This is a genomic window from Paenibacillus sp. FSL R7-0189 (genome assembly GCF_037969925.1).
In the GTDB taxonomy this organism is placed as follows: Bacteria; Bacillota; Bacilli; order Paenibacillales; family Paenibacillaceae; genus Paenibacillus_AQ; species Paenibacillus_AQ odorifer.
This window is the reverse complement of record NZ_CP150223.1, coordinates 1,268,771-1,730,143: the sequence shown is the minus strand read 5'-3', so window position 1 is coordinate 1,730,143 and position 461,373 is coordinate 1,268,771. Positions and strand designations below refer to the sequence as shown.

351 protein-coding genes, 15 tRNA genes, 6 rRNA genes, 3 pseudogenes and 7 riboswitches (1 of these 382 running past the window's edge) are annotated in these 461,373 nt (G+C 45.0%); of the genes and pseudogenes, 283 read left to right on the top strand and 92 right to left on the bottom strand.

The genetic code is table 11. The features are described 5' to 3' along the window. Nucleotides 1–136: 136 nt before the first annotated feature. Nucleotides 137–2,878: an aconitate hydratase AcnA gene (gene acnA, locus MKY63_RS07390; RefSeq protein WP_339812290.1), complete on the bottom strand. Its 2,742-nt coding sequence runs from the start codon at nt 2,876–2,878 to the stop codon at nt 137–139. A 450-nt stretch (nt 2,879–3,328) separates the two neighbouring features. Between acnA and MKY63_RS07385 the strand changes: the two genes are divergently transcribed. The 9 genes from MKY63_RS07385 to MKY63_RS07345 all read left to right on the top strand — a co-directional run bounded on the left by MKY63_RS07385 (nt 3,329) and on the right by MKY63_RS07345 (nt 11,110). Further along, nucleotides 3,329–4,363 carry an amidase domain-containing protein gene (locus MKY63_RS07385; protein ID WP_339813464.1) on the top strand — a complete coding sequence of 345 codons (1,035 nt, stop codon included), beginning with the start codon at nt 3,329–3,331 and terminating at the stop codon, nt 4,361–4,363. Between the two features lie 20 nt (nt 4,364–4,383). Continuing rightward, a complete protein-coding gene (locus MKY63_RS07380) occupies nt 4,384–5,475 on the top strand; it encodes a D-alanine--D-alanine ligase (RefSeq protein ID WP_339812288.1) in 1,092 nt (363 codons plus the stop codon). A gap of 45 nt (nt 5,476–5,520) precedes the next feature. Continuing rightward, nucleotides 5,521–5,838: a hypothetical protein gene (locus tag MKY63_RS07375; protein WP_036679853.1), complete on the top strand. Its 318-nt coding sequence runs from the start codon at nt 5,521–5,523 to the stop codon at nt 5,836–5,838. Continuing rightward, the gene (gene uvsE / locus MKY63_RS07370) at nt 5,835–6,842 is read left to right on the top strand and encodes a UV DNA damage repair endonuclease UvsE (RefSeq protein WP_036679855.1); all 1,008 of its coding nucleotides are present in this window, start codon (nt 5,835–5,837) and stop codon (nt 6,840–6,842) included. The genes MKY63_RS07375 and uvsE overlap by 4 nt, the downstream gene beginning before the upstream one ends. A gap of 268 nt (nt 6,843–7,110) precedes the next feature. After that, nucleotides 7,111–7,995, top strand: a complete 885-nt coding sequence (locus MKY63_RS07365) for an inositol monophosphatase family protein (protein WP_036679857.1) — start codon at nt 7,111–7,113, stop codon at nt 7,993–7,995. A gap of 15 nt (nt 7,996–8,010) precedes the next feature. Next, nucleotides 8,011–8,268, top strand: coding sequence for a hypothetical protein (locus MKY63_RS07360; protein WP_036679858.1), 258 nt, complete (start codon nt 8,011–8,013; stop codon nt 8,266–8,268). Between the two features lie 76 nt (nt 8,269–8,344). Then, nucleotides 8,345–9,667: a stalk domain-containing protein gene (locus MKY63_RS07355; RefSeq protein ID WP_248549057.1), complete on the top strand. Its 1,323-nt coding sequence runs from the start codon at nt 8,345–8,347 to the stop codon at nt 9,665–9,667. Nucleotides 9,668–9,768: 101 nt separating this feature from the next. Continuing rightward, a complete protein-coding gene (gene def / locus MKY63_RS07350) occupies nt 9,769–10,320 on the top strand; it encodes a peptide deformylase (protein ID WP_036679906.1) in 552 nt (183 codons plus the stop codon). Between the two features lie 169 nt (nt 10,321–10,489). Then, nucleotides 10,490–11,110 carry a hypothetical protein gene (locus tag MKY63_RS07345; protein WP_036679860.1) on the top strand — a complete coding sequence of 207 codons (621 nt, stop codon included), beginning with the start codon at nt 10,490–10,492 and terminating at the stop codon, nt 11,108–11,110. 552 nt (nt 11,111–11,662) lie between these two features. Here the strand turns inward: MKY63_RS07345 and MKY63_RS07340 are convergent. Together MKY63_RS07340 and MKY63_RS07335 are read right to left on the bottom strand one after the other, a co-directional pair. Further along, entirely contained in the window at nt 11,663–12,979 is a 1,317-nt protein-coding gene (locus tag MKY63_RS07340; protein WP_038568626.1) for a glutamate-1-semialdehyde 2,1-aminomutase, read from the bottom strand. A 124-nt stretch (nt 12,980–13,103) separates the two neighbouring features. Beyond that, nucleotides 13,104–14,150: an LCP family protein gene (locus MKY63_RS07335; RefSeq protein WP_038568628.1), complete on the bottom strand. Its 1,047-nt coding sequence runs from the start codon at nt 14,148–14,150 to the stop codon at nt 13,104–13,106. Between the two features lie 105 nt (nt 14,151–14,255). On the opposite strand from MKY63_RS07335, the gene bcp reads away from it, so the two are divergent. From bcp to MKY63_RS07315, 4 genes are all read left to right on the top strand, one after another. Beyond that, nucleotides 14,256–14,723 (top strand): thioredoxin-dependent thiol peroxidase, encoded by a 468-nt coding sequence (bcp, locus tag MKY63_RS07330; RefSeq protein WP_080742389.1) that lies wholly within the window; start codon nt 14,256–14,258, stop codon nt 14,721–14,723. 123 nt (nt 14,724–14,846) lie between these two features. Then, on the top strand, nt 14,847–19,130 hold the full coding sequence (locus MKY63_RS07325; protein WP_339813462.1) for an acyl-CoA dehydratase activase-related protein: 4,284 nt from the start codon (nt 14,847–14,849) through the stop codon (nt 19,128–19,130). Nucleotides 19,131–19,345: 215 nt separating this feature from the next. Continuing rightward, complete coding sequence (locus tag MKY63_RS07320) at nt 19,346–19,789, top strand: MarR family transcriptional regulator (RefSeq protein WP_036679864.1); 444 nt, start codon at nt 19,346–19,348, stop codon at nt 19,787–19,789. A 5-nt stretch (nt 19,790–19,794) separates the two neighbouring features. Next, nucleotides 19,795–21,306, top strand: coding sequence for a DHA2 family efflux MFS transporter permease subunit (locus MKY63_RS07315; RefSeq protein ID WP_036679866.1), 1,512 nt, complete (start codon nt 19,795–19,797; stop codon nt 21,304–21,306). Nucleotides 21,307–21,392: 86 nt separating this feature from the next. On the opposite strand, the gene MKY63_RS07310 is transcribed toward MKY63_RS07315, so the two are convergent. Together MKY63_RS07310 and MKY63_RS07305 are read right to left on the bottom strand one after the other, a co-directional pair. Then, nucleotides 21,393–21,698, bottom strand: coding sequence for a zinc ribbon domain-containing protein (locus MKY63_RS07310; protein WP_051491091.1), 306 nt, complete (start codon nt 21,696–21,698; stop codon nt 21,393–21,395). Between the two features lie 95 nt (nt 21,699–21,793). Continuing rightward, complete coding sequence (locus MKY63_RS07305; protein ID WP_036679868.1) at nt 21,794–22,735, bottom strand: YafY family protein; 942 nt, start codon at nt 22,733–22,735, stop codon at nt 21,794–21,796. Between the two features lie 150 nt (nt 22,736–22,885). Between MKY63_RS07305 and MKY63_RS07300 the strand changes: the two genes are divergently transcribed. After that, a complete protein-coding gene (locus MKY63_RS07300) occupies nt 22,886–24,148 on the top strand; it encodes an MFS transporter (RefSeq protein WP_076142331.1) in 1,263 nt (420 codons plus the stop codon). Between the two features lie 14 nt (nt 24,149–24,162). Here MKY63_RS07300 and MKY63_RS07295 read toward each other — a convergent pair whose 3' ends face one another. Beyond that, complete coding sequence (locus tag MKY63_RS07295; RefSeq protein WP_076106058.1) at nt 24,163–24,831, bottom strand: DedA family protein; 669 nt, start codon at nt 24,829–24,831, stop codon at nt 24,163–24,165. Nucleotides 24,832–24,938: 107 nt separating this feature from the next. On the opposite strand from MKY63_RS07295, the gene MKY63_RS07290 reads away from it, so the two are divergent. From MKY63_RS07290 to MKY63_RS07205, 18 genes are all read left to right on the top strand, one after another. Continuing rightward, nucleotides 24,939–26,312, top strand: a complete 1,374-nt coding sequence (locus MKY63_RS07290) for a polysaccharide deacetylase (protein WP_076142332.1) — start codon at nt 24,939–24,941, stop codon at nt 26,310–26,312. A gap of 132 nt (nt 26,313–26,444) precedes the next feature. After that, nucleotides 26,445–27,809, top strand: coding sequence for a DUF58 domain-containing protein (locus MKY63_RS07285; protein ID WP_076142333.1), 1,365 nt, complete (start codon nt 26,445–26,447; stop codon nt 27,807–27,809). Then, a complete protein-coding gene (locus tag MKY63_RS07280; protein WP_339812279.1) occupies nt 27,778–30,117 on the top strand; it encodes a transglutaminase domain-containing protein in 2,340 nt (779 codons plus the stop codon). Before MKY63_RS07285 ends, MKY63_RS07280 begins: the two co-directional genes overlap by 32 nt. 162 nt (nt 30,118–30,279) lie before the next feature. Further along, entirely contained in the window at nt 30,280–31,818 is a 1,539-nt protein-coding gene (gene guaA / locus MKY63_RS07275; protein WP_036679874.1) for a glutamine-hydrolyzing GMP synthase, read from the top strand. Between the two features lie 145 nt (nt 31,819–31,963). Next, on the top strand, nt 31,964–32,428 hold the full coding sequence (locus MKY63_RS07270) for a hypothetical protein (RefSeq protein WP_036679891.1): 465 nt from the start codon (nt 31,964–31,966) through the stop codon (nt 32,426–32,428). 202 nt (nt 32,429–32,630) lie between these two features. Continuing rightward, nucleotides 32,631–32,730, top strand: a riboswitch (purine riboswitch). A gap of 122 nt (nt 32,731–32,852) precedes the next feature. Further along, nucleotides 32,853–34,253 carry an NCS2 family permease gene (locus MKY63_RS07265; RefSeq protein ID WP_036679893.1) on the top strand — a complete coding sequence of 467 codons (1,401 nt, stop codon included), beginning with the start codon at nt 32,853–32,855 and terminating at the stop codon, nt 34,251–34,253. A gap of 307 nt (nt 34,254–34,560) precedes the next feature. Then, nucleotides 34,561–36,816, top strand: coding sequence for a glycosyltransferase 87 family protein (locus MKY63_RS07260; protein ID WP_036679894.1), 2,256 nt, complete (start codon nt 34,561–34,563; stop codon nt 36,814–36,816). Continuing rightward, a complete protein-coding gene (locus MKY63_RS07255; protein ID WP_036679896.1) occupies nt 36,806–38,584 on the top strand; it encodes a phospholipid carrier-dependent glycosyltransferase in 1,779 nt (592 codons plus the stop codon). Before MKY63_RS07260 ends, MKY63_RS07255 begins: the two co-directional genes overlap by 11 nt. Before the next feature lie 127 nt (nt 38,585–38,711). Next, nucleotides 38,712–39,662, top strand: a complete 951-nt coding sequence (locus MKY63_RS07250; protein ID WP_051491094.1) for a glycosyltransferase family 2 protein — start codon at nt 38,712–38,714, stop codon at nt 39,660–39,662. Further along, nucleotides 39,649–40,056: a GtrA family protein gene (locus MKY63_RS07245; protein WP_036679899.1), complete on the top strand. Its 408-nt coding sequence runs from the start codon at nt 39,649–39,651 to the stop codon at nt 40,054–40,056. The genes MKY63_RS07250 and MKY63_RS07245 overlap by 14 nt, the downstream gene beginning before the upstream one ends. 102 nt (nt 40,057–40,158) lie before the next feature. Continuing rightward, nucleotides 40,159–40,818 carry a class D sortase gene (locus tag MKY63_RS07240; RefSeq protein ID WP_235219435.1) on the top strand — a complete coding sequence of 220 codons (660 nt, stop codon included), beginning with the start codon at nt 40,159–40,161 and terminating at the stop codon, nt 40,816–40,818. Between the two features lie 119 nt (nt 40,819–40,937). Continuing rightward, nucleotides 40,938–41,020, top strand: a riboswitch (cyclic di-GMP riboswitch). 74 nt (nt 41,021–41,094) lie between these two features. Beyond that, a riboswitch (cyclic di-GMP riboswitch) is annotated at nt 41,095–41,175 on the top strand. A gap of 13 nt (nt 41,176–41,188) precedes the next feature. Further along, the gene (locus MKY63_RS07235; protein ID WP_036679903.1) at nt 41,189–41,998 is read left to right on the top strand and encodes a transglutaminase-like domain-containing protein; all 810 of its coding nucleotides are present in this window, start codon (nt 41,189–41,191) and stop codon (nt 41,996–41,998) included. A 366-nt stretch (nt 41,999–42,364) separates the two neighbouring features. After that, nucleotides 42,365–43,922: ribosomal RNA gene (locus MKY63_RS07230) — 16S ribosomal RNA — on the top strand. Between the two features lie 231 nt (nt 43,923–44,153). Further along, nucleotides 44,154–47,080 (top strand): 23S ribosomal RNA (locus MKY63_RS07225). Nucleotides 47,081–47,208: 128 nt separating this feature from the next. Then, a 5S ribosomal RNA gene (rrf, locus tag MKY63_RS07220) occupies nt 47,209–47,325 on the top strand. The 16S, 23S and 5S rRNA genes sit together here, the layout of an rRNA operon. Before the next feature lie 238 nt (nt 47,326–47,563). Further along, complete coding sequence (locus MKY63_RS07215; RefSeq protein ID WP_036680937.1) at nt 47,564–48,316, top strand: acyl-ACP thioesterase domain-containing protein; 753 nt, start codon at nt 47,564–47,566, stop codon at nt 48,314–48,316. 198 nt (nt 48,317–48,514) lie between these two features. Beyond that, nucleotides 48,515–49,102 carry an RNA polymerase sigma factor gene (locus MKY63_RS07210; RefSeq protein WP_036680935.1) on the top strand — a complete coding sequence of 196 codons (588 nt, stop codon included), beginning with the start codon at nt 48,515–48,517 and terminating at the stop codon, nt 49,100–49,102. After that, the gene (locus MKY63_RS07205; RefSeq protein ID WP_036680933.1) at nt 49,077–50,264 is read left to right on the top strand and encodes a DUF4179 domain-containing protein; all 1,188 of its coding nucleotides are present in this window, start codon (nt 49,077–49,079) and stop codon (nt 50,262–50,264) included. Before MKY63_RS07210 ends, MKY63_RS07205 begins: the two co-directional genes overlap by 26 nt. Before the next feature lie 106 nt (nt 50,265–50,370). Here the strand turns inward: MKY63_RS07205 and MKY63_RS07200 are convergent, their stop codons facing one another. Then, nucleotides 50,371–51,288, bottom strand: coding sequence for an AraC family transcriptional regulator (locus tag MKY63_RS07200; protein WP_339812270.1), 918 nt, complete (start codon nt 51,286–51,288; stop codon nt 50,371–50,373). Nucleotides 51,289–51,338: 50 nt separating this feature from the next. After that, nucleotides 51,339–51,785, bottom strand: a complete 447-nt coding sequence (gene tsaA / locus MKY63_RS07195; RefSeq protein ID WP_076142431.1) for a tRNA (N6-threonylcarbamoyladenosine(37)-N6)-methyltransferase TrmO — start codon at nt 51,783–51,785, stop codon at nt 51,339–51,341. Between the two features lie 127 nt (nt 51,786–51,912). Here tsaA and MKY63_RS07190 point away from each other — a divergent pair, with 127 nt between their 5' ends. The 13 genes from MKY63_RS07190 to purF all read left to right on the top strand — a co-directional run bounded on the left by MKY63_RS07190 (nt 51,913) and on the right by purF (nt 65,892). Then, nucleotides 51,913–54,048: a DNA topoisomerase 3 gene (locus MKY63_RS07190; protein WP_076142429.1), complete on the top strand. Its 2,136-nt coding sequence runs from the start codon at nt 51,913–51,915 to the stop codon at nt 54,046–54,048. Between the two features lie 161 nt (nt 54,049–54,209). After that, nucleotides 54,210–55,433: an MFS transporter gene (locus MKY63_RS07185; RefSeq protein ID WP_081390194.1), complete on the top strand. Its 1,224-nt coding sequence runs from the start codon at nt 54,210–54,212 to the stop codon at nt 55,431–55,433. 91 nt (nt 55,434–55,524) lie between these two features. Next, the gene (locus MKY63_RS07180; protein WP_076142427.1) at nt 55,525–55,788 is read left to right on the top strand and encodes a DUF1294 domain-containing protein; all 264 of its coding nucleotides are present in this window, start codon (nt 55,525–55,527) and stop codon (nt 55,786–55,788) included. Nucleotides 55,789–55,828: 40 nt separating this feature from the next. After that, entirely contained in the window at nt 55,829–56,263 is a 435-nt protein-coding gene (locus MKY63_RS07175) for a universal stress protein (protein WP_036680923.1), read from the top strand. A 232-nt stretch (nt 56,264–56,495) separates the two neighbouring features. Further along, nucleotides 56,496–56,597: riboswitch (purine riboswitch) on the top strand. Between the two features lie 306 nt (nt 56,598–56,903). Continuing rightward, a complete protein-coding gene (gene purE / locus MKY63_RS07170) occupies nt 56,904–57,389 on the top strand; it encodes a 5-(carboxyamino)imidazole ribonucleotide mutase (protein WP_038568659.1) in 486 nt (161 codons plus the stop codon). Then, a complete protein-coding gene (locus MKY63_RS07165) occupies nt 57,355–57,594 on the top strand; it encodes a hypothetical protein (protein WP_339812266.1) in 240 nt (79 codons plus the stop codon). Before purE ends, MKY63_RS07165 begins: the two co-directional genes overlap by 35 nt. After that, complete coding sequence (purK, locus tag MKY63_RS07160) at nt 57,497–58,618, top strand: 5-(carboxyamino)imidazole ribonucleotide synthase (protein ID WP_254848780.1); 1,122 nt, start codon at nt 57,497–57,499, stop codon at nt 58,616–58,618. Before MKY63_RS07165 ends, purK begins: the two co-directional genes overlap by 98 nt. 5 nt (nt 58,619–58,623) lie before the next feature. Continuing rightward, nucleotides 58,624–59,919 (top strand): adenylosuccinate lyase, encoded by a 1,296-nt coding sequence (gene purB, locus MKY63_RS07155; RefSeq protein ID WP_036680917.1) that lies wholly within the window; start codon nt 58,624–58,626, stop codon nt 59,917–59,919. A gap of 312 nt (nt 59,920–60,231) precedes the next feature. Continuing rightward, nucleotides 60,232–61,122: a phosphoribosylaminoimidazolesuccinocarboxamide synthase gene (locus MKY63_RS07150; protein WP_339812262.1), complete on the top strand. Its 891-nt coding sequence runs from the start codon at nt 60,232–60,234 to the stop codon at nt 61,120–61,122. Nucleotides 61,123–61,246: 124 nt separating this feature from the next. Beyond that, nucleotides 61,247–61,492 (top strand): phosphoribosylformylglycinamidine synthase subunit PurS, encoded by a 246-nt coding sequence (gene purS, locus MKY63_RS07145; RefSeq protein ID WP_036680912.1) that lies wholly within the window; start codon nt 61,247–61,249, stop codon nt 61,490–61,492. A gap of 5 nt (nt 61,493–61,497) precedes the next feature. Next, nucleotides 61,498–62,187: a phosphoribosylformylglycinamidine synthase subunit PurQ gene (gene purQ / locus MKY63_RS07140; RefSeq protein WP_036680909.1), complete on the top strand. Its 690-nt coding sequence runs from the start codon at nt 61,498–61,500 to the stop codon at nt 62,185–62,187. Beyond that, entirely contained in the window at nt 62,165–64,411 is a 2,247-nt protein-coding gene (gene purL / locus MKY63_RS07135) for a phosphoribosylformylglycinamidine synthase subunit PurL (protein ID WP_038568661.1), read from the top strand. The genes purQ and purL overlap by 23 nt, the downstream gene beginning before the upstream one ends. Next, on the top strand, nt 64,396–65,892 hold the full coding sequence (gene purF, locus MKY63_RS07130) for an amidophosphoribosyltransferase (protein WP_036680905.1): 1,497 nt from the start codon (nt 64,396–64,398) through the stop codon (nt 65,890–65,892). The genes purL and purF overlap by 16 nt, the downstream gene beginning before the upstream one ends. Before the next feature lie 158 nt (nt 65,893–66,050). Here the strand turns inward: purF and MKY63_RS07125 are convergent, their stop codons facing one another. Beyond that, complete coding sequence (locus MKY63_RS07125) at nt 66,051–66,179, bottom strand: hypothetical protein (RefSeq protein ID WP_339812259.1); 129 nt, start codon at nt 66,177–66,179, stop codon at nt 66,051–66,053. A gap of 369 nt (nt 66,180–66,548) precedes the next feature. Here MKY63_RS07125 and purM point away from each other — a divergent pair, with 369 nt between their 5' ends. The 6 genes from purM (at nt 66,549) to ilvA (ending at nt 74,250) form a co-directional block, all read left to right on the top strand. Continuing rightward, on the top strand, nt 66,549–67,589 hold the full coding sequence (gene purM, locus MKY63_RS07120) for a phosphoribosylformylglycinamidine cyclo-ligase (protein WP_339812255.1): 1,041 nt from the start codon (nt 66,549–66,551) through the stop codon (nt 67,587–67,589). Next, the gene (gene purN, locus MKY63_RS07115; RefSeq protein ID WP_038568663.1) at nt 67,589–68,206 is read left to right on the top strand and encodes a phosphoribosylglycinamide formyltransferase; all 618 of its coding nucleotides are present in this window, start codon (nt 67,589–67,591) and stop codon (nt 68,204–68,206) included. The genes purM and purN overlap by 1 nt, the downstream gene beginning before the upstream one ends. A 203-nt stretch (nt 68,207–68,409) precedes the next feature. After that, nucleotides 68,410–69,957 carry a bifunctional phosphoribosylaminoimidazolecarboxamide formyltransferase/IMP cyclohydrolase gene (purH, locus tag MKY63_RS07110; RefSeq protein WP_339812250.1) on the top strand — a complete coding sequence of 516 codons (1,548 nt, stop codon included), beginning with the start codon at nt 68,410–68,412 and terminating at the stop codon, nt 69,955–69,957. A 23-nt stretch (nt 69,958–69,980) separates the two neighbouring features. After that, complete coding sequence (gene purD, locus MKY63_RS07105) at nt 69,981–71,246, top strand: phosphoribosylamine--glycine ligase (RefSeq protein ID WP_036680895.1); 1,266 nt, start codon at nt 69,981–69,983, stop codon at nt 71,244–71,246. 287 nt (nt 71,247–71,533) lie between these two features. Then, nucleotides 71,534–72,829 carry an SEC-C metal-binding domain-containing protein gene (locus tag MKY63_RS07100; RefSeq protein WP_339211278.1) on the top strand — a complete coding sequence of 432 codons (1,296 nt, stop codon included), beginning with the start codon at nt 71,534–71,536 and terminating at the stop codon, nt 72,827–72,829. A 158-nt stretch (nt 72,830–72,987) separates the two neighbouring features. Continuing rightward, nucleotides 72,988–74,250, top strand: a complete 1,263-nt coding sequence (ilvA, locus tag MKY63_RS07095) for a threonine ammonia-lyase IlvA (protein ID WP_076104158.1) — start codon at nt 72,988–72,990, stop codon at nt 74,248–74,250. An 87-nt stretch (nt 74,251–74,337) separates the two neighbouring features. Here the strand turns inward: ilvA and MKY63_RS07090 are convergent, their stop codons facing one another. Both MKY63_RS07090 and MKY63_RS07085 read right to left on the bottom strand, forming a co-directional pair. Beyond that, on the bottom strand, nt 74,338–75,276 hold the full coding sequence (locus MKY63_RS07090; RefSeq protein WP_052096760.1) for a hypothetical protein: 939 nt from the start codon (nt 75,274–75,276) through the stop codon (nt 74,338–74,340). A 50-nt stretch (nt 75,277–75,326) separates the two neighbouring features. After that, on the bottom strand, nt 75,327–75,989 hold the full coding sequence (locus MKY63_RS07085; protein ID WP_036680887.1) for a DUF1129 family protein: 663 nt from the start codon (nt 75,987–75,989) through the stop codon (nt 75,327–75,329). A gap of 183 nt (nt 75,990–76,172) precedes the next feature. Between MKY63_RS07085 and MKY63_RS07080 the strand changes: the two genes are divergently transcribed. The 10 genes and pseudogenes from MKY63_RS07080 (at nt 76,173) to corA (ending at nt 85,719) form a co-directional block, all read left to right on the top strand. Beyond that, nucleotides 76,173–76,373 carry a hypothetical protein gene (locus MKY63_RS07080; RefSeq protein ID WP_036680885.1) on the top strand — a complete coding sequence of 67 codons (201 nt, stop codon included), beginning with the start codon at nt 76,173–76,175 and terminating at the stop codon, nt 76,371–76,373. A 1,317-nt stretch (nt 76,374–77,690) separates the two neighbouring features. Further along, a complete protein-coding gene (locus MKY63_RS07075; RefSeq protein WP_076187226.1) occupies nt 77,691–78,521 on the top strand; it encodes an alpha/beta fold hydrolase in 831 nt (276 codons plus the stop codon). Nucleotides 78,522–78,606: 85 nt separating this feature from the next. Beyond that, nucleotides 78,607–79,383 (top strand): class III extradiol ring-cleavage dioxygenase, encoded by a 777-nt coding sequence (locus tag MKY63_RS07070; RefSeq protein ID WP_038568677.1) that lies wholly within the window; start codon nt 78,607–78,609, stop codon nt 79,381–79,383. Between the two features lie 153 nt (nt 79,384–79,536). Continuing rightward, a pseudogene (locus tag MKY63_RS07065) lies at nt 79,537–80,022 on the top strand (DUF3048 domain-containing protein); the annotation flags it as partial. Nucleotides 80,023–80,087: 65 nt separating this feature from the next. Then, nucleotides 80,088–80,144: pseudogene (locus MKY63_RS07060) on the top strand (hypothetical protein); the annotation flags it as partial. Between the two features lie 69 nt (nt 80,145–80,213). Beyond that, nucleotides 80,214–80,684 (top strand): DUF3048 C-terminal domain-containing protein, encoded by a 471-nt coding sequence (locus tag MKY63_RS07055; RefSeq protein WP_339813460.1) that lies wholly within the window; start codon nt 80,214–80,216, stop codon nt 80,682–80,684. Between the two features lie 202 nt (nt 80,685–80,886). Next, nucleotides 80,887–81,504, top strand: a complete 618-nt coding sequence (locus MKY63_RS07050) for a DUF47 family protein (protein ID WP_036686871.1) — start codon at nt 80,887–80,889, stop codon at nt 81,502–81,504. Nucleotides 81,505–81,517: 13 nt separating this feature from the next. Continuing rightward, nucleotides 81,518–82,510 carry an inorganic phosphate transporter gene (locus tag MKY63_RS07045; RefSeq protein WP_036686873.1) on the top strand — a complete coding sequence of 331 codons (993 nt, stop codon included), beginning with the start codon at nt 81,518–81,520 and terminating at the stop codon, nt 82,508–82,510. 435 nt (nt 82,511–82,945) lie between these two features. Next, nucleotides 82,946–83,533, top strand: coding sequence for a hypothetical protein (locus MKY63_RS07040; protein ID WP_339812242.1), 588 nt, complete (start codon nt 82,946–82,948; stop codon nt 83,531–83,533). Nucleotides 83,534–84,759: 1,226 nt separating this feature from the next. Then, nucleotides 84,760–85,719, top strand: coding sequence for a magnesium/cobalt transporter CorA (gene corA, locus MKY63_RS07035; RefSeq protein ID WP_326048085.1), 960 nt, complete (start codon nt 84,760–84,762; stop codon nt 85,717–85,719). A gap of 82 nt (nt 85,720–85,801) precedes the next feature. Here corA and MKY63_RS07030 read toward each other — a convergent pair whose 3' ends face one another. Further along, nucleotides 85,802–86,362, bottom strand: a complete 561-nt coding sequence (locus MKY63_RS07030; RefSeq protein ID WP_038568686.1) for a hypothetical protein — start codon at nt 86,360–86,362, stop codon at nt 85,802–85,804. A gap of 429 nt (nt 86,363–86,791) precedes the next feature. Here MKY63_RS07030 and MKY63_RS07025 point away from each other — a divergent pair, with 429 nt between their 5' ends. The 12 genes from MKY63_RS07025 to MKY63_RS06970 all read left to right on the top strand — a co-directional run bounded on the left by MKY63_RS07025 (nt 86,792) and on the right by MKY63_RS06970 (nt 103,653). After that, a complete protein-coding gene (locus MKY63_RS07025; RefSeq protein ID WP_019913624.1) occupies nt 86,792–87,082 on the top strand; it encodes a YerC/YecD family TrpR-related protein in 291 nt (96 codons plus the stop codon). A gap of 3 nt (nt 87,083–87,085) precedes the next feature. Beyond that, the gene (locus MKY63_RS07020) at nt 87,086–87,856 is read left to right on the top strand and encodes a CbiX/SirB N-terminal domain-containing protein (protein WP_036680721.1); all 771 of its coding nucleotides are present in this window, start codon (nt 87,086–87,088) and stop codon (nt 87,854–87,856) included. Nucleotides 87,857–88,086: 230 nt separating this feature from the next. After that, nucleotides 88,087–88,977 carry a diacylglycerol kinase gene (locus tag MKY63_RS07015; protein ID WP_036680719.1) on the top strand — a complete coding sequence of 297 codons (891 nt, stop codon included), beginning with the start codon at nt 88,087–88,089 and terminating at the stop codon, nt 88,975–88,977. 64 nt (nt 88,978–89,041) lie between these two features. After that, on the top strand, nt 89,042–90,595 hold the full coding sequence (gene rlmD / locus MKY63_RS07010; RefSeq protein ID WP_339812236.1) for a 23S rRNA (uracil(1939)-C(5))-methyltransferase RlmD: 1,554 nt from the start codon (nt 89,042–89,044) through the stop codon (nt 90,593–90,595). A 179-nt stretch (nt 90,596–90,774) separates the two neighbouring features. Continuing rightward, nucleotides 90,775–91,665, top strand: coding sequence for a HipA domain-containing protein (locus MKY63_RS07005; protein WP_339812233.1), 891 nt, complete (start codon nt 90,775–90,777; stop codon nt 91,663–91,665). Then, nucleotides 91,662–92,399 (top strand): HIRAN domain-containing protein, encoded by a 738-nt coding sequence (locus tag MKY63_RS07000; RefSeq protein WP_339812231.1) that lies wholly within the window; start codon nt 91,662–91,664, stop codon nt 92,397–92,399. The genes MKY63_RS07005 and MKY63_RS07000 overlap by 4 nt, the downstream gene beginning before the upstream one ends. A gap of 1,194 nt (nt 92,400–93,593) precedes the next feature. Continuing rightward, complete coding sequence (locus MKY63_RS06995; protein ID WP_339812229.1) at nt 93,594–94,172, top strand: restriction endonuclease subunit S; 579 nt, start codon at nt 93,594–93,596, stop codon at nt 94,170–94,172. 4 nt (nt 94,173–94,176) lie between these two features. Then, on the top strand, nt 94,177–97,233 hold the full coding sequence (locus tag MKY63_RS06990; RefSeq protein ID WP_339812226.1) for an HsdR family type I site-specific deoxyribonuclease: 3,057 nt from the start codon (nt 94,177–94,179) through the stop codon (nt 97,231–97,233). Nucleotides 97,234–97,274: 41 nt separating this feature from the next. Next, entirely contained in the window at nt 97,275–98,180 is a 906-nt protein-coding gene (locus MKY63_RS06985; RefSeq protein WP_339812224.1) for a hypothetical protein, read from the top strand. A 13-nt stretch (nt 98,181–98,193) separates the two neighbouring features. After that, nucleotides 98,194–99,465, top strand: coding sequence for a restriction endonuclease subunit S (locus MKY63_RS06980; RefSeq protein ID WP_339812222.1), 1,272 nt, complete (start codon nt 98,194–98,196; stop codon nt 99,463–99,465). After that, a complete protein-coding gene (locus MKY63_RS06975; protein ID WP_339812220.1) occupies nt 99,458–101,101 on the top strand; it encodes a type I restriction-modification system subunit M in 1,644 nt (547 codons plus the stop codon). The genes MKY63_RS06980 and MKY63_RS06975 overlap by 8 nt, the downstream gene beginning before the upstream one ends. 1,194 nt (nt 101,102–102,295) lie before the next feature. Beyond that, nucleotides 102,296–103,653, top strand: a protein-coding gene (locus MKY63_RS06970; RefSeq protein WP_339812217.1) for an IS3 family transposase whose coding sequence is annotated in 2 segments (ribosomal slippage) — nt 102,296–102,749 and nt 102,749–103,653 — 1,359 coding nt in all. Because the reading frame shifts where the segments join, the coding sequence is not laid out codon by codon here. Between the two features lie 172 nt (nt 103,654–103,825). Here MKY63_RS06970 and MKY63_RS06965 read toward each other — a convergent pair. Further along, on the bottom strand, nt 103,826–105,616 hold the full coding sequence (locus MKY63_RS06965; protein ID WP_076276947.1) for a flavocytochrome c: 1,791 nt from the start codon (nt 105,614–105,616) through the stop codon (nt 103,826–103,828). Between the two features lie 272 nt (nt 105,617–105,888). On the opposite strand from MKY63_RS06965, the gene MKY63_RS06960 reads away from it, so the two are divergent. The 5 genes from MKY63_RS06960 (at nt 105,889) to MKY63_RS06940 (ending at nt 111,046) form a co-directional block, all read left to right on the top strand. Next, a complete protein-coding gene (locus MKY63_RS06960) occupies nt 105,889–107,475 on the top strand; it encodes a histidine kinase (RefSeq protein WP_076308437.1) in 1,587 nt (528 codons plus the stop codon). After that, nucleotides 107,450–108,232: a response regulator gene (locus tag MKY63_RS06955; protein WP_036684791.1), complete on the top strand. Its 783-nt coding sequence runs from the start codon at nt 107,450–107,452 to the stop codon at nt 108,230–108,232. The genes MKY63_RS06960 and MKY63_RS06955 overlap by 26 nt, the downstream gene beginning before the upstream one ends. 565 nt (nt 108,233–108,797) lie before the next feature. Next, nucleotides 108,798–108,947, top strand: coding sequence for a six-cysteine ranthipeptide SCIFF (gene scfA, locus MKY63_RS06950; RefSeq protein ID WP_076098734.1), 150 nt, complete (start codon nt 108,798–108,800; stop codon nt 108,945–108,947). 122 nt (nt 108,948–109,069) lie between these two features. After that, nucleotides 109,070–110,464, top strand: a complete 1,395-nt coding sequence (gene scfB, locus MKY63_RS06945) for a thioether cross-link-forming SCIFF peptide maturase (RefSeq protein ID WP_339812210.1) — start codon at nt 109,070–109,072, stop codon at nt 110,462–110,464. A gap of 354 nt (nt 110,465–110,818) precedes the next feature. Then, nucleotides 110,819–111,046, top strand: a complete 228-nt coding sequence (locus tag MKY63_RS06940) for a hypothetical protein (RefSeq protein WP_339812208.1) — start codon at nt 110,819–110,821, stop codon at nt 111,044–111,046. A gap of 445 nt (nt 111,047–111,491) precedes the next feature. Here MKY63_RS06940 and MKY63_RS06935 read toward each other — a convergent pair whose 3' ends face one another. Both MKY63_RS06935 and MKY63_RS06930 read right to left on the bottom strand, forming a co-directional pair. Further along, the gene (locus MKY63_RS06935; RefSeq protein WP_339812206.1) at nt 111,492–113,141 is read right to left on the bottom strand and encodes a DUF2075 domain-containing protein; all 1,650 of its coding nucleotides are present in this window, start codon (nt 113,139–113,141) and stop codon (nt 111,492–111,494) included. 167 nt (nt 113,142–113,308) lie between these two features. Next, nucleotides 113,309–113,653 carry a helix-turn-helix transcriptional regulator gene (locus MKY63_RS06930; protein ID WP_076128498.1) on the bottom strand — a complete coding sequence of 115 codons (345 nt, stop codon included), beginning with the start codon at nt 113,651–113,653 and terminating at the stop codon, nt 113,309–113,311. Between the two features lie 178 nt (nt 113,654–113,831). Between MKY63_RS06930 and MKY63_RS06925 the strand changes: the two genes are divergently transcribed. From MKY63_RS06925 to MKY63_RS06845, 17 genes are all read left to right on the top strand, one after another. Continuing rightward, entirely contained in the window at nt 113,832–114,470 is a 639-nt protein-coding gene (locus MKY63_RS06925; protein WP_076128501.1) for a hypothetical protein, read from the top strand. Nucleotides 114,471–114,648: 178 nt separating this feature from the next. After that, on the top strand, nt 114,649–114,981 hold the full coding sequence (locus MKY63_RS06920; RefSeq protein WP_076128503.1) for a nucleotide pyrophosphohydrolase: 333 nt from the start codon (nt 114,649–114,651) through the stop codon (nt 114,979–114,981). A gap of 218 nt (nt 114,982–115,199) precedes the next feature. Then, complete coding sequence (locus tag MKY63_RS06915; protein ID WP_076128508.1) at nt 115,200–115,913, top strand: restriction endonuclease; 714 nt, start codon at nt 115,200–115,202, stop codon at nt 115,911–115,913. Between the two features lie 135 nt (nt 115,914–116,048). Then, on the top strand, nt 116,049–118,289 hold the full coding sequence (locus MKY63_RS06910; RefSeq protein WP_339812202.1) for a DUF3578 domain-containing protein: 2,241 nt from the start codon (nt 116,049–116,051) through the stop codon (nt 118,287–118,289). Continuing rightward, nucleotides 118,261–120,675 carry a restriction endonuclease-like protein gene (locus MKY63_RS06905; RefSeq protein ID WP_339812199.1) on the top strand — a complete coding sequence of 805 codons (2,415 nt, stop codon included), beginning with the start codon at nt 118,261–118,263 and terminating at the stop codon, nt 120,673–120,675. Before MKY63_RS06910 ends, MKY63_RS06905 begins: the two co-directional genes overlap by 29 nt. A 263-nt stretch (nt 120,676–120,938) precedes the next feature. Then, complete coding sequence (locus MKY63_RS06900; protein ID WP_248549468.1) at nt 120,939–121,748, top strand: ABC transporter ATP-binding protein; 810 nt, start codon at nt 120,939–120,941, stop codon at nt 121,746–121,748. 75 nt (nt 121,749–121,823) lie between these two features. Beyond that, nucleotides 121,824–122,594, top strand: a complete 771-nt coding sequence (locus MKY63_RS06895) for an ABC transporter permease (RefSeq protein ID WP_248549469.1) — start codon at nt 121,824–121,826, stop codon at nt 122,592–122,594. 154 nt (nt 122,595–122,748) lie between these two features. Then, nucleotides 122,749–123,756 (top strand): ABC transporter substrate-binding protein, encoded by a 1,008-nt coding sequence (locus MKY63_RS06890; RefSeq protein WP_248549408.1) that lies wholly within the window; start codon nt 122,749–122,751, stop codon nt 123,754–123,756. Nucleotides 123,757–123,894: 138 nt separating this feature from the next. Continuing rightward, on the top strand, nt 123,895–125,253 hold the full coding sequence (locus MKY63_RS06885; protein ID WP_248549409.1) for an LLM class flavin-dependent oxidoreductase: 1,359 nt from the start codon (nt 123,895–123,897) through the stop codon (nt 125,251–125,253). Further along, a complete protein-coding gene (gene ssuE / locus MKY63_RS06880; RefSeq protein WP_076185145.1) occupies nt 125,253–125,786 on the top strand; it encodes an NADPH-dependent FMN reductase in 534 nt (177 codons plus the stop codon). The genes MKY63_RS06885 and ssuE overlap by 1 nt, the downstream gene beginning before the upstream one ends. A gap of 282 nt (nt 125,787–126,068) precedes the next feature. After that, complete coding sequence (locus MKY63_RS06875; protein ID WP_081383426.1) at nt 126,069–126,647, top strand: sigma-70 family RNA polymerase sigma factor; 579 nt, start codon at nt 126,069–126,071, stop codon at nt 126,645–126,647. Next, on the top strand, nt 126,640–127,491 hold the full coding sequence (locus tag MKY63_RS06870) for a hypothetical protein (RefSeq protein WP_339812192.1): 852 nt from the start codon (nt 126,640–126,642) through the stop codon (nt 127,489–127,491). The genes MKY63_RS06875 and MKY63_RS06870 overlap by 8 nt, the downstream gene beginning before the upstream one ends. A gap of 215 nt (nt 127,492–127,706) precedes the next feature. After that, nucleotides 127,707–128,819 carry a helix-turn-helix domain-containing protein gene (locus MKY63_RS06865; RefSeq protein WP_339812189.1) on the top strand — a complete coding sequence of 371 codons (1,113 nt, stop codon included), beginning with the start codon at nt 127,707–127,709 and terminating at the stop codon, nt 128,817–128,819. A 112-nt stretch (nt 128,820–128,931) separates the two neighbouring features. After that, nucleotides 128,932–129,948 (top strand): ABC transporter substrate-binding protein, encoded by a 1,017-nt coding sequence (locus MKY63_RS06860; RefSeq protein WP_339812188.1) that lies wholly within the window; start codon nt 128,932–128,934, stop codon nt 129,946–129,948. Next, nucleotides 129,945–130,766 carry an alpha/beta hydrolase-fold protein gene (locus MKY63_RS06855; protein WP_339812186.1) on the top strand — a complete coding sequence of 274 codons (822 nt, stop codon included), beginning with the start codon at nt 129,945–129,947 and terminating at the stop codon, nt 130,764–130,766. Before MKY63_RS06860 ends, MKY63_RS06855 begins: the two co-directional genes overlap by 4 nt. 70 nt (nt 130,767–130,836) lie before the next feature. Beyond that, entirely contained in the window at nt 130,837–131,877 is a 1,041-nt protein-coding gene (locus MKY63_RS06850; RefSeq protein ID WP_339812184.1) for an iron ABC transporter permease, read from the top strand. Then, complete coding sequence (locus tag MKY63_RS06845) at nt 131,877–132,863, top strand: iron ABC transporter permease (protein WP_162164281.1); 987 nt, start codon at nt 131,877–131,879, stop codon at nt 132,861–132,863. Before MKY63_RS06850 ends, MKY63_RS06845 begins: the two co-directional genes overlap by 1 nt. 80 nt (nt 132,864–132,943) lie before the next feature. Here the strand turns inward: MKY63_RS06845 and MKY63_RS06840 are convergent, their stop codons facing one another. Both MKY63_RS06840 and MKY63_RS06835 read right to left on the bottom strand, forming a co-directional pair. Next, complete coding sequence (locus MKY63_RS06840; RefSeq protein WP_339812181.1) at nt 132,944–133,483, bottom strand: helix-turn-helix transcriptional regulator; 540 nt, start codon at nt 133,481–133,483, stop codon at nt 132,944–132,946. A gap of 46 nt (nt 133,484–133,529) precedes the next feature. Continuing rightward, nucleotides 133,530–134,717, bottom strand: coding sequence for an ABC transporter permease (locus MKY63_RS06835; RefSeq protein WP_076185138.1), 1,188 nt, complete (start codon nt 134,715–134,717; stop codon nt 133,530–133,532). A 169-nt stretch (nt 134,718–134,886) separates the two neighbouring features. Between MKY63_RS06835 and MKY63_RS06830 the strand changes: the two genes are divergently transcribed. Continuing rightward, entirely contained in the window at nt 134,887–136,011 is a 1,125-nt protein-coding gene (locus MKY63_RS06830) for an FAD-binding oxidoreductase (protein WP_339812180.1), read from the top strand. Between the two features lie 162 nt (nt 136,012–136,173). On the opposite strand, the gene MKY63_RS06825 is transcribed toward MKY63_RS06830, so the two are convergent. Further along, a complete protein-coding gene (locus MKY63_RS06825) occupies nt 136,174–136,626 on the bottom strand; it encodes an Lrp/AsnC family transcriptional regulator (RefSeq protein WP_076128537.1) in 453 nt (150 codons plus the stop codon). Between the two features lie 249 nt (nt 136,627–136,875). Here MKY63_RS06825 and MKY63_RS06820 point away from each other — a divergent pair, with 249 nt between their 5' ends. Both MKY63_RS06820 and MKY63_RS06815 read left to right on the top strand, forming a co-directional pair. Beyond that, a complete protein-coding gene (locus MKY63_RS06820; protein ID WP_076305257.1) occupies nt 136,876–138,408 on the top strand; it encodes an MFS transporter in 1,533 nt (510 codons plus the stop codon). 205 nt (nt 138,409–138,613) lie between these two features. Beyond that, a complete protein-coding gene (locus MKY63_RS06815) occupies nt 138,614–139,780 on the top strand; it encodes a DUF4317 domain-containing protein (protein WP_076185135.1) in 1,167 nt (388 codons plus the stop codon). A gap of 73 nt (nt 139,781–139,853) precedes the next feature. Here the strand turns inward: MKY63_RS06815 and MKY63_RS06810 are convergent, their stop codons facing one another. After that, complete coding sequence (locus tag MKY63_RS06810) at nt 139,854–140,387, bottom strand: NAD(P)H-dependent oxidoreductase (protein ID WP_076305256.1); 534 nt, start codon at nt 140,385–140,387, stop codon at nt 139,854–139,856. Between the two features lie 191 nt (nt 140,388–140,578). On the opposite strand from MKY63_RS06810, the gene MKY63_RS06805 reads away from it, so the two are divergent. From MKY63_RS06805 to MKY63_RS06785, 5 genes are all read left to right on the top strand, one after another. Continuing rightward, complete coding sequence (locus MKY63_RS06805; RefSeq protein ID WP_076128545.1) at nt 140,579–140,944, top strand: helix-turn-helix domain-containing protein; 366 nt, start codon at nt 140,579–140,581, stop codon at nt 140,942–140,944. Continuing rightward, nucleotides 140,926–141,495, top strand: a complete 570-nt coding sequence (locus MKY63_RS06800) for a hypothetical protein (protein ID WP_076185132.1) — start codon at nt 140,926–140,928, stop codon at nt 141,493–141,495. Before MKY63_RS06805 ends, MKY63_RS06800 begins: the two co-directional genes overlap by 19 nt. Nucleotides 141,496–141,608: 113 nt before the next feature. Then, nucleotides 141,609–142,331: an MBL fold metallo-hydrolase gene (locus MKY63_RS06795; RefSeq protein ID WP_339812175.1), complete on the top strand. Its 723-nt coding sequence runs from the start codon at nt 141,609–141,611 to the stop codon at nt 142,329–142,331. A gap of 146 nt (nt 142,332–142,477) precedes the next feature. Further along, entirely contained in the window at nt 142,478–143,641 is a 1,164-nt protein-coding gene (locus tag MKY63_RS06790) for an Abi family protein (RefSeq protein ID WP_339812173.1), read from the top strand. 663 nt (nt 143,642–144,304) lie between these two features. After that, the gene (locus MKY63_RS06785) at nt 144,305–145,063 is read left to right on the top strand and encodes a hypothetical protein (RefSeq protein WP_076104110.1); all 759 of its coding nucleotides are present in this window, start codon (nt 144,305–144,307) and stop codon (nt 145,061–145,063) included. A gap of 22 nt (nt 145,064–145,085) precedes the next feature. On the opposite strand, the gene MKY63_RS06780 is transcribed toward MKY63_RS06785, so the two are convergent. Continuing rightward, nucleotides 145,086–146,027: an AraC family transcriptional regulator gene (locus MKY63_RS06780; RefSeq protein ID WP_076274717.1), complete on the bottom strand. Its 942-nt coding sequence runs from the start codon at nt 146,025–146,027 to the stop codon at nt 145,086–145,088. Between the two features lie 425 nt (nt 146,028–146,452). On the opposite strand from MKY63_RS06780, the gene MKY63_RS06775 reads away from it, so the two are divergent. Both MKY63_RS06775 and gnpA read left to right on the top strand, forming a co-directional pair. Then, nucleotides 146,453–147,472, top strand: coding sequence for a glycoside hydrolase family 88 protein (locus MKY63_RS06775; RefSeq protein WP_339812171.1), 1,020 nt, complete (start codon nt 146,453–146,455; stop codon nt 147,470–147,472). A gap of 12 nt (nt 147,473–147,484) precedes the next feature. Further along, a complete protein-coding gene (gene gnpA / locus MKY63_RS06770) occupies nt 147,485–149,647 on the top strand; it encodes a 1,3-beta-galactosyl-N-acetylhexosamine phosphorylase (protein ID WP_339812169.1) in 2,163 nt (720 codons plus the stop codon). Nucleotides 149,648–149,730: 83 nt separating this feature from the next. Here the strand turns inward: gnpA and MKY63_RS06765 are convergent, their stop codons facing one another. After that, complete coding sequence (locus MKY63_RS06765; RefSeq protein WP_076282566.1) at nt 149,731–151,254, bottom strand: flavocytochrome c; 1,524 nt, start codon at nt 151,252–151,254, stop codon at nt 149,731–149,733. Nucleotides 151,255–151,737: 483 nt separating this feature from the next. On the opposite strand from MKY63_RS06765, the gene MKY63_RS06760 reads away from it, so the two are divergent. From MKY63_RS06760 to MKY63_RS06735, 6 genes are all read left to right on the top strand, one after another. Then, on the top strand, nt 151,738–152,625 hold the full coding sequence (locus MKY63_RS06760) for a hypothetical protein (RefSeq protein ID WP_280753647.1): 888 nt from the start codon (nt 151,738–151,740) through the stop codon (nt 152,623–152,625). Nucleotides 152,626–152,725: 100 nt separating this feature from the next. Next, nucleotides 152,726–153,547 (top strand): aminoglycoside phosphotransferase family protein, encoded by an 822-nt coding sequence (locus MKY63_RS06755; RefSeq protein WP_339812167.1) that lies wholly within the window; start codon nt 152,726–152,728, stop codon nt 153,545–153,547. Nucleotides 153,548–154,219: 672 nt separating this feature from the next. Next, a complete protein-coding gene (locus MKY63_RS06750; protein ID WP_339812165.1) occupies nt 154,220–155,776 on the top strand; it encodes a glycosyltransferase family 39 protein in 1,557 nt (518 codons plus the stop codon). A gap of 31 nt (nt 155,777–155,807) precedes the next feature. Then, a complete protein-coding gene (locus tag MKY63_RS06745) occupies nt 155,808–156,056 on the top strand; it encodes a hypothetical protein (RefSeq protein WP_076190102.1) in 249 nt (82 codons plus the stop codon). Between the two features lie 96 nt (nt 156,057–156,152). Further along, nucleotides 156,153–156,905 carry a peroxide stress protein YaaA gene (yaaA, locus tag MKY63_RS06740; RefSeq protein WP_076276971.1) on the top strand — a complete coding sequence of 251 codons (753 nt, stop codon included), beginning with the start codon at nt 156,153–156,155 and terminating at the stop codon, nt 156,903–156,905. A gap of 175 nt (nt 156,906–157,080) precedes the next feature. Continuing rightward, nucleotides 157,081–160,446, top strand: a complete 3,366-nt coding sequence (locus MKY63_RS06735; protein ID WP_339812160.1) for a HEAT repeat domain-containing protein — start codon at nt 157,081–157,083, stop codon at nt 160,444–160,446. A gap of 82 nt (nt 160,447–160,528) precedes the next feature. Here MKY63_RS06735 and MKY63_RS06730 read toward each other — a convergent pair whose 3' ends face one another. After that, nucleotides 160,529–162,304: an ABC transporter ATP-binding protein gene (locus MKY63_RS06730; protein ID WP_036684845.1), complete on the bottom strand. Its 1,776-nt coding sequence runs from the start codon at nt 162,302–162,304 to the stop codon at nt 160,529–160,531. Next, the gene (locus tag MKY63_RS06725; RefSeq protein WP_076098706.1) at nt 162,291–164,066 is read right to left on the bottom strand and encodes an ABC transporter ATP-binding protein; all 1,776 of its coding nucleotides are present in this window, start codon (nt 164,064–164,066) and stop codon (nt 162,291–162,293) included. The genes MKY63_RS06730 and MKY63_RS06725 overlap by 14 nt, the downstream gene beginning before the upstream one ends. Nucleotides 164,067–164,340: 274 nt before the next feature. Between MKY63_RS06725 and MKY63_RS06720 the strand changes: the two genes are divergently transcribed. Together MKY63_RS06720 and MKY63_RS06715 are read left to right on the top strand one after the other, a co-directional pair. Continuing rightward, on the top strand, nt 164,341–165,042 hold the full coding sequence (locus MKY63_RS06720) for an ABC transporter ATP-binding protein (protein ID WP_036684849.1): 702 nt from the start codon (nt 164,341–164,343) through the stop codon (nt 165,040–165,042). 13 nt (nt 165,043–165,055) lie between these two features. Next, complete coding sequence (locus MKY63_RS06715; RefSeq protein WP_339812157.1) at nt 165,056–167,701, top strand: FtsX-like permease family protein; 2,646 nt, start codon at nt 165,056–165,058, stop codon at nt 167,699–167,701. 692 nt (nt 167,702–168,393) lie between these two features. On the opposite strand, the gene MKY63_RS06710 is transcribed toward MKY63_RS06715, so the two are convergent. Both MKY63_RS06710 and MKY63_RS06705 read right to left on the bottom strand, forming a co-directional pair. Beyond that, nucleotides 168,394–168,840 carry a GNAT family N-acetyltransferase gene (locus MKY63_RS06710; RefSeq protein WP_339812154.1) on the bottom strand — a complete coding sequence of 149 codons (447 nt, stop codon included), beginning with the start codon at nt 168,838–168,840 and terminating at the stop codon, nt 168,394–168,396. 21 nt (nt 168,841–168,861) lie between these two features. After that, entirely contained in the window at nt 168,862–169,851 is a 990-nt protein-coding gene (locus MKY63_RS06705; protein WP_339812151.1) for a DUF4003 family protein, read from the bottom strand. A 223-nt stretch (nt 169,852–170,074) separates the two neighbouring features. Here MKY63_RS06705 and MKY63_RS06700 point away from each other — a divergent pair, with 223 nt between their 5' ends. After that, a complete protein-coding gene (locus MKY63_RS06700; RefSeq protein WP_036684855.1) occupies nt 170,075–170,917 on the top strand; it encodes an aldo/keto reductase in 843 nt (280 codons plus the stop codon). 101 nt (nt 170,918–171,018) lie between these two features. Here MKY63_RS06700 and MKY63_RS06695 read toward each other — a convergent pair whose 3' ends face one another. Continuing rightward, the gene (locus MKY63_RS06695; protein WP_339812147.1) at nt 171,019–171,642 is read right to left on the bottom strand and encodes an NAD(P)H-dependent oxidoreductase; all 624 of its coding nucleotides are present in this window, start codon (nt 171,640–171,642) and stop codon (nt 171,019–171,021) included. A gap of 168 nt (nt 171,643–171,810) precedes the next feature. Here MKY63_RS06695 and MKY63_RS06690 point away from each other — a divergent pair, with 168 nt between their 5' ends. Further along, complete coding sequence (locus tag MKY63_RS06690; RefSeq protein ID WP_339812145.1) at nt 171,811–172,485, top strand: MarR family transcriptional regulator; 675 nt, start codon at nt 171,811–171,813, stop codon at nt 172,483–172,485. Nucleotides 172,486–172,487: 2 nt separating this feature from the next. Here the strand turns inward: MKY63_RS06690 and MKY63_RS06685 are convergent, their stop codons facing one another. Beyond that, complete coding sequence (locus MKY63_RS06685; RefSeq protein WP_036684860.1) at nt 172,488–173,426, bottom strand: YafY family protein; 939 nt, start codon at nt 173,424–173,426, stop codon at nt 172,488–172,490. A gap of 96 nt (nt 173,427–173,522) precedes the next feature. On the opposite strand from MKY63_RS06685, the gene MKY63_RS06680 reads away from it, so the two are divergent. The 8 genes from MKY63_RS06680 to MKY63_RS06645 all read left to right on the top strand — a co-directional run bounded on the left by MKY63_RS06680 (nt 173,523) and on the right by MKY63_RS06645 (nt 183,546). Beyond that, a complete protein-coding gene (locus MKY63_RS06680; protein ID WP_036684862.1) occupies nt 173,523–173,972 on the top strand; it encodes a VOC family protein in 450 nt (149 codons plus the stop codon). A 241-nt stretch (nt 173,973–174,213) separates the two neighbouring features. Then, a complete protein-coding gene (locus MKY63_RS06675; protein WP_339812141.1) occupies nt 174,214–175,911 on the top strand; it encodes a hypothetical protein in 1,698 nt (565 codons plus the stop codon). 112 nt (nt 175,912–176,023) lie between these two features. Then, the gene (locus MKY63_RS06670; RefSeq protein WP_076098697.1) at nt 176,024–177,904 is read left to right on the top strand and encodes a PAS domain S-box protein; all 1,881 of its coding nucleotides are present in this window, start codon (nt 176,024–176,026) and stop codon (nt 177,902–177,904) included. Nucleotides 177,905–178,137: 233 nt separating this feature from the next. Beyond that, on the top strand, nt 178,138–178,482 hold the full coding sequence (locus MKY63_RS06665; RefSeq protein ID WP_036684865.1) for a YojF family protein: 345 nt from the start codon (nt 178,138–178,140) through the stop codon (nt 178,480–178,482). Between the two features lie 23 nt (nt 178,483–178,505). Next, nucleotides 178,506–179,159 carry a bacillithiol biosynthesis deacetylase BshB2 gene (gene bshB2 / locus MKY63_RS06660; protein ID WP_038574105.1) on the top strand — a complete coding sequence of 218 codons (654 nt, stop codon included), beginning with the start codon at nt 178,506–178,508 and terminating at the stop codon, nt 179,157–179,159. A 203-nt stretch (nt 179,160–179,362) separates the two neighbouring features. Continuing rightward, on the top strand, nt 179,363–181,270 hold the full coding sequence (locus MKY63_RS06655; RefSeq protein WP_076105339.1) for a flagellin: 1,908 nt from the start codon (nt 179,363–179,365) through the stop codon (nt 181,268–181,270). 165 nt (nt 181,271–181,435) lie between these two features. Then, on the top strand, nt 181,436–182,809 hold the full coding sequence (locus MKY63_RS06650; protein ID WP_076098695.1) for a hypothetical protein: 1,374 nt from the start codon (nt 181,436–181,438) through the stop codon (nt 182,807–182,809). A gap of 80 nt (nt 182,810–182,889) precedes the next feature. Next, nucleotides 182,890–183,546, top strand: coding sequence for a SprT family zinc-dependent metalloprotease (locus tag MKY63_RS06645; RefSeq protein WP_038574107.1), 657 nt, complete (start codon nt 182,890–182,892; stop codon nt 183,544–183,546). Between the two features lie 58 nt (nt 183,547–183,604). Here MKY63_RS06645 and MKY63_RS06640 read toward each other — a convergent pair whose 3' ends face one another. Beyond that, complete coding sequence (locus tag MKY63_RS06640; RefSeq protein WP_038568767.1) at nt 183,605–185,302, bottom strand: PucR family transcriptional regulator; 1,698 nt, start codon at nt 185,300–185,302, stop codon at nt 183,605–183,607. 541 nt (nt 185,303–185,843) lie between these two features. Here MKY63_RS06640 and MKY63_RS06635 point away from each other — a divergent pair. From MKY63_RS06635 to MKY63_RS06600, 8 genes are all read left to right on the top strand, one after another. Next, entirely contained in the window at nt 185,844–186,554 is a 711-nt protein-coding gene (locus tag MKY63_RS06635) for a DUF2877 domain-containing protein (protein WP_143766179.1), read from the top strand. Between the two features lie 3 nt (nt 186,555–186,557). Further along, nucleotides 186,558–188,102 carry an acyl-CoA synthetase FdrA gene (fdrA, locus tag MKY63_RS06630; protein WP_094903003.1) on the top strand — a complete coding sequence of 515 codons (1,545 nt, stop codon included), beginning with the start codon at nt 186,558–186,560 and terminating at the stop codon, nt 188,100–188,102. 1 nt (nt 188,103) lies between these two features. Continuing rightward, the gene (locus MKY63_RS06625) at nt 188,104–189,534 is read left to right on the top strand and encodes a DUF1116 domain-containing protein (RefSeq protein ID WP_339812136.1); all 1,431 of its coding nucleotides are present in this window, start codon (nt 188,104–188,106) and stop codon (nt 189,532–189,534) included. Nucleotides 189,535–189,623: 89 nt separating this feature from the next. Then, nucleotides 189,624–191,165, top strand: a complete 1,542-nt coding sequence (locus tag MKY63_RS06620) for a hypothetical protein (RefSeq protein ID WP_036684876.1) — start codon at nt 189,624–189,626, stop codon at nt 191,163–191,165. Nucleotides 191,166–191,198: 33 nt separating this feature from the next. After that, complete coding sequence (locus tag MKY63_RS06615; protein WP_063829824.1) at nt 191,199–192,464, top strand: tetratricopeptide repeat protein; 1,266 nt, start codon at nt 191,199–191,201, stop codon at nt 192,462–192,464. A 36-nt stretch (nt 192,465–192,500) separates the two neighbouring features. Continuing rightward, nucleotides 192,501–193,451 carry a carbamate kinase gene (gene arcC, locus MKY63_RS06610; protein WP_036684877.1) on the top strand — a complete coding sequence of 317 codons (951 nt, stop codon included), beginning with the start codon at nt 192,501–192,503 and terminating at the stop codon, nt 193,449–193,451. 192 nt (nt 193,452–193,643) lie between these two features. Continuing rightward, nucleotides 193,644–194,216 carry a hypothetical protein gene (locus MKY63_RS06605; RefSeq protein ID WP_036684879.1) on the top strand — a complete coding sequence of 191 codons (573 nt, stop codon included), beginning with the start codon at nt 193,644–193,646 and terminating at the stop codon, nt 194,214–194,216. Between the two features lie 20 nt (nt 194,217–194,236). Then, entirely contained in the window at nt 194,237–194,530 is a 294-nt protein-coding gene (locus tag MKY63_RS06600) for a hypothetical protein (protein WP_036684881.1), read from the top strand. Between the two features lie 70 nt (nt 194,531–194,600). On the opposite strand, the gene MKY63_RS06595 is transcribed toward MKY63_RS06600, so the two are convergent. Beyond that, nucleotides 194,601–196,322 (bottom strand): cellulase family glycosylhydrolase, encoded by a 1,722-nt coding sequence (locus tag MKY63_RS06595; protein WP_036684883.1) that lies wholly within the window; start codon nt 196,320–196,322, stop codon nt 194,601–194,603. A gap of 342 nt (nt 196,323–196,664) precedes the next feature. Beyond that, a riboswitch (cobalamin riboswitch) is annotated at nt 196,665–196,866 on the top strand. Between the two features lie 163 nt (nt 196,867–197,029). On the opposite strand from MKY63_RS06595, the gene MKY63_RS06590 reads away from it, so the two are divergent. The 6 genes from MKY63_RS06590 to MKY63_RS06565 all read left to right on the top strand — a co-directional run bounded on the left by MKY63_RS06590 (nt 197,030) and on the right by MKY63_RS06565 (nt 207,667). Further along, the gene (locus tag MKY63_RS06590; RefSeq protein WP_339812130.1) at nt 197,030–201,703 is read left to right on the top strand and encodes an S-layer homology domain-containing protein; all 4,674 of its coding nucleotides are present in this window, start codon (nt 197,030–197,032) and stop codon (nt 201,701–201,703) included. Nucleotides 201,704–201,774: 71 nt separating this feature from the next. Then, on the top strand, nt 201,775–202,764 hold the full coding sequence (locus MKY63_RS06585) for a DUF4430 domain-containing protein (RefSeq protein ID WP_038568777.1): 990 nt from the start codon (nt 201,775–201,777) through the stop codon (nt 202,762–202,764). Next, nucleotides 202,764–203,654 (top strand): energy-coupling factor transporter transmembrane component T, encoded by an 891-nt coding sequence (locus tag MKY63_RS06580; protein WP_076098685.1) that lies wholly within the window; start codon nt 202,764–202,766, stop codon nt 203,652–203,654. Before MKY63_RS06585 ends, MKY63_RS06580 begins: the two co-directional genes overlap by 1 nt. Continuing rightward, nucleotides 203,627–205,297, top strand: coding sequence for an ATP-binding cassette domain-containing protein (locus MKY63_RS06575; protein ID WP_038568779.1), 1,671 nt, complete (start codon nt 203,627–203,629; stop codon nt 205,295–205,297). The genes MKY63_RS06580 and MKY63_RS06575 overlap by 28 nt, the downstream gene beginning before the upstream one ends. Then, nucleotides 205,279–206,007 carry an ECF transporter S component gene (locus MKY63_RS06570; protein ID WP_036684891.1) on the top strand — a complete coding sequence of 243 codons (729 nt, stop codon included), beginning with the start codon at nt 205,279–205,281 and terminating at the stop codon, nt 206,005–206,007. Before MKY63_RS06575 ends, MKY63_RS06570 begins: the two co-directional genes overlap by 19 nt. 643 nt (nt 206,008–206,650) lie before the next feature. After that, a complete protein-coding gene (locus MKY63_RS06565) occupies nt 206,651–207,667 on the top strand; it encodes an Abi family protein (protein ID WP_076296212.1) in 1,017 nt (338 codons plus the stop codon). Nucleotides 207,668–207,850: 183 nt separating this feature from the next. Here MKY63_RS06565 and MKY63_RS06560 read toward each other — a convergent pair whose 3' ends face one another. The 3 genes from MKY63_RS06560 to MKY63_RS06550 form a co-directional block, all read right to left on the bottom strand. Continuing rightward, nucleotides 207,851–209,125 carry an MFS transporter gene (locus MKY63_RS06560; RefSeq protein WP_339812128.1) on the bottom strand — a complete coding sequence of 425 codons (1,275 nt, stop codon included), beginning with the start codon at nt 209,123–209,125 and terminating at the stop codon, nt 207,851–207,853. A 75-nt stretch (nt 209,126–209,200) separates the two neighbouring features. Continuing rightward, nucleotides 209,201–210,106: a winged helix-turn-helix domain-containing protein gene (locus MKY63_RS06555; protein WP_339812126.1), complete on the bottom strand. Its 906-nt coding sequence runs from the start codon at nt 210,104–210,106 to the stop codon at nt 209,201–209,203. Between the two features lie 260 nt (nt 210,107–210,366). Next, nucleotides 210,367–210,675 carry a hypothetical protein gene (locus tag MKY63_RS06550; protein ID WP_036684896.1) on the bottom strand — a complete coding sequence of 103 codons (309 nt, stop codon included), beginning with the start codon at nt 210,673–210,675 and terminating at the stop codon, nt 210,367–210,369. Between the two features lie 82 nt (nt 210,676–210,757). Between MKY63_RS06550 and MKY63_RS06545 the strand changes: the two genes are divergently transcribed. The 3 genes from MKY63_RS06545 (at nt 210,758) to gshAB (ending at nt 214,883) form a co-directional block, all read left to right on the top strand. Further along, a complete protein-coding gene (locus tag MKY63_RS06545; RefSeq protein WP_076105349.1) occupies nt 210,758–211,111 on the top strand; it encodes a MerR family transcriptional regulator in 354 nt (117 codons plus the stop codon). A gap of 69 nt (nt 211,112–211,180) precedes the next feature. After that, the gene (locus MKY63_RS06540) at nt 211,181–212,533 is read left to right on the top strand and encodes an MATE family efflux transporter (RefSeq protein WP_339812122.1); all 1,353 of its coding nucleotides are present in this window, start codon (nt 211,181–211,183) and stop codon (nt 212,531–212,533) included. A 19-nt stretch (nt 212,534–212,552) separates the two neighbouring features. After that, nucleotides 212,553–214,883, top strand: a complete 2,331-nt coding sequence (gshAB, locus tag MKY63_RS06535; RefSeq protein ID WP_339812119.1) for a bifunctional glutamate--cysteine ligase GshA/glutathione synthetase GshB — start codon at nt 212,553–212,555, stop codon at nt 214,881–214,883. A gap of 79 nt (nt 214,884–214,962) precedes the next feature. Here the strand turns inward: gshAB and MKY63_RS06530 are convergent, their stop codons facing one another. Continuing rightward, complete coding sequence (locus MKY63_RS06530) at nt 214,963–215,406, bottom strand: hypothetical protein (protein WP_036684901.1); 444 nt, start codon at nt 215,404–215,406, stop codon at nt 214,963–214,965. Nucleotides 215,407–215,590: 184 nt separating this feature from the next. On the opposite strand from MKY63_RS06530, the gene MKY63_RS06525 reads away from it, so the two are divergent. From MKY63_RS06525 to MKY63_RS06510, 4 genes are all read left to right on the top strand, one after another. Next, nucleotides 215,591–216,145: a hypothetical protein gene (locus MKY63_RS06525; RefSeq protein ID WP_339812117.1), complete on the top strand. Its 555-nt coding sequence runs from the start codon at nt 215,591–215,593 to the stop codon at nt 216,143–216,145. 125 nt (nt 216,146–216,270) lie between these two features. Continuing rightward, entirely contained in the window at nt 216,271–217,548 is a 1,278-nt protein-coding gene (locus MKY63_RS06520; RefSeq protein WP_339812114.1) for a cellulase family glycosylhydrolase, read from the top strand. Nucleotides 217,549–217,632: 84 nt separating this feature from the next. Then, nucleotides 217,633–218,280 (top strand): response regulator transcription factor, encoded by a 648-nt coding sequence (locus MKY63_RS06515; protein ID WP_076130096.1) that lies wholly within the window; start codon nt 217,633–217,635, stop codon nt 218,278–218,280. Continuing rightward, on the top strand, nt 218,264–219,673 hold the full coding sequence (locus tag MKY63_RS06510; RefSeq protein ID WP_339812111.1) for a HAMP domain-containing sensor histidine kinase: 1,410 nt from the start codon (nt 218,264–218,266) through the stop codon (nt 219,671–219,673). Before MKY63_RS06515 ends, MKY63_RS06510 begins: the two co-directional genes overlap by 17 nt. A 171-nt stretch (nt 219,674–219,844) precedes the next feature. On the opposite strand, the gene MKY63_RS06505 is transcribed toward MKY63_RS06510, so the two are convergent. The 3 genes from MKY63_RS06505 to MKY63_RS06495 are packed head-to-tail and all read right to left on the bottom strand — an operon-like array spanning nt 219,845 to nt 222,897. Next, nucleotides 219,845–220,984: a DHHW family protein gene (locus MKY63_RS06505; protein WP_339812108.1), complete on the bottom strand. Its 1,140-nt coding sequence runs from the start codon at nt 220,982–220,984 to the stop codon at nt 219,845–219,847. Between the two features lie 20 nt (nt 220,985–221,004). Beyond that, nucleotides 221,005–222,390 carry an MBOAT family O-acyltransferase gene (locus tag MKY63_RS06500; protein WP_339812105.1) on the bottom strand — a complete coding sequence of 462 codons (1,386 nt, stop codon included), beginning with the start codon at nt 222,388–222,390 and terminating at the stop codon, nt 221,005–221,007. Between the two features lie 6 nt (nt 222,391–222,396). Continuing rightward, nucleotides 222,397–222,897 (bottom strand): DUF4358 domain-containing protein, encoded by a 501-nt coding sequence (locus tag MKY63_RS06495; RefSeq protein WP_036684911.1) that lies wholly within the window; start codon nt 222,895–222,897, stop codon nt 222,397–222,399. Nucleotides 222,898–223,124: 227 nt separating this feature from the next. On the opposite strand from MKY63_RS06495, the gene MKY63_RS06490 reads away from it, so the two are divergent. Next, nucleotides 223,125–223,562 carry a HEAT repeat domain-containing protein gene (locus tag MKY63_RS06490; RefSeq protein ID WP_036684913.1) on the top strand — a complete coding sequence of 146 codons (438 nt, stop codon included), beginning with the start codon at nt 223,125–223,127 and terminating at the stop codon, nt 223,560–223,562. An 11-nt stretch (nt 223,563–223,573) separates the two neighbouring features. Next, nucleotides 223,574–224,152 (top strand): SMI1/KNR4 family protein, encoded by a 579-nt coding sequence (locus tag MKY63_RS06485; protein WP_076190140.1) that lies wholly within the window; start codon nt 223,574–223,576, stop codon nt 224,150–224,152. Nucleotides 224,153–224,240: 88 nt separating this feature from the next. Here MKY63_RS06485 and MKY63_RS06480 read toward each other — a convergent pair whose 3' ends face one another. Continuing rightward, nucleotides 224,241–225,836, bottom strand: coding sequence for an AMP-binding protein (locus MKY63_RS06480; RefSeq protein WP_339813457.1), 1,596 nt, complete (start codon nt 225,834–225,836; stop codon nt 224,241–224,243). Nucleotides 225,837–226,005: 169 nt separating this feature from the next. Between MKY63_RS06480 and MKY63_RS06475 the strand changes: the two genes are divergently transcribed. Both MKY63_RS06475 and MKY63_RS06470 read left to right on the top strand, forming a co-directional pair. Continuing rightward, the gene (locus MKY63_RS06475) at nt 226,006–226,527 is read left to right on the top strand and encodes a GNAT family N-acetyltransferase (RefSeq protein ID WP_339812101.1); all 522 of its coding nucleotides are present in this window, start codon (nt 226,006–226,008) and stop codon (nt 226,525–226,527) included. 186 nt (nt 226,528–226,713) lie between these two features. Beyond that, entirely contained in the window at nt 226,714–227,418 is a 705-nt protein-coding gene (locus tag MKY63_RS06470; protein ID WP_339812099.1) for a hypothetical protein, read from the top strand. Between the two features lie 98 nt (nt 227,419–227,516). Here the strand turns inward: MKY63_RS06470 and MKY63_RS06465 are convergent, their stop codons facing one another. Further along, on the bottom strand, nt 227,517–227,642 hold the full coding sequence (locus tag MKY63_RS06465) for a DUF4023 domain-containing protein (protein ID WP_051491363.1): 126 nt from the start codon (nt 227,640–227,642) through the stop codon (nt 227,517–227,519). Nucleotides 227,643–227,810: 168 nt separating this feature from the next. On the opposite strand from MKY63_RS06465, the gene MKY63_RS06460 reads away from it, so the two are divergent. The 13 genes from MKY63_RS06460 to MKY63_RS06400 all read left to right on the top strand — a co-directional run bounded on the left by MKY63_RS06460 (nt 227,811) and on the right by MKY63_RS06400 (nt 258,222). Then, nucleotides 227,811–232,205 (top strand): S-layer homology domain-containing protein, encoded by a 4,395-nt coding sequence (locus MKY63_RS06460; RefSeq protein WP_339812098.1) that lies wholly within the window; start codon nt 227,811–227,813, stop codon nt 232,203–232,205. A gap of 790 nt (nt 232,206–232,995) precedes the next feature. After that, nucleotides 232,996–233,172: a hypothetical protein gene (locus MKY63_RS06455; protein ID WP_339812096.1), complete on the top strand. Its 177-nt coding sequence runs from the start codon at nt 232,996–232,998 to the stop codon at nt 233,170–233,172. An 88-nt stretch (nt 233,173–233,260) separates the two neighbouring features. Then, nucleotides 233,261–238,315 carry an S-layer homology domain-containing protein gene (locus MKY63_RS06450; RefSeq protein WP_339812093.1) on the top strand — a complete coding sequence of 1,685 codons (5,055 nt, stop codon included), beginning with the start codon at nt 233,261–233,263 and terminating at the stop codon, nt 238,313–238,315. A gap of 178 nt (nt 238,316–238,493) precedes the next feature. Then, nucleotides 238,494–240,317: a histidine kinase gene (locus tag MKY63_RS06445; protein ID WP_339812090.1), complete on the top strand. Its 1,824-nt coding sequence runs from the start codon at nt 238,494–238,496 to the stop codon at nt 240,315–240,317. After that, nucleotides 240,310–241,830, top strand: a complete 1,521-nt coding sequence (locus MKY63_RS06440) for a response regulator transcription factor (protein ID WP_036684924.1) — start codon at nt 240,310–240,312, stop codon at nt 241,828–241,830. The genes MKY63_RS06445 and MKY63_RS06440 overlap by 8 nt, the downstream gene beginning before the upstream one ends. A 175-nt stretch (nt 241,831–242,005) precedes the next feature. Continuing rightward, complete coding sequence (locus MKY63_RS06435; RefSeq protein ID WP_076130103.1) at nt 242,006–243,508, top strand: ABC transporter substrate-binding protein; 1,503 nt, start codon at nt 242,006–242,008, stop codon at nt 243,506–243,508. A gap of 99 nt (nt 243,509–243,607) precedes the next feature. Then, nucleotides 243,608–244,537 carry an ABC transporter permease subunit gene (locus MKY63_RS06430; protein WP_036684959.1) on the top strand — a complete coding sequence of 310 codons (930 nt, stop codon included), beginning with the start codon at nt 243,608–243,610 and terminating at the stop codon, nt 244,535–244,537. A gap of 24 nt (nt 244,538–244,561) precedes the next feature. Continuing rightward, nucleotides 244,562–245,485: a carbohydrate ABC transporter permease gene (locus MKY63_RS06425; RefSeq protein WP_036684927.1), complete on the top strand. Its 924-nt coding sequence runs from the start codon at nt 244,562–244,564 to the stop codon at nt 245,483–245,485. Beyond that, on the top strand, nt 245,482–247,776 hold the full coding sequence (locus MKY63_RS06420; protein ID WP_339812083.1) for a glycoside hydrolase family 3 N-terminal domain-containing protein: 2,295 nt from the start codon (nt 245,482–245,484) through the stop codon (nt 247,774–247,776). The genes MKY63_RS06425 and MKY63_RS06420 overlap by 4 nt, the downstream gene beginning before the upstream one ends. A 4-nt stretch (nt 247,777–247,780) precedes the next feature. Next, nucleotides 247,781–250,939 (top strand): alpha-mannosidase, encoded by a 3,159-nt coding sequence (locus tag MKY63_RS06415; protein ID WP_339812080.1) that lies wholly within the window; start codon nt 247,781–247,783, stop codon nt 250,937–250,939. A 36-nt stretch (nt 250,940–250,975) separates the two neighbouring features. Continuing rightward, the gene (locus MKY63_RS06410) at nt 250,976–252,295 is read left to right on the top strand and encodes a glycoside hydrolase family 125 protein (protein WP_339812077.1); all 1,320 of its coding nucleotides are present in this window, start codon (nt 250,976–250,978) and stop codon (nt 252,293–252,295) included. Then, nucleotides 252,235–255,453 (top strand): alpha-amylase family protein, encoded by a 3,219-nt coding sequence (locus MKY63_RS06405; RefSeq protein WP_339812074.1) that lies wholly within the window; start codon nt 252,235–252,237, stop codon nt 255,451–255,453. Before MKY63_RS06410 ends, MKY63_RS06405 begins: the two co-directional genes overlap by 61 nt. A 21-nt stretch (nt 255,454–255,474) precedes the next feature. Next, on the top strand, nt 255,475–258,222 hold the full coding sequence (locus MKY63_RS06400; RefSeq protein ID WP_339812071.1) for an alpha-mannosidase: 2,748 nt from the start codon (nt 255,475–255,477) through the stop codon (nt 258,220–258,222). Between the two features lie 44 nt (nt 258,223–258,266). Here MKY63_RS06400 and MKY63_RS06395 read toward each other — a convergent pair whose 3' ends face one another. Continuing rightward, a complete protein-coding gene (locus tag MKY63_RS06395) occupies nt 258,267–258,554 on the bottom strand; it encodes a hypothetical protein (RefSeq protein WP_339812068.1) in 288 nt (95 codons plus the stop codon). A 473-nt stretch (nt 258,555–259,027) separates the two neighbouring features. Between MKY63_RS06395 and MKY63_RS06390 the strand changes: the two genes are divergently transcribed. The 18 genes from MKY63_RS06390 (at nt 259,028) to MKY63_RS06305 (ending at nt 265,418) form a co-directional block, all read left to right on the top strand. After that, a 16S ribosomal RNA gene (locus tag MKY63_RS06390) occupies nt 259,028–260,585 on the top strand. 261 nt (nt 260,586–260,846) lie between these two features. After that, nucleotides 260,847–263,772: ribosomal RNA gene (locus MKY63_RS06385) — 23S ribosomal RNA — on the top strand. 74 nt (nt 263,773–263,846) lie between these two features. After that, a 5S ribosomal RNA gene (gene rrf / locus MKY63_RS06380) occupies nt 263,847–263,963 on the top strand. Between the two features lie 57 nt (nt 263,964–264,020). Continuing rightward, a tRNA-Ile gene (locus tag MKY63_RS06375) sits at nt 264,021–264,097 on the top strand. 3 nt (nt 264,098–264,100) lie between these two features. Then, nucleotides 264,101–264,176, top strand: a tRNA-Asn gene (locus MKY63_RS06370). 5 nt (nt 264,177–264,181) lie between these two features. Continuing rightward, nucleotides 264,182–264,274: transfer RNA gene (locus tag MKY63_RS06365), tRNA-Ser, on the top strand. 16 nt (nt 264,275–264,290) lie between these two features. Next, nucleotides 264,291–264,362 (top strand) — tRNA-Glu (locus MKY63_RS06360). Between the two features lie 6 nt (nt 264,363–264,368). Beyond that, nucleotides 264,369–264,444, top strand: a tRNA-Val gene (locus MKY63_RS06355). 15 nt (nt 264,445–264,459) lie between these two features. After that, a tRNA-Met gene (locus MKY63_RS06350) sits at nt 264,460–264,536 on the top strand. A gap of 71 nt (nt 264,537–264,607) precedes the next feature. Beyond that, nucleotides 264,608–264,684, top strand: a tRNA-Met gene (locus MKY63_RS06345). A gap of 25 nt (nt 264,685–264,709) precedes the next feature. Beyond that, nucleotides 264,710–264,787: transfer RNA gene (locus tag MKY63_RS06340), tRNA-Asp, on the top strand. A 16-nt stretch (nt 264,788–264,803) separates the two neighbouring features. Further along, nucleotides 264,804–264,878 (top strand) — tRNA-Gln (locus tag MKY63_RS06335). 7 nt (nt 264,879–264,885) lie between these two features. Further along, a tRNA-Lys gene (locus MKY63_RS06330) sits at nt 264,886–264,961 on the top strand. A 15-nt stretch (nt 264,962–264,976) separates the two neighbouring features. Then, nucleotides 264,977–265,061: transfer RNA gene (locus tag MKY63_RS06325), tRNA-Leu, on the top strand. Between the two features lie 7 nt (nt 265,062–265,068). Beyond that, nucleotides 265,069–265,143, top strand: a tRNA-Gly gene (locus MKY63_RS06320). 10 nt (nt 265,144–265,153) lie between these two features. Next, nucleotides 265,154–265,230, top strand: a tRNA-Arg gene (locus MKY63_RS06315). Between the two features lie 31 nt (nt 265,231–265,261). After that, nucleotides 265,262–265,335 (top strand) — tRNA-Pro (locus MKY63_RS06310). A gap of 12 nt (nt 265,336–265,347) precedes the next feature. Next, nucleotides 265,348–265,418, top strand: a tRNA-Gly gene (locus MKY63_RS06305). Nucleotides 265,419–265,557: 139 nt separating this feature from the next. Here MKY63_RS06305 and MKY63_RS06300 read toward each other — a convergent pair. Beyond that, nucleotides 265,558–266,013, bottom strand: a complete 456-nt coding sequence (locus MKY63_RS06300; protein WP_036686880.1) for a GreA/GreB family elongation factor — start codon at nt 266,011–266,013, stop codon at nt 265,558–265,560. 396 nt (nt 266,014–266,409) lie between these two features. On the opposite strand from MKY63_RS06300, the gene MKY63_RS06295 reads away from it, so the two are divergent. Next, on the top strand, nt 266,410–266,604 hold the full coding sequence (locus MKY63_RS06295) for a sporulation protein Cse60 (protein ID WP_036686883.1): 195 nt from the start codon (nt 266,410–266,412) through the stop codon (nt 266,602–266,604). Nucleotides 266,605–266,755: 151 nt separating this feature from the next. Here the strand turns inward: MKY63_RS06295 and katA are convergent, their stop codons facing one another. Next, entirely contained in the window at nt 266,756–268,213 is a 1,458-nt protein-coding gene (gene katA, locus MKY63_RS06290; protein ID WP_339812065.1) for a catalase KatA, read from the bottom strand. A gap of 262 nt (nt 268,214–268,475) precedes the next feature. Next, nucleotides 268,476–270,092, bottom strand: a complete 1,617-nt coding sequence (gene glgP, locus MKY63_RS06285) for an alpha-glucan family phosphorylase (RefSeq protein ID WP_038568806.1) — start codon at nt 270,090–270,092, stop codon at nt 268,476–268,478. A 255-nt stretch (nt 270,093–270,347) separates the two neighbouring features. Between glgP and rbsK the strand changes: the two genes are divergently transcribed. Together rbsK and aroD are read left to right on the top strand one after the other, a co-directional pair. Next, the gene (rbsK, locus tag MKY63_RS06280) at nt 270,348–271,277 is read left to right on the top strand and encodes a ribokinase (protein WP_339813454.1); all 930 of its coding nucleotides are present in this window, start codon (nt 270,348–270,350) and stop codon (nt 271,275–271,277) included. A gap of 61 nt (nt 271,278–271,338) precedes the next feature. Further along, complete coding sequence (gene aroD, locus MKY63_RS06275; protein WP_339812061.1) at nt 271,339–272,103, top strand: type I 3-dehydroquinate dehydratase; 765 nt, start codon at nt 271,339–271,341, stop codon at nt 272,101–272,103. A gap of 82 nt (nt 272,104–272,185) precedes the next feature. On the opposite strand, the gene MKY63_RS06270 is transcribed toward aroD, so the two are convergent. From MKY63_RS06270 to bglX, 4 genes are all read right to left on the bottom strand, one after another. Continuing rightward, the gene (locus MKY63_RS06270; protein ID WP_254924633.1) at nt 272,186–272,938 is read right to left on the bottom strand and encodes a MerR family transcriptional regulator; all 753 of its coding nucleotides are present in this window, start codon (nt 272,936–272,938) and stop codon (nt 272,186–272,188) included. 176 nt (nt 272,939–273,114) lie between these two features. Beyond that, nucleotides 273,115–273,867 (bottom strand): 3'-5' exonuclease, encoded by a 753-nt coding sequence (locus MKY63_RS06265; protein WP_036686897.1) that lies wholly within the window; start codon nt 273,865–273,867, stop codon nt 273,115–273,117. Between the two features lie 186 nt (nt 273,868–274,053). Next, nucleotides 274,054–275,022 (bottom strand): metallophosphoesterase family protein, encoded by a 969-nt coding sequence (locus MKY63_RS06260; protein WP_339812057.1) that lies wholly within the window; start codon nt 275,020–275,022, stop codon nt 274,054–274,056. 116 nt (nt 275,023–275,138) lie between these two features. Further along, the gene (gene bglX, locus MKY63_RS06255; RefSeq protein ID WP_339812053.1) at nt 275,139–277,298 is read right to left on the bottom strand and encodes a beta-glucosidase BglX; all 2,160 of its coding nucleotides are present in this window, start codon (nt 277,296–277,298) and stop codon (nt 275,139–275,141) included. Between the two features lie 644 nt (nt 277,299–277,942). On the opposite strand from bglX, the gene MKY63_RS06250 reads away from it, so the two are divergent. The 5 genes from MKY63_RS06250 (at nt 277,943) to MKY63_RS06230 (ending at nt 283,485) form a co-directional block, all read left to right on the top strand. Next, on the top strand, nt 277,943–278,887 hold the full coding sequence (locus tag MKY63_RS06250; RefSeq protein ID WP_305953532.1) for an ABC transporter permease subunit: 945 nt from the start codon (nt 277,943–277,945) through the stop codon (nt 278,885–278,887). A 28-nt stretch (nt 278,888–278,915) separates the two neighbouring features. Then, nucleotides 278,916–279,812: a carbohydrate ABC transporter permease gene (locus MKY63_RS06245; protein ID WP_036686906.1), complete on the top strand. Its 897-nt coding sequence runs from the start codon at nt 278,916–278,918 to the stop codon at nt 279,810–279,812. A gap of 80 nt (nt 279,813–279,892) precedes the next feature. After that, nucleotides 279,893–281,470, top strand: coding sequence for a DUF3502 domain-containing protein (locus MKY63_RS06240; RefSeq protein WP_076105428.1), 1,578 nt, complete (start codon nt 279,893–279,895; stop codon nt 281,468–281,470). 68 nt (nt 281,471–281,538) lie between these two features. Continuing rightward, nucleotides 281,539–282,561, top strand: a complete 1,023-nt coding sequence (locus MKY63_RS06235; protein WP_036686912.1) for a LacI family DNA-binding transcriptional regulator — start codon at nt 281,539–281,541, stop codon at nt 282,559–282,561. Between the two features lie 36 nt (nt 282,562–282,597). Beyond that, a complete protein-coding gene (locus tag MKY63_RS06230; protein ID WP_076194375.1) occupies nt 282,598–283,485 on the top strand; it encodes a sugar phosphate isomerase/epimerase family protein in 888 nt (295 codons plus the stop codon). Nucleotides 283,486–283,572: 87 nt separating this feature from the next. On the opposite strand, the gene MKY63_RS06225 is transcribed toward MKY63_RS06230, so the two are convergent. The 6 genes from MKY63_RS06225 to MKY63_RS06200 form a co-directional block, all read right to left on the bottom strand. Next, nucleotides 283,573–284,352, bottom strand: coding sequence for a fused MFS/spermidine synthase (locus tag MKY63_RS06225; RefSeq protein WP_339812047.1), 780 nt, complete (start codon nt 284,350–284,352; stop codon nt 283,573–283,575). Then, nucleotides 284,324–285,823, bottom strand: coding sequence for a response regulator (locus MKY63_RS06220; protein ID WP_036686917.1), 1,500 nt, complete (start codon nt 285,821–285,823; stop codon nt 284,324–284,326). Before MKY63_RS06220 ends, MKY63_RS06225 begins: the two co-directional genes overlap by 29 nt. Before the next feature lie 17 nt (nt 285,824–285,840). Then, the gene (locus MKY63_RS06215) at nt 285,841–287,673 is read right to left on the bottom strand and encodes a sensor histidine kinase (RefSeq protein ID WP_339812045.1); all 1,833 of its coding nucleotides are present in this window, start codon (nt 287,671–287,673) and stop codon (nt 285,841–285,843) included. Nucleotides 287,674–287,704: 31 nt separating this feature from the next. Continuing rightward, entirely contained in the window at nt 287,705–288,538 is an 834-nt protein-coding gene (locus MKY63_RS06210) for a carbohydrate ABC transporter permease (RefSeq protein WP_339812041.1), read from the bottom strand. 2 nt (nt 288,539–288,540) lie between these two features. Beyond that, nucleotides 288,541–289,434 carry a sugar ABC transporter permease gene (locus MKY63_RS06205; protein WP_036686923.1) on the bottom strand — a complete coding sequence of 298 codons (894 nt, stop codon included), beginning with the start codon at nt 289,432–289,434 and terminating at the stop codon, nt 288,541–288,543. A 107-nt stretch (nt 289,435–289,541) separates the two neighbouring features. Next, nucleotides 289,542–290,888, bottom strand: coding sequence for an extracellular solute-binding protein (locus MKY63_RS06200; protein ID WP_038568815.1), 1,347 nt, complete (start codon nt 290,886–290,888; stop codon nt 289,542–289,544). Nucleotides 290,889–291,134: 246 nt separating this feature from the next. On the opposite strand from MKY63_RS06200, the gene MKY63_RS06195 reads away from it, so the two are divergent. The 4 genes from MKY63_RS06195 to MKY63_RS06180 all read left to right on the top strand — a co-directional run bounded on the left by MKY63_RS06195 (nt 291,135) and on the right by MKY63_RS06180 (nt 297,531). Then, entirely contained in the window at nt 291,135–293,687 is a 2,553-nt protein-coding gene (locus tag MKY63_RS06195) for a glycoside hydrolase family 2 protein (protein ID WP_339812037.1), read from the top strand. 25 nt (nt 293,688–293,712) lie between these two features. After that, nucleotides 293,713–295,866 (top strand): alpha-galactosidase, encoded by a 2,154-nt coding sequence (locus tag MKY63_RS06190; protein ID WP_339812034.1) that lies wholly within the window; start codon nt 293,713–293,715, stop codon nt 295,864–295,866. A 346-nt stretch (nt 295,867–296,212) separates the two neighbouring features. Then, complete coding sequence (locus MKY63_RS06185; protein WP_178420350.1) at nt 296,213–296,350, top strand: hypothetical protein; 138 nt, start codon at nt 296,213–296,215, stop codon at nt 296,348–296,350. 215 nt (nt 296,351–296,565) lie between these two features. Beyond that, complete coding sequence (locus MKY63_RS06180) at nt 296,566–297,531, top strand: alpha/beta hydrolase (protein ID WP_038574125.1); 966 nt, start codon at nt 296,566–296,568, stop codon at nt 297,529–297,531. A gap of 290 nt (nt 297,532–297,821) precedes the next feature. Here the strand turns inward: MKY63_RS06180 and MKY63_RS06175 are convergent, their stop codons facing one another. Together MKY63_RS06175 and MKY63_RS06170 are read right to left on the bottom strand one after the other, a co-directional pair. Further along, the gene (locus MKY63_RS06175) at nt 297,822–298,685 is read right to left on the bottom strand and encodes an IS3 family transposase (protein ID WP_256720322.1); all 864 of its coding nucleotides are present in this window, start codon (nt 298,683–298,685) and stop codon (nt 297,822–297,824) included. A gap of 11 nt (nt 298,686–298,696) precedes the next feature. Continuing rightward, complete coding sequence (locus MKY63_RS06170) at nt 298,697–299,014, bottom strand: transposase (RefSeq protein ID WP_036683594.1); 318 nt, start codon at nt 299,012–299,014, stop codon at nt 298,697–298,699. A gap of 545 nt (nt 299,015–299,559) precedes the next feature. Here MKY63_RS06170 and MKY63_RS06165 point away from each other — a divergent pair. Both MKY63_RS06165 and thrC read left to right on the top strand, forming a co-directional pair. Next, nucleotides 299,560–300,063: a CYTH domain-containing protein gene (locus tag MKY63_RS06165; RefSeq protein ID WP_036680734.1), complete on the top strand. Its 504-nt coding sequence runs from the start codon at nt 299,560–299,562 to the stop codon at nt 300,061–300,063. A gap of 248 nt (nt 300,064–300,311) precedes the next feature. Continuing rightward, entirely contained in the window at nt 300,312–301,703 is a 1,392-nt protein-coding gene (gene thrC / locus MKY63_RS06160; protein WP_076274016.1) for a threonine synthase, read from the top strand. An 87-nt stretch (nt 301,704–301,790) separates the two neighbouring features. Here the strand turns inward: thrC and MKY63_RS06155 are convergent, their stop codons facing one another. Then, nucleotides 301,791–303,065 (bottom strand): helix-turn-helix domain-containing protein, encoded by a 1,275-nt coding sequence (locus tag MKY63_RS06155; RefSeq protein ID WP_339812030.1) that lies wholly within the window; start codon nt 303,063–303,065, stop codon nt 301,791–301,793. A gap of 121 nt (nt 303,066–303,186) precedes the next feature. Here MKY63_RS06155 and MKY63_RS06150 point away from each other — a divergent pair, with 121 nt between their 5' ends. The 6 genes from MKY63_RS06150 to MKY63_RS06125 all read left to right on the top strand — a co-directional run bounded on the left by MKY63_RS06150 (nt 303,187) and on the right by MKY63_RS06125 (nt 311,156). After that, a complete protein-coding gene (locus MKY63_RS06150) occupies nt 303,187–305,127 on the top strand; it encodes an NAD(P)/FAD-dependent oxidoreductase (protein WP_076147300.1) in 1,941 nt (646 codons plus the stop codon). Nucleotides 305,128–305,156: 29 nt separating this feature from the next. After that, nucleotides 305,157–305,969, top strand: coding sequence for an acetoacetate decarboxylase family protein (locus MKY63_RS06145; RefSeq protein WP_052096788.1), 813 nt, complete (start codon nt 305,157–305,159; stop codon nt 305,967–305,969). A gap of 77 nt (nt 305,970–306,046) precedes the next feature. Then, nucleotides 306,047–306,820 (top strand): glucose 1-dehydrogenase, encoded by a 774-nt coding sequence (locus tag MKY63_RS06140; RefSeq protein ID WP_339812024.1) that lies wholly within the window; start codon nt 306,047–306,049, stop codon nt 306,818–306,820. A 252-nt stretch (nt 306,821–307,072) separates the two neighbouring features. Beyond that, nucleotides 307,073–308,059 (top strand): Gfo/Idh/MocA family oxidoreductase, encoded by a 987-nt coding sequence (locus tag MKY63_RS06135; RefSeq protein ID WP_036680747.1) that lies wholly within the window; start codon nt 307,073–307,075, stop codon nt 308,057–308,059. A 22-nt stretch (nt 308,060–308,081) separates the two neighbouring features. After that, the gene (locus MKY63_RS06130; RefSeq protein WP_036680750.1) at nt 308,082–308,957 is read left to right on the top strand and encodes a radical SAM/SPASM domain-containing protein; all 876 of its coding nucleotides are present in this window, start codon (nt 308,082–308,084) and stop codon (nt 308,955–308,957) included. Nucleotides 308,958–309,086: 129 nt separating this feature from the next. Further along, nucleotides 309,087–311,156: a class I SAM-dependent methyltransferase gene (locus MKY63_RS06125; RefSeq protein ID WP_076316990.1), complete on the top strand. Its 2,070-nt coding sequence runs from the start codon at nt 309,087–309,089 to the stop codon at nt 311,154–311,156. Nucleotides 311,157–311,255: 99 nt separating this feature from the next. Here MKY63_RS06125 and MKY63_RS06120 read toward each other — a convergent pair whose 3' ends face one another. From MKY63_RS06120 to MKY63_RS06110, 3 genes are all read right to left on the bottom strand, one after another. Then, complete coding sequence (locus MKY63_RS06120) at nt 311,256–312,071, bottom strand: hypothetical protein (protein ID WP_038568828.1); 816 nt, start codon at nt 312,069–312,071, stop codon at nt 311,256–311,258. A 233-nt stretch (nt 312,072–312,304) separates the two neighbouring features. Further along, nucleotides 312,305–313,192 carry a helix-turn-helix transcriptional regulator gene (locus MKY63_RS06115; RefSeq protein WP_076316991.1) on the bottom strand — a complete coding sequence of 296 codons (888 nt, stop codon included), beginning with the start codon at nt 313,190–313,192 and terminating at the stop codon, nt 312,305–312,307. Between the two features lie 73 nt (nt 313,193–313,265). Continuing rightward, nucleotides 313,266–314,156: an AraC family transcriptional regulator gene (locus MKY63_RS06110; protein WP_036680763.1), complete on the bottom strand. Its 891-nt coding sequence runs from the start codon at nt 314,154–314,156 to the stop codon at nt 313,266–313,268. A gap of 127 nt (nt 314,157–314,283) precedes the next feature. Here MKY63_RS06110 and yicI point away from each other — a divergent pair, with 127 nt between their 5' ends. Both yicI and MKY63_RS06100 read left to right on the top strand, forming a co-directional pair. Continuing rightward, nucleotides 314,284–316,605, top strand: coding sequence for an alpha-xylosidase (yicI, locus tag MKY63_RS06105; protein WP_076129610.1), 2,322 nt, complete (start codon nt 314,284–314,286; stop codon nt 316,603–316,605). A 124-nt stretch (nt 316,606–316,729) separates the two neighbouring features. Next, nucleotides 316,730–317,899, top strand: coding sequence for a GDSL-type esterase/lipase family protein (locus tag MKY63_RS06100; protein ID WP_076099536.1), 1,170 nt, complete (start codon nt 316,730–316,732; stop codon nt 317,897–317,899). Here the strand turns inward: MKY63_RS06100 and MKY63_RS06095 are convergent, their stop codons facing one another. Together MKY63_RS06095 and MKY63_RS06090 are read right to left on the bottom strand one after the other, a co-directional pair. Further along, nucleotides 317,900–319,561: a helix-turn-helix domain-containing protein gene (locus MKY63_RS06095; protein WP_076316992.1), complete on the bottom strand. Its 1,662-nt coding sequence runs from the start codon at nt 319,559–319,561 to the stop codon at nt 317,900–317,902. Then, nucleotides 319,558–321,378 carry a sensor histidine kinase gene (locus tag MKY63_RS06090; protein ID WP_076316993.1) on the bottom strand — a complete coding sequence of 607 codons (1,821 nt, stop codon included), beginning with the start codon at nt 321,376–321,378 and terminating at the stop codon, nt 319,558–319,560. Before MKY63_RS06090 ends, MKY63_RS06095 begins: the two co-directional genes overlap by 4 nt. Before the next feature lie 136 nt (nt 321,379–321,514). Between MKY63_RS06090 and MKY63_RS06085 the strand changes: the two genes are divergently transcribed. From MKY63_RS06085 to MKY63_RS06070, 4 genes are all read left to right on the top strand, one after another. Further along, nucleotides 321,515–322,396: a sugar ABC transporter permease gene (locus MKY63_RS06085; protein ID WP_036680772.1), complete on the top strand. Its 882-nt coding sequence runs from the start codon at nt 321,515–321,517 to the stop codon at nt 322,394–322,396. After that, nucleotides 322,396–323,229: a carbohydrate ABC transporter permease gene (locus MKY63_RS06080; RefSeq protein WP_036680774.1), complete on the top strand. Its 834-nt coding sequence runs from the start codon at nt 322,396–322,398 to the stop codon at nt 323,227–323,229. The genes MKY63_RS06085 and MKY63_RS06080 overlap by 1 nt, the downstream gene beginning before the upstream one ends. A 61-nt stretch (nt 323,230–323,290) precedes the next feature. Continuing rightward, nucleotides 323,291–324,592, top strand: a complete 1,302-nt coding sequence (locus tag MKY63_RS06075; RefSeq protein ID WP_094902687.1) for an extracellular solute-binding protein — start codon at nt 323,291–323,293, stop codon at nt 324,590–324,592. A 138-nt stretch (nt 324,593–324,730) separates the two neighbouring features. Then, on the top strand, nt 324,731–326,722 hold the full coding sequence (locus MKY63_RS06070) for a beta-galactosidase (RefSeq protein WP_076316994.1): 1,992 nt from the start codon (nt 324,731–324,733) through the stop codon (nt 326,720–326,722). Nucleotides 326,723–327,631: 909 nt separating this feature from the next. On the opposite strand, the gene MKY63_RS06065 is transcribed toward MKY63_RS06070, so the two are convergent. Continuing rightward, nucleotides 327,632–328,465, bottom strand: coding sequence for an AraC family transcriptional regulator (locus MKY63_RS06065; protein WP_256717386.1), 834 nt, complete (start codon nt 328,463–328,465; stop codon nt 327,632–327,634). A 119-nt stretch (nt 328,466–328,584) separates the two neighbouring features. Here MKY63_RS06065 and MKY63_RS06060 point away from each other — a divergent pair, with 119 nt between their 5' ends. Next, complete coding sequence (locus MKY63_RS06060) at nt 328,585–330,615, top strand: beta-galactosidase (protein WP_339812015.1); 2,031 nt, start codon at nt 328,585–328,587, stop codon at nt 330,613–330,615. Nucleotides 330,616–330,715: 100 nt separating this feature from the next. Here MKY63_RS06060 and MKY63_RS06055 read toward each other — a convergent pair whose 3' ends face one another. Next, on the bottom strand, nt 330,716–331,399 hold the full coding sequence (locus MKY63_RS06055; protein WP_339812012.1) for a hypothetical protein: 684 nt from the start codon (nt 331,397–331,399) through the stop codon (nt 330,716–330,718). A gap of 199 nt (nt 331,400–331,598) precedes the next feature. On the opposite strand from MKY63_RS06055, the gene MKY63_RS06050 reads away from it, so the two are divergent. Beyond that, nucleotides 331,599–332,156: a DUF1273 domain-containing protein gene (locus tag MKY63_RS06050; protein ID WP_038568847.1), complete on the top strand. Its 558-nt coding sequence runs from the start codon at nt 331,599–331,601 to the stop codon at nt 332,154–332,156. Between the two features lie 99 nt (nt 332,157–332,255). Next, a complete protein-coding gene (locus MKY63_RS06045) occupies nt 332,256–332,579 on the top strand; it encodes a YciI family protein (RefSeq protein ID WP_339812009.1) in 324 nt (107 codons plus the stop codon). A 6-nt stretch (nt 332,580–332,585) separates the two neighbouring features. Here the strand turns inward: MKY63_RS06045 and MKY63_RS06040 are convergent, their stop codons facing one another. Continuing rightward, entirely contained in the window at nt 332,586–334,043 is a 1,458-nt protein-coding gene (locus MKY63_RS06040) for an amidase family protein (RefSeq protein WP_339812007.1), read from the bottom strand. Nucleotides 334,044–334,212: 169 nt separating this feature from the next. Here MKY63_RS06040 and MKY63_RS06035 point away from each other — a divergent pair, with 169 nt between their 5' ends. Beyond that, nucleotides 334,213–335,340 (top strand): copper amine oxidase N-terminal domain-containing protein, encoded by a 1,128-nt coding sequence (locus MKY63_RS06035; RefSeq protein WP_339812005.1) that lies wholly within the window; start codon nt 334,213–334,215, stop codon nt 335,338–335,340. Between the two features lie 96 nt (nt 335,341–335,436). Here MKY63_RS06035 and MKY63_RS06030 read toward each other — a convergent pair whose 3' ends face one another. The 3 genes from MKY63_RS06030 to MKY63_RS06020 form a co-directional block, all read right to left on the bottom strand. Next, nucleotides 335,437–335,931, bottom strand: a complete 495-nt coding sequence (locus MKY63_RS06030; RefSeq protein ID WP_076099543.1) for a hypothetical protein — start codon at nt 335,929–335,931, stop codon at nt 335,437–335,439. Between the two features lie 70 nt (nt 335,932–336,001). Then, nucleotides 336,002–337,417 carry a HAMP domain-containing sensor histidine kinase gene (locus MKY63_RS06025; protein ID WP_076274913.1) on the bottom strand — a complete coding sequence of 472 codons (1,416 nt, stop codon included), beginning with the start codon at nt 337,415–337,417 and terminating at the stop codon, nt 336,002–336,004. Continuing rightward, nucleotides 337,405–338,109, bottom strand: coding sequence for a response regulator transcription factor (locus MKY63_RS06020; RefSeq protein WP_036680796.1), 705 nt, complete (start codon nt 338,107–338,109; stop codon nt 337,405–337,407). Before MKY63_RS06020 ends, MKY63_RS06025 begins: the two co-directional genes overlap by 13 nt. Before the next feature lie 126 nt (nt 338,110–338,235). Here MKY63_RS06020 and MKY63_RS06015 point away from each other — a divergent pair, with 126 nt between their 5' ends. From MKY63_RS06015 to MKY63_RS05995, 5 genes are all read left to right on the top strand, one after another. Beyond that, a complete protein-coding gene (locus MKY63_RS06015) occupies nt 338,236–338,949 on the top strand; it encodes a YceI family protein (RefSeq protein ID WP_076274912.1) in 714 nt (237 codons plus the stop codon). 167 nt (nt 338,950–339,116) lie between these two features. Continuing rightward, entirely contained in the window at nt 339,117–339,512 is a 396-nt protein-coding gene (locus tag MKY63_RS06010; RefSeq protein ID WP_036680800.1) for a (deoxy)nucleoside triphosphate pyrophosphohydrolase, read from the top strand. 40 nt (nt 339,513–339,552) lie between these two features. Continuing rightward, nucleotides 339,553–339,879, top strand: a complete 327-nt coding sequence (locus tag MKY63_RS06005; protein ID WP_076274911.1) for a nucleoside triphosphate pyrophosphohydrolase — start codon at nt 339,553–339,555, stop codon at nt 339,877–339,879. 37 nt (nt 339,880–339,916) lie between these two features. Then, complete coding sequence (locus MKY63_RS06000; protein WP_143766260.1) at nt 339,917–340,267, top strand: DUF1648 domain-containing protein; 351 nt, start codon at nt 339,917–339,919, stop codon at nt 340,265–340,267. A gap of 50 nt (nt 340,268–340,317) precedes the next feature. Beyond that, nucleotides 340,318–341,310: a Gfo/Idh/MocA family oxidoreductase gene (locus MKY63_RS05995; RefSeq protein ID WP_076274915.1), complete on the top strand. Its 993-nt coding sequence runs from the start codon at nt 340,318–340,320 to the stop codon at nt 341,308–341,310. An 80-nt stretch (nt 341,311–341,390) separates the two neighbouring features. Here MKY63_RS05995 and wrbA read toward each other — a convergent pair whose 3' ends face one another. After that, nucleotides 341,391–342,026: an NAD(P)H:quinone oxidoreductase type IV gene (gene wrbA, locus MKY63_RS05990; RefSeq protein WP_339279585.1), complete on the bottom strand. Its 636-nt coding sequence runs from the start codon at nt 342,024–342,026 to the stop codon at nt 341,391–341,393. A gap of 152 nt (nt 342,027–342,178) precedes the next feature. Here wrbA and MKY63_RS05985 point away from each other — a divergent pair, with 152 nt between their 5' ends. Then, nucleotides 342,179–342,889, top strand: a complete 711-nt coding sequence (locus tag MKY63_RS05985) for an effector binding domain-containing protein (RefSeq protein ID WP_339279586.1) — start codon at nt 342,179–342,181, stop codon at nt 342,887–342,889. Between the two features lie 453 nt (nt 342,890–343,342). Here MKY63_RS05985 and MKY63_RS05980 read toward each other — a convergent pair whose 3' ends face one another. Then, nucleotides 343,343–344,014 (bottom strand): hypothetical protein, encoded by a 672-nt coding sequence (locus tag MKY63_RS05980; RefSeq protein ID WP_339279587.1) that lies wholly within the window; start codon nt 344,012–344,014, stop codon nt 343,343–343,345. Between the two features lie 709 nt (nt 344,015–344,723). On the opposite strand from MKY63_RS05980, the gene MKY63_RS05975 reads away from it, so the two are divergent. After that, entirely contained in the window at nt 344,724–345,302 is a 579-nt protein-coding gene (locus tag MKY63_RS05975; RefSeq protein ID WP_038568865.1) for a pyridoxamine 5'-phosphate oxidase family protein, read from the top strand. A 720-nt stretch (nt 345,303–346,022) separates the two neighbouring features. Here the strand turns inward: MKY63_RS05975 and MKY63_RS05970 are convergent. The 3 genes from MKY63_RS05970 to MKY63_RS05960 all read right to left on the bottom strand — a co-directional run bounded on the left by MKY63_RS05970 (nt 346,023) and on the right by MKY63_RS05960 (nt 349,017). After that, the gene (locus MKY63_RS05970) at nt 346,023–347,795 is read right to left on the bottom strand and encodes a hypothetical protein (RefSeq protein WP_339811997.1); all 1,773 of its coding nucleotides are present in this window, start codon (nt 347,793–347,795) and stop codon (nt 346,023–346,025) included. Nucleotides 347,796–347,945: 150 nt separating this feature from the next. Further along, nucleotides 347,946–348,872 (bottom strand): hypothetical protein, encoded by a 927-nt coding sequence (locus tag MKY63_RS05965; protein ID WP_076316996.1) that lies wholly within the window; start codon nt 348,870–348,872, stop codon nt 347,946–347,948. Beyond that, the gene (locus MKY63_RS05960) at nt 348,865–349,017 is read right to left on the bottom strand and encodes a hypothetical protein (protein ID WP_155986556.1); all 153 of its coding nucleotides are present in this window, start codon (nt 349,015–349,017) and stop codon (nt 348,865–348,867) included. The genes MKY63_RS05965 and MKY63_RS05960 overlap by 8 nt, the downstream gene beginning before the upstream one ends. A 205-nt stretch (nt 349,018–349,222) precedes the next feature. On the opposite strand from MKY63_RS05960, the gene MKY63_RS05955 reads away from it, so the two are divergent. The 9 genes from MKY63_RS05955 (at nt 349,223) to MKY63_RS05915 (ending at nt 368,471) form a co-directional block, all read left to right on the top strand. Next, entirely contained in the window at nt 349,223–351,040 is a 1,818-nt protein-coding gene (locus MKY63_RS05955; protein WP_036680809.1) for a vWA domain-containing protein, read from the top strand. Between the two features lie 88 nt (nt 351,041–351,128). Continuing rightward, nucleotides 351,129–354,518 carry a tubulin-like doman-containing protein gene (locus tag MKY63_RS05950; protein WP_076316997.1) on the top strand — a complete coding sequence of 1,130 codons (3,390 nt, stop codon included), beginning with the start codon at nt 351,129–351,131 and terminating at the stop codon, nt 354,516–354,518. A gap of 4 nt (nt 354,519–354,522) precedes the next feature. Beyond that, nucleotides 354,523–356,925 (top strand): transcription initiation factor TFIID, encoded by a 2,403-nt coding sequence (locus MKY63_RS05945; RefSeq protein WP_339811993.1) that lies wholly within the window; start codon nt 354,523–354,525, stop codon nt 356,923–356,925. Between the two features lie 293 nt (nt 356,926–357,218). Beyond that, nucleotides 357,219–358,493, top strand: coding sequence for a VWA domain-containing protein (locus tag MKY63_RS05940; RefSeq protein ID WP_339811991.1), 1,275 nt, complete (start codon nt 357,219–357,221; stop codon nt 358,491–358,493). 24 nt (nt 358,494–358,517) lie between these two features. Then, complete coding sequence (locus tag MKY63_RS05935) at nt 358,518–359,159, top strand: beta-mannanase (protein WP_339279593.1); 642 nt, start codon at nt 358,518–358,520, stop codon at nt 359,157–359,159. Nucleotides 359,160–359,241: 82 nt separating this feature from the next. Continuing rightward, nucleotides 359,242–360,504 (top strand): hypothetical protein, encoded by a 1,263-nt coding sequence (locus tag MKY63_RS05930; protein ID WP_076129587.1) that lies wholly within the window; start codon nt 359,242–359,244, stop codon nt 360,502–360,504. After that, on the top strand, nt 360,501–363,497 hold the full coding sequence (locus MKY63_RS05925) for a hypothetical protein (RefSeq protein WP_076137120.1): 2,997 nt from the start codon (nt 360,501–360,503) through the stop codon (nt 363,495–363,497). The genes MKY63_RS05930 and MKY63_RS05925 overlap by 4 nt, the downstream gene beginning before the upstream one ends. Before the next feature lie 127 nt (nt 363,498–363,624). Beyond that, a riboswitch (cobalamin riboswitch) is annotated at nt 363,625–363,828 on the top strand. Nucleotides 363,829–363,997: 169 nt separating this feature from the next. Continuing rightward, nucleotides 363,998–366,562, top strand: coding sequence for a DUF4430 domain-containing protein (locus MKY63_RS05920; RefSeq protein ID WP_339279596.1), 2,565 nt, complete (start codon nt 363,998–364,000; stop codon nt 366,560–366,562). A gap of 202 nt (nt 366,563–366,764) precedes the next feature. Further along, nucleotides 366,765–368,471, top strand: a complete 1,707-nt coding sequence (locus MKY63_RS05915) for a methyl-accepting chemotaxis protein (protein WP_094903429.1) — start codon at nt 366,765–366,767, stop codon at nt 368,469–368,471. A gap of 1,113 nt (nt 368,472–369,584) precedes the next feature. Here MKY63_RS05915 and MKY63_RS05910 read toward each other — a convergent pair. Then, nucleotides 369,585–370,721 carry a polysaccharide deacetylase family protein gene (locus tag MKY63_RS05910; protein ID WP_339811987.1) on the bottom strand — a complete coding sequence of 379 codons (1,137 nt, stop codon included), beginning with the start codon at nt 370,719–370,721 and terminating at the stop codon, nt 369,585–369,587. Nucleotides 370,722–371,208: 487 nt separating this feature from the next. Here MKY63_RS05910 and qoxA point away from each other — a divergent pair, with 487 nt between their 5' ends. From qoxA to qoxD, 4 genes are read left to right on the top strand one after another with little or no spacing between them, the layout of a single operon-like run. Next, nucleotides 371,209–372,228: a cytochrome aa3 quinol oxidase subunit II gene (gene qoxA / locus MKY63_RS05905; protein WP_339811985.1), complete on the top strand. Its 1,020-nt coding sequence runs from the start codon at nt 371,209–371,211 to the stop codon at nt 372,226–372,228. 38 nt (nt 372,229–372,266) lie between these two features. Then, nucleotides 372,267–374,210 (top strand): cytochrome aa3 quinol oxidase subunit I, encoded by a 1,944-nt coding sequence (gene qoxB / locus MKY63_RS05900; RefSeq protein WP_076129582.1) that lies wholly within the window; start codon nt 372,267–372,269, stop codon nt 374,208–374,210. After that, nucleotides 374,207–374,803, top strand: coding sequence for a cytochrome aa3 quinol oxidase subunit III (gene qoxC, locus MKY63_RS05895; RefSeq protein ID WP_042124373.1), 597 nt, complete (start codon nt 374,207–374,209; stop codon nt 374,801–374,803). The genes qoxB and qoxC overlap by 4 nt, the downstream gene beginning before the upstream one ends. 4 nt (nt 374,804–374,807) lie before the next feature. Continuing rightward, a complete protein-coding gene (gene qoxD, locus MKY63_RS05890) occupies nt 374,808–375,098 on the top strand; it encodes a cytochrome aa3 quinol oxidase subunit IV (RefSeq protein WP_036680878.1) in 291 nt (96 codons plus the stop codon). A gap of 834 nt (nt 375,099–375,932) precedes the next feature. Here the strand turns inward: qoxD and MKY63_RS05885 are convergent. After that, on the bottom strand, nt 375,933–376,625 hold the full coding sequence (locus tag MKY63_RS05885) for an IS3 family transposase (protein WP_339813449.1): 693 nt from the start codon (nt 376,623–376,625) through the stop codon (nt 375,933–375,935). A gap of 11 nt (nt 376,626–376,636) precedes the next feature. Then, nucleotides 376,637–376,954 carry a transposase gene (locus tag MKY63_RS05880; protein ID WP_036683594.1) on the bottom strand — a complete coding sequence of 106 codons (318 nt, stop codon included), beginning with the start codon at nt 376,952–376,954 and terminating at the stop codon, nt 376,637–376,639. Between the two features lie 612 nt (nt 376,955–377,566). Here MKY63_RS05880 and MKY63_RS05875 point away from each other — a divergent pair. The 6 genes from MKY63_RS05875 (at nt 377,567) to MKY63_RS05850 (ending at nt 382,826) form a co-directional block, all read left to right on the top strand. Beyond that, nucleotides 377,567–377,956 carry a GntR family transcriptional regulator gene (locus tag MKY63_RS05875; RefSeq protein ID WP_036680827.1) on the top strand — a complete coding sequence of 130 codons (390 nt, stop codon included), beginning with the start codon at nt 377,567–377,569 and terminating at the stop codon, nt 377,954–377,956. Further along, on the top strand, nt 377,949–378,851 hold the full coding sequence (locus tag MKY63_RS05870; protein WP_036680830.1) for an ABC transporter ATP-binding protein: 903 nt from the start codon (nt 377,949–377,951) through the stop codon (nt 378,849–378,851). The genes MKY63_RS05875 and MKY63_RS05870 overlap by 8 nt, the downstream gene beginning before the upstream one ends. Then, nucleotides 378,805–380,847 carry a hypothetical protein gene (locus MKY63_RS05865; protein WP_339811981.1) on the top strand — a complete coding sequence of 681 codons (2,043 nt, stop codon included), beginning with the start codon at nt 378,805–378,807 and terminating at the stop codon, nt 380,845–380,847. Before MKY63_RS05870 ends, MKY63_RS05865 begins: the two co-directional genes overlap by 47 nt. Before the next feature lie 365 nt (nt 380,848–381,212). Beyond that, complete coding sequence (locus MKY63_RS05860; RefSeq protein WP_339811978.1) at nt 381,213–381,773, top strand: RNA 2'-phosphotransferase; 561 nt, start codon at nt 381,213–381,215, stop codon at nt 381,771–381,773. 34 nt (nt 381,774–381,807) lie between these two features. Continuing rightward, nucleotides 381,808–382,329 (top strand): mismatch-specific DNA-glycosylase, encoded by a 522-nt coding sequence (locus MKY63_RS05855; protein WP_339811976.1) that lies wholly within the window; start codon nt 381,808–381,810, stop codon nt 382,327–382,329. A gap of 230 nt (nt 382,330–382,559) precedes the next feature. After that, nucleotides 382,560–382,826, top strand: coding sequence for a hypothetical protein (locus tag MKY63_RS05850; RefSeq protein ID WP_339811974.1), 267 nt, complete (start codon nt 382,560–382,562; stop codon nt 382,824–382,826). 468 nt (nt 382,827–383,294) lie between these two features. Here MKY63_RS05850 and MKY63_RS05845 read toward each other — a convergent pair whose 3' ends face one another. Next, nucleotides 383,295–384,230: an MraY family glycosyltransferase gene (locus MKY63_RS05845; RefSeq protein ID WP_076129282.1), complete on the bottom strand. Its 936-nt coding sequence runs from the start codon at nt 384,228–384,230 to the stop codon at nt 383,295–383,297. Nucleotides 384,231–384,398: 168 nt separating this feature from the next. On the opposite strand from MKY63_RS05845, the gene MKY63_RS05840 reads away from it, so the two are divergent. Beyond that, the gene (locus tag MKY63_RS05840; RefSeq protein ID WP_076194170.1) at nt 384,399–385,100 is read left to right on the top strand and encodes a YjjG family noncanonical pyrimidine nucleotidase; all 702 of its coding nucleotides are present in this window, start codon (nt 384,399–384,401) and stop codon (nt 385,098–385,100) included. Between the two features lie 59 nt (nt 385,101–385,159). Here the strand turns inward: MKY63_RS05840 and MKY63_RS05835 are convergent, their stop codons facing one another. Beyond that, nucleotides 385,160–386,137, bottom strand: coding sequence for a ring-cleaving dioxygenase (locus tag MKY63_RS05835; RefSeq protein WP_076129280.1), 978 nt, complete (start codon nt 386,135–386,137; stop codon nt 385,160–385,162). Between the two features lie 179 nt (nt 386,138–386,316). On the opposite strand from MKY63_RS05835, the gene MKY63_RS05830 reads away from it, so the two are divergent. The 3 genes from MKY63_RS05830 to MKY63_RS05820 all read left to right on the top strand — a co-directional run bounded on the left by MKY63_RS05830 (nt 386,317) and on the right by MKY63_RS05820 (nt 389,494). Then, nucleotides 386,317–387,123 (top strand): AAC(3) family N-acetyltransferase, encoded by an 807-nt coding sequence (locus tag MKY63_RS05830; RefSeq protein WP_339811971.1) that lies wholly within the window; start codon nt 386,317–386,319, stop codon nt 387,121–387,123. A gap of 100 nt (nt 387,124–387,223) precedes the next feature. After that, entirely contained in the window at nt 387,224–388,156 is a 933-nt protein-coding gene (locus tag MKY63_RS05825) for a manganese-dependent inorganic pyrophosphatase (RefSeq protein ID WP_076129278.1), read from the top strand. Between the two features lie 231 nt (nt 388,157–388,387). After that, nucleotides 388,388–389,494, top strand: a complete 1,107-nt coding sequence (locus MKY63_RS05820; protein ID WP_248547923.1) for a Glu/Leu/Phe/Val dehydrogenase — start codon at nt 388,388–388,390, stop codon at nt 389,492–389,494. A 134-nt stretch (nt 389,495–389,628) separates the two neighbouring features. Here the strand turns inward: MKY63_RS05820 and MKY63_RS05815 are convergent, their stop codons facing one another. Beyond that, complete coding sequence (locus MKY63_RS05815) at nt 389,629–390,288, bottom strand: peptidylprolyl isomerase (RefSeq protein ID WP_051491160.1); 660 nt, start codon at nt 390,286–390,288, stop codon at nt 389,629–389,631. Between the two features lie 210 nt (nt 390,289–390,498). On the opposite strand from MKY63_RS05815, the gene MKY63_RS05810 reads away from it, so the two are divergent. Beyond that, on the top strand, nt 390,499–391,725 hold the full coding sequence (locus MKY63_RS05810) for an MFS transporter (protein WP_339811967.1): 1,227 nt from the start codon (nt 390,499–390,501) through the stop codon (nt 391,723–391,725). Between the two features lie 86 nt (nt 391,726–391,811). Here the strand turns inward: MKY63_RS05810 and MKY63_RS05805 are convergent, their stop codons facing one another. Then, nucleotides 391,812–392,216, bottom strand: a complete 405-nt coding sequence (locus MKY63_RS05805; RefSeq protein ID WP_051490926.1) for a hypothetical protein — start codon at nt 392,214–392,216, stop codon at nt 391,812–391,814. Nucleotides 392,217–392,473: 257 nt separating this feature from the next. On the opposite strand from MKY63_RS05805, the gene MKY63_RS05800 reads away from it, so the two are divergent. Together MKY63_RS05800 and MKY63_RS05795 are read left to right on the top strand one after the other, a co-directional pair. After that, nucleotides 392,474–394,372 carry an ATP-binding protein gene (locus tag MKY63_RS05800; protein ID WP_339811966.1) on the top strand — a complete coding sequence of 633 codons (1,899 nt, stop codon included), beginning with the start codon at nt 392,474–392,476 and terminating at the stop codon, nt 394,370–394,372. Between the two features lie 113 nt (nt 394,373–394,485). Then, entirely contained in the window at nt 394,486–396,402 is a 1,917-nt protein-coding gene (locus MKY63_RS05795; protein ID WP_256721819.1) for a sensor histidine kinase, read from the top strand. 10 nt (nt 396,403–396,412) lie between these two features. On the opposite strand, the gene MKY63_RS05790 is transcribed toward MKY63_RS05795, so the two are convergent. Further along, nucleotides 396,413–396,652 (bottom strand): NHLP leader peptide family RiPP precursor, encoded by a 240-nt coding sequence (locus MKY63_RS05790; RefSeq protein ID WP_170914256.1) that lies wholly within the window; start codon nt 396,650–396,652, stop codon nt 396,413–396,415. Between the two features lie 94 nt (nt 396,653–396,746). Continuing rightward, on the bottom strand, nt 396,747–397,682 hold the full coding sequence (locus tag MKY63_RS05785) for a hypothetical protein (RefSeq protein ID WP_339811964.1): 936 nt from the start codon (nt 397,680–397,682) through the stop codon (nt 396,747–396,749). A 101-nt stretch (nt 397,683–397,783) separates the two neighbouring features. Here MKY63_RS05785 and MKY63_RS05780 point away from each other — a divergent pair, with 101 nt between their 5' ends. Further along, nucleotides 397,784–398,077, top strand: a complete 294-nt coding sequence (locus tag MKY63_RS05780) for a hypothetical protein (protein WP_076137149.1) — start codon at nt 397,784–397,786, stop codon at nt 398,075–398,077. 53 nt (nt 398,078–398,130) lie between these two features. On the opposite strand, the gene MKY63_RS05775 is transcribed toward MKY63_RS05780, so the two are convergent. Then, nucleotides 398,131–400,062 carry a glycoside hydrolase family 20 zincin-like fold domain-containing protein gene (locus tag MKY63_RS05775; protein ID WP_339811962.1) on the bottom strand — a complete coding sequence of 644 codons (1,932 nt, stop codon included), beginning with the start codon at nt 400,060–400,062 and terminating at the stop codon, nt 398,131–398,133. Nucleotides 400,063–400,146: 84 nt separating this feature from the next. On the opposite strand from MKY63_RS05775, the gene MKY63_RS05770 reads away from it, so the two are divergent. The 21 genes from MKY63_RS05770 to MKY63_RS05670 all read left to right on the top strand — a co-directional run bounded on the left by MKY63_RS05770 (nt 400,147) and on the right by MKY63_RS05670 (nt 426,846). Next, complete coding sequence (locus MKY63_RS05770) at nt 400,147–401,001, top strand: helix-turn-helix domain-containing protein (RefSeq protein ID WP_038568894.1); 855 nt, start codon at nt 400,147–400,149, stop codon at nt 400,999–401,001. A 317-nt stretch (nt 401,002–401,318) separates the two neighbouring features. Continuing rightward, nucleotides 401,319–402,965, top strand: a complete 1,647-nt coding sequence (locus tag MKY63_RS05765; protein WP_076137153.1) for an ATP-binding protein — start codon at nt 401,319–401,321, stop codon at nt 402,963–402,965. 23 nt (nt 402,966–402,988) lie between these two features. Next, entirely contained in the window at nt 402,989–403,624 is a 636-nt protein-coding gene (locus tag MKY63_RS05760; RefSeq protein WP_036676623.1) for a response regulator transcription factor, read from the top strand. A gap of 265 nt (nt 403,625–403,889) precedes the next feature. After that, the gene (locus MKY63_RS05755) at nt 403,890–404,627 is read left to right on the top strand and encodes a Wzz/FepE/Etk N-terminal domain-containing protein (protein ID WP_339811960.1); all 738 of its coding nucleotides are present in this window, start codon (nt 403,890–403,892) and stop codon (nt 404,625–404,627) included. After that, nucleotides 404,611–405,252 (top strand): CpsD/CapB family tyrosine-protein kinase, encoded by a 642-nt coding sequence (locus MKY63_RS05750; RefSeq protein WP_036676617.1) that lies wholly within the window; start codon nt 404,611–404,613, stop codon nt 405,250–405,252. The genes MKY63_RS05755 and MKY63_RS05750 overlap by 17 nt, the downstream gene beginning before the upstream one ends. Nucleotides 405,253–405,401: 149 nt before the next feature. Continuing rightward, complete coding sequence (gene galU / locus MKY63_RS05745; RefSeq protein ID WP_042185171.1) at nt 405,402–406,292, top strand: UTP--glucose-1-phosphate uridylyltransferase GalU; 891 nt, start codon at nt 405,402–405,404, stop codon at nt 406,290–406,292. A gap of 30 nt (nt 406,293–406,322) precedes the next feature. Beyond that, nucleotides 406,323–407,015 carry a sugar transferase gene (locus tag MKY63_RS05740; RefSeq protein WP_339811958.1) on the top strand — a complete coding sequence of 231 codons (693 nt, stop codon included), beginning with the start codon at nt 406,323–406,325 and terminating at the stop codon, nt 407,013–407,015. Between the two features lie 25 nt (nt 407,016–407,040). After that, nucleotides 407,041–407,976 (top strand): glycosyltransferase, encoded by a 936-nt coding sequence (locus tag MKY63_RS05735; RefSeq protein WP_036676610.1) that lies wholly within the window; start codon nt 407,041–407,043, stop codon nt 407,974–407,976. A 9-nt stretch (nt 407,977–407,985) separates the two neighbouring features. Beyond that, entirely contained in the window at nt 407,986–409,332 is a 1,347-nt protein-coding gene (locus tag MKY63_RS05730) for an O-antigen ligase family protein (RefSeq protein ID WP_339811955.1), read from the top strand. Beyond that, nucleotides 409,329–410,102 carry a WecB/TagA/CpsF family glycosyltransferase gene (locus MKY63_RS05725; protein ID WP_036676606.1) on the top strand — a complete coding sequence of 258 codons (774 nt, stop codon included), beginning with the start codon at nt 409,329–409,331 and terminating at the stop codon, nt 410,100–410,102. The genes MKY63_RS05730 and MKY63_RS05725 overlap by 4 nt, the downstream gene beginning before the upstream one ends. Next, nucleotides 410,099–411,577, top strand: coding sequence for an O-antigen ligase family protein (locus MKY63_RS05720; protein ID WP_339811952.1), 1,479 nt, complete (start codon nt 410,099–410,101; stop codon nt 411,575–411,577). Before MKY63_RS05725 ends, MKY63_RS05720 begins: the two co-directional genes overlap by 4 nt. Beyond that, complete coding sequence (locus MKY63_RS05715; RefSeq protein WP_339811950.1) at nt 411,543–412,928, top strand: oligosaccharide flippase family protein; 1,386 nt, start codon at nt 411,543–411,545, stop codon at nt 412,926–412,928. The genes MKY63_RS05720 and MKY63_RS05715 overlap by 35 nt, the downstream gene beginning before the upstream one ends. 26 nt (nt 412,929–412,954) lie before the next feature. Beyond that, nucleotides 412,955–413,812, top strand: coding sequence for a glycosyltransferase family 2 protein (locus MKY63_RS05710; RefSeq protein WP_038568901.1), 858 nt, complete (start codon nt 412,955–412,957; stop codon nt 413,810–413,812). Beyond that, entirely contained in the window at nt 413,799–414,986 is a 1,188-nt protein-coding gene (locus MKY63_RS05705; protein WP_036676596.1) for a glycosyltransferase family 4 protein, read from the top strand. The genes MKY63_RS05710 and MKY63_RS05705 overlap by 14 nt, the downstream gene beginning before the upstream one ends. Next, entirely contained in the window at nt 414,986–416,125 is a 1,140-nt protein-coding gene (locus MKY63_RS05700) for a glycosyltransferase family 4 protein (protein WP_339811948.1), read from the top strand. The genes MKY63_RS05705 and MKY63_RS05700 overlap by 1 nt, the downstream gene beginning before the upstream one ends. Nucleotides 416,126–416,189: 64 nt before the next feature. Beyond that, a complete protein-coding gene (locus MKY63_RS05695; protein ID WP_339811946.1) occupies nt 416,190–417,290 on the top strand; it encodes a glycosyltransferase in 1,101 nt (366 codons plus the stop codon). Nucleotides 417,291–417,294: 4 nt separating this feature from the next. After that, on the top strand, nt 417,295–418,635 hold the full coding sequence (locus MKY63_RS05690) for a UDP-glucose/GDP-mannose dehydrogenase family protein (protein WP_339811943.1): 1,341 nt from the start codon (nt 417,295–417,297) through the stop codon (nt 418,633–418,635). 629 nt (nt 418,636–419,264) lie between these two features. Continuing rightward, nucleotides 419,265–420,638 (top strand): sugar phosphate nucleotidyltransferase, encoded by a 1,374-nt coding sequence (locus tag MKY63_RS05685; protein ID WP_076129262.1) that lies wholly within the window; start codon nt 419,265–419,267, stop codon nt 420,636–420,638. 136 nt (nt 420,639–420,774) lie between these two features. After that, a riboswitch (cyclic di-GMP riboswitch) is annotated at nt 420,775–420,854 on the top strand. 12 nt (nt 420,855–420,866) lie between these two features. Beyond that, nucleotides 420,867–422,417, top strand: a complete 1,551-nt coding sequence (locus tag MKY63_RS05680) for a glycosyl hydrolase (RefSeq protein WP_339811941.1) — start codon at nt 420,867–420,869, stop codon at nt 422,415–422,417. A gap of 151 nt (nt 422,418–422,568) precedes the next feature. Beyond that, nucleotides 422,569–424,089, top strand: a complete 1,521-nt coding sequence (locus tag MKY63_RS05675; protein ID WP_254847715.1) for a glycosyl hydrolase — start codon at nt 422,569–422,571, stop codon at nt 424,087–424,089. 51 nt (nt 424,090–424,140) lie between these two features. Then, nucleotides 424,141–426,846, top strand: a complete 2,706-nt coding sequence (locus MKY63_RS05670) for a discoidin domain-containing protein (protein WP_280753487.1) — start codon at nt 424,141–424,143, stop codon at nt 426,844–426,846. An 87-nt stretch (nt 426,847–426,933) separates the two neighbouring features. Here MKY63_RS05670 and MKY63_RS05665 read toward each other — a convergent pair whose 3' ends face one another. Then, nucleotides 426,934–427,998, bottom strand: coding sequence for a GNAT family N-acetyltransferase (locus tag MKY63_RS05665; protein WP_339811936.1), 1,065 nt, complete (start codon nt 427,996–427,998; stop codon nt 426,934–426,936). Between the two features lie 194 nt (nt 427,999–428,192). Here MKY63_RS05665 and MKY63_RS05660 point away from each other — a divergent pair, with 194 nt between their 5' ends. Next, complete coding sequence (locus tag MKY63_RS05660) at nt 428,193–429,671, top strand: potassium/proton antiporter (RefSeq protein ID WP_076137164.1); 1,479 nt, start codon at nt 428,193–428,195, stop codon at nt 429,669–429,671. A gap of 187 nt (nt 429,672–429,858) precedes the next feature. Continuing rightward, the gene (locus MKY63_RS05655; protein WP_076129259.1) at nt 429,859–430,314 is read left to right on the top strand and encodes a Dps family protein; all 456 of its coding nucleotides are present in this window, start codon (nt 429,859–429,861) and stop codon (nt 430,312–430,314) included. A 94-nt stretch (nt 430,315–430,408) separates the two neighbouring features. Here the strand turns inward: MKY63_RS05655 and MKY63_RS05650 are convergent, their stop codons facing one another. Together MKY63_RS05650 and MKY63_RS05645 are read right to left on the bottom strand one after the other, a co-directional pair. Then, nucleotides 430,409–431,113, bottom strand: coding sequence for an AIM24 family protein (locus tag MKY63_RS05650; RefSeq protein WP_076129258.1), 705 nt, complete (start codon nt 431,111–431,113; stop codon nt 430,409–430,411). Between the two features lie 49 nt (nt 431,114–431,162). After that, on the bottom strand, nt 431,163–431,630 hold the full coding sequence (locus MKY63_RS05645) for a hypothetical protein (protein WP_076129257.1): 468 nt from the start codon (nt 431,628–431,630) through the stop codon (nt 431,163–431,165). Between the two features lie 225 nt (nt 431,631–431,855). Between MKY63_RS05645 and MKY63_RS05640 the strand changes: the two genes are divergently transcribed. The 6 genes and pseudogenes from MKY63_RS05640 (at nt 431,856) to modB (ending at nt 436,620) form a co-directional block, all read left to right on the top strand. Next, entirely contained in the window at nt 431,856–432,542 is a 687-nt protein-coding gene (locus MKY63_RS05640; RefSeq protein ID WP_076194197.1) for a M50 family metallopeptidase, read from the top strand. A 190-nt stretch (nt 432,543–432,732) separates the two neighbouring features. Then, nucleotides 432,733–433,419: a hypothetical protein gene (locus MKY63_RS05635; protein ID WP_076279907.1), complete on the top strand. Its 687-nt coding sequence runs from the start codon at nt 432,733–432,735 to the stop codon at nt 433,417–433,419. Nucleotides 433,420–433,618: 199 nt separating this feature from the next. Continuing rightward, a complete protein-coding gene (locus tag MKY63_RS05630) occupies nt 433,619–434,584 on the top strand; it encodes a WYL domain-containing protein (protein WP_076129254.1) in 966 nt (321 codons plus the stop codon). Between the two features lie 254 nt (nt 434,585–434,838). Further along, a pseudogene (locus tag MKY63_RS05625) lies at nt 434,839–434,925 on the top strand (oligopeptide transporter permease oppC); the annotation flags it as partial. Nucleotides 434,926–435,134: 209 nt separating this feature from the next. Then, complete coding sequence (gene modA / locus MKY63_RS05620; protein ID WP_339811932.1) at nt 435,135–435,923, top strand: molybdate ABC transporter substrate-binding protein; 789 nt, start codon at nt 435,135–435,137, stop codon at nt 435,921–435,923. Between the two features lie 40 nt (nt 435,924–435,963). Further along, nucleotides 435,964–436,620: a molybdate ABC transporter permease subunit gene (modB, locus tag MKY63_RS05615; RefSeq protein WP_172628881.1), complete on the top strand. Its 657-nt coding sequence runs from the start codon at nt 435,964–435,966 to the stop codon at nt 436,618–436,620. Nucleotides 436,621–437,000: 380 nt separating this feature from the next. On the opposite strand, the gene MKY63_RS05610 is transcribed toward modB, so the two are convergent. After that, nucleotides 437,001–437,999: a helix-turn-helix transcriptional regulator gene (locus MKY63_RS05610; protein WP_339811931.1), complete on the bottom strand. Its 999-nt coding sequence runs from the start codon at nt 437,997–437,999 to the stop codon at nt 437,001–437,003. A gap of 66 nt (nt 438,000–438,065) precedes the next feature. Further along, nucleotides 438,066–438,815 (bottom strand): polysaccharide deacetylase family protein, encoded by a 750-nt coding sequence (locus MKY63_RS05605; protein ID WP_076129284.1) that lies wholly within the window; start codon nt 438,813–438,815, stop codon nt 438,066–438,068. 278 nt (nt 438,816–439,093) lie between these two features. Here MKY63_RS05605 and dgt point away from each other — a divergent pair, with 278 nt between their 5' ends. Beyond that, nucleotides 439,094–440,503: a dGTP triphosphohydrolase gene (dgt, locus tag MKY63_RS05600; RefSeq protein WP_038568916.1), complete on the top strand. Its 1,410-nt coding sequence runs from the start codon at nt 439,094–439,096 to the stop codon at nt 440,501–440,503. 75 nt (nt 440,504–440,578) lie between these two features. Here dgt and MKY63_RS05595 read toward each other — a convergent pair whose 3' ends face one another. Continuing rightward, nucleotides 440,579–441,094 (bottom strand): GrpB family protein, encoded by a 516-nt coding sequence (locus MKY63_RS05595; protein ID WP_339811928.1) that lies wholly within the window; start codon nt 441,092–441,094, stop codon nt 440,579–440,581. Nucleotides 441,095–441,172: 78 nt separating this feature from the next. Beyond that, complete coding sequence (locus MKY63_RS05590) at nt 441,173–442,129, bottom strand: D-2-hydroxyacid dehydrogenase (RefSeq protein ID WP_076137180.1); 957 nt, start codon at nt 442,127–442,129, stop codon at nt 441,173–441,175. 89 nt (nt 442,130–442,218) lie between these two features. Here MKY63_RS05590 and thpR point away from each other — a divergent pair, with 89 nt between their 5' ends. The 3 genes from thpR to MKY63_RS05575 all read left to right on the top strand — a co-directional run bounded on the left by thpR (nt 442,219) and on the right by MKY63_RS05575 (nt 444,583). Continuing rightward, entirely contained in the window at nt 442,219–442,821 is a 603-nt protein-coding gene (gene thpR, locus MKY63_RS05585; RefSeq protein WP_339811925.1) for an RNA 2',3'-cyclic phosphodiesterase, read from the top strand. Nucleotides 442,822–442,898: 77 nt separating this feature from the next. Further along, nucleotides 442,899–443,825 carry a cell wall hydrolase gene (locus MKY63_RS05580; RefSeq protein ID WP_339811923.1) on the top strand — a complete coding sequence of 309 codons (927 nt, stop codon included), beginning with the start codon at nt 442,899–442,901 and terminating at the stop codon, nt 443,823–443,825. 74 nt (nt 443,826–443,899) lie between these two features. After that, nucleotides 443,900–444,583 carry a metal-dependent hydrolase gene (locus MKY63_RS05575; protein ID WP_339811921.1) on the top strand — a complete coding sequence of 228 codons (684 nt, stop codon included), beginning with the start codon at nt 443,900–443,902 and terminating at the stop codon, nt 444,581–444,583. A 66-nt stretch (nt 444,584–444,649) separates the two neighbouring features. Here MKY63_RS05575 and MKY63_RS05570 read toward each other — a convergent pair whose 3' ends face one another. Beyond that, the gene (locus tag MKY63_RS05570) at nt 444,650–445,837 is read right to left on the bottom strand and encodes a glycosyltransferase (RefSeq protein ID WP_076129244.1); all 1,188 of its coding nucleotides are present in this window, start codon (nt 445,835–445,837) and stop codon (nt 444,650–444,652) included. A gap of 265 nt (nt 445,838–446,102) precedes the next feature. Here MKY63_RS05570 and MKY63_RS05565 point away from each other — a divergent pair, with 265 nt between their 5' ends. From MKY63_RS05565 to MKY63_RS05545, 5 genes are all read left to right on the top strand, one after another. Further along, complete coding sequence (locus tag MKY63_RS05565) at nt 446,103–446,678, top strand: TetR/AcrR family transcriptional regulator (protein WP_076129243.1); 576 nt, start codon at nt 446,103–446,105, stop codon at nt 446,676–446,678. A 212-nt stretch (nt 446,679–446,890) separates the two neighbouring features. Beyond that, nucleotides 446,891–449,245, top strand: coding sequence for a YhgE/Pip domain-containing protein (locus MKY63_RS05560; RefSeq protein WP_339171710.1), 2,355 nt, complete (start codon nt 446,891–446,893; stop codon nt 449,243–449,245). A 376-nt stretch (nt 449,246–449,621) separates the two neighbouring features. Further along, complete coding sequence (gene gltB, locus MKY63_RS05555; RefSeq protein ID WP_339811916.1) at nt 449,622–454,217, top strand: glutamate synthase large subunit; 4,596 nt, start codon at nt 449,622–449,624, stop codon at nt 454,215–454,217. A 169-nt stretch (nt 454,218–454,386) separates the two neighbouring features. After that, nucleotides 454,387–455,313 carry an ABC transporter ATP-binding protein gene (locus MKY63_RS05550; RefSeq protein ID WP_232061156.1) on the top strand — a complete coding sequence of 309 codons (927 nt, stop codon included), beginning with the start codon at nt 454,387–454,389 and terminating at the stop codon, nt 455,311–455,313. Continuing rightward, complete coding sequence (locus MKY63_RS05545; RefSeq protein WP_076137194.1) at nt 455,306–456,094, top strand: ABC transporter permease; 789 nt, start codon at nt 455,306–455,308, stop codon at nt 456,092–456,094. Before MKY63_RS05550 ends, MKY63_RS05545 begins: the two co-directional genes overlap by 8 nt. An 8-nt stretch (nt 456,095–456,102) precedes the next feature. Here MKY63_RS05545 and MKY63_RS05540 read toward each other — a convergent pair whose 3' ends face one another. Then, nucleotides 456,103–456,552 carry a polymer-forming cytoskeletal protein gene (locus MKY63_RS05540; protein WP_038568928.1) on the bottom strand — a complete coding sequence of 150 codons (450 nt, stop codon included), beginning with the start codon at nt 456,550–456,552 and terminating at the stop codon, nt 456,103–456,105. A gap of 38 nt (nt 456,553–456,590) precedes the next feature. Further along, nucleotides 456,591–457,871: a peptidoglycan DD-metalloendopeptidase family protein gene (locus MKY63_RS05535; protein ID WP_339811913.1), complete on the bottom strand. Its 1,281-nt coding sequence runs from the start codon at nt 457,869–457,871 to the stop codon at nt 456,591–456,593. A 161-nt stretch (nt 457,872–458,032) separates the two neighbouring features. Between MKY63_RS05535 and cls the strand changes: the two genes are divergently transcribed. Both cls and MKY63_RS05525 read left to right on the top strand, forming a co-directional pair. Beyond that, on the top strand, nt 458,033–459,463 hold the full coding sequence (cls, locus tag MKY63_RS05530) for a cardiolipin synthase (RefSeq protein ID WP_339811911.1): 1,431 nt from the start codon (nt 458,033–458,035) through the stop codon (nt 459,461–459,463). A gap of 240 nt (nt 459,464–459,703) precedes the next feature. Beyond that, complete coding sequence (locus MKY63_RS05525; protein WP_232061500.1) at nt 459,704–460,543, top strand: YitT family protein; 840 nt, start codon at nt 459,704–459,706, stop codon at nt 460,541–460,543. Nucleotides 460,544–460,745: 202 nt separating this feature from the next. Here the strand turns inward: MKY63_RS05525 and ligD are convergent, their stop codons facing one another. After that, nucleotides 460,746–461,373: the 3' portion of a non-homologous end-joining DNA ligase gene (gene ligD / locus MKY63_RS05520; RefSeq protein ID WP_036676536.1), read on the bottom strand. It continues 257 nt past the right edge of the window; the window shows 628 of its 885 coding nt (coding positions 258–885); the start codon falls outside the window, past its right edge; its stop codon occupies nt 460,746–460,748.

The following is a 461,373-nucleotide window of genomic DNA, read 5'->3' as shown; positions in this document are numbered from 1 at the left end:
AATGGTGAAGATCCCAAAGACAAAGTCAGGGGCACCCCATCCGCCACAAATTGGCTGCTGGAACCACCCCATAAAAAAGGGACTGCTCACAGCCACTCATGGCCGTGAAACAGTCCCTTTTTAAGTTACTTTAAATCTATTCTACCGACACCGCGGAAGAGTCTGTAGCATCTGCCAGCATCTGGCGAAGAACAGTCTGCAGGATACCGCCGTTGCGATAGTAATCAATATCGACTGTGCTGTCGAGTCTTACAATGACAGGGAAATCGAATTGTGTGCCGTCTTCACGGGTAGCCGTGACAGTTAGCTCTTGACTTGGTGCCACGTTGTTATCGAGACCAGTAATGTTGAAGGTCTCGCGTCCTGTCAGTCCCAAGCTGCTCCAGCCGTGGCCTTCTTGGAATTGAAGTGGGAGTACACCCATACCGACCAGATTGCTGCGGTGAATCCGCTCAAAGCTCTCAGCGATAACTGCTTTAACGCCAAGCAGAAGCGTACCCTTAGCTGCCCAGTCACGTGAGCTTCCTGTACCGTACTCCTTACCAGCGATGACGATCAGATTTTGTCCAGCGTCCTGATAGAGCATGGAAGCATCATAGATGGACATAACTTCGTCGCTTGGCAAGAAGGTAGTAACGCCGCCTTCTGTACCAGGAGCTACTGCGTTACGAATCCGAATGTTAGCGAAAGTACCGCGCATCATGACTTCGTGGTTTCCGCGGCGTGAGCCGTAGGAGTTGAAGTCTGCACGTTCTACACCATGATCGCGCAAATATTCGCCAGCAGGACCAGAGGTAGAGATATTACCCGCTGGTGAGATATGGTCGGTTGTCACGGAATCAGCAAGCAGCGCTAGAACGCGTGCATCTTTGATATCCTTAATGTCTCCCAGACCGTCTGCCAGATGTTCGAAGAATGGCGGATTCTGGATGTACGTGGAATTATCATCCCACTCATACAGCTCGCCTTGCGGAACAGGAATCGAATTCCAACGTTCGTTAGCGGTGAATACATTTTCGTATTTGCTACGGAACATCTCCGGACTAAGGGAGAGACCAATCGCTTCACGAATTTCAGCAGTGGTTGGCCAGATATCTTTCAGGAATACTGGCTCACCTTGTGGATCAAATCCAAGTGGCTCAGTCTGCAAATCGATATTTACTGTACCAGCCAGTGCGTAAGCAACTACGAGCGGCGGTGAAGCCAAGTAGTTTGCTTTTACCTGAGCATGTACGCGGCCTTCAAAGTTCCGGTTACCGGAGATGACTGCGGCTACGGTCATGTCATTGTCAGTAATGGCTTGACTAACTTCTTCAGGCAATGGACCGGAGTTACCGATACAAGTGGCACAGCCATAACCAGCCAAGTAGAAGCCCAGTGCTTCGAGTGGTTTCAGCAAGTCTGCTTTTTGCAGGTATTCAGTAACCACCAAGGATCCTGGAGTCAAGCTGCTCTTAACGTAAGCTGGTTTGGTCAGACCACGTTCCACAGCTTTTTTCGCCAAAAGACCTGCTCCAAGCATAACGCTTGGGTTGGAAGTATTCGTACAGCTAGTAATAGCTGCGATTACGACTGCACCTGTGCTGAGCTTGCTAGTAGTATCGTTTTTGTGCTGTACTTCTACGACTTGAGCGATTTTCTCATCGCTGAGACCATAACCGCCTTTGTCTACAGGTGTACGGATAATGCCTTCGAAATTTTCCTTCATATGCGTAAGTTCGATCCGGTCTTGCGGACGTTTTGGTCCAGCCAAGCTAGGAACGACAGAAGCTAAGTCAAGCTCAATCACATCGCTGAACTCAGGGTCTGGCGTATCCGAGGTACGGAACATCCCTTGTGCTTTGTAATAAGATTCAACCAACGCCACCAGATCATCCGGACGACCCGTACTGCGAAGATAAGCGAGTGTCTCGTCATCTACAGGGAAGAAACCGATAGTTGCTCCGTATTCTGGCGCCATGTTGGCAACAGTTGCCCGGTCAGCCAGACTGATGTTAGCAAGGCCAGGTCCGTAGAATTCGACGAATTTGCCGACTACGCCCTTTTTACGCAACATTTCAGTTACTGTCAATGCCAAATCTGTGGCTGTAGCCCCTTCGATAAGGCTGCCTGTAAGCTTGAAGCCCACTACATCAGGTGTAACAAAATAGAGCGGTTGTCCAAGCATTCCTGCTTCAGCCTCAATACCGCCTACACCCCAGCCCACAACACCCAGACCATTGATCATCGTGGTATGGGAGTCCGTTCCTACAAGGGAATCTGGATAAACGACAGTTTCACCATCGATAGTTTTAGTAGTGGCAACGGAAGCTAAATACTCTAGATTTACTTGGTGCACGATACCTGTTGCTGGTGGAACTGCACGGAAGTTGTTAAAAGCTGTCTGTGCCCAACGAAGGAAACGGTAACGCTCCTCGTTGCGTTCGAACTCAACGTTCATATTGTATTCCAAGGCGTCTGCTGTACCGAAAGCATCAACCATGACAGAGTGGTCAATTACAAGGTCAACCGGGACAAGCGGATTGATCTGTTTAGGATCTCCTCCGGCTTTTTTTACAGTATCACGCATAGCTGCGAGATCCACGACTACCGGAACTCCGGTGAAATCCTGAAGCACGATACGAGCAGGGATAAATGGAATTTCTTTATTACGGTCAATGTCACCTGACCAATCGGCCAGTTGTTTCACATGTTCTTCAGTAATTGCCCGTCCGTCAAACTGACGAACAGCAGCCTCTAATAGGACTTTGATCGAAAAAGGCAGGGAAGAAATAGAGCCCAATCCTTGTTCCTCAAGGGACTTCAGATCATAATAGCGATAAGATTTGCCGCCTGATTCCAGGGTCCGAGCCAATGAAAAATGATCCTTGCTTGGCATATATGCGCCTCCTTGTTTCGTCTAATGAAACCCAATTTCAAATTGCTTCTAGCTTAATTATAACGGTTACAAAGTGGGGAGTAAAGTTTTTTTTCCTACATCTAAAGCCCGAATTATGCCTGAGAGAATGCCAAGCTACCCTTCCGTTGTTATATTGTATCGTTTCGGGATATTCTTTTTACCTCAAAAAGAGCCATTTAAAGGAGATAATTCGAAAGAATTCACCGGAATCCTTGGTTTTACTTAATTATTAGGCGAAATACACACTGAATTTCTCTTCCTCAGTCATTAGGTGATAGGGTCCTCGTTGTCGATGTTGGATTGAGATGTCGGACTTGGGGTTAGAGTTTTTGCCTGAAACATCCTTAACTATTCAACCGATCTGTATAGCGGCCTGTTTCCTTTCATATACATAAAACAGCAGTTAAAAGGGAAAGAAGGGGCGCGAGTATAATGGAACAACAGTGGAAGCAAAGTCTTTATGTATATGTTGATCAAGTGAATAAGGCCAGGGTGGAGCCTAAGTCATCATCGCATACCGTTTCCGTGTCCGTTAAGGATCCGCGTTTCCTGGTAGAACAAGGGGAGCGTTCAAGACGTCTTGCTGAGTGGTATAAAGAACGTGGGATAACTCCTTTGCGCGGAGAGACAGGGGTTAAGACTTTGCGGATCGTCCGGCAGACTCCGACCGAGGTAGTAGCAGAGGTTACACTGCATAGTGCGCTTTATTATGAAAAAGGCGGCGTTAACCACCGCGAGGATATTATCGAGCTGGAGCGGCTGACCTTTGTACGGGACGGTGGGGGCTGGGAGATTGCTGGTGTGGAACGAAGTGTTCCTGAAAGAAATACGGTTCATCGGGCAGAGGTAGAGCTATCGGGCAGACTATCCAAATGGGGAGAGGCTTTGCCGGCACCGCTGCCATCACAGCCCCTGCTTAACCGGAATGTTCTCGGAGAAATTGCAGGTTCAAGAGAGGTTCGTTATAACCGTGAAGAAGCTGTGGCGTATGCCGACCGCTGGTGGAAAGACGGCAATCCGGAGTTCGAAACCTTCGAGGTGGATTGCACAAATTATGTCTCCCAATGTCTCTTTGCAGGGGGAGCACCTATCAACTATACTGGTAAAAGAGAAACGGGCTGGTGGTACAAAGGTTACCAAGGTAAACAAGAATGGTGGAGCTATAGCTGGGCTGTTTCAGACAGTCTGCAACGCTATTTGAGCGGAAGTCGGAGCAGTGGCTTGCGTGCGGAAGTCATGGAGCGGCCGGAGCAATTGATGCTGGGCGATATCATTCAATATGACTGGGATGGCAACGGGCAGTATCAGCACAGCACAATCGTCACAGCTTTTGATGCAGGAGGTATGCCGCTTGTGAATGCACGTACCGTTAGCAGCCGTCATCGGTATTGGGATTATCGTGATTCCTACGCATGGACTGATCAAACGAAATACCGTTTTTTTCATATTAACGACTACTTATAGTACAGAAAGAGGTTAAGGGAATGGGGAACACAAAACTAACCGTAGGGCTGGTGTACGGGGGCAAATCAGGAGAACATGAGGTATCGCTACAGACGGCTTTTGCCGTGATGAACTCATTTGATTATGATAAATATGAGATTATACCTTTTTACATTTCAAAACAGGGATTGTGGAAGGTTGGAGAGAAGTTATCAGCGCCTTACAGCCAAGTGGAGCAGCTCAAGCTTGCAGAAGCGACCGAAGATATGGGCACAGCCCTGAACGTGGTATTTAGTGGATTATCCGGTGCGGACAAAACAGTGGACGTAATGTTCCCGCTGCTGCACGGCACGTATGGCGAGGACGGAACGATTCAAGGGTTGTTCGAAATGGCGAATATTCCTTACATCGGTGCTGGTGTTCTTGCCTCTTCGGCAGGTATGGATAAGGTGGTCATGAAGAAGCTGTTCGCTGATGCCGGTCTGGATCAATGCGAGTTTTGTTATTTCAACATCAGCGCTTGGAAAAGAAAACGTCATGAGTTGATTGTTGGTGTAGAGGATAAACTGGGGTATCCGGTATTCGTGAAGCCTGCCAATCTAGGCTCAAGTGTAGGTATTTCTAAGGCTGCCGATAAGGATAGTCTTGTAAAAGCCATTGATTTTGCTTTCCGCTATGATACCAAAGTTATTATTGAGGAGTTTGTGGATGCGCGTGAGGTAGAGGTTGGCGTGCTTGGAAATGATGAACCAGAAGCCTCTGTTCCGGGTGAAATCGTTTCTTCTGGTGAATATTATGATTACGCAGCCAAATATACGGACGGCAAATCGCAAATGATGATTCCTGCACCAGTGGATTCTGAAGTGGCCGATCGTTTGCGGGAGTCCGCGATAGTTGCTTTTCGAGCGATTGAGGGCAGTGGAATTACCCGGGCAGACTTCTTCTTGCGAAAATCGGATGGTAAAATTCTAATTAACGAAGTGAACACGATGCCTGGTTTCACTCCTTACAGCATGTATCCGCTATTGTGGCGTGAGACGGGTGTATCTTATAGAGCTCTGTTAGACCGAATGATTGAGTTAGCCTTGGAGCGCTATAATTTTAAACAAGGTCTTAAGTACGACAACGAGTAATAGAAGCTATAGCGGGAATATCCCGACTGGAAGGAGAGAAGAAACATGGGTTTTCAAACAGAATTCAACTCCGTCTGCAAATTCAAGAGTGAACAAGAGCTGTACGAGCTGCTGGAATATGGGCGCACCAAAATGGTGAAACAAGGCTTTCGTGTGTATCCAACGGGCCAAAAGGTTATTGCTTACACCCCTGAGAACGTAGCTGTAGCCATTGTCAAAATTTCAGCCTCGATTGCTGAGATTAATTTTCAAGGGCATGAGGTTACCGCGGTAGAGATGGAGCTTGTGCGTAAGCTGAATGAAGAAGAGTCTAGAGTGCAGACGGCTTTGGCTGAGGAAATGTTTTTTGGAGCACAGGGATGATTGTCCGCTTCGGATATGTAGCGATGTCCACCGTTATCAAAGACTGCTCCCCATCTAAGACAATGACGATGGCCTCTTTTAAGAAGCTGGATGACCGTGAAGCGGCACTTCGGCGTTTGGAGAACATCGCTAGAATGAATCTGCATAATACGCTGCGGTTGATGAAGCATAATGTGGCTTCGGACATCATGGTGTACCGCCTCACTTCCAAAATCATTCCTTTGGCGACGCATCCGGATTTGCAGGACTGGAATCCGTTTGCGGCGCTCGCCGAGGAATTTGCGGAAGTGGGCCAATATGTGAAAAAGCACGGGCTGCGTGTTTCTTTTCATCCCGATCACTTTACAGTACTTAGTACACCCCGTCCGGAGGTGCTGATAAACTCCGTACGGGATTTGCAGTACCATGTGGACATGCTGGTTGCTATGGGGCTTCCTGCCATGGCGAAGAACAATATCCATATTGGCGGAGCTTATGGGGACAAGCCTGTAGCGGCGAAGCGATTCGAGGAGCATTTCCGCGCGCTGCCGGCAGCGCTGCAGGAGCGTATAACGCTGGAGAATGACGATAAGACATTTACAGCTCCGGAGACACTGGCAGTCAGTCAGAGCGTAGGATTACCGATGGTGCTGGATATTCACCACCAATGGGTGAATAATGAAGGAGAGCTCCCTTGGGAGCTGTGGCCTGACATTTTGCAGACATGGCGAAGCGAGCTAGCACAGAAGGACGTTCCTTCTGGAGAGCTTTTGCCGCCTAAGATTCATGTATCCAGTCCGCGCAGCCCGTCTGATCCGCGCAGCCATGCGGATGGCGTGGAACCTGCGCCTTTGCTGGCTTTTCTGAAACGTATTGCCGCAGATACACCTGCTGTCGATGTTATGATTGAGGCGAAACTAAAAGATGGCGCGTTATTTGGATTGATGGAGGCTATGAAGGAGCTGGCTGAGGCTGGTAACGGAATTTCCTTATTAAATGGGGCAAGCGTGAATATTGAACCTTAAACAATGAAAATAAGGAGATAGGTCCCGAATACGGGTCCTATCATGACTTGATATGTAACTTGAAATAGGGTACGTTGAATGAAACTTTAATCGCTTATCGTCTTTATATGGACCTAGGGCATTTATGCTCGCAGGTGAGAATTGGGTCCTCTTTTGGCGGAACTTTGGGAACTTGGGGAACGTTTTGACGTATTGCACGGTATTGTGAATAGGATTGCTTTAGAATTAAAGCCATTGGCGATTATGTTCAAGAAAGTGGAGTGAAGATATGAGTCCTTTAAATCCAGAGGGTAAGAATGAACGTGAACCCTATGTAGTAACAAGCAAGGGACATACGGCGGTGGCCATTAATGCGGCTGCCAAAGCAGGAGAATGGATAAAGAGCAGACAGGGTCTCGTGAAGGAGCTGAATACAAAGACTTCAGCACAAGATCTGGTTACGGAAGTTGATAAAGGCGTTGAGCAAATGATTCGCAGGCTGATCCTGACACATTTTCCCGACCATGCCATTCTCGGGGAAGAAGGGGTTTCCCCGGGAGCAGCAGCGGCTACCGCTGCATTGGAAGAAGCTCGTGAGCATGAATATTTGTGGATTGTAGATCCTGTAGATGGTACGACTAATTTCGTACACGGATTTCCTTTTTACTGTGTCTCCATAGCATTGGTGATTCGCGGTGAACTAACTGTAGGCGTTATTTATGATCCGACTCGTGATGAAATGTTCGTCGCTGAAAAAGGAAAGGGAGCTTACATGCACGGTGTTCCTACCTCGGTTTCTACGGAGACTGATTTTGGGGACAGCTTGATCGCTATGGGCTTTCCGCCGGATCGTGAGTTTGCACAACCTGTGAATATGGCCGGACTGCAAAGTATTCTTCCGCAAATTCGTGGTATTCGTGCCGGAGGCGCGGCTGCTCTACATCTAGCTTATGTGGCGGCAGGCCGGGTAGATGGCTATTGGGAAGTGGGCTTAAGCCCTTGGGACTGTGCAGCAGGAGTACTGCTTGTACTTGAATCAGGAGGCAAGATTACGGATACCCTAGGACGTTCATATGATATTGGTACACGCCATGTAGTAGCAAGTAATGGCCACATTCACGAATATTTGGTTTCGTCACTGAAGAATGCTGAAGCAACAGGATATAAGCTTTAGGGAGGACGATACAGCATGAGTGAGAAGGATGATTTGGAACGCAAGCTGAGCGAAATGTTGGTAGATGGTGAGATGGAACAAGGCGATCGAACGGCTAAAGAAATCCGGGAAATCTCACCTAAATATGAAATTCGTATTCAGACTACGCTCGATCCTATTGTGGAAGAAACATTGCGTTATCGTAAGATTGGATATGAGCTGGATGACCGTTATGATAAATATCTGGAGCGTGCAGGGCAGAAGTTAGAGTCAGATGAAGATTCAGACAAATAATAGCCAGTGATTTGCGAGGGGCGGTTTCCTGAATATAGGAGGCCGCTCTTTTGCGTTGCTACCCTGGGATGGTAGAATGGAATTAGAACAATTTGGGAGGGATACGATGCTAGGCAATTGGAAAAAAATTTGGGCAGCTGGCATAAGCAGCCTGCTTTTGTTATCTGCGCTGATTAGCGTAGGAGCAGGCACGGCAAATGCGGCTGACACGACTGCAATACAAGACTCTGGGCAAGATGTCTTTCGCATCGTAGCTCTAGGTGATTCCATTACTGCTGGCTACGAGCCAGGAATGACGGACGTGAATACTAAGCCATACGGCTATGCGGAGAGATTGCTTGAGCAGGGCTGGTATCATGGCAGAAGTGCACTTACTAATTATGGTATCCTAGGGCTGACTACGGCCGGATTACGTAATTACACAGGAGCAATCAAGGATGGTTCAGTGATTACTGCAGAAGGAGTTCAGGCAGGTCTCCCAGATCCACGAATAGAGCAGTTCGTGAAGCTAACTCCGCAGATCGCAGCAGAGCTTAAGGAAGCTGATCTGATTACCATTACGATTGGTGGGAATGATGTAAGCAGTCTGTTCTTGCAGTTCAAGGAGCTGACGGATGCGGATTTCCAAACACAGCTGGACCAGCGGCTAGCGGATTATCAAACAAATGTGAAGGCAGTGCTGGAGAATATTCGTGCGGTAAGTCCGCAAACGACGATTATACTGGCCGATCAATATCAACCTGCCCCTAAGGTTGCGCTTGGTCAAATGTACAACAGATTAATGACGGCAGCGGGCAAATTTACGGAAGCAGCGGATAGTGTAGCTGCAAGCGTGAACCAAGAGGGAGCGAAGGTGCTTGTAGCTCATGTTGCGGCAAAGTTTGCCGGGGTAGAAGGCTCGCTGACACATATTATTGGAGCAGGGCAAACTGATTTTCACCCAACGCAGCTTGGATATGAGACTATTGCTAAGGTTTTCGCGGAGTTACAATGGGGAGAGTATCGTGTTCCTACTGTAGCTACAATGGCTACTGCATCGGTACCGATGTCGATTGTAGTGAAGGGCGTGGAGTTGAATACACCCAATAAGCCTATCCTTAAAAATGGGCAGAACTTTTTGGCGCTAAAAGATATTCTAAATGCCGTGGGCGCAAGCGGGAAGTGGGATAACAAAACCTCCAGCGCTACCATCGTGTATGGCGGAAGAACCGTTGTGATCACCATTGGCTCGAAATTTATTAAGGTGAATGGAGAGAACGTGGCTATTGATACTCCAGCTTTTCTGCAAAAGGTAGGCAAGGAGGACAAAACCTACTTACCCCTTGCCGCTTTAGCCACAGGACTTGGATTCGATGTTAATTACAGCAGCAAACTGCGAACTGCTTTCATAAATCCATAAAGCTGCATACTATACATCATAAGAAATTAAATTAAGCCCGTAAGGAAAAGGTGGATGGAATATTGTCTAGTTCAAAATATAATGCTGAATATATCATCACCATGGATGATATAGTGCGGGAGGGTCATCCCGTGCTTCGTACCGTAGCACAACCAGTGGAGCTTCCATTACAGGCGGAAGATCGTGAGGCTTTGCAATGTATGCTTCAATTTCTGAAGAACAGTCAGGACCCGGAGATTTCCGAAGAATATAAGCTGCGCTCTGGCGTAGGTCTGTCGGCGAATCAAATCGGACTGGAGAAGCGTATGTTCGCGATGTATCTTACAGACGAGAGAGGGCGGGCTGTAGAGCATGCTTGGGTTAACCCTAAGATCATAAGCCACTCCTTGTCTATGGTGTACTTACCAGAAAGCGAGGGCTGTCTGTCCGTTGATCGTCCCGTGCATGGCTTTGTACCTCGGTATGAAACCGTGAAGGTGAAGGGTTATGATCTGGAAGGCAAGGAGGTTGTCCTTAAATTTAAGGGCTACCAAGCTATCATCATCCAGCATGAAATAGACCATCTCGATGGGATTATGTTCTATGACCGAATTAACAAGGAGAATCCGTTTAAGCTGCCTCAGGGCGTGGAGATCCGGAACTTATATGAGTAGGAGAGTAACTCTGAATTAAAAAGCGGGCGACCTTACAGCGTAAAGCTGATGGTCGCTTGTTTTTTACCTATCGGCAAGATTATGATATTTCAAATATTTTACAAATCAATCGAAAGGATGTACCCTTACAATTAATGGATTTAAATTAGTAATAAGAGGAGGGCGTTAAATGAACTGGAGCAGAATGCCAATTAGAGGATTCGCCAACGAATATAATGATGAGGTTAAAAAGATTGATGAGCAGATTTTGAGTCTGATTCAGGAACGTAAAGCTATAACAGGCAAGAAACGATTATCCCCTGATAGTAAGCTACTTGAGGAATGGGTAACTAGATTCAAGATGAACACTACTCAGATTGTGCAGCATTTGCACCTTATGAATGAAACTGTACCCAGAAGACAATATTGGGAAGAGCCTGGTTTATTGCTGGGAGTGCTTCCGATTGTAAAGCGGACGGTCGTTGAAGAATGTGAATATATACTTACGCATGCTATGCAGTATGAAGCCTTCAGCATAGTTACTGTGGAAATCAAATATTTAAAAGAAGCTGTAGGACATATTCATCTTCGAACGGCTTTAACGCTTGAAGTGGCGGGTGAGAATGAATATGAAGTGCAGCCGCATGGTGGTCATGGAGGTGGAGCGCATACACAAATGCAATTCTTGGTCGCCCCAACGCTGCCGGAGCATCTGGAGGGTGTAGAGTTTTCGCTGGTACCCGGGAGCGAGCAAATGTTAAGACCATTAATGACTGAGATTACGTTGGACAAGCAGGTGGATTTTACATGAGAGCAGTAGAATATTTGGACTTCTAAACGCTGTTAGCGGATGAAATCCGTAGATAAAGTGTATTTGAGCTTTTTGCGGTGTGAGCTACAGAGTTATTAGGGAAAAACACCCTGAAAATAACCTATATTCTCTGTAAATGAACAGAATTAGGGATTTTCTCCCTAAAAAACGGGGTAAGTTCTTTATTTTCCACTAAATTAGCTAAATTATAGGGAGGATTTCCCCAATTATTAGTTTAATGACCAGAAATCCCTGAATTTAAGGTAAATTTTCCTAATTATCTATCGAAGCTCCCTAACCCTTGTACTTAACACAGAGAAGGTCCGGCGATACCTGTTACGTAGCATAGAGAAATTGACGCTTGAGATCGGCTGGCTTAAGCTTGCCACAAGCTACAGATGCAGACCGTGGATGAGTAAAAATGCAGAGCAGCGATCCTCCAATACAGGAGAAACGCTGCTCTTTTAACATTTGCGGTTTATGGGACTGGGACAGCCCGTTAATCTATTCAGCTTTTTTTTAGCTTATAGAGCACTGCGTTTCAAAACAATCTTATTTCTCAGCCACCATAGCGCGGAAGGATTCTTCAGCTGCGATAAGTGTAGCATCGATATCTGCATCAGTATGTGCTGTGGTCAGGAACCAAGCTTCGTATTTCGAAGGGGCAAGGTTAATGCCACGGTTCAGCATATGACGGAAGAAGCTGGCGAACAATTCGCCGTCTGTATCCTGAGCCTCGTCATAATTCGTAACCGGATGGTTACAGAAATGAGTGGAAAACGAACCACGGATGCGGTTGATTGTCAGTGGAATGCCATGACGGTCGGCAGATGCTTGAAGTCCATCGGCGAGGCGGATTGCAAGCCGATCCATTTCTTCGTATACACCCTCTGCACTCAGAACCTCTAAACAAGCAATCCCTGCAGAGATAGACGCAGGATTACCTGCCATTGTGCCAGCTTGATATGCCGGTCCAAGTGGAGCTACCTGTTCCATAACATGCTTGCGGCCGCCGTAAGCGCCGATAGGCAGGCCGCCACCGATGATTTTGCCAAGTGCAGTAAGGTCAGGAGTGATGTCCTCATGGTTATCCAGCCCTGCATAGGTTTGTGTAGAACCATAGTGGAAGCGGAAGGCAGTAATGACTTCGTCATAAATAACAAGGGAGCCATTATCGTGAGCCAGCTTGCAAAGTCCTTCGAGGAAACCAGGCTTAGGCATCACCATGCCGAAATTTCCTACAATCGGTTCAACCATAACAGCTGCGACATCTTCGCCCCATTTCTCCAGCGCCTCTTTCAGGCTGTCCAGATCATTAAAAGGAACGGTGATTACTTCCTGGGCGATACTGCTTGGAACACCGGCACTGTCTGGAATGCCAAGTGTAGAAGGTCCGGATCCTGCTGCTACGAGCACCAGATCGGAGTGGCCGTGGTAACAGCCGGCGAATTTTACGATTTTGCTGCGTTTTGTATAGGCACGGGCTACACGAATCGTTGTCATAACCGCTTCGGTTCCGGAATTGACGAAACGTACTTTATCCATAGATGGAATGGCTTCTTTTAGCATTTTAGCAAGTTTGATTTCGAGCTGGGTTGGGGTTCCGTAAAGAACACCATTTTCTGCTGCTGTAGTAATTGCTTTGGTAATATGAGGGTGGGCATGGCCGGTAATGATCGGTCCATAGGCTTGGAGATAATCGATATATTCATTGCCGTCTTCATCCCAGAAGTGAGATCCACTGGCGCGTTTCATAAATACGGGTGCTCCGCCGCCAACGGCTTTGAAGGAGCGGGAAGGGCTATTTACACCTCCAACGATATGCTGGAGGGCTTCGTGATAAAGTTGTTCAGATGTGGAACGATTCATAATGTGATCATCCTTTCGATTGTTGGTGCTCAAGGGAACGGGCGAACAACGGTGTTTTCCGTTGTCCGCCCGTATTATACCAAGTCACTGCTTTGTGTACATGTGAACTTTGCTTGTCAGGCCCTTAATTGGTCCCGCCAGAACTGCTATTGGAGGTGTTCTCCGATGTAGGGGTTGGTGTTGGCTCAGGACCATTTATGGTATCCTGTATAAATTCTTTTAGCTTCTTTTCGCTACGAATTCCAATAACCTGTGATCCGTCACTTGTAGTTTCCTCGGTGAGCAGATCCATTGGCGGAATTTGCTCGCTGCCACCCATACTGCTATTATACCCTACGCTTGCCAGCTTCCACATATCATTAACTGACATATTGGTTTCAATATAAGGCGTAACCTGCGACAGGATATTTGGCAGCTTGACGATGGAGGTGGTGCTGATCAGCTTATCAGCCACAGCCTTGAGAAAACCGCGTTGGCGCTCGGTTCGAGTGAAATCGGAGGTAGCGTCATGCCGAAAGCGAACATATTGTAGCGCCATGTTGCCGTCAAGATGCTGGTATCCTTTTTTCAGATCAATATCATATTCCGGACCGTCTGCAACGGTTTTGTAGACCATATCTTTTTCGACTTCATAATCCACACCCCCAACGGCATCAACCAGCTTGATGAATCCTTGGAAGTCCGTGTAGACATAATATTGAATTGGGATACCGAGCAGATCGCTGACGGTCTGCATCGCAGTATTAGGTCCATAAATAATCGCTGTATTAATACGCTTCTCGCCATGATCCGGAATCGGAACGTACGTATCTCTCAGTATTGAAAATACACTGATTTTCTTCTTCACAGGGTCAAGAGAAGCGACGAGCATTGTATCTGAACGGGGGATTTCCCCTTTCTTCACACCTCGGGCATCCACACCCATTAATAGGATATTGACCGGCTCTGTACCTTCCCATTTAGGAGGCTCAGGGGTGTCAACATCAACGGTCTCTGCATTTTGAAAAGGTGAATCTTCAGTATTCGACATGCTACCAAGCTCATTGTAAATGGTTGTAATGTAGAAAATGGCCCCACCGATAATAAGGAGGAGTATAATGGCCAACGTCCAAAGCAGCGGTTTCTTTTTTGACTTACCAGTCTTTGCGTGCCTTTTCTTTCTAGGTGGCATTTCTCGTTCTTCCTTTCGCATTCACGTTGACTACATTATAATTTCTTTTGGGGATACGTGCAATTTAGGAATAATTCCCCAATCTTAAGAAGGAGTGGATCTATCTTGAACGAAGTAGCTATTGGACAAAAAGTACCCAATTTCACCCTTCCCTCTTCCAATGGGCATGAGGTTAGTTTGAGTGATTACTTGGGCCGAAAGGTCATCTTATATTTTTACCCTAAAAATATGACACCAGCCTGCACGCAGGAGGCCTGCGAATTCCGTGACGCTTTTGATCAAATCACGGCGGTGGGTGCGGTTGTTCTGGGCATTAGTCCGGACTCTTTGACATCGCACGCTAAATTTACAGAGAAGCATAGTCTGCCCTTTCCACTGCTGTCTGATGAGGATCATAAGGTAAGTGAAATGTTCGGCGTATGGCAGCTTAAGAAACTTTACGGCAAAGAGTTTATGGGGATTGTGCGATCTACTTTTCTGATTGATGAGCAGGGGATATTAGTGGAAGAATGGCGGAAGGTACGGGTAAAAGGGCATGTCGCAAACACGATAGCAGGAATAAGCGAATCATAAATTTTACTAATTACTTTTTATAGATGTCTATTACATTTTTAACAGCTTATATAAGGTGTTGTCATGATATAGTTTCCTCATAATTGCTTCAAATTTGGAGCAAGAAGAGGTGGTGGAGTGATAATGCTGCATATTGGGCTTGATATCGGATCAACTACTGCTAAATTAGTTGTCATAGAGCGGGACATCATTGTTTATCAAGACTATGTAAGACATTATAGCGATATTAAAAAAGCGGCCCTCTCTCTTCTGTCTGATGTACGCGACAGATTCCCAGAGAGGGGAGCTAGGATTACTGTAAGCGGTTCCTCGGGTTTGTCTTTATCCAAATTAGGTGGAGTTCCCTTTATTCAGGAGGTGATAGCCTGCACGAAGGCGATCAGTGCGCTGATCCCGGAATGTGACACGGCGATTGAACTGGGTGGAGAGGACGCTAAGATAATATATCTTCGGGGCGGCATTGAGCAGCGTATGAATACAGCCTGCGCGGGCGGAACGGGAGCGTTCATCGATCAGATGGCAGCGCTGCTGCAGACCGATCCGGCAGGCTTAAATGTTTTGGCAGAGAAGCATGAGCGAATCTATCCCATAGCTTCACGCTGTGGTGTATTTGCCAAAAGCGATGTGCAGCCGCTGCTTAATGAAGGAGCACGCCGGGAGGATGTGGCGGCCTCGATCTTCCAGAGTATCGTTAATCAGACGATTAGCGGTCTTGCTTGTGGACGTCCGATTCGAGGACGGGTGGCTTTTCTTGGCGGCCCGCTGACCTTCCTGCCTGCCTTGCGGCAGCGTTTTGCGGAAACGCTGGAGCTGGCGGAGGAGGATATCCTGTTCCCGGAACGCTCACAGTATTTCGTGGCGATTGGAGCTGCGCTCTCCGATGCTGATCCAGTCGTATTGCCACTTTCAAGCTGGATCACGCGAATTGCGGCAGTTGATTTTACTGCGGATCGAGCTGCGGATGCTGAATTGCCGCCGCTTTTTGAGAATGCCGCCGAGCTTGCAGAATTTCGGCTTCGTCACGGCAAAGCCTCTGCAGCGAGATCAGATTTAGCCTTATATCGTGGACCCTGTTATCTAGGGATTGATGCCGGCTCAACCACAACTAAACTCGTGTTAACCGGTTCGGCTGACGAAATTCTCTATACCTTTTATGGCAGCAACAAAGGTAACCCGCTGCATTCGGTCAGCGATGCACTGAAGGAGATCTACCGGGTTCTGCCTGAAGGCTGCCATATTGCAGGCTCATATGTGACAGGGTACGGTGAAGGGTTAATCAAGGCCGCTCTGCGGACGGATGGCGGAGAAGTAGAGACTGTTGCACACTACAAGGCAGCTTCCAAGTTCATGCCAAAGGTAGATTTCATACTGGATATCGGTGGTCAGGACATGAAGTGCATCAAGATCCGTGGCGGTGCTATCGACAGCCTTATGCTCAATGAAGCCTGTTCAGCCGGTTGTGGCTCTTTTCTGGAGAGCTTTGCCTCTGCACTCGGACTTGGAATCGAGGAATTTGCCAAAACTGCACTCGAAGCGACTCAGCCTGTTAATTTGGGCTCGCGCTGCACGGTGTTCATGAACTCTAAGGTCAAGCAGGTTCAGAAGGAAGGCGCATCATTAGCGGATTTATCGGCGGGTCTTGCCTACTCTGTGATCAAGAATGCTCTGCAAAAGGTAATTAAAATCCGCAATCCGGAGGACTTAGGGCGAAATATCATTGTTCAGGGCGGCACCTTCTATAATGAAGCTGTATTGCGCGCCTTTGAGTCCTTGACGGGGCGGACGGTGGTTAGACCGGATATAGCTGGCGTAATGGGGGCTTACGGCTGTGCACTGATTGCGCGTGAGCAAGCCGGGGTTAACGGATCCAGTACGCTGCTTGGACCAGAGGAGCTTGCCAGCTTTAAATATGAGGTCTCCTCAGGCCGCTGTGGCCGCTGTGGGAATAACTGTGCGCTGACGATCAGTCGTTTTCCGGATAAGAGCTTTTATGTGACCGGCAATCGCTGCGAACGTGGCGCAGGAGTCAAAAAAGAGAAAAATGTCCTGCCGAATCTGATGCAGTATAAATATGAACGGTTTTTTGAGTACGAGAGTTTACCGGAAACAGGGGCATGGCGGGGGACCGTCGGGATTCCGCGTACCATGAATATGTTTGAGAATTACCCGTTCTGGCACACTTTTTTCACCAAACTTGGCTATCGGGTGATTCTCTCCCCTAAATCCAGCAAGAAGCTTTTCGAAAGCGGAATGGATACAACTCCTTCAGAATCGATATGTTATCCTGCGAAGATGGCACATGGACATGTGCAAAGCCTGATCGGTAAAGGTGTCGATTTTATTTTTTATCCAGCGGTGGTGTATGAGAAAAAAGAAGATGAAGCCGCGGATAATCACTTCAATTGTCCAGTGGTCGCCTCGTACCCCGAAGTCATTCGCAACAATATGGATGGGTTAAAGGACAATGGAATCAAGCTTGTCAGTCCATTCCTGACCTTTGATGATATTTCTGCGCTGACCAAAGGACTGGTGAAGACATTTACCAGCATTCCGCGAGATGAGATTACGTCCGCGGTGCAGGCGGGACTTACAGAGGCTGATAACGCCAAAAGTGATGTGCGTACTAAAGGTGAGGAGACCCTTGTGTATCTAGCTGATACTGGAACCAAAGGAATCCTGCTCTGTGGGCACCCTTATCATGCCGATCCTGAGATTAATCACGGAATAGCGGATATGATAACCGGGATGGGACTCGCCGTGCTGACAGAAGATTCTGTCTGCCATCTGGACCACAGCGAAGGAGATGTGGCTGTTGTGAATCAGTGGACCTACCATGCCCGGATGTACCGTGCAGCCCGCCTTGCTGCAGTCCGCTCGGATCTGGAGCTTGTTCAATTGACTTCCTTCGGCTGTGGGATCGATGCGATCACTTGTGATGCCGTACAGGATATTATGGAAAGACATAACAAGGTATATACATTGATCAAAATCGATGAGATCAGCAATCTTGGTGCAGCGCGCATTCGGCTTCGTTCATTGCTGGCGGCAATGCGTGAGCGTGAAAAAGGTAAGGTAGTGCCGCAAAAGCCGCCAAAAGTGCAGGCTAATGTGTTATTTACGAAGGAAATGAAAGAGACCTATACCATCCTTGCACCACAGATGTCGCCTATTCATTTTGAATTGTTTGAGCAGGTTTTTCGCGATGCCGGGTACCGTCTGAAGATACTTGAAACTACCGGACCCGAAGAGACAGAAGAAGGTCTGAGATATGTTAATAATGATGCGTGTTATCCGGCAATTGTGACGATTGGCCAGATTCTGTCGGCGCTGAAGAGTGGGGAATATGATCCGGATCGTACTGCTGTGATTATGTCACAAACGGGTGGCGGCTGCCGGGCTACGAATTATATTTCTTTGCTCCGCAAAGCCTTAAAGGATTCAGACCTTGAACAAATTCCGGTGATTTCACTTAATGCTTCGGGGATGGAGAATCAGCCGGGTTTCCGCATCAGTCTTAAGCTGGCGAATCGGTTGATAGCTGCCGCTTGTTATGGTGATCTTATGATGCGGATGTTAAATCACTTTAGGCCGCATGAGGTTGTTCCAGGAAGTGCGGAAGTTCTATTCCGCAAAGGGATGGAGCGTTGCAAGGCAAGCTTATCCAACTTTTCATTCCGAGAATACAAACGCCTGATTCGTGAGATTGTTGCAGAGTTCTGCAAGCTGCCCGTTACGGGTATTGCTAAACCAAGAGTGGGCATTGTCGGTGAGATCCTGATCAAATTCCATCCGGATGCCAATAACCGCATTATAGAGATGATCGAGGCAGAGGGCGGGGAGGCGGTAATGCCGGACTTCCTGGATTTCATTTTCTATTGTGTATATAATCCGATCTACAAAGCTGAGCAATTCGGCAAAAGCAAACGGCTCGGCTATATCAATCCCATGCTGATCTCTTATCTGGAAATTTACCGTAAGCCGATTAAGGTTGCCCTTGAGGATGCGGGGTTAGCTAAAGGACGGGAGAATATTTATGGTCTTGCCGAGAAGGCCAGCCGACTGGTGTCCGTAGGAAATCAGATGGGTGAGGGCTGGTTTTTAACCGCAGAAATGATGGATTTGTTGGATAATGGTGTGAACAACATTGCCTGTATTCAACCGTTCGCGTGCCTGCCCAACCATATCACCGGGCGTGGGATGATTAAAGGTCTTAAGGAATTATATCCGGGTGCAAATATCGTGGCGATTGACTATGATGCTGGAGTCAGCGTCGTCAACCAAGCGAATCGGATCAAGCTGATGATGTCGATTGCCAGCAGCCAGGAAGAGACTAAGCCGTCTAATTTAAAACTGCCAGATAAGCCTCAACAGCAGACTTTACCTGAAAGTTCATACAGCTTAACCTGAGCATTGTTCAGACGAAAAAGCGGACCAAGGATCTACCTTGGTTCGCTTTTTTATGCTTTGTGCACTTATGTATGATTTTCATGTTTTTCCTGCAATATAAAATTACCTTTCAGAAAGTTACAGCAAAATATTGACCGAAATTTAGTTAAGGTGTAAAATAGTACGCATGCGAACTATTAGATGATCTAACTAATTAATTCTTTGGAGGTGAAGATTTGGAAGATAAGGAGCAGCAATTAGATGATATTTTCTCCTCTTTTCGCCGGATTAGCCATGCATTCCAGCAGTTGCTGTGGAAGGATGCCGAAGAGCTGGACATCACACCAACACAGTTAATGGTTCTCCGCAAAATATCTGCAAATCCCGATATTGGCATTACAGATCTTGCCGAGCTATTACATTTGGGGAACAGTGCAGCGAGCGGCGTAGTGGACCGGATGGTGAAAGCCGATTTGATCACAAGACAGCGCTCTGAGGTAGATCGGCGTATATACAACTTGGCGATTACTGAAAAGGGCAGAGAGATCAGGGAAAGAAGTAAGCAATCGCTCAGAAGACACTTACTTCCACTATCCAATATACCTGCCAAGGATGCAGGTGAATTACTTAGGATTCATAACGAAATCATTCAGATCTTAGAGCAGGGGAGAGACAAATAGAATTTATGAGTACAATTACAGGTAACGCTGCAGCGGCAACTAAGGGAATACGTAGAGGACCGATTATTGCAGCGCTCTTAATAGGTGCGTTTGTCGCACTTTTGAACCAAACACTTCTTAATGTGGCATTGCCGAGCATAATGGACGATCTAAAAATCGCTACGAATACGGCACAGTGGCTAACAACGGGATTTATGCTCGTGAACGGTGTGCTGATACCGATTAGTGCATTTCTGGTGGAAAAGTTTACGACCCGCCAGCTATTCATCACCGCGATGTCACTTTTTTCGTTAGGCACACTTGTCTGTGGAATCGGAACAGGCTTTGAAATGATCATGGTCGGCAGAGTCATACAGGCGGTTGGCGCAGGGATTTTGATGCCGTTAATGAATATTGTGTTTCTTCGTATCTTCCCAATTGAAGAGCGGGGGAAAGCGATGGGGCTAATGGCGGTAGCCATGATTTTTGCTCCAGCTGTAGGTCCAACGTTGTCAGGCTGGGTAGTTCAGAACTATTCTTGGCGCGTATTGTTCTTTATCGTTCTTCCGCTGGCCATTCTTTCTACCTTGCTAGGTATGAAAACAATGCAAAATGTAGGGCAAACAACCTCTCCGAAGCTTGATAAAACGGGTGTTATCCTGTCTACCATTGGTTTTGGGGGATTGTTGTACGGCTTCAGTGATGCTGGAACCGATGGTTGGGGAAGTGCAACAGTCATCACCTGCCTCATTGTGGGTGTGATTGCACTGGCTTTATTCGTATGGAGAGAGCTTAAGGCTGAGACACCACTGCTTGAGTTCCGGATTTTCAGATACAATATGTATTCACTCACGACATTAATCAATATCATCATTACGATGGCTTTATATTCGGGTATGATTTTGCTGCCGATTTATTTGCAGACGATCCGTGGTTTTACACCAATGGAGTCCGGTCTTATGCTGTTGCCGGGAGCCATTCTAATGGGAATTATGTCTCCAATCACGGGGATTATATTTGATAAAATCGGGGCAAGATGGCTGTCTGTGGTAGGCCTGATTATTACAGTAATTACGACTTGGCAATTCAGCCAGCTTACAGACAGTACGACGTATACGCATATGATTATTACTTACACGGTTCGGATGTTAGGCATGTCGATGTTATCGATGCCGATTGTAACGGCTGGACTTAACCAGCTGCCACAGCGTTTAAGCTCGCATGGTACAGCAATGTCGAATACGTTGCGGACGGTCGGGGGCGCGCTGGGAATGGCGTTGTTCGTCAGTCTAATGACCAATAAGACGAAGAGCACAATCACTGATACGCTTATGAGCGGAACGGTTTCGTTAAACGATAAAGCAGCCATGCTTAAGCTTACGCAAGAGGCTACAATTAGCGGGGTTACGCATGCCTTTAACATTGCTACCTGGATCACTGTAATTGCTTTGGTATTGGCTTTCTTTATTAAAAAGACTTCACCGCAGCCAGACTTCCTGAAGACGGAAGAGGTGCAGCCACAGCAGGACAATCAATAAAAAGCTGGGCAAAAAAAGAATGAAGAAAAAGAGCGTCCTACGAACCGTTATGGTTCCGTAGGGCGCTTCTTTTTGTTGTGATGCTATTAGTTAGCTGGAGACACAGCTGCAGGATCGCTCCAACGTTTCAGATGTGGCAGCTGCTCCGCGAGAAGTTTACGGGCAACATTCTCGTCCATTCCTTCTTCGACCATATAGCCTGTACAAATGTCAGCCATTTCTTGCAACGTGATGTTAGGCTGTTTGAATGCACCATTCTCATAGCAGTACACGCAGTAATCTTCGATCTTGTTGCCATCCTGGTCCGTTCCAAGCAATTCTGCCGTAGGCATTGGCATCCCACAGCTTTGACAAATTTTAAGATCTCCTTGCTCTACATGTTCATGTCCCATATTTAACACTCCTTTAAAGGTATGCAAGCTCTCGAGCGCCCGCTTTAAGTTCAGTATAGAACAATAAACCTGACGGCATTCCGTCAGGTTTATTGTTAGGTTGTATATTTTGCTGCTATGCCTGCTGCAAGCTGCCCCAGCTTTTGCCGAATATGCGGTGGCTCTAAGACCTCTACATGCATCCCGAAGCTTAGCAGGAAACCATATAGCCATCCATCCTCAGGATAGTTGATGGTAACCTTGTAACCTCCATTACCGTCGGGCAGTAGCTCGGTAGAATCAAACCGCTCTTCCGCTAGATGTTTGCTTTCAGCCTTAAACTGCAAAACGATGGGTGTTGCTGTTGTTACGGTTGATCTCTGATACTCGTTGCTCCAAGGCAGCTCGCTTGCATCTACATCTTTTGCAATAAAAACTTGGGTATTCTTAACGAGCTCTTTCATGCGCAACAGCTTAAATAGACGGAAATCCTGACGATTCAGACAAAATCCATATAAGTACCAGGCTTGCCCCTTCAGCACTAAAGTATAGGGCTCTACCGAACGCTGGCTTGTCTGACCCGCAGCATCCACATAATCAAAGTTTACGGTCACGCTTTCCTCAAGTGCTTCTTTTAGAGTGGCAAGCTTCTCTTCCAGAATACGTTGAAGACCCCATGGGGAGAAGTCGATGATGAGCTGAGTCGTTTTGCTGCGGAAGGCAGCGGATTGGGAGGGCGGGATTACGCTGCTGATCTTTTCCATGAGCAGCGTATGTTCATTTCCTCCATAAGACGAGACGCTCTGCAGAGCCGTGAAAATATCCGCCAGCTCACGATCCGTCAAGACATTGCGGTCCAGCCGGTATCCTTCCATAAGCCCGATCCCACCGTTAGCTCCCTGATAGGTGACGATAGGAATTCCGGCTCCATTAATGCTTTCAATATCACGATAAATCGTGCGCACAGATACCTCGAACATATCGGCTAGCTCCTTCGCCTGAATTAGGCGGCGGTTCATTAGCAGGATAACGATAGAGAGCAATCGATCTATTTTCAAAAGACAATTCCTTCTTTCCCGGAGATTTCCGTGAAGTAATGCTGTATTTCATCTTAGCAAATCCTTGAAAATAAAGCATTGTCATAAATAAATGATTCGATTACTATCTAATTAGATATATGTATAAATAGATGAAATGAGGTTTATTTTATGAATAATCACTCAGCTGTTGCGATGTTTAGGAGTCATAAGGGATATTCACGATTGTTCACAGCCGGCTTGATCAATGGAATTGGTGATCGTTTTACTAGCGTTGCAGTACTGGCGCTGGTTCTGCAGTTGACGGGATCAGGCATGGCGGTGGGGATTTCGTTAGGTGTGAGACTGCTTCCTTATTTATTTCTGGCCCCGCTTGGAGGCATACTTGGCAGTAAAATTCCACTCAAATATATCATGATAGCTACAGATATGCTGAGGGTCCCAGTAGCCTTAGCCTTTTTATGGGTGGATGGGGAGGAGAACCTGTGGTTGTTATATATGGCAAGTTTTTTGCTGGCAGCGGGAGAAGCCATTTACAGCCCTGTTCGTAAGTCCACTATCCCTTTGCTCGTCACCAAAGATTCTCTGCTGACCGTCAACGGACTAGAGCAGTTAATGAGCGGCTGCGTGCTGATCCTTGGGGCGTTCAGTGGAGGGGTGGTGTCGATGTGGTTTGGTTCGGAGGCAGCGTTCATTATGAATGCAGTGTCTTTTTTAATCGCAGCGATGTTAATTTACGGTATCGAGTTTCCACAACATACGGAAATGGCGACGGTGGCTAAGAAGGCTACATATTCTCCTGAGGGGGACTTAGAAAAATCTGCTGAAGAAGCAAAATACGGTCGGCTGCGTGCTCTGGGAATGGTAATTGGCGGGAGCCTAACGCTGCAGGTCATTTTCGGTTATGAGCTGTTGGTGCCGTTGTTAAATGGTCTGGATAATGTACTGATCAGTGTATATGCGATACAGGTATTTCACACGGGCGATATTGGAGTAGGGGCATTTTATGCGGCGCTTGGCGTCGGTCTTAGCCTTAGTTTTTTTATCTCACGTTATTTAAAAAAGGGACTGCTGATTGTAGCCATCGGAGGGCTTTTGCTCGAAGGTGTATTATTGATGGGCATCAGTGTCAGCAATCATTTTGCGGCAGCATTAATGTTATACATTCTGCTGTCATTTGCCGGGGGGACGGGGAATGCCTGTCTGGATACGCTTGTTATGCGGAAAGCGCCATCTGCTATACAGCCCTTTGTGTTTGGACTTCTGTCTGCAGTAGGAAATACGCTGCTGGGGTTATCTATGCTGTTCGCCGGGTGGCTATTAGAATGGGTGGAGCCAAGAATGGTAGGGTTTGTTGGGGGAGCGGGATTTGCCGCAGTTGCGCTTTTGCTTGCAGGATATGCGGGGGTACGCAGCAAGAAAAAACGTACTTAAAAAGGGCGGTGGCTTCACCGTCCCTTGGAAGTTTTTTTGACCTGAGTCTGTAGCTTTATGGCAGCTTTGCGCGGGAACAGGCGGATGCTTATCTTTTTGCGGTAGCGATATAGGATTACAAGGGCAGCTATAGCTACACCGCCGGAGATAATCCATAGTGCATATAACTCGAATAAATGGAAAATACCCATCCACTGCGGACCAAATACCCGTCCTATGCCAAGAAACAGCACTACCCAGAATAATGCTCCACTATAAGCGTAGAGGGCGAATTTACGGAAGGGCAGCGCAACTATACCAGCAAAATAGCCGGTGAAGTGACGAACGCCTGGAATAAAATATCCGATGGAAATAAGGATGCTGCCGTATTTCTCGAACCATTTTTGCGTTTTATCCAGCTTGGCAGGGGAGAACAGCAACCACTTGCCGTATCGCTGGATGAAGGGCATTCCGGCTTTTAATCCGACAAAATAGGTGAGGGTCATCCCGGCGGTGGTCCCTGCAAACGCCACTAGAATCAGCGTTATGAAATCAAGTCTTCCCGTATAGGAAAGGAAACCTGCAAAAGCCATGGTAGTTTCTCCGGGAAACGGCAAGGCAACGAATTCGAGCAGCAATCCAAAAAACAATACGCTATATCCATATTTGCTGAATAATTCTTGTATAAAGTTCAGCATTTCCATAAGATTCTCACTCTCCAAGGGGCAGTTGCCTTATTCTATTTTGAAGCTTGTCTTCATACAATCTACCAAATGGCTTTTGAGCCAATAGAATGCTGGAGGTAGAGAAGATGAAAGGTAACAAAAACACTCACGGCCGCCGAAACTTGATAAGCGGATTGCTTGTTATGGTTGTAATCGTCATCGTAATGCTGGGATGGAACGCAGGGGAGAGTGTAGATTCTTGGATGAATCGTTCATTACAGTCCGCAAGCGCGGAGTCTGTCTCTGTTAAGAATAATCTCCCGTTAGTGGCGATGCAAGAATTGCCTCCTAAAGCAGAGTCCATTGTGACTGCTTCTCCAGAAGTTAAATTGAATTCCAGTACGGCACAAGTATCCAAGGTGTCAACAACATATTCGGCAATCACAGCCGCAAAGAAAGCTTCAAAAATAGTCTATATTACATTTGACGACGGACCGAGTGACAATACCTTCAACGTTCTTGAAATTTTACAGCAGCAAGGTGTGAAGGCGACCTTTTTTGTCCTTGGTAATCAAGCGAAAAGCCATCCAGAGCTAATTAATGCCATATGGGAACAAGGACATGCTATTGGCAATCATACCTATAATCATAATTACCATGATTTATATAGTGGATTCACTGAATTTTGGAGCCAGATTAAAAAGACCGAAGAAATTATTCGGGGCATTACAGGGGTTCGCCCACAACTTATCCGCGCCCCGGGCGGAACCTTTGATCACTTTGATAATACCTACTTCAATTTGTTGAAGCAAGCCGGTTATATCGTTACGGATTGGACGGTGGACAGCGGGGATTCCAAACGCAAAGGGGTACCGGCGTCAGAAATCTTAAAAGAGTCAACCGCGGATCTGAAGTCCTCTCGGGTTATTCTGCTGCTGCATGATGGCGGCGGCCATCAGGAGAGTGTTAAAGCACTGCCTGATATTATTGCGCGTTATAAGGCTGCTGGATACAGCTTTGGCCTTTTAGATGAGACGGTGGAGCCTGTACAATTCAGAGTCTCCTCAAAAGCCAATAGCTTGGGCAGAGTGAAACCTTCGGAAGCTTGGATCACCTCGAATATCCTACCGAATGCAGAGCTGTTTGCGCCCGGCAAACCTTTGGTGCTGGAGGTTGGAAAGCTGGAGACGAAGCTGGCGCCAGGTGAATATACTCTGCAAAAAGGAAAATATATGGTGCCACTTCGCGCTGTGATCGAACGGCTGGGAGGGCAGATTAGCTGGGATGCGGGCAGTCGCAGTGGAAGGATTGCCTGGAACGGCAAAGATATCATCGCGGATGTGGCGAACAAGGAACTCCTTTTAAATCTTCCTGATCATGTTCAAAAGATAAACGGTGCCAGTGTGGAGATGATTGGCGGTTCTATCTGGGTATCGCTGCGTGAGCTGCTGGAGACAGCCGATCATCCTCCTTTAAATATAAGCGTGACGGAAGGTGAGCGCCGGGTAATAGCCTTCTGAGATTTAGCGCTCAGGCAGTTTTTTTAAAAGAAAAAAACAATGTCTGGGCACCCTTTTTCATGGGAAGAATAGATAGTAATAAGTTCCTCAGCTGGGAACAAGTCTAGACCCAAAGGAAGGGTGTTCGTTCCATTGTCCTCTTCAAAAAAAGTAGAGCACAAATTAAATAACAAGACTGAAAGAGTTAGAAGCTTCTCCTATCCGCGTAGCCGTAGTGCATTGGCTGAATGGTTGCGGGTGCTGACTGTGGCTGGAATTATAGGTGTTTTATATGCATGGCGCGGAGGCGCATCACTCTTATTTCTGCTGATCGCTGTAGGCGTTATCATGGTTGGCGGACTTATCGTTCAACTTTCAGGTCCACGGGCGATAAAGATTGAACGTACAATCACTCCTGTAAGACCGATAGCTGGAAATACACTGCTTGTGAAGGTGCGGGTGAATTTCTCTGCCCGGCTTCCACTGCCATGGCTGACTATCGCTGATTTTTGGGGGGACAGAGGACATCACAAGCTACTGTTTCCGGGATTCAGACGCTCTTTTGAATACACCTACATTCTTGAGAATATGCCACGCGGACATCATCATTTGCAGGGCTGTAGAGTAACCTGGGGAGATTTGCCCGGCTGGTTCACAGGCCGATCTGAGCCTGCTGAAGAGCATAGCATTAAAGTGCTGCCAGCCCCCCTATATTATGGCGGAGCAGTACCGGACAGCGGCTTTATTAGCGGTGATTCGCTCTATTCCAGAAGGGGAAGAAACAGCAATGATGAGACCATGGAATCGCGGGAATATGAGCCCGGTGATCCACTTAGCCGAATCCATTGGAAGAACAGTGCCCGGCTAGGGAATCTGCAGAGCAAAGTTCCAGAGCGTGAAAAGGCAAAAATGAGCTGTATCGTGTTGGCTAATGATCCAAAAAGCTATGAGATTCCAGCCAATGCACTTACACCTCGTGGCAGTCGGGAAGAGCAGCCACCGGTATTTGAGAAGGCGGTGTCAACGGCGATGGGGCTGATGCTCTTTGCTGAGCAGTCAGGTGCTTATGTCCAGTTATTCAGCGGAGGCTGGCCGGAAGGAATGGCTAGGCATGAAGGACTGGGCAAAATCCCAGGGAGAGTGCTGGATATTCTAACTGATATTTCTCCGAATGGAACAAGAACCCTGTCCGAGCTGTTGGAGGATGCTTCTAGAGGCTGGATTCCGGGAATGACCGTTGCTATAGTGACCGGAAGATTAGAGGAACAATCCGCTAAGGTTATCGCTAAATTCTTAGTGCAAGGTGTAAAAGTTGAGCTCTATTATGCTTGGGATCAGCCAGCTCCGGTGCCTGCGGAGGTAACGCTGCAGGAGATCCGCCAGCCTGTGCGGGGAACGGTTGGGGATAGTCTGGGTCGTCTGGGAGCACGGATGTTTTGTCTGGATGATGCATTGCCAGCTTACAGGCTCAGGGAGGTAGAGTACCATGAATCATCCGGAAAACCAACGCTACGGTAAGCGGATACCGGGTGACACAAGCTTCTCTATGAATGGGCAAAGTGGGAAGGAACCAAAGCAGCTCCATTTGGAAAAACTAGAGAGCAGTCATGCCGGTAAACAGAGAAAGATACCTCTGTATTATCGCATGCTGTTCTCTTTGGCTATTTTGGGGCTGTTTTTAGAATGGCTGCTCCCTTTATATAGAACGACTTCATTGGAAGATACTGCTAGATTGCTGCAGATTCTGATGATTTCTGCTGCCGTGCTGTTGATGTGGGGAATCCTTCAGATTCCCGGATGGCTATTGCTAAGTATCCAATGTTTGATGATCGGCACGGCTTGGCTATATCTTTGCAGTGAGAGCGTAGGGACAGGATGGTTGGGCATTTATGCAGTAGAAATTCCAAATGATCTGATTTTGCTCTTTTCAGGGCATGTTTCTCAGCTTAGCGAGATCAGCAGACTTTTGATTTTGATTGTTGGCTGGGGGCTGCTGGTATCTTCGGTGCAGCAGCTTGCACTTTTCAGAGGAAGCACGCTGCTGTTTACAGCGGTGACTCTCATTTATCTATTGGTTCTGGATATTGGCTTTGGCGTTAATACGACAACGGATGTTGTAATATCAGTGGGGCTTATTGTATGGATGCAAGCAATGAGTGGTTTGCTCCGTCTGCGGGAACGGGTGGGCAGCATTCACCTGCCGTATGCCCGATGGGGAGTTTTGGCATTAGCGGCTGCCATATTCGTAATGATGACAGCATGGTTCGGTGGGCAGGTATATGAAGTACGACCGCCTAACCAAACTACACTCCAGTCAACCTTTGAAAAGCTGCAGGAATGGGCTTCGGGCCATATGCCGGAAGATAATGAGGCTATACCTGCAGGAACAACAGGGTATAGTACAAATGATGGAGAACTGGGTGCTCCATTGTCACGCAATACCGAGCCAGTCTTCACAGCATTGACCAGCCTGCGTACCTATTGGCGCGGGGAGAGCATTGCCTATTATGACGGACGCCGTTGGATCAGAGGTGGTGAGGAATTTACTCCGCTTAACTTGTCCAGCCTGCCTCAGATTCCGGCGACGGTAACTACTACTAATGGTGGACGGACTTTACAACAGCGGATACAATTTGCCAGCCCTTCTTCCGGAGGAATTCCTGTATTCAATGCGGGCACCATAACGGATGTTGAGACAGTTCAACTATCTAATGGCAGCCAGCTTGGTTATGTTCTGGCGAATAAGGACAGGGATACCTTTCGTCTGCCAGATTCGGCGGGTTCAACTCGGATCACTGAGTATATAGTTGATTCTATACTTCCCGAGAGTAATCCAGTACTGCTGCGCGGGTTGGGTGATGCTGATCCTCAAGAAATAAAGAACAAATATTTGCAGCTGCCTGATTTATTACCTGAGCGAGTGAAAGCTCTGGCAGAGAAGCTCACAGCTTCCTCGGATAACCGATATGACTCCGCAACCGCCATTCGGGATTATTTGCAAAACGGGTATTCTTACACGCTGGATACCATGGTTCCGCCAGCTGGCGCTGATTTTGTGGATCATTTCCTGTTTGAGACCAAGCAAGGTTATTGTGTGCATTTTGCAACAGCGATGACCGTATTGCTGCGAAGCACAGGCATTCCAGCGCGGTATGTTCAAGGGTACGGACCTGGAACCCAGCAGGAGGAAGCCATGCCGGCGAAGTATTTAGTCACCCAAGGGGATGCGCATGCTTGGGTAGAGGTTTATTTTGCCGGCGCAGGTTGGGTTCCTTTCGATCCGACGCCGGGGCCTGCGCTTGCGGCTGGCTTCCCCGCGCCGGCACGGCCTGCGGCAGCGGCGCTCGCGCCGCAAGCAACGCGCAGCGCGGAACTACCCGTCCTGCCGCTGGCGGGCGGACCCTTTTCAGCGCCGCTGACTGCCGCGGCGCTGCTTCCCGCCGCCGCTTGGCGCTGGCGGCGCAGTCTGGCTCTGCTGCTGGCCGCGCTTCGCGGCAGCAGCTTGAGCCGTGAGAGGCAGCTGCGCGCGGCCTCTCTGGCTTGGCACGGGCTGGCGGAGCGGTTTGGACCGCCGCCGCCCGGCGTTACTGGCAGGGAGTATGTGGACTCCCTGCGGATTTACGATGCCGGACTATACGTGGCCGTCCGGCAGTTCGTCCGCCAGTGGGAGACCTTGGCGTACGCGCCAGCTTTGGCATCCACAGCCGTGATCTCTGCCCGCGGCAATTCCTTAAAATCCGCTCCCGACCTTGGCGGCGAACCTGCGGCTTCTGATGCGAATGCGTTTATCCGCGAATGTCTGCTCATTACCTTCCGTTTAACATAAACGGCCAAGAACGCTTAGATCCGCTATCTAATTTATGCCATAGCAAGGAAGGTTCTGCATGAAGTTTTATCACTCTCTGATTATGAGAGGCGTGTCCTCCTTTCCTTGACGATGAGAATTAACCATGAGTATAATGAATCCAATAATCAAGGGAGGCACGTAATGAACAAGCCAAATGAAATTATCGTCGTTCTCGATTTTGGAGGACAATACAACCAACTTATCGCGCGCAGAATTCGGGACCTGGGAGTATACAGCGAACTTTTGCCGTACAATACGCCAGTTGACAAGATTAAAGCACTTTCGCCTAAAGGAATTGTCTTCTCCGGCGGACCTAGCAGTGTATACGCTGAAGATGCACCACACGTAGATCCGGCTATTTATGATCTAGGAGTGCCGATCTTCGGTATTTGTTATGGTATGCAGCTGATGGCTCATCAGCTTGATGGTAAAGTAGAACGTTCAGCTAAACGGGAATATGGTAAAGCTGATGTTGACTTTGCAGAAGGAACTGCTTTAGTTGCAGGATTGGAGAACCGCCAGACTGTATGGATGAGCCACGGTGACCATGTAGTTGAGCTTCCAACAGGCTTCAAGCTGGATGCAGGTACAGAAAGTGCTCCAATTGCAGCAATGAGCAATGCGGAGCGCAAATTGTTCGCTGTGCAATTCCACCCAGAAGTACGTCACTCCGTTCAAGGTAACGAGATGATCTCGAACTTCTTATACCAAGTTTGTGGTTGCGACGGCAAATGGACAATGGAATCGTTTATCGATGAAGCCGTTCAAGATATTCGCAATCAAGTCGGAGATAAAAAAGTACTCTGCGCTCTTAGTGGCGGAGTGGATTCTTCCGTTGTGGCTATGCTTATCCACCGTGCAATTGGAGATCAATTGACTTGTATGTTTATTGACCACGGTCTTCTGCGTAAAGGTGAAGCAGAAAGCGTTATGGAGACTTTCGTAGGCAAATTCGATATTCATGTAGTGAAAATCGATGCACGCGATCGCTTCATGAGCAAACTTGCAGGTGTTGAAGACCCTGAGCAAAAACGTAAAATCATTGGTAACGAGTTTATCTACTGCTTCGACGAAGAGTCAGCTAAGCTCGGAGATTTTTCATTCCTTGCACAAGGTACGCTTTATACGGATATCGTTGAGAGTGGAACAGCTACAGCGCAAACCATTAAATCCCACCACAATGTGGGCGGTCTGCCAGAAGATATGAAATTCAGCTTGATCGAGCCGCTAAACACCTTGTTTAAGGATGAAGTTCGTAAACTCGGTGAAGAGCTGGGCATGCCACGTGCGATCGTATGGCGTCAGCCTTTCCCAGGTCCAGGTCTTGCTATTCGTGTCTTGGGTGAAGTAACAGAGGACAAGCTTACCATCGTTCGTGATTCTGACTACATTCTGCAAGAAGAAATTGCTAAAGCAGGATTAGACCGTGAAATTTGGCAATACTTCACTGCACTTCCTAACATGAAGAGTGTCGGAGTTATGGGTGATGCTCGTACGTATTCCTACACAGTAGGTGTCCGCGCAGTAACTTCCATCGATGGCATGACCGCTGACTGGGCACGTATCCCATGGGATGTTCTTGAAAAAATCTCTGTACGTATTGTCAACGAAGTTGAGAACGTAAACCGTGTAGTGTATGACATTACTTCGAAACCACCTGCAACGATTGAGTGGGAATAGCATATAGCAATAAGAAACCTGCAGCTCCTTATTTATTAAGGGACTGCAGGTTTTTTTATTAACCGTGAAGCTTGTGACGGACCCTATATAGCAACTATAGAGAATGTGATAAACTGGAAAAAATAAACTTACAGGAGCCAGTAGAATGGGATTCTCACTTATTGGAACACTAATAGCTATGGTTATTCTTGCCCCAAGTTTGCTGATGATTAAGTTTCCGCCCGATCATGTTCCCAGCGGTTTAAAAGATGCCGGTATCGTCTATACCCTTTTGGAGAGAGTAGGGCAGTTGGGGTGTATAGCCATTCTTGTGATTTCAAAGGATAACTTCGAAAATGTAGAATTCGGGATCTGGGCTGGACTTATCTTTGTGTTTATCACGATTTATTACGGTTTATGGATTCGTTATATGGTTAAGGGACAGCAATTCAGATTATTATGGGCTCCATTATTGTTTCTTCCGATTCCCATGGCAGTTCTCCCTGTTTGTGCATTTGGATTTGCGGCTATATGGGGCAGATCTTTTTGGTTAGGTATTGCAGTGATTTGTTTAGCTATAGGGCATTTTGCTAATTCTTGGCATAGCTATCAGTATTCCAAAGACCAATAAGCTAGGGCATGTTGAAACTGTTTTATAGGGAAAAATAACCATTTAATAAGGCTTTTGATAGTTAATAAGCTGCATGATTTAATGGATTTTGGGGTTGGAGTTAAAGATAAAAATGTATGAATTACGAACAATAGAAAAAATAAAGTCGAAAATGTTCGCTTTTTTCATTGACAACTTATGTGATGTCCCCCTAAAATGATAAAGCACAACAACATAATTCTTTCGTATATTTCCGGGAATAGGCCTGGAAGTTTCTACGAGGTCACCGTAATGACCTGGCTACGATTAAGAAGAGCTGAGCAACCCGTATTAGCCTGAATCTAGGGCTATAGTCATGGGTGCTACTCTTTTTTTCGAGCCGGTGTCGATCAGATACCGGCTTTTTGTTGCTGTCAGCCACAACATACCTTAGGGGGAGAACAATTTGAATCGGTTTTTCAAGTTGAAAGAGAACGGCACTACAGTACGTACAGAGATAATGGCCGGCTTGACTACGTTCATGGCTATGGCTTACATCCTGTCGGTTAATCCGAGCACATTAACAGCATTTGGCCGCATCGATATGGGCTGGTACTCTGTATTTCTAGCGACTGCGCTGGCAGCAGGTATTTTCACCATTGCAATGGGCGTGTTTATAAACTTTCCAGTAGCATTGGCACCAGGTATGGGACTTAATGCATACTTTGCTTCCGTAATTTTGTCTTCTGCAACCTCAGAACATCCATTCACTTGGCAAATGGGTCTGACTGCAGTATTTATTTCCGGTTTGATCTTCATCCTGCTCACGGTTACCCGAGTGCGGCAGATCTTACTGACAGCCATTCCTGACAGCTTGAAGCATGCCATTACCGTAGGTATCGGGATGTTCATTACAATCCTTGGGCTTAAGAACAGTGGTTTGATGACGATTGGTGTCGAAGCTGGTAAAGATATTTCCGCCAATACATTCACAGACGTCCTATCCTTTGAAACAATCATTCATATGGGTAGTCTAGAGAACACTGATGTACAATTGGTAATTATCGGATTGCTTCTTATTTCCATCCTGATGGTACTGCAAGTTAAAGGTGCGATTTTATTCGGTATCTTGGGTACAACCCTCGCGGGTATACTGATGGGTGTAGTTGATTTTGGCTCATTGTCCAGTCCGACAACCCCTTGGGTGCCTGACCTGACGCAATTGAACTTTTTCGAATTTGACTGGGATGGTATCCTGCACACCGGTATTGTTTCAGCAATCGCAACATTCACTTTTGTAGAATTGTTCGATACATTTGGTACACTTGTAGGTACTGCTCAACGCGCTGGTATTATGGACAACCCTGAAGAAGGTAACAAACGTGTAGGTAATGCAATGTTTGTCGATGCTATCGCTGTAGCTGGTGGTGCGGCATTGGGTACTTCCACTACTACTGCTTTTGTAGAAAGCGCGGCAGGTGTTGCTGAAGGTGGACGTACAGGTCTTACAGCTGTAACAACGGGTGTGTGCTTCTTGCTTGCGTTATTCCTTGCACCAATAGTGGCTCTGATCCCTGGATCTGCTACAGCTGCAGCATTGATTGTCGTAGGCGTGCTCATGGCACAATCGATTCGCGAAATTGATTTTCAAGATATGGTTGTTGCGATTCCAGCGTTCCTTACTCTAGTAATCATGCCTTTCACTTATAATATTGCTAATGGTATTTCCTTTGGTATCGTAACTTATGTAATCCTTGCTTGTGTAGCTAACCTTGCTGGCAAGAAAAAATACGATATTCACTGGATGATGTGGGTACTTGCTATTCTGATTATTCTCCGTTATGTATTTCTTGGTAGTGCGGGCTAACTCATATATAGCATACAGATGTGCATTCAAAGGCTCCTTCATAACTGAGGGGGCCCTTTTTTTATATTTTTGTTGGCACTTAACCGTTCAGGTTAGTCTATGTTTCTAGCTTTTCATCATCTATGTTTTAGATTATATTGTTGAAGAGGTGATGTTCAGGACGAGGCAGCCTTGGTGTTAGAGTCCAATTTGTTCCCCACCTTGATCCTGATCTCTGTTTTTTTTGCTCCGGCATTTGCTTTAGCCACTGCGATTCTTCTATTCTATATAAGAGTCTATATAAGAGCCTTGAAGCTTAGGCGATCCTATGGAATGGAGTATTGTGGATGGAAGGGTTTGCGATCCAGATAAGGTAAACATGCCCTATATTTATATGCTCTTTTATGAGAAAATCAATCCAAATGATTTCTTAGCAACGGTGAAATACACTAATTCGGGAGCTGTTTTTCAGAAGGTATATGCTTTTGGCTGGACTAAGATGAATATAGGACGAGGTGAGGTTGGGACGATGATCAAGAGTACACGTGCGGCCGTAATGACTGTATTGATGCTGTTATTGTTTGTGCTTCCTGTAACAAGCATTTATGCAGAGGGGAATCTATTGCAGAACCCTGGCTTTGAGGAGGGGGGAGATGATGCGCCTTCTAACTGGACTAAGGATATGTGGATTTCAGGAGACAACTCAGGCCTACTTTCAATCCAATCGGAGGAAGTTCATTCCGGCAGCAAGGCGGCAGTCATTGAGAATATCGAACCCAATCATTTGAAATGGGTGCAGACGATTGAGGCTACGCCGAATAGTTATTATAGAATCTCTGGATGGATCAAAGTAGTAAGTACAGCAGGCGAGGGAATAGGCGCCAACATTCTTGCCGTTGGAGTAGGCGGGGGGTATCCCAGCGTAACTGATACGGCAGGTGAATGGCAGTATCTTGAATATATCGGCCAGACAGGACCGGAGCAGAAGTCATTTGGCATAGGTGCAAGTCTGGGCGGCTACTCTAGCTTAATTCAAGGTAAGGCTTATTTTGATGATTTTGCTGTAGAAAAATTAGACGCGGCTCCCGAAGGGGCTAACGTCATTTCGCTGGATAGTGCAGCGGTTAGTCCAGATGCAGGCGACAAAAAGGCAGACACTCCACATAAAGTATCTCCAACTAAGATGTTGCTGATCTCAGCGCTGTTTAGTGTGTTTTTTGCAGTGCTTTATACTAAAGCATTCCGTAGTGAGAAGCTTATGAAGCAGCCTGAGAATATTTATTCCAAATGGCTGAGTATTGCCATCGGAGTTGCTTTTATCCTGAGGGTGTGGATTGGTCTTACCGCGCAAGGATATCAGAATGATATGAATACCTTTATTTCTTGGGGACAGCGTATGGTGGATTTAGGTCCAGGCAAATTTTATGAAGAAGGTTATTTTGCCGATTATCCTCCAGGCTATTTGTACATATTGTACGTGCTTAGCGCCATACGTGGCGTTTTAGGATTCACTCAGGGCTCAGGTGGAGAGAATTTACTCTTCAAGCTCCCTGCGATTCTTTCTGATTTGGTGCTCGGCTACTTCATTTATCAAATGTCACGCAAAAAACTCGGCACAGGAATTGCTTTCGGCTTGATGTTGTTGTTTCTGTTTAATCCTGCGGTACTTATTAATTCAGCGGCTTGGGGACAAGCAGATTCGTTCTTTTTGATCTTCCTGCTGCTCAGTATCCACGGCGCTGCGAACAAAAAGTTTGTTCGCTCCGCAATTTTGTTTGCCTTAGCGACGCTAATTAAACCGCAAGCGTTGATATTCACGCCGGTATTGTTGTTTGCTTTTTATCATCACCGCGCTTGGAAGCAGCTTGGATTCGGAGCTTTGTATGGATTAGGGATCTTCGGATTGCTTGCGGCACCATTTTTCTGGAATAACGGAGGTCTGGTAGGGATTATTGATCTTTACAAGAGTACGTTATCTTCCTATCCGTATTCTTCAGTGAATGCATTTAATCTGTATGCACTGACTGATCCGATGTGGTCATCCCTTGATCTAACCTGGCTTGGCATTCCATACCGTGTATGGGGCTTCATATTTATTTTAGTGGCTGTAGCTGTTGCGGCATTTTATTCCTTTAAAAAGGATCGCTTGGACCTGACCAAATCCTATTTTATCGGCATGGTGCTTATAGTAGTGGTCTTTGTGCTTGGCACCAAAATGCATGAACGTTATATGTTCCCTGCTCTTATTCTTTGTTTGTTTACTTATATAGAAAGTCGGGACCGCCGCTTTTTATCGCTATTTCTCGGATTCAGCTTAACGCAATACATCAATGTGGCGTACACCTTATCCCACCTGAATGCAGATGTTAGCCCGGGTGCAGACGGAATCGTATTAGTGACTGCTATAGCTAATCTAGCATTACTGCTTTATATGCTGAATATCGGTTACGATGTGTATGTCCGCAAGGGTATAAAACCTCTTCCAGCGCCAATTACACTGGAAGAACAATATGAAGAAGATTTGAGAGTTGTCGGGCAAATTAAACCGCATCAGAAGGGAGGGCGATTTAACGATGAAGTTTAAGCGTATAGATTGGATATGCATAATAGCTATTACGGCCGTTTACGCAGCGCTTGCTTTATATAATCTTGGCTCTACTAAATCTCCAGAGACCTTATGGGAGCCTGCTGCCAGTGGTGAAAGCTTCTATGTAGATTTGGGGCAGAGTAAACCATTGGAACGGGTCAATATCTTTGGTGGCGTAGGCACGGGTAAGTTCAAGCTGGAATTCAGCGACAATCCTGAGGTCTGGAGCAGTCCGATGGACGTCAGTGAGGATGTCGGGAATGTCTTCATCTGGAAAAGCCAACCCCTGAACGTGACAGCGAGATATGTGAAGTTTACAGTTACCTCTCCAGGGTTCACTTTGAACGAAATGGCCTTTTATGAGCAGGGGGGAGAAAGAATACCCCTTCCTATTGCTGGTGTGACACCGGATGCTAACGCAGTTCCTAAAAGAGGAGCAGCGGCCAATCTTTTTGACGAGCAGTCGCTCATTCCGGAATATTCTAACTTTATGAATAGCACTTATTTTGACGAGATCTATCATGCGCGAACAGCTTATGAATATACACACGGGATTGTGCCTTACGAGAATACGCATCCACCGCTTGGTAAGTTGTTAATTGCCATAGGGATGGAGCTGTTCGGGGTCAATCCATTCGGCTGGCGTATTATCGGAACCTTGTTCGGAGTTGCCATGTTACCTCTCATATATGTAATGGCGCTGCGTTTGTTTAAGAAAAGCAAATACGCCGCCCTCGCGGCAGGATTGTTTGCACTGGATTTCATGCATTTCACACAGACAAGAATCTCCACGATTGACGTATACGGAGTATTCTTCATTATGTTGATGTTCTATTTCATGCAGCGGTATTACACAATGAATTTCTACAAGCAGCCTTTGAGAAAAACATTAATTCCGTTATTCTGGTCTGGCTTATTCTTCGGAATCGGCGTAGCTTCGAAATGGATTGTGCTCTATGGAGGAGCAGGGCTGGCCATTATGCTGGCTATCTCCCTTTTTGAACGCTACAGAGAATACCAAGCCTCCGGACGCCTGCTGGCCGAGGGGAAGATCAAAGACAAGGAATTGCTGGGCACCTGTCGTGATGCAGTAGATTCTTTTTGGAAAAAGACCATTATTACGTTGGCTAGTTGTATCGGGTTCTTTGTAATTATTCCAGTAATTATTTATAGCTTATCTTTTGTGCCGGGGTTATCTGCATCAGCAGAGGGCTTCACTATAAAAGGTTTGATTGATTCCCAAAAGAATATGTACAACTACCACAGCCAGCTTGTAGCTACACATCCTTTTGCTTCCTCATGGTGGCAATGGCCGTTTATGAAGAGACCGGTCTGGTTCTTTAGCGGCGGTGAAGGTTTGCCGGAAGGTCAGGTCAGCAGTATAGTGACTATGGGGAATCCTCTTATCTGGTGGACGGGTATTTTTGCGATGCTGGCAACGCTGTGGATTACGCTGAAACGTAAAGATAAGAACCTCTACATGATCTGGATCGCCTTCTTCTCGCAATATGTTCCATGGATGCTTGTCCCAAGAGAAACATTTATTTACCATTATTTTGCTATGGTACCATTTATGATTCTTGGTATTGTATATATAATGAAGTTGCTGGATAGTAAATTCCCTGAGGCCCGTTACGTACAGTATGTCTATGTAGCCGTTGCTTTGCTGCTCTTTATCGCTTTCTACCCGGTACTGTCAGGGATGCAGGTCAGTGGAGATTACGTGAAAGATATGCTGCGTTGGTTCCCTACTTGGGTTTTCTAGGATTTAATAAAAATCTATAAAATAAGTTTATGCATGCAGCGTTATTATGAAGTGTAGATGGATGTAACGCTCCAAAAAGCTTGTAGGAGGAATAAAGGTGAAAGCCAGATATAGTGTGATTGTACCCATGTTCAATGAGGAGCAAGTAATTAGCCATACTTATGAACGTTTGAAAAAAGTAATGGACGAGTGCGGCGATACTTATGAGCTGGTCTTCGTCAATGACGGCAGTCGTGATCGTTCCGCCCAGATGATTCGGGAGATCTGTGAACGAGACGAGCATGTCAAGCTGATTGACTTCTCGCGTAATTTCGGACATCAGGTAGCGATTACAGCTGGCATGGACTATGCCGAAGGTCAAGCGGTTGTTGTTATTGACGCTGATCTTCAGGATCCTCCGGAGGTCATTTTGCAAATGATCGAGAAGTGGAAAGAGGGCTATGATGTTGTATATGCGAAACGCCTGAAGCGCCACGGAGAAACGATGTTCAAAAAGGTCACCGCGAAGCTTTTTTACCGCCTGCTCAGCAGTATGACAAGTGTGGATATTCCTACGGATACAGGCGATTTCCGACTTATTGACCGTAAGGTATGTGATGTCCTGCGGGGACTTAAAGAAAAGAACCGCTATGTCCGAGGTTTGGTGAGCTGGGTTGGCTTCAAGCAGACTATGGTGGAATATGAACGGGAAGAACGTTTTGCCGGAGAAACCAAATATCCGCTGAAGAAAATGATTCGTTTTGCGTTAGATGGCATCACCTCTTTTTCACATAAGCCGCTTAAAATTGCTACGTATATTGGATTCTTTCTTTCATTCTCTAGTTTTCTTTATTTATTTTTCGTCTTGTTCCAAAGGATATTTTTCACCTCCTGGACGGTTCCGGGCTGGGCTTCCATTGTAGGCGTCAATCTGCTCTTTAACGGTATCGTTCTGATGCTGTTGGGTGTGATTGGGGAGTATATCGGACGGATTTATGACGAGTCTAAAGATAGACCGCTATATATTGTTAGTGAGACTAAAGGCTACCAGAACGAAGAACAACTGGACCGCCGGAAGGACCACAATGATGTCAGATAAGAACTTGCGCGCTGCATTCATACAGTTCCTCAAATTTAATGCCGTAGGTTTACTCAATACGCTGATTGATTTTGTGATTTTTACATTGTTGAATTCACTAGGGATGGTATACGCATTGGCGCAGGTGATCTCCTATAGTGCAGGTACGGCGAATAGCTTTATTTTGAATAAAAAAGTAACCTTTCGTGATCGCAACCGGGGGAATAAAGAAGGCTTCGACCGCGTGCAGCTGGTCAAGTTTATCGTGCTGAATCTGGTAGTGCTCGGAATATCACTGCTGCTAATGCATCTGTTGACAGACAGACTAGGTATTCAAGTCTTGATCTCCAAGGTGCTGGTTACCTTTATCACGGTGATCATCAATTTCTTTGGAAGTCGTAAATGGGTATTTTAAACATTAATTTCAGGCAGAAGGAGTTGCTATGCTTAAAGGCAAGTAGCTGTTTCTGCTTGATTTGTATATAACCATAGAAACAATATACGGAGGTGAATAACATTGCGTAAATTCTCCTATCTACTCATACTGGCTGGGATACTTATCATGTTATATCCGACAGCTAACGAATGGTACAACGACAGGCAGCAGGAGAAGTTATTAGAAACGGCTGAACTAAGCACTGCCGATAGTACTCCCCAGCCAGATTTGAAGAGCAGGTATGCTGAAGTTACTCAGCTGTTAGCAGAGGAATCGGTTCTGGATGCTCAGGCACAGCCCCAACCCCAAGAGACAGAAAAGCCTGAACCGGAGATTGAGGTCGGTGGCAAAGTAATCGCACTAATTGAAATCGGTAAGATTGATTTGAAGCTGCCTGTATTAGAAGGGGCTACAAAAGCTAATATGAAACATGCTGCAGCCCATATGAAAGAAACGGCACCCCTTGGAGAGATCGGAAATGCTGCAATCGCGGCGCATCGGGCTAGAACTACGGGTCGTTTGTTTAACAGATTGAATGAGGTTGTTGTGGGGGATGTTATCACGGTAAAGACTAGTGATCAGGTGTTTAACTATGAGGTATACGATATTTCTGTTGTAGATCCGAGTGATGTCTCCGTTCTTGACGGGAATGACAAGGATAAGATTCTTACTCTGATTACATGTGATCCGCTAGTGAATCCAACGCATCGGCTGATTGTTCATGCTAAATTAACAAAATGAGAATAGTGAATGACAAGAAAACACAAATACCGGGAGATATTTATAAAATAATGGGTAATCTAGTAAATTAGGTCTTGTTCACAACTATAAATATGATAGTATTATACTATAAAAGCTAAACACGATAACGGCAAACCTTCCGAAAGGTAGGGACGCAAAGCTAAAGGGCCTTTTCCCGAAAGGATGGCAGCCAGCTACCGAATGAAGAGGCTTTTTTTGTTTGTTTCAAATGGATTCTATCAATTATATCTAGTAAAGCTAGAACAGATAGAGCTTATACGATAACGGCAAACCTATCGAAAGGTAGGGACGCAAAGCTAAAGGGCCTTCCCGAAAGGATGGCAGCCAGCTACCGAAAGGAGTTTTATCCGTGAAAAAGGTTTATTTTATGCTGGTGGCGTTGTTCGTCCTCATGACTTCAGTTCCGGTAAGTTCAGCTCAAGCTGCAAGTGCAGATGCAAGCTGGTTGATTACATCCAAAGTGGCTCAAGGTGTTATTGGTATTAACTATGATATTCCGAAAGATAAAAGAATCAAACTCATGATCACCAAAGATAACAGCAGCTATACCTATAACCTGTATGCTTCTGGACAAGCTGAGGACTTCCCTTTGCAACAAGGAAATGGGACTTATAAGGTTTCTGTTCTGGAGAACACAACTGGTAATAAATACAAAGCGTTATATTCCGAAGTAGTAGACGTAACCATGAGTGACTCGAATTCCGTATATTTGGGCTCCGTACAGAATGTGAAATGGAGTTCTTCTGATAAAGCGATTGTCAAAGCTAAACAATTAGTACAAGGCAAAACAACAGACGAAGAGAAAGTTAAAGCGATCTATAACTATGTAGTTGCGAATGTACAATATGACTACTCTCTTGCTAATAGTGTAACTACTGATTATATTCCAAGCATCGATAAGACATTGACTACTAAAAAAGGGATTTGCTATGATTACGCTTCTCTTTTTGCCGCAATGCTGCGGAGTGTAGATGTTCCTGCTAAGTTGGTAATGGGGAATACAAGCTACGTTACGCAATATCATGCCTGGAACGAAGTATTGCTTAATGGGAAGTGGGTTACCATTGATACTACAGTGGATGCAGGACTTGCAAAGAGTGATAAGAAAACCGATTTAATTAAAGCCTCAAGCAAATATACTGCGGCAAAATACTATTAAATTCGCCGCTAGAAACATAACTCTATTAAATAAACAACTAGCTTAATTATTAAGCTAGTTGTTTATTTTTATATTAGGGGTTGCTTTTCTATTAATAGTTGGGGTATTATAGGTAAGCGTTGTTAGACAGCGTACAGGCGATACAGACGAGGCTGATAAAAAGCTTCGAAAAATAAAGCTTGCATTTCTGAAAACAACATGATATATTATAAGAGTTGCTGCTGAGACATTAAACGGCGCCAACGAGAACTTGATCTTTGAAAACTGAACAACGAGTGAGTAGGAAATCACGTAAGTGAAATCCAAATTAGAGAATTAATTTTCTCGTCAGATGTTTCAAAATGAGCATATCGCTCTTTTCAATACTAATTGGAGAGTTTGATCCTGGCTCAGGACGAACGCTGGCGGCGTGCCTAATACATGCAAGTCGAGCGGAGTTACTTTGAAAGCTTGCTTTCAAAGTAACTTAGCGGCGGACGGGTGAGTAACACGTAGGCAACCTGCCCTTCAGACTGGGATAACTACCGGAAACGGTAGCTAATACCGGATAATTTCTTTTTTCTCCTGAGAGAAGAATGAAAGACGGAGCAATCTGTCACTGAGGGATGGGCCTGCGGCGCATTAGCTAGTTGGTGGGGTAACGGCCCACCAAGGCGACGATGCGTAGCCGACCTGAGAGGGTGAACGGCCACACTGGGACTGAGACACGGCCCAGACTCCTACGGGAGGCAGCAGTAGGGAATCTTCCGCAATGGGCGAAAGCCTGACGGAGCAACGCCGCGTGAGTGATGAAGGTTTTCGGATCGTAAAGCTCTGTTGCCAGGGAAGAACGTCCGGTAGAGTAACTGCTACCGGAGTGACGGTACCTGAGAAGAAAGCCCCGGCTAACTACGTGCCAGCAGCCGCGGTAATACGTAGGGGGCAAGCGTTGTCCGGAATTATTGGGCGTAAAGCGCGCGCAGGCGGCTATTTAAGTCTGGTGTTTAAACCTTGGGCTCAACCTGAGGTCGCACTGGAAACTGGGTGGCTTGAGTACAGAAGAGGAAAGTGGAATTCCACGTGTAGCGGTGAAATGCGTAGATATGTGGAGGAACACCAGTGGCGAAGGCGACTTTCTGGGCTGTAACTGACGCTGAGGCGCGAAAGCGTGGGGAGCAAACAGGATTAGATACCCTGGTAGTCCACGCCGTAAACGATGAGTGCTAGGTGTTAGGGGTTTCGATACCCTTGGTGCCGAAGTTAACACAGTAAGCACTCCGCCTGGGGAGTACGGTCGCAAGACTGAAACTCAAAGGAATTGACGGGGACCCGCACAAGCAGTGGAGTATGTGGTTTAATTCGAAGCAACGCGAAGAACCTTACCAGGTCTTGACATCCCTCTGAATCCACTAGAGATAGTGGCGGCCTTCGGGACAGAGGAGACAGGTGGTGCATGGTTGTCGTCAGCTCGTGTCGTGAGATGTTGGGTTAAGTCCCGCAACGAGCGCAACCCTTAACTTTAGTTGCCAGCAGGTAATGCTGGGCACTCTAGAGTGACTGCCGGTGACAAACCGGAGGAAGGTGGGGATGACGTCAAATCATCATGCCCCTTATGACCTGGGCTACACACGTACTACAATGGCCGGTACAACGGGAAGCGAAGCCGCGAGGTGGAGCCAATCCCATCAAAGCCGGTCTCAGTTCGGATTGCAGGCTGCAACTCGCCTGCATGAAGTCGGAATTGCTAGTAATCGCGGATCAGCATGCCGCGGTGAATACGTTCCCGGGTCTTGTACACACCGCCCGTCACACCACGAGAGTTTACAACACCCGAAGTCGGTGGGGTAACCCGCAAGGGAGCCAGCCGCCGAAGGTGGGGTAGATGATTGGGGTGAAGTCGTAACAAGGTAGCCGTATCGGAAGGTGCGGCTGGATCACCTCCTTTCTATGGAGAATCGTTCTCTGCAATGAGAACATTCAAATCGGAAGTTTAACTTCCAAAACTCAGGTTTAGGCCTGTTACTCACTCGTTGCTCAGTTTTGAGAGTTTAAGCTCTCAGTAAGACTTGATCCTTGAAAACTGGATACCGAAACGAATTTGCGTTTTAGAACATCTTTTAGCAACTTGTGTAAACAAGTAAATGTTATTAGTGAGATTTTTCTTCGGAAGAATCAAGGTTAAGCTAATAAGAGCACACGGAGGATGCCTAGGCGCCAGGAGCCGACGAAGGACGTGGCGAACAACGAAACTGCCTCGGGGAGCTGTAAGCAAGCTTTGATCCGGGGGTGTCCGAATGGGGAAACCCAGCTGTGGTAATTCGCAGTTACTCATACCTGAATACATAGGGTGTGTAGAGGCAGACCAGGGGAACTGAAACATCTAAGTACCCTGAGGAAGAGAAAACAATAGTGATTCCGTCAGTAGCGGCGAGCGAACGCGGAACAGCCTAAACCTAAGAGCTTGCTCTTAGGGGTTGTGGGACGTCTCACATGGAGTTACAAAGGAATATGGTAGGTGAAGAGGTCTGGAAAGGCCCGCGATAGAGGTAAAAGCCCTGTAACCTAAACTGTGTTCTCTCCGAGACGGATCCCGAGTAGTGCGGGGCACGTGAAACCCCGTATGAATCCAGCAGGACCATCTGCTAAGGCTAAATACTACCTGGCGACCGATAGTGAAACAGTACCGTGAGGGAAAGGTGAAAAGCACCCCGGAAGGGGAGTGAAATAGAACCTGAAACCGTGTGCTTACAAAAAGTCAGAGCCCGATCTATGGGTGATGGCGTGCCTTTTGTAGAATGAACCGGCGAGTTACGTTTAACATGCAAGGTTAAGCCGAGAAGGTGGAGCCGCAGCGAAAGCGAGTCTGAATAGGGCGATTGAGTATGTGGACGTAGACCCGAAACCGTGTGATCTACCCCTGTCCAGGGTGAAGGTGCGGTAACACGCACTGGAGGCCCGAACCCACGTACGTTGAAAAGTGCGGGGATGAGGTGGGGGTAGCGGAGAAATTCCAATCGAACTCGGAGATAGCTGGTTCTCCCCGAAATAGCTTTAGGGCTAGCCTCGGTATAAGAGTAGTGGAGGTAGAGCACTGATTGGGTGCGGGGTCCGCAAGGATTACCAAGCTCAGTCAAACTCCGAATGCCATATACTTATTGCCGGGAGTCAGACAGTGAGTGCTAAGATCCATTGTCAAAAGGGAAACAGCCCAGACCATCAGCTAAGGTCCCCAAGTGTGTGTTAAGTGGGAAAGGATGTGGAGTTGCACAGACAACCAGGATGTTGGCTTAGAAGCAGCCACCATTGAAAGAGTGCGTAATAGCTCACTGGTCGAGTGACTCTGCGCCGAAAATGTAACGGGGCTAAACACACCACCGAAGCTATGGCTAGATACGTATGTATCTGGGGTAGGGGAGCGTTGTGTAGGGGTTGAAGGTGTACTGAAAAGAGCGCTGGACACTACACAAGTGAGAATGCCGGTATGAGTAACGAAAAGATCAGTGAGAATCTGATCCGCCGAAAGCCCAAGGTTTCCTGAGGAAGGCTCGTCCGCTCAGGGTAAGTCGGGACCTAAGGCGAGGCCGAAAGGCGTAGTCGAAGGACAACAGTTTGAAATTACTGTACCACCGTAATCCGCTATGAGCGATGGGGTGACGCAGGAGGGTAGTGACGCGGACTGATGGATGTCCGTCTAAGCAGTGAGGCTGATGTGTAGGCAAATCCGCACATCGATAAGGCTGGGCTGTGATGGGGAGCGAAAATTATAGTAGCGAAGGTCATGATCTCACACTGCCAAGAAAAGCCTCTAGCCAGGAGAAGGTGCCCGTACCGCAAACCGACACAGGTAGGCGAGAAGAGAATTCTAAGGCGCGCGGAAGAACTCTCGTTAAGGAACTCGGCAAAATGACCCCGTAACTTCGGGAGAAGGGGTGCCCCGGTAGTGTGAATAGCACGAGGGGGCCGCAGTGAAAAGGCCCAAGCGACTGTTTAGCAAAAACACAGGTCTGTGCGAAGCCGCAAGGCGAAGTATACGGGCTGACGCCTGCCCGGTGCTGGAAGGTTAAGGGGAGTGGTTAGGGGTAACCCGAAGCTATGAACCGAAGCCCCAGTAAACGGCGGCCGTAACTATAACGGTCCTAAGGTAGCGAAATTCCTTGTCAGGTAAATTCTGACCCGCACGAATGGCGTAACGACTTGGGCGCTGTCTCAACGAGAGATCCGGTGAAATTTTAATACCTGTGAAGATGCAGGTTACCCGCGACAAGACGGAAAGACCCCATGGAGCTTTACTGCAGCTTGATATTGAATTTGGGTACGATCTGTACAGGATAGGTGGGAGCCGTAGAAATCGGAGCGCAAGCTTCGGTGGAGGCGCCGTTGGGATACCACCCTGATCGTATCTAGGTTCTAACCTAGTACCCTTACCGGGTACGGGGACCGTGTCAGGCGGGCAGTTTGACTGGGGCGGTCGCCTCCTAAAGAGTAACGGAGGCGTTCCAAGGTTCCCTCAGAATGGTTGGAAATCATTCGCAGAGTGCAAAGGCATAAGGGAGCTTGACTGCGAGACCTACAAGTCGAGCAGGGACGAAAGTCGGACTTAGTGATCCGGTGGTACCGCATGGAAGGGCCATCGCTCAACGGATAAAAGCTACCCTGGGGATAACAGGCTTATCTCCCCCAAGAGTCCACATCGACGGGGAGGTTTGGCACCTCGATGTCGGCTCATCGCATCCTGGGGCTGAAGTAGGTCCCAAGGGTTGGGCTGTTCGCCCATTAAAGCGGTACGCGAGCTGGGTTCAGAACGTCGTGAGACAGTTCGGTCCCTATCTGTCGTGGGCGCAGGAAATTTGAGAGGAGCTGTCCTTAGTACGAGAGGACCGGGATGGACGTACCGCTGGTGCACCAGTTGTTCCGCCAGGAGCATGGCTGGGTAGCTACGTACGGACGGGATAAGCGCTGAAAGCATCTAAGCGTGAAGCCCCCCTCAAGATGAGATTTCCCAATTAGTAAGACCCCTTGAAGACGACGAGGTAGATAGGTTGGAGGTGGAAGTGCAGCAATGCATGGAGCTGACCAATACTAATCGGTCGAGGGCTTATCCTATACTTAGAATGCAAATTCGTTTCGGATTCAGTTTTCAGGCATCAAGCCTGAAATACGCTTAGAAATTCATTGTCACTTCTGGTGATGAACCGAATTTCACGCGGCAGCGTCTGTTTCACAGACGCATGTTTGGTGGCGATAGCGGAGGGGTTCCACGCGTACCCATCCCGAACACGACCGTTAAGCCCTCCAGCGCCGATGGTACTTGGACCGAAGGGTCCTGGGAGAGTAGGACGTTGCCAAGCACACGAAGCCATTGTTGATAAATCAACAATGGCTTTTTTGTTCCCTTTATCGCTTAATTTAAATAATGTGGATAAGTTATGGGGAATTAACGAAATTATAAAAGTTACTAACATGTGGATGAAATAATAAAATATATTCAAAAATGAAAGTAGTCCCCAATTTATGTGGATAGAGCAGTGGTATATGTGGATACTTCAAGTAAATGCAAGGATATTTTGCATGGCAGGAGGATAAACAATGAACAACAGTAGCAATCTTGTGTGGATAGAAGATTTTTCTGTACATGCGAGCGACACGGATTATCGTTCGCAGGGTAAGTTATCCTTTATTCTGGATATCATGCAATGTGCGGCAGACTTCGCAGTGGGTAATTTGGGGATAAGTGTGGAAGAGATTCTGAATGCAGGAATGGGCTGGATGATGATTACGTTAGATCTTGATTTTAAGCGTATTCCCCGCCCTAATGATGTGCTTAGCGTACATACCTGGAGTAAAGGCACTAAAGGGGCCCTGTGGCAACGGGATTATCGTATTTTCGATGCAGATCATATAGAAATCGCCACAGCACGATCCATATGGGCTTTAGTAGATATTGAGAAGAGAAAGATACTCAGACCGAATGCCCTTCCAGTTCAGGTTAAGCACTATAATGGCGATTCAGTAGGCGATATGCCTGTTAAGGTAACGATCCCTTCTGATATTACTATGGAAGAAGCTTATCGGTATCAGGTAAGATATAGTGGGCTGGATAGCAACGGACATTTGAATAATGCCCGATACGGGGATTTATGTTGTGATGCGCTCACTTTAGCGGAATGGGATAATGCAGAGTTCACACGCTTCCGGATTACTTATCTACAAGAAGCTAAGATTGGGGATGAACTGACTATTTTACGTTCAGCTGTAACGGATGATGGTATATATGTACGCGGTCAGAATAGTGATACTGTGTATTTTGAAGCATGTATAGCGTTAAAAGGTGTCCATTAGTACTAATAAGTAAGTAATTTATAAATATGGAATATTATTATATAAAGCGATTTCTCCGAACATCAATCGGGGCAGTCGCTTTTTTTATTGAAAAACGGATAATGTTTCTAACATATTTGGAAAAATTTTTTGAGCCTGTCACAATTAAAGGGATCACATTCGTTATATAGTTGTAGTCAATAACAAGGAGGTGATTCTTTGGAACGTCGCAGCCCCGGGGTCCAAGTGAATCAAACAATAATTGAAGAGGCTATCGATCAGGTTCTTGCGGGTAACCGCGAAGCCTATAGAACTATAATACAAGCCTATGAAAGAAAGATTTATACGTATTGCTATTATATTTTGAGAAGTCATGAAGAAGCAGAGGATGCTGTGCAAGATATATTTGTAAAAGTGTATCAGGAACTCAGACGTTATGAGAAACGAGTCTCTTTTAGTGCATGGCTGTATAAAGTGGCCTATCATCATTGTCTGGATCAGGTTCGCAAACGCAAGCGAAGAAAGCGTCTGTTGTCGCTATATAAAGAGCAGCAGCCCAAAGCCTATTATAATCCTAACGATGAGGAGCCATTGCAGAAGTTATTTATGGATGACCTGACAGCCGAAGAGAGCAATCTTTTGATTCTTAAGGTGGTTGAGCAATACAGTTTTGAAGAAATGGGTCAGATTATGGATTGTAATTCAGCTACATTACGTAAAAAATTTGAACGTCTACGCAAAAAGTTAGTCCGGCAAAGAATGAATGAAGGAGGCAGCCCTCATGGAGAAATGGCAAGATCCAACTGAAAGTCAGAAGATGGAGCACATTCGTCAAACATTCCTAAATCATGAAATGCCGGTAGACAGTTTCAGCGATTCAATTATGAAGCGAATAGGAGACGAGGGAATGGAAAAACGAGCGTCAAGAAAGAATGGAAATAAGTTCCTGAAAAAATCATTGGTGGCTGCCTCGGCAGCAGCAGTGTTGGGTGCGGGCATAATCGGTAGCGGATTTGTATCCCCGGTCATGGCTGAAACGTTGAAGCAGATTCCTGTTGTAGGTAGTATTTTTAAGGGAATTGACGATAAAGGTCTAAATGCTGCTGAGGAAAAAGGATTATCTACTGCCCCTAACCAAAGCGTTACCCATGATGGAGTGACCTTAAAGGTTACCGATGCCTATTATGACGGCTCGCGGTTGGCTTTTGCGATTGAACGGGAAGGCATTGATAATGATAAGATGATGGCTGAGATGATTATTGAACCCATTGAGTTCGATCCATCGCTAACAGAACAACATGGGAAAGTGACAATGAACCAGTCCGAAAAAGGGTTGTTGGGTTCAGCAGAAGTGAAATTGCCGAATGGGAAAAAACTGGAGAGCCAAATGTCGTCTTTTGGTGATGTTGAGGGCAAAAAGAATGCTATTTTATACGATTACAGAAATCTAAATAATATAGAGGCTTTGGGGGATGAATTTGAATTAAGCATCAGTGTGCCGGTGGCACAAATTGCAGAGCCTTTTGTAATCAAGGTGCCGGTGAGAAAAGTAACGGAAGGAATTATCAAGCTTGATCTGAACCAAACAAAAGAGGCAGAAGAATTCAGTTATACGATTACCAAGCTGGAATTAACTCCAGCCACAAGCAGATTACAGCTCAGCGAAGAAGGTAAAGCGCCAACTGTGAAAGAAAAGGATGGATACACAACCTCTGAAATGTTCTATGAAATTGTTGATGAACTAGGTAATGCGTTCTCATCGGGCGGGTCATTTAACTTGCCAGCTATAGTCTATCCTTTGGTAGACAAAGATTTCATTCCGTTCGCGCAAACACCAAAGACAATTACAGTTAAGCCGTTTACTTACTCCATTGATGAAAACCATAAAGCATTAAGGGATGAAGAGGGAAAACAAGTTAAACATTATTATCCGGAGCTTGAACAAACGATTCAGGTGGAGCTAAAGTAACTGTTAATCCCATAAGCAAAAAAAGTCCGTGTCTGCATAGCAGATACGGACTTTTTATTAAAAGAGAAGAATTTATAAGCTACACAACTATAACATCTTTATATATCTAAAAGAACCGGTTGTCATCTATAAAAGACGACAACGTGGTCTCTTCTTGTAAAAATTCTAATGGAATGTAAATTTCACTCACCGAGTTTTCGTTATCTGGTCCAAGGTACAATTCGCCATAATATTCCAATTCAAATGGAATGGACATCCTGTATTCTGTTTTCGGCAGCCAGATTCCGTAGATATATTTATAGGTAGAAGGGATATCACAAGACCGGCCTTTATGGATGAATTTCAGATAACGTATGGGTGGTAAGATCTGAAGGGGGAAAGTCTGATTGTGGTCTGCTTTTATAGGACTAATTTCGCAGGCACACATGATCGAAAACCCATTACTCTCATAGTCATCTGGCCAGAAGCCAAGCTGATAATATTTTTCAGGCTGTATTCTATCCGATATAGTGGCTACCTTATTGAAAAGCAAAGGCCAAGTATCAGAAATGACGGAGAAATCATGGTCTACTTTAACTACGGGTCCTTGAAGTATAATTTCTCCGAAATCAACGAGCTGGGGGGAGAGATCACTATCAGAAAGGACTTGAAGTAGATCTTGTTCATTTAGTCTAGGGAGCAAAGGGAGTTTCGTTTCAGTAAGTCTTTTTCGAACAAGAGAGGGAGTCGTGTGCAGCATTCTTTTGAAGGCACGGGTAAAGGTCTCATAGTTACTAAAGTTATAGTCTAATGAGATGTCCTGGAGTGAGCGCTCTGGCATTCTATGAATGTCCAAGGCTGCTTCAGAGATTTTGCGTCTGGCTATATAGTCGCCGGGTGCTATCCCAGTGACTGCTTGAAATAGACGGGTGAAATGATAAAGGGAGTATCCCATTTCTTTGGAGAGGACAGCTACAGGAAGAAACGTGGTTAAGCGATCCTCAATGAGATCTAAGGCTTGAATGATTAGTTGGCGATTGTTCAAGAGATGTCCTCCCATAACAGTTAATAGAAATGGTGTCTAGCACGATTACTTCAATTATTTGCTGTCCAGTCGCCCCAAGCAGCAGCCCAATCGGGAACAGTCACTTCCATTACGCGATCTGCACTAGGAAAATAGGCTTTGATGTCGAGAACCGGTGTACCCGGATAGGCATCAAGCCCGGCCACCTCTACTATTCCAGAGTCTACATCGACAGACAGGATTGCTGCTACACTTAGCCCAATTGGATTAGGGCGAATAGGGGAACGGGAAGCGAATACTCCAGTTAAGGTCGCATCATAAGGAGGCTGAATCTGTGTAGTCTGCCGGAAATGATCATCTGCAAACTCATGCAGCCACCAAAGTACTTGGCAATGACTAAACTGAGATAAACCTTTAAGCGCCGGCCTAAATTCTGGGTTGATTTCAAGCTGCAAATTTTGTGCTGTACCTCTAACCCATCCTATAGGTACTATATTATAGCTTTCTTGTTCATTCATTGACTATGACTCCTTTCGGGTATCAGATATGATCTAGTGTATAACAGAGGCATACGGTAAAGCCTGACGATATTTGCTAACATTCATTTAATGCTATAATGAAATTTGATGTGGAAAGGGGAGCATTATGAAGACACTAGTATTGGCGGAGAAGCCGTCTGTTGCACGCGAGATTGCACGGGTCATGGGATGTAATAATAAACAGAAGAGTTATATTGAAGGTCCAAAATATGTGGTTACCTGGGCGCTTGGTCATTTGGTCGGCCTGGCAGAGCCTGAGGATTATAATAAAAAGTTTGCAACTTGGGCCTTGGAGGATCTGCCGATTTTGCCGGAGAAGACCAAGCTGAAGGTGCTGCGGGAGACCAACCAGCAATACAAAGCTGTCCAGCATCTAATGAAGCGTCAGGACATTGAGGAGCTTATTGTTGCTACAGATGCTGCCCGTGAAGGGGAGCTGCTGGCTCGCTGGATTATGAATATGGCAGGATGGAAAAAGCCATTCCAGCGGTTATGGATATCCTCGCAGACTGATAAGGCAATTAAAGAGGGATTTGCAAAACTCCGTCCGGGTCGGGAATTTGATCGGTTGTATGAATCTGCACGTTGCCGCGCAGAGGCGGATTGGATGATTGGACTGAATGTCACGAGAGCTTTGACCTGTAAGTTCGGTTCGCCGCTCTCAGCGGGACGGGTACAAACGCCGACATTAGGGATGATCATGGATCGTGAACAGGAGATTACGGGTTTCCGTTCCGTCGATTTTGAGACGCTGACTGCTGATTTTGGGGATTTCCAAGCGGCATGGCGGGCCAGTAACGGTGATGGTCGGATATTCGAAAAGGATAAGACAGCCAGCTTAAAGGATAAGCTTACAGGACGCAGCGGCCGTATTATTAAGGTACAGAAGAGTGAGAAAAGTGAACCTCATCCACTGGCTTATGATCTGACTGAACTGCAGCGTGATGCGAACCGGAAGTTCGGCTTCTCCGCGAAGCAGACCTCCAGTGTGCTGCAGCGGTTATATGAGCAGCATAAACTTGTCACATACCCGCGTACGGACAGTCGTTACTTAACTTCAGATATGACGGGCACACTCAAGGAAAGACTGGATAGTGTTGCGGTCGGTCCATATGCAGCGTTAGCACGTCCATTGCTGCGCAAGCAGCTGCCGATTACGAAACGAATCGTGGATGATAGTAAAGTCAGTGATCACCATGCTATTATTCCTACAGAACAGACCGTATTGTTAAATGGTCTGAGTACTGAGGAACGTAAGTTGTATGATCTGATTGTGCGGCGTTTTATAAGCTTGTTCTATCCGCCAGCTCGTTATGATGCGGTAGCTGTAACCGTCAATGTAGAAGGCGAAAATTTTCATGTCAAAGGGACGACGGTTAAAGATGCCGGTTGGCGCGAAGTATACGGCGGAGATATGAGTAGTGATGACGAGGAGGAATCTGCGGACGAGCCGGCAGCGGGCAGTGTAAAGTTGCCTGAGCTGCGCGAAGGGGCTGCTGTCACGATTGGCCGCTGTATGGTGCGTGCTGGCCGAACGCAGCCACCGAAGCGTTATAATGAAGCTTCGCTGTTGACGCAAATGGAGAAACACGGCCTCGGAACCCCGGCTACCCGCGCGGATATTATTGAGAAGCTGGTAAGCTCCGATACGATTGAGCGGCAAGGTAATCTCCTGCATCCGACAGGAAAAGGTAAGCAGTTAATCGAGCTGGTATCCACTCAGCTACGTACCCCGGATCTAACCGCACGTTGGGAAGCTGAGCTGGAGAAAATAGCGCGTGGTCAAGGCAAACCGGAGCTCTTTTTACAAGGTATCCGCAGTATGGCACAGGAATTGGTAACAGGTGTGAAAACTAGCGGAGCAGAATATAAGCCGCATAATGTCTCTAACAGCCATTGTCCGGAATGCGGTACAAGACTACTCGAGAAGAAGAGCAAACGAGGGAAGCTGCTGGTATGTCCTGCAGATAACTGTGGTTACACCCGTGCAGGTGAGAAAAGACTATCGAATCGCCGCTGCCCACAGTGCCATAAGAAAATGGAGCTTAAAGAGGGTAAAGCAGGCATGTTCGTACAATGTCTAGGCTGTGGAATCACAGAGACCTTAGATAAGGATCACAAGCATGTTAATAAACGTGAACAGCAAAAGCTGGTGCAGCAATACAGTAAGCAGGAAAGCATTGGTTCTAACCTTGGGGAACTGCTGAAAGCAGCGCTTGAAGGACAAAAGAAGGATAAGTAGTAGGAATCATCGGATGGTTAGCTTCAATTAAAACGAATGATTAGAATAATGAAGGCTGCTGAGTGTGCTCAGTAGTCTTTTTTCTATCCTAGTAAGTTTATGTGGTCTACGGATAGGCTTTGAATTAGAATGGTAAGCAAATGAGTGGAGCAGGTGATTAGGTGGCAGCTGAGCAGCAGGCGAATCCGTTGAAAGCGGCAGATCGCCCACAGGGGCAGGGAAGCAGCAGGTTTTTCTTTTTGGTTATTGTATTTATGTTTTGGTTCTCTTCTTATATTTATGTGCCTGTGCTTTCACCATATGTTGAGCATTTGGGATCATCGTATTTTATGGTGGGTATGGTGCTTGGGATATATGGGTTAATGCAGATCCTATTCCGTATACCCATTGGCATCGGTTCAGATTATTTAAATAGGCGGCGGCCGTTTATCTATCTGGGATTAATTGCGAGTGGAGTCAGCTGTTTTCTTTTTATGTGGGGAGCACAGCCGGGTTGGGCGTTGGCAGCACGTGCGGTATCCGGGATAGCAGCATCGGCATGGGTTGTGTACTCTGTGATGTTCGCAGGATATTTTCCAAAAGAGGAAGCTGGAAAAGCAATGGGCATGCTGCAATTCACTACAGTAATCGCCCAATTGACCAGCATGATGATCAGCGGCTATATGGTAGAGCATTGGGGCTGGAATGCCCCCTTCCTGATTGGTGGAATTGTAGCTATTGCGGCACTAATTCTTGCGCTTCGGTTACCGGAACAAAAGCAGGAAAAACGGCAAAATGCCATACAGATCAAGGAGCTGGCTGGTGTCGTAAAGGAACCTTTGCTGGTAAAAGTCTCACTGTTGTCTGTGCTGGCACACTGTGTGCTATTTATAACGATGTTCGGATATACTCCGAATCAGGCGCTGAATATCGGAGCAAGCAAAGAAAGTTTGGGCTGGCTAACACTCGCTTTTATGATTCCGCATGCCATCGCAACACTCTACGGTTCACGTCTGTTTGGAGGGCTAATGGGTGATAGAGGGAAGCTTATGCTAGGCTTTGCGGGAAGCGCACTGTTTACGCTGCTCATTCCCTCTATGTCAACGTTAGCGGCACTTTGTCTGACTCAGGTGGGGAATGGTTTTATGCAGGGACTTATTTTTCCGCTGCTGTTGAGTAAATCGGTATCAGAAATAGATCCCTTTAAACGGGCTACAGCTATGGGTTTCTATCAGGCCGTTTATGCGATAGGGATGTCAGCAGGGCCATTTGTAGCAGGTTGGATGAGCTCTGTATATGGCTTGACCGGAGGATTCTGGTTAGGTGGGATTGCGGCGGCGTTGGCTACAATTTTATCCTGGGTATGGATGAAGGATACGAAGCAGAAGCAGCTAAAAGAAACTTAACAGACTTGGCAGAGCGTGTAAGGATGATTGGTTTTTTGTGCAAAAGGGGAATATAATAGAGATAGGAAGCAAGGAGGAGGAGCCCGGGAGAATGGTCAAGGTTGTAATGTTGTGGTTTGTGGTAATTAATATTATCGGGTATGTAGTGATGTCCGAGGACAAGAACAAAGCCCGCAAAAGGCGGGAACGTGTACCTGAGAAAACACTTTTTCTGCTGGCAGCCATGGGCGGCGCACTAGGTGTGCTGGTTGCCATGTACCGTAAGCGCCACAAGACGCGTCATACATCCTTCAGGATCGGAATTCCGCTTCTGCTGCTGCTGAATATCTTTTTGTACAGCTATTTTTTAAGATAATAGTCTTTAGGATTACAAACTAGAAAAAGAGGTGGCGTACATGTTATTCTCTAAAATTTTGCTAGCCTATGACGGTTCAAAGGCTTCTAATCAAGCATTGGAGCGCGCAATTGAACTCGCTAAAGTCACACCAGGTTCTATATTGCATGTCGTACACGCATTTGAATTCCCAAGATTTTTTATCGGAGAAGCTCTTGCACCTCTACCAGCTTCAGTAAATAAAGAATATTATGATTTGGCAGTGCAGACTACCGAAGAAGTGAAGGGACGCCTTGAGGCTGAAGGCCTGAATGCTGAGGTTGAGCTTTTACAAGGATCTCCTGCGGAAGTGATTTTGAAATATGCTAAGGAAAATGCTATAGACATCATAGTTATCGGCAGCCGCGGGCTTGGCGGTATACGTGAATTTGTTCTGGGCAGTGTCAGCCATAATGTAGTACAAAGCGCTCGTATTCCAGTGCTGGTTGTAAAATAATATAGAGTTCAAAGGGACGCTGATAGCGTTCCTTTTTTCAATTTAAGGAAGTATAGGTCGTATTCTGGAGCTTAAACAACATAGAGTGTTAAAGCTAGGAGTGTACGGAAAGAAGTCTTTCTTGACAAAATAAAAGGTTGTTGAGAATTTAAATTCGTCCAAAAGCGAACATTTATTATGGTGTTTTTACCAATGTTCGTGTTTGAGTTGACATCATGTGTAGGGGATTGTTAAACTGATGTCATGAAGAGCTCGTATAAAACCGGGAATATGGCCCGGAAGTTTCTACCCGGGAACCGTAAATTACCGGACTACGAGGAAATAGGATGCTAGAATGCGATAGTTCAGTCCAGATAATGGAGTGATGCATTGTGCAGCTTTCCGCGCTTAATGCCAGTTTGGTGAGAGGCAAGCGGGAGTGTTTTTTTCCTAATTCCTTTACTAGTCCGATCCTCCCGCAGCAAAATGCGTCTGGACATCGGGCTTTTTTAATATAAGGAATAAGTTACACGTAAGATATCAACCTTATATTATTAAGGAAAACGATAGTCATCCCTGAAGGACGAGAATGTAGTCTCTGCTTGTTCGGATTTACAAGATAAAGATATCTCATACTAGTGATTGGAAGGTAGGTCGAATCATGTCTGTGCAGGTAGCTGTCATCATGGGTAGTAAGTCGGATTGGGATACGATGGAGCACGCTTGTAGGGTGCTGGAAGAGCTGGGATTGTCTTATGAGAAGAAGGTAGTATCCGCGCACCGTACACCGGACTTGATGTTCCGCTATGCGGAGGAAGCCGCAGGCCGCGGCATTCGCGTGATTATTGCAGGAGCAGGCGGCGCCGCGCATTTGCCGGGTATGGTGGCTGCAAAGACAATCCTGCCAGTGATTGGAGTGCCAGTGCAGTCGAAAGCACTTAATGGGCTGGATTCGCTGCTCTCCATCGTGCAGATGCCTGGAGGCATACCGGTAGCAACGGTAGCTATTGGTAAAGCAGGCGCTGTAAATGCAGGCCTGCTGGCCGCACAGATCATCGGAGCGTTCGACCCTGAAGTGCAGCAGCGTGTGCAGCTGCGGCGGGATGCGATCCGTGATGAAGTATTGGAAAGCAGCGACAGCTTATGAGACCGGAGGAGCTGAAGCTGCAGGAGGCTGGCGGCGCAGCTTCGCCAGCCGCACAAGCGTCCGGTGCGGACACCGTCCGGACGCTGCTGCCCGGCTCGACCGTCGGCGTGCTCGGCGGCGGGCAGCTCGGGCGCATGATGGCGCTGGCCGGCAGCGCCATGGGGTACCGCTTCGTGGCGCTGGATCCTGCGCCGGATGCGCCTAGCGGTCAAGTTACGCCGCAGATCACGGCGGCGTATAACGACCGGGACGCGGCGCGGGAGCTGGCCCGCCGCGCGGACGTCATCACGTACGAGTTCGAGAACGTCGACGCGGGCGTAGCCGCGCTGCTGGCGGAGGAATCGTACGTGCCGCAGGGCAGCGCGCTGCTGTATACCACGCAGCATCGGCTGCGCGAAAAAGCCGCCATCGAGGCGGCGGGCGTTCCGGTCGCCCCGTACCGGAAGGTGGACAGCCTTGCGGAGCTAAAAGAGGCGGCGGCTGAACTTGGACTACCTTGTGTGCTCAAGACAGCCACAGGCGGTTATGACGGCAAGGGTCAAGCTGTGATTCGTCAGGAAGAAGAGCTGGAAGAAGCTTTCCGGCAGGTTGCACCCGGTGAGGTGATTCCGGAGCTGGTGCTTGAGAAGTTTGTAGCTTTTCAATGCGAAATATCCGTTGTTGCTGCACGCAGTGCATCTGGGGAGGTCAAAAGCTTCCCGCCTTCTGAGAACATTCATGTAAATAATATTTTGCATCTGTCCATTGTACCTGCAAGAGTGTCAGCAGACATTCAGCGCAGAGCTTGCGAGCTGGCTGAGACTTTAATCGCAGGGCTGAATGCGGTTGGACTGCTTGCCGTGGAAATGTTCGTCACAGCGGACGGTGAATTGTTCGTCAATGAGCTGGCACCAAGGCCGCATAATTCCGGCCATTACACCATGGATGCTTGCGTGACCTCACAGTTCGAGCAGCATGTCCGGGCGATTTGTAATCTGCCGCTGGGCGATACAACGCTTTTGACACCTGTAGTTATGGTAAATGTATTAGGTCAGCATTTGGATGGTGCTATTAAAGCGACCTGTACACATGAGGAAAAAGATAATAAGCTGGGTATTGTACCTAAGCTTCATATATATGGCAAGACTGAGAGTAAGACTGGTCGTAAGATGGGTCATATCAATCTGCTGTGCAAGGATACCGGAGACGGCCTATCCTGGGTGGAGCAATCTAAACTTTGGAGGAACTAAAGAATATGATCGAACGTTACAGCAGACCCGAGATGCGGGCCATTTGGACTGAGGAGAATAAATTCAAAGCGTGGCTGGAAGTGGAAATATGCGCTTGTGAAGCATGGGCGGAGCTGGGAGTCATCCCACATGAAGACGCTGCTAAGCTGCGTAAGGATGCTAAATTCGACATCGCACGTATTGATGAAATCGAACAGGAAACACGTCATGACGTAATTGCCTTTACACGTGCGGTTTCCGAAAGCCTTGGCGCAGAACGCAAATGGGTACACTACGGCCTTACTTCCACAGATGTGGTGGATACAGCACTGGGTTACTTGCTGCGTCAAGCGAATGAGATTCTAGAGAAGGATATCATCAACTTTATTGAGATCCTTAAAGATAAAGCTATTGCTTATAAAGATACACCGATGATGGGCCGTACTCATGGGGTTCATGCTGAGCCAACTACTTTTGGTCTGAAAATGGCATTGTGGTACGAAGAAATGAAACGTAACCTGGAGCGTTTCCGCCATGCTGCGAACGGTGTGCAATTTGGCAAAATCTCCGGAGCCGTTGGTACGTATGCCAACATTGATCCATTCGTAGAAGAATTTGTCTGCCGTAAGCTGGGTACAAGCCCTGCACCGATCTCGACACAAACTCTACAGCGCGACCGTCACGCTGAGTATATGGCAGCTCTTGCTCTGGTAGCAACCTCGCTAGACAAATTCGCTACCGAAATCCGCGCTCTGCAAAAGAGTGAGATTCGCGAAGTAGAAGAAGCTTTTGCCAAAGGTCAAAAGGGTTCATCTGCTATGCCGCATAAACGGAATCCTATTGGCTGCGAGAATATTTCCGGTCTGTCCCGCGTGATTCGCGGACATATGGTTACAGCTTATGAGAACGTGCCGCTCTGGCATGAACGCGATATCTCGCACTCTTCAGTGGAGCGTATCATCCTTCCGGATGCAACGATGCTGCTGAACTACATGCTGAACCGTTTCGGAAACATCGTGAAGAACCTGACTGTATTCCCAGAGAATATGAAGCGTAACATGAACCGTACCTTCGGCGTTCCTTTCTCTGGCCGGATCTTAACCAAGCTGATTGATAAAGGCTTCAGCCGCGAGCAAGCGTACGATACCGTTCAACCACGTGCGATGCAAGCTTGGGAAGAGCAAAAGCAGTTCCGTGATATCGTGGAAGCCACACCTGAAATCACTAATGTCCTCACCCCAGAAGAGATTGAAGATGCATTTAACCCTTCTTGGCACCTTAAGCATGTGGATACCATCTTCCGCAAGCTAGAACTTATCTAAAAAAGATAAGTTAGTGGTGAACTAAGGAGCTAGGAATAGTACGAGCGGTTAATGTTGTGCAGAATTGAAATGCAACTGGTCGATAAGGAACGGAGAGAAATTTTGGAACTGTAGAAGCGTTAGCGTTCGCCTTTATCCTCGGATTTCTACCACGGGCAGTGGTTCAAATCAGGAAATCTGAGGATAACAGCGATCGGAAGTCCAAACATTTCTTGTAGTGGCCCGATTGACCCAACAGATATTTCCGATTTTGCAAGAGACGTTTTCGCTCAAGTAATAATTAATGATCATTAGTTCAAGGGAGGAAAGGTCATGACATCATCGGCCGTATCCACAGCCGTGGAACTCATCAATGCGCCGCTGCTCTACAAAGGGAAGGTTCGTGAGCTATACGATTTAGGGGGAAATGTACTGATCGTAGTTACGGATCGGATATCTGCTTTTGACTATGTGCTGGACCCGGCGGTCCCTGAAAAGGGAAATGTGCTTAACCGTCTGAGCGCGTTCTGGTTCGGACAGACTAAAGAGCTGATGGAGAATCATGTCGTTCATATCGATGTGGATCTGCTTGGCGACGTAGTTAAGGACAAAGAGGCCCTCAGAAACCGTGTCATGGTGGTACGCAAAGCGGAGCGCATTGATATCGAATGCGTAGTGCGTGGATGCATCACTGGCGGCGGCTGGAGACAGTATCAAGAAACCGGCAAGGTAAATGGTATTGAGCTTCCTGCTAACCTCCGCAAAAACGCGCTGCTGGCAGAGCCGATTTTTACCCCTGCGGCTAAAAATGATGTAGGTCACGATGAGGATATTCCATTTGAGAAAATGCAGGAATTAATCGGAACTGATCTGGCGCTTGAGCTGCAGGAAAAGAGCTTAAAGCTGTTCGCTTTTGCTAGAGAGTATTGTGCTGAGCGTGGGATCATTCTTGCGGACTGCAAATTCGAATTCGGCTTGTTGGACGGCAAGGTGATTCTGATCGATGAGATTTTTACACCGGATGCTTCCCGCTTCTGGGCTAAGGATAAATACGCGCTTGATATTGAAATTGATAGTATGGATAAAGAGCCTGTTCGTACGTATCTATCTGCATCTGCCTGGGATAAGAATAGTAAGCCTGATCCGCTCCCAACTGAAGTAGTAGAAGAAACTACACGGCGTTATCTGGACATTTATCATCGTCTTACTGGCAAGTCTTTATAGTTCAACATAGTGTGTGCACTCATGGGAATAAATTCAGTATATATTTTTGAAGCTAAATGTACTCATTGTAGAATTTCAGTTTCAGAGGGTATGCTCATTAAAATTTAGGAGGAACTACAAGCATATGTTAAAAGCGACGGTATATGTCACCATAAAGAAAAGCGTTCTTGATCCACAAGGGGTAGCAGTACAAGGAGCACTTCATTCGGTAGGTTTCCAAGAAGTTGAAAGCTTGCGTATCGGGAAATATATGGAGCTGACTTTGGATACGGATAACCGTGCTGAAGCGGAAGTGCGTCTTAAGGAAATGTGCGAAAAGCTACTTGCCAACACGGTGATCGAGGATTACCGCTACGAATTGGAGGACTAAACGACATGAAATTTGCTGTACTTGTCTTCCCAGGCTCCAACTGTGATATTGATTGCTACAAGGCGGTAGAGGACAGTCTCGGCGAACCAGTCGATTATGTGTGGCATACAGCGACAGATTTGTCGGCGTATGATTGCATTTTGGTTCCAGGCGGATTCTCATATGGTGATTACCTGCGCTGTGGCGCGATTTCGAGATTTGCTCCTGTTATGGCGGAAGTTGCTAAAGCAGCAGAGCAAGGGAAATACGTGCTGGGCATTTGCAATGGGTTCCAAATTCTTACTGAGGCTGGTTTGCTGCCAGGTGCGCTTCGCCGCAACATGTCGATGAAGTTCCGCTGTCACGATACAGTGCTTAAGGTTGTTAATAATGAAACCCCATTTACTATTGACTATGCTAAAGATGAAGAAATCATCATCCCAATCGCACACGGTGAAGGCAACTACTACTGTGATGACGAGACTTTAGCAGAGCTGAAAGCTAACAATCAGATCGTGTTTACCTATAGCGATAACCCTAACGGCTCCGTAGCCGATATTGCGGGTGTTAGTAACGTACAAGGGAATGTGGTTGGCATGATGCCTCACCCTGAGCGCGCGGCTAATAGTTTACTTGGTTCAGAAGACGGCAAAAGAATGTTTACATCCATACTGAAGACTTGGAGGGATCGTCATGACGCAGCAAGTATCCGTTAAGGAACCGACCGCAGAACAGATTGCGGAGCAGAAAATTTACAGCCAGTTCGGTGTGTCGGACAGCGAATATGAGCTGATCAAGTCTTTTATGGGACGTTTGCCGAACTACACTGAAATCGGCGTATTCAGCGTAATGTGGTCCGAGCACTGTGCCTATAAGAACTCCAAACCACTCCTGAAACGTTTCCCAATTTCCGGACCACGTGTCCTGATGGGACCTGGCGAGGGCGCAGGGATTGTAGATATCGGTGACAACCAAGCGGTTGTTTTCAAAATCGAAAGTCATAACCATCCTTCAGCGGTAGAACCTTTCCAAGGTGCGGCAACGGGTGTCGGCGGGATTATCCGTGATATTTTCTCCATGGGCTCCAGACCTATCGCAATCCTCAATTCACTACGTTTCGGGAAGCTGGAAAGTGATCGAGTAAAATATTTGTTCGAACATGTTGTGTCTGGTATTGCTGGTTATGGTAACTGTATCGGGATTCCCACTGTTGGCGGCGAAATCATGTTTGATGATAGCTATGATGGCAATCCGCTAGTTAACGCAATGTGTGTGGGTCTGATTGATCATGACAAAATCCAACGTGGTGTAGCTAAGGGTGTTGGCAACCCAGTCTTCTATGTAGGTCCTCCTACAGGTCGTGATGGAATTCATGGTGCTACTTTTGCATCGGTAGAGCTTAGTGAGGAATCAGAAGCTAAACGTACCGCTGTACAGGTCGGCGATCCATTTATGGAAAAGCTCGTAATGGAATCTTGTCTAGAACTGATCGACAGCGGCATCGTTATCGGGATTCAGGATATGGGTGCAGCTGGTCTTACATGCTCTAGTGCGGAGATGGCAAGTAAAGCAGGCAATGGTCTGGAGCTGTATCTTGATCAGGTGCCACAACGTGAAGAGGGCATGACGCCTTACGAAATGATGCTTTCAGAATCACAAGAACGGATGTTGTTCGTCGTTGAGCCGAAGGATGAGGCCCAGGCACAAGAGATTTTTGACCGCTGGGGTGTTATCTGCTGTAAAGTCGGTAAAGTTACGGATGATGGCCGCTTGAAATTGTATCATCACGGCGAGGTTGTTGGTGACATGCCAGTAACGGCGCTCGTGGATGAGTGCCCAGTATATAATAAACCCTCTGAGGTTCCTGCTTATTATATTGCGAATGAAAAGGTAGATACCCTTCGTTACGAGGAAGTTACAGATCTGGGCGGTGCATTGCGTACAGTACTTGGATCACCAACCGTAGCAAGTAAAGCATGGGTATACAATCAATACGATTACATGGTGCGGACGAGCACAGCTGTACGCCCTGGATCTGACGCGGCTGTAGTTACCATTCATGGTACTCGTAAAGGACTTGCGATGACTACAGACTGTAATGGCCGTTATGTTCATCTTGATCCTGAAGTGGGCGGACGTATTGCAGTCAGCGAAGCGGCACGCAACATCGTTTGTTCCGGTGCTGAACCGCTGGCTATTACGGATAATCTGAACTTCGGAAATCCTGAGAAGCCTGATGTGTTCTGGCAAATGGAGCGTGCGGTTGATGGTATGGCTGAAGCCTGTCGTGTGCTGGATACTCCGGTTATCGGTGGTAATGTCAGTCTTTATAACGAAAATACTACGGGTTCCATCTATCCAACGCCGGTTGTCGGCATGGTTGGTTTAGTAGCGGACACGGATCATATTACGACTCAAGGGTTCAAGCAAGAAGGCGATTCCATCCTTCTGCTGGGAGTGACCAAGGCTGAGCTGGGCGGCAGTGAATTCCAATATGCTGTTCATGGTGTGACCGAGGGTCGTCCTCCGGCTTTGGATTTGGCTACTGAGAAAAAACTGCTGAACGCTGTCCTTACCTCAATTCGTGGCGGTCTGGTGCGTTCCGCACATGACTTGTCCGAAGGTGGACTTGCCGTAGCGCTTGCAGAGAGCTGTATCAGCGGCGGAATCGGAGCGAACGTTGAGCTTTCAGCTAACGGTCTTAGATCTGATGTAGCATTGTTCAGCGAAAGCCAATCACGCATTGTGCTGACAGCCGCTCCTGAACGTGCGGAAGAGCTGAAAGCAGCGATTGCAGCCAGCGGTGTTCCCGTGGAAATCATCGGAACTGTAGGTGGAGACAGACTGCGCGTAAATCTGGACGGCGTGTCCGCACTAGATGAAGCTGTAGCAGAATTGAAATTCGTTTGGGAGGATGCTATTCCATGTCTTATGAAATAAAGACCGGGAAAGAGCAGGAGACTCCAATCCTGTGGACTGGTGACTTTTACAATGAAGGAACGGGCTCGGGAGATATTTTTGACACATTAAAAGAAGAATGCGGCGTTTTCGGGGTCTTCGGACACCCGGAAGCGGCGTCCATGTCTTATTACGGCTTACACGCCTTACAACACCGTGGAGAAGAAAGTGCGGGAATCTGCGTAGCAGACGGTCGCGATTTCAACTATCACCGCGGGATGGGGTTAGTAAAAGAAGTATTCGACAAGGACAAAATTGCCTCATTGGTTGGAGACATGTCCATTGGGCATGTACGTTATTCCACTAGTGGAGACAGCCGCTTAACCAATGCGCAGCCGCTGGTATTTAAATATCGTGACGGCGATTTGGCGATTGCTACGAACGGCAACATAGTAAATGAACCGTTGATCCGCAAACAGCTGGAGCAAAGCGGGTCGATCTTTCAAACTACGAGTGATACAGAAGTGCTGGCGCATCTGATTGCCCGTTCGCCAAAGGATTTTGTTGAAGCGGCAAAAGATGCGCTGCAGCAGCTCGTTGGCGGGTTTGCTTTTCTGCTTATGACAAATGACAAGTTAATTGTCGCTTCAGATTCCCATGGCTTGCGTCCGCTAGTGATGGGACGGATTGGTGAAGCTTATATTTTTGCTTCCGAGTCCTGCGCATTAGAGGTCATTGGGGCACAGCTGGTTCGTGATATTGAGCCGGGCGAGCTGCTAGTCCTCGACAAAAACGGCCTCTTGGAGGACCGTTTTACCGAACCCAAACGTAAAGCGCTGTGCGCGATGGAGTATATTTACTTCTCACGCCCAGACAGTGATATGAACGGCTCTAACCTGCACTCCGCCCGTAAGCGGATGGGTAGCCGCATGGCACTGGAAGCCTTTGTCGATGCTGATCTCGTAACCGGTGTGCCGGATTCCAGTATTTCAGCAGCCATCGGGTATGCCGAGCAAACGGGAATTCCTTATGAGCTTGGGCTCATTAAGAATAAATACACTGGACGGACCTTCATCCAGCCGAGCCAAGAACTGCGTGAGCAAGGTGTGAAGATGAAGCTGAGCGCCGTGCGCAGTGTTGTTGATGGCAAACGTGTCGTTATGATCGATGATTCTATCGTTCGTGGCACGACCTCACGCCGAATCGTCAATCTGCTTCGGGAAGCGGGAGCTGTTGAAGTGCATGTGCGGATTACTTCACCGCCGTTCAAGAATCCTTGCTTCTACGGCATTGATACACCAGACCGCCGCGACCTCATCGCGTCCTACAAGACCATTGAGGAAATGTGCGAAGAGATCAACGCCGATTCCTTGGCATTTTTGTCGCCGGAAGGCTTAATCTCTTCCATTGGTGGACACAACAAAGATGACTACAAAGGCGGACTTTGCCTTTCTTGCTTTGATAATGATTACCCGACGCAGGTTGATTTTGGCGGGGCAGAGAAAGATGGCTGCTCGTGTTGACATCCCCCTAAGTCCCCCTTTCAAAGGGGGATTCCGAAGGGCTCTGCCCTCCGGCCACCCGAAAGCTCGGCGGTAGGAGTTGGATTATAACTTGCTAAGAAGACTTGGGTACGAGTGCTCGCTTTGTCCCTGTGTGCTGCGCACGGACGGGACACGCTTTACGGCGCTTCGCCCCCCGGCTGCATCCGCCGCCGGGGCTGGCTCGCCAAGCTTCCCTCTGTTTGCTTCGCAAATACGAGGAACGCTTGTCTCGCTAAGGAGGCACTTGGCTGCGCTCTAAGCACCAAGATCAGCTCTCCAAGCTCGTCCCTGTTTGCTACGCAAATGCGGTACTCGCTTGTTTCGCTTAAGAAGGTGCATGGCGCAGCTCATGCACCGAGGTCTTGAGGTCCGTATGCAAGGCGCGCACTGCGGCTTGCAGTAGGGACAAACCGGTGGTTGGAGGGAGTTATGGAGAGGAAGTTTGGAACTGTAGAAGCGTTAGCGTTCGCCTTTATGCTCGAATTTCTACCGCTCAGCGGTAAAAAATTCAAAGGAATTCGAGCATAACAGCGATCGGAAGTCCAAACATTCCTCGCAGTAACTCCCCTACAACCACCCAAAAGCCGAATGCGCCCAAACGCGCTCTAAACTATTAAAAGATGAGGTGTCCAATAGTGTCGGAAGCTTATAAAAACGCCGGAGTGGATATTGCGGCTGGTAATGAAGCGGTAGAACGCATGAAAAAGCACGTAAAACGTACTTACCGTCCAGAAGTAATGACGGATCTTGGTGGGTTCGGAGCACTGTTTGGCCTCAATAAAGATAAATATGAAGAGCCAGTGCTTGTATCGGGAACTGATGGTGTAGGCACAAAGCTCAAAATCGCATTCGCGGCGGATCGCCATGACACGATTGGCATCGACGCTGTAGCTATGTGCGTGAACGATATTGTAGTGCAAGGCGCAGAGCCACTCTTTTTCCTCGACTATCTGGCTTGCGACAAAGTGGTGCCAGAGAAAATCGAGGCTATCGTAGCTGGAATCGCTGAAGGCTGTCACCAAGCGGGTTGTGCACTGATTGGCGGCGAAACGGCTGAGATGCCGGGTATGTATTCAGCAGGTGAATATGATATCGCTGGATTCACAGTGGGCGTAGCTGACAAAGCGAAGCTGGTAACAGGCGCTAACATCGCTGCTGGAGACACAGTGATTGGTCTGGCTTCCAGTGGTGTGCACAGCAATGGCTTCTCGCTGGTGCGTAAGCTTTTGCTTGAGCAAGAGGGTTATGGTCTGAATGACGTGCTTCCTGAGCTTGGCGCTCCGCTGGCGGATGTACTCCTTGCACCAACTAAGATTTATGTGAAGCCTTTGCTGGCACTGCTGGAGCAGCTTCCGGTAAAAGGTATGGCTCACATTACGGGTGGCGGATTCATCGAGAATATCCCACGCGTATTGCCTAATAATGTAGACGTGGAGATCAATTACGGATCATGGCCGATTCTGCCAATCTTCGGGTTGATGCAGGACAAAGGAAACGTAAGCAACCGTGATATGTTCACTACTTTTAATATGGGAATTGGTCTTGTTCTCGTAGTTAGCGCTGCTGATGGAGAACGCGCTCTTGAACTGCTTAAGGCTAGCGGAGAAGAGGCGTATATCATTGGGAAAGTAACAGAAGGGGAACGCAAAGTAACCTTTACTGGAGCTGAAGTGTGATGCAATCAAGTCGAATCGCTGTTTTTGCTTCGGGGCAGGGCAGCAATTTTGCAGCACTGATCGAGGCACAGAAAGCAGGTTTGCTTGGAGACGGCAGGATTGAATTGCTTGTCTCGGACAAGCCGGAAGCGCCTGTAGCACAACGTGCGGAGGATGCGGGAATTCCCGCCCTCCTGCTGCGGCCAAAAGACTTCGCCAGCCGTGAGCTCTACGAAGCAGAGATTGTAGCAGAGCTTCAGCGGCGGGATATCGGGCTGGTTGTGCTGGCAGGGTATATGCGCCTCATTACACCAGTGCTTTTAACGCCGTATGCGGGTCGGATTATTAACATTCACCCATCGCTGCTGCCTGCTTTTGCTGGAAAGGATGCGATCGGACAAGCGCTGAATTATGGCGTGAAGCTGACGGGTGTCACTGTGCATTTTGTCGATGGAGGTATGGATACCGGGCCAGTTATTGCTCAGCGTAGCGTAGTTGTGTTGGATAACGACACGGCGGATTCATTGGCGGAACGGATTCATAAGGTTGAGTATGAGTTATATCCTGAAGTGGTTGGCGCTTTTGCCAGCGGGAAAGTGGAACTGAGTGGAAGAAAGACGATTATCCGCGAAAAGTAAGCCACACTGTAGTCATTCAAAGTTTTGGATCGACATTTGGTGACAGGCGGAGAGATTTCAGGGTATTTCTCGGGAAATATTGCATAAGCGGCATTATGTGTCGTGTAGTAGGTAATAGAGTCAGATTCTTTCTTATAGTTTCCCAAGCTTTTAGATGTCATCACATTAAATCGCACGTACAACCCGAAGGAGGACTATTCAAAGTGAGTATCAAAAGAGCGCTAGTTAGCGTATCGGATAAACAAGGTATCGTGGATTTTTGCCGCGAGTTGTCTGCATTAGGCGTAGAGATTATTTCCACAGGTGGAACAAGCACGCTTTTGGCTAAGGAAGGTGTTCCAGTCATCGGTATTTCCGATGTTACAGGATTCCCGGAAATCATGGATGGACGTGTCAAAACCTTGCACCCGGCTGTACACAGCGGATTGCTAGCGGTTCGTGACAATGAGGAACACACGCGTCAAATGAAAGAGCTTGGTCTGGACTACATTGATCTGGTAGTAGTAAATCTGTATCCGTTCGCGGAAACCATTGCTAAACCGGATGTATCGTATGAAGAAGCCATCGAGAATATCGATATCGGCGGACCGACGATGCTGCGTTCTGCGGCGAAGAACCATGCTTTTGTAAGTGTAGTGGTAGATGCTAACGACTATGCTACAGTGCTTGAAGAGGTTCGCGCAGATGGAGATACAACGCTGGAAACACGCAAACGTCTTGCGGCAAAAGTGTTCCGCCATACGGCGGCTTACGATGCCTTAATTTCCGATTATTTGGCTAATGTTACTGGCGAACCGCTTCCTGAGCGCTACACCGTGACTTATGAGAAAATTCAGAATCTGCGCTACGGCGAGAATCCGCATCAAAAAGCGGCATTCTATCGCAAGCCTTTGGCTGCGGGGGATACTCTTACAGCAGCTGAGCAATTGCATGGCAAAGAATTATCCTACAACAATATCAACGATGCTAACGCAGCGCTGCAAATCGTGAAAGAATTTGAAGAACCTGCTGTCGTAGCCATTAAACATATGAATCCTTGTGGTGTAGGTGTCGGTGAAAGTGTATACGAAGCTTATCAAAAAGCTTACAATGCAGACCCAACCTCTATCTTTGGCGGAATTGTAGCCGCTAACCGGATTATCGACGCGGACACTGCTAATCTGCTGAAAGAGATTTTCCTCGAAATCGTATTGGCGCCAGGCTTTACGGAAGAAGCACTGGAAATCCTTACGAAGAAAAAGAACCTGCGTCTGCTCAAAATCGGCAATCTCAGCACGGCTAGTGCGCGTAAGAGCAGCTTCGTAGTTACCTCTATTGATGGAGGAATGGTTGTACAGGAGAGCGATGTGCATTCTGTGAACCCGGATGATCTACAAGTTGTTACGGACCGTAAGCCAACCGAAGAAGAATTGAAACAGCTGTTGTTCGGCTGGAAGGTAGTTAAGCATGTGAAATCTAATGCGATTGTATTAGCTGCTGATGATATGACAGTTGGCGTAGGTGCAGGGCAAATGAACCGCGTTGGCGCAGCTAAAATTGCGATTGAACAAGCTGGCGAGAAGTCCAAAGGATCAGTCCTTGCCTCTGACGCCTTCTTCCCAATGGGAGATACGCTTGAAATGGCAGCCAAAGCAGGCATTACCGCAGTTATTCAGCCAGGCGGCTCCATTAAAGACGAAGAATCGATCAAGGTCGCGAATGAGTATGGAATTGCTATGGTCTTCACAGGCGTCCGTCATTTCAAACACTAGAACGCTGGGAGGATTTTATTCTAATGGATATTTTAGTGGTTGGCGGCGGCGGCCGGGAGCATGCGATTATTTGGAGCCTGTCCCAAAGTCCCAAGGTTGGTAAAATCTATTGCGCACCCGGCAACGCCGGGATCGCGCAGCTAGCAGAATGTGTGCCTATCGGTGTGTTTGAGTTCGACCGTCTGACGGCTTTTGCAAAAGAGAAGGAAGTAGGTCTTGTTGTAATCGGACCGGATGATCCGTTAGCAGGGGGCATTGTGGATGCTTTTGAAGCACAGGCTATTCCTGTGTTTGGTCCACGTAAGAATGCAGCTGAGATCGAAGGCAGCAAAACCTTTATGAAGGATCTTTTGCACAAATATAATATTCCGACAGCAGCCTATGAAAAATTTGATGGCTATGAAGCTGCACTGGCTTACTTACGCGAGCAACCGCTGCCGATCGTAATCAAGGCAGATGGGCTTGCCGCAGGAAAAGGCGTGACCGTTGCCTATTCACGGGAAGAGGCAGAGCAGGCACTAGCTGATATTATGGTAACCAAAGTGTTTGGTGAAGCTGGCGCTCAGGTTGTCATTGAAGAGTTCCTAGCGGGTCAAGAAATGTCGATTTTGGCTTTTGTTGATGGAGAGACAGTTCGTCCGATGGCTGCCGCTCAGGATCATAAGCCTGCTTACGATGGAGATAAAGGTCCTAATACCGGTGGAATGGGCACCTATTCGCCTCTGCCGCATATCGACGAGGCGATTATCCAAGAAGCGATTGAGACCATCATTAAGCCAACAGCTAAGGCTATGGTAGCTGAAGGCCGTTCATTTAGCGGCGTTTTGTTCGCAGGGCTGATGATTTCTCCAGAAGGTAAACCAAAGACCATTGAATTTAATGCCCGGTTTGGGGATCCGGAGACACAGGTCGTGCTGCCTAGATTGAAGAGCGACTTGTTAGAAATCTTTTTGGCAGTAACCGAGGGCAAACTTGCGGATATCGACATTGAATGGAGCGACGAAGCAGCGGTGTGCGTGGTTCTCGCTTCTGGAGGATATCCAGGCTCTTATCCTAAGGGAGTGCCGATCGAAGGGCTTGAGGACAGCCAAGGAGGGCTGATCTTTCATGCCGGTACAGCACGGGGGGCAGATGGCAGCTGGGTAACGGACGGCGGACGGGTCTTAGGCGTGGTAGGCCTGGGTGCTACGATTGCCGAAGCTCGTTCAGCAGCCTATGCTAGGGCTGAAGGAATCTCTTTTTCCGGGAAACAGAATCGCAGCGACATCGCTATGAAGGCTCTGGTATAAGGATAAAGCACTGTATCTAGCAATTTTTTGCGCTTTAAGTCCTAAAAAAGGACTGACAAGTGATAGAAGAAGTGCTATAATACTACACGTACGGGGGAAAATGTGCGGATATATACAGATAAGGGCCTTTCCGATCATGGGAAGGCCCTTTTAAATCGGAGTCCTTCAGACTTTGTGCAGTAACCTTATAAAGGATGCCTCGTGCCTGAAAATGTTGATACTTATAGTGCATACTAGCGATACGCTTATGGCGAATGGCTACTCACAGATTTAAGGGGGAATTCGTTTTGAGTAAGATTGGAAGAAATGATATGTGTCCTTGCGGAAGCGGGAAAAAATATAAGAAATGCTGCCTAGGGAAAGAAACTTCTGCAGTGGAATCCATCATGCGACTGGTAACAACGGAAGAATCCGCTGCTACTGTGGCTGTGGCCGAGAAACCAGAAGCGGCAGCCATTTCTGAAGCTAAACTTACCCTAACCACGCTCAAAAAAAAGGTGTCACGTGATCTGAAATGGGAGCATCCAGCACATGAACAATTGGCTATGCACCTTATTGAGACCATGAGAGACAGCTATGACCGGGAGCTAATCTGGGAAGGTCTGGTTCTATGGAATGGTTATTCCCGTCACATCAAGCCTGCAGTGAAGAAAATGGGCTCCTTCTGCGCGGCTATCGAATTTATCTTGTCTGAGGAATATGGTTTCCTTCAAACTCAAGCTGATCTAGCGATCAAACATGAGGTTACTGCACCTACCATCTCCAGAAAAGTTAAAGAGATGCTTAATTATGTCGAACAGTACGGCATGGGCGGGGCAGAGGAAGAATTACTTTTGCTCAACGTTTCAGGTACTCCGAAGGATCAGGAACAGGCTTTGCTGCAAAAAGCAATGGAAACTAAAGCATCCAATCGTCGGATCCAGCTAGCAGAAGCGGCATTGGAAGTTTATCCGGACAGTCCGGACGCCTATCTCATTTTGGCTGAGGAAGCCGAGAATGAAGCAGATGCCCGTGCTTATCTGAAAGCAGGGATGGAAGCGGGTGCGCGTGAGCTTGGAGAAGCCTTTTTCACTGAGAACAAAGGACATTTCTGGGGTCTTTACGAGACACGTTCTTACATTCGAATCTGCAAAAGCTACGCTGACTCCTGCTGGTTTAGCGGAAATGCAGAAGAAGCACAAAAGACGTTGGAGCACATTCTAGAATTGAACCCAGAAGATAACACAGGTGCGCGTTACCTTCTAACGGCAACGTACCTTTACACTAATAAGCTTAAGAAGACCGAGAAGGTACTGGAGAAGTTCGGCAAGGATGCAGCAGCAACAGTAGCATATGACCGTATGGTTTTAGAATATAAGAAGAACGGAATTACTTCCCAGCTCAAAATGCTCTACCGCGTGGCGAAGAATGTGAACAAGCATGTGCCGGATTATCTGTTAGGTATCAAAAGATTGCCGCATAACCTGCCTGATTTTGTAGGCGTGGGTGACGCTAACGAGGCTATCGAATATGTTATTGTACATTCACGTTTGTGGACAAGCTTACCAGACCTGGTGAAGTGGATGCTGAAGCAACAGGACTAGTAGGTTTCATAGCGTAGGGATAGCAAATATTAGTAAGAGACTATAGGGTTCCTTTAGTCTCTTTTTCTTTATCACTGATTAGGATGCTTGAAAAAATGTCCTCGGGAGAGTATGTTACAAGAAGTAGAATAACAGATAGATAGTGAGGCGAGAGGGTTATGAGAGAAGAGGAAGACCGAATCGTAGGAATGGAAGATATTGTGCGGGCTCATCACGTACTGCGTGAAGTCATAATCCGGACACCTCTACAACGTGATGCTGTGCTGTCAGCCAAGTATGATTGTGATGTGTATTTGAAGCGCGAGGATTTGCAGATTGTACGTTCTTTCAAAATCCGCGGAGCTTATAATATGATTCGTAGTTTGTCAGCAGAAGATAGAGCAAAAGGGATTGTCTGTGCGAGTGCGGGCAACCATGCACAAGGCGTAGCCTATTCCTGTAAGGCGCTTGGAATTAAAGGCAAGGTCTATATGCCAAGCACTACGCCTAACCAGAAGGTTAAGCAGGTGCGGCGGTTTGGCGGTGAGTTTGTTGAAGTCATTCTGAAGGGCGATACCTTTGATGACGCTTATGATGAAGCACTGCAAGCTTGTATAGATCATGGGATGACGTTGATCCATCCCTTTGATGAGCCACGAATCATTGCGGGCAACGGCACCATTGCAATGGAAGTGATGGAGAGTCTGGACAACCCGGCAGATTTTATGTTCGTAACCATTGGTGGAGGCGGCCTAGCAGCGGGTATAGCCACCTATGTGAAGACAGTTAGTCCTTCTACCAAGTTGATTGGTGTGGAGCCACTCGGAGCAGCTTCTATGACGGAAGCGATCAAGCTTGGAGAAGTGGTGACTCTAAAGGAAATTAATAAGTTCGTGGACGGAGCGGCTGTAAAACGTGTTGGCGGCCTGACATATGATATTTGCTCCCGTCATCTGGATGACATCGTGATGGTGCCTGAAGGCAAAGCTTGTACCACGATTTTGGAATTATATAACGAGAATGCCATAGTGGTTGAGCCAGCAGGTTCGCTGCCTATCGCAGCGCTTGATCAATATCGTGATCAAATCCGCGGCAAAACAGTTGTCTGTATCATAAGCGGCGGGAACAACGATATTGACCGGATGCAGGAGATCAAGGAGCGTTCATTGATTTACGAAGGCTTAAAACACTATTTCATGGTGAACTTCCCGCAACGGGCAGGCGCGCTGCGTGAGTTCTTGGGTGAAATCCTTGGACCTCACGATGACATTACCCGTTTCGAGTATATTAAGAAGCATGATAAAGAAAATGGTCCCGCGCTTGTTGGCATTGAATTATTGTCAACGGATGCCTACGAACCTCTCATCGAACGGATGCAGCAGAAGGGCGTCGATTATGTAGAGATCAATAAGGATTCTAATCTCTTTAACATCCTTATTTAATGCTCGCATCCACTTAATAATCTCGTTAACGAATATAAAAAAGCCCGTCCCTATTCATTTCAGGGATGGGCTTTTGTGATTTCTTTATTAGAGAGGTAACGAAGTTTTACGATACTGCTCGACCTCATCGGTCAATTTGTAGCTATTGTCTTTCATTAATTTCATGAAGCTATCCAGCTTTTGTAGAAATGGGCTGCTGTCATTATTTTTGGTCAGAATACTGGAGTAAGCCTTTTGCGCCTCCAAATCCATTTCCAGATTGTCATAATGGAAGAGAGGAGTGTTATTCTGGCCGTAAAACGTATTATTCACATACATAGTGTACAAGGCTTTTACAGCAGAAATTCGGTTTGACTTCGGATGATTTTGAATGAATTGCTCTTGAGATAAAGCTCTGGCTGCAACCTCAGTCCAGGCGATAACTAGCCCGTTGTCCTTGGAAGAGGGCAGGTCCGATTCGGTTGCCATAATGGTAATATAAGCGCTGATATCATTGGTAACGTATAGCTTGTACTTGCGGTAAGCCCCATAATCGATCACCGGGAAAAAAGTACCCTCTGCTGTCTCCAGCTTATATCCGTTTTCGCTGGCACTTTTCAGCAGTGTACGCAGCTGGAGATCATCAGTAATAGCGGCAAGAGACGACATGCTGGCGCCTGCTTTATAAATGGCGGTGAGCTTCCGCTGGACAGTGCTGGTACTGAATTTACTTTCCCAGGCTTGCAGCGCAGCTTTATGCAGATTCTCAAGCTTCAGGGTCATCATTGTTGCACGATATGACCCTACCGCATACATATTGGAGTTCAAATATTTTATGGCTTCGGGTAACTTGTCAGAGGTAGATAACAGCGGTAATGCAGCTTTATAGACAGCCTCTGCATGATTATTACTAGCTGCTTGAGGAATTGCCTTAGCGCCTTCCCCAGGAGGGCTGGTAGCACCTTCGGCGTGAATAGCACTGGGTACTATGCCTAGCCCTAAGGCTATAGCTAGAACGGAGTAGAGAATATAATGTTTCTTAATCATGGAAGTTTCCCCCTATCTATCGGATGGAATAAAGTTTTCAGCCTAGATATTTATTTTTTGAAAAATATAAATTTCAGTCCCAACCCCCCAATGATGCACAGAATTAAGCTTACCCACGGGGATATTGTAATGACCGGAAATAACCGATCGAGGAACATGCCGATAAATACAGCAGCTACTGCGATGCCAATATAGATTCCAAGGCTTTTTATATCAAAAGGCTTGGCACTGGGTGCATCGCTCTCCGACAAGGAGGACATCCATTTCATAATGAGTTCAATCAAGATAATGGAGCCTACTCCCACAGCGAGCAGGGTGAAAAGGCTGATCTGTCCGAACATTCCAGGTGAATCGTCAGTCCATTGGAAGAAGAGTCCACCGATTGCCAATATCCCAAAAAGACAGGTCAGAGCTGCGCAGGGAATCATCAAGTAATAGTTCCATTTACTGCGCACCGGGCGCCCGGGAACACTGTCTATGATTTCTTTAAAATAATCGTGCGGATTCTCGCCGAATACTTGCTTGGCATTTTTCCCTTTACGTTGTTCCTTCAACAGCAGCTTGGCCGCATCCAGCAAAAGTTCTTCTCCGCGCAGGGTGTCAATTCGACTGGCCCGCATTGCAAGGATCATATCTTCTAAATAGGAGCGATTGAAGGGCGTCAACTGCTCACGCAGGGCGTTATTTTCCTTAATCATATCTTTCACTTTCATAATTTGGATGTAAACCTCCAGTGTTGTTAATCGGTATAGTCTTTAACCTAGAGTATACGTTTGCATGACAGGTCTACGCAAGGACAACCATTTCTATGGCGATATGCATAATCCTTTTAGAAGAGTGAACACTGATAATGTTGTTGCTTGATCAATATAGCATTGGGAAAGGTTGGGAGCTTTATGGAACATGAGAACAAGAAAGAACAGGGAAGATCCATGGGCAACGGTTTCGAGCCTACGCCCAATAATTCAATGGGGGATTGGGGCGGCTCCGATGGATTCAGCATGTGGGATTCCGCAGAAGATGCTCCCGAGGGCTTGCTTAAGGATTGGGAAGGCAGCCATGAAACCCATGAGATGTTTAACGACAGCTACGATTGATTAACAACCCTGGTCATTCATCTCGAAAAAACAACAGAGCAGCGATCCTCCGATACTGGGGATCGCTGCTCTGTGTTTTTTTGGTGGGGTTCTCAAACCCAAACCCAAACCCAAACCCAAACCCAAACCCAAACCCAAACCCAAACCCAAACCCAAACCCAAACCCAAACCCAAACCCAAACCCAAACCCAAACCCAAACCCAAACCCAAACCCAAACCCAAACCCAAACCCAAACCTCAAGCACCCCCGAACCCCAGACCCCCGGTTGTCGTAGCATCCACCATCTTTCGGACTCAGATGACGTTATTAGCCAAATTATCGCCTTTTCAGCACAGTTTCGGACTCCAGTGACGCTATTGCTCGAAAAGAAGCTCGTATTTGCTGTTTTTCAGGGTGATAGCGACTATGGGGTCCGATAGAATTCAAAAAGTGTGCTAAATCTGCGAATAGGGTTTTCTGAGTCCTATAGAGCTGCTGAATCCGATGGATTCAGCAGCGGGATTTCCGCGGAAGATACCCCCGAGGGCTTGCTTAAGGATTGGGAAGGCAGCCATGAAACCCATGAGATGTTTAACGACAGCTACGATTGATTAACAACCCTGGTCATTCATCTCGAAAAAACAACAGAGCAGCTATCCTCCGATCTGGGGATCGCTGCTCTTTGTTTTTTGGTGGGGTTCTCATACCCAAAGCCAAAGCCAAACCCAAGCACCCCCGGAACCCGGGAATCCCAGAGCTCCCAGAGCCCCCGGTTGTCTTAGATTCATCATCTTTCGGACTCAGATGACGTTATTAGCCAAATTATCGCCTTTTCAGCACAGTTTCGGACCCCAGTGACGCTATTGCTCGAAAAGTAGCTCGTATTTGCTGTTTTACAGGGTGATAGCGACTATGGGGTCCGATAGAATTCAAAAAGTGTGCTAAATCTGCGAATAGGGTCTTCTGAGTCCTATAGAGCTACTGAGTCCGCTGGAGCAGGTGAGTCCGATGAAGCTGCTGAGTCCGAAGGAGCTACTGAATCGCGATTATTAACTAATCCAACAAAGGTTGGCGTTTAGAGGTTTAAGAGGTAGGTTCCAATCCACTCGACGTGTGCGCCCCAGAGTCATGTTCATATCTTACAGGGCACCCTGTTTGTCGTGCAGACTCTAATGCCCAAATACTCCGTGCGTTTATTAAGAATTGTCCCCTTGCTGTTGACAATATGAACGAAATCTTTATAATTAGATTATAATTCATACTAAGTTAATCGGAATTCTAATAAATTAAAATAAATTAAATTATAAATATAAATATAATTATAGGAGGATGCGGCAATGGAACGGAATATTGTAATCCGGCATAACGGAGAAGAATTGACGGCGAGCATACATTACCCGAAAAAAGAGAAGGGAACCTCTTCGCGTTGCAAGGATAGACTGCCATTAGCCGTGATCTGCCACGGATTTGTGGGGAATCGGATTGGCGTAGACCGGATTTTTGTGAAGGCGGCTCGTGAGCTGGCACAAGAGGGATATATGGTTATTCGTTTTGATTATGTGGGCTGCGGCGAGAGCAGCGGGAATTATGGCGGCGAAGATATGGAATCGATGATCGCTCAGACTAGAGCGGTGCTTGATTACGGAATTAGCTCTGCTGATGTGGACCCACAGCGCGTGACGCTGATTGGCCATAGCCTGGGTGGCGCGGTGGCGCTGCTGACAAGTATTCGCGATCGCCGCGTGAAGAATCTCGTGTTATGGGCCTCTGTTGGTTATCCTTTCAATGATATTGTGAAAATTGTAGGGCGGGAGGCGTATGATCGTGCTGTGAAGAATGGATCAGCCGATTATGTGGGCTACTCGTTTACTCCGGTATATTTTAATTCTTTGGCGGCTTTTCAGCCCTTCCAAGAAGCGAGCAAATTTAGCGGCGATGTACTGGTCATTCATGGCACCTCTGATGATGTCATTCCGGTGGATTACGCTTTTCTTTACCAGAAGCTGTTCTGGACACGTCCCGAAGGACGTTGCGATAAAGAGATCATTTTTCAAGGGGATCACACCTTTTCTTCTGGACCGGCGCAGCAGCAGCTGCTTAAGCGGACTATAGAATGGATGAACGAACAAGAGCATCTGCAGACAGAGTGGCAGAATTGGATGATTTAGGAGAAGGTTTTTATTCGCATTAACTTGCAATAAGCGGTAAAATAAAGATGCACACCATATACTGGGTTATGGAGGTTGGCATCCTATGAAATTACCGTCATTTTTTATTGCGCACGGTTCTCCGCTCCTAGCACTGGAGGATAACGAGTATACCCGTTTTCTGGAGCGGCTTGGTCAAGAACTTGAAGCGCCACGCGGTATAGTAGTTTTCTCAGCGCATTGGGATAGCCCTGAACAGCTACTTACCGTTGATGAACTGCACGAGACACAGCATGACTTCTACGGATTCCCTGAAGAAGTTTACACGCTGACCTATCCGGCCCCGGGCGATCCGGCCCTAACAAGACGGATTTCTGAGCTCTTCAAGGATAACAATCTATCACATCAGCCCGTTCTGGGGCGAGGACTCGATCATGGAGTCTGGGTGATACTGAAAAAAATGTTCCCCAACGCCGACATTCCGGTAGTTGCTTTATCCGTCGATTCTCTGCGCTCTCCCAAGGAGCAGTACAATATCGGGCGGATGTTAGCACCGCTTCGTGACGAAGGCATACTGCTGATTGGAAGCGGTGGACTTGTTCACAATTTGCGGATGCTAAGTGAAAGTGAGCAGCCTGAGGATTGGGCACTTGAATTCGATGCCTGGATTGCCAAGGGACTAGAAGCCTGGGATTTGCCTTCACTTTTTGCGTATGAGAAAAAAGCTCCACATGTACGCGATGCGGTTCCTTCTTATGGAAGAGAGCATTTTGCACCTCTCTTTTACGCGATGGGAACAGCGGATGGCAGCAGGAAGGCAGAGCGGATTTTTCAGGCTTATCAGTATGGGACATTAAGTCTGAATTGCTGGAAGCTAGACTAACTGAATGAATAAGAGACCCGCAGGGTGCAGCCGCAATGGCTGTACCCTTTTTTTAATATAAGAATTTATCTATTCCATGCTATAAAATTTCCTTATGCTTGCTATGAAAAAAGGGAGAAGGTGATCAAGACAAATGGGACTGACTGTGATTAAATGGAAGGAATCAGTGAGTTTCATAAAACGTTTAGGAGGAACTACAAGCTGATGAAAGTAAATTGCTCTTCTTCCCGTCTGTTATCTGCCATTGTATTGACCACCCTATTGCTCTCCGCTTGCGGAACACAGAGTGCAAATAATGAGATCACCCCGACACAGCAGCCTACCGCAGAGCCCACGCCTATCGAAACGATTCAACCCTCACCTACCATTGATCCCGCTGCTGAGCTCGTATCCGGATTAACAGGTCTTCCAGTTTCTGAAGACAGTCTTCCACGTCCCTTGGCCGTAATGATAAATAATGCTCCTGCCGCCCGGCCGCAATCGGGGGTTAGTGAAGCAGATATTTTGTATGAGATTCTTGCCGAAGGTGGTATTACGCGTTTGATTGGTATTTTTCAGAGCCATACAGGTGTGGTGAAAATCGGACCGATTCGCAGCATCCGCCCCTATCTGCTGGATATTGGCGAGAGCTACGGTGGTGTGACGGTGCATGCAGGAGGAAGTCCGGCAGCTTACGCCATTTTGCAAAAAAGAAAAAAGAAGATATGGACGAGATCGGCCGTGCCGGAGCTTATTTTTGGCGGGATAAAGCGCGAAAAGCACCTCATAACCTGTACAGCAACGCAGCCAAACTGCGGGAAGGTGCCGAGAAGCTTGGGTTTGCGCAAAGTGTGAAGGTACCCGGGTATCTTTTTAACAATCCAGATTACATACCGGCGGACGGAGAGAAAGCCGCTGAATTTAGCATAAACTATCTGCTCAAAAGTTATAAAGTTGACTATAAATATGATCCTAAACGTCAGACCTATCAGCGTTATGTGAATGACAAACCTCATTTGGATCTAAATAACGATAATCCGGTGGAAGCGGCCAATGTGATGGTTATAGGAGCCGATCACAAAGTGCTTGATGATGTCGGAAGACTTCAGATTGATGTGGAGCTTGGCGGGGAAGCGTTGCTTTTTCAGCGGGGACAGGTCACCAAAGGCAGATGGTCGCGTGAACCAGGGGATGTGATCCGCTTTGTGAGGGATGGAAAAGAAGAGCTGATGTATCCAGGAATTACCCATATTTTGGTGGTCCCTAATGCGCCTTCATTTAGCAGTCATGTGGTATATGGCGGGGCGGATGGTACAACATAAGAAAGTCGGAATATCCAGTGTTATACAGATTTGTGTTCGGAATAATGGGTATGTGTTAATAGAGTGTAAAAAAGTTCATTTCTATAGCTTCTATACCTTGTACGGATATGATAAGATAACAAGGGTTGTCATTCATTTTCATGCTTTTTACATATGAGTGGCTCTGTATTCACGGTAATTTTATGTAAAGGGGTTTAAAACAATGAAGTTGAGAAAAAAGGACATATTCTTTGAGACGCTGGAAAATATGGCCGATACTATTGTCCAAGCTGCAGATTACTTTGCTCAGAATATCACTGATCTCCGGAATAATGTCGATAATTTCGCTGCAGAGATGAAAAAGTACGAATCCCAATGTGATACTTACACGCACACCGTCATCAAAGAATTGAACAAGACGTTTATTACGCCGCTTGAACGTGACGACATTATGGACTTGATCACAAGCATGGATGATGTCATCGATGGTCTGGAGGCATCCGCCTCACGTTTCTATATGTACAACCTTCTTGACCCGGATGAATACATTGTGCAATTCGCCGAAATTCTTCGCCAGTGTGCTTATGAAATCCAAAAAGCGGTTCATTTGCTCTCCCAGAAGAAATTGTTGGCGATCCGTGAATATACAATCCGTCTGAATGACCTTGAGAATCAAGGGGACGAAGTGCTGCGTATTTGTACTAAGGTCCTGTTCGAAACTGTAAAAGACCCGATTGAGCTGATTAAACGCAAGGAACTGTATGAGCGGCTCGAGACCACTACAGACAAATGTGAAGATGTAGCCAACATGTTGGAATCGATCATCATGCGCAACTCATAAGGGGTACTAGAATATGGAAACATCTATATGGATTCTTGGAATTGTTATATTTCTCGCGCTTGCGTTTGACTTTATCAATGGATTCCATGATACGGCCAACGCAATTGCTACCTCTGTCTCAACACGTGCCTTAAAACCGCGAACAGCAATTATTATGGCAGCACTGATGAACTTTGTTGGGGCCTTGATGTTTACAGGTGTGGCCAAAAAAATTGGCGGAAGTATCACCGACCCGACCTTGCTTGAAAATGGGTTGGATATCATAATAGCGACGCTGATTGCTTCGATTATTTGGAATTTGATTACTTGGTGGCTCGGAATTCCATCCTCATCGTCTCATGCACTGATCGGCGCTTTAGCGGGTGCAGTATACGTGGGGGCAGGCTCAGCACACATCAATTGGGGCGGGTTTGTGGAAATTGTCGAAGGACTGATTTTCTCCCCAATCATTGCGTTTGTTATTGGTTATATTATCATGACCATCCTGAAATGGATCTTTGCTAAGCGTAGTCCACATACGGTCAACAAGGGCTTCCGCTCTATGCAGGTCCTTACGGCAGCGTTACAGTCGTTCACACATGGTACGAATGATGCGCAAAAAGCGATGGGGATCATTACTTTTGCACTCGTTACCTCAGGACGTCAAGAAACTATGGATGTTATCCCTTTGTGGGTTAAGATAGCTGCAGCTACGGCTATGGCGCTCGGTACCTCCATTGGCGGTTGGAAGATTATTAAGACTATGGGTACGAAGATTTTCAAAATCGAACCTATTAACGGTTTCGCGGCTGATATTTCCGCGGCATCTGTTATTTTCTCAGCAACGCTGCTGCATTTGCCAGTAAGCTCAACACATGCGATCACATCAGCGATCCTTGGGGTTGGCTCTGCCAAACGTTTCTCTGCAGTGAAATGGGGAGTAGCCGGACGTATTGTGGTCACTTGGTTCATCACGATTCCAATCAGTGCGGTATTAGCAGGTTTGATTTTCAAAATCATTTTTTAAACACCCTTTAATAAAGATGTCAGTTAGCCATTGGGCTGCAGACATCTTTTTTTGTTGTTTGGACATGAGGAGAGTGAAGAATATACGGTATAAATCCCGTAGAAATGGCGGAAATCGGTGTTGGAGGGAGAATGTACGGTATAAATCCCGCAGAAATGACGGAGTTTGGCGTCGGAGGGAGAATGTACGGTATAAATCCCGTAGAAATGGCGGAGTTTGGCGATAGAGGGGGAATGTACGGTATAAATCCCGTAAGTGACGAAGTTTGGCGTTGGAGGGGGAATGTACGGTATAAATCCCGTAGAAATGATGGAGTTTGGCGATGGAGGGGGAATGTACGGTATAAATCCCGTAGAAGTGGCGAAGTTTGGCGTTGGAGGGAGAATGTAAGGTATAAATCCCGTAGAAATGATGGAGTTTGGCGATGGAGGGGGAATGTACGGTATAAATCCCGTAGAAATGACGAAGTCTGGCGTTGGAGGGGGAATGTACGGTATAAATCCCGTAGAAATGGCGGAGTTTGGCGATGGAGGGGGAATGTACGGTATAAATCCCGCTGAAATGATGGAGTTTGGCGATGGAGGGGGAATGTACGGTATAAATCCCGTAGAAATGGCGGAGTTTGGCGTTGGAGGGAGAATGTACGGTATAAATCCCGTAGAAATGATGGAGTTTGGCGATGGAGGGGGAATGTACGGTATAAATCCCGTAGAAATGATGGAGTTTGGCGATGGAGGGGGAATGTACGGTATAAATCCCGTAGAAATGGCGGAGTTTGGCGTTGGAGGGAGAATGTACGGTATAAATCCCGTAGAAATGATGGAGTTTGGCGATGGAGGGGGAATGTACGGTATAAATCCCGTAGAGATGACGAAGTCTGGAGTTGGAGGGGGAATGTACGGTATAAATCCCGCTGAATTTACGAAATTCGAGGGTGGTGACAAAAAGAAGAGCATAACTGCCCTAGAATTGGAGACACTTCGTCGAAGAAGCAGAAAGAAAGGCATAAATGCCTTAGAATGACGGCACCTGACTTGTATGAAGGTGGACCAGCCTAACTAAACACATTTCAAGGGAACCCAACGCACCTTAATCCAGCCCATCGTAACGTAACCTTGCACAAACTAACTCAGCCCAGTCCAACTTACCTCATTTCAGCAGAATCCAGCGCACCGAAGTCCAGCCCTGCACAAAGTAACCTAGCCAAAGTTAACTCAGTATAGTCCCACGTAACACATTTCAAGGGAACCCAGCGCACCTTAATCCAGTCCATCGTAACGCAACCTAACACAAATCAACTCAACGCAGACCCAACTTACCATATTTCAACGAAATCCAGTCACCTTAATCCAGTCCATCGCAAAGTAACCTAGCCCAGATTAACTCAGCCCAGTCACGCGTAACACATTTCAAGGGAACCCAGTGCACCTTAATCCAGTCCATCGTAAAGTAACCTAGATCCAACTAACTCAACGCAGCCCAACTTACCTCATTTCAGCAGAATCCAGCGCACCGAAGTCCAACCCTGCACAAAGTAACCTAGCCAAAGTTAACTCAGCATAGTCCCACGTAACACATTTCAAGGGAACCCAGCGCACCTTAATCCAGTCCATCGCAAAGTAACCTAGTACAAACTAACTCAGCCCAATCCATCGTAACGTAACCTGGCCAAATTAACCCAACCCAACCCAACCCAACCCAACCCAACCCAACCCAACCCAACCCAACCCAACCCTATTCTCTTTCTCCCTGCTTTTCTGCCGTCCATGAGCATCGCTATATTCACAGTATCCTGCCCGGAACTTTACATGTACGATGCAAGGATTGCATCCCAATCCCACAAATCACTACCAGCCCAAAGTAAAACATATGTTACTTACGTTAAATGAACGCTAGGCGATGGACTCAACCTTTTGCGAATTCAAGTCCAGCTTGCTTACGATCGAAGGGTTGTTTACCATCCCCAAAGGAGCACTTTTTCACCAACTAATTAGTAAAAATAGCGATAGTAATTCACAGCTGTGAATTCATCTCACTCATAAACCCGATACCGACAGCGAGAATAAAGATAGCTCGCCCCTGCGCAACCAACCAAGCACAGATGAATCGAGTATTAACGAACGACGAAGCACCAAATGTTTCTTAGTCTAGCTTAAGAGGTGCTGTTGGTTATGTTTTTTGCTTTTTGGAAGACTTGTCTTCTTGCTGTACAATAGAGGCGTGGAAGAAGATGAAGCGGAGGAACATTTATGATACGTACACTTGTTGTCACACATAAAGGTGAGGTGCTGACAGAGATCCCTCTGCAAAATATCCGGCTGGAGGATTATGCTTGGATATGGGCAGATTTTGCTACGCCTACGCCAGAAGAGACGCTTTTACTGGATCAATATTTTCATTTTCACCCCTTGGCGATAGAGGACTGTATGCATGTGTTGCAGCGGCCGAAGCTGGATCATTATGAGAATGTGCAGTTTTTTGTGCTGCATGCGCTGAATGAGCGGACGTTGGATGCTGAGGAGGTTGACCTATTTTTAAGCTCGAACTTTCTTGTCTCCTATCACCATCAGGAAAAAGCAGAGATGAATGAAGCGTGGGAACAGGTGAAGAGCGAAATACATAGTCGAAAAGGCTGGTCGGGTGGGCCGATGGCAGCTGCATATACGGTGATGGACAAGCTGGTGGACAAGTATTTTCCATGTCTCTACAGTTTAGAGGACGAGCTTGCGGATCTGGAGAGCAGCGGCAGCAGTGAGTCGGTGGAGGAATTGATGAGCCAGGTGTTTGGCGTGCGCGGAAGACTCCTCAAAATGCGGCGGACGATTGTGCCGATGCGCGATTTGATGTACCGGATCGTGAATTCACAGCATGTCCAGAGCAATGGCGAGGAACGGATTTATTTTGGCGATATTTATGACCATCTGCTAAAGCTCTCCGATATGATTGAGGCTGATCGGGAAATGACAGCGGATTTGCGTGACAGCTACATTTCACTCAATTCCAACCGGATGAATTCGATTATGAAAACACTAACGGTAATCACGACGGTATTCATGCCGCTGACGCTTATCGCCGGGATCTACGGAATGAACTTTGTGAAGATGCCTGAACTAGAGTGGAAGTATGGTTATTTTGCCGTGTTGTTGTTTATGCTGGTGGTTGGTTTTGGGATGTTCCGATGGTTTCGACGGAGTGGCTGGTTTAAGTAAAAATAGAGCAGAAGCGCTAACAGCAAATCTCTTTCCTGCGAGAATTGCTGTTTTTCTGATACATAGCTAGAAAACGTCACCGCTATTTGCGGCGACGTTTTCCGGTGGAAGAAGTAGAGCGTCGGCGAGTAGTTGTAGTAGATTTGCGACGGGGTGAGGTGGAGCGCTTTTTTTTGCGGCGATTAGGACTGTACAGGGCAGCATCCTCTTCGGCGGCTAGTGCGCCTGCTGCGCCTTTGTTTTTACCGAAGCTACCCATGAACAGCTTAACCATTGGAGCCATCTGCTGGAAGCCGGACATCACCTTTTGTACTTTACCCATAGAGTTTACGATCCCGTCAATGCCGCCCATACGATCGATGATACCTTTGATTTGCTCCATATTCCCACCAATTCCGCCACCGCCGCCTAAGCCGCTGAGCAGTCCGGCAAGCCCGCCGCTTGCCTTTGTTGCAGCTTCAGCTGCAGGGAGCGCTAGTGCAGTTTCGGTGGCAGCTTCTGCTCCTAAAGCAGGAAGGATTCCGGTCTCACCTGGGAGAGCTGAGGGCGCATATGAACTGAGGCCGGGGTAGGCAGAGGCATTATACGAATCGCTCAGTGAACGCTGATTCCGGCGGGAATGATTATAGTAATGATCAGGCATAATATCACATTCCTTTGTTAGTGGTCTGCTATACTGTATGTCATGGGCGAACATACGGTATAGACGAATGCCCGGGTAATAGGGATAGGAGCGGAAAAGGGCGTATGCCTATAAACAGGTTAAAGTAGTGAAGAAACCGTGTACGAGCTTGATTTTCGGCGCTTTTGTAGTACTATAGTGTAGGCGATAATTCTTATGTAGAGAAAAATACTTGTATTGGGGTACATAAATGGTGTGCGCGTGGGGTGGACGTTTGTCCATCATTTTCGTTCTTTACAGCGTGAAATCGTTAATGCTTGAAAAATGCGCTCCAGTGCAATATAGTAAAGGCAGGATAGTGACATTAGGTTGATGTTTCCGGAGCTAGTTTTGTACGGAGCTTAATCAGAGAAACTAATGCTGATAGAACTTTTAGGGGATGAAAAATTGATGCAACTTAAGAAGTTAAATGATAAAAGTATAGACCAATTATTTGAAGCCATTTTAACATTAAAGAATATGGAAGAATGTTATGTTTTCTTTGATGATTTGTGCACCGTGAACGAGATTCAATCGCTGTCGCAACGACTGGAAGTAGCGCGTATGCTTGGCAAAGGTTCGACCTACAATCAGATCGAAGCAGAGACAGGAGCAAGTACAGCTACTATTTCCCGTGTAAAACGTTGCCTGAACTACGGAAATGATGGTTATAAATTAACGCTGGAACGTTTGGGACGCTAATTTATGGTACCGGGCGTACTTATTATCAGTCACGGCTCCCGCGACGAGGTTTGGGTGTCGATCGTGGAAGAGGCCGTAAGCGAATTATCGCTAGATGAAGAGATGCCAGTGGTGGTCTCTTTTTTAGAGCTGGTAGAGGGCCGTCTGATTCAAGATGGAATAAATGAACTGGAACATGCAGGGGTCACAGATATAATTGTGATCCCATTGTTCGTTTCCTCGGGAAGCACACATGTCGATGAAATAGAATATGCACTAGGGGCTAAACCTGCACCTGAACGTGAGACCGATTTAGAGCCGTTCCACGTGAAGGCTAAGGTTCACTATGGTTATCCTGTCGACGATGACCCGGACATCGCTGTGATGATCTGGGACAAGCTCCGTAAGCTGTCTACGGAACCTGAACGTGAGACGATTCTGTTGGTAGGTCACGGCAGCATTTATGATGGCTTCCGCCAGCGTTGGCAGCAGGGCATCTCTTCACTGGCAGGACGTGTACGTGAGGTGAGCGGCGTAGCAGCTGCCGATTACGGTCTGCTGAATCCGGACAGTGTAAGAAGCAAAGTGGAGTATTGGCAGGAGCAGGGTCACGAGGTTTTGGTGGCGCCGCTTTTTTTGAGTGAAGGTTATTTCACTAAACATGTGGTTCCGAACAGACTTAAAGGGTTAACCTATAAGTATTCTGGCCAGACGCTTTTGCCGCACCCGCTTCTTCCGCATTGGATTGAGAGACAGGTAGAGACACTCCTCGAACAGATTCGAAAAAAGAGTTAAAAAGCTTCCTTTTTAGCCCACTTAATCATGAAAAATAGTGCCCATTTCCGTGGATAATACGGGATTTTCTGCATAGACATATATATAGTTGTTTTTGCCTAATAAGGTGTCGTGAATTGTTGTATAATGGAATATTTACGATAAATGTCCTCTGACATTGATTGTAGTGGTCCGAATTAGGTATAATCAATTAGGTTATTCTATTATAAAAAACAGGTGGCGTTCCGGTAATGAAAACTGCGAGATTGATTTATAATCCCACTTCTGGACGGGAAGAAATGAAGAAGCGGCTCGCCGACATTTTGGACCGGCTGGATACGGGTGGCATTGAAGCCTCCTGCCATGCAACGACCGGAGAAGGCGATGCTATGTTAGCTGCTGCGGATGCAGTAGAGCGCGGTTATGATCTAATCATAGCAGCCGGTGGGGATGGCACTTTAAATGAGGTTATCAATGGTATGGCGGAGAAACCTAATCTCCCCCCGCTTGGCGTATTGCCACTTGGGACTACCAATGATTTTGCACGTGCGATGGGGATCCCGAAGAATTGGGAAGATTCCGTTGATTTAATCCTTCGTCAAGAGTCGCGTCCGATTGATATCGGTAAAGCCAATGATCGTTATTTCATTAATATAGCAGGCGGTGGCAGTCTAACCGAACTGACCTATGAAGTTCCAAGTAAGCTGAAGACCATGATAGGGCAGCTTGCGTACTATTTAAAAGGTATTGAAAAAATGGTCAGCCTATCTCCTCAGGAACTAATCATTCGTGCCAATGGGCAGGAGGTTATTCATGATGAGTTCATGCTGTTCCTGATTGCAAATACGAATTCTGTCGGCGGCTTTGAAAAACTTGCCCCCGGCGCTCGAATCGATGACGGTCTGTTAGATGTTATTGCGGTTAAAAAATGCAACCTGGCAGAGTTTGTCCGTTTGGTTAGATTGGCCCTTCGTGGCGAGCATTTGCAGGATAAAAAGGTTGTGTATTTCCGTACGGATGCAATGGATGTAATCTCTCCAGGGCATGTCCAATTGAACTTGGATGGAGAACTTGGCGGAGAGCTGCCGGGTCGTTTTCGGATTTTGCCGCAGCATCTGCGGATTTTTGCTCAGAATAATTAGGTTGATTGAAAGCAAGAGTGTGGGATTATACAGCGATGATAATGAAAGAAGTGAACTATAAATAATGAGTAAACACCGCAGTGGACGCAGCACCAGCCGCCCAGCCGGCAAGGCGCCTGTCGCCGGACTGCCTGTGAATAAAAATGATGAGGTTATGCTCGATATTATCGGCATGACCCATGAAGGTGAAGGGGTAGGCCGCGTAGAAGGCTTTACCCTTTTTGTGCAGGGAGCCCTTCCCGGAGAGAAAGTCCGGGCAAGGGTGCTCAAGACCAAAAAGCAGTATGGCTACGCCAAACTGCTGAATATAGTAGAAGCGAGCAGCGCCCGCATCGCGGCGCCTTGCGAGATCTATGACCAATGCGGCGGCTGCCAACTGCAGCATATGGACTACACTGCTCAGCTGGCGTGGAAACGGCAGCTGGTGGTGGACAACCTGGAGCGGATTGGGAAGCTCCGGGTGGATGGTGGCGGGAACAGCGGAAAGAGCAAAGAGAGTAATGCTGGTGGAAGTCAGACGGACAGTGCCAACGATGGTGGCATCGTGGATGGTGCGACTGATGGCGCTGGAGTAGCTCAGACAGATGGCATTCTTGTTCGCCCTACACTCGGCATGGACGAACCTTGGCGTTACCGCAATAAGGCACAGGTGCCAATTGGCGTAACCGAAGGTGGCCTTGTAGGCGGTTTTTACGCACGGGGAAGTCACCGTATCATCGATATGGAGACGTGCTTAATCCAGCACGAAGATAATGATGACGTTGTGCGCAAGGTGAAAGACATTGGCAGAGAACTTGGCATCTCTGCTTATAGTGAAGAAACCGGCCGTGGCCTGCTGCGTCATGTCGTCGTGAAGAAAGCTTTCCGCACTGGTGAAATGATGGTTGTCCTCGTAACCAACGGCCGCGACATCCCACACCTGGACGCCTGGCTCGGCAGCATCCGCGAACAGCTGCGGGATGTAGTCAGCATCTGCCAGAACGTCAACACTCAGCGTACGAATGTCATCTTCGGTGGCGAAACCCGCGTCCTGTGGGGCAGAGACGTCATCTATGACTACATCGGCGATGTACAGTTCGCTATCTCAGCGCGTTCGTTCTATCAAGTGAACCCGGCACAGACCGAAGTGCTGTACGGTAAAACCGTTGAATATGCCGGACTAACTGGCAACGAAACGGTTATCGATGCCTATTGCGGCATCGGTACGATCTCCCTCTTCCTGGCACAGCATGCGGCTAAGGTATACGGTGTCGAGATTGTACCGGAAGCTATTGAGGATGCCCGGGCGAATGCGAAGTTAAATGAGATGAAGAATGTAGTGTTCGAGGTTGGTGCCTCTGAGGATGTAATCCCTAACTGGAAAGAGCAAGGGATTACGGCGGATGTTATCGTGGTCGATCCTCCGCGTAAGGGCTGCGATCCGCGACTTTTGGAGACGATCCTGGCGATGAAGCCAGAGCGTGTGGTATATGTGTCGTGTAATCCATCGACACTGGCAAGAGACTTGCGGGTGCTCGAAGATGGAGGGTACAAGACAGTGGAGGTAACTCCGGTGGACATGTTCCCGCATACGGTGCATGTGGAGTCGGTAGTGTCAATACGCCGTGTTGACAAATGATTGGGAATACCTAAACTAAATAAATAATAATAAAAGTCAGTATTCTTGTAAGTAGGACAGAATACTGGCTTTTAGTTATAATTAGGGTGAACCTTATCATAACTAAATGAGATATAAATAATTTTAGCTTTATTATAGTGAAAATGTAGGTATCAAGTAGGTTCTGAGGGAGTGATAGCTTGAAGGATGTAAGTGATTGGAATTTTTATGGTTACGGAGTAGATAGCACATTAGAAAAAAATGAATTATTATCCCCCGAAAGATTTCCTGATGAACCTATAGGGCATCGTAGATATATAATAAAATTCCCAAGAAATTTTGAATTAGGAATTTCTTGGGAAGATATAACAGAATATATTGCTTCATTCGTAGGAAGAGTAATGAAGATGAAAATGATGGAAGTAGAAATTGTTCTTCGCAACGGAAGAAGAGGAGCTTTATTTAAAAACTTTGTTCCGTACAAGGGACAGTTTTTAGAAGGTGGAACAATATTATCTGAATATCCAGATTACGATGTTATAAATTCTTCAGAGAGTAAAGGAGAAGAACTAATCAATCTTGGATTTAATATGATTGAGAAACTTGATTTTTGGAATGAAATAAGTCAGGAATTCATAACGATGATTTACTTTGATATTCTTATTGGAAACCAAGATAGACATCCTTATAATTGGATGATGGTCTATTATGAAAACGGTGATCGAAAGTTTTCACCTATATATGATAATGGTGCCTCATTAGGATTTAGGTTTGATGACGATAAACTTGTTGATTATTTATCGAATATTACTCAGTTAGAGAAATATATTAAAAAGACCAAAGTGAAAGCTGGTTTGTTCGAGAAGAAACAAGTTAAATTAAATGATTTAATTAAAGTGATGAAGAAAAGATATAGGAATCAAAGTGATACAGTGATAGTCAAACTACAACAGTTTGATTTTGAGAAATATTATCATTTAATTAATAATCAATCTATTTTAACTGAAGTTCAAAAAGAATGGTTAAAGTTAATCATTATACATAGAAGAAATTATATATTAAAATTATATGAAGAGGAGGTGGAGACGTGAAAAAAACACTTTGGTTAGTATGGCAAAATGTAAATACACGGCTATTTTATCATGTAGGCACTTTATCTTATTATGAAAATCAATATCATTTTCAATACACATACGAAAGTAAGCATCAATATAAAATAAACTGTGCTTTAAAAAATGGGTATTTACTTCATCCTATGTTTCCAATTTTAAAGAAAGAATATACATCTCCTAGTTTATTTGGTGCCTTTAAACGTAGATTACCTTCGGAAAAAAGAGTTGATTTTAAAGAAATATTGGCTGACTTAAAGTTATCGAAAAGTTATACTGAAATGGATTTGCTTGAAAGAACACGGGGTAAGTTAGCTAGTGATGAATATTCATTTGAAAAACCATTGTTAATAAAAAATGGAGTGCTAACAACATCATTTTTTATTAGTGGGATGTATTACTTGGAATTACCAGATAATTGGGTGAATACCATAATTATAGGTGAGGATTTATTATTGAGACCAGAGCCACAAAATCCCGTCGATAAAGATGCAATTGGAATATATACAGAACGTGGTCTTCAGTTAGGATATGTTCCAAGATTTTATACTACAAGTCTAGGAATTCTAATGAAGAATCAACTCAAACCAAAAGTAATTGTAACTTATATAAACGCATTAAAAAGCTCAAGCTGGTGGATTCAGGTTAATTTTGAATGTGATATCTCTTTTTTAGATGAGGAAAATCTAAATAAGATAGATGTTATTTTTCAATGATGAAAAATAACAATTACATCTTTCACAGTAATGTGTATCAGACATAATGGTCAGCAAAAAGTAGAGTTACGAATAGCATCGGTGGACTTAAAATTAAACCAGAAAGTATTCTGAAGATAGCAATTTGAATGATATAAAAAGAGTTGTGACAGAATAATTCAAAAGTATGAAAATTACTAGGGACCAATCGTGTGGAGTCGGCAATATTGATGGTACGAAAAGAGAAGTGACAGATTCGCTTAAGAAAGTAGTAAGACAAGCAAGCCATACATGTGAGAGTTTAGCATGGATATCTAGGGTAAAAGAGTAAGGGCTTAAAAGTCTTATAGGTGAGGGGTTTTGAGGTTTACGGGTTAGAATCCGGTAGCTCTAAAATCCCTTTATTATTGCCGTAGAAACATGTCCAAGTTGCAGGATGAAGCGGCGTACAGAGCGAATTAGATGTCAGTTGTTAGTGAGAAAGCAGATATATGGAGAAGCGGGCATAATAAGCTAGATAGTTACCTATCATAGCTTTCATGGGTCCTCATGTCTGCAAAAGCTCCATGTTAAATCGCACTATTATCCTAATTATTGTTAATCCCTCTATTTTGTATTAGCGAAGAGCTACTACGAAGAAGAGTAAACCATTTGGTAAAGTATAGGCGACTTATGGATGAAATCTTACGTCTTAACTTCAATAGATGAGTCGTGTTATGGAAGTGCCTTATATTTCTTTTACAAGTGACAAGAAAGCCCTAAACAATTATGACTTTTGCCGCATCTCCAACATGAAGTAGATTTTAGCGCGGGAGGTTATACAGCATACTAGATTGCTAGAGTTAACATAAGAATTAGAACCCTTGAAATCGCCAAATGTGGTGTTTTCAAGGGTTTTTCTTTTTTAGAGACTGATGGATTTGAGAGTGATGGGCGCGATTCTCTGAAATTGAAGCCGTCTGTGGAGCAGAATTACATTAAAAGGGAGTTGAGTTTTACCTAGATTGTTTAGCAATTTGGTAGGAGGAGAACCCTTTTTCGGAAGAGTGAAATAAAAACATGGCTTGTAGAGTAGTTACTGTAAGTACTGTCAAACGATATTATGAAATATTAAAATATTACATAATATCGTTTGACAAAATGTAATTGAGGTGATTTAATATGTAATATAAAGATATTTCAAAAAATGACATCCGAATTTTGGGGGTGAGTTAGTTGGAGAAAAGAGAATTAAAAGAGTTCGTAACATTCGTTCCAGGTATAAATCCAACAAGGGCGAAAAAACAGTTTGAATATCAAACAATAAATTATTATGACCAGCCTTCTTTTGAAGCTGATTATAATCATGAGGATTTATATTTTGATAATGAGGAAGAAAGTGCATCTCAAAATAACTCATCATTATGTGAAGGTGATGTTGTTATCAGTAACTCGTTACAGCTTGCAACAATTGTCGGTAAAAATAATGTTGGTAAAGTGTTGTCTCTCAACTTCATAAAAATAGAGTTTGTTAAAGAACAACTTGATAAGAGATATTTTCTTTTCTTATTTAATGCTTATAAAGATGTCAGGCGACAAAAAGAAAGGGAGTTGCAGGGGAGTGGCCCTGTCCTAAGAATTCCACTTCGTTCTCTAGAGGAGATTATTATTCCCGTCGTTCCTCTTGAGGAGCAGCACAAAATAGGTGCTATTTACGTAGAAACATTGAAGCTACAAAGTAAGCTAAACAAATACGCAGAATTGATTGGTCAGTTTACGAGCTCAATCATAGAAGAAACCTTAGAGGGGAAATAATCAAATGAAAAGCCAATCGGAATTAGCATTTGAAAATGAAGTCATCGATTATTTGACCAAAATCGGTGGAGTGAAACAATGGGAATACAAAAAAGACATAAGAACAACCGAACAACTCTGGGATAACTTTAAAATGATCCTAGAACAAAACAATCGTGCCCGTTTAGATGAACCATTGTCTGTCACTGAATTTAACCAGGTAAAGAAAATCATCACTGGTATTGAATCACCTTACCAGGCTGGACAATTTTTGTATGGTGTTAACGGTGTTTCTGAAATTGAAGTTGACCTTGATAATGGTAAGCATGTGTTTTTAACAGTATTCGACCAAGCCCAAGTAGGTGGCGGGAACACTGTTTATCAAGTGGTAAATCAAATTAAACGGCCAAAAGTTATAGATGGAAAGCCTGACCGTCGATTTGATGTAACGTTGCTCATTAATGGTTTGCCAATTATTCAAATCGAATTAAAGAAGGCACTTCACAGCACTACAGAATCCTTGAACCAGATGGAACAGTATATTGCTGAAAAACAATACAGTGGTATCTTTTCAACTTTGCAGATTCTAATCGCAATGACGCAGTTTGATATTCGTTATATGGCAAATACGCCACTCAAAAGCTTTAACCGAGCTTTTGCTTTTAACTGGCAAGACGAAGATAATGCTCGCCCTATTCGTTCGTGGAAGACGTTTGCGGATAAAGCATTATCAATACCAATGGCTCATGATTTGGCCACACGCTACATGGTACTAGACGGTACTAAAAACAAAGAAAGTATTAAAGTCATGCGTCCATATCAAGTCTATGCCACAAAGCGTGTGCTTGATAAAGTTAGAAAATTCGACTTCAAATACGATGATGGTAAACTAGGATACATTTGGCATACTACAGGCTCAGGTAAGACAATCACAAGTTTTAAGACAGCGTGGCTTGCAAGTCGTCTATCTAATGTAGATAAAGTTGTCTTTTTGGTTGACCGAATTGCTCTTACCAACCAAACTGCAGATGCTTATAAAGCCTATGATCCTGTTGCAGGTTTTGAAGGGAAAACTGGTGTGGTAGGTGACACAGCCAATATCTCAGACCTTCATCGCAAATTAACGAAGAAGAGCGATAAGAACATCATTGTGACAAGTATTCAAAAGATGTCACGTTATGTAGAGCGAGATAGCTTCAAGCTACTTAATGAAAGTATTCTTTTTATCGTTGATGAGGCTCACCGTTCAACTGGTGACGGTACTGAAAATGAAGGTATGCTTGAAACGATCCGAAAAGCTATTCCAAATTCTGCTTGGGTTGGCTATACTGGTACGCCAAAATTTCCAGAAACTCGAGTAATCTTTGGTGATATTCTACATGCTTATACCATCAAAGAAGCAATTGCGGATAAAAACGTCTTAGGGTTTAACGTTGAATTCAAGGAAACGATTGAGGCTCCCGAAAATCCAACCGAAGATGATATCGACGATAATGTTCGTGGGAGTGTTTACGACTATAGTCCTGAACATGTAAATTTGGTAGTCAAGGAAATATTCGATAACTGGAAGAAACGTTCAAATGATCGCAAGTATAATGCCTTGTTTACAGTCCACGTTGGAGGTAACAAAGCAAGTACACCAAGAGCGATGGAGTACTTCGATAAGTTTGCTGAAAAAAATGCGAATCGTCCACCAGATGAACGATTAAAAGTTGCGGTGAGTTTCTCGGCAGATACATCCAATAGTATTCATCAACTTAAATCGAATGAAAACCTGCACAGAGCCATCAAAGCCTATAACGAAATGTTCGGCACAGCTTTTGATATGACGACAGTTAAGGCCTACACAGAAGACTTAGCAAGGCGTCTTAACAAGACAGCTGATGACGGTAAGTATTTAGATTTGGTCATCGTCGTTGACCAATTATTGACCGGTTTTGATGCTCCGGGGATGAATACGCTATATATTGACCGAACGCTTAAGGGAGGGAACTTGATTCAGGCATACTCACGTACAAACCGAATGCATAACCTTGTCGATAAGCCTTGGGGGAATGTTGTTAACTATCGTTGGCCAGAGCAAAACGAGTATGAAATGAATAAGGCTTTTGCTATCTATTCAAATCGTGCATCTGCTGATGAACAGCTTTCTCTTGAAGATTTGAAAGAAGGTAACGAAGAGTCTGGTATCATTTCTAAACCATTTAGCAAGGTTCAAGCTGAGATGCAAGAAGTCATCAAGAAGCTTTCAACGCTCACAGATGATTTTGTACAATTACCACCAAGTGAAAAAGCGCAGAATGAAGTCTTTGAAAATTTGAAAGAGTATAATCGCTTGCTTAGTCAGTTGAAACAATATACCGAAGATGATGACAAAAATCCTATTTCTGCCTATGATAATCTAGAAGAGTTCTATGAACGTTTAGGCATTACAGAAGAACAGGAAGTAATATTAACAACTGTAATCGCAGGTGAGTTGAAGGAACGACGTGCTAAACGAGAAAACATTGATATTTCGCAAGTCAATCTCTCTATGGTTCATATTCACGATGTTACCATCAACTATGATTATTTGATTGATTTGATCGCTCGAATGGCGGACGAAGTTCACGCGAACGATATGCCGAAAGCAGAAGGCACACGTGATGAAATCCATCTTGAAATTGCTAAGTCTGACAATGAAAAAGAAAAAACTAAGATGCGTACATTTGTATCTAAGATTTTCTCAAAAGAGTTTGAGTTTGATCATTATCCAGCGCCTCGAAGTGTTGAAAAAATGAACCAAGCTATGGATAAAGTACAAAAGGATACGAATATTCAACTTCTAACAAACTTCATTCGTACTTGGGGACTTGATAACAGTACAAAACCTAAGGAACTTGAAAGCTTGATTAAAAAACACCGTCTAGGTCAAGAGGATATGGATAAACAAGGTGAATTAACAGCAATCATGAATGACGCAAGAGCTGATTATAAAGAAATTGCAGCTGAAAAGATTGCAGAATTAACTTGGGTACGATATCGCATTGAATTCCGTAAAGCATTTTACGAAATGGCTGACGAAATTAAGAAGGGAGAATAGTCAAGTGAAAAAATTAAGCAGACTACAAAAAGGAGAACAGAATGAATTTATACACAGAACGCCATGGATTAAGAAAACCAATTGTAAGTACGAGTAAAATTTCAAAAGAAGTTTATACTTTGCTATTAAATACATGTCAAAAATATTATAAGAACCTAACACATATCTTCAAACTTCAGCAGCATTGTTCTTTTGTGGATCAGTATTATATTGAATTTGACCGTAGTCAATTTGAAAATAGAATGGCAATAAAAATTCCTAATATTCTCAGGGATGATTATGGTCATATAGCTGCTCCACAATATGATGATGATTATGACCAATATTCATTGATTGACCTTATAGAATATGTTGCTGAAAATATAAAGGATATTTCTGAAGGATGGAATAATGATCGTTACAAAAATTATTGGGATATACGTTGTTTGGATACAACAAAAGTTTTTGATGATTATCGAAATGAAATAAACGAAATATTTCAAGAGTCGGGGTTGTTGTTTACATTAACCCACGGAAAACTTATTGAGCGTATAGTAGAAAACAACCCTCTTTCACCTGCAATAGAGACACAGGTACAGCAAATTGCTGAATATGGGACAAGAGAACTGCTAAAAGATGCAATTGCACTATACAAAACACCAAATCCAGCAGCTCGCCAAGATTCAGTTGAAAAAATATGGGACGCCCTTGAGCGCCTGAAAACTTATTATACTAATTTTGACAAACGTGGCTCTGCAAACAAAGTGGTAAATGATATGAGTAACGGGAAGTCAGAATTTATCACAATTTTTGATGATGAATTTAGGGCACTAACGGACATTGGTAATAGATTTAGAATCCGTCATCATGAGACAAATAAAATTGATATTACAGATAATCGCCACTATGATTACTTTTTTAACCGCTGCTTGTCGTTAATTGCTCTAGCAATTCAATATTTAAAATAAAAGGAGATTAGAAATGAGTGATAAAATAACAACATCACCTCCAATCAGATTCGCAGGATTTATGGATGCTTGGGAACAGCGTAGGCTTGTTGATAATGTAGAAGAAGTGCTAGATTATCGTGGAAAAAGCCCTACTAAATTTGGGATGGAATGGGGCAACGAAGGGTATTTAGTTCTTTCTGCATTAAATGTTAAAGATGGTTATATTGATAAGTCTGTTGAAGCGAAATATGGTGACCAAGAGCTTTTCGAGATATGGATGGGAGAACACAGATTAGAAAAGGGTGATGTACTTTTTACTACTGAAGCTCCACTTGGAAACGTTGCGCAAGTACCAGATGATGAGGGGTATATACTTAATCAACGAGCAGTTGCATTTAAGGCTGATAGTAGTAAAACAAGTAATAATTTCTTAGCTCAACTATTGAGAAGCCCTCTTGTTCAAGAAAGTTTAAACGTAAATTCCTCAGGTGGAACTGCAAAGGGAATTGGTATGAAAGAGTTTGCCAAATTAACTGCTTATGTCTCTACCCAAGTTGAAGAACAGAATAAAATCGGAGCATTTTTTTCTAACCTCGACTACCTCATCACCCTTCATCAGCGTAAGTTGGAACTGATGAATGAGACGAAAAAGAGTCTACTTCAAAAAATGTTTCCGAAAGATGAAGCAGATGTTCCTGAAATTCGCTTTGCTGGATTTACTGATGCTTGGGAACAGCGTAAGTTTGGGGAAGAGTTCAAAAAAGTCAATGAGCGTAACGATGGAAGCTTTGGTAAAGAACATTGGATTTCCGTTGCAAAAATGTACTTCCAAGACCCTGAAAAGGTTCAGTCTAACAATATTGATACTCGAACATACGTTATGCGACAGGGTGACATTGCATTTGAAGGTCATCCTAATGCTGAGTTTAAGTTTGGTAGATTTGTAGCCAATGACATTGGCGAAGGGGTAGTTTCAGAGTTGTTTCCAATTTATCGTCATAAAAGAGAATACGACAACAACTATTGGAAACACGCAATCCAAATTGAACGTATCATGAGCCCGATTTTTAGCAAGTCAATTACTTCATCTGGAAATTCATCAAATAAGCTCGACGAGAAACATTTTCTTAGACAATCAATCTTTGTGCCGACTATTGAGGAGCAACTCAAAATTGGTGGTCTATTTAAGCACTTGGACAACCTTATTACCCTTCATCAGCATGAGTTAAATTCGCTCAAAAATTTGAAGAAATCACTGCTTCAACAAATGTTTATAAACAAAGGAGATTCCACAAATGAGTAATGCAACAGATATTACATCAAAGCTATGGGAAATGGCTAACAAATTGCGTGGGACAATGGATGCGAGCGAATACAAAAACTATATTTTGCCATTTATGTTCTATCGGTACTTATCAGAAAATCAAGATGAATACTTAATTGTCAATGAGTTGGAAGATTTCTACGAAGTGAAAGATGACACAGAAAAAGAAGATTACCTTGAAGAAATCAGTAAAGGTCTCGGATATGCGATTGACCCATCCTACACTTGGGACAAAATCGTATCTAAAATTGAAAATCATAAAATCAAAGCTAGTGACTTCCAAGACATGTTTGATTCATTCAATACAAATGCTAAACGTAACGCAGTCGCAGAAGAGGACTTTGCTAACGTATTCTCAGATGTTAACCTCGGCGACACACGTCTTGGCTCAAGTACAAATGAACGTGCGAAGGCTTTGAATGATATCGTTTTGATGATTAACGAGTTCACTTTCAAAGATGATTCAGGACGTGACATTTTGGGTGACGTGTACGAGTATTTGATTGGACAGTTTGCTGCCAATGCTGGGAAAAAAGGTGGAGAATTCTATACACCTCATGAAGTTAGTCAAATCCTAGCAAAAATTGTCACTATTAATGCAGATAGTACTGGAGATCAATTCCGCGTATATGATCCTACAATGGGATCAGGTTCACTTCTTTTGACAGTTCAAAAAGAATTGCCAAATGGTGATGAAGAAGGAAGCGTTGATTTTTACGGCCAAGAGTTGAATACTACGACTTATAACTTAGCTCGCATGAACTTGATGATGCATGGTGTTAACTATCGCAACATGGAGTTGAATCGTGCAGACACACTTGATGCTGACTGGCCATTTGCTGAAAAAGATGGCACACAAATTCCTTTGAAGTTCGACGCAGTCGTAGCTAACCCCCCATATTCTCAAAATTGGGATATAAAAGACGTTGACCGAGAAAAAGATACACGCTTCAAGGGTTATGGTGTAGCACCAGCATCTAAGGCTGATTATGCTTTTGTTCTTCATGGACTTTATCATTTAGACAAAGCAGGAACAATGGCTATCGTGTTGCCGCATGGTGTACTCTTCCGTGGTGGATCTGAAGGTAAAATTCGCAAGAATATTATCGATAATAATTTATTAGATACGGTTATTGGATTGCCAGCTAACTTGTTCTATGGGGCAAGCATAACAACATGTGTGCTAGTGTTCAAAGGGCGTGAAGCTCGCAAGAATAAAGATATTTTGTTTATCGATGCTTCAAATGAGTTTGAAAAGGGTAAGAACCAAAATAAACTCTCTCCTGAAAACATCAATAATATTATTGAAACTTACAGTAACCGTGAAGATGTTGAGAAATATGCTCATGTGGCATCTTTGGATGAAATCAAAGAAAATGATTACAATTTGAACATTCCACGTTATGTCGACACGTTTGAAAAAGAAGGGGTTATTCCACTTTCACAAGTGGCTCAAGAGTTGACCGAAGTTAAAGCAGAAATTGCGAATTCATATGATAACTTGTTTGGGTTATTGAATGAGTTGCAGGGGACAACTGATGAATCCAAAAAAGAACTGAGTAAATTTATCAGTCTTTTAGGTAATAGTATTAGAAAAGAGCTAAGGAGAGTTTAAACCTTGGCTCTTTTCACAAGTGCGTGGGAACAGTGTATGGAAATAAACATTGCTTCTTCACCGTAAATAGGTTGCAGATCAAGAAGAGGTAATTTATAAATTTGTCAGGTGTAATAGTAATTGGTAAGAGTTGCATTTCATAAAACATTGTGGTTACATAGTGTAACTACAGCATTAGGTTTGCTGCCAACATACACAAGACTTATGCCCATCTAAAACAATATTATGTAAAAATTTTGTGTTCTAGTTGAGCTCCACCGGTTAAACACCCGAATTTTTGAGTCTAACTCACTTAACATGCTGCTGTCTTAGTTTCGCTGCTTTTTCCTCAATTTTCTTAGCCTTCACTTGTTGCATCGCGACAGCTTGGCGGAACTGTTTTGGAGCTAAATCAAAGAGACTCCCGTGCATACGTCCTGGTAGGTGCCAAACTCATAACGCTGTAGGCACTCTGCTTCCAACAAACTGTGAAACGACTTAATATGCGCATTCTTGTTGGGTGTCTTTGGCGGGATTCTCTCGTGCATGATCTTAATAAAAGAAAAAGCCCGTAATGTCGGGCATTGAGTAACTATGATCTAACTTATCTCCGAGAAATATGTGACTTAAAATCCTGCGGTGGATGACCAATATATGGGTTAATTTCCGGTCCTCGGAATTCAAGGCTAAGTAGCATGAGTCTTGTGGTATCCAATAGACACACAGGACTCAGGTAAACCACCTTTTCGCAACTTGGATAAACAAGTCGGAGGAGGTATTTTTGTTGTGTATGAAACCTTACAAACTTGTTGACGGCTTGTTGACGAACGTCGTCAACAAGCAATCAAACTCAAACAAAATGAACAATACGAGTTGGTTAAAACCCTTATAAATCAAGGGTTTTAACCAACCCGCACATGTTCCCGCATACGGTTCATGTAGAATCGGTGGCGTTGTTGGTGAGGGATGTAACAGTGATTCAACCCCCTTTACTTAAATGAGTTTTCCAGTGTCTAGGAAATTTGAAGGGACCCTTGTCAAGTAGACACTAAATAATTGGGCAATTTTAATTCCACTAACGGAAAATGATAAAAGAGCAGCGAGTTAGACGAGCGTCCTAGGCTCCAACATAAAAAACCGCCCTGTTCGCAATGTTGCTGATGAACTGCACCCCAATTGTTAGACACAACTAACATTTGGAGGTGCAGTTTTTTTATGACCAGGTACAGTACAGACGAAAAAATCCAAGCTATTATGCGTTATAAAAAGGGATCCGAGAGCTTGAAAACCATTGCAAAATCAATCGGGATTCACCATTCTGTCTTTTCAAACTGGATTAGTCAATATGAGCATCATGGTGAAGAAGCTTTTAAAAAGGGCTATACATCATATCCTGCACAGATTAAACTAGACGTACTTAATTATATGAACGAATTCGGGACGTCTGTTAGAGAAACGGCTGCGATATTTAATATTGCGAGTCATAGTACCATTTTAAGCTGGCATAGAAGCTTAGAGTTACATGGAATGGACGCCCTACAACCAAAGAAGAAGGGGCGTCCATCCATGAAAAAAGAACCTAATAAACGAAAGATTCAAACGTTAAAAGAAGGGTCTGTTGAGGCATTACAAGCAGAGGTAGAGCGTTTGAGAATGGAAAATGCATATTTAAAAAAGTTGAATGCCTTAGTTCAAAACAAGGAAAAATCACCAAACAAGACAAAGCACGAGTAGTCTATGAACTAAGGAACGAATTTTCGGTGAAAGCACTCCTGCAGCTAGCAGATATCCCTCGTAGTACGTATTATTTCGTGGTAAAAACGTTTGGTATGCCCGATAGAGATAAGGAGCTAAAAGACGTTATTCAAGCGATTTACGAGGAGCATGAGGGGCGTTATGGTTATCGTCGTATTCGTGACGAGTTAGAGAATCGAGGACACCATGTGAATCATAAAAAGGTACAACGCTTGATGAAGGTATTGGGTTTAAAGTGTGTGGTACGTATGAAGAAATATCGTTCCTATAAAGGGACGATTGGCAAACTCGCACCGAACATATTAGAACGTAACTTCCACGCTGAGAATCCAAATGAGAAGTGGGTTACGGATATTACAGAGTTTAAATTATTTGGAGAAAAGCTGTACTTATCTCCAATTCTAGATCTATATAATGGTGAGATTATTACGTATACAATCGGTTCAAGGCCGGTCTACTCGCTTGTTTCAACGATGTTAGATCAGGCATTCCGACGATTAACCGATGAAGATAACCTCCTTATTCATTCTGACCAAGGCTGGCACTATCAGATGAAGCAGTATCGTCATGCCCTTGAAGAAAGAGATATCAAGCAAAGTATGTCCCGTAAAGGTAATTGCTACGACAACGCCATCATTGAGAACTTCTTTGGTATCATGAAATCTGAATTTCTATATTTAAAGGAATTCGAAAGTATCACACATTTCAAACAAGAGCTATCAAAATACATCGATTATTACAACAACAAGCGAATTAAGGCAAAACTAAAAGGCCTGAGTCCGGTACAGTACCGAACTCAGGCCCAACAAGTCGCTTAATTATATACCTGTCTAACTTTAAGGGGTCACTTCATTCGCAATGTTGCTAAACAGGGCGGTTTGCTATGTCATAGAGGGCAGCTTGAAAGTTTGCAGTCAACCAGCACTCTACAAGTTATCTTGCACGTTTTTAAGGCTAACTCTTAATAGAGCAGTTACACAAAAAATAAGATTACTCTGCTACAACTTGTTTGCCTGCAATCCGGCCGAATGTGAAGATATCAGCGATGGCATTACCGCCAAGACGGTTTGTACCATGAATGACCCCTGTTACTTCACCTGCAGCGAACAACCCAGGGATGACTTCGCCTTTTTCATTCAAAACGCGAGTCTTCTCGTCGATCACCAAGCCGCCCATTGTATGGTGAACGGAGGGTACAGCTTTTTCGATGTAGTAAGGGCCTTTTTCAAGAGATTTCAATCCACCGCGATGTTTGAAATCAAGGTCTTTACCTGTTTTCGCATAATCATTTACTTTATTAATCGTTTCTTTCAAAGTGTTCACGTCAATTTTAAAGAAATCAGCCGCCTCTTCAATCGTATCGGCTTTAAAGAGCAAGCCTTGTTTAACGAGTTGATCGTATTCGTCTTGATGAACTTCGATCGTTTTACCAATATCCTCAATGCCTTGATTCCATAATTGATACGTATATCCACCCGTTTGGGCAAGAATTGCTTTAGAAATAACGTCACGACGTTCTAATTCCTCAACGAAGCGCTTGCCTTCTTGGTTAATCAGGATCGCACCATCGAAGCGGGAGTCTGCAACCAGGGAAATAACACCTGTCTCAGGATTACAGATTGGATACGTTTGAATACTCTCCATGTTTGTCAGTTTGGCGCCAATCGTTTCTGCCATAACGATACCGTCACCTGTAGATCCTGGTGTATCGGTAGTCATATATTTTTCATCCATTGTAGGGTTATACTTCTTACGCATCTCTACATTGGATCCAAAACCACCGGTAGCGATGATGACGCCTTTGTTCGCATGGAATGTGATCTTGTCGCCAGTACCCGAAGTCGCAGTTACACCTGTTACTTTGCCGCTTTCGTCCTTCAGCAAGGTTTCGGCTTTCATATTCGTTTTGATCGTGATTTGATCAGCGTCTGTTTTGGCTTTTAACTTAGTAATCAATTCAACACCTGTATGACCTACAGGAATCAACGCACGTTTTCTGGAATGGCCACCAAATTGGAACAGATGATCAGGTAAGAACTCTACCTTGATATCATCGCGCAGCCATTCGGCAGATGCTAGAGCATTGTCGGCAAGAATACGAACCATCTTTGGATCCCCGAGGTTGTCTCCGCCTTTCATCGTATCATTATAGAACAAGTCAGCCGTGTCATCTGTGATGCCAAGAGCACGTTCAACCCAGTTGTCAGGCGCATTCATCTCACCACCGGAGATCAATGTGTTGCCGCCAACAGCTGGCATTTTCTCGAGCAGAACTACATTAGCTCCAGCGCTCTTCGCTTCGATAGCCGCACTAAAGCCAGCACCCCCGGCACCGATGACGACAACATCATAGGTTTGCTCGACTTCTTCTTTGTCTTTGCTTCCACTGACTGCAGCGCCAGCGACAAGGGTAAGTCCAGACTTCGTAATTGCATCTTGAATGGCTTCGAGATATCCTTTGCTTGTAACTGTAGATCCGCTAATGGCATCAACTTTTGCGCTGTTAGTTGCCATGACCTCTTGCTTGAGCTGCGTATAAACAGGTTCTGCAAGTACTTCATTTTCCTTATGCTCTGTCACTTTAATGTCAGTGATCTTGTTATCTAATAAGGAGACTTGTACTTTAATATCGCCATGTTTACCTTGCCCAACTCCTTCAAAGACTTGAACTCCGTTTGCATCTGCAGCGGGCTCTGCATCTTTACTGCCGCAAGCAGCAAGCGTGAACATAAGACTGAGGACTAGTAGAATAGATAACAGCTTTTTCGTGTGAGTTCGCATAATATCTCCTTCATTCTGTTGTGGATTGGTTACATACACTAGGGAGAGGAAGATTTGCTAGGCAAATCCTTTATCTCTAGCCTAGACATGAATGTTATTTCATGTGAAAATATGCACAAGACCTATTATAGATTTAGTACAGCATTATGTATTTGCACAGATTAGTGTTTTTTTGTCTTTTTCGGGCATGTAAGAAACGGATATTGTGAAGGGCTATGATTACAATGAAATCAATTCACTTAAAAATTACGTTAATCGCAGGAGGCTGCTTCTTGCTGCTGTTCGTTGCATTGCTTGTAACAATATATTTGGAGATGAACCATACGGTTGTCCCTTTGAATAAGAACTTAACGCAGCAAGTGGTTACTGCACGCAGCGACCAGATTGATTATTGGTTTAATCAGCGCATTGGAGAGATAGACATGCTTGCTTCTCTAGCTTCGGACCATCAGTGGACACGAGATGAATTGCTGCAAGAGTTCGATAAGTTCGAGGCGAAGAAGAAAGTAGAGTACGAATCCATACGCGTGGTGGATATTCACGGAAATTCCTGGTCAGCAAGGGACAAGCCTTTTTCGATACTAAACCGACCCTACTATCGAAAACTGCTGAATTCAGATTCCAATTATGTGGTAAGCAATCCGATCGTATCCAAAGCGAATGCAGCCGAAATCGTTGTCATTCTTTATCGCGTGAATCCATCGGTGAATGATGAGGTAGCTTATATTGCCGCAGCCGTCTCCGTCAAGAAGATGAGGGAGATTGCTCAAGATGTAATGCTATATGACCAGTCAGGCCAGCTTATCGTCGATTGCAGAGAGCTGGGTGAAGAAGATGGAGCGGAGGATACAGCAGATAAGAAGAACATGAGTGTATTTGAGGCTCCAATTCAAAATGTGGAAGGCTGGAAGTTAGTACTCAAAGTACCGAATTCAAGTCTATCGTTAGCGGTGATCAAAACCCAGCGGACTGCATTGCTGGTAGGCGTTCTTATCGGTAGTGCGTTTATCGTCTTTCTGGTGCTGCTTGCTTCTTCCATTATTCGTCCAATTCAGTTGCTTCGCCAGGTAATGGAAAATGTGCAGAACGGCAACCAAACCATACGAGCAGATGTTACGCGCTCGGATGAGATCGGTGATCTTGGACGAAGCTTCAATGACATGCTTGTTCAATTATACGCTGTGGAGCAGGACCGAAAGGAGATGGAACTCAGACTGATTCATGAGCAGATCAAGCCGCATTTTTTATACAACACATTGGATACGATCCAGTGGATGGCAACGGAACATGGAGCAGACAATGTGGTGGAGATGGTGGAAGCGCTTAGCGCGTATTTCCGATTAGGGCTTGGCACAGGCAGTCCCTACATTCTGCTTGATCAGGAGTTGTACCATGTCGAGAGTTATCTTCATATTCAAGGTGTGCGATATGAGGAGATTCTGGACTACGAGCTTCGATATGATGAAAAGCTTGCTCAGTGCCAAGTTGTTCGCTTCATACTGCAGCCTTTGGTGGAAAATGCGATTTATCACGGGATTAAGCCACTTGGGGATCAAAAGTGCAAAATTTCGATTACAGCATATAAACAGGCCGATTATTTGGTCATTAAGGTTGAAAATAATGGGGTTATGATTCCGGAAGAGAAGCTTGAGCAGATAAATCAAGCCCTTCTTGATGATACATATGATCGTTCTGCCACAGGCTTTGGGCTATACAGTGTAAACCATCGCATTCGACTAGCTTACGGAGTGCCATATGGCCTTGCAGTGAAGAGCGAAGATGGCATTACCGTTATGGTCATTCGAATACCTTTGGACGGGGAGTGGAATGAAGATGTGGAAGATTGTCATCGTCGATGATGAAACGATCATTCGCAAAGGCTTGCGACAATACATTGAGGAGAGTCCGTATCTTTTTGAGGTTGCAGGAGAAGCGAAAAGTGCAAACGAAGCATTGAATATGGTGGAGGAAGCCCCACCACATGTATGTCTTGTGGACATCAACATGCCGAATATGAATGGGCTCGATCTGATGAATATATTGCGCGAACGCTGCCCGTCGGTTCTGGTTGTCATCATCAGCGGGTACGATAACTTTGAATATGCGCGTCAAGCCGTGCAACTGCAAGCATTCGATTATGTATTGAAACCTGTGCCGAAGAGTGATCTGAACAAGCTGCTTCATCGGATCGATGAGCATCTTCAGGTAAAATATCCTTTGCATTCACATGAAGGCAGGGTGGATAAGGAGCGGGAGCTTCCCGGGTATACAGGGGATGGAACAGTGCTTATCCAAAAAGTGACCGAGTATATTGACAGTCATTATCAGGATCCGGAGCTGTCTATTACTCGAGTAGCAGCACTATTTCATATCAACCAAACCTATCTTAGCAAGCGTATGAAGCAAGAAATCGGTGCTTCATTCCTTGACTATGTCACTGAGCTTCGGATATCGAAGGCGAAGGAGATTCTGGATGACGTAATGCCGAATATCAAAATCGGGGATCTGGCCGTGAAGGTAGGGTATAAGAGCCAGTACTATTTTAGTCGTGTGTTCAAAAATAGAGTCGGCTCAAGCCCCTTAGAGTACAAAAAGCATCCGTTCGGTTATGGATAGGAGGGCCATTCTCGTCCCTCTGCAGCACGCCATAGATGTTATGCTCGGAGCCGCCTTCTATCAAAACGGTTGGATTTTAAACATGAGCGAGAAGATGAAGTTAAAGCATCCAATTGTGCAATATTTTTATGAACTAAGGCGTCAAGAGCAGATAAACTGTCTGGAATTGTCTTAGGGCTCCTCATATAAGTTTGTTCACATTGTCCACCCACGCATGTGGAGAGTGTCGCTCTACTGGTAAGGAAGGATACAGTGCTATGAAATCCTTATATTTATTGGACTTTACGGACAAGTATGAGAAAAAATGTTGTTAAAGAGATGGCATCATTGCCGTCTCTTTTTTGTTTCACTTTTTTAGCATTGCTCTGACTCTGGTTCCCGCTACCGCATCCTACGATCAAAAGCATGAACGACTGCACGAAAATTAGTGTTGATGCTTATGTTTAAGTCCTCTCTACTCTGCTGGGTGACGGGAATCATAGACGTACTTACGTGAGGTTGCTACGATGTTCCATGGAAATTAAGTGAAAGTGATCACAAGAAATTACAGAAGGAGTTATTTATCGTGAAAAGAATCGTAACACTGAGCACCCGCAAACTGATGGATACCGCAAAACACGGCGGATGCGGCGCATGCCAGACCTCTTGCCAGTCCGCTTGTAAAACTTCCTGCGGCGTTGCAAACCAGAAGTGTGAAAATGCAATGAACAGATAGGATTCGGAATTTTACCGCCCATTGCTCTGCTGATGGGCGGCTATTTTTAAGAAATGGATACTATCCCTAAAGGATGGCGAAGCCGTTTCTACTAGTGTGCAAAAGGAGCTTGATTAGTAAGTATGATTCATCAATATAAACTAAACGGATACAATATCGTGCTCGATACCTATAGTGGCTCGGTGCATGTTGTTGATGACCTAGCATATGAAATTATAGCGGATTATGAGAAAACTTCTGTCGATCAAATCGTGACAATGATGTTAGAGAAATATAAGCATGATTCCAGCATTTCTGAGAGTGAAATTCGAGAAACCATCGTGGATATCGAGGCGCTTATAAATGATGGACAGCTCTTTACAAAAGATGAGTATGAGAATCTCTCGCTTGATTTAAAAAAACGAAAAACTTATGTCAAGGCACTCTGCCTCAATGTTGCGCATACCTGTAATTTGTCATGTGACTATTGCTTCGCTAGTCAGGGGAAATACAACGGAGATCGAGCAATCATGAGCTATGAGGTTGGACAAAAAGCTATCGATTATCTGCTTGAAAACTCAGGTCATCATCGAAACCTGGACATTGACTTTTTCGGCGGGGAACCACTTTTAGCCTGGAAAGTGGTTAAACAGATCGTAGCTTATGCAAGAAGCAAAGAACAAGAATACAAAAAGAAGTTCCGCTTCACCTTCACGACGAACGGGATGCTGCTGAACGATGAGGTCACCGAGTTTTTAAATCAGGAAATGTACAATGTCGTATTAAGCCTGGATGGAAGAAAAGAGGTTCATGACCGGCTTCGCCAAACGGTTAACGGAAAAGGCAGCTATGATCATATTCTTCCGAAGTTCCAGGAATTCGTTCGTAAGCGCGGAGACCAAGAGTACTATGTACGAGGAACTTACACTCGTAACAATGTCGATTTCACCAACGATATATTTCATATCGCAGACCTTGGTTTTGACAAAATTTCGATGGAACCGGTCATCTGTGATCCAAAGGAGCCCTATGCACTTACCGAGGAGGACCTGCCGGAGATATACAACCAGTACGAAATTCTCGCGAAGGAAATGATCGGTCGCGGTGAACAAGGCAAGGGTTTTACCTTTTATCACTACATGCTAGACCTCTCGGAAGGACCTTGCATCCAGAAGAGAATCACTGGCTGTGGGTCAGGAACCGAATATCTTGCCGTCACCCCTTGGGGAGAGCTTTTTCCTTGCCACCAGTTCGTAGGGGATGAAGAGTATAGCATGGGGAACCTCTGGGATGGCATCACAAAACCTGAGCTGCAATGTCAATTCCAAGAGAGCAACTGCTACTCGAAGCCGGAATGCAAGGACTGCTGGGCTAAACTCTACTGCAGCGGTGGTTGTCCAGCCAATGCACTGCACGCGACGGGTTCCCTGGTCGGAACCTATGATTTCAGCTGTGACGTCTTCCGCAAAAGAGTCGAATGTTCCATGATGGTGAAGGTGGATGAATCTATTAGAGCGATGGAAGAGCAACCTAACTAATTAAAATAACGAATGAATACACGATAACCGAGAAATAGACACTTATAAATGAAGTGACTTTTCTCGGTTTTTGTATGAATTTAGAGAAGGAAAACCGTAAAACGAGCGAGACTACCGGTTTCTGCATTTGAGAACGAGATAAAAATGAACGGGTGTTTGGAGGATATGAATCATGAGGGTTAAAATATTTCTTATCGTGACTATATTGTCTGCCTGTTTGGTTGGATGTAGTAATGGAGCAGTATTTAAAGATCAAAATGATGGAATTGCAAAGAATATCCCTACGATTGAACCATCAATGGAGATGATCTTATTCCAAGTAATACATCTGAACCTTTTGTAGGAAGTAAGGATTTGGATAGTGAAACTGAGAAGTTCTTCTATGGAACTTGGAAAGTTGAAAACCTTTTAGGATTTGCAAATTCTTACAATGATGCTTCGGAATATCCAACAGGGCAAAACGTTATTGGTGATGAAATTATAATCAAAAAAGATTCCTTTTTATCAAAAGGGTTTGAACACTATCCTGTTTATCAATATCAGCTAGAAGCTCCACTCTATAACATTACAGAAGTACACTAAAATAATGACTCTTCTTATAGAGTTTATAAAATGGATATGCCGAGTTTAAGCATGAATGATGGAGTAAAAGTATTAAGTATCTCCGACTCTTCTACAGGACTTGCTATACCCCTAAGTTTTTTGGATCTGAATAATGACAGACTTATCTTGATATTAGAGGCAACACAATTTGAACTGAAAAGAGTCATGAAGTAAAGGTTATACCAATTGGTTAACGGTGAGCGACCCTCGACAGAACCATTCAGCATTGTTTCACCTGAGGCGTTAATTCTAATAGAGAATGTTCTGAATGATAAGTTTTTAGTGAAAAAATTGAACCATGGTTTTCTGATAATTAGAAGGACAATGGCGTGCAATTTGAATGAGGTGGATTAATGATCGATGAAATAGGCAATAAAAGATGTAGTTAGAGAAGTGAAGTGAGAGAGAAGGTTATTGCAGACTCCTAAGAGTCTGCATCGGGACGGCATGATAATAATCTTGCTCTTAGCTTTGGGTCGGTAGCATAAATATAGAGTCCATGGATGCCACGTTTCATTAAAACATTGAGCGAATTCAATATGATCTCTTCTTTAATCTGTTTTATTTTCTCATTGGCGAAATCAGTTCGTGAGGTAAAGGCACCTACGTCCTTGTACTTAGTGACGTCAATTAGAATTTGATCTGTTTTCTCATCGTATCTAATGGATGGGCCAAGGATTACACCAACATAATTCAAGTCAAAACCCTGGATCGTATAAATAGAACCTACTTCTTGAATAGTATGAACTTCTTCGGCCCAAGTAGTATTGTTTCTCGTTATATTCCACGGCATTTTCAGCCCATCAGCTTCTACGTAGTATATCTCCCCATCCTTTTTATGTTCATAATCAAAGGTAGATACCATTCTGGATAAACCGAATTCCTGATTCTTGTCTTCAATCGCTTTCTTTAATTTATGTATGTCACTGAAGATTTGTAGATCATATGCATTATTGCTTACTGTAGGAATCTTGACAAGCTTCTTAGAAAGAAAACTGTCGATCCAATTTATGATTTCTGGACCTGCATCCATTCGAAATTGGTCGGTTAACAGGAATTTTTTGGTGTGATATTTTTCTGTTATTTCATTTAGCATTTGTTTATTCCAATAACTTTTAATCTTGAGAACCTGCCTCGGATCAAAGATTACAATAGTTACAGCACTTCTTTTAATGATCTCCTCCAATTGATTCGCATACCGGAAGTTGTTATAAGAGTCTTCTTTAGTTAAGAGTAAGTGTGCTTCATCTACTAATACAATATTAGCTGGTTTGGTATTTGGATCAACTGTTTTGTTTATGAAAGATGTTGGTTTCAAAAAGTTTTTCTTTTTCAAATTAGGGAGACTCTTAGCTATACTTTGATAGGTTTTTAACATTTCGCTATGATTTACCAATAAGTAATTATTTGTACCATTCAAATTGGAGCTATCATCGTTAGCATAATCTTGAATAGTGTTAAATAGAGAACTTAATAATACACTTTTGCCTGTGCCTGCGTTGCCTTCAATTAATAGTACGTGAGGAGTAGTTTTTTTAGCGTGCTTTTTGCAAAACTCGATAACCGAATTTTTTACTTCTAGTTGCTGTTCCGAGAGCTCTCTATACGGAGAAAGCTTATACGTATCCTTATTTCTTAAGTTCTCAAGTGTCTGCTCTACAATATGTTCTTGCTTCAACCTTTCCCATATTTGCATGAATATTTCTTGGTTGTAATATTCCTTTTGGTAATAATTGTGCATCTGGGTTTTTACTGTTTGGCTTACATTTTGGAGTTTGAATTGATTTTCAGCAATAAAATAATTAATTAGATTGGTCTCGATGTTATAAGTAGCAGATTGATGAAACCTCTCGTCCCCAATAATTATTGTTTGATTATGCATTTTGCGTTGTGGATTTTTAAGGTGCTCATTTAGTCGTCTCTTCACGTGAACAGTTTGTCCAATATAAGCTTGGGACAACTTTTGATTATAAAGAATATAGATGACTGGATGGTTGATTAAATAATCTGCTTGGATGTGATCAGAATCCCATTTATTAAAGCCTATTTTCTCAAAAACAAGTTCTCTCGCCATTTTAGTCTCCTGCATGATTGGATTTTCATAGAGATTGAATACAAAGCTTCGATGTTCCAATATTTGCAATCAACTCCAAAATACTAAAGCCATTTTTAGACTTTTACAGAAAAAAACGTTTATGTATGAAGGGAAAATAACAAAGATAACCTAAAAGAGCTAGTGCACTATTTTAGGACCCCGCTTACCTCTTTTACAATCCTCATCATAGCCTCAATTTGCTTAATACTTAAGCCGCTCACAGCAACCATATACTCATCAACTGCCGCTTGTTGAGCAGCTTCAACCTCATTTTGTTTATCGTAATTCTGAAAAAACTCACTTGGCTGAACCTTTAAGGCTATCACAATTTTCTCAAGTGAATCTATGGAAAAGTTTCGTTCTCCTCGTTCTACTGACCCTATATAAGCATCATCCAGATTTGATAACTCCGCAAGTTTTTGTTGGGTTAAGCCCTTTGATTTCCGAATATCCCTTACTCTATCTCCAACCAAGTTGCGTAACTTTGTCATTATTATTCACCTCTCCTAAAGGGTAGGAGAGTAAAGGTATAAATAGGAGGGATTCATAGGCGGTAAAATTTATTGAAAAAACTGCTTATGAGTAGTATATTTTATTTATTCTACTACTTGCATATGAATCGAGAAAGAAGATTTTTCTGGAAAAACCCTTTATAAGGAGGTTATACTTATGCACCTCTCAATTCTTAAGTCCTTCAACCCAGATTTTCTTGTCGAAATGCTGGAAACTGCGCACTATTTCGAACAGTGGAACAAGTTGCTATACACTGCAGATATTTTGCATAGCTATGCCCAGCGTATTTATGAAGAGCGGTTGTACTGTAAAGCGATGGGGACAACGATCCCCTTAGTTAAGATGCAACGCCCTCTTGTTTATTATTTTGGTTTCAGTCAACAGATGCGGGGAGTTGCATATCAGCATCTGGGGGATTACGAGCAGGCCAGGGATAGTATTTATAGATATGTAGAACTTGGGTGGTTAGAGGACTTAGGAACGGAGGGGCAAGAAATTGCTTGTAAATTTCGACATTTGGCAAAAGTGAATTTATATGCTGTAGAGATTTTATCTGGAAAAATAGAACTCTTGGATGAGTATGTTCGCTTTCTTCATACCTATCCAAAGGGATTGCTTGATGGGTTGGTTGTGATTATGAAAACTGCAATTTGTTATGGATTGAACGTGGACGAGCATTTGAACAACTTAACTGATGATATAAGTGAAATCAAATCAGTACAGGATAATACCACGCAGTTGAAGTACAGAAGGTTTTGTTATCTAGTGAATCTATATAATATGCGGAAGGTTTAATAGAGTTGTCTACCTTATTTAGTTTGACTATTCCTGGTCTCCATAATATTCTTAATTAAGAAGCATATAACAAGGCCAAAGCGTGGCCATGAGTGACCATTCAGAGGCGAATCCTAGGTAAAGGGAGAACTGCCTCTTTTTGCGTTCTTTACTTATTTATCATGACAGGAGCACACAGATGAGAGAAGAGCTTTTAAAACAAATCTTGGCCTTTCGAGACAATAGGAACTGGGAACAGTTCCACAATCCGAAGGATTTGGCGATTTCGTTGAGTATTGAAGCGTCTGAATTGCTAGAAATCTTTCAGTGGAAGTCTTCCGAGGAAGCAGTTCAGTCCAAAAAGGAACAGATCGCCGATGAAATTGCAGATGTACTAGTGTACGCAGTGTACTTAGCACAGTCATTAGAGCTAGACCTTGAAGATATAATACTCGCTAAGCTGAAGAAGAATGAAGCCAAGTATCCAATTGAAAAGGCGTTTGGGAAGAAAGAAAAATATACTGATTTATAGGGAGCATACATGATCATTTGCAGCAGCTGTGCACTAGCTTTCCAGGAGAAAGTTGATAGCAACCAGCCAACAGTGGAAATTGAGAATGCATTTATCAAATGGGGATGCGGCTCAGTGCCGGGAAAGAAAAGCCTAAAATTGAGAGTACCTGGAAGGTCAACTCAAGCGAGTAATGGCATAGCCAACGTAATTATACTAATGAATCAGAGGAGTATTTAATGCCATCAATTATTGGATTTATAGTAGCTATCATCGTTTTATCCATCTTGTCCGGACTAATACAAGGAAATAAGAGAAAAAAACGTAGTTCAGTCAAACGGAAAACACCTGTAAAGAAAAGTACTGCCACTGCCTTTAACCGTTCCTCGACAACGTGTAGACCTGATGAATTGCTCTTAAAAGCGCCTCTAGATCAAATTAACGGTGCTGAGTTTGAAAGATTGCTGTCTTTATATTTTCGGGATCAAGGCTATATCGTCAAAGAAGTAGGAGTAGGTGGCAAAGATGGGGGTGTAGACTTGGTTATTATCGATAAGCGCGGAGAGAAAACCGCGGTGCAAGCCAAGTGTTATGCTGAACACAACAAAGTGCAGGTTATGACGGTTCGTGAATTGGTAGGTGCTAAAAGAAACCATGACTGCATCTTGTCTCTGCTTATCACCACTTCTGATCTTACGGTGGATGCAAAACGGGAGGCAGAGCAATTTAAAGTCGATTACTGGCATGGAGCTCTAATCGAGAACAAGCTTCGAGCCTGGGGAAAATGGCAGCCTACAAAAGGCAAATTAAAGCCTAAAAAAGCTAGTAGTAGCAAAGTCAAAGCCGCAACCTGCGCATGCGGGGCACAAATGGTTCAGCGTAAAAGTAAGGAGGGCACAACTTTCTGGGGCTGTAGTAATTATCCAAGCTGTCGTAAGACAAAGGCTATGTAAACCCAGTGAATCATATCTCAAACAATTGTATAAGTGAGAGAAAGCTAATTATATATTGTTGTCCGACCAAAGATTCGCAAACTTCATGTAAAAAAATATGACTACTAGAATCGTTAACTAGTCTTGGAGGTCAACATGCCATTACCGGAATCAGTCACGCAGATTTTCAAGCGTAAGCAAAAATCATACAAAATGGTCCTCATCCTATCCTTAATTGAAGAGCTGAGAGCAACCAATCTGGAGCGCGTTTCGTTCGATCACGTTAAGGATCGGTTTCTTGAATACTTTATAGCTGAACAGGAAAGAGGAAATCGGGTGGATCAGCCACCAGGACGGGAGCTATGGAAGGATGCACCTAAAAGCCAGCTTAAAGATATTATTAACAGTCCAGTTAATGCGCTCTCGCATATTTTGTTTGTGAACTCGGAAGATAACACCATAGGATTTCATAGCCAGCTTCGAAGCCAGCTAGGGGAAGAGGGGCTTTTGCAATTGGAAAGTCTGGCCTATAACGAACTGGGTTCTTATAACGGCGCTTTGCAGCATTTCTCTTTGCAAGGTTATCTGGAGAAGATCATGGCGGAGTACACTTCTGCCAAAAAAGAAACCTTTGCAAGTCATGCACTAGGTACGTTATTTCGTCAGACACTTCCTTCTGAGCTCAAAGCGTTACCATTCTTAGATGATCAATATAAAATTCAAGGTTCTGTTGGTCAAGGGAATTGGGCAACAGTTCCTTGGCTTGCAATACTGGATAAGCGGATCACGGAAACGACTCAGCGTGGGGAGTATGTTGTGTATCTGTTTGCTGAGGATATGAGTGCTGTCTATCTTACTTTTAACCAAGGAGTGACGGCGCCTATTCAAGAGAAGGGGCGTAGAGATGGCTATGCCTATCTGCGAACTCGAACACAAGAAATACAAGGGCTCCTTTCACTGAACCATATGAATAAGGATGATAATATTCACCTGGTAGACAGCGGTCTAGGTCAAGATTATCAGGTGTCTACTGTCGCTTACATCAAGTATGAAAGAGGAGCCGTTCCGAATGACGAGCAACTAATTCAAGATCTCGAGAATGTGATGGAAGATTACCGTCTATATGTGGACACTGTGACTTCTACAGGTAATGTAGCTGATAATGAGGAAGTGGAAGTAGTGACACAAGAAGCTGATCTGCTGAAGGACGAACAAGTAACAGGGATCCTCCACCAAATCCAATCCCACATCCGTCGCAAAGGTTTCTTCTTCCCTGAGCACCTTATCGAGAATTTTTACCTCTCGCTAAAGACTAAGCCTTTTGTCATTCTGGCAGGCATATCCGGAACAGGGAAGACTCGGTTGGTGAAGCTGTTTGCAGAAGCTCTTGGTGCAACGGGGACTAACGGACAGTTTACCTTGATCCCAGTGCGGCCGGATTGGAGTGATCCTGCGGATCTGCTGGGGTACAAGGATCTTTCGGGCAGGTTCAAACCAGGTCCGCTTACGGAAGTATTAGTAGAGGCGCGGAAGCCGGAGAATCAGCATAAGCCATATTTTATCTGCATGGATGAGATGAATCTGGCGCGGGTAGAGCATTACTTCAGTGACCTGTTAAGTGTGCTGGAAACACAGGACTGGCAGGAGGGGAAGATCCAGACACAGGATCTCATATCTTCTACCATGCTGGATACGTCTGAGGATCAAGTGAAGTTTGGCAGCCTAGGTGTCCCGGAGAATGTGTTCTTGATCGGGACTGTGAACATGGACGAAACGACACATCCTTTTAGCAAAAAGGTACTGGACCGAGCTAACACACTGGAGTTCAATTACATCAATCTGCAGCAGTATCCGGACATGAGTGAGCAGGAAGAGACGGAAGATCCCGCTGATCTTGCAGAACTGAACCACCTGTTTCTGCGCTCCGATTATTTGCAGCTAGTGGATGCCTATGATGCCAACAAGGAGCTAGTTGTACGGACGACAGAGAGATTGGTTAAGATCAATGCTCTGCTTGAGGATGTCCATGCTCATGTAGGTTTCCGGGTACGCGATGCGATTTGCTTCTATATGATCTATAACGAACGGTACAAGCTGATGAATGAGGAAGAAGCTTTTGACTGGCAACTGCTGCAAAAGATACTGCCGCGCATTCAAGGGAGCCATTCTTCGGTTCGCCGGGTATTGTTGAACTTGATGAAAGGGGCTCTTGGTACAGGATCTGGTGTGACGGTAAATATTGAAGATCTTATGGACAATGATGCTTCTCCACTCTACCTGAAATGGGCTGCTGGACAAACTCCACCTACGGCCAAACATCCACAAAGTGCTCGGAAATTGGCTTTTATGCTTAGGAGGCTAGAGGAAGATGGATTCACCTCATACTGGCTCTCTTAATCAGGCGGTAGAATTGCTCCGTGTAGAAACGGAGCTTTTTACGCTTTTTCTTCAAGGACGGCCTTATCATCCTACGGTGGAGACCTTGCGGCTTCATCGTTCATCTAGTCAGGAATGGGTGGGTGCGCAGCTAGGGATTTTTTGCTCCGAACGGCTTGGTAATGTTCAGATTAAAGTCTTTTCCCCTGAAGCCCATGGGATGGTGGACTGGCAGCAGAGGGAGTCTGTTTTTCCTTGTTTTTATGAGACACAGTCGTATGAGCTGGTGATTCAGAAGAAGACCGCTGCTAACCTATCTTTTTATCATGAAAATGTGCTGCTTCGGCAGGCAATTAAGCCTCTAGGTGAGACTATTCTTGCGGGTGTTCTGAACTTTGGGAATGAGGTAGGTTTGACGGAGTGGGAGATCCGTAGTTCAGGACAGGCTTTGCTGCGGGTAGAGATGGAGATCTTTCCCTCTAAAATGGATTACAAGCTGGATTACCAGAATATTTTAAATGAAGTGAATGAGCATATTTATAACTTGGCTTTTGATTTTTTGCGCAAAACCTACCAACTAACAGGCTTGCGGGAGACGCAGCATCAGAGCCTGACGGAGTTTTTCACCATACTTCAGCATGTGTTTAGACAGCTCTTGGATGCCGTTGAGCGGATTAACAAGAATCCCAATTACGCTCTGCTTCAGGACCGCCGACTAGTGGATGCCAATCGGGTCAAAAAGGCAGGAAGAGAGAACATCCGCGAGCTCGCGAAGCATCCCGAACGATTAAGAGAAGACATGAACCATGGATTCTTGACCATCGGCAGCCGAAATTACACAGCCACACATTTAATGGAGACACGAAGACGCCTCGCCTATGATACTAATGAGAACCGGTTCATCCGCTGGATGCTGGAACGCATTCATGGAAAGCTGAAAGAGCTCAAGGGTCGCTGGAAGATTAAAAACCGAACCCCAGATCCATTACTTATAAAAAGGTTAGACAACATGCTCACTCAACTAGAGCGGGTGCTCAAGATGGATTTTTTGCGTGAGGCTGGAGTAATGAGGCAGATGTCCGTTACACTGGTGCTGCAGATGGCCCATGGATACCGCGAGGTCTATCGCTGTTATCTAATGCTGCTCAAAGGCTTGTCGATCCAAGGTGATCTGCTGCGCCTGTCTATGAAGGATGTCGCGCAGCTCTATGAATACTGGTGCTTCCTCAAGTTGAATCAGCTTCTGGGTCAGAAGTATAAACTGGTGAAGCAGGATATTATTAAGGTGAATCGGAATGGTATTTTTGTTACCCTTGACCGCTCGCAGAGCGCTAAGATGGTGTACGAGAATCCAGTTAACGGAGAGCAGTTCATCCTGTATTATAATGCGATTCCTAGCTCGGATAAGGCACCGACGCTCAATCAGCGTCCGGATAATGTGCTGACACTGAAGAAGAAGGATGCTGGCAAAATCAAAGAGTATAAGTATGTTTTTGATGCGAAATACCGATTAAATCCGGCTTATGAAGGGACTTCCTATCACCGCACTTATAGGCAGCCTGGTCCTGAAGATGATGACATCAACACCATGCACCGTTATCGGGATGCCATTGTGTATCAGGAGAAGGGATCGGAAGAATATGAGCGAAGCATGTTTGGCGCCTATGTTTTATTCCCCTACCCGGATGAGGAGCGGTATAAGACCCACCGATTCTACAAAAGCATCGAGCTATTGAATATTGGCGCTTTGCCATTCCTACCGAATTCTACAAGCCTAGTGGAGCGATTCTTGGATGAGATTATTCAGGATAGTCCGGAAAAAGCTTACGAGCGTTCCACCCGTCCACGCGGCACGAAAGAATACTATACCAACCAACTCGCGGGCAAAAATGTGCTTGTTGGTTCTGTCCGGGGACCCGAACAAGTGGAGGTGGCGCTGCGGAAAGCTTTTTATCATATGCCGTTAAGGAATCTTGCAAACCAGAAGATCCTAACGCAAATTGAATACGTAGCGATGTGCCAATCCCGTAAAAAGTTCATTGATCCTGCAAAAACGGGGATTCACTGGGTAGGGAAAGTAGCGGATTGGAAGGTGCTGCGGCGTAATGAGATTAAAGAGGTTCCTTGTCGCCCGGGTACTGAAGAAGATCTGTATGTACGATTTACGGTTGAGGAATGGAAAGCAATTACGTCTCCTATCATGCTAGGTGGTCAAAGAATACAAACGGTGCTCTATACGAGTAAATATATTCTGGATCGTGCCTTGGAAATCGCGGAGCTTCGCTTAGAAACGGAGGGAGATCTTCGTGAATGGCGTGAGAAACGCCGAAGGGGCAGAGTGAAGGTGAAGTTGGATCATGAGCAGTATGTGGACTTGGGGAAGGTTGTTGAAGTTCGGAATATTTAAGGTTAGTGAACATGAAGTAAGGTTTGTCTAATGAATTCCATAATTATGAATTTATTGTTGACAACCCCAGCGGATTAAAATATAGTAATCCCATCAGATTAATACAAATTATTGATGTTTAAATTTTAGTGATTGTGAGTACGAAACGGAATATGCTGACTGGTTCAACCAGAGGCTCAGGGGACAAACGCTAGTCGTTGTCATCTGAGCCTTTTTGGCGAACGGTCACTTTGCCGTAATAATAACTAACAGAGGTGAAGTCAATGGCTGCTGCTGAAAAAATTAGATTTGAGAGTGTCACCAAAACGTTCAGTGTCCGAGATTCTAAGCAAAAGGAGGGGACGCAGCAATTCACAGCGGTAAAAGAGTTGGACTTTTCCGTAAGAAAAGGTGAATTCATAACGATAGTGGGGCCAAGCGGGTGCGGTAAGTCAACTTTGCTTGATTTGATTAGTGGTTTATCATCCCCCACACAGGGTCGCATTTTAATAGATGGTCACACAATAACAGGTCCAGGGCTTGATCGAGGTATTGTGTTTCAGCAGTATGCTTTATTTCCGTGGAAGACCGCGCGTGGCAATATTGAATTTGGGTTAGAAGCAAAGGGGATTCCGAAGCATGAACGTAGCGAACAGGTTGGGCATTTTCTTTCGTTAGTTGGGCTTAGTGATTTCGGAGACCGTTATCCACATGAGCTTTCCGGGGGGATGAAGCAGCGTGTAGCCATTGCCAGAAGTCTTGCCTTTAACCCGGATGTCTTGTTAATGGATGAGCCTTTTGCCGCACTGGACGCCCAAACACGTGAATCCCTGCAAAGTGAGCTTTTACGGATTTGGCAGAAGACCCAAAAAACCATCATATTTATTACGCATGGCATTGATGAGGCCGTTTATCTTGGGGAGCGGGTAGTCGTCCTGACACCAGGGCCCGGGACGGTGAGGAAGATTGTAGATATTCCGCTTCAATCACGATTGGAAGATGCGGATATTCGCTCACATCCTGATTTTGTGAAGGCTCGACATGAGGTATGGGGTTATTTGCATGAACCTGAATACAAAGGTGCATATATTTAATCTATAAAGGGGGGGATTCCCATCGAATCCGTTAAGTCTGTTCATTCAACATTACAGCTTAAAAAACGAAATCCTATTTCTTTTTCCGGCGTGCTTAAGGTGTTCAAACAGTCCATTGTCTTAGTCTTATTGTTCTTACTATGGGAAGTCGCACCACGGACGGGCTTAGTTGATGCAGCATTTTTCCCGCCTATTTCTGAGGTAATCACTGCTTTGTGGAATTTGATTGTCTCAGGTGAGCTTTTCACTCATTTCTTAGCAAGTATCATTCGTTCGTTCAGTGGATTTGCATTAGCTTTATTGATTGCGATCCCGTTAGGATTACTGATTGGCTGGTATCCATTGGCCCGAGAGCTGTTAAATCCAGTGTTGGAATTGTTCCGAAATACGGCTGCGCTCGCTTTACTTCCGGTATTTATGCTGCTGTTAGGGATTGGTGAAACCTCTAAGATTACAATCGTCTTATTTGCTTGCACATGGCCTATTCTTCTAAACACGATTGCTGCTGTAGGTAACGTCGATCCCTTACTTATTAAAGCGGCTAAATCCATGAATATTAAGTCGTTCAAATTATTTCTGAAGGTCATTTTGCCGGCATCCGTGCCAACTATTTTTACAGGGATTCGAATGGCAGGAACAGGGGCGATATTAGTATTGATTGCGGCAGAAATGGTAGGTGCAAAAGAAGGCTTAGGCTATTTAATCACTTATTCTCAATATAACTTTCAGATCCCTCAAATGTACGCCGGTATATTAACCATTGCTTTGTTGGGTTTGCTAATCAACCAAGGCTTGACCATGCTCGAGCGTAAATTTTCTAAATGGAAGCAACCGGTGAATGAATAGAATGGGGATTATGAAGTGATATTTTTTATGAATAATACCAACTAAACAAGTTGAATTAATTGTACTTAAAACAATCTAAAAAGGAAGAGTGGCGGAGGGAAGTTTGGAACTGTAGCTCAGAAAAATACAATTCATTTGGAAAAGGAGAAGCGAGATGAACAAAACAGTAGCACTGCTTATACTTGTAGGCTTGGTTAGTGGTATTTTATCTGGCTGCTCAGAGGGGAAGTCCTCCGCCAAAAGTGGAGAAGATCAGATCCTGCAATATCAGTCTGCACCTGGAAGTGTGTCTTTCCCAGAGCTGGCCGCCGATTTAGGTTACCTAGGAGATTTGAAGTTAGAGTCTATAGGTGACAGCGTGGGTGGTCCGGAAAGTATTCAATTAACCGCGACGAAACAAATTGACTTTGGTGCAGCATTCAATGGAGCCATTATTAAATCCTACGCCAAGAATGTAAAAATAAAGTCCGTCATTGGCTCCTACGGCAGTGATAAAAATACGTATGTAGGTGCATATGCCCTCGAGGGGGGAGCTATAAAGTCGGCTAAAGATTTTATTGGTAAAAAAGTAGGGGTGAATATTCTCGGTGCCCATTCGGAATTCGTCATTAAAGATTATTTACGCCAAGGCAACTTGACCGAAAAGGAAATTGAACAAGTAACCTTAGTGACAGTTCCAAGTTCTAGTGCAGAACAGATTCTGCGAAATCATCAGATCGATGTGGTTATGTTAAGCGGGATTGCCCGGGATCGGGCTTTAACAACAGGTGGGGTCGCAGAAATTTTTAAGGATATTGATGTGTTTGGCACAGAGTTTACTGCGGGTGATTATTTCTTTACAGATCAGTATATCAAGGAGAATCCGAATACCGTCAGGCAATTTGTAGATGGAGTTGCAAAAGCCATTGAATGGGCCCGAACGACACCTAGGGAGGAAGTAATTAAACGATTCGAGGAAATTATTAATAAGCGTGAACGCAAGGAAACCACAGATAATCTTAAGTTTTGGAAGAGTACGGGCATCTCTGAAAAAGGCGGTGTGATCACACCCTCGGAATACGATGTCTGGATTGATTGGCTTGTGGCAAATGGGGAGCTAAAGGAAGGCCAAGTGAAACCGGAAGAGTTATATACGAACGAATTTAATCCTTTTGTTAAATAATTTTATATATGAGTTGAATCTAAAACAATCTAAAAAGGGAGAGTGGCAGAGGGGAAGTTTGGAACTGTAGGAGCGTGAGCATCCGCCTTTGTGTACGGATTTCCTTAATAGAAAATCAAACAATAGGGAGTGGTTAACATGACAAAAAAACAAATGAAATTAGGGGCATTCATTAATCTACCTGGTCATCATGTAGCAAGCTGGCGTCATCCTGCTTCAGGGGCAAGTCGGGCATTTGATTTGGAGTATTTAACGGAGATTGCACAAACGGCTGAGCGCGGCAAGTTCGATATGATATTTTTTGCAGATGTATTAGGTCAAAAGCTGTCCGGAAATGCACAATCATCATTAAAGCTAGATCCCGTTATTATTATCTCCGCACTTGCAGCAGTGACTAAGAATATCGGGCTAACGGCCACGTTGACTACTACCTATAACGATCCATACCATGTAGCGCGTAAATTCGCAGCGATTGATCATTTGTCCAAGGGGCGTGCCGCCTGGAATGTAGTAACATCAGCCAATGAGGGTGAAGCTCTCCTGTTTGGTAAAGATAAACATTTGCAGCATGCGTCCCGCTATGAACGTGCTGAGGAATTTGTGGAGGTTGTCAAACAGCTCTGGTTGTCTATTGAGTCTGAGGCGCTTGTTATCGACAAGGAGCAAGGTCGGTATTTAGATGTAGAAAAGGTACATCCTGTTGATCATCAGGGAGCTTGGTTTAAGGTACAGGGTTCACTGGATTCATCAACCACACCACAAGGGCATCCCGTGATTGTTCAGGCCGGATCGTCTGAATCTGGAAAAGAGTTAGCCGCGAAGACCGCAGAGGTTATTTTTACAGCATGGCAGACGCTTGAAGAAGCGCAAACCTTTTATCGTGATGTGAAAGGGCGGTTGGCTAAATATGGACGTAAACCGGAGGACTTGAAGATTATGCCGGGTGTGTTTATTACTGTAGCGAAAACAGAGGAAGAAGCTTTGCTGAAGCAGCAGCAATTAAACAGCTATATTTTACCTGAAGTAGGACTATCGTATTTGTCGTCTTTCACTAACATTGATCTGTCAGGGTATGATGTCGAAGAACCACTTCCGGAATTCAGTTCAATTGAAGATGACACCAATCCGCGGATCCGCTACAACATTATTCGTGATATCGCCAAACGTGAGAATCTGCAATCTATTCGTGCAATCTATGAGCGTATCGCTGGAGCACGCGGACACCGGGAAATCGTTGGAACCCCTGAACAAATCGTAGATCAATTAGAAGAATGGTTCTTAAACGATGGTGCAGATGGATTTAATGTGATGCCTCCCCATTTCCCGGAGGGCTTTAACGATATTGTTGAATTAGTGATTCCTGAATTACAGCGTAGAGGCTTATTCCGTACTGAATATGAGAGTTATACGCTTCGAGGAAATTTAGGGCTATCTGTACCTGTTGTAACAACACTTGAAAAAGCACTAACCGGTGCGAGCACAGGAGGGAATGTGTAATGAGCAAAGCAGTCATTATTAATGGAGGAAATACTAGAAAATCTCGATTAACAGCTATTCATCAGCAGGTTGAAAGATTTCTAACGCAAGAGGGGATTTGGCATCATTCGATCTATGTACATGAGTTACCAGCGGACGATTTGCTTACGGCCAATTTCGCCAGTGAGGCGATTCTGCGGGCCAATGCGCTAGTGGAAGAAGCGGATATTGTCGCCGTATTAACGCCTATCTATAAAGCCTCCTATACGGGAATCTTGAAGACCTATTTAGATCTCCTTCCGCAAAAAGCGCTGGTTGGTAAGCGAATTGTACCTATTGCTATTGGGGGTTCGTTAGGCCATCTTCTAGCGATTGAATATGCATTAAAACCCGTCTTATCTGTACTGGGTGCTACTGAGATTTTAAATACGGTTTATTTCTTGGATCGGCAAATTGAACGTTTAGAAGCTGATGGGTATCGTATTGATGAGGAAGCGGAGCAGCGGCTAACCGTGGAATTACTAAAGCTTGCACCTGCAAAAATAACTAATTAGACTAGGGAGAACAGGAAGTTAGGGGTTAACATTAACGCAGCCTTTCGGGGTTGCGTTTTTTGTGTTGTGATTGTTAATCTCATGAACCAACGTTGAAAAAGGTCCCTAGTCTCCATTTGGTGAACTATAAGTTGTATGATGGTTTCTTGCCATTCCACGATTACATCAAAAGATTTGTTAATGGTTTGGGCGTTTCTCCGTATTAACATATGTAAGTTTCTTCACAACAAATTGCGCAATTTGTTTAGCTTTTCGATGAAGGTGAGTGGAAGGAGGGTGGAGATGGAGGTTATCCAGGGTAAAGTGGAGCGTTACATGAATACCGAAAGATCACGTGAAGCTATCATGTCCAAAGAGGAATTTACCCGGATGTATGATACGTACTACCAACGTGTTTACAAATATATCTGTTATCGGATTAATAACCACCACGCGGCAGAGGACATATGCAGTCAGGTGTTTGAGACTGTGATGTGTAAGTATTATAGTTTTTCACAAGAAAAATCGAATTTTGAGGTGTGGCTGTTTGCCATTGTAAGAAATGCTGTGACGGATTACTTTCGGGCGCAGAAGAAGAGAAGCTATACCTCACTGGATTCGTTGCTGGAGCTTATATTTCCCAAGCCGTCTCCTGAGGAGCTGGCGATCCGTGAGGATAATAATCAAGCACTGTTCAAGGCGCTCTCCAAGCTGCGTGAGAAGGAACGAAATATCATTGCAATGAAATATGGGGCTGGGCTGAAAAATTCCGAAATTGCACAGATCATGGGAGTTAGTGAGTCCAATATCGGTGTCGTAGTATATAGAAGCTTGAAAAAACTGCATATTTCCTTAAAGGCAGGAGGGTTCAAAAATGAATAAGAAAGATGATCTCACCAAATTCAGCAAAACCATAGAACTGCTTGAGAATGCCGAACAGGGCAGCACTACCGCCAAAGAAAGAATCTATAACCGCTTGATATACAAATTGGACCATGGGGCACTTAACCCCCAATCAGAGATAAAGGACGGGATAACGATGAAAAAAAGCAGCTGGAGAAATGCAATAGTGATTGGCAGTGCAGTAATTTGTCTGGGTGGAGCATTCTCTGCAACCTCCTACGCACAGGATATGTTCCAGTCGATCATGGCAAAGTTTGAAGTGGGAAATCTCGAAATCACACAATACGATAAGGAAATCCCATCGGCTGCACAGTCAATGACTCCATCTGAAGATGCCCAAGGCGGGGAGAATGCGGTCATTGAATTGCCGGTTGCAGCTAAGTTGAATCTGGATGAAGCACGTGCAGCACTTGGCATGAACTTCCCGGCACCCGATTGGATGGGAGATTATGAGTTTGTGAATTGTGTTCTTCAGGGGACCAGCATGATTGAAGTGCAGTATAATTCTGGAGAGAATGCTGTGAATTTTCTAATCTCCAAGGGCGGGGACAATGGGATCAGCACTACGGAAGAAGTGAAGACAGAAGTAATCAACGGGACTAAGGTTTATTATGCAAATGGAATTGTGATATGGGAACAGGATGGCTATACAGTAGAGTTGTATTCCCAAGTAGACTTTGACCAAGCTACACTAGGGAAAATCATTGATAGCTTTAACATTGGTGCGCCTGTTCAGCCTTTAGAGCAAGGTCAAGTGAAGGAGAACTTGCAAAAGAATGGAGCAGCGGTTGCAGCTCCGGCTCCGGCTGTAGATTCAAAATAAAAGACTTACTCTGGGCAGCAGCAGCAGCCTATAGTTACAGACAGAAGACGCGAGGGGATTAGTCCCCTGAGCGTCTTCTTTTTTGAGCACACTTTTATAGAACGTTCCCAACCATTGCCACCCCCCAAAAACAAAAGTATAATTGATAATGATTATCAATTAATGAATGAATAAAGAGTTAAGTGTATTTATATAAGCAGTAAAGAGGTGACAGCATGCAAAAACAATCGCAAAAGACGGATTTAAGCGAGGTTAGAAAATATATAGAAGAGAATTTCACGAAGCACCTGTCTTTAGCACATTTAGCTAATCTTTCTGGACTTAGCTCCAGTTATTTTTCCTCGGCGTTTAAACAGGAATATATTCAAAGTCCAATGGAGTTTGTTACCCAGCTGCGGATTCAAAAGGCTAAACAATTATTGCAAAAGGAAGACGTTCGCTTGAAGTTTATAGCAGAAGCGGTTGGATATAGTGATGAGTTTTATTTTAGCCGAGTGTTCAAAAAGGTCGAAGGGATATCCCCAACGATGTATTCCAGCCAGCAAAAATCTCATATCGGTGTTGTAACTGGGAACATGATGGGGTATTTACATGCGACAGGAGTCATTCCGTTTGCTGCACCCTTAAGTGCAAAATGGACACCGTACTACTATAATTTGTGGGCGCAAGAAATCGAGCATAAGGTAACCTTGACGCAAAACAAAAATTATTGCAGCCCCAATGAGCTATTGCATTTGCCAATTGATCTTCTAATTTCTCCCAAAGATTTGTCGTCAGAGCTGGTAAAACGGATAGAGGATCATTTTCCAATCTATTGGCTGGATGATAAGCAAGATTGTTTAGTAGCCTTAACTGAACTTGCTGCCCGACTAAATAAACAAGAAGAAGCGAAACAGTGGATTACACAGTATAGGGCAAGATTGGAAGACGTTCGGCGCAGGTTAGACTGGACCTCTACACCACCTAAAATTCTAGTTATACGTATCTATCAGCAGCAAATTTTTGCTTATTGCAATACAGGCATCGAGCATCTTTTGTTTCAGGATTTGGGAGCGGAATCTAGTTATGAGCAGCCCGGTCTATATAATGCAGAGATTACTTTTGAAGAGTTAAGTAGATTGAAGGTGGATAAGCTGTTTACGATTATTTGCCCCGATGATGAGTCACGAGCAACTTGGCATCATTTGCAGAGAGAGGTTGGGTTCAGACAGTTAGAGGCTATTAAGCAGCAACAAATCTATGTTATTCACTCCGATCCTTGGTTTGAATATTCGCCTGTAGCTTTAAAGCGGATGCTAGAGGAAGTTGCAGTAATGATGATACCTTGAAAATGTACATGTCTAATCATAAGATGTTACATGGTCAATGCGTCCTATCTCTTATACACTCAATACTGAGAATGATTATTATTGAGAATATAGGAAAGAGGGAAGGTCTATCATGAAGGGGTTTAATACAAAAACAATAAGTTATGTTGTAATGGTTGCTTTATTATCCATTCTACTGACAGCTTGCGGCGGCAATAATACAGCTAATCAGCAAGCAACAGATACTCCAGTAACAACCAGTGAAGCGAGCGCAACTGCAACGGATGAACCAGCTGTACAAGAAACGGAAGTAGCGGCTAGAGAAGCGTTTGTAGTAACTGATCAAGTAGGCAATACAGTAAACATTCCGGGGACTGTACAAAAGGTGTATGCCCCTGGTTTAGAGGATTATTTAGTTACCCTTGGTGTAACCCCGGTAGCCCAATGGTCCACGGGTGAAAGACCACAGCAGTATCTACAGGATACGTTAAGTGTCGTACAAGAAATCAGCTTCGCTAATGGTGTTCCCTCCCCAGAATCTGTAGTGGATTTGGAGCCGGAATTAATTATATTCCCCACTGCTTTTTATGCACAAAATGGTGTTTATGAAAACTACTCGCAAATTGCTCCAACTTACGTGTTTAAGAATGCACTCGGCAATGTAGTGGAAGCCACAGAAACGATTGCGAAATTGCTAGGTTTAGAGGATAAAGCAACAGAAGCTATTGCTGCTTACAATACAAAGCTAGAAGCAACTAAAGCACAGTTAGCCAGCGTTTCTGCCGGTAAAAAAGCAATTTATATTAATGCGAATGCCCGTGCGATCTTTTTAGTGGGTAACTTCCATTACGGGGGTTATGTGCTGAGTGAGCTAGGCTTTGCTCAAAGTGCTCTTGTAGAAGGAGAAATGTCCGCTGATATTTCGCTGGAAATGTTGTCTGATTTAGACGCGGATTATATCTTTATTAACGATAATGATGGTCTGGGAGATGCTTTCCTGGCAGACATTAAAGCTAGTCCTTTATGGAAGGCGCTGCCTGCAGTTCAAGCAGGTAAAGTGTTCGAGGTGGATGGCGATCACTGGAGATCCAGTGGATTAATTGCTTATCAAAAAACGATGGACGATATTGTAGCGTTCCTGCTGCCATGATTATCAAACCGTACGTAAAACCAAACTATGAAACGATGCTGATCACGAGTAAAGCTAACAATAAGGACTATGAAATTTTTATTGCCAAACCTTTGGATGAGCCTGCAAAAGATGGCTACGGTGTCATTTATGTTCTTGACGGTAATGGACTTTTTGAAACCGCAGCAGAAATCACCCGATTGCTTACGCGTAAGCCTAAAGGCTATCCACCCGCGATTGTTGTTGGCATTGGTTATCCTGGGGGTGAGGCGTTTGATACCGTGCGTCGAACCTATGATTTAACCATGCCAGCCGAGCTCGCGAATTTACCGAAACGTCCCAACGGGGAGCCTTGGCCTGAATTTGGCGGGGCAGATGAGCTGCTAGCTTTTTTTGAAAAAGAGTTAATGCCAGCCATTGCCCAGCGGTTCGTTATCAATAAGCAGAAGCAAGCATTGTTTGGTCATTCCTTTGGCGGATTATTTGTTCTGCATGCGTTGTTTACACAACCCACCTTGTTCTCACATTATATTGCAAGTAGTGCTTCCATCTGGTGGAATGATTACGCACTTTTAAAGGAGTATGAGAATTTTAAAGCTGATTTACACAGCAATACGCTAAGTCAGTTACCTAAAACGCTTATGATTGCCGGTGGGGAAGAGCTGGATTATATGGTCAAGGATAGCTTGGATTTATGTAACAGCATGATGGCCTTACACCTTCCAAGCTTTGAAGTAAACTGGGCATTGCTTGAGCAAGAGGAGCATGTGAGCGTAATCTCGGGTGCGATTAGTCGGGCCGTCAAATTTTTGCTTACCACATCCTCTGACTTAAGTTAGATAGAAATCATATTCGTTTGCATCTGAGCTGGCCCTTGGCTGGCTCTTTTTGTAAAGTGAAGGGAAAGGGTTGGAAACATTGGCCGCAAATGTTCAGAAATCATCACTAGCAGGAGAAAAAAAGTTCTCCTTTTTATTATTGCTAATCCTCATGCTCCTCCTATTAATAGGCGTATTAGTGCTTGCTATGGCCCTTGGCGCGAAAAAAATACCCTTCGCAGATGTATTCATGTCGATCATCGCTTTTGATGATAAGGCGTCTACTCATCAGGTGATCCAGTCGATTCGTTTACCCCGGGTACTTGCCGCTATGGCAACAGGCGCTGGATTTGCAGTAAGTGGAGCGATTATTCAAGGGATTAGTCGCAATCCTTTAGCCGATTCGGGGATTCTTGGATTAAATGCTGGGGCAGGGGTCACGTTAGTTATTGCTATGGTTTTCCTGCCGACGATTTCATTCACAGGTACACTTTGGCTCTGTATTCTAGGTGCGGGATTGGGAGCGGGTTTAGTCTTTAGTGTTGGTTTATTAAGTAAACGAGGCATGACGCCTATTCGGCTTGTATTGGCGGGTGCTGCCATCTCTGCTATGCTAACTGCCCTAAGTGAAGGAATAAGTATCTTTTTTTCAGTGGCTCAGCAGGTGGCTTTTTGGTATGGAGGAGGTTTAAGTGGCATTAGCATGGCCCATCTACAGCAAATGTTGCCTTGGATGCTTCTTGCGCTATTACTTGCCATCGTAATTTCAAAGTCGATTACTATACTTTCTGTAGGGGATGAGACAGCGGAAGGGTTAGGCGTTAATATAAAACTTATCAAAAATCTTTCGCTTTTAGCTGCATTTATGTTAGCTGGGATTTCATGTGCTTTAGCCGGATCTATAAGCTTTGTGGGCTTAATTGCTCCGCATTTGGTACGTTACATAGTGGGTGTGGATTATCGTTATATTATTCCATTATCCGCAATTCTGGGAGCCACCCTTGTTGTGCTTGCTGATTTAGTGGCACGAATCGTAAATGCCCCTTATGAAATACCTGTAGGTGCTGTAATTGCGGTTATTGGTGTTCCGTTCTTTCTATATTTGGCTCGTAAAGAAAGGCGGGAGCTATAGTGAAGCTAAGATGGAAGTTTATAATTATAGCAATCATTTTACTGCTAGGCTTTATATATAGTGTATCTACTGGTCAAAGCAGCTTAAGCTTACAAGAGTTATGGCAAACCGTATTGGGAAATGGAACACCGAGGCAGGAGCTTGTACTTTTTCAGTTCCGTATTCCACGTATGATCTTGGGTTTTCTAGTAGGTGGCGCGTTGGCAATAGCAGGAATGCTGCTGCAAGCCATAAGCCGAAATGCTTTAGCAGACCCGGGCATATTGGGGATAAATGCTGGTGCCGGATTATCCATGATGTTATTTTTGCTGTTACAAAATAGCTCAACCGGCTTACATACTTATGTTCAGCCACTGTATGCTTTATTGGGCGGATTTATCGTTGTTGCTCTATTATTTATGCTTTCTTATGATCGCAATCAAGGCATTATTCCCATTCGATTAATTTATACTGGTATTGCTGTTGCGGCTGCGATTAGTGCATTTATGATTGTGTTAACCTTCGTACTAGATCCTTCGCAATATCAGATGATTAAGGTGTGGCTGGCAGGGAACATAGGGAATAGTAATTGGAGTCACGTGTATGCTATGCTGCCTTGGTTACTTCTTATTGTGCCTTTATTAATTCGGAATCATCTTATATTGGATGTACTAAGGCTTAACGATCCTGTAGTCATTAGTTTAGGGGTATCTCTAAATAAGTATCGTGTTTGGTTTTTAGTGTGTAGTGTATTATTGGCGGCACCAGCGGTTGCTGTCAGTGGGAGCATTGGATTTGTAGGACTAGTAGTTCCACATTTAGTTAGACGACTCTTTCGTGGCCATAAAATAATGATTCCCGCATGTTTATTAATCGGTGGCGGATTAGTTGTTATTGCAGATGCGCTTGGTAAAATGGTAGTAGCCAATACTGAAATACCAGCAGGAGTAATCGTGGCTTTAATCGGAGCTCCATACTTTTTATATTTATTGATTAAAAGTGAATAACTGAAAAAAGCTATTGTGTGATTGGTGCTGGAAATAAAAAAAGAATGCCTTGATTATGCTATAATCCAAGGCATTCTTTTTTATATCGTTTTCGTTTTCAGCTTTTCTAAAAGAACTTTCCACCAGTGTATAGATTGCTCAAGTTGAGAAGCGTAGTAGCTTTCCATGAAATCTACACTTTCACGAGTGGAGCTATCTACATCTATTTGCTGGTAGATTTGATTTAATTGATCTTTTTTTATAAGTGACTGTTCAATTTTCTTCTCGATAATCGGGATCACTTTATCAGTCTCTACAAAACGAAGATTCACAAGAGCGACAATCATATCTGAAATAGATTCTGCCTCTTCTATTACCTTATAAATTTTGAGCGGGAGCTGCTTGCGCCCTTTATCGGTAATGGAAAACACCTGTTTGTCTGGACGATGTTCTTCTTTGATAATCTCTACCTGTTCAACTAAGCCCTGTTTCGTAAGAGATTCAAAGTGATAATACAGTTTGCTTTCAGATAGATTGAGCAATTTATCAAAAGGAATAGGGGTGGATAGTTCTTTTTTTAATTTATAAGGATAATTATTTTCATCCATTAACTTACTTAAGATATAAATTTGAATTGACATCACAGAACCCACTCCTAATTGTTGGCTAAACTCTATCTTACCAAACCTAGGCGGTTATTTCAGCTGTATTTTTAACTTCAACGGGCAGTATAGTTTCTTTAGTCACAGGTACAGGTTTATGAACAAACCGGACGATTACAATGTTAATCATCATAGCCCCGGCAAATACGCCTGCTAATCCCCATAAGAAGGGGGCTGGACTAATGGAACCAAACATTTGTGCCAAATAAGCTTGCACAGAATAATACATCGGGGTGATGCGGCCGAACCAATCGTATGGTGTATACATCATATCACGAGGCATGGTAGCACCATTGGCGATGGTTTGCATGAGCAGGATTGGAATATTTAAGACCATACCGCCTTCGCCAACTAGGAAGACCATAATCGCACACACGTTAAATGCAGCCATATACATTAGAATTTGTTGAGCAGCAACTGGTAACAGTAAGGATAGGTCTACATCTGCAACAGAGAAGGCAATGGTTAAAGCAACGACTGTTGATAATACAGCGATTAATAAAGCTGTGAATTGAACGAACATAAACAGTTTTGTTTTGCTTGCTTTCCCGCGGTTCGCTTTAAAAGAAGCAACTAATTGCATGGAGGCAATCATTGCCCCAACATAACCAGCCATAGTTAAGAACATAGGTAACATGTTGTTGTGCATGCCGTCCGGAACATCATTGATGACAACATAATTCCCGACGTAGCTATTTTCAATTTGTGTAGCCATTGCGGTGGCTTGTTCTTCTGGTACGTTAAAGTTCATTAACACACCTTTTGCGGTTTGCTCTGAGAAGTTCGCGCTTAATTGTTTGTTAATTTCTCCTACAACGGAAGACATGGCTGAAGATACCATGGTGGCAGAAGCTTCGTTGACTGTGAAATCAATACTTGCGGATACCTTACCGCTTTGAACGTTGGCGGAAAATTCTTCTGGAATATGGACAACTAGAGCTAACTTATTATGTTCTAATTCATCCATCGCTTTTTTATTCGATACATCGGTTTTTATCGTTTTGAATGGTAAGCTCTCCGAGAACTGACTCGAAATCTGAGCCCCATATTGACCTGCATCATCATTGACAATAGCAATTTTTAAATCATCCATGTTCCCTGGAAGTGCTGTATACCCTGGTAAGAAAATACCAAGCATCGCAATGGCATAGAACACACCCATAAAAATAGAACCAATGGCCCCTTTGGACTTCAAAAACTGTGAAAACTTCAACTGTATTCCTTCTTTCTTCTGAATAACACTTTTATTTTAGTACTCCAATTAAAGTACTTTTAACTGAGTGAGATTTATAGTACGATAATTCATTATAAATGTCAAATTTAAGATACAATGGGTAAGTAGTGAATGATTAAAAAAATGAATAACTGAAGGGACTTCGAATATGAACAAGGTTATTGTAATTGGTGCAGGCATATTAGGGGCTTCAGCAGCTTATCAGCTAAGTAAGTTAGGTGCTGAGGTCATCATTATAGATCGTAAGGATGTTGGACAAGCAACGGATGCAGCAGCAGGGATTATTTGTCCATGGTTGTCTCAACGCAGAAACAAAGCATGGTATCGTCTTGCTAAATCGGGAGCAAGCTTTTATCCGGCACTTATTCAAGAGTTGGAAGAGGCTGGAGAAACCGAGACTGGATACGCAAAAGTTGGAGCGATATGTATCCATGAGGATTTGAAAAAGTTACTCGCGATGAAAGAAAGAGCGGAGCTGCGCAGAGAGGACGCCCCTGAAATAGGGGAACTTACGATGCTGACGGATCTTGAAGCGCAAGAGAAGTTTCCATTATTGTCGGAAGGTTACCATGCGCTTCATGTATCCGGCGCAGCAAGAGTGAACGGACGTGAATTACGTGATGCTTTGCTAAGGGCTGCTCAGCGTAATGGTGCGCAAATGATTGAGGGCGATGCTATTTTAGAACATGATGAACATGAAATTAAAGGGGTTAGTGTAGGAGAACAGACATTCACAGCGGATGAAGTGATTGTGTGCGCAGGGGCTTGGTCTAACGCTTTGCTTCATCCGCTTGGGATCATGCTTCAGGTGCGTTATCAAAAAGCTCAAATTATGCATTTGAAGCTTGCTCAACAAGCGAGTACAGAGCAATGGCCTGTGGTAATGCCGCCTACAGATCAATATATACTCGCATTTGCGGATCAAAATATCGTGGTAGGTGCTACTCACGAAAATGATGTCGTAGGTTATGATACTGCTGTAACCGCAGGAGGGATGCAAGAAATATTAAATAAAGGTCTGCAAACGGCTTCCGGTCTTGCGGATTGTAGCCTAAATGAGATAAGAGTAGGGTTCCGTCCATTTACAGCAGATTTTCTTCCCGTGTTGGGCAGGGTTCAAGGATGGAATAAACTAATTGTTGCTAATGGACTAGGATCATCCGGATTAACGATGGGACCCTTTCTTGGTGAGCAACTAGCCAAGCTGGCCATGAATCAACAGGTAGATATTCAGCTTGAAGACTATGCATTAGAGCATGCGATAAATGAGTAGTAAAAAAGGAGGTCAGCGATTCGATCCGCTAAAGTGCCACCATACGTATTCCTTAAAACGACAGAGATGTCGTTTTTTTTAACTAAACATTTATTCCTGCTTATTGTAAGACGCTCTTAATAAAGCTACTTCTCTGTAAACTCGTTGTCCTTCTGCTTGGCATTAGTCTACTTTAGATGCCTCTTCGAGAGAATGAATGAGAAATCTATGATCTATCGGTGAAGACATAACAATCAGGATCGTATAGGTTCCATACTTATCACATTGATTGCCAAACTCTTCAAGAGCATGTGTAGATTCGGTCACTACTTTTAATAAATAGCTGTGTTCTCCACTTATACGGTGGCACTCGGCAACTTGGGGAGAGGCATGGACAAAGTCAAGAAATGCCAGGCAGTCTCTAGTCCGAAACAACATATAGGCTGCCGTATTTTTCCCGATTTTTTCAGGGGAGATGATGGTGCGATATTCCTCAATGATTCCTTTCTCTTCCATTCTTCTAACTCGTTCCGTAACCGCAGGTTGAGACAGACCTACGGATTTCCCCAGTTCTGTCATTGAAATCCTCGCTTGATTTTGAAGATAGAAGAGAATTTGTTTGTCTACATGATCCACTTTGGATAGCCTCCTTTATATTTAAGGTAATTCATTAAAACTCCTTTAATTACTTTGTTAAATCATCATAATTGATTGATTATAATATGTAAAATGAATAATTTACATTATATAATATGACTCTCACCAAAATGATGATCTACACTTGGAAAGTTAGAGAGGATGGCTACCATTGAGAAAATTTGATTTAAATAAAGTAGGTACAGAAGATTTACAGGCACGTATTGATGAGTCTGGAGGAAACTCCCAATGAGACTCTCCCACTCCCGCAAAAATATAATCACATTAGCTGCTATATGTTTGTCCGCATTGATGTTTGGCCTCGAAATTTCCAGTGTGCCTGTGATACTGCCTACCCTGGAAAAGGTACTGCACGGTAGCCTCAAGGATATGCAATGGATTATGAACGCCTACACCATTGCCTGTGCGACAGTTCTGATGGCTGTTGGAACGCTGGCTGACCGGTATGGAAGGAGGCGTATTTTTATTATCAGCCTTATCTTGTTCGGTATTACATCTTTGATTTGTGGCTTGGCGCAAAGCACATCGGTTCTGATCGCCAGCCGGTTCCTTCAAGGCGTGGGTGCTGGCGCGATGCAGATTTGCCAGATAGCCATTCTTTCACATCGGTTTCAGAAAGGAGAAGAACGCAGCAAAGCCTTTAGCACATGGGGGATCGTGTTTGGTATCGGTCTCGGTTTTGGACCTATCATTGGCGGTATGATCGTGGCTGTATTGAACTGGCATTGGGTTTTTCTGGTCCATGTCCCGCTGACCCTTTTTACTTTGATCCTTGTCTTCAGCGGCGTGGAGGAGTCCAGCGATCCACAGGCAAAAAAGCTGGACATTATCGGCATCGTCACGCTTTCGTTGACGGTTTTTGGCCTGGTCTATTTTATCACACAAGGGTCGGAACTTGGTTTTAGAGGTACAGCATCCCTCAGCATCCTTGTTGCAGTGGCAATAAGTTTCATAGTATTTCTATTTGCGGAGAAGCACAGTGCTCATCCAATGTTCGACTTTTCCGTATTCAAGATACGTAATTTTTCTGGTGCTCTCCTTGGCTCCGTCGGGATGAATTTCAGTTTTTGGCCATTCATGATCTATCTTCCAATTTATTTCCAGAGTGGGCTTGATTACGACATCGTAAGTGCCGGGTTGTCTGTTCTGGCTTATGCACTGCCCACCCTGGTAATTCCGCCTCTGGCAGAGCGATTTTCGCTCCGCTACCAACCGCGCATAGTTATCCCATTGGGTCTATTCGTTATCGGCTTGGGCTTCATTTTGATGAAGTATGGCAGCAGCGGTGATCACGCCAGCTGGTTGACTATGCTCCCCGGCTCTCTGTTGGCTGGTATTGGGCTGGGATTAACCAACACGCCTGTCACCAACACGACTACCGGCTCGGTACCTAGTACTCGTGCAGGTATGGCTTCCGGCATAGACATGAGTGCCAGATTAATCAGTCTAGCCATCAACATTGCCGTAATGGGCTTCATTTTACAGGAAGGCATCTTTTCTTATTTGAAGAAAGCTTTTCCTGAGACTGTCGATGTTTTACAATTGCGATCTTTGGCCGAAAAAACAGCTGCCGGAAACACTTCGTCTCTCAATCAGGGTTTTCCAGAACTATCCTCACTGGATGCATCTGGAGCTATCGTCCATGCCTCGCTTGTACACGGCTTTGGTTTGGTGATGCTCTATGGCGGTATTGGTGTCTGGGTGTTGGCCGCGATGAGTTTTATAATTTTTGGACCCAAGAGAGCATTGTTGCAAAAGTAGAGAGTGAAGACTATCGCGCCCACAAGCGATTCGTGAGTCTCAACTGATTAATAAGCCGCCTAGTATTATCACGTAAAGTCGTTGTATTATTGCTTTGGAACAAAACTGAAATGAAGTAACGTTAAAAACCCCTTCTAGCGAAGCTTTTTTTTATCCTTTATACTGAAAAGACCAATTAATCTTCCTAGGAGTTGTCTAACGAATCATGATAAAGAAAGAAGTCGCGCATATACGCAAGCAATTTAAGCTGGATCACGATTTAATGAGTATTTACGATATTCTCAACGTGTATATTATGAAGGAAAGCAACGAGATCTATCATTGGGAGCGCCAGCCATTTGGAATGGTGGACAGAGAGAAGCAGGAGCTGTATATGGGCAATTTCAAAAAACTCCTGACCGGTGAACTAGATCAGAAATTGTTCGAGTTGAAGTTTCAAGCGGAAGCGGAGGAGCCAGCGCAGGTGATGCTTCATCAAGCTTTGGTGACAGGGGATCCAGATGAATGGCAGGACCTGATGCTACTGTTGGTGGACAGAATGATGGCGGATACTCATTATGAACGGGATACGGTGATCACTTTCGTTCGAGGACAGTATTTCCGCCCGACTAAAGATAGAAACGATGAAGCCGAGGAAAGTGAGAAAAACGAATTATTCGCGCATCCTTTTATCCTATGCAGCGTGAATTCCACGGAGAAACAACGGAAGGCTCTCTTGTTTGATTACGTGGAGCGGGAGTTCAAGTACAATGTCATTGTAGATCCGATCGTCAAGTTAAGCACACCGGAGCAAGGTTTCTTTTACCCAAGCGTGACGGACAATTATTCCGATGTGAACCGCATTCTGTATTGTACGGGGAAATCGAACTTTCCAGATCCGCATTTTGTCGGAGAGGTCTTGAATGCCGAAAGATCCATGACGGCCCTGGAAGAGAGAGCTATATTCGAAGACATCGTGAAGGAAGTGGCGGGCGAACAGCTTGATGCAACCACTCTCGCACAGGTGTACGAGGAGATCCATCAGGTCATCGAAACCAACGACGATAAGGAAGAACCTCCAAAGCTCGATTATAGAGATCTGGAACGTGTACTGACGGTAAGTGGCGTAGAGAACGTGACAATGGAAAAAGTGGAACGGGCGTTTGAAACGATCGTTGACGATAAGCATTATGAGATGAAGGCGAGCAGCGTGATGCCGAAATTCACTACTAAATCGATTAAGATCGATACAAAGGTAGCTACGATTTCGGTCAGCCCGCAGGATTTAAAATATGTGAAGCAAGTGAATTATCATGGGAGACGCTGCATTTTGATTGAGGTTGACGAAGATGCCGTGATCGAAGGCTTCACACTTACTACAGAGAATCTTTAGACCGCTTCAACAATGCTATGGGCTATCCTTAAAGTCTTTGAACAAGACTAAGGATAGCCCAATTTGTTTTGTATCAAATACGGTGATTAAAGATATATTCGATATATTCTTTTGCGCTAGTATTAATTTCTTCATCGCTGGCTTGAAATGAAGCTCCAAAAACAGCAAAGTACGGTAGGGCTTCTGCGCCTACATGTTTGGCACTGGCTTTAAAGGGTGCGATCACTGCGTCTACGGTAAAAGAAACAGAGCCCTCTGGCTGATAATTTTCTTTTTTATCACCGATGGACAGGGCCAGCCCTAACTTTTTCCCGTTAAGCTTGTTCCCGTTTGATCCATAAGCCCATCCGTAAGCCAACACATCGTCAAACCATTTTTTTAATAGCGGCGGATAACTGTACCAATACAACGGGAATTGAAAGATCACATGGTCATATGTTTCCATTAGATTCTGCTCTCTAGAAACATCAATATTCCAGTCAGGATACTCTTTATAAATCTCATGAAGGGTAATATCGTTGGGATATAACAGCAGTTCTTCTTTCCAGCGCTGGTTGACCCTCGAATTCTCAAGGTTTGGATGCGCCAAAATCACTAGTGTTTTCATGATGAATCTCCATTCTCAGGCCTATATTATTTATGAATATTATTATTATCTTGCAGGTTGTAAAAAAAGAAAATACACACAATAAAGTAAGATGGTTACTTCGAGGTGTGTACTGGACTCCGAAAAAAATATATGCAACAATGAAGTTTTGAGTAAGCTTAATTTGATCAGCATGAACGAGGTGTTATTCTATGAAACAATATCATTTAGGGATAGAGGCAACACTAGAAATCATCGGCGGAAAGTGGAAAGCTTTGATCATTTGCTTTTTGATGTCCGGTGCCAAAAGAACAAGTGAATTACAGCGTAATATTCAGGGCATCTCACAAAAGGTTCTGATCCAGCAGCTTCGTGAACTTGAGAGGGATGGGCTTGTCAAAAGATTCGTGTACCAGCAGATGCCGCCAAAAGTTGAATACAGCCTCACGGAATATGGCGTTACAGCCAATAAGATCGTGGATGTTATGTGTTCTTGGGGAAAAGAAAATATAAAAATAAGACAAAGACGAGGAGAAGAGATCGTCTTGTTGGAGGATACATGTCCTGGAGCAAATTAAAGCAACAACTGGAGAGTTTTCTCTGTCCTGCGTTATCCGGCAAGGTTGAATATCGCGCAAGCAGCTACCGTTATTTACCTGATAAATCAGGGAGCTGTTATATTTCGGTAGATAAAAAGAACGTACTCAATATGAATGATAGAACTAACTCAATCAGATGGTATCAGACGGAGCAGGAGATTAAGAATGATTCAGAACTCCAAATTCCAATCCACCCTGAAGACATTGAAGCGGTTAGAAAAGATAGTAAAGGGAACATCCCTGAGGATCGTCTAATAGTCATTGCAAGAAGCAGAAAGATATCAGAAGTTGCAAAGGAGCTTTTGTCAGCACAGACGTCATTAAGTAAATCGAATTTTATCGTTATAGCTAATAAGTTTTTATCTACTTCTATAGAGGAAAGCATAGAGAGCGATGATATCTTATTGAATATTCTGGCTTTAGTGGACAGACGGGTTGGGAAAAAGCGGATTTTAAACATGAGCGAGAAGATGCAGTTAAAGCATCCGATTGTGCAATATTTTTATGAACTACGTCGTAGTACATTGTGAATATAACTAAACTCTCCCTTGCTCAATGGCACCTGCTTCATCCATTATAAAAAGGTAATCATCTCCCCCATAGAGCGTATCTTTACCTGTATCCATAAAGGAGAGAAAATAGGATGGAACTCAAAAAAATAAATGACTCTATTTATTATTTGGAAAGTGTCCGAGAAACAGACAGACCTGTTTTGGGATATGTTGTAGGTGACAGCTTTTCAATTATGATTGATTGTGGTAATTCAAAATCGCATTTAGATGCCTTTATAAAGTGTTTAGATGATAACAATCTGCCACGTCCCAAATATGCTTTGATCACGCACTGGCATTGGGATCATACCTTTGGTATGCATGCTTTTGACGGGGAAACTATAGTCTCTTCAGCAACGAATGAGGCACTAAAGCGCCTGAAAGAATGGGAATGGGTTGAAGAAGCTGTGGTAAAACGCTTAGAGACCAAAGAAGAAATAGCATACGCCTATAACTGTATGAAAAAAGAATATGATACGTTTGATAAGATTAAGGTTAGCACAGGAAATATTATGTTCGAGAATGCTTTAACGCTGGATTTAGGGGGCACCACTTGCCAGATTATAAAGGTAGGAGGGCCACATGAAGACGATTCTTGTGTTGTATATATAAAAGAAGCGGGAGTATTATTCGCAGGCGATGCACATAGCGGGGATTATTATCATGGAGAAGGTAAAATTGATCCGATAAAAATGAAAGAATATATTGAGCTTTTATCGACTCTTTCATTTACTACGTATATCCCGGGGCACGACGCCCCTATGAGCAAGGAACAAATCATTCCCTTGTTAAATAGATTTTGTGAGGTCAAGTAAAGGGGGAACCGTATCATTAGGGCGGAATTTTGTAAACTGTTAATTAAGCAGGTTTAGCAACAGGGAGTATTTTTAACTCATCGATAGAATTAGGTAATACATGATATAATTGTCATAATGTTATCTAATAGGTGGTGAATATACTTTTGAAAAGAGCATCAACAGAGGAGTTATTGAAGTTTAAACAAACTTTAAGTCCACTTAAAAGAATAGAGGCTAAAGATGAAGTTGCAGCTACGGTAGAAAATTTACTGATTGTGAGCAAAGAACCTGGTTTTAATTTGGTAGAAAAGACGAAATTAAAAGAGAAGTTATCAGTAGAAGAGCAAATCGAGTATTTAAAATTTAAAGGCATTACTTTCAATTCCTATAATGAGTCATTAGCTAAAGAAATATTAACAGATCGAACTTACTATTATAAAGTTACTGCTTTCAGAAAGAATTTTAATAAAGATAAAGATAACAAATACACAAATGTTGAATTTTCAATTTTAAATGATTTAGCTACAATAGATATGCATTTTAGGTATTTATTTTTAAAGTTGTCTTTAGATATCGAACATAATATAAAATCTTTAATTATTCGCTTGATAACTGAGAGTGATGAAGATGGTTTTGAAATTATTGATGAGTATAAATTATTTGAATTAGAAAGTTATAGACAAAAACTTATAACAAAAGAACTAACGCTTGAAGTAATCGAAAATAAAATTAAAAAATATGAAACTATAGATAAAAAATTATTGGAGGCATTTAAGTCTCAAAGAGATTATAGCTATGATTTGATTGTTAAAAGGAAAAATAAACCTTCCATATGGGTACTCATTGAATTAATGTCTTATGGTCAATTATGTTTCTTTATTAAATTTTATGTTCAAAAAAAGAAATATAAATATAAAGAATTAAAACTGGCGGATAGCCTATTATTTGATTCGAAAAATATCAGAGATTCCTCTGCACATAGTAGACCTATTATTTTTAATATTGTAGGGCCTAATCAATTTTTAATATCTAATGAAAAGCGTATAAAATTGCAAGTTCGAAATTATTTAACTCAAAATTGTAATATGAGTGATTCAAATACTAATATTCTACTTAGAAATCTTAAAACACATGATATTACTGCCCTACTGTATTTACATGATTATTATGTTAAAGGAAGAATTTCAAGAGTTGAACGTAAAAAAGAATTAGTAAGTCTCATTAAAAGATGTAGATTGAAGAAATCTTTTTATGAAGAACATTCAGAGTTTGGAGAGATAATGTACATTTTAATCAAACTGGTCAGAAATTATAAAGTGAAACCTTAAGATGTTATTGACTTGACTATTTTACAGTGATAAAATTCAGTTTAGATGAAAGACCCTTCCGCAAGGTCGTCTGGAAAATAGGGTAACAGCTATTTCTAGATTAAAGGAATCAAAATCCTTGAAACAATTATTACTTGTGTAATTGTTTCAGGGATTTTTTAGTGTCTAAATTATTTATAGAACTTAACTTATCACTATCACAAAGAACCATATCATAAGTAAGTGAGGTTTTGATTTGAAGGTAAAGAAGCTTATTCAAAATAATTAAATCTTAGGTAGGCTTTCTTTTGAGTTACCAGTAATTCAACTTAGTCCTATTTTGCTTGTAAGGTCTGAGCTCGCCATGCGGACATACTTGCTGAAGTAAGGGTACTATCTGGGTACCTTTTAAACTTCGACTTGTGGATGATATGAGGATCCTTACCACATAACAGCTTATTTTATTAGGCGACTTGTTAGGTATGAATTCGGTAGTGTACCGGACGCATGCCTTTTTGTTGTGCTTGATGGGGCAGTTCAGAGGGGGGGCTTATTTGCGTTTATTGGGAAGCAGCGTTACGATTAACCATAAGCAGCCTTGCTTCAGACCCCTTCCGAGCTATTAGAAATCTTAGACGAATTATACATCGATGGCTGGGGACTTGTACAGAAAGGGAAACAGAAATGGATAAGAAAATAAGCGTAGAGAATCTAAAACTGACACCACAAAATGATACTTATTATATTGCTTGGAGTATCGGAGTCGATAAGAAGTATAAAAAGCATATGAAAAAAGAAATAAAGAGCCAACTCACAGACGTTCTAGGATCCATGACTCAAAATAATGCTGTGGAGGATATTTCAGTTTACAGTCATAACAAAACAGCCGAAAAACATGGAGAATTCATTATATGGGATTATCTTATCCTAATGCAGATCAAGGAAAAGGAAGATGCCGAAATCATTTTACCTAACTTAAAAAATGTGAATATACCTTTCGTGCTCGAAACAATCCGTATGGAGTTACTTGTAACCACACCAAACAGCACGTACCCTACACCAGGGGAAGGCGCGCGAAAACGGCATGTAAAGCCATTTTATGCAATTGAATATGTCGATGTTCAGCCTAATCATTTAGATGAATTCCGAGACATAATGATTAACAATAACGGACCGGCAATGAAGTACATAATGGAGGAAGCGAGATGGTGTCATAATTTTTATGCATTAGAAACGCTGACTGTCTTCTATCATAATTCAAGTTATCCTACTTGGAATCAGATTCATGTCATAGGTTTGTATTTGGAATCAATTTTTCTATATAAAAAAGATTTCTCAAAAGGGCTGGCACTGACCCACAGCATTTCATTTGAAGAAAACTTTGCGCAGTTAAAGAAGATAAGAACCATGTTATATAAAACGATCGGGAGAAAGATGATCTAGAATAGACCAATGGATAAATGGATCATACCCACCCCGTAAATTCCAATATAGACGCTTTAGCGGATTGTGCTTCGGATTGTGCGCCTTTACGCCATTGTTTAGGTGACTCACCCATAAGCTTGGAGAAACATCGGTTGAAGCTGGATATGGACTGAAAACCTACTTGCTCAGAGATGGAGAGAATGGAATCATCCGTACTTTTTAACTGCTTGCAGGCCTCTTCAATACGGGTACTGTTTAGGAAGTCGAGAGGTGCGGACCCCATAATCTCATGGAATTTCCTGCGAAAATGAGTAGTACTTAGGTGGCACAGATCAGCTAAAAAATCGATAGTAATTGGCATCATGTAGTTTGTAGTGATGTATTCCAGAACGGGTGAGATGACAAAATCGCCCTTCAGGCTATGCTCTGTTTCTTGATTAACCAAGGGTTCATACCGGGAATGAATTCTTAGGAGTTCTATATAAAGCGATAACAATAAGCCGTAGGCACTTTCTTGATAGTAAGGATTTTTTTGTTTCAATTCCTCCACGACCGATGTCGCAAGGGTATATACCTTGGGATGTTCCTCTTTATTCAAAATACAGTTTGTTCCCTTTATAGCCCACAGATTCGGCTCAAAGTTGCTGTAAGCGCTCTTGAAGGATTGCTGAAAAAGATCCTCAGGCGAAAAAAAGATATAAGACCACAGACTGGCTTCATTCGGCGAACTATAAGTTGTATGAGGGAGATACCTAGGGATGAAGGTCACATCTCCGGCTTTAAAAGGCACAGATTCTCCTTTGATCTCCATGATGCCGCTATCCGAATGGCAAATGCCAATCTCCAAATGATTATGGAAATGCAGATGTTCACTTTTAATATCAGAAATCTTCCAACGTTCACCGCTTAACAGCAAGATAGGAAAGTTTATCGGTAAGCTGTAGTGGCGGTATTCAATGACGGGCTTCTTTTTTCTGGGCATATTCTCAATACTCCCATTCTTATTACGTAGGTTGAGTAGATTATAGGTTAACGTTATATCAAATTCAACTATATAAAGAGAACTTGATATTATACAATTTGGGAAAAAAGTGGCGGAGGAGAAGTTTGGAACTGTAGGAGCGTTAGCGTCCGCCTTTGTCAGCAGATTTCCACCGCGAAGAGCGGTATAAAATCAAGAAATTCTTACGACAACAGCGGCCGGAAGTCCAAACATTCTCTGTAGTCACGGCCAATCTCGAAATATAAGAACTACTAGTTAATGGTTGAAATTGCACAGTTTAGTTATGAATATGCTTAGAATCAGACCATTTTACTACTTACAATAGAGTTAGTAAAGCGTTTACAATATGGACGGACAGCTCTCAAGCGCCTTTGGGGGCGTGTGCGAAAGAGAGGAGAAACAAGATGCTTCAATTAACTTATGACAGAGAAGAGATTTTAAGGGTCATCGACAAAGTGGTCAGAAAAACAATGGCGATGGATTTAACATGGGACTGGCCTTGTGGTGTGGCTTATTATGGGGTAACCAGAGCTTATGAAACTACAGGAAATAAAGAGTATTTGGATATGCTTGTCCAGTGGGCAGATGAATATATCGAGCTGGGTCTGCCGGATTGGACAGTTAACACCTGTGCCATGGGCCATATGCTGATCACTTTGTATGAGGAAACAGGCAATCAGAAATATTGGGATATTGTGATGAGCAAAGTAGATTATCTACAGAACAATGCGCTTAGATTCGGAGATCATGTGTTGCAGCATACCGTCTCTATTTCTAATGATTTTCCAGAACAGGCATGGGCGGATACCTTGTTTATGGCGGCATTTTTCCTGCTCCGTGTAGGAAGCAAATTAAAGGATCAGGAAATGATTCAAGATGCCTTGAACCAATATTATTGGCATATCAAATACCTGCAAGATCCTAGCAGCGGGTTTTGGTACCATGGCTACAATAATGTGAAGCAGGATCACATGTCTGGACTATTCTGGGGCAGAGCGAATGCTTGGGGCGCATACACCATGTCGCAAGTTAAAAAGCTTTTGAAAGAATGGTATCTGTATCCGCAGTGTATGGACGTGGAGTGTTCGCTGCGCGATCAGTTGGCCGCACTCAAGCTGGTGCAAACGGAGAACGGTCTGTGGCGGACAGTACTCGATGACGAGGAGTCTTATGAAGAAGTATCCGCGTCTTGCGGCATTGCGGCTGCTATGATCAATAACGGCAATCCGCTGCATACCAAATATGTGCAAAAAGCCCTGAAAGGTATTTTGAACAATATCAGCGAAGATGGACGGGTACTGAGTGTCTCTGGCGGAACAGCGGTTATGAAGGATCGGGAAGGATACCGCAATATTCCAAAAGACTGGATTCAAGGCTGGGGGCAAGGCTTAGCATTAGCTTTTCTATCCGATATGCTTAAATAGGAGGGATCCAAGTTGTCCAAACAAACAACGGGGGCCTTTACACTGCCGGGAGAATCCGGTTATGAGGCATTGACCCTGGAATTAGCTGAACGTTGGGGTGCCGATGTCATCCGTGACAGTGACGGCACACAGTTGTCCGATGAGATTATCAACGCAGGATACGGCATTTATTCTACAATCTGCATCATCAGAGATCATAACGAATGGGCGTCCCAGAATTCAGACAAGCTGCAGCAGAGCTTTTTAATAACAAATCCGAAGGTAGCGGTACAAGATTATTTATCCATCTATCTGATGGAGGATTTTTTTGCTGAACAATTCCGAGTGAATGATTCCAAAGAGGCGTTTAAGTACTGGCAGGTTTTTGACCGAACGACGGGCGAAGAGGTTCCAAGAGAACTGTGGAATTATGAGCGGGAATCGGGAAATGTAGTCATTACTGGAATAACGCCTTGGCATAAATACACAGTCAGCTTCATGGTCTACCGGATTTGGGAAGAGATCTCCATGTACAATCACACCACGAATCACTGGGAAAAAGAGCATCTGATGCAGATTGATCCCATCTATGTAGAAACGCAAAAATATTTACTCCATTGGATAGAAGATTGGTGTCATAAGCATAAGGAAACAACAGTGGTTCGGTTTACCTCCCTCTTTTTTAATTTCGCCTGGATATGGGGCAGTGATGAGCGCAATCGCCATTTGTTCTCGGACTGGGGTTCATATGATTTTACGGTAAGCTCAAGAGCGCTTGATCTGTTTGCTAAAAAATATGGGTATTCGCTCACGGCCGAGGATTTTGTGAATGGTGGGAAATATCGGGTCAGTCATATCCCGGCGCAGCAGCGGAAGCTGGACTATATGGCATTTATCAATGATTTTGTCATCGAATTTGGTAAGCAATTAATTGATATTGTGCATAAGCACGATAAGCTGGCGTATGTCTTCTATGATGATAGTTGGGTTGGCATGGAGCCTTACAATGACCGTTTTGAGGAGTTTGGTTTTGACGGGATGATTAAATGTGTGTTCTCAGGGTATGAGGCAAGGCTTTGCTCTGGTGTAAAAGTAGATACCCATGAGATTCGGCTGCATCCCTATTTATTTCCGGTTGGATTGGGAGGGCTTCCTACGTTTATGGAGGGAGGTAACCCTACGCACGATGCCAAAAAGTATTGGATTAATATCCGGCGCGCCTTGCTCAGAGAGCCTATAGATCGGATTGGACTGGGCGGATATTTGCATCTTGTAGAGCCTTATCCGGATTTTTGTGATTATATCGAAAAGATCGCGGATGAATTCAGAGAAATTAAAGAGCTGCATCATAAAGGCAAACCGTATCACATTAAGACGAAGGTAGCCATTTTGCACGCTTGGGGCAAATTGAGATCGTGGACCTTGTCCGGACATTTCCATGAAACGTATATGCATGATTTGATTCATATCAATGAGGCTTTGTCCGGGTTGCCGGTTGAGGTGCAGTTCATTGATTTTGAAGATATCCGTAAGGGAGTATTACAAGAGTGTGATGTAGTGATCAATGCCGGCTCGGCAGGTTCAGCATGGAGTGGTGGAGAATATTGGAGTGACCATAAGTGCGTGGACTTACTGACAGAATGGGTTTATGAGGGCGGTACTTTTATAGGTATCAATCAGCCTTCGGCGCTTGATGGTTATGACAGCTTTTTCAGAATGGCACATGTGCTTGGTCTGGATGAGGATACAGGCTCCAAGGTAGCTCATGGAAGATGGACATTTGAGGCTAGAGATGAGCAAGGTTTAGTGCCTGAAGGAGCCAGCATAACACCTAAAAATAACATCTATCTTACGGATGGCTCAGCGGCGGTATTGTGTGAAAAGAGTGGGATGATAACATTGTCCACCCATGCCTTTGGTAAAGGAATGGGGATCTACCTGCCTTCTTTCACCTTAAGCTTTGAAAATACAAGATTGCTGTTAAATGTGATTCGTTATGCCGGGAATGAGTTAAAGGAAACAAAGTATATTACGGATAATTTATATACAGAGTGTGCTTATTATCCAGAAAGTAAAATACTCGTCGTGATTAACAATAGCGACCAGCTTCAAAAAACTACGATTGATACGGAATATGGACAACAAACGTTGGAATTAGATCCGTTTGATACTATTATCCGAACTATTGGCGATTAATCCCATTAAAAAAGCTCAAGCCAGCGGCTAACTTGCCGATGCTTGAGCTTTTTGCTGTGAGGCCTATAGTATCTGTTATCTACTTATTTTGCTTTTATGAATTCAGCAGATTTGATCCCAGCTTGACGACCAAAAATAATGATTTCTGCAACAGAGTTGCCGCCAATCCGGTTTTGTCCGTGTAAGCCGCCTGTAACTTCGCCTGCCGCAAACAGACCAGGGATAGCTTCACCATCTTTATTTAGAACCTCTGTGTTCGTATTGATCTTCACGCCACCCATGGTGTAGTGAATCCCAGGAGCAATTTTAATAGCGTAGAAAGGACCAGTGGACAGGTCATTGTCCATTCCTGTAGTTCTGCCAAATTCGGCATCCTTTTTATTCTTAACGGCGCTGTTCCAAGTATCAAGCGTTGTTGCCAGCTTATCCTCTGGAACACCGATTTCTTTGGCCAAAGCTTCGATGGAATCCGCCTGAATCACGAAGCCCATTTTGTCATATTGTTCAATAGCCTTCACACGGGATTTAACACCGGAATCAAAGACCAGCGTAGCTGCTTTTTCAGGTAGTGTATTGATGGAAGCTGTTACTTTATCACGGGTATCCAATTCATTGGTGAACCGTGTACCTTCACTGGAAACAAGGATAGCGCCTTCCCCACGAACAGCTTCGCCGATGAGGTAGGATTTTTCTTGCTGCACAGTCGGGTGAACTTGGATTTGATCCATATCGACGGTTGTGCCGCCGAGTTTCTCAATCATCTTGATGCCGTCTCCGGTACTGCCGATTTGGTTAGTAGTAACGTAGCCTTCCAAGTCAGGTCTTACTTCGGAGATCAAATCCATATTGGCACCGAATCCGCCAGTGGTTACAACGACAGCATCTGCCGTAATTGTTTTTTCCTCTGTTTGGTTAAAGAGGACCTTGACGCCATTTACTTTGCCATCTTTTTCAGTGATTTCTTTGACATCAGCATTCACGAAAAGTGGGATTTCTTTCTCTTGTACGTTTTTTACTAAACCTTTGACAAGGTATTGACCCACAGCAGAGCCATCTTCAGGACGGTGTGTACGTTTTTCGTTCATGCCGCCTGTAATGGTGATATTGTTCAAGCGGATTCCGATGGAATCCAGCCAATCGATCGCACTCGCGGAATTATCAACGAAGAAACGAAGCATTTCTTTGTCGTTAGTGTCATGGCCACCTTTTAATGACTCTTCATAAAATAAATCATTGCTGTCTTCAATGTTTTGTTCTTTTTGGAATTTCGTTTCAGAAGCGTTCATCCCCGAAGAGGATTTGGTTGTGTTCCCGCCGGCAACCGGCATTTTTTCCAAAATAACAGGGTTCATGCCTTTCTCTTTGGCCTCAAGCGCCGCGGACATTCCCGCACCACCCGCACCGACAATGATGATATCATATTTATCTTTTAATTGATCGAATGGTGTGTAGCTTGCTTCAGATGCCCCGGAGACGGCTTCAACTTCTTTTTTCTCGTTGTTATTACTCTTGCTCTCGTTCACCTTGTCGTTTCCATTACCGCAACCTGCGATAACGAGCATGACAGAGAGGACGAGACTCAGAGCACCAGCTGCTTTCTTTTTCATTGTTAACCCTCCACTTTTATATTTCTCTATTAAGATGTACCAAAAGAACCCGACAAAAAAGAAAGGAAGTATCAGAGGGAGTTGGAAGTGGAGAAGCGCGCGCGTCGCTGTTATTCTCCTAACTTCAAATCTTCTACGGTTACGTCCACACTTTCCATCGTTATTCTCTTTAGTTCATCTTCTTATTAAGTATACCATCAATCATGACTATTAGTGAAAGTTTTCACAAATTATACAAGTCGTCTATTCTAACATAGGGTAACGAAATATTGAGCGGATTAGGCGGAAAATGGACCATAAACCATATAACTAGAAGATATGGCGTGAGATTTTCTCACTGTAGAAGTGGTAACTGTCATGGATTAGTAAAGCGGTTTTTGTTTTTCTGGATTTTTAAATGGTAAAATGAGAGTATTGCCTACTAGTCAATCCGGAAAGACTAACATGAGACATAGGAACAAATTCTAATTAATAGGTGAGAATATGGAATTTAATAACGTAATAAAAGAAAAAGTAAAAGAAGATAACTATAAAGTGTTTGCTTTACTTAGCCGCTATTTGAATAATACCCCCGACTTTATTAACAAAGAAGAAATTGAAGAAATCGTAAACTGTGGTGTATCTTATGAATACGCTTTTGGTTTAATGCTGGCTGCTGCTTTTGGGATGGATACGGTTGATAATGTTGATGATAAGGAATTGTTCAACCAATATTTTAGCAATATGCTTCATAAGCTAGATGCAAATGAATATTATGACAATCCATATTATAAAAATATCAAGATACCAACTATAAAGATTAATAATAGTGAATTAAAATATGAAAAATATAAACCTTTTGAAGGTTTTGTTTGCAATGATATCATCCGGACAGAAGTGGGAAGACAAATTCCTCAGGTTGGCTTTTTTCAAACTGAATTCATGTTCCCGGCCGTATTGGAGAATGATAGAATCTGGATGACGATCACGCCAAATGAAATAGAAACAATGAAAGAAGCTGTAGATAAAGCGTTTGGGAATGTTCTTACGTTTGGGCTTGGGCTTGGCTATTATGCTTATATGGTTTCTGAAAAAGTTAATGTTGAAAGCATAACGGTTGTTGAAAAAAATCAAGATGTCATTGATTTATTTAATAAATATGTACTGCCACAATTCAGTAATGCTCACAAGATCAGGCTTATCCAAGCAGATGCTTTCGAATATGCAGAACAACATATGTCTAAGGAAAAATATGATTTTGTATTTACGGATTTATGGCATGATGTTTCTGATGGAATGGACATGTATTTAAAAATGAAAAAGTTTGAAAAGAAAAGCCCGGATACTGTATTTATGTACTGGATAGAACAATCTATTTTATGTTATTTGTAATTTTGAGTTGCGTTAATCTGTTGTAGCTGACTCCGAAAGGAAGAACCCATTTTTGAAAACTCCTATATCTATCATAAATTGGCTAGAGCACAACGAAATCATGAACGACTTATTAAATCAGGAAGACAGCTTAACTGCGCATACAATGGATCAAGGATTTGAAGCTGAGGTCATGAAGATTAATTCTGATCAAGAGAGCTATGTACTGAAAACATGGAATAAGGAATCCAGACCGGATGTCCAGTTTCAATATCGTTTATTGGATGTTCTATCCGAACGAGGAGTAGCCGTCTCTAAACCAGTGGGCTGGGGAATCAATCCGGAGGGACATAAGGTGTTGTTAACAAGTTTTGACGGAACCCCTATTTATAAAATGAATACCAGGAAAATGAAGGAACTCGCAAGCCTATTAGCAAAAATACATAAAATTCGCGTTGAAGAGATTGGAAATATACAACTGCCAAAATACGATTTCATCGGCTACTTTTTCCCTGAAGCTAAAGAACAATCTGATATTTATAATGTATTGACTTCTCTGGTTGAGCAAACTCCAATGAAGCAAGACTGTATCATTCATGGGGATTTTCATATCGGAAATATAGTGGAGGATAAAGAGCGATATACCATAATCGATTGGACGAACGGCCAGTTGGGAGACTCTAGATATGATTTTGCCTGGTCACTTATTCTGCTGAAAATATATATCTCTGAGCGTTATGCTGATGTGTTCAGAACTGCTTATCTATTGGAAAATGATATGGATCAGGAAGAACTTGAGATCTTTGAAGCTTGGGCATGTCTACGGTGGATTTTGCTGAATAGAAGAGGTAGCACACCGAAAGGGCCTAATACAACGAAGAGAGTGAAAGGCTTAATCGCTAATAATCGGTTTTTAAAAAAGATGGATAGTAAATTGTTCTGATGTACGCAAGGATGGATGGATTTTCTGGGAGATTGGAAATGTAGTGTAACACCGTACATTATTACGTTATTAAATTATTTGTGGTATATTAAAGGTAGAAAAGACGTAAAATGCAAAGAGAGCCGTGCTGTAACACGACTCCCAAGGCAATAGCCGCTTTTAAGGGCGGTAGGCTTCAGCAAATAGGACACGACAGATAGACCGCATGCCTTTGTGAGTGGGCGGTCTATTTGCGTTTATTGGACAGCAGCGCTACGATAAGCGAACCAAAGGTTAGCATAAGCATCATTGCTTCAAACACTGTCACAAGGCATCCCTCCCTTCGGTGAGAGGTAGCCGACCGACCCTTTAAGCCTATTCTATTTGCTCCACCAGTATAGCATAATCGTTTGAAAGAGAATTAAGACTCTTGTCATAATACTCCCTAGGATTGGAGTAGTTTTCCATTTCCTCTCTTTGTCTCCGCAACTCTCTCCATTTTGAAACTTCCGTATCACATTTGCGATTTTTTGATTCCCAATTGTAGGACGTACCTCTCTTTCTAAATCTCTTCTTTGCGAATTCCCAAACATCCGATTTTCATTGGATTTTCAGTTTGGGTGTTTATAATGCTTTTTATGAATCGGGGCAGCGGATTGTAAAGGGCTTTCGATTGCGCAAAGGAGGTTTTCCATGATAAGAGGAATTAAAAAAACATTGTATCTCATACTTGCATTCTTTATCGGTCTTTTTATCGCATCCTCCTTTTTTATTAGGGCGAAATATAATTATTTCGTATATGGGGACACGCCAATTTTGGAGAGACAACAGCTGGGTCTTTTTATTCTAGTGATCGCAGTGGTGCTGGCATTAAGCGTTATTTTGTATAAAATGTGCCTGAAGCTTAATAAGTACAGTTGGAAAATAGTCATTCCAGCCATACTGCTGTTTTCTTTTGCAATCCAGATGGTGATTATCTTTCTGTTTCCACGCTTGCCGACGGATGATTCGCAGACAGTGCTTTCATTGGCACTCGACATGCTGTACAGGAATGATTATTCGTCGTTTGACACGAACGGCTATCTGCATATGTTTCCGTTTAATTTTTCGATCGTTTTATATTTAAAGACGTTGTTGTTGATCTTTCCGGATAATTATCTGGTAATCAAAATATTTAATATTCTGTTTACACTCTTAACCTCATTAATGATTTACATGCTGTATAAAGAGCTCAATTATAAGTCCAAGGATAAGGATTATGGCATCCTCGTGTTTGCTGCAACCTATATCCCTTCATTGTTTATGAGTAATTTTATCTATAACGATGTGATCGCTACCGCCTTTCTGACAAGTGCTTTATATTTTGCCATAAGATTTATTAAAAGAAGGTCCATTAAGGATATTCTCTTCGCAGCTCTCTTACTGGCAATAGGCAACTATTTCCGCAGTATCGGTGTTATTTTTCTGATTACCGTGGTGGCGGGTCTTTTATTCAACATACGTTCTATCGGGGTGAAAAAGGTTTTTAGCGCTTTGTTTATCACGGCCATATTGTTTAATGTTCCCGGCTGGACGCAAAATGCTGTGCTGCAGGCGACGAATGTTGTAGATGAACCGATGAACGAAAATTCCGCACCTGTCTACATGTGGCTGAATATGGGGATCAATCTGGAGACGTTTGGGTTCTGGGATAACCGGGAGAGCTACGCTATCTATCAGCAGGATGCAAATTATAATAAGGTAGAAAGTACGGAGTTATTTAAAGAAGAAATCAGTAATAAACTCTCCGAGGCGGGCCTAAGTGACTTAGTGAAGATGTATTATAAAAAAATCGTTTGGACCTGGACGGAAGGAACCTACCAGATGGAACGATATGGGCTCGGAAATGACGGATCATCCAGTAACGGGGGAAGAATGGGCTTTGTCATGGACCGTTATAGCTACACTAATGCTGCTACGGATTTGTTTAAGGCAGACTCCAATTATAGAAGTGGAATGTTGTGGCTGCTGTATGTTCTGAATTTTCTGATGTATGTATTTATACTCGTTCGCTTAATGGGTGGAATAAGAGCCAAAAGATTTGAAGAGACCTCTTTGATTCTTGTGGTGCTGGGCTTTATCGGATTCTATCTTTTATGGGAGATCAAGTCCCGGTATATTTACCCGGTGTATCCGCTGCTGATCGTATTATCCTACATGGGTTTTAAGGACGTATACGATTATATGTTAAAAAGATGTTTTCCACGTTAACTATGTTCGCTCGGAAAGAGGGGATTCAAAGATGCGGACCAAGCGGTATTTCGCTTTGCTCATAGCAGTGCTAAGTTGTTCCATGGTGCTCGTCTCCTGCGATGCTATTACCGCACAGAAGATAACGAGTACTGACTCCGGGTCAAGAGCGAACGGGGGACAGGGCTTCACCGGCGGGCGGGGGAAAGATGGGGGCGGATCTCCCAACATGAATGGTGGGACAAGGAGAAACGGCAACCCAGGTACAGATGGCGGTGGCGCACAAGGTGGGCGGCAGTGAACAAATTTCATGAACTTGCCCCAAGCCTACGAAGATTAAGTGTGATAGGATAAGGTTACATTTAAATTCCCCGCGGGGGTAAGAAAAGGGAGCACCATGAGAATCATTATATCGCCTGCCAAGAAGATGAAGATGGATACGGATTTCTTGGATTGCCGCCAGATGCCGCAATTCATAAGCGAGTCGCAGACTCTTCTGGCCTTATTACAAAAGTTGAATTATGAAGAAGCCAAATCGTTATGGAAATGCAATGATGCCATCGCCACGCTGAATGTGGAACGGATTCGGGATATGGATGTAACACGGGATCTTACACCGGCTATCTTTTCTTATGAGGGTATCCAGTACCAGTACATGGCACCAGGGGTACTTCAAATGGAGGAGCTGGAATATCTTCAGCAGCATTTACGGATATTATCAGGGTTCTATGGAATTGTCCGGCCATTTGACGGCGTTGTTCCGTACAGGCTGGAGATGCAGGCAAAGCTTAGCGGACCTGGTTTCAAGTCTATCTACGAGTTCTGGAACAGGAAGCTGGCAGATCAGCTGTTTTCGGAGACTGACATCATTCTGAATCTGGCCTCTAAGGAATACAGCAAGTGCATCTCCCCTTACATTGGCGGGAATGTTCGAATGGTTAGTTGTGTATTCGGGCAGGAGATCGGCGGTAAGGTAGTAGAGAGAGCGACCCTGGTCAAGATGGCCAGAGGTGAAATGGTACGCTTCATGGCTGAGCGGCAAATCAGCTGTGTGGAGGATATCAAAGGCTTCGACGGATTTGATTTCAGCTTTGCTGATGAGCTGTCGGATGAGAGTACGTATGTGTTTATTCAGAAAAAGAATGACTAGAGCAAGCAAAACATGATGGGTAATTCTGAAGGGGGTTGAATAACCAGCTTCAGGGTTACCTTTATTTTTTGATCAACGAAACCAGATGCTGAATTCTAGTTTTTTTAAAGGGGATAGATTAGGGTATAGAGAATAAAGTTCGGGTGGAATAAGATCAGGTTAACGAGGAGGACTTATGATTTTCAAAAGAGATCCATTGGATAAACAGAGCTTACTTAAAGAATTGGATTCGCTAGGCTATTCCGACAGAATCAAAAAAGTAGCAATCTTAGGCCGTGATCATCTCGGATCTGTCCAGTACTCCCAATTACTAGCCTCTTTGCTGGAGGATGGTGTTTATGAAGCACGACTTGCCTTAATCGGCGCCATTGCAACACAAGATGCTGCTATTATTCTATCAGCACTGCGGCATCCCAAGGCAAGTATCAGAAATACGGCTGCGGGTCTTTTGGCAAAGGTGGCTTCGGATGCTGATATTGAACGTGAGCTCCCCCATTTATCCCATGATTGCCGCCGCAAGCTGCTGCATAGTATTTCACAGATTAACCGTCAGGAATTAGCAGAACGCTTATTGCCTGTAGTGTATGCCCGATGGGGAGCGGAGGAAGCCGCGATTATATTGCAGGCCTGTTATTCGGCTACGGTAAGTAAATGGCTTGCTGATATCGGGTATGCCATAAAAGACTGGAAGAAATTATCCAGCCGGCATCTTAACGTAGTAGCAGAATACTTTGCAACAACACTGGAAAGCACACCACTCAGGGAAAAAGGCTATGTCTGGTGGAGATTCTCATCAGCTCTGGAGATCCTATGCAATCTGAAGGCAGACTTGGTGCTGGAGTGTGCGCTGAATCATGGACCTATGGGCATCATACATCCTGCGTTAAAAGAACAGCTTGGCACGCTTGTACGCCAAAATCCTAATAAGGTATATCAACTGTTAACACGAACGGAGTCGCGGAGCGATCTGATTTCTTATGGTATTCCTGAAGCTGTTCTTAAAAGGAAAAAATATTTATCCATGGATCAATGGATGGAGATAGCGAAACTACTCGCAGATCACCCTATGCAAATAGCAAAGCTGCTTCATAATATTGCACCTTCTAACCGCAAAGTCATTTTCGATGCTGTGTATGAAGAAGATAAACGTAATGAACGTATTTTTCCGGAAAGATTACTGTATGTATTACCGCATGTCTTGCGTGACAAGGAAGCCACCCGGATGCTTGGCCTTCGTGAAATTAATGATGACAGGGAGAGAACAATCAGATTTACAGCTTGCCGTTCTATTCTTCATTCAAGAGCGGGACTTGAACAAGCAACACAGGTATCCAGTGCAGACGAACGTGCCACGGCGCTTATGCAGCTGATCAGAAGTACCGTTCTGTCGAGACAGGGTATGAATGAAACTTTGGTGTACCTGGGCCGGATTAAAAATGATCAGGATCCTGTCCGGGGCGCTGTGTTTAAAGAGCTATCGGAAAGTCCTGCGTCTGTGTTCACGGATGCCCATGTACAAGAGCTTACTTTGCTTGTTGATAGTGTTATAGAGGCCAGAGATACTTCATATGGTACAAAATTTTCCGTTCAACAACTGGCGTTTGCTATTCTCCGGCATAACGCATTACATCCTCATGGTGAGCTGTTTAAGTTTTCTTTAAAAACGATTCAGAAATTGGCCAAGCAGAATGGGCAGCTTTCCCTTCCATCCTTGGAGAAGAATTTACCCCGGGGAGTAGAAGAGATTATCTTCGACGAAATTTATACATTAGCTGTACAGGCCAACAAAAGAGAAGATTACAATCTGGTGTTAAGCCTAGCTAGCTCATTCGGTAAAAGAGGTTACGGCATCATAAAACTTCAGAATCTGTTAAAGGAAGCAACGAGGGCAAAGGCGGATTCTACAGCCATACAAGCGGCCAGATACTGGCTTGCGCCTCGTACAACGCGTGATGCCAGAGTTAAGGAATTATTAGCTATAGATAAATCGTATATTACGATCCATGAAGTGTTCCAGCATCTGCATCTGAAGCGTCAGGAATGGCTCGATCCTTTTATTTCAGGGGCTGTCATTAAGGGCAAGTTCCTATCAGGCAAAACTATCTATCTTGTGCCGGCCGCGGATGGATTCCACAGATGGCTGCCACGTCAGCAACAAGCTTTAAGTGCCTTATTAGAAAAAATTGCATACGATGCCAAACGTAATCTTTGGGAGCGTGCAAACGTTATTAAGATCATGGCAAGCATGCCTGATCTCGGTTCGGATAGGTTACTTGGGCTTATGCAGGATAAGGAAGTAACTGTAGTAGAAGCTGCACTTCATGCCTTTTCGCTTATGGAAGAACCGGAGAAGGCACTTCCCGTTCTGCTGGAGAATCTGGATGGGGACCGGGCCCGTGTAGCCATGTACTCGATACCCAGATGCATCCGCAGGGTGAATCCGGTGTTACTGGTTACTATGCTGAAAGAGCTTCTGAATCGGGATAAGCTGAAGATCACTGTCAGAAAAGAAGCCATCCGCTTACTGGGCGCTTATAGAAGCGATGACAGCCTTCCGCTATTGATGAACGAGTTCCAGAAACCCAATGCACACAAGGATGTAATCATAGCCATAGGGCATGCTGCGAAACAGCTTTTAGATGATGAACGCGCTTGGGATATGTTAAGTACAATGGCTTCTTCATCAGAAAGTGACATTGCAGGAAGTTTATTATCTCAACAGCCTAATGCTCTTCCGCTAGACTTTAGACCACGTTATCTAGGATTAATCCTTGAAATCGCAAGGCACCAAGATGCGTATATTGGCAGATATGCTTTCATTTCTATGATGCGGTGGACAAATGGAAATGAAGGGATTGTTGCAGCTGCCACCGCTCAGTCTATTACGGATTTGGAAGACAGCACTAGATGGGAAACTGCTATGAACACGCTGGTAGAAACCTGTCGCGATGGTAAGATCAATGAGGTTGTAGTTGGTGTATGTCAGAGACTGGTTAGTGCAGCGATAAGGGATGAATGGAACGCCACTGCCAAAAGAGATTTGCCTCATCGGCAACGTCTACTGAAATTAGTCAACCAGCTGATAGCTTTGCCAAAAATCACCCGGATGCACCTTATCCCTTTGTATACGGATCTGATTGACTGTCTGGCATCTGATGAGACCTTACAGCAAGCTGTGATGAAATTGTATATAGCAGCAATAGATTGGAATAATGTGAAGGAATCCGCCAATTATCTCAATCGGATGGTTACCACTATTTCAAATCAGCCCCAGCTATTAAGCGATGTTTATAAGCAGGTCGCGTATAATTTAGAAGAGAGCACGGGATACTGGAGTCCGGAAACTTTATTGGGAATTGTAGATGTTCTAGGGTCTGAGAGTCGTTACGAATCTCAGTATATTGGACTTTCGTTGCTTGAAGTTGCCGGAAGTGCTCTATTGTGGAGTCCAGAGCCTGCAGAGCGTCTGCGGTTGTACAGAGATCACACGAACCTTGCGGTTCGCTCACTTGCGCTAAATATTTGGACGGCGATAGATTAGTTTTTGATATTTTTTGAAAATAATAAAACATCAAAAAAGCTCAGGCTGCAAATCGGCCTGAGCTCTTTTGGTGTTTATTCAATTAAGCTTCCATCTTCTGTGCTGTGTAGAGGCGGTAATAAAGGCCCCGTTGTGCGATAAGCTCATCATGTGAGCCGCTTTCCGCGATGCCTTTGTTAGATACGTACATAATACGATCGCAGTTTTTTACGGTGGAGAGGCGATGCGCGATAATGAACGAGGTGCGTCCCTTAAGCAGTTCATTCAGCCCTTTTTGCAATAAGCGCTCAGTCTTCGCATCAATGGAAGAAGTGGCTTCATCCAAGATGAGAATGCGCGGATCTGCTAAAAGTGTTCTTGCGAACGAAATGAGCTGCCGCTGTCCTTGAGACAGCTTGGAGCCACGTTCATTGACCTCTGTCATGTAGCCTTGATCGAATTCACGGATGAATTCGTCGGCGCAAACGGCCTTTGCAGCGGCGATTACTTCTTCTTCGGTCGCATCCAGTCGGCCGTACCGAATATTGTCCAGAATGGTACCGGAGAAGATGAAGCTATCCTGTAACATAATCCCCATCTGACTGCGAAGAGATTTTAACGTCACCTGCGAGATATCCTGGCCGTCGATCAGAATCTGACCACTGGAAATGTTATAAAAGCGTGAGATCAGATTGACGACGGTTGTTTTGCCCGCACCTGTGGGTCCTACCAGCGCGATGCTTTCTCCCGCTTTGACCTTGAAGGAGATATTCTCCAGAATATTAAGCCCCGGGTCATAGGCGAAAGTTACATCGTCGAAGGTGACATGGCCCTGTACAGATGGCAGTGTTTTTGCATCCGGGATATCACTGACGGTAACCGGTTCATCCAGCGTTTCGAAGATACGCTCAAGATAGGCAACGGCGTTGATGAAGTTATTGTACAGGTTCGAAAGATTCAGAATCGGCTGCCAGAAGCGGGCAGCGTAGCTGCTCATCGCCAGAATGACACCGAGGGTCATGTCTTGAGGACTCAGTGTTAGTAGGCCTACAAGGAAAATTAATGATGTAACGATCGTAGACAAGTTGTCTACAGAGAACGGAATAAGTAAGTTGTAACGTTGAGCCTTCATCCATTCTTTACGGAAATTACCCGCGAGACGTGTGAAGATTCCTTCGTTACGTTGTTCCCGGGAGAACATTTGTGTCACACCAATACCGCTAATGCTCTCTTGCAGATAGGCGTTCAGGTTGGAGCTTTTGTTGGACACTGCTTGCCATGCCCGGCGTTGCCGGGTTTTGATCAGCAGCATGATGCCAAGGAAGACTGGCAGTCCGGCAAGGATGACAAATGAGAGTCGTACATCGACAGCGAACATGAAGGCTGCGATAAAGAGCAAATTCACGATTTCTAGAATAAAGTTGATAATCCCGTTGGACAACACATCTGAAACGGCGTTGACGTAGTTTACGACCCGGATAAGGATCTTGCCCTGTGGACGGTCGTCATAATATTTGAAAGGCAATTCTTGCAGATGCTTAAACAAATCCGTTCGGATGTCAAAAATAATATCCTGCCCAACACTCGTCATGATGCGCGAGCGTATCGTAGCCAGATAAACGCTGACCACGATGGTCACAAGCATCAGTGCAGCCCAACCCAGCAGTGCAAGCTTCTCTTTTGCCGGAATGGTCACGTCGATGACATGTTGCATGATCAGCGGAGCCGACAGTGAAATGGCTGCTGAAAGTGCACTGAGCACGAACGCAACAATCATTGGGGTTTTCTTTCGTTTGATATATACCATCGCACGCCGGAAGTGTTTTATATTAAACGGCGATTCAAGATTTTCATCGACGTCAAATTTATTCCTTGCCACTTGCGGTCACCTGCCTTCCAATACCCTCGTTCTGCAGTTTAAACACTTCGTAATAGTAACCACGTTTCGCCAGCAGTTCAGTGTGTGTCCCTTCCTCAACTAGCTTCCCGCCATCCAGAATGAGAATACGGTCGGCTTGCGAGGTAGTAGATACACGCTGCGCAATAATAATTTTCGTACAAGGATAGTCCAGTTCACGTAGACTTTTTTGGATATGCTCCTCCGTCTCAAGGTCGACCGCAGAGGTCGTATCATCGAGAATCAGGATAGGACGGTGTACCGCCAAAGCACGCGCTAAGGCAATACGCTGCTTTTGCCCCCCCGACAGTCCGACTCCGCGTTCCCCGACAACGGTATCATAACCTTCAGGCATTTTGGTAATGAAGTCGTGTGCGGCTGCGAGCTCTGCATAACCCATTGCATCTTCTTCCGGAAGATCAGGATCGCCATAGGCGATGTTTCCATCAATGGTATCAGAGAACAAGAGTACATCTTGGGTCGCCATGCCGATATTTCCACGAAGTTCATCAAGCTCCAGCTGCCGAACATCAACACCGTCTACGAGTACGCGCCCTTCAGCTACATCGTAGAAGCGAGGGATGAGGTTGATGATTGTTGTTTTGCCTGATCCTGTCGCGCCCATGATTGCTACAGTTTCACCGGGTTCAACGGTAAAGCTAATATCGTCCAGTACGATAGCGCTATCATATTTGAAGCGGACATGATCGAATTCAATACGGCCTTCATAACGGCGTTTGTCAGTGACAGTATGCTCATTAACAATATTTGGCCGGGCATAATAGATATCTACGATTTTGGACAAGCTCGCAAAAAAGCGCTGAATGTCGTTGATAATGATACCGATGTTGCGCATAGGGTTGGATATAGCCCAAATAAGCGAAGAGAAGGCCATAAACTCACCGAAGGTGATCCGGCCGTTCATAAGGAACAAACCACCAACCAACATAAGGATTACGTTGAAGCCCTGAGCGAAGGATTCCAGATAAGGAAAATAATCAAGCCATACAAGGGCGGCCTTTTTGTTCGCTGTAGAATAGTTGACATTCTTCTCTGTGAATTTTTCGACCTCGAATTCCTCACGGGCAAAAGCCTTGACCACACGGTTGCCTGAGATATTCTCCTGTGTAGTCGTGTTAAGCTGGGACAGCCGTTCACGCAGGTCAATATACATAGGACGGACGCGTTTAGCGAATATGTAAGCCACGATAAAAATGGGCGGTGACAGGATAAGCATCCACAGCGTCAGTTCCGCATCTATGGTGAAAAAATAGATAACGGCGGCAAGGAAGATCGTTAGCGATTCAATGATCGTCTTAAAAATCCAGGCCATAGAGTGACGGACCATGTCCAGATCGCCTGTCATCTTGGTCATGAGATCGCCGGTGCGATTATGATCGTAGTATTTTCTGTCCTGTCCCTGAATTTTGTTGTACAAATAAATGCGGACATTGTACATCATATTTTGCGAGGATATCTCGTACTGCATGGTCGTGAAATATGCGAGACCTGTGCGCAGTAGAGAAAATCCGATCATGCCCAGACAGAGCATAATCAATAATTGCCGTTCTTGTGTAAGATTCTGCAGGGCGTTGTCACCGGCTATAAACGTATCGACAATGCGCTGACTGATGTACGGATTCACGATTGTAAGACTTGAGCCCACCACCGAAAGGCAGAGTGCCAGAATATATCGCGTCCGGTTTCCCTCTAGGTTCTGCCATAGCCATTTCAGTTCGAACATCTGATCACCTGTTTCTGATTGTTCTTGTTCTTTCACTCTTGCCTGAAAAGAGTAAATAAAACAAAGTGATTATAACATTATCAAATGACTAAGTATCGTTTACGGTAAAATTTCCTTGTTACATTATTGTTACAAAAAAAAGAACTTATTAATGATGTGAATTTCACCTTGTGTAATGAGGGTTTGCCATTCGGGCTTGGGCGTTCTAATTATGATAAACTGAGACAATGTAGAGTAATTAGACTTAGTTCGGATAGGGACAGGAGGAAGAGGAATGAGTTTTGTTGCTGTAAAAGGGGAGTACAAGCGTTACAAGATGGGCGAGAATGTAATTGTCGCGAATGACGGGATTGATTTTGAGATAAAAAAAGGTGAATTTGCCGTGATCGTCGGCCCAAGTGGTGCGGGTAAATCTACGGTGCTTAATATTCTGGGTGGCATGGATTCCGCCGATGAAGGTCAGGTCATTGTGGATGGCATTGATATCGCCAAGTTTAGTGCCAAGGAGCTGACAGGCTACCGCCGAAATGACGTAGGTTTTGTATTTCAGTTCTATAATCTAGTACCTAATCTGACCACACTGGAAAATGTTGAGCTTGCTTCGCAGATTTCCCCGCGTGCACTAGATGCACGTAAGGTGCTGGAGGATGTGGGTCTGGGCGCGCGGTTAGATAATTTCCCTGCTCAGTTGTCCGGTGGTGAGCAACAACGTGTCGCTATCGCCAGAGCGTTGGCTAAACAGCCGAAGCTGCTGCTCTGCGACGAGCCGACAGGGGCGCTTGATTATAACACCGGCAAGCAGGTGCTGAAGCTGCTGCAGGATACTTGTCGTAACACCGGGACAACGGTCATCGTAATTACACATAATCTGGCGATCGCTCCGATGGCTGACAGGGTTATAGAGATTAACAACGCTAAGGTACGGAAGATGGTGATCAATCCTTCGCCGGTATCCGTTGACGATATTGAATGGTAAGGAGAAGGCATCTATGAAAAAGCGAGCATTGTGGAAAGATATTTTTCGTGAAATTGGGCATACCAAAGCCCGGTTTATTTCGATTTTTGCAATTATTATGTTAGGCGTCAGCTTTTTTGCCGGAATCAAGGCTACTGGGCCAGATATGCTGAATACAGCTGGAACCTTTTACAAAGAGCAGCGCTTGATGGATCTGAAGGTGCAGACTAACTACGGCCTGACCGAAGACAACATTGGATTACTCAGAAATGTACAGGGGATCGATGAGATTCAACCGAGCTATAGTGCAGATGTATTCATAGGTGATAATGCCTTAATACTTAAAGTCAATTCTTACAACACGGATAAACCACTTAATCAATACCGTATAATTGAAGGCCATCTACCGGAGCATTCCGGTGAAATCGTGCTGGACGATAAGCTAGCGGAAGAATATGCGTTGGGTGACAAGGTATCTTTCAGTGGAAACGGTACGGATGCGGAGTTGTCGAACAGCTTCGAGACATTGGAGTATACCGTAGTTGGCTTTGTTAGAAGTCCACAGTTTATTGAGCAAAGTACCCGGGGCACCAGTGGGATCGGCAAAGGTACGGCGGATGCGTTCGCCGCGATCCCGGAGTCAGATTTCAAGCTTCCGGTGTATACGGAAGTCTATCTGTCCTTTAAGGATACAACCGGGGTGAAGGCTTATTCGCCGGAATATGAAGATCTGATCGAACAGCATACCCATGCTGTAGAGCAGGCGATGTCCGGCGTGCCGGAAGCACGGCTTGCTGAGCTGCGGGCGGAAGGCGAGAAAGAGCTTTCTGGTGGCCGCGCAAAGGTGGCCGCCGCCGAGCAGCAGCTTGCGGATTTGCAGCGCCAGCCGGAGGAAGTGCAGCAGGAACAGGCTGCAAGTATGAAGGCAATTGCTGCCGGACTTGCTTCTGCCAAGGAGGAATTGGCGGCAGGGGAGCAAAAGCTTGCAGAGCTGGAGCAGCTTAAGGTCTACGTTACTGACCGAAGCGCTAATCCGGGATATGCCGAATATAAAGATAACGCTGATCGGTTGTCGGCGATTGCCAGTGCGTTTCCTGTGTTCTTTTTCCTGATTGCTGCGCTGGTCAGCTTGACGACCATGACACGGATGGTTGAGGAGCATCGCCTGCAGATCGGGACACTGAAAGCACTTGGTTATGGCAACCGCGACATTATGGCCAAATTTCTGGTCTATGGTACGCTTGCCAGTCTGGCGGCTTCAATTGCGGGTCTTGCGGTTGGTTTTACCCTGTTTCCGGGTATTATCTACGATGCGTATAGTGCAATCTATAATTTACCGGATATCACGAAGAACTTCTATCTTTCGTATTCGATCATATCCGTTATCGTAGCGTTAATATGTACTACGTTGACGGCGTGGATTGCTTCACGGGTAGAATTACGCAGCAATGCTTCCGTATTGATGCGTCCGAAGGCACCAAAGAGTGGCCAGCGTATTTTACTGGAGCGGATCACTTTTGTATGGAAGCGATTGAGCTTTGTCCAAAAGGTTACCGCACGGAATCTATTCCGCTATAAGCAGCGGATGTTCATGACTGTTTTCGGCGTGGCTGGCTGTACAGCGCTGATCCTGACGGGATTTGGTCTCAAGGATTCAATTGGCAGCATCGCCGGGTCGCAATTCGGCACGATTATGAAATATGATGCACTTGTGGCACTGCATGAAGATGTGTCTGCCGATGTGCTAAAAGCCTACGAAAAACTAATTGCTGGTGAAACTGCAGTAACTGGGACGCTGAGTGTGGCGCAAGAACGGATGACCGCACATGCTAGTGGTGTAAATGATCAAGAGGTTCATCTGTTCGTTCCTACCTCCGTTGACTCTTTATCCGATTTCGTGGAGTTGCGTGATCGAAAAAGTGGAGAAGGGCGGATGCTTACGGATGAGGGGGCTATTATCTCAGAGAAGCTGGCTAAGCTGTATGGGCTGGAGTCTGGTGATAAATTGACCGTGGTGGACAAAGATAATGAGACGTTCGAGATTGAGGTCGCAGCGATTACAGAGAATTATGTAATGCACTATGTTTATATGACACCGGCGTATTATGCTTCTGTGTTCGGAGAAAAACCGCTATTCAACACAGAACTGCTGAACTACACCGCACATGATAAGACATGGGAAGATAAATTTGGTGAAAAGCTGACGGCTAATGAGGGCGTCGCTGCCATCAGCTTTTCCAGCAGTGTAGGCTCCGCCTTCGATGAGACTATGAAGAGTATGGACGTTGTAACCTTGGTGCTCATTGTTTCAGCGGCGGCGTTGGCTTTTGTCGTCCTCTACAATTTGACCAATATCAATGTGTCCGAGCGGATCCGGGAGCTGTCAACCATTAAGGTACTGGGTTTCTACGACAAGGAAGTAACCATGTATATTTACCGCGAGAATATGCTGCTTAGCCTACTCGGTATTGTGGCTGGATCGGGTCTCGGCATAGTGCTGCATAGCTTCGTCCTGAAGACGGCTGAGCTGGATGCGACGATGTTCGCTCCGATCATCAAGTGGCCAAGTTATATTTATGCGGCGCTCCTAACACTGTTGTTCTCCGGTATTGTCATGGCGTTCATGCATATTAAGCTCAAACGAATCCATATGATAGAGGCTTTGAAGTCGGTGGAATAGCATCTAAAAACGCCATAGCTGCGGCTTTTTCTATGGATAGCTTCACTGGAGTCCGAAACTATACCTCAAAGGCTATAAATGAGCAAATAGCGTCATCTGGGTCCGTAAGGAACAGGGGATGGTTAGGAATCGACGCTATCGTTCGCTATCGGATGCCATCCGACGATTTCTGACGATATAGTTTGCTATCTGAATCTATGCCCGACGCTATCGGACCCAGATGACCTTAAACGCCGGATTATCCGCCATTTGGGATGTTATCGGACTCCATAGCAGCTATTGGCATAAAAAACGTCAGAAATGCGGCTCTTTCTATGTAATAGCGACACTGGAGTCCGAAACTATGCCTCAAAGGCGACAAATGAGCAAATAGCGCCCCCTGAGTCCGTAAGCAACAGGGAACTATGATTCGGCGATGTGCATGAGGATATAGGCGTAGAAGTAAATGTAGAGGTAGATGTAGATGCGGAAGTAGAAGTAGAAGTAGTTGCAGATATTAGTTATAGGTGAACCGAATACTCGAAGCCGCTTCGCCTAGCTCCTCTTATCTACTCCTATCCGCTCCTAGCTTCGCCAACCTAAACTGCAGACAACTAAAACACAGAGCAGCGATTCTCTCGTTTGAGAATCGCTGCTCTGTTGTTTTTTTACGATAATAAAATGCATCGAACTGTCTCCTACATAGGAAAAGGCTACTTACGCGACATGTGCAGGATAGGAAAAGGATTACCTTGTTCGTCGAGTGCTGAACGCTCAAAAACCTGAAATCCCATATGCTCATAGAAACCTAAAGCTTGGGGATTTTGCTCATTCACATCTACGAGGTGTACGTCGAGTTCCTGTATGACATAAGCTACAAGTGCTTTTCCAACGCCTTTTCCCATTGCAGCAGGTTCTACAAACAGCATTTCTATCTTATTATTCTGAACCCCTATGAAGCCAAGCAACTGCTCCTGATCATCTGAAAAAGCCAACAAATCACTTATGCCCTCAAGCGCCTGCGTGACCAGTGGCCGCAAAGCATCAATATCCTGCTCGGTTAGAAAAAGATGAGTATGCCGCACGGATGATTCCCAAATATTAAGTAGAAGGTTTAACAATTCTTCATTTCTAGTTGTGAATCTTTTTATGGAGTCCATGTCTCTCCCTCACGATTCAATCTAATTCGAAGAAGAAGCTGCAGCCGCAGCTGACGCAGCCGCTGCCCCGGCAAGAGCCGCCTGCTGAGCAATCACAATATTGGTAATGTTGGTGGAGAGCATCGTAGTTAATACGCCGTTTTGTACATCCTCCACAGATCTGAAGGCTACCAGTGCAGAAGACAAGAGCAGTAATTCCTGCTTGCCAATAGACCAGTTACCGAAGCCCTTTTTTGTACGCAAAAATTCGTAAGTCTCTGAGACATCAGTAACGATGTCCTCCTTGTTGCAAGGGAGCAGGGATAACACGCCCAGCGAGGAGAGGGTATATTCCTTGTCTAGCCGGATACCCTGTGCAAGAAATGCATCTCTTAATGCCAATACACGGTCCGCTGCTTGAGGGGCTTCTTCCCCAAGAACCAATACCTGGGTCAGGGCTTGCACACTGTTGCCTGACATAAATTCGGGCTTAAGTGTTACATAGAGCTGCTCCATGCGGTCCACGCCACTCTCAACATCGATATCGGAAAGACCAAGCATAGCGGAGAAGATATAATCGTCTTGTCCGGTAAGGAAACGATGTTTTGCTTTCATACTATCGTAAAATAGCTTTGCTCGTTCTACCGTACGCTGATATCGATCCGATGTTGCATTAGCAGCGATTTGATAGGCAGCAACGACGAGATAATCAGAGGCTCTGAATTTGGCTTCCTTCATTAAATCATACACGGCAAATGTGTTTGCAAGCAGAGTTTCCTTTTCGTCAGAAAGTGAAAGCAGGGCAGCAATGCTGATCACCGAAGCCCCTCTAAATTGAGAGAAAATCCCGGTACTCTCCTTAATTAGCTCGTAGCTAGCACGAATGGCTTCGTCATCTGCAACTTTGTCCTCTACAGCATACAATAGTGCCGCTAACCGATTAACCATTGCATTTTGCCATGGAAAAGCTTTTTTGATCCTCTGAGCGTTGTCTGCGAACAATTCAAGCCTAGCTGGATATTGCTCCTTCATTGGGTACACCTCTTATCTCTACTTTTAATTCATAACATTACGAAAATCCAGTGCTGTAGATTCATTTTACTATAAAAAATAAATCGGATGCCCACGAAAGCGGCATACCAATAAGCTAGAGGTTGTTCAGGTAACCCAATGATTGAGTTTACTATGAAGATGTTATAATAATTATAAGATGGATCGGCAGGGGCTTAAATGACAACAAAGGAGAAGTGCGACGATGACTGAGAGAATACCTGAAATCATATTGAACGATGGAGTTAAGGTGCCTGCTATTGGTTTTGGTACTTACGCGTTAAATGGTACTGAGGGAGCACAAAACATCACTAAGGCGATTGATGTTGGCTATCGTCTGATCGACACTGCGTTTAATTATGAGAACGAAGGTGCTGTAGGCCAGGCTGTTCGGCAAACTTCTGTGCCTAGGGAAGAACTGCTCATTACTTCCAAGCTGCCAGGTCGCCATCACTCTTATAAAGAAGCATTAGCCACCATACAGGAGTCTTTATTCAGAGCCGGATTGGATTATTATGATTTCTATCTCATCCACTGGCCTAACCCTAGAGTGAATTTATATGTTGAAGCCTGGCAGGCGATGATCGAGGCACGGAAGCAAGGTTTGATCCGCTCCATCGGTGTATGTAACTTTTTGCCGGAGCATATCGAGCGTTTGATACAAGAAACTGGCGTAGCGCCGAGCATGAATCAGATTGAGCTGCATCCTCATTTTAATCAGGAAGAGCAACGTGCATGGAACAAAGAGCATGGGGTAGTGATTGAATCGTGGAGTCCATTGGGACGAGCTAGCAGCGTACTGGAAAATGAGAAAATAGCGGAAATAGGTAAGGTTCATAATAAATCGATATCGCAAGTTATCTTACGTTGGCATATACAGCTTGGGGCTATTCCCATTCCAAAGGCTTCTTCTCTAGAGCATCAGCGCGATAATCTGAATATTTTTGATTTTCAATTATCGGAAGCTGAGATGACCGTTATTTCCGCATTAACCTCGCCAACAGGTCGCATAGCTGATCAAGATCCCGCATCGTATGAAGAATTTTAATAAATTTAACTAAAACACGCCAGTTATTGGCGTGTTTTTTTATATTAGGCTAGCCTCAGAATCAGTCAGCGCTTGAGTAATTTGATCTAGTCTAGTCTAGTTTAGTCCAGTCGTGCAAACCGTTGTTCAGTTTTATCAAGATGCTTCACCCGCTCTTCTAAGCTGCGATCTGACATCCCGGCATAATTATACCAACGGAGGTTTTTCCGTATTCCCATTTTGCGGAAGGTGCCTCTGAATAGAATTTTGGTGATGGGGTTGCCAAAAATCCAGCGATAAAAGAAGTCGGGTGTGTTCATTACGGTCAGCAGGGACACTCCTTTAATATACGGGAGCAAGCATTTGAAGGGCCGCCCAGGTTTAGTTTCTTCGTAGACAATGCCTTTTGCGAATACCTTATCAAGAAAACCTTTGGTAAGAGCGGGCATGGCTTCCCACCATATAGGAAAAATGAAGACGATATGATCCGCTGCTATAAGACGCTGCTGATAATTGGCGACTTGCGGGTCGGTGGTTTTCTTTTGTCGCCAAGCAGTGAGTTCTTCGCGTGACATGACCGGATCAAATCCATCGGTATGCAGGTCGATAAAATCAATCGTATGGCCTTTGGTGGTGAGACCTCGCATAACGGAGGCTAATAAAGCTGCGGAATAGCTTCGCTGATGGGGGATATTCTCGGACGCTGATGCACCGTAGGGATGATCAAAAATAATTAAGACATTCATATAAACACCTTCTTTATGATTTATTGTTTCCTAGAAATTAAATATTAACTGTGGAAACAATAATACGTTTTAAGTTTCCTTGTTGTCAATATTATTTCTAGGAAACTTTATTTATGAGCTGTATCTTGTTAAAATGAGCATAAGATGAATTTACGAGGAGACGTAACAGTGACGCATTCTTTCGAGAAATTACCTAATAAGGATATTTTGATAAAAAAATTAATAGAGAAGATTCCCCAATTACAAAAGCGATTTCAATCGGAGGATGACGAAGAGAAGGCATGGTTGATTCAGAACTGCAGTAATCCCCTTATCATTGATTTCCTCCAAGACTCCACAGTCATGATGCTGCATGTAATAGATGCAATTGGACAGCTTGAGCCGGTGAATGGCACTACTATTTCGAAGCAATTCGGAATTCCTAAAGGCAGCGTGTCCAAAATTACAAGAAGATTAGTGCAACAGGAAATTATTCGCACGGAGTTTCTCCCCGATAATAAAAAAGAAGTGCTTTTTCTTACAACATCTCTAGGGAAAGAAATATTCGATTTGCATTTAGCCCTACATAAGCAGATGAATAAAGGGATAAACCGGTTTCTACAGAGATATAACACAGATGAATTGTTATTTATAATCCAAGCCTTCGAGGATACTTTGGAAGCGTCATGGGTTCATTCGGAATCTGTTGCTGAAAAAGAACTATTAACTACCGGAGCATCTCTTGAGCCAGTGGAAAACGATGAAATGAGTCAAATCGTAGACATGCTTAACCAACTGGATACGCGCAACCTCAAAAAGGCTAAGGCAGTTCTCCAAGCTATGTTTTTTACCCCTTTTGATTAGCTTTATATTTTTTGATAGTGATTTACCAGTTGCTCTAACTTATCTTTGATTATTTGTTTTAAGGCTTCAGGTTTCACGGATGTAACAGCATGACCATATCGGATAAAATAATTAGCCAAGAAATCCTCTTCACCTGGATTATAGAATCCCTTAATGACTGTTTTCGGACCAACCTCTATTTCCATAGAAGGATAATGTTCTTTATAAAAAATATCCTTTGCTTGTTCCGCAATCTCAACTTCAAAGTCAATACTTTTCGCAGACTGATAGATTTCTAATGAACGACTAAGAAGTTCTTCTATAGAATAACGAGCCTTGCTTTCCTCTTCTTCAATGAAGGTTATTCGATCACATCTAAAAACTCTATATGTATTCGTCGCAAGCTCTATTCCAGTGGCATACCATTGACCAAACTTAGCGGAAATCCTAAAGAATTGAACAGGGTAGCTTTTTGTTTGGTTTTCTTTTGTATATTCAATGTTACAGGCACTCTCATTTAGAATACTTGCTAGGATTTTATCTAAAAAACGGCTGACATGCTTATGCTGATACATTTCGAATTGCAGGACCTTTTTCATTTTGTGAATCTGGTTGATTTGTGTACTCGATAGACAGTGCTCGAACTTTTCGTTTAGCTTGTTAACACTTAGATGAAAGGGTGTAGATTGATAAGATTCTAACGTCAGCATGGCAAAATACAGCGCATAGACTTCATCTATCGTGAAAATAATAGGGGATAACAATCTGTTTTTTAGAATACCATAACGTCCGTGTCTTCCATGTTCCGCGAATATAGGCATACCCAATTGTTCTAATGAAGTAACATCACGTAGCGCTGTGCTTTTTGAAATATTGTATTTCTCCATAAGGTTACTTAGATTAAAAAACTCTCGCCCGTTTAAGTATCTCATCATGTCATTTAATCGTTCTGATTTCTTCATATAAAAAGCTCCTTATTAAGGTGTCATGTTTTGATACCTTTATATATGATAATAAGTTTAAGATCACATATCAAATATACGAAGGAGATTTACACTATGAGTACAACACTAGAAGTAGCTATTTTCTTATCGATGAAGGGAAGAGCCAAGGAAGCTATAGAATTTTACAAAAAACATTTTAACGCAGAGGAATTGTTACGTGTCACCTATCAACAACTTGCAGAGCGTGACAGCTCCATACAGCTTACGGATGAAAATAAGGATTATATTACTCACTCTGTTCTGTTAATCGGAAAAACAAAAATAATGATAGCAGAAGATACAATGAATACGAATGAGAAATATACAGTGGGCAATAACACTTCATTATGTATTCAAAGTGCTGACTTAGAGGGGATTGAAGGTTTTTATAAAAGCTTAATCACAGACGAGCGCGTGAAAATTATTTCTCCGTTATCCAGCAATGTGTTTAGTAAAGCCTACGGTATCATTGAGGATCCCTTTGGTATTCAAATTCAACTCATGTTTGATGAAAGATTACATTAAAAAGGCTTCATGCTTCTAAAACAAACCAAGTTTAAGATCAGCCGACTAAATTTCAGGGGTATTGTCCTGAGTTTGGCCGGCTTTTTTCTTGAGAGACGGATTACCTGCAACCAAACGATAGAACGAAGATCGCGAGACTATGCAGATTGTGCTTTTTGACGTTCCTTTCTAAATTAAGGTGGCACAGCAAATTACCGATAAATATAATAGCTAATGAATATATCTAATGGAGGAAAGACGGATGAAGAGGATTTTTAGTATATTGCTGATGTTATTACTGGTTATACCAGCGCTCGGCACTACAACCTTTGCGGGCAATACGGTGAAGGCTAAGGTAACAGAGAGCAGTACATATTTTGATGGAGAACAGCGGAACCTGAATGGGTTCAACATATCGAATAACAATTATTTCAGACTACGCGATTTGGCAGAGTATTTCTCGGGAACGAGCAGCCAGTTTGATATCACTTGGAATAAAGCGAACAATGCGATTGAGATCATAACTGGACAAGCTTATACGCCCGAAAAGAAAACTACGAGCAACTATTATAGCCGCAATAAAAATTATGCAGCTACGCTTTCCAACTCTAAGGTGCTGGTCAATGGACAGTTGCAGTCTATTACGGCGTACAATATTGATGATAACAATTATTTTCAGTTGAGAGATTTGGCGGGTAAAATCCCGTTCGATATTGAATTTGACGTTCAGTCTGATCGCATATCGTTATTCTCCAAAATCCCAGATCATGCTTACCGGGTAAAGACGGCGGCTGTAGTTGAGAGTAACGGGGAATCTTCTTATTTTCCTAGATGGAAAAGTACGGCCTCTTCTTATCTTGTGAATAATAAGGATGGGACTGTAAGTGTTATTGAGGCGAACAAAGAGTTTACGATTGAAACGTACAATGAGAAGTACGAACTAACAGGCAATAAGAGCATTCCTTTTGAGCTTCCGGTGTTTGGTGGCTTCTTTAGTGGGGAGAAGTATAACTATATTGCTTTTGGCCAAGAGAACCGCGAAGAGAATGATAGCAAAGAAGTCATTCGTATTGTCCGTTATGATAAAAGCTTCAATAGAGTAGACAGTGTCTCCATAAAGGGTGGGGAGAGCTATACCGTTAGCCCGTTTGATTCAGGCTCCGGTAGTATGGCTGAGGCTGGAGATACGCTTGTATTTCACACCTCACGTACAAGATACACGACAGAAGATAAATTAAATCATCAATCCCAGCTTACTATTATCGTAAATACTAAATCCATGACTGTGACCAATGATCTGGGAAGATTCCAGAAGAATCATGTCAGTCACTCTTTTGACCAATATGTATTGTTTGATGGTGCAGCGCATGTTCTAGTCGATCATGGTGATGCTTATCCCCGTTCGATTGTTCTGAATAAAGGAGACGGAGCCAGTTATAACGAAGTAGACTTATTTAATATTCCCGGCAAAATCGGAGCGAACGCGACGGGTGTTTCTATAGGCGGATTTGAGCTGTCCTCGGCGAACTATATAGTCGCTATGAATTCGGTAGATCATTCACTAGTCAAAGAGTATACATCTTATGAGATGGTGGGTTTAGAAACGGACCAAAGGGATGTCATGCTTAGTGTGTTGCCCAAGTCCAACCTGAGCAGTACTTCGGTGAATCACATCACCTTGGCTAAATATGTAGGCACGAACCTGATCGCGTCCATCCCTAAACTAGTAAAAATTACAGACGACAAAATGATGGTGCTGTGGCAGGAGTTTGATAAAGAGAATCATCCGGTTGACCTGAAATATGTTCTTATAGATGGAGCGGGAAAAGCTACTAGCGACATCCAAACGATCAAGTATTTTGCCTTATCAGAGTGCAGTCCTATTATTAGTGGGGACAAAATCATTTGGTATACGAACAATAAGGGGTCCAGAGTGTTCTATTCGATCCCGTTAAATTAACGGATTCAATTAACAACAAAGTGGGTAAATTAGACTATAAGCTATAAATAGGACCTTCTAATTAGAAGGTCTATTTTTTCACGCAAAAATCACATCATCCATGGAGGTCGCTATGCATCGCGTAAATCTAAACCAGGAACAGTTCAACCAACAGGTGATTAATCACGCCTCCTTTGGGATTGCCCTTTTAGCGCCAAATGGTTTGATTCTGACCGTAAACCCAGCCTTTGAACAGACTTTTGGTTATTCCACTGAAGAGTTTGAGGGTATGCGGTTAGAAGACCTTTCTCACCCCGAAGATTTCGGCAACCTTCATGATTTAAAGGCACTCTTGGGTGAGAAAACAAGATTGCAGATGGAAAAGCAGTTTATCACAAAAAATGGAGATTATATTTGGGGACAGCTTACTCTCCACTTATTCAGCGACGAGTCGAATCAGCCAGCATATTTCATTTGCCAAATCGTTAACATTACAAAGCAAAAGGAATCCGAGCAACGCCTTCAGGAGTCTGTTGAACGGTATACGTCGCTTAAAAAATACAACCATGACGCCGTCATTTCCTTTGACCTTGATGGTCGAATCATTAACACCAATAGTATGGCTGAAAAGATAACGGGCTACGCCATCGAGTCCGAGTTGATCGGGATGAAGCTTGCAAGTCTGATTGGAGAAGAGAATGTCCAGCGCATTCTGGAAAGAGCCCTTTACGATAATACGGTTGAGCAGTATATCAATAAGCTTGTCACTAAGGAAAGCGAAGTAGTTGAAGTGCTCACCAGTATTGCACCCATTTATGTGAACAATCATAATATCGGATTTTACCTTATATGCAAGGACATTTCCGAGCAAAGGCAATTGTCGCTAGCTAAGGAAGCCGCAGAGTCCACGAATAGAGCTAAAAGTGAGTTCCTGGCTATGATGAGTCATGAAATTCGCACTCCCATGAACGGGGTGATCGGCATGACTGATATTCTGCTTGAAACAGAGCTTAATGAAGAACAACGTGAATATGTAGAAATCATTCGCAAAAGCGGAGGAATCCTGCTCAATATAATCAATGATATCCTTGATCTTTCAAAAATTGAGGCAGGCCGTAGCGAGCTGCAAGAGGATACATTCGATCTGCGAACTTGCCTCAAGGACAGCTTTTCTGTTATCGCAATAAAAGCTGAACAAAAAAATCTGGAGCTCACCAGCATCATAAATCATGACGTTCCGGAATTTATTTACGGTGACGAGGAACGCTTGAAGCAGGTGTTCTTGAACCTGCTAGGCAATGCTGTGAAATTCACACCGGCGGGCAGCATATCGGTAAAAGTTAGGCTTGTAAAGGAAGATCCCTCCCTGCTTGCCTTTACGGTAACCGATACTGGCATTGGAATTGATCCTGATCGACTTACTGATATTTTTGAACCGTTTGAGCAGGTGGATAGCTTTATGATGCGGAGACATGAAGGTACGGGGCTTGGCCTTGCCATCAGCCGCAGAATTGTCGAAATGATGGGTGGTGAGATCTATGCGGAGAGTGACGGCAAGAGCGGTACGTCGGTTACCTTCACAATCAAGCCCAAGAAATCAGTGGTAATCCCTCGCCAAGAGGCTAACATTAACAAGCTTCATACCGCACGTGAAGCAAGAATTTTACTTGCTGAAGACAACACTATCAATGCGCTAGTACTGACCAAAATACTCGAAAAAATGGGTCACAGCGTTATCGCCGTAACAAACGGCATAGATGCGGTTGAAGCAGCACGGAAAGAACCCTTTGATCTTATTTTATTGGATCTTCACATGCCCATTATGAACGGCATAGAGGCTATGAAGATGTTAAGAGATGAGCATCAAGAGAAATGTCCGCCCATCATCGCGGTCACGGCTAATGCTTTGAAGGGTGACCGCGAAAATTGTCTAGCTGCCGGGATGGACGAGTATATCAGCAAGCCTGTAAAGCGTGAAGTCATCGTAAAGATGTTAGATCAGTTTGTGATCTAATATAAACTGCATAACCTCTTAGTGATATTATCCCCTTCAGGTGAACAGTAAAAAGCCAGTCCATTACTGTTACACTTGGAGGGGATCGCTCTATCCATTGAATTACATAGCATTGCACGTTATACTTTGAAAAGAAATACGGACCCGCTTATCATATAACAGATCCGTCCTTCTATAAGGTATGGATCTTATTTTTTGTATGTATATATTCAGTCAGAGACGGAGGCGCAACATTGCAGCTAATCAATCAATCGGAAGTACAAGATAGGATCGACCTGCTTAAAGATCAGGATCTATATATCCATCTTGAGATGACAACGGGAGCCTACGCTGCCCATTTAGATAGTTCGAAGCATCCAGCCGCTACTTTTATTACCAATGCTATTATTCGATATTCCCATGGTTCGATTTCCGGCAACGGTCCTTATCGGGTCGGCTTAAAAATGTCGCAGGGCTGGGTTTATTCGGAAGGGCTAACTCACTATGAAGAGAGTGAGACAGGCAGATTGATTATGGCTGGACATGATGCTCAAGGCAAACTGATCGTATCGTTACAATTAAGCCGAGAGCCGTTCTAATGGAAGAGGAGATGAAGAGTTCTGTGGAAAAACATATTCTTGTTATTTTGCCACATCCGGATGATGAGGCCTTCGGTATATCAGGAACCCTTGCCAAACATATACAAAATGGGACCCAAGTTACCTACGCATGCCTAACGCTTGGAGAAATGGGCCGAAATATGGGCATCCCGCCCTTTGCGAATCGGGTAACCCTCCCGGAAATACGTAAGAAGGAGCTGGAGGAATCCTGCGAGGCTATTGGCATACAGGATTTAAGAATGCTTGGTTTTCACGACAAGACGATAGAATTCGAAGATCAAGTCTTGCTCGATGGGCAGATTGATGCGCTCTTGAAAGAGCTTAAACCTTCGCTAATCATCACTTTCTATCCAGGGTACAGCGTTCATCCTGATCACGATGCTACTGGAGCTGCAGTGATCCGAACCGTTGCAAGATTGCCGAAGGAAGAAAGACCTCCTGTTCACTGTATAGCTTTTGCTAATAATATTGTAGAGATTGGGGAGCCAAAGGTTATCAATGATGTGAGAGATTTCCTCAAGCACAAGATGGCGTCCATTCAGGCGCATCGTTCCCAATTCCAAGCTGCTGAGCTGTTGGGCAGCAAACCTTTAAATGATAAAGAGATCCAAGCTCGGTTTGGAACAGAGCATTTCTGGATTTATCCGTTTGAATGATAATGATCTAGTCAGAATTTTAGCGGTGATCTGTTGTCGGTGCTTAACCGGTGATAGATCGCCGTTTTAGTATGTGAATATTCAACTTTTCAGCGGGGGACGGTGGGAATTTAAGGCGAGGCCTTAAGACACGGGTAATTTGACCTAAAAAATTACTAAGGACTATCCGATATAGAAGATACTAACAATTGAAAGGTGATTAAATGCGAATCGGTCACAACATCACGTCTTTAAATAGTTTGAACAGATTAAATAAAAATAATAAATCTATTACAAGTTCACAAGAGAGGTTATCTTCTGGACTTCGGATAAATATAGCGGCAGATGATGCTGCAGGATTGGCAATTTCTGAGAAAATGAGAGCACAGATTCGTGGATTGTCTCAGGCAGCAAGGAATACACAGGATGGTATTTCACTAATTCAGACTGCTGAGAGTGGACTTGGAACTATACAAGATCCTAATCTGCTAAGACTACGGGAGCTTGCAATACAGGCTTCAAGTGATACCTTAACAAATTTTGACCGAACATTGATTCAAAAAGAAGTTGAGCAGATAAAGCTTGGGATAAATGATATTGCTAATAACACTCAATTTAATGGGATTCATTTATTGAATAATGACCTTGAAGTAAACACGAATATTACGCCAGTACAGGGCAATATAAGTACGAATTGGACAGCTAACATACCTGCCAGAGATTTATCTAAGACTTCGGATGGAGGTTATGTCGGAATAAGAATTCCCGGTAATAATCCTTTCAAATTAGATAGTATGGGTAATCTGGTTTGGTCACAAGCAATTCCTAATATGGATGTGTATAGTATTAAGGAATCTAGTGATGGTGGTTATATTTTATTAGGAAATGATTTCTCAGCAGGGGCAGTTTCCGATCAAAGAATAAATATAATCAAATGGGATGGGAATTTGAATGAGCAGTGGAGTACAGGGGTATCTGGCGTCTACTCCATTATGGGGAATGAAGTAATTGAGACTAGTGACGGTTCCTTTATTGTGGCAGGGACGGGTTCCGGTATTCAAAATTGGGATGGCCTTATGGCTAAATTTAATAGTAGTGGTGTGCAACAATCCACCTCGATAGCGGGTTCTTCACAATCCAATCCTGTTGGCTATGGAAGCGAAGAATTTAATTCTATTATTGAAACTGCTGACGGCGGTTATTTGGCTATTGGTTCATCAAGTCTCAAACTAAACAGTTCTTATACCGATAAGTCAAGCTGGGTTGTGAAATATGATAGTAACTTAAATCCGTTATGGGACACACGAGTCGGTGCTGCTGGGGATGATGAAGGTTACCGCGCCGTCGCAACCAGTGATGGAGGGGCCATAATTGTTGGTTCTTATAACGACTCTACTAAAACTAGTGGATTAATCTATAAACTAGACAGTAGTGGAAACGTATTGTGGGAGAAGAATATATCAAATGAAACTTCCAACTCCAGTCAACTTACTAGCATTACAGAAATGAAAGATGGGAATTACATCGTTGGAGGAATAGTAGATAATAATTATCGTCTTTCCATTTTTGATCCACAGGGAAATGAATTGGCTAATGTTAATCTAAATGGTGGGGGCTCTACGGATAGATTAAATAACATTATTAGTAATGATGACGGAAGTTACACTTTTTCAACTACAACTGGAATAACCAATTTCAATGTATCTTACGGATCAAACCCTGGTACCACATATGATTACAAAACAGTAAATCTTCAGGTGGGAGCAAACTCTGGGGATAACTTCGCTGTTAAATTAACAGATGCTAGAACTACTGCTCTGGGAATTGCGGATATAGATCTTTCAACTAGACAAGGTGCCGAATTAGCGATTTCGAAAATAGACAAAGCTATAAATACCGTTTCATCCAAGCGTTCAATGTACGGCGCGTATCAAAATGCATTAGAACATATCCATAATAACCTAACCAATTACGAAGTGAACTTAACAGCAGCTGAATCAAGAATAAGAGATGCAGATATGGCAAAGGAAATGATGAAGCTTACCAAATACAATGTCTTATCTCAAGCATCACAAGCCATGTTGGCTCAAGCTAATCAACAGCCTCAAGGCGTGTTAGAGTTGTTAAAATAGTGCTATACATACAGTCTATGCATTTCAGTGCATAGGCTTTTTTTAGAATCTATGATGATCTAAGAAATGATTTACAAAAAAATTTCCAGAGACTATTATATTTCTATGCGTAATATTTTCCTTTTTTAACTAGATTATTGTAAGAATTTATCTCTGGAGGTTCAAATGAAAAAGCACGACAAAATCATTTCCTTCATCTTCATGTTCATTATGATGGTGACGGCTATTTTCTGGGTAAACTCGACCACTAGTTGGACTATGATGGGTACCCTTGCTTCCGTGGCCTGTTTCGTACTTTTTATATTATTGGGACTCCGTACTATACCTGTTTTGACAGATTTTGTTCTGACAAATCCAGCGCCTGAAGTAACTTTGGAAAATAAAACACGGGACAGAAAGCAGGCTTGGCTATATATTATCGGCTGGGTAGTGGCTAGTAGGGTCTTGCTTATGATTATCGGGTATATATTTTTGATCATACAGAATGGCTATTCCGGTGGTTTGTTTAACAAAATAGCTGAGACCTGGCATATATCGGGGATCGACGCTTCACATTATTTGGGCATCGCGGAGAATTGGTATGTGACGGAGGGAGATCCGAAATACCATATTGTTTTTTTTCCTTTTTTTCCAAATCTAATTAAAGTAGTTCAAGTATTCGTAGGGAATTATCTCGTAGCTGGATTCATCGTTTCTAATATTTGCTCGCTTGTTGCTGCCTTGGTCGCCTATGAGCTTGCCGCACTAGACATGCATCGAAAGAGTGCTATGCGAGTAGTGAAGTATATTTTTATATTTCCGGCTGCGTTCTTTTTCTTCATCCCAATGACCGAATCTCTATTTCTGGCCTTATCGCTGTTGTGTTTATATTTTGTGAGAAAAAAAGAATGGCTCATCGGATGTTTATGCGGTGCACTCGCAGCGTATACGCGTTCTCCAGGGGTGCTGTTGATTGTACCGGTTGCGATTGAATTTGCACGGGAACTTATAGGGAATTATAAATTACTAGATAAAAAAGCGTTTATACATAAGCTGACCACCGCCATTGGTTGTCTTGCTATCATTTCGATGGGTTTGCTGGCTTATCTTTACATCAACTACTATGTTACGGGAAATGCTTTTCAGTTCAGTATTTACCAGAGGGAGCATTGGTCACAGAAGTTCTATCTCTTTTTCGATACCGTAAGATATCAGATGGAATATGCGGTGGGCACCTTTAAAAGTGGAGATAGCCGTTCTTTTCTCGGCATGTGGCTGCCCAATTTAATCGCTATATTCTCAGCACTAATTATCATGTTTATGGGAGCAAGAAAACTACGGCCATCCTATACTGCTTATTTTATCGTGTATTTTGCTTTCGTAGTGGGAGCTACCTGGCTGCTGTCAGCCCCGCGTTATTTGCTTGTTGCCTTTCCGCTAGCTTTTGCAGCCGTTGCGCTTACTAATGAAAAGCCGAAGGATGTTGCACTTACTGTTATATCTGTTGTGGGTAGTATACTTTACTTGGCAATGTTTGTAGCGGGATATCCGGTGTATTGAGGAATCGTGTTAAAATAGGAGAACGCCTAGGTGCGTTCTTCTTTTTTATTGCGAATAATCTTATAGAAACGATGGTGGGTATGAAGATTGATTACGACAATCAGGTGATCGAGTTTAATGTTCAATATGGAAACGGGAAAAAAATCTCCATTCATATAGATTCGTCAGGGCGCATAACACTCAAGGTACCTAAGAAAACATCTGAAGAGACGATTAAAAGTGTGGTTGAGCGTAATGGCAAAATGATTGTGGAGAAGCTGCAAAGTCTCGAAGCGGCTCGTGAAACGCCAAAGATGATCAGAGCGTACGAAGATGAAGGAAAGTTCCTGTATCTAGGCAAATATTATTCTCTGCATGAGCTTATAGAGACAGCGGAGCTAAGTGAAGAACAACTTCAGTTAAAGCTGAAAAAGTTCTATTTCTCTAGCTGCAAGAAGCTTATAGGAGAGCGGATCACTAGGTACCAGACGCAGCTTAGAGTAAAACCTAAGAGTATCGAAATTGTAGAGTCCAGGACCAAATGGGGAAGCTGCAGTTCCGATAAAAAGCTAACCTTTAACTATCGTCTGGCCATGGCTCCCGTGGAGGTTATCGATTATGTGATCATCCATGAGTTATGTCATTTGCTGCATATGAACCATGATCGCTCCTTTTGGCGACGGGTTGGAAGCCTAATGCCGGATTATAAGGAGAAGGAAGAATATTTAGCAAGATATGGACGGGCTATGACGTTATGAAAAAAAGGGTATTCCAGTGCAACTAGAGTAATGGTTGCCGGGAATACCCTTCGTTATTTTAACCCCTTTGCAGCAATCGATAGAGGTTAAGTGCCAGTTGAATCTCGAATAACTCATCAGAGTTTTTCAGATCTATATTTAGCAAATCTTTGATTTTATCAATCCGGTAAATAAAGGTGTTGCGGTGAATAAACATCGCTTTGGCGGCTTCGGTTACATTCTGATTGTACATAAAATAATACTCCAAGGTAGACATGAATCTCGTGTTCATCGTCTGGTCATGTTCATGAATGCCTCCCAGAACTTTGTTAAAGAATGTCTCCATTTCCGTAGGCTTAATATTGGAATCCAGAAAATGATAGACAGAATAATCCTCGAAGTGAGCAATGCTCCGGCTGTCTTTATTAAACCGCTGCATGAGCCGCATAGCTTCCTGGGCCTCGAAGAAGCTTCGATGGAGCGAAGCAAGTGTCTTATACTGACTGCCAATGCCGATGAGAAAATGATTTTTAGTCATTTCCTGAGCCAGCAACTGCAGCACCTCTTGAGCAAAGGCTTTCGTATCGCTTACGGAAATTGGCGGTTTATTTTCATTTTTGCCGATCAAGATGATGATTTGCTGATTGCGATAGTAACAGATTAGCTCTCCACCTGCATTACTGGACAAGCCATAGATCAAATTGACACATTTTTTGACCATATGCTCCATTTCATATTTTCTATAAACCATGTCCGTGTAGTTTTCCAGCTGTGTAGCTTCAACATGGATAACTGTACAGTAATACGCATAGTTAACTTTAAGCCCATGCATAGCAGATAGGGAATGCAGTGTTTCTGTTGAAGTAATATTGCCAGCTAATAAGTCGTCGAAGAAGTCCTGCCTAATTTTATGCTTTACCTCTTCGATTTCCTTGGCTTTGATCCGGTCCAGTGCAAGCATCGTGGATACATGCTCTAACGCGGTGTAGTCAAATTCAACCAGCTTGCGTACCGTTTGCAGAACGACGATATACGCGTAAGCATTACTGGATACAGAAACCGGCATAATGCAGCACTTGTACGGCTGTCCCTGAGAATAGTAGGTGCGTTTGATGGATTTTTTGATTTCAGTAATATACTTTGGGAAAGCTACCGTGAACTCTGTTGGAAAAACAGGCCTGTTCTTCACCAGTGGCAGGAATTCCTGAAGTGGAGATGGGTTATCCTTATGATCTGTATAGCAGAGTAGGTTCCAGTCTCTATCTAATATAAGAACAGGGTTATGGATCGTGTCGGACAATTCCGCCGATATTTGCTCAATACCGCCTCCTTCGAGCGCGATTTTGAACAGCGCATTATGAAGGTCGAGCGAACGTCGGTTCACTGCATCGTAATCCGCGTTGGTCTTTTCGTTAATGATCGCAATGACTCTGGACAAGGTGTATTCAAAAGGGAGCTCTAGTAGCGGAAGTCCATGCTTATCAGCAAGCTCGATCATGTTCTGCGGGATAGCATCGAAATATCGCTTCATTTTGATGCAGAGTCCTGCACAGTTATTCTCCACCAGCTCATGAATGAATTTATTCTGCAGCTCCGTGCTGTCTTTGAAGATATAGCCGGTGGATAAAAGCAGCTCGTTCGAGGTCAGCCAGTCAAATACGTCCGGATTCTCGATGATATTAACTACGGAGATTTGATTGTTTAGGCCAGAATGCCCCGCAACGATCTTTATGCCTTCGATGGATTTGATTTGTAAGATATCTTTTATCGTTAGCATCAATTCACACCTCTCATCATCACCCATTGTGCAATGTGCATAGTGATTACTTGTTGTTTTTAGTGTTCTTGTATGATGACCCCCAGTGTACGGAGGACTACAATAAGGGTGTCAGGTAACGTTTATCCGTTAAACTGTGATATATTTCACAAAAATATCCTTTTTCACACAGAAAGCAGCTCAATCTTCATCATTCTTGGAATTTTATGAACTGAGTGTAACATCTTCTATCATTCATCATCAACCGTTACGGTTTTTTTATGAGAACGCTTTCTATATAGGATAACCTGACAATAAGTGACCAAACCATTATCTACTTCCTTCTCAAGGGGGCGATCAAACGGAGTATTCTCAGAGCAAGTGTACCTCTTATTTAAAAGCTGGGATATCCAGTGATAGCGCGTTCTTTCATCGGATTCGAGAATCAAGATTTTTCGGAAATATACACAGCATATTTGAGCGGACGATAAATGTAAGGTGCAAGGCAACTGATGAATTATATACCATTGCGAGCAGTAGGGTAGATAATGCGCCTAATACTTTGATTACAGAGGTTAGTAGTTTTTCGGTTCTTGGACTGGTTGTGGGAGAAGAAGTTTTTGCGGAGAATGATCAATTATATATTGGCACTAAGCTTTCAATATCGATCAAGGAACTGACAGTTTGGCAGAGCTCTCTATCTATTTTTCCAAAAGAAGTAAAGACGCTAAGAGATAATTTGGCTGTGGCAAAAGCTTATATCAATAGCTATGGAAAACCAGGCGGTATGAAGCAGTTTGCGGGTTCTAGCTGCTTTGAGAGAGAAACGATGCGACTGCTGGAAGAGCGATCTTCAGGTCTTCTGAATGCCTTGGCGAATGACAGCATGGAAGATGCTGCTCATTATGCAATTCGACTAATTGGATTAGGCCCAGGTCTGACTCCGTCGGGAGATGATTTTTTAGTTGGATTGTTTGCTGTGATCCATCTGCCTCAGAGTCCTATTAGTAAATACCAGCCGTGGTGCAGGGAAGTCGTGAACGAAGCAGCTGAATTAACGAATGAAATAAGCTATATGGCTCTGAAAAAAGCGGCTTGGGGTCAGGTGAGAGAGTCAATGGGTCAGATGCTGCATTCGCTCATGTATGAGAGTAAGGAAAATATGCTTCTTGGCTTATCGGCAGTGCTGGATATAGGTTCTTCTTCCGGAACAGATATTGCCTTGGGGATCATTAGCGGTTTGGATCTTAATCTAGAACAACGTTGGAGGTAAGATATGTCGACTAAAATAGTAATTAAAAGAAACACATACTTTGATTCCGTCTCGCTCATGTCGTTGTCGACCAAAGCGAATCAAATAGAGGGTGTCGAACAAGCTTTTATCGCAATGGCTACTCAAATGAATAAAGAGGTATTAGCGAATGTAGGGCTGATAACCCCTGAGCTAGAGGAAGCTAAGAATAGTGACCTGATGATCGTAATCAAAGCAGCATCCCCTGAGCTGGCTGAAGTTGCCTTTGGAGCAATCGAAGAGCTGTTTATTAAAAAAGACAGTGCAGTTGGCGGTACAGAGCTTAAATATCCAACAATTGAGTCGGCAGTGAAGAATAGGACAGCAGCTAATCTTGCAGTGATTTCAGTCAACGGAGCGTTTGCAGCCAGAGAAGCAAGAAAAGCGCTGGAGAATAATCTCCATGTCATGATGTTCAGTGACAACGTAAGCGTAGAAGACGAAATTGAATTAAAAAAAATAGCACATGAGCGTGGATTACTGATGATGGGGCCGGATTGCGGAACCGCGATCATTGGAAATATGGCCTTATGTTTTGCCAATAAAGTTCGTAAAGGCAATATCGGCATCGTGGGTGCATCCGGCACAGGAAGTCAGGAAATCAGCGTGCGGATTCACGATTTTGGCGGAGGCATCTCACAGTTGATTGGCACAGGCGGCAGAGACCTAAGTGAACGTGTCGGCGGAGTAATGATGCTTGATGCTATGAAAGCGCTTAACGAAGACGAAGCCACTAAGGTCATTGTGTTGATTTCCAAGCCCCCAGCTAAAAGTGTGGAACAAAAAGTGCTGAATGAAATCAAAAATATGCATAAGCCTGTCGTAGTCTGCTTTATCGGAGGAACGGAGGAAGCTGTTCTGGAGGCAGGTGGGCATTTTGCCAAAACAACCAAAGAAGCCGCGCTAAAGGCGGTAATTCTATCCGGCATCGATGAGAGCCAAATTGACAAGCATCCGCTAAACCTTCCGCTGATTGAAGAGATTAAGGTCAAGCTGAAGCCAGAACAGAAGTATATTCGTGGGTTATTCTGCGGCGGTACTTTATGTGATGAAGCAATGTATCTAGCGATGGAGAAATACGACGATGTCTATAGCAACATTCCAAAAGATCCAGAATATCAGCTGGGTGATATCCATATCAGCCAAGCGCATACGTTTATTGACTTTGGGGATGATGGGTTCACTAACGGCAAACCACATCCGATGATTGATCCTTCTTCACGGATTGCCAGATTCAAGCAGGAAGCGAAGGACCCGGCGGTGGGCGTGATCATTATGGATTTTGTATTAGGCTATGGATCACATGAGGATCCAGTAGGTGTTATGGTGCCTGCAATTATTGAGGCTAAGCAAGCAGCGGAACAAGAAGGCAGACATTTGGAGATCGTCGGCTATGTACTTGGAACCGATCTGGATACACCTTCCGTCCAAGAACAGCTTGATAAGCTGGTATCCGCGGGCGTTACCTATGCAAGCAGTAATACGAATGCAGGACTTCTTGCCAGAGGTTTTGTAGAGAAGGGAGTATAACATGAGCAGAATTAATGAGTTATTTAAGAGTGAACTTCACGTTATCAATGTCGGCCTAGAAATGTTCAAGGGTGATATCCTGAAGCAAAAAGGCAACGTAACCCATCTGGAATGGAAGCCACCTGGTGGAGGTAAGCCCGAATTAATTGCCGCACTGGATGCGTTAGAGCAAGAGGGGATTGCTGCAAAGATTGAGGCTGCCAACAAGCTGGCTGTAGAGCGAATCGTGAATTCACAACCGGTATTGGTTGGTTTTGACCAAGCGATCAACGTCGTACCAGGGATGACTAAGACTACGATATTACATGCAGGACCTCCGATTACTTGGGATAAGATGAGTGGTCCCATGAAAGGTGCAGTTACCGGCGCTTTGGTCTTTGAGGGCTTGGCGAAGGATCTCGATGAAGCTGCCGAACTAGCGGCATCAGGTGAGATTACGTTCTCCCCTTGTCACGAGCATAATTGTGTGGGTTCCATGGCAGGAGTAACCTCAGCCTCTATGTTTATGCACATTGTAGAGAATAAAACGTATGGCAACATCGCTTATACGAACCTTAGTGAGCAACTGTCGAAAATCTTGCGGATGGGTGCAAACGATGAAACGGTCGTTGCCCGTTTGATCTGGATGAGAGATGTGCTTGGACCGATGCTGCGTGAGGCGATGAAGTTCTCTGAGAACGGCATTGATCTGCGGCTCATGTTATCACAGGCGCTCCATATGGGAGATGAATGCCATAACCGCAACAACGCTGGAACGACTCTTTTGATTCAGGCATTAACGCCGCTTATCCTGAGAACGGATTATACCAATGAGCAGAAAATCGAAGTGTTCGACTTTGTGGCAATGAGTGATTATTTCTCCGGACCAACTTGGATGGCTCTTTGTAAATGTGCACTTGATGCTGCCCATGGCATCGAGCATAGCACCATCGTAACAACGATGGCCCGCAATGGCGTGGAATTTGGTATTCGTGTCAGTGGAATGCCAGGCAATACCTGGTTTACCGGTCCTGCGCAAAAGGTTGTCGGACCGATGTTTGCAGGGTATAAGCCGGAAGACTCGGGACTCGATATCGGAGACAGTGCGATTACCGAAACGTATGGTATAGGTGGCTTCGCCATGGCAACCGCGCCGGCGATTGTAGCATTAGTTGGGGGAACCGTAGATGATGCCATGAACTATTCTGTGAAAATGAAGGAAATCACTACGACGGAGAATCCAAATGTGACGATTCCTTTATTGAACTTCCGCGGAATTCCTACTGGAATCGATATTCGTAAAGTGGGTCAAACCAGCATTATGCCAGTGATCAACACGGCTATTGCCCATAAGGATCCGGGCATCGGAATGATTGGAGCCGGAATCACTCATCCTCCAATCGAGTGTTTCGAGCAAGCCATTCTCGCTTTTAGCCAGAGCATGCATTCATAGAACCACCCGCCCTTCAGGCCTATTCAAGGGTCTGAGGGCTTCATAAGCCATTGGTATGTAAGCGCTAACGATCTAGGGGGAGATTTATTATGGATCAAGTATTTATGAAGATGTTCTGGAAAAAGGGAGATTGGGCCGCGTTTTTCGGGCTGCTTGCTAACAATTTAACCAATCTGCTTACGATGATTTCATTGTTAATTTTTGTAGTAGGATTTCCGGAAGGTATGGTTTACGGCAGAGTCGTTCCTGCGTTTGGACTCGCGATTTTTATCGCAAGTATTGCTTATGGCTGGTTTGGATATCAGCTAGCCAAAAAAACAGGTCGAACGGATATAACCGCATTACCTTCAGGACCTAGTGCTCCATCGATTTTTACGGTAACTTTTCTAGTGTTAATTCCCGTATTTAGAGAAACCAATGATGCATCATTTGCGCTGCAAATTGGTCTCGTATGGTGTCTGTTCGAAGCCTTGATCCTTATTGTCGGCTCATTTCTGGGAGATGTGCTGCGTAAGGTTATTCCAAGAACCGTACTTTTATCTTGTTTATCTGGACTTGGATTGTTATTGCTGGCCATGAACCCGATGCTACAATCCTTCGAAACACCAGTGGTTGCTTTTGTTGTACTTGTGATCATCTTTATTAACTGGTTTGGCAAATCGCCGATATTCAAAAAAATTCCTACAGGATTTCTGCTGCTGATTGCTGGAACCGCGCTGGCTTGGATATTCGGCTTGCAGAATCCAGAAGCGATCACAACGGCTCTTTCAACACTTGGGTTTAATCCACCTGAGGTGCATATTACCAGCTTAATTCAAGGGATTCCGCATGCCTTGCCATACCTGGCTTCTGCAATTCCATTGGGACTGGCGAATTATATTTTTGACCTTGAAAATATTGAGAGCGCACATGCTGCCGGAGACCCTTATAACACTCGTAACGTTATGCTAACGAATGGGGTTGCTTCAAGTATTGGTGCTTTCACAGGTAATCCGTTCCCGGTAACTGTGTATATTGGTCATGCAGGCTGGAAATCTATTGGGGCTGGACTTGGTTATACCATAGCTTCTGGTTTCTCCATGTTAATTATTTGTCTCTTTGGCATAGGAGCACTGCTGTTGTCTATCATACCTGTTGTGGCGATTGTTCCGATTCTGGTCTATGTCGGGGTCGTTACGGCGAATCAGGTGGTTCGAGAGACACCTAAAAATGAAGTGCCCGTTATCTTTATCACCTTGTTCCCATGGATCGCCAACTGGGCTTTAACGCTTGCGAACAACATTTTTAATGCGGCTGAAACTTCGGCTTCCAAGGTGGGGATTGATCTCTTATTAAGCAAAGGGGTTTATTACAACGGCCTGATGCATTTAGGAAATGGTGCACCGCTTAGCAGCTTGATTTGGGGCTCCATCACTATTTTCTCTATCCTGAATAAACCACTGCGGGCTGCTGTCTTTGCTGTAATCGCGTCTGGCCTATCTTTATTTGGAATCATTCACGCGCCGACTGTTGGATTTGCTCAAGCTTCACTTATGCCGTTCGTATACGCCTACTTGATGGTGGCAGGATTATTTGTTTATAAGCATTTTTCAGACCTTCGTGACCCAGCGAACAAGCTGCAATCCGAATAAATAATTGATAAAAAGAAATAGGAGAGCTAAGCCATGACTAATCAAACTCTGTCAGAAGATTTAATTCAAGCAGCGGATCGCGGGGATTTAGCTGCCGTAGAACAGCTTTTGGCTCGTGGTGCCGATGTTCATCATAAGGATGCCAGTGGCCGAACTGCGCTGATGGCGGCAACGCAAAAAAATCATATTCCTCTCGCTCAAAAGCTGATTGAAGCAGGCAGTGATGTGAATGCAAGAGATATCACTATGTTATCACCCTACCTGTGTGCCGGTGCCAATGGATTTCATGAGATTCTGTCTTTAACTCTTGCCGCAGGTGCGGATACAACCAGTGTAAATCGTTTTGGGGGAACTACACTGCTTCCCTCCAGCGAGAAGGGGTATCTAAGAACTGTTCAGAAATGCTTGGAAGCAGGTGTTGCAGTTAACCATATGAACAATCTGGGATGGTCTGCCTTGCTGGAGGCAGTAATTCTCGGGAATGGTGGCCGTTTATACTCCGATATTATTCAGTTGTTGGTGGATGCTGGAGCGGATGTTCATTTGCCGGATCGTGACGGGAAATCATCGTTGCAGCATGCAGAAGAGCTGGGTCAGGAGAGGGTCATCCGTATTCTCAATAAAGAAAAGCTAACGATTCATCCAAGTATTCAAAGCGCTCAAGAGCTAGCTCGGGCAGAGGATTTCCGGAAAGCAAGTTTGGTTATGGAACATGCAATGCAAGTGGACAGTAATAATTCAGATTTCTATTACTATAAAGGATACTTCTTAGGGGAACTCGGGAGATATGACGAAGCTCTGGCAGCCTATCAACAGGCACTTACTATTGATCCGGATGACCTTGATTTCTATTTCTATACCGCAAATGCCTACCGAATGATGAAGCGATCCGAGCAAGCATTAGCAGAGTATGACAAAGCGATAGAACGCGATCCTGGCGAAAGCTTCTTCCGCTATCATAAATCCAATTATTTAAGAGAGTTGGGCAGGCATGAGGAAGCGGTCAAAGTTATGGATCAGCTCCTGGAACAGCAGCCTGCCCGGTATGATTTCTCATTCCATAAGGCGAACAGCTTGAGATCACTTGGCCGGCATCAAGAGGCAGTTGAGGCGATTGAGAACGCAATTGCTAACGATCCGAGCAATCCTTTATATCATCATCATAAGGCTCAGTCACTTGGTTTACTTGGTGATCATGAAATGGCCATTCAAGAAATAGATATTGCTATCAGCTATAATCCTGCCAATCCGGATTTTCACTCCGCGAAGGAACAATTTCAGCTGGCCCTTAAACGCTAATCAATGAGGATCAACTGATCCGTCAGGAGGAATGGAATGAGTAAATTTATAGTTGTAGCCATTGGCGGTAATTCATTGGTGAAAGACAATGGCCGCGATTCTATAGAGGATCAATCTGAGGCAGTACGTGAAATTGCTGTCAATATCGCTGATCTGGTGCAAGCAGGCAACGATGTGGTGGTTACTCACGGCAACGGTCCACAGGTTGGATTCGAGCTGAGACGAAGCGAGGTGGCTTCGGAAGTTACTGGAATGGATGTTACTCCGCTGGTCAATTGCGTGGCGGGCACGCAAGGGGGCATAGGTTATTTAATTCAGCAGGCCTTAACAAATGAATTCATTCACCGCAGATTAGACAAGAAGGTTGCCACAGTTATTACTCAGGTCGAGGTTAGCAAAAATGATCCGAATTTTCAGTCTCCCTCGAAACCAGTGGGCTCCTTCTTCACGCTTGAGCAAGCAGAGGAGATGAAGCGTGCCAAGCCAGATTGGGTCATCATTGAGGATTCAGGTCGTGGTTACCGCCGTGTTGTTCCATCGCCTAAGCCGATTGATATCGTTGAAAAAGACGTCATTAAATCACTCATTGAGACGGGTTATGTGGTGATCGCTGTTGGCGGAGGCGGGATTCCTGTGATCAAAACCGAAAATAATACCTACGAAGGTATCGATGCGGTCATTGACAAAGATTTTGCTACAAGTCTGCTGGCCGAACAGATCGATGCAGAATCGCTGATTATTACAACAGGAGTTCCTCAGGTATGTGTAAATTTCGGTACGCCTGAGCAGAAGGCTCTTGAAGAAGTTACAGCGGCAGAAATGATGGTATATGCGGAGCAGGGTCATTTTCCTGCTGGAAGTATGCAGCCTAAAATTGAAGCAAGTCTTAGCTTTTTGAAAAAGGAGGGACGTAGAGTTATCATTACTAATCCGGAAAATATGAAAGCTGCGATGAGTCAACAGGCTGGCACACATATTGTAAATTAATATGATCTTATTTATCTCATCATTTCATGGAGACCGCCACTGATCTAAATCAGGGCGGTTTTTTGACATGTTCATGAATTGTTACTCAACTGCTGCTTTCAGATGGCCATATTCTGGTGAATAAAAGGAAGATAAGAGGTAAAACTATGTCCACTATATAAAAAAGAATACATTAAAATGCGGGGGTAAAAGATGAGATCGAATAAAGGAACAACACAACGTTTTACCAGGGCTACAATTCTTTGTTGTATTTGTGCATGTACGGTATTGTTAAGTGGATGCACTAAAGCAGCGGATGAGACTCAAGTGGCTACTCCAACGGCTCAAGTAGAAACCACAGCACCTTCTGCAGAAGCTACTACACCTGCGCCTACGAATAACGCAACAGAACAATCTGCGTCACCCGGTTCAAATACTGGGGAACTTCCAGAGGGAGTGAGCATTCAGAGAGTTATCAAGGATGTTTCGTTAAAAGATAGCTATCATAAAAAGGTTGAACTGTTAAGCGACGGTGGCAAGCGGGTTACCATTACAGATCAGAATCAAAAGATTGTTTTGCAGCAGATTGAATATGACGGAAGGATCACTGCGGTTAAGGATAAACAGATTACCGTTCAAGTGGAGGGCGGTAAAGAGCAAACCTTAACGATTCCTGATCATATAGTCATTGAAGATGAAGACAAGCTCGGATTAAATAATGGCGTTGAAATCGAGTGGACGGTAAATGCAGACGGACAAATCGAAAGCGTGGAACTGGACGATTAAAAATTTACCGAGGTGACTGGATGAAATTTCTAATCGTACTTGGTAGTATTATTGTTCCCATTGTCATGCTGATGTTACAAGGTAAATCGATAAAGTGGCGTATGGTATTCAATGTTGCTTCGGTCTTAAGTGCGATTATCTTTGGAAATATTTCCGCTTTGGCGATTTACGAAATATTAAGGGATCATGCTGTATTTATGACCTCGATCCATGCGATATTTTTAAATCCAATGTTTCTTATTACCGGAGCCTATCTTGGCGTTTATTTAATTTATCGGTTGATGATAATTTCGTATGACGAGGTTTATATGTGATGGGTACAATACAAATAGGGGTGTTCCCGCGTAGGGACACCCCTATTTGTGTTGTTAACAGGACGTATGCTTAAGAGGACTTTCCTACAACGTTTGCTCCGCTCTTCGTGATCTTGTAGGTGATGATATCACCATTCCAGAAGTGGAATTTTAGGATAACCTCGCCGTCTTTAACATCTTTAAAGAACGCGGGAAGCAGCTTGATTTCTTTAGTGTTATAAGAAGGTGAGAAGGTATTGCCGAATTCCTTAAATGGAGTCCAGTCCTGCGGACCTGCATTGCCACCAGCGGTATATACAGCTTCCATTGTGGCAAGCTGGTTACCATTAAAGGTGGTCGGAATGGCAAAGGATTCAGTCGTGCCTTTTGCATCGCTTAATTTAGCTGTGTCATACACAATCACCTTAAGCCTCCACGCAACACCCTTGTTGAATTTCAGAGTCAGCACGGCATTTTCACCGTATTTTTGGGAAGCTGTGAGCTTTTTGAGTTGGCTGGCTTTGAGGATGAGCTCCTCACCATTTAATGTGTAATCTTTACCTTTGGTCAGATATTTTCCGTTGGCACTAATGGTGGTTAGCTTATTGCCGTTCAGGTTTAGCTTAACCTTGGTATCTTTGATTTGTGCACCTTTTTTTAGGTAGACCAAATCGCTTTCGGTGCTGGAGGAACGCTCCTTCAGACCAGACATTAATACATTGTGGAGTTCAGGATCAGACCACTTATAAATTTTACGGTTGAAATGCTGCCCGTTATCCCAGAGCATGGAAGTCATTTTCTTTTCTTTCAAATAATAAGTCAGATACTCGAAGAATTTAAGCTTCTCGCCCTGTTCAATCACACCTGTGTCTTTATCGAAACCTAATAAACCAAATTCGCCGACGATGACAGGGATGCCTTTAGCTACAAATGTATTGTAAACGTTATCAAAAGTTTGAGTGATATCGTTTTTTGTATCTTTTTCAAATGTGGTGTAACCGGCAATGTTCACACTAAAAGGCCAGAAGCCATAGAAGTGAACGGTCGCAATAATATTCGGATCGTTTAGAGCCGTAATCGTCTTATAGAGATGATCCATTCTTGTTTGTGTAGGTGAAGACTCTAATGAAGGCAATACAAGTGGGCGGAGGTCGTTTTTCCCACCGGATTTCCGCACGATCTGATAGAAGGAGTTATTGAGTTCAGTAAGCATTTGCTCCATTTTTGCTTCGTCTGTGCTTCCACCATCGGTGAACCGAGGCTCATTTATGCTCTCGAACATCAGCTTATCTGATTTGTCCTTAAAGCGATCGGCAATTTGAGTCCAGGCTGCATTATAACGCGCCAGCGTTTCATCGTGTTTTTCTTCCATATGGCTTACCCATAGCCAGGAATCATGATGGACATTAATCATGACATAAAGCTTGGCGTCCAGTGCCCAGCCGACAACTTCTTCCACACGGTCGAGGTAGGCTTTTTCTAGGGTATAGTCTGGTGCCGCACCCATGTGAGTATCCCAGGTCACAGGAATCCGAATACTTTTATAGCCTTGAGCGGCGATCTTTTTAATAAGTTCTTGGGTCACACGAGGATTGCCCCAGGAGGTTTCGTCCTCACCTGTAGCATCTAAAGTATTACCGAGGTTCCATCCGGGCTGCATTTCGTCTACATAGGATTGGATCTTACTCTTTGGCGCTGCCTTAGCTTGTTGCTCATCCTTAGTTGCAGCTGCAGCCATGGATGAGAACAGAGAGAGCAGAAGAGCGGTGACAAGTGTCAATGATAAGAAGGATTTCTGGATTCGCGTAGTCATTGAATTCTCCTTTGTGAGATAAATTTAGGATGCTTGGACCTGGCTTTGACGCTGTACTTGGTGGTTAGATGAACACGAACACCTCCAATGTTATTTTTGTAAACGCTTTCTGAATATACCCTAACATAGAATTCACTCAGCGAGTACCTTACTAATTTGTGGCAAATTCATATAAGAATTAGTGATTTAAATTAATTTTCCCCACAGTTGGATAAAGAAATTATTTAAATATCCCTACTCGTAGAAATTGGTTATTCAATAGGATTATCTCTAGCTGCCCGTTATACAAAAAAGAAATATAACATGACAAAAGCATATATATTAGATATGATGAAGCATGAAAATTTAAAATTAGAAATAGGTGCCAACTATGAATGTTGCGGAAGTACAATCATAGATTGGTTAAATGGAAAGCGGGTGTGAATCCCGCGCGGTCCCGCCGCTGTGAAAGAGGAGCCCTTGCAAAATGCCACTGGGAAACTGGGAAGGCAGTAAGGGTGATGATACTTGAGCCAGAATATCTGCCTTTTTCTGTTACACCATCAAACTCTACGATCGATAGAGAGGTGCTTGAATAGTGTTGGCCATCTATTATTGTGGTTCACTATCTTAACCTCTTGACGTTTATGTTGAGTGGTTTTTTTGTGGTTATAAGAAAAGTTTATTCTGTTTTTTATCATAGGTATGAAGGGAAGGGTTATGGAAAAATGAAGAAAAATAAGTTTTTAGCGTGGTTACTCATTGTAGCTATATTTATCACGACATTCTCTACAAGTGTTATCCCGGCTCAAGCAAATGGAGCAAGCTCTACTCTTAAAGGGTACGTAACTGTAGCCGTAGAGAAATTCACCGTAGGCCAAGGGTATATTAAGGAACCTATTAAAGTTCCGATTTATGAAGGCGATAATGGCGCATCTTTAATAACACGTGCGCTAGGAGATGGGAATTATAGATATTTAGGAAATATAGATAGTGGTTTTTATTTATCAGAAGTTAAAGATAGTGGCAGAAGCGAAGTCAATATTCCACAATATATTTTAGATATGATTTCAGCTGATGGGAATACAGTCGGCACTAAAGCAGACCCAGAGTGGTTAAGTCAGTTTGACTATACTTCCATGTCGGGTTGGATGTATGCAGTAAATAATGTGTTTCCTCCGTTTGGGATGACCGATTATAAGCCTCAAGACGGTGATATCATTCGAACTCAGTTCACCACTTATGGCTATGGTTCTGATCTTGGCGGCTGGGGAGAAATCCCAGTTCAACTTGCCAATAAGGATGCTTTAACTGCGGAAATCGCCGAGATTAACAGTGACCCTAATAAAGAAACTATTTTGGACAGACCAGTAGTACAATCGGCAGTTTATCAAGCCTATTCCGTGCTCGAAAATATGGCAAGCTCTCAAATAAGTGTAGATCATGCACTTGTAGGGCTTAACCATGCATTAGACATAGAACCCCCTGTTATTACAGTAAGTGGCATACAAGATAAACAGGAAGTATCCAATAAAGAAATAAGCTTCAAAGTAGCTGTCACAGACAATGTATATAGTGACATCATTCCAGAAGTGAAGCTGAATGGTGTTACTTTATCACCTGCGAATGGGGAGTACAAAGCTTCTCTGAATTCAGGCAGTAATGCAATTACTGTAACGGCTCTTGACGGAGCTGGAAACAAAACAAATGTAACTTATCAAGTTACTTACAAACTGGAAACTACAGTTGCCGTCAAACAACAGTTAGATAAAAGCCTTGCCTATATTCTAAACACTGTAAAGAATCCGTCGTTTGGTACAGGTAGTGGAGAATGGTCGATCCTTTCTCTGGCACGGGCGAACTATACAGTACCTAACGGTTATTACGATCTTTATTACAACAATGTAGCGACGAAAATAGCATCGATCATTAAAGAGGATGGAAAACTCGACGCCAATAAAAGCACAGAGAATTCCAGAGCGATTCTAGGGCTTACCTCTATCGGAAAAGATATCACAAATGTTGCGGGATATGATCTGAGAAAAGCACTCGCTGATTATCAATATATCCAAAAGCAAGGCAATAATGGTCCGATTTTTGCTCTGATTGCGCTAGATAGCCATAACTATGAGATCCCTGTAGTTGATGGAGTTACAGAACAGACCACAAGAGAAAAACTAGTTCAGTATATTTTAGATAAAGAGGTTAAAAAAGGTACAGAAGAAGCTGGTGGCTGGGCATTAGGCGTAACCAAAGCCGATGTCGATATGACTGCGATGGCGATGCAAGCTCTTGCACCTTATTATGCAACCCGAGATGATGTAAAAGCCGCCGTGGATCGGGCCATCCAATGGCTGTCCGATAACCAAAACAATCAAGGCGGATTTACAAGCTGGGGAAGCACTAGCAGCGAAAGTATCTCACAGGTAATTGTAGCCTTAACTGGTGTGGGCGTAGATCCGCACACGGACGCTAGATTTGTTAAAAGTGGAAATTCGCTTATTGATGCACTGCTTAGCTTTGCTGCACCTGAGGGTGGATTTAAGCATATCCTCACAGGCAAAGTGGACAATATGGCAACGGACCAAGGTACGTATGCACTTGTGTCTTATGATCGTCTGATCAATCATAGCAACCGTCTCTTTGATATGAATGATGTGAAAGTGGAACAACCAGAAGAACCGGGGCCTGGGCAACCAGAGGGTCCGAAAGAATTTCCGTTACCTTCTGGGGAGAACCCGAAAGTTGAAATCCCAAATGACGCTAATGATTATATCGTTCCGATCAGCACTGGAGATAGCAACAAAGAAATCACAGTAGCTATTCCGGAGGGAAATCAATCGAAGGTTAGTGTCAATTTACCAAGTAACAGCGACCTTCCTCAGATAGAGGCCATAAAAGGTAACGTATCTGTAGTCATTCCTAAGGGTGCAAAAGTTACAAGTGGGGATGCCTCTGCAATTGAACTGATTTCAGCTTTAACCGGTGGAGAATCTGCACTAAAAGATAGTGTGAATCAGATTATTCCCGGGGACAAGAAGCTTGATAACATTCTTCAAACATTTTCCATGGGTGGTAGTGCAAGAGTAGAATTCAGTCAATTTATTACGTTAACCTTTAAGGACCTTAAAGGAAAAGATGCAGCTTATATTCAAAATGGCACTCCTCATGCCATTCAAAAATTTGCAAGTGATGACTTAGGTTTTGCAAGCGGTAAGTCTGAGTATGCCTATGATAGTGGAAATGATTTAATTGTAAAAACCAATCACTTCACTGACTACATTGCTTATGCTTCCAGTGCAGTACAAACACCTGGCGGCGACGGTGGTAACGGTAATGGCGGAGGTAATGGTAGTGGAAATGGTGAAGGAAATGGCGGCAACAATGGTGGCGGAACCACTCCATCGAAACCATATGTAATCCTGTCCGTGGATAAGCTTACGATTAATAAGGGATATGTTGTTCCATCTGTACAGGTAGAGCTACAATCTGGTGACACAGTGTGGTCTGTACTAAAAAGAGTGCTGGATAGCCGCGGTATCGACTATAGAGATTCCTGGAACAGTGACTTTGGAAGTGTATATGTTGAATCCATAGCTGGTGATGGGGAATTTGACCATGGCAGCGGCAGTGGATGGATGTATAATGTGAATGGGAAATATCCTAATTATGGTGCATCTTCATATGACCTAAGTGCCGGGGACAGAATTCAGTGGCGTTATACTACGAATTTGGGTGTGGATCTAAATGCACCGATACCAACGATGAGCCCAACCCCAACGCCTAAGCCTGGTGCTAGTCCGGCTCCTGGTGGGGGAGCTACTCCGGAAGGCAGTGGTGATCCAAATGTGAGTCCATCTCCAACAGTGACTCCTAAGGATCCTACCCAGAATACGAATGATATTAAACAACTGTATACAGATGCTGATAAGATCTCTTCCTGGGCCTATTCAGCGATTGAAACAGCTACAGTAAAAGGATATATCCAAGGGAACAATGGTCAGGTGAATCCGAAGGCTTATATCACAAGAGCGGAGTTCACTAAGATTCTCGTTTCTGCATTAGAACTTGATATTAAGAGTGATAAAGGCATTACCTATAAGGATGTCGCTCTAGGCGATTGGTTCTATCCATATGTGAATGCTGCGCATAAGGCAGGTCTAATCACAGGCTTTAATAATGAATTTAAGCCGAATGACAAGATTACTCGTGAGCAGATGGCCGCAATTATCGTCAGAGCATTGGCCATCCCGGCGACGAAGCCTGGAACAGCGATTAAAGATATCAACACAGTATCGGCATGGGCCAAAGCAGATGTAGAGACCGTTGTTGCGACTGGTTTGATGTTAGGTGATGATAATCAATTTAAGCCTAAAGAGCTAGTAACCAGAGAAATGGCGGCTGTTGTAGCTACTAGAACCCATGATTATAAGAGTGGGAACAAAGTGGTTAGTCCAACTATTCAGAATACAGCAGTTAGTTCTTACATTCAGAACACAGCTGCCTTTTTGCAAAAAACAGTAACAAACCCGGTCATCTCCTCGGTTGGCGGGGACTGGACAGTCTTCGGGCTGGCACGTTCAGGTGTGAAGGTTCCAGATAGTTATTACACTAAGTACTATGCAAATGTAGAAGCGACTCTTAAAGAAAAATCAGGGAAGCTGCATAGCGTAAAATATACGGAATATGATAGAGTTATTTTGGCATTAACTTCAATCAACAAAAATATTGATAAAGTGGCGGGTTATAACCTACTGGAACCGCTCGCGGATTTTGATACTGTAATTAAGCAAGGTATTAATGGACCTGTGTTTGCTCTCATTGCACTGGACAGTAATCATTACGACATTCCAGTGGTTAAGGATGTAAAGACGCAGACGACTAGAGAGATGCTCATTGATTATATTTTGGGCAGAGAGATCAGCGGCGGTGGATGGGCACTAGGCAGTAATGCTACAGCGGCTGATCCAGATATCACGGGGATGGTCATTCAAGGCTTAACGCCTTATTACAAAACCAACGCCAAAGTAACAGCTGCTGTGGACCGGGGGATTGCTTGGTTATCCAAAACACAGACAGCAGACGGTGGTTTTGCAAGCTGGGAATCTACAAATTCCGAAAGCATCGCTCAGGTGATTGTAGCTTTAACTGGCCTTGGTATTGACCCGCATAAGGATTCCAGATTTATTAAAAATGGACATTCCGCAGTAGACGCATTGCTTAGTTTTGCTGCACCTGAAGGTGGCTTTTATCACGTGAAGCAGGGTGGAGTAGGCAATGGAGGCGCGCAACCAGGAGAAGTAGATCTTATGGCTACGGATCAGGCGATGTATGCACTGGTTTCCTATGATCGGCTCGTTAATGGCCAGACACGTCTTTATGATATGACAGACGTCAAATAGAATTTTATTTAGAGAGATAAGCAAGGGTAGCGTGTATACCCTTGCTTATTATTTAAGGTGGGACTAGAGAAATGAACAAGAAGAAATGGTTAACAGCGATACTAATCATAGGTGTATTGGCTATCGCCTTCTTTTGGGGCGGGGATTACCAGAAGAGCCCAAACAAGGTCGCTAATAGTAGCGTTGAGACACAGGTTATAGAGCCAGAGAACACTGCTTCCGCAACAAATGTTGATGTTGAACCCACTGAGGCAATCGCTACTGAGACAACAGAGATAACACCGTCAGCTACGCCAAGTGAAACAGCTAAGCCCATTGAAACCCTAAAACCAAATGAATCGGCAACACCAACGGAAGCTGTAACACCAACAGGAACTGCAGCACCAACAGAAGTTGTAACACCGGTCGTAACAACAAAACCTGCTGCAACGAAGCAACCGACCGCAACGCCGAAAGCGGCTAAAACGCCCGTGCCGGAAACGAAAGCGACGGCAAAACCCGTAACAAAACCTGATTCAAAAGTAGCGACAACAGAAACCAAGCAGGAACCGAAAAAGGATAAATTTCTTACCGATCCAGTGCCGAGCGGGAAACCTAAACCAGTGGAATGGCAAGATGCAACAGTAGATAAGAAGAAGCAATTAACGGCTACCTTGTCCGTCTCAGCGGCAACAATTTTAGATAACATGGATATTTTTAATGAGGATAAGCTTGAAGTATTGCCGGCAGATGGTATCATTTATAAAGCGCAGAAGGTAACCTTTTATGAAGGTGAGTCTGTGTTTGATGTTCTACTAAGAGAAATGAAGAAGAATAAAATCCATATGGAATTTAGCATGACGCCGATCTATAACAGTAATTATATTGAAGGCATAAATAATCTGTATGAATTTGATGCTGGAGAGCTCAGTGGATGGATGTACAAAGTAAATGGCTGGTTCCCTAACTACGGCAGTAGCCGTTATGTTCTCAAAGATGGCGATGTCATTGATTGGGTATACACTTGTGATCTAGGTCGAGATGTAGGTGGGTATGTAGCCACAGGAGGAGCTCAGAAATAATGAAGGATAGCTTTTCTACCTTTCATCCGTTTGTGAATTTTCTATATTTTGTTGTTGTATTGCTGTTTAGCATGGTGTTTATGCATCCTATATTTCAGGTGATCGCCCTTAGTAGTGCTGTAGCCTACTCAATTATGTTAAAAGGAAAAAAGGGCATCCGATTTAATCTGCTTTACATGATTCCTTTTCTGCTATTTATGGCAGTGATGAATCCTGTTTTTAATCATCAAGGGGTAACGATCTTGTTCTATTTAAACAACGGGAACCCCATTACGAAGGAATCGATTCTTTATGGCGTGGCAGCGGCGTGTATGTTTGTGACGGTAATTATTTGGTTCTCCTGTTATAACGTCGTGATGACCTCGGATAAGTTTATTTATATATTCGGAAAAATACTGCCGGCACTGTCGTTGATTTTTTCGATGGTGCTTCGTTTTGTTCCTAGATATTTAGCGCAAATCAAGGTGATTTCTAATGCTCAAAAATGTATAGGCCGGGATGTCTCACAGGGAAATCTCCTCGCGCGTGCGCGGAATGGGATTACGATTCTCTCCATTATGACCACCTGGGCTTTGGAAAATGCGATTGAGACAGCGGATTCCATGAGATCGAGAGGGTATGGATTGCCGGGCCGTACAAGCTTTTCTATCTTTCGGTTAGATGCCCGAGACAAAGTAGTTCTCTTGATCATGACAGGCTTAATTGCGCTGGTAGCCGTAGGGGCAGTGTTGGGTGAGAACACCATGAGATTCTATCCGTCGATTAAAGCGAGCACAATTACACCTTTTAGTATTCTTATATATATCGCTTATTTTGCGTTATGTATGATCCCAGTGCTCATCAATATGGTGGAGGAAATGAAATGGAAATCTATCGAATCGAAGAACTAAGCTTTACTTTTCCTGAACAAGAGCAAGCGGCTCTTTCGAATATTAATCTTACGATTGAAAGTGGAGACTTCATTACCATTTGTGGAAAGTCAGGCTGTGGCAAAAGCACTCTGCTTAGACAACTGAAAACAATCCTAACCCCACATGGCAATCGCCAAGGGGCAATTTATTATAAGGGTCAACCTGTAGAGGAGATCGATCAACGCACACAGGCAGCGGAAATTGGTTATGTACTCCAAAGTCCGGACAATCAAATTGTGACAGATAAAGTATGGCATGAGCTTGCTTTTGGGCTTGAGAGCTTAGGGTACGATAATTCTACGATTCGCCTGCGTGTGGCGGAAATGGCTAGTTTTTTTGGGATCCAGACCTGGTTTCATAAAAGTGTGACCGAGCTATCAGGCGGCCAGAAGCAGCTGCTTAACTTAGCATCCATAATGGCTATGCATCCCTCGGTTCTAATCCTCGATGAGCCTACCTCCCAGCTAGATCCTATTGCGGCTTCCGATTTTCTGGAGACGGTCAAAAAAATAAATCGTGAGCTGGGAACAACCGTGATCATGACCGAGCATCGTCTAGAGGATGTTCTTCCGCTTACAGATCGGTTGATTGTGCTGAATGAGGGAGCTGTGATAGCTGATGATCCCCCGCAAAAGGTGGGCGAGGTTTTATGTAAGCTGAACCATCCGATGTTTCTGTCCATGCCCTCACCGATGCAGATTGTTGCAGGAGTAGATCATGACTTAGTGTGGCCTGTTACTGTAAAGGAAGGACGCCAATGGTTGGATGCTTTTCTAAAGGGTAAGACTCCTGCAACGATGGCAGAAACTCAGCCTAGCACGAAAGAAGCCGGCCCTGTAGTCATAAAGTTTAAGGACGTATGGTTTAAATATGATAAAAATGGGCCGAATGTCATTAAAGATTTGTCGTTTGAAGTGAAGCAAGGGCAATTTTATTGTATTGTTGGCGGGAATGGAACAGGGAAGACATCGACGCTGTCGCTGATGAGCGGAATCCTTCAGCCTTATAGAGGGAAAGTTCTTATCGGCGGGAGCAACCCTGCGAAGATGAATGCCAAAGCGTTGTTTACTAACAATCTGGGTATCCTCCCGCAAAATCCGCAAACCTTATTTGTGAAAAAAACAGTCGAGCTAGATTTATATGAAATGTTATCCCAGCTCTCTTTGACGAAGGAAGAAAAAAACGCCAGAGTTGAAGCTGTGGTTAAGTTCGCAGAACTGGAACATCTCCTCTCCATGCATCCGTATGATCTCAGCGGGGGAGAACAACAGCGTGCAGCGTTGGCGAAGGTCCTTTTGTTAGAACCAAAGATTCTGCTGTTGGATGAACCGACCAAAGGACTGGATGGACCCTTCAAAGAGAAGCTAGCCGTATTCCTGCAAAAGCTCAATGCCGAAGGCGTTACTATTGTAATGGTCTCGCATGACGTTGAATTTTGTGCTAAGTATGCTGAGGTCTGCGCCATGTTTTTTGATGGAAGTATCATCACTACGAATGAAGCACAGAAGTTTTTTGCGGGAAACAGCTTCTATACAACGGCCGCCAACCGTATGGCGCGTCATGTATGGAATGAGGGAGTAACGATAGAGGGTGTGATTGATTTATGTCAAAGAAGCAGATAACGGATCGTCGTTTGAGTCGTCGAACTTTATTAGCGGCACTACTAATCCTCATAGTCATTCCAGCTACGATTTTATTAGGCATCTTTGTGCTAAATGATCGGAAGTATTATTTTATCAGTCTATTAATAGTTATCTATACGATGATTCCTTTTGCGATGGTGTTCGAGAACCGGAAGCCGCAGGCGAGGGAGCTGATTGTTATAGCAGTGTTAGCAGCCATTGCCGTGGCGGGACGCGCAGCCTTTTTTATGTTGCCGCAGTTTAAGCCAGTGGTTGCTATTGTCATCATCGCAGGGGTAAGCTTGGGTGCGGAGGCAGGGTTTCTGGTTGGCGCTGTTGCAGGTTTTGTCTCGAATTTCTTCTTTGGGCAGGGTCCTTGGACGCCTTGGCAAATGTTTTGTTTTGGCATCATTGGCTTCCTGGCGGGCATTTTCTTCAAGAAGGGTCTGCTTAAAAAGAATAAGCTTTCGCTATGTATATTCGGAGGCTTAGCGACGTTTTTCGTATACGGAGGCATTATCAATATAGGCTCGTTGATGATGTTCACTTCAGAGTTCTCCTGGCCGGCTTTAATGACCACTTATATTTCAGGTTTTTGGTTTGATATGGTGCATGCGATCTCGACGGTGGTATTTTTGTTTTTTATTGCTAATCCTATGATTGAGAAGTTGGATCGGATAAAAACGAAATATGGGTTGATTGAGCCTTAGGTTCTTGGTGTTAGCTTTTGGACGTTGTGCGCTGTGGGCTTTTTACGCTGGCGGACGCTCCGAGAACGGACTATTGTTCCAATCGCTGTTGTGTCCAGATTTTTTTGAATTTTTAACCTCAACGGTAAAATCCGGACACAGCATATGCTTACGAAGTGAGCTTTCCTTCGGAAAGCTTTCGGGCGAACGCTCCGCTTTTCCACAATCAGTCCGTTCTCTCCGCTGCTATCAGCGCGAATTCCAAAACACCAACACACAAACACAAACACAAACTAAAGGCTCAACGCCTCCCGCTTCGGTTTTTACCGGAAGGGGGAGGGGAACTAGTGGCTACGAATCAAGCCACTGTGACAAACCACTGAAAAGAGAATATACCTAGTAGCGATGCTCCTAGGTGAAAACTTATAAAAACAGGCGATGTTCCGGTATACCGGTATCGCCTGTTTTTGTCGATTGTGTGGAGTATCTCATTCATTATGCCAAACGTCCTAGAAGTTCATATCCCTATTTTTTTATTTAATGTATAATTCAGAGTGGTTTTTTACATTTTCTTACGAAAAATGGAAGTAAACTAGGCGGCTTGCTCATTTAGAAAATTATAGAACCTTTAAATAAATAGATTAAAAATAATGGGGAGATTTATTTGAGCACACATGTTACCAAAACATTCAAATCTTTAGACCAACAAATTGACTTATTAAAAGAAAGAAAATTAATTATTAGGGATGAAGAAAAAGCTAAACGACACTTATTAGAAAAGAATTATTTTGACTTAATAAATGGATTTGAAACATTGTTATTAACTGATTCAAAAGCTACTAATAAAGAATACAATGGTCTTTTTTTTGAAGACTTTTTATTGTTGTATGATTTTGATAAAAAATTGAATTTAGAGATTTTGAAAATTTTAGATAAATTTGAAATTCGTTTGAAATCTTCCATGGCATATCGGTTTTGTGAAAAACATTATTTAAATGCTTCTGATTCTGCATGTTACATTGATATCAATAAGTATACCAATCCACGTTCAAATCATTTGAGTTTACCTAAAGATTTAGCTAAGAATATTACAGGACATAAAATATTTCAGACAAATATTTATTTCAATGGGGCTACGTATAGTAATTTCATTGAGCATTGCAGAGCTAAATATCCTTATATATCTACTTATGATCACCCACCGTTCTGGGTGACTATTAAAGTCCTTGAGTTTGGTTCTCTCTTTAGTTTATTATTAGGATTTGAAAGAGATATTTTTGAAAAGGTCATTGAAGATATGGGGATGAAGTACATTGATAAACAAAAGTTTATCAACTCAGTACGAATTTTTATTGAATTAAGAAATACTTGTGCACATTTTCAATTAGTTAATAGATTTCGGACATCGAATCGTTTAAGGATTGATTCGGGTTTAATAAATGATTTAGGTTTAAGAACTAAAATTAATACTGCAGGAGTTTCAACTTATTATGAAATAAGACTATATGACACTTTATTAGTACTTTCCCAGTTTGAAAGTCTAAAAGATATAGAAAAGCTATTTAAAGATTTTTATTTTAGACGTTGTAATTCAAAACGTGAAAAAAGCTTAATGGTAAAGATGTTCGAAAGAATGGGGCGGGGAAAGCATTCAGATTGGTTTAAACTAGGAATGAAATGATTTTTTCTTTATTAATTTTAGAATATATGTTATTATTTATACATAAAATAATCGTGCGTGACGGCGAGTTATCCGAGACAAAGGTTAACTGTTTAGTCAAAAAAAGAGATGCTTATAAGCATCTCTTTTTTTATTCATTTCATCATAAATAATTAAAATGAGTTTTTTTAAGCCTATTACCATCTATCGCTCAGTTACAACACTTTGCGATGAACCTTCCACCACGGGTTGCCGATGAGTGGCTTCAAGTGTAGAGAGGTCGCCGTCCAGTGTTTTGAGTCCGGGGAGCAGCAAGGCAGCGCTGGCACAGAGCAGTGGAAGCAATCCGGCGATGACAAAAAGCGCAGGCACGCCATAGAGTTCAGCAATCGCGGCGCCGGCAAAAGCACCAAAAGGCTGCAAGCCGCCACCGATTAAAAAACGGATGGAGTTGACTCTTCCTTGCAGATTACCCGGAACCAGCCGTCCATGGAGTGAAGAGCTTAAGGAACCGAAGAAGGGAGCTATCGTTCCGGTGGCGAATACGGCGGCGAGAGCAAAAGAAAAACTAGGAAATAACCCCCATAATGTTGTTACTAAACCGATGGTCCCCAGACTGCCGAGCATGACAAGCCGCCTCTTTTTAATTTCCCCTATCATGGAAATGATGCTTAGTCCGACTAAGGTTCCAAGTGCGAAAACTGTACTAAGTGTGCCCATCGTCGCCGCATCACGGTGGAGCACTTCGCGTACAAAAGGAACCATCATGGTCCAGACGGCAATGGAGCTTAGATTACTAATAGAGGCCATCATCATTATCGTAAGCATGGCGGGGAATTGTTTATAGAAGGTAAAACCCTCAGCTATTTCGCGAACGTAGACGGTAATGGAGAAACGGCCTGGAGCTGGAGAGGGCTTGGGTAGCCTTTGCAAGCACAGCAAGGTAGTGATGGCCGCAACGTAACATAACATGTTGATGCTAAGGGCTGGCAGCGCTCCACTGGCAGCGGTCAACGCCCCAGCCAGGGCGGGGCCCAGCAAGACTGCTGCACTTTTGCTGCCATCGATGATAGCAAAAGCCCGCACCAGCTTCCGGCTATCGGCAACGCCGGGAATAACAGCCATGGCTGTTGGCATGAACAGAGCGGCACAGGCCCCGCTGAGACCAGCGGCGACAAACAGATGCCACAGCTGCAGTTGGCCAGCCAGACCCATGCCTAGCGGCAGTGCTATAGCCAGCAGGCGAATGGCTGCCAAGCAGGCCATAAAGCGTACCCGGTGGAGTCGGTCGGACAGCGGCGAGCCCAGCAAGCGCAGCAGCAGCTCAGGTATGCCGGAGCTGAGCGCGAGTGCTCCCATCGCTAGTTTGGAACCCGTCAGCTCATAGACGAGCCATTCCATAGCCAACAAGCCAAAAGCATCCCCAAAAGCACTTAAAGTTATGGTTGAGAGTAAACCATAATAGCTGCGTTTTATCATAGCCTGTTCACTCCTTTCTTATATTTCTCGCATATACGCTTACCGTCCTTATAAGGACGCTTAAGGCGTTTATGCTTAATTCTCCAAATACGACCCAATCTGCTGCGGTAGCCCATTTAAGGCTTCCAATCGCAGGCTGTACGATGTGCTTTTAACGTTGGTATGGACAATGACCAGCCCTGCTGCGCGCAACGCGATCAGATGGTAGTGGATTGTACTTTTAGAAAGTCCGACTTCCCGCACGATTTCCGTGAAATTCAACTGCTTGCCTGTAAGCAGACGAAGGATATACAGCCGCGTCTCATCCGAGAGTGCCCGGGTAAGTCGAAGTAGTGCTGGAGCAGGCCGGCCAGCTTCGGGAGGGAGAACATCACAAGAGTAGCTAGTGAACACGAATTCATCAAACATAGAGGTGGTGACCAGTGGGCGGGCATGATATTGCGGAATGATAATGACCTGCTTCAGACGTTCGGTTGGATAGAGGCGCATTCCGTCGGTTGCTGCTTCAAAGACTTCCATATCATTGTTCCCATTCAGTGTCGTTCGTCTTGACTCGGCTTCCTGTTCAAGCCCTTTGAGGATATTAGGGTCGATTCCATTGAAGTAACCCGCGTTCCATTCGCGCAGGATGTCAGAGGCAGTGTCTCTTAGCTCGGAAAGATTAGAGGGGACCGATTGGCCGAAACGTCCAGATATTTCATACAGTTCACCCGAAGTTAACCCATCAAACCAATCCAGAAAGCTGCTAACCGAACGTTCTACTGGACAGCACCAAATATAGGGAGCCAAACTGAAATCATCAAGTTTCTTAACGACCTCTTGCATTTTACGAAGCAACATCGGGGCAAATCTTGCTTGGACTTCACGTACCCAGAGCTTACCGGAATCCATAGCAGTATGGTTCTGCTTGCTTAGAAAAGCAGTCATACTGTTCACACATTCATACATGGGGGCAAAATCGACTTCTACTTTATATTCCATGAGCTTCTCCATTCTTTGAGTAAGTTACTGAAACAATTATTTGTTCTATAATTATAGAACTTATTATTAGTTTTATTGTAAACGAACTAAAATTCGTTTTCAATAGCCATTCGACTGAAAAACAAAAGAAATTTTAATTACGAAAAAAAGACAGTTCCGGTAGGCACATTTTGTGCACTAGGAACTGTCTTTTGATGTCTACACAATTTATATACTTTTTAGGAGTTCCACTTTCTGTCTTCAGGCTCATAATGAAGAGACTAGGTTAAGAAGTAGCCCACAGCAAAGATCAGCGCAACAATAAAGTAATGAAGCCAGTTATTCCTACCGAAGACAAACTTACCGTTGAGCCATCGGGAGATAAGACAGGTGAGAAAACCGATAATAAACCAAATGAAGTTAAGCGGTTTACATAAGGCATAAAGGGTGATGACGACTAACGTAATATGAGAAAGCAAAAACAAATAAATATAACCCACAGCAGATTTAGCGGAGCCCTTAATTAGAATCCCCACTGCCCCAAGCACACTAACCATTCCATACAAGATTATAAGGCTTGAACCTATCATTTGATGCACCCCCATTAATAAAATTAAACGTTGCGGGGTTAACCCCGTGTCAATTTATATTTGTATGGAGGAGGTTGTACTTTTGCGAATCGGTGAATTTATAGCCCTAACAGGAACTACGAAAGACACCATCAGACATTATGAGGATCTGGACTTGATTATGTCCAAGGGACCAGATGGTAAACGGATGTATACAGAGCAGCATCTGGCAGATTATTTTGTCATTCAAGAGTTGAAAAGTTATGGAGTTATACTAAGGGATATCCAGTCTATTTTTAAATTGAAAAGGAGTTATGGGTGTGGCCATGCCGAGTTGATTAAGGAAGTAGGTGAATCTCTGAATCTTCAGCTGGACGGATTGAGACAAGAAGAATTGGAACTCCGTAATCGGATACGGATGCTTGAAAGGCTGGTCCAACAGATTGCTGAAATATAATCAATTGATTATATAAGTGTTTGGTTATATAATAAATCTGAAAATCAGATGAAGAAGGTGTTATTAGATTTGAAGGAATTGAAGGGCATGAATGATTTGACTCAGGGTCCTATTATGCCTACCTTAATGAAATTAACGCTTCCCATTATTGCGACGAATTTCATTTCCACAACTTATGGCCTCGTCGATATGATTTGGGTTGGAAGATTAGGAAGTGGTCCTGTTGCCGCGATTGGCACGGCGAGTTTTTTCATTAATCTAGCGATTGCATTGTCGACTATGATTACGATCGGTACAGGGATTAAGGTTGCGTTTTGTATGGGATCTGGCCAGATAGAGAAGGCTAAATCTTATATGAAAAACGGGTTTATGATGTCTATTTTATTAGGACTTCTCTATATGAGTTTAGTTCTGTTGACCAACAATCGGTTGATTGGTTTTTTTGATCTTGGAAGTGATGAAGTTGAACGGATGGCACAGCAATTTTTAATGATTTCGATCTTCGGGACGGTATTTTCCATCGTAAATACTTTGTTTGCCACACTCTTAAACTCGATGGGAAATAGTAAACAACCGTTTCAGATCTTCTCCATTGGTCTTATGGTTAATATTGTTCTTGATCCATTTTTAATTTTTGGCTGGGGCAGTTTTGAAGGTTGGGGAGTAGCGGGGGCAGCCACGGCAACATTGACAGCGAACATCTTAGTTACGGCTCTTTTTATCATAAAGACAAGAAAGTCAGAAATCATTTCGAACACATCAGCATGGGACAGTCGTCAAATGAAAGAAGTAATCCGTATGGGACTTCCGATCACAATCCAACGGGTCACCTTTACGCTCATATCGATCGTCATTGCTAAGATCATTGTACGTTTTGGGGCGGATGCGATTGCGGTGCAAAAAGTAGGGATTCAAATTGAATCTATTTCTTATATGACAATTGGAGGACTACAGGGAGCTATTGCTGCCTTTTTTGGTCAAAATTATGGAGCACGCCGATTGGACCGTATTGGGCAGGGCTATCGTAAGGCTTTGATCTTAACCACCATCTTTGGCGTGATCATATCGCTTATATTTATTGCGTTCCCGCAGCAGCTATTTTCCTTATTTTTATCAGATCAGACAAGCCTGGAATTAGGCACTAATTATATGCGCATCATTGGTTACTCACAATTATTCATGTGTATGGAATTGATGACAGTAGGTGCTTTTAACGGTATTGGCCAAACCCATATCCCGCCGATCTTTAGTATTACATTTACAGCACTGCGAATTCCACTAGCCTTGATCTTATCCGGACCTTTTGGCTTGAGTGGGGTGTGGATGTCGATTGCTCTAAGCAGTGTGTTTAAAGGAGTTATTCTTGTGTTCTGGTTTAGAAGATCTTTATTCAAAATGAACAAACAGCAGGTAAACTACTAAGCAAAGGATGATCGTTGAAATGGCTTTATTAAATCGTAAACTCATACAGCTTCTGAGGGATAACCATTTGAATAAGGAGCTTTTTCACGGCGAATTTGGACTGGAAAAAGAAAATGTCAGAGTGGATCCAGAGGGAAGACTTGCGCTGACACCACATCCTAAAGCTTTTGGCAACAAAATGGAGAACCCGTATATTCAAACCGACTTCTCAGAGAGTCAAATTGAAATGGTCACCCCTTCTTTTGATTCTATTGATGAAACTTATAACTTTCTGGAGGCGTTGCAGGATATTGTGTCGCTTGAGCTCAAGGAAGAATATCTGTGGCCAAGTAGTAATCCTCCGAGGTTACCGAATGATCAGGACATCCCCATTGCCAAGATGGGTAATCCGATTGAGGATGAATACAGACATCAGCTAGCAGACAAATACGGTCGCAAAAGACAATTGCTGAGCGGAATCCATTACAATTTCTCTTTTGATGAACAATTTCTGAGACAGCTTCATGACATAGCAGATCCGCAGGTGAGCTTTAAAGAATTCAAAGACGCTACCTACTTAAAAATAGCCCGCAACCTATTGCGGTACCGTTGGCTTCTTATCTATTTAACAGGCGCCAGCCCTGTTTTTGATAAGACTTATATGGAACAATGTGTAGCTCGCGGGGAATCAGATGACGACAAAAGCTTTTATTATCAGAATATGAATTCACTGCGAAATAGCGAATGTGGGTATCGAAATGAAAAACCTCTTTATGTATCTTTTGCTTCGTTAAAGGATTATGTTCATGATTTACAAGCTTTGATCGAATCGGAAGAATTATTAAGTGTAAAAGAGTTTTATAGTCCGGTTAGAGTGAAGACAGCAAGAGGCAAACATCCTTTAGAGGAACTGATGCAAGATGGGATAGCTTATTTGGAGCTTCGGTTTATTGATCTGAATCCACTCTACAAAATAGGAATCGGCAAAGAAACGATGATTTTCATTCATCTTTTTATCCTGTATATGCTGCTGAAGGAGGACGAACCGTTCGGAGTAGAGGATCAGAAGATGGCGAATCTTAATCATGATCAACTAATCATGGAAGGAATAAAGGGATGTTTGCATGATTACGGGGATTCATATACAACGATGGAGCAGCAGGCTTTAACTTGTATTCATGAGATGCAGGATATGATCCAACTGTTGAACCCGGAGAATGAAGTGTTTTTGAACGTTTTGCATGGAGCTAAGAATAAAATTGTAGAGCCAGACCGGAGTTTTGCAGCTATTGTGAAGTCGGAAGTTCAGCAATCCTCTTTTGTACAATACCATCTGAATAAAGCTAAACAATATGCTAAGGAAAGTCTTGCGAATGGATACCGTTTTGTGGGATATGAGGATCTGGAGCTATCTACACAGCTTCTTTTGAAGGCAGCGGTTAAACGTGGCATTAAGTTTCAATTGATCGATCGGGAAGAGAACTTTGTAGTTCTTACGCAAGGTGATCATAAAGAATATATTAAGCAAGCTACGAAGACCTCCCTTGATTCTTATAGTACGGTATTAATCATGGAGAATAAGATCGTTACGAAAGAAGTTCTTAAACAGCAAGGCATTCGTGTTCCTGCAGGAGAAGCTTTTCGAAATCTTGAAGAGGCAATGAATGCACATGGCACTTACCGTAACAAAGCTATTGTGATTAAGCCCAAATCAACCAATTTTGGACTCGGCATTACTATTTTTACAGACGATTTCTCTAAAGAAGATTATCAAAAAGCTTTCCAAATCGCCTTCGAGTTTGATCGAACTGTGCTACTAGAGGAGTTCATGACGGGTAAAGAATATCGTTTTCTTGTCATGGGTGATGAAGTAGTCGGAGTATTGCACCGGGTTCCTGCAAATGTGATTGGAGATGGTGTACATACGATTGAACAACTGGTGCACGAGAAGAATAAGGATCCGTTAAGAGGCCACGGGTACAAGACTCCACTTGAGAAAATTCAGATCGGTGAAGCAGAAGCGATGTTCTTGAACAACCACGCTCAGGCTTGGAGTGATATTCCTCCATTAAACGAAGTCATCTATCTTCGGGAGAACTCTAATATTAGCACGGGTGGTGACAGCCTGGATTTTACGGATGAGATCCCAGATAGTTATAAGGCTCTGGCGATTCAAGCGGCTAAAGCTGCGGGCGCCACTTTTTGTGGAGTGGATATGATGATTGATGACATCAAGGAAGAAGCCAATGCTACCAACTATAGCGTTATTGAGATTAACTTTAATCCAGCGATTCATATTCATTGTTATCCTTATAAAGGGAAGAACCGAAAGGCGGATGAACGGATTCTGGATCTATTATTTGGGGAATAAACAGAAGCTCAACCAGTACCTTTGGTTGAGCTTCTGTTTTTAAAGGGGAAATTCGCTTCCCACCCACTAGATGTTCATGTTAGGAGTTACCCGCAGCTGCAACGCCACTAAAGTTTCTGGCTTGGACATTATTAAAGGGATCTGTTGCAGCTGCATTTGTGAAGATCTCTGCTGTGTACTGAATTTGACCTGTTGCGACAGCCGCTGGTGGTGGAATATCTACTGCTGTAAAACCGAAAGCTTCATTTTCTCTGCTGATCGCAACCCCAAATGTCGTGGTGAAAATGATCGTTCCGTTTCTGCGAACATTAACGGTATTGGTATTGAAAAGAGGATTGTTTTCTACTTTTAGAAATCCGGTCAAAAGTACGCGGACATTGCCTTGATTCTCAGCCGACACGCCTGCGGTCTGAATACCAATATCCCCAAAAACAAGGGGAGTCGCTGCTAGTGGAATAACTGCTGGTGTAGCATCCGAAGCAGCTTGGTTGGATAGTCTTAAATCTACAAACTGAATGGTCATATTATATTCACCTCCTAGAAATAGAATATGATAGAAGGAGAGTTACCTCTTGGATTTGCTATATAATTCATCAGCTACCTACTTGCATGGCTTGATGATCAAGTGTTAAATGAAAGAAGGGTTAGAAGTTTAAGGAAAGGCGGAAGCTATTATCAAACATAGGAATAAGTCTAAAAGGATATTATTGATTTCATTGATGCTGTTGGCAGTAGTTATCATTGGTGCGGTGGTGCTTGGGGAACGCGGGGGAATAATGAGTAAATCCGAGAGCTCTTTCAAAAGTCCTGCTGAACCGTCGCCCCTTATCATTACACATGAGAATAGTACAGATGCTATAGAGAACTATGTCATTCTAAAGACGAGCTGGAATGGAGCTGACTATGATCGGGCTTCCTTTTACTATACGGCTTGGCATAGTGAACCTACGCTTCTAACGGGTCTGCGTCGCTTGAAACCAGGGGAGAAAATGCAGGTCGACTTTGGAGATTACGCACCGAGTGAAGTCACAATAAAGATGGCCTATCTAACTGAGAGCTTTGATGAATCGCAGCTTCCAATTGTAGAAGTTCCTGTAACACTCGTCGAAGGGAAATATGAATTTGTGAACCCTCCAGCATCCACCAGTGATATTCCCACTTCGGGTCGCGTCTTTAGTGTTATAGCTAGATGGGGTGAGAACATCTGTGAATATGTCTTCGCCTCAGATGGCAAGTTTGATAACTATGAATATGATTTGTGAGGTTAGTCGAAGATAAGAGATGTTCTAAAGCCGGTCCGGTTTTGGAATATCTCTTTTTTTGTCTCGTTTTCTCTTGTGACACTCTTGTAACAGAGTTTGGCTACGATAGGTTACGAGGTGAGAGAATGAAGAAGTTTAAAGGGTTTATCGTATTGATTTTGTTGGTAGTTGTAGGATGCAGTGCAGCAACACCACAAGCAAATCTTGAACCGGAGAAGGAGGTAAAGAAAGAGGTCAATGAGAAGATCGCTTTCTGGGATCAACAGCGAAAAGGAACAAATTTCATGAATTCCAAATCTATACCCGAAAATTATGATGCGGCGAAAGAAAATAATATAGAGTTCATTCGACTTGCGCCAGATAAATGGGCAAAAGATAGTGATTTCCTGTTTAACGATCAACCGGATGCTAATCCAGATAAAGACTTTTTAATAGGGAATGCAGATAAATACGAGGGGCTTGTTGAGGACGATTTCACAGCGTTAAAGGCAGACTTGGATGCAGCTGAGGCGCGGGGGTCAAAAGTAGTGCTGACAGTCCTTAGTTTGCCCGGCGATCGGTGGCGGCAGTTTAATAATTATACAAATGATGATCGAATCTGGAAGGATTTCAGTTATCATGAACAAGCGGCAACGTTTTGGAAGGATCTTGCGGAAAGATTAAAAGATCATCCTGCGGTGGTCGGCTATAATCTGATTAATGAGCCACATCCTGAACAAGCTACTGGATTTAATGATTTCTGGACAGAGGATTACAACGAATGGTATAGCTCAGTGGAGAATACTCCGGCGGATTTGAATCTTTTATATGAGACTATTGTGACAGCGATTCGAACCGTAGATACGGAAACCCCTATTATCGTCAATTCTGGTCTGTATGCTACACCATGGGCCTTTAAATATTTGAAACCCATCGATGATGCGAATGTATTATATGCTTTTCATATGTACGAACCCTACGAACTCACCAGCCAAAATAAGAAAAAAGGCTTAACCTATGAATATCCTGGAACAGTTAAAGTAGGTGAGGAGAAGACGGAAAAAGCATTCAATAAGAAAGCCTTAAAGGATTTTCTAGAACCTATCGCACAGTGGGCAGAAAAAAATAACATCCCTGCTAATCGTATTGTCGCTGAAGAATTTGGCACGAACCGGCTTGTAAAAGGTGCAGATCAATACTTGGCTGATTTAATCTCGATTTTTGATGATTACGGCTGGCACTGGGCGTTTTATGCGTTCCGGGAGGATACTTGGGATGGCATGGATTATGAACTTGGCACTGAGCCACCAACCTGGGAGTATTGGGAAGCGATAGAGAAGGGTGAACAGCCTGATCGAAAGACGGTCGATAACCCGATATGGAACGTACTGACGAAGGGATTAGGTGTAGAGAAGTTGCAATAACGTAGCATGAAAATATATGAAAAGGTGAAACCTGTAAAGGATTTCGCCTTTTTCTTCTGATAATTATAGGAAGGAGAATCTACTTTGAATATTTTAATTGCGGATGATGAGAAACATATGACCACTATATTGAAGACTTATTTTGAAAAAGAAGGCTATAACGTTTGGACAGCAGCGGATGGTGAAGAGGCGCTTGAGCTCTTTTTTTCGAATAGGATCGATCTGGTGGTGCTGGATTGGATGATGCCTAAGCGAAACGGGCTTGAGGTTTGTAATGAAATCAAGAAGGTTAGTTTGGCTAAAGTTGTAATGCTGACCGCAAGGTCTTCCCATGATGATGAATTCAGTGCCTTGGATATAGGGGCAGATGAATATATAAGAAAACCATTCGACCCAAGGATTTTGATGCTTAGAATTAAAAAAATGCTAGGCACTGAAAAAGTGGCTGCGATTAGGGATTTAGAAATCGATTTTGAGCGGAAGAAAGTGTACAAGAATGGGGCCGAACTGGCGTTATATAAAAAAGAATTTGAATTGCTAACCTTCCTGTATGAGCATAAAGGACGTATTTTATCCAGAGATGCCTTATTGTCTGCGGTTTGGGGAATGGATTATCTGGGCGAAGAAAGAACGGTAGATACGCATATTAAGAGGCTGCGCGATAAGATTGGGGCCGACCACGTGATCACGCATAGGGGAATGGGGTACAGCTTCCATGATAAAAATTCATAAAATAAGTACGAAGTTATTGATCATGGTGAGCATTATTTTGCTGATTGTTTTTGGTACGTCTTATTTCCTGCACAACTATTTCTCAGCAGATTATTACCTATACAAAATGAAAACCAAGATCAACACCATTTATGACGAAGTAAAGGATCTCCGTTTGGATCAACTCATGGAAAATGAAAGCAGGATCGAAAACAATAATAACGTAACGATTGTTAGGGTTGAAAACAGTGGAAGTACAGCAGAAATTAACGAAAATATTCAATTTGCGTTGTTTAAAGATAAGGTGGCACTTAATAAATTTTGGATCACAGATGAGGTATTACAAAAAGTAAAACAAGGCAACACGGTTAATCTTTTATTTAATCAGGGCAAATTGAAATCGAGTCTGTTAACGAAAATATACGAGCAGGATAGCAGTCTAATCCTCATAGGAACTGTGGTTGTGCACAATACAGATGCCTTGACCCTCGTAAATCAATTCAGCTTTTACTCCATTCTACTGGGGATTATTATCAGTTTGCTGTTAGTGGCTTATTTTTCAAAAAAGATCATTACACCGTTAGAACAATTGCAGGATGTCGCAAAGGATATATCCAATCTCGATTTTAAACAAGTGACGATTCAAACGGGGGATGAAATCGAAGAGCTCTCGAAAAGCATCAATCAGATGAGTCAGCGTCTAAAGAGCACCCATGCCAAATTGGAGGAGAAAAATCAAAGTTTAAATACCCTTATCTCAAGCATTTCGCATGAAGTGAAAACACCATTATCCTTAATCCAAGCCTATACGATTGGCATTCAGGACGGTCTGGATGATGGCACGTATACGGATATCATTTTGGAGCAAGTGAAGTATACGTCGGATATGGTGGATTATTTAATTAAATTGTCCAAGATCCAAAAGTCAGAAGTGCATAAAGAGCCTTTTGATCTTAAAGAGCTTCTGCTAAAAGTGATCTCACAATATAATATTACGTTAAAAAATAAAAACATAACCTTAATGACCGACTTTCATTCGCTTGAATCCTCTATCGTTGAAGAAGATATCAGCCAAATTGAGATAGTATTCAACAACTTAATTAGTAATGCCATTAAATATGGTGAAGAGGATTTTTTTGAAATAAAACTAGGGAGTGACACTACTCGTACATTAAAATTCACGATCTCCAATAAAACCAATCGCCTGAAAACGGAGCATTTAGCGTATATCTGGGACCCATTCTATGTAATTGAAGAGTCTCGAAATAAAGAAATCTCCGGTACTGGACTTGGCCTGTCCATCGTCGCGGAGATTCTTGGCAAAAATGATCTGAAATACGAGTCCAGATTAGAGGATTCATATATTAGTTTTAGTATTTGGTTTGAAGTTAAGAAGGGGATTTTGGAACTGTAGGAGCGTTAGCGTTCGCCTGAAAGCCTTCCGAAGGAAAGCTCGCATCGGAAGCATAAGCTGTCTCCGGATGTTATCCGCTGATAGCGGTAAAATCAAAAACATCTGGAGACAACAGCGACCGAAAGTCCAACATTCCCGCAGTTACGCACAACACCTTTTCCCTGAGTGCCTTTAATTTAACTTCAATAGCGCCGCATTATCAATAAAAGTAGCCGTATTAAAAAGCAGCAAGACATCCTTGATGTCATTTTGAGCCATATAATCACTGATGTTTCCAGTATAATAACGGATATCGATCACATGGATTTCAGGCACATGCTGAGTCAGGAATGGAATAACGCTATGTGCATAAGAGTCCTTGATGACGAGCAGCTTTTCCTGTTTGACCGTTGTTGGATCAAGCTGGCTGGTGATTTTCATGAGCGCATGTACGCCCCCTAGGAAATAAGAGTACTTATCCTTTTTCACCAGATAACTTGGGTCATACATACTTGTTAAAGTCTCACCGGTATCTTGAATGTACATTTGGGTGGATACCTCATGATTAGGTTTGTACATTTGAATGGAATCAGGTGAGACCCCGATAAATTGCCCCCGGGTATGATAGCTTCCGAGAAATGAATTACTCACAGTCTGAATCTGGTATTCGCTCTGGGACAGAGGCTGCCAGCCCATGCTTTGAGCATAGGCTACATAAGCTAAGTAGGCACCGTAGGTTGTCCAGTGATGGTCGGTCCGATAGTAAATGGGTTCTGCGGCATGTGGGCTAAGAACATCAAATCCATTTATAAAAGTAAGGCTATCTCCTACATCCTTAGCTATTGTTTGATTCACCTCAGCTTGCGAGTAGACAGGAGCTAACCAGGGCAGACGTTCCTTGTACAAGCCAACCGATGTAGGTGCCAATAAGAAAGTGGTGTTTGCATCAGGATTGTTATCGGCAAAGCGTTTCACAGCTGCTGCATATTGCTGAACTTTAGTGTAATCAGGTGCTGCGAATTTTTCGAAAAGATAGCCGTCTTTTCCTTTATAGATTCCGTTATTCTCTTGCTGCAGCCTCATCTGTTCCACCGCCGATTTCACCCATACCCATTTGGCCCGAAATGGAAAATGATCGGTTACAAAGCTTTCGGCCTCTTCCGCATAGGTATGGGATAATAAATTGTCCCATGTCAGATGGGGGGCCTTTTGCAAATACCGGTTCTCAAGCTCAGAGAAACGCTGAACAGGCAGTAAGAAAAAGAGGATAGCGATCAGAAATAACGTTGCAACAAATCCCCCAACCAGGATTCGATCCGTCTTCTGCTTCATAAACAATCACCCCCTAATGGTTAGAATCGGAAATATAAAAATGGATTAAAGGTTGCATCTACTAAGTAGGCAACAGATAGGAAAAATAACACGCCATACCAAACAAGAGCAGGAACCGATCTAGAATCCATCCGCTTGGAGAGCTTCACAGGTGTAGAGGCAAAGGTTAACACCACGAGTAGAATCGCGTTTGTGTAAGTGAAGTATAAAGTGGTGTTATTCCATAATGGCTGTCCATTAAAGCCAAACATCGCTTGGAAGTAGCCAATGACCAGAGGAAGTTCTTCAAAGGCGAATAAGACCCATCCGATGAGAATAAGTACTACGGCATATAAATGCCTTGTCCAACGGGGGAGACGGCTTAGCAGCTTTAATCCCCACCATTTTTCAAAGATAAGAATGACCCCGAAGTATAATCCCCAGAGCAGAAAATTCCAGCTGGCTCCGTGCCAGATACCCGTGAGCAGCCATACGATGAGGATGTTGCGCACTTGGACGCCTAACCCCCGGCGGTTGCCTCCAAGCGGGATATAGACGTAGTCACGAAACCAACTGCTAAGGGAAATATGCCATCTCCGCCAGAAGTCAGTAATACTCTGAGAGATATAAGGTTTGTTGAAGTTCTCGTTAAAGCGGAAGCCGAACATGAGACCGAGACCAATAGCCATATCCGAATACCCGCTGAAGTCAAAATAGATCTGAAAAGCAAACGCAATAATCCCAAGCCAAGCGGTAAAAGCAGGCAGGGAATCTAGGTTGGAGCTGGATATGGTGTGCCAGAGCAGACCGATGTTGTTGGCGAGCAGTACTTTTTTGGCTAATCCGATTATGAATCTCCGTACACCTTCTGCGAACATGGAGATATCGACCGAACGTTCACGTAGTTGCCCGGCAATGGTGTTATATTGAACAATCGGACCTGCTACTAACTGTGGAAACAGGGCTACGAATGTACCGAAATCAATCCAATTGCGTTGTGCTTTCGAAGTTCCTCTATAGACGTCAATAATGTAGGACATGGATTGAAAAGTATAAAATGAAATCCCAATAGGTAAAGGTAAATCCGTTAAAGGAATGTGTGTACCGAGGAGTCCATTTATATTTTGGATGAGAAAATCTGCGTATTTAAAATACGACAATAAGCCTAGATTAATAATGACGGAACTAACCACAATCCACTTGCGCTGCACCGCAGTCAGCTTTGGTCTGCTGAGCAGTAGACCAAAGCTGTAATCTGTAATGGTGGACAGCAACATGATTACAATGTAGACAGGTTCGCCCCAAGCATAAAAAACCAGGCTGCTTAAAAACAATATGAGGTTTTTGATTCGCCAGGGCGAAACATAGTAGAGCGCTAGGACAGCCGGCAGGAATAGGAATAGGAAAAGTAGGCTGCTGAATACCATGGTTATTTATTTTTCTGTGAAGTAAGTATCGAAGTCTGCTACGAGTTTATCTTGATCCGCAGGATCAGCAATAACGAACAGGAAATAGTTACCCTTTTTAATAAGTTTATAATTCTTGGCATTTTCGTATTGATCAGGCAGATAAGTTTCGAATTGTTTTTGAACATCTGTTGCACGCGCTTTAATGGCATCCTCAACAGTGGTCATATCTTTTACATCTTTAACTTTCAGAACCGCAATTTCGTTAGTTTTCACATTCATCATAGGCATTCTAATGCTATAATCTTCAAGTAATTCTGGGTTGAGATGATATAGCTGTTCAACTGTAGCCGCATCAAGCTCCATTAAAGATGGCTGCTCTACTTTGCTCAGCATTTGATCGACCATTTCTTTTGCAGTTAGATTCGTTTCAATGGCAGCTCCATTGTTACTGTTGTTGCTGGAACAGGCGCCAAGCACCACACTTAGTACAATGGTTAACGCTAGCATGAAGGTATGCTTTTTCAACTTAGGTCACTCTCCTTGATGTATTGTCTGAATTTCTCTAGTTACTAACGTATATAGTCGATAGAATGTTGCGCTGGATACTTACTTCGGATACTTTACCCATATTTTTGCGGAAATATGATATTCACATGAATTCATGCAAAGATCTTCCTCTCTTAGCTTGCGCAATGGTTGGTTATACTGTTACTGTAAGATAGATAGTTTTTAATAGAAGGGGATTGAACGGAATGATCGAAGAACTGAACAATGAACTACCGGAGAATTATGAGGAATTAAAGAAAGCTGCCAACCGCTCTGCGGATTGGAGAGCGCGTCTAGAAGCAGTTGAAGAGCTGGGACAGACCAACCACAAACAAATTATCGATATCCTGACGCGTTTAATGGAGAGCGATCCTGTATATACAGTTCAAGAAGCTGCTTACCTTAAGCTGAAGGCTTTTGGTGAAGACGTTAAGGTGCCATCGAAGAACAAGCCTGAACTAGTTAAAGGCGTATCCAAGATCCTGCTGAGAATTAAAAAGAGCCTGCCAAGAGATCATTCTTACGAGGACTTCAAAGAGAAGCTGAAGAAGATGAGAGTTGACGTGTACGACGCTTATGAAGGTGAAAAAGGCGCTGACTTCGATACGTGGCTGATGAAGATGTGGACTTCCGCAAATAAGTAAAGGATGACAATATGCACACCAATAAATTGACAGAACAATTTCAAGAATACCTTAAGCTGTCCGCAGAATTACGCCCTGATTATATTGCCAGCTTGGGCAAGGGTGGTAACGAAGCAAAGATTACGGCTGTTTTGCCGGAGACTCCTGAACTGCTGAAAGCTATTTATAGCACTGTCTCAGGGACAAGCAGTGAGGAAGAGGAGCCAAGCCTTATCGAATTTATTCCAGGGTACCGCCTGATTCATATGGATGAATATGAAGAGGAGATGAAGGTATTAGCTGGGATATTGGAGGAAAAAGGTCAACATCCTGATGGAGTTATCTTGCCTATCTTAACGAACTATGGCAGTGATTTCATTTGTTATTATAAGTCTGCTGAGGGTGTGGAACAGGTATGTGACCTGCTCCATGATTTCGGCGATTTAATTGTGATGTATGATTCGCCTGATAAATTCCTAGAGACCTTATGCGAGTTCTACAAGCAGGAGGTTTATTTCCTGGATGAAGAGGGCTACCTCGATTGCGATTTAGTATTAGAAGGCGAAGTTGGCGCGGCGCTGAACCCGGATGCGAAATATTGGTCCGAGTAACGACCTGATGCCAAATAAACAAGAGCAGCAGTCCATTTATGGACTAGCTGCTCTTTATTTTTTAATAAGGTGAATTTTATGGCTATGTTTATTCCTGCGCAGCTTGGTTCTCTTGCTCACGAAGCTCTACTCGCCGTATTTTACCGGAGGTCGTCTTCGGAAGATCCTGAATAAACTCGATTTTGCGCGGATATTTATAAGGGGCTGTCCACTCTTTAACATGGGATTGCAGCTCTTTTACAAGCTCTGGTGAACCAACAATCTCATCCTTGAGCACGATAAATGCTTTAACAATGTGCCCACGGATCTCGTCTGGACTGGCTACGACCGCACATTCCTTGACGGAGGCATGCTTCATCAATGCTTCTTCTACCTCGAAAGGACCGATAGTGTAACCTGAGCTAATGATGATGTCATCTCCACGACCCTCGAACCAGAAATAACCATCTTCATCCTTCTTTGCCCGGTCGCCGGTTATGAAGAATTCGCCGTGTGTGGAGCTTTCTTTTCTACCGGGATCTTTGTAATAAGTGTGGAACAGGGCTGGCATACTCAAATGTACGGCAATATCACCAACCACACCAGCAGGTAGTGGCTTACCGTCTTCGTCCACAACCTCGACTAAGCCGGATGCGATTGATTTACCCATAGAACCAATGCGTATTGGAGTATCTTTGAGTGTCCCGATAATCAGTGTGCTCTCCGTCTGGCCGTACCCATCACGGATTGTGATATCGAACTCACGCTGAAAGGTGTTAATGACCTCTTGATTTAATGGCTCTCCGGCAGATACTGCACAACGCAGGGTAGACAAGTCGTAACGACCTAAGTCTTCTGTTTTAGCCATTAGACGATATTCTGTTGGGGTGCAGCATAATACTTGAATTTTGTGATCCTGCAATAGCTGCAAATATTTTTTGGGATGAAAGGATCCACTATATACAAAACCTGTAGCTCCGTTGCCAAGAACGGTTAAGAAGGGACTCCAGATCCACTTTTGCCAGCCGGGAGCTGCTGTTGCCCAGACGGTGTCAGATCCTTGAATATCCAGCCATTGAGGTGAGGTGATCCGCAAGTGAGCATAACCCCAGCCGTGACTATGAACGACCGCTTTAGGGTTGCCGGTAGTACCTGAGGTGTAAGCGAGAATAGCCATATCATCCCGGCGGCTTGCGACTGCTGTGAAGGTATCTGGTTGTCCGACCATCAGACTTTCTAGATCCAGCCAGCCTTCACCGAGTTCGTCTGAGCTGCCAGATACGGAAAGACGGTAATCGAGAGCAGGAAGATGCTCTGAGATTTTATTAACTTCCCCGGTTACTTCGGACCAAGCGATAACCGCTCTGGCTTCAGAATGGCGCAGGCGGTAGGATAAATCTTTGGCACGCAGCATTTCTGAGGATGGAATGATGGCAAGTCCTTGTTTCAGACAAGCTAAATAGATGACATAAGCGATGATGCGGCGTGGAACCATAACAAGAACACGATCCCCTTGTTTCAGCCCAAGCTTCGCAAGTCCTCCGGCCAGCCGGTTAGCTTGTTTGCGTAATTCACCGTAAGTTATTTCCTCATAATCTCCTTGCTCATTTAACCACTTAAGCGCAATCTTCTCAGGAGCATGGCTTTCCATTTCCGAAGTGAGATTGTAGAACTCAGGTGCGATCCATTGCTGATTATCCAATATGAACCCCTCCTATATCAAACAAGATGTGTATAACTGTTCTATTTAGTATATCACGTTATCCTAGTACCAGGTACTAGTACCTTGAGTTCTTAATGAATTTCGGGTTAAGATAATATGTGTAAGGTAAACTTATAATAGACCACAAATCCAGAAAGTGAGAACTTATGTTATGAATCACACAACTTTTGATGAAATATTCGCTATTATGGAAGCCTCATTTCCTACTTCTGAGATCAGAACCTTTGAGGGACAACAGGAGCTATTGGATGTTCCAGATTATCGTCTCATTACCGAGATGAATTCTGAGGGTAAAATTGTTGCTTTTATGGCCTGCTGGGAGTTCCCCGGCTTTCGTTTTGTAGAACATATTGCAGTCGACCCGAGCATCAGAGGCGGAGGAATTGGCAAAAAGCTGATGACTGAATACATCAGTCTATCTAACAAGCCTGTCCTTTTGGAAGTTGAGCGGCCACTGGGTGAAATGGAGCAGCGGAGAATCGGCTTTTATGAGCGGCTGGGCTTTCATTTGAATCCTTACGATTATGTACAGCCTCCTTTGCGTGAAGGAAATGAAGACTTACCACTCTTAATTATGACTTACCCTAACCCTGTTGATGAAGAAGAATTCCAACTTTATAGAGAAATTTTATATTCAGATGTGTATAAGGTTACAACTCCGTATCAAGGTTAAAGCTCTCAGCAATCCGTTAAATCCTTATGGGATAAGCGGGTTGCTGTTTTTTTTATACAAACCAGAGCTCCAGATGAATAGTTTCTTTACAAATTGGGTACAAGTTAAATACAACTTAGAGACATATTCTTTTAAAACTTGAGCTAAAGTAAAAACCGAGATTGAACTTCTAAGGAGGCATAACATATGAAAAGTAAAAAGTTCATTATAGCAACGATGGTATTTGGGATGGCAATCACAGGTTCGGCTGGTGTGTACGCAGGAACCAAGCTGCAAAAAATCACCGCATACCTCAATCACAGCATTGGATTTAAAGTGAATGGTGCAGCTTATACACCTGTTGATAATAAAGGTAACACATTAGCTCCGATTACTTATAACAATACAACCTACCTTCCTGTACGTGCCTTGGCTGACGTGTTGAAGGTGCCAGTGACTTTTGATGCGGTGGCGAATCAGGTCATTCTGGGTACTGGAACTGCGGTGCCGGATAAAGATACATTAACACCAGTACAGTACAGCAACGCTCAAAAAGAACAAATTTCTAAAGCTTTTGCAAATTTCGATGGGTTTAAAACGGTATATGCACCAGCACAAATGGTGAGTGGAGACGCTTTTCAAAAAGCAGCTAGCTCTGAAGATGGAGTGTACTTTTTGTTCGACCATATGAGGGTGAACGTTTCTCCACGTGACTACTCCTATGATTACAAAGGCGATACCATAAAGCTTTCCAATGGTACAGAAGCTAAGTGGTACAGCCCTACCAGCGATTCATTGTTTTTGACCTATAAACTGGATGATCGTTTTGTGACGATTAGTTCTCCAGACAAGGCTTTGAGCAAGGCGCAATTAGAGAAGGTAGCCGTGAATGTGGTGAAATGGAGTAAATAACTCCTTTAAAAGCAAAGCTCAATTTACAAAAAGTAAAGCAGCAAGCCACTCCGATCCTGGAGGGCTTGCTGCTTTTTTTGTTTTCGTGTAGGGGTGTTCTATTTACTGTGCTGTTTATTAGGCAGCTTTTGGCTTGGTGTTCCTTTACCGTGATTCTGTTTGTTCTTTTCTGCTTTCTTCTGGGTGTCGTGTACTTTGTCTACAAAAGCCTGAGTATCGTCCATGTTTGTCCTCCTTGATCATAACCTTGCCGTTACTGTAACCACTTTTGCCTGATTAAATACACAAGCCGTTTTTACAAACTAGTGGATCAATCCGTACATTGTGAAAATATTTAGTAGTTACTATGAATGGATGCAAGCATTTCATAATAACAGTAAGGGAGACTGATTATGAACAGGTTATTAAAACAAGCAGTATCCATGACACTAGCCTTCGTTATGGTACTGGGACTTACATTTACAGGAATGCCAGCTTTTGCAGAAGACAGCAATGAGGATGCTGGATTACTGCAATTACAAACGCTAGAGCCAATTACACTACTGGCGGGCAATTCTACATGGAAATATCTAGATAACGGAACGGATCAAGGTTCGGTATGGCGGTCTGTTTACGAGGATTCTACATGGGCATCAGGCCAAGCGCCGCTTGGTTATAAAGATTCTGGGGCCGGAGTCAGCAGCAAGCAATTTGGTGCTCTGAATACAAATATAAGCTACGGCACGGATAAAAAGAAGAAATATCGTACTTCCTATTTCCGGACAAATGTAACTGTGAATAAGGAAGAAATTACGAAATCGGATAAAGTATTGGGTAATTTTGCATTTGATGACGGAGTTGTGCTGTATCTGAACGGTGCAGAAATCTACCGCGAGGCTATGCCAGCTGGTGAAATCGACTATCAGACACTTAGTACAACTAATGGCAGTGATCCAAATGAGTATACAAAGGTTGACCTAACGGAAATCGTAAAAGCCAATCTGAAGGATGGAAGTAATGAGCTTTCAGCTGAAGTTCACCAGACGGGCGACACTAGCTCTGACCTTTATTGGGATATGAGCCTGATTGCTTATCCTGTAGTGGAGACAGTAGAACCTGGAGTTGGGAAGCCTGATTCTATCGCAATTACTTTTAATGGCAACCCGCAGACTAGTATGGGATTCAACTGGTATGCACCTGAAAGTGTGACTGGCACCAAACTGGAAGTAGTAGAAGCTTCTAAATTGGAGAATGGCCAGTTTCCAGCGGCAGGCGCTCAATCTTATGAAGGGACATCCGTTACAACTAGTGTGTATATGACAAAAGCGGATAAATCAGCTAAAAAACCAGTTGTGCTAACCAGCCATAAGGTAATAGCGGATCATCTGCAGCCGGGAACGGAATATGCTTACCGTGCTGGGGATGGACAAGCTGATAACTGGAGTGACGTAGGAACTTTTAAAACAGAAAGCTCCAGTAATCAGGCTTATAAATTCTTATATACAACGGATTCCCAAGGAACAACTGAAGAAGATTTTGATATCTGGAATCATACCCTTCAAGAAGGATTAGCTAAATTCCCGGAAAGTGAGTTTATTCTGAATTCTGGTGATTTGGTGGATAACGGTGATATTGAGGAGCAATGGGGATGGTTTTTCAATAAGCCTAAGGATATTTTAGCGAATATTCCGTTGGTCCCTTTGGTAGGCAACCATGAAAGCAAAAATTATAGCAATTATAGCGCTCATTTTAATTTGCCGAATGTTTCGAATACAGGCGCGAAACCTGATGGTTCTGTATATTCTTTTGACTACGGTTCAGCGCACTTTATGGTAATTAATACAGAATATTATGGTGCAAGCTCAAATCTTGAGAATAACGAAATTTACAATAAACAAGTGGAGTGGCTTCGTAGCGAAGCGGCAAAAAGCAATCAGAAATGGAAGGTTGTGCTTCTGCATAAATCTCCTTATTCCGTTGCCAATCACACCAATGATACAGATGTACTCTTTTACAGAGCGCAATTAACGAAGGTGTTTGATGAGCTTGGTATCGACATGGTAATTGGCGGGCACGACCACACCTTTGCTAGAAGTTATCAGATGTACAACAACAAGCCATTGACGGATATTGTTCCGGACTCAAACGGAGTAGTAACTGATCCTAAGGGTACTTTATACCTGATTACAAATGCAGCGGGCAATAAGAAATACAACGTAGCTTCAGGAACATTCCCTTTTGCAGCTAAATACGGACAGCCTGGCAAGGAAATGTTCACGGGGATGACGGTAACGAATGATGAGCTATCTTACGAAGCCTACACCACAACAACTGGTGGTTCTACAGACTTGTATGATAACTACAGCATTCATAAATCGGAAGTAGCAGTTAAACCTGTACAAAATGCAAAGGCTACTGCAGCAGATGGTGGTAAAATAACGTTGACTTGGGATGCGCCAGCTTCCGGTGCACCAGTGTCTGGATATCGTATTTATGAGCAAAATGATCTGGTATCGGCAAATTGGACGGCCAGTGTTCCTAATGAAGAAGGTAAAGCTTCTTATACTTACACTGTAGAAAATACTAATCCAAACCAAACCTATCAATTTGTTATCAAAGCTGTAAGTGAAAGAACAAATTCAGAAGCTGCTATCGCTTCAACGGATTCGATAAAAAAAGTTACAGTTACCTTTAATGGCGACCCAGTGAGTGCAAAAGGCTTCACTTGGTACACAGCGTTGAAGTCTACTGGAAACGATCTGCAGGTTGTAGAAAATACGGGCGTTACTCCAGACTTTGCTAAGGCTGCTGCGTTTACAGGACGTTCGGCGGTTTCCAGAAATTCAAAAGATGAATTAGTCCATAAAGCGGAAGCTTCGGGCCTGAAAGCTGATACAAAATACTACTTCCGTGTAGGTGATAAAGCACTAGGCCTGTGGAGTGCAGTGGGAACTTTTGAAACTGCCGCTAAGACAGGAGCATTTACTTTCATCGATTTGGCTGATACACAGGCTAAGACCGAAGATGAGGCGATTCTTTCCGGTGAAACGATGGCAAAAGCACTTACGACGTTCCCGAATGCTGAGTTTGTGGCGATTAACGGAGATATCGTGGATACCGGAACTAATGAATCACAATGGAATTGGCTGCTTGGTCATTCGCAAGATACCCTGCTTAACACGACCATCGTGCCTGTTGCGGGGAATCATGAGGATAAGGCAAATGCCTTCTATGAGCACTACAATATTAAGGAAGCACCGGGCTCTGCAACAGAAACTGGAGCATATTATTCCTATGACTACAGCAATGCTCACTTTGTAGTCCTGAATACAAATGAGAATTCCGATGAATTTGCTAACTTCAGCCAAGCGCAGTTGGATTGGATGAAGGCTGACGTAAAAGCAGCGAAAGCTGCTGGTGCGAAATGGATTATCGTAGCTATGCATAAAGGTCCATACACAACCTCTAACCATGCTACTGACAAAGACATTATGGGTACAAATGGAGAAAGAGCGAAGGTTGCTCCAATGATGGCTGAACTGGGCATTGACTTAGTTCTTCAAGGCCACGACCATATTTATGCCCGGACCAAGCCAATTAAAGCTGATGGAACTGCGGCAGACACAGTGAAGATCAAGGAAAGCTTCAATGGTCAAACTGTAGAGTACACAGTAAATCCAGATGGAACGATCTATCTGATCCCAGCTACAGCGGGAGCGAAGGTTTACTACAAGAACATGAAACCAGAATTGGGAGATGCGTATTATAATCTCTTTGAAGTAGCAAATGAAAATACAGCAGCTAAATACGGACCGGACCCAAGTGATGCTACGCGTCCAAAACGCGGTCAAGTTCAGACCTTTGTAGGTATTACTGTAGATGCTGGCAAATTAACAGCTGTATCTTATGAGATCGATCAGAATATTAATGATGCTAAACCATATGTTCTGGAAGAGTTCGGTATTATTAAGGAGTCAGATCCTGAAGTAAACCCAACACCAGAACCTACAACAACGCCGACAACGGAACCGACGACAGCACCAACAACGGAACCGACAACAGCGCCAACGACAGCACCAACAACGGAACCGACAACAGCGCCAACGACAGCACCAACAGCAGCACCAACAACAGGATCATCAACAGGACCAGTGACAACAACAAAACCAACAGCAACGCCAACGCCAACGCCAACAGTAGCACCAACAGCTACACCAGCACCAACACCAACAACGGTGCCTACACCAACTGCAACACCAGTAGTCAAACCATCATTGACGGATACTGGCAGCCATTGGGCAGCAGCGGCTATTGAGAAAGCAGTAGCAGGGGGCTTCGTTAGCGGTTATCCGGATAATACTTTCCGTCCTAATCAGAAAGTAAATCGGGTTGAATTTATCACTATGCTGGCTCGTGCCCTGCAATTGCCGGACAGTGGTAGCACTTCAAGCTTTAAGGATTCAGCGAAGATTCCGGCATGGGCTAAGTCCTTTGTGGCTCAGGCAGTAGCTTTGCAAATTATCAGCGGCTATGACGATGGTACCTTCCGTCCTACGCAGGAGCTTACTCGTACTGAATTGGCAGTTATGGTTGTTAGGGCTCTGGGCATTACAGTAGATCCAAAAGCGACCTTAACCTTCAATGATGCTAAGGATGTACCCGCATGGGCAGTGCCATATATTGCGGCAGCAGTAGAAGCGGGCATTGTGAATGGCATAGGACAAAATCGTTTCGCACCTAACCAGGTAGCGTCCCGGGCCGAAGCAGTAACAATCATTCTGAACCTGCTGGAGAAGCAAGGAAAGTAACTAAATCGGATGGTTTGAAAAAAGATTGCCTCAAGGTCATCGTTGATGACGGAGAGGCAATCTTTTTTTCGTAGCTGGGTAGTGTGAGGGAGGCGGCGATACGGTGGTGTGGCGTAAAAGAGAGGCAAAAGTGCCTCTGAAATGAGCGAATACGGCGGAGTTGCAGTAAAGAGAGGCAAAAGTGCCTTTGATTGGAGTGAATGCGGCGGATTGGCGTGAAAGAGAGGCAAAAATGCCTCTGATTGGAGTGAATATGGCGGAGTGGTGTAAAAGAGAGGCAAAAATGCCTTTGATCTGAGTAAATGAGGCGGATTGGCGTGAAAGAGAGGCAAAAGTGCCTCTGATTGGAGTGAATGCGGCGGATGGGCGTGAAAGAGAGGCAAAAGTGCCTCTGAAATGAGCGAATGCGGCGATTGGGGGAAATGAGAGGCAAAAGTGCCTTTGATCTGAGTGAATACGGCGGAGTGGTGCGAAAGAGAGGCAAAAGTGCCTTTGAAGTGAGTGAATGCGGCGGTGCGGCGTAAAAGAGAGGCAAAAGTGCCTCAGAAATGAGCGAATGCGGCGGATTGGCGGAGATAAGAGGCAAAAGAGACCACGCTCCTTCATCCTCTTTATATTTTCAACCAACATATGTTTAACGACCCACTCATTGCCAGGATATCGAGCCCTGATAGCACGATAATCTTTAATTTATCCAGCATATCTTTAATTTTGCGGCTATTTGTAAGGAAAGATCTGGGTTAGATTAGGGTGGACTAATCAAAGTAAGGCAGGAGGGTTGCCGACAAAATTGAATGCGCTTGCACGATCGGGGTTGAATACAGAATGTGCTTGCACGAATGTGGTTGGATACAGAATCTGTAGGCAGAAGAGAGTAGAAGTAGAAGTAGAAGTAGAAGTAGAAGTAGAAGTAGAAGCAGAAGCAGAAGAGGGTAGGAGCAGCAGAGGGACGGGACAACAGAAGTAATCTACTTGCTGTTCGGCGACATAGTGAGACACATTACGCTTCATGGATGAGAGTAACCGAAACAACTACAGGACGAGGAGAGTGGAAAATGAACCTTCACACCGGTAAAAAGGCGCGTCGTAAGCTGACATCAGCTGTTCTGGCGGCAGCTTTGCTAGTTTCAGGACTTCCCCTAACGGCTTACGCCGGCGATACGTGGCCTTTTACAGGAGACAGTGCGCCGGGTGCCAATCAGCCTAATGTACATGGATATACGAGCAGCCATATTGCGAACTGGAGTCCGGCAACCGATCCGGATGCAGAGCTGTTGAGATCGCGGGTGCCGCTGCAGAAGCGGAATGCCCCATTTGCTGCAACCCAAGCTAACCCAGCGCTTAGCGCAGATACACAGATGATCAACGTTGCTGGCGACTACGGGAATGCTTTTATTGAGAACGCGCCGTATACGAACAAGTTTGCGCAGTATCATTTTAACTTTTGGCAATATATCGATTACTACTCTTATTGGCACGGTACAGCGACTGCGTACACCCCGCCGGAATATTATGATGAATTGGCCCAGAAGGACTGGCAGCAAAAATGGTTCGAATTCGGCATGCTGAATATCCCGAACCCTACCTATACCGATGCAGCGCATAAGAACGGCGTGCTGTCATTGGCAGGAATCTTTTTTTCCAATAATGACCGTGGACAGCAGACGTACAAACAAATGATAGTTAAAGATGAGAATGGTAATTTTCCGGTGGCGGATAAACTGATCGAGATGGCCGGATATTTCGGGTTTGACGGTTATTTTGTAAATCAGGAAGAGATGAATCCGAATGTAGCGACCCAGGATATCCCCGATTACATCGCGTTTATGAAGGTGCTGCAAGAGGGCGGCCTGTATGTACAGTGGTACGACTCGCTGAACACCAATACCGGTGCTAATACGTTCGCCCGGACGATTAATGATACCAATATCTCCTTTTTAGTGGATAAAAGCACCAAGGAACCCGTCTCCAATTCGTTTTTCTTCGACTACGGGGCTGGCAATACACAGATTACCAACGCGGCTAATTACTTAAGCAATCTGAATGCCAGTCTGGGAACAAGCTACAACTTGTTTGAAGTTGGCTTTGCAGGGCTGGAAGCAGGCCGCGACCGGTTCAAGTCCGTTAACGGAACAGCGTTGATGAGCAAGCTGGACAGCAATGGCTTGCCGCGGCTCAGCTTGGCTACACTCGGTGCGGACTTTGTTCATGCCGGTCTGGATGAGGACATGAACCTGTCTTACCCGGTCTCGCACAGATCCGAAAATGACTACCAATGGATGACAAAACTGCGTGAGCAGCTATGGTGGTCAGGCCCGAACGTGGACCCTAAGAATACGGTCAAATCGGCAACCAATACCGTGTCCGATGTTTATGCTGACAACCGTTACTGGCCGGGAATCTCGTCCGTCATTGCGGAGCGTTCGGTAATTAAGGACAAGAACTTTTACACCAATTTTAACACTGGACAGGGCTTGTCCTATTCCGTGAACGGTCAAGTATCGAACCCGGATGAGTGGTCTAATATGAGCCTGCAGGATATCCCAGTGACTTGGCAGTGGTGGCAGGATACTGCTGGCAATAAGCTTACTGTAGATTTTGATTATGGACCGGAGTACAACCTTGCGGGTACAAACCGTTACAACTATGAGCAGATCGGTGCGTATAACGGTGGCAGTTCACTGGTGGTGAACGGCAATCTGAATGCGAAGAACTTCTTGCGTCTGTACAAAACAGAGCTGGAGGTCAACGGCAACTCCAAGCTGTCGATCAGCTTCAATAAGCCATCTGCCACGGATGCTTCGGCGATGGCGGTAGGACTCATCCTGGCTGATGATCCGAATACCGTAGTAGAGGTCGCTGTTCCAAACAGTGGTCAGCACTCGGAAGGTTGGGTGACAAAGGAGTTGGACTTGAGTGCATACGCGGGTCATAATATTGCAGCCCTTGGACTGGTCTTCGATCCCGGGCAAGGAACAGCGTCCACCTACCAGATGAACGTCGGACAGCTGCGCGTTTATGACGGGTCTGCCGTAAAGCCCGCAGCTCCTGCGGAATTAGCAGTTGCGGAAGCTTTTACAGATTCAGGTGAGATGGTTGTGAAGTGGAAGCTAGATCCCGATTACACTAAGATCAAGCAATATAATGTGTACGTGAATGATGTATTTATGGGCGGCAAATACGATGAGGTGTTCTACCTGAAGCATCTCCCGGTGAAATCCGGAACCCTTAAAGTGGTTGCAGTGGGTGCGGATGGAGTGGAGGGTGAAGCGTCAACGCTGGCTTTTGATCTGGATGCGGCGGTTTCCGGAGTGAAGGTGGATTCAAGCGCGGACGGGGAGTTGACTGTGAACTGGACGAACTCCGCCCAAGCTTCCGGTGACATTACCGTTCGAGTGCAGTCTTTGAATTGGATTACGACATCCGAACCGGTGTCACAGCAAGTGGTTGTCCCGGCAGGTGCAAGCACTGCGCTGTTCACGGGGATGCCAGTAAACGGCGATGATTACATTGTCACCGTTACCGCAGGCAACACGGATCCAGTCTCGGTCAGCGGCCAGTTCATCGACACGGTTGCGGAACCTTACGCGGAAAAATGGTCCTGGACGGACGGCAAACTGAATCTGCCGATGCCGAATACCAGAGACTGGCGGTATATGTATGTGTATGAGGATGGGAATGCAAAATCTTTTGCCACAACGTATAGCTCTGGCAATAAGCCGATGATTATCCGTGGACGGACAACTAAGGCGAGCTTAAGCTTCACCTCGTCGGCAAAAGTTGTGCATGTGGTGATGGAGGATTATGCAGGCAACCGCTCCAAACCTGTCTATCTGAAAGGAAGCTATCCCGTTCTCTTTGATGCTAATGGGGGTGAACCAGCAAATACTGTGGCCGAGGCTGTGTATGGCACTTTGCTGATGGAGCCTACAGGCATTGCCAGAGAGGGTTATGACCTGGAAGGCTGGTATGTTGGAGAAGGAGAAGGTGCGCGAAGATGGAATTTTGCCGAAGATCTAATAACCGGTGAACTGAACTTGCAGGCGAAGTGGGTCTTGCAAGCTCCAAAGGTGCAGATCGTAGGGGAAGGTTCCTTCCGTGAAAATACGTCCGCGACACTAACGGCAGTTGCCACTGGCGCAGGGCAGCTGACTTATGCCTGGTATGCGGACACAGGCAGCGGTTATGGAGATGTGCTGGGAATGTCCGCCTTCTATACTATCCCGGCTTTGACTACCGGGATGAATGGCAATAAGTACAAGGTCATCGTCACCAATGAATCTGGTGACAGCAGTGAAGCAGAGTACACACTTAACGTAACTCCGGCTGAAGCACCATGGGAAGCGCCTGATTTCATAACCGATCTTCCTTCTGCACTTGATGCCATTACTGGTGAAGAAGTGAAGCTGTTCATTCAGATCCGCGGGGATGTGGAATCGATTCGCTGGGAGACGAAGGCAGCAACCGCAGAGGAATGGACTGTAGCGGAGAGCGTGACTTCGGCGGTATACGCATTTACTGCTTCTGAAGCAGACAGCGGTACGCAGTTCCGTGTGGTTCTGACTGGAAAAGAGGGAACGGAGCCATCAACAAGAACCGGTAATGAACTTACGGTGACAGTACATCCGGCACCCGATGCGCCAATTATCACCTCTAATAGTGTAGATAAGAATCCGGCAGTTGTAGGTGATAAGGTCTCTTTTGCCGTAGTAGCTTCTGCAGTTTATGGCGAGTTAAGCTACCAATGGTTGAAAGACGGGCAGGCCATTGAAGGTGCTGTGGAGCGTGATTATACCATTGCTTCTGCAAAAGAAACGGACAGCGGCGAGTACACGGCCGTAGTCACTAACACCAAAATACTGAATGGCCACCCTTATACGGCTGTTCAAAAGAGCGGAACTATTGATTTCAAGGTCTACAATACTCCTGTATCTACACCGCAGCCGACATCGGCTCCAGGGACAGGTACGGGAACTGGTGGGACGACTCCGGCAGCGACAGCAACGCCGCTTCCAAGTCCTACTAGCACAACTTTGACAGTTCCAGCAAGTGCACTCAGTACATCTACTGAGAACGGCAAAGTGACGGTAAATATGCCGGCAGGCGTTACAGCTATCGAGCTGCCTGTGAATGCAGGTGAATTGCTAGGGATCCATCAACTTGAATTGGCTGCCTCGGGAACCACACTTGGTATTGCGCCGGAATTGCTGGTGCAATTGAAGGCTCTGCTTAATGAAGCCCAAGCTTCAGGCGGCAAGATTCTGGTGAAGCTCAGCCCGGAGACTTTGAACATGAGCACACTGAAAGCAGAGCGTGGGGTGGTCTTGCGGGGTACAGGTATGACGTTTGATCTGAGTATCATCGCGGGGAATGGCACATCTAGCCGTCTTCCAAGCTTCAGCAAACCAGTAACCTTACAATGGAATGCAACAAATACGGATTATAATACTAATTTGCTTGGTTTATATACTATTGCTGAAGGGGGTTCGCTTACCTATCTCGGCGGAGTGTACGCGAATGGCTTCCTGCAAGGGGAGTTTAGCGGAACAGGCAGGCTGGCTGTGCTGGAGTACAATAAATCCTTCGCTGATGTTCCGTCTACTCACTGGGCTGCGGACACTATCCGCCAGCTGGCGGCTAAACATCTGGTACAAGGCACTTCCGAAAATGGATTTGAACCCGCCCGCAGTATTACAAGAGCGGAATTTGTGAAGCTGCTGGCTGGCGTGCTGGGACTGCAAGATCAGGCGGAATTGAAATTTAGTGATGTGCCTTCTGGTGTCTGGTATGAGCAGGACCTGGCGCGTCTGGTCCGGGCAGGTATTGTAGGCGGACGCACTGCTGAGCACTTCGATCCGAGTGCGAACATCAGCCGCCAGGAGATTGTCACTATGCTAATGCGTGCCTATGTACTGGAGCATGGAGCGCTTCAGTCATCAGCCCCGGCAACATTCACCGATTCCGGTGAGGTAGCAGCCTGGGCGGCAGACAGCGTGAATGCTGCGTCATCACTGGGTCTGGTGAATGGCCGCACGGACGGGAATTTTGTTCCCGGTGGCTTGGCGACCCGTGCCGAGGCTGCGCAGTTCATCTTGAATTACATCCGGTAGATTATATAGCCCCACCACGGTCTGCCCAAGGAGCCCTTTGCTCCATGGGCAGACTGTCTTTGCTTGGCGGAGGATTGCAAGCTTTTACCAGCCACAGGCAGGAAGCACCTCATGCTATACTTTATTCATAATGACAAGCAGCGAAGCTTAGTCTTCCCCCTGCTGTAGGAGGTTGCTGATGTTTCCGGGGAAATTGTACAGAAAGTATCTGAAGAATAATCTGTTTATGAAAATCATCCTGCTCTTCTCAGTCATTGCCGTGGTCACCATTATCACCTTCTCCTACCTGATGTTCTTGCTCATGTCTCAGGCTGTAGTGCAGCGGCAGATGGAGATTCAGAAACGTACCGTGGAGAGCATCAACAGCTATATTGAGCAGAAATATGACTCTGTACAGTCTATGATGCGTGACGTGTACCGGGACACGGAGCTGACTGCTAATACGTCGTATTTGCTGGAGCATCCGTATGAAGATTACGTGAGGTACCGGCTGGACCGCTATTTCAACGAAAGTAATGCTACGACGGATACCGTGCAGTTTTTTCGCAATCAAGTTGAAGATGATCCTGATATCCGCAGTTTAATGCTCTACAGTGCAGCTGAGCAGCAGCTGTATGTCTATAACGACCAAGGCAAATTTCAGATTATTTCCACTAATGCAGCCCACTCTTTTGTACCGGATGCGTTGTATCTGGAGGAGGAAGGCAGTGTCACCGCTCCAAACACTTGGGTCAGTCAGGCGATCTCATCTCCGGAGGGGCCGATGTTTACGGTTCGTACCCCGATCAATAACAAGATATCACTGCGCAACATTGGTCAGCTTCTAGTCTATTTTGATGCCAGCGAGGTCTGGGGGAGTATGGGCAATTATAAGGATGACTTCAAGGGAAAGATTCTGGTGCTGGCAGCGGATGGGGATGTGTTATTTGATACCTCGGGCACCTATTATGGAAAGCGCTATCCTTATCCCGAGCAGATGAATTCTGCTTATACAGATGGTGAAGAAGTTGGCGGAATGATCATTACTAAGCAGACTCATACCCAAGGCGGATTTACTGTGTTGAGTGCTGTACCTAAGCAGGAATTAGCCGCCACCTATAGGGGATTGCGGAACATGATCTTCATTATCTGCTTGATCTGCCTGTTGTTTGCGATTATTACGCCCACTTTATTTATCAATAATTTTGCCAGACGGACTCATAAAATTATCAAGTTCACCCGCAAAGTGAAAAACGGTGACCTGGATGCCCGGATTACCGATGTCAGAGAAGACGAGCTGGGGCAGATCTCCAAGAGCTTCAACGACATGCTGGATGAGCTGAATCTTCATATAGACCGTGTGTTCAAGGCTGAAATCAAGCAAAAACATACCGAAATCGCCGCGCTTGAAGCCAGGGTAAACCCACATTTTCTCTACAATACCTTGGAGGTGATCCGGATGAGGGCAATCTCTCAAGGGGCATCAGACGTCGGGGAGATGATCTACAGCTTGTCGGTGTTGTTCAAAAGCTATGTTCACCAGAAACCCAAGCATACGATGAAGGATGAACTAGAGGCCTGCCGTTTATATCTGGAGCTGTTCCGCATCCGTTATAAGGATAAATTCTCTTATACAATGGAATGCGGGAAAGAGCTTACCGGAAGAGTTGTACTCAAAATGTCGCTGCAGCCCATCATTGAAAACTACATTCTGCATGGGATGCGCGTGGACAAGAATGATAATCACATCAGTGTGGCTGTGGCCAAGGATGGCCAATATTTGCGTGCGGTAGTTACAGACAATGGGCGGGGGATTGTCCCGGACAGATTGGTCCAGCTCAAAGAAGGTCTTTTGCAGCCAGATGAACAATCGGAATCATTCGGCCTGCGCAGTATTCATGAACGTTTGAAGCTGCTTTATGGCAGTGAGTATGGCATTGAATTACAAAGCGAAGCGGGTACCGGCACAACCGTGACTGTGTATTTTCCCGATCTGGGAGAGGATGATCCAAACCATGTATAAAATATTCATTGTGGACGACGAGCCTTTTATTATCGAAGGATTATATGACATTGTGGATTGGGCAGCACTGGGGATGGAGATTGTCGGCCACGCCGAGAACGGCCAGGAAGCACTGGAGTCGTTGCGGTTTGTCCCAGCAGATATTCTGATTACGGATATTTCCATGCCGCTGATGAACGGGCTGGATCTGATCCGGGCCGTACGGGAGATTCAGCCGGAGATCAAAGTTGTTATCCTCAGCGGCTATGATGAGTTCGGTTATCTTAAGGAAGGAATGGCGCTCGGCATTGAAAATTATCTGCTCAAGCCTATTAATTTGCAAGAGTTCCGGGCAACATTGGTGACTGCCGCCGAGAAGCTGGGTGTCTCCCGTCAAGAGAGTCAATTCAATGCGCATAGTATTTCCATTCTTCGCGATAATGTGATGTACCGCTGGCTGCGTTGCCAGATTGGGCCGAAGGAATTCAGCGAACGGACTGATTTTCTGGGACTTAGACTAGATAAGCCGCTGGTGCAGGTGGCCCTGCTTCGCCCTGAACAGGACGCTGCCGAGCTATTCCAGGCGGTGGAAGAGGTTGTAGGCGGTAACCCGTCTTTGATTGCATTCCGGGATATGGATGGGGATACCGTGCTGCTGCATCTGCTTAGTGAGTATCAGCAGGGTAAAGAAGCGGTGGAGAGGCTTCATGCGCAGCTGCTGTTATCCCTAACTGGCGGTCCGCCAATGCGTCTGTCCGTAGGAACGGTGGAGGAGATGGAGGAGGCGGCGGCTCAGAGTTATGCCCATGCAAAGATGACTCAGGAATATTTCATGCTGTTTCCAGAGCGGAATCTGCTGCATTATGAGGAAGTTCAGGACAGGCATGAGGTTGCTGTCCAAGGTATGCCGCTGAATTGGGAAGATGATCTCAAGCTGATTATGGCGAAGGATAAGGAAGCGCTGCTGGTGCGGATCCAGGATCATTTTGAGCAGCTGCGGCAGATGGAGGGAATTACACCTGTGCTGCTGCAAGGCATTGCCATGGAATGGTTGATCCGCTTCAAGATGCAGCTGCAGGAGATCCGTCATGTGGAAGAACCGGAGCTTTTCGCAGACGGTTTTGGCCTCATTCGCTCCACAGTTTCCATAAATGAACTGACTCAGATTATTCAGGAAGCCGCTACCATTACGGTAGACGCCTTAGTTCGGGACGTAAAGAGTCCAGTCGTGCAGCAGGTGCTGAATTATATCCATGAGTCCTACAATGAAGATGTGTCACTGAAGACCCTTGGTGCTCAATACCATATTCACCCGGTGTATTTGGGACAGCTGTTCCATAAAGAGGTGAATGAGTCATTCACCGAATATATCAATAAATACCGGATTGAGAAGGCGAAGGAGCTGCTGCGGAATACCTCACTTAAAGTTCATGAAATCGCTCTCAAAGTAGGCTATTGGGAGACCGGCTATTTTTACAAACAATTTAAGAAGCATGTCGGGATATCTCCTACGGAGTACAAAGGGCTTGTCTAGCGGACCCCCGCTGCAAGCTTTTTCTTTATTTTCTACATGATTTATTTAGTTTATCTTCTGTTTGAAAATGCTTTCATAAATTACAGTAAAGATAGTCCTTGAAGGAGAAAGCTGCTGGTTTAATTCCGGATTAGGCCAGCGATCTTGAGGTAAACAAAGGGGAGGTTATACAGGAATGGGCAACAACAAAAGAAAAAGGTTTTCCCTGTTACTGACATCACTTATGGCATTCTCGCTTGCGCTCAGCGCATGTGGCGGCGATTCAAACAATGCAGCAACTAACAGTTCAGGAGCGGGCGGCGACGGTGCATCATCCGAGAAACCAGTCGAACTGATCTGGTACACGATCGGCGGACCGCAGAAGGATCTGGACCGTGTCGTGGAAGAAGTCAATAAGTACACTAAAGAGAAGATAAATGTCACCCTGAAGATGAATATGATTGATTTTGGTGATTATACACAAAAAATGCAGGTCAAAGTAGCCGCTGGTGAACCCATGGACATTCTCTTTACGTGCTCCTGGGCGTTCGATTATGTGCAAAATGCCCGCAAAGGCGCTTTTATGGAATTGGACAGCCTGCTTAATGAATATGGAAAAGGCATCGTAGACACGATTGATCCAGCGTTCCTGGAAGGCTCCAAGGTAGATGGACATAATTATGCCGTACCTGCCAACAAAGAACTTCCGGCGCAAGAAGTTTGGCGCTTTAATAAAGAGCTGCTCGACAAATATAACCTCGACATTTCCGGGGTGAACACAATGGAAAGCATTGAACCACTGCTGAAGACGATCAAAGAGAATGAACCGGGCATCACGCCTTACGCTATGGTGAAGGATTTCATGCCAGTGCTGCCGTTCGACTACATCATTGAAAAGATGCCAATGGCTGTTTATATGGACACGAAGGATTACAAGATCGTGAACATTCTGGAAACACCAGAACTCAAAAGCACTCTTGAAACCGTTCGCAAATATTACAAGGCAGGTTATATCTCGCCGGAAGTAGCAACTACAACTTCGGTGGATGATCTCTACAAATCTTCCAACTGGTTCATGGATCGTGCAGCTACCCAGCCGATGGCGGACAATCTGTGGTCGGCAAGCTACGGCTATCCTGTAGTTTCCACGCCAGCTGGCAAACCTTACATCTACAACTGGTCCGTTATGGGTTCGATGCAAGCTATCTCGGCTAACTCCGCATATCCGGAGAAAGCGATGGAGTTCCTGAACCTGCTCAACACCGATCCGGTGCTGCGCAATATGATTGACTCCGGAATCGAAGGCGTGCACTACGAGAAGACTGGTGAGAATTCCATGAAGAACCTGGATGAATCCAAGAACTATGACATGCCAACCTTCTCGCTGGGCAATATCATGATCAACTATTTGAACGAGGGTGACCCTGAGAACAAATGGGAAGAGTTCAAAAAGTTTAATGAATCCGGTGTAAATGCACCGCTGCTTGGTTTTAACTTCGACACTTCCAAGGTGACTACTGAAATCGCTGCGGTTCAGAACGTAAAAGAAGAATACTGGTCACCACTGATGACTGGAACCGTTGATCCTGACGAGTATCTACCGAAAGCTATTGAGAAATTCAAGGCAGCTGGTTTGGACAAAATTATCGCTGAAGCGCAATCGCAAATTGATGCCTGGAAAGCGTCCAACAACAAGTAAAACATCAACGTAAGAGAAGATCGGGGCAGGGGCGTGGCCTCTGACCCGGTCTTTTTTTGAAATATAAGGACATACAGGAGGGATCTAAGTGTGAAGACAATCAGCGGATTTATAAAAAATATTATGAATAACAAGATTATGCTGCTCATGGTTTTACCAGGTGCGCTTTGGTTTCTCTTTTTCTCTTACCTGCCGATGATAGGGACGATTATTGCTTTCAAGGAATACCGCTTTAGCCGCGACGGCTTCTGGGCGAGTATTATCAACAGCAAATGGGTGGGGCTAGACAACTTCAAGTTTTTGTTTACCACCAATGACGCGTACATCATTACCCGCAACACCTTACTCTACAATGGAGCGTTTATCCTGCTTGGCTTGATCTTGTCGGTTCTGATGGCGATTGTGCTGTCCGAGATTGTGAACAAGAAGCTGGCCAAAGTGTATCAGACCGGCATGTTCCTGCCCTACTTCCTGTCATGGGTCGTTGTCGGCTATTTTGCATTTAGTTTCCTGAGCTCCGAACGCGGGATGCTGAACCAGATCATGGGCTTTTTTGGCGCAGAGTCAATTCAGTGGTATTCGGAAAAAGCCTACTGGCCGTTCATACTGATCTTAGTCTATCTGTGGAAAGCGGTTGGTTATAACAGCGTAGTTTATCTTGCAGCTATTATGGGGATCGACAAGTCGCTGTATGAAGCGGCGATGATCGACGGAGCTAGTAAGTTCCAACAGATTCGCAATATTACACTGCCGTTGCTGAGTCCAATTATTACGATCATGACCCTGCTGGCCATCGGTAAAATCTTCTACGCCGACTTCGGTCTCTTTTACCAGGTGCCTCGTAATTCCGGTACGCTCTACAGTGTCACGAATGTTATTGATACCTATGTCTATCAAGGCCTCAAAACAACGGGTGAGATTGGTATGAGCACTGCCGCAGGTCTGTATCAATCGGTTGTCGGCTTTACGCTAGTCATGACCTCCAACTATATTGTCCGCAAATACAACAAGGATAGCGCTTTGTTCTAGAACCTCATGAAAGGAGTGGGCCATATGTCTTCCATTACTAAGACTAAAAAAGAACGTGATTTCCACCATCTCTCAACGCCCTGGAATATCACTTTTAATCTGATAGCCGGCATCTTTGCGTTTCTGTGCGTGTTTCCGTTTCTGTTCGTCGTGATCATCTCCTTCACCGATGAGGTGGCGCTGGCGCGGGATGGCTATAAGCTGATTCCGGCAAAATGGAGTCTCGGCGCATACCGTTATGTGTTTGAATCCGGAGATATGCTGCTGCGTTCCTATGGTGTGACGATTTTTGTAACGGTGATCGGGACGATCATCAGCCTTTTGTTTATCGCTTTTTATGCGTATGCCATTTCCCGGAAAAGCTTCCGTTACCGCAATTTTTTCTCGTTCTTCGCGTTTTTTACCATGTTGTTCAACGGTGGACTTGTGCCGACTTATATTATCGTTACGCAGTTTCTAAGCCTGAAGGATACGATCTGGGCGCTGATTTTGCCGCTGGCGGTGAATGCTTTTTACATTATGATTCTGCGCACCTTCTACAGCACGAGTGTGCCTGATGCCATAATCGAATCCGGCAAAATCGACGGGGCGGGCGAGTTCCGTATCTTCCTGAAATTGGTGCTGCCTTTATCACTGCCCGGTCTGGCTACGATTGCCTTGTTCAGCACCCTCGGCTATTGGAATGACTGGTTCAATGCGCTGCTGTACATCGACAACCCGAATTTAGTCCCGCTGCAATCGATGCTGATGCGGATCGAGACCAGTATGCAGTTTATTTTGCAGAACTCCCAGAACAGTTCGCTCAGTCTGGAAGCTCTTCGCTCCATGCCGCAGGATACATCGCGGATGGCGATGGTGGTGCTGGCGACAGGGCCGATTATTTTTGCTTATCCGTTCTTCCAGCGTTATTTCATTCAAGGTCTTACTGTAGGGGCTGTTAAAGAATGAGTTATACAAACCCGAATTTACCTGCTGAAGAACGGGCGGAGCATCTGCTCGGACTGATGACTTTGGAAGAGAAGGCCGGTCAGCTGATTCAGCCTTTTGGCTGGCAGGCCTATGAACATAGAGACGGTAAGATGACCTTGACAGAAAGCTTCAAGGAGAAGGTTGCGGGGGGCGGCGTGGGCTCACTTTACGGGATGTTGCGCGCTGACCCGTGGACCGGTGTGACGCTGGCCACTGGCCTGTCTCCGCGTGAAGGTGCGGAAGCGGTGAATACGCTCCAGCGTTATGTGCTGGAGCATTCGCGGCTGGGCATTCCGGTATTGATCGGCGAGGAATGCTCGCATGGCCACATGGCGATCGGGGCCACCGTATTCCCGGTGCCCCTGTCGCTCGGCAGCTCCTGGAATGTGGAGCTGTATCGTGAGGTCTGCCGCGCCGTAGCGCTGGAGACACGCAGTCAGGGCGGCGCGGTTACGTACTCGCCGGTGCTGGATGTGGTGCGCGATCCCCGCTGGGGCCGCACCGAGGAGTGCTTCGGCGAGGACGCTTACCTGATCAGCGAGATGGCGGTTGCGGCCGTTGAAGGTCTGCAGGGGGAATCCTTGCAGAGCGGCGGCAGCGTGGGGGCTACGCTGAAGCATTTTGTGGGATACGGCAGCTCAGAGGGCGGCCGGAATGCGGGACCTGTCCACATGGGCTGGCGTGAACTGCTGGAAGTGGATCTGCTGCCCTTCAAAAAAGCGGTCGAAGCGGGTGCAGTCTCCATTATGCCTGCTTATAACGAAATAGACGGTGTGCCTTGCACGACAAATACAGAACTACTAGAGGATATACTCCGCGAAGCATGGGGGTTTGAGGGTTTAATCATTACCGACTGCGGAGCTATCGAGATGCTGGCCTCTGGGCATGATGTGGCTGAAGATGGCATGGATGCAGCAGTGCAGTCACTGGAAGCCGGCATCGACATGGAGATGTCCGGGGAAATGTACGGCAAATACCTGGTGGATGCCGTTCGTGAAGGCAAGCTGGACCCGGCACTGCTGGATCGGGCGGTCCGCCGTGTGTTGACGCTCAAGTTCAGGCTGGGCCTGTTCGAGCGGCCATTCGCTGATCCCGATGCGGCTGAACGCGTCATCGGCAGCAAAGCTCATCAAGAGCTGGCCCGGCAAGTGGCGGGCGAGAGCATCATCCTGCTGAAAAATGAAGCAGGCGTGCTGCCATTGTCCAAGACCACCGGCACGATCGCCGTCATTGGCCCTAACGCCGATGCCGGGTATAACCAGCTCGGCGATTATACCTCACCGCAGCCTCCGGCTAAGGTAGCGACCGTGCTCAGCGGCATCCGCAGCAAGCTGGCTGCAGAGCCGGAGCGGGTGCTCTATGCACCGGGCTGCCGGATCAAAGGCGATTCGCGCGAAGGTTTTGAAGCCGCGCTCGCTTGTGCAGAGCAGGCCGATACCGTTGTTATGGTCGTCGGCGGCTCCAGTGCACGTGATTTCGGGGAAGGCAGTATTGATCTCAAGACAGGCGCGTCCAAAGTGACGGAGAATGCCTGGAATGATATGGACTGCGGCGAAGGCATTGACCGGGTGTCATTGACCTTGTCGGGAGTGCAGCTGGAACTGATCCAGCAGGTTCATCAGCTCGGCAAACCTGTGATCGTCGTTTATATTAACGGCCGTCCGGTGAGCGAGCCTTGGATTGACGAGCATGCACATGCCATTCTGGAAGCCTGGTATCCAGGCCAAGAAGGCGGGCACGCTGTTGCGGATATCCTGTTCGGTGATGTGAACCCGTCCGGGAAGCTGACTGTATCTGTGCCGAAGCATGTGGGCCAGCTCCCGGTCTATTACAACGGCAAACGTTCCCGAGGCAAAAGATATCTGGAGGCCGATTCCCAGCCTCAATATCCGTTCGGCTTCGGGCTTAGCTACACTGAATTTACGTACTCCGGGTTGAAGGTGGAACCGGAAATAATTGCGGCTGGGGAGACGGCTACAGTTTCCGTGGACGTTCAGAATACAGGAGACCGTGAGGGCGCAGAGGTGGTGCAACTGTACATTTCCGATGTCGCCAGTAAGGTCACGCGTCCCGCCAAGGAATTAAAGGCCTTTGACAAAATCAAATTAGCTCCGGGTGAGAAGCAAACCGTGTTGTTCACGGTAGGACCGGAGCAATTGCAATATATCGGACCGGATTTAAGACCAGTTGTAGAGCCAGGAGCGTTTAAAGTGCTGGTGGGTAAGCATGTAAATGATACACTGAGCACCGATTTGACGGTGAGGGGGTAAAGACATGGAACGCATTATACGCTTCATCCGCGAGCTCTCCGAGCAGCAATGGCTAGAGGTGCAGGAATTGCGCGATTGGGAGATTCTGTCCTCGGTGTATCAATTGCCGGGACAGTATGACAAGCTGCAGCCTTACAAGGACGGCAGCAATTATGATCTGTTCCCGAGTGTGCAAGGAACGACCTATTTCTTCCGCCGTACTTTGGAGATTCCGGCTAACTGGCTGCCGGGCCATACCGGGCTGATTTTTGCTTCAGGTGGGGAAGGGCTGCTGCGGGTGAACGGTGAATCGCGGCAAGGACTCGACCGCAATCATACCTTTGTGACCCTGACAGGTGATCCATCTGGCCGTCCGTTGGACCTGGAAATCGAACTCTTCGATCCGGTCCCCGAGCCGGTGGATCCATTAAATCAACAGGCGGTGATCCAGCCGCCGATTCGGATGATCCACAGCCAGCTGGTGCTGGTGAATAGACCTGTGCAGAGTCTAATGTACACGGCAGTAGTGATTCGCGATTCGGCAATTCTGCTGCCTGAGCAGGACCAGCGCCGTAACCGGATGCTGGAAGCTTTGTATGTGGCAATGGATGAATTCGTTGGCCTTACCACGCAGGAGATCCGCGAGGGTGGTGAGATTACGCGAATCGAGCAGAAGCTGCGGGGCAGAGTCGGGGAGATCGGCGGTCATGCCGAAGGAACAATCCACATGGTGGGCCAATCCCATATCGATATTGCCTGGCTGTGGCCTGCGCGCGAGACCGTGCGCAAGACGAGCCGGACGTTCTCGACGGTGAATGCCCTGATGGACGAATATCCTGACTATCAATATGCGCAGAGCCAGCCGCTGCTGTTCGAATATTTGAAAGACAATGACCCGGTACTCTATGAGAAGGTCAAGGCACGCATCCGTGAAGGACGCTGGGAACTGGTCGGTGGGATGTGGATCGAACCGGATCTGAACATTCCGAGCGGAGAATCGCTAATGCGGCAAATGCTGTATGGTCAACGCTTTTATCTCGAAGAGTTCGGGCGGACCTCGCAGATTGAGTGGCTGCCGGATACCTTCGGCTACTGCGCTTCTCTGCCGCAGATTCTGCAGCATGGTGGAATCAAATATTTTATGACCACCAAGCTGGGCTGGAATGACACAAATGTCTTCCCTTACGATTTGTTCCATTGGGTCGGCATTGACGGCACGCCGATGTTGTCTTACCTGAATCATGGGGTGAATGAGAATACGCTGCCCAAAGATGTTCATGAACACTATCAGTCCTTCCGCGAAAAAGATAAACATAATGAGCAGATGCTGCTCTATGGGCATGGTGACGGCGGCGGCGGGGTCACCCGCGAGATGCTGGAATATATCCAGCGTGCCGAGCTAATGGTCGGCCAGCCGGAGAGTAAATACAGTAATGCCGCGGATTTCTTCGCAGGTATTACGCGCAGTCAGCCGCAGCTGCCGCAGTGGCGGGGCGATCTGTATCTGGAGCTGCACCGCGGCACCTACACTACGCACGGCCGCAACAAGCGGAACAACCGCAAGGCGGAAGTGTTGTACCGTGAAGCGGAGCTGTGGCAGACATTAGCTTCGCCGCAGCTGGACACGGAGCAACATGCCGTAGTTGCCGGGCAGCTGCATCAGGGCTGGAAGCTGATTTTGTTGAACCAGTTCCATGATATTATTCCGGGCTCGGCGATTACCGAAGCTTACGAGACCTCGGAGAAGGAATACGCAGAGGTGTTTGAGCTTGGCCGTGTTGCGCTTCAGCCGGGGCTTGCGGCATTGGCCGGGAACATTAACACGTCAGGCGAGGGCAGACCCTACATTGTTTTTAATAGTTTGGGTTGGATGCGGGATGCCGTGGTCGAACTTGCCCTCAATGAAGAAGGAGTCGCCAGCGGAAACTTTGCGGTGTATGGAGAGGATAACTTACTGCTGGAAGCAGATGTCCTGACGGAGGAGGCAGCAGTTTCTGGTGTCTCGGTTCTCGTTCCGGAGATTCCAGCCTTTGGTTACAAAACGATCTGGATTCGTGATCTGTCTCAGAACACATCCGATGAAAGTAATGCAGAATCTGCCGCTGCTGAACATACTCAAACAGCTGTAGGAGCTGTTCCCTTCGGCGACCAGTGGGAGTCGGACTATTATCGTATTACCTTTAACGAGCGGGGAGAAATCACCAGTCTTTTTGATAAAAAAGGAAACCGGGAGATCGTAAAATCCGGTGAGCCGGCGAACCGCTTCCACTTTTTTCACGACCGTCCGACGCTTTGGGATGCCTGGGACATTGACAACCGTTATGAAGCCCAACCCGCCGGGGAGGCTGAACTTATAGAAAAGGCAGTGATCCGCACTGGTGCGGTGCAGGATATTTTGCGCTTCCGCTGGAAGCTGGGCCAATCCGAGATTACTCAGGATATGATTCTACATCACCATAATTCCCGGATTGATTTCCAGACGCATGTAAGCTGGAACGAAGCCCATAAGCTGCTTAAGGTAGGGTTTCCGATTGATGTTGTCGCGGATAAGGCGACTTACGAGATCCCATTTGGTGCGCTGGAACGTCCGACCCACCGCAACACCAGCTGGGAGCAGGCGCAGTATGAGGTTTGCGGGCATCGTTTTGCCGATGTATCCGAACGTGGATATGGCGTCAGTCTGCTGAATGATTGCAAATACGGCTATGACATCCAAGGCAGTACCATTCGCTTGTCGCTCCTGCGCGCGCCGAAATGGCCGGATGCTACTGCGGATCTCGGCGAGCACGACTTCACCTATTCGCTATATCCGCACCGTGGGGATTGGCGGGAGGCTCATACTGTTCGTCGTGCAGCAGAGCTAAATCATGAGCTGTATACTTTTGCCGCTTCATCAACACAGGGGCAGCTGCCGCCAACAGGCTCATTTATCGGATTCTCCGGTGAGCATGTGGTGCTGGATACGATTAAGCCATCCGAGGACGGGCAGGGGACTGTTCTCCGTTTCTACGAATCCTCGGGAGGCCGCGAGCGGGTTCAGCTCAAATGGCAGCATCCAGTTCAGAGCGTCTACCTGTCCAATGCTCTGGAAGAGCAGCTGGAACTGATCGAACACACGGCTGGCGGTGAATTGGAACTTCACTTTGCCCCTTACGAGATCAAAACAATCTACATCAGTAATTAAATAATCACATCACAGATGCAAAGGAGCATAACTCACTTGGAACAATTCCGATTACCCAAAATAGCAATGCCCCAGCTGCCGCTGCCGCAGGCTGTACAAGAAGTGCTTGTCGAAGCAGAGGAGAAGCTGGCACATCGCCCGAAGCTGTTGCAGCTGTTCAAGAACTGTTTTCCGAATACGCTGCAAACGACTACTAAACTGCTGGATGACGGAACCACCTTTGTGATTACCGGCGATATTCCGGCCTCCTGGCTGCGTGATTCAGTGGAGCAGGTAATTCAATACGTGCCTCTGGCCAAAAACGATCCCGATCTCCAGCGCATTATCGGCGGTCTTATCAAACGTCATATTCAGTATATTCATATCGATCCTTACGCCAATGCATTTAATGAGTCGGCCAATGACTGGCACTGGAACACTACGGATGTGACCGAGATGTCGCCATGGGTGTGGGAGCGTAAATTTGAGATTGATTCGTTATGTTTTGTCGTACGCCTCGCTTATACCTACTGGAAAGAGACGGGCCTGACGGATTTCTTCGACGCGGGGTTCAAGTCCGCCATGCGCCAGATCTTCGATTTGTTCAAAAGAGAGCAGCGGCATTTCGAGCAGTCTCCGTACCGTTTCAGCCGCAATAACGGCATTCCGGAAGATTCTCTGCGCAATAGCGGTCTCGGCATGCCGGTGAACTATACCGGAATGATCTGGTCGGGCTTCCGGTCCAGCGATGATGCCTGTGATTTCCACTACAACATTCCTGGCAATATGTTCGCTGTTGTCGCGCTGCGCCAGATGCAGGAATTCGCGGAGTGGGTCTTCCGCGATCTAGACTTCCTGGCTGAACTTAAAGAGCTGGAATTTGAAGTGGATCATGGCATCAAGCTCTACGGCATTTATCGCCATCCGGAGTTTGGTCCGATTTATGCTTATGAGACAGACGGCTTCGGCAATTACTGCCTGATGGACGATGCGGGAACGCCCGGACTGATCTCCATTCCGTATCTGGGTTACGCTTCGGCGGATGATCCCATCTACCAGAACACCCGACGTTTCGCATTGAGCAAAGAAAATCCGTTCTATTATGAAGGCACAGCTGCCAAAGGGATCGGCAGCCCGCACACTCCGGAGAACTATATCTGGCATATGGCGTTGTCCATGCAGGGCATTACGGCTCAGACTGCTGAAGAGAAGCTGGAACTGATTGCGATGCTGGAAAGTACGGATGCCGGAACCGGATATATGCATGAAGGTTTCCATGTGGATGATCCTAGTGTATTTACCCGCAGCTGGTTTGCATGGTCGAACAGCTTGTTCTCGCAGCTTGTCTATCGGGCGATGAAGGAAGGCATTCTGTGAGCGGGGGCCGTATCATCCTGTTCGCGGACCCGTCTTTTCCCGGTTATACCGCAGCGGGCGGACTGACAGCGGAACAGGCACAGTCTATAGGAATACATCATACTGCCCCTCCTGTTCATGCAGCACAGCTGGCCGAAACGCTGGACAGCGCCAAGGCCGGGGACTGCTTCGTTAGCTTCCATGCTCCATACTTCCCGAAGGAGGCATGGCCTTCCATCGTCGCTTATTTGAGCAGAGGCGGCAGCTTGATCAGCATTGGCGGTGCTCCGTTTAAGCATCCAGTCCGCCTAGTCGCTGAAGAGTGGCGGATCGAAGCTGAGCAGACTGCCTATCACCGCCAGCTGCATATCCATGAAGCGCTGCAGGTGAGCAGCGCAGATCGCATACAGCAGCATGTCGCGCTTAGAGATATTCCGCTCTTCGTAGGCGATGAGCAGCTGCTGGTCCTGTCGGATACCTGGAATCTGGTGCCGCATGTCACTAAAAGCAGTGACCTGCCGGAGCAGATGGGTTCCAGTGGACCCATGGACACGCGGATCTATCCGCTGCTTAAGGGCATTACCGCCGCCGGGCGGGAAGTTTCAGCTCCAGCTGTGCTGTGGGAGCATACCGGCGGGCCTTTTGCCGGTGGCCGCTGGATCTTCATCGGCCAGCCGCTTACGCCTGATTTCTGGAATCAAGGCGGAACGGAAGCATTAACCCGCTGGGCAACCTTTGCCGCTCGGGGTGTAACAGAGCTGTGGCTGAAGCCCAACTATGCTTCTTATGAAGAAGGCGAGCGGCCGTTGCTGTTTTTGCAGGGCCAGCGGCTAAGCCGTAGCCAATCTTCACCGACATCAGCGCAGTGGACCCTGAACATCACTCTGAGCAAAGACGGGGAGTCTATCCCATGTTTCACTCACGAGTGCAAGCTTGAGGTCAGTCGCGAGCTTAACTTCCTACGTGTACCGCTTGCTGTAGAAATTCAACCTGGCCTGTATCATCTTTCTTGCCATGCTGTATCGGAAGAAGGCGAAGTGCGGATGTTGCGTCAAGGTTTTTGGGGATATGACGTGGGCCTGTTATCGCAGGGGGAACCGATTAAGGCGGGAAGAGATTATTTTATCAAAGACGCTCAGCCTTTACCTGTTGTCGGCATGACTTATATGACCTCTGACGTAGCGCGGAAGTTTCTATTCCTGCCAAATGCTGATGTCTGGGATCGGGATATGGCACAGATGCGGAAGGCAGGCATCAACTGGATTCGTACCGGCATCTGGACAGCCTATCGCAATATTATGCAGGTAGACGGTCATGCTTCGGAAGAAGTACTGCGGGCGATTGATGCTTTTCTACTGACTGCGAAGCGGCATGGGCTGCAGGTTACCTTTACGTTCTTCTCCTTTACGCCGGAGACTTGGGAAGGGACGAATCCTTATCTCGACCCGCGCAGTGTAGAAGCGCAAAAACGGTTCATCCGCTCCATCATCGCACGGCATCGCACGACAACCCATGTCGATTGGGATTTGATCAATGAACCGTCAATGTTCGATCCGCCGCGGATTTTCTCGGACGGACCGAGCTCGGCGCGAGATAAATATGAACGCGCTGCTTTCTCTGCTTGGCTGGAAGAACGCCATGGTGATATAACTTCGCTGCAAGAGCGCTGGAATATGACGCCGCTGGAATTGCCGGATTTTGCGGCTGCACAACCTCCTGAGCAAGAAGAGATTAACTTTAGTGTGCAGGATATTCATTCCGGGAAGCGCGGCACACGTTGGCTCGACTACTGCCTGTTCTCCATGGACATGCACAACGTATGGGCAAGGGAGCTAAGCGGCACTATCAAGGAACTCTGCCCAGATCATTTAGTGACCGTAGGGCAGGATGAGGCTTTGGGTGCCCAACGGCCATCGCCGTTCTTTTATGAGCGCGATGTCGATTACACCACTGTTCACAGCTGGTGGTTGAATGACAATCTGCTCTGGGATGGGATTTTTGCCAAAACCCATCACAAACCGAACCTCATTCAGGAGACCGGCATCATGTACGTAGAGACGCCAGACGGACGGGCTAAACGCAGTGAGGAAGAATTGCGGGCCATGCTGGAGCGCAAATATGCCTATGCGTTTGCTTCTGGAGGTGCCGGGGCTGTGCAATGGATCTGGAACACGAACTTTTATATGGATAATGCCAATGAATCACAGATCGGTGCGCTGCGGGCCGATGGGACTGAGAAGCCGGAAGCGGATGTGTCTTATGATTTTGGGCGGTTCATCGGCGAAGCCGGGGGATTATTTGACGGGCGGAAGCTGGAAGAGATTGCCGTGGTTTTCCCTTACTCTAATGACTTCTCTAACCGGAAGCTCGCCTATGATGCGACTACCCGCCTGACACGGATCTTATCTTATCAGCTTCATTTGCCTTTCCGCGCCGTATCGGAATACGATCTGGCTCCGCTGGAGGCAGAGCCGGCTAAGTTGATTCTCCTGCCGAGTGTGCACAATCTGGATAATGACGCCCTTCAGCAATTGCTGGACATAGTGGAGCGTACAGGTGCCGTTCTACTCATTACTGGAGCATTGGGGGTTGATGCGTATTGGCAACCTTCGGATCGTATGGACGCAATAGTAGGAGCCCGTAAACTTGGCAACATGCGCCGTGAGGAGCAGCTTCTATTGAACGGACGCAAGTTTGCGGTGTCCTATGGACAGAAGCGAATCGCGGAGCTAGTCAAAGAAACGCCAGCAAATGCAGATGTTGATTCGTCTAGCTCAGGCGGTGTAGGTGATCACCTCATCGAACGCCAGATTGGCACAGGTCGCCTGATCTGGAGCCCGCTACCTTTAGAACTGAATGACCGCGACGAGCCGATCACCGCGCTCTACCAATATGCTGCACAAGCCGCAGGTATCGAAACCGAGCTGGAATGGATCAGCGGTGGAGACCTGCCAGGTGTGTACGGGCGAAAGCTTGCTTTTGCAGAAGGTTCATTGTATATCTTCGTATCTGAATACGCCTGGGATGCCGGACTTGAAATAAAAGATCCTGCAACTGGAGCTCATTACTCATTTTTACTGGAGAAAGAACGTTCGGTGTTGTTTGCAGCTGATTCAGCGGGCAAGCTGGTAGCTGTCTACAGACCTGAAGAGGTTAACATTACGCTTAATAAATGCTGAAGAACTGAGGTGTACACACAGATGACCCACACAACAACCAAAACAGCCCATATCGTGTCCCATACTCACTGGGACCGTGAATGGTATTTGCCCTATGAGAAACACCACGTCCGTCTGGTTCAGCTGGTGGATGCACTGCTTGCCAAGCTGGACGGAGATTCCGCCTTCCGCAGTTTTTACCTCGATGGGCAAACCATTATTCTGGAGGATTATCTTCAGGTTCGGCCAGAGAACAAAGAGAAGCTGGAGAAGTATATCCGGGATGGGCGAATCTTGATTGGACCTTGGTACATTTTGCAGGATGCGTTCCTGACGAGCGGCGAGGCAAATGTGCGGAATATGCAGATCGGCCATCAGGATGCCGAGAAATACGGCGAGCCTTCTAAAATCGGCTATTTTCCCGATACCTTTGGATTAGTCGGACAGACTCCGCAGCTGATGTTGCAGTCAGGGATTACGAATGCTTTTTTTGGACGCGGGGTGAAGCCTACGGGATTTAACAACACTGTATCGGATGCGGGTTATGAGTCCTCTTTCTCCGAGCTGATCTGGGAAGGGCCGGATGGATCCAAAATTCTCGGTATCCTATTTGCCAACTGGTATTCTAACGGCAATGAAGTTCCTGTTGAGGATGGTGCGGCTCGGGAATTCTGGGACCGTAAGCTTGCGGATGCAGAGAAGTATGCTTCAACGGGGGAGTTATTGTTTATGAACGGGTGCGACCACCAGCCTCTGCAATTGGATTTGCCGAAAGCTATCCGCACCGCCGAAAAGCTATACCCTGAAGTGAAGTTCGTGCATTCGAATTTCCCGGACTATCTGCAAGCCTTGGATCAGCAATTATCCTCGGGTCAGCGGGAGCTCTCCACCGTTACAGGGGAACTGCGCAGTCAGCGTACAGACGGATGGGGCACCTTAGTGAACACAGCCTCAGCTCGGGTTTATTTGAAGCAGATGAACCAGTTGGGCCAGACTCTTTTGGAAAAAGTAGCCGAGCCGCTGGCCTCCATCGCCCGCCTGTCCGGACAGGACTACCCGCATCATCTATTCACCTATGCCTGGAAGACGCTGATGCAGAACCACCCGCATGACAGTATCTGTGGTTGTAGTGTGGATGAAGTGCATCGTGAGATGGTAACTCGTTTTGATAAAAGCCGGCATGTTGCCGAAAGCATCATAGATGACAGTGCTAAGTTTATCGCAGATCAAGTGGAGACTTCGGGCTTTTCCGCCTACGGGGAAGATGCAGTTCCTTTTGTAGTGATGAATACCACAGGGTGGAAGCGTACGGGAACGGTGACTATAGAGCTGGATGCTGAACGGTTATATCTGCGCGAGGGTTATCCGTTGGATGAGACCGCCCGCAGAATGCTGGCAGTTGATTTGTCCGGCCGGATTCTCGTCGATCACACAGGGGAGGAATTAGCGTCTACAGTGGAAGACCTGGGTTTAAGCTTTGGTTACGATCTGCCTGATGACCAATTCCGCCAGCCGTATATGTGCCGCAAGGTGAGACTTACTTTTGAAGCACGCAATGTGCCTGCACTTGGGCTCTGTACTTACGCTTGGGTACAATCAACTACGGAATCCGCTCAGGGAAGCTCTTTAATAGAAGGAGAGCGCAGCTTGGAGAATGAATCTCTCAAGGTAGTTGTTGCTGAGGATGGTTCATTTACGTTATTGGATAAGCATAGCGGTACCACTTATCGTGAGTTGGGGATTTACGAGAATACCGGAGACGTAGGTAATGAATACATGTACAAGCAGCCAGAAGGTGAACAAGCGCTGACGACCAAAGGCCAGCCTGCAGTCATTAAGGTGATTGAAGACTCTCCCTTCCGTGCGGCCATTGAGATCCGAATAGACTGGGAGATTCCGGCTTCGGCGGATGACACCTTGGAGGCGGAACAGCGTGCACTTGTGTATTATCCTGAGCGTAAAGCGCAGCGGAGTGTAAATACGGTGGTTTTGAAGCTTCGTACCGTCGTTTCGCTGGAGCGGGAAGGCAAAGGTGTGCATATTGAATCCACAATTAATAACCAAGCCAAGGATCACCGGGTGCGAATGCTGTTCCCGACCGATCTGTCTACCGATGTGCATAGTGTGGATTCTATGTTTGAAGTGGCTACACGGGACAATAATCCGGCACCAGAATGGGCAAATCCGAGCAACACTCAACATCAGCAATCCTTTGTCGATGTCAGCAATGGCAATGTAGGACTTACGGTAGCCAACCAGGGATTGAACGAATATGAGGTTCTGCGGGATGGACGCAATACTATTGCCGTCACCTTGCTACGCAGCGTAGGGGAATTGGGGGATTGGGGCTGGTTCCCAACTCCGGAAGCTCAGTGCCTGGGCGAATACACAGCACAACTGGAGCTGATTCCTCATTCTGGTGAGGGAAGTGAACAACGGGCATTTACAGAGGCCTATCAATTCCAGACCCCTTGGACGGTATGTCAGACCGGCCTGCATAGCGGGAAGTTGAACTCTGGATATACCCCATTGGTTTGGGAGGGAGACAACATGGCCTTCTCATCCATGAAAATGAACGGAACTTCCGGCGACTTGTTTTTGCGTTGGTACAATATGTCCGCTCAGCAGACACAATTGCAACTGAAAGTGAACAGTCCTCAAGAGTATTTATTTAAAAGCAATATCTTAGAGCAGCCTAACCCTGCTTTACAAGGAGCAACGTCTTCGGTTGACCACTTAGAGGTCGGACCATCTGAGATTGTAACTGTAGGTGTTAAATTAAGCTTATAGGTAAAAAGATGCCCCGGCGCTTCCCTGCCGGGGCATCTTTTGATTTACTTTCTTCTATAAGACTTGTGCCAATCTTGAATGACCTCTTGGCGGGATGGGAATCTCATCTGGATCCAATTGTTTGTTTCCCATTCATGAATCGCCTGCTGTTTAGTTTGGTAAAAGCTGTAGTCGCAAATGTTCCAGCTGTTATACAGTTTCTGATACCATTTCCCTTTAGGGATGTCGTCAGGGGAGCGGCGGACGGCTTTATTGGCTTGCTTTTTAGCCCATGAGGAACCGTGTTTCTGTTGGTCGCTGCACACGGGTTGCTTTTTCACACTTCTGCTCATTGATTCTCCAACCTCCTTTTAGAGGGAAGCTAGAGATCATGCAAGGTCTTTATATGAATCACCTCTTTGCCAAAAAATAATGGAGTTGATACCTATGTATGAAGGGGACTTTGATGTTGAATAGATAGACGCGGAAAAGGGGAATGCGGTTGCGATACAATTGGGGAAAAGTATGTGTTTAGTTTTTTTAAAAAAAGCTTGCAATGAATCTCTATACATGATATATTCTAAGTCCGGCCAAGAAATACACATGCCGAGCTCGAAAAAGAAGTTAAAAAAAGAGCTTGACATTAAATAGCCGAACATGATATAGTATAAGAGTTGCTGCTGAGACATTAAACGGCGTCAACGAGAACTTGATCTTTGAAAACTGAACAACGAGTGAGTAGGAAATCACGTAAGTGAAATCCAAAATTAGAGAATTAATTTTCTCGTCAGATGTTTCAAAATGAGCATATCGCTCTTTTCAATACTAATTGGAGAGTTTGATCCTGGCTCAGGACGAACGCTGGCGGCGTGCCTAATACATGCAAGTCGAGCGGAGTTACTTTGAAAGCTTGCTTTCAAAGTAACTTAGCGGCGGACGGGTGAGTAACACGTAGGCAACCTGCCCTTCAGACTGGGATAACTACCGGAAACGGTAGCTAATACCGGATAATTTCTTTTTTCTCCTGAGAGAAGAATGAAAGACGGAGCAATCTGTCACTGAGGGATGGGCCTGCGGCGCATTAGCTAGTTGGTGGGGTAACGGCCCACCAAGGCGACGATGCGTAGCCGACCTGAGAGGGTGAACGGCCACACTGGGACTGAGACACGGCCCAGACTCCTACGGGAGGCAGCAGTAGGGAATCTTCCGCAATGGGCGAAAGCCTGACGGAGCAACGCCGCGTGAGTGATGAAGGTTTTCGGATCGTAAAGCTCTGTTGCCAGGGAAGAACGTCCGGTAGAGTAACTGCTACCGGAGTGACGGTACCTGAGAAGAAAGCCCCGGCTAACTACGTGCCAGCAGCCGCGGTAATACGTAGGGGGCAAGCGTTGTCCGGAATTATTGGGCGTAAAGCGCGCGCAGGCGGCTATTTAAGTCTGGTGTTTAAACCTTGGGCTCAACCTGAGGTCGCACTGGAAACTGGGTGGCTTGAGTACAGAAGAGGAAAGTGGAATTCCACGTGTAGCGGTGAAATGCGTAGATATGTGGAGGAACACCAGTGGCGAAGGCGACTTTCTGGGCTGTAACTGACGCTGAGGCGCGAAAGCGTGGGGAGCAAACAGGATTAGATACCCTGGTAGTCCACGCCGTAAACGATGAGTGCTAGGTGTTAGGGGTTTCGATACCCTTGGTGCCGAAGTTAACACAGTAAGCACTCCGCCTGGGGAGTACGGTCGCAAGACTGAAACTCAAAGGAATTGACGGGGACCCGCACAAGCAGTGGAGTATGTGGTTTAATTCGAAGCAACGCGAAGAACCTTACCAGGTCTTGACATCCCTCTGAATCTGCTAGAGATAGCAGCGGCCTTCGGGACAGAGGAGACAGGTGGTGCATGGTTGTCGTCAGCTCGTGTCGTGAGATGTTGGGTTAAGTCCCGCAACGAGCGCAACCCTTAACTTTAGTTGCCAGCAGGTAATGCTGGGCACTCTAGAGTGACTGCCGGTGACAAACCGGAGGAAGGTGGGGATGACGTCAAATCATCATGCCCCTTATGACCTGGGCTACACACGTACTACAATGGCCGGTACAACGGGAAGCGAAGCCGCGAGGTGGAGCCAATCCCATCAAAGCCGGTCTCAGTTCGGATTGCAGGCTGCAACTCGCCTGCATGAAGTCGGAATTGCTAGTAATCGCGGATCAGCATGCCGCGGTGAATACGTTCCCGGGTCTTGTACACACCGCCCGTCACACCACGAGAGTTTACAACACCCGAAGTCGGTGGGGTAACCCGCAAGGGAGCCAGCCGCCGAAGGTGGGGTAGATGATTGGGGTGAAGTCGTAACAAGGTAGCCGTATCGGAAGGTGCGGCTGGATCACCTCCTTTCTATGGAGAATCGTTCTCTGCAATGAGGACATTCAAATCGGAAGCTAAGCTTCCAAAACTCAGGTTTAGGCCTGTTACTCACTCGTTGCTCAGTTTTGAGAGTTTAAGCTCTCAGTAAGACTTGATCCTTGAAAACTGGATACCGAAACGAATTTGCGTTTTAGAACATCTTTTAGCAACTTGTGCAAACAAGTAAATGTTATTAGTGAGATGATTCCAAAGAGAATGTCATTGTATGATATTTTCCTGCGGAAAAATCAAGGTTAAGCTAATAAGAGCACACGGAGGATGCCTAGGCGCCAGGAGCCGATGAAGGACGTGGCGAACAACGAAACTGCCTCGGGGAGCTGTAAGCAAGCTTTGATCCGGGGGTGTCCGAATGGGGAAACCCAGCTGTGGTAATTCGCAGTTACTCATACCTGAATACATAGGGTGTGTAGAGGCAGACCAGGGGAACTGAAACATCTAAGTACCCTGAGGAAGAGAAAACAATAGTGATTCCGTCAGTAGCGGCGAGCGAACGCGGAACAGCCTAAACCTAAGAGCTTGCTCTTAGGGGTTGTGGGACGTCTCACATGGAGTTACAAAGGAATATGGTAGGTGAAGAGGTCTGGAAAGGCCCGCGATAGAGGTAAAAGCCCTGTAACCTAAACTGTGTTCTCTCCGAGACGGATCCCGAGTAGTGCGGGGCACGTGAAACCCCGTATGAATCCAGCAGGACCATCTGCTAAGGCTAAATACTACCTGGCGACCGATAGTGAAACAGTACCGTGAGGGAAAGGTGAAAAGCACCCCGGAAGGGGAGTGAAATAGAACCTGAAACCGTGTGCTTACAAAAAGTCAGAGCCCGATCTATGGGTGATGGCGTGCCTTTTGTAGAATGAACCGGCGAGTTACGTTTAACATGCAAGGTTAAGCCGAGAAGGTGGAGCCGCAGCGAAAGCGAGTCTGAATAGGGCGATTGAGTATGTGGACGTAGACCCGAAACCGTGTGATCTACCCCTGTCCAGGGTGAAGGTGCGGTAACACGCACTGGAGGCCCGAACCCACGTACGTTGAAAAGTGCGGGGATGAGGTGGGGGTAGCGGAGAAATTCCAATCGAACTCGGAGATAGCTGGTTCTCCCCGAAATAGCTTTAGGGCTAGCCTCGGTATAAGAGTAGTGGAGGTAGAGCACTGATTGGGTGCGGGGTCCGCAAGGATTACCAAGCTCAGTCAAACTCCGAATGCCATATACTTATTGCCGGGAGTCAGACAGTGAGTGCTAAGATCCATTGTCAAAAGGGAAACAGCCCAGACCATCAGCTAAGGTCCCCAAGTGTGTGTTAAGTGGGAAAGGATGTGGAGTTGCACAGACAACCAGGATGTTGGCTTAGAAGCAGCCACCATTGAAAGAGTGCGTAATAGCTCACTGGTCGAGTGACTCTGCGCCGAAAATGTAACGGGGCTAAACACACCACCGAAGCTATGGCTAGATACTATGTATCTGGGGTAGGGGAGCGTTGTGTAGGGGTTGAAGGTGTACTGAAAAGAGCGCTGGACACTACACAAGTGAGAATGCCGGTATGAGTAACGAAAAGATCAGTGAGAATCTGATCCGCCGAAAGCCCAAGGTTTCCTGAGGAAGGCTCGTCCGCTCAGGGTAAGTCGGGACCTAAGGCGAGGCCGAAAGGCGTAGTCGAAGGACAACAGTTTGAAATTACTGTACCACCGTAATCCGCTATGAGCGATGGGGTGACGCAGGAGGGTAGTGACGCGGACTGATGGATGTCCGTCTAAGCAGTGAGGCTGATGTGTAGGCAAATCCGCACATCATTAAGGCTGGGCTGTGATGGGGAGCGAAAATTATAGTAGCGAAGGTCATGATCTCACACTGCCAAGAAAAGCCTCTAGCCAGGAGAAGGTGCCCGTACCGCAAACCGACACAGGTAGGCGAGAAGAGAATTCTAAGGCGCGCGGAAGAACTCTCGTTAAGGAACTCGGCAAAATGACCCCGTAACTTCGGGAGAAGGGGTGCCCCGGTAGTGTGAATAGCACGAGGGGGCCGCAGTGAAAAGGCCCAAGCGACTGTTTAGCAAAAACACAGGTCTGTGCGAAGCCGCAAGGCGAAGTATACGGGCTGACGCCTGCCCGGTGCTGGAAGGTTAAGGGGAGTGGTTAGGGGTAACCCGAAGCTATGAACCGAAGCCCCAGTAAACGGCGGCCGTAACTATAACGGTCCTAAGGTAGCGAAATTCCTTGTCAGGTAAATTCTGACCCGCACGAATGGCGTAACGACTTGGGCGCTGTCTCAACGAGAGATCCGGTGAAATTTTAATACCTGTGAAGATGCAGGTTACCCGCGACAAGACGGAAAGACCCCATGGAGCTTTACTGCAGCTTGATATTGAATTTGGGTACGATCTGTACAGGATAGGTGGGAGCCGTAGAAATCGGAGCGCAAGCTTCGGTGGAGGCGCCGTTGGGATACCACCCTGATCGTATCTAGGTTCTAACCTAGTACCCTTACCGGGTACGGGGACCGTGTCAGGCGGGCAGTTTGACTGGGGCGGTCGCCTCCTAAAGAGTAACGGAGGCGTTCCAAGGTTCCCTCAGAATGGTTGGAAATCATTCGCAGAGTGCAAAGGCATAAGGGAGCTTGACTGCGAGACCTACAAGTCGAGCAGGGACGAAAGTCGGACTTAGTGATCCGGTGGTACCGCATGGAAGGGCCATCGCTCAACGGATAAAAGCTACCCTGGGGATAACAGGCTTATCTCCCCCAAGAGTCCACATCGACGGGGAGGTTTGGCACCTCGATGTCGGCTCATCGCATCCTGGGGCTGAAGTAGGTCCCAAGGGTTGGGCTGTTCGCCCATTAAAGCGGTACGCGAGCTGGGTTCAGAACGTCGTGAGACAGTTCGGTCCCTATCTGTCGTGGGCGCAGGAAATTTGAGAGGAGCTGTCCTTAGTACGAGAGGACCGGGATGGACGTACCGCTGGTGCACCAGTTGTTCCGCCAGGAGCATGGCTGGGTAGCTACGTACGGACGGGATAAGCGCTGAAAGCATCTAAGCGTGAAGCCCCCCTCAAGATGAGATTTCCCAATTAGTAAGACCCCTTGAAGACGACGAGGTAGATAGGTTGGAGGTGGAAGTGCAGCAATGCATGGAGCTGACCAATACTAATCGGTCGAGGGCTTATCCTATACTTAGAATGCAGATTCGTTTCGGATTCAGTTTTCAGGCGATTAAGCCTGAGCATTTACGCTGTAAATGCCCGTTTGGTGGCGATAGCGGAGGGGTTCCACACGTACCCATCCCGAACACGACCGTTAAGCCCTCCAGCGCCGATGGTACTTGGACCGAAGGGTCCTGGGAGAGTAGGACGCCGCCAAGCGGACAACCACATTACCCGTGGTATTTTTTTTGCCCTTAATATTAATATGTCTTAGAAGGGCCTTTAGCTCAGCTGGTTAGAGCGCACCCCTGATAAGGGTGAGGTCGGTGGTTCGAGTCCACTAAGGCCCACCATATTCCCTGATAGCTCAGTTGGTAGAGCACTCGACTGTTAATCGAGTTGTCACAGGTTCGAGTCCTGTTCGGGGAGCCATTTATGGAGAGGTGTCCGAGTTTGGCCGAAGGAGCACGATTGGAAATCGTGTAGGCGCCACAAGCGTCTCGAGGGTTCGAATCCCTCTCTCTCCGCCATAAAAATTATTAGCATGGCCCGTTGGTCAAGGGGTTAAGACACCTCCCTTTCACGGAGGTAACATGGGTTCGAATCCCATACGGGTCATATCATGGAGGCTTAGCTCAGCTGGGAGAGCATCTGCCTTACAAGCAGAGGGTCGGGGGTTCGATCCCCTCAGCCTCCACCATATTATTTTCACTGACGCGGGGTGGAGCAGCCCGGTAGCTCGTCGGGCTCATAACCCGAAGGTCGCAGGTTCAAGTCCTGCCCCCGCAACCAATTTACTCTTATACATTATGTTTAGGGATAAGCTGGTATGGTGAAAATGAATAGTATATACTTATTAATGACGCGGGGTGGAGCAGCCCGGTAGCTCGTCGGGCTCATAACCCGAAGGCCGCAGGTTCAAATCCTGCCCCCGCAACCAATTTACACTTATGCATTATGTCTATGGAACCGTGGTGTAGTTGGCCTAACATGCCTGCCTGTCACGCAGGAGATCGCGGGTTCGAATCCCGTCGGTTCCGCCATTTAGTTAATTATTATTGGGGATTAGCCAAGCGGTAAGGCAACGGACTTTGACTCCGTCATGCATAGGTTCAAATCCTATATCCCCAGCCATTTATGAGAGCCATTAGCTCAGTTGGTAGAGCACCTGACTTTTAATCAGGGTGTCGAAGGTTCGAGTCCTTCATGGCTCACCATTTTCTTTAAAGTGTGCGCGTGTGGCGGAATTGGCAGACGCACCAGACTTAGGATCTGGCGTTTCACGACGTGGGGGTTCGAGTCCCTTCACGCGCACCATGTTTTTGCGGACGTGGCTCAGCGGTAGAGCATCGCCTTGCCAAGGCGAGGGTCGCGGGTTCGATTCCCGTCGTCCGCTCCATATAGATTTTGCGCCCTTAGCTCAGCTGGATAGAGCGTTTGACTACGAATCAAAAGGCCGGGAGTTCGAATCTCTCAGGGCGCGCCATTTTATTACTAAGCAGTTATAGTATTGTTAACGGGATGTAGCTCAGCTTGGTAGAGCACCTGGTTTGGGACCAGGGGGTCGCATGTTCAAATCGTGTCATCCCGATTTTATACCTTTGCGGGTGTAGTTCAATGGTAGAACTTCAGCCTTCCAAGCTGATAGCGTGGGTTCGATTCCCATCACCCGCTTATAATGAGAAACACCTGCCGGTATTAGGCGGGTGTTTTTTTGATTGGACATATCTTACGGAGACTTAAATAATAGAAACGCCCCCCTCCTTAATATAGGAAAGGGACGCTGCTGTAGTGGGTTTATAAGGGATCGTCCTTATATAAGAACGCCTACCTCACCATTATTCACGAACTTAATACTTTCGATCTTCACCTCTAGTTGACCTGAAGGAATCGCTAGCTGACAAGTACTGCCGAGCTCAGCCAGCAGCAGCTGCATGCCTATAGGTGACAACATAGAAATCTTGTTATCGTTAGGTTCTGCTTGGTTAGGAAATACGATGGTATAGATATCTGTAGTATTATCGTCCAAGTAACGAAGCTGCAACTGGCTTCCGATAAAGACCTGAGAATTTAAATCTTCACCATTAAACTCAGTTAGTAATTGTTCCAGCTCAGAGCAATAACGGGACAACAGCGTTTCAGCATTGCTTCTATCCTTGCTTCGTACCGGAAAGTATTGATTTAGAAATGCGATTTTTTCTTCATCAAAATAGATAAGCTGCTGAAGCAGCTGTGTCCGTGAGCCTTCATAGATAAGACTATGGTTCATAGTAGATTTCACCCCCTCTAAGTAGCACATTCCTTGTAAACTTGTTATGGTGTGTTGCCATCTTAAAATCCCTCCTATACAAATAGAGGTCCCCCAATGGAGACCTTCTGATCAGTATACCAGCTTCTATTTGTAAATCCAATCCATTTTAAAAGGGGAATTAAAACCTTCTAAATATTGTAATGAAAACCTTTGACTATTACATACTTGGGTGCTATGATAGGCTGATGCATAGGCATTTCGTAGAAAACTGCGAAATGCCTATACTGTATTTTGAAGATATTTTTACATTAATTGTTACCTGGGGAGTGATACGCCATGTACATTTCGTTGAGTTCACATATAGATTCCAGAACTATAAAATAACAACTTAATTTATTAAAGGAGGAGATCAGGATGATTCAAGTTAAAGAGTTTGTAGATGCTGATAATTCTTATGCAGAGAATAAAGCTAATGAGTTCCTGGCAGGACTACGGGAGGAACAGATTGTGAATATCTGTTACGGTTCGGTAGTTAAATCATCACGTGATGGGGCAGAGCACCAAAGAACCACTATACTGGTCGTGTATAAGACAAATGAAAGGCAATAACTGGAACAAGTTTTTTTCATGTCTATCCATTGTCTCTACGCTGTGCGTTGTGATTGTCATCATTTATTATGTTTTCAGCTAATTAGTAAAAAGAGGACCTTTCCCATCTACGGGCAAAGGTCCTCTTTAGTTTATAAGTGCATTTACAGTCTTACATTCCGTCTGGTACGGATAGACCCAAACCGGATGCGATACGCTGTCCCAAGTCTGGATCAGCCTTAAAGAAATGTTCAATCTGGCGACGTTTGATATCGTTACTTTCAACAGGAGTCATAGCGCCAACGATGTTTTGAACTAGACGGGTACGTTCTTCTTCAGACATTAGACGGTACAAGTCACCTGGTTGTGTATAGTGATCGTCACTATTGTAGGAGACACTATCCGCATATCCGGAGACTTCGAACGGCGATGTTTTATGCTGCGGTGATTCTTTTGGTCCCCCTAAGCTGTTAGGCTCGTAATAGGCTCCGGAACCGCCATTGTTGCCCAAGGCCATGCCACCATCACGTTGATAGTTCTTCACTTCTACTTTTGGACGGTTGATAGGCAGGCTGTTGTGGTTAGGGCCAACCCGGTGGCGGTGTGCATCACCATACGCGAACAGACGGCCTTGTAGCAATTTATCCGGCGAAGCTTCAATACCAGGAACGAAAGAGCCGGGAGAGAATGTGACTTGTTCTACTTCAGCGAAGTAGTTCTCCGGATTGCGATCCAATACCATACGGCCAACCTCGATTAACGGATAATCTTTTTGTGACCAGACCTTTGTTACATCAAATGGATCAAAACGGTAAGTCTTCGCATCCTCGATCGGCATAATTTGCACGTAGAGCTTCCAAGCAGGGAAATCTCCTTTATCAATAGCATTGAACAAGTCTTCTGTATGATAATCCGGGTTTTCCCCAGCGATTTTGGAAGCAAGGTCTGCATCTAGATTCTTAATGCCTTGTTCTGTTTTGAAATGGTATTTCACCCAGACTGTATTACCCTCGGCATTTACCCACTTGAAGGTATGGCTACCAAACCCATGCATATGTCTCAGCGTAGCTGGAATTCCGCGATCCGACATCAAAATCGTTACCTGATGCAGAGATTCAGGCGATAAAGACCAGAAGTCCCATACAGCATTCGGGTTCTTCAGATGTGTCTGTGGATCACGTTTCTGTGTATGAATAAAGTCCGGGAATTTAATCGCATCACGAACGAAGAATACAGGCGTATTGTTACCTACGAGATCATAGTTTCCTTCTTCAGTATAGAACTTCACGGCAAAACCACGAGGGTCGCGTACGGTATCAGCAGAACCTAATTCACCAGCTACAGTAGAAAAACGAATGAACAACGGTGTACGTTTGCCTACTTCAGACAAAAAGTTAGCTTTTGTGTATTGGGTCAGATCTTTTGTAACTTCAAAATACCCGTGAGCGCCAGCACCTTTAGCATGAACGACACGTTCGGGAACACGTTCTCTGTTAAAGTGGGCTAATTTCTCAAGCAGATGGACATCTTGCAGCAAAGTGGGACCGCGGTCACCGGCTGTCATTGAATTCTGATTGTCGCCTACTGGAGCACCCCAGCTGGTTGTAAGATTATTATTATTGGAGCTCATTAATAGAATCACCTCATGAGATTTGATTTTAGATTTAGTATAAGTTCTATATTAATGTTTTTTAAAGAAATTGCAACACTTTTTAAATAATTGACACATTACAATATGTGGGAATCGTCATTACATCGTTGGCACATTCAGATATATATGATAGACAAAGTGATTAATTGCTTAGCAGAATTAAAAAAGAAACAGCGCATCCCTACCATCACTGGAGGGGTGCGCTGCATTTTTTGATATAGAAGATATTCGGTTCTTGTACTTAGGCTTTAATGTACATTCTGTTGTAATATTCATCTAGCATTCTTTTGGTGGCAAACTCCGTACGGGTGGTTTCGATACTCTTTTTCATCATTTGTACCCATTGTTTACGATTCTCGTAAAAGGTTGGGAGCACACGTTTCAATAAGGTGTCGTACAGTGCATCACTATCATGCTTATCCAGCACCTCAAAGTCTGTAGTTTCGAAGCCGTCTCCAATCTGCCAGCCATTCTCACCATCGATGCAGGCTTCCGGCCACCAGCCATCCAGAATAGAACAGTTCAATACACCGTTCATTGCTGCTTTCATCCCGGAGGTGCCGCTGGCTTCCAGTGGTCTGCGTGGATTGTTGAGCCAAATATCAGCACCGCGCGTCAGCTGGGCGCCAATCGTCATATCGTAATTCTCGAGGAACACCACACTCTTTGGATACTTTTTCATCATCGCTACTAGGTTGCTGACGATTTTTTTACCGTTATCATCGAGTGGGTGCGCTTTGCCGGAGAATACAATTTGTATCTTTCCAGACTCCAGATAAGGTTCGATAATTTCTGGCTGCGAGAAGATCAGGTCGCTTCGTTTATATGGAGCTGCTCTGCGTGAGAAGCCAATGAGTAGATTGTCAGCATTTAGGCTAATGCCGGAACGTTCTTTGATGAACTGGATCAGTTCGCCCTTGATCTCTTTATGCACTGCCCATAAGTCACCATCTTGTTCGTAGGCATGCGTCATTCTTTCATCTACCCAGGTAGGAGTATGGATGGCATTAGTAATGCCTATAATTTCTGATCTTCCGGCTACTTCCTTCCACATTTTATTAGCCGTATCGGCGTGTAGCTGGGCAACTGCGTTGGAGATACGTGACAGCCTTAGACCTGCAACCGTCATATTAAATGGCTCGCCGCCGATCCGCTCCATCTGGTCACGGGTTAAGCCGTTGAACGCACTCATATACTCAAGTCGGTCGAGAGGATGGGTTTCGTTGCCTTCTTTGATTGGTGTGTGGGTAGTGAATACTACTTCTTCGCGAGTCGCTTTCCAAGCTTCTTCGAAGGTATGGCCTCCGGACATTTTTTCACGGATTAGCTCGATAGCCGCTAGAGCCGCATGACCCTCATTGAAGTGATAGACATCAATAGGGATTTGCAGCGCACGCATAGCCTTGACTCCACCAATCCCAAGCACGATCTCTTGTGCGATCCGTTCTTCGCCGAACCAGCCATACAATTGGCCTGTGATCCAGGCATCATTATTCTCGGGGATATCCGTATCCAGTAAATACAATGTGCTGTTGCCAAAATAATCAGTTTTCCATACTTTGCATACCACATCGGTTTTTCGGACTTTAACAGTTACCTTAACCCCTGTATCTTCAAGAAACTCATAAACATAATTGTGATAGGAGTCGTACGGATTGCCGTTTGCATCAATCTTTTGGTCCGTGTAACCTTGTTTCCACTTCAGCCCAATAGGGATGATAGGGGCGTTGATATCTTTTGCACCCTTAATGTAGTCTCCGGCAAGAATGCCCAGACCTCCGGCATACATTTTGAAATCGGAATGCAGCCCGTACTCCATACTAAAATAAGCGACTGACGGTAATTTTTGTTCGTTCACTTGATAAGCCTCCTAATCACGGATTAGATTAAATTGCAGTGAAGCTGCGGGCATTATCTCAGGTGCAAACGTTTGCTCAAAATAGTGCAGCAATCATTGTGGAAGCGATTGCACCACTATTCTAGCACACTCGATGAATAAAAGCATAACGTCAATTTGGTGAAAACAACCATTTTGAATCCAATTGAGCGGAATTGATTGATAAAGTGGACAGAAGCCCCTAAGATAAAGAGATTGAAGAAATAATTAATGGTGGTGTCTAAGTTGGATATAGTTGTGATTGGAAGCTTGAATATGGACATGGTGGTACGTACAAACCGGTCACCGGATGCTGGAGAAACCCTAATTGGACAAGACTTTGCTCTATCTCCTGGCGGAAAAGGGGCAAATCAGGCCGTTGCCGCAGCACGTCTGGGTGCAGAGGTTAGTATGATCGGAAGAGTTGGAAAAGATACCTTTGGTAGCGAAATGCTGGAGATTATCAGGAATGAAGGCATTCATATAGAGCATATTTCTGTAAGTGAACATCAGGCAACAGGAGTCGCTTCGATCGTTATTGAAGAAGATGGAGAAAATCGGATTATCGTGGTACCTGGAGCGAATATTGAGCTTACGGTAGAGGATATTCAGGCATTGGAGGCTGTGATTAGCCAGGCTAAGATCATTGTGCTGCAGCTTGAAATGGATCTGGCGATGAGTGAGCAGGCGATTGCGATTGCCCATCGTAAGGGGATTCCGGTGATCCTTAATCCTGCACCAGCTAGAGTGCTAAAGGATGAGATGCTGGCTCAGGTATCTTACCTGACACCTAATGAGACAGAAGCCGGGATTTTGTCCGGAATGACTGTGGATAGCGCAGAGACTGCTGAGCAGGCAGCCCGTATTTTGCTGCAAAAAGGAGTACAGAACGTTATCGTAACCTTGGGCTCAAAAGGCGCTCTGATTGTGAATGCTGAAGGAGCCAAGGCTGTTCCAGGCTTCCCGGTAAAGGCGGTAGATACAGTTGCTGCCGGAGACTCATTTAATGGCGCATTAGCCCAGCAGTTAGTCTTAGGAAAGACCTTGGAGGAAGCCGTGAGCTTCGCTAATGCTGTAGGTGCATTGGCTGTAGGGAAAGAAGGGGCGATCCCTTCATTGCCGCAGTTGTCCGAGGTCGAGCAGTTTCTAAATCGTAAATCGCTGTAGAATAGACAGTACAGGATACTCAAGATCTATACTAGATGAGATAGGATAAGGAGCTTAAATAATGAGCAGAACAGTAACCGTTAAAAATGTGATCATCGGCGAAGGAATCCCTAAGATATGTGTTCCGCTAATTGGAGCGACCTTGTCTGAGCTGAAGCAGGAAGCTGAAGCGCTGAAAGTACTGCAACCTGATTTGGTGGAGTGGCGGACGGATTTTTTTGCTGAAGTGGAAGACGTTGCTTCTGTTAAACACGCACTAAGCGAAATCTGTTCTGTGATTCCAGATCTGCCGCTGATTTTTACTTTTCGAAGTGCAAAAGAAGGCGGAGAGAAGCAAGTCAGCACGGAATATTACACAGCACTGAATAAAGCTGCTGCCGAGAGCGGTCTAGTAGATATAATAGATGTTGAATTATTTAATGATGAGCAGGATGTAAAGCTATTGGTCGAAGCTGCTCATGCTCATAATGTGTCTGTCATTATTTCAAACCATGATTTTCATGGAACACCTCCTAAAGAGGAGATCATCTCGCGGTTATGCAAGGCGCAGGAGCTTGGCGGGGATTTGCCCAAAATTGCAGTTATGCCCCAAGATGCAGGCGATGTGCTAACTTTGCTGGAAGCTACACACATCATGAAGGAAAAATATGCAGACCGCCCAATTATAACGATGTCTATGGCGGGAGCCGGGGTGATCAGCCGTTTAGCTGGTGAAATTTTCGGTTCAGCGCTTACCTTCGGAGCTGCAGATAAACCTTCTGCACCTGGACAGGTAGCTGTGGTTGAGCTTCGGAATACATTGTCACTGCTGCACCGCAGTCTGTGATTTCTGCTGTTGATATTGCCGCAAAAAAAGGCGTCCGGAATATCCGGATGCCTTTTTCTATTTTAAAGTATTGTTCGTGCACTTACGCATTTTTTCCCGTATATACATGTACGGCATCTCTTAGGAACGCAGCGAGTCCAGAGCGGCGCTTGTCATAGTATTCGGTAAAACGTTCATCATCAACATACAATTGTGCAACACCAGCATGAGCTTCTTTGGAATAGGAATTCCAGTAGAAGGAGAGCCACTCACGGTGTAGGTCAGCACTTTTTTGCGCCAATACACTGGCAGGATCTCCATGCTCCATCGCTTGCAAGAGCGTTTCGAACATCTCTTCCTCAAGCTGTTGTATAGCTGCATATTGTTCTTCTGTCATCCCTTTAAGCTTTTGGTTGGATTGATTAATGGTGTCATCTCCGTATTTCTCCCGTATTTCTTGGCCATATTTCTTTTCGTTATCATCTACCAGCTTTTGCTTAAAGCCTTCAAATTTTTCAGTATCACTCATGGTAATTCTCCCTTCTTTTTGAGCCAGCGTCTTTTCGACGTTAGCGATTAATAGATCTAATTGCTGTCTTTTTTCCAGTAGCTTGTCATGATGCTCCCGCAGCGCTTTGGCTCCGTCGAATGAGGGCTCTGTCATAATAGCCTTGATACGTTCCAGACTTAAGCCAAGCTCCCGATAAAACAAAATTTGCTGTAGTAGATCTACTTCGGTACGGCCATAGATACGATACCCTGAAGAGTTGATTCTCGCCGGCTTAAGAATGCCAAACTCATCGTAGTAGCGCAGGGTCCGTGTGCTGATTCCAGCTAACTCTGCGAGCTTCTGCACTGTGTATTCCGTAGTATCACCTCCTACAATTCAAATGTACACCTTTACGTAACGTGAAGGTCAAATGGTTTTCTTAGCATATCCAAAACAGCGGCAGCTACCCTCTGAATGATCATGGGGAAGTCTGCCGCTGCTATGAATAAGTCTATAATGTTGAGCTTTGCTGCTGCCTGAATTTATTTATGGCCCATTTGTGCTGTGAAATAATTGTGCAATTCCTCCAGCTTGCGAGGGTCCGCAAGGGTTGCTTTGTCTGAGAAGTAGTGTTCAACGACAAGGTCCCAGGTAGGTACAATTTTTTGTGAGGTCATTGCCTTAATGGCTACCTTAACTGTTTTGCGTTCTTTGGCATTGGAGAAGGTATCTACGTAATGCTGTGAACGTTCAAAATCCAGATCCTTAAACACGGCGCGGAAGATCTCTGACGTCATCCGTGCATCATCCAGCGCCCGGTGTGCAGATCCAGTAGGCTCAAGCTCAAACAATGCCATCGCGCTTTCCACGCTGACATCATTGCTAAGACCACGCGCACGTAGAACTCCTTTGAGCAAATCGAAATACGTAGCGGACATCCAGTAGGATTCGTCCATCTTGTGCATGCGCACATCCTGAATGATTCGCTTCATATCTTCGCCACCCCAGGTAAGCAGCAGAACTCCATCTGTACTTAGATCAAGCCACTCTCTAAAAGCAGTGATGACTTTGGGGAAGCGGGCGGCAATGTCGATTTCCTCTTGAGGGATACCGGTTTTTTTCTTAATAAAGGAATTCAGGGTGGAGAAATATATAGGTTTGATCAAGGAAGAAAATTCATCCTTATACTGCAGTGAAGAGTCTAACCGGACGGCTCCAATCTCAATGACCTCCATAGGGTGCTCGCTGGCAAACTTACGGCCGTTGAATTCGATGTCCAGAATAATATAATCCACAGGTACTTGCCTCCGTTTCCATGACTGACGCTGTAGTGCTTAATACGTCGACTTCTCTATTTTAACAAAAAAAGTGATGTAATGGGGAATATGGAGACAAGCTAATATTTGCACAAAAAAATGAACCAGCACAACATTTGCACACTGGTTCATTTAATCAGTATTTAAATTTAATCCTATAAAAGATTAATGTCCTGAATCAGCAGCAGGTTCAGGCATATGAATCGGCTGTTCATTAATAACAGATCCGTCATCAAGACGAAGCCAGGTATTGAAGTCTTGGTTGCCTTTGACCAGTTCTATGACGCGTGCTCCCCGCATAAAGCCTTCTTTTCCATAAGTATTGTAGCCGGTAGCACGGCCATAAGAAAGACGTATGCCATACAGGTTGCCGCTAAAATCGTTGATATGGTCATGTCCGCAGAAGGTGCCAAGCACATCACCCATTTCCAGCAAAGCCGAGAATAAGCCCGAGTTCACCTCAGGTGAGCATACACGCTCAAACTTATGCCCATGACAGACTTGTGTAGACCAGACATCCCGATATTCAGGAATTGGGATATGGAAGAAAGCCAAGGCAGGCAGCCTGTTCTCAGCACTCTTCGGATTCAGCCGCGCAGATTCAGCCGTCAGCCAGTTGATCTGATTCCGCCCAATCCAATTGTAGCCTGGGATATCCTCATACTCGGAGTAGCCGCCAGAATCCAGAAAATACAAAATAGCGGCCGAGTGGTCTTCCTGATCTTTAATTTCAAGAGTGTAATTGCCCGAGCCTTCCAGCTCTTCTGGGCCGGCTTCGGTCAGGCAGTGGGGATGTTCCAGAGCAATTTGCATCAGTTCACTCTTTGAAATCAGAGTTTCTGTGTCATGGTTACCAAATACAAAGGTCCAAGGGATGCCGGATCTCTCCACGGCAGCGACAGTCTCACGAAAAGCTTGTGCGGGGTGCTCGCATGCTTTGTTTCCCGGCGATACAGGACCCGTGTAAATAAGATCTCCCGTGAAAACCACAAGATCAGGTTGTTCCGCATCCAGAATGCGTTCCATCAGTGCTTCGGTAAGCTGATCCTCAGCTCTTCCATCCATCCAGTGCAGATCGGTAAATTGTACGATTTTAAAAGTGCCATTTTGCTGAAATGATAAACTGTGTCTCATTAGAAGTATCTCCCTCACTATCGAATATTGAATAGCAAGCTGTGGAGGCGCCAACCACTCATAGCGCCAAGAGGGCGTTGAGGGCTGACGTCGTTAGAAGCATAGCTATACGCAGGTCAGCCGATCCAGATCCGCTGAGTGCAATGATCTCCAGAGTTTCTACCGATCATAATATCATATTCCCCAGGCTCGAAGACCAACTGATCATCTTTCCCGTAGAACATTAACATTTCTCTGGTGATTTCGAAGGAAACCACCTGTTTCTCATGCGGTGCGAGTGTAATCTGCTGGAAACCTTTCAGTTCCTTGACCGGGCGCACGACACTTGCGCTGACGTCGTGGATATAGAGCTGAACGGTTTCCTTGCCGGCGATGTCCGAAGTATTCTCTACTTCAATGGAGGCAACCACCCGATCCGCAGCTTCAACATTGAAGCTGTTGTAAGTAAACTTGGAATAGCTCAGGCCATAACCAAAACAGAACAACGGGTCATTCGGGCAGTCCAGATAACGGGTCACGTAACGCACATTAGGATACATAGGATCATAAGGGCGTCCCGTTTGATAAGCATTGTAATAAACAGGAATTTGCCCAACCGAGTAGGGGAAGCTCATCGATAAACGTCCGGAAGGATTATAATCTCCGAACAGCACATCGGCCAGCGAATTTCCTGACTCTGTACCCAGAAACCAAGCCTGCAGCAGAGCGTCGCTGGCATCAAGAACGGGTTTCAGCTCCAGTGGTCTGCCGCTGAATACAATGGTGACGATCTTTTTGCCGGTATCCTTCAGACGCCAGATCAGCTTCTCCTGATTGGCCGATAGGCGGAGATTGGCTTTACTTCCGCCTTCCCCGGTATCCTGCTGATTCTCACCGACAGCGGCGAGAATTACATCACAATCCTGCAGCTGCTGGTAGGCGTCCTCGATTTCATCCTCCACATCAAAAACACCCTCAAGCATGCTTCCCAGCTCACCAGTCATGGCCGTAAGTATATCTTCGGCAGATGTTTTTTGCAAAATGCCGGTGTAGAGTGATACAGCCGGATCTTTTTCTGTCCCGGCCCAACCGCCCAGCACATGAATGGAGGTGGCGAAAGGACCAGCCAGACCAATCTTCATGCCACGTTTAAGGGGCAGAGCTTCATTGTCGTTTTTGAGCAGCACAACTGAGCTAGCTCCAAGCTCCCGTGCGGCCTGCAGATGCTCCGCGCTAGGTTTCGGAGCCTCATCCACCAGCGGATCTGCATCCTTGAATGGATTATCGAACAGGCCGAGCGCATCCTTGAGCTCCAGCACCCGGATGACGGCTTCATCGATCAAGGCGATGTCAAGCTTGCCTTCCTCGACCAGAGCAGCGCCGTGGTTTAGATAGTGAGTGGACATCATCTCAATATCCAGCCCAGCAGCCAGACTTTTCTCCGCTGCCTCACGGCCATCTATCGCGGCGCCATGGGGAATCAGCTCATTAACGGAATTGAAATCGGCGATGGTAACGCCGTTGAAGCCCCATTCTTCCCGTAAAATCCCGCGAAGAAGCTCGGAATTACCACTTGCCGGGATACGGTCAATGGTATTAAATGCGGCCATCACCATGGCCACTCCAGCATCTACGGCAGCCTTATAGGCTGGCAGGTAGAACTCACGCAATACGCCGGAAGACATATCCACTGTGTTGTATTCCCGTCCGCCTTCGGGAGCACCGTAACCAGCGAAATGCTTCACACAGGCAGCGATGCGTCCTTTTTCTTTTAGGTCTTTGCCCTGATAACCCCGCACCATACTTTCGGTGACACGGGCATTCAGATAGGGATCCTCACCAGATGTCTCCATGACGCGTCCCCAGCGCGGGTCGCGTACGAGATCCGTCATGGGCGAGAAGGTAACGTGAATACCGGCAGCCGCACTTTCCTTGGCGGCGATTTCGGCAAACCTTTCACAGGCTTCAAGGTCAAAGCTGCTGCCCATGGCCAGCGGAATCGGGAGGATGGTCCGGTAGCCGTGAATGACATCCGCCATGAAGAGCAGAGGAATCTTTTGTCTGCTGGTTTGCAAATGTCGGGTCTGCTGCTCGATTACATTCCGGGCTCCAATACCGTTAAGAACACTTCCGATACTCTCCATTACCTGCGGCTTAATGTTCAGTTCCTTAAATGGTCCGGTTAAATCCACGGTATCGTCCAAACCCCAATAGTGAGGACCTAGCTGGGTTAATTGGGCCAGCTTTTCGTCCAGGGTCATATCGTTCACAAGATCTTGGATAAACGTTTTAGTCATGGTTAACTCCTTCCTCGTGAGCGCATCGAAAGTTAGTTTGTTAAATAGATGTGTAGTTCCCCGCCGGGCAGCGTAAGCATGATTTTTATTTGCAAAGCTTACGTTATATAGGCGATAAGGATGGGAGTGAACCGTTAACTCTCCTGGCACGCAGCTCCGAGATGCGGAATGGGCCTGAGCTATAATCAGGTTCAATTGTTGTGAAAATCATAGTATTTCTCTCTTCGGATACAGGGATGAGGCATGAATTAAATCAGAAGAGGATTGCATCATTAAGATGTTACATATGGAGACTGACATGTCTATGAAAGAAATGTATAAAAACGTTTCCACAAACGATACACCTCGATATTAGTCTGAACACCAAAAAAAGTCAATCGCCTTTGGAAAAACAGCTAATTTATATTTTTTTACGTGAAATATGTAACTTTAGTACTTGTAATTCAAAAATAAAATGAATTGACAGCGCATACATTTTGGGAGTATGCTTCTCACACAGAGAGTTTTACAGAAACACTGGAAACGTTTCTACAACGCTCGATACACTTTTTTATGAAGGTTGGGCAAACTGTTTTTATTCTGGCTGCTGGACAAGAAAGGAAGGTAATTTATGCATGTGACTGAATGCATCTTTCAAATTGGAGGTGGGCACTTTGGCGAGACTGAAGCTTGTGGGTGGAAACATTGTTCGGGAAGTCATTAAGAACAAAGTTCTTTTTCTAATGTTGCTGCCTGTAATCGTATATTTCGTTATCTTTCACTATGCTGTAATGCCTGGAGCTTACGTCGCATTTGTAGATTACAAGCTCAATAAGGGGATTTTTGGAAGTAACTTTATCGGCCTTAAGAACTTTGAGTTTCTCGTTCAAAATGGGGATCTATGGAATATTACCAAGAATACGCTGCTCTATAATATCGTCTTTCTAGCTTTAGGTAATATCATTCAAATAGTATTTGCCATTATGTTGTCTGAGATCTCAGGCAAGTGGTTCAAAAAAATATCACAATCCGTTATCCTGTTACCGAATTTCATCTCCATGGTTATCGTCGGTGTGTTTGCCTACAATATATTCAATTTCAATTCCGGGTTTATCAATACGATGTTAACTGGAATGGGGCTAGACCGTTACGAGTTCTATTCCGATCCGGGCATCTGGAAATATATTATTGTGGCTTTCAAGATCTGGGCGGGTACCGGATATGGAATGATTGTTTATCTGGCAACGATCACAGGAATTAATCATGATCTTTACGAGGCTGCTTATATGGATGGAGCGACTACCTGGCAGCGAATCCGTTATATGACCTTGCCGATTCTGAAGCCAACCTTTATTCTGCTTCTACTGTTCGGTATGGGTGGAATTCTCAAGGGATCCTTTGACCTTTTCTATAATCTGATCGGTACGAACTCCGTACTGTATCCGCAGACAGATATCATCGATACCTATGTCTTCCGTTCACTGGTGGGACAATTCAACTTCTCTATGGGTGCCGCAGTGGGCTTCTACCAATCCTTATTCGGCCTGATTCTGGTGCTTGTGGTTAACTTTATTGTACGTAAGGTAGAACCGGACAGCGCTTTGTTCTAAGACTAGACACGAAACAGGGGTGATAAATATGGAAAATACGACCATCAAACAGGATTCCGGAAGCATTCTCATAAAAGCAGTCAGTTATATCTGTATCGCAATCTTTGCGCTATTCTGTTTATTCCCCTTCGCGTTGATGATCTCCTCATCGTTCATGAACGAGCAGGAAATTGTTCGTGAAGGTTATAAGCTGCTGCCGAAGGCATTTTCCTTTAAAGCTTACGAGATGCTATTCAACAACTCTACTCAGCTGGTGAATGCTTATCAGGTAACTATCTTCATTACCGTAGTGGGTACGGTACTCGGACTGTTTATGATGTCGATGGCCGGATTCGTGCTCAACCGTAAGGATTTCAAGTATCGCAACTTCTTTTCCTTCTTGATTTACTTTACAACACTATTCAGTGGCGGCTTGATTCCGACATACATCCTGATGGTGAAGCACCTGCATATGAAGGACAGCTTATTCGCTATGATTCTGCCAGGTGTAGTTGGCGCATGGTCCATCTTCCTGATGCGTAATTTCATGAAGGCGATTCCGGATTCCTTATATGAATCCGCTACCATTGACGGTGCTGGCGACTTTCGCATCTATTGGCGGATATTTATTCCGCTGGCGGTTCCATCCTTGGCTACCATCGGGCTTTTCTCAGCACTAGGCTTCTGGAATGAGTGGTATAACGGGATGTTGTATATTGACAGTCCGACGAAATATCCGCTCCAATACTTTTTGCAGCGAATGGTCAATCAGACGAACTTAGGAGCGCTAATCAACTCGGGAGCGGTTATCAATACTGCTGATCTTCCGACGCAATCCATCAAGATGGCTACAGCTGTGCTGGCCACTGGACCGATTATTCTCCTGTATCCATTTGTACAGCGTTATTTCGTAACAGGCCTCACCATCGGGGCTGTAAAGGGTTAATGGACGCAATCTTCTTTTCGAAGAGCGTTTATTATAAATGAAAGTTTCATAAATAGAAGAGAAAAGGGAGGCTTACCTAAATGAAAGGTAAAAAGATCGCGTCTTCTTTAATTGCTGTCCTCATGCTTACTGGAGCACTGACAGCCTGCACATCCAAGAACAACAATGAGCCGAGTAATGATCCGGCAGCCACGAAAGCTCCAGAGGCTTCAGCCAATGCAGGCGGAGTGGATACTTCCAAGGAAGCTAAGCTGGTGTACTACCTGTGGGGCAGCGAAGGAGTTAAAAATAAAGAAATCCTCGCTGAGATTAACAAGAAGCTCAAAGCTGATCTAAACGCTACGATTGAAGTGAAGTATATTGACTGGCCGGATATCGCTACTAAGTACCCGCTGCTTTTTGCTTCAGGCGAAGAATTTGATATGTCGCATGCATCTCCCGGAGCTCCTGTGTCTTATTTCACATTGGCTAGTGAAGGCGCTCTAGTGGACCTTACAGATATGCTGGATAAAGTTGCTCCTAAGCTGAAAGCGGAAATCCCGGAAAGTGTGTGGGAAAATACAAAATACAAAGGCAAAATTTATGGTGTACCAAGTCTTTATAGCGAATACACACCTGCCGGTTATGCCTATCGTTCTGACTTGCTGAAGAAATACGGAATGGACAAAATCACTTCCATTGATGATATGGTTAAATACATGGATAATGTGGTTGCTAATGAGTCCTTCCCGCCAATTAACGGCAAGGCAGAAGATGCAGCCAATATGTTCAGAATGCTCGTAGATACTACAGGGATGTGGCTTAACGCTCCTGGTATATCTTTGAATGAGCTGAATCTTGTGACTAAAAGTCCAGAGGACTACAAGACCGTCTTCCATCCAGCCTTCACTCAGGAATTTGAAGATTGGGCTGTGAAGATGCGTGAATGGGCGGATAAGGGTTACTGGAGTAAAGATGTGCTGTCTGCAACCCTAGGCAGTAAGGATAACTTCAGAGCAGCTAACTCCGCAGGTTATTTGACTCATGCTCAGGACTGGATCGGCCAATACGGTGCGGATTTGAAGGCACAACCGGAATCTGATCCTTACTTCTTTACTTTTGCGGAAGCTAATAAGAAGATCAAACGTAAGATGGGCGTTGACAACTCGACTGTAATCAGCACGAACTCAGCTAATCCAGAGCGCGCTCTGATGGTGATCGAGAAGTTCATGACCGATGAAAGCTACTACAACCTCATCCAAAACGGTATTGAAGGCAAACAATATGTTATGGAAAATGGTGTTAAAAAGCAGCCTGCAGGCTTCAACGATAAAACGGACGGCGGAGGTTTCGCTGCTTGGTCACTTCGTAATGACAAATTCGTAGTTCCTACGGATACAGAAAACCCAATCCGTAACTCCTTATTCGCAGAATGGGATAAAGTGGCTATCGATGATCCTTACAATGGCTTCAGCTTTGATCCAACCAATGTTACAACTGAAATTGCTTCGATTTCCAACGTGAATTCACAGCTCGGTATTCAATTGATGCTTGGTAAAACAAGCAAAGATCCAAAAGCAGCAGTTGCAGAGTACCGCGATCAGCTGAAAAAAGCAGGAGTTGACAAGGTCATTGCCGAAGTAGAGAAGCAATTGGCTGCGTTTGTTCCTGTCAACTAAAGAAAGTTAAGGGGTGTAAGGGAGCTATAATTCGATATAGCTCCTTTACCCATAAATGGGGGAGTAAAGTGGATGTAAATATCAAGGATATCGCGCGGATTTCCGGTGTGGGCATCTCGACGGTCTCCAGGGTAATCAATAACAAGGGACCGGTGAGCAAGTCTACACGTGAGAAAGTGATGAGTGTGGTTAAGGAATACAATTATATTCCCAATTCCAACGCGCGGAATTTGAAAACTACACAATCTAAGAACATTGCACTTATGGTCAAGGGGATTACCAATCCTTTTTTCTCTAATATGATCAGAGAAATTGAACGGCAGGTCAATCTGCGGGGCTACCCGTTTCTTATCCAGCAAGTAGAGGATGGGACCGATGAAATCAATGCTGCAATTCAACTGGTGAAGGAGAAGAATCTGTGCGGGATTATCTTCATGGGTGGAACCTATGATCATTCTGAAGAGAAGTTCAAACAGCTGACGGTTCCGTTTGTGCTGACAACGATCACCTCAACGCAGGAGGTGAACCCGCTTATTTTTTCCAGCGTTATTATCAATGAAACGAAGGAAGCCTATAAGGCTACCAATTATTTGATCTCATTAGGTCATACGAATATCGGCTTTTTAGCCAAGTCTCCATTATTGGATGAAACCACGGGCAACCGGCGGTATTTGGGCTACAAAAAAGCACTCGAAGAGCAGGGTCTGCCCTATGATTCAGGGTTGGTTGAGGATTGTGAATACAGTCCCAGCTCGGGATTTAATGCTGCGCGAAGACTGCTCAACAAGAACAAGGGAATTACAGCTATATTTGCCGCTTCCGACACGATTGCCATTGGTGCTGCCAAAGCGGTGCTTACCGCGGGGTTATCTATCCCTGATGACATTTCGATCATTGGCTTTGACGGGATCGAGATGGCTGAATATTATCATCCTTCTCTTGATACAATCAGCCAGCCGGGTACGGAAATGGCCTTATCCAGTGTAGGTGTTCTGTTCGACCTCATTTCCGGACGTTCAAACCATCAGCATATTGTCTATGATGCGGTATTGCTCAAGCGTGGTTCCTGCAAGATGATTAAACCTCGTTAAGATCACACTATAAACCTTTATTGGAGTGGAACCGAAATGCAAGATACACTGAGAATAGGTACGATTGTACGTGGTGGAGAAGCCGTTAAGGTCATTCCACAAATTGTGGGGCATGGATTTGAATCATTTAATCTGAACTTTTGGCAGACCACCGGCGAAACCGATTTGATAGAAACGGCTGCACGACTGAGGGAGTTAGCTGCTGAACATGATTTTGTCATCTCTTCTGTGGGCATCTATGGCAATCCGCTCGCAGGCAGCGGCGACAATGCCGACACGTTGGCCAGCTGGGAGCGGCTGATTGATCATGCACATTTATTTGGCACAGATATTATAGGCGGCTTCACTGGCCGATTGCCAGGTTTGTCCATTGATGAGTCCATCCCGAAGTTTACAGAGGTGTTCGGAGAACTGGCGAAGAGAGCGGCAGATCGCGGCCTGCGGATTGCTTTTGAGAATTGCGCTATGGGCGGAAACTGGCAGAGCGGAGAGTGGAACATCGCTCACAATCCTTCGGCCTGGGAGAAGATGTTCAATGCTGTTCCGGCAGATAATCTGGGATTGGAATGGGAGCCTTGCCACCAGATGATCGCATTGATTGATCCGCTTCCGCAGCTGCGCAAATGGATGGATAAAGTATTCCATGTGCATGGCAAGGATGCGACCATCGCTTGGGACATCGTCAAGGAATACGGTATTCATGGCCCCAAACCTTATGTATGGGACCGGACCCCTGGCTTCGGGGATACCAATTGGGTAGATGTAATCACCATCCTGCGCCAAGCGGGTTATAAAGGTACGATTGATATCGAAGGCTGGCATGATCCAGTGTATCGTGATGAGCTGGAAATGACCGGCCAGGTGCATGCATTGAATTACTTGAAATATTGCCGTGGTGGCAGCTTTGTGCCTAATCCGGTTTAAATGGTGCCGTATGAAAACAACCCAAAAATGACCTCGAAATCCACAGTGAAGTGGAGGATGAGGTCATTTTTTATAGTTAATCCTGAATTAATCCTGAATCAGATATCCTTGTCCCAGCTGTATTTCTTTGAAGCCAGCCAAATGGCGGGCTTGAAAGCGGATAGGGGTGCTGCCGCCAAACATAATGATATTTTGGATATCGGCGGCCCCTTCTGAAGGCAGGGAAAAGGCTTTGATATAGGCGTACTCTTCGGCTAGCGTCGTATAAATCGCGTTGATAAGCGGGTCATTTTCACCTTTTCCCATTAGATTCATGAGAATATATCCGCTTGTGTTCAGCTTGGAACGGGTAATACTGAAAAATTCGCGGGAGATCAAATGCCTTGGTGTACCAGCGGCAGTAAAGGCATCCAAAATGATGTAATCATATACCTGCGGGTCTTCACCTTCAAGGATCTGACGTCCGTCACCGATCACTACGTTATCTTGACTATATCCGAAGCAGCGGCGGCTTAATTCGACTACTTCGTTGTCTAGCTCGGCTACTTTAAATCTTTTCTCCGGAAAATGCCCGGCAATTGTTCCAATTCCATGCCCAATAAGAAAAACATCCTCAAAAGAGGGGAGGTTGAACTCCATGAAGTGAATGATGGCCCGCGGATATTCAAAGAGAATTCGTTGCGGGTCATTAAGATCCATCGCACCTTGAGTGGCATGATTCGAGAACTGCATAACGCGGAAGGAGCCTTTTTCACCATATAGTTCTGTTGTGTCGTAGACGGTTATTTCATGATTTTCGCTATTTCTTTGAAGCTCTGAATGCAAGTGATCAATCTCCTTATACAATAGAAATTCGTTTATATTCATTGGGTGTAACCCCGACAACACGTTTAAAAAGCTTGTTGAAATAGGCAGGGTCGCCATATCCAACCTCTGCCCCAATCTCGTGAACCTTTAGGTCCGGAGCATTCTTGAGCAGATGTTTGGCTTTGCGCAGCCGAATTTCGGTGATGTAGTCCGTCAGTGTAAGTCCAGTCTCTTGCTTGAACAGCTTGCTTAAATAGCTTGGGGTCAAAAAAACCATATTCGCCAAAGTGTTCAGATCCGCATGCTGATTATAGTTAGCGGATATCCAGCGTTTGATGGTTTCTATGGCTGTACCGGACATTTCCAGACGATGGGTTCTGATTTCGGTCAGAATATTTGTAAAGTGAGCGGTAAACATCTCCTCAATGTCGCTAAAGCTTAAGCTGGACGCGATTCTGTCATCCAACCTGAGGTCGGGAGCACTTTTATTGCGGGCCTCGAATTCTTGCAGTTCCTTTTGTGCGGTTTCTTCAATCCATCGACAGACACGGAGAATTTGGTCAGGGCCGGCTTGTTGCGCTTTCAACACTGAGAACAGGTCATGAACCCATTCTAAGATGCCTGTCACATTCAGAATCTGCAGGTTATGGATCAGCGGTTCTCTAATTGTATTAAAGTGATCCAGGATGTTTATCTCCGGCTGTTGAATATCCTGAATATTCGCGTAATGCACAGGCTCCGGATTATATATGCCCAGGTTGCACGCTTGTTTAGCATCTAGGTATGCCTGTCTAAGCTTGGAAACCTCATTATAACAACCGCTGGTACCTACATGTAGGATCTTTCCGTGCGCAGATATCCGCATAATGTCACCGATATCTTTTAAATCGTTGTCTGACAGCGGCTCAGCAGAATATACAATCCAGACGTATAGTCCCTTTTGAAGCTCTAAGCTGTCAAAGCTCAACGCCTTCTCTTGCCGCAGACTGTCTGCACAGGAGCAGACGGTTTCTCTGGTGCTCCCTTTGAGGACAAAGACCGAGAAATAAGTCTGGGGCAAGGTAAGGCTGGATAATAGTAGAGGGGAAGAGGGCTCTTCGATATGTAAGAATGTCAATAAAAGCCCGGAACGGTGGCGTTCTTCCTTGTCGCGCGCGAGCTGCCGTTCTTTGTCTAGCCGATATAGCAGCTCGAACAGCTGCTCTTTATTGATTGGTTTTAATAAATAGTCTACAGCTGAGCTGCGGATGGCTTCTCGGGCATAATTAAATTCAACAAATCCACTCATTAGAATAGAGTAGATCTGCGGATGGGTGGCTTTTAACTGCTTAATCAGCTCCAAACCATTGATTTGCGGCATACGAATATCTGTAATCACGACATCAAGTTGAAGTGTGGTTAACTCATCTAATAGATGTTTTCCGTCGGAGTAGGTGCCGATGACCAGAAATTCGGCGCTTTCTTTACTGATCATTCGAGCCAGTCCTTCGCGGATTAAGATCTCATCGTCAACAATCGCAATACGCAGCAATCAGAGCAGCCCCTCTCCTAAATAAATTCATCTTCGCTATATTTAGCGTTAATATCCTCAATGCGCAGGGTAACACGAGTGCCGACTCCAAGCTCACTCTCTACAAGCAGTCCAAACGAGCTGCCGTAATGCAGGCGGATTCTCTCATTTACATTACGTAGTCCAATCCCGAACCTTTCATTGTCCGTTCCAGTTTGCAGACTATTGTTTAAGGAACGAAGAGTAGCTTCATCCATACCGATCCCATCATCTTCTACACAGAATACGGCATCTCCATGCTCACTCCATGCGGTGATGCTCAAGGTGCCCAGTCCTACTTTTTGATCCAAGCCGTGAAAGACTGCATTTTCTACGATCGGTTGAAAGACAAGTTTAATAACAGGAAGATGAAGGAGTTCGTCCGGCACGTCAATGTTAAGTCTGAATTTGTCTGGGAATCGGATTTCCAGCAGCTGATAATAATTCCGTACATGATCCAGCTCTTGTCTAATTGTAACAGCCTCTTCGTTTCGGACAATGCTGTAACGCATTTGAAGTCCTAGTAAATAGGTTAGCTTCGCCACACGTGGATCATCATTGCTCTCTGCAAGCATGCGGATGGATTCCAGCGTGTTATAAATAAAATGGGGATTGATCTGGTTCTGAAGTGCCCGCATATCAGCCTTCTGCTTCCGTTTCTCCGTGATGGATACTTCTTGTAACAGATCTTTGACCCTTATGATCATCCGATTAAAATGACTGCCCAGCATCCCAATCTCATCATTATATTTGGAATGCTGCCAGACATCCAGATTACCATGCTGCACCCGTTTCATTAGGCGGACCAAGGATTTAAGGGGTTTGGTCAGGGCATGGGAAATTATAGTCGCAACAAAAAGCGCAAAGGCAATGATGATCAGTGTGGTCAAGATAAGCGTATTCCGATTCTTTTGTACAGGGGACAGGATACGTGTTAAAGGAATCGTAACCATGGTGGTCCAACCGGTCTGTTTCGAGACGGTATACACTGCAAGATAAGACTGGCCATTCAAGTCTATTTGAAAATGATCCTGCTGCTGATTTACTTGCTGCAGCAACAGCTTTGTATTCAGAGTTTGTGTATCGGCAGCCAGATTCGGAACCGCTGAATCTTCACTGGCATAGATCAGTTCTCCATTGTTATCTACAATGAACGTATTTCCTTGCGTAACTGCATTTACGGGATCGATAATACCCTTAAACAGATTGATGTCTACATCGAAAACGAGAATTCCTATATTCTGCAAAGTACTTACAGAGTTAATCGTACGCAGAACACTAAAGACCTCTTTATGGACATTCGAGTTGGTACGGATTGTATGTCTGCCCTGAATGACAGGCGCCGCTCCGGCATCTTCACTCATGGCTCTCCATTTAGCTAATCGTTCCTCTGGATACAGCTCATTAATTCCGGCGTCCTTATCATAAAAGACCGAACCGTACTGGTCTACCAAATACACGGCAATGATCTCTTCCTTAGTATGATTCAAATAGCTAAGGAACATCGCCATGCCCGTATTTTTTTCCCAGTCGGTATTTTGCTGTGTCAGGTAGACTTGCACATCGGTGTTATACAGCGGCAGGGCTGTATATCTCTTGAGGTCGGCAATATACCGGTCAATGGTATCTGAAGCATTCGATGTCATTTGACCCGCACCGTCAGTCGCATTCACAAGAACCGAGTTGAACATGGAGCGGGATGATAGATAACTTACATAAGTGATCGGCAGAGAGATCAGAAAGACAAAGATAACGATCAGCTTGCGCTCCATCGGTAGATTGGCAAGGAACAACCACATTTTGCGTAAAGTTAACCGGATGTATGATAGCATTTGCGTTGTTCCTTTCCTGTAATAAGCTACCTTATTTGACCGCTCCGCTGGTTACGCCTTCAAAGATGTAACGCTGCAGGAAGAAATATAAAATTACTGTTGGCAGCAGAATAAGCAGAATAGCTGCACAGATTAAATTCCATTCCCCCGAATTGACCCCTTGAAAACGCATCAGGATCGTCGTAACTACACCAAGGCTTTGTTTAGGCATATAGAGATAAGGGATGTACATGTCATTATAGATACTAATGGTTTTTAAAATAATCAAAGTAGCCGTTGCTGGCGTAAGTAAAGGGAAAATAATCGACCGATAGATTCTGAACAGAGAGGCACCTTCTACCATCGCACTTTCATCGAGATCCACAGGAATATTACGGATAAATTGCAGATATAAAATGATTTGAATTACATCTGCTCCAATATAGAGCACGATCGGGGCGCCAAGCGTATTGTAAAGACCCATATTTTTGATGATACCAAAAGTCGCTACTTGTGTCGTGATACTAGGAATGATAGTGGCTACTAAATAAGCACCGAAAACAATGGGTTTCAATTTGAAAGAAAAGCGTCCTAATACAAATGCTACCATAGTCCCGAACAAAATGTTCAGAATTAAAGTGATAGCTATAATAATTAATACGTTGCCAAAGCCATTGAGTAGACCTCCACGCTGAAACACGGCAATGAAGTTATCGAAGTTTAAAAAGCTTTTTGGCAACGCGGTGGAGCTACTGCTGTTGAATTCTTCGGTCGATTTGAAGGCGTTAACGATGACCACATATGGAGGGAAGAGCACGACGAATACGCCGATAATTAGCGAAAAGTATTTAATGATATCTATAAAACGAAACTTAGAGTGTGTCATAGCTACTTATCTCCTCCCCGGCTAAGAACAAGTTGTTGTATGAGCAGTACGATGACGACAAAGAAGAGTAGGATTATACTCATTGCAGATGCAAGGCCGTAGTTGTTAAATGCAAATGCGGTATCGACAACCCGTTGTACATAAGTTTGGCTGGCCCCTGCAGGACCACCTTTGGTCAACACGAAGGGGAGATCGAATACTTCCAGTGCCCCTGTAACGGTAAGAAATAAATTGAGCTGAATAACAGCCTTCATATTGGGCAAAGTGATTCTCCACAGCGTTTGAAAGGAGCCGGCACCATCGATCTTAGAAGCTTCATAAATGTCACGTGGAATGGCCTGCAAGGATGCGATATAAATGACCATGTTGTAGCCCATGAAACGCCAAAATCCTGTGGATGCAAGGGAGTAGTTGACTAGTCCTTCTGTTCCAAGCCAACTGGTCTGTCCGAGGCCGGTCAGGCCAATGCTATTCAGGAGCATATTCAATGAACCGTTAGTAGTGTCAAAGACATAACCGAACATAAAGGCTACAGCGACTCCGTTCATGATATAAGGAAGGAAAAGTAAGATGCGGAATGCATTTTTCCCTTTTAGTCTACTATTCAGCACAACCGCAAAATAAATAGCAACGATATTCTGGAGAATTCCCATTGCAAAATAAGCAAAGTTATGTGTGAAAACCTTGAAGATATCAGGATTGGAGAAGACCTCGCGGTAGTTATCTAGGCCAACCCAAGGTTTTTCGGGACTATAGCCATCCCAATTTGTAAAGCTGTAATAGATCAGTTTAAGTGCCGGATAATACGTGAATGTTGCAAGCAGCAACAATGGAATCGTGAGGAAGGATACAATGATTATAGTCTTCTGTTTGTTATAGGAAAGTGTTCCGAACATCGCTAGCCCTTCTTTCATAAAAGCGTGGTATGGAAAGGCAAAATGGATTATCCGTAAAGGCAATAATCCATTTTGCGCCGTTCTGTACTTCTAATCACAAGCTCAAATTAATAGCCGAGGTCCTTCTTGGCTTTAGCCCAAGCTTTATTCCACTTGTCTAATACAGTTTGTGGATCCTTGGCAAGCACGAATTCCTGTACTACAGCAGGAAGATCCAGTTGTGCCTTGTTACCGATCTCTGTAACCTTCGCATCGTCAACAGTTCCTTCTACCAGTTCTACTCCGGTAGCTTGGAATTCTTTCAGCTGAGTCAGATTGGATTCCTTGCCTTTTAATGGAGAGATAAAGCCAGCGAAATCCTCATAGCCCGAATCCTCAATCATCCATTTTACGAAGGCTTTAGCTGCCTCTAAATTTTTGCTGTTTTTGGCAACGGCATAGAAGAAGTCAGGGCTTAGGGTAGCAGATGGTTTACCCGAATTGTCATAAGGGAATGGGAAGAAGCCGACATTGTCTGAAGCAGCGCCTGCTCCGATGACTTGGTTAATAACCCAGTTGCCAAGATAATACATGGCGAACTTGCCGGAAGCGATGTCCTTTTTCGATTGTTCCCAGTTGGTGGAGTTGATGTCTTTTTCCAGATAACCTTTTTCGTTGAGCTCACTAAGCAGGCTAAAGGCTTTACCGTAACCGTTGTCCATAGTGAATGGTGTTTCAGAGTTCAGCTTAGCATTAGGAAAGTCGGGATTGCCTTCAATTAGGCGTGGTGTATCATAAGCCCAAGTACCAAGTGGCCATTTGTCTTTGAAGTTGGAGGACAGTGGAATGACACCTTTTGCTTTCAGCTTCTCGCAGGCAGCCAGGAATTCATCCCAAGTCTTAGGCGTTTCGGTGATGCCGGCATCGGTGAATGCTTTTTTGTTATAAACAATTCCGGAAGTAGAGTTCCCTGTAGTAATTCCGTACAGCTTACCATCAAAGGATTTGAAGTCTTTAAAGGTGATTTGGTCATTCAAACCGAGATCATCCAGTGAAGCAAAGTATTTCGGCAAGTCAGAGTTAGGGATGGAAGGAATAAACATAACATCTGGAAGCTCGCCGCTGGCCATTCTGACTTTAGCCTGTTGGTTATAGTCGGTTTGGGAAGCTTCGAACTCGACTTTAATGTTCGGGTATTTTTCATTAAAGCGCTTTACATATTCGTCATATTCTTTACCGATCATGTCTGTTCTGTTAGTTAGGAAGGTGATTTTGCCGCTGATATCAGCTCCTGCTGCAGGTTCTGCAGTTGCATTCGTGTCACCGCCGGTATTCTCTGTGTTAGTCGCTGCGGGCTTATCAGTTGCGGCAGCACCGTTATTCGTGGTGTTGTCATTATTTGAACCACAGCCAGCAAGCGTTGAAGATAAGACCATAATCATAACAAAGGATAACGAAAATAACTTATTTCTCATAGCTTAATCCCCTTTTCGTTTTTATTGTTAGCGTTTACATGAACATTATAGCTTTATCGAAGCCGTTAATAAATGTATTGTATTATTATTTATTGTCTTTATTTGTTTTGTTTCTGCGTTTATAATTAGCATGTACCTAACAATAAGATAACAAAATACAAAGAATATCAAAAGGGTTCAATGAATTAATTTGAGTCTTATGCTATTTTTGAGAAGTCTATGCTTACCAAACTTTTAGGAGGTATTATGAAACATTTGCATATGAATCTTGCGAAGTGGGATTTTAGAGGCTGTGGTGATGAGGAATGGCTTCCGGCGACAGTGCCAGGTACAGTTCATACGGATTTACTAAAGAACGGAAAAATTTCAGACCCCTTTTATGGAACAAATGAACATGATCTACAGTGGATCGATAAGAAGGACTGGGAATATCAAACCTCGTTGCAGTTGGGGGAAGAGTGGCAGAAGTTTGCATGTACGGAGCTAGTTTTTGAGGGACTGGATACTTATGCAGATGTGTACGTGAATAATGTACATGTGCTCGCTGCTGATAATATGTTTCTGGAATGGAAAGTGGATGTCAAAGAGCAGCTGAAGACTGGAGAAAATAATATACGGGTGAAGTTCCGCTCTGTGGTTAAGGAAGATTTACCGAAATTAGCGAAGCTGGGTTATGCGCTGCCTGCCTCGAATGATCAATCCGAGCTTGGGGGATTAGATGAACAGCGGATTAGTATTTTTGCGCGCAAAGCACCTTATCATTACGGCTGGGATTGGGGCCCGCGTTTCTTGACCAGTGGAATCTGGCGTGCAGCATCTCTGGTGGGACGTGACACCGTTCAAATTACTGACCTCTATATCCGTCAAAATGTGATTGCTAAGGAAGAAGCTCGCCTGACCGCAATGGTAGAAGTGGATGCTCCTGCTGCTTGGCGGGGAATGCTGCGAATAAGTGCCGATGGTTTGGAGTGGATGCAAGCGGTTACTTTAGAGGAAGGCAAGCAGCAATTAGAGATGAATATTGTTATACCTGAACCAAAGCTCTGGTGGTGCAGGGGCCTTGGAGAGCCTCATTTATATACCTTCCAAGCGGAATTGCTGCATGGAACGGAAGTAGAGGTTAGCAAAAGTGTAAAAAACGGACTCCGCAGTATTGAATTGATTCGGGAGCGTGATGCCAAAGGAGCTTCGTTTTCTTTTGCGCTGAATGGAGTTTCCGTCTTCGCCAAAGGTGCCAATCATATTCCAAATGACAGCTTCACCACAGAAGTAACCGAGGAACGGTATCGGCATGAAATTGCCACAGCAGTAGAATCGAACATGAACATGCTGCGCGTTTGGGGCGGCGGTATATATGAAGAAGATATTTTTTATCAGCTCTGTGATGAATACGGACTGCTGGTCTGGCAGGACTTTATGTTCGCTTGCAGTATGTATCCCGGGGACCAGGCGTTCCTTGAGAATGTGAAAAAAGAAGCCGAATACAACGTCAAAAGATTGCGCAATCATCCCTGCATCGCCTTATGGTGTGGCAATAACGAGATTGATTCGGCCTGGTCACAGTTCGAGGAAAATATGGGCTGGGGCTGGAAAGAAAAACTCGGCGCTGAGCAAAGAGCGACAATGTGGGCCGATTATATTAAAATCTTCCACCGTATTCTGCCGGAGGCTGTAGCCGCATTCCATCCAGGTGTGGACTATTGGCCGTCCTCGCCGCTGCGGGAGCTGACTGGCGATATAAATCAGCATGCGACGCGGATTGTGGGCGAAGGGGATGTGCATTACTGGGGTGTGTGGCACGGGATCGAGCCTTTTGAGAACTATAATACAAAGGTTGGCCGCTTTATGAGTGAATACGGCTTCCAGTCGTTCCCGGAACTGAAAACCGTAATGAGCTATGCAGAAGAGCAGGATATGGAGCTTACCTCAGAGGTGATGCTGGCACATCAGAAGAATGGTCGCGGTAATCTGCTGATCAAAGAATATATGGATATGTATCTGCCGCAGCCGAAGGACTTCAAAGCCTTTTTATATATGAGTCAAATCCTGCAGGCCGAAGCGATCCGAATCGCGATTGAAAGCCACAGAAGAAATAAACCTTATTGTATGGGCACTTTATACTGGCAGATGAATGATTGCTGGCCGGTGGCTTCTTGGGCGGGGATGGATTATAACGGGCGCTGGAAAGCTCTGCAATATACCGTGCGTTCAAGCTTCCAAGATGTTTTGTTGTCTATCGACGGTACAGACCGTGAGAAGGTAGACGTTCATGTCGTATCTGATTTAAGAACAGCAGTGAGCGCTGAGCTGGTGCTTACTTTGTATCAGTTTAACGGTTCGGTGCTGCGAGAGTGGACACATCCCTTTGAGCTGGGAGCTGATTCTGCTGCTATCGTATTCTCTTCTCCTGTGGCAGAGCTGCTAGAAGGTCAAGGGGTGGGTGATGTATTGCTTGGAATTTGCTTGCAGGCGGATGGCCGGGTGATAGATCACAAGCTGCATTATTTTATTCCGGAAAAAGAAATTGCGTTACAGCGCTCAGTAATTACTGTGCTGGAAACTCCAGAGAGTGGCGGATTAAGCTTCACCGTGACCAGTGATGTATTAGCTAGAGGCGTATACCTGACTTCAGAAGACGAAGGAATATTCTCTGACAATTATTTTGACCTTCTCCCAGGTCAGACCAAGACGATAGAGTTCTCACAACGCGGGAACGATGGAAAAGACTGGATTCCTGCCGCACCTAAAGGGCTAAAGGTTCAATCGATGGTTGATTTTGTGAGCGAAGATTTGCTGTAAATCCTAAGGAGAGAAGGACTGGCGCATGGGGATTTTAGTTCAGGAAGATAAGGGATTATTCCATTTACAGAGTGCAGGGATGAGTTACATTCTTCAGCTTGTAAATGATTATCCGGCACATGCGTATTGGGGCAAGAAGCTGCGTAGTGACAGCAATTTGGAAGGGCTGTTGAATCTGGGAGGAAATACGGGTCTCGACCGGCTCCCGCAGGAATACCCACAATACGGGACGGGAGATTTCAGAACACCTGCTTATCAAGTTCGGCTCGAAGACGGCACTCGTATTACAGAGCTGAAATACAGCGGGTATCGGGTAGTTGAGGGTAAACCTTCACTGCCGGGTCTACCATCCGTATATGTTGAGTCTGCGCAAGAAGCACAGACGTTGGAGCTTACACTTAAAGATGATTACACCAAGCTGAATGTTATTTTGCGCTATACAGTTTTTGAACATACTAACGTAATCACCCGCTCTGTGGAGTTCACCAATGCGGGGAAAACGCAGCTGCAATTGCAGCGTGCACTGAGTACTAGTGTCGATTTCTCGTCTGGCGATATGGATATGATCTATTTGGCAGGAGCTTGGTCAAGGGAAAGTAATCTGACTCGTAGACGTCTGGTGCAAGGTGGTACGACCATTGGGAGCCGCAGAGGGATGAGCAGCCACCAGTTAAATCCATTTGCTGCGCTGGTGAAACCTGAAACGGATGAAAATCATGGAGAGGCCTACGGCTTCAGTCTTGTATATAGTGGAGGCTTTGAAGCTGAGGCAGAGGTCGATTCCTTCGGGATGACCCGGTTTACGATGGGACTGAACTCTTTTGATTTCTCCTGGCTGCTGGAGCCGGGCGAACAATTCCAGACCCCTGAGGTAGTGATGGTGTATTCTTCTGAGGGGATCGGGGAAATGTCGAGAACCTATCATCGTTTGTACCGGACCCGTTTATGCAGAGGATTATATAGAGATAAGGAACGGCCCATTCTGGTCAACAATTGGGAAGCTACCTATTTCAACTTCGATGCGGATAAATTGGAGTCGATTGCGGCGGAAGGAGCCAAGCTCGGGATAGAGCTATTCGTGCTGGACGATGGCTGGTTTGGCAAAAGAGACGCTGACAACTCCTCTCTCGGAGACTGGGTGGAGGATCTGCGCAAGCTTCCGGGCGGACTGTCTGATGTGGCGCAGCGCGTGAACAATCTAGGCTTGCAGTTCGGCCTTTGGTTCGAGCCGGAGATGATCTCGCCGGACAGCGAGCTCTATCGTAAGCATCCCGACTGGTGTCTGCATGTGCCGGGACGCCGCCGCAGCGAAGCTCGCTGGCAATTGGTGCTGGACTATACTCGGGAGGATGTGCGCCAGTACATTTATGATTCACTGTCCCGGATTTTCTCGACCGTGCCCATTAGTTATGTGAAATGGGATATGAACCGTTGTTTAACGGAGATTGGCTCTGCAGAGTTACCTTCTGAACGCCAAGGGGAAACCGCACATCGTTATGTGCTTGGTCTGTATGAGCTATTGGAGCAAATAACTTCAGAATTTCCACATATCCTGTTCGAGAGCTGCTGTAGTGGTGGTGGCCGCTTCGACCCAGGCATGCTGCATTACATGCCGCAGACCTGGACCAGTGATGATACCGATGCTGTGGAACGACTGAAGATTCAGTATGGAACAAGTCTGGTGTATCCGGTTAGTTCGATAGGCGCGCATGTGTCTGCCGTGCCGAATCATCAGGTAGGACGGATCACCCCGCTGTCCTTCCGTGGAGATGTAGCTATGTCCGGTAATTTCGGTTATGAGCTGGATCTTACGAAGTTTACAGACGAAGAGAAGGAAATTGTGAAGGAACAGGTTGCGAACTATAAGCAAATCCGCAGTCTTGTGCAGCAAGGGAATCTGTACCGGCTGCAAAGCCCGTTTGAGGGCAATGAGACAGCATGGATGTTCGTGTCCGATGATCAGCGTGAGGCATTAGTTTATTACTTCCGGGTAATGGCTGTGCCGCACCCGCCCCGCCGTAGCCTGAAGCTGAATGGTTTGAATCCGGAGCTGGATTATATTCTGGAGGTGAGTGGTGAGGTTTACGGTGGTGATCGGCTAATGCAGGCTGGACTGGCTCTGCCGGATATCCAGCAGGATTTTGTTAGCGGATGTTATAAATTGAAGGTGCAGGATTAGAATTCATTAGATAAACAGAAAGCAAACCCCGAGCAAACACGAGCAAGCTGCGAGCAAGCCATGAGCAAGCTACGAGTAAGACATGAGCAAGCTACGAGTAAGGCATGAGCAAGCTGCGAGCAAGCCATGAGCAAGCTACTAGCAAGCCATGAGCAAGCTACGAGTAAGACATGAGCAAGCTACGAGTAAGGCATGAGCAAGCTGCGAGCAAGCCATGAGCAAGCTACGAGCAAGCCATGAGCAAGCTACGAGCAAGCCATGAGCAAGCTACGAGCAAGCCATGAGTAAGCTACGAGCAAGCCGTGAGCAAGCTACGAGCAAGCCATGAGCAAGCTACGAGCAAGCCATGAGTAAGCTACGAGCAAGCCATGAGCAAACACGAGCAAGCCACCAGCAAGCCATGAGCCTAGCTCGTGGTTTGCTTTTTTTGTTGGCAATGACGAATTTGAACCAGCTGAAGCTGCGGATGGCAAGGCAGCCTTGACCGTCTCCGCCTATACACATATATTCCTTATGTTATGACATCCTGTGCAGCTACCTTGCGTAAGACGCTGTAGCTTTTTTACCTGTTCATATTCCGTTCATATTAAGGTCATAGAGAGTACATCTTTATTGGTTAATCTTAGATTAGCAGTTAGTTATGGCAGTCCAATACACAGGTGATGACAGGAGAAGATACGATTGAAAATAAAAGAAGTAATGAAAATGAAGGCGGGCACGAGAACAAGTAAAATACTAAACATACTACTTAAAGTAATAGGAGCAATAATTATCGCAATCCTGCTTTTTCTCGCCATTGTTTATACAGTTAATCTGATCAGCAACAAATCGGAACAGAGTAAAATAGAGCCCTATGGTCAGTTAGTACCTGTTGATGGGAAAAATATGAATGTTTATATTCAAGGAAAAGGTGAAGAAACAGTCGTTCTACTACCGGGTTATGGCACAGCAGCGCCAGCTCTTGATTTTAAATCATTAATAGATGAGCTGTCACCGTTTTACAAAGTCGTCATGATTGAGCCTTTTGGGTATGGATTAAGTGATCTGACCAAAAAGGAGCGCAGCACAGAGAATATTGTAAGTGAAATTCATGAGGCTTTACAGGCTCTTAATATTGACCGTTATATTCTAATGGGCCACTCCATTTCAGGCATTTATGGACTAGATTATGTTAACAAGTATGAAAATGAAGTGAGTGCATTTGTCGGGCTTGATAGTAGTGTTCCATCGATAAGCGAGAGGAAAATCGAAGCTTCGGAATTAAAAACTATAAATCTGCTCAAAAAATCAGGTCTAATCAGATTGCAAATGAAATTTAGTGCTGACCCAATTGCTGAACTACCATTTGATGATAAAACAAAAGAACAAATGAGATTGATCAATCGCAAAAACATATTTAATCCCACCCAATTAAATGAAGCTGGAATGATGTATTCTAATTTTAAATCAGCTGAAAGTTTAACATTTCCTAAAAATCTTCCTCTTATTTTCTTTATACAAGCGAATCAACCAGCAACGGATAGATGGATACCAGAGCATGAAAAGCAAATCAAGGACTCTGTACATGGAAAAATAGTGAAGTTTGAAGAGGGACATTATTTATATCGCACTAAAGCAAAAGAAATCGTAGAAGACTTTCAGGCATTTATGAAAGAAATAAAATAAGTTTGCCGTCGAGCCGACCGGATTTCAGGATTTCCTCTGATTTTCGTTCGGTTTTTTATTAGTCGGTAAGATATGGGGGAGTGCCACCAGTTAACAATGGTCTAATCTTTAGGGTTTGGTCTGGGTTAAGAATGAGAAGGCGTCGGCTACATTTAATGGAGAGTTCCCTTGGTTGCTGCTAGGTTCCTAGGTACCCTGCTTCGGATCGGACTGAGGAGTCCTTATTTGCTAAAAAAGAGGCAATTGAGGCTACTTTCGGACTCCTGGACCTCTGTCAAGAAAGTGGACAGTCACGCAACAGACATTCTAGTCAATTGCTCAGCAAAACGAACTGGAGAAAGATACCCCAGCGCGCCATGCATTCGCTTGCGGTTATAATAAAACTCAATATATTGAAAAAGTGTCTGGTAGGCTTGCTCCTTAGTTTTGAATCGTGGATTACAATAAATGAGCTCCTTTTTCAAAATGCTGTGCCACGACTCGATACAGGCGTTATCATAACAGTTACCTCTGCGGCTCATGCTGGACTCCATGCCATACGCTTTCAACTGCTTCGTGTATTCATGAGAAGTATATTGAGAACCTCTATCGGAGTGATGTAATAGACCCTTTTCCGGTTGTTTAGCTTCGTAAGCATCTTGTAAGGCGCCCGAAATTAAGCTAGTTTCCATATGGTCCTCCAAGCGCCACCCCACGATTTCACGCGTGCAAAGGTCCATCACACTAGCCAGGTACAAGCGCCCTCCCCGGCAAGGAATGTACGTAATGTCGGTAACCCATACTGAATTGGGTTTGAGTATTTTAAATTGCTGGTTCAGCGTATTCGGGGCAATCGGATGGTCATGATTGGAGTCGGTGGTCTGTACGCGATACGTTTTGGAGACAATGGAGCGAAGCTTCATATGTCGCATGTACACACTCACCGTGCGTTCGGTAACGGTATAACCTTCTTGATGCAACAGGCGGGTGATCTTCGGACTCCCATACCGCTTTTGATGGTCTGCAAAATGATACTGAATTCGCTTCATTATCGCAGCCTTACGAAGCATATGCGTACTGTTTTTTTCTGTCCGCCACTTGTAGTACCCGCTCCGTGACACATGTAGGGTCATGCACATCTTCTCCAAGAGAAACTCGGAGCGATGTTTTTCAATAAACTGGAATCTCAGTTCCTTGGTTTGCTGAAGATGTGCACTGCTTTTTTTACGATCGCTAATTCCTCTTCCACATCAGCAATCTTGTTATCTTTTTCTTGAAGTTGTCGGCTCATTTCTTTCAACTGTGCCTCGAGTTCCCGTACTCGATCCACGCTAGCTGCCGGTTCATTCTTTAGTTCTCGATACTGACTCATCCATTGATGCAGGGTACTTTTTGGGATGTTGAGCTCTTCCGCCAAGTCGCCCACTGTCTTTGTTTGCTCTTGAATGAACTGCACTGTCTGTTTTTTAAATTCTTCGTTATACCGTTGTCGATGTTCTCCCATGTGAACACACCTCCGTGGACTCATTATCGCCAGTCTGTTAACTACTGTCCACTTTTTATTCTAGCTTCACCAGCGACGCTATTGACTAATTATCGCAACCGCATGGGGTGTTTTGGAGTAAATAGCTGCACCTGAGTCCGATAGCTTCCCCAAAAAGCGTTTTTTTCGTAAATAGCGGCTATACGGTCCGTAAGTAGATGGGTGAGTCCGACCAGTAGCGCGTGACCAACTAATCGAATGGGTGAGTACGCCAGTGCACACTGACCAACTAATCGAATGGGGAGCCGCCAGTGCACACTGATCAACTAATCGAATGGTGCTTCCCAATGATTGCCGGCTGACTCGCTAATTATCCGTAGTTTCCAGTAATCTATGGTGAGCCCTATCTCCCACAACCTCCATAAATCCCACAATGAGCACCACGGTAGCCTTTTTTTAGCTAGAGCATGTCCTATTTCCCTATAATCCACATTGACTTGGGTTTGTCACACCCCTATGATGATTATTAATATAAAAATATATGACACGAAGAGGAGCGAAACATCATGGCTTTGGAGATCGAACGCAAGTTTCTGCTGCCGGAATTTCCGGAGCAGCTGATTCAAAAGGGAGAATTGAAGATTGTTACCCGTCATAATATCGATCAGACGTATCTGGCGATAGATGGAGGGCAAGAGCTTCGTGTGCGTAAAATTACGGATCTGGACTCAGGTGAGGTAACCTACACGCATACGTTTAAGGATGGCAAAGGGATCAAACGCGAAGAGATCGAATATTTTATCTCAGAGGGTTTATATAATCAGATGATTGAAGCGGTAAATGCGGTAGCTTTGGTCAAAGAGCGAATTACAGCGGTTTGGAATGGCACAACGGTTGAGATCGACGTATATTCCCAGCTGAAATTGTCCGTATTGGAGGTTGAATTTGAATCTCTGGAGGAAGCGGAAAGCTTTAAAGAGCCGGAATGGTTCGGTAAGGATGTTAGTACAGAACGGCAATACAGCAACAAAACAGTCTGGAGAGAGCTGCAAAATAAGACAAAGAATTAACGGACTTTAGCGCGTAAACGTGGTAGTATATAGGGAAAACAAGCAGAAATAGCTTTATCATCCCTAACTAGCTTAAGGATAACGTTTAGGGTGAAACTTATAGTTAATTATAAGAACTTATAAGTGGTGCAACTATAATAGCCTTATATTTCTGCGAGAAACAGTTGTCTTCTATATAGGACGACAACGTTGTTTCTTCTTATCATATATTCTTGTCATATATTAACGAGGGGTTCAGGAGGATGAGCATGAAGTTTATAAGCACAAGAGGTAATGTGGAACCTAAAGGTTTTATTGATACGGTGTTGATGGGACTTGCGGACGACGGTGGGCTGATGGTTCCATCCGAGATTCCAGTGGTTTCAGCAGCAACGTTGGAAGAGTGGAGAAGTCTTAGCTATCAGGAGTTGTTCCTGAAGATTGTTGCCTATTACACCAATGATGAGATTCCTTACGAGGATCTGCAGGAAATGGTCAACACCAGTTATGCCAATTTCCGCACACCTGAAGTAACGCCTATACACCAAGTAAATGATTCTTTATATGTACTTGAATTGTTCCATGGGCCTACTTTTGCTTTCAAGGATGTAGCGCTGCAGTTTATGGGTGAGCTGTATTCATATATTTCCAAAAAACAAAACAAAATCATCCACATCCTCGGTGCAACCTCTGGGGACACTGGAGCGGCGGCTATTCAAGGTGTACGCGGCAAAGAAGGCATCAAGATCTGTATTCTCCATCCACACGGCAAGGTAAGTAAAGTGCAGGAGCTGCAGATGACTACGGTGGACGACAGCAATGTACTGAATCTGTCTGTTCATGGTAACTTTGATGATTGCCAGAAGGTGATTAAGGATCTGTTCGCAGATCTGGACTTTAAAGGTCGGTATCATCTGCGTGCAATCAATTCCATTAACTTTGTACGGATTCTGGCGCAGACTGTTTATTATTTCTATGCATATCTGCATGTTGATGGCAGCAACGAGAAAAAGATTAATATCAGCGTGCCTTCCGGCAACTTCGGTAATATTTTCTCGGGCTATTTGGCTAAGCAAATGGGACTTCCTATTAACAAGCTAATCATTGCTACGAATGAAAATAATATTTTGGAGCGTTTCGTGAATACTGGCGAATACAAACCAGGTAATTTCACAAGCACTTACAGCCCTTCGATGGATATCCAAGTGGCAAGTAATTTCGAACGGTATCTGTATTATCTGGTAGGCGAGGATTCTGAGAAGTTATCCGCGTATATGTCCAAGCTGCAAACCGAAGGCAAGATTACGGTTGAAGGCGAGGCGCTTCAGCAGGTGCAGAAGGATTTTGCAGCGCTGGGTGTGAAGAATGATCAATGCTTGAATACGATCGCTAAGTATCAAAAAGAATATGGCTACCTGCTTGATCCACATACAGCATGTGGAATCGCGGCTTACGAAGCCTTTAATGGCCCGGATGAGATTGGCATTACCTTTGCGACTGCACATCCAGCTAAGTTCGATGAGGCAATTACTTTGATCGATATTAAGCAGGAATTCCCGGCACAGATTAAAGCATTGTTCGAGATGCCACAACATCAAACCGTAGTGGATCATGACAAGGATGAAATCGTGCGTCAGCTGCAAGCTTTTTACGGATTGTAATATCATATACAGTTCTACTTCACAGCACAGCCCCCGTTCTTGGGATAAGAACGGGGGCTGTTTGTGCGTTTATAGTAGCTTCTAACATTAACGTTGCGGCGTACGGGTCTGCTCCCTAGCTTTTTCACAAAAAGCAGCGACCTTGTAAGAGACATAGTACGCCAGCATTTTTTCAGAATCGGTAAAGTCGGTGTCCAGCAGTCTGCTAATAAGATCGAGCTTATATCTGAGTGTATTCCGGTGAATGTACAGCTCGTCTGAGGTAATCTGCATGTTCCGGTTATTTTTGAGATAAACGTAAAAGGTATGATACAGATTGGACTGGTGCACAGTATCGTATTCTTGAAGCTTGAGCAGCTCTGGATGGTAGTAGTTATTATCCTCGTTAAACACAACATCAGCAGAGAGCATCTCATAGAGCTGGATATCTGAGTAGTAAGTCAGCTGCTGCTGCGGGCTGAGAATGGAACCGATCCGAATAGCGTTTCGGGAGTGAAGATAGTGTCTCCTACACTGCGTAAGATTAGTGAATATATTGCTGATGCCAAGCGAGATGCCGGTTTGAGTTAGAAATTCCTGCAGTTGCTTATTTACAAGCTCTTTGGAGAGATTTCCGTCATGGATCATTACAATCTGCCCATCATAATAGGTGGAAGGACTGCCCGGAAAAAGCTGTTGCAAACGTTCTCTTAAATAATCATCATAACGGCCTGAATCCTCATACCAGGTAAGATCAAACAGCAGCACAAGCAGCTGATTCCCGAACTTTAATCCTGCACTCCGCATTCTGTCCTGAATGATCCGGTTGTCCTGAAGCTGTTCCTCTAGCAGTGCGCAGATAAAATCTTCAACTTTTATATTTTTGGCGTTGCGATAGTAGCTATTTTTGCCCATCTCTTCGGCAAGTATGGTAGCGGTGATGGACAGCAGCTCGTTATCTCTGGCGCGAAAAGGATTTTTGCATCCAAGAAGCAATACATTGCCGATTTGTTTGCCGGCTACTTTTATTTTGGAGATCAGTTTGGAGTTTGACGTTTCCTCGCAGGTTACTTCATAAGATTCATCGCTTTGTTTCCCACGCTGGACACTGTTCATTTTACTCACAGCCGCAATGAAGTCATAAGAGCAATAACCTTTGCGGATATTATCACTCCATATGTAATCGTCGATATCGGATAGGTCAGAGTGAGCTACAATTTTGAAGCTGCAATCAAATACAATGACGGGATTTTGCAGTAGCTCAGCAGCTGTCTGTACGATAGCTGAAAGGCCTGCACCTGAAATGTATGCAGTAAACAAAGATGCGGTATAATGCTCCATTTCGATTTTACCTGATATTTGCTCATTTAAGGAAACATCCATTCATATCGCCCCCTAGTTCAATAATAGTGCAATATGCACTATAAAGAAGTGATTTTTGGTGCTTGTAAATATATTCACAAAGTATTGGACGCCTTAAACTAAAGGTGGAGGTGCTAAGCAGATGAAATATGAAAAACTGTTTGCAGCAGGTAAAATTGGACGCCTTGAACTTAAGAATAGAATTGTATTGCCGGCTATGGGAACGTCACTGGCCGCGGCCAGTGGTGAAGCATCGGACGAAATGATTGCTTTTTATGAGGAACGTGCCGCGGGTGGCTGTGGTCTAATCATTACGGAAATTACGCGTGTGGATAATGAGACCGGAGTAGGTACACCGAACCAGCTGAATGCAAGTGACTTGCTGTTTGTGCCGCGTCTGGAGAAACTGGCAAGAGCTGTGCACCGTCATGACAGCAAAATATTCCTTCAGCTCCAGCATCCGGGCCGGCAAAATCACGGACGGCTTATTGGAGGCAAACAAATTGTTGCTCCTAGCGCAGTGATGTCTTCAGCGATTGGGGAAATGCCCCGGGAGCTGTCTACTGAAGAGGTAGAAGAGTTAGTTCGTAAATTTGTGTTCGGAGCTTATATAGCTAAAACAGCAGGTATTGATGGCGTGGAGATCCATGGTGCCCACGGCTATCTCGTAGGACAGTTTCTGAGCCCGCTTACCAATCTGAGAACTGATAAATATGGCGGTTCACTGGAAGGTAGGATGTCATTCCTGAACGAAATTGTGCTCGGCATCAAAAAGACCTGTGGCGCAGGATTCCCTGTATCGGTGCGAATCGATGGCGATGAATTTGTTTCAGGCGGGATTACACTGGATGAGGCTATCCAGACTGCGAAACATCTGGAAAGCATCGGAGTGGATTGCATAAATGTTAGCTCTGGCACTTATGAATCATCCAATACGATCATTGAGCCGATATCCTACCCGCAAGGCTGGAAAAAACATCTCTCCGCAGCCATTAAGCAAGCGGTGCAAATTCCAGTGATTGCTTGTGATGTGATCCGTAAGCCTGAATTTGCTGAGAGTCTGCTACAGGAAGGAAACACGGATTTTGTAGCCCTTGGAAGAGCCCAACTGGCCGATCCAGAGTGGGGTAACAAAGCGGCAGCAGGCAAAGAAGCAGAGATCAGAACCTGTATCTCTTGCCTGTACTGTATTCAGGAAGTGATGGAGTGCAAGGTAATCAAGTGTGCTGTCAATGCCAGAGTGGGCCGGGAGCTTGAATTTGCAGAACCAGCAAAAGATGGCGATGGCAAAGTAGTAGCTGTGATCGGCGGAGGTCCAGCAGGTATGGAAGCAGCACGGATTTTGGCGCTCAGAGATTTTAAACCTGTATTGTTCGAAGCCAGAGATGTGCTAGGCGGCAGTGTGGAGCTGGGAAGCCGGCCACCATTGAAGGAGAAGCTGAACTGGTTTATTGATAATATGCAGCATCAGTTAGAGGACCTGGATGTTGATGTCCGTCTCTCTACGAAACCTACGCTGGAACAACTGAAGCAACTGAACCCTTATGCGGTATTTGTTGCCGCTGGGGCACAGCCTATAGTGCCTGTTATTCCGGGAGTGAAAAAGGCAGCGGTCTGCACGGTTGTTGACGTACTTAGTGGGTCAGTTGTGATTAAGAACAAGCAGGCTGTGGTCATCGGCTCCGGCATGACAGGGCTGGAAACGGCTGAATATTTAGCCGATATGGGAAATCAGGTCACGGTGGTGGAAATGCAGCCGCGGGTTGGCCCAGACGCCTATCTGCCAAATCTGATCGACATTGTGACTAGGCTGAAAAAGAACGGCGTGGAGCTCTTAGCATCAACCAAGCTGGTAGAAGTGCAGGACGGCGCGATTGTGCTTGAGAATACGTCCACTGGGGAAACTTCGCTGAAAAAGACGGATGCTGTTGTATTATCCATTGGTGTTACACCCGATCGCTCATTCGTTGATGAGCTGAAGCAGGTACTGCCCAATGTGAAGGTAATCGGCGATGCAGGCAAGCCAGGACGAATCGGACAGGCCATTCAATCTGGATTCGAAACGGCTTTTGTGCTGAACTAAAGGGTTACTAATCTAAGGAGGGTTCATTCATGGTGAGTTTTGTGAAAAGTTTCGCAGATATGCAGAAATATGGAGGCAAGCCAACCACCTTTTATGATGCAGAGATGCTGACGGTGTATTGGGAGACCAAACCAGAGATTATCGAGCGTTTGTTGCCGAAGCCACTGAAACCAACAAGCCGGCCGCTGGTTAATGCATTTATCGCCAATTACCCAGCCACGAACTTTTGTCCACCTTATCGTGAAGCTGGATTGTTCGTTCTAGCAGACTATAACGGACAACTAGGCAACTACTGCCTGTCGATGCCTATTACAAGCGATATCGGGATGGCTATGGGCCGGGAAGTATGTGGGCTGCCTAAGAAAATGGCCGATGTGCGTATGAACACCTCAGAAGCTGGCATTGATGGGGCAATCGGTCGGCATGGCATTGACTTTTTCAACGTAAAAGCCACTATGGATGGACACTTCAATGACAATGGAGCCGAGAAGATTCTGGAGGAATATTACGGCAAAGATATCCCTTTGTATAACATCAAATATGCCAATGCAATTGACGGAAACGGCTTCGATCTGATGCCAACCTTGGTCACACAGCGTTTAGTAAGTGAGGTTAAAGTCTATAAAGCGGCAGAAGCCTCTATCACCTTCCAAGACTCCCCGCATGATCCTTGGAGTGAGCTTGAAGTTGTGAATATGCTGGGCGCGGTTTACACCGTCAGTACAAATGTGCTTGAAAAAGGTAAAATTCTGGAGCCTCTGAATCCAATGGAGTATCTTCCATACTGCTATCTCCGCTGGGACTGGTGGGAGAACAATTTGCAACCTGTTTCCTCAGTATAAGCCTATGTGTTTGAAGTGAGTTTGTACGAAATGAAACCGAAGAAGGATTGGCTAACCAAACATTAGGAGGAATTAGAATGACTAACCTTTTTGATTTGACGGGTAAGACAGCTATTATCGCAGGAGCATCCAGTGGGATCGGGGTACAATTCGCAGAGATGCTTGCTGAGCAAGGAGCAGACATTGCTATTTTGGCTAGAAGATATGACAAGCTTGTAGCAGTTGCCGAGGATATCCGGGCTAAATACCCTGAACGCAGAATAATTCCTATCGAGTGTGATGTAAGAAAAGAGGAGCAGATTATTGTGGCTGTTCAAAAGATTATGGAAGCTTTTGGAAAAATTGATATTCTGCTGAACAATGCTGGTGTGGTGGATGCAGTTCCGATTGAAGCGCTGGAAGAAGAAGCTTGGGATCGGGTATTGGATACTGATTTAAAGGGCGTTTTCCTGATGTCGAAACATGTGATCCGGCATATGAAAGAACGGAATTACGGTAAAATCGTCAATACAGCCTCAATGCTAGGCCTTACAGCTTCTGCTTCGGTTCCTACCCATTCTTACAATGCTGCTAAAGGTGGAGTGATCCATCTGACAAGAGGGGTGGCGGCAACTTATGCTAAGCATGGGATTACTGTTAATGCGATTGGACCAAGCTTGTTCAAAACTGAAATGACTGAGAATACGTTATTTGCAGAAAAAGCGCTAAAAATGTACAACGCAGTGTGTCCGATGGGGCGCCCTGGTAATCCGGGAGAATTAAACGGCGCTGTGCTCTACTTTGCTTCAGATGCTTCCAGCTACACTACAGGTCAGACTTTGTTTGTAGATGGCGGCTGGACGATTATATAGAGTTCATCTGGGTCCGTAAGTTCAGGCAATAGTTGTAACTCCAAAAAAAGGGTATCTCAAAAGCCATGAAAGGGTGGCTGGGATACGCCTTTTTTTTGCATTGCACGATGAAAGATGCTCAGCCAGTAACAAGGGAATTGCTGAATTTATCAGAAATTGTCGTTAATTTGCCTTAAAAAGTAGACATGACTACCTATGAGTGAGAAAATAGCATGTAGAGTTAGTAATAACTAAAAAGGACGGGATAACATCATGACAATTCGTTTCGGGGTCATTGGAACAAACTTTATTACAGACCGCTTCGTGCAAGCCGGCTTGGAGAATGAGGAGTTTATCCTGACAGCCGTGTACTCTCGCACAATGGAGAAAGGTCAGGCCTTTGCTGCTAAATATGCGGGAGCTACAATTTATACGAATCTGGAAGATATGGTGAAAAGCAAAGATGTAGATGCTATATATATTGCCAGCCCAAATTCTATGCATGCAGAGCAAGCGATTATGTGCTTAAATCACGGCAAGCATGTGCTCTGCGAGAAACCGGCTGCATCCAACAGTATAGAGCTTAAAGCTATGATTGAAGCTGCGCGCACAAATGATGTGCTGCTGGTAGAGGCGATGAAATCGACCTTTATGCCGAACTTTGGAGTGATTCGGGATAATTTGTATAAACTCGGCCAAGTTCGCCGTTATTTTGCAAGTTATTGTAAGTACTCCTCTAGATATGATGCTTATCGGCAGGGGACTGTGCTAAATGCGTTTAATCCCGCTTTTTCCAATGGCTCGTTAATGGATCTTGGTGTGTACTGTTTGTATCCAATGGTGGTGCTCTTTGGCAAGCCTCAATCAGTACAGGCAGTGGGTGTTATGCTCTCCTCAGGTGTGGATGGTGAAGGAAGTCTCATTATGAAGTATGACGATATGGATGCGGTAGTTATGCACTCCAAGATTTCCGACTCCTATCTGCCAGCTGAGATTCATGGAGAGAACGGTACGATGGTGATCGACAAGATCAATGAGCCTTATCAGGTGAAAATTTACTATCGTGATGGTACAGTTGAGGAGCTTACGTTGCCTCAGGTGTTTGAACCTATGTATTATGAGGTTGAGGAATTCATCAACTTAATTAAGAATGGTGAACGGGAGAGCAGAATTAATACTCATGAGAACTCCATGGCCGCAGCAGAGATTATGGAGGAAGCCAGAGCACAGATCGGTCTCCGCTATGCCTCAGATTTATAATAAATAGAATGGGGAGCAGGACTTGAAGACTTTTAAAAAGGTTTATATTGAGATAACAAGCGTCTGCAACCTCGCCTGCAGCTTTTGTCCACAAACCGCCCGGACGAAAAATTTCATGAAGTTGGATACGTTTAATACGATATTGGATGAAATTAAACCACACAGCAATCATATTTATCTTCACGTCAAAGGGGAGCCGTTGCTGCATCCCAAGATAGGTGAACTGCTGGATGCTGCTCATGCCAAAGGGTTCAAGGTTAATATTACAACTAATGGCACGTTAATTCATAAAGCCGGACCTAAAATTCTTGGTAAGCCCGCACTGCGTCAGATGAACTTTTCTCTGCACAGCTTTGATGGGCATGAAGGGTCAGAGAACCGTGAAGGTTATCTTTCAGAGATAATTTCTTTTGTACGGGAAGCCTCTGCGCAAGGGGTCATTATTTCTTTCCGCTTGTGGAATTTGACGGAGGATAATCTGACGAATCTGGAAAGAAACCGTAACCGTGAAACCCTTGCCCTGCTGGAAGAAGCCTTCAACTTGGATTTCAAGATCGAAGAAAAGGTTGTGCCTGGCAGTGGTGTCAAGATTGCCCCGCGCGTCTACCTTAATCAGGATCATGAGTTCCGTTGGCCAGCGCTAAATGAGCCGGAAGATGACGGAAAAGGGTTCTGTCATGCCCTGCGGAGCCAAGCGGCGATTCTTGTGGATGGCACTGTTGTGCCATGCTGTCTGGATGGTGAAGGAGTAATTAACCTAGGCAACATCCATGAGACTCCGTTCTCAGAGATTGTGGAGGGGGAGCGGGCGAACAATTTATTCTATGGCTTCTCACGTAGAGAAGCTGTGGAGGAGCTATGCCGCAAATGTGGGTATCGGCAGCGGTTCGGAACCTAATGATTGGAATGCAAACAGAACCGGGACATGGCTATTTCATGAATCCTGGTTCTGTTTTTTAATTAACGGGATTGTATATATATAATAATAGGTCTTTATAGTCTCCACTTTGGAGCGAAGGAGGAGCATATGCTGAAATCACTGGAAGCCATCGCCTTATACCGTGAAGGTGTGCAAGATCATTTGGAGGATCACCTTTGGCTGAAGCTTATTGTCCAAGCGGAGGAGCAGATTGTAAATTTGGAACGCGTGGAATCTCTGGAGGAGCTGGATCGCAGGAATCCCGTACTGGATTATGTGGAACGTAGCTTGCAGATTCTGGACCAACTCCCCCGTTCTATTTGGATAAAAGAGCTGGTGGAAGAAACGTTAATTTGGTCAGAAACGGCTAAGGGAGGTACAGCAAAGGAGCGGCTGGTTTGGCAGGAGGAAGGGATCAATTGTTTTGTACATAATTTAGGTTCCGCACAGTTATATGAGAGATATTTAGGGAGGGCTGTCTCCGAGAAAGGTACGATGATTCAGCGGCTAATTGAGACTCATGGACTCATAGGACAGCAAATTCGCGGAGAAGTGCCGCCGGAAGTCAATAAGCCACTCCATGATATAGTGGAAGATCAGTTGCTGACCACGGAGGAACTGGAACGCCTGCTGACCGTGCTCAATCATTGCATCATCGGAGCTGTGTCTCCCGAGTTATGGCAGAATGTGCAGCATGAAGTGAAGCAGCTTATTGAGCTGATTTCTTCAGGCAATCTTGCTAGTCCTATGCCGATGAAGGAACGACTGCGCAGAATGCGGCTGGGTCCGATCTCTAGAGGAGAGGATTTCACTACGGAATGGGCTAAGCTGACGCAGGAAGGTTTCCATGCTGAACGGTTGGAGTCATTAAGTAAGATTACCTTCTGGTATGTGGAATCTGCACTACAGACCTTTTCGCTGGAGCAATTTCTGAAGGTGATGGTGCTTGCTGCCCAGAAGGCGCAGAATGAATCCTTAAGCCATATCAGCTTCGAACATGTCATGAACAGCATTTACTACGATTACAAGGGTGTTAAGAAGACCAACATTTATAAGAAGCGGATTATCGAAAAATATTTAGCGGAGCTTACATGGAAGGATATCGAGCAAGGGACTTTGCCTGCTGAGAACCCTCACCTACTCTTGCGGCAATATTCTAAGGAACATCTGCCAGACACGGTATTTTTTCAATTCCAATTCTCGGCAGCGGCTGAGAAGCTGATCGAATTCTGTATGGAAGCAGAAAAATCACCCTTGTATGAACGTGCTGTATTGCTGTTATTCGACCTATTCGAGCTGCGCAGGGACGCTTTCGACCGTTTTCATAATGAAGATACCTACTTAAGCCAAATGAATAATACAGCAGATTATAAAGCCGTAATTCTGGATCATGTCACTGGACAAAAAGTGCTGGATATCGGTCCGGGCGGCGGTGTGTTGCTGGATTTACTGGAAGAGCGTATGCCTGAGGTTACTCCTATCGGCATTGATATCTCAAGCAATGTAGTGGAAGCCTTGCGGCAACGCAAGCAGCGGGAAGGTCGCCAGTGGGAGGTGCTGCAGGGAGATGCGTTGAACCTTAAAGATTTCGTGGAGGCTGGAACGGTGGACACGGTAATCTTCTCTTCGATTTTGCATGAGCTATATTCTTATGTGCCGCTAAATGGTAATAAGTTCAATCACGACACCGTCTCCGCAGCTCTGCGAAGTGCCTTTGCGGTATTGTCAGCTGGCGGGGTTATCATTATCCGCGATGGGATCATGACCGAACCTGCATCATTGCTGCGGAGAGTTCACTTTTTGGAAGAGGACGGTCTGATGTGGCTGGAGCGTTATGCGAAGGATTTTGCTGGACGTCAGATTCAGTTTCAAAGATTAGGGGAACAAGAAGTGCTCATGCCCGTTAATGATGCCATGGAATTTTTATATACGTATACCTGGGGGGAAGAGGCTTATATTCATGAAGTCCAAGAACAATTTGGTTATTTCACCCCTACGGAGTTTGCCTCATTTATTGAACAGATTTTAGGAAAGCAGGCGAAGCTTGAGATCTTCCGGCATTACCTGCAAGAAGGTTATACCGAAGCTTTGCGTGATAGAGTAAGGTTCATGGATGAGAGCGGACAGGAAGTGGCGCTGCCGGACAGCACCTGCTTTATTGTGATTCGGAAGGAATAGCCGAAGAATAACATTAGCTGCATCTAAAAAAGCAATCGGCAGACCCTCTGATGCAGAGGAGATCCGATTGCTTTTTTTATTTAGAGAATCATGCCCTTGTTAAATTAGTATTTCTAGCTGCGACTTGTCAGATTCTTCAGCTAAACGTTGAATTTCTTGATAGGTAGCTAATTGTTCCGTCCGCTCATTGGTGTTCTCTTCAGAAGGTTTAATTTCTGTTGAACCTGCTTTATCGATCTGATCTTTAATTTTATCTCCCGTGTCTTTCATGGCATCGCCTAACGTTTCGTTCATTTCCGATAGTTTATTTTCGATTTTGGATAACTGCTCCCGTTTGGCTGTTGCAGAATGAGTAGAACGAGCCTCATCCAGCTCTATTTCCTTGGTCAGAACTTTAGCCTCGCCACGCATCTTAGTGTGGGTAGAAGAAACTACCTCCATTTGGCTAACATCTTGGCTTACAGAAACAAGCGTATTTAATCTTTCGTTTTGTATCTCTTGCTCGGTTTTAGGTTCATCCGATTGATTTTCTTTTTGAGCATTTTCTAAGTTCTTTTGTTGCTCTTCGAAGCTGTATTTTGCAATTTGTTGGTCAATCGTTTGGAGCTGCTTGTCGAACTCCTTAAGTTGATCTTGAATAGATTCGAGATTATGCGAACTTTTGGTAGTTCTTTCAATCAGACTGTTCTTACTGTCGATGATACTTTGTTTTTGTTTAAGCAGGGAGTTAACCATTCCGTCCATTTTGGATTGATTTTGAAAAGCGGCCTTTGCAGATTTACTTATTGATAATTTGTCTCCATTGCCATTACCACTAGTATTGCTGTTTGATTTCATGGTTTTATCGTTAGTTTGGTGACTAACAGAGACATTAAACCTCGTTCCCATAGATGAGGTCATATTCGTTATGTGCATGGTTCTTTATCCTCCTACGACGATAAGATCTATCTATAATATATCGGCAAATCAGCAGTAATACTTAATAAGGAGAGCTGTTAGCCGCAGCGCTGGTTGATGGATACTTAACGGCTTCTTTGTCCTAATTATCCTGGAATGTTATTCGTTTGCAGCGTGTCTAAAGATTTGATTAGCCTATCTGAACAAAGCCCGGAAGAGGAAGCTGTTTTCGATTCCAGGCTTTTTCATGTCTATTTTCCAGTGAATTTTTGTCGGAAGTGAGAGGGAGAGATGCCTTCTTTTTTGGAGAAGCAGGAAGAGTAGTAAGTAATATGATGGAAGCCAACCTCTTCAGCAATGCGGGCGATGGACCAGGAAGTCTGAATTAACAGCCGCTTGGATTGTTCTAGACGATAGGACAGGAGATAGGCCATAGGGGTCACACCATATATTTTCAGCATGTTTTTGGCGAGATAGTTGGGATGATAGTTAAGTTCTTTTTGAAGTAAGGAGTTAGTTACATCACGAGTATAATTTTGCCGAATGAACAATTCAATCTTCTCGGCGAGATGAATGGCGGTTGCATCTGATGCCTCGGCGAGATCGCGGTCCAAGAATTGCAGAAACTGTTGAAAGGAGGCTTGGCGCTTCCAGTTGCGCATCGATTGGGGTTCTTGTTCCAGATGGAAAAAGAACTCTAATACCTCCATTGCCTTCTCTGAAATTTTCATATACTTCGGAATAAAAATCGAGCATACGTCGCAGTGATTTAAATAAGCTTTTTGTTTATGGCTCTCGATGAGCTCGCTCTGATTTTCCAGACATTCGTTCATATCCTGACACTCGATCCAGCTGCCGAAAGTCTGAAAATGAATCCAGATGATTTCTGTTTCGATAGGACAGGGGGCAAAGCCATAGTGATGGGCATCTGGTCGAAGGATGAGGAATTCTCCTTCCTTTAGCTCCCAGTGCACCTCGTTCTCGGCGATAGGCAACGTACCCTTTTTAACAATGATTAGATCAAATACGCCGATGCAATTACGACTGATATGATAGTCTCCAGCATTGTAGTGAGCACGGCCACAGTCTATGAAATAAGGAATAGGCGGTGTGATAAAGCTAAGAATCGGTGAGTTCATCGCGAGCCTCCAAAAGGTTGTAATTCCTAAAAATCAGGTTGGAATCCATCGTTTTTGCATGAAGTAGATGAGACTAGCCCGCACCTTTCCTAAACTCCGAAGGCGAGCATTTCATCGCTTTGCGGAAAACCTTTATAAAATAGCTTACATTATCAAATCCGACCTCGAATGCGATGTCGGATATTTTTCTTTCACTTTGCTGCAGCAGATCGGCAGCCTGGCGAATCCGGTAAGAGTTGATGTAATCGACTGGCGTTTTACGAGTCATCATTTTGAAGAAGCGGCAGAATTGCCCCTCGCTCATGGGAATAAGCTCTGATAGATCACGGGTACGGATCGGTTCCTGATAGTTATCTTGGATATAAAGGATCACCTTTTTAAGGCGGTTAATCTTGGTAGTATCTGCATCATCCGATTGGCTGCGGTTCTCAAATCGGCCCTCTGCGGTAATCTTGGAAAGCATGATTAGCAAAGTTCCTTTCATAAAGGTCTCAAATCCGGGCATTTTATTAGCGTATGCCTCCATCATTTGCTTCAGATGATGAAGCAGTTCCTGCTGCCAAGGGATAGCGGGTGTAATATGTCTCGGAAAGCTTTGGCGTTTCTCTTGCAGTGGCAAAATCGCGTTTTGCTGGATCGTATCGTACTGGGCGCTAGCCAAAAGATCAGGCAGAAATACAAGCGCACAGAATTTGCAGGGGGTGTCTTCGTTCAGCACATAGGCGGCGTGTATATCGCCAGATTCGATAAATACCGCTTCTCCAGCTCGGAGTGGAAAATATTCTGTGTCTACTTGGAACAGAATTTCTCCTTCTAGCAGCATAAAGAACTCCGCTTCTTCATGCCAATGTGTATCAAGTACATGCGTTCCGGATGGAAGCTCGATCCAATAAGCTGCGAGTGGAAACATACTATCTCCATGAACTCTGTTTTCTTTTAGCAAACTCTGAGTTGTACGGTCCATATAAACGCCTCTTTTCTTAAAAAACATCAAAATAGTGTTATAAATGAGCTATATAGTATTAGTTTTGTTCATTTTTTATCGGTATAATGCAACTATAAACACCAAATTGAAAGGTGGCAAGTACACAATGAAATTTACTGATGGTCTCTGGCTGGTTCGTGAAGGTATCACGATTAACGGCGCAGTTCAAAATTATGTTGTAGAAAAGACTCCCGAAGGATTAACAGCAATTACACAAACGACTCCAATCACAGGGCGCGCAGCAACGCTGAATTCAACCCTGCTTACTGTAAAATTCCATTCCCCGCTTCCAGGCGTGGTAGGCATTAAAATTATTCATCATGATGGTGTACAGGAACGTGGTCCGGTTTTCGAACTGACTAAAGGAACTGGCGATCATGTGAAGATTGAAGAAACGGATCTCGAAACCGTGCTGATCAGCGGCGGACTTCGTGTAGTGATTCGCAAAGGCGAACAATGGGCGGTTGACTTCTATCGCGGCGAAGAACGTATTACAGGCAGTGGCTTTAAATCCATGGCTTACATCACCGACCAAGACGGCAACACGTACATGCGTGATGAGCTGGATCTCGGCGTAGGCGAATTCGTATATGGTCTGGGCGAACGTTTTACAGCTTTCGTGAAAAATGGACAAACCGTAGATATCTGGAACAAAGACGGCGGTACTAGCTCCGAGCAAGCTTACAAAAACATTCCTTTCTATGTATCAAGCAAAGGTTATGGAGTATTCGTTAATCATCCGGAATTGGTTTCCTATGAAATCGCTTCAGAAAAAGTGAAAAAGGCCCAATTTAGCGTAGCTGGAGAAAGCTTGGAATACTTCGTAATCGATGGACCTACCATTAAAGACGTTATTAGCAACTATACTGCTCTTACAGGTAAACCAGCGCTTCCACCAGCATGGACTTTTGGATTGTGGCTGACAACTTCGTTTACTACCAACTATGATGAAGAAACTGTAAATTCCTTCGTAGAAGGTATGGCAGAACGTGATCTGCCGCTGCATGTATTCCACTTTGACTGCTTCTGGATGCGTGAGTATCAATGGACTGATTTTGAATGGGATAAACGTGTATTCCCAGATCCAGAGGGCATGCTGAAACGCCTGAAGGAAAAAGGCCTGAAGATCTGCGTATGGATCAACTCCTATATTGGCCAACGTTCACGCTTGTTTGAAGAAGGCAAGAAAAACGGGTACTTGATCAAAAAGCCTAACGGCGACGTTTATCAATGTGACCTGTGGCAAGCGGGTATGGGACTGGTGGATTTCACTAACCCTGCGGCTTGTGAATGGTATGCCGGCTACCTGCGTGATTTGGTAGATATGGGCGTAGACAGCTTTAAGACAGACTTCGGTGAGCGGATTCCTACAGATGTAGTTTATTTCGACGGATCTGATCCGATGAAAATGCACAATTACTACACTCAACTGTACAACAAAGTTGTATTTGAAGTATTGGAAGAGAAGCTTGGCAAGAATGAGGCAGCATTGTTCGCACGTTCTGCAACTGCTGGCGGCCAACAGTTCCCAGTTCACTGGGGCGGAGATTGCTACGCAGATTATGAATCCATGGCAGAAAGCCTTCGTGGCGGTTTGTCCCTAGGTTTGTCCGGTTTCGGTTTCTGGAGTCACGATATCGGTGGTTTCGAGAACACTGCTCCGGCACATGTATTCAAACGCTGGTTAGCTTTTGGACTGTTGTCCAGCCACAGCCGTCTGCACGGCAGCACTTCGTATCGTGTACCTTGGGCGTACGATGATGAAGCTTGTGATGTTACCCGCTTCTTCACGAAGCTTAAATGCAGCTTGATGCCTTACCTCTATGATGTGGCTGGCCAGGCTGCAGAGCATGGCTGGGCTTCTATGCGGGCGATGGTTATGGAATTCCCGGAAGATCCAACATGCGAAGTGCTCGATCGCCAATACATGCTGGGTGATTCCTTGCTCGTAGCGCCTATTTTCCAAGAAAACGGCGAAGTGAAATACTATCTGCCAGCGGGTCGCTGGACACACCTGCTATCTGGTGAAACTGTACAAGGCGGATCATGGCGCAAAGAGAAATATGATTTCTTCAGCTTGCCACTGTTCGTTCGTCAGAACTCCTTGCTGGCAATCGGCAGCATCGACAACAAACCGGATTATGACTTTGCGGATGGCGTGAAATTTGGCCTGTATTCACTTGAAGAGGGTACTACTACTTCTGCAACCGTACGTGATCTTAAAGGTGCTCCTGAATTGACTGTGAAGGCTGCCCGCAAAGGCAACAGCGTAACAGTTACTGCAGAAGGCAGCGGTAAAGAATTCTCGCTTTCCCTTAAAGATCTGGGAGCTATCGCTTCCGTAGAAGGTGCAGAGCAAGTAGATGAGACTACAGTGAAAGTAAACGCAGGTGCAAAATCCGTATCGTTTACCATTACACTGAAATAAGATGATTTCTTAAAGCATATTGATATAGCCATAACCTCTCTTGTAGACTGGGTGAACGATCTATTCCCTGGTCTATAGGAGAGGTTTTAGTGTTACAATCTTAACTAATAACGGGGGAAACGTTATGAATACTAATTTAATTAAGGGAAGTGGAGTTTTGAATCAGACGGACTATACCTCTGCTACGGTTCTTTCAACCGCCGCTAATTTTATTATGAATAGGCAAGAACCTTTTACACATACCTTCCGGACTTATATTCGGTTACGGGAAAACGGCCCGTTGCAGCTAAAATTTTGGCATAGCAATGCAGTGGATTCCACTTGGGACCAAGGGCTTGAAGCTTCGGGTAGTGAACCTGGGGGCAGTTGGGTGATCGAATCGGCTTTTATCGCTGATGGAGGAACTGAGCCAAACGGAGCTATTATTGAGCATACCCAACATGCTGTCACCTTTGAAGGCAATGTCTCCAAACCAGTAGCGGCCGGTGAATGCTTCTGGAGTGATGAGACAAGCATTAATCTACCCGATGGCCATTACTTAGCTTTTACATGGACGATTAAGACAACCGCTGCGGGCAAATCCATTCCTTTCAATGTAGAAGGCATGCTGGCAACCGCTTATGATGCGCCCGGAAATCTGGCTGCACAGGAATCAGCCGATGGATTTACAGAATCCGACAAGCTTCTGGTACTGCCAAGCTATATCGGGTATAAGAAAGCTGTGAATAAGAAGCTAGTATTTTTGGGAGATTCGATTACTCAAGGTGTGCGGACATTAAAGGACGGATACGAATATTGGGCAGCGAGAATTGCGGATGGTCTTGGTGCAGAGATTGGCGTATGGAATCTCGGCTCAGGCTGGGCTAGAGCGTATGATGTGGCTGCGGATGGCCCTTGGCTTCACAAAGCTAAACAGAGTGATGAACTGATGATTGTCCTCGGCGTAAATGATATTGATATTGGCTGCCGCTCTGCAGATGAGTTACTTGGTGATCTGACAACTATTATTGCTAAGATCAAAACAGCAAACGCTGATGCTAGTATTATTCTAAGTACGGTGCCGCCGTTTAATTTTCAGGAGGCAAGAGAAGAGACTTGGCGTAGAGTGAATCATGAAATCCTGACTAACCCACCTGCTGGAGTAGACCGTGTGTTTGATATAGCAAGCCTATTATCGTTGCCTGCACCAGACGATCACCGGATCAGACCGGAATATATGAGTGGACAAGACGACCCGCATCCGAACGGCATAGCCGGTAAGACAGTTGCGGACGCCTTTTTAAACTGGTATTGATCAACTCTTAAATGTGTCCCGGTAGTCCTTAGGTGAAGATCCAACCTGCTTCTTAAACACTTTGCTGAAATATTTGACATCATGAAAACCGACCATTTCGGAGATTTGGGCCAGCTTTAGACGAGGATTCTGCAATAGTAACTTAGCTTTATCTATTCGGATATTAACAATAAAGTCGGAGAAGTTAATACCGTATTCCTGTTTGAAACGGCGAGAAATATATTCACGGCTAACAAAAAACTTTCCGGCCACTTCCTGTAAGGACAGGTCGGAAGCGTAATTAAGCTCGATATATTTGACGATATCATGCATCGGATTACGTTCTTTAGCTTGTTTCAAGGCGATTACTTCGGCCAGCTCCTGCATTAGGGAATACGACCAGTCACGCCAAGCGAATAAGGAGAACGAGTAACCGTTCGTATAAGGAGCTGGGTGAAGCTGGTCGGCCTGTTCAAGCTCGGCCAGTGCACCTTCAGCTTCAGGGCCTAACATTTCCCGAACCAGCTGGGAACGAAATAATAGAGCATCATTTTTCCATGAGTTTAGGATTTCTGGTGTAACAATCCCGCCTCGGCTAAGCTCATCTACCCAGTGCTGCGCAGCTGTTGATAATATTTCTGAACTTCCGCTGATGACTGCCATTTTCCAATCTTCCTTGACGTCAGCAAAGTTCGTTGCTGATATATTACCGCGAACCTCTGCTTTGGCGATCTCTTTACGATCTCTGAACTCTTCGGAGGAGGAGGAGAAATGGCAGTAATCCTCATGAATTAATAAGTTTCGGCGTTGTAATGCCTCTGCCACCTCTGCACGCTGATAAGGTAACTGCTTAGGTAAGCTGCCGATGCTGCTGATTCCAAAATGCATTCGGACCTGCAAGGTAGAGTAGATGCCATAATTGATTCTGCCTATTAGCTCGACCACAGAGGTTTGAATATCCCACAGAATAATCGCAATCTCCGGAGGACCTCCCCAATAACGAAAAGCAACACCCTTATGCGGACTGTGCAAAAATTCATTACAAATATTGACGATGGCGTAGTTCATTAGCTCGGTGTCTCCACCAAAACGTTTAATCAAAGGATTGTTACCCGCATCTGTCTGCACCAATATTAAGCGAGCGGAATGGATGTTTTCCGGAATGATCCTATCACTGCATAACCTCCGCAAAGATAAATCAGAATTGATCGGATCATCAATTAGTGCGGATAATAGCTTTTCCCCATAAATGGGCTTGAACTCATTAAGCTGAATACTCTGTTTCTGCCGCTCGCTTCGGTCATCTTCTTCTGAGCGCCAGGCTGCAACTGCCTTAGCTACCGCTACATTGATTGCCTCGGCTTCGATGGGCTTCAGGATATAATCAATCCCCCCATGCCGCACAGTCTGACGTACGAACTCAAAATCATTATGTCCGCTGACTACAATAAACTTAGTGTTGCCGGCGAATTCGTTCACCCAGGTCATTAACTCTATCCCGTTACCTGATTCCATCATCATATCCATAATGACTAATGCTGGTTTAGCCTGCCGGATGATCTCGATGGCTTCATTTCCATTTCCGGCTTCCAGAATTTCATCGATTTGATGGGCTTCCCAGTCGACAAGCAGTCTGACTGCCTTTCTAACTCTTGCCTCGTCATCAACAATCAACGCCTTCATATCTTTTCACGCTCCGCTATAATTTCAATTTCCAATTTCACTACTACTCCGCCTGCTCTAAGGTTATCAACAGTTAAAGTGGCGCTATCTCCGCACACAAACTTGAGTCGAGCCAGAACGTTCGGCAGACCAATACCTGATCCTGAAGTCTCCTTGGTTTGCTCTGTGTTTCTTAATAAATCTATATCTGTTCTAGTAGGATGCTGTAGCTTCTGCTTTAAAAGATCTAACTTCGCTGAAGGAATCGCATTTCCGTTATTTTGGATACAAATTTCCATCCGGTTGTCATCCACTTTTGCTGCGGTGATTTCAATGAATCCGTCACTGCGGGAAAGATTAAAGCCGTGTTTGAAATAATTTTCAACAATAGGCTGTAAAATCATTTTCGGCATAAACGTCTCTAAAAGTGATTCCTCCATATCGTAGCGGAAACTGAACTTATTTTCAAAACGTTCCTTTTGCAGTTCAATGTAGGCTTTGACATGATCCAGCTCATCCTTAACAGTTACGATCTTCTCCTCATTGTACATGCTGTAGCGCATCATTTTGGCTAGAGCTGAAAGAAGTGAGTAAATTTGGGGCACTTTAAGTTCTAAGGCCAGCGTGCCAATGATCTGCAATGTGTTATTCAGAAAATGCGGGTTGATTTGTGCCTGCAGAGCCCGCAGCTCATTGGTCTTATTGGACAATTCCAGCTTGTACTCCCTTAGGATCAGGTTGTTGATCGTGTCCATCATACTGCGGAATCGCTCGGTAACCACGCCAATCTCATCTTTGCCCATAGGTTGAATATCAACATCAAGATTACCGGTCTGCACCTGATTCATGTAACGAGTCAATTGCTTGATCGGAGCTGTGATTCGAAAAGAAATCAGAGTCGTTAACGTGGCAATTGTAATCAAAAGTAGAACAAGGAGGATTATATTGATCGCTGCCGCCTCGTTGGCTTCCCGGAAGAGATAGGACGTAGGAATCTGCTTCACGAGGGTCCACTTTAAACCTTGGGTTTCGATTCTCTGGTAAATAAACACAGCATCTTCCTCTTCAAAATACCCTTGGGAGCTTTGATTGGTAGCGATTTGCTTGTTGTACCAGGAGGCATGTAGACGCTTGCCGTATTCCTCACTGTTGCTTCCGTATACAATCTTGCCATCGCCATCCAGCAGCCAAATGTTTTCCTGTTTCTGATCATATAACTGACTGACGATGTCGGTAAGAGCCGTTAGCTTAACATCGATCGACAGGAAGCCGATTGGAGTGGTAGTTGGAATCCTTTCAATTCGTCTATGCAATGTGAACACAGGTTCCGGTATGAGTTGCGGGATAGGTGAAGTTAGGCCGTAGCTGTGACTTATATGTGTACTTTGTATAACCACAGGAGAACTGCTAGTGATGTCTGAGTCGGCATAGGGAGGAATACCCTGCCAACGTTTGGGTGTATTTTGGGTGAGCAAAGTGGCTTTTCTATCCTTGGCACCGTACAGATATACCTGGGATATATCTGGCATGGATGAAGAAATGTAATTTAGAGAAGAATAAATTCGTGTATTTGCTGCCATATCCTCATATCCCGCTTCGAGCAGTCTGTAGAAATCTGAATCTGAATAAACGATAAGGGAGAGACGATTGATCTCCTGAATCAGACTTTCGATGTTTCTATTGCCTTGAAAGAGGAGGTTCGTATTCTCGTCTACTGCCCTTGTTCTTAGGGATTGAGTGCTATAGTGATAGCTAATAAACATGGTGGCCATAATACAAATTAACGTTGGCAGTAGGATAAAAACGATCAATTTTGTGCGAATCGTGTTCCATTTCATCGAAATTTGTCACATCCGATCAATATTTTACACCTGAAAGATCACTTTAGTAGGTGTGAGGTACCCTGAAAAAAACAGATAATATGTGTATAAAGCATAAACAAGTAAGTGAGCAAAAGAAAGGGGGGGGCAATAAATGCGCGGCACTAAGTTGTCCCAGTTAGGTCAACAGCTTTTTTTCGTTGGTCCGGCAGTTTTGTTTTTTACCTTAATAACGATTATCCCATTTTTGATGGGGATGTATTACTCTTTCACAGATTGGAACGGTGTATCCGGTAATGTAAGTTGGGTCGGATTTCAAAACTTTTCCACTATTTTCTCAAATGACCCTGACTTCTGGTCTTCCTTTTGGTTTACGGTAAGATTTACGGTGTTAGGTGTGATTTTGACTAACGTAGTAGGCTTCTTCTTGGCTTATCTGTTAACTAAACCTTTAAAGACACGTAACATGCTTCGGACCATTTTTTTTATGCCGAACGTTATCGGAGGGTTGTTGCTTGGTTTCATCTGGCAATTTATTTTCATCAAAGGGTTCGCCACTATGGGCGACCTGACGGGATGGTCCTTCTTTAATCTTCCTTGGCTTGGTGATGCCACAACAGGATTTTGGGCGATTGTAATGGTCTTTGTTTGGCAGTCTTCCGGTTATCTAATGGTTATCTACATTGCTTCGTTGAGTAACGTATCCAAAGAAGTCCTAGAAGCGGCTGATATTGATGGGGCTTCCCGTTGGCAGGTGCTACGCAATATCGTAGTTCCACTAATTATGCCTGCTGTAACTATCGGCTTGTTCTTGGCCATTTCCTGGTCATTCAAAATGTTTGACTTGAACTTGTCCTTGACAAAGGGCGGACCGTTCAAATCGACGGAATCCGTTGCTATGAATATTTACAATGAAGCCTTCCTGAACAATCGTTACGGGCTGGGTACTGCAAAAGCGCTGCTGTTCTTTGTAATTGTAGCCATCATTACTCTGATTCAGGTCCGTATCACGAAGAGCAAGGAGGTTGAAGCGTAATGAAACCTACAGAAAAAAAGAGATGGAATATTGGCACGGAAGTGATAATGATCCTTCTGGCCCTGCTCTTTCTCTCTCCATTCTATTTCTTGCTCGCAAACTCGGTGAAATCCTTCGGTGAAATTCTGAGTGATGCGGCAAGCTGGCCAAAAGTATTTATGTGGTCGAACTATTCAACCGCTTGGAAATTAGCCCGTTTCGGTGAAGCTTTCCGAAACTCGGTTATTATCACAGTGATCAGTGTTATTCTAATCTCTCTGTTCAGTGCGATGGCATCCTATCGTATGGTTCGGGCGAATACGAAATTCAATCAGTTCTTGCTGCTTATCTTTGTAGCGGCAATGGTAGTTCCGTTCCAAACGATCATGATTCCAATTTTGAAGGTCGTAAATGTTATTGGAGTAAACAACTCTTTCCTTGGTTTGATTATCACGAATCTAGGGATCAGTGTTCCGATGGCGATCTTCCTGTTCCACGGCTTTATCAAGTCCGTTCCTCTTGAAATTGAAGAGGCGGCTACAGTAGATGGATGTAATCCTATTACCGTGTTCTTCCGTATTGTGCTTCCTTTGCTGAAGCCAATGGTGATGACAACGATCGTGCTAAACGCACTTGGAATATGGAATGACTATCTGTTGCCATCCTTGATTCTTCAGGCACCAGAGCTTCGGACCATTCCACTGGCGACTTTCTCCTTCTTTGGTCAATACACCAAACAATGGGATATGGCACTTCCGGCTCTCGTAATCGGGGTCGCACCAATTATCATTTTCTACCTGTTTATGCAACGTTACATTGTTGAGGGAATAGCGGCTGGCTCGGTGAAAGGTTAACACCGAGCCCTTCGTTCCAAATATTTTTTAAGCAGTCCACTATTTTAAGGGGGAATATATAATGAAGAAGAAACACTCCGCAGTTGCTCTATCAGCAGTAATGGCAATGAGTTTAGCTCTAACAGCATGTGGTGGTAATAATAACGCTTCTAGTAACTCACAAAATGGAAGCGCTGGCACAAATTCAGGTGAAGTGAAGACCGTAAAGATCTTCCAATTCAAAACTGAAATCGTAGAAGGCCTCAATGAGCTTAAGGTTGAATTCGAAAAAGAATACCCTAACATCAAGCTGGATATCCAAACAGTTGGTGGTGGTGCGGACTACGCAGCAGCATTGAAAACTAAATTCGCTTCCGGCGATGCGCCTGATATTTTTTCCAATGGTGGATATGCAGAAATGGAACTTTGGGGAGACAAGATGGAAGATCTGTCCGACCAACCTTGGGTAAAAGATCTGATTCCTATGGCTGCAGAGCCTATGACTAAAGATGGCAAAGTATACGGTATGGCAATGAACCTTGAGGGTATCGGTATTGTGTATAACAAGGACTTGTTCGCTAAAGCGGGAATCACTGAAACTCCAAAAACATTGTCACAGCTTGAAGAAGCAGCTAAAAAGCTGCAAGCTATCGACGTAACTCCTTTTGGTAATGCATATCAGGAATGGTGGCTGCTAGGTAACCAAGGGATCAGCGTAGCCTTTGCACAACAAGATAATGTAGATGAATTCATCAAAGGTTTGAATGAAGGAACTGGTACAATTGTAGGCAATAAAACGTTTGAAGAGTGGAGCAAGTATCTCAAACTGACTTTACAATACGGACAAAAGAATCCTTTGACCACAGATGCTAACACTCACCTGGCAATGTTCGCTAAAGGCGAAACTGCAATGATGCAAGAAGGTAACTGGGCACAAACTCTTGTTGATAACATCACTCCTGATATGAACATTGGTATGTTCCCTATGCCAATCAATGAAGATGCTGAGAAGAATGACAAAATGACTGTAGGTATCCCTGCGAACCTAGTAGTCAACAAAGAATCCGGTTCTAAAGAAGAAGCAAAAACTTTCTTGAACTGGTTGGTAACTTCCGATATGGGTAAAGAGTATATCGTTAAAAAATGGAAATTCATCCCTGCTTTGTCCACAATCGAAGCAACACCTGAAGACATCGGTATGCTTGGAGCAGACGTATGGAACTATGTAAAAGAAAACAAAGTTTATGGCCTGCAATCCTCCAAATTCCCTGATGGTGTAACGCAAGAATTTGCCAGCGTGATCCAACAGTTCATCGCTGACAAGGTTGACGTTAACGGCTGGATGACTGGTATGCAAGCTGCATGGGACAAGCTTAAAAAATAAGTAAAGCACATTTATAGAGAAGATTTAATGGATATTAGTGGTTAACAGAAGCGCTCTCCGTATACCTCATCAATTTGAGACGGGGAGCGCTTTTTTTGGGAAACAGGGCTGAATATCAAGGGATGGGGAGAAGCGCCAATGAAACGATATGATCATGTTCAGATGGGTGTGGACTATTACCCGGAGCATTGGGATGAATCCATGTGGGAACCAGATATCAAGTTGATGAAAGAAACAGGTGTTAAAGTAGTCCGGGTTGCTGAGTTCGCATGGAGTCGACTGGAGCCTACTGAGGGGAATTACCAGTTCGAGTGGCTGGACCGTGCGCTGGACCTTTTTCATCAATATGATCTGCAGGTTGTGATGGGTACGCCAACAGCTACACCGCTAAGATGGTTAACGACGAAATTTCCGGATGTGCTTCCGGTGTTTGCTAATGGAGAGACCTTTCACCCGGGGGTACGTGGACACCGCTGCTATAACAGCACATCACTGCGTGAGTATGGCAGCCGTATTATTCTGCGTCTTGCCGAGCGTTACAGTGAACACCCGGCCGTCATAGGCTGGCAGACTGATAATGAATTTGGCATGTTGGATTGTCATTGTGACGCTTGTAATACTGCTTTTCGAGCATGGGTACAAGCTAAATACGGAACACTGGATGAGGTCAATGCAGAATGGGGAACCGTAGTTTGGAGCGGGGAGTACAGCGATTGGAATGAGCTTACCGTGCCGCTGGGCGGATCACCTCATCAGAATCCATCTTTTCTGCTGGATTTTCAGCGGTTTCAGTGGGATTCGGTGGTAGCGTTTCAGACGGCGCAGATCAATATTTTGCGTATGATTTGTCCAGAGCATTTCATAACCCATAACTTTCACAGCTATCCGCAGCGTCTCGATATGTACGCAGTGGGTGCAGATCTGGATGTGGCTGCGTTTGATTATTATCCGAATACTTCGCCAACCAAACAAGATACGACGCCTTATAGCGGAGCGCTTTCATTGGACGTAACCCGTGGCATCAAACGTCAAAACTTCTGGATTATGGAGCAGCTGAGTGGATCGCCGGGTTGTTGGATGCCGATGTGGCGAACCCCTTATCCAGGACTGATTCGTGCCTATGCATGGCAGGCGATTGCTAGAGGTGCGGATACGGTTGTTCATTTTCGCTGGAGAAGTGCAACTTCAGGAGCAGAACAATTCTGGCACGGGCTGATTGACCACAGCAATGTTCCGGGACGCAGATTAGCGGAGTTCACGCAGCTATGTCATGAGGTTAATAGGCTGAGCGACAAGCTTCAAGGAACGATGCTGAAAAACGAAGTGGCTATCCTCCATTCCCATGAAGAGAAGGCCGCACTGGATATTCAGCCGCAGGCAGAGGGCTTTGATTATTATGAGAACATTAAGCAGATTCACCGGGCGGTAACCAAGCTTGGCATCGGCTGCGATGTTATCGACCTCAGACAACCGCTTGATGGATATAAAGTAGTGATCGCTCCGAATTTATATTTGCTGGATGAGGAGATCGTACGTAATCTGGAGGATTTTGCCCTCGCTGGCGGGACCTTGCTGATCACCAACCGTAGTGGTGTCAAAAATATAAACAACATCGCAGTCATGCAACCGCTGCCCGGGCAGCTGAGCTACTGTACCGGCGTTGAAGTGCTGGAGTATGATCCGATTGGCGCTGAAACACATGCCATCATGGATGCGGAGGGTAACCAATATGAATGTACCCAGTGGTGCGACATTCTCCGACCGGTAGTGGCCCAGCCGATTGCTTGGTATGGTGATGATTTCTATCGCGGCACACCCGCTGTAACTGTTAATTCCTTCGGTAAAGGTCAGGTTTATTACTTCGGAACTCATGCGGAAGAGAAGTACTGGTCAGTTCTATTAGAGAACCTGGCTAAGGAAAAAGGGTTGTTACGCTTTGAAGGATTGCCAAACGGAGTACAAGCCTCCGTACGGACTGGAGATCAGGGAAGCTTCCTGTTCCTGCTTAACCTGAGCCGCGAGTCGGTGATCGTTCCGTTGCCACGAGAATACAGCAGCCTGCTGGATAATAAGATTCGATCGGGAGAGCTCCAGCTCGGGCCGTATGGCGTAGAGGTGCTGGAGATTTGAGTGGTTTTGAGTAAAGAGGTATTGAAGTGGGTTTGGGAGTGTGGCAGGAGAGAGGAAAGTGGAGTGGGGAATGTGTGGAGTAGGGTGAAGTGAAGGTTGGTGAAGATGGAGTGAGGGATGTGTGGAGTAGGGTGAAGTGAGGTTGGTGAAGATGGAGTGAGGGATGTGTGGAGTAGGGTGAAGTGAGGTTGGTGAAGATGGAGTGAGGGATGTGTGGAGTAAGGTGAAGTGAGGTTGGTGAAGATGAGTGAGGGATGTGTAGAGTAAGGGAAGAGCGGTGTAGGGGAATGTGTGGAGTAGGAATAGTGAAGTAAGTGGAAGTGTGGAGTAAAAAATGAGTGGAGTAGGGCATGCAGAAACTTTAACAGAAGCACAACAGAAAATAGTTGCACTTCGTACACTTATTTGAAATGTTGGAGTGTTTAATTGGTTTTAGTTGCACTTTGTGCAGCTAAAAATCGGCTTATCCCGCTGCAAGGCCATTTTCCGAGAATATAGTTGCACAGAATACACTTATATGGATAATTTCTGCCTTGCAGGCTATTTTAAGTGTACAAAGTGCAATTATTTCGTCTGACTTACTCATACTGAACTGAAGAGAGCTGCACAATGGACTCCATCATGATCAGATTTCCGCATGGACTCCAACATGAGCAGATTTCCACATGGAGTCCCAACATGATCAGATTTCCGCATGGACTCCATCATGATCAGATTTCCACATAGACTCCACCATCATGTGCAGATCTACACGATCCAGCTCAGAGGTGCCGCACACTCGCAGCCAAATGCACCCAGCCAACGTACCGCACCGCCCATTTCTACACAATAGTAGCGCATACCATACTCTTACTACGTTCTAGCCGCATATTCCCAGCGAGCAATTTTTCCACAGTGGGCGGGACATTTTTAATGCAGGCGTCTAAATTGCTCCGGCGTAGTCCCGGATTGCTTGCGAAATGTGGCTACATAGTGACTGACATCGCGGAAGCCGACTAGCTGGGAGATAGCTTTTACCGTAAGATCGGGTTGGCTTACGAGCATTTCTTTGCTTTTGCGGATGCGTAAACGTACGAAATAGGCATAAGGCGAGAGGCCGAAAGTTTGGACGAATAGGTTGTTAAGATAGCGCCCAGATACCCCTAGTTCATCGGCTAGATCGTTCAGTCCGAGATCAGGATCGCCATAATGGCTGTCCATCCATTTTAGCAGTGGCTGCAGCTTATCTACATTGCGGGAAATCGCCGTATTGTTATGAAGTTGGCCATATTTACTCAAAGTAAGCAAAAAACGATAAGCATCTGTGGAGGCGCCGAGACCAAACATATCCTGGTAGGCATCATGACGATCCAGCATTTCCTTCAGCAGATTGGGGAGAGGCGCTTCATTTTCCCAACGGTAAAAAGAATTACTATTCATCCCAAGCGTCTCCAAAATAGTTTGTACCGAATCGCCACCGAACGTTAGATAATAGGTGCCCCAGTTTTTGGTGGAAGCCTCATAACGATGGGGTGTATAAGGAAGTAGTAATACGCCGCTGCCTTCGGGCAGGGAAAAGGTTTTATTATCAAAATGGATGATCCCTTCACCTTCTGAGGTCTGAAGCCAATGATACGTGTCATAGCCATCGGGGCGGGATACTTTTTCCTGATCATGATTGTGCCCCATACTGTCTAAAGTGATTGGCAAGTGCTGTCCACCTTCATGGACGAATACGATCCTGCGATGCATGATTTCGGACAATGTTATCCTCTCCTGTTAGTTCTATATTCTTATATGTATGAGATATTATTTTATATTTAAAGGGCAACCTTAACCATTTACAATAGATATATAATTATACTATAAAGGGTGTGCGAAGTGTGATTAACGATAAATTACCTAAAATTTGGTACGGTGGAGATTACAATCCGGAGCAATGGGATGCGCCTGTATGGGCTGAGGATGAACGGATGTTCAAGCTGGCGGGAATTGATGTTGCCACAATTAATGTGTTTTCCTGGGCTTTAATTCAACCTTCCGAAGATACTTATGATTTCTCCTCATTGGATGAATTAATGGATAGACTATATAAAAATGGAACTTATGTATGTCTAGCTACAGGAACAGGAGCGCATCCAGCTTGGATGGCTCACCGATATCCTGAAGTGACACGTGTCGATGTCCAGGGCAGAAAACGTAAGTTCGGTGGACGTCATAACTCCAATCCGAACAGTTCAGTTTACCGCAAGTATGCAGCGAAGCTGGCTGGTAAGCTGGCAGAACGCTACAAAGATCATCCGGCACTGGTAGCTTGGCATATTTCTAATGAATATGGTGGCTATGATTATTCCGAACAGTCCGCTGCTGCCTTCCGTGTCTGGTTGAAGGAGCGTTATGGTTCGCTGGATGCTTTGAACAAGGCTTGGAATACACGCTTTTGGGGACATACGTTTTATGATTGGGAAGAAATTGTGGTACCAAATGAGCTGAGTGAAGAATGGAACGGTAACCGTACTAACTTCCAAGGGATCTCGTTGGACTATCGCCGTTTTATGTCTTATAGCTTGCTCGAATGTTACAAAATCGAATATGAAGCGATCAAAGAACACAGCACCAACGTACCAGTTACAACGAACTTGATGGGCTTTTATCCGGAGCTGGATTATTTTGAGTGGGCCAAGCATATGGATGTAATTTCTTGGGACAACTATCCTTCACTGGACACACCGGTCAGCTTTACAGCAATGACACATGATCTTATGCGTGGATTAAAAAATGGCCGACCGTTCATGCTGATGGAGCAAACACCGAGCCAGCAGAACTGGCAACCTTACAACTCTTTGAAACGTCCAGGCGTTATGCGCCTATGGAGTTACCAGGCTGTAGCACGTGGTGCAGATACTGTGTTGTTCTTCCAGCTGCGTCGTTCGATAGGGGCTTGTGAAAAGTATCATGGAGCGGTAATTGAGCATGTGGGTCATGAACACACACGGGTATTCCGTGAATGTGCTGAGCTGGGCAAAGAGCTGGAGCAGCTTGGAGATCAATTACTGGATGCGCGCAGTGCGGCTAAAGTAGGGATCATCTACGATTGGGAAAATCGTTGGGCACTTGATCTATCAAGCGGTCCGTCGGTTGCCTTGGATTACGTGAATGAAGTTCACAAATATTATGATGCGCTGTATCAGCAAAATATCGAAGCCGACATGATCGGGGTCGAAGAGAACCTGTCCAAGTATGAAATTGTTATCGCACCTGTAATGTACATGGTCAAGCCAGGTTTTGCAGAGAAGGTTGAAGCCTTTGTAAAAGCGGGCGGCACATTCATTACGACTTATTTCAGCGGTATTGTTAATGAGAACGACCTTGTAACGGTTGGAGGTTATCCAGGCGAATTGCGTAAGGTGCTTGGAATTTGGGCAGAGGAAATCGATGCATTACTGCCAGGTATGAGCAATGAGCTCGTGCTGGATAAAACGTGGGGTAGCTTGAGTGGTTCTTATAAATGTGATCTGCTCTGCGATCTGATCCATGCCGAAGGGGCAGAAGTTTTGGCAGAGTACGGTTCTGATTTCTATAAAGGAATGCCTGCACTGACTGTGAATAAATTTGGCGAAGGTAAAGCTTATTATGTGGCGACTAGCCCAGAAGCTGGATTCCTGCAAGGTTTCCTAGCGAATCTGTGTGCCGAAAAGAACATTCAGCCGCTGGTAACTGCACCGGAAGGTATCGAATCTGTTCAACGTGTGAAGGATGGCGTATCTTATCTGTTCTTGCTGAACCACACCGCTGGTGATTTAAGCGCCGATATTGGGGCGGCTGAGCGTACTGATCTACTGACAGGTAATGTAATTAGCGGTTCAGCTGTTGTGCCGGGTCGCGGAGTATTGATTTTGTCGGATAAAAAATAGTTGAGTCTCATCTAACCTATATAAATTTGAAATCCCCACTACAAAACGCTTTTATGAAGCTGATCGTAGGTGGGGATTTTTTCTGTTATCTTTTGGTGTTTCAGTCGCTGCTCATTTTGCCTTCAGCCGTACCCATTGGGTTTCCGCTGCTTAAAGTAATGCTCTCCGCCAAAGTGGAACCGGATTTCAGCGTATATTGGATAATGTCATCAGCTTTCAGGTCAGCTAAGCTGATCGTGTTCTCCTGACGCGTGCCATTGTCGGAGGTCACCGTTACAATTTTGGTATCAGCATCAATTGTAATATCTGTGGTTTCCTCGGAGAAGGTTTGCTGCATCCCACCCCCCTGTGGTCCACCATCTTGTCCACCGCCGTCAGGGCCACCTCCTTCCGGCATTCCCCCCTCTGGAGGTGTACCGTTTTCTGAGCCTTGATCACCTTCGGGTCTTTCCGGTGGAGTACCGGCCTGACCATTTTGCATATCGGCTCCAGTCGTACCTCCAGTGCCTTGTGCGGGCGGGGAAGGCATTTCTGACGTATAGATTGTAATCGTGTTGTCGCTAATACTCTTAATCTTGCCGAAATTCATGGACATGTCGGGTCTGCCGTTTTGTTGATTGCCGTTTCCATGAGATTGCTGTGCCTCAGTGTTATCTGCGGGTGCCGTGTTCGCTTGGTTATTAGCAACTGCTGTTCCTTCGGCCTCCGAGTTCGTGCTGCAGCCAGCCAATAGTAGAGAAGCGAGTAGACTTCCTGAGATCATAATCGGTATTAATTTCTTCATTTATTTTCTCTCCTTAATAGTTTTAGATTGATTAGGAGAAATATATCAGACGGTTCTGAAAGGTTGCTTAAGATCAGCTGAAAGTTTGCCTAAAGAAATAGATCATGTAAATGCTATATAATAATCATATAAGTGGGATAAAACTCTACAAAGGTAAGTCATGGTAAGACATAACCAACGTTCAGGAAAGAGGCAGTACATGAAGAATTTACTCGTAACAGGCTACCGTGCGCATGAGCTCGGTATTTTTGACAATAAACATCCGGGAATTCCTTATATCAAAAAGGCGCTGTCTAACAGATTAAAACCGCTAATTGAAGAAGGCGTCGAATGGATTATTACCCCCGGCCAGTATGGTGTCGATCTTTGGGCTTGTGAGGTGGTAAGTGAACTCAAGACTCAATATCCTGAATTGAAATTGGGGATCATTACGGCGCATACTGGACAGGAAGAGAAGTGGAAGGAAGAGAAGCAGGAGGAATACCGACGTATTATTGCGGGTGCGGACTTTTGCAGGGCGGTCAGTAATGCCCCTTATGACGGCAGCTGGCAGTTCCGGGCCAGAGACGACTTGTTGTTCCGCAAAAGTGACGGGATATTGCTCTTTTATGATGAGGATGCGGCGGAAGGCAGCCCGAAGTTTTTTAAAGAACGAGCGCTGAAGCTGCATGCAGAGGGGGACTACGAGCTGTTTCTTATTCATTCTGATGAGATTCAAAATATTGCCGATGAAGAAAATCAGCGAGATTATGAATGAAGCTACAGAGACATCGCGAAATAAAAAGGCCCGAATCGGCATTGGAAAATCACCGTTTACGGGCTTTAGTTTCTATTTGAACGAGAGGTGGAGAATAGGATGAGTGAGGTCAATCAAGCAGATATTTGTTATGTTATTTTGCTTAGCCCGACGAATCAAGACCGTAGAGACATGGAGATTATTCGTGGTCATGTTAAGCATTTACAAGAGCTGGACCGTAAAGGACAATTAGTGCTGTGTGGTCCCTTTAGTGATTGTCCTGGCGGTATGGTTATTGTAAGAGCGAACTCACGCGAAGTAGCCGTTCTCCTTGCCGAAAAAGATCCTTACGTGCTGTCTGGCATTCGTAGCTATGAAGTGCGTACATGGAGTCTGTCCCATGAGGGAAACAGGCATTTAGGTATTGTTCCACTCCAGGAATAGGTTTAATCAAATGAAGCTTTTTAGCGAAGGTGCTTTTCGCACCTTGTAATGCTGCTCATAAGCATAGGCTAGCTTGATAAGCGTGGGCTCCTGATAAGCTTTTGCTGAGAAGGTTACACCAAAGGGAGCACCGGCCGACGTGTACCCAGAAGGAACGACGAGGGACGGATATCCTGCTCTGGAAGTAATTCTGGCGCCAAAATCGGCAGGGAACAGCAGGGCATCCAGATTGTATTCTTTCATAGTGGCATCGATGCCTTCTTCCTTGCACAGCTTCAGGTCAGTCGCACGATGGCGTAAATATTGAGCTTCGCTTTGTGTGCCGGAGGAGGTATATTCCGCATCTATTAACGTAGCTTGACCAAATCTCAAAGTCTCCACAGGGTGTGCATGATTAAAATCAATAATATCCTTCAAGGTTCGCATAGGTGCTCCGGGGCCCAAATGAGATAAATAAGCATTCAGTGCTGTTTTGAATTCGTTTAATACCACCGAAGAGTAACTAATTTCGCGGGCGGTTTTAATATCCGCGGGATCAATGATGGTCGCTCCAAGCTCTCTCATCCTGTCGACGGAAGCGTTGAACAAGGCAAGCTGCTCATCTGTTAGCTCCTCAAAATAATAATCACGTGGTATCCCAATTCTAGCTCCCTGCAAACCATTCGGATCAAGGAATACAGTATAATCCCCGTGGACTTTACCTGTATTTGTTCCCATCGCTGCATCGTGCTGATCATTGCCCAGCATGGCGTTTAGTAGCAACACGGCATCATGAACGGTTCTAGCCATAGGCCCTGCGGTGTCTTGTGTATTGGAGAGCGGCAGAATTCCTGAACGGCTGAGCAGCCCCACGGTTGGCTTAATGCCGATGATGGAGCCCAAATTACCGGGATTAAGAATCGATCCTGAAGTTTCTGTGCCAACAGAGACCGTACAGAAATTACAAGCGACAGCTACTGCTGAACCAGCACTAGAGCCGCCGGTTGGCGTAGAAATATTGTAGGGGTTAAGGACTTGCCCGCCGCGGGAGCTGTAACCGGAGGGCATGCCGTTCGTCATAAAATTGGCGAATTCGGTCATATTGGCTTTACCCATAATAATGGCTCCGGCTTCACGCAGCTTGGTAACTATAAACGCATCTTCCCCGGCAAAAGAATTCGCCAAAGCCAGCGAACCCGCACTTGTATGCATTTTGTCCCCAGTATTGATGTTATCTTTCAACAACACAGGTATCCCGTGCAGCGGGCCGCGAGGGCCATTAATTGCCCGTTCCACATCCAGAGATTCTGCGATAAACAACGCATCAGGATTAATCTCCAGTACAGAGTTAATCGTCAGGCCGTTTTTGTCGTGATCAGCAATACGTTCATAATACATGAGAACTAGTTGTTTTGACGTAATTTCTCCGGCTTCTAATGCAGCTTGGATGTCCGGTATGGTGGCCTCTACGATTTCAAAACTCATATGCGTTCACGCTTCTTTCCCTCTAGGATATGGCTTCTCCTTCATCTAACCATAATTTGGGTGTGGTTGGTAGTTTTCTTTTTAGACTTACATTTTGATTGGCCATTTGATATATTCAGGTGTGCAATGTAATACTTTATTTTTCTAGATTAGGAGCTAAATTAAGAACATGAAAAACCACAACTTTGCTTCAAAAATTATCACTTTTTTTGTGGTGATGATAAGTTTTGCTATTTTATCTTCAAGTCAAGCCTTTGCGGACGACAGTGATCTCAAATGTTATTTGGACGGTAAGCAATTACATTTTAATGTAAGTCCTATCCTGAAAGATGGAGTTACATATGTACCCATGCGGTCGATATTTGAAGCTTTAGGCGCAACTATAAAATGGGATAATCATGCGAAGTCGGTCTCAGCGGTTAAAGGGGATATTAACATTTTTTATCTGGTCAAAGAAGGAAGAGTAATTGTAAACGCCAAAGAGAATGAGCAAGTCTTAAAGGGTATCAATTTTCAAAATAATACACTCGTCCCTCTAAGATTTATTAGCGAAGTGTTGGGTAGTAGTATCACTTGGGATGAAGGTGCAAAATCTATTTACATAACCTCACCAGTTGCCGAGGAGAAGCTTATTGCTCCGGTTAACAGAACAATTTCAGTAGGAAGTCAAGAGCAATCAAAATCGTTATCAGATGAGAGAAACAGGTTTGTTATAAACGTAAAGCACTACGGTATTAAACATAATCAGTTGTATAGCTTGCTCGAATTTTCTAACATGGATAATAAAGACATCTCAATAAATTTTAAGCCCGGTGATCAAAAAATCATAAAGACGTTCTCAAAGGAAAAGGATCCCATGCCGACTCTGAAAATTGAAAATTGTACGGAAGTAACCCATAAAGTAGTTATCGATAATATTGGCGGGAATATATATAAAATCCCGGAATTTTCAGTTAATCAGGCGTGTGTCAGTTCCAACCAATCCCAACAAGATGCGCTTGATGTATGGCGGAACAACAATTCCGGCCTCTCGGAATTAGGCAGTAACCTCGTGTCTGTCCGTAAATATATTCAGGATCAGACGGGTGGGCTGCAAAACTTTGTGATCCCAGCCAATAAAGCTGAACAGCTGATCTTGGTCGCCCCAGTTGGAGGGAAGGATAGGTTGGTTGTGGAGGGCAGTTATTTTGTAGGAGGTCTATCGAATAAGACTATAGAATTCCAACTAGATTATGAAGTGGTTTCCGAGCTCGATTTGGGTATTTATAGTTACATATATACGGAACCTGTATATTAAGGATCGTTTTATTAGAAAAGAGGTGTCCGAACGGCCAAAACAAATGGCTGCTCAGACACCTCTTTTATTGTTAGTGTGTAGATTAAAGTCTGACAATTACTCCTGTGCTGCTGTAAATCCCTCTTCCGCTAAATATTCTTTAGCTTCCTCAAGCGTTTCAAACGCCATCTCCAGATTGAGGTCGGCATAGACATACCATAAATCATCCTCAAGCTTTAGGGTTAGGGTTTGGCCCTCATCATTAGTCCAGAGTGTATCGGCAGTTGCCGCAGCCTTTTTCTTTCTTTTGCTGGCTACAGGAGCATCAGGAATGTAAATAGACAGTGAGGTGATGGAGGCATCCAGCAAACTACGCAGCTCGGATTCCGAGTAGTCGCGAATATTCACGAAGCCCTTATCGTCTGTCTCGTAGCCCCGCAGTAAGCCTGCGAACACATAGCCATTACCATTTGGATGCAGGTGAAAAGCCACGGTTTTCTTATCATGCTGGCTTTCCTCGTAGTGATAGTTCACGCGCCCAAGGGATACGTTTTTGCGTTCCAGCTGGGGGTAAGAGTCGAGAATCGCTAATTTTTGTTCAAAAGTAAGCATATACAGCCTCCGGTTTTCGGTGTGATTGTGCACATGATTATACCATGTCGATGGATCGTAGACTATTTTTTTAGTCATCAAGCGGCAGAGACAGCACGAAGGTGCAGCCTTTGTCTGAGTGCTCCTCAAGCACGAGGCTTCCATTCATAGATTCGGCCAACAGACGGCTGAAGGTTAGGCCGAGTCCTAGACCACGCAGTGTGCTCTGCTTGTCGCTGCCCCGGAAGAAGGCTTCGAAGACATGCTCACTATGATTGGATGAGATGCCAAGCCCATTATCTTGAACACGGATTTCGGCAAAGCCATGACCTTGCTGCTCCAGCAGTTCTATCGTAAGCTGAACCCTTCGATCAGGAGCTTTGGCTTGTACGCTGTTATTAAGTAGATTGACGATAATCTGCTGGATACGAAGGGAGTCCCCACGCAAAAACAAGGGATTGATCGGCATATGGAGCACGGGTTCAGCAACATCTTCCGCCTGTGTCAGTTTCCATTGATATACGATTTCTGATAGTAGTGGTACGGCATCGAGTCGGTCGTGACGAACGGAAACCATTCCTGCAGTCAGGGCATTGTAATCCAGAAGGTCGGCTACCATTCGCTGCAACCTCCCAGCCTCCAGCAGGGCAATATCCAGAAATTCCACAGCTTCATCACCTTCAACGACCCCTTCGCGGACGGCATGCACCAGGCCTTTAATAGAAGTTACGGGTGTTTTCAACTCATGGGAGACTCCGGCCAGCATTACGGCTCGAGACTGCTCAAATTGCTGTAACTTGCCTGCCATCTCTTCAAAAGACATCATCAGCTCATGAATTTCCCGCTCTTTAGCATCCTTATCTAGAACGATATCATAACGGCCATGGCTGATTTGAGCCGCTGCCTCGACTACCTTCTGAATGGGTTTTGCCAGTTTACGAGATAAGAGGTAAATGGTTAGCCAACTTAAGATGATTAGAAACAGCAGCAGTATGGAGAAAAATATGATCTCCTCCTGTGGAATATGCCGCAGCGATTTTTTGGATTGCAGAACAATAACCTGTCCCAGCGTTTCGTCATTCGAATTTATGGGAGCCACAGCAGCTTTAAACTCCGGACTGCGGGAGTCGTTCAGGCTATCATTAAGCTTATATCTCATTTCCTTGTCAGTTAGAGGTGGCAGGGAGAATAGCATTTGACCTTGTTGATCAGTAATGATCACGCACATCTCTATGGTTAACTTGAAAAACCGTTTCCGGTCTTCGATCAGCTTTTCGAGATTTTGGCTGATTTCAATGGAGCCCTCCATATTTAAGCTGCGATCTGCAATCTCCTGTGCCAAAAGCCCCGCAGTCTGCAGACGATTGCTCATAGCCTCCTGACGGATCCACCATAATGTAGCTAAAGCTGTGAGGAGCAGGCCTACACTAATAATGAGCAGATAACGTATCGTCCAGTAAGAAAGGATAGAGGTGCGTTTGGCGTTGTTTCTCTTTAAGTTGTCCATAATTGATATCCCGTCCCCCTTAGGGTACGGATTTCCCCCTCACTAGTAGGCCAGTGCGACAACGCTTGGCGTAGTCTTTTGATCGACAAATCTACCGCCCGGTCGCTTCCTTCATAATCCATTTCCCATACAAATTCTATTAATTGCTCACGCGTACAAATCTGATTAGGCCTTTCAGCGAGAAATAACAGCACTGACATATCCCGAGGACTAAGACTCAGCTCAGCCCCATTCAAAAAGACAGCACGTGCTGTGAAGTCGATAAACAAACTGCCATAATGCCGTTTACGGCTGCCATCTGACCACTGCGAGGGACGGCGTAAGACAGCGTTCACACGTGCCACCACTTCCTCGGGAATAAAAGGTTTAGACATATAATCATCCGCACCACCGTCGAGGCCGGCTAGCCGGTCATTGATCCCATCTCTTGCCGTCAGCATGATCACAGGGCAGCTGCTTTTTTCACGGATGAGCTTAAGCAGTTCAAAGCCGTCCATGTTTGGCAGCATGATGTCTAGTAATACTAATGAAGGAGGAGATATAGCAAAAGACTCCAGCGCAGCGCGTCCATCAGCTACACGGGTGACTTGAAAGCCTGCTTTTTTCAGATAAGCACTGAGGACCCTAGAGATGGCTTCTTCATCTTCTACAACAAGAATGGATTTCGTCAAATTGGAGTACCTCCAGTCCATAAAATTTACGACAAGTTTAACACATCATAGCCCGTTCTGCTCTGACTTCTTCCCGACATATTGCTTTGTTAGAATGAGGGACGAGCTTGAAAGCATACAGAAATTATGAATATTGGAGGGAACAGGATGAAGAGAAAAAGAATAGCCTTGATCGCTGCAGGAGTTATTATCGTAGGAGTAGTCACAGGTTATACATTACTGGATAAATCGCTGGGCAATAATGTAGAGATCGAGTCCGTGATTCCAAATCAAGCAACAACAGCAGGTGCTGGAAAGACAACAAATAACACTGGAGCATCAGCAGGGGTGGCGGTCACAGCCGAACAATTAAACGGGGATTGGACCCTTGCGGAAACCTCTAAAGTCTATTGGTCAGTGACGACCTCTAAAGAAACAGTAAACTTCGTAGACAACAAAGTTCAGGGTACCTGGAAGGTAAATATAGAGGATTATACTTCGATGGCCGGGGAAGGGACAGTAGATATGAGCGCTCTGGATTCTGGCAATAGCCAACGGGACGAGCATGTAAAAGGAGAGGATTTTCTATCCGTTACGGAATTTCCACAATCCACGTTTGTAGTGAAGTCATTTTCGGAGCTGCCGGCAGAATGGACTGAAGGAGCAACTGTGCCTGTTGAAATGCAGGGGACGCTTACCGTAAAAGGAGTAGAAAAGGACGTCACCTTTCAGTCGCAAGCGGCGTATAGCGGGGGACAGTTGATGTTGTCGGGAACGACAACAGTGGCCTTTTCTGACTTTGGTCTAAGCAATCCCCACACCGTTGTGCTGGATACAGAAAATAATCTTGAGGTTCGCTTGGAGCTTGTACTGACAAAATAGTAGCTCTTCCGTAAGGATAACGCTGCTGTGAAATGTATAGAGAGACTGTACTGAAGAGATTTTCCCAGGCCGTGTTGGCGTTTGGGAGAGTCTCTTTGGTTTGGAATGAATTGTATGTTTTAATAGTAGTATCTGTCGAATAACTAGCAATAGTGGAGGTGTTCTTTGTGATCAAGGTGGCGGCAGCAATTATACATAATGTAGAAGGGCAGATTCTTATTGCCCGGCGGCGGCAAGGTAAATCGCAGGCAGGTCTGTGGGAATTTCCTGGTGGCAAAATAGAGCAGGATGAGAGCATCGCAGAGTGCCTGCAAAGAGAGCTTCAGGAAGAGATGGGGATCACAATCCTTCCCTATGAGAGCTTTGGCATAAACGAGCATAACTATGGAGAGATAAAGATCCAATTGATTGCTTGGAAAGCGCGGTATCAGGGAGGTGTAATTGATCTGGTGGATCACGACGAACATAGGTGGGTGCTTCCGGCTGAGCTGGGTCAGTTCATGTTTGCTCCGGCAGATCTTCCTTTTGTAGAACGTCTACTGATGGAATCAAAGCCGGATTGAAGGGAGATAGAATATAATATAGAAGAAAGGAAGAGCTTAAATGCCTGTATATGAAAAGCTAGTGCGTGACGGCATCCCCGATTTGATAGCTTCTCAAGGTAAAGATTTTAACACAAGGATATTAGAGTCCAAAGAATACATAACTGAACTACGTAAAAAATTGCAAGAAGAGTCGGAGGAATATTTTCAGGCAGCAAGTGATGAAGAAGCTTTGGAGGAGCTTGCCGATATGCTGGAAGTGATTCAGGCTCTGGCGGAGACACATGGGAGCAATAGCGTGGAGCTGGAGAAGCAACGTGCAGAGAAAGCTAAACGTCGCGGTGGATTTAAGAAGGGGATATATCTGATTGAAGTGGAAGGAGAATAACGGGGAGATTATTTTTCCGCACAAGGAGGGTAAAACGTTGTTCAAAACCAAACTGACGATGATCTTAAGCAGTGTGGTGGCCTTGATTCCTGTAGCTATTTATTTATTCCTTTATTCCAAAATGCCGGATACCGTCCCGATTCATTATGATGGGAACATGGCTGATCGATTTGTAAGTAAAGCTAGTCTGGAGGTTATTTTGCAAAGCGGGCTGGGTTGTTTGGGATTCATAATCATGAAGCTTTTACAGTTCCTTTTGCATAAAGCGTTTATTCAAAGCTCTAACGAGCACTCAGCGGCCTTGAGCAAGATCTGGAATATTGCTATTTTGGTGGTGACGGTGGTGTTTGCTGGCATCAGTTCCTATACATTCATTAGAATGGTCTGATAGAATTAAAGAGACTTAGCAGAAGGATTAGGAGGAACATGCAAATGAAAATGGACAACGCTTACAAGGTGAGATGGGGAATTATTAGCACAGGCTGGATTGCTCATCAATTTGTTACTGATTTGGCGCATGCCAGTAATGGTGTGGCTTATGCCGTTGGGTCAAGATCTCAGGAAAGTGCCGATGAATTTGCTAAAAATCATGGAATTCCGCATGCCTATGCAACCTATGAGGAATTGCTGAATGACCCGAATGTAGACGCGGTATATATTGGAACGCCGCATCCTTTTCACAAAGAAAATGCTTTAATGGCGCTGCGTGCAGGCAAGGCTGTCCTGTGTGAGAAACCTTTTACCGTAAACAGCGGTGAATTGGAAGAAGTTGTGGCCTATGCTAGAACACATAAGCTATTCCTGATGGAGGCGATGTGGAGTCGCTACATCCCGGCGATTGTGAAGGTTAGAGAATGGATTGCTGAGGGCAAGATCGGTGATGTTCGTTTGGTGAAGGCAGACCTAGGGTTTCGTACCGACTGGAATCCGGAAGGCAGATTACTGAATCCGAAGCTGGGCGGGGGTGCGCTGCTGGATGTGGGGATTTATCCGGTTTCTTTTGCCTCCATGGTGTTTGGACCTCATCCTGAGTCTATTTCCAGCACAGTGCACATAGGTGAGACTGGAGTGGACGAGCATTTCTCGATGCTGTTGTCATATGGTAACGGGAAAACCGCTTCGTTGAACGGTGGTATTCGTCTTAACATGTTGGAGGAAGCGCATGTGTTTGGCACAGAAGGCCGTATTATTGTAGAGGGTACATTAGTGAACCCGAAATCGGCTGCGCTTTATATAGGAGATGAGAAGGTAGAGAGCTTTGTGGATGACCGTGCTTCTATTGGATATTGTTTTGAAGCGGAGGAAGTAGGACGGTGTCTTCAGGCAGGGCTTACAGAGAGTCCGGTGATGACATTGGATGAATCGTTAGCGATTCTGAAACTGCTGGATCAAGTGCGTGCACAGTGGGGGCTTAAATACCCTGGAGAGTAATTAAAATATAAATTAAACACCCCTCGGTGTAGTGCTGCACAAGTAGCTCCGAGGGGTGTTGTTATATTAACTAAGCTGCGCTAGTTCTGATTATTGGCGTTTTTGCCTGCCTGAACCCAGCCGGCCACTTCAACGGTACGCTTCGCTTGATGAAAAACAGCGTCACGGATCCGATCCTGATCTTCGATCATTTTACCGTCTCCATCTACGCTGACACTTGTTCCGTAAGGGTTGCCTCCCGCACCGAATGTGACTGGATCAGTATAACCGGGTGCTGCAACAATTGCTCCCCAGTGATACATCGACGTGTAGAGTGCCAAAATCGTAGCTTCTTGTCCACCATGCGGGTTCTGTGCTGAGCTCATGGCGCTGACGACTTTGTTTACTGTTAGTCCTTTGCCCCAAATGCCACCGGTTGTATCAATGAACTGCTTCATCTGGGAAGCAATGTTACCGTAACGGGTTGGGGAACTGAAAATAATCGCATCTGCTTCGACTATATCGTCGGGTGTGGCGACTGGGATATCTTTTGTTTCTTCAGCTAGGGCCTTCATGGCTGGATTTGCGGCGATTTTATCCTCGGGGACCAGTTCCTGCACCTTCAGCAGTTTTACCTCAGCTCCTGCTTCTTCTGCGCTTTCCGCGGCCCATTGTGCTAGCTGGTAGTTAGTTCCTGTGGCACTGTAGTAGATGACAGCTAATTTGATTTTTGACATGCTGTAGTCATTCCCTTCGAGTGTAGTTCCATACTATTAATTACCCTAATGGTGTCTTTATAACCCAGACTGAAATCAATCTATTCGAACTGGACAGACAGGTGTCCACTTTGCCTGTGTATACTAAGTTCAATCACAGGAAATGAGGGAGAATGATGAATACTTATTTTGTAGAGAAAGCAAAAATGACCTTGGCTGGGGTTAGCATACGCACAACTAATGAAGTGGAAATGGGACCTGATGGAGGTTTGCCGCAGCTGTGGGAAACTTATTTTCAGAGTAATATTGCGGGGCAGGTAGCTACGGTAAATTCTGAGTATATCTATGCGTTGTATACGGATTATGAGAGTGATGCGAGCGGAGCGTATACCGTTGTGATCGGGCATGAAGTAGCTGAGGAGAGACATTTAGAGGGAAACCAGCTAGAGGAAAACGGTCTAGAGGAAAGCGAGCTAGAGGAAAGCGAACTAGAGAAAAGCGAGCTAGAGGAAAACGAGCTAGAGAAAAGCGAGCTAGAGGAAAGCGAACTAGAGGAAAACGAGCTAGAGAAAAACGAGCTAGAGAAAAACGAGCTAGAGAAAAACCAACTAGAGGAAAGTCAACTAGTGGAAAACCAACTAGAGGAAAACCGACTGGAGGAAAGCCAGTTCACCTATGCGGTTGTACCGGAGAGCAAATACATGGTTTTTACGACGAAAAAAGGTCCGGTATTTGAAGTGGTAGCGCAAGCGTGGGGGGAGATTTGGGCGTACTTTAAGGAGTCTAGGGAGGCAAGAACTTACACGGGGGATTTTGAGATTTATGATTCGCGAAATTTTGATCCTGCTGACACGCAGGTTGAGATTTATATTGCGATTGAATAGATTAGGGGAAAGATGCTTTTGTGTGCTTAGTGGGTTAAGTGCTTGAAAAGTTTTATTTTATAGGAAATTGTTTAAAGGGAAGTATTTTAGAGGGAAAAAGGGGTTTAAGGGAGTTGCTTCTGATAGTAGTACCAAGCAACTTTCGAGAGAAAGGGGGCTGCCGAGAGGTAGTCCCTTTTTCCGTTGGCGTAGCGGATACCGCGATGAAGGGGTACTTGACGGTGGAAGAGAATATAAACAAATTAAAAGAATACATACCCCTGAAAAGAATATATACATCAGTAAAAATAATGGATAACGACTTTTCATCTCATCTGGGGATGTGTTGTTAATCCTTGATGAGGCTTGCATTTAGGCAGACGGGGGGAGACATAAGAGAAGCCCTAGAGTATATATACATAACTAATGTGTCTGCGGAAAATTGTACGGTAAAAATCCCGTAGAATCGCTGGATTAGGCAGAAATGGCGGGGATGTACGGTAGAAATCCCGCAGAATAGCTGGATTGAGACAAAGTGGCAGGGATGAACGGTATAAATCCCGTAGATTTTCTGGATTGGGCAGAAGTGGAGGGAATGAACGGGAAATATCCCGCAGAATAGCTGGATTGAGACAAAGTGGCAGGAATGAACGGTATAAATCCCGTAGATTTGCTGGATTGGGCAGAAGTGGAGGGAATGAACGGGAAATATCCCGCAGAATAGCTGGATTGAGATAAAGTGGCAGGAATGAACGGTATAAATCCCGTAGATTTGCTGGATTGGGCAGAAGTGGAGGGAATGAACGGGAAATATCCCGTAGATTTGCTGGGTTGAGCCAAAGTGGCGGAAATGTACGGTATAAATCCCGTAGATTTGCTGGATTGGGCAGAAGTAGAGGGAATGAACGGGAAATATCCCGTAGATTTGCTGGGTTGAGCCAAAATGGCAGGAATGAACGGTATAAATCCCGTAGATTTTCTGGATTGGGTAGAAGTGGAGGGAATGAACGGGAAATATCCCGTAGATTTGCTGGATTGAGACAAAGTGGCAGGAATGAACGGTATAAATCCCGTAGATTTTCTGGATTGGGCAGAAGTGGAGGGAATGAACGGGAAATATCCCGTAGATTTGCTGGGTTGAGCCAAAGTGGCGGAAATGTACGGTATAAATCCCGTAGATTTGCTGGGTTGAGCCAAAATGGCAGGGATGAACGGTAGAAATCCCGTAGAATCGCAGGGTTAGGCGTAGGTAGCAGAGATGAACGGTAAAAATGCTCTACATCAGCTGCATAGCGTCGAATTAGTTAGAAATAAGAGCAAAAATGCTCTACATTAGCCGCATCGAGCCAAAGTAGCAAGAAAGAGAGGCAAAAGTGCCTTACATTAGCCGCAAACGCCGCTCGGACCTAGTCAAAGTTAGTTTGGTAGGGGAGCTAGTGGTACTGGTATTGTTAATGGAGTTAATGCGCTTATGGAACTGATCTAGTTGGTGAAACTAACGAGTTGATAGAGCTTGTGTAACTTTGTAACAGCTGGAGTTGGTGAAGTTAGTTAGTTAAACTAATGTGGTTGATAGAGCTACTCTAGTGGGAGAAACTAACGAAGTTGTTAGAGCTGAAGTAACTGGTGGAGTTGATGGAGTTGATGTAGTTGGCAAAGCTAGTTAGTTAAGCTAATGTGGTTGATGGAGCTGAAGTGATTGGTGAAGCTGATGTAGTTCATGTAGTTCATGTAGTTCATGTAGTTCATGTAGTTCATGTAGTTCATGTAGTTCGTTGAGTCGGCGGATCTGATGGAGTTGAGTAGAGATGCCCGATTAGCCAGCACACCAATATACAGAAATGGAGAATGCCAAATGGGAAAACAATTTACCGCTATACTACCAATACATGAAGAGTTTATTCTTCGGCAGCACCTTTTTTTCGTAGGGTCGGCGCCGCTTTCAGAAGATGGGCATGTTAACCTTTCGCCGAAGGGGCATGATTGTTTTCGGATTTTGTCTCCTAATCAGGTGGCCTATCTAGACATGACTGGCAGCGGTAATGAGACGAGCGCGCATCTGCTGGAAAACGGAAGAGTGACGGTTATGTTTTGTGCGTTTGAGGGGACGCCTAACATTTTAAGACTGTATGGAACAGGGGCTGTGATTTTGCCTGAATCAGCAGAATGGGAAGCACTGTCCCCTATGTTTACATCTCTGCCTGGAGCCAGACAGATCATTTTGATAGATGTTCATAAAGTACAGACTTCCTGCGGATTTTCGGTTCCATTCATGAATTATGCGGGTGAGCGAGATACGTTGCAGCGTTGGTCTATTCAAAAGGGCGAGGCAGGTCTGAGAGAATATAGAGGAGAGAAGAACACTAAGAGTATAGACGGGCTACCCACACCTCTTGGACAAAAACTGACTAGACAGGATCTCCCATACTCATGACCAATAGAAGGAACATACAACCCATAGGATTATTCACCCAAGACGCTAGAAGCTTCCCGCGACTTTCAAGGTAGTTCACCCAAGTTGCTAAAGTTTCCCGCAACTCTCAAGGTAGTTCACCCAAGTTGCTAAAGTTTCCCGCAACTCTCAAGGTCGTTCACCCAAGTTGCTAGAAGCTTCCTGCGACTCTCAAGGTAGTTTCCCGCAACTCTCAGGGTCGTTCACCCAAGACGCTAGAAGCTTTCCGCGACTTTCAAGGTAGTTCACCCAAGTTGCTAAAGTTTTCCGCAACTCTCAAGGTCGTTCACCCAAGTCACTAGAAGCTTCCCGCGACTCTCAAGGTAGTTTTCCGCAACTCTCAGGGTCGTTCATCCAAGTCGCTAGAAGTTTATCGCGACTCTCAAGGACGTTCACCCAAGTTGCTAAAGTTTCCCGCAACTCTCAAGGTCCTTCATCCAAGTCGCTAGAAGGTTCTCACTACTCCCAGGGTCGTTCACCTAAGTCGTCAGAAGGTGACACCCTACACTCAGAGTTATTCACACAACCCGCTAAACTTATCTCACTACTCATCATGGTCGTTCACTTGTCGACATAGGTTATGCCACCGTCACTATATTGAATCTCACCCACCACACTACCAACTTCACATATTCATAATAAGTAATCCCGAAATCCCGAAATCCCGAATCCCGTAATCCCGTCTCCTGCATCCCATAATCTCTACCGCCCAAAGCTCATGCTACCCACGGATTCCACTATAAACACAGGAACATATTGCTCGCCTATGTCTGTTCCAACAAGCTCATATCCATTCTGATATTGGCCACTAACTAACGCGTTACCTGTAACGGAACCCACTTCTCCTTGGAGAAAAATATAAATCCCATCCGAGTAAGCAAGACTATTACCGAAGTTATCTACGACGATTTCACCATGAAAAGAGACCTTTTCAAAAGGATGAGTGGTCAGATCCGCAGCTGAGATTACAGCATACTCCTGAACAATCTCCGCGAATTGATAGATGCCATCTACTTTACGGTAAAGTGCCGTTTGCCCGTCAACACCGTCTCCAAGATCCGCATTAGGCACGAAAATAGAGTCATCGGACTGCAGTTCATAACTATCGCCAGCTATTGAAAATAACTGCGAAATACCATTCGATTTCATCTCATATGCTGTGAAAAGGGTGCGTCCACCTTCAACCTCAGATTGGGCTAAAATTACAGGTATACCTGAAGAGGTTGCCAACTGTTCATTAAAAGTAAGACTGCGCAGACTCTCGAAGCGTGGCAAGCTGTTTCCGGTTAATGTGACCACATTGTCGTCGTTATTCATCGCAGCATAATAGAGCACGCCACTGTTATCCGTCCCGGCGACGATCACTTTTGTGCCCGATAGTCCTTTGCGGGAGATGACGTTGTCGTATTTGTTTTGCTCTTCACCGCCAGGAAGGAGGCGAACAGGCTCAGCGATATTCCAGGCCAGCCTAGCAGCGGCAATGTTTGTCGAAGTATCCTCTAGCGGAGCAAGCTCTCCGTATAATTGTATCGCCTCAGCATATTGACCTTTAGTAGTCAGACGTTTGGCATTTTTTAGTAGCTTAGTCTTACTAGTATCGATCAAAGTCAGCACCTTGGATGAAGTGACACCTGCCGATCCTGCAAAATTACGATAAGCTACAGCATGCCCAGCAAAAGCTGTGATATTGTCACCTTCGAGATCTTTGTTCAAGATGATCTTCCCGCTGCTTTCTGCTTGTTGAAGTACCCAAGGAGCTTCGTAATTATGCTGGCTATAAGCACTCATCAGGGACAGGGTGCTTTCCAGCATGCCGGTAAAGTTTCCTGCTCCTGCTAAGGATTTTAATATAGCTGTATCATGGCTTATAAACTTTGAGGCTAGTAAATCCTCTTTGGAAGCTGCACTTCCATAATAAGCATCAGGAATCTGCAAAAGATTCCATTTGAAGTTCTCTTCATTACTCACCCCTCCGCTCTGGTTCTGGGCAAGCTCGGCAAGGAACTGCTCCTTAAACTGACGGAAATAAGAGGTGAACTGGTCTGAAATGCCTGAGGCCGACGATAACTGGCGATAATAGGATTCATAGGGGCCGTCTGGCTTCATATATGTAGCTTTTAAACTGAGCAGAGCTTGATAGCTCTTCATAAATCCGGCAAAATCCTTAGTCGCTGCTTCCTCCTTAGTAGAGGCTACCAAAACATTCAGAACTTTGCGGATATCTGTGATTGGAGCTAATTCATCCAGACGCTTTGCGACTCTTTCTTCCAGGTAATGAATAGAATGGTTGGCCGCTGCTTGGCGGTACTGATTCTCTGCATTAATCAGATCCCCAGCAGCGTAGAGACGGTCGGCTTCTTTGGTGATTTGTATTTTATCTGCGATGAGAAAAATCTTCTGTCCAAGCAGCACAAGCATGCATATACACAAAATGATCATAAAGTTTCGCAGGGTTATTAATTGTTTGAACGTCATATAGAGTAGCCTCTTTTTTCAAAATATAAGAAAGCCTAAGAAAGTATAAGTTTTACAGTATACATCATCCTTATATTTCTGTGAGAAACGGTTGGTTATCATCAATAAGGGTGATGTTTGCTTTATATTGGCTCATCTTAGCTTTCAGGTCTATTGGACCTCCGGGTCCCAGTGATATTTGGCTTCACGAATGTCAGCTACCCTGAGGTCTAAGCCGTTCCAAGGTTCATGGGGATTCGCAGCAATGAGTTTGGACAACCGCATAAAACGGTCTTTGGGCAGATCTTGCACGTATCGGCCAATCATATTGGAGTAGAGCAGGGCATAACGCTTCATTCTTACCGCCGCTCCCGCAACGCTCGTAAGGATGGTTAAGCCGTTAGCCATCTGGCGGATCTCCACTTCATAGTTCTTCACGTAGCGTAGTGTGCGATCCTTAATGAGATCGGGACGGACTTTAGCGATCTCGCCGATATATTCGGCTAGCAGTGGTTCGAAGTCTTTTAGAAGAAGCTGCTCCAGTTCTAGATCCATATCCTTGCGGAGTAAAAATCCATGCAGCAAAGCCACTCGCTGCCGCGCGATCCGGTCGCCGCGAAGCAGGATGGAGAGCTCGCGCAGCTTCTCATAGGCAAGAACATCATCCTCACGGAGTACGGAGACAGCTTCCTGACGGTTGACCTCCAGCCCTTCCTTGATGATGCCGATCCCACGACCAAGCAGCTCATTGAGAGAACGAAGATTCTCGTTCTGCCTTACTTTTCGCTGCGTATAGTACAATAGTCCAGCAAGCACAAGACCACCGGCACCAAACAATATCATTTGTTGGATGCTATTTCCAAAATAGACAGAGGCTAGTGTGAGCAGTAAGATGAATAGTAGACGGGTATGCATCTTCCGTCTGGCTAGTGATGCTGCGTGCTGCTCTACAGCAATAAGTGAGGCTCTGCCACATTTGCTACAGCGGTCTTCGCCAAGAGCGGTATACCGTCCGCAGTGGCGACAGATGCGCAGCTTGTCATAAGCGTAACGAGGGGCCTTAAAGGGCCGGAAGGTAACGGGTCTTTTCTTATTCACGGCCTTTATCGCCTCCGTTCAAAGCGGCTAGCAGTCGATCGTTAATATCATCACGTGTCAGTGGTTTGCGCTGATGTGCGGCATAAATGGAAATCTGAATTACGGCAATTAGGAACGTAATCCCAAGAATGACGTATGAAATCATGGAACAATCCTTTCTCATGGACGCTCTGCAGTCCAGATGGCTTTTAGAATGATAATCTTCTATGCATCAATGCACTGGGTCCGGCGGTCCTAAAGTTGAAGTTTACAAGGTTTAATTATATCATAATGGCATGCTATTTACAGATTTTAGCGATAGTGCTGAACCTGTCATATGTGCCTAATATAACACAAGAGGAGCCCTATTTATGCTTCGTAAATATCAAAGTATTAGAACAACCAAGACTCTCTTTCTACGTATCTTTCCGGTATTGCTCCTGGCTCTTTGTCTAGCTGCCTCGCCTTTTGCAGCTGTTAAAGCCTATGCAGCAACGTCGGCGCAATCTCACATTGATGCTGTGCTTCTTATTGATGTCAGCAACTCCATGAAGACTAGTGACAAGAACAAAATCGCCAACGAAGCGATGAAAATGTTCATAGATATGTTATCCACCCAAGGTGATAAAGTAGGTATTGTTGCCTATACCGACAAGGTGCAACGGGAAAAGGCTCTGCTGCAAATTAGCTCGGAGAGCGATAAGCAGGATTTGAAGGATTTTATTGATGGTTTGGACCGAGGAGCTTACACCGATATCGCTATTGGCGTAGAGGAAGCTGTGAAGGTTCTGCAGAATGGAAGTGACCCTTCCCATGAGCCTATCATTGTAATGCTCGCTGACGGCAATAATGATTTCAACAAAGCGACAGGCCGGACGCAAAGTGAATCAGATAAAGAGCTGAAGGCGGCCGTAGAGGTTGCCAAAAAGAATGGCTATCCCATCTATACCATTGGACTTAATGCAGATGGCAAGCTGAATAAACAAAGCCTCGCCGACCTGTCCAATGAGACAGGTGGTAAAGCATTTTCGACGGACTCAGCAGATGATCTGCCGCAAATCCTGAGTGAGATTTTTGCCAGCCATTTGAAGCTGAAGGTAGTGCCTGTGCAGTCGATTACTGCAAATGGCGATTATCAGGATGTGACCGTCAACGTGCCTAACGGCAGTGTTTTGGAAGCCAATATCTCAATTATGTCTTCACAGCCTGTGACAGCGAAATTAACGGACCCGTCAGGGAAAGAAGTTGCGATCCCCTCAAACAATGTCCTGCTGTCCAAGTCTTCTACTTATAGCTTGATTAAGCTACTGTCACCGCAGGAAGGAGATTGGAAACTTCAGGTTAAAGGTGTGCCAAAGGATAAGATTGATATTAATCTAGTCTTTAACTATGACTTGGAGCTTAAGATCGATGCGCTGCCATCAGCAACCTATAAAAAGGGTGATAAAATCGACATCACCTCGCATCTGTTCAGCAACGGTACTCAGGTAACACTCAGTAATTTGTATCAAGATATGAAGGCGGTACTGCTTGCTACAGATATCGATACAGGTGATGTGCAAGAAATCGAACTGGATAACTCCGGAGCTGTCTTCAAGGGTACATTTGAGGTAAAAGAAAGCCATAACTACGAGTTGAAGGTACGGGCAGAGGAAAGCAGCTTTTATCGGGAAAGTGCACCTGTCCAAATCAGCGCGAAGACAGGCGGAGCAGCAACAACAGCACCTTCTACAGGGACTGGCAATGAAGAACCCCTGAAGGAAGCTTCATCCAAAACCCTGTATTACATTATAGGGGGCATTCTTTTAGTGCTGGCAGCTGGTGCAGCATGGTATGTGCTGAATAAGAAATCGGCACGTGGTTTTGTAGGACAGCTGGTAGTAGAGGTTAAAGACAGCAATACGGGTGAGAAGACCTACCCACAATATAAGAAGCTTGCAGGCTTCAAGGGCAAGTTCACCCTTCATCAGCTGCTGCAATTGGCGCCTGAACTGAAGGAGAGCGAAAGTGTTATTTTCACACCGGCTAAGAATGACCGATTGCTGTTACGCAGCGGAGAAGGTGTTACTGTGGAGAGATCCGGACGTGCTGCGGATGCTTCGCGTGGTCTTGAACTGAAGAGTGGGGACCGCGTTTCAGTATCTCTACAGACGGTAGATAAGACGATTTATCTGGAATATTTAGTATAGTAGGCAATGGCAATGTATGCCGCAGAAATAGTTTTGCTGCAAGATATCTGAAGTACAGCTTCCGCAAAACTTTTAGGAGGATAAGCATATGAAACCAGTAGTAAGAGAGCATATACAGCAGTTGGATGTATCACTAGGCGGCGGGATTGTCAGCGATAAAATCAGGGTGGATACGATTGATAATCCGATCCTGATCATTGGACTAGGCGGCACGGGCATTGATGCCCTGCTGCGTCTTAAATATCAGATTAACCGCCGCTTTAAGCTGCCGGAGGATCCGATATCCAAGAAGAAACGGGACAAGCCGGATAATGTGGAATTTCTAGCTTTTGAGACGAATGAACAGGATCGCGGAAAAAAATACAAAGGCATTGGGCTGGACCCGCAAAATGAATTTGTACTGTTGGCGAATGCTGAAATCGGCGGACTGCTACAGAACCGTAGTATTCTCGATTCTTATATTACAGATTGGCTGTCACCTGAGTTAAGTATCACAGATGGTATGAATGGTGCTGCTGGTGTGCGGCAGGCTGGACGTCTGCTTTTGTTCACCAAGATTAATCAGGTTGTAGGTGCGATTGATAAGAAGATCAAGACGTTATCCGTAGGCACTAACAAAAAGCTGATGGTCTTTCTGCTGACAGGTCTGTCGGGCGGTACAGGCAGTGGGGCTTTCTTGGATATTGCCTATATCGTGCGCGGTATTATTGAACGTGACTATGGATCAGCCGGCATTGACCGTGTGAACACACTGGGGTACCTATTTACACCGGACGTGAATCTGTCTAATAAAAGTCTAAGCGAGCACACGCGTGAATATATTCGCAAGAACGGTTATGCAGCGCTAAAAGAGCTGGATTACTGGATGAATGTGGACAGTCGTGGTGAGCGATTCCAGCAGCAATACGGTAATATTTTGACGGTAAATTCACCGCTGCCTCCATTTAATCTATGTCATTTGATCTCTGCAACGAATACCGAGGGTAAGCTGCTGGAGAATGCGTACGATTACTGTATGAACGTAACGGCGGAGAACATCACGAACTTTATGGCGAGTGAAGAAAAACAGTCTGGTGAAGAATTCGCCATCCATGACTATATCAGTAATATCCGCACCAACATTGCGCAGATGAACAAGACCTACCCAGCTAACTATGAATACAACATTATCGGTGCCTCGTCTGCTGTGCTTCCGATTGAGGAAATGACGACTTACCTGGCTTTCCGCTTGTTTGATAAAATGGAAAAAATGTTCCAGCAGGCCCCTGGTCAAGAGGATGTAGAGAAATTCGCACGTAAGCTGGGGATTGATCTCGACAGTATGATCAAGACGTTTGAATCCCGTGTGCCTGAGCCGTTGCCAGGCTACGAGAACAGCGAACGCTTGAGCCATGCCAATGTTGTTAAGAATCAAGTGGTAAGCATGGATACAGAGCTGGAGCAGAACTTCCTGGCTCGTGCCCGTGAAGAATATATCAAATCGAAAAAGCAGTTGCCTGGCGAAATTGTGGGACGTTTCAGTGAAGAGCTGGAGCGCATCTTCCTGCACCCAGAGCAAGGGCCATTCTACGTTTCCCGCCTGCTGTATACCGAGAAGGGCTTCTGTATTTTGAAGCTGATTCAGTCTTATATTGAGGCTTTACGTGAAAGCTTGTTGCGTTTGCCACGTGATATTGAGACGGCTCAGGACAGTGCGGATGAGAAGCTGAGCGATGCCCGCAGTGCTTTTGTCTCCAAAGAGAAGAAGAAAAATGCCTATATTGAGGCTAAAATCAATGAATATTGGCTGCACGCCGATGTAGAACGCACTGAGCAAATGATTCAATTTTACGAGGACTTATATGAGCTCTTAAACGATGAGAACAGCCGGATTTACGGTGTGTTTACAGAGATTCTTAGTGCGCTTAGCTCGATTTTTGCCAAAAACGGGGACATCCTTATCAATGGCGAAGAGCAGGCAGACTATAAAGGAAACAAAACTTATTATTGGAACATTGTGAACGTGCCGGATATTTCGGCGACCATCTCCAAGATCATGGATCAGAAGGACGGCGACGACCTGATTCGCGACTTCACCCGTGAAATGCTGAAGCATTCCGGACGTTGGGTCAAAGAGCAGGAGATTGATATCGTCCGCTCGATTTCGGAATTCCTTAGCGATAAGTTTGGGGATCTGATTACCCGTTCGATGGAGGATTTCCTTGTGATGAAATTCGGCCATGAAGAGCCGCTGGATAAATTCGTTGAGCGGATTATTGCCGGTAAATTGGACGAAGAGGCTGTGCCTACCTTCCACCTTAGCAATAGCTCGGGCAGCTTACATTTCCCATCATGGGGTTTCGTTTCCGTGCCTGTTAAAGCGCCGGGTATCCTAAAAGGGATTCGTAATTATCAGAATAATGCGCTTGGCAAATCGCAATTTACGATCAAGGAAAGCCAAGTGAAAAACCGTATTTTCTGGCTTAACACACGTAACGGTGTGCCACTTTTCGTATACACGCCGCTGCGGGTGTTTGAAGAGAACTATGAGCGGACCATTCTCGACAAGGAAGGGATTGGCCGCCATCTCGTGATGACGGATAAGAACAACTGGACGTATCTGCCTTCTCCGATTCCGGAAAAATCATGGGGCGACACTTACGTCAATTCTCGTGTACGGGATTATAACGCTAGAGTGCGTGCAGACTTTGCAAAAGCGCTGGCAAGTGGAGTCATTATTGAAAAAGGTGTAGATGAGAACACAAGTAACAGATATTCTGTTGTGTTCACCAACCCTTTTGATCTGGACGCCATTTTGAGTGGTTTCGATATGCAGCTGCAATCTACACGCCCGAATCTTGGTGAAGTGAAGAAGGCGGTTGATGAGCTGAAGAGCCTGCGTGAGAAGGGCTTGGAGCGTGAAGGCATTAAAGATATCTTTGGCAGCATCAACAAGGACATGGCGCAGGAGAATCTCATTCGTTCACCGCAGCTGATTTCACGTGTTCGTGTGGAGTTGGCTAAATATACTGAACTGACTGCTAAAGCCACTGAGCTTGAAGGTGTGCTCCATCAATATCTGGACGAAGATAAGTGGATGGATCAGTTCATTGAAGCTTTGTATACGGACAGTATTATCAAAAAAGGCGCACTCTACGTTTATGACCGTGATGAAGAAGAGGACGCTTGGGAGCCGTTTGCTAATTTGATGAAAGAGCGCAGCTACGTAGAGTATGCCGTGTATCGGCACTTCCGGGAGCTGGATGAGAAGAGCCGCAGCGTACTGCTGCGTAAGGCAGCACGTCGTGCAGGTGAAATGACTGCCGCTGAAGACGTTACCCCGCTGCTCTATAAGCTGGAAGGGCTGTATGTATCGTTCCTGGAAGCACGCGACAGCTTAGAGTATGAACGGGTAGAGTATGAGAGCGGTGATGAGATGTACGGATTCTACAAGAGCATGACTAGCAAGCTCGGCAGTATCCGCAGAAAGTTGAAATAGGCCTATGATCAAAACACAGGCATTATCTTATGGTGAACAATATGCGGTACAGGAAGAGGCACAGCGCAGCAAAGGGGATGGACGCAGCAGCATCCATTACCCTGCCCTGTTTCTGTTCGTAGGCGACAAGGTTGCTCCGGCCATCGGTCCGGTGCTGGATAGCTGCGAACGAAAATGGGATAACGCCGGCGGGGTTATGGCATTACATGCTGTGTCAGGTGCGGCAAAAGAGGGAATAGACGGAAGTATAAGTGGATCTGTTGCGGGAGGAAAAGACCGGGTGCTGGCCATGGCCTTGCCGGAAACGGCAGGGTTAGATCCACGCACTGTGCGTCATGAACTTTACCGCAAGTTTCATGAGGATACACGTTATCTTGCTGAAATGAATAAAGTTATCCGGCGGCTGAGCAACAGTATAGCGGATTATGGACGTCTATATTCATCTTTTGACGTCATCCATCTCTCTATCATTACGCGGGTTGATGATCCGCTTAATGTATTGCTGCCGGAAATTACACTGCTGGCTCGTGCTGTACTCGGCCAGTCCTTTAAGTCCGTACAGACAGATCTCTACGCTCTGATCAATGAGCGGGAGCAGGGGGATAATTTTGGATATTCCAGCTCAGTAGGGCTGGCTTTTCTGCGTGAATTGGACAAAATGCAAGTTACGGACTATAAGTTTAATGCGCCGTTACTTGTGACGGAAGATGGTCTGTCGATTCCAGTTGCCCATGGTCCTTCCGCATTATTTGACCTTGTGTATCTGCTCTCCGATAAGAATGAGCGCGGTATGATGTCTGCACACGGTATGGATGACAACTACGAGATTATTTCTCATATTAGTCTGCTCAAAAATCGGGTCCGCCCGGCTTCTGATCAGGCTACTGGTCATGGCGGATATAACAATATGACCTTCAAAAGCGGCATCAGAGGCAGCACTGGAAGACAAGGCTACGCGTCTGCTGGCTTTTCCGGGGTAAGAAGACCTAATGTTCAAATTGCTTTGGCAGTGCTGTATCATGCGTTCCGGCGGCTTGTCTCCGATATGCGTGAGGGCAGTTCGTGGACTATACGTGAACGGCAGGCGTTGTTAGGGCTGGACCCTGACAGCTTGCGGGAACACGCGGTACAGCTACTTCCGGAGAAAGACGGCCTGAATGAAATGACGGGGTTAATGAGTCACGGACGCCCTTCCTATAATGAACTGAAGCAGCTGTCACTTCGTGAAGCTGAACGGCAGTTGTTCGGTGACGGGGGCGAAGCTTATTTCCGCAATAACTTTGTGGCAGAGTCAAACCGGAGAGTGGAGGGAATGAATCCATTACGCCAATGGCGCACTATGCTGGCGGCACAGGAAACATCTACGCCAGCGGTAAGCTTTTATCAGCTTGCGGAGTGGACGGCAGATCGTGATGAAGCCGGAAGTGTGCTCCATCTTTTACGTCAGCATATGGCAGGCTTGCGTTCCGCGATTCTCTCCATGCAGGAGGAGCTTGAGGATCTTTATGCAGAAAGCGTGGAGCGCCAGCCGTTCCAGCGTGTGCCGCTTTTTGACAAAAGAACAGTACGTAACTTCATTCATTACTTATTCTCAGCCGTATATGGCAAAAAATATGAACTATTGGGCCTAGAAAGTGAGCTTGCCCTATGCAGTCGTTTGGAATCTGCACTTGAGCAGCTTCATATGGAAAGTATGGCTCGTGTGAAAGCTATGGAGACTTTGGAGGAAGAATTGCGTATTACTGTTATGGACAGCATTGGGCGAACAAACGAAACAACGGGCCAGAACGTAATGGAATACTACCGCGTAGTCACAGAAGAAGTGATGAAGGATATCGAAACCCGGCGTGGCCCTGGAATATTCTTCAGTGAGAAGTACATGGGCAGTATCTCCAAGCTCTTAGAACAAGGGAAAGAAGCTGTGATTGAGCGTTTGATTGATATTTGCCGCCGGGAGCTGCTGGCAGCAGAACCTTTCAATTTATCTTTTGAGGAAGAGCTTCTGCGTCGTGCAAATGTTGCGGCAGCCTATGAGAATCGTCAGGTTCTATCGAGGGAAGAGCTGTTCAAGCGCTTGTATCATAATTTAGAAGAGGGCGCGGCCATTAATGTTCGGTTATTCGAATATACGCAAGAGCATCGTCATGAGGAGAAATATTTCTTCGGAGACAGTTCATCAGAGTTTCTACGCTACGCCTTTGGAGTGGATGAGACAACCCGGATTTACCGGTTAGGATTCGTGCATGAGCAGCGGAGGAGCGGAGTGGAGAAGCTAAACCTGATGGGCGGCTTTCATTTAGAGGACCTGCTCTATTATCGCAACGGTAAGGTCTATTATGAGACTTATGCTCAGAATGGCTATCAGCTCCATGGACTGAGTGAAGATCAGCTTCCTGAGATGCGCTGATGGCGTAATAGATTGGGTCCCCTCACTTTGAGTCCCTTTATTGCCTTTGTGCAATAGAGTCATCGGATATAACCCTTAATTAGAGTTCTGGGATAGGGACATTTCTCCTTATTTTCAATGCACACTATGCAATAGAATAGAAATAGATGTTCCTCCTATTCCGTTCTATTGCACAAAGCGCAATCTGGGGGATGATAGCACATCCGGGTAGCCCGTTTATCAGGCAGCATAACCCCCGGAATGTTAAAGGATAAGAGTACAATTCAGATTTTACCCGGAAAGGAAGTATAACGATGCAGAGAAAAATCAATCTGCTGCTGCTCTTCTTCAGTCTGATCGGCGGCGGGGTCGCCTTTCTTTTTGGCGAATGGCTGCTAAGCTGGTATAACGATCTGCCTTCCATCCTGCTTGTGGGTATTTATTTTGCCATTGTGGCGCTGGGTGTCGGTGTAGGCTGCCTGCTTGCAGAGATGATCTCGCCACGACTGAACGGAGCTTCATGGAAGCAGCGCTACCTGGGGTTATCGTGGAAGCTGCTGCCTCTGATGATTGTCCTTGCACTTGGAGTTGGAGCCTTAATGGAGTTCGTTTATGAGCTGAATTTTGGCGGTGCGAGACCGGTTAAGAATGTAGTGATGGCTATCGATGACTCAGGCAGTATGACACAGAGTGATCCCGATAATAGCCGGTATTCCGCAGCAAAAGCGTTAATTACAAAAATGGACACTGACAATAAGGTAGCCGTGGTGACCTTTAACAACGAAGCGGTAGTTGTCCAACCTTTAACGCCACTTTCAAATTTGGAGAATCGTGAGAAGGTGCTGACTGCAATCGATAATCTGCAGCCAACCGAAGGCGGCACGAATATCAGCGGTGCGGTCTCAGAGGCACTGAAGGAGATTGACAGTGACGGCAAAAAAGACCAAGGGGCCATGGTCATCTTGTTGTCTGACGGAGTGAGTAATTTCGATACCACAAGAGAGCTGCAGGCTTATGTAGAGCGCGGTATTGCTGTGAATACCATTGGTCTGGGCTTGAATGATCCAGCAGGCACTCAGCTGTTGCAGGATATTGCGAGAGTGACAGGCGGACACTATTATGATGTCAAGGATTCAGCCCTACTGGGCGATGTGTTCCAGCAGATCTATGACCGTCTGGGAGACCGGACGCTGCTAACTGAGCGCAGTGATTCAACGGCAGACAGTCCTTATTATGCTGCGGTTCGTATTTTGTCACTGATGTTGATGGGGGCTACGCTTGGATTAGGTCTGGGAATTATGTTTGATAACCGTCATTTGGCTAAAAGCTTTGGGATTGGCGGCGTAATATCAGGCTTGTTCGCAGGACTGATTCTGGAATTTGGTCTTAGCGGTGACTCCTTTACAGATAGTCTTATTCGTCTTCTGGCTGTTCTTATATTAGCTGCTATTATTGCATTATTTACAGGCGTCATTCCGGTAGGTGAAGGACGTATTTATCGAAATAGAAGAAACAATAACGCAGCGCCTGCACCAGCATCGGATAACTTTCCGGGCCGGCGCAGAAGCCGGAACAGCAAAGGATTCTAGTGTAGCGGAAAGGGGTTTACAGTAATGAGGTACGCCGAGGTTAATGCTTCCGCTCCGGGAATAACGGATGTGACATCCCAAGTGGATGACCGATTCTGTACGCTGAGATGGCGCTGGCCGGACGGCGTGCAGGCGGTGTACATCCACAAAACCTCCGCAGAAGCGGCTGACATGGGAACCGGAGATGATCCGCCGATCGGTATGAAGCTCTACACTCGTGAGGAATACAAATCTAACAATGGTTATCGTGATCGATTGGATGAGATCGGTCTGATATCCTATACGATATTTGCTCGTCTTGCTGAGAACGGTGAGACTGCCCTGGTGAGGCAAAATGATGGTGTGAACCGGGTGATGGTCAGTGCAGGCAAAGCCCGGATCTATTATTCCATTCAACAAAAAAAGGCCTTATTCGGAAAACAAAAGACCGTACATATGGCGATTACGGCAGAAGTGCCCGTGGCACGGGATGTCCTCTGTTATGTCAAGAAACGTGGAGGGCATCCGTCAGGGAAAGAGGATGGTATTCTCTTTCCCTTCGTCCAGGATTTCGCTCCTGGACGCAATGTACTTCCACCGATTGAAATCGGTAAGGATGATTTTGTACGCATCTTTTTCACCGATGGCAAGAAATATGGGCTTTATTACGAATTGGTACCGGAGTGAGACTTGGTCTACGCGTACAAGCGGGTAATGAGCAGTGCGTTCATAGCAAGTACGTAGATACAACTTTTGGGAGGATGAGTAGATGTCTTTTTTTAGCCGTTTTATGAAAAAGAATCAGCCGGAGCCGCGGCCGCTTTTTTACGATATAGTGTGTCCGTATTGCTTCACCAAGTTCTCTCCGGAGGATGTCGTCTTTCGGGCTATGCACAGCCGGGAGGACGATGAAAATTACGCATTGGGTGAGGATGACGCCTTGAACAAATACCGTGAGCGCTTCGGGCTTGATACGGTAGATGACATAGAAGCGATTATCAACCCGGCAGATATTCCGGAAGAATATCATCATTACACAGATCATGTGTTAACTGGGCTTACGGATCGTTACGGTGTGCTTACGCGCAGACGGCTTTGCCCGTCCTGCCATAATGAGCTGCCGGTGACTGCCGGGAAGGTGCCAAGTAACATCATCTCGATTATCGGGGCATCCCAAGTCGGGAAATCGGTGTATATGACCTCGCTGATCCACACATTGCAGCATACTACAGCAGGTCATTTTGATGCCGCTTGTATGCCGCTTAATGCAGAAATTAGCCGTAAGTTCCGTACATTGTATGAGGAACCGCTTTTTGAGCGTGGGGATCTGCTGGCTTCTACACAGAAGGAAAAAATGCAGGAGCCTTTTATCTTTCAATTTGTCTTTAAGGATGAAAATAAACCGCCACTGACACTTGTATTCTTTGATGTAGCAGGTGAGGGTATGGTGGATCAGGATTATCTTGGACTTCATGGTCAGCATATCAAGAACTCAGCGGGTATTTTGTTTATGGTCGATCCGCTGCAAATCCGTTCTATCCGTGAAAAGATTCATATTAACATCGGTGACCGCCCGGGAGAATGGGTCTCACAATATGACGAGCCACGCGATGTGGTGCTGACGATGTTCGGTGATTTTATTGCCTATCAGGAAAAGAGCAAAACAGACATTCCAACAGCGGTTGTGCTTGCCAAAAGTGATATGCTGCATTCACTCAAGGATGAAGATGGCGATTACATCAAGTCTAACAGCAATGTGTTCAATAACTATGTTCACCGCAAAACATTAAACATGGACGAGTTTCATAATATCGACGGGGAAATTCGCAGATTTATTGGTAAGGTGGACAGACCCTTTAAAGATACAATGGATGTTTATTTCGCGAATACGGGTTATTTTGCAGTATCTGCGTTGGGCAGCAACCCTGTGAATCAAAAGATTGAGGGTGTAGTAAGCCCGATTCGTGTAGACGAGCCTTTTATTTGGCTGCTGCATAAGCTGAAGTATATTGAGGGGAGCGACGGCCCGTGAATGTTTTCTCAGGGTCAACAATCGCCCAACAGATGTACACCCGCGAACGTCGCGGAGTGTTTCGTTCCACAGAAGGCTTCGATACGGTAGCGAAATCAGATAGTCTAGACAATAATTTTGTGAAAAAAATCCTTCATCCCTTCTGCCTCTACGATGCTCCTGCGGAGTTAACCGCGCGTGGGGAGAAGGATGAGGCTGCATATCCTGGTGCGCTGCACCTATTTCATGCTGAGAACGGGGATACAGTTATTGGGCTTAGTCGTTATCAAGCGGCCGATTTCACAGGCCAACGAAGCGCTTTTTTTGCACATAACTATGTAGTACCTGCTTCACGTTCCGAAGAAATTGTGCAGAGCTATGGAGACTGGCTGCATGCTGATTTTGCAGAGCGTTATACTGGAGAGCTTGGTGGAACCTTGCCGGAGCTGCCCTCTATTCCAGTTGTTCGCACAGACCGCAGCCCGGATCCAATCGCAGGCTTACGCTTGCTAGGGATTGATGAAGGGATATTCAAGGCGTTATTGCAAGCGGTAATGCTCTCTGTAGCAGGTAAGAAAAAAATCTACGTGGCTCTAAACGTACCTATCACCGAGTTGTCCGCGCGGGCGGTGGAGCTTACAGAAATTCTGTATAGCGTGCTGCCGTATGAATTCCGCCGTAGATTAGGCGTGATTACGTATGCGAATGAACCGCAAAGCCGTAAATATATACATCTTAGCTTTGTGGAAAAAGGTTCACTTCGTCCCGGTGACCGCAGTATTGAGAAGGATTATACCTTTGATTTGGCTTCCGGACGGATGGGGAATGTCGATTTTGGCGAGTCCCGCCAGCCTTATGCTGATTTGGTATGGAAGCTGTTACTGCTGAATCCAGGAGATATTAACGACTTCGTAAGCTTCGCCGATCAGATTCTGCGTGGAGAGAGTCCTGAGCACAAGCTATCTCTTTCTTTCTATAATGAGCTGGCTATCTTTTATGAGATTGAGCAAGGGAACGAGCATTTATATACGGAAAACAAGAGTGCGGTGCTAAGTGGTTTGCTTTCATACCTAAAGCCAGACGGTGCAATTCATTCTAGAATCCGCTTGAATGATATTTTCTTAGAACGGTTTGACCGGGAATTTGATCTGATTCGGCAAAGAAATGTGCCAGATCCGGCGATTATGGAATGCTTTAAAGAGTATTTTGTACTTAAGGATCACAATTACAGGGTCAGAATCGTGGATTATTTCATCAATGGGATGCTTCATAGTGTGGAAGCGGGCCGCAAGGATATTTTGAGTGCTGCTTACGGGATCATTGAGAGTAATGATGAGTTAAGTGCAGCTTACTTCCAGCGCGTGATGTCTGAAACTTATTTCCGTAAGCAGCTACTTGAGCCTTATATGGAATCAAGACTAGCTGCGGCGTCCAGATCTGCGGATATTCTGAGCTTTGTGCTCCATTGGGGGCGGTTCCTGCCAGTGGCGTTAGAGCAGTCTTTTGCTCAAAATGCTGTGAAGGATTATTTGCTAGAAAAGCTTCAGCTGGAGCATGATCCGGTGGCTTCTGTGGCGGAAATTCATGAAATTGTAGATAAGGCAGAAAAAGATCGCCGCAAAGGAACAGGAGTTGCTCCTAAGGCACTCTCCCTAATGCAGGATCTTGCTGCTTCAGCAGATAGATTCTTACTGAACCGCTTATCGCTTTCTGATATGACGCAGGAGGAGCTTCTGGAGGTAGTTTTTTTACGGTATGGTAATGTTGTCGATTGGCAGCCGCCACTGGATAGGATTAGCAAGCAGAAAGAGAATGCGCTGCGTGCCGCTTACCGCTGGTTTGGTGAAGAGAAGCCAAATGAAGAGATTTTTACAGGATTGTCTCCGCAGGAACTAGATGATGTGCAGCTACTGGGTCGTCGTTTGCTAAAAGAGGCGCGTGTTCTAGAACCCTTTGAACGGCTTCCGCTAGCCTTTTACTATACAACTCAGCGTGAAGGGGGTCCGCTGGATTACGATGCGCTTCTGGAGCTGTTAAAGCGTAAAGCCGGTTCCGACAAAGAAATCATCTATCGGTTTTTTGCTTGGTCGCAAGGCAATCCTTTATTTACGGTTTCGAATAAAAAGCTGCAACCGGGTTACCGTAAGGCGATTCTGAAGTATTTCCTGAGCAGTGATCGTGAAGCGTTCAAGAATCGGGAATTCCGAAAGAACTATGTCGCGGCAGCTCGGCCTGCTCTGCAAAATGTGTACAATGAAGCCCGCTCCCAACTGGCTTCCCCGCTGGCGCGCTGGATCAGCCGCAGCCGATTTCGACTCTTAATCTCCGGCTCCATTACGGGTATTCTGGTGATTATTGCAATTATCGTATTCAGTATGCTGCGTCCGGATGATACGAAGACGGCTCTGCCGGGAACAAGCCCTGAGCCGACCCCTGTTCAGAGTGCAGGCAATGTGCTGCCTCCGGCTTCAGTATACTTGAAGGATCAGAGCGGCGAAGGAGATAAGGGGAGCAGCATATTGGTGTTCACCTTCGCAAGTGCAGATGACTGTGTGCAGTTTCAACCGACTGAGATTAGTTTAATGTCTTCGTCTACAGAGATAGATAAAAGCTTTAAGGTCGCTGCTACGAATGGGACTTGTCCAGTGCCGTCAACGGATGGGACGGATGAGAGAAACGCCGCTGACGAGTCAGATGCCGCTGGCACTACTGGAGGAACAGCAGAAGGTGCAGATGCTACTAATGCTGTAGCTGATGTATCTCCGTCTCCTACGCCTTCCTCTGATGCTGAGGACAGCACTGGGTTGCCTTCCGCAACAGCTGTGACTGAAGGGGAACAACCTTCCTATCAGGTTGAGGTTACATTGGAGCCTGGAGCGACAATTTTAGAGAAAAGTATGATCAAAGCCGGAAGATTTACATTGATCGTAGATCCCGATCCTAATATTCCACCAGCTTCTGATTCAAGTGCTGAACCTTCCCCAACTGCAAGTCCGGAAGGAACAGTCGAATAACAAGCTTTCTGAACAGCAATACCTACCGGCAGGTGGCGTATTGCTGTTCATTTTTTTGCTGCCCTTACTAAGCTTTTCTATAGACATGCTATGTATTAATAGATATGATTATGGATGTCAAAATAAGATACTACATACTGGAAAAGGTGCAGACTCTATCAATCTAGTCGTCTGCTTAAAAGGGAAGTCCGGTGCAAGAGTCCGGCGCGGTCCCGCCACTGTATGTGCGGAGTTTTTCTTCTATAAGCCACTGCCCCTAAGGTAGGGTGGGAAGGTGAAGAACAGCGATGAAGCATCAGCCAGGAGACCTGCCTTTTTCGTGAGCGTTTCTATTCTTCGTGGGGTAAGAATGTGGAACATATACAGATGGACTGTTGGCAGGAAGCAAGCGCCTCAGCCTCGATTTGTAATCTTCCCTGACCGCCCTCCAAAGGGGCGGTCTTTATGTTATGCGTCTTATTCCCAGCAGTACCCATTCTTATACAGAAAGAGGTTAAACAATGAAGAAAATCATGTCTTCCAAGTTTGTAGCACTTGGGCTGGCCTTATTCATGGTCATTTCAATTCTAGGAACATCTCTTGCTCCGGCAGGACAAATATTTGCAGAAGCGAGCGCTGGCTCCGGTCTGGAAGCAACTGCTGCGGAGCGGATTAATGTTGCGGATGCGACTTATGCGGCTGCAGAATATCTCTTGAAAGGTGGCGTGCAATCGGATTGGCAAGCTATTGGATTAGCGCAAGCAGGATATAAGCTGCCAGCCAGTTACCATTCAGAGCTTGAGAAAAAAGTAAAGGATGCAGCTGGCAATTTCGCCAATGTAACCGATTATGCTCGAATCGTGCTCGCAGTGAGAGCGATTGGTGCAGATCCTACTAGCTTTGCTGGTAACGGAACGACTCCTGGCTATAATCTGATTGAGAAAATTTATAATAACAGCAAGCTCAGTGAACAGACGCTAAATAATCCGGTATATGCTTTACTTGCGCTGGATTCTGGTAAATATAATATCCCAAGTGACGCGAAATGGACGGCGGATAAGCTCCTTACGGAGATTCTCTCCAAACAGAATCCGGATGGGGGCTTTGCATTAACCTCAGGCGCAAGTGAGCCTGATATGACAGCGATAACCTTGACGGCTCTGGCGGCACATAAAAATAATCCCGAAGCCTACTTAGCAGGGCTACAAGCCGTAGCTTGGTTATCTGCAGCTCAAGATAGCCATGGGGGTTACGGTGACAGTGCTGAAAGTAGCGCACAAGCAATCCTTGGACTCGCATCCTTCGGAGTTGATCCTAGTGGATTAGAATACACCAAAAACAAAGTGGATCTAATGGAGAACCTGCTTAGCTATCGTCTAGCTGATGGTAGCTTCACCCATAGCCGTGGTGGAAGCAGTAATGTTCTGGCGACAGAGCAAGGACTTCAGGCGCTGGTTGCGTATAATTTGCTGTATAAAGGAAGCAACAGTAAGCTATACGATTTTTCCAAATCCTCCGTTCAGAGCTCACTCATCTACGCTCCTGTAACGATTGAGGGACCACGGGCCACGTTGGCACAAGGGTACGCCTATGCTGGCAACGCACTTGGAGCGTTAGAGAAGCTGGCGCTTCAAACGAACTTGCCGATCACGAATCCTTCGGGCAGTTATGTGACTGGCATCGGAAGTATTGCTGCTGGAAGCTTTGGTGGTTATGACGGATGGATGTATGTTGTATCACGTGACGGAAAATGGATTAATCCCGATGTAGGCATGAGTGATTTTGTACTTAAAGATTCAGATCAGGTACTGGTTTATTATGCCGGAGATGACACTAAACTTGTGGATTCCGTTACCCTTTCCAAACAAAATCTTAAAGAGGGCGATTCTTTTACTGTCACTGTAACTAGTAAGACGTGGAAATGGGACGCTGCTACGAATACTACCTCTCCTGTAACGGCAAAAGCTGCGGGTGTTCAGGTCCAAATTGGAGCTCACACGGTAACGACGAATGCTAAAGGTGAGGCCGTATTCTCAGGAAATGTGCCCGCAGGTGACTATACACTGTCTGTAACTGGCTACCGCGAAGGTAAAGCGCCAACGGTTGCTAAATATACAAAAGCTATAAAGGTAACTTCTAAGAATGTAACAGCTTCTCTTACCGTTGAAGGCCCGGAAGGATTGATTAGTGAAGGGACTTTAAAAGCCTCCAATGCTCTTGAAGCGTTGCAGCAACTAGGATCTACCGATGATTTTAAAGTAGATATCACCAAATCGTCTTATGGCAACTTTGTATCAGGTATCCATGGAGTTTCGCAAGGTACTTACGACGGATGGTGGAGCTTCGTAGTATCACGCGGCGGGGAGTGGATATATCCAAGTGTGGGTATGGATGCGTTCGAACTACAGGAATCCGATCGTGTGCTTGTCTATTATGCAGGTGAAAATACACAGGTTATAGATTCTGTGGCGCTTTCCCCAACGCAGCCAAAAGCTAATGAAGCTTTTACCGTAAAGGTTTCCCAGAAAAAGTGGGTGTGGAATCAGGACAGCTTCACTTCTGATCCGGTTACCTCACCAGCTGCAGGTGTGCAGGTTTCGATTGGTGATAAGAAGGTAATCACGAATGAACAAGGTGTAGCTGTTGTTGAGGGGGGTCTCCCGGCAAATAGCTATACAATGACTGTTACCGGTTATGTTAAAGACAGCGTACCGAGCGTAGCGCGTTATACTCAGTCTCTGACTGTTGGATCGTCTGTTATTGCTCCAGCTAAAGCTACCGCTACCCTTTCAGTGATTGGAGATAGCCGGAAGGGAACCATCCTAGCCAGTACAACAGTAGCTCTAAAAGAGGGCGAAACGGCTTATAGCTTACTAGTCAGTCAATTAGGCACCAAGGTAGTATCATCCGGCAACGTTGGAAGCATCTACGTGAAATCTATTGACGGATTGGCTGAATTTGACGGAGGCCCAAGCAGCGGATGGAAGTATAAAACGAACCGGGATGCTGATCCAAGCATCAGTGCAGACAGTTATATTTTGCAGAACAGTGATACTTTGTACTGGTACTATACCTCTGGAGAATAAGGAAGAGGAATGATTAATTAGGCGGGCACAGGGATTCGGAGTAATAGCGGATCGGGTGCCCGCCCTTTTATTTTTTTGGAAAAGTCGTTTTATGACAATATATACTTTTATTCGACACAATATTTAAAAAATCATCAAACTCTTAGCCCTTCCGACCGATAAAAATAGATAGATCATAAGATAATGTGAAGGCGGAGTGTAGATGAAAAATTTGAAAGTGAAATACAAAATAGGGTTGCTTTTGGTATTCGCTGTAATCATGGTGAATGTTGTAGGGGGCATAGGCATCATCACGATGACCCGAATGGCCGAAAAAACAAATGAGACATATAATGAAAATTTATTGCCTGTTTCTTACGTAGGGCAGATGCGTACGAATAATCGGGCTATTGAATCCTATCTTTTGGAGCGTTTGATTAGCGTAAATGCCAGCAAAAACAAAGAACTTTCTGAGAGTATTCAAGTGAAGGTTCAGGATAATAATGAACTTATGAACAAGGTGAAAGCGATTCAGTATAATGATCCTGCTATTGTAAGTAAAATCAAAGAGTATGAGTCCTTTTTGCCAGATTATCGTGCACAGCGGGATAACATTATAAAGATTGCTGATAGTAATCATAATCAAGAGGCCTATAAAGTATTTTCAGGCGAATTTAACGAATCCCGTGAAAAAATGATCAACCTACTTAAAGGAATTAGTGATTCTTTGCTTAAAGATGCTGATGAACACAATTCAGATTCCATGGCAACCGCTAAAAGCATGCGGGTAAACAATACCATAATGATTACGTTCGCCTGGGTGATTTGTTTCGTAATTAGTATTGCAATTATTCGACTGATAACAAAACCCCTTAAAGAACTGCAAGGACTAATGAAGCGGGCAGAAGATGGAGATTTGACCGTAATAGCAACGTACACCGCCAAGGATGAGATTGGCCAAATTAACAGTTCATTTAACAATATGCTGCAGGGCTTGCGGAAGATGATGCAAGGAATTGCAGAGAGTGCAGAACTGCTGTCAGCTTCATCGGAAGAGATGAGCGCTAGTGCTGAGCAGACCTCATTGGCTTCACAAATGATCGCTGTATCTTCTGGAGAGATTGCGGCGGGTTTTGATGAACAGACAGAGAGCATTAACAATACAACACGTTCCATAAAAGCAATGACCAATGATATTGCAGCCGTAGAGGGCAGCAGCTATGAAATGTCAGACCTTATGGGGGTGGTCTCTGGTTCATCAGATCGTGGGGTAGAGGCTGTAGATCAAATCATTGTGCAGATGAAGGAAATTGACCTCAGTGTAACTCAGAGTCAGGAGATTGTTTCTAATCTGGGGACATTGTCACAAGAGATTAATACAATTATTACAACGATTAACGGTATTGCTACACAGACGAATCTGCTTGCACTCAATGCTTCTATAGAAGCGGCACGAGCTGGGGAGCATGGACGGGGATTTGCTGTAGTTGCTGGAGAAATACGAAATCTGGCGGAAGCAACTAGAAATAGTTCTTTGCGGGTTACAGATATTATTACACATATTCAAAAGCAAACCGAAAGCGCAGTAGAATCCATGGCTTTGGGGACTGAGCTAGTCACTAATGGCGTAGTTCAAAGTCATCTGGTATCTCAAGCCTTTCATGAGATTCAGACTTCCATTAAAGAAGCTACCCTGCAGACAGCGGAGATCAGAGAAGCGGTTGCTCATGTCGCCTTAGAATCACAAGGTGTGGCAGCAGCTATGGAACAGGTCAACGTTATATCTAGTAAAGGCGCAGAAGGTGTTCAGGACACAAGTGCAGCGAGTCAGGAGCAACTATCCGCAATGGAGGAAATGTCGGCTTCAGCTCAGTATTTAGCGGTGCTCGCAGAAGATCTGCAAAAGACATTGTCCAGCTTCAAACTATAGGCTTCATAATATTGTTAAAACCAGCAGAGCAGCGGTTCTCCAGTAACGGAGATCGCTGCTCTGCTGTTTGTGGTTATAGCAGATTGGGAGCAAGCGCGAGCCAGTTGGTCTCAGTTGGTCAAGGTGGGAGAGATGTAAGTTGGTTTCAGTAGGTTGCGGGCAAACATATGCTATGTGACCTCCAGCGACACTATTGGCAGGCAAGACAGAGGGATGGAAACAATAAAAACTTCGGCGATGATCGGTATGCTCGTACCCCGTAACCTGTAAACCGTACCCCGTACCCCGTACCCCGTACTCCGTACCCCGTACCCCGTACCCCGTACCCCGTACCCCGTACCCCGTACCCCGTACCCCGTACCCCGTACCCCGTACCCCGTACCCCGTACCCCGTACCCCGTACCCCGTACCCCGTACCCCGTACCCCTAGTGTCCCCGGCTGTTCTCTAGTTTTTTAAACACACTATCTACTTGATATTCCCCAGTTTAAGGTCATCTGGGTCCGATAATGTGGGCTTATGCTTACCCCCACAGGCTATCGGACACAGCCGCCGCTATTTGCCCATTTATCGCCATTGGGGCGAAGTTTCGGACACCAGCGCAGCTATTGGTGTGGAAAACGCTGAAAACTGGTTTATTTCGCATCAATAGCGGCTATGAGGTCCGATAGCGTCCGAAATATAGCTAAATCCAGCAATTAAGGTCATCTGGGTCCGATAACGTGGGCTTATACTCACCCCCACAGGCTATAGGACACAGTAGCCGCTAATTGCCCATTTAGTGGCATTGGGGTGAGTTCCGGACTACTCAGTTGACGCTATTTGCCCATTTATCGCCTTTGTAGCGAAGTTTCGGACACCAGCGCAGCTATTGGTGTGGAAAACGCTGAAAACTGGTGTTTTTTGCACCAATAGCGGCTATGGGGTCCGATAGCACCCGAAACAGTGGCAAATCCAGCAATTAAGGTCATCTGGGTCCGATAGAAAAACTCGGGAGCGCGAATGTGATCGGATTAAATAAAAATTAGTTTTTAGATCAAGACCTGAAAAAAAGAGGGCATCCCCACAGCTAGTTCACAGCTGTGGGGATGCCCTCTTGATTTTTAATAAAAACTCAGCGTGTATCCTTCCAAAAATTCAGAGGTTTCAGATCTGAGCTAATGACGTGGAATGTATATCCTTCTTTTTTCAATGACTCTAAGATACGCGGAAGTACTTTAAGTGTAGCTTTTTGATCATGCATCAGAATCACTGGATTGGTCTGCGATTTCTGCAGCTTATGAACCTGATTCATAACCGAATTATAGATCGTCGTACTAGCATCCTTGTATTTCCAATCCTCAGAGTCCACGTTCCAATCCCACAGATGATAACCTTGAGCCAACACTTTATCTCTAAAGGTTTTTGTGAAATAAGGCTTGCTTCCATAAGGAGGACGAATTAGTGTGGTGCTTTGACCTGTAATCTTTTTCAAAATGGCGTTATCGTTATCCATCTCACCCAGCGCAGCGGCAGGTGAAGCATAAAACTTCTCTTTCCGGTGCGTCATTCCATGCAATGCGAGACCATGCCCTTCATTCGCAATCCGTTTCACTTGCGCAGTATGCTGGTTCATATTCGGTCCGATCATGAAAAAAGTTGCCTTCGCATCATATTTTGCCAAAATATCAAGCAATGCAGAAGTAGTGGCCGTTGGCCCATCATCAAAGGTGAGGTATACGGTCTTACCTTGCTTCCCAACAGTTGGCGTAGAAGTTCCAGGAGTTGCGGTTGGCTTCAATTCCTTTTTAAACTTACTTACAAATGTTGCGTCATCTAATGTAGCCGAGCCATCTTTTACACGCAATAAATATTGATCTGCTTTAAAGGAAATTCCATAACCAAGATAAGAGGTCAATTTCAGTGGAACCATTGTTTTTCCGTTTTTCAAAAATGTACTCATGGATAGGGTCTTTCCATCGCCTAGAGTAGCTGTTGCATGATCATTCAGCAGTTTGATTGATCTGTTCTGACCTGTAACTTTTATCCCATCGCTCACTCCAGTTAGCGTTAACTTAAGTTCCTGTGATAGATCACGTAGAGGAACGTAATAGGTATCTTTTACCGAAACTGCTTCAATAGTTGTTAACTTATCGTTCACACCTAACCTAAGGGAGCCTGCACCTGCTGCATTCACTGAATCTATCGCTCGTATTGATCCGGAACCAATGAATAATACGATTAATAATAGCCATACTTTCTTTAAAGACATCGTCAAAAATCTCCTATCTATGTATATTTGTCTATTACCTTATCATACATTGATAGAATGAAATTTGAGAGATTGTAACCCCCAGCAGAATAATTTGTTACCTTTTAGAAGTTAACTGTGATTTCAACCACAATCATAAAAAGCACGCGACTCCGGCTAAATACTGACGCATCAACAAAAAATGGTTAAAATCACCCCGTTTTGCGCAAAATAGATGTGTCTAAATTAGCAACTTTAGTAAACTATTGAACAAAGTTTGAACGGAATTTTTCAACCCATAAACAGCGCCGTTACAGTGATCTTTATCATACTATTAGAAACTTGTAACAAATTGATCACACATATTTAACTTGTTCGCCATTATTAAGGTCTTTTTTAGGCTAAATGTAAAAATAAGTCTTTTGCTTTCTTCTCCATAAATTCTTACTATATATAAAGGTTAATGTTGAGGGTTAATAAAAGAAGTATTGAAGGAAGGAGCTTAAGCATGAACAAAAAGGGACCGTTATACGCTTTATTTCTCAGCCTAATTTTACTCTTGCCAGGATGCAGTTCGATTGCTGTTCTGAATCCGAAGGGGCCGGCTGCAAGAACTTTATCTGACACGATCATTCTCTCCATTGTTATGATGCTCGGCGTTCTGGCAGTTGTCTACATCTTATATGTCTTCGTGCTTTTGAAATACCGTGCTAAAAAAAGCAACGAAGATTATATTCCTCCTCACGAGGAAGGAAACAAATGGCTGGAGGCTATCTGGATTACCATTCCGATTATTATCGTGGCATTCCTCTCCGTAGTCACCGTCAAAACAACAGTAGATGTAGAAAATGTTGCAGCGGATTATAAAGATCAGAAACCGCTTGTAATCTATGCTTCCTCTTCTAACTGGAAATGGCATTTCAGCTATCCAGAGGAAGGTATCGAAACAGTAAACTACGTTAACATTCCAGTTCACCGCGCTGTAGAGTTCAGATTGTATTCATTCGGTACGATCTCAAGTCTTTGGATCCCACAATTGGGAGGACAAAAATACGCGATGAGCGACATGCTCACAACCTTGCATCTTTCAGCTGATACTGTAGGTTCTTATGTCGGAAGAAATGCGAACTTTAATGGTAAGGGCTTTGCCCACATGGAGTTTGAAACACTTGCGATGACAGATAAGGACTATCAGGAATGGGTGAAAGACGTTAAAGAAACGGCGGGTCCACTGACGGAAGATGAATTTAAAGGTCTTTTGGAAATGGAACATGTCGGACGTAAAACGTATACGAATACTCACTTATCCTTTAGCCCGCCTCCGGGAAGCCATGGTGACCATATGAGTAATGGTGGCACTGAAATGGATACGGATAACGGAAGTATGGAGCATCAGGATAATAAAGAAATTCACCCGACTCCAGCACCATCCAGCGAGACGGAATTCAACACCGAGCCTAATCCAGAACTGGATGAGCCGACACCTAGTTCTCCATTAGAAGAGAGCACAACACATGACGGACACTAGTCAATGTTAATTGAACAACTTGAAAGGAGCGATTCCTAATGGATTGGGATAAATTTAAGGTCCACGGCGAACCCCTGATATACGGAGCTATGGCAAGTATTGTTCTGGCTACAATCGGGATTATCGTCGGCCTGACCTATTTTAAAAAATGGGGATATTTATGGCGCGAATGGTTGACTACTGTTGACCACAAACGTATTGGGATTATGTATATCCTCGCTGCATTGCTTATGCTTTTCCGCGGCGGCGTTGACGCTATTATGATGAAGCTGCAAACAGCAGCCCCGGACATGAAATTTCTTGACGCACAGCATTACAACGAGGTATTTACAACACACGGCTTGATTATGATCCTATTTATGGCCATGCCGTTTATTATCGGTCTGATGAATGTTATCGTTCCGCTGCAAATCGGCGCTAGAGACGTTGCCTTCCCGCGTCTGAACGCTGTCAGCTTCTGGCTTTTCTTCTTTGGAGCTATGCTGCTTAACATTTCGTTTGTTATCGGGGGATCGCCAGATGCTGGTTGGTCCGCATATTTCCCGCTAGCAAGTCTAGAGTTCAGTCCAACGGTGGGTAATAACTATTACTCGCTCGCACTACAAATTTCAGGTATTGGTACGCTCCTCACAGGCGTTAACTTTATTGTAACGATTCTGAAAATGCGTGCACCAGGCATGAAGTTGATGAAAATGCCGATGTTTACTTGGTCCGTATTGATCACCAACGTAATTATCGTATTCGCATTCCCTGTGCTTACGGTTGCACTCGCGTTGATGATGTTCGACCGGTTGTTCGGCTCTCAATTCTTTACGATGGCCAATGGCGGTATGGATATGTTATGGGCCAACCTGTTCTGGGTATGGGGTCACCCTGAAGTATATATCGTTGTCTTACCGGCATTCGGTATTTATAGTGAAATTATCGCCACCTTCTCTAAAAAGAACCTGTATGGATATACATCCATGGTATTCAGTATGTTGATCATTTCCCTCTTGTCCTTCTTAGTATGGGCTCACCATTTCTATACAATGGGTCAAGGCGCTATGGTTAACAGCTTCTTCTCGATTACAACCATGGCCATTGCCGTACCAACAGGTGTGAAAATATTTAACTGGCTATTCACCTTACGAAAAGGGCGAATAACCTTTACGACACCTATGCTATACACCCTCGCCTTTATTCCGATCTTTACGATTGGTGGGGTAACAGGTGTCATGCTGGCTATGGCCAGTGCCGATTACCAGTACCATAATACGATGTTCCTGGTTGCCCATTTCCACTACGTTCTTATTCCAGGTGCGGTCTTCGCCGTTATCGCAGGGTTCCATTACTGGTTCCCTAAAGTATTCGGTTTCCGTCTGAATGAACGTCTTGGCAAGCATGCCTTCTGGTGGATTATCATTTCCTTTAACGTATCGTTCTTCCCGCTGTTTATTCTCGGACTTAAGGGCATGACCCGCCGACAATACACCTATTCTGCGGATACCGGATTTGGCCCGCTGAGTATGGTCTCATTCGTAGGTGCGATCGGTCTCGCTATTGGATTTGTAATCCTGGTTTATAACATTTACTGGAGTACTCGTTACGAACCAAGAGATACTGATGGAGATCCGTGGGATGCACGTACTTTGGAATGGGCAACGAAAAGCCCGATTCCAGCTTACAACTTCGCAGTGGTTCCAAATGTAAAAACACGCGATGCTTACTGGTCTGCTAAACAAGATAAAGTACCGCTTTTTGAAGATAAGATTACTAAGATTCATATGCCTAGCAACACAGGAAAACCATTTGTTCTGGGTGTTATCTTCTTCATTGCAGGGTTCTCTCTGGTCTTCAGTCTTTGGATTCCAGCGATCCTCTCTGGAGTAGGTATCCTCATTGTTCTAGCTGCTATGTCCTTTGATCGGGATCACGGATTCTACATCCCAGCAGAAGAAGTTATTGCTACTGAAAAGAAATTGCGGGGTGAGACAGTATGAAAATAGATGCGTCTAAGCCGCTTGAATACTCAACAGAAGAGAATAGTAATAAAATCTTTGGCTTCTGGGTTTTTCTAGGAGCGGAGATTGCACTGTTCGCTACGTTGTTCACTGTTTATTTTGTAATGGTAGACCGTTTTGCCAGCGGCCCTAGCGGGCCGGATCTTTTCGAAATTGGTCCAGTGATGATCGAAACATTGCTGCTGCTGACAAGTTCGTTCACGATTGGTCTTGCAGTTCATGCCATGCGGCATGGTTACCAAAAAGCCATGATGGTCTTTTTCGGACTAACCCTTCTAATGGGTCTCGGCTTCCTTGGTATTGAAATCACGGAGTTTGTCACTTATGTTCACGAAGGGGCTACACTTCAAACCAGTGGTTTCCTATCCAGTCTTTTTGTACTGCTGGGAACACACGGAGCTCACGTGTCGTTCGGGTTCCTGTGGGGTGCGGCTATTCTAATCCAGTTGAAGCGTCAAGGTATTAATCCGGCTACGGCCAATAAATCCTTTATCTTCTCGCTGTACTGGCATTTCTTGGACGTTGTCTGGATCTTTATTTTCAGCTTCGTCTATCTGAAAGGACTGATGTAGCATGATGAAGCAATTGTTTCCAATTCGCCATGTGATGGGTTTCTTAGCCTCTCTTGTCCTTTCTGTGGCTGCACTTGCTGTAATCTACCTTGATCTATCCAACACTGCGAACATGGCTATCCTGCTTGTTACAGCCCTCATTCAGGCTTCCTTGCAGCTCTTCCTGTTCATGCATATTGGTGAATCAGCAGATACCAAGAAAGAACTTTACATCAATATCGCCTATGCCTTATTCGTTGGTTTAGTTACGATATTCGGTACGCTCTTCATCTTCGTATGGGGCTGGTATGCTTAATTACAGTCACTAATACTCAAATGGGACGTCTCCAAAGCCAAAATGGCTTAGGGACGTCTCTTTTTTTGCGTTTATTTAGGAGGTTAGTTGTAGCGGATGCCCGGAAAAAAGTGCCTTACCAGGCAATAGCTGCACGGGAGTCCGAAACTTCGCTCAATAGGCGGAAAATGTGCGAATAGGGTCATCTGGGTCCGAAAGCCACTGGGACGAGGTTGGCTTGGCGCAATCGGACTCAGATGACCTTAAAAGCAGGAAACGGCGGCTTTTGGAGTTGTAACGGACCTCAAAGCCGCTATTGGCATGAAAAACGCCCCAAAAGAGCGTCTCTCTAGACAATAGCTGCAGTGGAGTCCGAAACTTCGCTCAAAAGGCGGAAAATGTGCGAATAGCGTCATCTGGGTCCGAAAGCCACGGGGACGAGGTTGGCTCGGTGCTGTCGGACTCAGATGACCTTAAAAGCGGAAATCAGCGGCTTTTGAGTCCGAAAGCCCCGTGAGACAAGGGTGGCTCTGTACTATCGGACTCAGATGACCTTAAAAGCAGGAATCAGCGGCTTTTGGAGTTGTAACGGACCTCAAAGCCGCTATTGGCATGAAAAACGCCCCAAAAGAGCGTCTCTCTAGACAATAGCTGCAGTGTGGACCTCTGTCAAGAAAGTGGACAGTCACGCAATAGACATTCTAGTCAATTGCTCAGCAAAACGAACTGGAGAAAGATACCCCAGCGCGCCATGCATTCGCTTGCGGTTATAATAAAACTCAATATATTGAAAAAGTGTCTGGTAGGCTTGCTCCTTAGTTTTGAATCGTGGATTACAATAAATGAGCTCCTTTTTCAAAATGCTGTGCCACGACTCGATACAGGCGTTATCATAACAGTTACCCTGCGGCTCATGCTGGACTCCATGCCATACGCTTTCAACTGCTTCGTATATTCATGAGAAGTATATTGAGAACCTCTATCGGAGTGATGTAATAGACCCTTTTCCGGTTGTTTAGCTTCGTAAGCATCTTGTAAGGCGCCCGAAATTAAGCTAGTTTCCATATGGTCCTCCAAGCGCCACCCCACGATTTCACGCGTGCAAAGGTCCATCACACTAGCCAGGTACAAGCGCCCTCCCCGGCAAGGAATGTACGTAATGTCGGTAACCCATACTGAATTGGGTTTGAGTATTTTAAATTGCTGGTTCAGCGTATTCGGGGCAATCGGATGGTCATGATTGGAGTCGGTGGTCTGTACGCGATACGTTTTGGAGACAATGGAGCGAAGCTTCATATGTCGCATGTACACACTCACCGTGCGTTCGGTAACGGTATAACCTTCTTGATGCAACAGGCGGGTGATCTTCGGACTCCCATACCGCTTTTGATGGTCTGCAAAATGATACTGAATTCGCTTCATTATCGCAGCCTTACGAAGCATATGCGTACTGGTTTTTTCTGTCCGCCACTTGTAGTACCCGCTCCGTGACACATGTAGGGTCATGCACATCTTCTCCAAGAGAAACTCGGAGCGATGTTTTTCAATAAACTGGAATCTCAGTTCCTTGGTTTGCTGAAGATGTGCACTGCTTTTTTTACGATCGCTAATTCCTCTTCCACATCAGCAATCTTGTTATCTTTTTCTTGAAGTTGTCGGCTCATTTCTTTCAACTGTGCCTCGAGTTCCCGTACTCGATCCACGCTAGCTGCCGGTTCATTCTTTAGTTCTCGATACTGACTCATCCATTGATGCAGGGTACTTTTTGGGATGTTGAGCTCTTCCGCCAAGTCGCCCACTGTCTTTGTTTGCTCTTGAATGAACTGCACTGTCTGTTTTTTAAATTCTTCGTTATACCGTTGTCGATGTTCTCCCATGTGAACACACCTCCGTGGACTCATTATCGCCAGTCTGTTAACTACTGTCCACTTTTTATTCTAGCTTCAGTGGAGTCCGAAACTTCGCTCAAAAGACGGAAAATGTGCGAATAGCGTCATCTGGGTCCGAAAGCCACGGGGGTGAGGTTGGATCGGCGCAATCGGACTCAGATGACCTTAAAAGCAGGAATCAGCGGCATTTGGAGTTCTAACGGACCCCAGAGTCGCTATTGGTGTGAAAAATGCCCAAAATGAGCACCTTTCTAGGCAATAGCTGCAGTGGAGTCCGAAACTTCGCTCAAAAGGCGGAAAATGTGCGAATAGCGTCATCTGGGTTCGAAAGCCCCGGGAGACAAGGCTAGCTTGGCGCAATCGGACTCAGATGACCTTATAAGCAGAAATCAGCGTCATCAGGGTCCTAAAACTACTGTGGACGAGATTGGCTCGGCGCGATCGGACGTAATTTTGATTAATAGCAAGGAATAGATAGATCCCCAAAGGATAATCTTGGGGATTTTTTGTTGACATATAAATCGAACTGTATTAATAATAGTAGTACAGTTAATACACGCCATAATGGATTTAATGCAAGATAGTGGAAGGAGGAAGGTTATGTTCGAACTGGACGTTCGTAGTCGGAAGCCGATTTATGAGCAGCTGACCGATAAGGTCAAGGAGATGATTCTGCATGGTATTTTGCAGACGGATGAACAACTGCCTTCTGTAAGGACGTTATCCCAGCAGCTAACCGTGAATCCCAATACGATTCAGAAGGCTTACCGTGAATTGGAACGTGAGGGGTATATCTACTCACTACAGGGGAAAGGAAGTTTTGTAGCCCCGATGAAAAAAGAACAAAATGCGATCAAAAAAGCGGAAGTCCGGAATGAGTTGCTGAGGCTGATGGCGGAGGCGGTATACCTTGGGTTCACCGCAGCTGAGATTAGTTCTTTGTACCAACAAGTGGAGAAGCAAAGAGAAGGAGGGAAGAGTGATGATTGAGATTCGAGGAGTCAGCAAGTTATTTCAAGGCGAGAAGGCAGTCGACGATATCTCTTTAACGGTACATAAAGGAACAATTTATGGGCTGCTCGGCTCTAATGGCGCGGGCAAAACTACGCTGCTCAAAACATTGGCGGGCATCTACTCTCCAGATAAGGGGACCGTGCGGGTGGATGGTGAAGCAGTATTCGAACACCCGACGACTAAGCAACGGGTTATTTTTATGCCGGATGCTCCTTACTTTTTCCCACAATCCACCATGCTGCAAATGGCGGCTTTCTATCGCTCGATTTATCCGAGCTGGAATCAGAAGCGTTTTGAAGATTTGGGAACCGTATTTCAGCTCGATAAAAAGCGCAAGCTCAGTCGTTTCTCCAAAGGGATGCAGCGGCAAGCGTCATTCTGGCTATGTTTAAGCTGTATGCCGGATGTGTTGATTATGGATGAACCGATTGACGGATTAGATCCGGTGATGCGGCGTCAGATCAAAAACCTGCTGTTTCAGGAGGTTGCTGAACGCGAGCTGACGGTAATCATATCTTCCCATAACCTTCGTGAGATTGAAGATCTGTGCGATCATGTCGGGATTATGCATGGTGGAAAGATGTTGATTGAGAAGGATCTGGATGATCTTAAGGCGGATACACATAAGATTCAAGTGGCGTTTCGGGATGAACGGCATGAGATTCCGTTAGCTGCCAAGTTACAAGTTTTGCATCAAGAGCGCCGGGGAAGTGTGAACCTATATATTGTAAAAGGGGATCGTGAACGGATCAAAGCGGCTTTTCAGGTGTACGAGCCATACGTATTCGATTTGCTTCCATTAACGTTAGAAGAGATCTTTATTTATGAAATGGGGGATGTCGGATATGATGCGCAGCCATTACTACTTTAATAGCAGTGTTTTTCGCCAGAACTTCCGCCAGCATGGCTGGATAGGGATTATATATGCACTTGGCTTATTATTCGCACTTCCATTGCAGCTCTTCATGAGCAACAATCCGGATGCAAAAACGCAGGAAATAGATCATTTATTTCGCATAGCTGGTAGTGTGCAAGCCTTATTTATCATTACGATCCCAGTTGCCGCAGGACTATTCTTATTCCGATACCTTCAGGCAAAATCACCCGCAGATCTTTGGCATAGCCTGCCTTTACGCAGAGAGCATTTATTTACAGCTCATCTGACGAGTGGACTTACCTTGCTGTTGCTGCCTGTTTGGTTAACTGCTGGGGTGGTTGCCGTTGTTAAGCCGTGGAGTGGTAATTTTTATATTTTTCAAGGCGCAGATATTTGGCAATGGTGTATTACAGTTAGTATTCTGACTTTGTTCCTCTTTTGCTTTAGTGTTTTTGTGGGAATATGTACGGGCCAATCTATTCTTCAGGGAATTATCATTTATATTTTGCTTATTCTTCCTGCTGTACTGATCTCATTAATCCACAGCCATTTAGCTATGTATCTTTATGGATATGCAAATGCAAACTCTAACTTGCGTGATTCTATTTCGCAGATATGGTCTCCTTTTGTTCATATCGTGTATTATTTTACCGGCAAACCCTTCACCAATACAGAATTATGGATTTATGGGGTATTGGCACTTCTATTTATCGGGTTGTCGTACCTGTTATACCGTAAACGTAATACGGAAAAAGCGGGTCAGGCTATTGCCTTTGGATATTTCAACCCACTGTTTAAAGCAGGGGTTATGTTATGTGCCATGCTTATTGCCGGTAATTATTTTGCGCAAATGAAGCAACAGCAAATGGGCTGGGTGATTGGTGGATATGCCATCGGAGCCATTATTGGTTATGTTGCCGCAGAAATGATTGTTCGGAAAACATGGCAGATTATGACGCGTAAAATGGTAGCTGAGTTTGCAGTTTATGCGGTAATGATAGGGTTACTTCTGTATATCCCGGTATCAAGTGTTACGGGGTATGAAGCCAGAGTGCCTTCCGGTGATAAGATTAGCAGTGTTTATATGGGAACTAACTACCAGATGTATACACGAATAGATGATTTGTACACTACCCCCTTTATGGGTCAGGACCCTTTTTCCAGTGATGAAGATTATATAGAGGCTGTCCGTAAACTTCATCAAGCGGTAGTTGCGGTACGTCCAGATCATACGTCAGAACAATATGTTTATGGATATTTTACTCTGGCTTATCAATTGGAGAATGGTCACAAATTAGTGAGGGAATACTGGATCCCTAATAAGGGGTTTGAATCAGAGCTCAAGGTGGTTAAGGATACCGAAGCTTACAAGTATGAAAAGTATAATTTAGCTCTCTTAGACAAAGACCTGGATTATATGTGGGTTACTAACAGGAATAAAAAAGTAGCGATCTCTGATCCCGGGGAAATTTTAGAGCTAAAGGAGATTATCAAACGCGAAATTTTGAATATGTCCTACGAAGTACAGATAGATAAGGATGGAATACCTGATGTGGCTAATATCCAAACAGAGGTAAAGGCAAAAGAGGACAGCAATCAAGTTTCTTCAAGTTATGGTTATAATTATCCATGGAAATCTTCTTTCCATGAGCTTGAAAAGTGGATGAACGAAAAAGGTTATGCCGATAAAATACAAATAACAGCTGAAGATATCCAATCGGCAGAGATTATAAAAGATGATTATATGGACGAGCAAACACCTAAGAACCCTACTAGTCCTGAACAAAGAGTAGCGCTTGCACGCGAAAAGAATCGTACGGCTGTTACGAAGGATAAGACATTATTAACAGTTGTTTTGGACCATCATTTCCATTATGGTGTTGAGAATGGCAACTACATTGTGAAATTGATGTACAAAGAGGGTTATAGTGATTTTGTAATGTTAAAAGAATCGGATATGACGCCTGAATTGAAAGCATTGCTGAAATAAGTTAAGAATAAGTTTAGAATAAGTTTAGAATAAGGTAAGTAAAAGATTACAGATAAAAGACTACAGGTTGACATAAACTGGATAGTTGGATTGTGCCTTTGGAGATAGGTTAAGGATGAAATGGAACTTTCAGGACAGCCTCTGAACCAGTATATTCGTTCCGGTAAAATAACATCGCTGTATTAACTGGTAAGGAGTTTTGTATTTAGGTGAAGCCCGACCATGGACGATAGAGTCCATGGTCTTTTTTGCATAATAAGAGGTAATACATGGATGTGTGATTGCTGTAATGCCTCTGGAATCTGCTTCGAAGAGATCCTTTACTGTAGAATAATATAAATAGGAAAAATTGAGGTGAAAATATAATGTTAAGCAATACAGCGGAAGTGTCGTTAAGTAAATTTATGACTAAGCTGCTTCGGCATACCCCGGAGCAATATGGTCTTATTTTGGATCCAGAGGATGGTTCCTGTAGGTTGGATGATTTACTGTTTGTTATTGTAAGCACTCCTAGATGGTCAGAGGTGACTGTGGGAGATATTCGGCAAGTGGTCGCAGGTTGCGACAAGCAACGATTGGAAATCGTTGATGACCGGATCAAAGCCCGGTACGGGCATAGCCATACAAAAATCACTTATGAGCCGGGGACTCCGCCTGCTGTACTTTTTCACGGAACTCATGCTGGTGTGCTTTCTGTGATTTTGGAAGAGGGGCTTCAATCGATGGGACGGCAGTATGTTCATTTGTCTGAAGGGACTCATTTTGCCAGTTTAGCCGGAAGTCGCAGAGGGAAATTGATATTGTTAACTATTGATACGATTAGAGCGGGTCAAATGGGTGTAACCTTTTATAATGCGGGTAATAAGGTATGGTTGGCAGGTCATATACCGCCTTCCTGTCTTAAGGTGTATACACCTGTAAGTTGAACTAGATCGACGTTTGGTTAGGAGGCATAATAACATGGATGAAATTCCAGATCACTTAGATCACGGATTACAGATTGTATTTATTGGGTTCAATCCTAGTATCCGTTCTGGCGAGGTAGGACGTCATTACGCGAATCCGCGGAATAATTTTTGGAGAATATTACATCAGTCTGGACTTACTCCCCGGTTGTATGATGCGTCTGAGGACGGGGACTTGCTAAAGCTGGGCTATGGGTTTACAAATATTGTTGCCCGTCCCACACGGGGAATCGACGATATTACTCGTGAAGAATACCAGGAGGGTCGGGAATTGCTTCGCTCCAAGCTGGAGAAATATCGGCCTCAAGTCGCCTGTTTTGTAGGTAAGGGTGTGTATACAGAGTTTAGTCGCAGAACAAAAGCTAACTGGGGATTTCAAGGAGACGTGCCTCCAAAGGTAGATGGTGTCCGTGAATTTGTTGCACCCTCTTCTAGCGGATTAGTTAGAATGCCGATGGAAGAGATCGTTGGGATTTATCGCAGATTAGCCGAGTTTACGCAAGAGAACGATGGGTGATTGATGTATTTGGAGTTAGGGTGCTAAAGGACACAGGAGTCGCTAAAAGTAACAAATCACTCTAATTTGTGCGCTATCGGACTCCAATGCAGCTATTGGGTGGAAATAGACTGAATATGAGTCCATTTTGGGTAGATAGCGTCTCTGGAGTCCGAAAACACCACTAAATGGCCGAAAATCCACGAATAACGGCGCCTGAGTCCGTAAGAGTAAAAGCTGGGGAGTTGGCCATGGATCTACGTAGATCCCGTAGATCCGCAGATCCCGCAGATCCCGTAGATCCCGTAGATCCCGCAGATCCCGCAGATCCCGCAGATCCCGTAGATCCCGTAGATCCCGCAGATCCCGCAGATCCCGCAGATCCCGTAGATCCCGCAGATCCTCTAGATCCCGTAGATCCCGCAGATCCCGTAGATCCCGCAGATCCTCTAGATCCCGTAGATCCCGTAGATCCCGTAGATCGTAACTCTTCCAACCAGCAGCAGAGTGTAGGTTAGAAAGACTGAGCAGTAACGCTGCAAATGGAGCTAAAGGACACAGGAGTCGCTAAAAGTAACAAGTCACTCTAATTTGTGTGCTATCGGACTCCAATGCAGCTATTGGGTGGAAATTGACTGATTATGAGTCCATTTTGGGTAGATAGCGTCTTTGGAGTCCGAAAACACCACTAAATGGCCGCAAATCCACGAATAACGGCGCCTGAGTCCGTAAGGATAAAGGCTGGAGAGTTCGCTGTAGATCTCTGTAGATCTCTGTGGATCTCTGTAGATCCCGCAGATCCCGCAGATCCCGCAGATCCCGTAGCTCTCGCAAGGTCTGGCAAACTCTCGCATCTTAGCTATCTCTCGCTACTCTAGAATACCCTCAAACACAAAAGGAGCAAGATTCCATATCGGAATCTTGCTCCTTTTATAACTTCAAAGGGCAGTCTCAGTATATGAGACATGCCCTTAGTCCCTAATACATTAGGTCTCAATCAGCAGCAGAATGATAGAGGATAAGGATAGGCAAACACTAATCAGGCAAAGCACGGCAACGACCTGCTTCTGGTTCAGGCCTGCCCGAAGCAGGCGGTAATGAGCCTGGGTGGCATCGGCTTGATAAATGGACTTGCCTTGGATGAAACGTTTGACTACGACAAAAATGTTGTCGAAGATCGGTACGCCCAGCGCCAGAATCGGAATGAACAGCGACAGGACGGTGGCTTGCTTGAACGCTCCGTCGAGTGCAATTACCGCTAGGATGAAGCCGAGAAAGGTTGCCCCGGCGTCGCCCATAAAGATTTTGGCGGGCGGCTTATTGTAGCGCAGATAAGCAAGCGTAACGCCAATCAGTGAAATAGCCATAATGGCAGATGAGGATTGCCCCTTTGCCAGTGCGACAACAAATAACGTAATCGCCGAAATGGCCGTCAAGGCACCAGCCAGACCGTCCATGCCATCCGAGAAATTAATAACTGTGGTTACACCGAAGATCCAGATAATCGTCAACAGAAACGATAGAATGACAGGCAAAACGATATAATCGCCTGAGAATGGATTGTAGAATCCGGTAAAGGCATTGCCAGAAACATAAACCAGGATCGCTGCGCTAACTTGTACAATTAACTTGGGCAGAGCTGGGAAATCTTTGCCTTTCGTTTTGTACCAATCATCCACCGTGCCTATGGTCAGCAACAGTACGCCACCTACAAATAATGCGACAGTCTCCATGGAGAAATCACGCGCGAACACCAGATAAGTGATAAAAAATCCGATGAATATGGCGTAGCTGGCCGTTAGCGGAATGGGCTCTCTATGAATTTTACGCTCAACGTCCTGCCGAGGCTTGTCCACAAAATCAAGCCGAAAAGCAAGCTTGCCGAGCGGCGGAATTAGAAAGTAGACGATAAGAAATGACATTAGAAATGATAAAACGTATAAAATGACGCTCACCACCGTTTTCTTTTTAAAATACCACAGATCGATTAAATCTACCTTAAAAAAGTAAAATTTTGTCGTGAGGGGTGTGAAGTTGACTTGCCAGCAACGCTGTAGTACCTTGTTGAGAAAAGCCTTTGGGGGATATTTATGAAATACGATGTTATTTTATTTGATGCCGACGATACGTTGTTTGATTATGGAATGGCAGAAAGTCACGCATTGTCTAATGCCTTTCTACACTTTGGGATGCCCACAGGTGCAGCAGATTATGCTGCCAGTTATCAAGAGATTAACCACGCATTGTGGAGGGATCTAGAACAAGGAAGGATTTCATCTGCGGCGCTGCGGGTAGAGCGGTTTAATCGGTTGTTTGCTGCACATGCGCTTGAGCTTGATCCTGAAACATTCAGTGAGGCCTATCTACGTTTCTTAGGCGAAGGAACCTTTCTGATGCAGGGAGCAATCGAGCTATGCGGAGAGCTTGCAGATTGCCGCCTGGCGATTATCACGAATGGAATCAAGGATGTGCAAACTTCCAGAATCCAAGGCTCACTGCTGAGTGATACATTTGAGCAGATCATTATCTCAGAGGAGGCAGGATGTCAGAAGCCAGAGACGGGGATTTTTGATTATGCTTTTGCCAAATTGGGGATTGAAGATAAGGAAAAAGTATTGATTGTGGGTGACTCCTTAACCTCTGATATTCAAGGCGGAATTAATTATGGGATTGATACCTGCTGGTTTAACCCGCTAGGGAAGATTAATGAGTCCGGCGTTCAGCCAAAATACGAAATCCGAAACCTGTCGGAGCTACTAGATATTGTAGGGAAAGCTACTAACCTTCAATAAAAAAATAAGGTGTGAGCGTATAAGCGGCTCACACCTTTTATTTAGTAACCTGAAGAGGTTTATTGCCGAGTATCCAGCGGCTTCAGATAAGCCTCGATTTGCTGGCGTTTCGATTCCAGAAATGGCGGCAGCGCAAGCGATTCACCTAAGCTTTCCATAGGCTCATCTGTAGCAAAGCCTGGTCCGTCTGTAGCTAACTCAAAAAGGATGCCGTTAGGCTCGCGGAAATAGAGGGAACGGAAGTAGAAGCGGTCGACGAAACCGGAATTAGGAAGCTGCGCCTGGCGGATGTGTTCGATCCATTGCTTCAATTCGTCTTCATTATCTACGCGGAATGCGACGTGATGTACCCCGCCACGTCCCAAATGCTCTTGCTCCAGATCATTGCGTTCCTCCAGATGAACCTCAGCACCTGATCCGCCTTCACCAGTCTCGAATACGAGCACATCTGGCTGACCGGCAACTGTTGAAGGGTAGGTTCCTATACGGCGGAAGCCGAGCAACTGCTCCAGCACTACCGCTGTATGTTCTGCACTTTCTACTGTGAGATGTGCGGGTCCTAAGCCTACAATGCCATATTGGGCAGGTACTGGGCTTTTAGCCCAAGGAGTACCGCCGGCAACACCGTTATCATTTTCGTCGGATACGAGAATGAAACGTTGGCTCTCGTGATCGCGGAAGGATAAAGTCTGGCGTCCACCAAGTTCCTGTATCGTCCCATGCTCCACGTTAAGCTCGGTGAAGCGTTGCTCCCAGTAGGTAAGTGCGGCATCGCTTGGCACTCGAAGGGAGAGCGCGGAGATGCTGTTATTGCCCTCACGGTTGCGGCCTGCCATCGGAAGCTCGAAAAAGGTTAATTCGGTTCCGGGATTACCCTTCTCATCTCCATAGAATAAATGGTACACTGAAATATCATCCTGATTTACTGTTTTTTTAATGAGACGCAGTCCGAGTACCTCTGTATAGAACTTAAAGTTCTCCTGTGCTTTGCCTGTAATAGCTGAGACATGGTGAAGTCCTTTTAACGTTAAACTCATGGTAGTTACCTCCTTGTAAATGCTTTGGGTTTGTGGATTATTTTAATTTATTTTTAATATATCGATAGAATCTTTGGTGAATATTATTAAGTTACTATAATTTTAATAGTAATAAGAAACTTTTGCAAGTGGATATTAATGTTTCATGAAATTTAATTCATACATAAGGAGAGAGTATAGTGCACACAACAACAAGCTTGATGAAACAATTACAGGAGTTAGGGATTGATCCACGGGGGACCATTCTAGTTCATTCCTCGTTAAAAAGTGTTGGCGAAGTAGAAGGAGGCGCGAACACGGTGCTGGATGCACTCAGTGAATATATGAAGGATGGGTTGCTTGTTTTGCCAACGCATACATGGGCTTATATTAATGCGGATAATCCGCGCTTCTTTGTTCAAGATTCCCCATCTTGTGTAGGGATATTACCGGAGCTGTTCAGAAAACGTCCAAGTGTTGTCCGCTCTTGGCATCCGACTCACTCTGTAGCGGCTTTGGGTGTTGATGCTGAGGCGTTTACTGCAGGGGATGAACGTTGGGATACGCCATGCGCCCGTGGTTCAGTGTGGGGCAAGCTGCTTGATCGGAAGGCGGATATAGTACTGCTGGGCGTCGATCTGCGGCGGAATACGTTCATTCACGGTATTGAAGAGTGGGTGGATATTCCGGGCAGAATGACGGATAGTCATGAGGAATTATATACGGTGACGCCGGGTGGCGATGAAATCATGGTGCCTTCTCGCAGACATTGTGGTCTCTCTTGGTCGGAGCATTTTTGGAAAGTGGAACGCGAGCTTGAGGAAGGCGGTGCCATGCGTAAGGGGAACTTCGGGGATGCACTAGTTAGAGTGTGTGGAACAGTAGAAACGACGGATATTTTAAGCCTGATGCTAAAAGAGAATCCCGATCTTTTCTCCGATAATGAACCGCTGCATGGTGAGTCCAAACCAGATCCGCTTCCAAAGACCAGACGTGAACAACCGTAGGTGGGAGAGGCTAAAGCATTTTTTTCAGCACGCACAATCTGGAAGCCGCTATCAATGTATGGTATATTAATCTCACTAAAACATAGTAAGGAGATTGGAAATGGAAAAAACATTGGTCTTTGGACACAAAAATCCGGACACGGATACTATTTGTTCGGCAATTGCTTATGCAGCACTCAAAAAAGAATTAGGCTGGGATGCTGAGCCAGTTCGCCTGGGAGACGTTAGTGGTGAAACGCAATTTGCGCTTGATCATTTCGGAGTAGAGGCTCCTCGTCTGGTAGAGAACGTAGCTGGAGAAGCTAATCAGGTTATTCTTGTTGACCATAATGAACGCCAGCAAAGTGCGAATGACATTGATCGAGTGCGTGTAATTGAAGTTATCGACCATCACCGGATCGCTAATTTTGAGACTGCACATCCGTTATACTACCGTGCTGAGCCAGTAGGCTGTACTGCTACTATTCTTAATAAAATGTATAAAGAAAACGGTGTAGCTATCCCTAAAGACATCGCCGGATTGATGTTGTCTGCAATCATTTCTGATTCCTTACTGTTTAAATCTCCAACCTGCACCGCTGAAGATGTAGCTGCAGCACGCGAATTGGCTGAAATCGCTGGTGTAAATGCAGAAAGCTACGGCCTTGATATGCTGAAGGCTGGTGCTGATCTTAGCGACAAGAGTATCGCTCAACTGATCTCCTTGGATGCTAAGGAATTCAAAATGGGTGAATACAAAGTAGAAATCGCCCAAGTGAACGCGGTTGACGTTAATGATGTACTCTCCAAGCAGGCTGAACTGGAAACTGCACTGACTTCCATTATTGCTGAAAAAGAATTGGATCTGTTCCTGTTCGTAGTTACTGATATCCTCAACAACGATTCGGTGGGTCTGGCTCTGGGCCGTGTTGCAGGTGCAGTAGAACAGGCGTACAACGTGAAGCTTGATGACAATAAAGCGCTTCTTAAAGGTGTAGTATCCCGTAAATCACAAATCGTACCGGTACTTACAGAGACGATTGCTAAACTGTAAAGCATTTTGACAGTTGCGTTGTATTTTGTACAATAGAAATTATGTCTTGAGAGTAGATTGGATAAAAAGAGCTCATGCCCCATCAGTAGTTAAGATGGTGACATGAGTTCTTTTTGTTTTACGGCGTATTCTGCTACAATATTTTGGGAGGGGATCCAACAGATCCTCTTCTAATTGCATGAACTTTGAACCAGCATGAGGAATATGACAAAGGGATAGGGGATATTGGAAATGGAATTGTTTGCAGCATTGGAACGGGACGACTACGAGGAATTATTATTTTGTCAGGATAAGGCATCGGGATTAAAGGCGATCATCGCGATTCATGACACGACACTAGGACCAGCACTGGGTGGAACACGGATGTGGACCTATGCTACGGAAGAGGAAGCTATTGTTGATGCGCTTCGATTAGCAAAAGGGATGACCTATAAAAATGCAGTATCCGGCCTGAATTTGGGTGGTGGGAAAACAGTAATCATTGGAGATCCCAAGAAGGATAAAAATGAAGCCATGTTCCGTGCTTTCGGAAGATACATACAAGGTTTAAATGGACGGTACATAACTGCTGAAGATGTAGGGACTACGGAAGAGGACATGAACATTATTTATCAAGAGACAGATTATGTTACTGGCACCTCACCTACGTACGGTTCTTCGGGCAATCCGTCACCAGCAACGGCTTACGGTGTTTACCAAGGAATGAAGGCAGCCGCTAAAGCCGCCTTTGGCAGTGATTCGCTTGAAGGGAAGACAGTAGCTGTTCAAGGCGTGGGGAACGTGGCCTTTACACTGTGCAAACATCTTCATGAAGAAGGAGCACAGCTTATCGTAACGGACATCCATAAACCAGCCGTTCAACGTGCAGTAGAGGCCTATGGCGCCAAGGCTGTAGATCCAGGCGATATCATCAGTGTAGATTGTGATATTTATGCTCCTTGCGCTCTTGGAGCGACAATTAACAATGAATCCTTACGGGTAATCAAGGCGAAAGTGATTGCAGGAGCTGCTAATAATCAGCTGAAGGATTCCTCGCATGGTGATGCACTTCATGAGATGGGGATTGTATATGCTCCAGATTACGTGATTAATGCAGGTGGCGTCATTAATATTGCGGACGAGCTGAACGGCTATAATAAGGAACGTGCCTTTAAGCAGGTGGCGAAGATTTACGACAATATTACCCGCGTAATGGAAATTTCCCGTTTGAACGGAATACCTACTTATGCCGCTGCGAACCAGCTTGCAGAGGACCGGATAGCGCTATTAAGAAATAGCCGCAGCACCTTCCTGCGTAATGGTCAACATGCACTTAGCAGAAGATCGCTGCGGGGATAAGCTGTAAAAAAACTCGGCAAGCTCCATCCGATTACAACTTCGGAGGGACTGCCGAGTTTTTTATGTTCTTTTATTTCTACAAGAAACGTTTATTCTCTTTCGAGGACGGTAACGTGGTTTCTGCTTATTCCTAATTACTGAACCTTTTGCGGTTCTGGGTAAGTGACGCCGAAGGTGTCGACCGTCACCTTTTTCATGACTGGTGGCTCATCTGGACGATCAGAACCGTCACGAGGCAGGCTCACAATTCTTTTTACAGCTTCAATACCTTCAGTTACTTTACCAAAAGCGGCGTAGCTTCCATCTAGACTAGGGTAAGCTGCATCCATAATAAAGAACTGGGAACCGGCAGAGTCAGGAGCCTGTGATCTTGCCATGGATAGAACACCTTCTGTATGCAGAAGGTTATTGGTGAACCCGTTGCCAGAGAACTCTCCGGCGATACTGTAACCCGGGCCTCCCATACCTGTGCCATCAGGGTCGCCGCCTTGAATCATGAAGTCAGGAATTACTCTATGGAATATAGTGTTATCATAAAATCCTTTTTGAATAAGTGAGATGAAATTGTTTACGGTGTTAGGGGCAACCTCAGGGTATAGCTCAGCTTGGATGATATCCCCGTCTTCCATTTCAATGGTTACTAAGGGATGACTTGCCGTAGCTGAAGGAACGCCTTCAGTTGGGGCTGCACCTTCCCCAGGTGCTGATCCGCTGCTTCCATTATTACTGCTTGCATTGTTATTGTTTGGTTTGTTACCGCAACCTGCCGCAATAACCATGACCAGGCATAACATGATCAGAAGAATAGCGGATTTTGTTCGTGTAGACTTCACTAAATAATCTCTCCTTTTTATTGAATAATCTCGTAGGTACTTCCCATAATACCTCCTTTGTCCTATTACATGCAAAGGTCAGTTATGACTTCTGGGATTGGCACATCTTAAAAAGAAGTTTACAATGGTAGGATGTTTCCAAAGAGAACATCGAGAAAGGATGTGCATAGGATGCTCTTTTCGTGGAAGCGGAATTTGATCGTGCTTTGGATAGGGGTTTTCTTTTGTAGTACAGCTTATTCGATCTCGATTCCCTTCCTTTCCATTTTTTTGAGCGACGAACTTGGGGTTTCAAATCATTTGGAGATTTGGTCAGGGGTTAGTTTTGGAATAACCTTTCTTGCCAGCGCTTTAATCTCTCCCTATTGGGGTTCGCTAGCCGACAAGTATGGTCGGAAACCGATGCTTATTCGCTCGGGTTTTAGTCTGGCAGCTTTATACCTTATTAATTATTTTGTACATGATCCTTATGTTTTTTTGATTGTGCGTGTGCTGCAAGGACTGCTTGCCGGTTTTGTTCCAGCAGCTATTGCAATGGTAGCCACCAATACACCTGAGCATAAGACGGGGTACGCTTTAAGTATTATGTCTACAGCCGGAGCGACAGGTAGTATTATTGGACCATTAATTGGCGGTGTAGTGAGCTATTATACCAGCAACCGGATTGCTTTTTTATTCTCAGCGGGTATTGTACTTATCTCAGCGCTCATTGCTACTTTTTTTGCAAAAGAGGAGAACTTCGACCGTTCGGCTCCAAGGTCACATGTAAGTGATGATATCAGGGAAGCGAGAAGTAACCGAGCTTTTATTACTTTGCTCTCGCTGGCGGGAATCAGTACCTTCTCCGTTATGATTCTGGAACCTTTAATCCCAATTTATCTACTGGACATGGGGATCTCCAAAAATAGTGCCTCGCTAAGCTCGGGAATCGTATTCTCCGCTGTGGGGATTGCTACGGTGCTGATGGCTCCGCAGTGGGGCAGACTCGGCAGCCGAAAAGGCTTTGGGATGATCTTATTTATTGGACTGATCGGGGGCGGCATCGGTAATATTCTGCAGTTTTTTGTTTCGGGCTATGTAGAGTTCGCTATCCTTCGCTTTGCATACGGCTTGTTCTATGCAGGTGTGCTGCCGTCAGTCAATGCCATGATTGTACAAGTAATTGAGCCGGGATTCCGTGGACGGGCCTTTGGCCTGAATCAGGCGGCATCTCAGCTTGCGACGATGGCTGGACCGATTATCGGCGGCTTATTGGGCGCGTTTATTCCAATTCGTTGGGTGTTTGTAATCAATGGAGTGATGCTGCTCGTAGCAGCGATATTGGTTAAGACCCGCAAGCTGGAAGCACAAATCGCCGCTGCTCGTCCCGCAGAACAGCCAACAACGATGCAGGGCTAACTGCTACCTCAATGAGCATGTCGTTATTTAGAAATAACATAAAGCCGCCGGGCTCACAGCCCGGCGGCTTTATTCATATTAAGCTGCTATTCTCCCTGAGAACCGTTCAAAACGTCTGTTCCCGGCATAACATCCACTGGCGGGGAGGCAGGGTCAATAATGGAATTTGGATATACATCGTCTGCATCTGGAACATCCTCCAGCGGCTGATCTTCTTCTTCCATCTCCAAGAGTTCCTCATCCTTAGTATAATCCGTATCATCTAGGGTTAATCCTGCGGTTTCAGCGGCTAGATATGCATCGGATTCCACCAGCTCATCTCTTTCGATTACATCCTTAGGTGAGTTTAAACCAATATCTGCTGCCAAGTATTTATCGCCAACCAAGACAGGATCTGCGTCATCATCAACAATATCCTCTTCATCCATATCAGCTTGTATATAACGTTCATATTCAAAGTCAGCTTCAGTTTTATTTGGTGAACTATCCATAGCCGTTCACTCCTTTTTTATGATAAAATTTGAACTTCCTATGTTTATCTTTACCCGTTTGACCATGATCGAATCGCTGATCCAATAAATGGGTATGTCTATATTGGATTAGTAAAAAATGGGTGAAAGCAAAAGCCGATGAAAAACGTTCTTTTTCGAGAAAATTTACAAGAATAGGCAGGGATAGTGCGAAGCTTGTCGAAATTAAGAAGCATATATGAACGTTTAAACAACTAATGAATTACTGAGGTGCTACGATGAAGTTGCCAAAGCTCAATATAGCGGCTGCTTTTTTATTAATTCTACTGCTGACCGCTATGGTTCCTTTTGGTACGGCGATAGTGAGTGCTGAATCATCAGACTCTACGCTGCCCAATTGGGAGATTAAATTTGAACGTATAGAAATAGATCATATTGAAGAAGCTGTGGCAGCTCTTGATGAAGAATGGACTCGTGTTATGCCTCATGGGAAAAGCCCAGAGACTCCAAGTGGAGCAACCTCAGCCTGGCTGCGGTTTACTTTACCACAAATTAGTGATAAATCTGCGTTATTCATAGATAAAGTATATGGAAATAATGTTAAGGCTTATTTAAATAACGAATTAATATATGATTCCGGAAAAGATTTTAATTTCAATGGCAGTAAGGTTTTTATTCCTCTGTCCAAAAGTGTTGGAGGACAACAGCTATATTTATGGACCCATGGTGGCAGCAAAGACTTAGGGATCCACGGCGAAATAAGAGTAGGCCAATACGATGAGCTGTTATCTTTTTATGTAAAGCAGGGCTTAATGGATCTGATCATTGGAACGACGCTTATTTTTATTGCGATTGTACTGCTGATCTGCTCGCTATTCATGAGAAAAGGCTATTTTTCAGGCGGATATCTATTGGTGCTGATTATTTTATCCATTGGCGTCTTAGTGGTAACGTATTCATCGTTCCTGCCGACAATCCTCGGCGATTATGGAGAGATCGTACTTGTTTTCTTTGATGTAGCTTTATATACGCTTTTGCCATCCTTTACATTTTATTTTGAGAAAATATTTGGTCCAGGGAAAAAGAGAATCGTTACACGATTCCGTAAGTTTCAAATTGTCTATTCTGTATTTTGTTTTTCCCTAATGGTTATTAATATTCTTCTGTCCTATCAGGTGGATGACTTTTATCGATTGATGACTACGAGTGTGCTAGGTATCCTTATGATTGTACAAATTATACTTTTGATCAGCTTAGCGTTTATACACGCGAACCGTGGCAATGTAGATGCTGTTATTTTTACTTCAGGGTTCTCAATATTTGCTTTCATGTCTCTTAGTGAACTGGTCATGTTCTATGCATCGGGGCAATCCTATCAATTATATTGGTGGAAATGGGGAATGGTGATTTTCGTAATTGCCTTAATCGTCATTCTGGGAAGAAGGTTTACTCGAAACCATGAACAGCTTATTGAATATTCCCATCAGCTTGAGAAGTTCAATAATGATTTGCAGCGCTCGGAGAAGATGGAGATTATTAGTGAGCTGGCAGCGTCGGTTGCCCATGAAGTACGGAATCCATTGCAGGTTACCCGGGGGTTTCTGCAGATTCTTGGGGAGCGTTCAGATCAAAAGGAGCGGGAATATCTGCAAATGGCAGTGACAGAACTGGATCGAGCTACGCTCATTATTACAGACTTCCTAACCTTCGCTAAACCAGGACTTGAAACCGTAGAGCAGCTTGATGTGTCTGAAGAGTTGAGGCATGTGACGGGTATTCTTTCTCCGTTAGCGAATCTGCAAGGGGGCGTCATTGAACTTAATCTGCAGCCAGGACTTTACGTTACTGGATCATCTGCCAAGTTCAAGCAAGCGTTTATCAACATACTCAAAAATAGTATTGAAGCTTTAAAGGACAATGGGCTGATTAAAGTCACAGCCTGGAAGTCTGGAAAACATATAATAATCAGTGTTCATGATAATGGGGAAGGGATGAACCGGAATGAGCTGGCTCGGTTAGGGGAACCTTATTACTCCAATAAGACCAAAGGAACGGGGCTTGGACTGATGGTAACCTTTCGGATTATTGAGGCGATGGAGGGATGCACTGAGTTTCGCAGTGAGAAAGGGGAAGGGACTGAAATTATAGTAAAAATACCAGAACTTAGAAGAATTTAGAAGTAATTTATGATAATTCCGTTTTTTAGAAGGAAAGAGTGAGGGGCTGAGCGAAGTAGTACAGACAGAATATTGTTTCTGATACTTACTTCTGAGGTGCATATATGCGCTTGATGATTAAAGTCCTACATATAGCAATAGCTCTTACTCTCCTTCTGATAGGATATAGTTCAATTGTTGTATCAGCAGCGACCCCATATCCATCCCAAGAAATTACCAGTTGGCAGATGAGATGGGGCGATGGAACCGAAAACAGCGGCGTAGAGGTTCCACAGAATAATGACCAGCAGTATTGGATAAATGTGAATGCTACGAAGGAAATCCCACATCTGCCATCAGGCGTATCCACTTCTTGGACTCGTATTTCCATACCTAACTTTAGTTATATCTCCCCTTCAATCTACATTGATACTCTATATGCTCTTCATGTGAAGGTGTATGTGAACGACCGTTTGATCTTCGAGGAAGATCGTAATTATATTAAGGATAACTATTCTTTGTTGTTGCCTTTGAGTCAAAGCGATAGTGGGAAAACATTATACATTTGGACTGAAACGCTGCAGGATAGAATCGGAATTAAAAATGAAGTAGTGATCGGTGAACACAACCTGTTAATCAATGATTATATTAAAAATGGACTCAGCGATGTGATTTTGGGCTGTGCTTTTTTTCTTGTGGCTATCGTTCTATTTATAAGCTCTCTCTACATTAATAGGGACTATTTTTCCAGTGTGGCTTCACTAGCCGTTGTAATAGGTTCAACCGGAATTCTCTCGATAACCTATTCTCCTTTTATTTATACCTTTTACAGCGATTTAGGCGCGATTAGTAATGTATTTCTTGATTTGGCTTTATTCTCACTTTTACCGGCGCTTACTCTTTTATTTGAAAAAATATTTGGCAGTGGAAAATATGCGATCGTCCGTCGTTTTCGTCAATTTCAAGTCATTTACTCCTCATTTTGTTTGCTATGTCTTTTGATCAATTTTCTATCGAATAATAGCTATATAGAGTTTTATTATTTTGTATCCACCACTATTATCGGGTTCATCCTCATCCTTCAGTTCATCTTGCTGATCGTATGTGTGATTATATTTTCGCTTAAAGGGAATAGGGACGCTATCATTTTTGCCATTGGCTTTGGAACGGCTGCATTTACTGTAGTGTCAGAGTTACTGTGGTATTACATTCATAAGGGGAACTATGATTTATTCTTGTGGAAGTGGGGCATTGTTGCCTTCATAATCTCCTTGATCGTAATTCTGGAGCGAAGACTAGCCTATAGCCATCAACAGGTTGTTAACTATTCTAAAGAATTAGAGCGTTTTAACAACGAATTGCAGCGTTCAGAAAAAATGGAAATTATTAGCGAGCTTGCTGCATCTGTTGCTCATGAAGTGCGGAATCCACTCCAGGTAACTAGGGGGTTCCTTCAGCTGCTTAGCGAGAAATCCGTTGGTGAAGAGGAAATATTTATGTCGATGGCCCTTAGTGAGCTGGATCGTGCTTCCGGGATCATTACGGATTTCTTAACCTTCGCAAAACCGGAATTTGAGACGATTTCCAGTCTGAATTTGTATAATGAATTTAAGCATATTGAGAGTATTATGCAGCCGCTTTGTCATTTAAATGGAGGAAAAATGATTCTCGATGTATCGGGCGAATTATGGGTGAAGGGGAATTCCTCAAAGTTTAAGCAAGCCTTCATCAACATTATCAAAAATAGCATTGAATCTTTCCGTGACGAAGGGTTTATCTATATGTCGGTGTATGCGGAAGAGGAGAACGTAATCATTCATATCAAAGACAACGGGGAAGGGATGGACGCGGATGTCCTGCACCGATTGGGAGAGCCTTATTTCACTAAAAAGAATAAAGGGACAGGTCTTGGATTAATGGTCACTTTCCGTATCATCGAAGCTATGCAAGGTAAAGTGAAATTTACAAGCAAAAAAGGAGTGGGAACCGAATCCATCACCATACTGCCATTGGCAGAAGCTCCGGATGATTCTCACTCCTTAGGGGGTTAATCTTGTTGTCTTACCACGAACCGCGTGGTGCTGCGGTTGCCTTCAATACATCGGAAGTAGGACTTGGTGGAATTACAAGATAGAATTCGTTGGAGCCTTCTTCAACGGCTTTCAAGGTAACGCTGTCGGGAATGATTACGCCTAATGCTTCTTGGAGAGCCGCTTTTGGGTCTGAGAGTAGTCTTTTCTTGAAACTTGGATCTTCCCATGCCTTTTGAATGACTTGATTTCTAAGAATTGCTTCTGACATAATAATCACCCTTCCCAAATTGTATATATTTACCTTTAATAATATAACATAGCAAAACTACTAATACTATTCTTTTTATTACAAAATAATAGAATTAATGGACATTTTTTGACAACCAATGATATAATCCTCCGTTTAGCAAGAGCTGCTTGTCCGCTTCGATGGAATCAGAGATCTGCTGTAAGTTACTTACTAGCATGGAATGGAACGCAATAAGATGAGGGGCATCAAGGTCGGAAACTGTAACTTTGTTATGTGTGTCGTGTGCTAATTGCGTATAGGTATGTAGACCATTTGCAGTGAATAGATAAAATTCGACCTCTTGCGAAGTGAGTTTAGCTGCACTGCTGTTTGGCAGATGTTTGCGAGTTAGGGAGAGAAGACAATTATAGTTGCCTGCGGATAAATCTTCTTTCCAGTCCTCATAGTCATCCAGCATTTGCAGTGTAAGCAAAACCGAATGGATAAGCTCTTCAGCTTGCGGCACTAAATCACTCTTTCCAGACATCAGAAGGGCAGCAGTGCTGGATAGCTTGAGCGGACTGGCTTTATAGGCAATTTTGACCCGATCATTAAGAAAATAGTCACTGGTATTTTCGTTGCTAACACTATCTGCCCACTCCATGATATAACGATTAAATAAGATCCAGAAAGCGGATGGCTCCGGAAATAGTATCCGGTAGATATTTAAAAATTCGACATAAAGCAAATTTGCCAAGGGCAATTTTTCGTATGCGGAGGATTCTTGGCTGTCCATCAGGTCATCCTGTATGAAGAAATACAACATAAAAAAGACGTTGCCCATCGACATCTGGCGAGTAACCTCTGCAGAGATTCCGCATCCCTTCTGCAGCCAAAAGGGTAAAAGATAACATATGTAGTTTTTGTGGCTTTCAGCGTTAAATACGTTAAAATGCTCAAGATAGGACATACCTTGTTGATTTAGAGGCTCTGGAAATTTGGAAATAATCCGTCTGCTTTCTTGGAATACCAAGCGTAGTTCATCTTCGTAGTCATTTAGCCAATCCATAACAACCCTCCTATAAAATTTTTACGAAAATGGTTCTTTTGCCCTGATTATAGCTTTCTCTTTATTCCATTACAACTAAAATTTAGGAGGTATTAGCAAATATGGAATGGTATACTTTCGGCCAAATGCTTATGGCGATTCGAATGGGTCAAAAGGCGGAAACACCGGATGGCCGCATGGTTATGCGTACCTCCACAGGACTTTTTTGGATAAACGGAATCCTGCAGGGAAAAGTGGTAGAAATCAAAGACTATCTGTTCTCTGACCTATGGCGAATCTATGAGGATGAGGAAAGCCAGCAGGAGGGAATTGGCAGGGAACAACACGAGCAACGTGAGCGGGAGATGCTTGAGAATCAATATGAAGAGCTGCGCTGGGCGAACCGAAAACGTTAGTTCAACGTTCGATTACCCAACAGCAGCTATATAGAGAATCTTAATAAGAGGGATTAGGAACTTACGGATGCGGAGAGCTCTGATTTTAATGCTTCATATTGACTCCGCAGGCGTTGAAGTTTCGAGATACTTTGCTCCAAGCCGCCGAGCCGGTTGCGTTCCGTCCACAAGAGACGATATTGGTGAAGGAGTACATCAAGATCATTGATTTGCTTCGTAATCAGCGCAGGATCAAGCGAATCTGGTGCTGATGTCAACTGTAGCTTGATTCTGCCAAGCTGCACAGCATGCTTCACGAAATGGATGCCATTACTCAATTCTTTCAGCACAAGAGCAGCATCCTCGCATTGAAGATCTAGCCCCGATAGCCGCGCCTCAATGGAGAGCAGATATTCTTCGAGATGATTGAAGTGTTCCTCAGTAAGCTTCTCTATGATTAGAAAATTGTCCAGATGGGTACGCAGCAGCAGGGACATTTCTGCATCATTCGAACGGTTGATACTGGATTCAAGCTGATAGTAATTGCCGAGATCCAGGAGCAGCTGGCCAATTCCCTCAGAACGATCTGCAAAAATAAATCTATTTAAATACTGTGCAGTATCTGCTTCCAGATTATGATCTACACTCCAGGATAGGGCTGCGCCGTAGGCGAAGCCAGCATAGCTGAACGGCAGATGCTGCCAGTGTCCAAAATCTCCCCAATCCGTAATGAGATAACCGATAGCACCGTTGTTTTTGCCATGAATAGCTGCACTGCGCAGATTGGCTAACATATTGTCCGTGCGTCCTGTAATGGAGTTCCATGAGCTGGTGCCTGGGCAGACATAAAAAGGAATACCTGCTTCACGGAATTTGAGCGTATCGGACTCGAAGGGATGCTCCGCGCTATAACCCCATTCCATAGCAATAATATCCTTAGGAAGCTGAGGAATCAGTTCGGGATGCTGGATAATGATATCGCCCCAGAATTGCATCGTTTTGCCACGTTTTGTAACCAACTCATAAATCTTTTGCAGGAATGATAAATAGAGTTGACCTTTGCCTTGAGTTTCTGCCAGAGCTTTATTTTTACCAAGACCGAGTTCATAGGTCTCATCGCAGCCTACATTAAATTGATTGGAGCTAAAGTAAGGCAGCAGATCGTCAAACATTTTGTCTAGCAGAGGTAGTACAGCAGGATCTTCGGTATCAAAAGTACCAGGGTGCATAAATAAGCCTTCTGGATAAACGTCTTGCGCATACAAATTCTTCGGAAGCATAAAGCCTTCGGGAATTTCAGCTAAAGCGTTGAATTCTGGACGAGAGAGCCAGCCCTCCATATGCCCAAAGCTGTTCTGATTGGGAACAAGCTCTATATAACGTGCTTTGCAATAGGCATCCAGAAGCAGGATTTCCTCTCCGGTAATTGGGGTTCCAAGCTCCCAGACTTGAGGGAAGGATTCATAAGCGAACGGAGCACCTTCTATATATAGCTGAAGTTCATTCATCTTCAAATCAGCCATAAGGTCAATGATCCGGTACAAGGTTTCTTGCTTCGGGATTTTATTGCGGCTGATATCTATGAGCAGGCCTCTGGCTCCAAAATCAGGTTCATCGCGAATATGCAGCTGAGGTATAGATTTTCCACTTTGTTCTATGATTTGTTTCAGGGTTGCTGCTGCGTAGAAAGCGCCTAAAGGAGAGCTATAGGAGACAACGATACCCTTCTGTTCGACAACAATCTCATAGGCCTGTGCAGATAATAATGGCATATAGTTAAAGTTACAGACAGATACAACGGTTGGACGTAAGCCAATGGATAAAGTCAGCTGCAGATTCAATGCTTGTGCAATCACTTCCTGTAGTTTTCGTGCAGCTGGCATGGCAGATTGTTCTTCCATATTAGGAAGCACGATGCTTCCGCTTGTTGGGAAATGGAAGGAGCCTTGTGACAATGTGATTTCACGCGGATTAGGGAAAAGCAGTAGTGTAGAATGATTAAGCATAGCGTGGACACCTCTTATTCATGTAGAATATGATCATCTTCACAATAACCTTATCACTACTAAACAAGGGGAGGAATGCCTATAATGTCCAAGCACATGGATTATATGATCAGTCCATATCCAATAAGAATTATTGATCCCAAGGTTGAATCCTCCAAGCTGAAGCTCAAGAATATAAGGGTGGGACAGGCAGGACATCTGCCAGGAAGAACGTTATTCCGTTCAGGTGTAGTTTTTGAGCACTGGGCCATTGTTTACATAGTGTCAGGTAGTGGCTCCTACATGGAGATTGGGGGAAAAGAGCAGCAGGTGCGTGAAGGCAGCTTATACTTTTTCCGCCCAGGTTACAGTTATAACTTTGGTCCACCACCGGGAGGCAGCTGGGATGAGTATTATATTAACTTTAATGGCACGCGTGTATCGGAATGGCTGGAATCGGGCCTCATAGCCGGGGGAAATGTTTTTCAAGCCCAATCTATAGTAGGTCTTACTACCTTATTTGAAGAAGTGCTGGAACGGATGGAGAGCGGAGAACCTGTAGATGCGGATCGGGCAGCATTATTGCTCGAAAGAATGCTGCTGGAGTGTTCTTTTATAATAGAAGAAAAAAGTTGGAATTCTCAGGCTGATTATATGCGCCAGATTCGGGAAGACCTGAACTTATGCATTTATGGTGAAATGGACCTAGAACAAATAGCGGCAAAACATCATGTTTCGATGTCTACACTTCGTCGTCTTGTTCGGCGCAGCAGTGGATACCCGCTTCATGAATATATTCACCGTCTAAAAATGGCGGAAGCCAAAAAGTTGCTTTTCAACACCTCATTACAAATTAAGGAAATTTCTAGTATGCTTCATTATAATGATCCGTTCTATTTTTCTCGTTTATTTAAAAAATATATGGGGATCGCACCCCAGCTTTGCCGGAATAACATTTAAATCGAAATCATCCTACTAGAGTCCCAACAGCAATTGTTATAATTTGTATAATTGTTGTCGTTTTATAAGATATGTTGAAAATTATGGATTAATATTACATAAATACGTTAGTTCTTATTAACTATAGTGGATAAAATTCCAAATTTTAGTGATAAAACCTACTAAAAAAATAATAAATTTTTTGTAACTATTTTTCAAATGGAAGCGCAAACATGGGAAATGTCAACTTGTTATTGTGATTTTTCTCATGTATGATGCTTTTATCGAGCACAGTACAATCTCGCATTTTCCAAAAAACTGGAGAATAGGGTGGTGGGATGAAAATCAAACCAACTGCAGAAGACAAACTGATTGCGTATTACAGGTATTTTTCATTGTCCCTCACATCACTCATGTATCTTCTAGATCAGACGGGACCTTCCATAATTTATAAATCACTTATTATTGCTATACTTGTTATGTTTGCACAAACGTTCTCATTTTGTTATCGAAGGCTACGCAGCAGGCCGAAGACTCTCGTCCTGGCTGTTAGTATAGAGATGGTGGGAATTATCGCCTTGACCTTGTTTACGGGTGGGTACGAAAGCTCTTTTAGGCTTTATGTGCTAAATCCTGTATTGATTGCTGCAGGCTCATTGTCCATTTATTTTGGATGGTCGTTGCTCTTAAGCTACATCAGTATTTTTGCGGTGCTCTGTTATTTTTTTATCAATTCTGCGAACAGAAATTTTCTAGAAATTGTATTTATAAATGGGAATCTGTTTCTAACACTGGTACTTACGGTTATAATAATGCAGATCGTTAATCGGATGAAGCGGCAACGTGAAGAATCGAATGCCCGCACGAAAGAGACGATGGAGCATATCAAATCCCTGTACCATATCGTGGAAACCTCAAGCCAACATGATTTCATGAATATCGGTCAAGTGATCACCGATTATGTTGTTAAGCTAACGAAGCTGGATAAGGCTTTGTTTTGGTTCGCCAAGAAAAGCGGAGAACCAGCTCCGCAGAGCAGGCAGACCGGCTGGCAGCAGGAAGAGGAACAGTTCCTATTCTCAGAACTGGGAAAACATGAGCATGAATGGAGATTGCAGCGAGAGCCTATTTTTAGAAATCTGCCGGGATTAGGAGATTTCCTGCTGATGCCTGTACGGATGAGCACCCGTTTTGTAGGGATGATTGGACTCAAGCTGGAGTCTACAGAGGGGCTGGAAGGCCGCAGATGGTATATTCAACAATTGATATTCTTATCTGAGCTAAGTGCGAATATTCTTGAAAGACATGAGCTTGGTGTGATCGAGAACCGGTTGATCATCACGAACGAACAGAACCGGATTGCGGATGAAATGCACGACAGTGTATCGCAGAGTCTTTTTGGTATTGTGTATGCGACGCATTCGCTGAAGGAATCGTGGAAGAGAATGTCAGATCATGAGCTAGAAGAACAAATTGAGCTTATTCATGATTCTGCTACAAAGGTTGCTAAAGAACTGCGGATCACGATCTACAGTCTTAGCTCCAAGAAGAGTGGCGGTCCTACTTGGTTGGGCATGGTAAGATCACATTTGAAGAGCTTATCCAGGTTAAATGATGTTGATATTGATTTAAAAATAACGGGCGATGATTTCAGTCTCCCTTATCCTTACCACAAAGCGCTTTTTCGGATTATCTCCGAAGCCACTGGTAATGCCATCAGGCATGGCGCTGCCAGTCGAGTGGATGTAGAACTGTCTCTGAAGCCGACTTGGATTCGATTATTGATTTGTGATAATGGTGTTGGTTTTGATACTGATTTGTTATGGATTGAATCTGAAGATAGTGTAAGCGGACTTGGCATGAAGAATATGCAATATTTGACCCAGTCGCTCGGTGGCGACTTTCAGTTGTCCAGTAATGAGAGCACAGGAACAAGAATTATGATTTCAATTCCTGTCGGTGTAGCTGAATTAAAGAATGCATAAACTTTAGGCGGGAGGTCGTTTCTGTGAAAATCGTCATTGTAGATGATCATCCTTTAGTTAGAAGAGGACTGGCATCTGTCATTTCAATGCAGCCGAATGTGCAGTTTGCAGGTGAGGCAACGAATGGCCAAGAAGCGCTTCTTGTGATTGAGGAGACGCAGCCTGATCTCGTATTGATTGATCTTAAGCTAGCAGATGAATCGGGATTGGATGTCATTAAGACAGCACGTGCTCGTGGTATCGTTAGTAAGTTCATTCTGTTGACGTCATCTGCGAGCAGAGAGGATTTCCTGAAGGCTGAAGAAGTACTAGTAGATGGATATGTACTGAAAGAGGCGTTGCCTGAGGAGTTACTATTTGCTATCCAATTGGTGCACAAGGGAAGAAAGTATTACGATCCTGGTCTGATGGAAGATAAAATGCGCATGAGTGGAAGCAGCCCAACGGATGAATTGACACCCAAAGAAAAGGAAGTCCTGATCGAGCTGGGGCAGGGCGCATGCAACAGAGAAATTGCTTCACGTCTTTTCATTAGCGAATTTACGGTGAAAAAGCATGTCAGTCAGATTTTAGCTAAATTACAGGTGGCTGATCGTACACAGGCAGCGCTTTATGCAAATGCTGTCGGATTAACCAAATATGAAATGTCATACGAGTGAAAATTGAAATAATTCGTAAGCATTGTACATGAACACGGACAGGTTGTCCGTGTTTTTTTGTGCGTTAAAACTTAAATCAGCCCTATATATGGCACTAAAGTATACCTAATCCCCCTCTTAAGAGGTATAACATCTTACTCCAAAGTGAAGAGGAAAGTGATGGTATGAGCCATGTGGCGAATGGTGTGGATTGATAGAATTAAAGCAACAACTGAAACTTTCATGAATGCTTTCAGAATGTAATTTTAGCGGAAGGAGGGTTACTGTGGAAAAGACGATTCTGGATTACATTAACCTGATTAAAAAAAGGTTTTGGCTCATCATGGTGTTCGTTTTGATCTCCTGTGCTACGACTTACTATGTTAGTAAAAACTTCGTTGAACCCGTCTATTCCGCTTCCGGACAGCTGCTTGTCAACAACATTGCCAAAGCTCCCGAGAGCAACAATCTTAACGATTTGAGCTTTAGCCTGAATTTAATTGAGAGTTACAAGGAAATTATGAAATCACCAACCATCATGAAAAGCGTAATAGAAAATCACCCGGAGTTTGGTCTCACGGCCGATGAACTAAGTCAGAAGCTTGAGATTAAAACTTCAGAGAAGAGTCAGGTGATCAACCTCAATGTTCAGGATGAAAGCTACACCAAAGCTGCCGGGATCGTAAATGCGGTATCGCAGACATTCATTCGTGAATTGCCATCGCTGATGAGGGTAGACAATGTTACCTTGCTGACACCGGCCGATCCGACTGATGTTCCAGGGCCCTCGAACGGCGGGTTTGCGATGAATCTCATCATTAGCTTTGTTGTATCACTTATGGCTGCCCTAGGAATTATTTTGCTGATGGAAACACTTAACGGCACATTAAGGTCTGAAAAGGAAGCGGAATATGACCTTGGTCTACCGGTAATTGCTTCGATCGCAACCATTCGCAAACGTGATTTGGGTAAGACGGCAGGCGACACCAGAGTGAAGGAGGGTGCTTATGTTGCGGCTAAATAAGAGTCTGGTTACAGACGTTAATCCGTCCTCGCATATCTCCGAATCGTTCCGATCACTGCGCACATATATACGTCAGCTTGGACTAGCGCAGGGCGGTGGAGGAAAAGTGCTGCTCTTTACGTCAGCAGAAGCTGGAGCAGGCAAGACGACAATCTTGTCGAATCTCGCGGTTTCTTTCGTCCAGGACGGCAAAAAGGTAGCGGTGGTTGATTGCAATCTGAGACATCCCGGTCTTCATACCGTGTTTGAAGTAGAGGGGAGTGACGGGCTTGCGGCTTATTTAAGTGGGCAAGAGGAAGCAGATAACATCGCTGTCCTCGGAAACTTAGCCAATCTTTCAGTCATCCCGGCAGGAAAAACTCATGTTAGTCCGCCGGATTTGCTGGGGAACCCCAAAATGACCGCTTTGCTTGAGGAACTAAAAGAAAACTACGATCTGATCCTGCTGGATTCTCCTTCGGCAGTCGATTTCAGTGATGCTCGTATATTGGCACCTCAAGCGGACGGCGTGATCCTGGTGGCCAGATACGGAAAGTCCAAACGGGAATCGATTCGCAAAGCGAAGACGCTGCTTGAACAGACCGGCTCTAATCTAATCGGAATTGCCATGAACCAGGCGAAGTAAATGTTTATGCTTTCGAAGTAAGTTTTGCTCGAAGTCAAATTATTGAAGCTAATGCTCACAAAACTTAAGTTTATGCTTTCGAAGTGAGTTTTGTACGAAGTCAAATCATTGAAGCTAATGCTCACAAAACTTTTAGGAGGTAAAGTGCGATGAAAAAGGTAAAAAAAGTAATCATACCCGCGGCAGGACTAGGTACGCGCTTTCTTCCTGCAACGAAAGCCATGCCTAAAGAAATGCTTCCGATTATCAATAAACCAACCATTCAATACATTGTTGAGGAAGCTATTGCTTCCGGTATTGAAGATATCATCATTGTTACTGGTAAAGGTAAAAGAGCCATTGAGGATCATTTTGACAATGCGTTTGAGCTGGAGTCTAGGCTTCTGGAAGATGGAAAGCTGGATCTGCTTAAAGAGGTTCAGCGTTCAGCCAAGGTAGAAATTCACTATATCCGCCAGAAAGAACCGAAGGGTCTGGGGCATGCCGTATGGTGTGCAAGACGGTTTATCGGAGATGAGCCATTCGGTGTCATGTTAGGCGATGATATCGTCACAGGAGCCGTACCTTGCCTTAAGCAGCTGATCGATCAATATGAAGAAACACAAAACTCGGTTATCGGAGTTCAAGAGATTCCTGATGAATTCACGAATCGGTACGGTATTATTGAACCGGATTTGCAGGACGGTAAATTGTATCGGGTTAACAATTTTGTAGAGAAGCCGCCACTAGGTACGGCACCTTCCAATCTAGCGATCATGGGCCGGTATGTGTTTACTCCGAAGATCTTTAAGTATCTCGATTTGATGGAAGAAGGCGCTGGCGGAGAGATCCAGTTGACAGATGCCATTCAGAAGCTGAATCAGAGCGAACGGGTATATGCCTATAATTTTGACGGAACAAGATATGATGTCGGCGAGCGGCTTGGATATATTTTGACAACACTTGAATTTGCACTGCAAAGCGAAGATTTGCGCTATCCGGTGATGGATGCAATGGCGGAATGGCTGAATAAAATGGGACAAACCAGCTTGAGTAGTTAAGTTGAGTTCGCAAAATTTTAGATGAGGAGGATGAGCATGCAAAAACTGCCGGAAGACTACGAGGCGGTCCTGCCGAAACTTTACATGCTGCATACCGATGAGAGAAGGAAAGAAGCAGAGTCCTATTTGATAATGAAACGGATGATCGATATCTTTTTTTCCGCTCTTGGTCTTCTCGTGTTAATGCCATTATTTGTTGTCGTGGCGATTCTGATCAAGCTGGAGGATCCGAAAGGAAAGGTGTTCTTTCGGCAAAATCGGGTTGGGAAGAATGAAAAGCAATTCCCGATGTATAAGTTCAGATCCATGGTCAGTAACGCTGAGGAGTTAAAAGAAAACCTGATGGCCTATAACGAAGTGAGCGGTGCCATGTTCAAGATTAAGAGCGATCCGCGGATCACACAAATAGGGAGATTCCTGCGCAAGACGAGCATCGATGAGCTACCTCAGCTGTGGAATGTGCTGATAGGTCAAATGAGTCTGGTCGGTCCTCGTCCTCCGCTGCCAGAAGAGGTGGCTCAGTATACGGAATATGACAAACAGCGTTTGACGGTTACTCCAGGTTGTACCGGATATTGGCAAGTAAATGCCCGAAACAGTGTCGGCTTCGACGAAATGGTACAGCTGGACTTAACCTACATCCATATTCGGAGCACCATGCTGGATCTAAAAATCATTGCTAAAACCGGACTGATGTTACTCGGTTCAAAAGATGCTTATTAATAATGTGGAAATTAGGTGAATGCCGATGCGTGAATACGGAGACGTTCCTAAGCTTTCCATTATCATCTGTACCTACAACAGAGCACCTTTATTGATCAAGACGCTTCAGTCACTTTTAAAGCTGGATCACTTAGAGCAGGCGGAGATCATTGTTGTGGATAACTGTTCCAAGGATGATACTGAAGCTTGCGTCAAAAAGTTTATAGGAAAGCATGGAGCTGATGTGGATATCCGCTACATGATGGAGCCGATGCAGGGGCTTTCAGCGGCTAGGAATACAGGAATTCTGGCTTCCAAATCGCCGCTGATTGCCTTTCTCGATGATGATGCGATACCTTGCCAGCGTTGGATAACAACGATTGTCAGTACTTTCGAGAGTAAACCGGAGGTCATGGCTATGGGAGGCAAAATCGCTCCGATATTTGAAAGTAAACGTCCGGACTGGTTGATTAAACCCTTTGAGCTTCCGTACACGATTGTTGATTTAGGTAGCCGGATTAAGGAATATCCCAAGCAACTTCATCCTTGTGGGGCCAATATGGCGATGCGGAAGCTCGTATTCGACATCAGTCTTTTTCCCCTAGATCTCGGAAGAAAGGGTGATTCTCTGCTCTCCGGTGAAGAGACCTGGTTATTCGGACAGATTCAAAAAGAGGGGCATTCCATCCTCTACCATCCGGAAATGGCGGTTGACCATTTCGTTCCGGCGGCCCGTTTGACGGAAGACTGGATTATGAGGCGCTATTATAGCCAAGGTATCTCTAACGCTATGAAAAGCGAAGGACTAAAAGGCAAGCTGCTTCTAGTGGGAAAGACAGCCGCTAAGCTCGTGTATATCCTGGCTGATTCTATCCTCTCAAGAAGTAAAGGAAGAAGGCTTTTGAACAAATGCAGGCTGGAGAGTATTCGTGGAACGCTTCATATGATTCTCAATCGGGAGAGGCATTCCGCAGCGGGGTGAGGGATTAACATGACAAATTTTGAGTGGGGCTCCAAATTAAATGTTTTGCCATACGGGATGCTCTATCTCATGTCGGCCCTGTTCTTTGGAACGGCGGTCATCTACCAGCCGATGATTGCGATAGCTGCCGTGCTTCTGATTATTTTGCTGGGAATCTCGATTTCACGGCCTGAACTGATCAGTTATTTCGTTCTAATCACGACGGCAATATCGATTAACTTTTTATATGATGGCAGCATGTTCGGAATGGAGATACTGTCCCTTTATAAATTGGTTATCGTGATGCTGCTTGTTCCTTGTATTCTGGTCAATGGCTTGCGGTTTCGTCTGAGTCACCCCTTGTGGGCAATGGTAGCGCTGTTGGTGATTACCTTTGGATCTTCGATCTGGCTGCCGGAAATGACCTCATCCATTGCAGTTAAAGCTTTTATCGGTCTATCCATTCCATTCGTATTTTTATTAATCAACTGGAAAAAGAATGTAGCCGAGCTGCAAATCAAAATTATCTGTATGCTTCCCCTTGTTAGTGTAGTGGTTGGTTTGTTGCTGCAGCTTGCGCATGTTCATAATTTTCTCAACATCGAGTATACAGGCGCTGTACGGATTCAGGGGGCTAATATTCCTGCGCATCTAGCGATGCTGGCCTTTATGGGAGTAGCGATTCCATTTATAGAGGTGAAGCGGAATCCGCAGCAAGCACGCTTTTTCTATATCATGTTAATTCTAAATTTCTTTATATTGATTGGAACAGGAACAAGAGGGCCAATATTGGCACTTGGACTTACCGTTCTCTATTACTTTTATGATATTCTCCGCCAATATTTGAAGGGCAGAACCTATCTGCTAATTCCGTTGATGGGTGCATTTTTCCTGATTATGGTCGCCGTTTTCTGGCAGCTCGATAATTTTGAGAAACGTTCCTTTGAGAGACAGACAGATACGGCTGTTGATTTATCAGGAAGGTCAGAGGCATGGGAGTATTTCTTAAACAAGGCTGCGGACTCTCCTTGGTCTGGTAGAGGGCTTGGAGCAGTGACGGTAGCAAATGATGGAACATTGTATAAGGGTTTTGTAGTTCCGCACAACGAGTATATCCGCTTTTACTTCGATGGGGGATATATTGGCGCTATTCTGTTGATGTTCTCTTTATTGGCTGTATTTATTCTGGTGTACAGAGCATTGGCTCCGCCGATCAAACCTTATTATCTGTTATTTATTGCAGCGTTTTTAATCTACTCATTCTCCGATAACACGCTGTCGACGGTCCAATTTATTATTCCGTTCTGTTGGTACCTGAACTGCCTGTATCGATCTTCACAGCCAACCGATTCCCCACAAAAAGAAGTGATACGATGAGTCAAGTGAATATGTTCGATGTCAATTTTGATAATTATGATTTCATGGATTTGCTGGATTACATTGATAAAACCATTCAGGAGAGGAATCAGTCTTATATCCTCACTTGCAATGTAGATCATGTGATCAAGCTTCGTAAGGATAAAGAATTTCAAACGGTATATTCGAAGGCAGGCGCAGTTGTTGCTGACGGAATGCCACTGATCTGGGCATCCAAAATGCTAGGCAAGCCGCTTAAGCAGAAGGTATCCGGCGCGGATCTATTTAATCGATTGGGCAACGCCTTTGAGCAAAGGAAGTACCGGCTGTTCTTCTTAGGCTCAGCTGAAGGCGTGGCGGAACGGGCAGCGATGAATTTGAAAACAGCACATCCCGGAATAAATGTGGTTGGCTGTTATTCTCCATCCTATGGATTCGAGCACAATGAGGAGGAGAATGAACGCATTATAGAAATGCTGACAGAGTGCCAGCCAGATATCGTGTTTGTGGGTGTAGGAGCGCCTAAGCAGGAAAAGTGGATTTACCGCCACTATACCTCTTATCAAGCTCCGATATCGATCGGAGTGGGAGCGACCTTTGATTTTCTGTCAGGCTCAGTGAAACGAGCACCTAGCTTCATGCAAAAAACAGGGTTCGAATGGTTCTGGCGGCTTAGCCAGGAGCCGGGCCGGCTCTGGAAAAGATATCTTGTGGACGATGCACAATTTCTACTTTTATTACTTAAGGAACTGCGTAAGCGGGATAAGGTGAAGGAAGGAGGCTTGGAATGAGTGTATTTACGCCCCCATCACTTAGGTTCATCAAGACAGTTGGATTAATAGGGGGGACTGCTGCTATAGGTGTCTCTCTTCCGCTGATCATCGGCTTCTCCAGTGCGATGTTGAGTTCATCGAACAGTCTGCAGGGAGCCATTCTCTCAGCCATCCTATTCCCAGCTTTCTTGTTAGCCATACTTAGACCGAAAATGCTGGTTGCTTATACCTTGCTAATCTGGGCCGTAGCTCCAGAGCTGCGCCGCATTGCTGACTGGTCAGAAGGAGTGTATCACTCTGTATCCTTGCTGAGCTTAGCACCCTTGTTAACCGGTGTAACCTTGATTATTCCGCTGCTGAAGGAGATTCATAATATTCAAAAAGCCTCCACGCGGATCATGTTAATGTTCGCAGTAGCGCTGGGTTATGGTGCTTTAATCGGTTTGGCTAAGAATGGCATGGGCTCAGTTTATGACTTAGCGAATTATATTGTGCCACTGTTGTTATTGCCGTACTTCGCCGTCACGAAGTTCAAGCCGAAGGATATTGATCGATTGCTTACCGCTTTTGCCAATATTGCAGTCCTAGTTGCCATTTACGGGATTGTTCAGTATTTGACGGTGCCACCTTGGGATGTGTTCTGGATGAAACATGCGGATATGATGTCCATCGGAAATCCATATCCATTGGAAATCCGAGTGTTCTCTACACTGAATTCGCCCGGACCGGCTGCAACCTTCTTAGCGTTTGCTTTAGTTCCGATGATACTGGAGAAAAAATGGCGGGGGACATTGCGCTGGATCGGCGTTCTGCTAGTTGTAATCTGCCTGCTGACTACTTTAGTACGTGCGGCATGGCTGATACTTCTGGTGATGCTGCTCATGTACATTGGAACCTCTTCTTCTAAGGGAAAGTGGAAAACCTTGATCCAATTAGTTTTTGTGGCTGCTGCGTTGTTCTGGGTTGTGCCGAAATTGCCTGGTGCCGAAGGACTGGTTGCTCGGGTAGAGACACTTTCTTCTGTTCAAGAAGATCACTCTTATAATGAACGGCTAAGCTTATGGCAAAACATGCTGCCGATGGTCGCCGCCAATCCAGTAGGTCAGGGAATTGGTAGTGTAGGCCAAGGGACTAAGCTTGGTAATGACGGCGAGCTTGGAGAGTACGGAATTATGGATAACGGAGTTATCGCTTTACTGCTTACCTTTGGTGTTCTGGGTGCTGTTTTCTTCTTCGGAGCTTTAGGCGCAGTTGTCAAACAGATATTCGCTAGAGTAATCAGCAGGGACCAATTGCAGCCCTACGCCCGACTTGCGTTAGCTACTTGGACCGGTGCGATTGTCAGTCTAGTTTCAGATAATGGGTTTCCCGGACTCAAGGGATACTTAATCTGGATGCTGATCGGTCTTGGCCTCAGCGCAAGGGAGATTACTCAAAGTAGAAGGAAGGGAACACCGTATGCAGCAGTTGAATGCAAAATCTCTCCCCGCTAGAACAATCTGGTCATCTTTTAGATTGTTCGCCAAGAGCAAGGACAACAGCTCGGCAGCCGTAAAAACTATGTTTGTCAGTGTCATGATCCTATTGATTAACATGTTAACTGGTGTACTGACCGCCCGTTATCTTGGACCGACAGGTCGTGGGGAACAGACGGCAATGATTAACTGGTCACAGTTTCTGGCGTTTAGCATGAGCTTTGGCATTCCTTCAGCTCTCATCTATAACGCTAAGAAAAACCCGGAGGATGCCGGAGTGCTTTATCGTATGGCATTGCTGCTCGGTACCCTTTTTGGGGTCATAGCGATGATTATAGGTATCGTGGTCTTGCCTTATTGGCTGAAATCCTTCAGTCCGGAGGTCGTGACCTTTGCTCAGTGGTCTATGATTCTGTGTCCGATTATAGTGATCTCTCAAATTAACAATGCAGCTTTTCAATTCAGAGGTGAATACAAGAGGTTTAATTGGATTCGCTATCTAGTGCCGTTGCTTACACTGACGATGATCGGGATATTGATCGCGCTGGATCAGATGAATCCATTTACAACTGCAGTTGCCTATCTTCTTCCTGGAGCGCCGCTATTTATCGGAATGACGATTTCCTTGCTTCGTACCTATAAGGTGAAGATGAGAGGGGCCTATCAGAATTTAAAAAGATTGTTTACTTACGGACTTGGTTCCTACGGCAATGACTTGCTTGGCAATTTCTCTACCTATATCGATCAGATCGTAATTGCCGGTTTGTTAAGACCTGCTGATTTGGGGCTGTATGTAGTGGCTGTGAGTCTATCACGAATGGTTAATTTTTTCTCAAGCTCGATTACGATCGTGTTGTTTCCTAAGGCTTCTGAGCTGTCCAAAGAACAGGCAGTTGAATTAACATTCAAAGCCTTCCGAATAAGTACGACCTTCACCATGCTTGGCGGAGTATTCCTGATGCTCTTAGCCCCTTTAGTAATTCCGTTGATGTACGGCAAAGACTTCAATGCGGCATTAACCGTGTTTCGCTTATTGCTCCTTGAAGTGACCGTTAGCGGAGGGACGATCATTCTGGCGCAGGCCTTTATGGCGTTAGGCAAGCCAAAAGTGGTTTCGATGCTTCAAGGTTTCGGCTTACTTTTGGTTATCCCAATGTTGTTCCTGCTCATCCCTAAATTTGGCTTACTCGGAGCAGGGATAGCGATGTTGTCATCAGCAATCCTGCGATTTTTCTTCATTGTTCTCAATATAAAGTACACCTTAAAAGTTAAACTTCCGCGGTTGCTCATTACCCGGGAGGACATTCAGTGGATGAAGACGACGATGAATTCTTACATTCGCAAGAAACCTATGGATATGAATGGATAATGCGAAAGATAAAGGAGGAAACCTTCATGGATTCAGTAAAAAGCGTGGTAGGCGGCCAAGGCAATTATCCAATATCGGCTGTCATCATCGCTCAGGATGACGAAGTTCGAATATCTAAGGCCATACAATCCTGCAGGTTATTCGCCGACGAGGTGGTTGTGATTGACGGAGGCAGCAAAGACGGGACAGTACAGCTTTCTGAAAGCTTGAATTGTCGTGTATACGTCAACCCTTGGCCCGGATATGCGAAACAGAGGGAGTTCGGAGTAGAACGCGCGGTTCATGATTGGGTCTTCCTTATTGATACTGACGAAGTGGTCAGCGACGAGTTGGCCGCGAGTATTCTTGAACTGAAACCGGGGCTTATGGATCAATCGGTTGCCTATTCTATCTACCGGATCGGTGATTTTATGGGCAGATGGCTGGATCGTGGCGAATATCTTGTGCGCCTTTACAACCGCAAGGCGTATGGAATTCGAAATAGCTTGGTGCACGAGATGCCCGAGGTCTCTGAAGAGCGAACCATACGTTTGACAGGAACCCTCTGGCATTATGGTTACCGCAGTATTAACGATCATGTGGCACGTTTCAATAAGTACACTGACTTGGAAGCTGAAAGTGCGTATGCCAAGGGCAAACGATTTCGGGTCAGTCATCTGCTGTTAAGACCACCAGCCCGTTTCCTGCAAAAGTATTTCTTACACGGGTTGTTCAAGAAGGGAATGTCAGGTTTCGGAGTATCCGTATTCTGGGTCATGTATGAATTCATGGTCGGCTTCAAGCATTACGAATTAATTAGATCGGGAAAGCTGACTCAGCACAATGCGAAGACGAGTCAGACCGAGAAGGAGAATAAAGGAGAGAGAAGCTATGCCGTACAGTGACGGATTGAACATTATGACGACAGGCCTTAGCTGGCCGTCGCTACAGCCGGGTGGGCTTAACACGTATTTCAAATCCGTTTGCGAGCAACTCTCCTCACGTAATCGGGTGCATGCGCTGATTTGCAGTCAAGAGACGCCTGCTACCCCTGAGGAATTGATTATTCACAATGCCGGAGATCCAAAAGATGGGATCTGGAAACGTAAGGATGCTTTCCAGCGTAAGGCGGCCGATCTGATGGGAGAGGGCAGTGGCCGTATAGATATTTTATACACTCACTTTGCTCCTTATGGTATTGGTCCAGCCCTGGAAGCAAAGAAACGTGGGATTCCTGTAGTGATGACTTTTCATGGCCCATGGAATGAAGAAATGAAAATCGAAGGCCAAGGCATTAAGCACCGGGTCAAAACAACCATCGCCAAATCCATTGAACATAGAGCCTATAAGCTTGCGGATAAATTCATCGTGCTTAGTGAGACGTTCCGCGATATTCTCCATAAGCTGCACGGAGTGCCACTACACAAAATCATTGTGATTCCAGGCGCAGCTAATGTGGAACGTTTTATCCCCGCTACGAATCGATTGGCGATTCGCCGGACCTTGAATTTACCTGAGGGAGCAACAACCGTGCTGACTGTCCGGCGTTTGGTCAATCGGATGGGACTACTCCAGCTGCTTGAAGCCTGGAAGCAAGTTGCGGAGCGATTCCCGAATGCAATTCTGCTGATTGGTGGTAAAGGGCCGTTGCGGGGGGAACTGGAAGAAAAGATCGCCGACTATGGCTTAAGCAACAAGGTAAGGCTGCTAGGCTACATTCCTGATCATGAACTGGCCTCTTATTATCAGGCAGCGGACATGTTCGTGGTTCCCTCACAGGCATTGGAGGGCTTTGGTTTGATAACCGTTGAAGCCTTATCTTCAGGATTGCCAGTGATGGCTACACCGATTGGCGGCAATAAGGAAATTTTACAAGGCTTCCGGCCGGAGTTGCTATTTAAGAGTTCAAGTAGCGACCACATGGCTGAAGGCATGATCCATATGCTCAGCAATCGAAAGCTGCTTCCGAGCCGGGATGAATGTAGGGAGCATGTACTGGAGAGATACACCTGGGAGCATGTTACGGATCAAGTAGAATCCGTGTTCCTACAAGCTTTAGGAGAGGAGGTGACCACGTAATGCTTAGAGTGGCCTATATAGATCACACTGCTAAATGGAGTGGTGGAGAAGTTGCCCTGTTTAACATCCTTACCCATATTGGAGAACAGATCGATCCCCTGGTAATCCTGGCTGAGGATGGTGCCCTGGCTGAACGGCTACGAGAAAAAGGGATGGATGTCCGTATTATTCCGCTGGATGAGAGCATCAGAAGTCGTGGTAGAAATGCAGTTAACTTGGGAGCACCTGCTGCAGCCTTCAAGCTGTTGGCTTATGGCCGCAAGCTTGCGCCGCTTTTAAAAGCGGAGAAGGTAGATTGCGTGCACACCAATTCCCTGAAATCTGCATTATACGGAGCCATCGCTGCAAAAATAGCGGGCGTTCCATTGATCTGGCACATCCGGGATCATATTGGAGCTCCTTATTTAAAGCCAATCGTTGCCAAAGGAATTCGTTTGCTGTCGCGTCTGCTCCCAAATGGAGTCATCGCAAATTCACATTCTACGCTGAATGCTTTGGAGTTGCCGCGTTCGAAAAAAACGCTGGTCGTATACTCCGCTTTTGCTAAAGCGATTGGTAATGGGATCGGCATGCGGGACCAGAAGGATTTTAACGTACTGCTAGTTGGTCGATTGGCGCATTGGAAAGGTCAGCATATTGTGCTGGAAGCCGCAAAAAGCTTTAAGAACGAATCTCGTGTGAAATTTTGGCTGGCCGGAGACGCTCTGTTTGGAGAAGAGGCTTATAAGCAGGAATTGCTGCAAAAGATAAACAACGACGAGCTTACTAATGTAAGCATGCTAGGGCATGTGGATGATATTCAAGGCCTTATGAATACTGCTGATTTACTGATTCACACTTCGGTAACTCCTGAGCCTTTTGGCCAAGTTATCGTTGAAGGAATGGCAGCGGGATTGCCGGTGATCGCCTCTAATGAAGGCGGGCCGGTAGAAATTGTAGTTCAAGGTGAGACAGGGCTACTGATAGAGCCTGGTGACGCGGCGATACTGGCAGACTCCATTAAATGGATGCTGGATCACCCAGAGGAAAGACGGCGGATGGCGGACAATGGGATGAAACGAGTGAAAGAGCATTTTGTTATCGAGAATACGGTCAAGGACATCGTTGACTACTATAAAGGTTTGTTGGCGGGCACCTGACAGATGATGATATGACGCGGTAATTCTGAAGATGATGCTCCATAAAACTTTGAGGATGATTCACATGAAAATTGCGATAGCGCACGATTACTTAATCCAAATGGGCGGCGCGGAAAGAGTGGTGGAAGTCTTTCATCACATGTATCCCGAGGCTCCAATCTACACAACGGTTTTTAACGGAAGCCGCCTTACTGACAATCTCAAAGATGCGGATATCCGTGCCTCCTGGCTGCAAAAGATTCCGGGGGTAAAGACCAATTTTAAAGGGGTGCTGCCACTTTATCCAATGGCCATCCGTGATTTGGACTTTCGCGGTTTCGATATCGTCCTGAGTTCCAGCAGTGCTTTTATGAAAAGTATTCAAGTTCCTAAACATACGTTTCATCTTTGTTACTGCCATACGCCTATGCGCTTCGCATGGGATTATGACACCTACATGGAACGTCAGTCGAATTCCGGGCTGTTCAAAAAAATGCTTAAGGTATACATGCAGCAGCTCAAAACGTGGGACCAACGGACATCCAAAAATGTGAATCAGTTCGTAGCCAATTCTTCAGTAGTGAAGACGAGGATTCAGAATTATTATCACCGGGATGCAGATGTCATATTTCCACCGATTAATACAGCCCGGTTTACAAGCTCTTCTACCATTGGTGACTATTATCTAATTGTTTCCCGGCTTGTTTCCTACAAGCGGATTGATCTGGCAGTAGAGGCTTTCAATCGTAACGGTCTTAAGCTTTATATCGTAGGGGATGGACCGGATCGCAAGCGTCTCGAAGGCATGGCTAAGGATAATGTATCATTTCTGGGCCGGCTAGAAGATGAACAAGTGACTGGAATGATGGCACAGTGTAGAGCATTTATTTTTCCAGGAGAAGAGGACTTTGGAATTACACCGCTGGAAGCGAACGCTGCAGGAAGACCGGTAATTGCTTATGAAGCAGGTGGGGCACTAGATACTATTATTCCTTATGTAAATGGTGTCTTCTTTCAGCATCAAGAAGTGGAGGATCTACTTAAGGCTATTTATGAGGTAGAGTCCTACGCCTGGGATATCGATCAAATTATGGAGCATGCACGTAAATTCGATGAGCAGGCGTTTATGGTTAAGTTCAAGCAGTATGTTGAGCAGGCGTACGTCAATTTTCTAAAAGGAGGATGATTATATGAAGCTGACAGTAATCGGTACTGGGTATGTGGGTCTTGTATCTGGCGTGTGCTTTGCACTGGGCGGACATCATGTCATCTGTGTGGATAAGGACGAGGAAAAGATTGAGAAGCTGAAACAGATGGAATCGCCCATCTATGAGCCGGGAATCGAGGAACTGATTGAACTGAATCTTCGTGAGGAACGGTTATCTTTTTCTGCAGATCTCCAAGAGTCGGTGCGCCGTTCAGATATTATCATTCTTGCTGTAGGTACGCCATCATTGCCTAACGGTGAAGCAGACTTAACCTACATTGAGGGTGCAGCCGCTGAAATCGCCAAAGCGATGGAAGGGCACAAAATAATAATGACTAAATCTACAGTTCCAGTAGGAACAAATGAAAAAATCTCTCAAATGATCTCTAAGTATACCCAACATTCTTTTGATATCGTGTCTGCACCTGAGTTTTTACGTGAAGGGTCAGCGATTCGCGATACCCTCCATCCTGATAGAATTATCATTGGCCTTGATAATCCAGAGCTGGAACCAACTATGCGCGAGCTTCATAAGGGTTTCACAGAAAATGTATTTGTAACAGATATACGCAGTGCTGAAATGATCAAATATGCTTCGAATGCATTTTTGGCCACGAAGATCTCCTTTATTAATGAGATTGCTAATATTTGTGAAAAAGTGGGAGCTGATGTAACCGAGGTAGCACAAGGAATGGGTATGGACCAAAGAATCGGGTCATCCTTCCTGCAGGCTGGTATCGGTTATGGAGGCTCCTGTTTCCCGAAAGACACTAATGCGCTCATTCAAATTGCGGGCAACGTCGATTACGAATTCAAATTATTGAAATCTGTAGTCGAAGTGAACAAGGGACAACGGTTTATGATCATCTCCAAGCTGCATGAATCACTTGGCAGCCTGCGCGGTTCGACGATTGGGATATGGGGGCTTGCTTTTAAGCCTAATACTGATGATGTCCGCGAAGCTCCCGCCAGAGAGATTGTTGAGGCACTGGTGGCTGAAGGGGCAACAGTCAAACTATATGATCCAATCGCAGCTACAAATTTCAGGCAGCAATACGATCATCCGCAGCTTCGCTGGTGCAATCTGCCAGAGGAAGCGGCTGAGGGCAGCGATGCCGTCTGCCTCTTGACCGATTGGAGCCTACTCAAGGATATTGATCTGCATCAGCTGGCGAAAAGCATGCGTAATGGGGTGCTGATCGATGGACGCAATGTGTATTCCAAGGAGCAAATCGAGGGTACCGGCCTCGTTTATCATTCTGTCGGCCGCCCGCAGATGGGTGGATTGAGCGGTTATTCTGCTAGTGTGGCTGGAGCGGTTTAATCTAAGTTATATGGATTGAACTTGTGATTTTTCTATTTAGGGATGAGCCGTGACTCCAGAGAATGTTTGGAATTCCAGCCGCTGTTGTCTGCAGATTTCCTGATTTTAACCGCTGATAGCGGTAGAAATCCGCAGACAAAGGCGGACGCTATCGCTCCTCCAGTTCCAAAATTCTCTTCCGCCACTCCATTCCCTTAATCTTAAGTTTCTAAGCAATTTATAAAGTTAGGTACTCTGATTATATACCGCAGTAGCATTTGTAGTTGTCATTGTCATTGTCTCTGTGGTGGCAACTAGTCTTGTTCTTGTAGTTGCAGTTGTTCTTGCAGTTGCAGCTGCCTCCCCCGGAGCAGAAGCAAATCTTTAGAAAAACGTGCTCGCTTCCGGCTGGTACAGCCCGGTGCGCATGGATCATTGTTAAAAAGTAGTTGGTTAGGTTAAGAACGGAAAGGGAATTTGGAACTGTAGAAACGGAGTGTTCGCCTTTATCCTCGGATTTCTACCGCGAGAGACGGTCCAATCAGGAAATCTGAGGATAACAGCGATCGGAAGTCCAAAATCCCTTGGAGTGGATTCTACCTAACAAAGACATAGCTTTTAATACATTCCATTCAAGGAGGGTTCATTCTATGAAAATGGTACTTCTATCAGGCGGTTCAGGTAAACGGTTATGGCCGTTGTCCAACGACTCACGTTCAAAGCAATTTCTAAAGGTACTTGAAAGCCCTCAAGGTGAACCAGAATCCATGGTACAACGTGTCTGGAGACAGCTGGAGGAAGCAGGGATGGCAGAATCATCTTATCTGGCCACCGGCCGTGGCCAAGTAGAAATGATACAAAGCCAACTGGGAAGTCATGTGCCGATTATCGTTGAACCGGAGCGTCGGGATACTTTTCCGGCTATCGCCTTAACAGCTACCTATCTTTATTCAGTGGCAGGTGTTTCTCCAGCGGAGACGGTAGCAATATTGCCTGTTGACCCTTATGTAGAAGCATCTTTTTTCGATACCATAGCTATGCTTGAGGGGACCATGCTGGAAAGTGGAGCAAATCTGGCTCTAATGGGTGTTGTTCCTGAACATGCCTCAGAGAAATACGGATATATTATTCCTACCACCGAAGAGGCGGGGGAAAATGGTTTTATGAAGGTGAGTCACTTTCAAGAGAAACCTGACCGCATACAAGCAGAACAGCTCATCGAGCAAAATGCCTTGTGGAATTGCGGAGTGTTTGCCTTCCGCTTAGGGTACTTGTTAGATATTTTGCAGCGTAAAGGGTTGCCTTTAGGATATGAAGAATTGCAGAAGCAGTATAAGCTATTGTCTTCCATCAGTTTTGATTATGAAGTGGTGGAGAAAGAAGAACATATTGTGGTGCAGCCGTATGATGGATTCTGGAAGGATCTTGGAACGTGGAATACGCTGACAGAGGAAATGAGCAGCAAGCATGTAGGAAAAGGTTTTGTGACGGCGGATTCTGAGGGGACTTGCTTGATTAATGAGCTGGACATTCCGATTACGGTAATTGGTGCGAAGGATCTGATCATTGCGGCTAGCCCGGATGGGATTCTAGTTACCCATAAAGCTGAGAGCCCACGGATTAAAGAAGTGCTGAAGACCTTTGAACAAAGACCGATGTACGAGGAACGCCGTTGGGGTCATTACAAAGTTATTGATTATGTGAAATATGATGAAGGCAATGAAGTGCTGACCAAACGGATTTTTATATCCGAGGGGAATAATATCAGCTATCAATTACATCGCAAGCGTAGTGAAATTTGGACAATCGTCAGCGGCGAAGCAAGTATTGTGCTGAATGAGAAAAAACATAATGTGAAGGCTGGGGACGTGGTACGTATACCGGAAGGAACGAAGCACGCGATCCTTGCTTTGACGGATGTTGAGTTTATAGAGGTACAGACGGGGTCTGAATTAGTAGAAGAAGATAACATACGTATTACTTTAGACTGGAATGATATAGAACTACAACAATTCATTTCATAGGTCTAACCTATCTATTTAACCAATTCAAAATTTCTTGAAACAGGTAAATTGACTCAATTATCAAAAAAAGTCATAAAAACACTAAATATATCATTAATTGTCGTCGATACTTACGGTAAGAGAGATTATTTCTCTTAAATTGAAAAGGCAAACCTATCGAAAGGTAGGGACGCAAAGCTATAGGGCCTTCGAAAGAGTGGCAGCCTGGCTACCGAAAGGGAGATTATTTTGAAAGCTTACCGTACGTATCGATTGTTTGGTGCATTTCTGTCACTCGTCCTGTTTCTGACTGCACTTCCGCTTGCTGTTGGAATTTCGCCGTCTGTTGTCATAGCTGCTTCAAATTCTGGAACGCCAGTTACCCCAGGTGCCTCACCTGAAGCCGTAAAGCTGCTTAACTATTTTTACTCGATCTCAGGAAAAGGTATTATTGCCGGTCAACATGACTATTTAGAAAGTCCAGATGAAATTAACAATATGCTGAAGGGAACCAGCGGACAATATGCGGCTCTTCACGGTTATGAAATGGGTGCGATCAGTGGTCAGTCCGAAGCAACGATGGCTTGGCAACGTCAAAATGTGGTGAACAGCGCCATCAACTGGAATAAAGCGGGCGGGATCGTAGCTATGACTTTTCATGCTAACCTGCCGGGCACCTCTTATGACTGGGATAATGTGAAAAAAACACTTAGCCAGAGTGAGTTCGATAGTTACGTTACACCGGGTACCAAGCAATATAACAATCTGATCGCTGAGCTTGATAAGGTGGCCGTCTCTTTAAAAAGCTTGCGCGATGCCAACGTTCCGGTGCTTTGGAGACCCTATCATGAAATGAACGGGAACTGGTTCTGGTGGGGGAAGAAAAATAACTTTTCTAAACTATGGAATATTATGTATGACCGTTTTGTTAACGTTCATAAATTAAATAATTTGTTATGGGTATGGAGTCCGAATGCTCCCAATGTTTGGTCAGATCCTTATGCGCTAACTTATCCAGGTGCTGATAAAGTAGATATTCTGGCAGCAGATATATACGAAAATGATTACCAGCAAAAATACTATGACAGCTTATTGAGTCTAGCCGCAGGCAAACCGATTGCGATCGGGGAAAATGGTGAAATGCCTAATCTGGAGAAGCTTCAGCAATCGCAAAGTAAATGGACGTATATGATGAGCTGGGGAAAAATGCTTTACGAGAATAACAGTGCAGAAACAATTAAAACATTTATGAATAGCAACTATACCCTGACCAGAGATAAATTAAATACTGGTCTGGCACCGACACCTAGCGCCGCACCAGCGCCGGCACCTTCTGAAGAAGAGGGGGAGGCAGCAATTCCTCTCGCGAAGGGGCTTGCAGGAGAGTATTACAACAACATGCAATTGTCGGGAGCAGCAACTCTTAACAGAACTGATGCAATAATCGATTTCAATTGGCGGCAAGGCTCCCCGGATGCCGCCCTCGGGATTGATCGGTTCTCCATACGTTGGAGCGGTAAAATTAAGCCATTATATAATGAGCAATATACATTTTACACTACCTCAGATGATGGTATCCGTGTCTGGGTGAATGGGGAATCCGTGATTGATAGTTGGACTAAGCAAAGTGGTACTGAGCGTAAGGGCACTATAACGCTGAAGGCTGGCCAGCTATATGATATCAAGGTGGAGTATTACGAGAATGAAGGCGATGCGAGAGTCCGCTTGATGTGGGAAAGTGCTAGTCAAGCTAAAGAGACAGTTCCAGCAAGTGCACTTTTTCTTCCGGATGTCTCCTGATTGATGAAAATTAAAGGTCGATCCTTAGTGGCTCTGCGTTATTGCAGAGCTACTAAGCTATAGTCCTCATTAGGTCAGAAGACGATTGTCCGATAACAGGTATGTTTTTAACACCTGTGGAGGCAGTACAGCTACCGAAAGGAGGATTTATTTGCGTAAATATTATAAGAAAAACAGATTGTTGTTTACTATGTTACCGGTCTTTATTATTTTTTCCTTGCTGCCTTGGGGAGAGGTTAAAAGTCTTCCGAAGGCTATGAGTGTTTCTTCCTCCCTACCTCCGGCTATACCAAGTAATCCTTCGGCTTCTGAAGAAGCCAAGCAACTGCTAAGTAATTTGGTAAATCTACGTGGCAAAGGGATCTTGTCCGGCCAGCATGATTATCTAGAAAGTCCAGATGAACTGGTTCATAAGCTGAAGAATACTTCGGGACAAAATGCTGTTCTACATGGTTATGAATTAGGGGCGATTAATAATCAATCCGAAGAGACGATCGCAGAACAGCGGCAAGCTGTTATAGACAGTGCAATTGAATGGCATCAAGAGGGTGGCATTGTAGCGATGACCTTCCATCAGAGCTTACCGGGAACCTCTCCAGAGTGGTCCAATGTAAACAGAAGTCTCAGTCAAGAGAAATTTAATGCTTATGTTACACCTGGGACAGCTCAGTATAAGAGGCTAATCTCAGATCTAGACGAGGTTGCTGGATATTTGGGTCAGCTGCGTGATGCCGGAGTTCCGGTCTTATGGCGACCTTACCATGAAATGAATGGTGGTTGGTTTTGGTGGGGGAAAAAGGACAATTTTTCAGAGCTGTGGAGTATTGTCTATGATCGTTTTGTAAACACACACAAGCTAAATAATCTACTGTGGGTGTGGAATCCGAATGCGCCGAATGAATGGTCAGATCCATATGCTGCATATTATCCCGGTGGGGATAAACTCGATGTTCTGGCTGCGGATATCTACAATAACGATTATAAACAGTCCTACTATGAGGATCTGCTCGCATTGGCCGAGGGTAAACCTATCGGAATCGGGGAGAGTGGGCAACTGCCGAACCCGGATGTATTAACTGAGAAACAAAATAAATGGGTCTATATGATGACCTGGGGAAAATTACTGACAGAAAATAATACACTACAGTCAATTAAAAGCTTTATGAAAGACTCGTTTATAGTATCAAGAGAGGACTATGTTCTCACAACAGGAGATCCTTCGATAGCACCCGTAACTCCGGTAACCCTAACGGGTTTAACTGGAGAATACTATAACAATACTGATTTAGAGGGAGAAGCGGTACTTATCCGCAATGACCGTAAGATTGATTTTAATTGGCATGGTGGGTCTCCTGCCTCAGAGATAAATGAAGATCACTTTTCTGTACGCTGGAAAGGGAAACTCAAACCCAAATTCAGTGAAAAATATACGATTTCGGCATCCTCTGATGATGGAGTCCGTGTCTGGATTGACGGAAAGCTGATCATCGACAATTGGAAAAATCAAAGTGCAACCCTTCATAAAGGAAGTATCCCACTCACAGCCGGAACGCTTTATGATATCCAAATTGAATATTATGAGAATGAAGGAGATGCCAATCTTCGTTTGCTATGGGAGAGTTCCAGCCAGAAGCAGCAGGTAATTCCACAAGGGGCATTGTTCCTTCCTTAATCTAATGAAATGATAGGGTAAGACATTCCGGAAGAAAGAGAGGACCTATGGATGGGAATAACGAGGAGAATATCTAATAGAAAAAATAAGATATCTGCAAACAAACCATTACTGTTATTACTAAAATTCGCCGCATTAACCGTCTTGTTTCTGTTGTCTGTCTCTGTCTTCGGAACGAATAGGACAAACGATTATAAGGTAGGTGCCAATATACCGAGACTATCTGCAGGAACTGATGCTGCAGCAGAAATACCGGATGGTACTGTGATCTGGAATCTGGGACAACATGATGGCTCAGCAGCTGAATTCGCTGCGAGTGGCACTTCTGGCAGCAAGAAGGAATTTAATGTTACTTCTTCGGTGCTCAAATCATCGGCTCTTCAGAGCTTGCCTGCAGGCTTGAATGGAAAGACCCAGCCGGAATTAACGATCACCTATCAGCTAAATAAGATCCCGGAGAATGGGGTCTTATTTAGCGTAGGTATTCTGGATGCTTATAAATCCGTGCCGCAAATGAGTGTGTTCTCCAATCATCAATTGTCGGGGATCATTCAAATTGCGGGCGTTGCTGGCACAGAAAGCGAATATAACTTTCAAAAGACCTATGAATTATATATTCCCAAGGAGCAATTGAAGATAGGAACGAATGAATTGAAGCTGCAAACGGTTCGCTGTTTATATTGCAGTGACAAAGAAGACGAATATTCCTGGTGGACTTGGGATAATCTCCGTTTAGAATCTCTTAACGCTCCAATTTCTGAGCCTATCCATGGCAGCTATACACTGACGGGAACAGTAGTGAATAATAAACAATTTTATTTCGATGAAGGTGCAGTTACGCACTTGCCTTATGTTATCAAATGGCTAGGGATGGCTTATAGCGGGAATGTGATGCGTACTAGCTGTGCCAGTGATGTCGGGAGATCCTGCTCGGATATGATGGAATATTACAAGGTATTGCAGGATTACAACATGCAGGCGGTTGCTTTGTATTTGCATACTGGTGATATTAAGCTTAAGGCAGATGGATCGTTGCCTGTTGACGCGGAGAAAAAGCTGACAGATTATTTTGAGCAATATAGCCCCTATTTTCAATATTATGAGGTAGATAATGAGCCGGGATTATTCAATCGTTCTAAGGCAGTGAATCTGGCGATTGCGGACTGGCTGAATAAAAAGGGCAAGCAAATCGCGCCCCATTTACAAACTGTTGCTCCGGGTTGGGCATATTGGCCGAGCTACAGTGAGGATTCTTGCGGTAATCAGAAGGGAACTGGGAAGGAATGTGGAGATCCGGATGGCTGGGAACGTGATCCAGAGCAACGTATGGAGCTGGAGAAGGTTACGGATTTGACCAATGGACATTCCTACGGAGACTCTTATATTTTTAGTAATGGAGGAAGCTTTACTGAGAATTTGAAGACCTTCACTGGTGCAGACAATGGACTCGGCAAAAAAATGCTGACCACTGAATTTGGTACCTCGGACAGTCATGTGGATGCCTATCAATACGGGGCAACGGAGCGGACAGCGGCTGTATTCGACCGGATCATGCGTGCACATATTGGTTATGCGGATATGTTTGTGCAGCATGCTGCTTTTTTTAAGGATTTCAGTTTATTCAAATACGGGTTTAATTTAGAAGAGCATGATCCGGCGACCACAGAGATTTATTATACAAAAGAAAATGAGGATTCACGTGTCAGCATCATGAGAAGGCTCAGTCTTGCCTATGCTACACATGGAGCTCCGCTAACTTATCAAATTGCCAACAAAGATGTGTTAGCCGACAAGCTGGTATATGTTCGGGCCGTGGATACTTCTACATTGAAGCCTCTTGCGGGAAGCGGAGCGACCTCAAATAAGGTGCTGGTTAATTTCGTTAACTTTGAATCTACTCCACAAACTGTGAGTGTAAATGTGACTATGCCGAAAAACGGGGTGTATGAAGGGGAACGTTTTGGAAACGGGGATACGTATGAAAAAGCAAGAAGTTATGTAACAGGTAAAAAGGCTACTCCTACGTTAACCTTTACGGAGACCCTTGCTCCAGGAGAGGCTGTGCAGTATATTTTGCAGCCTTCCTCTGAAGTAAAGCCGTCGGCACCTAAAGGATTCAAAGCCGCAGCAACAAAAGGTTTAGCTGTAAAATTAAATTGGTTGGAGGCACCAGGAGCAAGCTATGAGCTGCTTCGCGCTGAAGGTAGCGGCGGGGAAATGAAGGTGGTGGCCACCGATGTGAAGCTTACAGAATATACGGATCATAATTTACGTGAAGGGACGTTATATACCTACGCGGTAAGGGTATCCGGCTCTAATTTACTGTCCGATAAAGTTCAGATTACAGCTACTGGACTGGTTCCTCTGGATCGTACTAAATGGAAGGTATCCTCAAATGTGAATACGGCAGCATCAGCTCCTAGTCTGGCTATCGATGGGGATCGGCGCACGCGCTGGGATACAGGGAAACATCAGGTTTCCGGTGAGTATTTTCAGATTGATTTGGGTGAAGCACATGAAATTGAAAGAATAGATTTGGATAGCACGTTATCACCGTTTGATTACCCAAGAGACTATGTAGTCTATATTTCTGACGATGCTCAAAACTGGAAAAAACTCACGTCTGGTAAAGGTACGAAAGAGCTTACTAAGATATCCTTTTCTAAAGTGAAGACGAGGTATGTCAAAATTGTACAGAACGGAGCCGGCGGGAATTATTGGTCTATTCAAGAGTTACAGGTGTACTCCAGAGAATAAGCAATTATTTGAATTTATATAACTGTTAATAGAGCATACTAAATAACCTCAGCGGGATCCTTCTCCCGCTGAGGTTATTTTTGTGCTTTAAATAAAATGGAGGCCTGACATATAAGGTAAAGGAATTGCCTCTGATTCCTCCAAGGAATCAGAGGTGCGAAGCGGGCTCGCTGGATCAAACAGCAGCGAGATCAGCTCCTTGTCGTCCACGGACGACAAGTCGAGGCTACGATTGCGGCATACTTCCGTCTGCCGCAAAAGCGCTTCCCGGTCTGCGATGCAGACCGTCCCGCTATTCGCGCCGGCGCTTAAGGAGGCGCCGGCGTCCCGCAGAAGCGCGAGCAGGCTGCGCTCCTGCCACGGCACAGGCACTTGCAGCGTGCCAACGCCGCTGCACAGAGCCGCCTTGGCCAGCAACGCCGCTACCGCTTGCGGCTGGCCGGCCCATTCCACCGCCGCCGCTGGGCTCGGCGCCGGCACATCCGCCGCAGGCACAGCCATCGCGGCGAACCCCTCGATGCTGCCGTCCCGCACGGCTACGAGTGTGCGCTGGGACAAGCCCAGCACACCCGCGTAAGCCTCGGCACCCAGCAGCAGCGCCAGCTCACCCGGACTGTACACCTGTCCGGCTTCGCGTTCATTCAGCAGCCGGTTGACGGCGAAGAAGTCGCCCGGCTGCATTGGCCGCAGCGTCCATTCTTCCCCTGCTGCGGCAGCAAGTGCGTGAGCCGAGCTTACGTTCAGCTCGGCCAATTGCGTACCGCCGAACGGTACGCATCCCGCTCGGGTATACAGCGAGCGGTCACCCGAGACAAAGATAAGCGATGCGCCGGCATTCGCAGCATGGGTCTGGCATAGCTGTAGAAGCTGACCGGCTAGTCCCTGTCCGCGATAAGCAGGATCTGTGCAAACCGCGCCGATGGAGAACACGTTCAGGAGAGCTTCTCCAGTGCGGATCGTGGAGGGCACTAATCCCATAAAAGCAGCGATGTTACCGTCCTCGGCAACGGCTGCATAAGAGTGAGTGTAACCAGGGCTAAAAATCAGCGGAAACAGCTCTTTCATAGAAGTGTCGCCAGCTTTACGAAAGATGGAATGGGCTAGAAGAGCGGCTTGCTCCAGCTCCGCAGGTTTAATTAATCTCAATTGCATATACAGTCAGCCTCCTTATATGTAAATACGAGTAGGGTAGAAAGGAATTATTTTAAGTATAAGCCCCAGCGGATGAAATCTTCAATCCTGCTTATATTATTCAATGTCTCAAAAGGAGGTGGATAAGGGTAATAACGTACATAAATAAGGAAGCTTATATTTTAAGCTAGAAGCGAAAGGGAAGTGAATAAACGGTGACCCAACTTGCAGATAATATCATATTATTGCTGGCAGCTCTCTTACTTGTAGGTGTGTTTTCCACCAAATTCTCCACTAAATTTGGAATGCCAGCTCTAGTGCTTTTCCTTGCTGCGGGGATGGTACTGAGTCAATTTATCTTTTTTAACAATGCTTCCTTAACACAAATGGCCGGGATTTTTGCGCTGGTTGTTATCTTGTTCGAAGGTGGGATGCAGACCAGTATTAAGGATATCAAGCCTATTATTCGGCCGGCATTATCCTTATCCACGGTAGGCGTATTGTTAACGACAGCTATCGTTGGGGTGTTCGCTAAGCTGATTCTTGAGGTGTCATGGGCAGAAAGTTTTCTGTTCGGAGCTATCGTGGGTTCGACTGATGCTGCTGCGGTCTTTTCGGTATTAGGCGGTAAGAATATTGACAAACGACTGACCTCGACACTCGAAGCGGAATCAGGCAGCAACGATCCTATGGCGGTATTTTTGACAGTATCGCTGATCGAATGGATTCAGCATCCGGATATGGCGATATGGGGACTTGTGCTGTCCTTTATATGGGAGATGGCAGTTGGTTTGGTGATAGGGATTGTACTTGGTAAAGTCGCAGTATATCTTATCAATCGAATTAACCTGGATTCTACGGGACTTTACCCGGTATTGGCAATTGGATTTGCTGTCCTAACCTACGGCTTATCTGCACTCGTTCATAGCAGCGGCTTGCTGGCTGTCTATGTAATGGGTCTTACCCTTGGCAATTCCGAGCTGATGTATCATCGAACCATTATGAATTTTAGTCATGGCTTTGCTTGGATGATGCAAATATTTATGTTTATATTGCTGGGTCTACTGGTATTTCCACAGGAGCTGGCAGAGGTGGCTTGGCAAGGTATATTGCTGTCCGTCATTCTGATGGTTGTGGCAAGGCCAATAGGAGTGTTTATAAGCTTGCTCTTTTCCAGATTCTCTATTCGTGAAAAAACACTAATTTCTTGGGCCGGCTTGCGCGGAGCCGTTCCAATTGTGCTGGCAACCTATCCGCTGCTAGCTAATCTTCCCCACGGCCGACTGTTCTTTAATGTAGTATTCTTCGTCGTGCTGACCTCAGCAGTGATTCAAGGAACAAGCATTTCACCGCTGGCTTCCCGGTTGAAGCTGGTGGGGCAAGAGGATTCAGCACAGCCATCACTGATGGAGCTGGTCGCCCTTGGCAAGACGGATTCCGAGTTCAACCACATAGGAATTGAACCTTACATGCCCATTGCCGGGCAGAAAATCTCCGATATCGGACTGCCAGATGATATCTTATTTACTGCTATTATCCGGAATAAAAGCATTGTCACCCCCCATGGCAGTACCGTCATTGAGCCAGGTGATACTGTATATGTCTTAAGTCCAAAGAGCAAACGCGATGAGATGAGGGCTTTTTTCCGGAGTCAGAAAGGGAAGACGGCGGAGGAAAATATATCTTTGATTTAAGTCTAGAAAGAGGACGTTATCCAGAGTGTGACAGAGATAATAGGCGTTATAACAAAAGTTATGCTAGAATCGGCAACATGCAAATCTTCAGAGTGGTTGCAAAAAGCAAAAGGATGTGTTAAATTGTATATAGATTTAGAACGAGTCTAAATACAATATAATAAATTAACCATAGGAGGTTTTATTAATGACTACACAACTAAAGAGCCAAACTGAACTGCACGCTGCTTTGAACCGCCAGACCGCGAACTGGTTCCTGCTTGGGGTAAAGCTTCATCATTATCACTGGTATGTTAGCGGATCCCAATTCTTCACGCTGCATGAGAAGTTTGAAGAACTCTACAATGAAGCTGCTGGTTATGCAGATGATTTGGCTGAGCGCCTGCTTGCTATTGGTGGACAACCTGCCTCCTCTATGAAACAATATCTGGAGCTTTCCGATTTACAGGAAGCTCGTGGCGGCGAAGATGCCAAGGGTATGGTAATGGAGCTGGTTAGAGACTTTACAACTGTTTCTAAAGAACTGCAGGCTGCGATTGCTACTGCAGAAGAACTGGCTGATCAACCCACTGCGGATCTGCTGATTGGTATTAGAAGCAGCATTGAGAAACATGCTTGGATGTTGAATGCTTTTATCGCCTAAGACAACATTCTTATAAAGGATAGAACCACAAAGAGCGCCTGCGTATAGGATACGCATGGCGCTCTTTGTTTTGTTGTTTTACTGCTGAACACAACTATTTAATAAACACACCCCCGAAGGGAACTACCTCGCGTAGAAATCGTTTAACAATTCCATCATCGTTGTTATCTCTTTCGAATCGGCGGTTCTGACGTCCTGCCTGAAACAGCACAGGCCCGTGACCTGTCATCTTCCAGTGATAGCTCATATGCTGGCTAGCCAAATGGTTGCCGTAAACGGTGAGCTCCAGCTTGGCATTCTCAGGGTAGGCAATAATGCTGCCTGCATCGACATAAAGGGGGTTGGTCGGGTGCAGTACAGCTTCACAGACCGTACCCTCCGTCAGTATGCCAATCATGCCATTGCCCGAGAATTTCACTTTTACAATGTCCCGTGTAACGAGCACATTCTTCATGCTTAGCACTCGGGTCTCCAGTGAAATACCTATACTGTAGAAGAAGAGATGCTTAAAGTCGTACAGCAGATCGCTTTTGCCATCGAGCTGCAGGATTTTTATGCGATAGCCTGGTGGAAGGGCGGCGACGAAATGGCAAGGACCTGCCATATCGGAACGAATCAACTTTCGCTTGCGGTATATGCCCTTCACATCCATAAATCTGTCCGCTCGTCCTGAGGAAGGACCTTGATAAGCGATAATTTGTTGTGGATGGAGTACATGAACCTCTTCCTTCTCCTCAAGGGAGAAGGCTACGGCTTGTCCGCTTCCACTGTCGCTTTCATCTTGGATATCGATGTTCATAGTTCATCTCCCTCATGCTGTGACTGTGATCTTCAATGAATACGTAAGACTAACGCAGACGGTCGCCTTTTCGCGAACGGTAAAGCATGCTGAAACGAATAAAACGGATCAGTATAAAATAACCTAGGATTAGTCCAATCCCTGTAAAAATAGTCACTTTGATTTTATGATAATATTCTTCGCGTGCCGTCCGGTCATTTTTTAATTCATCAACCATCTGCGTTAGTTGGCGATTCTGCTCTTGTAGGCTTTCGTTCTGTATCCGGTAAGCTTCTATCTCCTGCGTGGTATTCGCGAGCTTATCCTTTGCCTGCTGAAGCTCTTCAGCGGTTTGCTGAAAACCTTCCTTTAATTCATTCACTTCGTTTGGCAGCTCGGAGAAATTTTTAACTCCATTATAGATATCACTGAATATATTAGCTTTTGCTACAGGAGCTGGCAGGCATACAGTAAGCGTCAGCAAGAACAGGAGCGAATATAACAGCTGTAGATATGCTCGGGATTTATGTTGCTTCATCTATATAATCACCACCCAATTTAGGCTTGTAGTTCTTTTATTTTAACACAGCTTGACAGCTTCTGACAGCGTACGCCATGGGACTGGTAATGCTTATAATGAAAGTAATTTTTACCTCCTTAAGGTTTTCGTTTACTCATTATTAAACACGATCAGTCCGTGATTATCTCGATTGAGAAGAGGTACTATTTATCGTATACTTTGGACGAAAGGGGCTGCTGTCGATTGAACAAATGGCTTAAAACAATATTGCTTCTGATCGGATCTGCTTTTTTGACTAGATTGATCCCATTTTCATCTTTGTTTCGGAATTTAGACACGATGATTCATGAATTTGGTCATGCTCTGATGACCTTACTACTGTCGGGTAGTGTGCTGAGGATTGAATTATACGCAGATCATAGCGGTGTAACCTATTCAGCTATTCAAGAAGGGGGCAAGGCAATATTAGTTTCCCTCTCGGGTTATTTGCTAGCCTCCTTATTTGCACTTCTGCTCTTCTATTTATACAGTAAGGGACGCCATGATTGGGGCCTTATCTTAGCTACGGGTGTGGCGTTGATTATGCTCCTGCTATACGTGCGAGGAAGCTTTGGCATGATGTGGTTGGGCGGATTTATTGCGCTAAATATTCTAATGCTGGTGGTTTGGAAGAAGGCCAGCAAATATTATTATTTGTTATTGGCCTTTTTAACCTTGGAGGAGTCTGTAATGGGAAGTTTATTTCTGGTATACGCGGCTGCTGTATCACCGTCCCGTGCAGGAGATGCCAGCAATCTGGCAAGAATGACTCCCATACCCGCTATATTTTGGGCCACACTGTTTTTTATATTTTCTCTGTTGTGTGCCAAATGGGCACTGGGACTATTTTTCAAGCGAGAGCGAATGCAGACTAAATTAGGGAGTCGATGAGAAAAAAACATAAAATTTTCGTCATAAATAGACAAAAGGAGTTGTTTTTACAAGAGTCAGTCTACTAAGCATGTAGAATGACTCTTTTTTTGTCGATAATATAGAACCGAACATACATTCCATGACATGGAGTTGTCCGCCATTATTGGTACATTAATAGAAGACCCAAAAAAAGAAAGAGGTGGAAATAATGATAGAAAGTATTCATCCGGTATTCACATGGAGTCAAAATCGTATTTTTGCAGGCGGCAATCGTAATGTTATTTTGCTTGTCGAATGGAAAGGGAGTATACCTGCAGAGCACAGCCGACCCAGCAGTTATAAAGTGGTTGCGCGTGAAATTGAGCTGCGGGTTTGGCTTGAACCCCATGTAACTTTTAAGCGTTCGTATGGGTGTGAGTTTGAAGTCGGTGAAGGCAGATCGCTACTTCTTAAGCTTGGCAAAATAAAAACGGGGCAACGAAAGTTTATTGCTTTGGAATTCAATATCTCTACTACTATTGCAGGTAGATATGAAGCTCTTTCCTTACAGTGGAAATATAAAAAGCCAACCGTAGAGCGTGTTCAAGAGCTTCCAGTAAAGGTTCTTGAGCTAGAATACACCCATCATACTCAGGTTCTGAGTGAAACCTGCTGCTTTCACGTAGAGAAACATCTGGAATTGTTAAAAACAGCTGAAACGATTGAGGAGGCAACCACGTTGCAAAATGAAGGACAACATAGTCAAGCTCATGAAATGCTTTGCCGTCACGCAGATAAATTACTATTACTAGCCGTGCGTTCTGGAGATCCTTTACTACTTAAAGAGGCCGAAATGTTGTATAAACAGATTGGATTCGAGTATCAGAAGCGGGGGAAAACTGCTACTGGAAATTGATATAGGACATACAACTAGAAGATGCATATTGACGAAAAAAGACCTATACATAAATTTGTTTTGTCAGCGGGTTCGGCGGAAAATAATCAGAAGAATTGTAATATAAAATGTGGTAACATAGTAAAAAAGTTCTATCACACTATTACTTTTTTTCATAAAATAATGGGTCTATTTAACCATAAATCAAGGGGAACTGAATATGACAGACCGATTAATCCGACTGATGCGCATTATTACACTTGTTCAAGCCAAGCCAGGGATATTAGCCCGTGAATTGGCGGAACGCTGCGGCAACAGCGAGAGAACGATATACCGGGATATGGACGCGCTTAGCGCCATGCATATTCCTATAACCCACCTTGGACATGGAAAAGGCTATGCTTTTATTGGCAATTTTGCACTTTATCCTTTGGATTGGTCGGAAGAAGAGGCGTCTGCGTTTTCGCAACTACGCTATATTATGGAAGATATTAAACCCGTTCTGCCTATCGATTTTGAAGGCGCTTATGAAAAAGTAGTTGCAGCTGAATACAAGCGAAAGGCGGAGCGGGAAGAAACGATAGAACGTGCAAGAAGAGAAGCAGGTACAAGCTGGTTGGAAAGAAGCGGTGCACAGATGGAGCATCAATCTTTTTTAACACCTATATTGGAGGCTTTATTAAAGCAGAGGAGTATTCAAGCGAATTATTGTGAGAATGCAGTGGAGGAGAAAGAAATAACCATCGATCCTTATTGTTTAGTCCCACTGGAAAATCGTTATCATCTCATTGGATTTTGCCATCATCAGGGTGTTATTCGTACATATCATATCAACGATTTTTCAAACGTGAAGCCACTAAACCGCTGCTTCTCAAAGGAATCATTTGATTTGCAAGCTTTTATGAAGCAAAAATGGTCACTTGACCGCGACAGTTTGCAGGTAGAGTTTAAAGTGAAATTTTCGGAGCGAATCATGGAAGGGCTTAAGAGAGAGGATCTGCCCTATAAGCCGAATAAAGTAGACCGTCAAGCTCGGTGTTGTTATTTTAAAGTCGCGTTGGAACAAGATATTGCGTTTGTCCGCTGGATTAAGAGATTCGAAGAGGATGCTGAAATCATAGAGCCGTTATATTATCGTGAAGTGCTCAGGCAGCAGTTGGAGAAATGGATATCACAATATAAATAAGATGGATTCTCACCTTCAAATGAAATATTCGTTTACATATATTGTTACAAATCAAAAATTATAGAATATTTCTCTTGTTTGGTGAGTCTTTTTATAATATCATCATACATTAAATAACATAATTATAATTTATAGGGTTATTTTTATCCTCGAATTTGACCTTTGTTCAATTTTATATAGAAGAAAAGTATTCTCAAGATTCATTTGATTCTTAAAAATGAATATATTAATCCGGGTGAGGTTCCTGGGGGAGTGGATTATCCATTATGTTGACGGTACTGGGCTTTAACTTGATGGGTGACGGTCTGCGTGCTGTGCTTGACCCTCGTATGAAGAATTAACATCATTCGTGTGGTGTCTTTGCAGCCCTATTTAGGGCGTCAGAGGCATCTTTTTTGTGTGCAAAAAGCCAAAATCATCGTTATATATTGTCTAATTATAACAATATATAACTAAACATATCCAAACACTACTGTAGTTGTAGAAAAACGAAAAACTGTATGCTAGAATAGCATCTAAATATATACATACGAAATTGGGAGGAATGGAAATGTTAAAGAAATGGGCACTCTCCGTGATGGGGATATTGGCAATCCTTCTGGTTGTAAATTTATCTGCAGGTTCAGGTGTAGAGGTGCAAGCAGCCACCAAGAAGACCGAAATTATTGTTTCCGCAGCGGCTAGTTTGCAAGACAGCCTGGATAAGATTGCTCTCCTTTATGAAAAGAAACATCCCGATATTGATTTGGTTTTTAATTATGCGGCATCCGGCACTCTGCAAAAGCAGATTGAGCAAGGGGCGCCGGCGGATCTGTTCTTCTCTGCAGGTGATAAACAGATGAATGCACTGGTGGAAGGTGGACTTATCTCCGATCATAAGGTTCTGCTAAAGAATCAATTGGTTGTAGTTGTACCCGCAGATTCAAAGGTTAAATTAACTACGATTACTCAGCTTACGGATAAAGCTTTTAAGAAGGTGGCAGTGGGACAGCCTGAATCTGTGCCGGCGGGTCAATATGCGCAGCAATCACTGGCAGCGAAAAAGGTATGGGATCCGCTGCAAAGCAAACTCGTATTTGCCAAGGATGTGCGTCAGGTTCTCTCTTATGTAGAAACAGGAAATGCCGATGCTGGTTTTGTCTATAAGACAGATGCGCTTACTTCAAAGAAAACTAAAATCGCTTTGACGGTCGGTCCACATGTACACAAAGCTATTAATTATCCGGCAGGCATCGTGAAGAGCTCGAAGAATCAAAAGGCAGCTAAGGAGTTGTATAGTTACCTTCAGAGCAAGGAAGCTAATGATATCTTCGTAAGTTATGGCTTCCTGCTTCCTTAAATAGAAATTACGAGTAGAAGCGGGTGGAATAAGGTTGGAAATAAATTGGACTGATTTCTTCGCCCCGGTATGGCTTTCCGTAAAAATATCTGTGATTACCAGCATTATTGTATTCATTTTGGCAACAGCTGCTGCGAAGGCCATGGCAGGCCGGAAGTTTCCCGGCCACAGCTTGGTAGAGACTATAATGCTGCTTCCGCTCGTTTTGCCGCCGACGGTCGTAGGATTTGTGCTTTTAGTTATTTTAGGCCGACGAAGCTGGATCGGCAGATGGTATGAACAGATGACGGAGCAGACGATCCTGTTCACATGGGGGGCAGCTGTTATCGCCGCTGTAGTCGTAGCTTTTCCACTCGTATACCGCACAGTGAAGGCGGGTTTCGAAGGGATAGAAGCAGATCTTGAAGATGCAGCGCGGGCACAAGGGGCAAGTGAACTGCAAGTACTGCGTTATGTCACGCTGCCGCTTGCGGGCCGGTCGCTGGCAGCCGGTTATGTTCTTGGCTTTGCCCGCGGTCTTGGGGAGTTTGGAGCTACCATCATGGTAGCTGGCAATATTCCGGGCCGTACGCAAACCTTACCCACAGCGATCTATGTTGCGGTAGATGGAGGCAATATGACGCTCGCGTGGATGTGGGTATGCTCAATTATTGTTATTTCAGCCGCTATGCTGATGTTTGTGAATCGGCGTTCTTAAAAAAAACACCAGACAGCGATTCTCCGGTTATGGGAGAGTTGCTGCCTGGTGTTTTTGGTTTGAAGCGGGCGGTTGAGCAGTTGCTGGGCAAGTGGAAACCCGGCGACTTTGATGTCAGCTTTTAGAACTGCCAAATTTTGATGGAATCTGTGAGTTAACTGCATTCTATACAGTTATTCGGTCTGCATAAGGGGTCGTTCTAACTTTAAATGCATTCTATACAACTAAAACTCGAAAAGTCGCCTATGGGGTAGTAAATCAAGAGAAATAGGTGTACCAAATACAGTTATATCTAATTTGCTAGTTGTTCGAAGAAATATAGTTGTACAAAATACAGTTAAACGCTTCTGCAGATTGCATCCTTCTTCTGTCTGCGACCATTAAGTCTCATAAATAATCGTCCCAGTTTCCGTGAGATCATATCCATGAATGGATCCAAGCTCATTCTGGAAGGCTGGTGAACGCAAAATATCAATCACGGCAGCGATCCATTGCTCATGCTCCGGTTTTTTTATCATCACCAGGTCGTAGCACTCCTGAATCATAGGAATAAAATCAACGCCGTCGACAATCTTGGCGGCTTTCTCAGTGCCGATAGCTACATCAGCTTCTCCCCGGGCCACTTTACCGGCAACTGCCAAATGGCTGTTCTCCTCGTTCTTATAGCCTGATAGGCTGGCTGCTGGAATGCCATGCAATCGAAGCTGTTCATCCAATAATACGCGTGCACCTGAGCCTCGTTCTCTATTGATCAGTGTGAGTCCATTCTGCTCTAAGTGAGACCATTCCTGAATACCTCTGGGATTCCCTTTTTGTACATAAAAACCAGCACTTCGGGTTAGCAGGCGAACTACAACATAAGAGCATCCGACGAGTATTTTACGGATATAGGGTAGGTTGTATTCTCCAGTATCCCCGTCGAGTAAATGTGTGCTGACAATGTCCGATTCCCCTTTATACATGGCAATCAGGCTGTCTAGACTCCCGGCATAAGAACGAAGAGGACGTTCAGTAGGCAGAGCCCGTTCTAAATAGGTAGCTAGAATATCCAGTGACATATCCTGACCTGTAATCACCAAGCTGTGTCCTACAGCTTTAAGGTGAGGAGATTGTGCTGGCATTTGAGCTGGATTTGTACCGGAAAAGGCCAAGGGTATTGCTGGTGGAGTCTGGCCCATTATAGTAGTAGGGTTAGCGGTAGACGCCCCACTCCGTGTATTTTGTTTGTAGGCCTCCAAATCGGATTGATCCACGCGCATTTGTTTTCCTACACGGTAGGAGGGGAGCTCCCTTTTTTTAATTAGATCATATACTTTTAACTTTGATATTTTTAATAAGCGGGCAATTTCCTCTGTCGTATAGGATGTATTATCGGACATCACAAAAGCCTCCAGAACTTCATATTAGGACAAGACTACCCTATTTTGAAGTCCTGTGCAATTAGGCTATTGTTGTTTCCCAGCCTGCTGTGTACTGGATAATTTGATCAACTCAGAGACAGTGACAAATCGAAAGCCTTTCTTTTCTAATTCCGGCAAAATAATTTTAAGCGCTTCTCTAGTTTGTGACTGCCCGTGCACATGATCATGAAACAGAACGATGTCCCCATTACGTGCATTTCGAATGACCTTGTTCGAAATACTGTATACGCCTGGGCGATTCCAGTCACGTGTATCTTGATGCCAGGACCATAATATGGGCTTCAAGCCCATATTGTTAGACAGATCTACTAAGGTCTCGTCATACATGCCACCTGGTGGTCTGAACAGTGAACTATGTTTACCGGAGACTTTTATAATCTCTTCTTCGGTCAATTTTAGCTCCTGCTCAAATTGAGCTTCATTAATAGGTCTTTTAAAATAAACGTGATTGTAGGTATGGTTAGCTAATTCATGCCCCTCAGCAATAACTCGTTTCGCCACCTCTGGATAGGCTGCAATTCTTTTTCCTATCGCAAAAAAAGTGCATTTCGCATGGTATTGATTCAATACCTTTAAGATTTGATCGGTTTCAGTAGGGTCAGGACCGTCATCGAACGTCAATGCAATCACTTTTTGGTTAGTATGTACTTCCCAAATCATGTCTCCTCTTTTTTCGTAGTAGTCGCGGTTTTTGCTTGGACTGCCTAGAGCAGAGTTCGTGAAGCATAAAAAGAGTGTAAGGGTGATCATCATAATTTTGCTGCGAGTTTTCATCATTTCACCTGTTTTTTTATTTTAGAGTGCTCCTTTTGGGGGTCGGTATATTCATAGTTTAAGTTTTGTATAGACAACCAGTCTTTTTTCGTGCTCTTTCTTCTTTCTACTATACCTTCATGTACAGGTTATGAGATTCATTTTGGCTGCTGATGATTACATAGTTATCCACATACCCGTTTATAATTAAATTAGCTTTTGTATTTTGATGTGAAAATAGTTATGAAAATGCCTTATAATGAAGTACTATATACAGACATTTGGTTAGGGGTGGGAATATGACACTTATTGAAAAAAGAGAACACCGGCAATATCCGGAGATTACCCGCCTTGAAACGTCGAGAGCTGCTTATGAGCGTGATTATTCACGTCTGATTCATTCGCCTACTTTTCGTAGGTTACAAGGTAAATCACAAGTATTCGGAGCAGGGACGGGTGATTATTACCGTACGCGTCTGACTCACTCACTTGAAGTTGCGCAGATTGCCCGTGAGGCGGCGAAAAGTCTGCTGCGATCGTATCCAGAAGTGGAAACCACTAAGGCGGAGAATCCGGGTCTTGTTATCGATCCAGAGGTAGTGGAATGCGCAGCTATCGCTCATGATTTTGGCCATCCTCCCTTTGGACATAAAGGGGAAGAAGTGCTGGATAATATTTTGGAACAGCTTATTGAAAAGAAAACTAACGAGGCTGCGCTGCAATCAGGCGCAACGGGTGTGGATCGGCTGCTGATCCATGAGCAGATGAAGCAACGTTATGAGCATTTCGAAGGCAATGCCCACAACTATCGGCTGATTATGTTTCTGGAGAAGCGTGAAAATATTGATGGCCTAAATCTGTCGGATGCTGTGCTGCTAGGCATAAATAAGTATCCTTTTCCCGGCACCTCGCTGAAGAAGGGGATGTACCTGCACGAATGGGGATATATTTCGGAGATCCGCAAAGAATGGGGAATACCAGCAGGTAAGAAAACGTTGGAGGCTCAGCTTATGGACCTTTGTGACGATATCGCTTATTCTGCACATGATCTGGAGGATGGGATTAAAGCCGGAAAGATTGAAGTGCATGAACACTTTATGCATGATTCTTATATCCAGCGGTTAATCGTGGAGAAAATCACCACGCTCGAGGATTTCTTCTGGAAGGGCTGGGAAGAGGAAGGTATTCGCGCGAAGGTCGAGGAAGTGCTCAGTTCATTTCTTCGGGTTTGGAAGGAAAAAATGCCAACCTGTGAAAACGATTATTCCCGCACTCGACGTGAAGTTAAGGCTTATTGGGTAAGTACCTTTGTCGCAAGCTTGGGAGTGATCCAAGATGGAGACTGGAAGAAGGTCACCTTTATAAAGGAAGGAAAAGAAGATGAAGATATGCTGCGGACCGTCAGTGTGCTGAAAAGCTTCGCATGGGTCACTATGATCCGTGATTTGCGTGTGCAGCGGCTGCAGAAACGTAGTGAGTGGATTTTGCGCCGTCTATGGGGAGCATTTCTGGATCCACAGACCTCTAAAGCCATTATTCCATCGGATTGGCTGCAGCGCTTTGAGAAAGATCAGAAGCAGGCAAAGCCGATTTGGACCTGGGAGCATATGGTGATTGATTATATCGCAGGGATGACTGATGCTTTTGCAGAGAAAATATATAATGAGCTGTACGGACTGAAAGTCGGCTCGATTTATGATTTGGATTAGAGGCTCTTAGACAAGTAGTCCCTGCTGTTCATTTAGGATGATCTAAATGAACAGCAGGGGCTATTTTTATAAGGATTATTGATTTAAATACCACTCATATGCAGTTTTTTCAAGATTAACTACAAATTCTTCTTTCCCGTCTATATAAGCTCCAATATCCTCTGGGAATTGTTTGGCAAGAGTATCTTTTAAATCTCCGTACTGTTTAACCGCCTCCGGATGTGATCGGAGGTAGTCTCTTACAGCCAGATGACGACCGATATCTATCTTATTATCCATTTGGAAGACATGAACATGATGGGTTCTGCTATTTCCGCCTTTTCTGAAATATCTTCTGCCACTGATACCGAACTCACCCATACATTCATAACCAAGTGCTGTCATTTGCCGGTTGAACTCATCTACAGCTTCGATATTTCGTACTACAGGCATTATATCTATGATTGGTTTTGCTTTGAGTCCGGAAACAGAAGTGCTGCCAATATGGTGAATATCAACGAGGGCATCAGCAAAGATATCTTTAATCTTCTGAGCTTCTTGGTTGAACATTAGACCCCATTGTTCGTTATATTCTGTGACCGTGACCTTCATTGCACTAACCCTCTCTTTATGGATAACTTTGGATTTTCTTATTATAGAACAGATGTTCCTGTTTTGTAAAGCTTATTTTTAATATTGCCGGTCATAATCAACAAGATTTAGAGAAGGCGTGCCTGATGATAAGTAAGACTTCACATTTTCGGTAAAAATATTAACAATCCGGTCAGCGTATTGATCTGTAATTCCAGCGGAGTGTGGAGTGATGATAACCTGCTCCATAGACCAAAGCGGATGATCCTGCGGAAGGGGTTCGGTCTCAAAAACATCCAACCCAGCGCCACGGAGTTGTCCACGATTCAATGCATCGATCAGCGCCTCTGTATCGGTAGTTGCGCCCCGGCCAATGTTAATGTAATAGGAGCCTTCTTTAAACGCGGAGAAGCTGGTGGCATTAAATAAATGCTTGGTCTCATCGGTAATAGGAAGGGTGTTGATGATGAAATCGCCTTGACTTACAGCTTCGGATAAACGATCTGTTGTATAGATTTGATCAAAGTCTGCGACTGGTTTACCGGAACGGCTGACACCGATAGTCTTCATCCGGAAGGCTTTAGCAATTCTGGCGGTTTCACTGCCGATCGCTCCAGTTCCAGCTATTACGGCTGTTTTACCGAACAGCTCGCTTTCACTGCCATCAGATTTCCAAATCCGGTTCTGCTGATTACGTACAGCCGTATGCAAATTACGTGTGAAGAGAAGCATGAACCCGAAGATTACCGCAGAAATAGGTTCGGCATGAACTCCGCTCCCACTGGTAAGCAGGATTCCTTGTTCCTTAAGACGATCGAGAGGAAGCTTCTCAATACCAGCAGACCAGGACTGAACCCAGCGAAGGGAGGACTCGGGGCGAAGGAGTGTATCCGAAATACCTTTTGCCCAGCCAATTACAATTTCTGCTTCTGCAAGCAGCTGCAAATCCGGATTTTTTGCGTCTCCTTGTGTAAATGTATAGCCTGGGGCAGCCGCTTTGATCCTTTCCTGCTGCTGAGATGTAAGTGGTTGTAGACATACTATAGACTTAGTCATGATGTGTTCCTCCTACTTTGTGGTTTAATGGATATGGATCATGTTATAGGTTAAGAATACCAAATCTATTGGAGAAGGTGAAATTGACCATGGATGCTAAACCATCAGAGAACGAATCAGAACGGCTTTTTCTAGCTGTGAAATTACCTTCTGAGCTGCAAGAAATAGTGGCACAGGCATGTTCAAAGCTATCTGAAAATTTTGATTTTGCTAAATGGACAAATCCGCAAGATTATCATATTACCCTGCAATTTTTAGGAGATACCCCAAAGGCTGAAATTCCAGATTTAGTAAAATCCTTGAGGCGGACTGCTGGTCAAGGCAGACCCTTCAATCTGTCGTTGGACAAATGGGACACATTTGGTCTTCCAGCTTCCCCAAGAGTCCTGTGGATAGGGGTTTCCGGCGAAATAGAGGCATTAAATTCATTAGCTGCCAGAGTGCATTCAGCGACGTTTCCACTAGGTTTTTCAGGCGAATCCAGGGCCTATAAACCGCATCTTACCGTGGCTCGAAAGTACCGGGGAAAAAATTCATATGATGATAAATTGCTGGAAAACTTACTGAAATTGGATGATGATTGGAACCTAAAAAACTATCAGAGAGACTGGACGATTGATAGTTTTGTGTTGTATGCTACCAGAATGTATGCCATTCCTATGTATGAAATTATTGAAAAGTTTACAGTTTAAAATCGATAATAAAGTTTTCAAAGCTTCCGTTTTCGGTTACATACAATAGGAATGTGCCGTGAAATAGGAGGAATATCATGTTAATTTTTAAACAAAACCGCTATATTGCGTTGCTCGTTGGCGTTATACTAGTGTGTTTCTCTGCCATAAGCTTATTGCAACCCGAACAAGTTGCGGAAGGGAAGATGGACAGGGTGCAGATGGATAAGTTGCAATCCACCAGCCGTGCATCCGTACTTTCTCTTTTGCAAGATGAATCGAAGTCTAGTATAACGAGTAGCATTACGAGGGGCATTACTGAAGTTACACAAGCCAATAAGCTTAATAACACATTCAGTCTTTTAAGTTCCGCTTGGAAACCGGCGAAGGGTGTGGAATGGCTTAGTGTAAAAAAAATAAAACAAAAAAACACAAAAAACACATCGAACGTTTCCATTATTCGGGTGAAGGCTGATGTAGTACAATCCAAGCCAGCTGCGCAAAAAGCGTCGCAATTGGCGGAAACAGCAACAAAGAGTAGTCAGGCGACAGCGAAGACAGTCTCGGCTTCTCAGAAACATCCCCTCACAACATTGTACTTCTCTCGGACAGAGCTATTAAGCCAGGAGCAGCAAAGTAAAGCAACCCGGCGCTACGCTGTATCCGAAGAAGAACTGCTTCTGCTACAAAAAATTGTAATGGCAGAGGCGGAAGGTGAACCGTACAAGGGCAAGGTGGCAGTTGCCAACGTTGTTCTGAATAGGCTGCGGTCAGCCAATTTCCCCGACACGATATATAAGGTTATTTATCAGAAGAGCCAGTTCAGCCCTGTAGCTAACGGGCGTCTTAACCGTGTGAAGCCTAACGATGATAGTATTAAAGCGGTGAATGCTGCACTCTCCGGAGTAAAGGAAGTTCCCGATAATACTTACTTTTTCTTGTCGCTAAAACTTGCACAGGATCTGACCGTACATCATACACAGACTTATGTTAAAACCATTGGCAATCATACTTTTTATAAATAAATTTGGTGGATCTGTGAACCTCAGCGCTATATAGGGTAAACTAAACTATATGAATCTGGAGGTGGAAGATAACCATGAAAATCACTTATTATGGACATTCAGCTCTGCTGGTAGAGACGGGGAACGTGAAGGTTATTATTGACCCTTTTTTGTCAGGCAATCCGAACTCCGGTATTTCACCTGCCGATATTTCCGTTGATGCCGTTCTGCTTACTCACGGCCACTCTGACCATTTTGGAGATGCTGTCGAAATTGCCAAACAGAATGATTGTCCGATCTTTGCGGTGTTTGAGCTTGCCGAATATTGCCGGATGAAGGGTGCACAGGTAAAGCACATGAATATAGGTGGTAGTCATAGCTATGCCGGGATGACTGTGAAATTTACGCAGGCATTTCATTCCTCATCCATTCAGGAGGGCGACTCTTGGATTTATGCTGGACAACCCGCGGGGATTTTATTGACGATTGAGGGCAAGACGATTTTCCATGCGGGGGATACCGCGCTATTCAGTGATCTGCGCCTCATTGGAGAAACGAATGCGATTGCCCTGGCAGCTCTGCCTATAGGCGATATGCTTACCATGGGACCGGATGACGCCTTGCTGGCCGCACGCTGGCTGCGGGCGGATAAGGTGATCCCGCTACATTACAATACATTTCCGGATATTGCTCAGGATGGTGCTGATTTCTGCGATCGCCTGCACCAAGAGGGAGTGGAAGGTTTCCCGCTTAAAGCTGGTGAGAGTGTAGAAATTTAAACCAATCCGATTTATATTAAAAAAAGCAGGTAGCCGGGGGAAATTCCCTGACTACCTGCTTATTCTTTAAGGTGTAATACATACAGGTTCTTCATTACGTGCTTGCGCTCTAGAGCCTCTGATTTCAGTTGCCTCGCTTACGGGGTTACCTAACATCTTCAGAACAGTAGTCGCACAGCTTTGTGGTTGATGTTTATCTGGAGCGAGACGTCGTCTGCGTTGCTCTTCCAGAACTGAATATTCACGAAGCATCATAGTGAACCATTTGTTCACTACCTCCGAGTCGAGCACCTCTGCCAGCCCAAGCTCTACGAAATATTGGCAGTTTTTCTCTTCCTGACCTGGAATAGCTTTATAGAAAAGCATCGGAATTCCTTTGGCCTGACCTTCTGTGCAGGTCATCCCTCCAGGCTTCGTGATCAGCAGGTCTGAGGCATCCATCAATTTATTGATTTCACTGCTATATCCCAGAATTTTAACATTGGGATGATTGAGCAGTGGATTGGACTTCATTTTGGCGATTAGCTTCTCATTACTGCCCATACAGAAGACGAGCTGAATATCATCCATTCTGGCGGTGAGGGAATGCATAATCTCTTTGCCGAACATTAACCCCCAACCTCCACCCATAATGAGTACGGTTGGGATATCAGCCAATCCCAGTTCCTTGCGCAGCAGCGTCTTGTTGGAGCGTTCCCAGAACTTTGGATGCACTGGGATGCCAGTGACGGTTACTAGCTCTGGAGCGATCCCACGGCCTGTCAGAATGGATTTGACGCGTGGGGTAGATACGAGATAACGATTGACCTCGGAATTTACCCAGCTCCCATGTGCATCATAATCTGTAATTAATGTATACAGAGGTACATTTAATCCACGACGCTTTAGTCTGGAAATGACCGCAGCCGGAATGGGATGAGTGCAGATAATCAAATCAGGCTTTAGCTGTTCGATCACCTGTGAAGCATGTGTATAAAAAATCCGGTGAAGCGCCATTTTAGTCAACGGGTTCAATGATTTATGATATTGTGTCTTATACATCATGCCGACCAGCTTAGGCTGGCTGCTAACTGTTTTGCGGTAAGCGGAAAGAATCCAAGGGGCGACCGTCGGGTTAAGAAATTTCCCCAGCTCGATGACTCGGCACTGGACATCCGGATTCAGCAGCTTTATTCCTTCGGCCAGAGCATAGGCTGCTCCTGTGTGGCCCGTACCGAAGCCTTCCGAAAACAGCAGTACTCTTTTCTTTCGCATAAGTTCACCTGCTACTTTCCTTTTCTATAGAAATGCTTTCCTTCTTCTAATTATACTAGGAAATCTATACTATACTCACATTATACAAGTAAGACGTAAATAGAAAGTTAAAACCCTGCAATAAATAAAAAAATAAAAGGTTCGCCCAAAGTATTGCAAACTAGAAAACAACATGATAAAGTAGTGAATGACCAATTGACCGGATTAGTAAAGTGGTCAGAAGTCAGCGGGAACGATATTTTCTGGAGAAAGGAAGTGTGCACAGGTGGCAGTGGTGGATCGAAGACAGCAGGTGCTTCAGGCCGCAGCGAAATCTTTTTCATTATTTGGCTATAAGGCAACTACAATGGATCAGGTTGCTAAGATTGCAAATGTCGGTAAGGGAACCATCTACACCTTTTTTACAAACAAAGAGCAATTGTTTGACGAGATCCTGCGCGATATGATGATGGAAATGAAGACGATAGCTGAGCGGGAGATCAGGCGAGACAGACCTTTCTTTGATAACTTGCATCGTGTGCTGGATGCTCTGCTTGAGTTTCGAAGTGAGCAGGAGCTATTCATAAAACTTTCCCAGGAGAATCGCGAATTCGGTACGCCGCAGGCTGGAGAAGGACTCGAGAAGATCGAGAACGTAGTTTTAGAATATTTAGAACGGGAGGTGCAACAAGCGCTCCAACAGGGAGAAATCAAACCTTGCGATCCCAAAATCGTCTCGGTAGTCATGTTCAGATTATATATTGTATTGACTGCTGAACTGAATAAAACACATACTCCCTTGGACAAGGAACAGATCAAGATGTATTTTCATTTGTTTCTCGCCGAAGGATTGGCACAGTAAGGGTTGATTCAGGATAGGGATGGCGTTCTCAGCATCACTCGATTCGCTTTCCCTTAACAATTCTCAAGATGATTAGGCATTGAAGAAGAGCCGCAAGGCATTTTTTTATGCCCTAAATTGACCGAATGGGGAAAACAGTCACTTAGTGTTACGTAATATTTCGCAAACAAAGCATTTTAAAGAGAGCATAAGCTCATAAGGAGAGAACCAGAATGAAATCATTATCCGTATTTACCAAGGATCTTGGAGCAGCCCTTAGAAATCCGAAGGTGCTGATTCCGATGATTGCTATCCTATTTATTCCGGTGATGTACAGCGGATTCTTCCTGAAGGCATTCTGGGATCCGTATGGCAAGATGAATGAACTTCCGGTTGCTGTGGTCAACCAGGATGTCGGCGCTAATTATGAAGGCAAGCAACTACAAGCCGGTAATGATCTTATAGAAGAGTTGAAGGTAACCGACGGCTTCCAGTGGAACTTCGTTTCCCTTGAAGAAGCGGAAGCAGGAATGAAGGACAATACTTATTATATGTCGATCATTGTTCCGGAAGACTTTTCTGCTAAAGCTACTACTCTTATGGATGATGAACCACAGCCGGCAAAAATTATTTATGAGCCAAATGAAGGTTATAACTTCTTGGCTGGTCAGATCGGTGGTACGGCTGTAGCAGAAATTAAAAATAAAGTATCTGCTAAAGTAACAGAAGCTTATGTTGAGTCTGTATTCAATCAGATTACAGAAGTATCTGATGGATTGGGCGAAGCCGGAGATGGTGCTTCCAAGATCGCTGATGGCGCTGGTAAGCTAGATGACGGAGCCTTGAAGCTGAAAGATAATCTACTTGTACTGACAGATGGTACAGGTAAACTTCAAAATGGTGTAGAACCCCTTACACAAGGTGTGACTGATTTGAATGCAGGTGCTACGGCGCTTAAAACAGGATCAACCACGTTGGCAAGCGGATTGCAACAATTGTCTACTGCACATACGCAACTTCAAGACGGTGTTGCACAAAGTTCTGCCGGCAGTAAACAGCTTAGTGACGGCTTGAAACAAGCTGTAACAGGTGCTACACAGCTTCAGGCGGGAACACAGTCTGCTGTGGATGGTACTTCTAAACTACAAGCAGGAACACAATCTTTAGTTGATGGCAGCGCGAAGCTGGAAGCGGGCTTAACTTCTTCCGTAGATGGCAGCGCGAAACTGGAAGCGGGTTTGCAAGCTTCCGCCGCAGGCAGCACGAAGGTAACTGAGGGTGCTAAAGCGGTAGCTCAAGGATTGGAGCAATTGGCACAGGCTAGTCCTGAGCTGGCACAAAATCCAGCGGTACAGAAGCTGCTGGCAGCTAGTGCAGCCGTGGCACAAGGCAGTGAGCAACTACAACAAAGCCAAGAGCAGCTGGCACAGGGTGCTACTGCACTCCACAGTGGGCAAGAGCAACTGGCACAAGGTGCAACTCAACTGCACTCGGGTTCACAGCAGGTAGCTGCTGGTGTAACTCAGTTGCATGATGGAGCAAAGCAATTAAATGCTGGTAGCACACAGCTGTTGACAGGACAACAAAAACTGGCACAAGGCGCATCTGCACTTGTAACTGGTGGCGATAAGCTGAATGCAGGAATGCAACAATTTGGTGCGAAGCTTAAAGAAGCTGCAGCTGGAGGCAGCAAGCTGGCTGAAGGCGGTAAAGCACTTGGTGATGGTACCTCAAAACTGCTTAGCGGTGTAGGCGAACTAGGTTCCGGTATCAGTGCGGTTGCAGATGGTTCGAAAAAACTGGCTGATGGCGCAGGCGAGCTGAAAGATGGTATGGATGATCTGAAATCTGGATCAACAGAACTGGCAACTAAGCTTGGCGATGCTGCTGAAAAAACAGGCAGTGTGAACAAAACAGATGCAATGATGGAAATGTTCGCACAACCAGTTGTGGTTGAGGATAAAGTTGTGAATCATGTTCCGAACTATGGTACAGGTTTTGCTCCTTACTTCCTATCCCTTGGATTGTTTGTAGGTGCTTTGATTTCAACAATTGTTATTCCAATGCGTGATTCGGCTGTCCTTGGTGCTAGCCGTATGAACCGTTTCATCAGCCGTACGCTTACCTTCACAATCATGAGCTTTATCCAGTCTATGCTGGCTGCTGTGGTTGTATTGTACGGACTTGGACTGGAAGTACAAAGTAAACCGCTATTCTTCGTATTTACATTCTTAACAAGCTTAGTTTACACATGGGTAGTTCAAGCGATTGTTACTTGGATGGATCAACCGGGACGTTTCGTTGTTATCGTTATTCTTATCTTCCAATTAACAACTAGTGCCGGAACATTCCCACTTGAATTGATCCCTGACTGGATGAAATTCTTTAATCCACTGCTTCCAATGACTTACACAGTTAGTGGTCTCAAAGCAGTAATTTCTACAGGTGACTTCAGTGCAATGTGGGGAGATGTAGGTATCCTGGCAATCTTTGGTCTTGGATTCCTTGCTCTTACCTTCGCTTACTTCATGACTCGTAGCCGTGAGAATGAAGTTGGAGTGAATAGTGAACAAGTTTTGACTGTATAAACTGATAAATTTTTTGAAAAAAAAGTATAAAAAAGCGTCTCCTCCGGGAGACGCTTTTTTTGATTTAAAATCATAAAAACCCTTTTTCTTGCAAACATATTAGAAGGATTGAAAAATCTTGCAACGCTTTCATTGCATATGCACTTATGCGTTATTTATGTATAATTATGCAACATGAAGTTTTTTTAAACTTTTACTCGCTAAAGCTGTGATGCAAAAACAATTGTTAATCAGCATCATAAAAAAGTTTAAATTGCGCTGATGATACCTCGGTGATAAAATAATAGCACTAATCTGGATTGAATAATTATTAAGATTTTCATGTGAAAAATTTTCCTAAGACATTGCATACTTTATAATAGAAAGGTTGCGTTCGATGAAACACACTGAACTGCCCGTAAAACAGGGCCTGTATGATCCCCAGTTCGAAAAAGATGCTTGCGGCATGGGATTTGTAGCTCATATTAAAGGCACACCGTCTCACAATATCGTAAGTAATGCTTTGACAATGCTCTTTAATATGGAGCATCGGGGAGGCCAAGGTAGCGAACCCAACTCTGGTGACGGAGCAGGTATCATGCTTCAAATTCCGCACCGTTTCTTTGCAAGCGAAGCTCAGAAGCTAGGCTTTGCTTTGCCGGAACAAGGCCATTATGGCGTGGGCATGATCTTTTTATCTCATAACGATGAAGTTCGGGCACAGCATGAAGCTCTCTTAAGCAATATTATTGCTGAAGAAGGTCAAATAGTACTCGGCTATCGTGATGTGCCTACCTATGATGAAATGCTTGGCAAGACAGCGAAAGCTGCTAAGCCTTTTGTGCGTCAAGTATTTATCGGCCGCTCGGCTTCGGTCACGAATGAGTTGTCTTTTGAACGTAAGCTTTATGTAATCCGCAAACGTGCAGAGCTTGCCATTCGTTACGGTGGTGCAGAAGAGGATGAATCCTTCTATATTCCAAGCTTGTCGTGCCGTAAGATTGTATACAAAGGCATGCTGACTACAGAACAAGTCGGACAATTCTACCTGGATTTGCAGAACGAAGAGCTGGAATCAGCGATCGCGTTAGTTCACTCCCGTTTCAGCACGAACACCTTCCCAAGCTGGGAACGTGCGCATCCCTACCGCTTTATGATCCACAACGGTGAGATCAACACCTTGCGTGGTAATGTGAACTGGATGCATGCGCGCCAGTCATTGTTTAAGAGCGAAGTGTTTGGTGAAGATCTGAACAAGATCAAGCCTGTTATTAACCCGGATGGATCGGACACTGCAATGTTCGATAACACCTTTGAGTTTCTCTATTTGAGCGGACGCTCCCTGCCACAGGTAGCCATGATGATGGTTCCTGAACCATGGAGCAATCATGATAGTATGGATGCTGATAAAAAAGCATTTTATGAATATCACAGTACTCTAATGGAGCCATGGGACGGGCCTGCTGCAATGGGCTTTACCGATGGTATACAAATCGGCGCTATTCTGGACCGTAACGGCCTGCGTCCTGCTCGTTATTATGTAACGAAAGACGATATGATTATTTTATCCTCAGAAGCCGGTGTACTGGACATTCCAGCAGAGGACATCTTATATAAAGACCGCCTGAAACCTGGACGCATGCTGCTCGTGGATACGAAGGAAGGCCGCATTATCTCTGATGAGGAAGTTAAATCGGCTATCGCCTCTGAGAAGCCTTATCGCCAATGGCTGGATGAGCATTTGATCAGTCTTGATGAGCTTCCGGATGCACCTGAACTGCCAAATCCTAAGCATGACAATGTACAACAGCTACAGCAGGCTTTCGGCTATACTTTTGAAGACTTGCGCAAGGTGCTTGAGCCAATGGCATCTACTGGTGCTGAAGCTGTCGGTTCCATGGGTTATGATGCTCCACTCGCCGTATTTTCGGACCGCCCGCAACGTCTCTATAACTATTTCAAACAAATGTTTGCTCAGGTAACGAATCCACCCATCGATGCCATTCGTGAAGAGCTGGTTACATCCACAACGACTACGATTGGACCAGAGCGTAATTTGCTTAAACCGGAACCGGAAAGCTGCCGCCAGATCTCGCTGCAAACGCCAATTCTTTCGAACGAAGATTTTGCTAAGATTCGCCATGTTCGCCGTGCAGGCTTCAAATCGATGTCTATTCCAATTCTTTTTCCGGCTGAGCTTGGGGCAGAAGGATTACGCATCGCGCTTGAGCGCATGAACGAGGCTGCTGACCGTGTTATGGCTAAAGGGCATAACATTCTGATTCTGACTGACCGCGGTGTGGACAGTGAGAATGCTGCGATTCCAGCTCTGCTTGCGGTATCGAGTCTGCATCACCATTTGATCCGCCAAGGAACACGGACGAAAGTTAGTATTTTGCTGGAATCCGGTGAACCACGTGAAGTCCATCATTATGCGCTGTTGCTCGGTTATGGTGTGAGCGCAGTAAATCCTTATCTGGCTTTTGAAAGCTTGGATGACATGATCGGCCAAGGCTTATTGCGGGGAATCTCGCATGAAAAAGCAGTGAAGAACTATATTAAAGCTGCGACTAAGAGCGTAGTTAAGATTCTTTCCAAAATGGGAATTTCGACGATTCAATCTTACCGCGGTGCGCAGATTTTTGAAGCTGTGGGTCTGAACTCTGAGTTCGTGGATCGTTACTTTACTTGGACACCTTCCCGGATTGGCGGTATTGGCTTGGAGGAAGTGGCAACTGAGGCGCTTATCCATCATAACCGTGCTTTTACAGAAAAAGACGGAAATGATAAGGTGCTTGACTCCGGTGGCGATTATCAATGGCGTAATGATGGGGAAGAGCATCTATTCAATCCACAGACGATTCATCTGCTTCAGCACTCTGTGCGTAGCGGGAATTATGATATGTACAAGAAATATGCTGCCCTTGTTCAAGGGGAAAGCGAGAAGCAGTTGACGCTCCGTTCCTTGTTGCAATTCAAGTCAGCCTATGAACCGATTCCACTGGAAGAAGTAGAACCGGCATCATCCATTATGAAACGGTTTAAGACGGGTGCAATGTCCTTTGGTTCCATTAGTAAGGAAGCACATGAGACATTGGCCATTGCGATGAACCGGATCGGTGGCAAGAGTAATACAGGTGAAGGCGGCGAAGATCCAGCCCGCTATATTCCGGATAGCAATGGTGATTCACGTCGCAGTGCGATTAAACAAGTAGCTTCTGGACGTTTTGGTGTTACCTCGAACTATCTAGTTAACGCTGATGAGATCCAGATTAAAATGGCGCAGGGCGCTAAACCAGGGGAAGGTGGACAGCTTCCAGGACGTAAAGTTTATCCTTGGGTCGCTGAAGTACGTGGCTCAACAGCAGGTGTGGGTCTGATCTCACCTCCACCGCATCATGATATTTACTCTATCGAGGATTTGGCAGAGCTGATCTATGATCTGAAAAATGCAAATCCACGTGCAAATATTAATGTTAAGCTCGTATCGGAAGTTGGAGTGGGTACGATTGCTGCGGGTGTAGCCAAAGGGCGCGCTGATATTATCTTGGTTAGTGGCTATGATGGAGGTACCGGGGCATCGCCGATGAACTCCATTCGTCATGCGGGTCTTCCGTGGGAGCTTGGCTTGGCTGAAACCCATCAGACATTGATGCTCAACAATCTGCGTGACCGTGTAGTTCTGGAAACAGATGGTAAAATGCTAAGCGGTCGCGATTTGGCTGTAGCTGTATTGCTTGGGGCCGAAGAGTATGGTTTTGCCACTGCTCCACTAGTATCTGTTGGCTGTATTATGATGCGTGTCTGCCAAATGGATACTTGTCCGGTTGGTGTAGCTACACAGAATCCGGATCTTCGTAAGAACTTTACCGGTGATCCGCAGCATGTAGTTAACTTTATGACCTTCGTCGCACAGGATCTACGTGAAATTATGGCAAGTCTCGGCTTCCGTACAATTGAAGAGATGGTAGGCCGTACCGATTGTCTAGATGCAACTCAGGCGTCGAAGCATTGGAAGAAGAAAGGCATAGATTTGAGCAGCCTGCTGCATACACCGGAATTACCGGAAGGAAGCACACGCTTCCGCAGTAAATACCAGAATCACGGTCTGGAAGAGACACTGGATGTTTCGCAGCTGCTCGACCTGGCAGCACCTGCACTGGAATCAGGTACGGCTGTTGAGGCATCACTGCCAATCACGAACGTTAATCGTGCCGTCGGAACTATCCTTGGCAGCGAGCTGACCCGCAAGTATGGGGCCGCAGGTTTGCCGGACGATACGATTCGGCTTCATTTCACCGGTTCTGCTGGTCAAAGCTTGGGTGCATTCGTGCCTAAGGGAATCACGCTTACGGTGGAAGGAGATTCCAATGACTATGTAGGTAAAGGATTGTCGGGTGGTAAGATTATTATCAAGCCATCTCCGAAAGCTACCTTTGCTGCTGAGGACAATATCATTATCGGAAATACTGCATTCTACGGTGCAACAGGTGGAGAAGCTTATATCAACGGTATCGCTGGTGAACGTTTTGCCGTCCGTAACTCCGGAGCGAAGGTTGTTGTAGAAGGCGTGGGTGACCACGGCTGTGAATACATGACTGGAGGCCGAGTGGTTGTCCTTGGTGAAACTGGCCGTAACTTTGCGGCAGGGATGTCAGGCGGTATCGCTTATGTCTACGACCCAGATAGAACCTTCATCGGCCGCTGCAATCTCGAAATGGTACTGCTCGAGAGAGTGGAAGAGTCTGAGGAGATCGAAGAGCTGCGTGAGCTGATTATCCGCCATACCGAGCTTACAGGTAGTGCGGCTGGCGCACGGGTACTGGATCAGTGGGCAGATAGCTTGCCGAACTTCGTTCGTGTCATTCCGAAGGATTACAAACGGATGATGGAGCAAATTCGCAAGGTAGAACAAACCGGATTGACCGGAGAAGCTGCGTTGATGGCTGCATTTGAAGCGAATATGCGCGAGCTTGCCCGTGTTGGCGGTTAAACTGTTGTACTTGAATGAAATAGGAACTGATTGAATAAGGGGACCTGACTCTTCCTAATACCGGAGAAGTCAGGTTCCTTTTTTAACTGGCAGACTCTTATCCTCTAGTGATTTTCGGAAAAAAGGGTATATGTGGTAAACTAGGTTATAGATGAAAGGAAGTGAGACTATGTCGAATACAGAAATATTGATGGAGCCTGTTGCCCGCCTGCAGGGAGTCACCAAAAAAATCGGCTCGAAAACGCTGGTGAGCGATTTAACGCTGGACATCCCGCCTGGACAAATCTTCGGTTTTTTGGGACCCAACGGAGCAGGTAAGACTACTACAATACGGATGATGGTAGGATTGATTTCCATTAGTCGTGGAGACATCTTGATCTGTGGCCGTAGTATTAAAAACCATTTTGAAGAGGCTATCGCAAATATAGGGGCCATTGTAGAAAATCCAGAGATGTACAAGTTCCTCACAGGTTATCAGAATCTGCGCCAATATGCACGGATGGTACCAGGGGTAACGAAGCAACGGATAGATGAGGTTGTCGAGCTAGTCGGACTGGGTCAAAGAATTCATGATAAAGTTAAGACCTATTCGCTAGGTATGCGTCAGAGGCTGGGAGTGGCTCAAGCACTGCTGCACAGACCCAAGCTGCTGATTCTAGATGAGCCAACCAACGGGCTGGACCCACAAGGGATACGCGAGCTCCGAGACTATTTACGCCGTTTATGTCAGGAAGAAGGAACAACTGTATTCGTCTCCAGTCATTTACTTTCCGAGATGGAGCTCATGTGTGACAGCGTAGCGATTATCCAAAATGGACGACTGGTGGATGTGAAGCAGCTAAAAGGGGTAGGCAATACTGTAATGCCTCTGGGAGAAACCTTGTTCGAGGTTGATAATGCTGAAGCTGCGTTAGCCCTCATTGGACGTGGAGTATTTAAGAGTGGGGGACTTGTGCTTGAGGCAGAGCGTGAGGAGATTGCAGAATTAAATGCCAAGCTAGTGGCAGGTGGGATTAAGGTATATAACATCAGAACTCTTGCCCGTACGCTGGAGGATCAATTCTTAGAGGTTACAGGAGGTGAAGGAATTGGGTGAGTTTACAGCTCTCATACATAATGAGAATATCAAAATATACAGCCGTGTCCGCACATGGATTATGCTGCTTATTCTTGCAGTGATGAGCGTGCTGCTTCCTGCGCTTATTTATTTCACAAGCGAAGGCGATTCATCGCTTCTGGGGCTTTGGGACAATTTTCAGATGACGGTGAGTATTGCGTTCTTCTTGAATACAATCTTTACCGTTGTAGTGGCTTCTGACTCCGTAGCGGGCGAATTTACCTGGGGAACCATCAAGCTGCTGCTGATTCGCCCGTGGAGTCGCTCCAAGATCCTGCTCTCGAAATATATTTCCATGGTGTTATTCAGTTTGCTTAGCACCGCAGTATTGATTGCTTTTGGGTTTGGTGCTTCGTTAATCTTCTCCTCATCTTCGGGAGATACGATGTCATCCATTACGGCTTGGAGTCCAGCGGAATATTCCTTCCTAGATCTCCTATGTCGTTACATTGAGCTTTTCTTGACTGCTGCTCTGGCTTTCATGGTATCTAGCGTATTCCGCGCAAGTGGGCTGGCTATTGGATTATCCTTATTTATTATGTTTGCCAAGAGTATTTTTACGGTTATTTTTAGTCCAGAACGGTTTGAATGGGCCCAATACTTGATCTTCACACATATGGATCTAAGAGGCTACCTATTGTCGGATACGGGTCCGGGGGGCTCTACACTTGGCTTCTCCATAGCTGTATTAGCGGTGTACTATATCCTATTCCTGGCCATTTCCTGGATTGTCTTCCGTAAAAGGGACGTTGCTTCATAGAAATAAGTCTAGCCGGCTTCAAGTGTTCCTTGAGCTTTGGAGGAGCGCTTGGCTGCCTTGTCCTTTTTCATATTACTTTTGGGCTCACCTGCTTTTTCAGAGGTGGGCTGTTCTTGCATGGCAATGGAGCCATTCAGGAGGCTGCCTTCCATAATGCTAAGTGCTCCTGCTGAAATATTGCCATGCAACTCCCCGGTTCCGGTCATAATGAGTCTGCGATCAGCCGTAACATCCCCGTATACTTTGCCGGCGATCACGATTTCCTCCGCTTTAATACTGGAGCGCACTGTTCCTTCTTCTCCTACAGTTACGACACCACTGCAAATAATCTCACCGCTAAAGGTACCCTCAATCCGCAGGTTTGTATCACATTGGACCTTACCCTCCAGTGTTCCTCCATGCCCAATTAGGGAATCGGTAGATTTAAAGGGGACACGCTGCTGCCGTTTGTTCCACATTTATAAATTCCTCCTATTTTGAAATTAAATGCAACCCTTTAGGGTTTGACATACGCCAAAGGGTTGACAGTTTTATTCTGCTTCACAACCTGAAAATGAAGATGAGGACCTGTGCTTCGGCCAGTGCTTCCAAGCAAGCCGATTTTCTGCCCCTTGCTAACCTTGTCTCCCGCAGATACGATCATTCCGTTCAAATGCATGTACCAGGTTTCCAATCCATTTGAATGCTTAATCACGATGTATTTTCCGCGTGCGCCCATTTGTTCCGCAGTAATAACCTCGCCATCTAAGGCAGCATATACAGGATCACCGATGTTCCCAGCAATATCGACACCGGAATGGAACGCAGACAAACCTTTGAATGGATCTGAGCGGTAGCCGAAGCTTGAAGAAATGACTTTGGACTCGGTAGGCCAGAGCGGTACTGCGTTAAGTTTAGCCTTTTCTGCACGGGCCTTTTGAGCTTGCAGATTTGCCTGTACGTTATTCTCATGCTCTGCCTGTGTGATCGTCTGTGTGATACTTTCCACCATTTCATCAAGCATCCCGTGAATCTCCTCAAAGTCATCCTTAGTTTCTTCCACCAAGCTCGTTGCGTCGTTCTGATACACCGCGATGTATTCTCCACCAACCTGTGGGGTGAGTGTTTTTGGAAGGGCTGCGGTGATGGCCCCAAAGCGGAAACTTATGGCGGATAGAGAAGTGGAAGATGAGTCCTCTTCAGTACTCTGCTTAAAGGAGGTCTCTTTAGGAACAGGAGAAGAAAGACGGCTCGATAAACCTAATGTTGAATTTGAAGTGGCCGATCCAGCTTTTGATTTTTCTGTTGCGGATTTCTCCGGTTGGGATTCATTCGTGTCTGTAGCGGCAGCAGCACCTTTGCTTTTGTTAATCAATGCTTGCAGCTCCTGTTCCAGTGCATTTACACTCTTCAGCTTATCTTTAATGTTATCTGCCTCTTCCGAAAGTTCGCTGACCTGGCTACGAAGCTGCGTTAAATCTTTATCCTTGTCGGCGACCTTCATTTCCATGCGGAGATTGGTTAGCGATAGTGCGGCTGCCTCGGCTTCTAGCTGTGAGATGGACTGAGAGGCATGGAAATGCATAGAGGTGACCAGACTGGAGATAGACAGGGCTGCTGCTGCCGGCAAGGCGAACGCTAGCGGTTTGGAGATGTGGAGCTGTTTGACTGGACGTCCGGCATCCCTTACGACAAGCAGCGTAATCCGTTTATGATCTGGCTGACTCTTCATGGCTTCTCCTTTCTGCGGCTTATGGCAGCCGCTTGCGATACCTGAGGCTAACGACTTTTCTTCCATTAGGCTCATCCGAATTGTCCTACTACTCTATGTATTCCATATCTTTCAGGAACATGACAACGGTTTGTTTGAATAAAGAAGGAGAGTTACGGCAAAACCTGTACTAGAGTCATCGCAGAGAGTCTATTGCATCTGTTTTTATGAATTGAGGGGGTAGAGAATTGAAGATTTTCGCGATAATTCTAATTCTTTTTATCATACAGATTGCATTGATTGTATTTCTGGAGTACCGCCGCCCGCAAAGGGCTATAGCATGGTTGTTTATTTCCTTCTGTTGTCCACCGCTCGGTCTGGCATTCTATTATTTTCTAGGTCGTGACTACAGACAGAATAGAAAATTGAACAAAAGATGTACTTCACTCTTCCGGGAAATCCGTTCGTATGTCACTGGTAAGATTAAGGTAGTAAAACAAGCGTCGGATACTGGCAACGCTCAGTTTGAGAATAACGAAGGTTTATTGGTTTTGCTTGCAAAGCTCTCGGAAGGGCCTATTACAGGCCATAACAAAAGCAGAGTACTGTCAACTGCAAGAGAAGCTTACGACGCTATGCTGGAAGCCATGGAAGAGGCAAAAGAACATATCCACATGCAATTTTATATTTATCGTGATGATGAGATCGGAGAACAGTTTCAGGACGTTATGATTCGAAAGGCGCGGCAGGGAGTAAAGGTGCGTTTGCTTTGTGATGGACTGGGCAGCCATCGATTAAGCCGTAGGTTTATTCGAACCCTGAGAAATGCCGGGGTGGAGTTCCACTTTTTTTTACCTCCGATTAGTTCTTTACTAGACCGTCGGTTTAATTTCCGCAATCATCGGAAGATCCTAGTGGTGGACGGATTGATTGGTTTTACGGGTGGAATGAATATCGGGGATGATTACTTAGGAAAGGACGCCAAGATGGGTTACTGGCGCGATACCCATCTGCGTTTAGAAGGAGATTCTGTTTATTATATTCAGTATGTCTTCCTGAAGGATTGGAGACTGGCCTCTGGTGAAGGTATGAGTCATCCTCGTTTGTTCCCTGAGCACTCTTGTAAGGAGCAAGAAGCCGTGCAGATTGTAGGAAGTGGACCGGATGCTGCGATCGATGCTTCTCAAGAGATGTATTTTGCCGCTTTTTGCTCTGCTAGGGAACGAATTTGGATTACTTCACCGTATTTTATTCCGGACCCTGCGATTTGTCGTGCTTTGAAGAGTGCAGTCCTTCGTGGAGTGGATGTTAGAATCATCATTCCGGCGAAGCCTGATAATAAGCTTGTTTATCATGCTTCTTTGTCTTATCTGGAGAATTTACAAGATGCAGGCGTGAAGTTCTATCGCTACACCAAAGGATTTATGCATGCCAAAGTCATGATTGTAGATGATCTGCTGGGTACGGTGGGAAGTGCGAATCTGGATATGCGCAGCTTCTATTCTAATTTCGAAATGACAGCGGTTTTGCTGCATCCTGAGACGATAGCAGTGCTAGTCGCGGGATTTGAAAAGGATCAAAAGAACAGTGAATTCATTGATCCTGTAAAATTTAAGGAGAGAGGGAGAATTGTCAAACTCGGTGAAGGGCTATGTCAGTTGTTATCACCGCTGTTATGACCGGAAAGAGGACTAAATCTGAATTTTTCGAAGGATAGTACGTGTTCCATTCATTATTAGAGCATATTTTGTGATATAATAATTGTATAAGAAGAAATGTAAGAAAGTATAGATTGTAATTATACTTCCGAATGTTTCAAAACTATACTGTTAAATTGTAGGGGGAGTTCTATGAATGTGAGTCCACAAATGTTTACCAAAGAGGAGCAGAACAAACTGCAGAAGACCGGTGCCCATAAAATGGCTAAGTTCGCGCAGCGTATGATCATGTTATCCGTAGGGGCCGCCATGATGGCTGTTGCACTTGAGATATTCCTAGTACCTAATCAAATGATTGATGGCGGGATTACCGGTATCTCCATTATGTTATCACATTTATTCGACATTCCTCTGGGTATATTATTGACACTGCTCAACCTTCCGTTCCTGTTAATCGGTTATAAGCAAATCGGTAAGACATTTGCCTTATCTACCTTATATGCGATTTTACTTATGTCTATCGGCACTTCAATGCTGCATCATGTAGAGGCCTTTACAGTTGAACCGATGCTTGCTGCCGTATTTGGCGGTATTATTCTAGGTGTAGGTGTTGGGTTGGTTGTACGTTTCGGGGGATCTCTAGACGGTACAGAAATTGTTGCGATTTTAGTAGCCAAGAAGCTTCCCTTCTCTGTAGGTGAAGTAGTTATGTTCTTCAACCTGTTCATCTTGTCCGGAGCTGGATTTGTGTTCGGTTGGAATAACGCGATGTTCTCTCTAATTGCGTATTATATTGCATTTAAGGTTATTGACATCACCCTTGAAGGTCTGGATCAATCGAAATCAGTATGGATTATCAGTGATAAATTCCGCGATATCGGGGAAGCTCTGACAGAGCGTCTTGGACGTGGTGTTACTTATTTAGATGGAGAAGGCGGATTTTCCGGTGAGAACAAGAAAGTGATCTTTGTAGTTATCACCCGTCTGGAAGAAGCTAAGCTTAAAACCATTGTTGAAGATTGGGATTCTGATGCATTCATCGCAATAGGTAACATTCATGATGTTAAAGGTGGCCGCTTCAAGAAGAAATCCATCCACTAGCGTAGCTCTTAAGTATCATTAACTGAAAGAAGGTATTTTTACGGATAAAAAAGCAATAAATACGGTGAACAAAGCTCGGCATGCCGTATTCTTATATAGTATACCTTCTGTCCTTGAGTGGGACGCCAAATAAGCTCGTAGCATGTAGTTGATGCTGCGGGCTTATTGTTGTTTTTGGGGCTTTTTTCAATGGGATTGCTCTTTATGGGAGCTTAGCGATGAGCTGTTCAACGGGCTGTGGGGGCACTTTCTCTAAAAGATCTCCCATACGCTGAAGGCGTTCCTCGATATTAAGCAGATGAAAATTAGAGGGAGATACATTTTGCTGAACCTCCTCCCATAGCAAGGGTGTAGAAACTGTAGCAAGTGGTCTTGCACGTGGTGTGTAAGGTGCAGCTAATGTTTTGCCGCTATAATGCTGGAGGTAGTCAAAATAGATTTTATCTCCGCGATTCTTTTTTAGACGTTCCAGGGTAAACAGGTTGGGATGCTTTTCGGTGACATAACGACCCACAAAATGCCCGATTTTCCGCAATCCATCAAAAGTAACGCCAGTCTCGATAGGGACGATGATTTGCACCCCGGTAGCACCGGAGGTTTTGGGTACAGAGGAGAGGCCAAGGGAGGTTAAGACCGCCCCAACGATCGCAGTTGCTTCCATGATACGAGGTTCGATCTCAAGTGACGGATCAAGATCAATCATCCACTCACAGGGCAGCTCGCTGCCTACATAATGCAGGGAAGGGTGGAATTCCAAAGCGGCGAGATTTCCCAGCCAAATCAGCTCAGGTAAACCTTGCAGCTTGATATAGTTAATATTCTCGTGCACA

Excerpts from the sequence above, each read along its gene's own strand:
- MKY63_RS05855 (WP_339811976.1), top strand. The coding sequence starts at position 381,808 with ATGGATGAAATTCCAGATCACTTAGATCACGGATTACAGATTGTATTT.
- MKY63_RS05880 (WP_036683594.1), bottom strand. The coding sequence starts at position 376,954 with ATGGGAGAACATCGACAACGGTATAACGAAGAATTTAAAAAACAGACA.
- MKY63_RS07045 (WP_036686873.1), top strand. The coding sequence starts at position 81,518 with ATGGAAACATCTATATGGATTCTTGGAATTGTTATATTTCTCGCGCTT.
- MKY63_RS07075 (WP_076187226.1), top strand. The coding sequence starts at position 77,691 with ATGGAACGGAATATTGTAATCCGGCATAACGGAGAAGAATTGACGGCG.
- MKY63_RS06975 (WP_339812220.1), top strand. The coding sequence starts at position 99,458 with ATGAGTAATGCAACAGATATTACATCAAAGCTATGGGAAATGGCTAAC.
- MKY63_RS05790 (WP_170914256.1), bottom strand. The coding sequence starts at position 396,652 with ATGTCAGAAGCAATTCTTAGAAATCAAGTCATTCAAAAGGCATGGGAA.
- MKY63_RS07345 (WP_036679860.1), top strand. The coding sequence starts at position 10,490 with ATGAACTGGAGCAGAATGCCAATTAGAGGATTCGCCAACGAATATAAT.
- MKY63_RS07080 (WP_036680885.1), top strand. The coding sequence starts at position 76,173 with ATGGAACATGAGAACAAGAAAGAACAGGGAAGATCCATGGGCAACGGT.
- MKY63_RS06910 (WP_339812202.1), top strand. The coding sequence starts at position 116,049 with ATGCCATTACCGGAATCAGTCACGCAGATTTTCAAGCGTAAGCAAAAA.
- MKY63_RS06420 (WP_339812083.1), top strand. The coding sequence starts at position 245,482 with ATGAGTTATACAAACCCGAATTTACCTGCTGAAGAACGGGCGGAGCAT.
- MKY63_RS06120 (WP_038568828.1), bottom strand. The coding sequence starts at position 312,071 with ATGCACATAACGAATATGACCTCATCTATGGGAACGAGGTTTAATGTC.
- thpR (WP_339811925.1), top strand. The coding sequence starts at position 442,219 with ATGGATGCTAAACCATCAGAGAACGAATCAGAACGGCTTTTTCTAGCT.
- MKY63_RS05560 (WP_339171710.1), top strand. The coding sequence starts at position 446,891 with ATGAAATCATTATCCGTATTTACCAAGGATCTTGGAGCAGCCCTTAGA.
- MKY63_RS05645 (WP_076129257.1), bottom strand. The coding sequence starts at position 431,630 with ATGAAGCAACATAAATCCCGAGCATATCTACAGCTGTTATATTCGCTC.
- MKY63_RS06475 (WP_339812101.1), top strand. The coding sequence starts at position 226,006 with ATGAATCACACAACTTTTGATGAAATATTCGCTATTATGGAAGCCTCA.
- MKY63_RS07020 (WP_036680721.1), top strand. The coding sequence starts at position 87,086 with ATGGTACCGGGCGTACTTATTATCAGTCACGGCTCCCGCGACGAGGTT.
- MKY63_RS06555 (WP_339812126.1), bottom strand. The coding sequence starts at position 210,106 with ATGGAATATAAAGTAGAAGTCGATTTTGCCCCCATGTATGAATGTGTG.
- MKY63_RS06965 (WP_076276947.1), bottom strand. The coding sequence starts at position 105,616 with ATGCGAACTCACACGAAAAAGCTGTTATCTATTCTACTAGTCCTCAGT.
- MKY63_RS06435 (WP_076130103.1), top strand. The coding sequence starts at position 242,006 with ATGGGCAACAACAAAAGAAAAAGGTTTTCCCTGTTACTGACATCACTT.
- MKY63_RS05655 (WP_076129259.1), top strand. The coding sequence starts at position 429,859 with ATGACTACACAACTAAAGAGCCAAACTGAACTGCACGCTGCTTTGAAC.
- MKY63_RS06260 (WP_339812057.1), bottom strand. The coding sequence starts at position 275,022 with ATGAGACACAGTTTATCATTTCAGCAAAATGGCACTTTTAAAATCGTA.
- MKY63_RS06980 (WP_339812222.1), top strand. The coding sequence starts at position 98,194 with ATGAGTGATAAAATAACAACATCACCTCCAATCAGATTCGCAGGATTT.
- MKY63_RS07290 (WP_076142332.1), top strand. The coding sequence starts at position 24,939 with ATGAAAGGTAACAAAAACACTCACGGCCGCCGAAACTTGATAAGCGGA.
- MKY63_RS05570 (WP_076129244.1), bottom strand. The coding sequence starts at position 445,837 with ATGCGAAAGAAAAGAGTACTGCTGTTTTCGGAAGGCTTCGGTACGGGC.
- MKY63_RS06400 (WP_339812071.1), top strand. The coding sequence starts at position 255,475 with ATGACCCACACAACAACCAAAACAGCCCATATCGTGTCCCATACTCAC.
- MKY63_RS07260 (WP_036679894.1), top strand. The coding sequence starts at position 34,561 with ATGGAATGGAGTATTGTGGATGGAAGGGTTTGCGATCCAGATAAGGTA.
- MKY63_RS06025 (WP_076274913.1), bottom strand. The coding sequence starts at position 337,417 with ATGGACAACTTAAAGAGAAACAACGCCAAACGCACCTCTATCCTTTCT.
- gltB (WP_339811916.1), top strand. The coding sequence starts at position 449,622 with ATGAAACACACTGAACTGCCCGTAAAACAGGGCCTGTATGATCCCCAG.
- qoxC (WP_042124373.1), top strand. The coding sequence starts at position 374,207 with ATGAAAATAGATGCGTCTAAGCCGCTTGAATACTCAACAGAAGAGAAT.
- MKY63_RS06295 (WP_036686883.1), top strand. The coding sequence starts at position 266,410 with ATGATTCAAGTTAAAGAGTTTGTAGATGCTGATAATTCTTATGCAGAG.
- MKY63_RS07280 (WP_339812279.1), top strand. The coding sequence starts at position 27,778 with ATGAATCATCCGGAAAACCAACGCTACGGTAAGCGGATACCGGGTGAC.
- MKY63_RS06795 (WP_339812175.1), top strand. The coding sequence starts at position 141,609 with ATGGAACTCAAAAAAATAAATGACTCTATTTATTATTTGGAAAGTGTC.
- MKY63_RS06215 (WP_339812045.1), bottom strand. The coding sequence starts at position 287,673 with ATGCTATCATACATCCGGTTAACTTTACGCAAAATGTGGTTGTTCCTT.
- MKY63_RS07325 (WP_339813462.1), top strand. The coding sequence starts at position 14,847 with ATGCTGCATATTGGGCTTGATATCGGATCAACTACTGCTAAATTAGTT.
- MKY63_RS05840 (WP_076194170.1), top strand. The coding sequence starts at position 384,399 with ATGAAATACGATGTTATTTTATTTGATGCCGACGATACGTTGTTTGAT.
- yaaA (WP_076276971.1), top strand. The coding sequence starts at position 156,153 with ATGAGAATCATTATATCGCCTGCCAAGAAGATGAAGATGGATACGGAT.
- MKY63_RS06440 (WP_036684924.1), top strand. The coding sequence starts at position 240,310 with ATGTATAAAATATTCATTGTGGACGACGAGCCTTTTATTATCGAAGGA.
- MKY63_RS05970 (WP_339811997.1), bottom strand. The coding sequence starts at position 347,795 with ATGACGTTCAAACAATTAATAACCCTGCGAAACTTTATGATCATTTTG.
- purL (WP_038568661.1), top strand. The coding sequence starts at position 62,165 with ATGACGCAGCAAGTATCCGTTAAGGAACCGACCGCAGAACAGATTGCG.
- MKY63_RS06860 (WP_339812188.1), top strand. The coding sequence starts at position 128,932 with ATGAAGGGGTTTAATACAAAAACAATAAGTTATGTTGTAATGGTTGCT.
- MKY63_RS06650 (WP_076098695.1), top strand. The coding sequence starts at position 181,436 with ATGAAAAAGCACGACAAAATCATTTCCTTCATCTTCATGTTCATTATG.
- MKY63_RS06810 (WP_076305256.1), bottom strand. The coding sequence starts at position 140,387 with ATGAAAACACTAGTGATTTTGGCGCATCCAAACCTTGAGAATTCGAGG.
- tsaA (WP_076142431.1), bottom strand. The coding sequence starts at position 51,785 with ATGAATGAACAAGAAAGCTATAATATAGTACCTATAGGATGGGTTAGA.
- MKY63_RS06725 (WP_076098706.1), bottom strand. The coding sequence starts at position 164,066 with ATGTTCGAACTGAAATGGCTATGGCAGAACCTAGAGGGAAACCGGACG.
- purN (WP_038568663.1), top strand. The coding sequence starts at position 67,589 with ATGCAATCAAGTCGAATCGCTGTTTTTGCTTCGGGGCAGGGCAGCAAT.
- MKY63_RS06030 (WP_076099543.1), bottom strand. The coding sequence starts at position 335,931 with ATGCTTACTTTTGAACAAAAATTAGCGATTCTCGACTCTTACCCCCAG.
- MKY63_RS06190 (WP_339812034.1), top strand. The coding sequence starts at position 293,713 with ATGGGGATTTTAGTTCAGGAAGATAAGGGATTATTCCATTTACAGAGT.
- bglX (WP_339812053.1), bottom strand. The coding sequence starts at position 277,298 with ATGACTAAAACGTTTATCCAAGATCTTGTGAACGATATGACCCTGGAC.
- MKY63_RS07315 (WP_036679866.1), top strand. The coding sequence starts at position 19,795 with ATGAGTACAATTACAGGTAACGCTGCAGCGGCAACTAAGGGAATACGT.
- MKY63_RS05850 (WP_339811974.1), top strand. The coding sequence starts at position 382,560 with ATGGATCTACGTAGATCCCGTAGATCCGCAGATCCCGCAGATCCCGTA.
- MKY63_RS06640 (WP_038568767.1), bottom strand. The coding sequence starts at position 185,302 with ATGCTAACGATAAAAGATATCTTACAAATCAAATCCATCGAAGGCATA.
- MKY63_RS05550 (WP_232061156.1), top strand. The coding sequence starts at position 454,387 with ATGTCGAATACAGAAATATTGATGGAGCCTGTTGCCCGCCTGCAGGGA.
- MKY63_RS07025 (WP_019913624.1), top strand. The coding sequence starts at position 86,792 with ATGCAACTTAAGAAGTTAAATGATAAAAGTATAGACCAATTATTTGAA.
- MKY63_RS06505 (WP_339812108.1), bottom strand. The coding sequence starts at position 220,984 with ATGAAGCAGAAGACGGATCGAATCCTGGTTGGGGGATTTGTTGCAACG.
- MKY63_RS06930 (WP_076128498.1), bottom strand. The coding sequence starts at position 113,653 with ATGACAAAGTTACGCAACTTGGTTGGAGATAGAGTAAGGGATATTCGG.
- purS (WP_036680912.1), top strand. The coding sequence starts at position 61,247 with ATGTTAAAAGCGACGGTATATGTCACCATAAAGAAAAGCGTTCTTGAT.
- MKY63_RS06395 (WP_339812068.1), bottom strand. The coding sequence starts at position 258,554 with ATGAGCAGAAGTGTGAAAAAGCAACCCGTGTGCAGCGACCAACAGAAA.
- MKY63_RS05725 (WP_036676606.1), top strand. The coding sequence starts at position 409,329 with ATGAGTCAAGTGAATATGTTCGATGTCAATTTTGATAATTATGATTTC.
- MKY63_RS06170 (WP_036683594.1), bottom strand. The coding sequence starts at position 299,014 with ATGGGAGAACATCGACAACGGTATAACGAAGAATTTAAAAAACAGACA.
- MKY63_RS06785 (WP_076104110.1), top strand. The coding sequence starts at position 144,305 with ATGGATAAGAAAATAAGCGTAGAGAATCTAAAACTGACACCACAAAAT.
- qoxA (WP_339811985.1), top strand. The coding sequence starts at position 371,209 with ATGAACAAAAAGGGACCGTTATACGCTTTATTTCTCAGCCTAATTTTA.
- MKY63_RS05575 (WP_339811921.1), top strand. The coding sequence starts at position 443,900 with ATGAAAATCACTTATTATGGACATTCAGCTCTGCTGGTAGAGACGGGG.
- MKY63_RS05700 (WP_339811948.1), top strand. The coding sequence starts at position 414,986 with ATGCTTAGAGTGGCCTATATAGATCACACTGCTAAATGGAGTGGTGGA.
- MKY63_RS05750 (WP_036676617.1), top strand. The coding sequence starts at position 404,611 with ATGTTGCGGCTAAATAAGAGTCTGGTTACAGACGTTAATCCGTCCTCG.
- gshAB (WP_339812119.1), top strand. The coding sequence starts at position 212,553 with ATGGCTTTATTAAATCGTAAACTCATACAGCTTCTGAGGGATAACCAT.
- MKY63_RS06035 (WP_339812005.1), top strand. The coding sequence starts at position 334,213 with ATGAAAAACCACAACTTTGCTTCAAAAATTATCACTTTTTTTGTGGTG.
- MKY63_RS06820 (WP_076305257.1), top strand. The coding sequence starts at position 136,876 with ATGAGACTCTCCCACTCCCGCAAAAATATAATCACATTAGCTGCTATA.
- ilvA (WP_076104158.1), top strand. The coding sequence starts at position 72,988 with ATGAGAGAAGAGGAAGACCGAATCGTAGGAATGGAAGATATTGTGCGG.
- MKY63_RS05705 (WP_036676596.1), top strand. The coding sequence starts at position 413,799 with ATGCCGTACAGTGACGGATTGAACATTATGACGACAGGCCTTAGCTGG.
- MKY63_RS07365 (WP_036679857.1), top strand. The coding sequence starts at position 7,111 with ATGAGTCCTTTAAATCCAGAGGGTAAGAATGAACGTGAACCCTATGTA.
- MKY63_RS06915 (WP_076128508.1), top strand. The coding sequence starts at position 115,200 with ATGCCATCAATTATTGGATTTATAGTAGCTATCATCGTTTTATCCATC.
- MKY63_RS06575 (WP_038568779.1), top strand. The coding sequence starts at position 203,627 with ATGGAAATCTATCGAATCGAAGAACTAAGCTTTACTTTTCCTGAACAA.
- MKY63_RS07255 (WP_036679896.1), top strand. The coding sequence starts at position 36,806 with ATGAAGTTTAAGCGTATAGATTGGATATGCATAATAGCTATTACGGCC.
- MKY63_RS05940 (WP_339811991.1), top strand. The coding sequence starts at position 357,219 with ATGCAGAGAAAAATCAATCTGCTGCTGCTCTTCTTCAGTCTGATCGGC.
- MKY63_RS06855 (WP_339812186.1), top strand. The coding sequence starts at position 129,945 with ATGATTATCAAACCGTACGTAAAACCAAACTATGAAACGATGCTGATC.
- MKY63_RS05820 (WP_248547923.1), top strand. The coding sequence starts at position 388,388 with ATGGAATTGTTTGCAGCATTGGAACGGGACGACTACGAGGAATTATTA.
- MKY63_RS05740 (WP_339811958.1), top strand. The coding sequence starts at position 406,323 with ATGAGCATGCAAAAACTGCCGGAAGACTACGAGGCGGTCCTGCCGAAA.
- MKY63_RS06905 (WP_339812199.1), top strand. The coding sequence starts at position 118,261 with ATGGATTCACCTCATACTGGCTCTCTTAATCAGGCGGTAGAATTGCTC.
- MKY63_RS06015 (WP_076274912.1), top strand. The coding sequence starts at position 338,236 with ATGAAGAGAAAAAGAATAGCCTTGATCGCTGCAGGAGTTATTATCGTA.
- scfB (WP_339812210.1), top strand. The coding sequence starts at position 109,070 with ATGATTCATCAATATAAACTAAACGGATACAATATCGTGCTCGATACC.
- MKY63_RS06135 (WP_036680747.1), top strand. The coding sequence starts at position 307,073 with ATGACAATTCGTTTCGGGGTCATTGGAACAAACTTTATTACAGACCGC.
- MKY63_RS07015 (WP_036680719.1), top strand. The coding sequence starts at position 88,087 with ATGAAAACTGCGAGATTGATTTATAATCCCACTTCTGGACGGGAAGAA.
- MKY63_RS05730 (WP_339811955.1), top strand. The coding sequence starts at position 407,986 with ATGACAAATTTTGAGTGGGGCTCCAAATTAAATGTTTTGCCATACGGG.
- def (WP_036679906.1), top strand. The coding sequence starts at position 9,769 with ATGGATGATATAGTGCGGGAGGGTCATCCCGTGCTTCGTACCGTAGCA.
- MKY63_RS07340 (WP_038568626.1), bottom strand. The coding sequence starts at position 12,979 with ATGAATCGTTCCACATCTGAACAACTTTATCACGAAGCCCTCCAGCAT.
- MKY63_RS06100 (WP_076099536.1), top strand. The coding sequence starts at position 316,730 with ATGAATACTAATTTAATTAAGGGAAGTGGAGTTTTGAATCAGACGGAC.
- MKY63_RS06050 (WP_038568847.1), top strand. The coding sequence starts at position 331,599 with ATGAAGAATTTACTCGTAACAGGCTACCGTGCGCATGAGCTCGGTATT.
- MKY63_RS06875 (WP_081383426.1), top strand. The coding sequence starts at position 126,069 with ATGGAGGTTATCCAGGGTAAAGTGGAGCGTTACATGAATACCGAAAGA.
- MKY63_RS06245 (WP_036686906.1), top strand. The coding sequence starts at position 278,916 with ATGGAAAATACGACCATCAAACAGGATTCCGGAAGCATTCTCATAAAA.
- MKY63_RS06470 (WP_339812099.1), top strand. The coding sequence starts at position 226,714 with ATGAAAAGTAAAAAGTTCATTATAGCAACGATGGTATTTGGGATGGCA.
- MKY63_RS05910 (WP_339811987.1), bottom strand. The coding sequence starts at position 370,721 with ATGTCTTTAAAGAAAGTATGGCTATTATTAATCGTATTATTCATTGGT.
- MKY63_RS06870 (WP_339812192.1), top strand. The coding sequence starts at position 126,640 with ATGAATAAGAAAGATGATCTCACCAAATTCAGCAAAACCATAGAACTG.
- MKY63_RS07190 (WP_076142429.1), top strand. The coding sequence starts at position 51,913 with ATGAAGACACTAGTATTGGCGGAGAAGCCGTCTGTTGCACGCGAGATT.
- MKY63_RS07355 (WP_248549057.1), top strand. The coding sequence starts at position 8,345 with ATGGAATTAGAACAATTTGGGAGGGATACGATGCTAGGCAATTGGAAA.
- MKY63_RS06085 (WP_036680772.1), top strand. The coding sequence starts at position 321,515 with ATGCGCGGCACTAAGTTGTCCCAGTTAGGTCAACAGCTTTTTTTCGTT.
- MKY63_RS05665 (WP_339811936.1), bottom strand. The coding sequence starts at position 427,998 with ATGCAATTGAGATTAATTAAACCTGCGGAGCTGGAGCAAGCCGCTCTT.
- MKY63_RS07245 (WP_036679899.1), top strand. The coding sequence starts at position 39,649 with ATGATGTCAGATAAGAACTTGCGCGCTGCATTCATACAGTTCCTCAAA.
- fdrA (WP_094903003.1), top strand. The coding sequence starts at position 186,558 with ATGTCGACTAAAATAGTAATTAAAAGAAACACATACTTTGATTCCGTC.
- MKY63_RS05775 (WP_339811962.1), bottom strand. The coding sequence starts at position 400,062 with ATGCTTAATCATTCTACACTACTGCTTTTCCCTAATCCGCGTGAAATC.
- MKY63_RS05785 (WP_339811964.1), bottom strand. The coding sequence starts at position 397,682 with ATGGATTGGCTAAATGACTACGAAGATGAACTACGCTTGGTATTCCAA.
- MKY63_RS05870 (WP_036680830.1), top strand. The coding sequence starts at position 377,949 with ATGATTGAGATTCGAGGAGTCAGCAAGTTATTTCAAGGCGAGAAGGCA.
- MKY63_RS06485 (WP_076190140.1), top strand. The coding sequence starts at position 223,574 with ATGCACACCAATAAATTGACAGAACAATTTCAAGAATACCTTAAGCTG.
- MKY63_RS06115 (WP_076316991.1), bottom strand. The coding sequence starts at position 313,192 with ATGAACTCACCGATTCTTAGCTTTATCACACCGCCTATTCCTTATTTC.
- qoxD (WP_036680878.1), top strand. The coding sequence starts at position 374,808 with ATGAAGCAATTGTTTCCAATTCGCCATGTGATGGGTTTCTTAGCCTCT.
- MKY63_RS06805 (WP_076128545.1), top strand. The coding sequence starts at position 140,579 with ATGAAACAATATCATTTAGGGATAGAGGCAACACTAGAAATCATCGGC.
- MKY63_RS05715 (WP_339811950.1), top strand. The coding sequence starts at position 411,543 with ATGCAGCAGTTGAATGCAAAATCTCTCCCCGCTAGAACAATCTGGTCA.
- MKY63_RS06185 (WP_178420350.1), top strand. The coding sequence starts at position 296,213 with ATGAGTAAGCTACGAGCAAGCCATGAGCAAACACGAGCAAGCCACCAG.
- MKY63_RS06005 (WP_076274911.1), top strand. The coding sequence starts at position 339,553 with ATGCCTGTATATGAAAAGCTAGTGCGTGACGGCATCCCCGATTTGATA.
- MKY63_RS06935 (WP_339812206.1), bottom strand. The coding sequence starts at position 113,141 with ATGGCGAGAGAACTTGTTTTTGAGAAAATAGGCTTTAATAAATGGGAT.
- MKY63_RS05765 (WP_076137153.1), top strand. The coding sequence starts at position 401,319 with ATGAAAATCAAACCAACTGCAGAAGACAAACTGATTGCGTATTACAGG.
- MKY63_RS06670 (WP_076098697.1), top strand. The coding sequence starts at position 176,024 with ATGCATCGCGTAAATCTAAACCAGGAACAGTTCAACCAACAGGTGATT.
- MKY63_RS06140 (WP_339812024.1), top strand. The coding sequence starts at position 306,047 with ATGACTAACCTTTTTGATTTGACGGGTAAGACAGCTATTATCGCAGGA.
- MKY63_RS06735 (WP_339812160.1), top strand. The coding sequence starts at position 157,081 with ATGATTTTCAAAAGAGATCCATTGGATAAACAGAGCTTACTTAAAGAA.
- MKY63_RS06865 (WP_339812189.1), top strand. The coding sequence starts at position 127,707 with ATGCAAAAACAATCGCAAAAGACGGATTTAAGCGAGGTTAGAAAATAT.
- MKY63_RS07295 (WP_076106058.1), bottom strand. The coding sequence starts at position 24,831 with ATGGAAATGCTGAACTTTATACAAGAATTATTCAGCAAATATGGATAT.
- MKY63_RS06405 (WP_339812074.1), top strand. The coding sequence starts at position 252,235 with ATGGTCGAACAGCTTGTTCTCGCAGCTTGTCTATCGGGCGATGAAGGA.
- MKY63_RS05985 (WP_339279586.1), top strand. The coding sequence starts at position 342,179 with ATGATGAATACTTATTTTGTAGAGAAAGCAAAAATGACCTTGGCTGGG.
- MKY63_RS06705 (WP_339812151.1), bottom strand. The coding sequence starts at position 169,851 with ATGAAGGAGCAATATCCAGCTAGGCTTGAATTGTTCGCAGACAACGCT.
- MKY63_RS07090 (WP_052096760.1), bottom strand. The coding sequence starts at position 75,276 with ATGATTAAGAAACATTATATTCTCTACTCCGTTCTAGCTATAGCCTTA.
- MKY63_RS06560 (WP_339812128.1), bottom strand. The coding sequence starts at position 209,125 with ATGATAAAACGCAGCTATTATGGTTTACTCTCAACCATAACTTTAAGT.
- rlmD (WP_339812236.1), top strand. The coding sequence starts at position 89,042 with ATGAGTAAACACCGCAGTGGACGCAGCACCAGCCGCCCAGCCGGCAAG.
- MKY63_RS06760 (WP_280753647.1), top strand. The coding sequence starts at position 151,738 with ATGGAATTTAATAACGTAATAAAAGAAAAAGTAAAAGAAGATAACTAT.
- MKY63_RS06815 (WP_076185135.1), top strand. The coding sequence starts at position 138,614 with ATGATAAAGAAAGAAGTCGCGCATATACGCAAGCAATTTAAGCTGGAT.
- MKY63_RS06180 (WP_038574125.1), top strand. The coding sequence starts at position 296,566 with ATGAAAATGAAGGCGGGCACGAGAACAAGTAAAATACTAAACATACTA.
- MKY63_RS07310 (WP_051491091.1), bottom strand. The coding sequence starts at position 21,698 with ATGGGACATGAACATGTAGAGCAAGGAGATCTTAAAATTTGTCAAAGC.
- MKY63_RS06075 (WP_094902687.1), top strand. The coding sequence starts at position 323,291 with ATGAAGAAGAAACACTCCGCAGTTGCTCTATCAGCAGTAATGGCAATG.
- MKY63_RS05975 (WP_038568865.1), top strand. The coding sequence starts at position 344,724 with ATGGGAAAACAATTTACCGCTATACTACCAATACATGAAGAGTTTATT.
- purD (WP_036680895.1), top strand. The coding sequence starts at position 69,981 with ATGGATATTTTAGTGGTTGGCGGCGGCGGCCGGGAGCATGCGATTATT.
- MKY63_RS06590 (WP_339812130.1), top strand. The coding sequence starts at position 197,030 with ATGAAGAAAAATAAGTTTTTAGCGTGGTTACTCATTGTAGCTATATTT.
- MKY63_RS06205 (WP_036686923.1), bottom strand. The coding sequence starts at position 289,434 with ATGTTCGGAACACTTTCCTATAACAAACAGAAGACTATAATCATTGTA.
- MKY63_RS06615 (WP_063829824.1), top strand. The coding sequence starts at position 191,199 with ATGACTAATCAAACTCTGTCAGAAGATTTAATTCAAGCAGCGGATCGC.
- MKY63_RS07030 (WP_038568686.1), bottom strand. The coding sequence starts at position 86,362 with ATGCCTGATCATTACTATAATCATTCCCGCCGGAATCAGCGTTCACTG.
- MKY63_RS05795 (WP_256721819.1), top strand. The coding sequence starts at position 394,486 with ATGATTAAAGTCCTACATATAGCAATAGCTCTTACTCTCCTTCTGATA.
- MKY63_RS07180 (WP_076142427.1), top strand. The coding sequence starts at position 55,525 with ATGGTCAAGGTTGTAATGTTGTGGTTTGTGGTAATTAATATTATCGGG.
- MKY63_RS06520 (WP_339812114.1), top strand. The coding sequence starts at position 216,271 with ATGAAGAAGTTTAAAGGGTTTATCGTATTGATTTTGTTGGTAGTTGTA.
- qoxB (WP_076129582.1), top strand. The coding sequence starts at position 372,267 with ATGGATTGGGATAAATTTAAGGTCCACGGCGAACCCCTGATATACGGA.
- MKY63_RS06685 (WP_036684860.1), bottom strand. The coding sequence starts at position 173,426 with ATGAAGAAATCAGAACGATTAAATGACATGATGAGATACTTAAACGGG.
- MKY63_RS06625 (WP_339812136.1), top strand. The coding sequence starts at position 188,104 with ATGAGCAGAATTAATGAGTTATTTAAGAGTGAACTTCACGTTATCAAT.
- aroD (WP_339812061.1), top strand. The coding sequence starts at position 271,339 with ATGAGCAGAACAGTAACCGTTAAAAATGTGATCATCGGCGAAGGAATC.
- MKY63_RS07070 (WP_038568677.1), top strand. The coding sequence starts at position 78,607 with ATGAAATTACCGTCATTTTTTATTGCGCACGGTTCTCCGCTCCTAGCA.
- MKY63_RS06510 (WP_339812111.1), top strand. The coding sequence starts at position 218,264 with ATGATAAAAATTCATAAAATAAGTACGAAGTTATTGATCATGGTGAGC.
- corA (WP_326048085.1), top strand. The coding sequence starts at position 84,760 with ATGATACGTACACTTGTTGTCACACATAAAGGTGAGGTGCTGACAGAG.
- MKY63_RS07360 (WP_036679858.1), top strand. The coding sequence starts at position 8,011 with ATGAGTGAGAAGGATGATTTGGAACGCAAGCTGAGCGAAATGTTGGTA.
- MKY63_RS05950 (WP_076316997.1), top strand. The coding sequence starts at position 351,129 with ATGAAACCAGTAGTAAGAGAGCATATACAGCAGTTGGATGTATCACTA.
- MKY63_RS06465 (WP_051491363.1), bottom strand. The coding sequence starts at position 227,642 with ATGGACGATACTCAGGCTTTTGTAGACAAAGTACACGACACCCAGAAG.
- MKY63_RS06985 (WP_339812224.1), top strand. The coding sequence starts at position 97,275 with ATGAATTTATACACAGAACGCCATGGATTAAGAAAACCAATTGTAAGT.
- MKY63_RS06775 (WP_339812171.1), top strand. The coding sequence starts at position 146,453 with ATGCTTCAATTAACTTATGACAGAGAAGAGATTTTAAGGGTCATCGAC.
- MKY63_RS06125 (WP_076316990.1), top strand. The coding sequence starts at position 309,087 with ATGCTGAAATCACTGGAAGCCATCGCCTTATACCGTGAAGGTGTGCAA.
- MKY63_RS06585 (WP_038568777.1), top strand. The coding sequence starts at position 201,775 with ATGAACAAGAAGAAATGGTTAACAGCGATACTAATCATAGGTGTATTG.
- MKY63_RS06745 (WP_076190102.1), top strand. The coding sequence starts at position 155,808 with ATGCGGACCAAGCGGTATTTCGCTTTGCTCATAGCAGTGCTAAGTTGT.
- MKY63_RS07040 (WP_339812242.1), top strand. The coding sequence starts at position 82,946 with ATGTACGGTATAAATCCCGTAGAAATGACGAAGTCTGGCGTTGGAGGG.
- MKY63_RS05605 (WP_076129284.1), bottom strand. The coding sequence starts at position 438,815 with ATGAAAACTCGCAGCAAAATTATGATGATCACCCTTACACTCTTTTTA.
- MKY63_RS07085 (WP_036680887.1), bottom strand. The coding sequence starts at position 75,989 with ATGAAAGTGAAAGATATGATTAAGGAAAATAACGCCCTGCGTGAGCAG.
- MKY63_RS05540 (WP_038568928.1), bottom strand. The coding sequence starts at position 456,552 with ATGTGGAACAAACGGCAGCAGCGTGTCCCCTTTAAATCTACCGATTCC.
- MKY63_RS06990 (WP_339812226.1), top strand. The coding sequence starts at position 94,177 with ATGAAAAGCCAATCGGAATTAGCATTTGAAAATGAAGTCATCGATTAT.
- MKY63_RS06645 (WP_038574107.1), top strand. The coding sequence starts at position 182,890 with ATGAAGATTGATTACGACAATCAGGTGATCGAGTTTAATGTTCAATAT.
- MKY63_RS06900 (WP_248549468.1), top strand. The coding sequence starts at position 120,939 with ATGGCTGCTGCTGAAAAAATTAGATTTGAGAGTGTCACCAAAACGTTC.
- MKY63_RS06720 (WP_036684849.1), top strand. The coding sequence starts at position 164,341 with ATGAGTTTTGTTGCTGTAAAAGGGGAGTACAAGCGTTACAAGATGGGC.
- MKY63_RS05635 (WP_076279907.1), top strand. The coding sequence starts at position 432,733 with ATGATAGAAAGTATTCATCCGGTATTCACATGGAGTCAAAATCGTATT.
- MKY63_RS06675 (WP_339812141.1), top strand. The coding sequence starts at position 174,214 with ATGAAGAGGATTTTTAGTATATTGCTGATGTTATTACTGGTTATACCA.
- MKY63_RS07335 (WP_038568628.1), bottom strand. The coding sequence starts at position 14,150 with ATGCCACCTAGAAAGAAAAGGCACGCAAAGACTGGTAAGTCAAAAAAG.
- MKY63_RS06890 (WP_248549408.1), top strand. The coding sequence starts at position 122,749 with ATGAACAAAACAGTAGCACTGCTTATACTTGTAGGCTTGGTTAGTGGT.
- MKY63_RS06955 (WP_036684791.1), top strand. The coding sequence starts at position 107,450 with ATGTGGAAGATTGTCATCGTCGATGATGAAACGATCATTCGCAAAGGC.
- MKY63_RS07270 (WP_036679891.1), top strand. The coding sequence starts at position 31,964 with ATGGGATTCTCACTTATTGGAACACTAATAGCTATGGTTATTCTTGCC.
- MKY63_RS06755 (WP_339812167.1), top strand. The coding sequence starts at position 152,726 with ATGAACGACTTATTAAATCAGGAAGACAGCTTAACTGCGCATACAATG.
- MKY63_RS05580 (WP_339811923.1), top strand. The coding sequence starts at position 442,899 with ATGTTAATTTTTAAACAAAACCGCTATATTGCGTTGCTCGTTGGCGTT.
- MKY63_RS06225 (WP_339812047.1), bottom strand. The coding sequence starts at position 284,352 with ATGAATATAAACGAATTTCTATTGTATAAGGAGATTGATCACTTGCAT.
- MKY63_RS06700 (WP_036684855.1), top strand. The coding sequence starts at position 170,075 with ATGACTGAGAGAATACCTGAAATCATATTGAACGATGGAGTTAAGGTG.
- MKY63_RS05685 (WP_076129262.1), top strand. The coding sequence starts at position 419,265 with ATGAAAATGGTACTTCTATCAGGCGGTTCAGGTAAACGGTTATGGCCG.
- modA (WP_339811932.1), top strand. The coding sequence starts at position 435,135 with ATGTTAAAGAAATGGGCACTCTCCGTGATGGGGATATTGGCAATCCTT.
- guaA (WP_036679874.1), top strand. The coding sequence starts at position 30,280 with ATGAACAAGCCAAATGAAATTATCGTCGTTCTCGATTTTGGAGGACAA.
- MKY63_RS05590 (WP_076137180.1), bottom strand. The coding sequence starts at position 442,129 with ATGACTAAGTCTATAGTATGTCTACAACCACTTACATCTCAGCAGCAG.
- MKY63_RS06020 (WP_036680796.1), bottom strand. The coding sequence starts at position 338,109 with ATGGACTGGAGGTACTCCAATTTGACGAAATCCATTCTTGTTGTAGAA.
- purF (WP_036680905.1), top strand. The coding sequence starts at position 64,396 with ATGTCTTATGAAATAAAGACCGGGAAAGAGCAGGAGACTCCAATCCTG.
- MKY63_RS05825 (WP_076129278.1), top strand. The coding sequence starts at position 387,224 with ATGGAAAAAACATTGGTCTTTGGACACAAAAATCCGGACACGGATACT.
- MKY63_RS06780 (WP_076274717.1), bottom strand. The coding sequence starts at position 146,027 with ATGCCCAGAAAAAAGAAGCCCGTCATTGAATACCGCCACTACAGCTTA.
- MKY63_RS06230 (WP_076194375.1), top strand. The coding sequence starts at position 282,598 with ATGCAAGATACACTGAGAATAGGTACGATTGTACGTGGTGGAGAAGCC.
- MKY63_RS06090 (WP_076316993.1), bottom strand. The coding sequence starts at position 321,378 with ATGAAATGGAACACGATTCGCACAAAATTGATCGTTTTTATCCTACTG.
- MKY63_RS06925 (WP_076128501.1), top strand. The coding sequence starts at position 113,832 with ATGCACCTCTCAATTCTTAAGTCCTTCAACCCAGATTTTCTTGTCGAA.
- MKY63_RS05955 (WP_036680809.1), top strand. The coding sequence starts at position 349,223 with ATGCTTCGTAAATATCAAAGTATTAGAACAACCAAGACTCTCTTTCTA.
- MKY63_RS06080 (WP_036680774.1), top strand. The coding sequence starts at position 322,396 with ATGAAACCTACAGAAAAAAAGAGATGGAATATTGGCACGGAAGTGATA.
- MKY63_RS06195 (WP_339812037.1), top strand. The coding sequence starts at position 291,135 with ATGAAACATTTGCATATGAATCTTGCGAAGTGGGATTTTAGAGGCTGT.
- MKY63_RS06765 (WP_076282566.1), bottom strand. The coding sequence starts at position 151,254 with ATGAAAAAGAAAGCAGCTGGTGCTCTGAGTCTCGTCCTCTCTGTCATG.
- MKY63_RS06830 (WP_339812180.1), top strand. The coding sequence starts at position 134,887 with ATGAACAAGGTTATTGTAATTGGTGCAGGCATATTAGGGGCTTCAGCA.
- MKY63_RS06605 (WP_036684879.1), top strand. The coding sequence starts at position 193,644 with ATGAGATCGAATAAAGGAACAACACAACGTTTTACCAGGGCTACAATT.
- MKY63_RS05525 (WP_232061500.1), top strand. The coding sequence starts at position 459,704 with ATGGCTAAGTTCGCGCAGCGTATGATCATGTTATCCGTAGGGGCCGCC.
- MKY63_RS06150 (WP_076147300.1), top strand. The coding sequence starts at position 303,187 with ATGAAATATGAAAAACTGTTTGCAGCAGGTAAAATTGGACGCCTTGAA.
- MKY63_RS06490 (WP_036684913.1), top strand. The coding sequence starts at position 223,125 with ATGATCGAAGAACTGAACAATGAACTACCGGAGAATTATGAGGAATTA.
- MKY63_RS05945 (WP_339811993.1), top strand. The coding sequence starts at position 354,523 with ATGATCAAAACACAGGCATTATCTTATGGTGAACAATATGCGGTACAG.
- dgt (WP_038568916.1), top strand. The coding sequence starts at position 439,094 with ATGACACTTATTGAAAAAAGAGAACACCGGCAATATCCGGAGATTACC.
- MKY63_RS05630 (WP_076129254.1), top strand. The coding sequence starts at position 433,619 with ATGACAGACCGATTAATCCGACTGATGCGCATTATTACACTTGTTCAA.
- MKY63_RS05960 (WP_155986556.1), bottom strand. The coding sequence starts at position 349,017 with ATGATTTCATACGTCATTCTTGGGATTACGTTCCTAATTGCCGTAATT.
- MKY63_RS06155 (WP_339812030.1), bottom strand. The coding sequence starts at position 303,065 with ATGGATGTTTCCTTAAATGAGCAAATATCAGGTAAAATCGAAATGGAG.
- MKY63_RS05670 (WP_280753487.1), top strand. The coding sequence starts at position 424,141 with ATGGGAATAACGAGGAGAATATCTAATAGAAAAAATAAGATATCTGCA.
- MKY63_RS06580 (WP_076098685.1), top strand. The coding sequence starts at position 202,764 with ATGAAGGATAGCTTTTCTACCTTTCATCCGTTTGTGAATTTTCTATAT.
- MKY63_RS06655 (WP_076105339.1), top strand. The coding sequence starts at position 179,363 with ATGCGAATCGGTCACAACATCACGTCTTTAAATAGTTTGAACAGATTA.
- MKY63_RS06040 (WP_339812007.1), bottom strand. The coding sequence starts at position 334,043 with ATGAGTTTTGAAATCGTAGAGGCCACCATACCGGACATCCAAGCTGCA.
- arcC (WP_036684877.1), top strand. The coding sequence starts at position 192,501 with ATGAGTAAATTTATAGTTGTAGCCATTGGCGGTAATTCATTGGTGAAA.
- MKY63_RS05930 (WP_076129587.1), top strand. The coding sequence starts at position 359,242 with ATGTCTTTTTTTAGCCGTTTTATGAAAAAGAATCAGCCGGAGCCGCGG.
- MKY63_RS05710 (WP_038568901.1), top strand. The coding sequence starts at position 412,955 with ATGGATTCAGTAAAAAGCGTGGTAGGCGGCCAAGGCAATTATCCAATA.
- MKY63_RS06445 (WP_339812090.1), top strand. The coding sequence starts at position 238,494 with ATGTTTCCGGGGAAATTGTACAGAAAGTATCTGAAGAATAATCTGTTT.
- MKY63_RS07205 (WP_036680933.1), top strand. The coding sequence starts at position 49,077 with ATGGAGAAATGGCAAGATCCAACTGAAAGTCAGAAGATGGAGCACATT.
- MKY63_RS07215 (WP_036680937.1), top strand. The coding sequence starts at position 47,564 with ATGAACAACAGTAGCAATCTTGTGTGGATAGAAGATTTTTCTGTACAT.
- wrbA (WP_339279585.1), bottom strand. The coding sequence starts at position 342,026 with ATGTCAAAAATCAAATTAGCTGTCATCTACTACAGTGCCACAGGAACT.
- MKY63_RS07050 (WP_036686871.1), top strand. The coding sequence starts at position 80,887 with ATGAAGTTGAGAAAAAAGGACATATTCTTTGAGACGCTGGAAAATATG.
- MKY63_RS06110 (WP_036680763.1), bottom strand. The coding sequence starts at position 314,156 with ATGGACCGTACAACTCAGAGTTTGCTAAAAGAAAACAGAGTTCATGGA.
- MKY63_RS06600 (WP_036684881.1), top strand. The coding sequence starts at position 194,237 with ATGAAATTTCTAATCGTACTTGGTAGTATTATTGTTCCCATTGTCATG.
- MKY63_RS06500 (WP_339812105.1), bottom strand. The coding sequence starts at position 222,390 with ATGGTATTCAGCAGCCTACTTTTCCTATTCCTATTCCTGCCGGCTGTC.
- MKY63_RS06145 (WP_052096788.1), top strand. The coding sequence starts at position 305,157 with ATGGTGAGTTTTGTGAAAAGTTTCGCAGATATGCAGAAATATGGAGGC.
- MKY63_RS05690 (WP_339811943.1), top strand. The coding sequence starts at position 417,295 with ATGAAGCTGACAGTAATCGGTACTGGGTATGTGGGTCTTGTATCTGGC.
- MKY63_RS06210 (WP_339812041.1), bottom strand. The coding sequence starts at position 288,538 with ATGACACACTCTAAGTTTCGTTTTATAGATATCATTAAATACTTTTCG.
- MKY63_RS06425 (WP_036684927.1), top strand. The coding sequence starts at position 244,562 with ATGTCTTCCATTACTAAGACTAAAAAAGAACGTGATTTCCACCATCTC.
- thrC (WP_076274016.1), top strand. The coding sequence starts at position 300,312 with ATGAAGTTTATAAGCACAAGAGGTAATGTGGAACCTAAAGGTTTTATT.
- purE (WP_038568659.1), top strand. The coding sequence starts at position 56,904 with ATGTCTGTGCAGGTAGCTGTCATCATGGGTAGTAAGTCGGATTGGGAT.
- MKY63_RS06415 (WP_339812080.1), top strand. The coding sequence starts at position 247,781 with ATGGAACGCATTATACGCTTCATCCGCGAGCTCTCCGAGCAGCAATGG.
- MKY63_RS06570 (WP_036684891.1), top strand. The coding sequence starts at position 205,279 with ATGTCAAAGAAGCAGATAACGGATCGTCGTTTGAGTCGTCGAACTTTA.
- purQ (WP_036680909.1), top strand. The coding sequence starts at position 61,498 with ATGAAATTTGCTGTACTTGTCTTCCCAGGCTCCAACTGTGATATTGAT.
- MKY63_RS05810 (WP_339811967.1), top strand. The coding sequence starts at position 390,499 with ATGCTCTTTTCGTGGAAGCGGAATTTGATCGTGCTTTGGATAGGGGTT.
- MKY63_RS06595 (WP_036684883.1), bottom strand. The coding sequence starts at position 196,322 with ATGACTACGCGAATCCAGAAATCCTTCTTATCATTGACACTTGTCACC.
- MKY63_RS05860 (WP_339811978.1), top strand. The coding sequence starts at position 381,213 with ATGTTAAGCAATACAGCGGAAGTGTCGTTAAGTAAATTTATGACTAAG.
- MKY63_RS05650 (WP_076129258.1), bottom strand. The coding sequence starts at position 431,113 with ATGAACATCGATATCCAAGATGAAAGCGACAGTGGAAGCGGACAAGCC.
- MKY63_RS05780 (WP_076137149.1), top strand. The coding sequence starts at position 397,784 with ATGGAATGGTATACTTTCGGCCAAATGCTTATGGCGATTCGAATGGGT.
- MKY63_RS05815 (WP_051491160.1), bottom strand. The coding sequence starts at position 390,288 with ATGTTATGCCTGGTCATGGTTATTGCGGCAGGTTGCGGTAACAAACCA.
- MKY63_RS05535 (WP_339811913.1), bottom strand. The coding sequence starts at position 457,871 with ATGGAAGAAAAGTCGTTAGCCTCAGGTATCGCAAGCGGCTGCCATAAG.
- MKY63_RS05935 (WP_339279593.1), top strand. The coding sequence starts at position 358,518 with ATGAGGTACGCCGAGGTTAATGCTTCCGCTCCGGGAATAACGGATGTG.
- MKY63_RS06620 (WP_036684876.1), top strand. The coding sequence starts at position 189,624 with ATGGATCAAGTATTTATGAAGATGTTCTGGAAAAAGGGAGATTGGGCC.
- MKY63_RS06240 (WP_076105428.1), top strand. The coding sequence starts at position 279,893 with ATGAAAGGTAAAAAGATCGCGTCTTCTTTAATTGCTGTCCTCATGCTT.
- MKY63_RS05865 (WP_339811981.1), top strand. The coding sequence starts at position 378,805 with ATGAAATGGGGGATGTCGGATATGATGCGCAGCCATTACTACTTTAAT.
- MKY63_RS05720 (WP_339811952.1), top strand. The coding sequence starts at position 410,099 with ATGAGTGTATTTACGCCCCCATCACTTAGGTTCATCAAGACAGTTGGA.
- galU (WP_042185171.1), top strand. The coding sequence starts at position 405,402 with ATGAAAAAGGTAAAAAAAGTAATCATACCCGCGGCAGGACTAGGTACG.
- MKY63_RS07175 (WP_036680923.1), top strand. The coding sequence starts at position 55,829 with ATGTTATTCTCTAAAATTTTGCTAGCCTATGACGGTTCAAAGGCTTCT.
- MKY63_RS06885 (WP_248549409.1), top strand. The coding sequence starts at position 123,895 with ATGACAAAAAAACAAATGAAATTAGGGGCATTCATTAATCTACCTGGT.
- MKY63_RS07250 (WP_051491094.1), top strand. The coding sequence starts at position 38,712 with ATGTTCAATGAGGAGCAAGTAATTAGCCATACTTATGAACGTTTGAAA.
- MKY63_RS06300 (WP_036686880.1), bottom strand. The coding sequence starts at position 266,013 with ATGAACCATAGTCTTATCTATGAAGGCTCACGGACACAGCTGCTTCAG.
- MKY63_RS07300 (WP_076142331.1), top strand. The coding sequence starts at position 22,886 with ATGAATAATCACTCAGCTGTTGCGATGTTTAGGAGTCATAAGGGATAT.
- MKY63_RS05845 (WP_076129282.1), bottom strand. The coding sequence starts at position 384,230 with ATGTCATTTCTTATCGTCTACTTTCTAATTCCGCCGCTCGGCAAGCTT.
- MKY63_RS06530 (WP_036684901.1), bottom strand. The coding sequence starts at position 215,406 with ATGACCATTCAGTTTGTAGATTTAAGACTATCCAACCAAGCTGCTTCG.
- MKY63_RS06070 (WP_076316994.1), top strand. The coding sequence starts at position 324,731 with ATGAAACGATATGATCATGTTCAGATGGGTGTGGACTATTACCCGGAG.
- MKY63_RS07150 (WP_339812262.1), top strand. The coding sequence starts at position 60,232 with ATGACATCATCGGCCGTATCCACAGCCGTGGAACTCATCAATGCGCCG.
- purB (WP_036680917.1), top strand. The coding sequence starts at position 58,624 with ATGATCGAACGTTACAGCAGACCCGAGATGCGGGCCATTTGGACTGAG.
- MKY63_RS06460 (WP_339812098.1), top strand. The coding sequence starts at position 227,811 with ATGAACAGGTTATTAAAACAAGCAGTATCCATGACACTAGCCTTCGTT.
- MKY63_RS06695 (WP_339812147.1), bottom strand. The coding sequence starts at position 171,642 with ATGAATGTCTTAATTATTTTTGATCATCCCTACGGTGCATCAGCGTCC.
- MKY63_RS06450 (WP_339812093.1), top strand. The coding sequence starts at position 233,261 with ATGAACCTTCACACCGGTAAAAAGGCGCGTCGTAAGCTGACATCAGCT.
- MKY63_RS06710 (WP_339812154.1), bottom strand. The coding sequence starts at position 168,840 with ATGGACTCCATAAAAAGATTCACAACTAGAAATGAAGAATTGTTAAAC.
- MKY63_RS05835 (WP_076129280.1), bottom strand. The coding sequence starts at position 386,137 with ATGAGTTTAACGTTAAAAGGACTTCACCATGTCTCAGCTATTACAGGC.
- MKY63_RS06045 (WP_339812009.1), top strand. The coding sequence starts at position 332,256 with ATGAGTGAGGTCAATCAAGCAGATATTTGTTATGTTATTTTGCTTAGC.
- MKY63_RS05595 (WP_339811928.1), bottom strand. The coding sequence starts at position 441,094 with ATGAAGGTCACGGTCACAGAATATAACGAACAATGGGGTCTAATGTTC.
- MKY63_RS06550 (WP_036684896.1), bottom strand. The coding sequence starts at position 210,675 with ATGATAGGTTCAAGCCTTATAATCTTGTATGGAATGGTTAGTGTGCTT.
- MKY63_RS05770 (WP_038568894.1), top strand. The coding sequence starts at position 400,147 with ATGTCCAAGCACATGGATTATATGATCAGTCCATATCCAATAAGAATT.
- MKY63_RS05695 (WP_339811946.1), top strand. The coding sequence starts at position 416,190 with ATGAAAATTGCGATAGCGCACGATTACTTAATCCAAATGGGCGGCGCG.
- MKY63_RS06800 (WP_076185132.1), top strand. The coding sequence starts at position 140,926 with ATGTCCTGGAGCAAATTAAAGCAACAACTGGAGAGTTTTCTCTGTCCT.
- ssuE (WP_076185145.1), top strand. The coding sequence starts at position 125,253 with ATGAGCAAAGCAGTCATTATTAATGGAGGAAATACTAGAAAATCTCGA.
- yicI (WP_076129610.1), top strand. The coding sequence starts at position 314,284 with ATGAAATTTACTGATGGTCTCTGGCTGGTTCGTGAAGGTATCACGATT.
- MKY63_RS05735 (WP_036676610.1), top strand. The coding sequence starts at position 407,041 with ATGCGTGAATACGGAGACGTTCCTAAGCTTTCCATTATCATCTGTACC.
- MKY63_RS06680 (WP_036684862.1), top strand. The coding sequence starts at position 173,523 with ATGAGTACAACACTAGAAGTAGCTATTTTCTTATCGATGAAGGGAAGA.
- MKY63_RS07380 (WP_339812288.1), top strand. The coding sequence starts at position 4,384 with ATGGGGAACACAAAACTAACCGTAGGGCTGGTGTACGGGGGCAAATCA.
- MKY63_RS05805 (WP_051490926.1), bottom strand. The coding sequence starts at position 392,216 with ATGGATAGTTCACCAAATAAAACTGAAGCTGACTTTGAATATGAACGT.
- MKY63_RS06200 (WP_038568815.1), bottom strand. The coding sequence starts at position 290,888 with ATGAGAAATAAGTTATTTTCGTTATCCTTTGTTATGATTATGGTCTTA.
- MKY63_RS05995 (WP_076274915.1), top strand. The coding sequence starts at position 340,318 with ATGGACAACGCTTACAAGGTGAGATGGGGAATTATTAGCACAGGCTGG.
- MKY63_RS05875 (WP_036680827.1), top strand. The coding sequence starts at position 377,567 with ATGTTCGAACTGGACGTTCGTAGTCGGAAGCCGATTTATGAGCAGCTG.
- MKY63_RS05800 (WP_339811966.1), top strand. The coding sequence starts at position 392,474 with ATGAAGTTGCCAAAGCTCAATATAGCGGCTGCTTTTTTATTAATTCTA.
- MKY63_RS06165 (WP_036680734.1), top strand. The coding sequence starts at position 299,560 with ATGGCTTTGGAGATCGAACGCAAGTTTCTGCTGCCGGAATTTCCGGAG.
- MKY63_RS06840 (WP_339812181.1), bottom strand. The coding sequence starts at position 133,483 with ATGTCAATTCAAATTTATATCTTAAGTAAGTTAATGGATGAAAATAAT.
- MKY63_RS05915 (WP_094903429.1), top strand. The coding sequence starts at position 366,765 with ATGAAAAATTTGAAAGTGAAATACAAAATAGGGTTGCTTTTGGTATTC.
- MKY63_RS05920 (WP_339279596.1), top strand. The coding sequence starts at position 363,998 with ATGAAGAAAATCATGTCTTCCAAGTTTGTAGCACTTGGGCTGGCCTTA.
- MKY63_RS06055 (WP_339812012.1), bottom strand. The coding sequence starts at position 331,399 with ATGAAGAAATTAATACCGATTATGATCTCAGGAAGTCTACTCGCTTCT.
- MKY63_RS06715 (WP_339812157.1), top strand. The coding sequence starts at position 165,056 with ATGAAAAAGCGAGCATTGTGGAAAGATATTTTTCGTGAAATTGGGCAT.
- MKY63_RS06095 (WP_076316992.1), bottom strand. The coding sequence starts at position 319,561 with ATGAAGGCGTTGATTGTTGATGACGAGGCAAGAGTTAGAAAGGCAGTC.
- MKY63_RS05610 (WP_339811931.1), bottom strand. The coding sequence starts at position 437,999 with ATGTCCGATAATACATCCTATACGACAGAGGAAATTGCCCGCTTATTA.
- MKY63_RS06920 (WP_076128503.1), top strand. The coding sequence starts at position 114,649 with ATGAGAGAAGAGCTTTTAAAACAAATCTTGGCCTTTCGAGACAATAGG.
- katA (WP_339812065.1), bottom strand. The coding sequence starts at position 268,213 with ATGAGCTCCAATAATAATAATCTTACAACCAGCTGGGGTGCTCCAGTA.
- acnA (WP_339812290.1), bottom strand. The coding sequence starts at position 2,878 with ATGCCAAGCAAGGATCATTTTTCATTGGCTCGGACCCTGGAATCAGGC.
- uvsE (WP_036679855.1), top strand. The coding sequence starts at position 5,835 with ATGATTGTCCGCTTCGGATATGTAGCGATGTCCACCGTTATCAAAGAC.
- MKY63_RS06750 (WP_339812165.1), top strand. The coding sequence starts at position 154,220 with ATGATAAGAGGAATTAAAAAAACATTGTATCTCATACTTGCATTCTTT.
- MKY63_RS07375 (WP_036679853.1), top strand. The coding sequence starts at position 5,521 with ATGGGTTTTCAAACAGAATTCAACTCCGTCTGCAAATTCAAGAGTGAA.